The sequence below is a fragment of the Paenibacillus rigui genome (assembly GCF_002234615.1).
Taxonomy (GTDB): Bacteria; Bacillota; Bacilli; order Paenibacillales; family NBRC-103111; genus Paenibacillus_S; species Paenibacillus_S rigui.
This window is the reverse complement of sequence record NZ_NMQW01000023.1, coordinates 1-334,432: the sequence shown is the minus strand read 5'-3', so window position 1 is coordinate 334,432 and position 334,432 is coordinate 1. Positions and strand designations below refer to the sequence as shown.

The following is a 334,432-nucleotide window of genomic DNA, read 5'->3' as shown; positions in this document are numbered from 1 at the left end:
GCGGCCAGCTCCGCCTCCTGCAGCTGGCTAAGCTCCTCCAGCTCCGCTGCGGTGCTTTGCTGGCTGGCCAGACGGCCTGCCAGCTCCGACGCTTCGCGCTCCCTCTCCGCCAGCTTCGCTGTCAGCTCTGCTGCGGCCTGCTCCTGCGCAGTTGCTGCTTGCTCCTGCTCCGCTAGCCTCGCTGCCAGAGCGAGCGTCTGCTGCTCCTGTGCAGCTGCGGCCTCTTGCTCGCTGCGGTACGCCGCCTCCAGGCGATCGCGTTCCGCTTGCGCCGCTTTCAGCTGCTCCGCTTGGGCGGCCAGCTCCGCCTCCTGCAGCTGGCTGAGCTCCTCCAGCTCCGCTGCGGCGCTTTGCTGGCTGGCCAATCGGCCTGCCAGCTCCGACGCCTCGCGTTCCCGCTCCGCCAGCTTCGCTGTCAGCTCTGCTGCGGCCTGCTCCTGCGCAGCTGCTGCTTGCTCCTGCTCCGCTAGCCTCGCTGCCAGAGCGAGCGTCTGCTGCTCCTGCGCAGCTGCCGCTTCTTGCTCGCTGCGGTACGCCGCCTCCAGGCGATCACGTTCCGCTTGCGCCGCTTTCAGCTGCTCTGCCTGCGCGGCCAGCTCCGCCTCCTGCAGCTGGCTCAGCTCCTCCAGCTCAGCCGCTGCTCGCTCCTGCTCCGCCAACCGGTCGGCCAATGCTGCTGCTTCACGCTCTTGTTCAGCCAAACGATTCGCCAGAGCGGCTGCTTCCTGCTCCTGCTCCGCCAGCTTGCCCGCAAGCTCAGCCGCCGCCTGCTCACGCTCCGCTATGGTAAGCGTCAGCTCCGATACCGTGCGCTCCTGCTCCGTTAAGCGAATTGCCAGATCGGCAGCCGCTTTTTCCTGCAAGGACAACGCCTCATGCTCACCACGATAAGCCGCTTCCAGACGCCCACGCTCCGCCTGCACTACTTTTAGCTGCTCCGCTTGCGAGGCAATTTCCTCTTCTTGCAGCTTGCCAAGCTCCGTAAGCTCGGCGACGGTGCGCTCTTGCTCTGCAAGACGGCTTGCCAAGCCGGCCCCCTCATGCTCTTGCTCCGACAATCGGCTTGCCAACTCGGCGGCCAAGCGCTCCTGCTCTTCCAGCCTGCCCGCGAGCTCAGCAGCGCTGTTTTCCCGTTCACTCAGCTGCCTCGCAAGCTCCGCCGCTGTCCGCCGCTGCACCTCCAGCGCTTCCTTCTCGCTACGGTAAGCCGCTTCCAGACGCTCACGCTCTTCATGAGCGGCCTTCAGCTGCTCCGCCTGCACAGCAAGCTCTTCCTCCTGCAGCTTGCCGAGCTCCGTAAGCTCCGCTGCCGCGCTTTCACGCTCTGCCAGACGGCTCGCCAAGTCAGATGCCTCATGCTCTTGCTCCGTCAACCGGCTTGCCAATTCGGCAGCCCGACGTTCCTGCTCCGCAAGCCTGTCCGCAAGCTCAGCAGCACTGCTTTCCCGCTCGGCCAGCCGATTCGTCAGCTCCAGTGCGCTTTGCTCTTGCTCCGCCAAGCGTCCTGCCAGTGCGGAGAGATTTTGCTCCTTCTCTTCCAATCGAAGAGCGAGTTCTGCTGCCGCCTGCTTCTGCGCTTCAAGCGCCTCGCGTTCACTCCGGTAGGCTTCACCCAACCGGTCGCGCTCCGCAAGCGCAGCTTGAAGCCGCTCCGCTTGCTCGGCAAGCTCAGCCTCCTGCAATCGGCTAAGCTCTTCCAGCTCCGCTGCCGCATTTTGCTGCTCGACCAACCGACCGGACAGCTCTACAGCTTCACTCTCCTGCTCCGCCAAACGGTCCGTCAGCTCAACCAGGCTGCGCTCCCGCTCGGCCAAGCGCCCCGCCAGCTCTCCTGACGTGCGCTTCTGCACCTCTAGCGCTTCCCTTTCGCTTCGGTACGCCGCTTCCAGACGTTCACGCTCCGCAAGCGCTGCTTTGAGCTGTTCCGCTTGCGCAGCCAGCTCCTCTTCCTGCAGCTTGCCGAGCTCCGTAAGCTCCGCTGCTGCGACCTGCTGCTCCGCTAGGCGGCCGGTCAGCTCAGCGACCTCCGCTTCCTGCTCCGCCAGACGCTTTCCGAGCTCCGCCGCAGCGTTTTCTTTTTCAACCAGGCTTTTCAAGAGCTCCGCCGCTTCCTGTTCCTTACCCGCGAGTTGGATGGAAAGCTCCTCGGCCGCACTTGTTTTAGCAGCGAGCTGATCAGCAAGCTCTACAGCCTGCTTCGCTTGTTCTGCCAACGCCTCCCTTTCGCTTCGAATATCCTCCTCCAGCGTCTCGCACTGCTGCTCCAGCTGCAAAATCGCTTTTTGCAGCTTGGCCGATTCGGCCAGTGCCTGCGCCCGCTGTCCTTCCAGCTCGAGTCCGGTTGCTTCCAGCTCCATGGCACGCATTTGCTCAAGCTCCAGCTCCTGCATCAGCTTCAAATGCTGCTCCTTCAGCTGCATCAGCTCTTCCCTGGATTTCTCCAGCTGCTTTTGCTTCTCCAGCGACTCTTCCAGCTCATCCTGCATTTTGAAATAATCATCAGCCATATGTACAGCAGCCAAGACAGCAATCTTTGGCGTATCCAAACGCGGTGAACCCGCGGCAATTCTATGCATTTGGTCGTTTACTTGCGCGACGACGCGTTTCATGTAGGTAGCGCTGGTTCTGGCTACCAATTTATATTGATTGCCGAATATGTCGACCGTCATTTTAATTTTATCTTCATTGCTCACAAGCCTGCGCTCCTTTCGGGACAAGGATAAACGGCTCGCCGTCCCTGCCATTGACGGTTCCCGTTACATAAAAAAAGAGATTCCCTCGTATCCATAAAGGATTCGATACAGGGAATCTCTTTTCCTTCTGTAGCACAAAGCTTTTTATCAAGAAAATAGCAGGATTTGCGCTACTTCCGAAGCTCTGCTCCAAATGTTTCCTCTAACGCGGAAACAACCTTCGCATGCAGCTCGCTTACCTCTTCATCCGTCAAGGTTCTTTCCGGTGTCCGGTATACCAAAGCCAGGGCGACGCTCTTTTTCTCCGCACCCAGACGGTCACCTGTATAGATGTCGAAAACCTGGATGGACTCGAGCAGGCTGCCTGCAACTTCGCGTACTTTGGCCGTCAAATCGCCCACCTGCACCTCGCGGTTCACCACGACGGCAATATCCCGTCCGATGGAAGGATAACGCGGCAAAGGCTGGTACGTAATTTTACTATCCGCAAGAGCGGCTAATTCGCTGAACTCGAGCTCCAGCACGTACGTATCGTCCAAATCCTTCTGCTGCTGCAGCGCCGGATGCAGTTGGCCCAGCGTACCGATCACTTTGGTGCCTTCCGCCGTTTGCAGCGTAATGTGGGCCGTACGCCCCGGATGGAAGCCTTCCGGCTGAGCAGCTGTATAACCAATGCCCTCTATACCCAAATAGCTGATCAGATTCTCAAGCACGCCCTTGAGATCATAGAAATCGACAGCGCCCGATTTGCCCGTCCAGTGCGTATCCTGGCGCTTGCCTGTCAGCAATGCGGACAGCAGCAGCTTTTCCTCCGGCAAGCGGGTCAAAGAGCTCTCGTCCGTGACAAACACTTTGCCGATTTCGAATACGGCGACATTGTCCGTATTGCGGTTGCGGTTGTAAGAGGCCACATCGATCAGATGCGGGATCAGACTTGTGCGCAGCGTGCTGCGTTCTTCGCTCATCGGCATGGACAATGCGATCGGCAATGCGGCTTTATAAGCGCCCGGGAACTCTCGAATCTGATCCGGATGGGTAAAGGAGTACGTAATCGCTTCATGCAAACCGCTGCCTGTCAGCAAATTGCGTGCCAAACGGCGTACGGCTTGCTCCTTCGTCAAAGCACCCGGTGTCGTTACACCTGACATCAATGTGGTCGGAATGTTGTCATAGCCGTACAGACGCGCCACTTCTTCGATCAAATCGACGGCTTTAGTAATGTCTCCGCGACGGGTTGGCACGTGAACGGTAAAGCTCTCGCCCGCTAATTCTGTCGTGAAATGCAAACGATCGAAAATTTCCTTCACCTGCTCCACCGTCAGCTCCGTTCCCAAGTAAGCGTTAATGCGGCTTACTGTCAACGTAATTTGTACCGGCTGATGCTGCTGTGTTACTTTCTCGACGATGCCGTTAGCTACTTGCCCGCCTGCATACTGCGCCATCAACGAAGCTGCACGGTTCAATGCAGGAAGCACCATTTCCGGATTGACTTCCTTCTCAAAACGAAGCGAAGCTTCCGAACGCAAGCCCAACTGGCGGGAAGCCTTGCGTACCGTGCCTCCATCAAACTTGGCTGATTCCAGCAAAATGGATGTCGTTCCTTCCGTCACCTCGGAGTTCTCACCGCCCATGACACCCGCAAGGGCAACCGGCTTCGTGCCGTCGGTGATCAGCAGCATATGCGGCTCCAGCGTACGCTCTACGCCGTCCAATGTTACCAGCTTCTCACCCTGCTGCGCCATGCGAACATCGATATGGCCGCCCGCCAGCTTTTCCGCATCAAACGCATGCAGCGGCTGTCCATATTCCAGCATGACATAGTTTGTAATATCCACGATGTTGTTGATCGGGCGGATGCCTGCCGCCATCAGACGATTTTGAATCCACAATGGGGACGTACCGATGGTTACATTCTCGATATAGCGTGCCGCATAGTGAGAGCATTGCTCCTTCGCCGTGATGTTCACCGAAATTTTGCCTGCTGCCTGCGTGGAGCCGTTAAGCCCTGTTTCCGCATCCGGCAGCTTCACTTCACGGCCCAGAATCGCACCGATTTCATAAGCGGCCCCCAGCATGCTCAGACAGTCCGAACGGTTCGGCGTCAAATCCAGATCCATAACTTCATCGTTGATGCCAAGCACATCAAGGATGCTGTCCCCAATTTGCGTATCCTCCGGCAGCACCAGGATACCTTCCTGAATTTCCTTCGGCAGCAGCTTATCGTTCAAGCCGAGCTCCTTGGCCGAGCAGATCATCCCTTGGGATTCCACACCGCGCAGCTTTGCACGCTTGATTACGAGGCCATCCGGCAGCTTTGCGCCAACAATGGCAACGGGTACCTTTTGACCTGCAGCCACATTTTTCGCTCCGCAGACGATTTGTAAATCCTCGCCTTGACCGACATCTACCTTGCATACGCTCAATTTATCCGCATCCGGATGCTTTTCGCGGGACTTCACGAAGCCTACGAACACCTGGCTTACGCCTTTATTACGGTTTTCCACGATATCCACTTCAATCCCGCTTCGGGTCAGCTTTTCTGCCAGCTCCGCTGCGGTAAAACCAGCCACATCCACATACTGGGACAACCATTGATAAGATACTTTCATGTAAGCTTGACACTCCTCTCTGATTACAAATGGGCAAACTGCTTCAAGAATCGAAGGTCGTTCGTATAAAAATGACGGATATCCTCGATATCGTATTTCAACATGGCAACACGCTCGACGCCAAGCCCGAAAGCAAAGCCGCTGTACTCCTCGGGATCGTAGCCGCCTTTTTCCAGCACGTTCGGATGCACCATGCCGGCGCCAAGAATTTCGAGCCAGCCCGTTTGCTTACAAACGCGACAGCCGGAGCCTCCGCACATTGCACAGGTCACGTCAACCTCAACACTAGGCTCTGTGAACGGGAAAAAGCTCGGACGCAAACGAATTTGCGTATTTTGGCCGAACAGCTCACGCACGAACTGCAGCAGCGTACCTTTCAGGTCGCTCATCCGGATGTTGCGGTCGATCACCAATCCCTCAATTTGTGTAAACATGTGGGAATGGGTCGCATCGTCATCATCGCGCCGGTATACTTTACCCGGACAAATGATTTTAACAGGCACTTCGCCCTTCATTTTCTCCATGGTACGCACCTGCACCGGGGACGTTTGCGTACGCATCAAGATCTCTTCCGTAATATAAAAGGAATCCTGCATATCCCGCGCCGGATGATTCTTCGGTAGGTTCAACGCTTCAAAGTTGTAGTAGTCCTGCTCCACCTCGGGACCTTCAGCAACCGTATAGCCCATCCCGATAAAAATATCCTCGATCTGCTGAATCACCTTCGTCAGCGGATGCGTCGCCCCCTGCGCCGCAGGACGGCCCGGCAGCGTCACATCGATCGTTTCAGCGCTCAGGCGGGCTTCCGTTTCCGCCTTCTGGTATTCGGCCTGCTTGCTCTCGATGACGGCTTCGATGGCTGCACGCACGTCATTGGCCACTTGGCCGATGACCGGACGCTCTTCCGCGCTCAGCGCGCCCATCCCTCTCAAAATTTCGGTGAGCGGTCCCTTTTTACCCATATACTTGATTCTCATGTCCGCCAGCTGCTGCTGGTTCGAGACCTGGGCCAGCTCCTGCAAAGCTTCCGCTTTTAGTGCTTCCAGCCGTTCTTTCATCGGTTTCATCCTCCTTTTTATCTGCACGCAAAAAAGGCTTCTCCATCCCGGTAAGGGACGAAAAAGCCGTGGTACCACCCTTGTTTGAAAATGAGACCTTCACCCTGAAGACGAATGCCTCTCTTCTCACTTCATTGAACATAACGGTTCGAACGCGAACGTTCATGGGCCGGTTCCTTCTACTTGCCTGCGCTGCAAGGCATCGCGGTTTCAAAGGTCTGCTCGGGAGCGAACTTCGGCAGCCTGATTCTATTAGAACCGCTCTCAATCTCCGGCGGCTCCTCCCTGTAATGAGGCACTGCTTACTTTTCTCCGTCAACGCATTTATGCATATGGAACTTTAGAAGTATTATATGCAAATTAAATGCAGGATGCAAGGGGCAGGCTTCGGGCACCCAAAGGCATTGGAGACAAATCGTCCTCAATGACCCTCATAGAACAATCGAAATATGTCGATAAATATCACAGCATTCAAACGCTGAAAAATCGCTTGGAAGGCTTGCGGTTGCAGCAGAACTGTTTCATTTTTCACCCTTTCCAGGTCATGCGTTCTGAGGTAAACCTACATTGGATGAAAGGTCCTTGTGAATAAATGATACTTATTGTCCGTAGATATTAAGATACTTTTTTTATTATAATTAGGAACTATAGTAATCATTTCAACAACTTTCGACATTCACGGGAGGGTAAACTTGTGAATATTCTTTCTAATTTTGGACTCCGGGTGAAGGAGCTCCGTTTAAAATCAGGGATGTCCCAAGAGGTGCTGGCGATTCGTTCCGGCTTGGATCGTTCTTACATCGGAGGGGTTGAGCGCGGCGAGCGTAATGTGTCCTTGCAAAACATCGAGAAAATCACGAATGCGCTGGACGTGGATACGAGTTATTTTTTTGATGACGAAAGGTTTGCCCTGCATTCGGCTTACTTGAAGAGTGAATATAATAAAGCTCTTTCCGAGCGTTTCGCATACCATATCGACTTCGATCATCAAGTCATTGCCTGGCAGGTCAAGGGAGTTTTGAACGTGAACGATGTAAATAAAATCTGCTTCGATCTGAAGCTTGCGTGCACGTACTTGACCAAAGGGCATATTAAGCTGCTGATTGATAACCGGGGGATGATGACGAACGGACAGCCCTTTGTATTCACTCCCGAGGTTAACGAGAAGAATGAAGAGCTCCAACGGTGGATGTTCCCTCACTGCAAAAAGGTCGTCGTGCTGTGCAACTCCAAGCTGATGAAAAACCAATTGGACCGATTAGCCACAAGAAGCGGCATCAATTCCATCTCCCTTCACCTCTTCGGCAAGAACTCCTCTCAAGTCATTCAGGAAGCGTATCAGTTTCTAGAGATCCCCAACAACCAACTCATCACGATATAACCGCTCCTGCTCTTGAGCTTGTTCGACGCAGCTTGAATAAATTTCCCCAGGCTTGGCATTCTATCAGATGAGGACCCGGCATGCCCCTGCTGTCCTCCTCAGGGTTGTTTGAATTCATATTCGTATTCCACTAGGAGGCCTGGAACCTATGCCTGAACAGAAAGCTTTCGGTCAGCCAGATAACCTTAAGGAAGAACGGTCGGACTTACAGCCAGAACGGACAAAGGCACCGACGGATATGCTTAGTGAATTTGTCGAGGAAACAATGGAAAATATACACCATCTTTTCGATGACGCGCAGGCAGACAAGCGCAGGGAGCATTAAATCCGCTCTTCTTTACAGCACAACACAAAAATCCCCACCCTCTGGTGAAGGCGGGGCATACATAGCGAACGTTATTGACTTGACTAGGAAGTAATAAAATCAACGAACACCGCATCTCTCAGCATCCCGTGCCGCGTCCAATTCCGGTATTTCACCTTGGCCTGCAGCTGCGGCTCCAGATATACATAGTCGGCATCCTCATGAGTTATGAGCTCACGGCTTACCACCATGAATTCTTTTTTCTGCAGGGGGCTCATTCCTTCCTCAATTCTCCCTGCAGGACGCCTGACCCCATCGTCGCCTTCCTTGTAAGCAAGCCAACCGAAGCCAGCTTTGTCGAACCCGCCTATCCACACGTTTTCTTCCTTATAGTGAATGATTTTCAACCAATCGTGCGAGCGTCTGGAAACATACAAGCCTCCCTTGCGCTTCGCCACTATGCCTTCACCGGATTGCTCCACAATAAGCTGAAACAGCTCTTCACCCGCCCCATCTGTTTGTGTCACAAGCTTGAAGTAATCGTTCTCCTGAAGCGCCGCCTCCAAAATCGCACGTCTTCGAACCAACGGTAAATTGCGCAGGTCTCTGCCTCTAAGAAACAAAATATCCCATATCCTATAGCTCACAGGCCTGTGCTCTGCAAAGGAGCGTATCGCTTTCTTCTTTGTTAATTGAAGCCGCTCCATCACCAGCTCATGGTCCTCTTGACCGGTTTCGGGGTCCGTAAAGCAAACTTCCCCGTCCAATACCACATCGCCTGAAACAGGAACCGCGTAGAGCTCGGGGTACTGCCTCGTACAATCCTGGTGATTGCGTGTAAATAAACGGGTTTCTACGCCGCTTTTAGATAAAATGAGCCGGTGTCCGTCCATCTTCGGTTCAAACACGTAGGACGGATCGGAAAATGGTTTCTCTCTTGAGTCTAGCAGCATCGGAGAGATAAACATAAGTGCATCACCCAAGTTTTATTTTAACATGAGCTTTGCGATGAATAATTAGGGAAAACATGGGGGAACTTAAGCTTATATTTTATAGAAATGAAGGAGGCCAACAACATGGCAAGAGGTCAATCGAGAAGCAGCAATCAATTGGTAGTGCAGCAAGCAGCATCGGCTTTGGAGCAGCTTAAATATGAGGTGGCACAGGAGCTTGGCATTCAAATCCCGCAGGACGGCTACTACGGTTATATGGCGACGCGGGATACCGGAGCTATTGGGGGCCACATGGTACGCCGCTTGGTGCAAATTGCCGAACAGCAAATTGCCGGCGGCAGCCGGTTCTAATTGTTGCGAACGACGCCAAAGACGCTTCCAAAAACCCGCCATGCGCGGGGATGGAAGCGTCTTTTCTGTTGGAGAAGGCCTACACCTTAATCTGCTTGATCGCCTCTCTCATATCGTGGGTCATTTCACTCAAGGCGGCAGCCGACCCCGCCATCTGTCTTACGACATGAAGCTGGGTATCCGTCAATTCGCGAATTTCCTTCGTCTGCTCCGAGGACGACCTGGCAATATTCGCAATACCGCTGACCGATGCCGCTACTTCCTCCGAGCCTGCGGAAATTTGTTCCGTCGCTGCCGAAATATCCTGAATTTGTCCTGTGACGAACCGGAACATCTCGAAGACGGAGGTAAAATATTGCTCCGCCTGCTGGGACAATTCCGTCCCCGTTCGCACTTCCTGCGATCCCTTCTGCATGGCCTCGCTGATCCGGTTCGATTCGTTATGCACCTTATGGAGCAGGTCACCGATCAGCTCCGCTGAACGGGTGGCATCCTCCGCCAGCTTTCTTACTTCTCCGGCTACAACCGAGAATCCCGCACCCTGCTCACCTGCCCTGGCCGCTTCAATCGAAGCGTTCAATGCCAGCAGCTTCGTCTGATTCGCGATATCCGATATACCCGCCAACGCATTCTCGATCTCCTGCGAGAAGCCTTGAAGAACGATGACCCGATCCAACGCCTCTTCAGCGGCATGCGCGATGGTGTGGATCTGCTCATTCATCTGCTGGATGGAGCTTCTCCCGGACTCTGCGCTCTCCAACGCTTTGGCCGAGGCATCGGAAGCCGTCAACGACGCTTCAGAAATGCGCTGAATCGCGATGGTCATTTCTTCCATCGAACGGCTGCTTTCATCGGAGCTCATACTTTGGACGTAGGCCCCTTCGGCTACTTGACTAATCGCTTGATTGGCCCGGGCATTCATCTCCAACGCATGCTGCGCTTCCGATGCAAAGCGGTCCGTCGATTGCACGAGCTGCTCCGAGGTTTGAGCAACATGCGTGACAATCCCGCCGACGATCGTATTCAGGCTTACGGACATATTCAGCATAGCTTGGTAGACCGCGCCGATCTCATCGGACGATCGAACGGGATGCTGAGTGAGCCAGCGATTCGCTTTGGCAAGCTCCCCGCCGGCAATGCTCTCCGCTCCGATCATGATCGTTTTGAGCGGATGGAGCGCCCGTATGAACGCCCAAGTGATCAATCCCAACCCCAGCAAGGTGAGAAGAGCCATGAGCGAGTAGAAGGGTATGCTGTCCTTTCGGATCTGAGCCGACATCGTATCGATAACCGATGCCTCCGTATCGATGCCAAGCACACCGATAATTGTACCGTCCGGCCGCTTCACGGGTGCGTAAGAGGAAATGTACTTGCCGTATTGCGGATTATCAATGACATCCGAGCTCGCCGTATGTCCGCCTAACAGCGTTTTCACCGCTTCCTCGGGAATATCGGTCACTTCATTAATCGGGGATGCTGACTTCTCATCCTTCGGTTGGCCGTCGATCATGATCAAGGGCCGCTGGCTGTCATCGATCTTTACCAGGTACACATACAGGGCGCCGATCTGCTGGCGGTACACGTTCAGCTCCTGCCGTATCGACCAGTACAGATCATTTTCCTCCGGCTTCTTCAAAAATTGATCAAATCGCCCGGTATCCATTTGTTTCGCATAGCTGTCCGCCATTCGGGTGCCAAAGTTGGTTATGACGCCTTTCGCCGCTGTTTCGATGTTCCGGATTTGTAAAAATACGTAGCCCGCAGAGAGCAGCAGGATAATCCCCATCACTACGGCGGACATCCGAAGCGCCAATCTCTTTTGGATCCATCTAAAGCCCTTCATTTGAATCATGCCCCTTTTTTAGTATGGAAAAACGATACAATTCGACACATCCATTTTCTTTTCGACATGTTTGTCGTTTCCCCTTCCGGCTTCGGGCGATTTGACTAACTCTTTATTTTCACAAGCATAGGACCCACAAAGAGAAAGCCCGCAAGAAAGCACTTAATCAAGCGCTCCTCTTGCAGGCTGTACTTCCTCTCAAGCGATGAACTCCCTTTCCCCCTGCACTTGTGCAAGGGCTTAAAGGAGCTATTTTCATTTTTATGGATTTCATGGGAATTTATAAAATCTTTACGTCGTTATGACACTGCGTTAATAAAGGGCTGTTACAATGACCTCATATTAATCAAATGATTTTACTAATTAAGATCGAGGTGAGGGTATGAATGCTTTGAAGCTAAGGGAGAATATGGCCGGTTATGTACTGCTGCTTCCTTCGCTGCTCCTGTTGATCGTGTTTGTGATGATTCCTATTGTTTACAGTGCCGGTCTAAGCTTGTTTTCATGGGACATGATGAGGCCGAAGCCAACGTTTATCGGATGGAAGAACTACGTAACTTTATTCCACAACGAAAGCTTTTACAATACGTTATGGCGGACGCTCCTTTACGCCGTCTTGACGGTACCGACCTCGATGATTTTGTCGCTAGGCTTCGCTCTATTGCTGGATAAGGGGCAGCGCTTTGTGCTTTCGATTTACCGCTCCTTGTTTTTTGCGCCTATTGTGACGTCTACCGTCGCCATCTCCGTGGTATGGATGTTCATCTACCATCCCGATTACGGTATGGCCAATGCAATTTTGAAGTGGTTCGGCCTGGCGCCTCTGCGCTGGCTGAACGATTCCCAGACGGCTTTGCTTTCTCTAGCCATTATGGCTGTGTGGAAGCATATGGGGTTTTGCGTCATCATTTATTTGGCCGGTCTGCAGGGAATTCCCGCTGAACTGGAAGAGGCGGCCAAGATCGATGGAGCGGGGCTGCTGCAGAGATTATGGAGCATCAAGCTTCCGCTTCTGACGCCGACGATGTTTTTCCTTCTCATTTATTTGACGATCGAACAGCTGCAGACGTTTACGCAAATCGATGTCATGACCAAGGGAGGGCCAGCGGGAAGCACGGAGCTCATCGTGATGCATCTGTGGAATTATGCTTTTGAACGGTTCCAGATGGGCTACGCTTCAGCCATTGCCATGGTCCTGCTGGGTATTATCCTGCTGCTGACGTGGATTCAGATGAGGCTGGTCGGCAAAAAAGTGCATTATCAATAAACATGGGAGGCGAAATGAGATGCATGGTATGAACGAGGCCGTAAGAAATAGAGCTGCTCTTCGCAGCCGTACGAAAGGGCTTCAGCCAAAGGCGCTTCTGTTAAAGTATTCCGCAACGGCTCTAAAGCATGTGGTGTTGATCGGCGCTTCCCTGGTGATGGGTTTTCCCTTTCTGTGGATGATGATCAGCTCGTTGAAGCTGCCGGATGAAATATTCGGCGGGGGGCTGCTGAGCCTGCCGAGCACATGGAACTGGAGCAACTATGTACAAGCCTGGCATAGAGCGCCGTTCGACCGCTTTTTTCTCAACAGCCTGATCGTATCCGTCTGTACCGTCATCGGCCAACTGATTACGTGCAGCATGGCTGCCTATGCCTTTGCTTGCGTGGACTTTAAGGGGAAAAACGGCTGGTTTCTGCTCTTTATCGCCACCACGATGATTCCTTTTGAATCGACGATGATTCCTTCCTACCTGGTGATCAAGTCTCTGGGGCTGATCAATACGCATTTGGCGCTCATTGTGCCCAGCCTGACGAGCGTATTCGGAATTTTTCTGCTGCGGCAGTTTTTCTTGACGATTCCGAGAGACCTGCTGGATGCGGCCAAGATCGACGGCTGTTCTCATTTCTCCATCTTATTCCGCATTGTTCTGCCTTTAGCGAAAACGATTTCGGCGACGCTCAGTCTGTTCGCGTTTATTCATTCCTGGAACAATTATTTGTGGCCGCTGCTCGTGACGAATACGGCTCAAATGCGAACGGTACAGGTCGGTCTGAGATATATGATCGATAAGGAGCTCGGCACCCAATGGCCGCAGCTGCTCGCTGCTTCTACCTTCGTCATTCTGCCCATTTTGCTGCTGTTCCTGTTTCTGCAAAAATATTTTGTCCGCGGTATGGTCACCAGCGGTCTGAAATAATGCAAACAATCCAAGGAGGATGAAATCATGAAGAAAAAAGCAGCGCTTGCCCTTGCCGCCGGACTGGCTATTTTATCGGGATGCGGAGGACAGGGAGGTACAAGCTCGCAAGAAGCCTCGCAAACGGCCGCAAACGGCGCTATTACTTTAAAGATGTGGTCGACGGAAAAGGATGGATTGAAGAGCTACATGGACGCGTTCCAGGTCGCAAATCCGAATATTAAGGTTGAAGTAGAGTTTATGGGCGATTATGATGAAATGGCTAAAAAGGTACAAGCCGGGATTGTGTCGAACAGTCTGCCCCATCTTGTCCAATTAGGCCAAAGGCATGCGATCCCGCAAATCGCGGACAGTGGAAAGCTGCTTCCAATTGAGAGCTTTATGTCCAAAGGGGAAATAGATAACATTTTGCCGGGGTTTTGGCAGCGGTACACGTATAAGGACAAGAAATGGGTGATCCCGTTCCAGAGCAGTACGCCGGTGATGTACTATAATAAAACGATGTTCGACAAGCAGGGCTTGAAGGCTCCGGATACATGGGACGAGCTGATCGAAACCGGGAAAAAGCTGAGCGGCAATGGAATTTGGGGTTTGAACCTGAATAACGATAGCCCTTGGTATTTTCAAGCCATGGTATGGAACCGCGGGGGACGAATGATCAAGCAGGACGGCGCCCCTAATGTGAACAGCAAGGAAGTGGTGGAGACGCTGAAATCGTTCCAGGATGCGGTGCACACTTCCAAAATCATGCCGCCGAATCAGATCAAGACGTCGGGTGAGGATTTTATGGCGGGCAAGCTGGCGATGCTGTTCCGGTCCGGATCGTCGCTCTCTGCTTTGAAAAAGCAGGTCGGCGATAAATTTGAAATTGGCGTCGCTTATTTGCCGAAGGTGAAGGAGCGTTGGGTGCCGACGGGCGGCAACGGCCTGGGTATTTTCCAATCCGATAAGGCTCATGAAGAAGCTGCGTGGAAATTGGTATCGTTCCTGACGAGTGCGGACATCACGGCCAAAAACTCGATGAGTACCGGCTACATTCCGGTGAATAAAACAGCCTATGAGCTGCCCGACTTCAAACAGCACTTTACCAAAGCTCCTGACTTCAAGGTCACCATCGATCAAACCCAATATTTGCGCGGGGAGGGCATTCATCCGGCTGACGCGCTTATCTGGTCCGGCGTGGTGAAGGCGATCGAGGCCGTACATAACGATCCGCAGGCCGATCCGCAAAAGATCATGGATTCGCTGCAGAACGAAGTCAACGACTATATGAAATCGTATAAATAAGGTACACGATCCGTACCATCACTCAAGAGCGGCATTGGCGAACACGTGTGTTCCGCCAATGCCGTTTAGATAAAGGAGAATCGAGTCTATCATGATGAATTTAGCTCACCGGGGCGCCTCGCACTATGCGCCGGAAAACACGTTAGCAGCCTTCTATAAAGGCTTGGACCTGGGGGCCAACGGCCTGGAAACAGACCTGCGAAGGTCCAAGGACGGCGTCATTATCCTGCACCATGACGATCGACTGGATCGAACAACTAACGGGACCGGACATCCGTCAGACTACACCTGGAAGCAATTGCAGAAGCTTGATGCAGGCTCATGGTTTTCTGATGGGTACATCGGGGAACGGCTCGTGTGCCTGGACACCTTTCTTCAGGCTTTTGGCCGCAAGCCCATTCATCTTGCCCTGGAGCTGAAAGAGCTAGGGCTGGAGGAGGAGGTGCTCCATGCTCTGGAAAAGCATGAAGTCACCGGGAACATTACGATCACCTCGTTTCAGGATGAGATTTTGCAAGCGGTCCGCAGGGTGGATGGCACGATCCGTCTGGGGCATTTGGTTCAGCATTGGGATGAGCAGCATCTGGAACGTTTGAAGGCGATCGGGGTGATCCAGATATGCCCACGAGCTGACGCAGTCTCTGAGGAAAAGGTGCGGCTGCTGAAGCAGCAAGGCTTTGAGGTTCGAGCTTGGAAGGTCAACAGCGAAGCATTAATGGAGCATTGTCTTCACTGCGGTATAGATGGCATGACAATTAATTTCCCCGACAAATTAGCAGAGGCTTTGCGGTCATAGTATAATAGCAGCAGATTGGACGGGAAGGATGTCATACTTATGCGGGGCAAATCGGATAGCAACAGTCATCAGCGCATGAAGCTGGAGAATCGGACCCAGGTTCTGACTTTGCTGCATCAAGAGTCGCTTCTGTCCAGAGTGGAGCTGGCGGAGAGAACGGGCTTGACCAAGCAGACGGTGACCAATATCATTCAAGAGCTGCTCTCCCAGGAATTGGTGGCCGAGGATTCAACCCGTGAGGGAGACAGCGCAGGCCGGAGGCCCATTTTGCTGCGGCTTCGGCGGGAGAGCCTGTTTTCGGCGGGCATTCAAGTGACGCGCAAATATATTCGAGGATTGATTCTGAATCATGACGCTGCCGTTCTGTACGAGACGGAAACGCTCCTGGACCCGGTGCTCATGGATCACGAGGACTGCGGCGCTTACGTTGTGTCTAACATTCGTAACACGGTATTTCGCTTGCTTCGGGAGCTGCCTGAAGAAGGGAATTTTCTCGGCTTGGGGATCGGCCTGCAGGGGATTATTGACAGCGGAGGCGGAATCGTAAAGTTTTCGCGGTATTTAAAATTGTTCGATTACCCGATGGAGGCTAATTTTCGTAAGGAGTTTCCTTTTCCGGTAAGCGTGGATAATCTGGTGCGGGTTTTTGCCGCAGGCGAGGTCTGGTTTCATAAACAGAGCACGCTGAAGCATGTGTTATGCGTTTACTTGGACCAAGCGGTAGGGGGAGCGATTCTGATCGACGGCAAGCTGTACACGGGCAGCGATTGGCAGGCCGGCAAATTCGGGCATACCAAGGTGGTTCGGGGAGGGAAACTGTGCCGCTGCGGTAGAAAGGGCTGCCTGGAGGCTCATATCTCGATCCCGAACATTCTGGAGAGGCTGGATCACAAGTACGCTTCCCTGGACGATTTGCTGAGCAACCTGAAAAGCTCGGAAGAGCGCCAGTTGATGGACGAGGTAGGCCATCATCTGGGCTTTGCCCTTGGCAACGCGATCAATCTGCTGAACCCGGAGATGGTTATTATCGGGGGGGAGCTGACGAAGGCAGGCGCGTGGTTCGATCGGGCTATGCGGGAGGAAATCCGGGAAACGGTCAGCATTCCGAATAACCACACCCCGGTTTATATGACGCACTACAATCAGAACAACGGCAGTATTGGCGCGGCCGCACTTGTTTTTCACCGTTGGCTGACTGATCCTGTGCAGGTGCCCGTGGCGGAGATCAAGGCGTGGATCAAGACGCAGGAAGATAAGAAGTGATGAGTATGCGGGTACACATTGATTCTTGTACACCTTTATTGCCGGACCGCGACTTGCTTACAGTATCATGCTCAGAATGTGCCCTAATATTTGAAGACGTGGGCTTATTGGAACAAGCAGAAACAAGGGGGGAGCGTAAGTCGATTCCCCTTGTTCGCCCTTATTCAGTCGCAGGCTATTTTCTTGGCACAGCCGCCCTCGCTCATCTAACTCATTCATTCTTTCTCGTCAAAATAGGAACCATTGAAAGAATGGCAAAAAACCATGCTGTCAAATAAGGTATGATAGGCTTCGTCTATCAATATTCGTTTAAACCATTGCGCAACTTCCTTCGGATCGTTACGGAATACACCGCAGCCGTTCCCTGCTGATTTATTTAGAAGCCTTGCTCCACAATATCGAGCGTTTCCTTCGCGATCCGTGACCCGACTTCTTTATTCCTGTTGTGCCTATTCATAAAAACCAACTCCGTTTGCTTCATGTATCCTTCGATTCGGGGGGCCATCGATACAAGGTGACTTGAACATCCTTGAACACATCGCGGATCATGGCTGAGACGGCTTCCCAATCTCCTCCACCCCGGTCACATCCGATCTTGTATGGAAGGGCCACCGAAAACTGCTTCGCTTTGGCAACAGCATAGACCTGCTGTAACGCGCTTCGTAAAGCCTCATCATTCGTATATTTCCTGCCATCCGTGCCATAGCGTTCTTGTCCGAACAGGTTAGCCACATACCGTTCCCCTGTCTGACCGACCTCAACAAATTGGCATTTTCCAAGCAAGTCCTCATGGTGCATATGGCAAAATTGTACGTATTCCTTATACACATGAGGATACTTCCGTTTGATCTGCTTGGCGACCCCGGAACCCATCACCGCCTGACAGTTTACCTGATGCCCGATGATTTGCTCCGTCGCTTTCAGCAGGTCTCCTTCAACAAGGTGCATGGTCATGAGCTTGCCTCCCCTTTTTTATTGGAATCACTCCTTGCTTGCTTTTCTTCAGTACCTGTTCCAATTCGAGTTAAACCGGTACAGCTTGGACGGTCGGTGACCCGCGTCCTTTGTATATTCATTGGTCTCTACAACCATGTTAGCTATCTTTCTTCGGAAGGCAGCAGCCAATAGCTCTTTGCCCAGAATAACCTCATATACCTGCTGCAGCTCTGAGAGTGTGAACAGCGGAGGCATCAGGTTGAAGACAATATCCGTATACTCGATTTTGTTTTGCAGCCGCCGGATGGCGTATTCAATGATTTGAGCATGGTCGAACGCGATACCCTTGCATTCCACTATCTCTGTGATCATTTTGGTGGAACGTCCCTTCAAGGTCTCCACGATTTTTATCGTGGCCGTCAGCAGCTCCAACTCCCCTTTTAGGGCGATCTTCATGAGCTTCTCGTATTCAAAGCCGTCATCGAAATTCGTCCTCTTCTCCTGAAACAAATCGTATGTGACCTCAAACCAGCGGGCTTCGTCCGCATCGTCCCCTGCTTTTACATCCATTGCAGTACGGTCAACCAACGCCATGTAGGAACAGCTGATGACCCGGGTACGCGGATCTCTGCCGACATCGCCCCACGTAAACAATTGCTCCATATAGATCGAATCAATATTCGTCTCGCTCTTCAGCTCGCGCTGAGCCGCTTCCTCAATGCTCTCATGCATTGCAACGAAGCCTCCCGGTAAAGCCCATTGACCAAGATAAGGATGCTCCCCTCTCTTGATGAGCAGCAGCTGCAAGGCTTTCTCGGGCAACTTTCTGTAATTGTCCTGTTCCTTATCCGTCACTGTAAAAATGAGCATATCCACTGTGACGGAGGGCCGCTCATATAAGCTCACATCGTACGACTGCAAAAATTCCTTTTCCGTGAGACCGCTGCGGTCACGCAATTCCATCGCATCCATTTGTCGCATCACCTGATATATATTATTTGTTATTATCAATATGTTATTAACTATGTGTCAATATATACCACAGTGGACTGTCGGGTGTCAATACTTACCCATAAGGAGAAATTCGAGAAATCTCTTTTCAATTATCCTTTTTAAAATTGTTAGTCATATTTTTCATAGAATCGGAATACTAGTTTAGTAGAGGATCACAAAGGGGAGATGACAATGGGTGCCTTTAAAAAATGGACCGGCCTTTTCAGCGCTAAATTGAATGATGCTTATCAAACCTTCCAGGTTTGCGCACCTCGCGATTACTTTAAACGTGCGGATGCTTTTATTGAGGATGTAAGATATTTGACTAAAGAATCGCTACAAGGGCTGAATAAAGCGTTTCTCGCCAAACTATTGTTTGATAATTTTCTTGAGAAAATCAGGCAGGATGAAGATCTTTACGACTATTTATGTTCCTTGAGCGATGCTTACGGGAGTCTCCTTCATCACTCAGCTGATTCTTTTAACACGAAGGGAGCTTCTGCTAGGGAATTAAAATCTGCACGGGGGACACCCAGGTTCAGCTGGAAAATGAATTCATACCCGGTTAAGAACGAAGACAACGACCACCTTGCGCTGTCTATTAAACTGCATGCCAGCGAGGTCAGCCGTGTCGAAGTGTTTTTTGACGATTTGCGCTGGGCGCGTCAACCTCTGGATATGGAGATCGATGAGCTCCTTTCGCTACTATTTATTGAATTTATTACCGCGGTGCGGAGCGGTCTGACCCAGGAGACCAAGGAGGAGATCATTGATTTTATTCTTGCGAAGTGGGAAGAGCGGGGGTAAATACTCAAATGCTTGAACCTGCAATTTATCATTCACTAGACAATTACAATGGAATCTTATATAATTTGCTACAAGCCTTATGTAAAAAGCTCGATGATTTCAGGCTCTATCCCTTGCGGGTGTAGTTCAATGGCAGAACTCCAGCTTCCCAAGCTGGTGGCGTGGGTTCGATTCCCATCACCCGCTTAAATTTTAAAACCGCGTTCTGGAACCACAACACACTAACTGGTTGGGACACTGCATCCCCATCCGGAAGGTGTGTTTTTTGTTATGAGATGGCCCAAACAGCACCAGCCCAGTTAGGCCGTATTGCCTGACTGGGCTTTCTTCTGCCGTCTAAAGTACCTGTTCGGGCATTTTTCCTTGAACGCCTTTGTTAAGTAAGACCTATTGCTTGTTATCCTGCAGCAACCTTTTGATTTCTGCGAGATCAGTCCCGACTTCCTTGCGGAACGCTGCGAAATCCGCCTCAAGGCGATGAAGGTGCCCCTGCATATCGTCGATTTCCTGCTGAGCCCGATAATTGATCGCAAAATCAATAACCGACTCCTTCTTGTCTCTTGAGGCTTGCCGGTTCTGACTCATCATAATAATCGGGGCCTGAAATCCCGCGAGAAAGGATAGCACCAAATTCAACAAAATGAAGGGTGCTTCATCAAAGTGGATGACTTTGGTAAAAGACAAAGAATTAATTAGGATCCATAGGGCAAGAACGATAAAGAATAAAACAATAAATCTCCAGCTGCCGCCGAAGGAAGCGATGCGATCCGCTAATTTATCCGACCAGTGGGTTGAACTGGAGTATTCCTCATCTATTCGGGCATGGATATGGCTCTCAAATTCCTCTACCAGCCCTTTGATGCGCTCGTCGTAGTCTTTCAAATGCTTGCTGTACATCTCGTTCATATCCTCGCCTCCTTCGCCGTACATGCTCTTGTTCTACTACAATTGGTTTCCTGCGCCCCACTGCGCCAGCTGATGCCGGAAGGCTTCCTTGTTCTTCTCGAATTGCGATTTTCTATGACCGTTGGCTCCTGAAGGATGAGGAAAATCGAACAGGCATCGGTCCGCATCCAGCACACCCTCGCGAACGAAGCTTCGCAGCACATCGGATACCGATTTACCGAGCGGGATCATGAAGGCATCCTTCGTTTCCTTCAACTCCCTTTCCGCCATCTCAGATGCATACCTGCTCAGTATGGGGCTTTTTAACATGTCGGGCTGATGTCCGGTATAGTTCTCCCCCTTGATAAAAACAGGATAGCGCAGCACAGAGGTCGTATGCAGCCTATCTCTGAACTCGCCAAACAAGGCCTCACTGGACGGGAGACCGATCGCCTCCGGCAAGCCCAATTCATCCAGCATCGCAATCAGATTACTGCGCATGGAGCCGGCAAAGCTGGCTGACTTCTTGGCTCTTTTCTCCATATCCGCAAAGGAAACCCCGTCCAGCAAGTCTTGTCTCGCTTGACGAACCCCGATTTCCATCTGCGTAAACCCGGGCGTGATCCCGATGATCATCAGCTTGGCTTGGTTATTGATATAATCCATGGGGGCATAGTAGATTCCCAGATCGCCCTGCTCCTCGATCAGAAGCTCGGGCACCAGCAGCTCCTTCTTGGTTAAAGGGCCTGGCGGCAGAGAGAGGATGTAGTTGATATAATTTTGCAGATGTGGTGGCAAGCCGCGTAAATCCCTTCTATATAAAATCTCAATTCAATTACAAGTGCAGGTCGAACACTTCCTGTGATTTGACCCGGGTATAACCTATTTGTTCATAAAAACGATGCGCATCCAATCGCTGCCCGCCGGACCGCACCCGAACCGCACCATACTTCTGCTCTCTTGCCCAGTCCTCGCAGGCTCTCATCAGCATCCTGCCTATCCCTTGCCCTCTACAGCGGCTATGTACGACCAAGCCTCCGATCTCAGCGAAAGCAGCACTTTCGATCAGGTGTCTTCCTTGAATGTGGGCCCATCCAACAACCTCCTCCTCCGCTTCCATCACAAACACAGCGTGAACCTCGTCAGACAGCAGGTTCATCAGACGCTCTTCGATTTGTTCTTCCGTGGCCGCATAGCCCAATTGATTCGATAATTCCGCTATATGCCGCGCATCCGCTTGCCGGGCCCTTCTAATATGCATTCAGCTGCCCTCCCCAGAGGATGGATTCTCTTGTAGTATACCATGCTCCGCCATTTTCTTTATGTATTCGTTACGCCTGATCAAAAACCGTTTCATATACTTTTCAAGAAACAAAGCATCTGCTATGCGTCCAAGCAAACCGAATGGAGATTCATAATCGAATGTATCGATCATGTGCGTCCCCTCCGCCACAGCCACAAACTCATGGGTATGCCGGAATCTTTTGAAAGCACCGTGAACCATCTCGTCTACAAAATAGTAGGGCCGCTCCAGCTCCGCAATTCGCGCCGTCAGTCTCTGCCTGATGCCAAAATGAACCGCTTCCCACGTTACCGTCTCTCCCAGCTCAATCAGCCCGGTCGTTCGCCCGGCTATCGCTCTTTCTCTTGTCTGCGAGGCAGACGCTGCATGAATATCTATGCTCCTCGCCAAATCAAAGCACCGGTCAACCGGGGCTTGAATGATGAACTCCGTACGTATCAGCGGCACAGCCTTCCCTCCCCATGCAAAAAACGCAACCTTGTTTTGGCTGCGCTGCTGTTTCCCTGGTTTACCGCCAGCTAGCTTTTACAAGCTCAAGGGGTGAACCACTCCTATTTATGCCTAGGCCATTTCATGTTATCGGGTACAACCATCTACTTATCTAATCCGCCGATATGATCGAACGGGAAATAGCGAAACATCACTTTGCCGACAAGCTTGTCCTTCGCCACAAACGGGGTGCTTGGCCACAAATGCGAGTCCTCGCTGTCGTTCCGGTTATCCCCCAGGAAAAAATAATGGTCCGCCGGAACGGTTACAGGGCCGTAGGTGTAGGTCATTTTCTCGTTCAGGTAAGGCTCGTCTACCTTCTGTCCATTGCGGATCAGCACGCCGTCCTTCACTTCGATCGTATCTCCCGGGAGACCGATCAGACGCTTCACGAAGCGCTCATTCTCATGCCCCTCCAGCGGAGGATAAAACACAACGACATCACCGAACTGAAAATCGGTCAGCTCGACCATTTTTTCCACTAATATTTTATCATCCAATTGAATGGTCGGCAGCATCGACCCGGTCGGCACCGTCATGCCCTGCGCGACATAGGTGTTAAAAGTAAAGCTGACAATCGCAGCGATTGCCAAGGTCGGAACCCATTCTTTGATCCACCGTTTCACTCGTTGCATCTCTTCAGCTCCTTGCTCTTTGTTCTCTCTTTCACTTTACACGATAAAGCGGGAAGAAAGATTAAAGGAGCATAAATTTTTGAGCAAGGGCCGATTACTTCGCCGGCGCAGCCGCGGGTGATTTATTTTCAACATAAACATATTCTTTAAAATGACGTTCCCCAATGTTTCCTTCCACTTCAACCTGCTTCGTATCTTTCCAGTTTTTGATCTGTGCACTGGAAGATAGAGAGACGGAAGAACCAGCTACCATCTCGGATGCCGTAGCAATAGGTATGACTTCAGGCTCTTGGTTATTACGAACCACATTCACGGTAGCATCCGTTAACTTTTCACTGCCCAAGTAAGTGATCGTCGGAAATTCCTTTAGCGTACTTCCGCTTGCTTTATATTCCAGCTTTACCTTCCAATGCTCCGAATGACCTTCGAGCACGGCGGGACGGGTACCGGTATCATCGGCGCTGTTTTTGGTGCAGGCCGTCAAGGCCGTAAGTGCAATCACCGGAACGAGGAGCGCAAGCCCCAGCTTGGTTTTCAACATATTGGATGTCCCCCTTAACTTGCCTTTATTATAATTTGGATATGCAGGCAACATTTTATTCCAAATGAGCACCGGAATCAAGTCTCTTTGACTTCCCTCCCGCACAGTCGTTACAATAATACATGAACTCATCCAATAGCAGGGAGGGAAAAAGCAATGAAATACCGCAGATTGGGAAGCACGAATGTGAAGGTGTCTGTCATTGGAGTCGGTACGTGGCAGTTTGGCGGCGAATGGGGTAAAGCGTTCACACAAGACGAAGCCGATGCTATTCTGGATCAAGCGCAAGCCTCCGGAATAAATCTCATCGATACGGCCGAATGCTATGGCGATCATACTTCGGAAGCCTTGATTGGGAACTATATGGCTCGCCGGCGCCGGGAGGATTGGGTTATCGCGACGAAATTCGGTCACCATTTCCACGGCCACCAGGAACGGACACAGCATTGGTCCCCACAGGAAGTATTGGACCAGCTCGATGCATCGCTGAAGTCTTTGCAAACCGATTATATTGATGTGTATCAATTTCATTCCGGCTCCGATGAAGCATTCGATCAAGATGAGCTATGGACTTTATTAGATAAGCAGGTGCAAGCGGGGAAAATCCGTCATTTGGGCACGTCAATCGGAAGCAACGATAACTTGCACCAGACGGCTGCCTCCCGCAAAGTGGGCTCCCAGGTCATTCAAGTGGTGTACAACCGGTTGGACCGTAAACCCGAAGAGCGCGTATTTCCTTCCTGCGAAGAGCAGGATCTTGGCGTATTGGCCCGCGTACCGCTTGCCAGCGGTTATTTGAGCGGCAAATATAAGCCGGGTGCCGTCTTCGGAGATAATGACGTGCGTCAGCGCCACGACCGGGAGCAGACCATCGCCAAGCTGGAGGAGGTTCAGCGTATCCGCGAGAATGAAGTACCGCAGGGGATGGATATGGCTACTTGGTCATTGGCGTGGTGCCTGAAGCATCCGGCCGTTACCGCCGTCATTCCCGGCTGCAAGAGCCCGGAGCAAGTCATCTCTAACGCCGCGGCTGCAGAATATGTATCCGATTTACATAAACAAAGCTGGAAGGACTAAGATGGCGGAGAAGCTTGAGCAAGATAATCCATGTTTTTACACAGGACCGTTCATGTAATTCCATCCGATAACGCGATATGCTAATCGATGAACTCAATCAAACCGGAACCGATTCCGCTGCCAGAGAAAGAAGGCTTGAGACCGATGAAGCTATCGACCCGAATTTATTTGGATGCCGCGTTACAGAATATGAAAAGCGTCACTTTCTTTACTTTCCTGCAGGTGCTTATCGCCCGTCTGGGCGCAAGCAATTTTGAGATTGCTTTATCGAATTCGCTTCCACCTCTGTTCTGCGCGCTGTCGTTGGCGTTTCTTACACGACAGCTCCCGGTAACCAGAGGTGTTTTTCTTACGAGCGGCTATATACGTCAATTCGCCTTCCTTTGTATGGCATTCTCCGTGCTGCTGCCGAATCCGATCCCTTATCTGCTGTTTTTCTGGTCCATCAACGCCGTGTCCGTCATGGTGACGGGAGCGCAGCAGCCCGCGATCATGCGCAAATGGATACCGGCCAACGAATTCCCGCGCATTTTCAGCAATAATAAAATTATCGGAATCATCATCGTGACCTTTGGCAGCTTCGGTATCGGTTATTTTCTGGATGCCTATAACTGGATGTTCCCGAAAAACTATGTCATCTCCATGCTGATCGGCTGCTTCGCAACCTTCGCGGGGATGTCGTTAATTGCTGAGCTGGCTCCCAAAGAGAAGAAAAAAATCCGGTTCACCTGGATGCGCCCGCTCCAAGAGTGTGACCGTCGGACATGGTGGATGGGCTTGAACAACGTCGGCATTGCAATGGTGGCCCCGCTGTTCGTCATTTACCATGTCAATGTGTTGAAGCTGAGCAATTCTCAAATTGCTTATTTCGTGGTCATTGCCGGCATCGTCTCCTCCCTGCTGCTTCCGGTAGCCAGACGCTGCATGGAGCGTTTCGGCATGATGAAGGTATATGGTGTCGCGGTGATCGGCATGGCGCTGGCCGTGCTGCCTTACGGGTTCATTCATTCGTTCTGGCTGCTGTTCGTCATTCAAGGCTGGGTCGGAGTTTGTCTCGCCGTGCATGAAGTATCCTCCCAAACGATCATGATGAAGGAAGCGGCCAAGCATCGCAAGGAGATGGCCTATTTCTCGGATTTCCAGCTTGTGATGAATGCGGGCAACGGGATCGGCGCTTTAGTGGCCGGCGCTCTTCTCGCGATTCTCCCTATCTGGGGCTGCTTCATCGTCATCGGCATCACCCGTTTGTTCTTCTATTTCAGCTACCGTGCTGCCGAAGAGACGGAGGCGGAAACCGCCAGCGTCATGCAGCAAGCCAGAGGCTGAGGCTCCGCTGCTGCAACATTGTTTCACAAAACAAGCACGCCTCCAGAATATCCTCCACTACACAGCAAAGCCGCACTCTCTCTCGTCCCGAAGGTTAAACCCCTAGGGCGCGAGGAAAGTGCGGCTTTGTTTTTTGTTTCTATTAAAAGAGCCGGATTTGCTTATTGTACACCGTCTCATCATCATTGCTGTCCATCACGCGAATTTCTACGTTCCAATATCCAGCGTAAGGAAGATAGGCGCCGCGTGCTGTGTACATATATTTGGAAAGGCCGCCGTATGAGTCCTCGGGCACGCCGCTCTTATCCTCTGTCCAGACGAGCGGTACTTCCAGCGGTGCAATCTCAGAAGCCTTGGCATCCTGAAGCTTCATGAGGATCTGCTTCGGTTTGCCCAGCTTCTCAGGAAGCCACACCTTCACCGTAAAATCGTTCACTCCGGGAACATTCGGCGTAATTTGGGCGGTCATATGAATTTTCTCGCCCATGACGTGCCAGTTTAACGGCTTATTGGAAGGCAGCGGCGTCAAATATGTGAAGATCCCGACGATCCCGACAATCAGAACAGCAAGCACAGCATCTGTGCCAAGAAAAAGCGCCGTCTGCTTCAGCCTGCGTTTACGGTATATGCTGCGAAGAATCATACCCGTCACAACAACGAGAAGGACGAGTGCGCTTTTGGCAAGAAGAAGCTGTCCCCATTCGGTTTCAATAATATATGTAAGATTCGGCAAAAAGATCAGTACCGACAAAACACCGGTTACCATCAGCAGGACGATGGAATATAAGGCTGTCGCCGAGAACCGGGGAAAGAAGGCAAGTCCCTCCTCCCTGTCCTTACGCCACAGCACCAGAAGCATGACCAGCCCTCCTACCCACAGGGCAGCCGCGGCCAAGTGAAGCATGTCAAGCACGATCGTCTGTGCTTTGGGCTCGAATACGGAGGCATGACCGTTCAGGCTTTTGGTCAGCCAGATGCTCGCCGCCCACAGGATATCAATCCACAGACTCCGGTACAAAACCACGAATCCGAGAAGTGACAGGAGCAATGAGGCTATCCAGATATAACCCGCACCCGTGCTGGTAAAAATAGCCTGTAGGGCGTCCGCTCCGCCGTCACCGATCAAAGCGTATACATGAGTAAACATAAAAAAGATGAATACGATTAAATAAATGCGCTGCAGCTGTCCAGCCCAGCCCATGAGATACGTTCGGACGGCGGCACTTCGACCCGGAGCCAACCGCTGCCAGAGCAGCCAGCCTGTGAATGCAAGCATGGCCATGTAATAGAAAACCCTTGAAATAAACTGAACGGCATCCTCAAAGCTTAAGCCTGTGCTTAGCCCATTGGAATGAAGGTGATTCGCCCCCCCAGACGTATCGACAGGAGCAGCGCTGATCGGCTGGCCAACCGCGAATAAATACGTACCGTCAATTGGATGTCCGTCGGCCGAAATTACATGGTAGGTTACCAGGTAGTTGCCCTTCGCCAATGAGGGCAGATGAAGCTGTAATGCCGTATGATTTGCGTTCAACTCTGCCTTGGCTGCCGTAACCGGCTTCTTGTTGGTATCCAGCACTCGAATATAGAAAGCGCCGTCTTCCAGTCTTTCATTAAACGTCAGCACCACCTGAGAGGGTGCTTGGTCCAGCTCCGCATTGGCTGCGGGCACCGACTCTACCAATGTCGCATGAGCGGACACTTGGTGAGGTATCGTTATCATACATAGTACGGCCAGTAAAACGGCAAGCGACAGCTTCAACCAACGCATTGAATACCCGTGCTCCCGTTCCGGCCTGATGAGCAAGCCCATGATTACAAATCCTCCTTACAGACGCTCCCAATACTCGGAGATGACGGCATGGAAACAAATCAGTCTCCGCTCAGCCGTTTCCTTCCTGCAAAACCATCGTACAAGCCGTGATAATGTTCCACACGTTCCTCGCCCTGGCGCCAGCAGAGCAGCACTTCCTCCCCGTCAATCATGGCCGGAAAATCGATCAGACCGGTATCCAGATCCTTCAGCTGTACGCCCTTCAGTTCAAAGCTTTGTAGTAGTGTATTACCTTCCACCTGCAAAAAGTCCATCTCGCATTCCAGCGTAAAATACGGATCCCCCTCCTCGGAAACAACACCGTATTCGCGGTGGTACGCCTTTAATTGCCGGAGCTGTTCATATTTTTCTCTAAACTCCTGCTTGATGGCCTGGAGCTTTTCCAATTCGAGCTTGACGATAGGCAGCATCGCGTTTGCTTCACTTATCGTAAAATAAGTCGGCTTCATCGGGTTCAACCTCCTCCAAAAGGAATCGATGGTACGAACATATATTGAATATAGGCAATTTGGTGCATAAGCTTTTCTTACTTTAGCATATTCCCGGGGAGCAAACCAAATTTTTCACGGGACTGTCATACTTTTGCTGCCAGGTTTATATCGGCAATAAAACGTCAATGAATGAGGATAAAAATAAGTCGGCGACGGGTTGAATTGAAACCTTACTGGAGGCCCTGCAGGAATGCAAAATACAAAAAATCAAATTTGGAGAAGCCCCTATGCCATCTTCTCTCTTTTACTATGGTTGAAGCTGGGCTTGCTTCGACTGTTTTTGTTCAAAACCGTCGATTTGAAGTGGTGGCTGGTCGACTTGGCAAGCGTGCTTGTGCTGACAAGCTTGTTCGAGCTGGTCTTCCCGAGAAGGATGAAAAAAGGCGCCTATTGGGGGCTTAATTTCATCCTTTCCCTTATTTTTCTTGCTGCAACCCTTTACTTTGAGCATTTCGGTTCTGTCGTTACCTACACGGCCATCGCTGAGATCAAACAGTTGATTCATATATCGTCAAGTGTGAAGGCATCGTTGCATTTGGAGGACTTTTTGTTTTTTGCGGATTTCATCCTGGTTGTCGTGATGAAGCTGATCCCGGGTATTCGCCGTTTCAGACTGATGCAGGAACGCGCGGTTAGAAGGTACGTAGTGATCGTGCTTTGGCTGAACAGCCTGGGAGCTTCCGTTTATTTCATCCGCTCTGACAACAACATCACCAATGAGCTGGTACGGGCCGAACAGCTGGGCCTGCTTAATTACGAGATGTCTGTTGCTTTTAAAGGGATGAAGGAGGACACTGAATCCAAATTTACAAGTATCGAGCAGGCGGTATTGGCCGTCAGCCGCATCCAGACGAGATTCAATTACGGCATTCAGCCGGATACAAGCGGCAAGCCGGCCTATTTTGGCTCCCAGCAGGGCCGCAATGTGATTGTTTTGCAAATGGAAGCCTTTCAGAACTTCCCGATACATCTGAACTACAACAACCAGGAAGTAACGCCTGTGCTGAACAAGCTTGCTTCGGAAAGCTTTTACTTCCCCCATGTATTCCAGCAGGTCGGTCAAGGAAACACCTCGGATGCCGAGTTCATGTCCAATACATCGATCTACCCTACCGGCACCATACCGATGTCCACCGGCTACGGAGACCGCATATTGCCGAGCATGCCTAGGCTGCTGGAAGAGCGCGGGTATGAAGCTAACACGTTCCATGTGAACGAGGTGCATTTCTGGGACCGCAACAAGCTGTATCCTGCGCTCGGCTTCACACGCTACTACGATAAGCCCAATTACACGGACGACCATTTCAACTCCTTCGGGGCGTCCGATGAGGAACTATTCCGCGTAGGGGTCGAAAAGCTGACGGAGCTGCAGAAGCAAAACAAACCGTTTTATGCCCAGTTTATCACCGTGTCCAGCCATTACCCGTTCAAAATTCCGGATGACCGCCGCAAGATGACCTTGCCGGCATCCGTTGAGGGCAAGCAGCTGGGAGACTACCTGCTGTCGATCAACTATACCGATTATGCGATCGGCACATTGATTGAAAAGCTGAAGGCAGCCGGGCTGTGGGACAACACTGTGCTTATAGCATACGGTGACCATTTTGGGCTGCAGCCGCAGGATAACGATACCAAGGTGTTGAGCCAAGAGCTGGGGATTCCTTATCACGAATACATTACCCGGTTCAACATTCCGCTGATCGTCCATATTCCCGGTCAAACGCAGGGGCAGACGATCGACCGGGTAGGCGGACAGCTCGACATCATGCCGACGCTGGCCAACTTGATGGGCATTTCGCTGGATGACGAAAACTTCATCCATTTCGGACAGGATTTGTTGAACATTCAAAAAAACGCATTCGGCATGCGATACTATCTGCCTACCGGCTCCTTTTTCAACGACGATATTTTATTCGTCCCCGGCAAAGGCTTCGACGACGGCACCGCGGTTTCTATCCGTTCGCTCCAGCCTGTAACAGATCTTACCCCCTTTCGCAAAGATTATAACTACATCATGAGGCTCATGAGCATGTCCGATGAGTATGTCAAGCTGCTTCCCAAGCGCGAATAAGGGGGGCAGCTTCCTTTTTTCCAATGAATCGGTTTCCGTTGGGCAGATCAACCTGTCTCTACAGCGTGACCCGCTCCTTTTCAAAAGACCTCGAACAGAGGTTTATTTCAATAGTTTGGCGCGTAGGTCTAAGCGACTATTTTTCCCACAATTCCCCTCCCATTTTTGATCCCTAAATGTCCGAAAAATAGCGGATATCCCCCGAAAACAACCTGTTTTGGCCCGTTTTCCTCCCCCCGGCGATACCTTTCGTGTCGAAAATTATTAGATTGACAGACACCATATATTGAGGTAAATTCAATTTACGGCTTTAAAGACAACTAGATATTGTGGAAATAACAACCATGCACGACATATTTCGTCGACATGCGTTACATAAAGCCCGGCTACAGCCGGCAATTCCCCAGATTTAGTATGAAGACATAGTATAAGCATGATAGTTCTTCAACGCAGCTTCAGTTTAATGAATGAATAAACGGATTCACCGTCCTGCAAAGGGCGGTGCCCGTTTGTCTAGGTAGAGAGCATGAACGGCTCCCTCTGGTATGAGCCTCATGCTTTTTATTTGCCTGTGTTTTTTTCAAAACTTTCATAGATAGCCATGTATTTAGTAGTTTCTATCTTGTCTCGAAAAAAGGAGTAGTTGTAGATGATCATCGTAAAAAGAGACGGTACCCAAGAAGAGTTAGTTTTTTCAAAGATGAAAAAAGTAATCGACTTCGCTTGCGAGACTTACCCGGAATGCGATCCGCTGGAGCTTGAAACCGCCCTGCTGCCGCTGTTCCGCAACGGGATTTCGACGAAAGAGATCCAACGTCTTCTTATTCAAGTAGCCGTAGAAAAAACAAGCGTAGAACAGCCGAGCTGGCAATATGTTGCCGCCAAGCTGCTTGCCTACGATTTGTATAAAGAAGCCCGTTTGAACCGCAAATACGGACATTTCGGATACGGTGACCTCTACTCTCTCATCACATATTTGACAGATATGGGACTGTACGGGCGTTACATATTGGAGCATTATACGAAGGAAGAGATTCACGAGCTCGGCTCTTATATTAAGCCGGAACGCGATTATCTCCTTAACTATATCGGACTCAAAACATTGGCTGACCGTTATTTGATCCGCGGCCTGGATAAAGAAGTGCTTGAGCTTCCCCAAGAGCTGTTCATGGGTGTTGCCATGCATTTGGCTATGAATGAAGCGGACAAGCTGAAATGGGCCAAACAGTTCTACGATGTGCTCAGCAGCCTGGAAATGACCGTAGCTACGCCGACGCTGGCCAATGCGCGTAAACCGCTGCATCAGCTTTCCAGCTGCTTTATCGATACCGTTCCGGATAATCTGTGGGGCATTTACAACGTCGACCAAAGCTTCGCGCAAGTATCCAAGCATGGCGGCGGCATGGGGATCTATGTCGGCAAAGTGCGCAGCCGCGGCTCCAACATTCGCGGTTACAAAAACGTCGCCGGCGGCGTAATCCCTTGGATCAAAAACTACAACAACACAGCGATCGCCGTCGATCAGCTGGGTGTTCGCTCCGGTGCCGTAGCCGTTTACCTCGACGTATGGCATAAAGATATTTTCGACTTCCTGAACTTGAAAACGAACAACGGGGACGATCGCATGAAGGCGCACGATATTTTCCCGGGCGTGTGTATCCCTGATTTGTTTATGAAAACCGTTCAAGAACGCGGAACCTGGTACTTGTTCGATCCTCACGAGGTACGCAAAGCCAAAGGCTACTCCATCGAGGATAGCTGGGGCGAAGAGTGGGAACGCCGTTACTGGGAATGCGTCAAGGACGACAAAATTTCCAAAGAGGAAGTACCTGCTATTGATATCATGAAGCGGATCATGACTTCTTCGTTCGAAACGGGTACACCGTTCCTGTTCTTCCGTGATACGGTGAACCGTGCAAATCCGAACAAGCATGCCGGCATGATCTACTGCTCCAACCTGTGCACGGAGATTTGCCAGAACATGAGCCCGACCGAGCTGATCCAGACGCAGCATGAGGACGGCATCATTACGAACCAAGTGAAGAGCGGCGACTTCGTCGTGTGCAACCTTTCTTCCTTGAACCTGGGCCGTGTATATACGAAAGAAGACATTGAGCGTGTCGTCACAACGCAAATGCGGATGATGGATAACGTCATCGACTTGAACTACTATCCTATTCCGCAAGCGGAAATTACGAATAAAAAATACCGTGCTGTCGGCCTCGGCTCCAGCGGGTATCATCAAATGCTCGCTCAGTTGAAAATCCAGTGGGAATCGGACGAGCATGTCGTCAAAGCAGATGAAGTGTACGAATGGATGAACTTCTATGCGGTCAAAGCCTCGATGGAAATCGCGAAGGAAAAAGGCGCGTTCCGTATGTTCGAGGGCAGCGAATGGCAAACCGGCACTTACTTCGAGTCCCGCGGCTATAACAGCCCGGAATGGCTGGAGCTCAAAAAACAGGTTGCTGAGTACGGTGTACGCAACGGCTGGATGTTCGCTATTGCTCCTACCGCTTCGACTTCGTTGATCGCCGGCTCGACGGCGGGGATTGACCCGATCTTCAACAAGTTTTTCGTAGAAGAAAAGAAAAATGCGGTTATTCCGCAAACCGCTCCGAACTTGAATGCCGAAACCATGTGGTTCTATAAGGAAGCACACCGTATCGATCAATTGTGGAGCATCAAAGCCGCAGGTGCACGTCAACGCCATATCGACCAGGCGCAATCGTTTAACCTGTACATCACGCCGGAGCTTTCGGCCAAGGAATTCCTTGAGCTGTACATGGCTGCATGGGAGAATGGCTTGAAAACCGTTTACTACGTCCGCAATAAAAGCCTTGAAGTCGAGGACTGCGTAAGCTGCTCCGCCTAAATGGGTATAATAGGAGTCAGTCTGATGACAGGGAAAGAATTGTGAGTGAAAATGTAATCATGAGAGACGGTATTCCGGAAAAGGGAAGGGTACTCCACCGTGAACTTTCCCTCCGCTCCCTTTTCCCTTCATACCTGACATGAATACATTTTCACGCTACTTTCCACCCGTTGTCCAACTGACTCCTGCCTGGGGGTAGAAAGAAGTTCGGTGAACAGGCAGCTGTTCACCATGGCAGCAGCGAAGCGATCTGCCCTGCTCTTGATCTGGCTCTTGATCTGGCTCTTGATCTGGCCCTTGATCTTGGCCATCCCGCGGCACGGCTCTTGTGCCGCGTCCCGGCAGCAGCGAAGCGCTCTGCCTCCGCTCTGCCCACAGCATCACCTGCACAACGTAGAGCGTGTAAGCCGCTGTTCCGGGCGTCAGCAAGGAACAGCGGCGCACGTAAACGAGCATAAGCACCCATGCACCACCCAACGAACCATCGCACCACCGTGAAGCGTGTGAGCCTAAACGCGGCTGAATAGCCGCCGTTTAGGCTCACAGACGCGTTCCCAACCAATACAAAGTAACTCTCCCGAACAGGGGGTCCAGGGGGCAGCGCCCCTTGGGGTCCCCCTTGGGGGATTTAGGGGGTAGCCACACTTGGATCAACTTAGTAAAAAGAAACTATTCAACGAGCACGGAGACCGCGACTGGGGCAAACGGCGCATGATCGGCGGTAATACGACGAATCTGATTGAGCTCAATAACGTCAAATATGACTGGGCCACCAAAATGTACCGCACGATGATGAACAACTTCTGGATTCCTGAGGAAATTCCATTGGCCCAGGATGCAAAGGACTACAAGTTTTTATCGCCGGAAGAGCGCCAAAGCTATGATAAAATTATTAGCTTCCTCATTTTCCTGGACTCGCTGCAAACGGCGAACCTGCCCAACATCAACGAATATATTACTGCTCCTGAGGTCAACTTGTGCCTAACGGTACAAACGTTCCAGGAAGCCGTGCATAGCCAAAGCTACTCGTACATCCTGGACAGCGTCGTTTCGGCCGAGGCCCGCGACGATATCTATAACCAGTGGCGGGAAGACAAGCATTTGCTCCGCCGCAACCGGTTCATTACCGACTTGTATGAGAAATTTATCGAGGATCCTTCCACGAAGAACCTGATGAAGACTATCATGGCGAACTATATCCTGGAAGGCTTGTACTTCTACAGCGGCTTCAGCTTCTTCTACGCCCTCGGACGTCAAGGAAAAATGCTCGGAACCGTTTCCGAAATTAAATATATCCAGCGCGACGAGCTGACACACTTGGCGCTGTTCCAAAATATTTTCCGTGAAATCCGCAAAGAGAACCCTGATGTATTCACCGACGAGCTCGTCGAAGAGCTTCGTCAAATGATGAACACGGCGGTTCAGCATGAAATCGAGTGGGGTCAATACATTACGAACAATAACATCAGCGGACTAAGCAATGTGATCATCGATCAATACATTAAGTACTTGTCCAATGAACGTTTGAGAAACCTCGGTCTGGAAATTCTGTTCCCCGAAATCACGGAGCACCCGATGAAGTGGGTAGAAAGCTTCAGCAACATGAACACCATGAAAACAGACTTTTTCGAGCAAAAAGTAACGAACTACAGCAAATCCTCCAGCCTCAACTGGGACGATCTATAAGCTGAAGGCCGCAAGCCGACAGTCGGCTGCAATTCAACGGCAATCCGCAGGCTCCAGAAGCACCCGATGATCTTTATAGTATACAAAGGCACGGCACTGTCATCGACAGGCTGTGTCTTTTTTTCACCTTACAGGATTGCCCCCTTAATGAAGTTATTCATTACGCATGGCATTTCTTGCATCAACCTCGTGTTCCGCACATTGCTGCACAAAAGCCTTGTGTGCTATCGTAAAATGGAAGACTTTACTATTCTTGCAGAGGAGGAACCCCTTTGCCTTACCCGCTGCCCGAAAAGCTTGTTCAAACCATCCTAGGCGTTCATGGACAAAAAGGAGAGCAGTGGCTGCGCGAATTCGACGAATTGCTTGCGCACTGCGAGCAGAAATGGTCTTTACAGGTGCAAGCACCGCCAAGTCCTTATCCCCTCTCCTTCAATTTCGTTGCCCCCGTCAGATTCGAGGATGGCCGGGAGGCTGTGTTAAAGCTCAGTGTCCCATCCAAAGAAAGTGTGACAGAGCTGTCCGCTTTGCGCCTGTATCAAGGTCGAGGTATGGTCCAATGGCTCGATGCAGACCTCGGTCGCGGCATCCTGTTAATCGAAAAGCTGCAGCCCGGTAAAACCTTGAAGTCCATTCAGGATGACGAAGAAGCGACCCGGATCGCCGCCCAGGTCATGCGCCGTTTGAAAACACCGGCTCCTGCCAGCTCCGTCTTCCCATCGGTAGCCGATTGGGCTCAAGGCCTTAAGAAGCTGCGCCTCCATTTCAACGGTGGGACCGGTCCTATGCCTGAGGACATGGTTGCTAAAGCCGAAGCAAGGTACCAGGAGCTGCTGTCCTCCGTCTCCACATTACAGCTGCTGCACGGCGATCTCCACCATGAAAACATTCTGTCCGCGGCGCGGGAGCCTTGGCTGGCCATTGACCCGAAGGGTGTCATTGGAGAGGCTGAATATGAGGTCATCTCCTTTCTCATGAATCATTTGCCGGAGGCGGAGCAGCATCGGGACCTCATCATTCAGCGAAGAGCAGAGCTGTTTGCACAGGAGCTGAATCTGAACCCACGGAGAGTATACGCCTGGGGCTACTGCCATGCAATACTGTCGGCCTGGTGGTGCATCGAGAGCCAGACCGGAGGTATGGAGAACAGCCTGCATGCCGCAGCGCGATTCGATAGGCTGCTTCATCTCGCAACTTAGGACGGGCGCTGCTGATCGAGAAAGAATAATCCTCCACCTTAAGCCTGTTCTCCCAAAAAACAAGCCTCCACAACCGCCACAGTTTCGTGTGGGGCCAGGAGGCTTCGTTTGATCCGCCCATACAGCAGCGAGCATAAATATACAGCATCTGACTCAGGTTCAGCTTATACCAGTTTCAACAGCTGCTTTACTTTCACTTCCAGCTCGACCATAGAGAACGGCTTGTGCATATAAGCTTCGATCCCCAGCTCTAAGGCACGGGACACATCCTCTTCCCTGCTTCGGCCGGACAGCAGAAGCACCTGCAGCCCCTCTGCCCGGTTCGTTCGCGCTCCGAGCTTTTCCAGCACTTCAATGCCGTCCAGGCGAGGCATCACCCCATCCAATATACATAAATGGAAAAACTGCTGTGTCATTTTATCCAGCGCTTCCAGCCCGTCTGCGGCTTCGACAAAATCGATAGGCAGATGCTGAAGCTTGGAGATCAGAATCGAACGCAAAATACGATCATCGTCGGCAATCAGCACTTTCTTGCGTTGAAGTCCGGATTCAGGAGACGCAAGAATCGTTGTCGTCATCCCTTCTTCATATAGAAGCACCTGGTTTCGCCCGCTCTGCTTTGCCGTATACATAGCGCCGTCCGCCCGTTTGATCCAATCCTCGAGCTCCATTCCCTCCGACCATTCACACACGCCCGCGGAGAAAGTAATATAATAAGCTTGTCCCTCATACTGGGCCACAGGCTCCTTGTGTGCCTGCTGAAGAATGGCATGGATCGCTTTTTTTGCATCCACGGCGGACGTACCTGGGAGAACAACAACAAACTCCTCGCCGCCAAAACGGGCCAGCAGGTCGGTTGCCCGCAAATGCTTTTGCAGCATATGAGCCATGCCCTGCAGAACAATATCCCCCACATGGTGTCCGTGCTTATCATTAATACATTTAAACCGGTCAATATCGATAAACACCATAGAAATCGATGCAGGATAGCGGCTTACCCGCTTCAGCTCCACCTGGATTTGATGGTCGAAAAATCGGCGGTTATATACCCCGGTGAGGGGATCGCGAAATGCCATTTGTTCAAAATTTTTGGTCCGCTTCAGCAAGCTGTAAATCCGCGCACTTAATTCTTCATATTCAAAAGGCTTCGTTACATAGTCGTCGGCTCCCAAATAAAAGCATCGTATTTTATCATGAAGATCGTCCCGGCCGGATAAAACAACCAACGGTACCCATTTCAGGGTCGGGTCCTCTTTTACAAATTCAAATAAAGCATAACCGGATTGAGGATGCATCATCAAATCCAGTGTAATCAGTTCATACGAGTGCTCCCGAAGCAGCCTTTGGGCTCCTTCAACGGTAGAGGTATCGTCGACCTCATAGCCTTCCAGCCTCAGCCGCCTTACCAAATAAGACCGAAGCACATCATCGTCGTCGATAACCAGCAGCCGACTGCTGGAAGAATAGCCTGAAGTCTTGCTGCGGTGCTCTTGCTCTTCATCCAGCTCCAGCTCGTGCGAATAAACATCAAGCTCCATCGACAGCTGCCGGCGCAGTCCATCTCCGTTCAGCACACTTGCCTGGTATCGCTGAATAACAGAGGCGGCCGGAAGCGCCAATGCTTCGCTTTCTTGAATCCACTCCCATTGATGAACGAGCTTCTCGGCAACCGACCCGATTCGGACAAAGCCGAACATAGGAGCGCTGCCTTTTATCGTATGTACGATTCTATAAATTCGGTTCATCTCATCCAAGCCTATGAAAGACTCGGCCGGATTTAGTTGACATAAATCCTGCAGCTCCCTAAGCTGCTTGCGAAGCTCGGCCACAAACCGCTTACGGCCTTCTTTCATCAGCCTCGCTTCTTTCCTGATCCTTTCATCTTCCGATGACTGCCGCAACACACACTCACTTCCAGTCGGGTCAAATAATGAGTTAATTCGATTGTTGGATTAGCTGTTCCACGGTATCCATAAGCTGCAGCGGACTGAACGGCTTGACAATATACGTGGTCACCCCTGCTGCTCTGGCACGCTCTCTATCTTTCTCCAAGGCCTTGGCCGTAAGTAAAATGACAGGCTTATGCTGGTTCGGATTGGGCTGATTGCGCAGCCATTCGCATACCTCCACACCGGTGTGCTCAGGCATCATATAATCCAGGATGATCAAGTCATAGGATTGCGTCTGAATCAGCTCCAGCGCCTCCTTACCGTCTTCCGCTTCCGTAATGTCATATCCTTCGATAGCTAACGTTTCTGTTAACAGAAAGCGCAGCGTTGATTCATCATCAGCCAATAAAATACGATAGTTCGCCATCCCCGGATGTCTCCTTGTAGTCCAAATAAGTTTGCTCTATTATATCACTCTTTCAATTTTATCGGTTCAAAATCATGTATTTATAATACTTTAGAACTATGGTAAAATAATAGAAACGACGATATTTTAGGTAAATTTTATATAAAATGGACCCTTATGACTATTGAAAATAACTTTCAGGATGTGGCTTGCAGTGGAAAATTTCGAGATCTTATTTAAACGAGTGTCGAAGTGCGTTGTATTCGGCCAACCGGTAGCCTCCGGTTCCGTAGTGAACCAGCGAATTTCCGATCCGCGAATTCCCATGTCCGCCTGTTACATGTCTCTTAAAGTACAAAACGCGGAAGAGAATTATTACCATGAGGTATGGCTCAAGAAGGAAGGCCACTTCGCTATTACCGAGGCATGGTACCGGGACGCATCCGTCACGCGGAAATTGCTCCATGATAATGTCTGCTTTTCACAGCTGCAGCAGCTTTTCGGGGAAGAGGAAACCGCCTCGGTCGTGATGCGGATGACTGAAATCATCAAAAAATCCGAACGTGATGAATGGCAGAGGCAGATGCCAAGAAGGGCTTAAGCGAACGATGTTCGCTTAAGCTTTTTTATTTCTCAGGTAAGTACGCCAGCAGCCACCGGGAATGGGGGAGCAGCCACGCGCATCCGTCCATATGTATACCCAGCCCTCCCGCTCCTGCCGCTCGGCATCGCGGATCCAAACCCGCTCATAATCATTACAGCCTTCAGGCCCGTAATATTCCTCAAGCATGTCCATTTGCTCAAGTCCCGGCTCCGTCACCAAAAGCCATTCCCCTCTTACCCATTCATCCTCGACTGTCGGCACCAATGCAGGATACGGTCCATAATCCACCAGCCTGCCCCGAACCTTGCCGCCCTCCACTTTCATTACATAAGGTTCAGCAACCTGATGATTCATTTCTCCCACAAGCAGCGTTCCATAAACAAACACCCAAATCATAACAAGCCTCCTGTTAAAAATAACTCCCTTAGGCTAAGGATAGCACAGGCCGCAAAAACAGAACATGAGCCGACGAAGATGTGTCCGTAGCCAATCTTATTTTCTGCGCATAATCTACAATATCCATTCCTGCAGCACCGGTTTCGGAAAGGAGGAGTTGATCCTATGCTGAGTGCGGAAGACGCCAATAAAATCATTGCTTTTTTGTCGGCAGCCTACAGCTGTACCGATTCCCCAGAAGCCCAAGCCGAATTTCACCGGTTGGCGAACGAGCTTCGCAAAGCTTCCGGACAGCCGGAGGAATAATACCGGTTAACCGAAATCCTGCAATGCCACATCGAACGCCGCTTCCAAATAGGGAGCCGGCGTTTTTTTCATGTGCAGGCGGACTCACCTAAGGGCACCCGCCCTCATATAGTAAAATCAGTGATTTTGAATCAAAAAAATTTATATATTTTTCAAATCTCATATTGCCGATAATCTTAGTAGGATTTATAATAAGCACATAACTATTCAGAGCATTCAAATGCATGGGGTGGATCATATGGATTGGACAATTGCACTTATGGGGCTTTTTGTTGGCCTTCTCGTAGGTTTAACAGGGGTCGGAGGAGCCGCTTTACTGACACCGATCTTAGTCTTAGTGGGCATACAACCAACGGTAGCCGTCGCTACCGATTTATTTTACAACTCGATTACAAAGCTGTTCGGCAGCATTCAGCATTACCGTCAACGGACCATTCAGTTTAAGCTGGTGCTGTATTTGGCTATCGGCAGCGTGCCGAGTGCAATCCTGGCTATCTTGTTATTGGAGCTGTATCCGCCGCTTCACGCGATTCAAGAGACCATTATAAAGCATACCTTGGGTATCGTACTTATTGTTGTTGCCATCCTAAGCGTCGCAAAGCAGTGGTTCGGCCGTATGGAAGGCAGCCGCTTGCAAAATAAACCGCTGGAGCAAAAGATCTGGCTGACCATCGGGATCGGTGCAGCTCTCGGCTTTATCGTCGGGATGACTTCGATTGGCTCCGGTTCACTCTTTGCGATTGCGATGATGTTTTTCTTCCGGATGACGGCTGCGGAATTGGTCGGCACGGATATCGCCCATGCCTTTCTTCTGGTATCGGCCGCAGGCATCATGCATGCCGGATTCGGAAATATCGATTACGGCCTGGCGTTCAACCTGTTGCTGGGCTCAATCCCCGGCGTCCTCCTCGGCAGCGGCTTATCCGCCAAACTGCCCGCCAAACCGTTAAGAACACTCATGGCGGCGATCATACTTATCAGCGGTTTGAAGCTGATTTAAGGACGGTCCGCCGCACGACCCGTCAGGGTGCGCTCACCCTGACTCCCGCACCCTCCAGCCGACGGCGGATCGTCTCAGCAAAAGCAACCGCATGCGGTCCGTCACCGTGGATACAGACCGTATCCGCCTTCACACCGATCATACCGCCCTCTCTCGTTCTCACTTGGCCGACGCTCACCATCTGAATCACCTGTGCAGCTGCGGAATCCGCATCGTGCCACACGGCATCGGGCTCCGTTCTTGGCGTCAGTGTACCGTCGGAACGATAGGTTCGGTCCGCGAAGACCTCCTCAGCCGCCCTTAATCCACGATTTGCTGCCGCCCGGGTTAGCTGGCTGCCGGACAAGCCGTATAAGATCAGCTCCGGATCAACCTTGTACACGGCCTCTGCGATCGCCTCAGCCAAGTCCAACCGGACTGCCGCCATATTGTACAAAGCCCCGTGGGGCTTGACATGCCGCAGGACGCCCCCTTCCGACTTTACAAATCCAATCAACGCTCCGATCTGGTATACCACCATCTCATATGCTTCGTCCGCGGAAATCTGCATCGCCCGCCGGCCAAACCCCGCCAAATCCGGCAGTCCCGGGTGTGCGCCGATGGCTACACCGTGCTCGAGGCAAAGCCGAACCGTCCGCCGCATGACCGCGGCATCGCCGGCGTGAAACCCGCAGGCAATATTAGCCGAGGAAATATAGGGCATCAGGGCTTCATCCTGCCCAATTCGGTAAGGACCATAGCTTTCTCCCAAATCACAATTCAGGTCGATCCGAGCCGGCTTTCTCCGCTGCTCTTCGATGATACCGCTCATGCAGCTTCCCCCCATCGGTTTTATTCATTCCCAGCTCAAGCATATACGATAAGACACAGTTTAAACAACCGGTCCCCCCTGCCGCCGTGCAAGCCTATGCCCTAAGTGACCGTGCCATGACGGAAGGGGATGGGTGTTCCTTAAAAATAAAAAAAGCCTCTCGGCTTTTTTTAGGTCATTCCTTATATGAAAAGCCTGCCTGGGCCAGGCCGCCCCAAGTTAACGCTGGGCGGCGACGACCACGCGGGTTTTTACGATAATTTTACGGATGCTGTCCTCGGACAGATGGTATTTTTGAATGAGCTCGGTTACAGTCAAGCCGTTCTCATACAGTTTGAATATTTCATGGTTACGGCGCTGGATCGTTTGCCGGGTGCCGTTGTTCTCTCCCCAGCCTGCGCGCGTCTGTTCCTTCTTCGGGATATAGATAATCTCGCCCTGAATATAATCCTGCAATTGCTTCAGCAGGCTAGGGGGAAGAATATCCTTTCCGTTTTTGTACCCCATCGATGAAATCCTCCTTCCGTGCTTTACTTGCAAGCGACGTAGCGAAAGAGATAAGCATTTTCATCTTTACACCTCCTGAAAAGGTTATGAAGTGTGAGTTCAAAAGGACTTTTTGAACAACCTCTACAAACAACAAAAAAACACGATCAGCCGACTCGTGCCTGGGTGTCCGTATATGTCATGGTTTCATGTCAATGACGTCAGGTGACGGTGATGGAGAAAATGCTTATTCAATTCAGCCAAAACCCTTTTCTCATGATTGTGCCTTCATACATCGAACGCCACTCCTTTCGTCATAATTTCATGATTCCGATTACTTCCCAAATTATACCTTATGGACGGGTGCTATGTCCATCGTTTGTTAGAAATTAGGGGGAGGCCCTAAAGCCTCCCTCGTTTTATGGGATCTCTGCGATTAAGCAGAGATCACCTCCATTTGTGAAATCATTGTACCTGATCACTCCTTTCTTTGAGTGTTAGCTGGCCTGCTACATAACTATTAACTCATAAACAGGCCGGGCCTTCAAGCGAAAGAATCGTTATAACAAATTTATCCTCATCCGGACCGCCGCTTCCAGCTGTTGAAGCTGAAGCTCCTGCACAACAAAAAGGGCCTGCGCTTCTTCGAGGGTGATTTCGCTGAAACGCAGCGTACCGCCCGGCCGGACCTGAGCGGCCAGCGGCAAATCGACGGCGGCGAGCTGCGCGATCCGCGGGTAGCCGCCGGTGGTCTGGGCATCGGCCATCAGCACAATCGGCTGGCCGTCCGGCGGCACCTGAACCGTGCCCATCGTCACGGTTTCGGAGATCATCTCGAGCGGCTCCCGCAGCTCGAGCCGCTCGCCCTGCAGCCGGTAGCCCATGCGGTCCGACTGCGGGGCCACCGCGTAGGGCGTGGAGAGAAAGCTTTGCAGGCTCCCTCCTGCAAAGCTTTCCGCCTCACGCCCGCGAAGCACGCGCACCGCCGGGTGCTCCGCATACGGCGGACGCGCGCCCGGCGCGATCGCCCACGCAGCCGGGGCGATCGCGGCCTCCGGCGAAGCCGCAGCCAAGCGGGCTGCGAGCCGGGCGCCCGAGGCCGAGGGCGGACCGGCCTGCAGCCGATCCCCCGGCTGCAGCGCCCGCCCGGCGAAGCCGCCGAGCCGCGAGCGCACGTGCGTGCTGCGGCTGCCGAGCACGGCGGGCACCGCACAGCCGCCCGCCACGGCGAGGTACGCGCGCGCACCGCGGCGCGCGGAACCCAGGCGCAGCACGGTGCCGCTGCGCACGAGCACGGGCCGCCAGCCGGGCAGCGGCGGCCCCGCCTCTGCGGCGCGGGCGTCCAGCTCCGCGCCGCAGAGCGCAACGAGCGCGTCGCGGTGGAACGCCAGCGTCGCGCCCGTGAGCGTCAGCTCCAGCGCCGCGGCGTCCGGCGCGTTGGCGACCAGCAGGTTCGCCGCACGGAGGGCGAACCCGTCCATGGCTCCGCTGGTGACAACGCCGACACCGCGGTAGCCGAACCGGCCTTGATCCTGGACGGTGGTGAACAGTCCTGCCTTTAAGACCTCGATTGTCATCGGCGATCCTCCTCGGAAGGAAGCAGCGCTTTACCGCCGTGCTCCGCTTCCCGATGAAGCCTTTCAAAATCCGCTGCCCCGATCGGTTGAAAAAGAACGCGATCTCCGGAGCGGAATAACGCGGGAGGCTCCTGGTATGCATCGAACAATCGCACCGGCGTGCGGCCGATCAGCTGCCAACCGCCGGGAATCGCCTGCGGGTAAATGCCGGTCTGGACACCGGCAATACCGACGGAGCCGGCAGGCACCTTCAATCGAGGCTCGCTCCGGCGCGGAGCCGCCAAAGGCTGCGGCAGTCCTCCCATATAAGGAAAGCCAGGGACAAAGCCGATCATATGTACGATATACTCCACCGAGCAGTACAGCTCTATCGCTTGCCCGGAGGTCATACCAGCCTGCTCCGCAATCAACGCCAGATCAGGCCCATGCTCCCCGCCGAAGCAGACAGGAACAGTCAATCTGCGCTCGTGCCCTTCCCCTCTCTTCCCGCTTCCGGCGCCAGGCTCTTCCATTTCCCGCAGCCTGGTACGAATCCACTCGCATACGATTCGGTAAGGGGAACGAGGCTCCCCAGTCTGATCGCTGTCCGAGGGAGCGATCGCACCGACCCTCCCCGTCAAGCTCATTCGCTGCCGTTCTTCCCTGTAGAGCCGGAGCGGATCATAAAACACCGTGATCGTGCGATAAGCCCGAACCAGCTCTTGTACCGCTGAAAGGGTGCCTGACTCCAAAAGCCGCTGCGCTTCCGTGACCCGCTGCTGCATCGCTTCCGTAATTCCGCCTTCCCAGCGGATCACGACCGCCCTCTCCCCCAGAGGATACAGTTCATAACGGGCTTCCATCGTTTAAAACCCCTGCTTCTTCAGCCAATTGGCACATACATCCGTCCATGCCCGAACCTCCGGCAGGTCCTCCGCCAATCCGAGCCCATGTCGGCCGCTTTCAAATACATGCAGCTCAAAAGGCACCTTATTGCGGCTTAGAGCCGAAGCGAACAAAATGCTGTTCTCGACCGGAACCGATGCATCATCCGCCGTGTGCCACAAAAACGCCGGCGGGGTCTCCTCCGTCACCTGACGCTCGGTCGACATCAGCTCCAGAAGCGATGTGTCCGCTTCTTCGCCCAGCAGATTCACCTGCGAGCCTTTATGCGCGTCAGGTCCGAAGCTGATGACCGGGTAGCACAGGACGAGCAGATCGGGACGGCTGCTCTCACGCTCGATCGGGTCTTCCGCATCCGGACGGCCTTGGTCGAAGTGAACACCGGCCGAGGAGGCCAAATGCCCGCCCGCCGAAAATCCGAGGATGCCGACACGGCCAGGATCGACATTCCACTGCCGCGCTTGATTCCGCACCGTACGAATGGCGCGCTGCGCATCCATTAATGGATTCGGGTGTTTGTAAGGAGCTACGCGATAATGCACGACAAAAGCGGAAATGCCGAGCGAGTTCAACCATAAAGCTACCGGCTCTCCCTCATGGTTCGCTCTGCGGACGTAGCCTCCTCCCGGACATACGATAACCGCCGCTGCCGGTTCACTGCTTTGCACCAGGTAAGGGACTAAGGTAGGCATGTCCTCCTGAGCGTTCCCCAGGGCGTTCGGCGTCCCATTGGGCCATAATAAAAGACTCATTGTCTATTTCCTCCTCAAACGATTCTGTTTGCAGATAAGTAAGATTCAAAGCCCTGCTTAAATCATACTACAGGCTAAATCCGAGTTGCATCCTTTTTCAGGAAAAAGAGACGGCTTCCGCCTCTGATATGGCAAACCGCCCGGCCATCGTTTATAATTCCTCTTAACAGCCTATACCGAACAAGGATAACCGGCTTCGCCGTCTTTCAAGATGTGCGACCGCGTTCTATGGCGGGTTTGATCGCCAAATACCATTTTGACATCCGCTGACCCGCTGGAAAACAAAGGAGGCGCTAATAATGAAATTGCTGCAGGATACGGTACGTCGCGAGGGGATTGTACTGAACGATCAAGTGCTGAAAGTCGACGCGTTTCTTAACCATCAGATCGATCCGGCATTCATGCTGGCTGTCGGAAAGCAATTCGCGGACCTGTTCGCAGAGGAAGCGATTACCAAGGTCGTAACGATTGAATCGTCCGGCATCGCACCGGCCATGATGACAGCTATGCAGCTTCAGGTTCCTCTGCTGTTCGCGCGCAAACATAAGTCGCTGACGTTGACCAGCGATATTTATACGGAAACGGTCTATTCCTACACCAAGCAGGTAAGCAATGAAATTACTGTCTCCAAAAAATTTCTGCACCCCACGGACAATGTCCTCATTATCGATGACTTTTTGGCCAACGGAGAGGCCGCTTTCGGATTGGCCCGTATCGTCGAACAAGCCGAGGCCCGCGTTGCAGGCATCGGCATTGTGATTGAAAAGTCGTTCCAGCCCGGGCGGCAAAAGCTGCTGGATGCAGGCTACCGGGTAGAGTCCCTTGTACGAATCGCTTCTCTGGAGAAGGGACAAGTCACTTTCGTTGAAAACAATGTCATGCAGCCTTAGCCTGTGTGACAGAAAGCGTCTGGTGAGCATACCTCACGGGTCGCTTCAGCGGGGCTTGCCGGCCCCTTCCCCCCGCTTCTCCATCTTTTTTCTACAGTCGGATACGAATCAGTAAGACCGGCGCGGCAGCTGGCACATTACAATTCGGTTTACCGGATTCAAATATGCCCCTGCTGCTTATTGACCGTCCTTCGCCAGGATCCCCCCGAGCTTCTCAATGAGAAATGCATTCTCCTCCTGCGTGCCTACAGATATTCTTACGTGCCCGGGTAGTCCCCAACCGACTCCGTACCGGACAATGACCCCTTCTTGCATTAAACGTTCATAGATCGTCTGCGCATCCGGTCCAAGCTCAACCAATATAAAATTCGCCATGCTTTCCGTATAACGAAGGCCGAACCTTCGAAACGCCCCATACAGCTGCTCCCGGCCCGCCGCATTCAGCTTCCGGGATTTGTCCACGTGCTCCTTATCCGCTATGGCCGCCGCGGCTCCGACCTGTGCCAGAGCATTGACGTTGAAGGGCTCCTTCACTTTATATATTTGACTGACCAGCTCCACGGACGCCGCCCCAAAGCCAACGCGTATGCCGGCCAGGCCGTATATTTTGGAAAAGGTTTGGAGCACGATGATAGGGTATCCCGCACGGACGAACTCCAGCCCGTCCGTATAATCCTCCGCAGACGCGAAATGAGTGTAGGCTGCATCGAACAACACCAGCACCCGCTTCGGCAGCGCATCGAGCAGACGCTTGAGGTCTTCTTTGCCCAGGTAAGTTCCCGTCGGATTGTTGGGCGAACAAATACATACAAGCTTGGTACGCTCCGTTACCGAAGACAGAATAGCGGATATGTCGTAACTGTAATCATCGTTCAATGGAACGCTGACGGTGCTGGCCCCCATCAAGGTAGCTCCAAATTCATATTCGCTAAAAGTTGGCGATGGGACGACGATTTCATCCCCCGCCTCGAGGAACGTCTCCGCAACGAGAGTAATTAGCTCGTCGCCTCCGTTTGTCACGATCAGCTGCTGCGGCTGCAGGTTTAATTGTGCGGCAAGGGCCTGATTCAACAGCTTTGCGCCCGCATCGGGATAACGGTTTAGCTCCGGAAGAAACGCCGCTAGCGCCTCCAGTGCCTTGGGCGATGGGCCCAACGGATTCTCATTGGAGGCCAGCTTAACGACATAGTCAATACCTAATTCCTGCTGTACTTCCCAGATGGGCTTGCCGGGTGAATAAGGCTTCATTTGCTGTAATATTTTGCGGCCCTGCACTTGGATTTCGTCGATCATCGTTCCCTCTCCCAACCATTGAAATTTTACTGCGATAATTAGATGATACATTAACGCATTAATTAAGTAAAGTATAAATTCATTTTCCTACCATCCATCTATTGTATGGCAGCTTGTAGAGACGCAAAAAGGAGCCGCATACGCAGCTCCTTCTCAGTAACGCTCTTTAATTGAACGTACATCTACTTTCAATGCGGCTAGCTGTTCCAGACAACTTCCCAGTTCGCGTTGAGCGATGCTTCGATCGTTCCCCGCTCCATGATGTAGCTGGCCAGCAGCTCCGCCATATCCGTAGGAATATCGCGCACGACCGGCTTGCTCTGGAACATCGTATAATTGCCTCCGCCGGCAGCGCGGTAGTTGTTCATTACCACGTCGTACTCAGCGTTCAGATCCAGCGTTTCCCCCTCATAGTCCAGCTGTACGACACGCTGTCCCTCCGGCAGGGATATGTTCAGCTTATATTGAATGCCTTCCCACATATCATAATTATAATGCTGCGGCTTCGGTTCACTGAACGATGGATTAACCCTCACCGGACCTTCACCCGTGTACGTCGCAAAATACGATGCCGAACGCTCCAGCGCATCCTTAATGTCCTGACCGCTAATCCGAATCACCTGCAATGTATTCGGATAAATATAATTGGATACGATATCCCGCATCGTAATGTCCGAAGGGAAGCCCGGGGACACATTGTCGAACAAAGCCGTATTGGAGATCCGGGCACCGGATATGTCCATCTGTACTTTATTAATGAATTCAATGAGCGGGTGCTCCTTCAGCCGGACGGCCATCGGGTCGGTGATCTGCATATCGCCGAGGAGCTTGCCGATCGGCGTATCCAGCCATGCCTGGGTTAACGCCTCATCCTCGGAGACTAGCTCCACGATGGATGCGGCCGTATCCTGCCCCTCCGGCGACAGGAGCTCGGAGCTTTTGTTCAGCACGACAAAGCGGCCGTCACGGCGCTCAAGCTCCAGCTGCACTTTGCCAAGCTTCGTCCCCTGGCTGCCCGGCTGAACAACGGTCACTCCATTGACTTCCCGGGCTATCGTCCGATGCTGATGGCCGGTCAACAGCACATCGATCCCTTCCACCTCGGTACACAAGGCATAGCCTACATTCTCACCGGTCAAAGGCTCTGTAGGTTCTCCTGTCTGCAAATCCCGTTCGAAGCCGCCATGGTACGAAACAACCATCACATCGGGCTTCTCTTCACGGCGTATCTTCGACACCCATTTGGCTGCCGACTCCAGGGCATGCTCAAAACGAAGCCCGGCAATATGCTCCGGCTTCTCCCAATGAGGAATGTAATGGGTTGTCAAGCCAAGCACCGCAACCCTCACCCCTTCGGGCGATGTAAAGATGCGATAGGGACTTCCGAAGACCGGCTCGCCGGTCGCCTCATCCACAATATTGGCGCAAAGCCACGGAAACCGGGATTCCCGCACCGCTTTGTTCAATATATCCATCCCATAATTAAATTCATGGTTGCCGATAACCGCGCCGTCGTAGCCTGTTTCATTCAGGCAGCGGATCATCGGATTCGGAGCATCGGCATTCAGCTTCGCATGGTGATAAGCCAGCGGTGTCCCCTGAATCAAATCCCCATTGTCCATCACAAGCACATAACCATTATGGTTCCGTTCCTGCTCGATAAGTGAAGCAATCTTGGCAAATCCGGATTGCGTCGGCCCATTATTTGCATACTGTATCGGCAGCAGTGCTCCATGGATATCACTGGTTTGTAATATCGTAAGCTTACATCTGTCGTTATTTTCCATCTATAATCATCTCCAGCCTGAACTTTTTCCAATATTAAGCATGACTCCTGTGCTTCCACTATAGCAAAAATAGGTCCACACGTTCAATGAAAGCTATCATTCGCTAATAAATTAATCTTTACATGCTATTTTCATAATTTATTTACTGTTGATTTGGGTATTATGTGCTATAGTAGATGTTGGATGAGATACCATATTTAACAGGAGGTCAAAAACATGTTAAAAAAGCTTACAACCATCAGTCTTTCTCTTTTGCTGACAGCAGGTATCGCAGCAGGCTGTGCCAAGAAAGCTGAGCCTACTCCGGCTGCACCGGCTCCGGCAGACAAAAAACAGGAGACAGCCAAAGGGTACGTACCTAAGGAATTGAAAGTTCAATTCGTACCTTCTCAAAGCGCAGAAACACTGGAAGCGAAAGCGAAACCGCTTGAGAAGCTGCTTGGCGACAAGCTGGGCATTCCGGTGAAAGTATCCGTATCCACTAACTACAACACAGTTATCGAGGCTATGGCTTCCAAGCAAGTTGATATCGGCTTCCTGCCTCCGAATGCTTATGTTCTGGCGCATGACGAGAAGAAAGCGGCTGACCTTTTGCTGCAAGCACAACGCTACGGTATTGAAGATGCAACAGGTAAAGATACCAAAGATCTTGTTGACTTCTATAAAGCAATGATTATCGTCAAAGCAGATTCCCCGATTAAAGATATTAAAGATTTGAAAGGTAAAAAGATCGCATGGCAGGGCGTTACTTCCTCCGCGGGTTATGTATGGCCTGCAAGCGAGATGAAGAAAGCCGGCATCGATCCTGAGAAGGATGTAACAGGTATCGAAGTTAAAGGCCATGACAAAGGCGTATTGGCTGTTCTGAATGGCCAAGTGGATGCGGCTGCCGTGTTCCAGGATGCTCGTAATACCGTTGTTAAAGATGTACCGGATGTATTCTCCAAAACCCGCGTATTGGCATATACCGCTCCTATTCCTAACGATACCATCACGGTTCGTAATGATATGGATCAAGCTTGGAGAGACAAAATCTCTCAAGCCTTTATGGACATTAACAAAGACCCTGAAGGTGCTAAAATTATTTTTGACGTATACTCCCACCGCGGTTACATGAAATCCGACGACAAGAAATTTGATGTCGTTCGTGAATATTCCAAACTGGTTGGACAAAAGTAAGTTAAGCTGTGTTAGCTGACAAGCCTCCCCTGAACGGGGAGGTTTTTTATTTTCGGGAAAAGCCGATAGGGGGTAAACATGGTATGCTGCTTGAACATGTAGTAAGAAAAGGAGCTGCCGCAGCAGCTCCTTTGTCACTTTTATGGACTTTACACATCAACTTGTGGTGTCGTGTTCAGATCGTAGTTTATCCGGGTCCTCCAGATTTTTGAAAAATTTGATTTTATCATCGATTTTCTCCAGTGTCTTTTCAAGGCTCTTTACTTGATCGACAACTTTACTGCGATAACTTTCCATGAATTCTCGTCGGGCTGTTATTGTGGAGACTTCACTATTGTGCAAGGCGATAAACTCCTGCATCTCCCGGATGGGCATCCCCATCGCTCGAAAGTAACTTAAAACCTGGAACCATACAATATCGGACTCTGAATACTCGCGATATCCATTTTCATCCCGTACGATACCGTCAATTAAACCTATTTGCTCATAGTATCGCAATGTGTGGATGCTCAATCCAGTCTTGTCGGAAACTTGTTTGCTCGAAAAAGTATTTTCCATTTTTCTATTATAACATTGATTCGAACTGTATTGCTATCGAGTGCACTCTATACTTTATCATTTCATTTGAGCACCCTGCACTGATTCCGGACCTCGAAAAGGGTCACTATTTTATTAGTTGAACGCTCATCCAATAAGGAGGTATAAAACATGTCATTGCAAAACCATCGTGCTGTCATCATAGGCGGTACTTCGGGTATTGGCCTGGCGGTCGCAAAATCACTCCTCACTCAAGGCGCTCAAATCATCGTCGCCAGCCGGTCACAAATCAAAGTAGATGAGGCGAAGAAGGAGTTGGGTCAGGAGGCGCAAGGGCTCGTACTTGATTTCCGGGATGAAAGCCAGACGAAACAATTCTTTGAGAGCTTGGGACCCTTCGAGCACCTCGTCGTTACGGCCGCCGGAGATTCGGCCATGACTCCCTTTAATGCTTTGCCCATCGATACGGCAAGGGCAGCCTTTGATAGCAAGTTCTGGGGACAATACTTGACCGTGAAAGCCGCATTGCCTTTCATCAAGAAGTCCGGGTCAATCACGTTGACCTCCGGTACATTTAGCATACGCCCGGCACAAGGCACCTCGACGGTGGCTGCGATCAACTCAGCAATTGAAGGGCTTGTTCGTGGCTTAGCGGTGGACTTGGCGCCGATTCGAATCAACGCCGTATCGCCGGGTGTAGTGGATACACCCATATTTAGTGGGATGGACGAGGAAAGTCGCGAAGCGATGTTTCAAGCGATTGCTCAGTCAATGTTGCTGAAGCATATTGCAAAGCCTGAGGAAATTGCCGAGGCCTATGTGTACTTGGCTAAAAATACATTTACGACTGGATCTGTCATTCATGTCGAGGGTGGCGCAATCCTTTCATAATCCTACTCGTCAAATGTATTAATCGCTCAAGTTGTACTGGAACATTGAGATTTTTATCCCGCTTACGGAAGCGATACTTCAAAAATACAGCGACAGACTTGGACTTTTTCTCGTCCAAGTCTGTCGCTGTTACGATTTCTGGGGCCAGTCTAAATCTAAATCTCTATTTTCATTACGCTTTATACCAGACGCTTGCGAATGGCTGAGGAAATATAGTCGATGATCGTAACCATCACGATAATTCCCAGCAATATAATACCGACACGATTCCATGCCCGGGCTTCCAAGGCGAAGATGAGCGGGGTACCGATCCCCCCGGCCCCAATCAAGCCAAGAATCGACGCGGAGCGGATGTTGATCTCGAAGCGGTACATCGCGAACGACAGGAAATGCGGAATCACCTGTGGAATGACGGCAAACCACAGGACCTGAAGCCTGTTGGCGCCACAGGCGACCAATGCTTCGGTGGGACCCAGATCCAGGTTTTCGATCGCCTCGGAGTACAGCTTGCCGAGCATCCCGATGGAATGCAGTCCAAGCGCCAATACCCCTGCATAGGAGCCGGGACCTACAGCTTTTATAAAGATGATTGCCATAATGATTTCCGGAAATGTCCGGATCAGACTGAGAACGAATTTTCCCGAAGCCGGAACGGATTTGAAGCGGCTCATATTGTTCGCAGCCCAGAAGGCAAACGGAATACAAATGATAGCGGAAATCACCGTACCTAGAATGGAAATGGCCAATGTCTCAAGCAATCCCCGGAGCAAATCCTCGCCCTCCGGAAGATACACATAGCCCCAATCGGGATGAAGCAAGCCTTTCACAATGGTCGTGAAATCCCGGCCGGCATTTTCCGTGAACCCTTCCAGCTTCAGGCCGGTAACCGACCAGTAGTACACCAAGACGATAAGAACGGCAATGACCCAAAAACGGATACGAGAGGATGTATTTGTCATAGCAGCTTCTCCCTGACTTTCGTGCTGACATAATCAATAACAAGAACAATAGCCAGCGTTAAAATAATAATAAGCGAAGATCTGTCATAACGGAACTGCTGCAAGGTGCGGTCCAGGAATAGACCGATCCCGCCAGCGCCTACCAAGCCGAGTACGGCAGCGGCTCTAATATTGACTTCAAAGGTATACAAGAAGAAGGCCATATATTGGGCCGCCACCTGCGGGAGCACTCCGAAGTGGATCCACTGCCATTTGTTGGCGCCTACAGCCGTCATTGCCTCCAGCGGTCCCGGATCAATAGCTTCAATAGCCTCGAACGTCAGCTTGGCTACGAGACCGAAGGCGAAGAAAGCCAAAGCCATAACCCCCGGCATAGCCCCGATGCCGAAGATCGCAACGAAAAAAGCCGCAAACAACAGCTCAGGGATCGTGCGAATCAGGTTCAGGATGATCCGGGCCGGATGATAAATCCAAGGCGATCTGGACACATTTCCCGCAGCCAGCAGCGCGACAGGAATAGCAGCGATCCCGCCGATCGTCGTACCGATAATGGCCATTTGCACGGTCTCCACCATCGGCTTCCACACGACATCGATGTAGCTCCAGTCCGGAGGAACCATTTCTTTGAGAAGCTTGCCCATCTCAGGCATGCCGGTCATTAACGTAGAAAGCGAAGCATCGGTTTTCGCACCGCTCCACCAAAGCAGTACTAGGATTAACAGCGTCGTCATGTAAGACTTGGTGTTAGACGGCTTCTCCAGCTTCTTGCGTTGTTCGGAAGCTGTCATCAGGCATCCACCCCCAGCAGCTCGTCTCTCTTAATCGCACGTCCGTAAATTTCGGAAAATTTCTCATCCGTCGCTTCTTCCACGGGTCCGTCAAATACGACCTGCCCCGCACGCAAGCCAATAATTCGCGTCGCATATTCACGCGCCAAATCGATAAAGTGCAGGTTTACAATCGTTGTAATCCCCAGCTCCTGATTGATCCGCTTCAGATCGTCCATAACCTGGCGGGTCGTCAACGGGTCAAGGGAAGCGACCGGCTCATCCGCAAGAATGATTTTAGCCTCCTGCGCCAATGCCCGGGCAATGGAAACGCGCTGCTGCTGGCCTCCGGACAGCTCGTCAGCACGCGAATACGCTTTTTCCCGAATATTGACGCGCTCCAGCGCCTTCAGACACAGCTCAATGTCTTCTTTGGGGAAAAGACCGAGAAGCGTTGTGAGGGTCGAGTGGTAGCCTACGCGCCCGGAAAGCACATTGCGCAGAACGGATACGCGCTTCACGAGATTAAAGCTCTGAAAGATCATGCCGATATCCCGGCGCATCCGGCGCAGCTCGGCTCCTCTGGCAGCCGTGATGGACTTGCCGTCGATCTTAATGTGACCATCGGTTATTTCGTGCAAACGATTGATCGACCTCAGGAGTGTTGATTTTCCGGCACCGGACAATCCTACGATGACGACGAATTCTCCCGGCTGAATGGTCAAATTTATGTTGTTTAGGCCCACGGTACCATTGGGATAAACTTTGGAAACTTTTTCAAATTGAATCATAGGCTTACGGTTCCCCTTTTAAATAAATTGCCTGGCAAACGTAATGATTCGACATCAATCGTGTTATTCCTTTTTCCTGGCGTGCCATTCATAAAAGCTTATTAATTTTCACTACGATTCCCAAAGAAATTGTGAATCCTCCCCAATTCCATTCAGGTCCACCACGGAACAGTCCACTGAATAATGAGGGTACAAGGCACTAACAGCAGCTGGGCCAGCCACGTTCCGCAAAACCGCGAGAACATCAGGAGCCCGTACATTTTGGTTAAGGAGGACATGCTTTCCTGGCCGTTCATCGCCCTGTCGGTGAGCAAAGCAATTTGCGGGTCGACCAGTAGTGTCATCAGTATGGTCGCGATCCCATTGACCAGCCCCGAAGACAGCGTTGCGGTCGTACTGTATTGGGGCATAAGGAAGGATGCGTTCAATGCGGCCAGCACGCCTACCGTGTATATAGCCGTTACGACAGTATTCAGCAGCAGCAATCTCTTGGGCACCCCGCCGATCCGCAGCCTGGAAATCATCTCCCAGGTCGGCGGCTTGAACTGCTTGCCTGCGTATTTCAGGTTGCGGATCGACACGGATTCGACAAACAGCCGCGGCAAGGAGCCTGTTACTTCGAGCCTTCCAATCAGCTTGGCCGATACACGGACCGCTGTCGGTATCAATAAGATCGCCAGCAATGTTCCCATGGAAGCTCCGGCGATAATAATATGAAGCTGCGCTTCCAGCGAATAGCCCGGCGTCTGCTTGGCATAGTCGATCACGCCGCCCAGCATCGTAGCCTGCATGAGATTCGATGTGCGGGAAATGAGTACGATCATGCCCGTCAGCGACAACGCAACGGCCAGCTTACCCATACGTACGCCTGCAAGCCGTACGCCGTAAGATTGTCAAGGCAGACGAAGGTTGTGAAACCTAACCTTTCTACTAAAAATAAAGCCATGCGTTTTCAGGGCTTTCCCTGCACTCCCGCATGGCTGCATTGCGTTCTGATTTCTTTTTCCCCCGCAAATCCGGACTTCACCTTACCCCGCTACATCCCGTTTTGTAAACAGCAGCCAGGAGATTCCATACATCACGATCCAGTAAAGGACCAGCATGGTAATCGAAAAGCCGAGCGTCATGCCCTTCACCAAAGGTGCATCCCCCAGCAGGTAAGGCGAAAGATCGGTATTCGCGAACAAAGTGTACTTTACCCAGCTGTATTTCAGCCCGGCCAGCATGAGTACGACGCCGTTAGCCGTAAACATCAGAAAAATGGATAGCCCGATCGCCAGAGAGCTGCTGCGGAAAACGGTGGAAATCATAAACGCTAACGTGACGAACATGAGCAAATCAACGAATTTGAGTCCATAGGCCTGAACGATTCTAGGAAAAGCTCCCGCATCTCCCGCCGCTCCCCCCATTCCGAATACAAGCAAGCCAACGAAATAGGAAAAAACGAACAAGGTGACCAATGCAGTTATCAAAAACAGGACTACGGAAACATATTTAGCTGCCAAAATTTTGGCCCGTGTTGCCGGGCGGATAAGCAGCAGCTTGATCGTGCCCCATGTAAACTCGGAAGCTACGCTGTCCCCGGCGACGATAACGGAAAACACGAATACGAGGAAGGAGAGCCCTGCCGTCATCGACATGAATGAAAGCGCACTGTTCATGCCGGATTCCATGACATACTTGAACATGACCGCATACAGAATAACGGTAAGAGCCAAAATGCCCAGCATGATCCAAGTGCGGACGCGGCTGTAAATTTTCATTTGTTCGTTTTGCACAAGACTGACAAAGCTAGACAATTTGATTCCCCCTCGTTACTTCCAGGAACTGATCCTCCAAAGATTTATTTTGCGTCCGAATGCCGTATACCCGGATACCGGCAGTAACGAGCCGCTTGTTCAGTTCGGCAATCTCGTCCCGCCCGCCGCTGCATCTTACCGTCAGAATGCCCTCGGTCAGGGGCCCGCCGCTTTCAGCAGAGGCAACGGCGACGCCTCCCCCGTCGCTGTCGTCCGGCCTCGGTCTAAGCGGCTGAGCGAATGCTGTGGTCACAGCCTTCACGGCCTGATCCCCTGCCAGCTCTGCCGCTACGTCCCGGGCTGCCTCGACGCGGTCTACTTCAATCTGCACTTCCAGACCGTCCTGCTGTGCCTGCATTTCCTTGAAAGAACGCACGTCCAGCAGCTTGCCGTTCTGAATAATCGCCACGCGGTCACACATCAGCTCCATCTCGGATAACAAGTGGCTGGACACGATAACGGCAAGCCCCTCATGCACGGTCAGCTGGCGCAAATAATCGCGCAGCTCCCGGATGCCTTCGGGATCAAGCCCATTGGTCGGCTCGTCCAGAATAAGCACAGACGGACGGTGCAAAATCGCTTGTGCGACACCTAACCGCTGACGCATGCCGAGGGAGTACGTTTTCACCTTATCATGAATGCGGTGCTCCAGCTTCACGAGAGCAATGACTTCGTTCAGTCGCTCCTCTGTAATGCCTGGAATCATCCGGGCAAAATGCTGCAAATTTTGATACCCGGTTAAAAATTTATAAAATTCCGGATTTTCCACGATCGCGCCGACGTGCATCATGGCCTGCTCGAATTGCGATTTGACGCTCAGGCCGTTGACGCGCACCTCGCCTTCGGTCATCGACATTAAACCGACGATCATCCGGATCGTCGTTGTTTTGCCGGCTCCGTTCGGTCCCAGAAAACCGAACACTTCCCCCGGAAGCACGTCGAAGGACAGGCGATCGACAATCGTTTTGGAGCCGATCCGTTTGGTCACATCTCTCAGCTGCACTACAGACATTGTATTCATTAGGCCTCCAGCATAGAAAAAGGATAGGGTAACTTTTCAGGAAAAGTATACCATATCCCTCTACTTAGACCAAACTACGCTATTCCTCTGTGTCTCCATTCAGGCTCGATTGCCGCTCCATCAGCTGCCTCAGCTTGGCTTCCGTGGTGGAAGCCGGTGCAGGGGTATAAATGCTGCACCTCACATCGGCACTCCCATGCACCTGCAGGGAAGTAAGCTGGAACAGCATTTTGCCGGCCTTCGCATGCCGGAATTCGATCAGCACCTCGGGAGAAGAGCTGACCCGGCTCTGCTCCCAAAGCGTTTGAAACTCGGGATGCAGGCCGCTCATCTCCTCCAAAAACTGCCCGTACCATTCATCCTCCACATACTGGCCGTAATAAGCCCGGAAGATCGCCAAAAAGCCGCTGGCAAAGTGCTGCCAATTGACGGCAAGCCGTTGAAATTCCTTTCTTGTAAACAGCAAGCGAATCATGTTCCGTTCCGATGCAGGGATCCGGTCAAAATCCAAAAACACATGCGAGGCCGCTTCGTTCCAACCGACGATCTGGCAGCGCCGATCGGAAATGATCGTAGGACAAACCTTGAGCTCCTGCAATATCTTTTGCAAGGAGGGGCTGATTTGGGGCTGCTCCTCATGCTGAAGACTGGCGGCCGGCCCCGCCTCCAGTGCAAGGGAATACAAATATTTCCGTTCATCGGCATTCAGCTGCAGCACCGCCGCTACGGCATCCAATACCGAGGCCGATACTTTGATGTCCCGTCCCTGCTCCAGCCATGTGTACCAGGTCGGGCTTACGCCCGCCAGCTGGGCTACCTCTTCACGTCTTAAGCCGGGGGTTCTCCTGCGGGCACCGACGGATAGTCCTACCGATTCCGGGCTCACCTTGGCCCGCCCCCCTTTTAGAAACTCCGATAAAGCTTGCAGCCTCGTTTGACGATTCATACTCAGATCACGCCCTTATCCACTTAAGGTAGTAGTCATTATACTATAATAAATAACAATCTTGTACTAGGATAAGATATGTGGAAAGATAAATGTATGACTTAGTTTTAGTACCTAGTCATATATTCTAATCGCCATTCGAGGAGGCTGCAACATGGAAAGAGTCGTTATTACCGGTATGGGCTTAATCAGTCCTCTAGGAAACGATGTGGATACCTTCTGGCAGCGGTTGACGCAGGGAGAGTCCGGCATCACGCTTCTTGATCACTTCGATACAACGCGCTACAAGGCTAAATTCGGCGGGATGGTGCGCGGCTTCGATGCCGAGGCCCGATTCGGACGCAAGGAATCGCGCCGTATGGACCGGTTCTGCCAATATGCGCTGGCTGCTGCAGAGCAGGCTTGGGAGAGCTCGGGACTTGAGCTTGATAAGCTGGACCGGGAGCGGCTCGGCGTCTATGTTGGCTCGGGCATCGGCGGCATCCAGACGCTGCTGGAGCAGGATGCCGTGCTTCGCGAGCGCGGACCGGAACGCGTCAGCCCTACGCTCGTGCCGATGATGATCTCCAACATGGCGGCAGCCATGATCAGCATCAAGTACGGCGCATACGGCCCAACCATGTCGCCGGTAACCGCTTGCTCCATTGGCAATACAGCTATTGGCGAAGCGTTCCGCTTGATTCGCCAAGGGATTGCCGATGTCGTCATAGCAGGAGGCTCGGAGGCTGCGGTGACGGAAATTTCGCTTGCCAGCTTCGGCAACGCGACAGCCGTCTCCACCCGCAATGAGGATCCTGTCGGGGCGAGCCGGCCGTTCGACGCCGGCCGGGACGGTTTTGTCATGGCGGAGGGAGCTGGCATCGTTATTCTCGAATCCCTCTCTCACGCCCGACGGAGAGAGGCCAAGGTGCTTGCGGAGGTGACGGGCTACGGGGCCAGCTCCGATGCGTATCATATGGTAGCGACGCATCCGGAAGGCATCGGTGCGTACCTCGCGATGAAAGCCGCGCTTGGAGAGGCGCATCTTCCGCCTGAAGCTGTCGATGTCATCAGCGCACATGCGACAAGCACCGAGCTCGGGGACCGCTCCGAGACGATGGCAATCAAGCGGTTGTTCGGAGAGCACGCTTACCGCATTCCTGTCACGGCGAACAAATCCATGACAGGTCATATGCTGGGAGCGGCGGGCGGAGTGGAGGCTATCGCTTTAGTCAAAAGCTTGCGCGAGGGCATCATCCCGCCAACGATAAATCAGGAGGTTCCGGATCCGCAGTGCGATCTGGATTATGTGCCGAATAAAGCGCGGCAGGCCCAGCTTCGAACCGGGATTTCCAATTCGTTCGGTTTCGGCGGACACAATGCCGTCATTGTGCTGCAGGCTTTTGAAGAGTAAATCAGGTCATAGCTTTCACGAAAAAAGGATGGAGCACCAGGTTAAACGGGTACCCATCCTTATTTTCACTTCTATGCGCCCGCGGCCGTCTCATAGTACTGGGCCAAGGTGACGATCATACTGCCCATCCGTTCTTCCTCCGGAGTCACCACACGCTCCACACCCTCGTCACGAAGTGCCTCTGCCGTGACCTTCCCGACAGCGACGGCGACGACTTTGTGCTGAAAGGCACTGAGCAGCGCCTCTGCCAGCCCTTGCTTGCGCGCATAACCCATCATATACCTTACCTGCGGCGTACTTGTGAAGGTTACGGCATCGACTTTGCCTGCCACGATTTCGGATAGCAAAGCATCCATCACTTCCAGATCAGGAGGGATATGCTCATAAGGCAGAATCTCGTAATAGTTCGCCTGCTGCTCCTTCAGCCACTGGACGAGGCGGGGCGCATGATCGCCATATAATTGAAGGGCGACGCGCTGACCGCTAACACTGCACGACTGCATCTCCCTCAATATGCCGACTGTCGTGCCATCCTCGGATTTAACTGTCGCTTCGAGCCCGAGTGTTTTTAAATAACGGAATGTTTTATAGCCTCTGGCCGCAATTTTGGTCTTCTTCAGCAATTCGACGAATGCCTCGCCAACGCCCATCTCTACCGCAGCTTGATACAAAATGTCCGTTCCCACCGATGTGGTCAGGATCACCCAATCCGCTCCTTGTTCGATCAGACGGGAAATTTCGGCTTGCACCTGCTCTTTCTCTACCGACACTGTTCCTTGGGCCGGCCGAAGCACAGGTATGCCTCCAAGTTTCTCTACAATCACACTCAGCTCAGCCGCTTTACGCGGTCCTGTGAGCGCAATACGTTTGCCTTCCAACCGTCTCATCCGATCCCTCCGATTTCAATGTCATCTATCCTAACATTTCTCTATGTACAGTACTATAGCTTACATTTTCGCATTTTACAACAGGAATTTGCTTATAATTTTCATAAAAAAGGCTTATATGTCGGGAGAAACACGAATAATAAGAGGTTTAAAATTATAAAATATTCGTGTTTCTGGCTGGATTTCTTGATGAAAATTCCATTTATAGTAATAAATCTCTTTTCTAATTAAAAATTGTGTTATATTTTATTACATAAACTTTTGAAAAGGACTTACTTATTTTAAAAAAATCATTACAGGAGCCGCCGGCCTCTCAAGGCTCCCCCCAAGAGAATTCGTCTGTCCTGCAAAACAGGCGAACCGGCGGCACTTGTAATGATTTCGTCGACATGCCGCAAATATTAGTGAATATCTCTTTTCTTAAAGCGTCCTCCCTTCACATCATGGATATTGCCTACGGCCAGAAACGCGGTCGGATCCAATTCCTCGACGATCGATTTCATTTTGGCTTCTTCCAGTCGGGTAATGACGCAGAAGATCACCTTTTTCTCACCGCCTGTAAATCCGCCTTCCCCGTTCAAATAAGTCACGCCGCGGCCTAAACGATCAATGATCGCCTCCCCTACGTCTTTGTATCTTTCGCTTATAATCCAAACCGATTTGGACTCGTCGAAGCCTTCGATTGTAATATCAATCATTTTAAAAGCGATATAGTAGGCAATCAGAGAATACATCGCGTGGTCCCAACCGAACACGAAGCCTGCGCTGCCAAGAATAAACAGATTGAAGAACATGACGATTTCACCGACAGAAAACGGTGATTTTTTGTTCACAAGTATCGCGATAATTTCCGTTCCATCCAACGAGCCTCCTGAACGGATAACCATGCCGACCCCGACGCCCAGAATGATGCCTCCGAACACGGCTGCAAGCAAAGGATCAATCGTTAACGGCGGGACCGGGTGAAGCATTGTTGTGCCGATTGACATCAAGGTAACGCTGAACAAGGTAGAGAGTGCGAAGGTTTTACCGATTTGTTTGTAGCCGAGGAAGAAGAAGGGCAGGTTGAGAAGGAACAAGAAAATACCAAGCGGCCAAGAGGACAAATGGGACAAAATAATTGATATCCCGACGACACCGCCGTCAATAATTGCGTTAGGAACCAGAAAAATTTCAAGACCGATGGACACAAAGCTGGAACCGAGCAGCAAGAAAATGGCGCGCTTGAGCAGCTTTAAGCGGGTTGCTCTGGAATGCTGTGGTGTAGGCGGTTCAAGTACTTTTTGTTCTACTTTCGCTGTCATGGACATCTCTCCCATCATTGATCAGGTTTATGAAATCAAACTCCGAAGCGAGCTCCCAGATGATCATATCCGTAGCAGACAGCTGCCCGCGGATAAACTCACAGGATTGCTCGAGTCCGGCCATCTCCAGCTGACGGATCAGCCCTTGCTTTCGTATAAGCAGACGCTCCAAATAATGCTCAATCTTAGACTTGCGGTATGTTTCCGCCATGTATACCTTTTCGCTCCTTTTTTCAAATAATTAGTTTATATATATTATATTGTATTCATTTGTATACAAAAAATCAAAAATTTTGTCATAAATGTTTTTTCCAGCTGGAGGACAAACTAATGCTATCCCCGGAAAAGGAGCTGTATTGTACATGAGAAAGATGATTTTCTTCCTATTATTCAGCGCCCTGTTTCTGTCCGTTACCGGATGCGGGAAGTCCAAGGAGCAGAGTAAAAATGCCAAAGCTCAAAGTCAAAAGCAGCAGAACAGCGACAATAAAGTCATCGATACTGCATTGCAGCAGCAGATGAAAATGTATAAGCAGCTGAAAAAAAGCCAATACGATCAAGCGGAAAAAATACGCCAGGCGGAAAAAAAGCAGCTGAAGAAGCTTCAGCAGGATCGTGTTAAGGTTCTTCAAAAAGTGTTGAAGCAGGAGCAGGATATCGAAAGCGGAAAGCAGCTGAATAAAATTCAAAAGCAGCAGAACGAGAAAAAAACGTCTCAGGAGGAGCAAACGGGGCAAGGCTCTACGAAACAGGGAAAGGAACAGGGACAAGGACAGCAAAAAGACCAGCATAAAGAAAAAGACAAAAAAAAAGAAAAGGATCAGAGCAAAAACAAAGATCAGAAAAAAGAAACGACCGGCGGAAATCAAAGCCAATCCTAGCCAGTTTATATGAAAACAGCGTTCCATCTGTTTGACCGGTACGCTGTTTTGGCATGTCTTACCTTGACCCGGCTGGAAAATAGCGGCTTTTTCCGTTAGTCTAATAGGAAGAAGCTTCAGCCTATTGTGAAAGGAGTGACATGTGAGTTTGCAGCCAATATTGGAAGTACATCACGTCACAGGCGGCTACAGCCGTCAGCAGCCGGTGCTGCATGATTTGAATTTTCATGTTCAGCCGGGAGAAATGGTCGGCTTAATCGGTTTGAACGGAGCAGGGAAAAGTACAACCATCAAGCATATTCTCGGACTGATGCAGCCGCATCAGGGAGAAATCCGCCTAAAGGGCAAACAGGCAGAGGAGGCAGGTCAAGCTTACCGCCAAACCTATGCATATGTTCCAGAAAGCCCGTTACTTTACGAGGAGTTAACTGTGCAGGAGCATCTCGAGATGGCGGCAAGAGCCTATGGGCTGAATCCGGCTGCCTTCGAGGCGAGAATGAAGCCCCTGCTTCGGCAATTTCAGATGGAGCCGTTTACCGGGCGATTGGCGTCCCATTTATCCAAAGGCATGCGGCAAAAGGTGATGATTATGTGCGCATTCCTGGTGCAGCCTGAGCTGTACATCATCGACGAGCCGTTCCTTGGTTTAGACCCGCTAAGTATGCGGTCCTTACTGGAATTGATGGTTACGGTGAAAAAGGAAGGCGCTTCAATCCTGATCAGCTCCCATATTCTTGCAACCATTGAACGGTACTGCGACCGGTTTCTGGTCATGCATCAGGGCAAGCTGATCGTATCCGGAACGGTAGCCGATCTGCGCACTGCAGCAGGCTTGCCTTCCTCCACACCCCTCGACGATGTGTTCTGCGACCTGGTTACAAAGGACGTGCAGCGCTAATGGCCGGGAAAGGGTTATACGAACAAAGGCAGGCGCACTTCGCCAAAGAAATTCGCCCTTATGTCCATTACGCTATTCAAGGCATTGCGATGACGGCTCTTATCGTTTTTTTTGCTGCTTCCATCGGCTATAAGCAGTTTCTTCAATGGGTGACGCCGGACTTTCCATGGAAGCCTGCCGCAGCCGGCTTCATGCTTCCTTTTCTGGCCCTGGGCCGGATACGCACCTACCTGCGTGAGGCGGATACGATCTTCCTGCTCCCGCAGCAGGAGGCCATGATGACATATATCGGTTCGGCGCGGCGCAAAGCGATGGTTTTTCAGTCCGCTGCCGTTACAGCGGCGTGGCTCGCCGTTTGGCCGGTTTACGCCAAAGTAACGGGCTCCGGTGCGGGAGCCTTCCTTGCTCTGCTGCTGGCCTGGGTGCTATTCAAGGCCGTGCTTCTGTACGGGAAGTGGACTGAGCAGCAGATGCAGGAAAGCCGGACACGCCTGGGCTGGTCCTTGCTTCGCTGGCTCTGGGCCGGAACCGCCGCTTATGCCCTCTTCAGCATGGGGCCTGCCTATGGTCTTTTGCTGCTGTCCATCGGCAGTCTCGTATATTTGGCTGCGCTGCGGCTGCCGCGGAAATTCACAGTGCACTGGAATTATTTAATCGAGCTGGAGCTTCGCCACCAAGCCAGCCTGTACCGGGTGTTGAACTGGTTTGTCGATGTGCCGCCGCTGCGGGCCAGAGCCAGAAACATAAAGGGCTTGCCCCGCATCAGCAGCCGGATTCCTTTTCAAAAACGGTTCAGCTACCATTACTTATACTCGTTGGTGTTCTTTCGCTCCGAGCTGCTCGGCATCCTATTCAGACTGCTTGTCATCGGCGTTCTCCTGATCGCGTTCATAACCAATGATTGGGCGCGCATCGTCATCTATGTTGTGTTCTCGCTTGCCGGCGCTTTGCAGCTCTCCGATTTGAAGCGGTATTACCGCGAGCATCTCTGGCACCGGATTTACCCGCTTCCTGAAGGCCTGAAAAAGCAGGCTGTCGGAACGGTCCGGTTTCTTGTTCATTTCATCGCATTACTTGTGCTGGCCGTGCCGCTTCTCCTCAATCCCGCATTTTCCGCTGCCTGGAGCCTCGGCCTCCTGCTGGCTTGCACGGCTGCATCCTGGCTGTATCACCGGTTTAAATAAGACAGAAGCAGACAAAAAGTCTGTTGCTTCGAGGGCGGTTGTCGTATAATGAAACGTGCAATGTTCAAATTCATCATACGAACAGGAAGGAATATGTTGTTATGCGACCCACTCCCGCCATCTCCAGAGCCGCCCGCTCTCGAAGCCATAGGAAGCTGAAAAGCGTCCGGTACTTATTGTATCTGCTGCTCGCTATAGCATTGATTTGTGTCGCCGTCTCCGTCTATGTAGGATGGCAGCTGACGCACCCGCAGCGTAAAGCGATTACCGAGGATCCTTCCCGCTATGAAGCTGCATTCGAGCCTGTCCAGTTCGACAGCCGAACGAAGGACGTTACGTTAAAGGGCTGGTTTCTGCCCAGCGCTTCCGATCCCGCCAAGCTGAATATTATTATGGCCCACGGCTACCGGGACAACCGGACCTATGCTGCAGGGGAGGCTTTGTCGCTCGCCAAGGCATTGACCCAGCAGGGCTTCAACGTGCTTATGTTCGACTTTCGGAATTCCGGCGAGTCCGGAGGCGATCTGACGACCGTAGGCTATCTGGAAAAGTTTGACCTGCTCGGAGCAATCGATTGGATGCAAGCCAATCATCCGGGCAAGCTCGCACTGCATGGCTTCTCGATGGGAGCCAGCTCAGCCTTGCTTGCAGCGGCGGAGGAGCCTGCCGTAGCAGGTATCGTCGCCGACAGTCCTTTTAACCACCTTACCCGTTATCTTGAGGACAATTTGCCGGTCTGGTCGCATCTGCCGAGGTTTCCGTTCACTCCGCTCATTCTCGGCATCTTGCCGCGGCTGACCGGTATTCAAACCGACGCTGTGGACGGGTTAAGTGCAGTTGACCGCATTTATCCGAGACCGATCTTGTTTATTCATAGCACGGATGACCATTCGATTCCTTATCAGAACAGCGAAGCGATGTGGGAGAAGCATAAGGACAAGTTCGAGCTGTGGAAAACATCCGGCGCCGATCATGCCCGATCTCACAAGGTATATCCGAAGCCGTACGAAGACAAGGTTATTGACTTTTATAACAGGCTGCTCGAGCCTTAAGCCAAAGTTCGGCATAGCGGCATAGCAGCAAAGCCTAAGAGACAGTATAAAAAACCTTCTGCCATGGTTGTGTTGTCACAACAAAGCGGAAGGTTTTTCCATTGGATTTTCACTGCACGCCCCCGATCCGACTCGATGAAGCTGAGCATGCCTAAGCTTCAAGCGCCATAAGTCCAAAATATATCCTGTCTGGGCACCAAACATTTGGGTGAGCCGCTCCTTCGCCTCTACCTCCGACTTACGGTAAGCTTGCTGAAGACCTGGATAGGCAAAGAGGATCCCTCCTTGGCCGATACCAGGCGAAGCGGCTCCTGCAAATAAGGAGGTCCAAAGCTGGTTTTAACCAAGACCGCCCCCGCCCTTTTTCCGCAGCTGCATGGTGATTCTGCCCTGATCGTCCTGATCAAAGGTCAGTTGATCCGATAACCGTTTAGCCAACAGCAGCCCCCTGCCCCGTTCCTCCAGCAGCAGCTCGTCAAAGCTGAGCTTCGGCAGCTCGGCCATCGCCGGGGCATCGCAGCCATACCCATGATTGGAGATCGTAATGACGATATCGTCGCCATTCAGCTCCATCCGAATCAAAATCTTGGCCTCCTCCGCTACCGCTCCCTCCTGCTTACCGGCACCGGACTCGCGCAGCTTCAATGTCGATTCGACTGCATTGACAACCAGCTCATGCACCGCAAAGCACAGCTTTCTGTACTGGGACACACCTGAATATTTAAGAAAGCTTTCCATCATCTCATCCGATAGATCTACCAATTGCTGACTAGGCGCACTTTCAACGGTCATCAAAATCATCGGGGTTGTCACTCCTCATTCTTTTTGCTGTTTCGCATTCAAATGCGAATACAGCCGCCTTATCGATGCCTATGCCGAGTCCCCCGTTGTGCAGCAGCTTGACCTGCTTGTCGTCTGCCTGCAGCACCCCGTAAGCAGCAGCGGATTCCATACGTCATGCATTACGGACATGTGAGTCTGCGCCCCTCTCGAGCTCACGGCCGCTCAGCCTTCGCATATGTTATTAATACAGTATGACAAGCCGCAGGCCTTGGCCTCCATGAATGAAGCGGAATAAACACCCAAAAAAGCCCGGCGCCTTCGGGATCGTTGACATAGGGCCAACCTTCCCCAAAGGGCCGGACTTTTCAATATTGGGGCATACGGCAGACACAGACGCACCCGTATGATTTTACTTATAAACCACTCTCTGGCCCGTACGCGACGATTCGTAAATATCCATCACCAGCCTGAAGGCTTTGTATCCTTCCGGTCCATCCAGCCAGAATGGTTTGTCCTCCAGCAGATGCGCATAGAAATCACGGATTTGATGCTCATGGCTCATGCCCCAGTAGGACTTTGCGCCAAGCGTATTTTTGACCGGCTCGGCCAAAACCGTGAGCTCGCCATTCTGATCCAGATACAGCGTGTCCCCCCGAAGGATCAGCGTACCGTTCTCGAACACCAGCTCCATCTCTACAGGTGAATTTTTCAAATAGGCATTCGTCGCATAAAAAATCGCTGTCACGCCATTCTTGAACTGAATGTGCGCGTGAGCCGTATCCTCTACCTCAATGACCCCCTCCAGGGCATCGGTGGAGATCGAACCTTTGATGCTTGCAATATCCCCTCCGAGCCATTGCAGCAAATCTACTGTGTGGATGGCCTGGTTAATCAGCACGCCGCCGCCCTCGGTCGCCCATTTGCCCTTCCATGGCGTTTCGTAATAAGCTGCACTGCGGTACCAGGTGACAATCCCCTTCATGCAGATCAGCTTGCCAAACTCCCCGCTATCCACGGCCGTCTTCATGCGAACGGAGGCCGGATTATAGCGATTCTGGAATATAACGCCCAATTGGACTTCCGGATGCTCCTTGGCTGCCTGCAGCATTGTCTGTGCCGCAGCCTTGTTCTCCGCCATCGGCTTCTCCGTCAGCACATGCTTGCCGGCCTTCAGCGCATCCACCGCCATCGGAGCATGCTGGTAATGCCCGGTACAAAGATGAACGACCTGAATGTCGTCACGCTTCAGCATTTCGTGATAATCGGTGTAGTAAGCACAGCCATATTCCGCTGCAGCCTTTTGCGCCAAGCTCTCATTCACGTCGACAACCGCTTTTAGTTCGGCTAATTCCAACTTGGCTAACGCTGTTAAATGCACTCCCGAAATGGAGCCGCAGCCGATAACTGCTGTTCCTAATGTTTTCACGGTTTCACCTGATTTCATAGAGTTTAGGCGCGTTCTATGTCGAAGGAAGCCTGTTTCGCTGCATCCCTTTTTATGAACACGCTATCAATTCATTTTTATAATGAGGTATAATAAAAACGAATTCCTTGCTTCAATTGCCTTAAATATTGCTTTTTTTGACTTTTTCGCGAAAGGGTGGCCCGACAGTGAAGATTGCTCATGAAATTGAGGGGCTCCAATACATACACAAACGGACAGATGAGCCTTACAAAATGGACTTCCACCTTCACGACCGGTTCGAGGTGTACTTCTTCATTGCCGGGGATGTGCATTATTTGATCGAGAAAAAGGTGTACCCTTTAGTCTATGGCGATGTGCTTCTGATAAACAGCCGCGAGCTGCACAAGCCCACTTACCGGTCAGAGGCACCCTACGAGAACATCGTCATTCATTTTGACCCCCAGGCTGTGGAGCGGTTCGCCTCTCCGTATGCCTTCAACCTGTTGAACTGCTTCACGAACCGCCCGTTAGGCGAGCAAAATAAAATTCAGCTGCTCCCCCAGCAATTAGAGGAGCTGCTTGCCTTATACTCGAGGATGGACGGACTGTCCAGCCGCCCCGAGGACGGCTCGGATCTGCTGATGATGACTTATTTCATTCAGCTGCTTGTGCTGCTGAACCGCGCATTCTCGCAAAATGCTCTGCCGCTCTCCTCTTCGATCGTACCGGAAAAGCTTGCGCCCGTGCTCGATTACATCGATCACCACCTGGACCATGATCTGACGCTCGAAGCGCTGGAGCAGCAGTTTTTTATGAACCGCTATTACTTGAGCCGGCTATTCCGGCAAAGCATCGGGAGCACGATCCATGAGTATATCCTGCTGAAGCGGATCGCCTGCGCCAAAAAACTGCTGCACGACGGCCACAATGTGACCGATGCGTGCCAGCAGTCCGGATTCAACGATTATTCGAATTTTATCCGCATGTTCAAACGGATCGTCGGCGTGCCGCCCGGCCAGTATCGCAAGCAGAGGTAGCCGCCTCCCGGAATGGCCTGGACCCATGTCTCCCTGCCCCTCCTTCATCTCAGCTTTCTGTACAGCTTCTCATTCGGCTCTATCGCTTCGTAGCAATTCTCATGCTCGCTGAAGCGGATCGATTCGCGGTCGCCCAAGGCCAGCACCCCGAACATCCCCAGACTCTCATAGAATAGCCGGTGCACCCGGCTTTGCAGCGTTTTATTAAAGTAAATCATGACGTTTCTGCAAAAAATCACGTTAAACTCGTTAAACGACTGGTCCGTTACCAGGTTGTGCTGGGCGAATACGATATTTTTCATCAGGGACGGCTTGAAAATCACGGCGTCGTAATCGGCCGAATAATAATCGGAGAACGATTTCCGTCCGCTCGATTGAATATAATTTTGCGTATATTGCTGCATTTTATGGAGCGGGAATATGCCGGACTGCGCCTGCCTCAGCACCTCTTGATCAATGTCCGTCGCATAAATGCGGGCCTTCTCGTACAAGCCCTCCTCCTGCAAAATGATCGCCATCGACAGCACCTCCTCTCCCGTCGAGCAGCCTGCATGCCAAATCCGGATGTGCGGATACGTATGAAGGAAAGGGACGACCTTTTCCCGGAACGTCCGAAAAAAAGCCGGATCCCGAAACATCTCGGTGACGTTCACCACCATATAGCGGAGCAGCTTCTGCAGCTGCAAAGGATCGTGAAGCACCTGCTCGATCATCCCGGAGACAGTTTCGCAGCGCAGCGCCCTCATGCCGTGACCGATGCGGCGCTTGATCGAATCGTACGCATAGTTGCGAAAATCGTAGCCATATCTGCGAAATATAGCTTCCAGCAGCAGCTCGATCTCAATCCGTTCCCTTTCTGCCGTATCCTTGCCTGCGGGCCCCCCGCTTCCCTCATTCAGATCCAAAAATTCAGTAATCGCTACCCCTCCTCTATTTGTATAACCATACCTTCAAAAGCGAGAGCAGCCTCTCCGGATCGATCGGCTTGCTGATATAATCGGAGGCTCCCGCATCGATGCATTTCTGGCGGTCTTCCTTCATCGCCTTGGCGGTCAGAGCAATAATGGGCAGCTTCGCATAGCGTGGCATCGCCCGGATCGCTTCCATCGCCTGATAGCCATCCATTTCGGGCATCATGATATCCATCAGGATCAGGTCGAAATCCTGCTGCTTGTCTAGCAGGTCCAGCGCTTCCCTGCCGTTCTCGGCGAAGCTCACCTGGAGGTTGTACGATTCCAGCACATTGGACAACGCGAACACATTGCGGATATCGTCCTCGACCAGCAAAATCCGTTTTCCTTCAAAAGCCGCCTCGTTGCTATGCAGCTTCTTCAACAAATTACGGCGTTCCTCCGGCAAATTCGCCTCCACCCGATGCAGGAACAGCGCCGTTTCATCGTACAGCCGCTCCTGGGACCTGACGTTTTTGATAATGATGCTTTTCGCATATTTCTTAAGCTCAATCTCTTCTTTCCTATCCAGCTCTTTGCCCGTATAAATAATAATCGGAAGCCGCAGCAGCGTATGGTTCTGCCGGATCCGGTCCAGCAGGTCGAAGCCTGACATATCGCTTAATCCCAGATCCATGACCATGCAGTCAAAATGCTCCTCATGCAGCGCCCGCAGCGCCTCCTCGCCGGTTGAGACAGCCGTAATGGCAACATCGTCATGGCCGATCAGCTCGACGAGGCTGTCGCGCAGCACAATATCGTCCTCGACGATGAGCAGCCGCTTCAAACCGCGATTCATGAACGATTCGATCCGCGCGAAGGCGTTCTCAATTTTTTCGCGGCTGGCCGGTTTTTTCAAATAGGCCATAGCCCCCATCGTCAGCATTTGCTGCGGCTCCTCGACGACGGAAATGACATGGACCGGGATATGTCTTGTTTCCGGATGCTGCTTCAGCCGCTCCAGAATCGACCAGCCGTCCAGCACCGGAAGCTGAATATCCAGCAGCACCGCATCCGGCTTGTATGCGTGGGCCAGCGCCAGCCCAACATCCCCGCGCAAGGCGACGAGCCCTTTGAAGCCCCGCGAACGGGCCATATCCAGCATCAGGCCGGCGAAATGGGCATCATCCTCGATGATGAGCAGCACGCGGTCTTCCTCGTTCAGCCGCTCCCGGTCATCCTTGACCTCATCTGATTCGAGCAGCGCCGGATCGGAGAGCTGAACGCTCGGTACAAGCACCGGATCGGCCGGAGCCCCGGCTGGCGTCTCTATCGGCTCCACCGTACTTGCCGCTTCCTTCCTTGCTGCCTGATAAGCGGGCTCCCCCGTCTCGGGAACGTACAGCGTAAAGGTGCTGCCCCTGCCTTCCTGGCTCTCGAGCTCGATGCAGCCCCCGATCAGATGCGACAGCTCCCGGCTGATCGTCAGGCCAAGACCGGTGCCGCCGTATTTGCGGCTGGTCGTCCCGTCGGCCTGCTGGAAGGCTTCGAAGATCATTTCCATTTTATCCTTCGGTATACCTATACCGGTATCATGGACGGCGAAGCCGATAAACGGCTGCTGGCCGGAATGGGCCGCGGAGCCTTTATTGGCAAGGAAAATCCGCACCTTAACCTCACCGCCGGTTGTAAATTTAAATGCATTCGACAGCAGGTTTTTCAATATTTGCTGCAGCCGGTGGCCGTCGGTTACGATCGAATCGGGCAAATCCGGTGCCATGTCGAACTCGAACCGGAGACCTTTTTTAACCGCCATTTCCTGAAAGCTTCGAAATAAATTGTCCTTCACATCCGTCAGCACGACAGGCTCCAGCTCGATTTTCATCTGACCCGCCTCGACCTTCGATAAATCGAGAATCTCGTCAATCAAGCGCAGCAAGTCATTACCGGAGGAATGAATGGTCCTGGCAAATTCAACCTGCTTCTCATCGAGATTGCCCTGCTTGTTCTCCGTCAATAGCTGGGACAAGATCAGCAGGCTGTTGAGCGGCGTCCGCAGCTCATGCGACATGTTGGCCAAAAACTCCGACTTGTACTTTGACATCGTCGATAGCTCGGCCGCCTGCTGCTGCAAAGCATCCCGCTGCTCTTCGATCTGCCGGTTTACTTCCTCGACCTGTCGCATCTGCTCCTCGAGCAGTATGGAGCGCTGCGACAGCTCCTCGTTGCTCTGCTCCAGCTCCTCCTGCTGGCGCTGCAGCCGGTCCTCCGATTTGCGGAGCAAATCGTTGGAGGCCTTCAGCTCGTCCTGCTGCGCCACCAGCTCCTCCGACTGGGCCTGCAGCTCTTCAGCCTGCTGCTGCAGCTCCTCGGTCTGCGCCTGCAGCTCCATCGCCTGGGTCTGCGTCTCGATGAGCAGACGCTCCACCTCCATTCGGCCCAGCACGCGATTGAGCGAAATGCCGAAGGATGCGCGTATTTGCTTCATCAGCAGCAGCTCGATATCGGTGAAGGGCTGTAGCGAAGCCAGCTCGATGACCGCCTCGGTTCTCCCCTCAAAAACGATCGGGCAGATCAACAGACTGTGCGGAGCGGAATCCCCGAGCGCCGATGTAATCTTGATATAATCGGCAGGCGCCGGATTCAAGACGACCATCCGCTGGTCCAGCGCGCTCTGCCCGACAAGGCCTTCTCCCCGGCGGATAGCGGGCGCCCCCTTATCGTTCCCGTCGGAGGCATACGAGGCTATCCGGCGAAGGACTTGTCCCTTCCCCTGGCCCTCCGCCAAGTAAAAGGCGCCATAGCTGGCATGCATGAGCATCGCCATCTTGGCGAGAAATGCCTCCCCCAGCTCGCTGATGTCGGTAAAGCCTTGGTTGAAGATAGCCACTTCAGCCAAATGATTTTGCAGCCATGCCTGCTTCTCCTGGCTTTCCAGCAGCTGATTGGCCGCTTCGGCCAAATCCTTGATTTCATCGTTGGAATAAACGACAATACGGGAGGTCGTCACCCCATTGGAGGCCGCAATTTCCGTTATCGCCCGTCCTACCTGCTTCACCGTGCGAATAATCGAACGGGAAATGATATAAGCAACGACCAAGGACACGACCGTGATCAGAAACATGAGCACATAAAGCTGAACCTTCAGCGTGGCGTTCGATTGATTCAAACCAGCCACACGGCTGGCAGTAAATGCCTTCTCTGTATTGCGGAACGTATCGAACTGCATTCGCAATTGATCCATTTGCCTTTTGCCGGTATCGGATTTGAAAAAGCTGTTCAGTCCGGCGCTGTTCCCGTTGCCTTTCATATTCAGGACCGCTTCGCCGGCCGTTCGGATCCACTGTTCAATCGACGCCTTGTTCATCTCCAGGTTTTTCGCTTGAAGCGGATTGCCCTTTACCAGCTCGTACAGCTTGTTATAATCGCTCTCCCAATTTTGCTGCGCGTTATGGTAGGGCTCCAAATATTCGGAATCTCCTGTAATGACGTAGCCTCTCATGCCGGTTTCCATATCGAGCAGATGCTTTTCGACCTGATATGTCAGATAATGCACGGCCATATCATGCTCCGTTATATAATTGATTTCTTTTTGCATCGATGCAATCCGGCTGTTCAGCGTAAATACGGACACGCCCAGACAAAGCACGATCAACAAATAGCCCAATCCAATTTTGGACCGGATATCAAATCTCCATGGTTTGAACATAGACACACTTCCCCCTATACGTTTATACCCGGGCAAGCTGTGACTGAAACACGGCATGGCTCTTTCAACTAATTTCATTGTTACGTGGACATTGGTTGTATAACCCAACTATCTGTCAAAAGTTTCATCTCTCCATGTATTGACGGAGCGCTTGCCCTTGGTGTATGATGCTACAGGTTTGTGTTTTATGGTAATCGTAAAGGATGTGGCCTCGCTTGAGCTTGAAGACCTGGACAATTTGCTTTTATTTATTGCTGATTTACTGGATTTCCCAACATATACCCGGTGTAAAAATGCTGTTTTATCCTACACTTGGCGCCTTTTCCTACTTATTTATTAGCCGCACCTTTGCTTTCAAGGATTTCTCCAAGCTGATTATGGGTGCGTCGGCAGCTTCTCTGATCAGCTCCGCCTTGTACATATCCAATGCCGGCTTTATCTCCTTTTTTGCCGCTACGATCAGCACGATCATTCTGATTCAAAGGTTTCGACTGAACGCGCCGCCGATCCTGGCGATCGCGCTTGTTCCCTTCTTTACGCACCCGGATAACCTGTGGAGCCTTCCGCTCGCTGTGCTTGTCTCGCTTACAGGGCTTCTGATGACCCTATTGCTTGTTGAGTTCGCCATCGTCTGGTGGCAGCGGGCTGCGCTTCGGGTATCCGAGCGCGGCGGTACCGTGGCGGAGAATGCGAAGGAACTGAACTTATAGTAAAGAACGGCCCGGCCAAGAGAGCTTTTTCTCTAGACCGGGCCGTTTTTGCGTCCGTCTCGGCTTCGCATAAAAAGCTAAGGATTGGAAATCCTAACATTACTTCTTTAGATAGTATGAGGTAACTATGGGTATTTTCGGTAAGGATATACGTAGGAACCAAAACCGGGCCGCATATAACAATAGAGGAAACGACAGCACAGCCGGGCAGGATCATCCGATCACACCGCAGCTGGATACGAATCTGGAGCTCATCCGTTCAGCTCTGGGTAACAGTCCCGATATTGTGACTCGTACTGTCGTCAACAAAAGATTCAGCGAACGCCCGATGGGGATTATTTATATTGACGGCTTGGTAGACATGGAATCCATCCAATGGATGATGCGGGAATCGTTGTTGAAGACGCAAGGGGATACCCCTGTCTCCGCACATCCCGGGGATGTATACCGTTTCTTGCTGGAAGAAACCCTTGCCATCGGAAGTGTAACCGAGCTGCATTCGCTTGAAGCCATTTACAGCAGCTTATTCGAAGGCAACACGGTCATTCTTCTCGACGGCTGTGAGGCGGCATTCTCCGCAGATACCTCCGGGGGCAGCATGAGGTCCGTTGAGGAGCCCAGCACACAAACCGTCATTCGCGGACCAAAGGAAGGCTTCACCGAGAACATCCGCACCAACACCTCGCTTCTCCGGCGCATTATTAAATCGCCGTCGCTGCGGGTCCAGACCCAAAAAATCGGGGCGCAGACGCAAACGAATGTAGCCGTCGTTTATTTGGAAGGCGTCGCCAACGATAAAGTGGTGAATGAAATCCACCGGCGGCTTGACCGCATCGAAACGGATAGTATTCTGGAGAGCGGATATATCGAGGAATTCATACAGGACGCCACCTTCACGCCGTTCCCGACCCTGATGAACACGGAGCGTCCCGATAGCGCCGCTGCGGCTATATTGGAAGGACAAGTGGTTATTATTGTGGACGGCACACCGTTTGTGCTGATGGCTCCCGTCACGTTTTTTAAATTTTTTCAATCGAGCGAGGATTACTATCAACGATATGATCTGTCTTCCTTTCTTAGGCTCATTCGCTTCGCGTCGTTTCTGCTGTCCATGCTCCTGCCTTCTCTCTACATCGCCATTACGACCTTCCATCAGGAAATGCTGCCTACGACCCTGTTGATCAGCCTGGCGGCCCAGCGCGAGGGGGTGCCCTTTCCCGCACTCCTGGAAGCGATGCTGATGGAAATCACATTCGAGGTGCTGCGGGAGGCCGGTGTGCGCATGCCCCGGGTGATTGGCCCTGCCATCTCTATCGTAGGCGCACTCGTATTAGGTCAAGCCGCCGTGCAGGCCGGTTTGGTCTCGGCGGCCATGGTCATTGTCGTATCGTTCACCGCGATAGCGAACTTCGTCATCCCTGCGATCAATATGGCGATCGCCGCCCGGCTGATCCGCTTCATGCTGATGCTTCTGGCCGCAACCTTGGGCTTGTTCGGCATTATGTCGGGGCTGATGATTCTCTTGATTCATATGGCTGGCCTGCGTTCCTTCGGCATTCCTTATCTCATGCCCGTAGCTCCGCTGGTCTACAGAAATCTCAAGGATGTCTTCATCCGGGTCCCGATGTGGGCCATGAGGCGACGCCCCGGATTAATATCCGACAATACCATCAGACAAGGAACCCATCAACGGCCCTCCCCTCCGATCAAGGATGGGGAAGATCCTAAAGACAAAGGGTCCTAGGCAAGGAGGCGCGGCAGCGGATGATCCAAAAAATTTCGAGCACCCAAGGTGTCTTATTGATCATAAGCACCATTGTCCCTACCGCGGTGCTCTCCATTCCGAATTCGACGGTTCGGTTTACAGACCAGGATGCGTGGATCTCCATCCTTATGGCTACGGTAGTCTCCATGCTGCTCATCTTTCTTATCTGCGGCGCCAATAACTACGGCAGGTACGCCACGTTCTTCGAATGGCTTGAGGGCTCCTTCGGTCGATATGTCCGCATCGTAGTCGGCCTTCTGCTTACCTACTACTATTTTACCGTAAGCTGCGTCATTCTGCGGGAATTCACTAATTTTATAAGGGAAAATTTCCTGCTTTATACTCCCGTGTACGTCGTACTCGCCGTTGGCTTAACCGTCACATTATATGCCGTGAGGCAAGGAATCGAGGTCATCGCGCGGATTAACACGTTTATCTTTGCTTTGTCCGCGGCTATTTTTGTCGTATACATTCTGCTGCTGACCAAACAGTTTCACCCCTCGTTTCTGCTGCCCATAGGAGATCATCCGTTTTACCGCTTAGCCCAGGGAAGCGCGGTTCCTTTCAGCTGGTTGAGCGAGGGAGCGATTCTCCTGCTGCTGGCGCCTTTTCTTGAATCCCCTGAGAAAGCGCGAATGGTTGGCTTGATTGGAATCGGGGCCTCCGGGCTGATCTTGACCGCATTTGTCATCGTGACCATCACCGTCTTCGGCTCCAGGCTGATTCAGATGATGGTTTACCCTACGTTTGAAGTCATTGGCATCATCAAGGTCAGCAGCCTGCTGGAAAGGCTGGACATTTTATTTATTACGTTCTGGATTGGCAGCATGTACGTGAAAATTTCCCTGTTTTTATTCGCTACATTTCACAGCTTTGTTCATACGTTCCGTATCCGGTACGACAAGCCGTTTCTAATCATTCTCGGACTGATCTGCGCTTTGACCACCCTATACGCCTGGCCAAAAGCGGCCCAGCTCATGGAATTTAACAATTATGCTTCCGTTCCGTTACTTGTTTTTTTCAATGTGCTGCTCCCCGTAGGGCTGTGGATCTCCCACAAGCTGTCCCGACCCCATTCCTGAAAGGGGCATTGTTCATGAAATTACGATGGATTCTCAGCTTCGCGCTACTCTCTATGCTGCTCACTGGATGCTGGAATCGTATTGAGCTGAATGAACTGTCCATTACCTCCGCAACCGCGTTCGATTTGGAGGGAGAGGACTGGGTTATTTCCTACCAGGTCGTCATCCCCTCCGCCATTTCCAGCGGCGCGGGTACCGTAGGGGGCAGCTCGGCCTCCCGATCGCCTATTACCGTGTTCTCTGCCCGCGGGAGAACGATACGCGAAGCGGTGGCGAACAGCAACATTGAAAACTCCCGGGCGCTTTTCTTTGCCCATACGAATATCCTCGTCGTAAGCGAGCAGGTGGCAAGACGAGGATTGGATCCGATCATCGATTTGTACTTAAGAGTAGCCGAAGCACGCGAAACGGTCCATGTGCTGGTCACGACCGGTAAAGCCCGTACCATTCTGCAGCAGCTGATGCATTCCGAGAAAATACCCGGACAAGGCATCCGGGAAATCATTATGAATGAAGCGCGCAATTCATCGTTGATCCCGAGCGTGATGCTGTTCGAGCTGGCCATGTCATTAACCAGCTCATCCAAAAGCGGCCTGCTGCCGGAAATCGTCTTATCGGGTGAAGCGGCGACCGACTCCTTGGACACACTCAAAAAAACGTACGTACGCTCCAAATTGAAAATAGGAAGACTGGGCATTCTGAAGGGCGACAAGCTCGTCGGCTGGATGAAAAGGGAGGAATCATTCGGGGTCTCGTTTATTAAAAATAAAGTGAACCGGGCGATCATTTCCTTCCCCTGCGGCAAGTCGTCATATGACGGAAAAAGATCAGCCTACAATTCGTCCTTTCGGCTAAGCCACAGCTCTACCAAGCTGAAGCCGATGAAAAGCGGAGATCACTTCTCCATGAAGGTGGATATTAAAGCATCCGGTATTTTGATGGAAAGCGGGTGCCAGCTCGATCTGAGCAAGCCGGATAACGTGAGTTTGCTGGAAAATCAGCTGCAGCAAGAGCTGAACCGGATTGTGCTGAGCGGTTGGAAGGCGTCGAAGGAGCTGGGAACCGACGTTCTGGGCTTTGCCGATGTCATTCACCGCAATTTCCCCAAGGAGTGGAAGAAACTGAACGGTCATTGGGATGCTGCATTTGCCCGAATGGAAATAGAGCCGCAGATCAAAGTATCCATTGACCGGACCGGCCTTAGCAATCGAAGCTTCAAAACACTGCAGAACAAAGAGGATTGAAGCCTGTGATTACACTAAGCATTGTCATATTTTATATCGGCTTGTCGGTCTTGGGCATAAGCCGTATCCAGGCGAAGGGGCAGAAAAAGGACTTGCTACCGTTTGTAGTTCTGATCGCCTGGTGTGCCTATCTCAGTCTGGGGAATGTTTACGGTTGGCCGTTCACCTCCACCTTTTCCCCTATTCTCGGCTTGTTTGTATCCGCCGGTCGCCACTTGGAGCAATGGATGGGAGGTCCGCCGAACGAATGAGGAATAAGGAGCATATTTCCCAGAATCAGCTTGGCTTTATGATCGTTCTTTTCGAAATCGGCAGCACGCCGCTGTTCATGCTGGGTGCAAGCGCGAAGCAGGATGCATGGCTCGCGATGGCCTTGGCCGCCATGATCGGACTACTGCTCTTATGGATGTTTTTGTCCATTCAAAAAAAACAGCCCCGTCTCCACTTGATCGCCCTGCTGCCGCTTTATTGGGGCCGCCCTGTCGGAATATTCCTGAGCTCCACCTATGTCCTTTATTTCGCTTACGAATCGATGCGCAATGTGCGGGACTTTGGAGAGCTCACGTCCCTGACTCTGCTCTCCGAAACGCCGATGGCCGTAACGATGCTCATTGTCATCATTATTGGGGCCTATGCCGTGTACAGCGGCGTCGAGGTTATTTTTCGCATCGGCGAAATCCTTCTGGTTCTGTATCTGGGCAGCTCCTTGCTCATTATCCTGTTCTTTTTTATTATGAAGGTGGTGCACTTCGAGCAGCTTCTGCCCATGCTGGAGAACGGGGTTACCCCTGTCCTCAAAGCAGCATTTCCAGATCTTGTATCGTTCCCGTTCGGACAGATCGTCATTTTCCTGATGTTCTGGCACTTCACGAACGAAGAGCAAGGCTTTCCATTGAAAACGTCGCTCAAAGCCTATATTTTCGTGTCCTGCTTTCTCATCTTTACCAGCATGCTGAACATCGCCATACTGGGTCCTACGCTTGCCGCGTTAACGACTATTCCTTTTCTCCAATCGATTCAGCTGATTTCCCTTGCCAATGTCCTGGAACGGATGGATGTGCTGATCACCCTGCTCGTTTTCGTCGGGCTGTTTATGAAGATGATCATGTTCTATTTTTGCACCGTACTGGGGTTATCCTATCTGACCTCCAGTAACGCACGCCGTTGGACGATACCTGCAGGTATCGTTATTTACGCCTCCTCCCTGCTCGAGCCGAATTATACCTCCCACGTGTGGGTCGGACTGAAGATCAGCGTGAAATTTTTCCCTATATTCCAAATTATTATGCCGCTTGTTTTATGGGTTACCATCCTGCTTCGGCGCAGGATCCCGGTTCAGCCCTGAGCCTTCGCTTTGTTCCGAATCGAGGATACGATGAACAACAGAAGCGGCAGCGCGAGGCCGAAGGTGAGAGCGTAGGGCGTCCATATTTTCGATGCAAAATTTCTGAAATAAACAATATTCGGGTACACGATGAGGGAGAGCACGGTCAGGATGAGTCCCATGGGCAGCGTCAGGGGCTTGTAGCTTCGCAGTCTGCACAGCTGTGCCAGGGAGAGAACCGATGCATAAAAGCAAATGATGAGCTTGAAGTAAATCGTCAAAAACCAGGTGATGCCCATGAAGACCTCGATCCGCTGTATAAATTCGCCAAAATGGATTTTTTTGGCAAGCGTATAGCTGGGAAAGGCATGCCTTGCCGTAAAATCCGCCCCCAGCACGAGAATACACATCATTGTAATGACGATAAGCACGATCCCCCCCAGAAGCGCCCCCGTAAACAGTGCCTTCCCCGCCTTGCCTACCTTGTTGACATAAGGATACAGCATAAGAAAGACGACCAGCTCTAAATAAGGAATACCGAGTATCGACAGGCTGCCCTTCAAAATCGGCTTGATGCCCTCTTCAAACATCGGCAGCATTTTGTAGGCGTGAATTTGCGGCGAGATGCAAATGACAAGCACAAGCAGCAGTAATAAAATCCATGGAAAAAAAATTTCCGAGGCCCGTGCAAACACCTCAAGCCCCAGACGCGCTCCGATAATGACTATCAAAAGAAACATGATATGGACAGCCTGGATCGGCGTTTCGGGCAGGGTAATGCTCGTAATGAAATCCCCGATATTGCGAAGCACCAGCGATGACAGCAGGAAAAAGAACAGGAAATACAGGATACCGACAGCCGTTCCGGCCCATCTACCCAGCACAACCTGACTATACTGGATCAGAGTTTGCTCGGGATAACGTGTCCCTAAAGCATTGTACAACAAGAGCAGCGACAGACCGAGTGCGCAGCCTACAATAGCGGCAATCCAGGCGTCCTGCTTCGAGGCGGCCGTAAGTCCGGACGGTACAATCAGAATGGCGCTCCCGAGCGTGTACAGCATCGCCAATATTTTCAGCTGCCGCGAATTGATTTTACCCTTCTCCAGCATGGTTGCTCCTTTCTTTGTGCCATTATCCCAATAAAGCCGAAATGGCATGGGCAAAAGGCTCATAAAGTTTCGTTATGCCGTCGAGCGGGTTCGGGATGTTCACGTTCAAGCTGTGCATGACGGCCAGACAGAACCCCACAGCCAGAAGAACCGCAAAGCATCCAAGCTCCCTCCACTGCTTCGATTTCCATAAAGAAGGGAATTCCCACATAAAAATCAGTGCCGTTACCAACATACTGACTACCGTCCACATGCTTCCTCACTTCCCCAGCTGACCCAAGAACGACTCTACGACACTTCCCGTTCTTCGGATATTCATATCAACGGTCACCTGTACCGTCAACTCCCCAAAGTGTTGATTCCAGTCCGGCTCCAATTGTCTCCAAGCCTTCGGATCGGCACGGTGTATGGCATCGCCAAAGCCAAAGATGTCCGCTTTGTATTTCTGCGCTTTCTTCACCGCGGCTTGAACCGTCTCTTTGATCTTGTCCTCCGCCCCCCGCTCCAGCAGCCGTATCGTTTCGGGCTCGCTTAAATCGAGATGGCATTCGACCTCGCCCACGTTTCCTTCGGTATCGATATGGAGGTTAACCTGCGGCTGCCCCCCTGTCACCTTTCCTTTGAGACTCTTATCGGTACGGATCAATTCGATCCCCAATTGCCCCCCTTCAGGACAAGGCACAGGGACAATCGTGCTTTTGATACCGCCGGTGATGTAATTATAGCCTTTGCTCTCCTCTTGGTTTAACCATCCCACAAGACGGTCCTTGTTAAAGACGGCCAAGCCGTCATATTGCAGCAATACGGGAGGATTCACCGAATTCAGATTTCGTTTGGACTGGCCGACTTCGGGATCCCCTGTGATGCGGAGGGCGGCCAGAACCGGGTCTTTGCCTTTGCTGACCAAGTCGTAAATGAGCTGATGCAAATCGACCTTGGTGGAGCCTCCCCATGCATTCTGCACTGACTCCAGCGAAGCGAAAAGCTTATGGGAGGGGATTTTCTCCAGCGGCGACAACACCTTTAAAACATCCGCTGCCGTCGCATCCTTGGCCACAGCGATATAAAAGTCCGTCCTCATTTCATGGTCTCTGGACAAGGCGTCGAGCACCTTCGCGATGCCATCTCTTGCCAGCGTCTCCCCGATGACCAGCATCTGAATGTGCGAGGAATAAATTTTACGCGGTGTTGACGTTGACAGCTGCCGCACCGATTCAAAAATCGAATTTCCGTGAGCCAGCACCTGTGTGACCACCGGCATACGGTTGCCGCCGCCACCTCCTTTATTCGTCGCCACTTCGTCCCCGTTAATTAATTGGACGGAGATTTGATAACCTGTACCGATTTTATCCAATCCGTAGGCTGACGCGATGGACAGCTCATTGAGCTCCCTTCGATTCCAGCATCCGGTCAAGCAGATCAGTGCAGCCCAAAGCGTAAGGCCCTGACACAGTCTTTTCAGCATGGGATCATGCCAGCTCCTTTCACAGGGTCAGTTCTTTCTTAGCGGGTTCTCATTGGACGAGGCCTGCTCCCTCACCATATTGCTCTGATTCACCAGACGCGGGCGGGTGTGCTGCATCCAGAGCGGCAGACGGAACAGATTGTCTTTCTGGTCCTCGATAATAAAAGGGGCAAATGGAGCCATATAAGGGACTCCAAAGGATCTCAGGCTGCACAAATGGAGAACAAGCGCGATCAACCCGACCATGATGCCGAACAGGCCAAACGTAGCCGCGAGGACCATCAACAGAAAACGGATCATCCGTATCGCAATACCCATACTGAAGGAAGGAATGACAAAATTGGAAATAGCCGTAATCGATACGATAATGACCATTGCCGGCCCGACCAACCCTGCTTCTACAGCGGCTTGCCCGATGACCAGCGCGCCGACGATAGACACCGCCTGACCGATTGCTCTCGGCATCCGTACGCCTGCCTCCCTTAAGATCTCGAAGGTGATTTCCATCAGCATGGCCTCCACAAAGGCCGGGAACGGAATGCCTTCCCGCTGGGCAGCAATACTTGTGAGCAGGGACGTCGGGATCATCTCTTGATGAAAGGTGGTCGCCGCGATATAGGCGGATGGCGCCAGCATGGAGATCATCAAACAGACATAGCGGAGCATGCGGAGCAAAGAGCTGATATCCGCACGCTGGTAATAATCCTCCGCCGTCTGGACAAAATTCGTGAACAAGGCGGGTACCAGCAAAACAAACGGGGTTCCGTCCACCAGGATAGCCACGCGTCCTTCCAGCAGCCCGGCTGCAACTACATCGGGCCGCTCCGTGTTGTAGACCGTTGGAAAAGGCGTTGCCGTGGAATCCTGTACCCATTCCTCCACATAAGCACTTTCCAGGATGGCATCGATATTGATCTTGTTCAGACGCTGCCGCACCTCAGCGACGACTTTGGGGTTCACAATCCCGTCGATGTACATGATAGACACATCGGTCTGGGTCACAACCCCAATCTGCATCGTTTCAAGCCACAGGCCGGGATTTTTGATTTTCCGCCGGATGAGCATGGTGTTGGTCCGCAGCGTTTCGGAGAAGCCCTCGCGCGGCCCGCGGATGACGGTTTGGGTGGAGGGCTCAGTGACCCCTCTGTCCTTCCAGTGCTTCGTGCCTGCGGCAATAGCCCGGGCTACACCTTCTACCAAAACAACCGTATCTCCCGATAATATCGCATGATACACCGAATCCATGTCGGAGATTTGCTGAATATCCCCGATTTTCAAAACGGAATGAATAAGCGCTGTCAACGGATCTTCGTGGTCGGCCAGCCTTTGCTCCAAGGCATGGTTTTCTTTGCTGTCGAACAGCAAGGCATCCAAAATCGGCGTGGCATCGGCCATCCCCTCCAAATACACCACCGTAACGGCAAATGAAGTGCCCCTGCCGGTCGGTACGGGAAATTGCCTGAATAGGATATCCGTGCTGTGCCCGGTTCGAGACTGAATCATGCGGATAGTCTGCCGCACATCAGTTGGCAGAAGCTGCTTGGGCACAGCAGGCTGTTCAGGAGCGGCCGTCTGGGGATTGCGCTGCAAGGATTTGAACAGCATTCTTATAAACGATCCCACGCTTGTCACCCCTCCTGCATTTTTTACCAGTCTAACCACTTGAGCCCCCCTCGATACAAAAAAATCCATGTCATCTGCAAAAGCAGACAACATGGATCGCTAAAATCTAACATGATGCGGCAGGTTTCACCTCTGGCTAAAGCTGTTTTTGCCGAACGATGCCACCCTTCAGCCACATGCGAATCGAGAGCAGCAGCATCACGGAGCTGATGATGACACATCCCAGCATCAGGCTATGCAGATGGCTGGTCGTAATTTGACTGCTGAAGACGGTGCCGAGCAGGCTTGAGGAAAGAATCGTACCCATAAACCGGGAAGTCATGAACAAGCCCGAAGCAACCCCTGTCTCCGCCGGAGCCACATAAGCATACAATGCGCTCTGCAGCCCCAAATTCTGAAATCCGTTGCTGATGCCAAGCACCGATAAGCAGGTGAAAATCCAGGCCGGTACGGAAGCATCCGTGAGCGTTAGCAGGAGAGACGTGCCAGCGACGGTGAACAAGGTCCCGACCAAAAGCGGCGTTCGTGAGCCCGAACGGTCGATCCATCGGCCCACCAGCGGTGTGATCAGCACCCCGAAGCCGGAGATGGACAGCATAATCAGTCCGACTTCCTGGCCGTTGTAATGACGCACCTGCTGCAAATACGAAGGAATGCCGAACATGATCGAGTAAAACACGATATTGACCAATATGAATTGGAGATAGACGAAGCATACATCCACATTCCCCTTCAAAAAAAGGACGTCGATAAACGGCTGCCTCCGTCTCGCTTCATACAAATAAAAAGCTATGCTCAGACACGCGCTGAGCACGAGCAGCAGCCAGTTCACCCCGGTCTTGAACGACAGGAAAAAGAACAGCCAGCTGAAGATGAGTGCTGTAAAGAAAACGATCCCCCATCCGTCCAACGCCCCGGGCACCGCGTTTTTGCGAGGAGTATCCTTCGGCATCATACGAATCGCAAGCAGGAACGACGCAAGAATAAACGGGAAGTTAATCAGGAATATCGCCTGCCAGTCGCTGTACTGGATGAGAAACCCGCCGAGCGACGGGCCGAATGCAGCCGAGGTCGAGGAAAATATCGACATGACGCTGAGCGCACGCGCCTGATTTGTTGTAATGACCGAGCGGATGATGCCCATCCCGGACGGGAACAGCGCTGAGCTGCCGACCGCCTGAATGACGCGAAAGGCCATCAGCCAGCCGAAGCCGGGCGACAGCGGAGCCAGCATGGATGAGACGGTGATGAGAGCAAGGCCGATCATAAACATTCTTTTGCGGCCGTACAGATCCCCAAGCTTTCCCATCACGGGCTGGGCTACTGCACTGGCGACGTAATACGTGGCAATCAGCCATGAGATCGAAGCATACGTCACTTGAAACTCCTCCTGAAGCCGTGAAAAGGCGACAGAAATCATCGTTGTATTAAGCGGATTCAGCAGCGTGCCCAGAGCAACCGCTGCGATCAGCCAGAAATGTCCCTTGTTTCTCGATTCGGGTATCGCGTTCATATGCGCCTCCTGAGGCAGATTGTTGCTCAAACTCTAGCATGGCTTGTTTTAACTTGTCAAATGATGATTTTTGCACCTTCACGCAGAAAATTGTAAACTATTGGCATAAGGGAGGGGTGCGGATGGGATTCTCTTTTTTTCCATTTAATCGAGTCGATGAGTTTAAACTTTCGAGGCTGCATAAAAGCTCATATTTTCATGTGTATCATCAATATGCAAACAACCACGTTGAACAACTGCACAACAATAAGCTTACCAAATTTCAACGTAAATTTGAGTTCCGATTTCTTAATAGTGATAAGATCGATGCCTTTGTCGATATCCGCAATAAAAAGATCGATTGCGTCTATATAACCTATGGATTCGTCGTAAGGCTTCATGACCTGTTCTATAAGCTGTTTTGCAACGCATCCGTATTTCCGGCTTATGGTTCCGCTGTCGGGTTCCCTTCAGAAGCCCATCTGGCATTCAAGCCCTATATTCAAAATAAAACGGTTTTCTACCTTGCACCAACCGATGAAACCCGGAAACAACTGGCTCAATTCTGCTCGTCTATCTCCATGCAGTTTGCCATTTTACATGAAATAGGTCATCACATGAATGGGCACGAGCTTTACCGTATTCATAAGACAGGCCCGATTACCAAGTTGGAAAGACAAGTGCTGGAAATGGACGCCGATGCTTTTGCAGTTACGAACAGTATTCAAGCTGCTTTTCTTACAGAGGAGCATAGACAAATGGCATTTCCGGACCTGCAGCTTTCTAACATCGAGTACATCCGGTTATGGATTTATTTAGTTCATATCTTCTTCCTGTTTATGAGTAGAGAGCATGATTTTATATACAAGGAACGAATGGAACTGAAATATTTGCCCCGAAGAATAAGAAGCTTACTCGCAGCCCAAATTTCATTTGAACTGTTCGATAAGTTTTATCCCCAAGAGCCTCACGACTTTCAATCGTTATTTGTAGATACGTTCCACCAGGCAGAACGAGATTACAACTCGACATTCCATCAAGCCTCTTCGGCGGCCGAATTAGAATCCTGCTTCAGCGATGATATGCTCTCACATTTGGATGAAATCAACCAATACTGGCGTCACACTATGGTCCATCGGCTGGCTCCTTATGCCAGAGTTCCATTATTTCAACAAAATTAGAAAGCAGCTGAAAGCACTGACGGCGGACATCGGTCCGTCGATTTTTTTTGGGGTAGCGGCCTTAATCGAGGTACTACGCAAATTTAGTACTCTTCATTTGGCGGGATTTCCAGTACAATACAAATAACAATCAATTTATACCTGGTCATAAGGCCAGTCTATAAAAGAGGAGCCGATCCCGATGCCCGCACTGATATCGATATTAAAAGTATTGTTCCGCTGGCTGTTCCAGCTGAGATTGAAGGGTCTGGATAAGCTTGATTTATCCGATAAAACGATTCTGATGCCCAATCACGTATCGCTGATGGATGCTGTTCTGCTTGCGCTGTATTTGCCCAGAGAAGCTACCTTCGTCGTCAACACCGGTATTGCCAAGCGATTCGCCCTGCCGCTCAAGCTATGCCGCTACATTACCGTCGATCCGCTGAACCCGTATTCCGTCCGGACGATGGTGCGAACCGTACAAAGCGGCGTTCCGCTGGTGCTGTTCCCGGAAGGGCGCATCACGACGACAGGCGGGCTGATGAAAATATACACAGGGATTGCCTACATCGCCCTTCGGACGGAAGCAAGACTGATCCCGATTACCATCAACGGAGCAGAACGCTCCAAGTTCTCTTATATAGGAAACAAAGTGAACACCGTCTGGTTCCCGAAGATTCATATTCACATCGGCGAAGCCTTTCGGATCACGCCGCAGCCGGAGCTTTCCATGAAGCGGCAAAAGGAATTGGCGGCCGATCGAATCCTGCAGGTGATGCAGGAGCAGCTGCTGCACAGCCGCCTGAAGCCGGACGTGAACCTGTTCGACGAGCTGCTGCTGCAGGCGTCAATGCACGGTAGAAGCCGCATCATCTGCGAGGATCTGACGCAGAAGTTCACGTACCGCAAGCTTATCCTTGCGTCGCATCTGTTCGCACGCAAGCTCAGACCGCAGCTAAAAAAGCAGGACGCCGTCGGGCTGCTGCTGCCCAATTCCATCGGGCACGTCATTGCTTTGTTCGCCCTGTTCCGGATGGGCAAGGCGCCGGCGATGCTGAATTTCTCCGCCGGTCAGCAAAATCTATTGGACGCGTGTGAAACCGCAGGACTGCGTACGGTGCTCACCTCGCGGGAGTTCATCGAGAAGGCGAAGCTTCAAACCGTTATCGCCGCCTTGGCGATGCAGGTTCGTATCGTATATCTGGAGGAAGTAAAAGACGCCGTACAGCGGACAGATCAGCTGGCCGCCCTCTGGGAGACGCTGAAGCGTACGCCGGCGGACCGCGGGGCCCGCGACGTGCTGCTGTTCACCTCCGGCAGCGAGAGCAAGCCGAAGGGTGTCGTGCTCGGCCATGAGCAGCTGTATGCCAACATTCATCAGGCGAAGGCGGTATTCGATTTCACCTCCGCCGACAAGCTGTTCAATGCGCTGCCGATGTTCCACAGCTTCGGCCTGACGGCCGGAACCTTGCTGCCGATTCTGACCGGCGTGCCGGTGGTGCTGTATCCGAGCCCGCTGCATTACCGCGTCATTCCCGAGGTCGTCTACGACCGGAATGCGACCATTTTGTTCGGTACCTCTACGTTCCTTGCCGGCTATGGCCGGGCGGCGCACCCATACGACTTCCACTCGCTGCGCTATGTGGTAACAGGGGCGGAGAAGCTCAAGGAGGAGGTTGCGGAGCTGTGGAGCCGGAAGTTCGGGATCCGCATTCTCGAAGGCTACGGAACGACGGAAGCCTCACCGATCATTTCTATCAACTCTCCGCTTGCCTATCAAAAAGGCACCGTCGGCCGGATTCTCCCCGGCATCGCCTGCCGGCTGGCGAAGGTCGACGGCATCCGCGACGGCGGAAGCCTGCACATTCAGGGACCGAATGTGATGAAGGGCTACCTCATTCACGGACGCGGCTTCGTCCCGTGCCCGGAATGGTACGACTGCGGCGATGTCGTCGATATCGACGAGCAGGGCTTTCTGACCATCAAATCGCGGTTAAAGCGATTTGCCAAAATCGGCGGCGAGATGATCTCGCTGCAGCTCGTAGAGGAAATGGCCGCCGAATGCTTCGGGCGTGCCGGGGTGGCTGCGATCAGCGTGGCCGACGGCCGGAAGGGCGAGCGCATCGTGCTCTATGTCACCGCCCCCGCACCGGCCGGGGGATTGCAGGAGCTGAAGTCGCATGTCAGCGGCAAAGGCTATTCCCCGCTGATGGTGCCCTCGCGGATCGAAGCTGTTGAAAAGCTGCCTCTGCTGGGCAGCGGAAAGACCGACTACGTTGCGTTGAAGCAGCAGGCGGAAGCCTTGGTGCAGCCAGGAGTCTAAAAATGATGAGCTCGACGAAGGGAAAGATAAGCATGAATGCCAAAGCGTTAAACGCACTGTATATTACGCAATTTTTATCCGCCTTCTCCGACAATATGTCTCTTCTGGTCATTTCCAGCCTGCTGACGAAAAACGGCTTTTCGCCCGAGTCATTGGCGTTGGTGACAATAGCCTTCTTTCTTCCTTACATCCTGCTCGCGCCGTTCGTAGGTCCCTTGGCCGATAAGCTGCCAAAAGCGGTCGTCCTTATTCTGGGCAATCTCATTAAATTGCTGGGCATAGCCGCCCTGCTGCTCATTGATGCATCCAGTATCGTGATGCTGATGCTGTGTTATTTTACCGTCGGCATCGGGGCCGTGGTGTATTCTCCTGCCAAATACGGCATCCTGCCTGAGCTGACGGCAACGAATCAGGAGCTGTTTCAGGCAAACTCCCGTATCGAGGCTTTTACTATCCTGGCGATTCTGACAGGAATCGGGGGCGGCGGGGCTATCGTATCGATTGCGCCTACCGTGCCCTCCGTGCTGCTATGCGCAGCGCTCTACGCACTTTCGCTGGGCATGACCTTCTTTATTCCCCGGATGCCGGGCAACCCGTCCATCCGTTTCACGCGGGAGGCGGGGCAATTTTTCAAAAGCATCGGCCTGCTGCTGCACAATCCGACGACGAAGTTTTCGTTGATCGGCACCGGAGCGTTCTGGATGAGCTCGGCAGTTCTTCGTACGGCGGTACTCGCATGGATTCCGATAGCCCTCGGATTCAGCCCTAACGATATCAGCGTGTCGCTTATTTTGGCCACGACCTCCATTGGTATTGTGATCGGGGCCTTCCTGGCGCCTAAGCTGATCCAGCTCAGTCAATTTCATAAATCGATCCTGTACGGTTTTCTGATGCTGGCGCTCATTTTCATCTTCCCGTGGGTTCATTCCACGCCTATCGCCATTGTGCTCCTGCTCGCCGTCGGATGTATGGGAGGGATCTTCATTGTCCCGATGAATACGGTGCTGCAGGAGGAGGGCTTAAGCCTCGTCGGCTCGGGTAAAACGATTGCCGTGCAAAATTTCGTGGAAAATATCATGATGCTTGTCGGTTCGGGGCTCTATTATTTTGCAGTGGATCAAGGATTATCCATCTCGATGGCCATTGTTATCCAAGGGTTGATTATGCTGTTGATCTTGTCGTTTCTGCGTCTGAACATGGGACGCAACCGCAAGGAAATGACTTTATAGCCATAGTAAAAAACGATAAGACTTGTTCCGTCCTGAACGCGGAATGAGTCTTTTTGATGCCCATCCCCATGAGCATGAAGGCAGAAAATCAGCGGTGCTCCCGAATGAATATGATAAAGCCCCGTTAAAGCCCCGTGCCTGACAGGGCAGAAAGGGAGGGTCCCGATGGGAAATGAGATTGATTTGGCTGTGGAAAAAATCGAGCAGCTCAACTACCGCAATCAAAGAGCGATGATGGAGCTGGTACGAAGAAGCCTCAAAATGAATGAGGATGAGTTCAACAAGGAGCTGCTGCTGGCTTACGCGCACCGCAATCCGGTACATATCCTCGAAATCGCTATCGCGCTCAGCTATGAAGAAATCATTAAGTCTTTGCCCGATCAATATCACGATTCGAAATCACGATAAGTCCAATGCTCCGCCTCCTCCAGGCACGGTTCTGCTGCAGCCACGGTTTCCTGGATGGAGCTGCCGGCACGGGCACGGCACCGCTCCTCTGCGAATGCTGTCGACTGCCTGACGGATCCATCCTACTTGCCTCCCATTTCCGTTTTCTCCTTAGTTCTACATTCCTATTTTTACCAAATGTTATCATTGTGCCGGCTGCTTTCGTGCTAAAATTGAGGGGCAATGATACTTTTCCTTATAGATGGAGATGGAGGAATAAGATGAGAAAACCAGGAAATTGGAAAACGGCGCTGTTGAAAACAACGCTCGCGCTTGCACTCGCGCTGCCTGTACAAGCCTCCTTTACAGACCTACTGCCGCAAGCCTTTGCGGAGGGTCCAAGCGATCCCGCTCCCTTCATCAATGCGAAGGTTGTCAACGAAAATGCAGGCAAAAAGGTTTTGTTCGACAACACGCACGGACAGACCGCCGGCGCAGCCGACTGGGTCATTGACGGGGCCTTCTCCGATTTCGGGAATGCTCTGGCGGACAACGGCTACTATGTCAAGGAGCTCCGCAAAGCTGCCCCTATCACGATTGAAGACTTGCAGGGCTACGATGTGTTTGTCATCGGGGAAGCGAACATCCCCTACAAGCAAACGGAGCAAGCCGCTATGCAGCAATATGTTCAAAACGGCGGCAGCATCTTTTTCATCGCCGACCATTATAATGCAGACCGCAACAAAAACCGCTGGGATGCCTCCGAGGTCATGAACGGCTACCGCCGTGGTGCCTGGGATGATCCTGCTAAAGGAATGAGCACGGAGGAACGCAGCTCCTCTGCGATGCAAGGGGTGGCCAGCTCCGACTGGCTGAACGAAAACTTTGGCGTCCGCTTCCGCTACAATGCCCTCGGAGACATCATCACCAGCCAGGTGGTGGCACCGGATCAGGCGCTGGGCATTACGAGCGGGGTATCGACCGTTGCGATGCATGCCGGCTCTACGATCGAAATTCTCGATCCGACGCGTGCCAAAGGCATCGTTTACCTGCCTCAGACGAACGAGGCATGGGCCAATGCGGTCGATCAAGGCGTCTATAACGGGGGCGGCGTGGCAGAAGGTCCTTATGTAGCCATCTCCAAATCCGGTTCAGGTAAAGCCGCATTTATCGGAGACTCCTCCCCTGTTGAGGATGCAACGCCTAAATATGTACGGGAAGAGACCGGACAAGCCAAGACAACCTATGATGGCTTCAAGGAACAAAATGACGGCACCCTGCTCGTCAATATCATCAACTGGCTGAGCAAGAAAGAAAGCTATACGAAGCTGAGCGATGTCAGCGGCTTGCAGCTGGATCAGCCGACGGCCCTGCTTTCGTTCGAGGAGCCTGCGGCTTCCACCGAGCCGCAGGCAGAGCCTTGGGCTGCGCCGGCAGCAGGCTACAAATGGTGGGATCCGACCACCTTCAAGGCCGGCTCCTACGGCGGTCCGGCGGCGACAGCGGCAGCCGCATACAGCTTCGTGCATCAGGCGCAGCTTCCGAATGCGCAGGATTTCCAGATCCGCGTCGTAGCGGATAACCTGACGCCTTACGCGACCGTCTCGGGCTTCAGCGCAGGCATTTACTTGACCGGCGGCACGCAGGTCGCTCAAATCCAGAATGCCGACGGCACGTGGCCGACGGCATACGGCTACAGCTCCGCATTCAGCGTGACTGCGGATGGTCTGGGCCATGCGTACAAGGACTTGAATGTCCGCATCAAGCCGGGCAGCAGCGGAGCGGCCAATCTCCGCCTGAGACAGAACGGCAGCAATCTCAAAACCGAGGCGGTCACCCTGGCGAACGTGCCGGCCGAGCCGCTGCCGGAGGACAAGCCTCCGGTACCGGACAAAATCTCGATCGCGGAGGCGCGCGGGAAATCCGATAATACGCTCGTAACCGTAGAAGGCGTCGTCACCACCGAGCCGGGCGCGTTCGGCGGACAATCCTTTTATTTACAGGACGCGACAGGCGGCGTGTATGTGTTCCAAAGCCAAAGCGGCTTTCACCAAGGCGATGTCGTCTCCGTATCCGCTCCGCTGGCTCACTATAACACAGAGCTGGAGCTCGCTACTCCGGTAGCTATCGCCAAGAAGGGCACGGCTGCGCTTCCTTTCGTGATACCTGTAAGGGCAGTAAGCGAGGACAATCAGGGACAGCTGGTCGAGCTGTCGAATGGAACCATTCACAACCTGGCCAGCGCCACCCCTGCCGGCTCCTTTGAATTCGATCTGGTTACCGCCTCCGGTTCGGTAACCAATCATGTCCGTGTCGACGGCCGTACCGGCTTGACGTTGGACTCGTTCCCTTACCACGAAGGGCAGGTCGTCACGGTACGCGGCGTTGCTGCTATTTTCAAAGGGGTCTACCAATTGAAGCCAAGAGGGATCAGCGACTTCTCCGCCGATACGACAGCTCCTGTCACGACGTCATCACTGTCCGCCACGCCTAACGGTGCAGGCTGGTACCGTGACGATGTGACGTTGATCTTGCAGGCCTCGGATGCAGGCAGCGGTGTCGCATCCACGTCGTACAACAGCAACGGAGGCGCTTGGACGAGCTATACCGCTCCGGTCGTCATTGCTTCGGAGGGCGTCAACACCGTTCAATATTATTCGACCGACGCGGCGGGCAACGCAGAAGCCGCTCAAGCCGTGCAGGTGCGTCTGGATAAAACGGCGCCGACGGCCGTTCTGACCGAGTCCGGCCAAACCGTGCACAGCGTCACGTATGATGCGACTTTGAAATTCGAGCTTGCGACGAGCGATGCGGTATCCGGCATCACCCTGCAGCAGCTTCAGCTCGACGGTACCGAGATCACCTCGGGTCAAGTGCTGTCGGCGAAGCAAATCGGCCTCGGCACCCACACGGTACAGTACCGTGTCGAGGATGCCGCAGGGAACGCAGCGGAGCAAAGCTTCTCCTTCGAGGTAACCTTCAGCACCAGCTTTGAAGCCGTTCATGCCTTGATTGCACAGCTGGAGAGCAGCGGCCAGTTCCAGAATCACGGAGCGGCTGTCTCGACCGAAGCCAAGCTGTCCAATGCCGAGAAGCAGGCGCAGAAGGGCCATACGGATCAAGCGGTCAAGCACCTGCAGGAGCTGCTGGAGGCCATCGCCAAGGATGCGGCCAAAGGCAAAATGACCGATTACGCCAAAACGCAGCTGACACTGCATGTCTCTTATTTACTTAGCAGCTTATCGAAATAGACGGATTCATCTCTTGACATGACACGACGGCCTCTACGCCTTTTCAAGGGCGGGGAGGCCGTTTGTCCATGTTTGGCGAAGCCTGGGACGCATTCCCCTCCACGGAACCGGTGGCTGGGAAAGTGTCTTTTTCCACATGCTTTCAGACAGACTCATTCGCCACGCTATAAGGGGTGGCTTTCCTTTCCTTCCATTCCATTGCATTGTATTGCTTGGCTCGAAGCCTCTGGCGGATCGAATGCAATTATTTGGTATCGATTTACAATAACAATACACGCGGTTAACATCTTGAAAACATAGTCTCCTTATAGTCAAGCTTGTAAGCCAATTCTTCCCAAAGGGAGCTGTCAAATGATGAAAACAAGAAGGACATGGGTACGCACGTTAAGCGCAGCGGTTTGTGCCGCAATCCTGGCCGTAAGCATTCAAGCGCCTGAACCGGTGCATGCCGCAAGCAATATGGTGCCCGATTACGAGGTCAAGCTGCTGCTGCAGCCGAGTGCCGTGTTAGGCTCGGACAACAAGCTGACCAGTACCGTTCGTTCCACCTTCGGTATGCCGGATACGGTGACCAAAATGAACGTCGAATTCATGGACACGAGCGCACAGGATATCTACACGAACGGCTGGTCCCCCCGGATTCGCAAGATGGAGGGCGAGAATGACTTTGATCTGACTTACAAGAAGCGTTACCCGATTGCCAATGGAGACATTAACGCAGCTTTGACTTTGGCGAACCAGCAGGGCTTCAGCTCGAGCGATACCAACTACGCTGCGCAGGTGGAGTGGGGCTATCAGAAGCAAACGCTCAGCATTTCCAATGATAAAACCGGCAGCAAATCCGGCTACAGCGGCATGGAGCTTCCTTCCGCCAGCGATTCCCGCGACCTGCTCGTCAAAAATATTCCCGGCAAAATGGACAAATGGCTGTACAGCGGCTGGGGAACGGCGCAGCTGAAGGCTTCGCGCGTATACGGTCCTGTGCTTGCCAAGCGTTATACCGGTACGTGGAGCGGCATGAAAACCTATATTGAAATTTGGCCGATCCAGGATGCCGCAGGAACCGGCACGGAATACGTCGTCGAAATTTCCTTCAAGACGACCAGCGCCGCTACCGCCTCCCAAAAGCATGACGAGCTGATTGCCTACCTGCAAAGCAAAGGCTGGTTTCTCCCGCAGGATTCCTTGAAAACTCAACTGATCATGGATCGGTACTAGGATGATTCACTTGATCACAAATCGTTCGTGCACGTTTACCGGCTCGGACAGCAGCAGCATGTTCCGCTGAATCAAGCTGAGCAGCCTCGTCTTGGCAGCCAATGAAAGGATTAAGGGGGCCACCGTTTTTATAAACGGGGAGGAAGAGAACATCATTTTGGCTGCCCGCTCCTGCACCTTATGGACGGAGCGTATTTCCTTGTCCCGGAGCTGCTGCACTCTGGACAGGCGCTCGGCCGATACATCATGATCCTGAAGCGCTTCAAAAATGACATCAGCCGCCACCACAGCCGTCGTCACAGACAGCGAGACACCGACGGCCCCTACCGGGGAGGCGCAGTGGGCTGCATCGCCTACGAGCAGGCAGCCGTCCTGCGCCCACCTCGATACATAGAAATCGGTTGCCTGCAGCAGCACGAACGGTTTAAAGTCGGTTAACGATTCCGCGAAGCCGCGGAATGCTTCATTCGCAGCCATCAGTTCTTGACGAAAAGGCTCTATCCCCTGCTGCCGTATTTCTTTCCATTCCCCGGGCGGTACCGCCACACCGACCTGAAGATGGTTCGGGTATTTCGGCAGCAAGATGAATCCGTGGCCGTCACTCACCTTCAACCGCACCTCGTCATCCCAGCCGTCCGGACGCGGAATCGTGAACCAGACCAGGTCGCCGGCATGGTGCTCATACTCCATCTGAAACTCCCCGAGCCTCCTTACGGCGGAGAACCTTCCGTCCGCCCCAACGGTTACTTTGGCGTGCACCTCGAACCGTTCTCCTCCCGCGCCTTCAGCTTCCACACCGGTAACTGCCGCTCCTTCCCGGAGCAGCTTCTTCACCGTCGCATGAAACTTCATTTCAAATGCCGGAAGCTCCCGTCCTTTATCATATAAAGCCTGAAGCAGGATCGGCTGCGGCATCCACAGCGCATAAGGAATGTCAGGAGCAAGGTTGGCGAAGCTGAATTCACCCAGCCGTTTGTTCCGATAATAGAGCGAGCCCCGCCTGATTTTGGAGGAAGGGAACGATTCCAGATAGGAACGCAGCCCCAGCTGATCCATCAGTTGGGTAAACCGAGGCTGGAGCACTTCGCCCCGATATTCCCTGTCGAAATTTTCATGGCTTTCAAGCACAAGAACCCTGACTCCCGCTTGGGCTAGCAGAACGCCCAGTATAACCCCGGCAGGCCCTCCGCCGACGATGCACACATCCGTTTCCAGCCTTTGATTGGACATGGTTATCTCTCCATTTCGTCATCTCACTCGCAAACTAAACCTGAATCCTTGCTGATCAGCGTGCCGTTATCATACCCTTCGCAAATTTCCTTCATCGATCCGGGACGGTCAAAGTTAAATACATGAATCGGTAAGCTGTAATCGCGCGCGAGAATAAATGCACTCTGATCCATTACTTTCAGATTACGCTGAATGACGTCGTTATAGTGAAGCGACTTGTATTTACGCGCATTCGGGTCGACCTTGGGGTCCGCGGTCAGCACGCCCTCCACCCCTTGCTTGGCTACGAGCAGCGCTTGGCAGTTGATCTCGATCGCCCGCTGCACGGAAGGATAATCCGTCGTGACATAAGGCTGGCCGTTGCCTCCGGCGAACAGGACAATATACCCTTTTTCCAAGTGATGCATGGCTCTTAATCGAATATATGGCTCTGCAACAGAGGTGGTAGGGATGGCCGACATCACCCGGACCTCCTTGGTCGTCTTCGCCTTTAAGACGCCTCTCAGCATCAGGCTATTGATGACTGTCGCAAGCGTGCCGATATTATCCGCCTCGGCTCTCTCGATTCCCCAGCTTTCCGCCATGTTCCCGCGAAAAATATTCCCGCCTCCAATGACGATGGAAACCTCCACCCCCATGTGCACCACCGACAAAATTTCATTCGCAATGTGATCCAGTCTCTCCGGCTCGAAGCCGAATTCGCTGCTCCCTGCTACGGCTCCGCCGCTGAGCTTAATAAGAATTCTTTGGTATCGTTTCAAAAGGTACACCTCCTCAAGGATAAGCCTCCCTGCCGTCCTTCAAGACTGCGAACAAAAAAAGAAACACTAAAGCATTAAATGCTCTAGTGTTTCAGAAGAGAACAGAAATATGAAAATAAGCTGCATCCGCCGGGGAGCCGTCTGTACCCTCATATTTCCACCTCCCTTGTACATGTACCTAAATTTTACCTGTTGATGGTCAAGAATGCAATGGGAGCACGGAGGGATTTCATCCCATTACCAAAAACGCTCCGTCCGGCCTTTCAACCGGCTGAGTCCTTCTACGAAGAAGTAATCTCCGTAAATGAGCGGCACATCCACGTTCTTACCTTCCGGATAATGGCTTGTGCCGTGCAGCACCAGGCCCTCCTCCTTCTCGTCGTCCCACGCGCCGTAGTTCGTGTACAACGAATGCAGAATCGCTTCCCCCGCCTTGCGGTAGCTCTCGGCTTCGACCGGCGCGACCTGATCGGCGATCAGCAGCAGCCCGCATGCCGCGCAGGCGCCGGCTGACGTATCGCGGTAGCGCGTAATATTCTCCGGCAGGCGGAAATCCCAGTGAGGCACGTGATCTTCCGGGAGCTGGGAGATGAAGAAGTGAGCCACCCTTTTGGCCGCCTGTAAGTATCGCTCGTCGCCCGTGTATTGATAGCTTAACGCCATCCCGTAAATAGCCCAAGAGGCGCCGCGGGACCATGCCGATTCCGGCGCGAAGCCCTGGCCGCCCAGCGCTTCCACCCGCTCGCCCGTCTGTGCGTCGAAGCGAACGATATGGTATACCGAGCCGTCCGGCCGGATAAAATGATTCAGCACCGTATCCGCGTGCTCGATCGCCAAGTGCTTGAACCGCGGATCTCCCGTTTGCTCCGTTGCCCAATACAGGAGCGGCAGGTTCATCATGCAGTCGATAATGGCGACGCCGGAGTTGTCCTCCCCTTCGCGCCAAGGATTCCAGGCGCGGATGTAGCTGCCCTTCACGTTGAAGCGTGCCGCCAGCAGGTTGGCCGCCAGCAGCCCGCGGCGCTTTGCATCCTCCGCCTGAAGCAGCTTGTAGCGCGCTACGCTCGTCAACGTCCACATAAAGCCGATATCATGATCCAGCTTGTAATAATCCGTTACAACCTGATCCAGCTGCTGCTCGCACTGCTCCGCAATCCCGCGGAGCTGCTCATCCCCGGTCTCCCGGTACAGCAGCCACAGCAGCCCCGGCCAGAAGCCGGCCGTCCACCAATAGGCAGGCTCCAGCACATAGGTCCCGTTCACGCTGGCGTGCGGGAAATTCGCCCCGATCCGCTTGCTTGTACGGGACACCTTCCTTACAGTCTGCTCCCATGCTTCGTTTACCCAAGCATTCGTATTTGCAATACTCATTCTCACCATCTCCTCCATTTGATTATGCAAACCTTTATTCAAATTGAAAGCCCAGCTGCACCTTGCATCTCTTCTCAGGCTGCAGCACTTTGAAATCTATCGCATAGACATCCTGTTGGACGCCAAAATGGTCCGCATACTCCAGCTTCTGCACATGGGGCTGCAGCCGTTCATGATCATAGCGGATGATTAACCGCCGCTCTCTTCCGGGAATAACAAGGTCATTGCCCGATACATCGGGCTCCAGCATCGTCATGAACCGTTCGATCAATGAATCAGGCGTCTCGTTGAAAACAAACGTATCCTCCAGCTCCAAAACCGGCTGTTCCTTCTTGTGCCATTGGAAGGTACGCGTCAGCTGCTTCAGCTCCTTCATCCCATAGGCGGATGCAAAATCAAGCTGCAGCCGTTCCGTTTCCCTGTTTACAGCCGCATAAGCGGCCTGGGCGCGGCACTGGGCTCCCTCCTGCTGGACTCGTCCATTCACGATCGGTACCGAATGCCCCTGCGAACCGTTACACAGGTAGCTGTACCTCGCATCGCCGAAATAATCCTGCGTGTACATGCCGCTGCCTAAATCCGCAAGAAAGGTATCCCCTGCGGCATGGAGAATGAAGTGCCCGACATCGTTATGATTGTGCGGCTCCGCGTTATGTCCGCCCTTGGCCGCGAAGCAGTAAATGCCGTGCTCATTCCTATGACGCGAGACAAGCCACTGCGCATCCTCCAGAAAGTAGGACGCTTCGCCCCAAGGCTGACCGTCCGCCGCTTTCTCCGGGCGGTGCCACAGCACATTGCGCAGCGCAGTCGCCCAGCGGCTGCAATGATCCTCCGTATAGCCCGTCCGAAGCGAGTAGGACGGGACGAACACATCGGGATACATCCGGTTCAAGTAATGCGTCAGCCCCATATGGATATGCGCTTCCGGCAGCGAGTCGGAGAAATTGACGACGGAAGCCCCGCTCATAAAGCACTTTTGCTGGAACAGGGCGATGCGGTGAACCCGCTCATTGGAGAACAGATTCATCGCGCCCCCGGTCCGTTTCTTTAACAGGTCGGCAAAAAACACGAAAAAGCCGAAGCCATAATACCAGTAGCCGTACCCTTCCGTCGTGGCCCCGTCCGCCTTAAAGCCCTGCAAATAGCAATCCATCGTACGGAGTACCTTTTCCAGCACCGCGGACAAATCGTCCTCGTCCGTCATCAGATGCAGCGCGGCCGAGCCGATCGAGCCTGCGCATACCGCAGCCCAGTTGTGCGTCGCTGTTTCCCATGAGAAGGGGCCTTGGTGCATATAAGGCCAGAACAGGCGGCGGTATACCTCGTGCCGAATCCGGTTGCGAAGCAGCAGCGGTAACCGATGCTCGGTCAAGCGCAAAATCTCGCTTAACGCAAAGCCGGTTTCCGCCGAGAACAAATCGATCATGGAGGCGTTTCCCTGCAGATCGGCTGAAGGCTCCTGAAGCGAATAGGCGGCCTCGCCTACCGTTTCCGGCGTAGTGCCGACATGTGCAGGCAAGCACCACGTATATTCGTTGCAAATCGCCCAGATCGTCTCCTGCAATGCCTGCATTACATCCTCACGCTCCGGCTCCAGCAAGGCGTAGAGCGTGAACGTATTCAATCTCTTTCTCATCTCGAAATAAGGCCGCTCATACTCCAATCTCGAGCCCTTCTCACCGAACAAACGGAAAATGCCGTAAGTCAGCTCGGGTGCCGGCAGACGAAGCAGCGCTTCCGCGACTTCCCGGATCTCATGGAGTACCGGACGATAAGCCTCTGCTTGTCCGATACGGCTCCACCACTGCGCAGAATCTCCGGCAGGAAACAGGAGAGACCGGCCTCCGTCGGCGTGATCCCTTAACATTTGTGCAATCTGATTCCGATCCATATGAACCTCCGCTGCATAACTTAGAAGACTCGTGAATGCCACCCGCTGCACGGACGAAGCCTTCCTTCGGGCCCTGTTGCTTCTCAAGAACGATTCCGCCCGCTCCGCTGCTGCTTATTCACCATGCTTCTAGATAATTGCTTCTACGTTCATACTACTGATTTCCGGCACCGAAACCGTACTACTATTTTTACTGTTTCAGGTTGTTTTTTGACCTCTATACTCCACCGGCGTCAAACCGACGGACGATTTGAAGATTTTGATGAAATAGCTCTGATTATCGTAACCGAGCATTTCGCAAATTTTACCGACCGGATGGCTGGTCTGATCGAGCAGCTCCTTCGCGCGGATCATCTTCATCCGGGTCACGTATTCAATGAACGTCTCCCCGGTCTCCTTCTTGAACAGACGGCTGAAATAGCTGCTGTTCAAGTGCAGATGGTCCGCAACCTCCTCTAGGCCGATTCTTTTGTCCAGGTGCAGGGAGACATAATGGCAGGCCTCCACCACCTCGGACCGCTTGCTCTGCTCCCAAATTTCCCCCGCCAACGCAATAACGGACTGAAAGTGGTCAATCAGCCAGTGCTCCAGCTCCACCAGCGAATCGATCTCAAGAATTTCCTTGTGAAGAATGTCCACCGCATAGGTGGAACGGAAATATTGCAGCGACTGCAGCTTCAGCTTCAAATCAAGGAGCAGCTTCAGCACCCAATCCTTGACCTTCTCGGGCGGAAACGTATGCTCCCGCAAAAACTCCATCCACCGCTCGACCGTAGGCACGATAAGCCCGGTATTCTTCTCGATCATCATTTCCCGAAATTCGGTGCTAGCCTGATCATACCAGGAGAACAGATCGATATTGCCTTCGCTGTAAACCCGCTGCTTCGCGATGGACCCTTCCTCCATATAAAATCGCTGCACTCTCGCGGCGAGCAGCCCGTTCAGCGAGCTTTTGATCTCCTCGGGCTGATGGCAGACGTCTCCGATCAGGAAGGACATCGAGATTTTCAAATATTTGCGCAGCGCCGTTTGAATTTCCTTGATCTGCGCCGCCGCCTCATCGTAGGCGTTAATTTTGAGCGTGTCATGAAACGGGTACAAATAAAACGATTCCTTCGTACCGTAAGCAAAATGAACCACAGGCAGCTCGTCCTGACCGATCATTTCATTAATGACATTGTAGATGGCGAATCGAAGAATATCGTCGGACATGAACCGGTGCTTGGCCAGACGGTAGCCGTCGATAAACCCCATGATCGGGAGGCACGCTTTTCCCGTCAGCTCCAGATCGAAGGTTTGCGCCTCCGACATCCAATCCTGCCGGTCCAGGATGGGCTCCTGCATCGTCTTGCGAATGAATTTCTCCTTCATCAGCTCTTTGTTGCGGTCCACCATATGCTGAAGCTGATGCTGGTGAGTCAGCACCTGCCCCTCCTGATCCAGGCTTTTCTTGAACTGATCCAGCAGCTTTTCCAAATCCGCCGGATCGAGTGTATCCTTCAACACATAATCCTGCACATTGAGCCGCAGCGCCTGCTGGGCGTAATGAAACTCATTATGGCACGACAAAATAGCCACCCGCAGATTGGGCTTGCGCTCTCTTAATGCTGCAATGAGCTCCAATCCGTTCATCTTCGGCATTCCGATATCCGTAATGAGAATATCCGGCATTCCCGCCTCGGCCTGTTCAAGGGCTACCGCGCCGTTCTCATGCGTGCCCTGCAGCTGCAAGCCGTACTGCTCCCACGGTATGGCAGCGGATAAAAACTCCAGCACCGGATAATCGTCATCGACCAGCATCACTTTATACATGTTCGGAATCCACCTCCGCAGCGGGAATGTGCATCGTTACCCGAGTGCCCCTCCCCGGTTCACTGTCTATCTCCATATAAAAAGCATCGCCGTAGGTCATCCGCATCCGTTCATTGACGTTCGACAAGCCTATGCTTGAAAAGCCTTTGCGCGAGTCCACGCCCCGCTCCCCCCTATCCTCTCCCGATGTCAGCCGCCGGCGGAGACGCGCGATCGTCTCTTCCGCCATGCCGGTCCCGTTGTCCTCGACAGCCACGATCAGCTTCTGCGCTTCCATCCAAGCCTCGACCGTTATCGTGCCCGCAGATTGATTCAAGCCGTGGATCAATGCATTCTCAATGATGGGCTGCAAAAAAAATCGCGGCACCTTTTTCAAAAAGGCGTCCGTCGATACATCGATCTTCAGCTGCACCTTTTCTTTCTGACGCATGTTCATCAGCTGCATGTAATCCATCACTATTTCCACTTCCTCGTGGAGAGTGATCGTTCCCTTATCCTTATTAATCGTCATCCGCAGCAGCTTGGATAACGATCCGATCATTTCGGCGCTTTCTTTATCCCCGCGAAACATCACCTTCATCCGGATCGAGTTCAGCACGTTGAACAAAAAATGAGGATTGATCTGCGCCTGCAGCATGTCCAGCTCCGCCTGCCGCTTGCGCGCCTGCGTCTCGGACACCTCGGCGATCATCTCCTTGATCCGGTCAAGCATCTGATCGAATAAATAGCCGAGACGGCCGATTTCATCCTCCCCGCGAATATGGGAGCGCGTCTCCAGGTCGCCCCGCTGCACAGTCAGCGCGACTTTCCCCAGACGGACGAGCGGCCTCGTAAACGTGCCGAGCAAGTATAATAGCAGCAGCAGGAATACGATGAAGGACACGATTTGGAACACGAATACTTTATTGAAAATACCGCTGATTTTAAATATCGCCTTTTTATAGGGCGTCAAGGATACCAGCTTCCAGCCCGTCAGAGGCATCAGCTTCTGCGTAATCAAATAATCCTCGTGGTCCACCTGGACAATCTCCGAGGAGATGGGTTCGGCCTGAGAGCTCACATCGGCGTACGTGAACTTGGTTCCGATCTTGGTGACATCATTGCTCGAAATAACCTTCTGATGGCTATCCAAAATCATAAACTCCTGGTTGTTGGCAAGCCGCTCGAAATTCTGATTGATCTGGTTCTCCATGACTGTCACCATAATGAAGCCGTAGATCGTCGACCCTTCCCAGCGAAGCGTGCGGACCACCGACATTTGGTAAGGGTTGTTCAGCTTTTGGGTTTTAAATACCGTTGGTGTCGTACCCACCCAATACGATTGAAAGCCGTACAAGTCCTTCAGCTGATTAAACCACGGCTCATTCATAAGGTTCAGGGGATTATATTCATCAATCTCGTAGTTGGCGTAATACGAACCGTTCGATAATAAAATCGTTACGTTTACTTTTTCTCCAGCTATCGTGATATTGTCAATTTGCTTAATAATTTTATTTTTATCGGCGAATTCATCATACTCTGCTGTAGGTCCCGTATACCGCTTACCGGCAACATTCGCTTTGAAGATCGATTCCAGCTCCGGGTCCATCTGAATCGTATTGGCCACATTGAGCATATATTTGAACGAGTTCGTGACATAGTTGTTTACAAGCATCATTGATTCCTGGGAGTTGGATACCGCCTGTTCCTTGACCGCATCCTGCGTTAAGTAATTGTAGACGGCCAACGTGATACAAGCCGGAATGAGAATACATATGATGGAGGCCATCATTAATTTATAACGAAAAGAACGTGACGAAAACCATTTACGGAACGGGGATTGCAGTGGAACCGCCTCCTGACCTGACGACAATTTCCTCAAGCGAAGACACTGGTAGAGCATAGTCTGAACGCAAAAGAGAGGGGTAGGCTTAACCCTTCCCCCTCTTTGAGGCTGTACTGCTTATTATACCAAATTATTTCTTGTTCGAAGCAATAATTTGAGCTACACGATCCTGCGATGCTTTCACGGTAGCGTCGATATCTTGTTTACCCAAGATCAGCTTCTCGAACTCTTCGTTCACCGCTTTGTATACTTCCGCTTGGTAAGAAACCGGAGGTACGATAGCGGATGCTTTGGAATTGGCCATAACACGGTTCAGAGAATCTTTATCCACCTTCTCCGGGTTTTTGGTGCTGCTCAGGATCGTATCGATAATTTTACCCAAATCCTCGGATTTCACTTTGCTCCACGAAGGAATGTTTTTCCCTTGAACCAAAGCGCCGTCCGTAGTCAGCCAACGAATGAATTTATAAGCTTCGTCTTTATGCTTGGAATTTGCAGCAACGGCCATATAGTCGGTTGTTACCGTAGCATATCCGCCTTTGTCGCCAGCAGCGTTTTTAGGATATGGTGCAACAGCGATGTTGAAGTTCAAAGGTGTTTGCTCCGTACCGCCCAGCTCGGAGTTCATCCAGCTGCCGATCAGAATCATAGACGCTTTTTGATTGTAGAATTGCGTACGATAGTTCAGCTTTTGGGAAAGCATATCGGAGTAAGGAACGGCCGATTTGTCTTCCTTCTCCATTTTCACGCGCAGCTCCAACGATTTTTTGAACAGCGGGCTATCCATGTTGGAAGAGCCGTCGGCTTTGATGAACTCAGGGTTTTCCGCTTGGTTCGCCATTGCCAGCTTTACATAATCAAGCCAGCCGCCGTTTTGAGGACCGTGGAAATACGTACCGTATACTTTGTTCGCTCCGTCGCCTTTGCTCAGCTTCTTGGCGTAGTCCGCGAAATCGTCCCAAGTCCAGTCCGTAGGCACCTTCAGACCGGCTGCATCCAGCTGATCCTTGTTCAACAGAACGTACCATGGATTGAATTTACCAGGAAGCGCGTAATACTTGCCATTCAGCTTCGTGTCAACCTTGTACTCTTCGCCAACCTTGTAGCCGTCCTTGTTAATATAATCGTCGATTGGCGCTACCATACCAAGGGATACACGCTGTGCATAGCTTGCTGCGTCACTGAACATCAGGATGTCCATGTCTTCGCCGGAAGCTGCCGCAAGGTCAAGCTTTTTCAACGATTCCTGCGTGTCGCCTTTTTCACTCAAGCCGATGACATTGATTTTAACGCCCGGATTTTTTTCCTCATAGGCTGCAACCGTCTTTTTCCAGCTATAAGCACTTTCCGTACCATAAGTATAGAAACGAAGCTCTGTTGTTTTACCGCCAGCTGCAGAGCCGGAAGCGTTGTCCTTGCCTTGCTCTGTTGCCGCTCCACCGCCACAGCCCGCCAACAAGCCTGCTAACATCACACCGCTGACAATACCTGCGCCCAATTTCTTCTTGTTCATGGTCTAAAAACCCTCCTCAAGTGTACTGCTCTTTTTTATGAAAAACGCTTTCAAACAAATTGTATCAATTGCCTGCTGCAGAACCATGCGCGTAAATTGACTTTTTTTGAATTTTTTTGACTTTTTTATTATCCTTTGACCCCGCCCGTAGCAATCCCTTCAATAACGCTCTTCTGTCCAATAATGAAAATAATGAGCAGCGGAAGGATTGCAGAGACGGCTGCAGCCATAATGAGCGAGTAAAACTCACCGCTTAGAGACGTAAATTTTTGCATCGCCAATTGAATCGTGTACAGCTTATCGGTCCGCAGGAAAATCAACGGATTCTGATAGTCGTTCCAGGTCCAGATAAAGCGAAGAATCCCGTAGGTTGCAATCGATGGACGAGCCAGCGGCAGAATGATCGACCAGAAAATACGGAAGTGGCCGGCACCGTCAATTTTGGCGGATTCAATAAATTCATTATGAATGCCCATGAAAAACTGGCGCAGCATGAACGTTCCCAATACGCTGAAGCTGCCGATCAGAATCAAGCCGATATGGTTGTCGAACAGCCCAATGTAGCGGTACAAAATAAATTGCGGAACCAATGTGGCTTGACCTGGCACCATATACGTCGTCAATACGATCAGGAACAGCCATTTGCTTGCGGCAAATTGAATTTTGGAGAAGCCGTAAGCGGCCATAGCCGAGATAATTACGGAAATAGCCGTTGTGACAACCGTAATTTTGATAGAGTTCCAATAGTAAACGTAGAATGGAAATTTCCCCATCCATACCTCTTTGTAGTTCGCAATCGCATTCCAATGCGTTGGAATCCACTCGATCGGATAGTTAAACACATCATTTTCGATTTTGAAGGATGCGGACAGCATCCATATAAACGGCATCAGGAACAAAATACTGACAGCAAACAGGATGATAGTTACGATCGTTTTTCTTAGACTAAGCGGTTCCTTCAGTTCCTTCGTACTCATGGCATTATCCCCTCATTTCCTTACGTAATCTGGGCTTAAATTAATAGTTTACCCATTTTTTCTGGCCAAGCCATTGCAGAGCTGTAATCAGCAATACGAGCAGGAACAGCACCGTGGACATGGAAGACGCGTAGCCAAGCTTCAAATTCGTAAACGCCGTATCGTACAAATACCACACGAGCATGCTTGTCGATCCTACAGGTCCGCCCTGTGTTAACACCGCAATCAATTCAAATACTTTAAAGGTCGAAATAAAGCCGGTAATCATCAGGAAGAAGGTCGTTGGCGACAGCATCGGAAGCGTGATGCTTTTGAATTTAACCCAGCCGTTCGCACCGTCAATGTCGGCCGCTTCGTACAAATCTTTAGGAATGGATTGCAGCGCCGCGATATAGACGATCAAGTTAAATCCGATGGAAATCCAGACCGAAATCATCATGACGGAGATGAGCGCATAATCCGGGTCGGCAATCCATTTCGGCGGATTGGACACACCCAGCGACATCAGAAACTGGTTTACCGGTCCCGCGGACGGGTGAAACAACACTTGCCATACGATAGCAACAGCTACCACGCTGGAGATGTAAGGCATGAAATACGCGACTTTGAAAAAGCTTTTAAAATAGACGTGCTTGTCAATTAAAATCGCGAGCACGATCGAAATGATCAAATAAACGGGAACCGTCAATAAAAATATGGCGTTGTTGCGGAGTGACTTCAGAAACTGCGGATCATGAAACAGCTTCTGATAATTGTCCAGCCCGCCCCATTTGAACCCGTTAAAGCCCATAATAAAGTTCCAATCCGAGAAGCTCAGGACGAACGTGGCGATAATAGGAATCAGTACAAATATGGTGACTCCGATCAGCATCGGGCTCACGAATATGAAACCGGCTAACGTTTCTTTACGCTGCAAGCTGCTTTTGCGCGGCTTCGTTATCTTTTTGTCAGCCACAGCAGCAGTGGAGTTGGAATTCATGTTGCACTCACCTCGACTTCGTTATTATTGACTTAATTATAAAGAAAAGAGGGGTGCCTTATTTAACGCTATTTTGATCACATTATCAAAAATTTTGACTTTTCATAGAACCGCAACCGTATTATTTCTCATCAGCCGCCAAAAAATGAACCTTTCATCATATCAGTGAAAGCAAGCCCTCGAATACAACGTATGGTGTACCCTCTCCCCTCTCTCATATAAACAACCCACCCACTGCCGCAACAAAGGTTGTTCCTAAGTAAGTCGATTTGCAGCTTGCAGATTTTCCTCATCCAAATAAAGAGGCACACCTATGTAGGCGTGCCCTAAAATTGTTGCTAAGATTAATGATTATTCATTCAACGAGAATACATTAACCGACAACGGCTCCGATGGCGCACCGAATTGACTAGTGTACCGTCCAGCGCCATCAATGAAAGGTATGCACTCATATCGATCTTTGCACTTACGGTATTTACAATGGGGTCAAACGAGCCAGCCAGTTTATTAAACGTCCCCGGATCACTCGTGGCATAATAATGGTCCACGCCAAGCTTCATGGTTACCTAATCATCATTTTTTTCATCGCAGCTATGCCATCCTTAACTGGCATTCGACGTACTGGCTTCCTTCCGTGCGGCGATATAGAAGAAATACAGAACCAGATACGCGACAAGAATAAGCGATGAATACCGGTACATTTGAGCGTAGCTGCTTCCTTGGGCTACCAGCCCAAGCAGCATGCCGCCGCCTCCGATCCCGATATCGAAGGCCGAATAAAAGGTAGCATTGGCTGCTCCTCTCCGATTCGGTGCCGATCTGCTGATCACCCACGCCTGGATCGAAGGCTGGATGGAGCCAAAGCCAATACCGTACAGGATCGCGGCAGCGACCAGCGTCCAGGTAGAAGAAGCGTAAGAGGTCAGAATCAGCCCTGCAATACAGAATAAGGCCCCCGGGAACAGCACCCAGATATGACCCTTGCGGTCAAATAGCTTGCCGGAAATAGGACGAACGACAAAAATGCTCGCCGCGTTGAACAAGAAGAACCATCCGATGTTCTCGATTCCCGCTTCGTTGCCGAACAGCGTAATGAAGCTGACCAATCCGCCGTAGGTACCACCCAGCAGCAGAGCGAGCAAGGAAGGAAACAAAGCGGATTTGTCTACAATCCTCGACCAAAAGGAGGCGGCCTCGCGCTTCGGAGCCTCCTCGATCCGGGAGCGCAGCTTGATAAACTGCATCCCGATCAAAGCGAACAGGGTGCTGAGGAGCGTTGCCGCGAACAGAAAGGTAAATCCATATTGCTTCAGCAGCCATAGCCCCGCAAAAGGACCTACCGCCATGGCCAGCGTCGAGCCCAATCCGAAATAGCCCATCCCTTCCCCTCTTCGGGAAGCAGGCACGATATCGGATGCGATCACGCCGAACGTCGTCGTTGCGATGCCCCAGCCTATGCCGTGTATAAAGCGGATCATCAGCATCAGGAATACGGTGGCTGCGATCAAATAACCGCCCATCGCCAGCAGGCAGATGGCAATCCCGATTGCCAGAATGAGCTTGCGCCCCCATTTGTCGAGGAAAGCCCCTGCAATCGGGCGAATCAGCACTGCAGACAGAGTCAAGAGTCCGATGACCAGCCCGACCTGCGTGCTGCTTCCGCCATGCTCCGAGACGAATAACGGGACGGTAGGCAGCAGCATCTGAAAACCAAGAAACACAAAGAAATTGGATAACGATAGCAAAATAAACGGCGCTGTCCACAATGGCTCGTGTCCTGCTTGAACTTGTGCTTGTGTCGTACTTGTCATTCGTACACCCTCCTTTTTCTAATATCCCCAACCGGGAGATTATTTACGTGGTATAGCACCTATATGAGCGAACGAAAAGGGACCGGTACTGGCCGTCCCGTCTCCGCTCTGCCGCCTTACGCTTGCACATTGTGGCACATACGGCGAAGCAATCTGCGAAGCAGCTCCTGCTCCTCCAAAGATATGCCTTGAACCTCCTGCTCTATGACTTGTTCCGCTACAGGAACGATGGCCTCCTGCAGCTCGATTCCCTTCCCTGTTACATACAAGAGCCATGCTCTGCGGTCCTCCGGATGGGCGGTGCGTTCCAGGAGGCCCTTTTTCACCAGCTTGTCTACGATTCTGGAGAGATTCGTATGATCTTTGTTGACCTTGTCGGACAAGTCCTTCAGTGTTAATCCGTCCTGGACCCACAGCACATTGAGCAGACCCCATTGTTCCAGGGTAATATCAAAGGGCTCCAGACTTTTCTGAAAGTTGCGTGCCAAAACCAGACTGGTATGGTTAATTATGCGGCCTAATGCTTCCTCATACACATGTCTCGTATCCATGCGATTCCTGCACTCCCCTGCCGAATAGATGCTGTCAGCATTTACGTGCTATAGCACGTTTTTTTATATCATATGGGTTGGACACCCTAATTGTCAATTTCAAGCTTGCCCATTTGCCAAAGCAGATTTTGTGAGATCCCTTACATATTCAGCCCGTGTACGGAAAATAATACACAGGTAAATTTTAGGACAGGAGTGCAGGAAGATGACACCCGATAATTTAAATGCAGGAACATCCGTCACCCAAAGCGGCGGCCCGCAGGACCAGCGGTTCTCAGAGGGCGAGACCGAAATCACTTTAACCGACCGTCAGGGGCATCCGATTCAGGACAATCAGAACATTCGCACCGTCGGCAGCCGCGGCCCTTCCACGCTGGAAAACTATCATTATATCGAGAAAATATCGCATTTCGATCGGGAGCGGATCCCCGAGCGGGTCGTCCATGCCCGGGGAGCCGGTGCCCATGGCTATTTCGAGGCCTACGGCAAGGTCGGAGAAGAGCCCGTGTCGAAGTACACCCGCGCCAAGCTGTTCCAGCAAGCCGGCAAGCAGACGCCGGTGTTCGTGCGGTTCTCGACGGTCGTCCACAGTGCGCATTCCCCGGAGACGCTTCGCGACCCGCGCGGATTTGCCGTCAAATTTTATACAGAGGATGGCAACTGGGATTTGGTGGGCAACAATCTGAAAATATTTTTTATTCGCGATCCGCTGAAATTTCCGGACATGGTCCATGCGTTCAAGCCGGACCCGGTGACGAACCTGTCGAACCCGGAGCGGATGTTCGATTTCGTGTCCAATTCTCCGGAAGCGACGCATATGATTACCTTCCTGTTCTCTCCCTGGGGCATCCCGGCCAATTACAGGGAAATGCAGGGGTCCGGCGTAAATACGTACAAATGGGTCAATGCGGAGGGGAAGGCCGTACTGGTGAAATACCATTGGGAGCCTATCAAGCAAAAAATACGCAATCTCACCCAGAAGGAAGCCGATACGATTCAAGGCACAAACTACAGCCATGCCACCCAGGATCTGTATGAAGCGATTGAGCGCGGCGATTATCCGGAATGGGAGCTCTGCGTACAGATCATGAGTGACGACGAGCATCCTGAGCTTGACTACGATCCGTTGGACCCGACCAAGCTCTGGGACCATCAACAATTCCCTTTCCTGCCGGTTGGCAAAATGGTGCTCAATAAAAATCCGGAAAATTATTTTGCCGAAGTCGAGCAAGCCGCCTTCGGTACCGGCGTGCTTGTGGACGGCCTCGACTTCTCCGACGACAAGCTGCTGCAGGGCCGCACCTTTTCCTATTCGGACACCCAGCGCTACCGCGTCGGCACGAATTATTTGCAGCTTCCCATCAATGCCCCCAAGAAGCATGTCGCTACGAACCAGCGGGACGGGCAGATGGCCTTCTTCGTCGATCGCGCTCCCGGACAAAGTCCCCATGTAAACTACGAGCCTTCCTCCCTCGGAGGCTTGCAGGAAGCACAGCGCTCCGGCAAAGAGCATGAGCCGGCTTATAACGCCCGTCTGGTCAGACAAAAGCTCGAGCGGACCAACGATTTCAAGCAGGCTGGTGAAACGTACCGAAGCTTCGAGGATTGGGAGCGCGACGAGCTGGTCGCTAACCTCGCGGCCAACCTGCACCTGTGCAAGCCTGGCATCCAGGAACAGATGCTTCACTACTTCACCCAAGCGGACGCCGAATACGGCCGCAGAGTTGCCGAAGGTCTCGCGAAGGTGAAGGAGCAGGCCGCATCCGGGCATATGGGAACCCCGGAAGCCCGGCAGGGTGCCGCCAAAGCGGATCGGCTGGGCAATCCGACGGATGGATATTGAGGATGCGGCGGCGCCGGATTCGAGCATTGGTAAGTGTTCGATCGTCGGTATGCAGCGCCACACCGATGCGAGTATGACTGAGCTGGCTTTCGCGAGGGCGAGACCGAGGAACAAGGAAACCGCCTGGGCCCGTCCTTCCGCCGTTTAAGCGGAAAGAAAGCCATGCTTAGCGATATGGAACCATTGTTCGAGAGCCTCGCCCTCCAGCACACCCAGTTTTTTCAATATATCTCTTGCGAATTCGACCGCGGCGCTGCCGTTTGCGGTTATGAGATTTCCGTCGCAGACAGACTGTGCTTCCACATAGAGGCGTTCCCCGCGATATTCCGGGGCGCCTTGCTTTAGATAGCCTAGTGTATTGCCGGTATGCTTATGGTTTTCGAGGAATCCGTGTTTCGCGAGAAATGTAGTCGCATCGCAAATCGCCGCAACAGGAATCCCGCGCTGGAAGCAATGGCGGACCAGCTCACGAATCGGCACATTAACTTCGGCAAGCCAGCTTGTTCCTCCGGGAAGGATGACCATAGCCGGGTCGTTCCCCTTCTCACAAGCCTCGGCCCATGTATGATGAGGAAGAACGTCGAAGCCGCCCATCGATGTTTTCACGGCTTTATCCAGTGCGATCGTCCGCACCTGATATCCGGCTTCCGGCTTATTGAGCTCCGGACTAATGTAGCTGGCCTCCCAATCTGCAAAACCATCCGTAAGCACAATCCAAACCTGTTTCTTCATTAAAATCCACTCTCCTCACGCATCTTTTCATACTAAAATACACAAAAAACACTGACAGCCCTATGTCAGTGTTTTTTTCCATTTATTTGGATGTCATCCGCTTTATTCATCCAATTCTTCGTTCACTGCTTGTATCCGAAGTCCGGAATGGACAGCCATCTTTTGCGCAGCTCATGGGCGGCATACTTCGGTTTCCGATCCCTGGTGAAAATTCCCTTCTTGTTCCCTTGTACCCGAATAATCCCCTGGCTCGTATTGAAATCGGCAAAATTCCAAACCTGCTCTCCAACAAAATGACTGCACCGATCGAATATTTCATGATTGGCGCGCAGGTACTCCACTTGAAATTCCTCGGTGAACATAAGCGGGTCGACATCATGTAAGCCTGCAATCGTATCGGCACCATATTCAGTCATCATGATCGGCTTGCCCGGACAGCGCTTGAGCCACCCATCGAGCTCCTGACGAAGCTTCGCCTGCGCAGCCTCCCAATCGCCACCGTCGACATACCAGCCGTAATACCGATTGAGAGCAAGCACATCAACGAGCTCGGCAACCTTGCACGCTTCCGGTGTCGACTTGATATAGGTGACAATCGTGACAGGCCTATGCTGCGGATCGGAGCGCTTTGCAGTCTGCACCAGCGGCTCGAAATATTCGTAGGCTCCCTCTTCCTCGGATGCCGGTTCATTCGCAATGGACCACATGACGACACATGGATGATTTTTATCCCTTGCAATAAGCTCCTCGATCACCGTCCGATGAGACTCCTGTGTTTTCAGCTCTTCCCAGGTTTTCCTCCTCGGCGCGCCGCCGAACAAGGCAGCCATAAAGTTCAGATGCAGCCCTACAGCCGGCACTTCATCGATGACGACGAAGCCCTCCCGGTCTGCCAGCCGCATGAGCTCCTCTGAATAGGGATAATGGGAGGTGCGAAATGAATTGGCGCCAATCCATTTCATCAGCCGAAAATCGATGACATTCACCGCTTCATCCAGTCCCCGCCCGTGGATCGGAGCATCCTCATGCTTGCCGAAGCCCTTGAAATAAAAAGGCTTCCCATTGATGAGAAATTTCCCGTCCCTCACCTCCACCTTCCTGACCCCGAAAGGCTGCTCATACGTATCGATGGTCGTTACTCCCCGGACCACATCTACCTTCAACGAATACATATAAGCGTTCAACGGCTCCCACAGGACGGCATGGTCCATACGGATTGTACCTTGCGGCCCTTTCATGAAGGCAACGGAGCGGCCGTCTTCATCCAGAACCGTGACTTCCACCTCGCCCTCTCCGGCCATGTCCACTTCATAATGGACATATCGGGTCAGTTCATCCAAATCCGTCACGATGGTTATATCTCGGATGTAGGTTTGTGGAGTCGTATAAATTTTGACGGGCCGGTGCAGCCCTCCGTAATTAAAGAAGTCAAAGTTCGGATGATTACGCTTCACCTTCCCCAAGCCCGGAACGTCTTTTTCAATATAATTCCCTATCGGGAGCGTCGTTTCGTCCACAATGTTGTTTACAGCTACGGTTAAACGGTTTTTACCTTGGACCAGGAAGCCGTTGATTTCCGTTTCAAAAGGCGTAAAGCCTCCTTGGTGCTCCATGACGAGCTGACCATTCACATATACCTTCGCGGTATGCGTTGCCGAGCCGAAACGCAGCACCATGCGCTCAGAATGAAATAAACCCGGTACGTGAAACTCCCTTTCATACCAAACCCAGCCTACATGATTGCGGATCTCGGACGTCACCCCCAGATCATTATAAGAGGATGGGACCGTCATCGGTATCGTTTCCGTAAGCTTGGCGGCGTACCACTGATGCTCGAAGCCGTTTCCTGTGTCCAGCTTGAAATTCCAAATGCCATTCAAATCAATTATTGCTCTGGATTCGGTTACAATCGGATACAGCATGGTTGCAGCACTCCCTATTTCCAATATCATACCAGCTTGTAAGTGGTTACATGACCGATTATACTGGGATTGAACGCAAACAAGAAGGACGCAATTAGCATAATCAGGATTTTATATACATGATGAAAAAGGAGTGAACGCTTGTGACCCTCCCGCTCCAAGCCGCAAATACCACCATGACCTTGTTTCATATTCTCGATATGAATACGGTACTTTTGGATTCGAACGGAGCTATCCTTTTGCTGCATGAACGTGATGGGCTCCCGGATATGCTGCTGAACGGACAGGGCCAAGACTTTCGCAGGCTCTGTGCGGAAACGTTGCAGAGCCCGGATTCCTGCTGCTTGTATACCAATGCATGGGGGCTTTCGTATGTATCGGCTTTATATCGAAACGAAGGAGAGCCGGATCGGATCGTGTGCATTGGCCCCTTCTTGAAGCAAATCCCGGACCTTCATCCGATCGATAGCCGATTGCAAGGAAATGCGAGCCAATTTGCCCAGCTGCAGGATTACTACCGACATTTGAAGCTGATCAGCAGCGCCAAAATTCAGAGTATCGCAAGTATCCTGAAGCAGGCTGACTCGATTCGGCATGCCCAGCTCCGTTATGTAGAGGCGGCGGACGAGGATGCGACTGGATCCCGGACTAAAGACACTGCCCATCCGGCAAACCTGCTGTTGTCGCAGGCTGGCGGGAACAACGCAGAGCTCATAGAGCTTAGGTACAAGCTGGAGAATGAGATGATGCATGCTGTACAAAAAGGGGATAAGCAACAAGTGAGAGAGAGGAGCAAGTATGCCAAAAACTTATATGACTTCTCCGAACGATTGCCGAATCAGCCGATCCGGGCATTCCGCAATATGCTGATCGTCTTGAACACACTGTTACGTGTGGCGGCCAGGAACGGGAATGTGCCCCCTTACTACATTCACCGGTTGTCCGAGAAATTTTCGAAGCAAATCGAACGATCCGACAATATCGGCACCCTTGCCGCCTTAAGTGCCACCATGCATGAAGCGTATTGCGATTTGGTCAAGGAACGCTCCGTCGGCGGCTATTCCCCTCTCGTTCAACAAGCGATGCAGTATCTCGGTGTCCATTACCGAAAGCCTTTGGATTTAAAATGGTTAGCCGCCCGCTGTCATGTTCATCCATCCCACTTGTCCCGGCAGTTTAAGAAGGAAACCAAGTTGACACTGACCGATTATCTGAATAAACAGCGGGTTACGGAAGCTAAGCATGCGCTGCAAAAAGAGCGCGCCTCCATCGATTGGATCGCGGGATATGTCGGCTTCGAGGATGCGGGCTACTTCGCCCGTGTCTTCAAGCGGCTGGAGGGCATGACGCCGCGGGAGTACAGGGAGCGGTAGCTGAGGACGATTGTTTGACGCGATCCTTCTAATCGTGCACATCAAAGAAGCAGAGAGCCGAAGCTTCTCTGCTTCTTAGCGAAATATTATGGTTCTTCCTTAGCGGGAGCAACCTCAGGAACCTCTTGGTTTTGCTCCTTCAGGCTCTGCTCATAATTTCCTATCAGCTCAGCCAGCTCCGCACGTTCATCATACTGCTCTTTATGTTCATGATAAAACTTAACTGCCTGTGGCCACAAATCGTGATTTTTTTTCAGCAAGTCATCAATTGCCTCTAAATACTTTTGATCGGTAGACAAAAACTCAGCCTGAATGAAATCATCGATTGCATCTTTATTCATACTCAATTGTTGAAAAGTTAAGGCACGATTCCAATAATAGACACTATTATCCCCAATAAGTTCAATAGCCTTGGAGTAATCTTCAATAGCCTTTAACCGGTGTTGGCGCTTCGTATCCTTAATAGCCGTTTCTCTACCCAATAAATCCTGACTCAGCCCTCGAATATTAAAGCAATAGGCTGATAACGTACCAAGGTCGTGTTCCACAGCAATTTCCTCAGCGGTATTTATAGCTTGAATTACCTGATTCATTGCGTTTACATACTTGTCCTTATCGCTTTTGGCGTACAAATTCCGGAGCGCATTATGTGCATAACCTAAATTCTTATAATAAGTAAACAATTCTTCCGGCTTCTTCGTTAAATGCACTGCTTGCTGGTAACAAAAAATCGCTTCTTCAAAATGTTCTGGTGTATCAAGAAAATAATGACAATCTCCCTGGAGATTATGGTATTCCGCCAATACAAAATGCTGCTCCCCGGCACATCGGAATGCCAATTCACAATATTCCACAGATTTGGCGTATATTTTCTTACGAAAAAAAGCTCTAGCAATTTTGAAATATAGATGATAATCCACCGCTTCAAAACCTTGCAGTTCTTTCTCCTTCAAAGATAGCTCGATTTCTGAAGACTTGTCCTGTTTATTAATAATATCGATAATTTCCTGAACCAACTCAAATATTTTATCCTCGTTGTCCAGCTCCGGAATCAAATTCACCATGCCATCCTCGGAAATGATTGCGATGACACAAGGAACAGGTTCCTCCAGGCTTTTCAACTTGGCCAAATAACGGTGTGCCGAATTAAACCGCGCCCCGCGACTTGCGTCCCCGTAACCTGGAGCGGCAATTCCGTCCAAAATGACCCCGATACCGTGGCAAGCCCCATGAACGTCAAAATAAATGGCGCCATCGATAGATGTAAGATGCTTGATGTAATCCGCATGAATTTCCCCAGGCTCGATAAGTGTGGATTGTTTTTTCAATGTACCTAGCTCGGAGCGTGCCACCACTTCCTCTGTAATGACGACCATCGTCCCGTGTTTCTGCTCCTTGGCCTTCGAATAATGTTTTCCAGCTTGTCAATGGCTCTATCGCTATCCATACTCTGCTTGCCGTCAAAAAACTGGGAACGCAGCAGATTGCGAAGCTTTTGCGGTGAATAGCCGTCCTCTCCAAGCCTAGGGTTTTTAAAAGAAACAGCTAACAAGCAATCGGCCTTCAGTAGTGCCTGCGTCTGATAAATCTTGTTATCTCCATCAAATAAAACATATCCATTTTTCTGGTAGCTTTCATCCAATCGAATAAGCTGAAGCTCATAGTGCGATAAGCCCCTGAATTCGACTCGTAAAGTCAAATGTTCCTTCATTTTTCCCCAGTCCACTTTACCCAATCCGTACACAAACTGATGGTCCGCAATTAAATACAACTCTTTCTTCGCATCTGTTAACTCAAGCAGCTTCCGGATCCGTTTGGCATCCTCCAGTTTAATCTTATCTTCATCGATAAATTTGATAGCGAACTGGATTCGCTGCTGCCCTTTCTCCGTAATGAGATTCCGCTGGCAAAAAACAATGCTTCCGAAAGGAGAACTTCCCTCGTAGGTCTGGGTGGAGATATCGTCGATTTTTTCCTGCAAATCATGAATGTAATAAGCGGGATTAATAGCATTGTCAAAGGACCCGGATTCAGCAAGGATACAACCGTCTTGGAGAAAGTTGTTCAGCTTGCCCATGAACATACGAGACATTCTCCGTGCGAATTGAGTATGATTCTCGTTATATTTTGTTTGAAAGTTTTTCTTAAAGTAGTCAATAAAGAAATAATCCAGGAGCATGCGCAAAAATGAAAACTGAGGCTGTCTGTAAAATAACCCTACGGACATCTCATCCAAATTACGAATTTCCAGTACATAAATGGCGAAACCAGCATTTTCAATGCTTCTCAGTTCAACTTCACTAGCATAAAAAATCGTAAAATCATTCGATTTGGCAGATCCCTTGTCCTTTGTTTCCCGCTCACCGGCCGCCCCTTCGTTCTCGTCCGGCTCCTGCGTCTTGGAACGGTACATTCCTTTCTCCTGATTGAGCAAATCTTTAATCCCCGAACGGAGCGCAGCTGCATCCTTCTCATATTTGTTCTCTATCGACAGCTCCCGAAACATGTGAGCAAAGTCTTCAATGCTTTCTTGGTTGACGTTATACCCGGTTTGATTGGAATCCGACACGGTCTTCCTCACACGAATTGTGTCCCGATAAGAATCGTTCTCGTCGTACAGCACCGCGTACATTTTGAGATGAAGCCTTTTGTTCAGCAGCCTTAACGTATCATGTAAATTGCGATAAATGATTTCATGAATTTTCTCCAATGGTTCATCTGCCGTCAGCATCGATCATACCCCTTCATCCATATTGGCGTGCCGGTTCTTGACGAACCCCGCCAATCGTCAGCTCCTCGTTCCTTGGATATATACGGTAAATATAATATCTGGTTCTGGGATATTTGTATAGCATTAACAAAAAACGACTCCTTCAGGAGTCGAAGACAAACAAAAAGGAGCCGATCCTCCGGCTCCTCTTAAACCCTTTACCGTCAGCCTCGTCCTGCCTGCTGCGTCATCATGTACGTTACCGTTGTTCCGGTGACTACCGGTTTTACCCCAAACTACGCACAAACGCAACAATAGCATCCGCCAGCGCCTTCGGGTTCTCCATCATGCTCATATGACCGACCTCGTCGATCTTCCGCTGCGACACGCTGCCGCCGTCGACGACAAAGGTACGCTCTGCAGGGATGATCTGATCGTGCTCGCCCGCGACGAGCAGCACCGGCTGCTTCGCCTGCTTCAGCACGTCATTGCGGTCTGGACGGGTACGCATCCCTTCCAGCGTAGCCATAGCTCCTTGGGGACTCGTGCTGAGCCCGATACGCTTGGCTTCCTGCACCGCCTCAGGCATCGACTCCAAATGAGCCGGAGCGAACAGCTTCGGAATCAGGCCTTCGATGAACGCCGGCAGCCCTTTTTCCTGAATCGTCTGAATTCCTTTCAACCGGCCCGCCTTGCCCTCCTCGCTGTCCGGAAATCCGGTCGAGTGAATAAGACCGAACGCCTTCAGCAGCTCAGGCTGCTTGTCCGCCAGCGCCAGAGTAACGTAGCCGCCAAGGGAATGTCCGAGCACGATCGCTTTGCCGGCATCCAGCTTGCCGATCAGCTGAACGATGTCCGCGGCGAACACTTCCATCGTATACGTACCGTCCGGCGACGAAGAGTCGCCATGGCCGCGCAAATCCGGCGCGATCACGCGTATATCGTCCGGGAGGAGCGGCAGCACCTTGTCCCAATAAGCGGAGCTCCCGCAGAAGCCGTGCAGCAGGAGAACCGTTGTTCCCTGACCTTGTTGTTGATAAGCCAGCTCGACACCTTCCAGTAAAACCTTCTGTTTTGCCATGGTTACAGCTCCTTTTCGCAGGAAAATAAAGTATATCTTACTATATACCCAATTCTCTATCCAAAGCTACATGGTTTCCCAAAAAAAGAGGCACCGTCTTGAAACAAGACCTATGCCACAACGCCTGGATTATTGAATCGGAAACCCCGTAGAGCCGACGGCCGGGTCTACGCTCTTCGGCTCCTTAGACAAAAAGCTTACCGGAGTTGTGCCGCCACCGGCTTGTATTTTGAGGAAATGTAAGTTTCCGCTTTGGCTTCAGTAAGCACCTGGGGATAGAGCATTCCCGGCTTCGGCTCCGAGACAGAATACGCAATAACGGCCGTGCCGTCGTCCTTGAAGCGATTGTCTGTAATGGCAAAGCCGTAGCCCGGGCTTGGCATTTGACGGGTCAGCGTCACCTTGTTGACGTCGTCGTTGACCCGCTCCACGGCAACCGCCACCTCTCCCCGCTCCACAGGCGGCTCGGGCTTCTGTGCTGTGTGTGTCTCTACGAATTGGATCGCGTTGTGGAGCCAAACGGCGGCCTCTCCGCGGCTCATTTCCCGTTTCGGATAAGCCATTTGCTTCTCATCCAGCTTGGCAATGCCGTGCAAATATATACGCTGGACACTGTTCATGGAAGTCGGGCTGACTTGGTCCTCATCCGTAAGCAGGATCAGCATCTCGATCACGGGAAATGTCCCCTTCGTATCCATCGCATGGATGAGCAGGTCAGCATATTGCTCCTGCGTAATCGTTGCATTCGGATCCACATCCGCGGGGATGTTCAAGCCGTTCAATTTGGCGATAATAAACGCCTTTAGACGGCATGCTTTCGGAAAAGGTTTCAGGAAAAAGGGGGATAAATCGCACAATCCATATGGTAAACTTTACCATGCTAGTTAAAAAAGTTGCCCATTCATGACAATTTCCGGTGTACTCCTTCTGTAAGACCATGTAAAATAAGGTTGACTAGGTTGTAAGCGTATGCACGTCCCCGGGTCTTTTACGGATATTTGCCTCAAAGGAGGAGATCCCCTTGATTCTGAACAACATGATCAATCGTCGAAGCATTGTTTTGACTTGGCTCTTTTCCTATTTGGCCATCCTCCTTCTCCCTGTCTTGATCAGTATCATCGTGTATATGCAATCCAGCGAAACGTTGGAGAGCGAGATTAATCAGGCGAACAATTCACTGCTCAAGCAAGTCCGGGAGATTATGGACAACTATTATCAAGCCGTGGAACGGCTGAATTTCGAGCTGACGTGGAATCTGCAGGTTCAGGAGCTTCTCAGCTCCAACAAATACGTTTCCTCTCCCAATGAATATACGTATGACCTGTACCGTCTCACGCAGGATTTCAAACTGTACAAATCCGCCTATTCGACGGTCGATTTATTTTATATGAGCCTGCCGGCCAGCGGTACCGTGGTACTGCCCAGTACGCTGCGCGATGCAGCCTTCGCTTACCAAACGCTGCATGCCGATCCCTCGTTTCCCTTTAGCAAGTGGAGCTCGATTGTAAGCCGCAAAAATTTCAAAGGCTTCCTGCCGATGGTCCGCATTGACGAAGAAGGCAAGCTGCGCAAAACGGCTGCCTACATTAGTACATTCCCCTCGGACAAGCCGGAGGCCGTGGCTACCAATGTCATCATGCTGGATCAATCGAGAATTTTGTCCTCCATCCAGAATGTGGAGCTGTTCAATAAAGGACATGTACTCATTTTGAACCGGGACAATGAGGTTTTGATCTCCAACTCGGAGGAAGCGCTGCCCGGCAATTTTCCATTCGACAAGCTGTCGAGCGAAACGAACTTTTTTTATTACATGCCGAACGGCACGAAGTATGAGGTGCAAACCATTCAATCGGCAGGCTCCGGCCTGAAATATATTTCCATGATTCCAAGCAGCCTGTACTGGAAAAAGGCGGAGCACGTCCGGAACCTGACGTATGTGAGCATTCTCGTCAGTCTGCTGGGCGGCAGCGTGCTGACGTACTTTTTCCTGCGTAAAAACTATAACCCGGTCCGCCGTCTCGTTCAAACCTTCTCCGGTAAATCGAATCTGAGCTACGGCAAGGGGCTTAACGAATTTCATTTTATCGAGCAGGCGATCGGAAGCACCTTGAATGAGATGGATAAAATTATGGACCGGATGAAAAGCCAGCAGCAGACGCTGCGGCTGAATTTTATCGCACGCCTGATGAAAGGGCGGATTGACAGCCAAATCCCGATTGCGGAGTCGCTGACAACCTTTAACATGAAGATGGATTCCAACGACTTCGCTGTCATTATGCTCTATGTGGAAGCAAGCGCACCGTTCCATGAGCGGTATGAAGGGATGGAGCCGGGCGACAAGCAAAGACTGCTGCAATTTATCGTCAGCAATGTGGTCGAGGAGCTTACGGCACAGCACAACCGCGGCTTCGTAACGGAGGTCGATCAGGCATTGGCCTGCCTCGTCAACTTCCGGCAGACGGAAGCTGAGGACCGCAAAGCGGATCTGCTGCGGATTGCGAAGGAAGCGCAAGCTTTTTTGGCCAGCCATTACCATATTCATCTGACGCTGTCCATCAGCTCGATCCATACCGGCATGCTTGGCATTCCCAAAGCCTACACGGAAGCGTTGGATGCCATGGAATACAAGCTCGTGATGGGCAGCAAAGAAATACTGTCCTACGAGGAAATTCATCAGGCCGGCTCCGAAGAAGAGGAGGTTGTTTATTACTATCCGCTTCAGGAAGAGCAGCAGCTCATCAATTATGTCAAAATCGGGGATTTCGACCGGTCCAAGGAAAAGCTCGACGAGATTATCGGGCGCAACCTAAACCGTACCGGCGTATCCGTCGCCATCGCCAGGTGCTTGATGCTGGATTTGGTCAGCACGATGATGAAAACCGTCAGTGAAATCGGGGACGGCCAGGAAAGCTTCTTATTCCAGAACCCGAAACGGATCGAGCGGCTGACCTCCTGTGAAACGGTCCATGACATGCAGGAGCAAATGACTGGGCTTTTGCGCAAGGTATGCGAGTATACGAGCAGCAAGCGCCAGCAAAATATTCAGGAATCCAGACAGCAAACATTGCATGAGCTGGTCGGCAGGGTCACCGCTTTTATTCATGAGCAGTACACCGATTCCAATCTGAACATTTCGATGATCGGAAATCATTTTGACATGAAGCCGACCTACTTGTCCAAGCTGTTCAAAGACTATACCGGCGAAGGGCTTCTCGATTTCATTAACAAGACGAGGATTGAGAAGGCGAAGCAATCGATCCGGCAATGTAAGAAGAGCATTACGGAAGTATCGGGGGCCGTCGGTTTTAACGACGTCAATGCTTTTATCCGTACCTTCAAAAAATACGAGGGCATCACCCCGGGTAAATATAAAGAAATGCTGGAGGAATAGCCGCGGATACGCGGTTTTTTTCTGCTTGTTTGTCCCTGTTTTGGAGGTTTTGACGATCGTTTTGGAGGTTTTGAATGCGGTTTCAAGGAATTGAAGATGCCTTTGGCGATATTCAAGATTCCTTTTTTGTAAGCGTTAACATATGATTAGGGCATGAGGTCAACTCATACAGATCAACCGGCTGAACCGGACATATCAGGAGGTCTTAATCTATGAACAGAGGAAACAAGAAACTCGTCCCCGTATTGCTTGCAACCACGATGATGAGCGGTCTGATGGTCGCATGTACAACGAAAGCTCCGGATGCAGCATCTGACAACAAGACTCCCGACAAATCGAATACACCCGCAGCCGCAACAACGTATCCTATGAAATCAGACAAAACCGTTACGTATTGGGGAGAGCTTCCAGGCAACCTTACCGGGGTGACAGCTTCCCATAGTGAAACCCCATTCTTCCAGGAATGGCAAAAACGAACCGGCGTCAACATCAAGTTCACTGCCCCTGCTACGGGACAAGCGAAGCAAACGCTGAACGTGCTGCTCGCTTCGGGTGACCTGCCGGACATGATCGAATTCAACTTCAAGGATGATTTCCCGGGCGGACCGGAGAAAGCGATCAAGGACGGCTACATTCTGAAATTGAACGATGTCATCGACAAATACGCTCCGAATTTGAAGAAATATTTAAAGGAGCATCCGGATGTGGACAAAATGGTCAAAACGGATAACGGCAGCTATTATGCCTTTCCATTTATCCGCGGCGACCAATCCTTGATGGTATACCAGGGGCCGATTGTACGCAAAGACTGGCTCGATGAATTGGGCATCCCTATGCCTGCGACGATTGACGAATGGACAGCTATGCTGAAAGCATTTAAAGAAAAGAAAGGCGCTACGGCTCCATTCACGGCCAACAGCGTACCGCGCGTATTTAATGATTTCAACAACGGTCCGTTCATGGGCGCGTTCGGTGTCACACGCGACTTCTATCTCGATGGCTCCGATATTAAATTCGGTCCTGCCGAAAAAGGCTATAAGGAATTCCTTGCCTTGTTCCGCAGCTGGTACGCCGACGGCCTATTGGATAAAAACATCGCCACCATCGATACGAAAGCCTGGGATTCGAACATCGCTTCCGGCGCAACGGGCTCAACGGTCGGTAACGCAGGCGGCGGGATCGGCAAATGGCAGCCGCTCGTCCAAGCCAAAGATCCGAAGGCTACGCTGGTTGCTGCACCGTACCCTGTTGCCAAGAAAGGCGACACCGCCTTCTTCGGACAATTGGATCAGCCGTTCTCCCCTGGCGGCATGGTAGCGATCACCGCTACGTCCAAAAATGTGGAGCTGGTCGCCAAAATGCTGGACTACGGCTACAGCGAAGAAGGTCACATGTACTTTAACTTCGGGCAAGAGGGCGTTAGCTACAAAATGGAAAACGGCTATCCGAAGTATACCGATCTGTTAATGAAAAACCCGGATAAGCTGGCGCCTGCCCAAGCAATGTCCAAGTATGTACGCGCTAACTACAACGGGCCGTTCGTTCAGGACAAACGCTATCTCGAGCAATATCTGGCTTTGCAAACACAGCGTGATGCCATTACTGTATGGCAAAAGACGGACGTGGCGAAGCATAAGCTGCCTCCAATTACGCCGACACCGGAGGAAAGCTCGGAGTTTGCGAAAATTATGACCGATGTGAACACACTGGTCGACGAAATGACGCTCAAAATTATTCTTGGCACCGAACCGCTGGACAGCTTCGACAAATATCAGGATAAAATGAAGCAGCTTAAGCTCGATCGTGCCCTTGCCATTCAAAAGGCGGCGTTGGAGCGCTATAACAAACGCTAATCTGACCCGGAGGGGGCCCTCCCCCTCCATATACTAAAAAGTCCGGTGATCGCTTCGGCCACCATAGGGACAATTCGCCCACATCAGCCGAGGCGTTCACCGGGACTTTACGCTTCAATCCACGGAAGGAGGGAACGAGATGGACAAAACCATGCCGCTGCAGCAAGCCAAAGGCATTGCACAAACGAGAAAGAACACTTTCATGCAACGGTTCAAAAGAGATTTTTTACTGAACAAATATTTGTACGTCATGATGATTCCCGTCATTATTTATTACGCTATTTTTCATTACGGCCCTATGATTGGCGCAGTCATCGCGTTTAAGGACTATGCCCCGATGAAAGGGATTTGGGGAAGCGACTGGGTCGGTCTGAAGCATTTCTACGATTTTTTCAGCACCTACTATTTCTGGAGGATTCTTAAAAATACGCTGCTCATCAGCGTCTACACCCTCTGCTTTGAGTTTCCGATGCCTATTATTTTGGCGCTCCTCATTAACGAGGTCCGCAATCAGGTGTTCAAGCGGTTCGTTCAAACGGTAACCTACATGCCTTATTTTATTTCACTGGTCGTTATTTGCGGGATGATCAAGGACTTCACCAATAGCGACGGAATCATCAATACCTTGGTTACCTTCCTCGGCGGGGACGGGAAAGCGATGCTCCAGAAGCCGGAGCTGTTCCGTTCCATCTATGTCATCTCCGAAATTTGGCAAAAAATCGGCTGGGAGTCGATTATCTATATTGCAGCGCTCATGAGTATCGATCAAGAGCAGTATGAGGCTGCCCGAATGGACGGTGCAAGCCGCTGGAAGCAAATATTGTACATTACCCTTCCCGGTATCATGCCGACCATTTCGATCATGTTCATTTTGCGGATGGGGAACATGCTGAATGTTGGCTTTGAGAAAATCATCCTGCTCTACAATCCGGTCACCTATGATACGGCCGATGTCATCTCTTCCTTCGTTTACCGTAAAGGCTTGCTGGAATTAAACTGGAGCTACAGTACCGCGGTGGGCATATTCAATTCCATTTTCAATCTCATTCTGCTGATTGCCGCCAACCGGATTAGCCGTAAAGTAAACGAAAGCAGCTTATGGTAAAAACCAACGCTTATGAAGATAGGAGTGAACCGCAATGAACAAACAAGCCAGCCTTTCGGAAAAAACGTTTGACCTTGTGATCCATCTGGCTCTGCTAGCGCTTGTCGTGGTCACGCTGTATCCGCTTTTATATGTAGCCTTCGCCTCGATCAGTGACGCTACGGAGCTAGTCCGCTATAAAGGCTTGCTTTGGAAGCCGCTAGGCTACAGCATCGCCGCTTACGAGAGCGTTTTCAAAAATCCAAGCATCCTGACCGGCTATCGGAATACGCTCTTCATCCTTTTCTTCGGCGTCATTATCAATCTGTTCCTTACGGCGCTCGGCGCCTATGTCATGTCCCGCAAAAATGTGATGTGGAACAAATTGTTTATTTTCGTCATCGTATTTACGATGTTTTTCAACGGCGGCTTGATTCCCCTCTACCTCGTCGTCAAAAATGTCGGGCTCGTCGACTCGCTGTGGTCCACTATCGTTCCTTTTGCCATCAGCACCTTTAACTTGATCATTATGCGTACGGCGTTCATGGCCATCCCCGACAGTCTGGAGGAGTCCGCCAAAATGGACGGTGCAAACCATTTCACCATTTTATTCCGGATCATTCTCCCTTTATCGATGCCGGTTATCGCGGTGATGATTCTGTATTATGCCGTTGAAAAATGGAACGGATGGTTCTGGGCATCCATCTTCCTGAAGGATCGCAGCCTCTTCCCGCTGCAGCTCGTTTTGCGTGAAATCTTGATTGCCAACTCGACGGACAATATGTCCGCAGGCGCCAGCGCCGGGGACCAGTTCCAAATCGGCGAGACGATCAAATATGCGACCATTATGGTGGCGACGGTGCCGATTCTGCTCGTGTACCCGTTCGTGCAAAAGTATTTTGTGAAAGGCGTCATGATCGGAGCATTGAAGGGCTGAGCGTTCCGGCATCACTGTATCCAAGCGCTTTAACACACTGAGAAAAACGCCTTGCGGCGTCCTTAGGTGAAGCTTATACGTTTGTGCGTGGGGGAGGGACTCCTGTGTGGGTTCCGGCCGCTGTTGAAACTTGTGTTCCTTGAATCCAACCAAGCAGCGTAGAACACAAGTTTCAAAGGCGGACGCTCCGCTCCTCCACCCCACACCGGACTCCCTCCGTTCTACTCTGTGCTTTGTTACCAAAAACACAAACAGGGTGGAAGGCACGTTCCACCCCGAAATTTTATTAATTCGCTATAATGTCAAGAAAGTCTAGGAGTTCATTGACAGTTCTTTCTCCATTACTAGCTTCACGGCACTGTTAAAGGCGGAACGGTGATCCCAAAGGAAGGAGATAATGCTTTGGCGTTCCTCGAAAAATTGCTCCTCCTCATCCCGATAATCCTCGCCCAGACCATGCACGCTGAACGTATCGCCGGAATAATGCATTAGTGTCCATTGACCTCCCCGCTTGCGGTCAGGAAACACGAAGTACTGCTTCTTCCCAAGGGCATCCCATTGTGCAAAAGACGAAAAATTATCCAAAACGGCGTCAATATCGGTTTTCTTTTTGATTTGCATAACTCATCACCTTTCTGCATCCCATTTTTTTCATAACAATGCTGACCGCCCCGCTGCTTATACACCCGGCTTTTAGACGAGGTGTCTTCTTAAGCGCCTTGCTTTTGAGCCAGGGGGTCCATGTCCACGGAGTGATGTGATAAATATTGCTTGGCGAAGTCTTTGCTGCAATCGATATAGGGAGGATACACCTGTTGAAGCTCGTTGTCCGCAGCCGGCCCTTCAGCCGTTTGCACGGCTTCTCTTGAAAAGGATTGAACGATATGACGGTTCCTTCTTATCACATCTATGCAAAGAACAAGCATGATGCCAATCAAGCCAACAGCCACAGCATAAACACCGACCTCTTCAAGCATCTTCATCAGCCCTCCTATGAATCTCTTTAGTTAAGGTTATCAAGTATCTAGTAAAAATACGCTCGAATGCTGTTGTCAACTTGTGACTTTTATTGTTGATAAGAAAACCTCTATCGAGGCATTGCGGTAGAGGTGCGACCGCTTTAAATAAAAAACCGAAGGGGCGTTCTCCCTCCGGTTCTACAAGTATGGCTATTTACTTTCCGACGTTAGCTTCAAATTCTCTGCCGTTACGGCTACCTTGGACGCGGCGTCGCCGATCTCCTCGATGATCTTGATCAGTGATTCCATCTCGGCTTCTACCCGCTTGGCTTCTTGAATGTTCGTATTCATAGAATCCATAATCCCCTCGAATACCGTTCCTGTACGCGCCGCTTCCTTCTGCCCTGTCGCTACGCTCGTCTGCACCTCCCGAATGGAAGCGCTCACTGTTTCGTTATAATGATTGGACTGAGCGACAAGCTCAATGATTTGCACGACTGTCTGCTTCGTCGTCTCGGACAGCTTCTGAACCTCGTTCGCAACGATACCGAAGCCTTTGCCATGCTCTCCGGCCCGTGCCGCTTCAATAGAAGCGTTCAGTGATAACAGCTTCGTCTGATTCGCAATGTCTTCAACGACCGCTACAATGCCTTTGATCTGGTTCGAGAAATCCTGGAGCTGAACCACCGCTTCCGACATTTGGGCCGTGCTGCTGTGAATATTGCTGATCCGGTCGGTCAGCTGCAGCATGTGATCTTGACCGGTTGCAGCCAGCTGCTGCGTACCTTGGGATTGCTCGATGCTTTTCAGAAAAGAGCGATTGACCTCGGTGCTGCTGGCGACCATTTCCTGAATGGACGCATTCGTCCTTTCGGTCAGGTGAGCCAGCTCGTGGCTAACCCTTTGCAGCTCCTTGCGGTACTTCTCATGCTGCTGCTCCTGCTGAAGAAGATTCCCTTTCTCGTATGCATCCAGAACCAGCTGCTGCTCCAGATTCAACAGCTTCATGACGATCTTGCTAACGTACAGATACTCCTCTTTGTTGGGGATCTCCTGGTAAAGCATGTCCAGTAATGTGCTTTGCAGCTTTTGGAAGGCACCCATATACCATTTCGGCTCCAGCCCGATTCTTTGGTGAACAGAGGCAATCTGCAGCCTTTTCTGGATAAAAGCCTCATCGATTTGCCCGCTGAACAGCTCCAGCAAATGGATGGACAGCGTCTTTTTCAACCGTTCCACCTTGCTGTGGTCTTCGATGATCCGAACCAGATGGGGTACGGTCAAAATAATGCTATAGAAGGAATCCACAATGGATTCGATATGCTTCTGTACGAGAGGCTGAATCGCCTTCATCATTCGAAGATCATCTACCGTCAAGTTGATCATACTGAGCTGCAGCTCCAATTCGGTGCCCTTCTCCACACGTAGTTTAATCTCTGATGCATCGACCGGATTCAGCGTAAGCTTGTCCTGGGAGGTTGAATCTGTGGGTTGCTTGCCGAACCATTTGCCAAAAGGAGTTTTGCTCATCGTGTAGTCCCCTATTCAATGTATGGATATTAGTATTCATGTTACAGCAGGAATCCTTTTTTTGTCAGCCTGTTGAGCCGCAAATTTATTACAATTCTATTAACATTATCGGCTAAAACAGAGCTAAAATATAGGGTTATTATTTCTTTTCCAAAAGCGCTATGCTAAAATATACAACGGACAAGTCAAGATTCATCGAATTTTGTCGAATTCTATCGGAAATCTATGAAAATAGCATTGACCGACACTTGCACTAATGGTAAACTATCATTACCGAGTAAACTTATTGGAATTATATTTTCGGAAGATTTGGGGGAGAAACGATAATGAAACGATCCAAACGCAGCATCCCGCTTTTGCTGATGCTTATTTTTGCCCTGGCTCTGGCAGCATGCGGTGCCAAACCCGAGGCGAAGCCGCAGGACGGCGGTGCCAAGCCGGCTGATTCAGCAGCTGCAGGCGCTACATCGCTCGACAATAAAAAGATTGCATTGATTATGCAAATCAACCTGGGTACGTTCTCTGCACAGTACATTGAAGGCGTGAAAGAGCAAGTCGAGAAGCTGGGCGGTAAAGTTACGGTATTTACGGCTGAAGGCGATTTGGCCAAAATGTCCTCTCACCTGGACGCAGCTATCAACCAAAAGTTCGACGGCATCCTGATTGACCACGGTACGGCGGAAGCGCTGGAAGCCGGTGTGAAGAAGGCGCTTGAGAAAAAAATCCCGGTTATCGCGTTTGACGCGGACATCAAGGTTCCCGGCGTAAGCGTATTGGAGCAAGGCGACCAGAAGATGGCCGAGCAAACGTTGGATCGTCTTAGCAAAGATATCGGCGGTAAAGGAAACATCGTGAAAATCTGGGTAGCCGGCTTCGCGCCAATGGAACGCAGACAAGTAGCTTACAAAGCATTTATGGACAAAAATCCGGACATTAAAGAAGTAGCCGCTTTCGGCGCCGCTTCGCAAAATACAGCGTTGGATACACAAGCACAAATGGAAGCGATTCTGAAGAAGTATCCAAATAAAGGCGACATTACAGCCGTATGGGCTGCTTGGGATGAATTCGCCAAAGGCGCTTCCCGTGCGATTCAGCAAGCCGGCCGTACAGAAATCAAAGTATACGGTATCGATATGAGCGATGAAGATTTGCAAATGATTCAAGACACCAAGAGCCCGTGGATTGCATCCGCTGCGGTAGATCCGAAAGACATCGGCCGTATCCAGGTTCGTTATCTGTACCAAAAGCTTCATGGCGATCAAACGCCTGAGAAAATTGTTCTGGATCCGGTATTCGTCTCCAGAGACCAGCTGCCTTCGACTTCCATCTCGACCGCTCAGTTGAGCGATCATGTCAAAGGCTGGGGTAAAAGCGAGCAAGGCTATACCGACTGGTTGAAGAAAGCGGAAAAGCCTGCCGCGAAGTAATAATCCATCTTAACAAGTCCGTTCCGTATAGACCTAACATCCCATCGGTTGCGACCGATGGGATTTTCCATTGAGAAAAGGAGGATGATTTCCTAATGCCTTTAGCCGCCGCCAACCTGCAAATGAATGGCATATCCAAATCGTTTCCCGGCGTCAAGGCGCTTCAGCAGGTCGATTTTCAGGTCCGCGGGGGCGAAATTCACGCCCTGCTCGGCGCTAACGGTGCCGGGAAGAGCACGCTGATCAAGGTGATGTCCGGCGCCTACCTGCCGGACGAGGGCGAAATTACCATCGACGGCGCCTCTCTTTCCTTCAGCGGCCCAATGGATGCGATCCGCTGCGGTATTCAGTGCGTATACCAAGAGGTTGACACCGCGCTAGTGCCTCAGCTTACCGTAGCCGAGAATATTATGCTCGACAGTCTGACCCGTCGAGGCGCAGGCTGGATCAACTGGGGCCGGATCCATAAGGAATCGGAACGCATCCTCCGTGATATCGGCCTGACCATCGACGTACGCCGTCAGGCGGCGGAGCTAAGCATTTCACAGAAGCAGCTCGTGCTGATTGCCCGCGCTTTGGCTCAGCAGGCCAAGTTTATTATATTCGATGAGCCGACCGCTCCGCTCAGCAGTGAGGAAGCCGATCAGCTGTTCCGCATTATGGAGCGGCTTAAGGCAGACGGCGTCGGGTGTATTTTCATCTCGCACCGGCTAAACGAGGTGTTCCGCATCAGCGACCGGATCACCGTGATGCGGGACGGTCAACGCATCTCGACGGTGCCGGCGGGCGAGACGGACACGCAGCAGGTCATCGAGCAAATGCTCGGCCGCACCTTCGAGGAGGAGTTCCCGAAGGTGCAGGTGGAGATCGGCGAGCCGCTGCTCGAGGCTTCGGGCTTAACGCACGGCACCAAGGTGCGCGGTGTCGATTTGACGGTACGCCGCGGTGAAATCGTCGGCGTGGTCGGCTTGGTCGGCGCGGGGAAGACCGAGCTGTCCCGCGTGCTCTTCGGCGCCGATCCGCTCGATAGCGGCGAGATCCGCATGCAAGGGCGCCGCCTGAAGCTGGCAAGCCCGACCGACGCGGTGCGCGAAGGCATCGCGCTCATTCCGGAGGAACGGCGCAAGCAGGGCATTCTGGTGGAGCAAACCGTAAAGCATAACCTCTCCCTGCCGCTGCTCAAGGCGTTCAGCCAATTCGGATTTGTTCTGAAGGGCAAAGAAGCGACTAACGCGCAATCAATGATCGGACAGCTTGGCATTCAGCCTCCGAACATGGAGCAAACCGTGAAATATTTAAGCGGCGGCAACCAGCAAAAGGTCGCGGTCGGCAAATGGCTTCCTACCGAAGCCCAGGTCTACCTGTTCGACGAGCCGACCAAAGGCGTGGATATCGGAGCGAAAAGCGATATATTCCGCTTGATCGGCAGACTGGCCCAGGAAGGTAAAGGCATCGTGTATTTATCGTGCGAGCTGGCCGAAATTATTGGGATTGCCGACCGGATCCTCGTCATGAGCTATGGACGGATCGTGAAGGAATTGCGTCGGGAAGAAGCGACGCAGGAGCTAATATTGTATTACGCCAGTGCAGGGGAGGCCTAAATCCAGTGAAAGATAAGCTGCTCGATTATTCATACAAGTACGGAGCCTTGGTATTAATTGCCGCTGTCATCGCGGTGTTCTCGGTCGTGAATGAGAACTTTTTGTCCTATGACAATATGGCTGATATTTTGCGTTCCATCTCTATCGTTACCTTCGTGGCCATCGGGGTCACCTTTTCCCAGATCGTAGACGGCTTCGACCTGTCGGTCGGCTCCACCGTTTCCCTGACTACCGTTGTCGTCGCTACCATGATGGTCTGGTACCAGCTTCCGCTCATTGCCGTGCTCATCGTACCGATCGTGATCGGCGTGATAATCGGCTTGTTGAATTCATTCCTGATTGTCCGCGTCCGCATTCCGGATTTGCTCGCCACCCTGGCGGTCATGTACATTATCGGAGGCGTCCATAAGACGTACACGAAGGGCTTCTCCATCTACAATAATATGCAAATGCAGGACGGTACGAAGGCTCCCGGCAAATTTACAGAGTCGTTCCTATGGATCGGGCAAGGCAAGCTGTTCGGCCTCCCGGTTCCCGTACTGCTCATGATTATTGCGGTAGTACTTGTCCATGTGTTTCTGACGTACACCCGCTGGGGCCGTCAGCTCTATGTAACCGGCGGTAACAAAGAGGCCGCTCGCCTCTCCGGTATTTCGGTCAACCGCGTACGCACCTTCGCTTATGTGCTTTCCGGCATATTTGCAGCTATCGGCGGTATTTTGTTTGCCGCACGGGTCGGCTCCGGTCAGATTGATGCCGGCGCTCCGATTCTTATGGAATCCGTTGCTGCCGTGTTCGTCGGCTTCTCCGTATTCGGCGCAGGTAAACCCAATGTTATTGGTACGTTCTTCGGGGCTGTGCTGATCGGGGTGCTGCTGAACGGTCTTACGATGCTGAATTTACCTTATTACGCTTTTGACATCGTCAAAGGAGCCGTATTGGTGCTGGCCTTGGCCATTACATTTATTCATCTGACACGCAGAAGAACCTGATCATAAGCTCTAATGGGAAGGTTGTGAAACTTACACTTTCTTATCTACGAAAAAAATAGAACGAGGGGTTTCGATTACATCCAATCGAACCCCTCGTTTTATTTTTTTCTTTTAATTCTTTTATTTTTGTTTGCATTTTTCCGATATAAAGTTCATGATAGTAGAGTTGTCATATATTTGAAAGTAAGGAGATTTATTGATCATGGACTTGGCACAGCAGGTGGAGATCGTCAGAGCAAGACTTGTGGAGCTGGTAGCGGTCAAAAACAACTTTTGCGATCATGAGGTCATCGCCTTGAGTCAAGAACTCGATGTGCTCCTCATGCTCCTGCAATTTCATAACGAGGAAGCCCCCCCTAAAAAAAATAAACCTAAACATGGATAACGGCCTGTCCGCCTGTACAAGGCGGTTCGTGTTCGTCAAAGTGTTGCGCAGTCTATAGAGGCCGATGCTAGACTTTCTAATGCACCAAGGATAACCGGCTTCGCCGTCCCCAGAGCTTGTACAGCTGGTTGCTTATTGAAGCCTGCGTTTCATTTCAATCTCTTTATTAATTTCATACGTGGCCCCCCCACATACACTTTGAACCGTGCAGACATGTTTGACTGTACGGTTCTTTTTCAGCCAGACCCGGCTGCAGCAAGGCTATTCGGGGTAACGGGCATGCTAAATAAAATGATGTCAACAGTATTCATGACGCAACGTGCTTTTCATTTGATTGAACAAAAGCACGTCCTGCCTTAGGATGAAGGTATAAAACCTTGCTGAATTTGATTCGCATGGGAAAGTTTCTAATTAAAGGAGGACATCCTACATGAATACAATGGCAGCGCAGCAAAAATCGTCTGCAGGCGCACGGGTCGCCGTGCAACGCTTCGGTCGTTTCCTGAGCGGCATGGTCATGCCGAATATCGGCGCTTTTATCGCGTGGGGATTAATTACTGCTTTATTTATTCCGACCGGATGGTTCCCGAACGAATATTTAGCTAAGCTGGTCGGTCCGACGATTACTTATTTGCTGCCTATTCTCATCGGTTATACGGGTGGACAGATGGTCCATGGCTCCCGCGGTGCCGTCATCGGATCCATCGCCACCATGGGGGTGGTCATCGGGGCGGATATTCCTATGTTTCTCGGAGCAATGATCGTGGGTCCGGGGGCTGCCTGGGTATTGAAGCAGTTCGACAGATCGATTGAGGGCAAAGTCCGTTCCGGCTTTGAAATGCTGGTCAACAACTTCTCCTCCGGGATTATCGGTGCCGCGCTGGCCCTCATCGCTTATACGGGTATCGGCCCGGTCGTTCAAGTCATCAGCAAAGCGTTGGCAGCGGGCGTTCAATTTCTGATTAATGCCGGGCTGCTTCCGCTGGCGAATATTTTGATTGAGCCGGCGAAGGTTCTTTTCTTGAACAATGCCATCAACCATGGCGTACTGAGCCCTATCGCCCTGGATCAAGCATCCAAAACCGGACAGTCCATTATTTTCATGCTCGAATCCAATCCTGGACCCGGCCTTGGTATCCTGCTCGCCTACTGGCTTGTAGGACGCGGGTCTGCCAAGCAATCCGCGCCCGGGGCAGCTATCATTCATTTCCTTGGCGGGATTCACGAGATCTACTTCCCTTATATTTTGATGAACCCGCGGTTGATTCTGGCCGTGATTGCAGGCGGTGTGACAGGTACCTTTACATTCTCCTTATTTCATGCCGGTCTGGTCGCCACCCCTTCACCGGGAAGCATCTTCGCCTACATCGCCATGGCGCCGAAAGGCGGCCTCCTGTCCGTCTTCACCGGTGTTCTGACAGCAACCGTCGTCTCGTTCGTCGTCGCGGCGCTGCTGCTCAAAACAAGCCGGAAGGAAGAGCAGGACGGCGATCTGGAACAAGCCGCCGAACAAATGAAGCAAATGAAACATGCGGCAGCATCGGAAGCTGCGCAGCCTGCTGCCGCGCAGAAGGCTAAAGCCGAAATTAATAAAATCGTATTCTCCTGCGATGCAGGGATGGGGTCCAGCGCAATGGGCGCTTCGATTCTCAGAAAAAAAATGAAAGAAGCCCAGGTTCAAGTGACGGTCATCAACACCGCCATCAGCGAAATTCCCGGAGATGCCGATTTGGTCATTACACATAAATCGCTTACGGACCGCGCCAAAGCACAGGCACCGAATGCGGAGCATATCTCCATCGATAATTTCTTGAAAAGTCCGGAATACGATGAGCTGGTCAAGCGTCTGAGCTGACATCGACTGGGGTCCACTGGGGTCGACCACCTTCGTACAACGCCATATTGCGCTGCGTAGAGCTGCGCAGCCGATTGCAAACCCTGTTAACGCTGGCAGCTCTGCCGGCGTTAGCTCCATTTTGTCCATGAGGAAGATGACCATGATGCATGTGTCCAACAGGCAGCGTCAAATTCTGGAGATGCTTCTGAGCCGTAATGGGGAGATCACTGCTAGCGAGATTGCCAGTGAAATCAAGGTGAGTGTAAGAACCGTTCACAGGGAGCTCCCTGAGCTGGAAAAAATGCTGGAAGCGTACGGGATCTCTCTCCTTAAAAAATCCGGCTCCGGTATCCGGCTTCTGGCCGATTCACGCTCGTTGAATGAGCTCAGAGAAAGCCTTTCGTTAACGAGTCAGGCCGGTTATTCCACAGAGGAACGGAAGGTGCTGATTTCGTGCTGCCTGCTTGAATCCGATGAGCCGACGAAACTATTCGCTCTGGCACATGATCTGCGCGTTGCGGTTCCTACCATCGCGAGCGACTTGGATCACGTGGAAAGCTGGGCTGTCAAATATGGATTGACGCTGGTCCGCCGGAGAGGCTTCGGGGTACAGCTGGAAGGACCCGAGTCTATCAAACGCAAGGTCATTTATTTACTGGCCAAGGATCACTTGGATGATTCGGCTATTTTCGGGCATACGGCGGATTTGCCTTCCCCCTCTCCCGTTACGCTGAAGCTCCTCTCGATGGTAGGAAAAGAGAATCTGATGCAGGTGGAGCAAGCGTTGTGGGGACTGGAGGAGCATGGTCTCAATGAATTATCGGAGTCTGGCTATACGGACCTACTGCTTCAATTATCCGTTGCCGTAACACGCATCCGTCAAGGCTATGGCATAGCTCCCACAGACAACATTCATTCTGGCCGCTCTGTAGACGCTGATGCTGATGTGACGGCGCTATACGGGAGGGAACGGGCCATGCTCGCGCATTTGTCCAATGCTCTAAAGCTTTCCCTCTCCCGGGAGGAGGCCATCTATATTTCGGCTCTTCTTCGTGGAGAAAAAACCACGGCTACAAGCCGCCTGCTGCCGCAGGATGACTTCAGCCTGATGGAGACGGTCCGAGGGCTCATTCAGGCCATGGAAGAACGCTGCGGTGCTCCGCTGAGCGAAGACCGCTCTTTAAGAGACGGGCTGCTAAATCACCTGGAACCGGCGCTGCAGCGGATCGCTGACGGCGAGCGCATTCGAAATCCGCTGCTGGCCCAGATCCGGAAGAACTATGAGCAATTGTTCAGCTGGGTACGCCAAGCTGCCGATCACATATTCAAGCACATCGTTATCCCGGATGAAGAGATCGGCTTTCTGGTCATGCATTTCGGCGCTTCCATCGAACGGCTTAAACAGTTGTCTCGCAACGTGAAAGCCATCATCGTATGCACGAGCGGCATCGGCTCCTCCAAGCTGCTCGCCGTACGGCTCGGGAAGGAAATGCCCCAGATCGAGATTATCGATCATGTCAGCTGGTACGAAGCCTCTCGTATACCTGACGGGGCTTATGATCTTATTATTTCAACGGTTGATCTGCCCTTGGAGGCACGCCAATACGTGAAGCTAAGTCCTCTCCTGACCAAAGAAGAAATAGAGAAGCTGCGGCACTATGTGCAGGAGGTCACCCTCAAAAAACCGGCTGAGGCTCATCTAGAGTCATCCTATGAAGTACAGGCTTGGGAGCTTCTACTTCTATTAAATCGATACATGCATGAAATTATTGCCTTGATTGAGCAATTCGAGGTCTTTCCGCTCGAGCCGGCCTTCATGCCCGACGGCCAGCACACGGATTTGCGAGCCACGCTGCACAAGGTATGCGAGGCAGTGAATCAGGATGGAAGCCTCACCCGGATCGAGCCTGTCGTTGAGCTGCTGCTCGAACGGGAACAGCATGGAACCCAGGTGATTCCGGATACCCATTTGGCTTTATTTCACACACGCAGCGAATCTATTCGAAAACCGGTATTGTCGATGTTTCGCTTAAATACACCTTTGGTGCTCCATTCGGAGCACCCTGCCGAAGTAGTCCAGCTGGTGCTGATGCTGGGGCCCCTGGAGCTGGCGAAGGAAAGCCTCGAGGTGCTCAGCGAATTCAGCGCATTGCTGCTGCTGCCTGAGCTGATCACTTTATTGGAGCAGGGCAGTACCCCTGAGATTAAACAATTTTTGTCCAAAGAGCTGCTAAGCTTCTATCTCAATAAAACGGAAATGGGGAGAGTAAACCAATGAGTATTTTGTCCAAAGAAAAAGTAAAATTGAATGCCGCCGCCCATGACAAATTCGAAGCGATCCGCATTGCGGGTCAGCTGCTTGTGGATGCGGGTCACGCAGCACCGGCTTATGTCGATAAGATGATCGAAAGAGAACAAACCCTCTCGACCTACATGGGCGGAGGCTTGGCGATCCCCCATGGAACGAAGGACTCCAAGGAGCTGATCCGCTCCACAGGCTTATCGATCGTGCAATTCCCGCAAGGCGTAGATTTTGGCGACGGTGAGCTGGCGCATCTGGTTATCGGTATTGCCGCGGCAGGAGACGATCATTTGGAAATTTTGACGAATGTAGCAATGATCTGCTCGGATGACGAGAACCTTGAGCGTATTGTGAATGCAGCCAGCGAGGATGAAATGATTGCGATTTTCGAAGGCGGGCTGGAATCATGAGAGCCGTCCATTTTGGTGCAGGGAATATCGGGAGAGGGTTTATCGGGCTGCTGCTGTCCCAGGCAGGCTACGAGGTCTGCTTCATTGATGTGAATGAGTCTCTTGTTTCGCTGCTGCAGCAAAAGGCAGCGTACAAGGTTTCCTTGGCGAATGCAGCCCATGACACGATGCAGGTCCAAGGCGTGACGGCTTTAAACGGCAACGACATCGATCGTGTCGCCGAAGCCGTAGCCGATGCGGATTTGGTGACGACCGCAGTAGGGGTCAATATATTGAAGCACATAGCCGGAGGCATCGCCCAAGGCATCGAGCGGCGGCTGACCCGTTCTCCGCTTCCCCTGCATGTGATTGCATGCGAGAATGCTATTGGCGGCAGTACGCAGCTTAAGGAGCACGTGTACGCCCATTTGAGCGAAGCAGCCCGTAAATCGGCCGATACCCTTATCGCCTTTCCGGATGCTGCCGTCGATCGGATTGTGCCGATTCAGCATCATGAGGACCCTCTGGAAGTGACCGTCGAGCCTTTCTACGAATGGGTCGTTGAGCGTTCAAGCATGCTCCCGGGCGCGGTCGAAATCGGCGGGGTACATTATGTGGATCAGCTTCAACCCTATATTGAACGGAAGCTGTTCACGGTCAACACAGGCCATTGTACCGCAGCCTATCTGGGCTACCTGCACGGCTTCGCTACGATACAGGATGCGATGGCCGATGAGACCATTGCCGCACAGGTGCAGCAGGTGCTCGAGGAAACCGGGGCGATGCTTGTACAAACTTACGGCTTTGATGCCGCAGAGCACTCCCGGTATATCCATAAAATATTGGATAGATTCCGGAATCCTTATTTAACCGATGAGGTTGTCCGCGTAGGGCGTTCTCCGATTCGCAAGCTTTCTCCGAATGACCGCTTGACCCGCCCAGCTCTTCAAGCGTATGCTTTGGGCCTGGAGCCGCAGTATCTGGAGCTGGCTATGGCTTGCGCTCTGCTGTTTGATTACCCGGAGGATCCCGAAGCTGTCGAGCTTCAATCAGCCATTGCGGCGCTTGGCGTCGAACGGGCACTATCGGAATTTACCGGTATCGCGGCAGACCATCCGGTTCATATACAGGTTGTCAATCACTATCACAAGCTGAAACAGCAGGTTCATTCGTCATGAAAGGGGTGCAACACATCATGTCCAACCGTTTAGAAGGAATTGCCGCGTCCCCCGGCATCGCAATAGCTCCGGCCTATGTGTTGAAGCATACGGCCTACGTCCCTACTCGCAGTGCTGCAGAGGACCCCGCTTTTGAAGCACATCGTTTTCGGGAGGCATTGGCGCAGGCCAAGCAGGAGCTCCAATCGATTCGGGATTTGACGGAAGCCCGGCTCGGCGCGCAAAAAGCGGAAATTTTCGAAGCGCATCTGCTCCTCCTGGAGGACCCGGATTTAATCGATGTCGTATTCGAACGGATAGAGAAAGAACGGATCCATGCCGAATTTGCGTTGTATGATGTATCGCAAGGGTTTATCGATATGCTGCTGGCGATGGACAACGAGCTGCTCCGGGAGCGTGCCGCCGACGTTCGCGACGTCTCGGGACGCATGCTAAGCAGACTGCGCGGTGAGGCCTACAGCACGATCTCGGACATTGCCGAGGAAGCTATCGTCATTGCAGAAGATTTGACGCCTTCCGACACGGCGCAGCTCGATCTTCAGGTCGTACGCGGCTTCGTCACGGAAATCGGCAGCCGCACTTCGCACTCCGCCATCATGGCACGCTCCTTAGGTATTCCCGCTATTGTCGGGGCAGGCGAGGAAGTCCGGCAAATCGTTCCCGGCACGACCATCATCCTGGACGCTTCGGAAGGACGCGTGATCCTGGATCCGAGCCCGGAGGAGCTTGATGCCTACCGTCAGAAGAAAGAGCAGTATGACCGCCGGCGAAGCGAGCTGGCGAAGCTGAAGGATCAGCCCACGGCTTCCAAGGACGGGCACACGGTAGAGCTGGCAGCAAATATCGGCAGCACGGAGGACCTGCAAAAGGTGCTCGATAACGGCGCCGAAGGCGTGGGTTTGTTCCGTACGGAGTTTCTGTATATGGGCAGAAGCACCTTCCCTACCGAGGAGGAGCAGTTCAGCGTCTACAAGCATGTGCTGGAAAAAATGGACGGCAAGCCCGTCGTCATCCGAACGCTCGATATCGGAGGTGACAAAGAGCTGTCCTATATGAAGCTTCCCCAGGAAAGCAATCCTTTCCTCGGACTGCGCGCCCTCCGTCTATGCCTGGACCGTCAAGACCTGTTCCGCACACAGCTTCGTGCGCTGCTTCGGGCCAGCCGGTACGGCCTGTTGAAAATCATGTTCCCGATGATCGCCGTACTCGAGGAGCTGGAGGAAGCGAAGCGTCTGCTGCAGGAGGAGAAGGCGAAGCTGCTTCAGGAAGGCCACGCGATCTCGGACAAAATAGAGGTCGGCATGATGATCGAGGTGCCTGCCGCTGCGCTGGCTGCGGACCAGTTCGCGAAGGAAGTGGATTTCTTCAGCATCGGCACGAATGACCTGATCCAATATACGATGGCGGCCGACCGAATGAACGAACAAGTCGCGTACTTGTACCAGCCCTGCCATCCGGCCATTCTTCGCCTGATTCATATGGTGATCCAGGCAGCAGAAGCCGAAGGCCGATGGGTCGGCATGTGCGGAGAAATGGCAGGAGACGAGACAGCGATTCCGCTTCTGCTCGGCATGGGCTTGCATGAATTCAGTATGAGCGCCAGCTCCATCCTGCCGGCTCGTGCCTTGATCCGGGATTTGAATAAAGCGGAGTGGAGTGGCCGTATACCGCAGGTGCTTGCCATGAGAAGTCAGGCCGATATTACCGACTACGTAAATAAGTTCTTAAGGAGTGAAGCTTAACATGATATCCCAAACGTTTACCGTGCTGAATCCATCCGGCTTCCACGCACGTCCGACCAAAATGTTCGTTCAAGCCGCCGCCGCGTTTCCCTGCAAGATCCAGGTTCTAAAAAACGATAAAAAGGTGAACGGAAAAAGCTCTCTAAGCATGCTGACACTTGGCATCGCCGTCAATGATGAAATCACAATTGAGGCGGATGGCGAGCAGGAGGAGCAAGCACTGCAGGAATTAGGCCAGCTGCTTGTCAAAATTTACGAGGAGTAGTCGAGCAAGCTGCTTTGCTCCCGAATTTAATCTCATTTCCGGCCGACGGTTACTTAACCGCGGCTTTTTATTTTTCACACGGCCCAATGATACATTTTGTATAAATTTTATATAAAGGGGATTGATTACAGGAAAATTACGTGCGATAATACTTAAAAAGATACATTTTGTATCTAAAAGTGCAGGAGGGTTACGAATGAGTATTGTAGTAAATCAGATGAACATCGAGGAATTGGATGTGGAATGGACCCAGCTTATTATGACTGCCCGCAGCATGGGTCTCAGCACGGATGATATACGCACGTTCTTACAAAACCCAAGCGCTCTCATAAACTATGAATATGCCAACGAAATCGAGTCTAATCGTCACTAGACCGATTCTTTGTTTTCCATTTATTGAATTCCAGAAACTCACGAAACTGCTGCTTGTCTACACCGGACGTCATAGCTTCCTTAATAATTTGATACCATTCCTGGTCGATATCGGGATCTTCCATAGGGACGCGATCCTCCTGATCGATCAGGCTTTCCATCGGAACGTTCAAAACGGATGCAATCTTTTCAACAAACTGAATGGAAGGATTTTTTTGAATATCCCGCTCCAATTTACTGATATATGACTTCGCCACCCCGGCGCGTTCCGCCAGCTCCGTCAGTGTTATTCCCTTTTCTTTTCTCAGCTGCTGAATCCGTTTACCAATCATGTGGGATCTTCCCTTTTTAACAAAGTATAGTACTAAAGTATTAACATAGTATACCAGAATTCCTCCCATCGAACAATTCATCCGCCAGAGTTGGCCTTCGCACATAACCAAAAATTCCACCATCGGACGTTTCAGTTATGTGCTAGTCAAGGCTACCTTTTCCTCCACCAAGTCATGACCAGCAAAAAAACGAGCGCAGCTGCCGAATCAAGCAGAACATCCCGGATCGACGGGGTTCGGCCTGGGACAAACGATTGGTGCCACTCGTCCAGTCCGGCGAGCACAACAGTGCATGCCCATGCACGGCTTAGGCTTTTGGTTCGAAATATGCGATGCAGCAGCAGGGCCAGCAATCCGAAAATAAGAACATGGACGGCTTTGCGGGCTACAGCATTCACCTCGTACGCAGTGCGCTCATCCAGCCCCGTTACGTGCTGAACTATCGTTTTGGTATGCTCCCCCGTAAAAAACGGAAAAGCCGTCAGCATAAAAAGAATGCCCAATGCAGAGACGAACACCATCCAGCCGAGTCCCAGCTTCGCTTGCTTACTTAACTTTATCATGATGCCACTTAATAAAATCGACGACGATTTTGTATTCATGAATCTGATCCTTGTCGATTCCCGCGTCTTTCAAATCACGTATAAAATCGATCCATTCTTTGTCCAACGGCTGCATCGCAACCGGATCGGCCGCAATTTTCAGCAGCGTTTTGATATCGACATTCAGCACGGCTGCGATTTTCTCCATCACATGAATCGAAGGGTTTTGCTTTAAGTTCCTTTCGATATTGCTTAAATACGACTTGGAAATCCCCGCCCGCTCCGAGAGCTCGGATAGCGTAAATCCCCTTTGTTTACGAATCGACGCAATATTGTTACCGATCATGGTTATCATCACTCCGCATGGATCCCTTAGGAAACGTTCCTTCACTTGGCCTCGGCATACCTTCATTGCTCATCATTCAAATCCTATCCCCCCCGTACCTGTTCTGGATGTCTCTATATATAACCTGTACTTGAATTCAGCTTCTTCTCTTCCCACTCCGGTCAAACAGCTTTCCTAGAATCACCCCCTTATTGTCAGAAAATTGAATACATTGCTCCGCCCCTTCATAAGGATTTATCAAAGAGGTGATGATGCTATGTTTTCACTTGGGATTGAGCTGGTCAAAAAAACCAAACGCGTATATCATCAAATAATGCATACCTACCACAGTATTTTGTATAAGGACTGCTTGAATGAACAGATGAAGCAGCGGTTTTTCCAAAAAATAAAACACCATGAAGAACGCATGGCAGCAACAAAATAATGCGTCGTTACGCCCTTCTGTTCTGCAGTTCTACACGGTCAGGCGTTTCTTTTGGTGCAGGCACTGCTTGATGCAATCGATGATTCTCTCCTGCTCTTCTTCCGTCATTTGAGAGCCTGAGGGCAAACAAATGCCGGTCCGGAACAATTGCTCGGAGACAGATTCACCGCCGCTGCTGTGCGGATAAAATGTAACCGCTTCAAATAATGGCTGCAGATGAAGCGGCTTCCATACCGGGCGGGCTTCGATATTTTGTTCGGCCAATGCTTCGATCCAGTCCGACGGCCCCGTCCCTGTTTCCTGCTCATCGATCGTCAGCGCCGTAAGCCAGCGGTTCGAACGGGTGGCCTCCAATTCCGGCATGAATTGAAGGCCCGGCACATGGGACAATTCCTCATAGTAGCGCCTAAACACGGCTCGGCGGGCAGCCACCCTTTCGTCCAAAACCTCCAGCTGCGCTCTGCCGATACCGGCCAGCACATTGCTCAGCCGATAATTATATCCCGTCTCGCTGTGCTGGTAATGCGGGGCTTGATCCCTGGCCTGCGTAGCAAAAAAACGGGCCTGCTTCAAAGCCTCTGCGTCATTGGAGACGAGCATGCCTCCGCCGGATGTCGTAATAATCTTGTTCCCGTTAAAGGAATAAACGCCGAAATGCCCCAAGGTTCCGCTTGCTTTCCCTTTGTACGTCGAGCCAAGCGATTCGGCGGCATCCTCTATAACCGGGATGCCCAGAGGCTCGCATAAAGCGTTGATCTCATCCATCCTGGCACTTTGGCCGTACAAATTGACCACGATGACGGCTTTGGGCAGCCGCCCCTTGCTCTCGGCATCCTGCAGCGCATGGGCCAATGCCTGAGGAGACATGTTCCACGTCTGGGGCTCCGAATCGATAAATACCGGAGTCGCTCCCATATAGACAATGGGGTTAGCGCTCGCCACAAACGTCAGCGTGGAGCAAAATACCGTATCTCCTGCTTTCACATTCAGCAGCCGGAGCGCCAAATGAATCGCCGCTGTCCCTGAACTCAGTGCGGCCGCGTCCCGGACACCGGCGTAAGCGGCAAGCTCCCGCTCAAATGCATCGACATGCGGTCCGAGCGGCGCGATCCAATTCGTATCAAAAGCGTCATGAATATATGACAGCTCTTTCCCGCTCATGTGCGGGGGGGATAAATAAATTTTGCTAGGATTGGCAGCCATGGTTCCCAATTCACACCCTTTTCCTTAACGAATCAATAATTTGGCAGGCGTACCTACAGCGGTACTATGGGGCGGTATATTCCCAATGACGGCGGCTCCGGCTCCGACGACAGCCCAGGCTCCGATGCTTTTGCCGGGGATAACGACTGCCCCGGCCCCGATCATGGCCCCTTCCCCAACGCTTACCGCCCCGGTAAGCGTAGCCCTTGGCGCTGCATGCACATAGTCATCAAGCCTGCTGTCATGCTCTATGATGGCGCCGGAGTTCACGATAGCATGATGCCCGATTGCGGTATCCGCCTGAACCACCGCATGGGCCATCACCACGGTCCCTCGCCCAAGCGTTGCGCTCGGGCTGACCACAGCGGAAGGATGCACAAGCGTAATATAACGGTCTGCGGGCAGCCCCAGCCTGGACACGATAGTTTGCCGGGTCGCATTATGGCCGACCGCCACGATAAACCGGAGCTCAGGCTCTGACTGAAGCAGCCCGGGCACGCACGATAGAGGACCGGTGCATACATCGCCGTCCTGGGCTTCCGCTTCGTATTTATCATCCAAAATCGCTTGGATCCGATAGCCCGGGATGGAGCGGATCAGATCCGTCACCACTTTACTGTGGCCGCCGTTGCCTATGACGGCGATCTGCATAGTTCAACACATCCGTTTTATACAGATTTGGAGCCGGAGAACCGCTCCATGGTCACGTGATTGGCGTGACTGATTCCTTCGGAGCGCAGTACCTTGGCAAAGGTGAGCGCGAGTATTTTCAAATCAAGGGCAAAGCTTTGATTTTCGGTATACCACACATCCAGCTTGAATTTCTCTTCCCACGAAATCTCATTGCGTCCGTTGATTTGGGCCCAGCCTGTAACACCCGGCCTTACTTGGTGACGTTTGGCCTGTTCTTCCGTGTACAAAGGCAAATACTCCATGAGCAGCGGTCTCGGCCCGACCAGACTGAGATCACCTTTGATCACGTTCAGCAGCTGCAATAATTCATCCAGGCTGTATTTTCTGAGGAATTGGCCGAAGGGCGTCAGCCTGACCGAGTCGGGCAGCGGGTTGCCCTGCGCATCGACCGCATCCGTCATCGTTCTAAATTTGTACAAGTCAAAAGGCTTTCCATGCAAGCCCGGCCGCTGCTGCCTGAAAATAACAGGAGAGCCCAGCTTCCATCTCACCAGCACGGCTACGGCCACAAACACTCCCGCCAGCAGGACCAGCAGCGTCAGAGCCACGAGAAGATCGAAAAGACGTTTCATATCACACCAAACTCCTAATCCTTTTCAACTGAAAAAACTTGAGAGCAAATCATTTCCTCCCCAGGGCGGATATGATTTGCTGCTTGATCTCTTCTATTAGCTCCTTGACTCCGATATTCTCGGACTCGCGGCCTTTTTGATAAGCACTGAGCATAATTTCCTTCATTTCTTGCTGGGTCAGTTCAGAAACCTTCATGGACCTTAACCTCACTTTAGCCATCCGGTGAATTCACGCACCTGCGTGAGCGGATCGTTCCTTCGATCCTTGTTGCCCCGGATTTCTTGAATTTTCACGCTTTTGTGGTCAAAGCAAACATCCCCGCTGCTTCCTTCGCTGCGGGGATGTTATTTGGCTGCGGCATGCGCCTCTTGCATATAGCCGTCAGGATTGGCGGACTGCCACCGCCAGCCATCGATGCACATGTCCTCGATGCCCTTCTCCGCAACCCACCCGAGCTCTCTTTCGGCTTTGGCAGGGTTGGCGTAGCAGATTGCAATATCACCGGCTCTCCGGCCCGAAATCGTATACGGAATACGTCGTCCGGTCACTTTTTCAAAAGCAGCCACAAGCTCCAGTACGCTGTAGCCCCGGCCGGTTCCCAGGTTATAGGCATCCACGCGGGTCTCCGCTATCACTTTATCCAGCGCCTTCAAATGCCCACGGGCCAAGTCAACGGCATGAATATAATCTCTTACTCCGGTTCCGTCCACCGTCGGGTAATCATTGCCGAACACGCGAAGCTCCTTCAGCCTGCCCACGGCAACCTGGGTAATGTACGGCATCAGGTTGTTAGGTATGCCGCTCGGAGCCTCTCCAATCCGTCCGCTCTCATGGGAGCCGATAGGATTGAAGTATCTCAAAATCGCGATGCTCCACAGCGGATCGGAGGCATGCAGATCTCTTAAAATTTCCTCAATCATCAGCTTCGTGCGACCGTAAGGGTTCGTCGCATGGAGTGGCGCATCCTCTGCAATCGGCACCTGCTCCGGCAGGCCGTAGACTGTGGCCGAGGAGCTGAACACCATGCGTTTGACGCCGTACTTCTGCATTACCTTACATAGAATCAGCGTTCCTGTGATATTGTTATGATAATACCAGAGCGGGAGACTGACGGATTCCCCTACAGCCTTCAATCCGGCGAAGTGGATCACCGCTTCGATGTGATTGTACAGAAATACTTTATCCAGCTCGATAGAATCCAGCAGATCTACTTCATAGAACTTGAAATCTTTGCCCGTAATCTCCTTCACCCGTCTGAGTGACTCCACGCTGCTGTTATGAAGGTTGTCCACGACTACGATCTCGTAGCCCGCATTTAACAATTCGACGCAGGTATGACTTCCGATATAGCCTGATCCTCCGGTGACCAATATCGCCATTTGCTTCGCCTCCTGTTATCGGTTTTGCAATACTTTGCGCATCAAGGAGATGCCTTTGGGGCCTATGATCCGGCTGACAATCCGCTTGAAGTAACCCCGCACCCGCACGCTTGCAGGCAGCCAGGATTGGATAAAATGATGGATCGTGTAGCTGTCCTTCGTGCGGTAGTTGCCACCGTTGATGTAATCGTAAGGGCTGAAATACGTCCGCGGATAAAAAACAACGCCGTTTTGCAGCACCTGGTATTGGCCGTTCGCGACCAGCCCCCATTGACTGCAAATCCGTGTAATGATGTTGGTATTGGTGGTCATGTCATACGTCCCATCGTCCTTGATGAAGCTTTTATCCTTGTAATAGTCCAGCAGCTCCTGGATCCAGGCATGACCGGCAACGGCACCCATCGTACCTGACTGCAAATAAACCTCATCTTCGAATCCGGAGAAGGCTTCGTGGGCCAGAAAACGATCCAACGATTGGATCACCTCCACATCCGTATCCATGTAGATCCCGCCGTAATGATACAACGCGTATAGTCTTACATAATCGCTGACAAACGCGTATTTCCGCGCCTCGTAGGCTTGCTTCACATAGGGGATGGAATCAATATTGAACACATCCTCGTTCCATTCCATCAGCTTGTAATCCGGCAAATGCTTCCTCCAGCTCTTGATGCACTTTTGAATTTTGGGGGATTTCGGCCCTCTGCCGAACCAGCAGTAATGGATGACCTTCGGAATTTTGTTCTCAACCGTCACACGCTCACTCCTTTCATTCATTCGGCGATTCCGCCCGCTAGAACTTGAGATAATCGCTCTCGTACCAGATGCCTAAGCTGAATACATTCTCGTAAAAGTAATAAATAAAATAACAGATCAGAATAAGGTAGTAGATGATCTTCCTCTCTCTGGATACGAACAGCTGGACGATCCACGACATCAGCAGCGGGCTGTACAGCCCGAAATAAAACGTAAACCGGGCAAAAATCCAGTTTTGCGTCGAAATAATCATGAACACGAAAGCAATCAGCGCCATGTTCACCACATAGTCGCTCTGGGGAAACAGCTCCCGCAGCTTATTCCTCCCCAGGAAGGCAAAAATAACGGGAACACCCCACACCGCAACCCGAAGGATGTTCGTTCCGCCCTCGGAGAAGTTCTTATAATCGCTGTACTGGCTATTCTCCAATACAGAGAACAGAGCGGACGAAAATTGATTGAAGCCGATCACGATCATAATGGACATGACCAGCAGGATACTCGTTGTCCAGGACCATGCTTTTCTTCTGACAATGAAATAGATGGGAATCAGGATCAGCGCACTTTGGTGAAACTGGGCCGCCAGCAGCACGACCAGCATATATTTTTTCCAATTGCCGTTAAAAATGTATTTCGTCGCTGCGAAAGCGATGGCTGCCGCCAAAAATTGGCGAATCCCGTTCATGGACATGAGAAACATGCCGCTCGTAATATACACATACAGGCTCAGCTCAAACAGCTTGGAATATTTATAGTAAGTGATGAAAACAAGTACATTGGTTAGCAGCGCTACGACAAACACCAGAATCTGGGGATCGCTGGATATCGTTTGCAGCAGCATTTGAAACACGTTAAAGCCAATGTCCTTTTGGCCCACGAGGCTTTCGAGGTTGTAGTTGTTTTGCGCGTAGGAATACATATAGAAGTAGGTATCCCCAATGTTTTTGCGCAGCCCGGCAACCAGCACCATACTGATCAAGGCAACTAGGGCAAACAGCACGTTCGGCCTTGCAGGAGCTAAGGCGGGTTGATTTTTCACAAACCATCTGGAGCATAAAGAGAACACATACACAACACATATATTCATATAAAAAATAGCCAAAGCGCTCCAATCCCTTCGTTACCAACCGTTAAAGAGCAGGATTATCCTTATTCGTTCTCTTGATTACCGTGTCACCGTGGATTTGCTGGTCGTCCGAATGTACCAGTACAGCAGCACGCCGAACGGCGCCGCAACGACCGTCGCCCATTTGCACGGAGACTCAACGATAAATTTGTAATTTCTAATCATCAGACTGCCCGAAACGTAGTGGATCGACTCTCTGAGCTTATCTTTGAGGGTTGGGGCGAATTTCATCGCGACTTTGCGAAAAAATAAAAACCCGTTCGGGTTTCGTTTGTACTGCTTGATCATGTTCATGCTCGATCCGTCCGCCAAATATTCGACATGGCAAAGAACCTCATTCATCAACAACAGCGGAAACTGCTGATCAATCAGGATGTATTTGTAGCTTAAGGGACAATATTTCTCCCCCGGGTAAATCGGATAGGGCGGGCACTGGCGCGTTACCTCGGAGCGGTATACAAGCTTTTTGTCGCCCTTCACCTTGTGGACTGCATAGAGCTCCGACAGGGTGGAGGCCTTCAGGCGATCCGGCATCATCGTCCCTATGATTGTCCCGTCAGGGGCTGCATCCAGCCCTGCGATACCTGCGTATTGATCACTGCCGTGCTGTTTCCAGAACGTCACGATTTTTTCCACCGCATCATCCGCCATATAATCATCCGAATCAATACATACATTCAGCTCCGTATCGATTCGCTCATACGCGGTATTGTGCGCTCCGTGCATGCCTTGATTGTCCTGGTAGCAATAACGGATGGGAACCTGCCCCTCGGCCATCCAGCCTTGAACCAGCCGTTCGGTCCCGTCCGTAGAGCCGTCGTCAATAATGAGCCATACGAAATCCTTGCAGGTTTGTCTTTTCAAGCTTTCGTAGCATAAATGCAGCGTGTACGCCCGATTGAAAGTCGGGGTGAACACGGTCAAGGTATACGTCATAACCCACCCTCCGCCTGATTAAGCTTTGCTTTGTCTGCACCTTTACAGCGCATGGTCCAAATAATAGTCCGCCAGCCACCTCGTCATTGTGCCGGTGTCGTAGCCCCCGGCTCTCAGCAGCTCCGCCGTATCCTGATGCTCGCAGCTGGTGGTCGCAATCCGTGCTGCCCAAACGTCGGCCGGCTCCTTCAAGCTGATGAACTGCACGCGTCCGGTCACGTCCGATTCCTTCGTAATCGCATCCGAGACGATACAGTTCAAGCCGGCTGCCTGCGCCTCAACCAGTACGACGGGCAAGCCTTCGAACAAGGAGGGAAACAAGAACAGGTCCATCCCCTGCATAAGCTCAGGTATATCCTCCCGGACCCCTAGGAACCGGATACTATCGGACAGGCCCAGTTGTGTCGCCTTCTTCTCCATATCCTTGCGCAGCACCCCCTCGCCAGCCAATACCAGCAGCGAATCCGGACGGCGTTCGTGAACGGCCCGGAACACGTCCAGGAGGAACGTATGGTTTTTCTGCTTGTTGAATCGCCCGACATGGCCCAGCACCAGCCTGGAGCCGGCCTGCCATTCGTCCCGGATCCGGCGTCTGACTTCGGGATCATACTTGAAGCTGTCTACATGGACGGCATTGTTCAAAACCGTCACCCGCTTGGCAGCCGTCAGCTCCTTTCCAAACAGCCATTGTCCCGCATGGGAAGAGCAGGCAAAAAACTGGTTCGGGTTATCCTTCATCGCCATCCTCGCGTACAACCGGAACGGCAGCTTCAAATCCAGCCCCAGATCGCTTAAATGGCTGTGCGCGATACGGCATGGCACCCCGGCCCGCTTCGCCGCCCGAAGCACGAAGCTGCTGTTCTCGTTAATATGCGAATGGACGATGCGGTACTCCGGATGCTCAGTGAAAAATTGATCCAGCAGCTTGAAATAATGCCGATAGTTGCCGGGCCGGATTTGGGGCATTCTGTAGATGCGCCCCCCAAGGCTTATAATTTCTTCATCGTAATGGCCCGGTTCAGCGCGATGAACCATGAAGTCAAACTGAATCCGGCTCCGGTCCATCTGCCTGTAATAATTCATCAGCATCGTTTCCAGTCCGCCACGATTCATAATCGTAACAATTTGCAGCACACGAACGGGTTCCAGAACGTATCCCTCCTATTTCACTGTCTTTCTTAGCCATTCGATCCCGAGCAGCATGCAATAAAATCCAACGACGAATCGGAGCTTCGCGCAGCCGTAGAAAATCTTCCATACAGCCGAGCAGTAGGCCGTCTCAAACTGCCGGAAGGAATGCCGGATACGCTGGTCGTTCAAAATTCCGCTGAGCTTCCGCAGCTTCGCCGGAACCGATGCGTGATTGCTGATGCTGATTGTATTGAGGCCAAGCCCCAGCGTATTTAAGCAAATCCGGTTATTCAGCGCCTTATAGTAGTCGTCTGACAGCTCCCGCTCCTGCAAAAACCGCTCCATAAATCCATACAGCCGAAACCACTTCTCCTTCAGGTCCGGCTTGTAGCCCGAGGTGACGGACGCCGCATGAGCCCGCCAGTAATGGTAATAAGGCTTATTGAGCATCACAAACTTGCGCGTATGATAAAAAGCATGAACATTAAATAAGGAATCCTCGTTCGTTCCAACCACCTGAAGGTCCATAAACTCCAGCTGATGCTCAAGGATCAGGTCGGCTCTGTACAGCTTGGACCACACCGTCCCCCAGGCATCCAAATATTCCGGATTGGCGATTTCCTCCTGGAGCGGACCGATGAGACGACGCAGCATCTTCGTCTGCACTTCTTCGTCACAGTAGCTCAGCTTCTCGGGAAGGTCGAACTTCTTCTCTTTGGCATGGGTGCCAAACTCGCGGACATACGTGCACATCACGATATCCGCCTGCTCGCTTACAGCGGTCCCATACAAGGCCTCATACATGCCGGTATCGACCCAATCGTCCGGATCGACAAAGCCGATGTAGTCTCCCGACACCCTGCGTAGTGCAGCATTGCGCGCAGAGGAGACGCCTCCGTTAGCTTGATGAATCGCTACAATCCGCTTATCCTGAGCAGCGTATTGATCGAGGATAGCGCCGGAACGGTCTGTGGAGCCGTCATTTACCGCAATCACCTCAATCTCCTTGAGCGTTTGCTGCAGCAAGCTGTCCAAACACCGTCCCAAATAGGCCTCAATATTATATATAGGCACGACGATACTTACTTTCGGTTTCATTCTTATCCTCCAATAAGTAGTGCGTATAAATTCCGGTTAGCTCCCGGCCAACCTGCTCCAGCGAATATTTCGTGATCAGCCGTCTATTCTCCAAGCCAAGTTGCCGACGCAGCCTTTGGGACTGGGCTAGCTCCCGCAGCCTTGCGGCAAAGTTCCCGGTATCGAGTCCTTGAATGACATAACCGTTCACCTGATGCTTGATCAGCTCGGAATGGCCTCGATTCTCCGTTGCCACAACGGGCAGGCCGCATGCCATTGCCTCCATAATGTTGACCGGGAGTCCTTCACGCAGACTGGTCGACACCGCGATATCGCACAAGGGCAGCAGCCTGTCGATATCGTTGCGGTAGCCGAGGAACTCCACCATGCTCCCGACCCCCAAGCTTACGGCCAGCTCACGGCAGCTTTGCTGTAAGGGACCGGCTCCAGCCAGCAGCAGCTTCGCCTGCGGGACCTCATCCTTTATCAGGGCAAGCGCATGAATCAGCAGCTGCTGGTTTTTATTCCTGTTGAATTCCGCCGCATAAAACATCAAAAAATCATCCGACTTGTAGCCCAGACGATTTCGCTCTTCATATTTGGCCGACTCCGGCAGCGGTTTGAAACGTTCTGTATCCACACCGACGCCATGAACCCGTTCAATGCGTTCGGACCGGAATCGCCGGCGCACCGCGAGCTTATAGTCTTCCTCGTTAATTGTAATCAGACAATGGGTCACATAAGACAACAGCTTCTCGATCGGGTAATAGACGAGCCAGTTCAACAGCGGAGCCCCCTTGCAAAAGTGAAAGCCGTGGGCTGTATAGATCACCTTCGTCCCGCGCTTCCTCGCTTTGCGTGCTGCCAAGCGGGCCAGTACGCCGCCCATCGGCGTATGACAGTGGAGCATGTCGAAGCCATGGTGCTCGATGATCGACTTCAGCTCATGATAAGCCTTCTTGTTCAACCATTTGAAGGGTGATCTCTGAATCGGCAGCACATGCCTCTGATCGACGTAAGGCAGCTCCATCGTGCCATTGGCCGCCACATGCACTTCCCAGCCCTGCTCCTGAAACCATTTCATATAGGGAAGATGGAATGCTTTAAAGTGGACATCCATCGTCGCGCAAAACAGCACTTTCTTCTTCATCTGCGCGCCCACCTACTTAATTAACTCTTTCTCCATAAGCCTGGAGAGATAATGCAGCAGCCCGTATCTTAAATCCTCCCGCTGCAGCGCATATTCGATAGTCGTTTGGATAAAGCCCATTTTCTCGCCGACGTCATAACGGATCCCTTCAAAGTCATAGGCGTAGACCGCTTCATGCCGGTTCAGCTCCTCGATTCCGTCGGTCAGCTGAATTTCACCGCCTGCTCCAGGCCTCTGATTCCCCAGGATCTCAAAAATCCGCGGCGTCAAAATATACCGTCCGAGTATCGCAAGGTTCGAAGGAGCCTCTTCCTTCTTCGGCTTCTCCACCAAGTGGTTGATGCTGTATAGACGCTCGCCCAGCCCGACACCGTCGACAATCCCGTATCGGGACACATCGTCGTCCGAGACGTGCTGCACTCCGATAATTGAAGAGCTATAGCGCTCAAACTGCTCGATCATTTGCTTCAGGCACGGCTTCTCGGCCCGGACAATATCATCGCCCAGCAGCACGGCAAAGGGCTCATCGCCGATAAAATTGCGCGCGCACCAGATCGCGTGCCCCAGGCCCTTCGGTTCCTTTTGCCGAATATAGTGAATGTCCACCATGTTCGACGATTTTTGAACCTCGCTGAGCAGGTCGAACTTTTGCTTCTCCATCAGGTTCTGCTCCAGCTCAAAGGAGCTGTCGAAATGGTCCTCAATCGCCCGCTTGCCCTTACCTGTAACAATAATAATATCTTCAATCCCGGACTCAATCGCTTCCTCAACAATATATTGAATGGTCGGCTTGTCTACGATGGGCAGCATCTCTTTAGGCATTGCCTTGGTTGCAGGAAGGAACCGGGTTCCGAGTCCCGCCGCCGGAATAATTGCTTTTCTTACTTTCATCGTGTATTACACTCCTTTTTAACCAATTGAAATCAATTTTTTGGACATCGGGATGACATGGTTGCTGTTAGCCAAATTCAACAGCTGCTCCCTCAAGCTCGCCCTATCCAGTGTGGCGTAAATGGATATCATTTTTTTGATTTCTTCCATGTATAAGTCTGCCGTCTTGCCGATATAAATTTTCGGATAGACCTGCTGTTCATTCACCTCGTTCGCCTTGAGCAGCTCCTCGAACAGCTTCTCCCCTGGCCGCATGCCGGTAAATTCAATACCGATATCTTCAATAGAATGGCCGGACAGCCTAATTAAATTTCGGGCCAGGTCAACGATTTTCACCGGCTCACCCATGTCCAGCACGAAGATTTCCCCACCTCTGGCCAGAGAACCGGCTTGAATGACCAAGCGGGAGGCCTCCGGTATCGTCATAAAGTACCGAATCATCTCCGGATGCGTAACGGACACCGGGCCGCCCTTCTCAATCTGCTGCTTGAACCGCGGAATAACGCTGCCCCGGCTGCCGAGCACATTGCCGAAACGGACCGCTACGAACTTCGTATCGCTGTTCCGGTCCATATCCTGAATGATCATCTCGGCCAGCCGCTTGGTCGCCCCCATGACGCTGGTCGGGTTGACCGCCTTATCCGTCGAGATCATGACGAACGTATCGACGCCGTACTTGCTCGCCGCCCTGGCTACATTCATCGTGCCGATGACGTTATTTTTGACGGCCTCCTCCGGGTTGCGCTCCATCAGAGGCACATGCTTATGTGCAGCGGCATGATAGACGACAGCCGGACGATGACGGTTCATAATCGCATTGATTTTGGTTCCGTCCTGGATATCTGCAATCTCGGTAATCAGCTCCATAGGCATATGCCCGTAAGTATCTCTCAATTCCATTTCGATGGAATAGATGCTGTTCTCCCCATGCCCAAGCAAAATCAATTTCAGAGGCGCGAACTTCGCCACCTGACGGCATATTTCCGAGCCGATCGAGCCGCCGGCACCGGTGACCAAGACCACCTTTTGCGAGATGTAGCCCGAGATGCTTTCAATGTCCAGCTCCACCGGCTCCCTGCCCAATAAATCCTCCACCTGCACATCGCGGAATTGATTTACCGACAGCTTCCCTGTCACAAGGTCCTCGAGCATCGGCAATATTTTCGTTTTGACCTTCGTCTTGGCGCATTCCTGGAATATCGTGTTGAGCTCTTTCTTGCCGAGGGAAGGTATGGCGATGACGATATAGTCAATGTTATATTCCTCCACAGCCCATTGCAGCTTGTCGATGCCTCCGATAACGGGCAGGCCCAAAATGTCCAAATGCTGCTTTTTGACGTTATCGTCAATGAAAGCAACGGGCAGCAATTCCGCGTCGTTGTTCTTGCTCAGCTGCCGGACCACCATGGTTCCTGCCGAGCCGGCACCGATGATCAAGGTCCGTTTCTTATGGTCGGCCTTCCTGATGTACGTATCCCTCAGAAGCCTCCAGCAAAAGCGGGAACCGCCGATCAGCAGCATGTGAAGCATCCAGGTGACCGCAAGAAGCCTGAAGTAAATATCTTGAACAATGATCTCCTGCATAACGGCTGCCGCAGCAATGGAGAACGTCACCGCTTTGAGAATAAACAGAAGCTCCCCGATACTGGCGTATTCCCACGCTTTGCGGTACAGCTTGTAAATCATCGAAAACGCGTGATGACTGAGCAGCAAAGTAATAGAACTGACGACCAACGGAAAAGTAATCACGTGGAGATCGGCACTTAACAAAAACCTGCTGAAGAAAATGGAGGTCAATACAATGCATGAATCAGCCATAATGAGTATGGATAACCTTTGACGGTATGACAAAAACATTCACCCTCTCAATAAAGTTCTTAAGTATAAGGCCTTTGCAGCAAAGACCATATAATTAAACACTTTAATGTGTTAAGGGCATCGAACCCCTCCTCACACCACACCTTTGACGACTCGCGTCTAAGGTCTTTTTCAACCCACAGCATGGTCGAGTGCCTCCCTTGATAACGGCCAGGAGACATCACCGGAACTCTCGTTCAACAATATATGCAGTCTTAAGGTTCTTTATTAAGAACGTTTATGCAAAAAAAATTTGTTCATGCGACAAAATAGGTACGTGAGTTCAACTTTCGCTTGGAACATACGATTGGGGTCATCAAGTGAGCTCTAAGGGGCAAAATCATGGAGAATCGTGCGAATTTTGGTGATTTCTCACCCGGACGTTCTTTATAAAGAACATGTAAACAAAAAAATAATAGGCGTTTTTCTCACCTCTTGTTTTTATTGTAGTTCTTTATAAAGAATGTGTCAATACTAAATACCTAGTTTCCTTGGAATTCGATTGTCGTATGCGTCTGAGGCCTTATTCTACCGAAGAAACGTCCCTTTCGGCCACTCTTCTGAACCGCTTCAGCAAACCGCCGGCAAGCTGCACAGCGATCCCGAGAAGGTACTTGAATTCGTCCGTCTTATAAAATAACACGGCATACACGACATTCGGCACAACCAGGGCAACCAGACCTCTGCCGGCAAGGCCCCATACCGTGACCGCCGGAATGAGACTGCATAATACGCTCGTTCCGATACAAGCTCCCGCCGCAACGGCAGTGTAATACAAATAGCGGGTGTAGTAATGCCGCAAGGGCTTCTGGAATACATGCTTATACACCAGATACGGCGTCGTCCAGAACGGCATAGCCAAGGCGCTGATTAACGTTCCCAGAAACACGCCCACAATCCCGATGTGCTGCACAAGAACAATCGAGAATACAAGATTGATGGCAGCCTGGACAAGCGGAACATACCGGTCTTCGTGAAATATACCTGCAGTCGTTTTGACCGTACTGATCGAATTACGCATGCCCCGCTCATAAAAGGTGACGGCTAATACAATCAGCACGATCGGCTCCATCAAAAATTGCGGTCCGAGCCACAGCGTAATAAAGGGCTCAATAAGAATGTACAAGCAGATGGAGCAAAAGGAGTACAGCCAAAAGTTGAGAAATAAGGTCACTTTGTACACGCTGTAGATTTTGTCCTTGCTCTCCTTCGCTACCAGGTTGCCCACGCTGTGATAGATGTTGTTAAACACTTGATTGATAAACGTCCTGCAAATATCGATCAGCATATTGTAATTCGAATACAAGCCGACGGCCGCTATGCTGACATAGGTCGAAATAATAATATTGTCGGTACCGAAAATAAGGTAGGTGCCTACATTTTGCAATACGATCGCTTTGACGTTCTTGATGATGTTGCTTTTGGTTGCGGCATCCAGGGCGGCCGTCACCTTTTCCTTAAGAAAAGGGTACATCCGGTCAACGATGAAGGACAAAATAACACTGTTCGCTATCGTGATGAAGCTGTCAATAATCAAATATAAAATATAATTTTGCGTAGCATACAAAATCGCGATTTTCAGGCACATCGACAAAATGGACGAAACCGAGAACACCCCGGTGATGATATAGCCTTTCTGCGAAACGTTCAGGAACGAGCTTTTATGCTGGAAAAAATACGGCGTTACCGTGTTGATCAGAAAAACAAGATAAATCAGGTGAAGGTGCTCCACCGTCGTATCCTTTACAACATGATTCAGAAAAGGCATCACGGAAAGCCCCAGCAGCAGCACAATTAAGGCTATGACGAGATACGCCTTTTTATACAGCTTCATGAGCATCAGAATCTTTTCTTTATCCTGCTCCGCTACAGGCTTATACAAATTGTAGATAATGCTGGAGCCAATCCCCGCTTCGGCAAGGGACAGCATGGCGAGAATGTTCGTGAATAGCCCGTTGACCCCTAAATATTCGATGCCCAGCGTCTGAATGAATACGGTCCGCGAGAAAAAGCTCAGCAGCGTAATAATGAGCTGGTTGCCCAGTCCAACCGAAATGTTGATGATGGAATGCTTGGTTCTCATGGCCTGCCTCCGCCTCCGCTAAGCTGTCTTCTTGTACGCTGCCGCTTGATGCCGGTACGCATGGATGCACCGGATGCAGAACCCTTGCGTGAAGGGCAGGATATTGAACAGCGTTGAATATACACCAATATCCTTCGTATCCCCTTGGGAAAAATCGACGGCTCCGTTCCTTCGGGTCACCTTCATTAAGTAGCGGATCGCTTGGTACGCAGATGCCATGCATTCCTCCGATATCGAGTCGATCCGTGCGGCATGCAGCAGAAACCAGCCTAACGTAGCTGTGGCCGAGGAGTCCGGTCTCGTCTCCCCCCGGGTAACCGTCCAGTTCCAGTGCCCGCCGCTCTGCTGAAAACGTATGGCCGCCTTGGCGAATTTGCGTACAATTTCCTCCAGCCCGGACTTATGCTTATGCGCTTGCGGCAGCTCGTTCCAGGCATCAATCAGGCCGATTGCGAACCATCCCAGCCCTCTTCCCCACCCATATAAGCCGAGGGGAGCCTTATTGTCGAGCTTGTAGACGTGGCACGGCAGGTCGTGCTGCTCCAGCAGACCGTAGCGTTCGTACTCCTTGATCTGCTTGACAGCCAGCTCAATGCACTCCTCTTTGCCGTAACGAAGGCCGTATGCCACTAGAAAAGGGCAGATGAACCCGATCGTATCCACATACCTGTAGCTCTTCATATACTTCCTGTATTCGACCGTCCCGTCTTGGCCGATATGCTCCTGGATCATTTCCCACGTGGCATCCAGTGCCGGTTTATAATGATCCGGATCCAGGAAGTCCAGCTTCATCAACGCATAGGCCAAAATAGCACCGTCGATATGCTCGGGACGGGATACCCACCCGCCGTTGGCATCGAATGTTTTGCTTACATAACCGCGAATTTGCTGCTTGGCCCGCGGGTCGTCATGGTGCCGCAAATATTCGGCCATGCCCAGCAGTAAAGAAGCCTCCTGCCAATGCTGGATCGCTGCCTTCGTATAGTTTCCCTTCAGTATATCGATAACGACGAATCTGGTGTTGTCCGTTACTTTGATTTTGGGCGTATGCCTCAGCCATTGAATGCCTCGATCCGTGATCGCCTCATTCCATGACGCTTCGTTATCGAATCGGCCAATATGAATCCGTCCTACCCAGTCCGCCAACTGGGGAATCACATCCAGCAGGATGACAACCAGCATCAAAATCCCGAGCGCGTACCCCATACTTTCCAAGATCATAATTTCGACTATCCTCTCCTATTGGCATCTTTATTTCACATACCCGACCACTTTTTCAAGCGCCTGGGACATATGCGCACACTGCTCCGATGTAATGTTCCCTGAAAATGTAATTAAACGACTTGGACCAATTGGTAGAACTTGTCGATCTCGTCTTCCGTACCGAAGTCTTCCTTCTTCAGGTTAGCGGTGAATTGACGCTGCAGCGCTTCTTCCTGAATCATTCTCTCCAGCTGGGACGCTACCGATTCGGCATCCATTCGGGCAATCAGTCCGTTGCTCTCATGCCGGATATGATTAGACGCCGTGTCAAAATTCGTAATGACGATCGGCTTGCCCAAAATTTTCGCTTCCTCAATGGAAATGGATCTGCCCTCATATCTTGAGGTTTGGATATAAATATCCGATTGGCGGATATAAGGGTACGGATTTTCCTTTAAACCCAGCAATGTCACTCTGTCCTCAAGCTTCTTGTTCTTGATGCCGGTCTCCAGCTCCGTTCGCAGGTTGCCTTCGCCAATCACGTACCAGCGGATATCATATCCCTTCTTGACCAGGATATCGATCGCATCCAGCGAGATTTCCAATCCCTTCTCCTTGGCGAGACGCCCAACGGATATAACGGAAACGGATGAAGCGTTGCCCGGCTGGAAGTCAACAGGCTCCAGGGACAGCTCTCTGACCACGTTCGAGGAAATAATATTATGAACGCATTTCAGCTTGCCGGAATATTGGGGAAACATCGTTCTCAAAATGTCGACCAGCGGGTCGGACACCGTCACGATATAATCCAGTTCGCCGAAGTAGGGGCTCTCTCTGCTCGGATCAATCCCTAATTTGCTGTAATCCGTATGGATCCATCCGATTTTTGTTTTCGCTCTCACATGGTCCACGCAGAAATAAATCGGATTTTTCTCCTGGTAACCGATAGCAGCATCATACTCCTGAGGCAGCTTGGCAATAGCTTTGGACATATATTTCCACAGCTTCTGTTCAATGACGGCACCGTTCTTTTCCGTCTTGGCCATCCATCCCAGTATCAGCCTGTACAAAGCGATTTGAAGCTTTCCTTTGCCGAGCAGCTCGGTTAATGCCCGTTTGACAGGCATATCGAAGTACTTGTATTGATCGGGCTCGGGCAGCAGGCGAACCGGCTTGGGCAGCTTGCCTAAGAACACGCCCTCATGCTTGAATAAAAAAAGATCTACGTCGTAGCGGCTGTAATCGATCGTTTCCAGCATGGAAATAAGAGCCTTCTCCGCCCCGCCGCATGTCAGCTTGTTCATCACGAACAACAATTTGATTTTCACATGAGTCACCTGCTCGCAAAAAGACTGTACAGCTTATCGATTTCCGCTTCGGTTCCCAGCTTCAGCCGGGCCAGGTTGGAAACGAGTGTTTTTCTCAAGCCACGATCTTGAATGAGCTTCTCCAGGCCGTTGGCAACGGCTGTCGGGTTCATGTCCACGATAACCCCATCCACACCGTCATGAATTTGATCCTTGGCCGTACTGAAATTGGTCACCAGGATCGGCTTGTTCAAAATCTTCGCCTCATCAATGGCGATCGATTTGCCTTCAAAGCGGGACGGCTGCGCGTAAATATCCGCTTGCTTGATGAACGGGTACGGATTCGATTTCAATCCGAGCAGGTGGAAATAACGCTCCAGGCCGAGCTCGCGAATTTGCCGCTCCAGCTTCTCCCGCTCCTCACCCTCGCCTATAATGCTCCACCGGATGTTGTAGCCCCGGTCCACCAGCTGCCTGCAGGCTTCAATGGCCAGCTCGAAGCCCTTCTGATAGTGCAGACGGCCTATCGAAAGAATCGTTATTTCATCCTCTCTCTTGTTGTACACATTCCGTTCGGCTTGATCGGCCATCTTATGAATCATCGACGGAGAAACGATATTGTAAATGACCTCCACCTTGCTCTGCTGATCGGGAAACCGGTTCTTCAAAATAGCTGCACATTCTTCCGAAACGGTAACAATATGGTCAAGCTGTCTGAAATAGCCGATATCCAATTTAGGGTCCATTCCCAGCTTGTCGTAATCGATGTGCACCCAGCCAATTTTTTTGGAGGCCTCTACCTTATCGACGCAAAAATAGGTGGATGTCTTCTCCAGGAAACCGATGGACACATCGTACTTCTTAGGGATGATCTCCAGCGATTTGGCCAGATAGGTCCAGTTATGCTGCTCGCTTCGGATTCTGTTGCTCGATAGTTTGTTGTTGAGTGTAAACAGGAGCCGGTTGCAGGCTAGCGATACCTTGCCCTTGGCCAGCAGCTTCAGGATCGACTTCGCGAGAGGCAATACGAACAAATGATACGATTCCGGCAGCGGCAGCAGCCTGACCTCTTTGGGGAGAAATTCCATGAAGATCCCCTCATGGTTCAATAGAAACAAGTCGACATTGTATTGCTCATAATCAATATGCGACAGCAGGTTTACCAGACTTTTCTCACCACCGCCGGCGGTCAAGCTCGGCATCACGAACAGGATGTTTTTTTTCATAATATACCTCAGCTTCAAAGATTCGCAGGCCAGCTGCGCTACATGACTAATTCATGCAAATAGTCGACCGCTTTGACGGACATTTGTTGAATGGCAGGGATCGATTTGCGCAGCTTCTGTTGAATCGCCTCTTCCTCTCGGACCAGCTCGTCAAAGCCCGCGATCAGGTTGCTGCTGCTTGAGATTTGCTCAATGCCTAGCACCAGCTTTTCCTCGCCGAAAATATCTTTGGAGATGCCCTTGGATTTAATACTGTAGCCCAGCACCATCGTCGGCACATAGTTGGAATAGGCGGCAATGGTGGCATGGGTGCGTGCGCCGATAAAAAACCGCATCCGCGCAATATATCCCTTGTACTGCTCGGCGTTCAAATGCTCCGGCAGCAGCAGCACTCGACCGGTTTGCTTGAATTGCTCGTAGTAGGTTTGCAATACTTCGTAATCGTTGTTGCCCTCTTGAGCGACATGCGGCGTGAGCGCAATCGTGAGATCGGTGGACTTCAGAATATGCTGGATCAGATCCCTCACTGCTGTCTGGGACTGCGTATTCCGTTTCCATACGAGCGGGCTGAAATTCAAGCCTACCGTATTCCCCTTCTGCCAGCCCTCGGGCAAAGCCAGCTCTTCCTTGTTCATCGTAAAAGCCGGGTCTGCGCACAACTTCACATTCGTGAGCCCGTGTCCGACCAGCATGCCGTACGTCAACGTTTCGCGGGCCAGAATCAAGTCGTACTGCCGTAGGTCCTCCAGCTTTGTTGGCGACATGTCCTCCGGCCCGATCGAGCAGCCCCATAAGACAAGCTTTTTCCCCTGCTGCTTTACCCGGCGGTTGATCTCATACCACCCCGGCTGCTCCCCGTAGCAGTAATTATCCCCGCCGATGGATAAGCATACGTCCATATCCCGAATACGCCGGATCGTCTTGCCCTCTATTCTGCTTAAGGCATAGGATTCATTCTTGAACAGCTTGAGATAAAGGGCGGCTACCGCCCAATCCAGCGAAAATTTCCTGATCGGCTGCGGAGAGCCGTCATAAATGCCGTCCAGGTTCGTAATGACGGTATCCGTCTCCGGCTTCTGCGAAGCCAAGTACACCTTCGCCCCGTTGATTCTTTTCTTGATCAGCTCGGTCGAAGAACGAACGATCGCTTCACATCCCCTGTTCAAGCTCCCGCCGTGCGAATACATCATGATTTTCATATCGTGACTCCTCCGGTTTGTTTGTTCTTGGACCTGCTATACCAAGTCGCGCAATACAGCCCCAGGACCAGCTTGCTTTTCATAAAAAATGTAATGAATCGTTCATACCTGCCCGCATGCGCGTGCTGCTCCTCTACATACGCCGGCAGTGCATCCCTTACGCAAGGATTGTTTATCATTCGCTTGACGTAGGCATATCTTTGCCTGAAGCTGACTTCTTGGGACGGCATGAAATAGATGTAAATATAGGACATGACGCTTTTAATGAGTCTTAGCGACTTTAAGCGCTGGATCTCATTTTGCCGGAATTGACGAGTGAATATTTCAGGAAGCTCGTACTGATACACCTCCAGCGCTCGACTGAAATAGTCTTTTTCCATAATGTTGCGGGTGGCGCTTCCGATGACCTCCTTGTAATGATAACCGGTATAATCCACGTAAACCGTTCTTCCTGCATGGCTGAAAAAGGACAAGTTGAACAGCCTATCCTCTCCTAAGGCGACTCCTCTTGGGAACGACACATCATGCTCCTGGAGCAAGGCTCTCCTGTACAGCTTGTTACACACGGAGTTTAAATTTTCGGCTTTAAGAAAATAAAGCAGCAGCTCCCGCTCAATATACTCGCGTTCTAGAACCGTCTCCACCGGAAACGGATACCGGGTCACGCGGGTGCGGCCTTCCATTTCATATTCAAAGTTGGAAATCACCACATCGCAAGCCTCCCGCTTCGCGGCGGCGTACAACGTTTCATACATATCCGGCTCGATATCATCATCCGCATCGACGAAGCCGATGTATTCCCCCTTCGCCCGCTCCAGTCCCGCATTCCTCGCAGCGCTAACCCCTTGATTCGCCTGCCGGATCAGCTGGATCCGGTCATCCTGCATCCGATATTTCTCGATCAAGGCCGAGCTGTTATCTCTGGAGCCGTCGTCGATGAAAATAAACTCGCACGCTTTCAGCGTTTGGCGGAGCAGGGATTCAATACAAGGAGCCAAATAGGCTTCCGCGTTATACACCGGTATGATGATGCTTACCGCACAGCTCATTGCCTCTTCACCCCTCTACTAGTAACTCCAGCTTGCGCAGCTCGTTATCGTTACCGAAATCTTTATCCCTGATGTTATTCATCAGCGTATGGCGGATCTCCTGATGGTTGTACAAGTAGGCAATGCCATCGGCAATCCCTTCGGGACTCAGCTCGCAGGTGATCCCATCTACTCCCTCCTCAATCTGGCTGGCGGACGTCGGATATCTTGTAATCAGGATCGGTTTGCCCAATATTTTGGCCTCCGTTACCGTGACCGCCTTGCCTTCATACCGGGAAGGCTGGACGTATAAATCGCAGGCCTTGATATACGGGTACGGATTCGTTTTTTTTCCTACCAGAATGAAGCTGTCCTGCAGGCCATATTCAGCGATGAGCGCCTTCAGCTCCGGCTCGAAGCCTCCGTAGCCCACGATGCGCCATTGGATATGGGTAAGCCCCCGGTCATGCAAAATTCTCAATGCTTTGATGGCCATGTCAAAGCCCTTGACGTAGGACAGCCTGCCTACGGATACGATGTTGAATGAATTACGGAACGTATCATCAGCGGTCACCGGGTCCTCCTCCGCCATTTTCCGGATGAAGGCCGGGGAAGTAATATTTTCGATCAGCTTCATTTTGCCGGCAAGTGTGGGGTATTGGGTGACGAAGGCGCTGGTGACGGCGTCCGAGATGGACACGATATAATCAAACTTGCTCCAGACTTTCAGATCAAGTGAATGATCAATTTCAAGCTCACTGTAATCCGTATGAATCCAGGCTATCCTCCTGGCGGCAGTGACTTTCTCCGCAATGATGTCATGCGGCCATGCATAGCTGATCGCGAGGTCATAAGCTTTGGGAAGGCGGGGCAGAAACAAACAGGAGTACCGGAGCGAAAGCTGCATTTGGATATAGCCTGAGCCTTCCTTCAGACGGCGCCTTCTCGCTTTGAAGCCCGCAATAGCTTTGGATATTACCCTGATTAATGCAACGGTGTAATGCCCCTCCCGAATACATTGGGAGATCGGCTTGCGAAATACGGTGTATGGTTCTATCTGCGGCAGCAGGTGAACCTGATCCGGGATGAGATGCATAAAATCGCCGGTATGATGGTAGATGAGCAGGTCTACGTTGTACTTCTCATAATCGAAGCATTCGAGCATGTTAATCAGGCTTCGCTCGATTCCGCCAATTTCCATATCGTAGATAGCAATGAGAATGTTTTTTTTCATAAAACTCCCTCGCAGAAGCGCATATTATGGGGCCCCCGATGCAGCGGCATAAGGAATATAGTGTCTTTCTCTTTTGTTCATAAAGACCGTGTCGGACGGAACGTTGCCCTTCACAATGCTGCCGGCGGCAATCACGGCGTTATCCCCGATAGTCGTATCCCGCAGGATGACTACGTTGGAGCCGATCCACACATTGCTGCCGATGGTCACTTCGCCGATGAGCAGATGGTCGTTGGAGGAGCTTTTATAATTGTGGTCGTGGTCGTTAATGCAGACGTTCGGAGCTATTTTGGTATGGGCGCCGATGCTTACCCTGCCGACGCAGTTAATATTGCAGTTGTCGTTGATGAATACCTTGTCCCCGAGATGCAGCTCCCCGCCAAGGTCAACCCGGAGGCTGGCATTTTTGCGTATGTAGACAAAACGTCCGATCGTCACCCTTGAGGCTTTGCTGAACACCTCGATCCGGCTGTTCGCCTGGAGAAAAAACAGGGAGGCCTTGATGTTTTTATAATATACCGCTCGGAAGAACAGGCCCCGCAGCAGCCCGACGATATGCCCCGCATACATAATGGCTGTAAAATAAGCCCCTCGATTCCGACATTCCGCGACAATCGTCGCAAACCCTTTTCGTAACAGATTCATGATTCGTTCTCTCCCGGAACATATATTCACAATAAAATTCTCTATAAAGAACATTAAGGCATCAACGTAACACTTATTTGGTTTCAAAGCCTTTGCCCAATCGGTACCTTGCCGCTAATTTCATAATAATTCTTTATAAAGAACATGTCAATGAAAAATGTACTTAAAAGAGAACGTAAAGTTTGACAAGGTTCACGAATCTTTTACACAACCAAGGTGGAGTGCGCCTGCACCAGCTTCCCGTGATCCAACGTAATGACCTGATCCGCATTTCGGATTGTCGAAGGACGGTGCGCGATAACGATCAGCGTCATTTTCCCTTTCAAACGGTCCAGCGCTTCCTGGATCAGCGTCTCGTTGTCCATGTCCAAGGCGCTTGTGGCCTCGTCGAGCACAAGGATTGACGGCTTTCTCAGAATAGCCCTCGCCAACACCAGCCTCTGACGTTCGCCTCCCGACAGCCTGACGCCTCTGTCTCCGATCATCGTGTCCAAGCCTTGCGGCAATCTGCCGACGAATTGCGCGGCCGCTGCGAATTCCAGTGCCTCCTGCAGCTCCTCGTCCGTTGCGTCCGGCTGCATCATCATCAGGTTATCCCTGATGCTGCCGTTAAACAATAACGGATCCTGGGGCACATAGCCTATCGCCTTCCGGAAGGCTAATAGATTGTGTCCGGTAAGCGGAACGCCGTCGATAAGTACCTGCCCGCTTTCCGGCTGCAGCAGACCCATGAGGATATCGATCAAGGTGCTTTTACCGGCGCCTGAGGGACCGACAATGGCTGTCATTTCTCTGGGACGAATGTAGAGATTCACGTGCTGGAGCGCATACAGCGGTTCACCACGATGGTACCGGAAGCTGAGATCGCGGCATTCGATGCCTTGCTCCACACGAATGGGATTGACCTGCTTCATGTCTGCACGCTCATCGTCAACCTCTCTGGCTTCCCGGCATTCCTTCTGCAGCTCCATTAAGGAATGGAAGGCAGGTGCGGAAGCCGCAATTTGTTCCAGATTCGACTGAATGCCTGTAAAGCGCGGCCATAACCTGGAGAAGATGAGGATAATCAGCAGCAGCTGCTCGCTTTGCATGCTGAACTGTGTGGCCGCAACGTAAATAAAGGCTGCAATGATCAGCGATGACGAGATTTTGTAGTACAGCTGGGAGTTCGTTCTAACCTTCGTATGCTCGAGCCTTTCCAACCCGATGGTGTGGGACCAATGCTCCAGCCAGCGAATGCGGGAGTTCTCCAGCATATTGCTCTTGATATCCTTAATCCCATTGAATTGATCCGTCATGCCTCCGATATAGCTCCGGGCGAGATCCGAGGTTTGCTGGCCCAGCTCTCTGGATTTGCGGATAAACTGACGGGAGAAGAAGGAGATGATTAGCCCACAGCCAAGCACGAACAAAGTTAACGGGGTGGACAGCCAAAAAGCGATGCCTACTTGAATGATCGTAAACACAAGCGAGGCGCTAAATTGTAAAAATAAATACGTTCCATTCGTCACCCGTCCCAATTCCTCCGTCAAGGCATTGATCAGGTCCGACTTCCGTTTGCGGAGAAAAAATTGCCAGTTGGCCTGAAGCATCGCCCGGTTCGTCTCCAGCCGCACATGATTAATAAAGCCGGTATGCAGCCGAATATCCCGAAGCGTTAAGCTGCGCTGAATCCAGCTTTGACCGATGATCAGCAGCAGGTAGGTGCCCAAAATCAGAAGCAAGGCCGCCGGCTTCGGCAGCTCCTTCAGGAACGCAAACAGGCCGAGCTGCGACAACCATCCCGCGCTTCCGTTCAATATTCCGCTGATGCCGAGCAAAGGAACAAGCAAGAGCATGCCCAGTCCGTCAAGGAAGCTGATCAGCATCATGCCTGCAAGATTGAAATATAAAATTTTGCCCGCGAAGCGATGCATTTGCCGGGTAAAATACAGAATCGGTTTCATGAAGTCCCCCCTTGGGATACGGCCAGCTTCTTCGTCTTTCGCCAAGCCCACAGCAAGGGACGGAGAGGAAAATAAAGAAAGTGCACCGATTTAGGCAGCTTCAACGTTTCGGCATCTTCAGGGTAAGGATAGAAGAAGTTCATAATAAACAGCACTTTGTGGTGAAGTGACATCAGAGAAAACAAATGCCGCTTATGGTACCTTGACACAGGCTCCGGCAGCGGCTCGCTGTGCAAATTAATCATCTCCCGCAAATAAAACAGAGCCTCTTGTGCCAGACTTTTACCGCGGTGGCCTGCGGCAACCCCCTCCAGCGGCCCGGAAAGCGGAGTCCCCAGCAGCTGCGAGGACAGCACCAAAGCTTGCGATGCCAGATGAAGATGCCGGTTCTGCTTCAGCAGTGGAATCAGCTTCACCGGCTGCAGCGCTTCTTGCCTTGCCAATTGATCGATGTCCGTCAGCCAGCGCAGACGGGACCAGCCGTGGCGCGCGCCGTGTGAGACCAAAAACAGAAATAAATCCTCTCTCCCCAAGTAGTAGACAGGATTAGGGGTAATCGAACTCGTCCTTTTCCGCTCCCACAACGATTCAAAGCCGGGTTCCTTCCCTGGTCCGGGCCCCAGCCTCCAGTGAACCTCGATTTTGATTCTTTTTTGAAAATGAAAAAAGGTAACGTGGTGGTGTCTCCATTTCCAATCGTTTAACACGGTCTGAATGTACTCATCCTTCACATAGCCCAGCTTCCTGAGCAGCTCCTCAGTCTTCTCCAAGTCCTGCATCGGCACCAGAATATCCAAATCCCCGCAGGTGCGCAGGGAGAGATCCCCATACAAATCGGCTGCCAGCACCGGACCCTTCAGCATCAAGGAACGGATGCTCACCTCCGACAATACGCGGCTGACGAATTCCATTTCGGATGTGAGATGCAGCATCTCGAACGTGTTGCGCTGGTACTGCTGCTGAAGCTGGAGCTTCACCTGCAGGGGAATCCAGGCGATTTGGCGCCTGTGCAGATTCGTATGCAGCGCAGGATATACGCGGTGATGAAAGGCGAGCTGAAGGAATACATCCCAGTTCATGCCGCTCAGCTCATCCCTGTACTTGGCGAACAGATCGGGTTCCGGATCTGTCCTCAGTAACGAAAGCAGTAACGTTAATTCCTTAGGAATCGACGACCTATCCAGTTCCCATGTCGTATCCATTTTATTCACCTTCATTATGATTTACTTTACATGTTTTGCGAATGTTCCGACGACCTCAAACCGGCTCATCTCTTCCGCGCCTGTAATATAGAACGGACCGCTGCGGAGCCAGGCATGAGCAATCATTTGTCTGGAATCATCCCTCGCTATTCCTAAATATAACGTGCTTTCGATCTGACGCCTTTCCAGCATTTTCAAAGCGGCAATGGCTCTGACCAGACATTTGCTGTCCCAGGGTGTATGCCGGCTTGCAATTCGAATTGCATCGTGCACACGAGTTAAAACAGCTATGTCCGGTTCATATCTTGCCTCCGAGGTTTCCTGCATCGCAGCCCCCAACGAGGGTGCAACCTTGGCGAAGGGTACCGAAATCAGCACGCGGCCCCAGGCCAAATAGCCAAAAGCTTCTATGAACAGAAGCATAGTTTTCATATCCAATGAAACGAAGGTTCTCAGCTTATGAATGAATCCCAATGAGCTTTTCCTCCAATAGGTGCTCCATAAACGAAACCACCTGCTGCTCGCATTCCCCTTGCTCCACCTGGTATTCCGACATCAATGCCGATACCACCTCTTGAACCGATGCGGGCACGGCAAGGCAATCCCAAATTGTCCCGCCGACTTCGCCGAGATTGTAGTACTTTCCATTATGGACGCTTAGCATGACCTTCTCCCCGCCCATGTCGCTAACGATATTTCCTTTGGCCTGAACGTAACTTTCCTTGAGTGAAACGGTTTTATTGGTCATCATTTAGGATTCCTCCGTGGATAAAGAATCTAACAACCGCGATATGAGCTGCGGGGCGGTAAAGCCGGCGGCAGGCCTGCGCAATTGGTACATGCGAATCTGTTGGATGAGCGCTGCGGAAATTTGGAAATGCCATTCCATTAAGCCAAGACGGGGGATAAGAAATTGACGGAATGTGTGGCAGTACAAAGTCTGCAGACGGTCCAGCTTAGGTATGGGCCGAAGATCAATCCGCTCTTCTTCTGTTTTGACCAATTCGAAGACGCCGGCAAGCGGGAGCGGCTCCGCGAAATAATTGGAGGTGACCGGGACACTGAACTTGGTCTCTCTGCCGTAAATCGAGCGATACGGGTCGGTTGACCTGCCGAGCTGATGCAGACTGTCCTCCCATAGCTTTTGCTGTGGAAAAGCAGGCGTAACATAAGCGGTGCCATCCTGCTCCGACAGGGATACGGCAATAAGGTCATCACTCAGTAATGGGTACCCCTGATTCAGAAAAGCGGAGGCTAATGTCGATTTCCCTGCTCCCGACTCTCCGACAAAAGCATAGGCTTTGCCATCAATTGCGATGGCGCTCCCATGCAGCGGCATCATTCTTCTCTGCATCAGCAGCGCGCCCATACAAGTGCCAAGGATGTAAAGACGAATCAAATCCTCGTCGGCTCCGGGAACCGAGGCAACCGTAATCCGGTTTCCCTCGCTGATACGAAAATAAGCGGTGTCCGGAATATAGACCATGACCGCATTGCCTTCGACAACGTGCTTGTAAGGGATGGCCTCCAGCTCGAATCGGAATGGCGCATGAGGCTCCGACTCGATATCGACGTCCGACTTCTGAGCCAGCGGCTGGATTGCCGGCAGCTCCGGTAACGCGATGTCACTTGAGATGTGCAATCCGAAAGCTTTGTATACGACCTTGTTCTTGATTTCTATCATGACAATCACTCCAAATTGATATCGGTGGTTATGCTTAGAGCCCTTATACTCAATTGGCGTATAAGGGCTCTAACCACACTCAAGGCTTGCAGACAGGACTAGCTCGTAAAACGCGGATTAGCGGACCATTGTCCTGGAATGTAAGCTTCGTCCGTGAAAGGACCGTTTGTAGTGGAAGCCATCGTTTGGTTCACTTCCAGCACTTCCAATGCAGGTTTTTTCCATTCTTTTTTCATCCATATTCACCTCCCTTCAAGTTACTTTTTTCATAAAGCGATGTACGATCAAGCTGCGCATGAGTACCTTGTAGTCCGGGTCGACTGCTAGCTCCGGGGTGACACCGTCATTCACCTTCGCAAGCGCCTTCCTCAGCACCCGGCCATCGAGGAACTGCAGCGTTCTCTCGTCCTGGCTCAGCTGCTCCAGCTCCTCGCGAAACGTCCTCCAGTAAGGCATCATCCGATGAACCCAGTCGGCACCCTGCACTCCCTGCACCTTTTGATTCAATCGGACCTGATCCGGCAGCAGCCTCTCGGTTGATCTTCGGATGAGTGCCCGGTCCAGCCCGTTCTGAACGTACTGCTCCTCCGGAACGGACAGGCAGAACCGGATGACACGCAAATCATTGGTCGGGTCGCGCTTCCACAATCCGAACCGCAAGGACATCTTGGTCGCCAGCGTGTTGCTCGCATTCCAGTGAAACAGCTCCTCAAAGTGCTTTTTTCTTAAATCGTACGCATTGGAGCTCGCATACCAGCCGGACTCATCCATCCCATGCGCCCTCAGCTTGTCGAACACTTCGGTTCTTTTGGCGAATTCCGGATTGATGATGACGGGAAACTGATACGATTGGCCGACCGGAAATAGACGATCCAGGACCGGAAAGGCGGTTCTCGCTATGAGCGGCAAATTGCGCAGCCGGCTCCCGCCCACATTATGGCTGTACTGGTGAAGCTCCTGCTTCAGCCGAACCCATTTCATTCGCTTGAGCAGCGTCGCGTAATAATCAATGGCCGAGCCCCAGGATATCGTAAGATTTCCTCTGCCTCCGTTAAGCAGCACGCCGACTCCGTGATCACGCGCCTTCTCGAAGATGCCCCGCAGCCAGAAGGAGTTCTCGAAGAACTTGTAGGGCATTTCCATCATATGGAGAAAGCTGTCAATTTCGGTAAATGAATTGTTATCTTCGAATTGCAAATAGTGATCCTTAATGCCGCCCACATGCTGTACCGTGGATCGTATGAACGGACTCTCATCCGCCATAAACCGTTTGGAGGTGAAGTCCTTGAAGCCCGCTGAAGGCACGTGACTGAACGTGTGAAGCGGTCTGTTGTCGTTTCGCAGCGCCCGGGCCGCAAAGCTCACGATGGAGCCGGAATCGAGCCCTCCGCTCAGCTGCGCTCCCACCTGGCGGTGCGTACGCAAGCGCGAGGTTACCGCTTGTTGAAACACGTCCTGAAACGCTTCGACGTATTCCTCATTCGACTTCAGTTTCAAGCGTTCGCCGCGGGTAATCGTGCAATATCTTGATAGCTCGATGCCGCTATCCGAGACGACCACACTGTGAGAGGGCGGCAGCTGCTCCACATCCGCGTATACGGTCGAATGAACGTCTACCACATCCACCATCGCCGATATGGCCAAATATTGGGCAAGCCATTGCTCGTTCAGCTTCCTGCTCGCCTGAGGCAAGGACAAGAGCGGTTCGATCACGGTGCAGAAGGCAAACCGCTCGCGATTGCGGGTATAATAGAGCGTCCGGCTTCCGGAAAAGTCTCTGGCTCCGAACAGCCGCCGTTTTCTCTCGTCCCAAATCATAAAGGCAAAGTCGCCGATCAGATACTTCGGTGCATTCGTATCCCATTTATCATAAGCCAGCAAGATGAGCTCGCTGTCTGTCATTTCCTTAGCTCGACCGTGCTCTATTTGCAGCAGCCGGAACAGCTCCGCACGGTTGTCTATCATCGCGTCCGCTGTAATCGCCAGCTGTCTCTCCGAATCATAGCCTGGCAGCTGCTCGTGCACCGATTCGGGTGTGATATGTTGGGCATGGCAGCCGAGGAATATGCTGTCGGTATACCATACGCGAACATCGTCACAGGGATAATGCTGTAACCCTAGCATCAACTTATGGCCATGCTCCACCTGTAGGGGCTCTTGATTCAATGGATACAATCCGGTTATGGCGCTCATGATTTCCTCCAACTGCAGCATGATAAGCGATAATAGGGGATTATTTATTCTCGATAGAGAACATTTTTGGTACACAACCTCAATTTCGACGAATTAAATCTTCATTCAGTGCTAAAATTTAGTTTAAACACCGTTTATTGTTCTTTATTAAGAACATTTTCAGAATAGCATCTTCTGGTTTCAGTGTCAACTACTTCCTGCAGCTTTTTTGTCCCAAAAGAATGGGAATTTATTTTGCTTAGAACAGCCATCCCGGCAGCGGATACAGAAGCCGCCATATGCTTCACCGAATCAAAATCTAACAATTCGTAATGAACCCGATTCAGCCAAGGCGAGCGGATCCTTCTCCCCGACGGAAACCGGTACAGGTCCGCCGAATGCGGAAAATAGTGGAAAACCTCCGCCAATGTGCGGGCTACTCTTCTTGAGGTTTGGTGTGCTGCCGTATCCTTTAGGAACCGGGCATGAGCTATCTCCCCTTTGGAGACAGAGATCACCTGCAGAATATCCATATAATATTTAAGGGAATCCAGCTTATGGCTCCAGCCATGAAGACAAACATGATAGAACGTATGGTAGTCCGACAGCTCCAGCACATGCTTGAACGGATCCATGGGAACAGCTTGTTCCCAAAATTCATCCATATCGATAGCGGACGTCTTCTCCCTCAACAGGCCCCAATGCAGCTCGACGGTCAGCGGAATGTCTCCATGCGGTAGCCGCTTGCTGAGACTCCAGTGAAAATGGGAGCGGTTTGGCCGCTGCCCCATCGTGTAGCCCTGGGCTTGCACGCACTGCAACGCTTGATTCAAATCGTGTTTGCGTACGAGCAGATCGATATCCGTCGTAGCCCTCGCGCCGATATGGCCGAAATAGCGCTCCGCAAGCCGTGTTCCCTTCAGGGGAATGACTGGAATGTGCATACGCTCAAATAGCGCTAGCAGCTGCATCAGTTGATGTTTGATAAATACATTGCGGCACACGGTATCGTCAAAGCTCTGCTTCATTCGTTCGGCAAAAAAGGGAGGGACCTGCTCCAGCAATCCCCGCTGCTTCAATAAATAATAGACCGTCGGAGACACCGCCGTACAATCCGCATCCCGCAGTGCGTGCTCATACACCTCCGTCTCTTCCGGCAGCCGCCCGCCGGGGTCATACAATGCGTGTATCAAAGTACGGATCACCGGCTGCCTCTCCTCCCTGTGATTGCATGCGATATAATTTGCGATACAAGCCTTCTTGCTTCATGAGTTCCTCGTGCCGTCCTGACTGCACGATCTTTCCCTGATCCATGACGATAATCCGGTCCGCATGCTGGATTGTGGACAGCCGGTGGGCAATCACCAGCGTCGTGCGATGCTTCATTATCCGTGCCAAGGCTTCTTTCAATTGCTGCTCCGTCACACTGTCCACTGCCGAGGTCGCCTCATCAAGAAGCAGGATCGGCGCATCCTTCAATAGGGCTCGGGCTATGGCGAGGCGTTGTCTCTGACCTCCGGATAAGCTTAGCCCTCTTTCGCCGATGAGGGTATCGTATCCCTCAGGCAAAGACATCACGAAAGCATGGATATGGGCCGCTGCGGCCGCCCGCATCATCTCCATTTCCGTCATGCCTGGCCGTGCCAGCAATAGATTGTCGCGAATCGAGCCGCTAAACAGAAAGGTCTCTTGAGAAACATACGCGAATAAGCTTCTGAATTGTGAAGGGGACAACTCCTGGATGCTGCGCCCGTCGATAAGGATGGAGCCCTCATGCGGCTTGTAAAACCCTTGCAGCAGGCTGAACAGCGTGCTCTTGCCTGCCCCGCTGGGCCCGACGATCGCCGTCATTTTCCCTGCCGGAATGCGAAGCTGCAGCCCTTCGAATACGTTCCTCTCCCCCTCGTAACCGAACGTCATGCTCCGGAATTCAATCTCTTGCTCCAGCGGCTTCGGAACTCGATTCTCGTGGAAGGTATCGGATACGATCGGCATTTCCAGACATTGCGACAGCCTTTCCACTGCGGAGAGCGATCTCTGCATACCTGCCCACAAACCGGCAAAGCCTGTCAGCGGATAGATCAAATGATTCGTAAGATTCACGAAGGTTAACAAGGACCCTACCGACAAGCGATTGTCCAGGACAAAATACGCGCCTGCGCAAAGACTGCCTACAAAAACAACCGTCCCCAGCGCATCCCCTCCCGCATGAAACCACCCGCGAAGCTTCGCATCCTTTAATTCCAGGCGGTACCGCTCCTGATTCTGGCTCTCGTATTTGCGGTGAAACCAACCTTCCACAGCGAACGACCGAATGACGAGGAAGCCCCACATCGTTTCACTGAGCAGGCTGCTGGTCTGACCGGCAAGCTGGTGAATGCTCCGGCCGTTGCGGCGCAAAAGCCACCCGAAGAGGCCTCCCGCCAGTACGGCCAGAGGCGCCAGAACGATCGCCAGAACACATAATTCCCAGCTGATCCGGAGCAAATAGATGAATATACCGGCTGTGACCAAAGGGAGTTTAATCAACCGCATGAGGCTCGATCCGAGAACACCGTCCATATTGTCGATGTCATGCGTAAAGTGGGACAACAGCTGGCCCGAGGGCTGCTTCGCAAAGCTGTCTACCGGAAGAAGCATGATATGCCGGTGCAGCCGCGATTTGAACTCCTTCTTCACGCCTTCCACCGCTGCCGTATCCATATACTCCTGGCCATAGGCAGCCGCAATGCTTACGACAATCAACCCTGCGCCAAGCGGCAGCAAGGATTTCATTTGATTCCAGTCGCCTGCTACGGCGGCGTCCGTCATGTTCCCGAGAAACCAGGCGAACGCAAACGTTAAGGCGACGTCGGCCAGCATACCGAGCAAAAGCCCCAGGTAAGCTTTCCATTGCCTGGCCATAGCAGGGTATAGGAAAGCAAACGGGCGGTGCTTCCTGCGGCGCTTGTTCAATAGTGGAACCTTCTGGGGATTACGCATAGCTTCAAGAGCAAGGACAAGAAGGGAAACGAAACGATAATCTTGCTCCATAGTTTAACCATCCCGTCGGTTACATGGACAATCGTATTTCTTTTTTGTATGCGTACCAGCTTCCCGATAAGCTGCTCCTGAACGACCGGCTCGTCGGGTCCCCAATTCGTATCTCCTTTGAACACGAGACAGGGGCGCTGCCGAATCGTTTCATGGCGGTAAAAGCGGTGCGCGACCAATTGTCCGTTCCAGGAATGGAACAGGGCAATATCCCCTTTCTTCAGCAAAGAGCCGTCGCAGCTTTCGAACCGGCAGATCTCCCCTTCGTTGATGAGGGGAAACATGCTATGGCCGTGAGCGGGAAGATCGATACTTCCGTGCTTATCAATCGCGTTGTATAGAAGCAGCATCGTATCCTTACTAAACCGCATATTTCAATAGCCCTCTTTGCATTAAATCGGTAACGAACGATTCGAGCTCTTGTTCCGCTGTCGGACTTACAGCCTCATACTGCTCGTGCACTGCCTGGAGCAGCGCCGGCAGCGTCTGGGCGGACTGAAGCAATGTCCAGCAAAAGCCCCCGAGATCATTCAATTTCGTAACGGTAAAGCTATCGGTATTGAGGATAATCCACTCCCCGTCCAATTCGACGGTCTCGTACTGATTTCGCCATACGTATTGGGTCATCAGGAAATCAACTCCCAAAATGTGTTGTTCTGCTGAAAATGCAGCTCATAGATCGGCACCGTGCCGGCCAGCACATGCACGGCGTGCAGCACCTTGCGCGTTTCTTCCGGGCTGTGGGCCCAATAAAAGATTTTATCCAGCAGCTGGAGCAGTCCTTCCGATTTGCTCAGACCGATCCTTCGATTGCTGTGCGCCTGGTACAGCAGATGAACGCTTGCCAACGTACTGCTCTGCTCCCTGCCTGTTGCCGCCAGCTCGCTGCGGAAGGGGGAATTAAACACCGTCATATGGCCCGGTGTAATTTTGACCAGCGCCGCCTCATCGGAGAGAAGCTCCCTCGGATGCGAAAGCTTAGCCACCGTCGATTTACCGGCACCGCTCGGACCAGCGAACAGATGCGCCCTGCCATCCGCAATGACACAGGACGAATGAAGCAGCAGCCCCCAACCGTGATGAACGATATAGGCGCTGTACAAATTCATTAGAGCATGCTTCAAAGCCAGCTCATCAAAGACGAATATTCGGGCCTCGCGATATGCTTCATCCGTGACGAGCAAATAGTCTGCCCTGCGGAACCGAATGCGGCCCGGCTCTTCCGTAATGGTAACCTCATCATCGACGAAGGATACACCGTATCCCGCCTCGATATGAATGACAAGATCAGGGGCTTTACCTAAGGGCTCCGCCGGGACATGACATGGAAAATGAACCGCTAGCATGGCCAGCATCCGGTCACTCGAGCTCGTGAATTCAACCAGATGCTCGCCTATCGTCGTATAGATCGGCATCATTTGTTTTTGGAAGGTCTGGGATCAAGAGGGTAATGAATACCGCCGTTTCCGTGCCCTGGATGATCTTTATTCCCCTTCCCCCTGTTCCAGCTTTGCGCCGTTTCGAATCGAATCGGCTGATGACTAAGAATTTGAGGTGAAGAATACTTTTTCCTTATCGTCTGCTTGCCGGTTTCCATAATCCGCCTCCCGCAATCGAATTTGTTAATGTATCGTCGCAATTAACCGTTCGGCCTGACCGAATGGGGTGTCTACCGTTTCATAAAGACGAAGCGTATCCGCGAACTCGAATAGAATGGAGTCCAGGCTGATCGTTTGTGAACCGGTTACCAGCTTATTCTCGTTCGTGAAAGATAATGCCTTGGATCCAATGACTCTGCCTTGGGCATCGACCAGTTCCGCTTTCATCTTCGGAAAGCTTTGATCCACAACCGCGCCATCCTGAAGCTGGATATCCAGATCGAGAATCAATTTATAAGAGTAAGGAAGCGCCTCTCTCATCGAGCCCATATACACTTCCACTTTCCAGCTGTTGACCTTCACTTGAAACGGATAAAAGTTGAGCACGCCATCCTGCGCTTTATCAGCTTGAATCGTTGTTTGAAATTTGGCAATCGCCAGATTGTACGGAGCGACCGAGGTCGTATCGAGCATTTCCATCGTCAGCTGATCGCCCTTCTCGGTGCTCGGCATGACAAACGTATAGTAGATGACATAGCTGATGTTCGGGACCAAGGCTTCCACGGCAGTCGTCTGCCGCACCCCCATGTACTTGCTTCCGTTCTTGTCGATCAGCTGGGCCTGAAATTGGGGCAAGGCAATCGGGTTATCACTGCGGTTTTGCAGCTTGAATTTGGCTACAGCGGCTTTGAAGCCCCCGCCTACGCCCTCATGCAGCTGCAGCGACACTAAGGAAACGCCCACCTGAGACGGAATTACTTTATTCAACGGATCGAATTCGATGACCTTGTTCCAATCGTAAGCAGGAGCGGCGCTTGCCTTGTTCCACTGGCTGCTGTCCGCCGGAAGCATAATGGCAAGCTGTCCGATCGCAAAATCAATCTGGGTCTTGTCATCAACAGAGAAGCTTTCCGGCGTCAAAATCATCAGGCTCTTCAGCGCATCCTTGCTTCCTGCAGGAAATACGTAGTGAATGTAACGCTTTTCGGCAGGCTCAAGCACGATCGGATCCTTCTCCAGCCTCTGGCCGTTGAACACTCTTGTATCCGATCTGACGTTCATCCGAAAGTCGGGAATCTTTTTTTTCTGATCCGTTTTGTTGTCGACAAGCAGCTCCAGAATTGTCTGTGAGCCTTTGGGTGTATTCTGCTCATTGAAGCTGACCGGCTTGTATTCAAGTGCGGTCGATAATGCCGATATCGTAAAGGTCTCGCCCCATTGCTTTATGGCTTCAGGATTTGAGATAACCGCGTTTTCCCCTCTCCATTCTAAGGAGGCTACGGGGATGGATAAGATCGATTTCTCCGTCTTGGGAGAAGCATATTCATCCACGTCGACCCAAGTCAGCTCGGACAAGGAGAAGGCATCCTGCCGATCCACGACAATCATGTAGCTGAGCTCAACCGTTTCTTTGGGCTGGATAGCGACCGGATTCGCCTGACTGGATACAAGCTTATATTCAATCCCCTCTTCGGTTTTGGCACGGACCTCAACATCGGGGACACGTGTCAGCCGGGGCCCCTCATTCGTTAATCGAACGACGGCTCCGATACGGGTTCCTTCCGGAATTTGTTCGTTCAAGACGCTTTTCACGGCAACCTTCACAGAATTCGTGAGGTAGTAATCCGTAACGGCAGGCACTTCCTTTGCCGTTGCCTGGAAGAGTGTCGCCGGGATGAACAAGGAGGCGATTAGGGTGAGGACGACCAAGACTTGCTTCCATTTCATTCTCAATTGATTTCACTCCATTTTCATTTTTGCTCTTCCGCAGCCGAATGCTGAACCTTCTCTTTATCCTTCAACGGTCCCGGATTGGTGACAATCAGCTCTCCTTCTTTTAAGCCGCTGACCACCTCCTGGATCGAATCGTTTAACCGGCCGGGCTGAATCTTCCTTTTCTCCACCACATCTCCATTCAGGACGAATACGTAGGAATCATCCCCTTCTTTGACCATACTGTAGGTGGGGACGGCCACGACGATCTGCTCTTGCTCGTCCGTCAATTGCATGACGGCTTTCATACCCGGCTTTAATGCCATATCCTTATTCGGAATTTCCAGATTCAGTTCGTAAGCTTTTGTCTCCGGATCAATGACCTTCGAGAGGAAGCTGACCTTTCCCTTCGCTTTCTGTGACGTTCCGGTTATGTAATAGCTTAGCTCTGTCTTGTTACTGACAAATTTCGCCTCATCGGTGTTCAAGAAAGCTTTAATCCGGATCGGATCCACCTTCTGGATCACCCCAAGCTTTGCCCCGGTTTGCAGTGTCATGCCGACTTCCAGAGGCAGCTCTGTCAAAATACCGCTAACCGGTGCCTTGACTTCAAGATAGCTCATGGATTGTTCAAGCTGCAGCAGCGAAATTTGCGCATTTTTCAGCTGTGTTTCCAAATCCGCTGCGGAGTCGTCCACCACCAGCGTATTTTTCTTTTGCTTCATCTGCTCCAGATCGAACCGCGTACTTCTCAGCTGGACCTCCGCCTGATATACCTGAGCCTTGGTAGCCAGTCCGACTTCATAGTCATTTTTAGCCTTATTGTAGCTTTTGGTCAAATCAACCAGACTCTGCTCTAATTTGTCGATGGAAAGGGCAAGCTCCCGCTTCTGGTTCTCCAAATCTTTTCTCGCCCGCTCCTTCGCCTTGCTGATCGCGCTTTGCGCTGTTTCAACCGCAAGATTCGCCTTGTCCCGCTGAAATTTTGCTTCGCTTGAATTCAGTCTGACAATGACTTCCCCTTCCTGCACCAAATCCCCGCGGGCTTTCAGGATACTTTCAATATCGCCTGCAGCCTTGGCTACCACATCAAACTGTATGGAGGATTGGACATCCCCTGCATGCTCTACCGGATCGCCGATTTTTTGCTTCGCTACCTTGATGACCTTCACGCTCTTGAGAGCCTGCTCCTGTCCTGCCGGGGTATTCGTTGAGCTGATGGGAATCGTATCCGAGCAGCCTGCGATAATAGCAAAGCTGAGTGCCAGCATGCAGATGGTTCTTGCATTACGCCGATACTGTTTTAACCTTTTTCTTCTCATTCGCTATAAACCTTCTCTCCTTACGGCTTTTTGATGTATCTATGAAATGAAAATGAATTCAGGCTATAAATAGGCTTCCGCATCCTGATAGCTGACTTTGTTCAGCACAACCCCCATCAGCTTCGTTTTGGCGAGCAGCAGGTCCTCTTTGACTTTTTTCGCTACATTTCGTTTCAATTTGCCGTATTCGATCACAAGCAGAATCCCATCGCATTGGGCAGCCAAAATTTTGCCATCCGTTAAGGCCAGCACCGAAGGCGTATCGATAAAAATCATATCGTAGCTTTCGCGCAGCTCCGCCAGCAGCGCCGTCATCTGCTTCGAGGCCAACAGCTCCGTCGGCTGGGCAGGAACAGGTCCGGCCATCATCAGAGACAGATTGTCCACATAGGAATCTCGAATGATTTCACCCACCGTGCTTTGGCCGGTAAGAAAGCTTGAGAGTCCCCGGCTGTTCTCCATGCCGAATGTCAAATGAATGCCGGGCTGCCTGAGATCCGCATCGATCAGCAGCACTTTTTTGCCGATTTGCGCGAAGGCTGTCGCCAGGTTCAAGGCCGTTGTCGTCTTCCCCTCTCCCTTGCGTGCAGAAGTAATCGCTATGGTCTTAATATCCTGACCGCTGGCTGAGGACTCGATATTAAATCGCAAAGAACGGTAGGCTTCTGAAACCGGCGAGTTCGGATTCATCTGCATAATAATCGCGCTATTCGCGGACGGTTTTGGCATAAGGGGCTTCGCCTGCCTTTCTTCGGGCTATGTTCCGTTTTTCTTGTCTCAGCTCTTTCTCTCTGATCTTGGGGATGGATGCCAGCATCGAGGTTTCGAACAGCGCGCGGATATCCGCTTCCTTCTTCAGCGTATCGTCCATTGCATCCAGCATCAGAATAGCGCCGATCGCTACCACAAGCGACCCGACAAAGCTCAGAATAATGTACTGGTTCGACTTTTTGTTAATCGGAACCGGGTGCTCCTGCATCTTGGCCCGATTCAGAATCGTTACATTATCGACCTTCATAATCTTGGGGATTTCGGTTTGGAACACGTCGGAGACCGCATTGGCTGCTTTGACGGCTTTTTCGTAAGAGTAGTGGGATGCGACAATGGTCATCACTTGAGTTTCATGCAAATCGGAAACATTCGTAATCGCAATCAGCTGTTCAGCGGATAAATTCAAATCCGGGTACCGCTGCACCACCTTATCCATAATGGCAGGCGTCTTAATAATTTCCTTGTACGTGTTGATCAAGGCGAGATTGACGCCGATGGCCCCGTAATCGATTTGTTCTTTTCCCATCGGGTCCTTGTCGCTCGTTTTGTTGACGATCAGCTTGGTCGATGCCGTATAAATCGGCTGATAATTGAGCGAGCTGTAAATGGCGGTCAGCGTGGTGCACAGCAGAACCCAGGCCACAATGAGCCACAATCGCTTCTTTATGATCATCAAATACTCTTTCAAATTGATTTCCATGCTTCCCTCCACAAAGCCCCGATCCGGGGTATTCTTCCTGCTTGACAATGTCTCGAGCCCCAAAATGATACTAACTGTATCATTCGATATTCTTACTTTATGACACTTTTTGTATCATGTCAACACAGTTTTTCGAAAAATGATCCATATTGTATCATAGCTCACAAAGTGTTTCCATTTCAGCTAATTCACCAATTCAACCGGGCATTCATAGTATATATCAAGTAAATCTCTTAGCCTATAAAGGCAGCAGCTAGATATCAACGGACCTTGATTCACCGAATTTCAAAGAAAGGGGAGGACGGTATGGCAGCAGACGAAAGCAGCTTGGCAGCGTACATCGTTTACTCTGAGGATTGGGTTGGCGGGGAGCCTGTTACGGTTATTAATACGGTATTGCCTAACAATGTGACCAGCCTGACAGTATCGGATATTCGCGCAACCACAGTCTATTTGTCCTGGACGGCAAGCACTTCAGCGGATGTCGCCGGGTACGATATCATGAACGGCCCGAATCTGATCGGCACAACTGCAGGCACAGCCTATCAAGTAACAGGGCTAACGGAAGAATCGACGTATACCTTTACGGTCAAGACACGAAATGCGGCAGGTAATACGGCAAGCGGAGTGAGTATTACGGTGACTACGGTCAAGCTGGCCTATGCTCTTTCCATGAACGGGACAAGCGACTATATCCTCACCCCGACGCTTCCCTTCGATACGGTAACCCTCGATTTCATGGCAGAACAAAAGGCAGGGGCCTTCAACGCCTATGTGGACGCATCCAGAGGAATCCCCAATTCCCTTTTCCTCAGGAACAGCTCGGGGTTCGATGTGCTGCAGGCGGCATGGAAGAGTGTAACGGTTGATGGTGTAAACCAGACCGGGTCCGCTGGGTCCACGGTGATCGTTCCGAAAAATCAGCGCACCGTTGTCCAGCTCGCTCTTCCCAATGCCGGCAAAGCCCCTGTCCTTATCTTCGCAAACCAGCTCGGCCAAATTCCAATGAAGGGGCTCCTCTACAGCGTAAAGTTCTCACTGGGCGGAACCCTCACGGCTTCCTACGATTTCACCAAGCCGTTCAGCGGAACGGCTGTCCCGGACCAAAGCGGCAGCAATAATACAGCTACGTTAAAGGGGGGAACCTGGGTCAGTCAGTAATCTTTCACGCGAGCATGCAGGAGGTGGGAATGATGATAGGTAAAATCAAGAAGCTGAAAAACAATAATCAGGAATATATGTATCCGATTACAGTTGCCGAAGCTGTGTTTACCGATCCTGAGAAGACGTTAACTGCCAAGCTCTCCGAGCTGGAGGCCGGTATAGGCTCCCCTGTTTCTTATGCCATAGAGCTGGACCGCTGGGGGATCCAAAATAACGGGACCGATGCCGAAACCACGACCCGCGGGATCAACGATGCTTTGGTTTGGGCAAAGTCCGCCGGATATAACCATGTCGTCCTGCGCGGCGGAACCTATCTTATCCAGGTTGATCCGAACGGTACCGCCATTTATATGCCGAGCGGCATGCATTTCGAAATGCACCATGACTGCATACTTCAGCTGGCCGGAAACTCCTTCCCCAACTATCGCATGATAGAGATGAAGGGCATCCGGTATGCCAAAGTATCCGGAGGCAAAATGATCGGAGACAAGGCATTCCATCAATACGAAATGGCTGTGAAATTCGTCAGGGGCGGCGTCAATGCGGACGGGTCTCTGAATGACAATCCGCAGTTTATTCGCAGTCAGGTGATAGACCGCTATGCGAACACGGGGCTGCTATCCACCTTCAGGCTGTGGTCCATCAACGGCATAACGAATACAACCTACAGCTTCTATCAATATAAGGATACCGTGTCCAAAGAATCGTTCGTCAACTTCCGGGATAACGGCGGCTTTGCCCCGGCCGTCCCTTCGGGCAGAGGCTGGTTCGACACGATCGACAAGGCGAATAAAATGATTTTTACGATAGATATCACAAGCTCCCCTTTGACCGACGCACAGATTGCGGGCATCAGCGCCAAGGTGGACAACGCCTACTATACGCATGAAAGCGGGCTGGGTATAGGCATTCTCAGCTCCAACTATATCGAAATAGCGGACATGGAGATCCTGGATTGTACAGGCGACGCGATTTTGACGGGAATTGGCGTCTATTACGATGATCCTTCACAATATACGCAGGAGGAAATGGGCCAGCATATTTATATTCACGGCTGCGACCTGCACCACTGCAGAAGGCAGGGCATCTCGCTTTGCGGATCGAACGATGTATATGTCTTTAACAACACCATCCATCACATCGGGTATATGGAGGATAGCCTGACAAGCGATTTCCGCAACGGCACCGCCCCGATGTTCGGAATTGACGTGGAATCCATGGTGAGCGAGGGCAATATCCCCTACAAAAGCATATATTTGAATCGCGACGGGCTGGAAACGAACTATCGTATTGCGATTTGCAACAACTACATCCACCATAATGCCAAAGGACATTTCGTCAATGCGGATGGGACCCTGGTTACATTGCAGAACAATACGTTCGAGGGCTACAACGTGGGGGGCATCAGCTCGTACCCTAATCAATGGTATATCCAATATATCCATAATACGTTTATCGGGTGCCAGCTCGTTGTTTCCGGAAACAATGTCGTCAACGGTGCGATTTTCAATTCGGCTAATTTGAATTTGTCCAATGTACAGGGAGCTTTTATCGAGAATGTCCAAATTAAAGACGGTTTATTTAACGGATCGAGCATTTACGGTTATTTCGGAGCCCCCGCCGCGGTAGATGTCGCATCCGGAACCTTTACTTATAGCGCCGCCCACGGGATGGGGAACGGTGCCCAGATCAGCTTCGAGCAATGGTACGGGAAGGTCCCCTCCGGAATTAGCGTCGACAAGCTCTACTATACCGTCAATATCACATCAACCGGCTTTCAGGTGTCCGAAACGAAAGGCGGAACCCCTGTCGTCATTACCGATGCCGGGGTAACGGGATTCAGTATCGGCAGATACAACTACGGGCGATGCTATATTTCCAATGTGACGGTGGAACGGGATTGGAAGGATAATAACAGCTATGACGCAGGCTCAGGCTTTCATCTGCTTATGACGGGCGGCGTTCTCAACAATATAATGGTGAAAAACAGCTCCCTGTCCGTCAAGCCGCCTGCGGCGTATGTAGGGAGACCGAATGTCCTTGAAAGCATTACTTTAATAGAAAGTACGGCTAACTTCGAGAGCAGCAGCATCAGCAATCTCAAGGCGATGCGCATCAAAACGCGGGCCGCAGGCGGCGACATCAATCTGGGCGCCAGCTCCGTCTACTCCAGGGTCAACGTGGACAGCGGGCTGTTCCAGGGCGTGCAAGTGAATCTCGGTGCAGCTTATTTAAGCAACGGTACCTTTTTGAATGCGATCATCTACAAGGCGGAGAGCCCTACCTTGTCGACCGTAGCCCATAGCTACATGGAGAACAGCTCCATCAGCCTGCGCTGGTTAACGTATGAGAAATCCGTGATCCTCGTCAAAAATATATTCAACCAAACTGCGGTAGACGTAAGCACCGCTGTTCAGCTGATCGAAAATATCGATCTGAACACACGCCTGACGGACAACCGCATGAGTGCCCCGCCGACAAGCGGCACCTGGGCGTTAGGCCAGATCATTTACAATACAGCGCCGGTACCGGGAGGCTATGCGGGATGGATCTGCACCACCGGAGGCTATGCCAGCACCCTGGCTTGGGCTGCATCCAAGAGCTATGACAAAGGAAACAGGATCAATGCAATGGGACACGTATACGAAGCGATGACCGCAGGCATTTCCGGTACGGCCTCCCCGGCATTTCCCACAGCATCAGGCGCCTCCGTAACCGACAACAGCATAACATGGAAGGAACTGGGACTTTTAGCCGTCTTCAAGGCTTTTGGACCTATTAGCTCCTAATGCCCCCCAAGCAGGCTGCTTATATACAGGCAGTCTGCTTGTTTGCGTTTACATTCCTTATTTTATTTAAGAAACTTAGGGCTACCCCGTTCTCAAATGACTAAATATGATGTATGATTCTTAATAGAGAACTAAGACAAATTGACTATTTATTACATCCCCTTTCATTTTAAGCGAAGGAGGTCATGGTACATGCCCAAGTTTAAAAAGATTGTTTGTCTTGCCCTGCTGCTTAGTGTAATCGCCCTCCCTGCCACTGCCTTTGCCTCAACAGGCAGCTATTCATCGACAAATCAATACAGCAGCTGGAATCAGTTTTTGTCCTATTTTTCAACAAGCAGCGGATCCTATTATAATGATGGCGATCGAAACCGTCGGGACAAGGAACGAGACTTTGAAGACTGGTACAATAAATATAAAAAGGATTGTCCGCCTGAAGAATCCTATGACATTTGGAAAAAATGGTTCTGCAACTAGGCGGTGCATGATTACAACATAAAGGCAGGGAGAAGTGCCAACCGTGGTTGGCCTTTTCCCTGCCTTCGTTATTTTTGTATGGCCGACGGCTAGGAGCGGAAATGGTTCATGACCCAGCCGACATTGTGCTTATCCACGATCTGACCGTGCAGAGCACCAAAAAAAGTATCCTGCAGCTCCACCGTCACGGTGCCTTCCTCACTTAACGCCTCGAATATGCGGGTCATTTCCTCCTCGGTTTCCAGGTCCAAAATAATTCTCACGTTGTCCCCTTCATCGCGAACGGGTCTGCCCATCGAATCGGCAAAATGCAGCTTGCTGCCGCCAACATGCAGCTCGGCATGCATCAAATTTCCTCCATGCTCGTTCAGCACGCGGATTTCGCCGCCAAGCACCCCTTGATAGTAGTCGATGGCTTCTCTGCAGCTAAAAAAGAGCCGGCTATTACGCCGGCCCCAATGCCTTCCTATTTTAATACTGCGTGTTGCCCGATTGGCTTGTTTTACCGGAAGAAAAGCCCTTGAACAGCGTCGGTACGTTGTGATACCGGGTATTCGTAATTTTCCCTTGGCTGACGCTGCTGTCCGTTCTAAGAATGGAGTCCTTCACATCGGAAATGTCACTGCTGTCTACCGTCATATTGACCTGGAATGTAGTACCGCCATTTTGACGAACCAGCTTGCCGATATCGTTGGCTTTGAAATTTTTAATATTAATCGTACCCGCAGCATTCATTTGAAACACTTTATCATAAGCCTTGTAAGCTCCTCCGCCCGTAATGTTCACCGTACCGGGGGACTTTAACGTCAATGCATCCTCACCGACATCCTGCCACGTCACATTGGATATGGTGCAATTCCCGTAACAGTGCACCCCATCGGCAGCGGGAGCCCCGAGGATCACATTCTTCAATGTAGCACCTGCCTCCAGCTTAAAGACCGGCTTCTGATTTTCCCCTTGGCCGCCGTCACCTAACGTGCTCGCATTCGCAACAAAAGTTTGGCCTTTCCCGTCATAGGTCGTTCCTGCCGGCACAACGATCGTCGTGCTTACTGTCGTTGCCGCTTGCGCCGGCAGAGCTGCGAACAAGGAGGAAACAAGTCCTAAAGATAAAGCCAGACTTAACATTTTTTTCATGGGATGGATCTTCTCCTTTTAAGTCGAAATTGAGAATGCGGGCGAATGTGCACCTTCGCTGCATCTGCAATTAACTTAGCAGACCTCAGAGGTTACCGAAATAATCATTTGTTCAGATGCGGCACAAAATGATATAAAGATTACCATTTATTGAATTTTAAACCACATCCTCTTGTCAGGAAAAATGCGATAACCGTCAGGGAATTATGACGGTCCTTTCGCGTCTAAACCCACACGCTTGCACGTAGGGGGAAGGGAATAGGTGCTTACCTATTTGTACAACAACGATATTCGCGACCATCGACAAGCTGCGGATGTTCCCCCCAGTTTTCGCCCCATGTGCGCATTTGCCGAAGCACAGGAATATACTCCTGTCCTTTATCTGTTAGCGAATACTCAACGGTTACAGGTACGGTAGGAATTACCTGGCGATTGATGACTTTATGCTGCTCCAAATGGCGCAGGACATCCGTCAAGGACTTGATGCTGATGTTCTCTAAATTTCTTCGCATTTGATTAAATCGTTGCGGACCCAGACTAAGTAAGGAAAGCACCAAAAAAGACCATTTTCCGCGGACAACCTCCAAAGCTTCCCGAATAGAGATGAGGCATAGTTCGTCCCCTTTGCGTACATCCACAGAAATCACTCCTTACTAAAATATAGGAAGTCTACTTTATGAATTTATATAAAAATAATGTGTCTACTTTTAATTATATAGTTAGTATTTTAAAATAACAACAAGACTTATTTAACTGCCATGGTTTAGCTTCAGCAGAGAAGGTCTTATAAAGCTTAGAGAGGAGCATCGGGATATGAGTAATAAAAAGATATTGGTTTCGGGAGCAACCGGACAACAGGGAGGTGCTGCCGTTAGGCATTTAATCGCCGATGGTTGGAAGGTTCGTGCATTTGTTCGTGATTTATCAAGCGATAAGGCCCTGAAACTGTCCCAATTGGGAGCCGAGCTTTTTTTAGGTGACATGAACGATCTTGCCTCGCTCGATGCCGCTATGCAGGGGGTTTATGGCGTATTCAGTGTTCAGGCGTCGAGCTGGAACCCTACTCTCGAATCCAACGCCGATGAAAGACGTATTGGGAAGGCCGTAGCGGACGCTGCCCTAAAGGCGAACATTCAGCACTTCGTTTATACATCGGTTGGCGGTGCAGATGCGCAATCCCGATATCGCGATATGCAGAAATGGGATATTGAGCAGTACATTCTTTCACTCGATTTGCCGGCTACCATATTGCGTCCCGCTACCTTCATGGAGAACTTCTCAGACCCGATGACAGCCGGCGTGCAGAACGGAACAATCACACAACCCTTCAAGCCGGATGGAGTGATCCCACTCGTAGCTGTGGACGATATCGGCGCTTTCGTCGCGTTAGCATTTAAAAACCCAGACAATTATTTAGGTAAAACGGTCGAAATTACTGGCGACAAGTTAACACCCTTGCAGATTGCCGAGGCCATAGGCCGTATAACCAACCGAACCATTCCTTACGTTCAGGTTCCGCTGGAAGCATTGCGCCAGCATAACGAAATCTTGGCCGGCGTGTTTCAATGGCTAAACGAAGAAGGCCACGAGGTCGATATTTCTGTTGTGCGCAAGGCTTTCCCCGAACTTACAGATTTCAATACCTGGGTGGAAAAGCAAGGAAAAGCGAAGTTTGAGGCATTGTTTCTGAAAGAGCGTGCATGAGATTGTTAGTTAACAGATCTGGCATTCGAAGACCGCGATGGCTTCCATCAAAAGGAACGACAAAGGGAGCAGTTGCCGCGGTGGCAAACTGCTCCCTAGATTGCTGAACTATCGTTCGCCGTTATTTGAATCCCAATATGTGTGCAGCTTTTGACGCTTACAGCTAAACTGCGGTGGCACCTCCTCAACCCAAAAAAAGCCTCCTTCATAGGAGAGGCCACTGAAAAAGCTACGGCTGCATGGACAGATCGTTCTTCCGATCGCTGTTGTCCCCGGATTTTCTCAATTTCAATCCCCTTATAGCGGTCAAAATCCGGGGACAAAGGCGAACGCTTACGCTTCTACAGAACGATTCCGTCCACTCCGCCAGTTTTTCAGTGGCCTCTCACAGGAAGCCCGTAATTTATTTTGCAACATTCCAATGCACATCCTGTTCCGCGAGCTTGACTCTCCACTCGCTCGGCGGCTCGGAATCGCTGATGATGATATCGACTTCACTCCAATCGGCGATTTTGCAAAAATGGTTGGAGCCGATTGTGGAATGGTCGGCAAGCACAACCGTTTGGTGCGCTTGCTTAAGGAACGTTCTTGAAAGCAAGCCCCGTTCGTCCTCATAGCTCGTGATGCCTTTATCAATCTGGATGCCATCTGCCACGATAAAGGCTTTGTCCACATGAAAGGAAGTCATAAAGTGCTGCGCTACGGCCCCGCTCACACGATGCTGCGCAGCATGAATCCGTCCGCCGATGAAAACAATGTCACCGGAAAACATGCCCTTGTTCTTGTAATCGATCAGCAACGTCAGCGCGGGTACGGAGCATACGAGAACCGTAATGCCCTTCTTCTCTAAGAGAAATTCAATCATCTGAAGCGCCGTTGTGCCATCATCCAGTACAATCACATCCTTATCCTGCACCAGACTGGCCGCGAGTCTTCCGATCCGTTTCTTCTCTTCGGCATGGACCGTTTCCCTCTTGAAATAGGGAGTCTCCGCCGGGTCAAAATGAACCTTCACCGCACCGCCGTATACCCGCTTCAGCTTATTCTCAACCTCCAGCTCCTCCAAGTAACGGCGGACTGTCTCCGATGAGACATCAAGCTGTGCGACGAGCTCCGGCGTCCGGACCTTGCCTTGCTGATGAAGCAGGTTCAGGATGGTTTGCTTTCTCTCCTCGCCATTGAGTGACATGCGTGTTGCCTCCAAGTCCAATAATCTTTGATACCCTTATGATATCAAATCATGATTGGCATGAATATATAAAAAGCCCCGCAATCGGAGCTTCATCGATATTTGCACGCGTCCATCCCGTTCACACACGAATAAAAAATGGTTCGTATCGCTGCGAATTTGCTCTATGCGTTCCTCCAGCGCGCCCCTATCCCTTGCTTCCGCCTGTCGAATCAACGGTGTCCTCCCTAAAGTTGTGTTTGTACCAAATACCGGTGCATTCCGGTACAATGTCCCCTGACTCCCTGTTCACCTGATCGGCAAATTCGGATCCAAAGAAAAATCCGGTCAACCGTTCCGCCTCCTGGACCGATTTGAATTGAAAGTCGGTGCGAATCCATTGATGGCTGAAGCCATACCTCTGCTGCAGGCTTTCGTAGTAAGGGACCAAAAAGTCAGGGGGCGTCGGCTGCACGTGTCCTGTCCCGAGCGTCTCCAGGATCAATACCGTTCCTCCCGGCCTTAGTACACGCTTGATTTCATCCATGGCCTCCTGCAGCTTTTCCTGCCACAAGTCTACATTGGAGCTTGCCAAATAGCAAAGCGTCCACCCTGCCACTACGACATCGGCCGACCGGTCCGGTATATGCAGCTTCCTGTGCTCGGAAACGACGGTCCGCCAATTCGTATAACCCTGTGCCTCCAACTTATGCGCAGCAACCTCCAGCATGGCACCGGATTGATCGATAGCTAGGATGGACTTGGCGAAGGGCGCGAGCAGGCAGGACAGTCTCCCGGAGCCCGCCCCCAAGTCGATGACGTCCAACCCGTCGAAGGACATGAGGTTCTGCAGCGTGCGCAGAATGTTGCCCTCGTAATCTTCCCGGGAGATAAGCAGCTCGTATTGCTGCGCTTCGTTGAGATAAATTTGCTCGTGATTCGGCATTTGGAATCCCCTTCTCTACCTGTGGGCTAACCATGGTACCGTACAGCAGTACAGGATGCCACCGTCGCGCCATCATCATAAGCCTTAACGTTACGTTAAGCTCAATAGGTAAAATGCAGCGTCCTGGACATCAGCATAATCAAAGCGGCTCCCAGCCAATCCGGATTCCGATTACTGCTCGGCCTCGTCTTCCTGTTCAGCCTGATCGTAGGTTTTCCTTGCCGATTCAACCTGATCAAAATAGTCGTTCGTCCACTGCTTCAGCTCCCGCATAGGAAGCAACAGCGTTTCCCCGAGGGCTGTAAGCGAATAATCAACCGTCAGCGGGACGGTAGGGGTCACCTCGCGTCTCACCAAGCCGTCCCGCTCCAGCTGGCGAAGCGTCTGGGTCAGCATTTTCTGGGAAATCCCCTCGATTCGCCTCCGTATTTCCCCATAACGTAAACCCCCATCCTCCAGCGCATACAGTACCAGTGTCGACCACTTATTCGAAATCAGCTCCAGCACTCTGCGGTAGCTGCATACTTGCTGCGAAATGTCGGGCGTTCCGCCCTTCATCGTGGATTCCATGTCCTTACGCCTCCCCATACACACCTTAATGTTCCCAGCGCACTTTAAAGTGCCTACTTACTTAATATTAGTTCATGTATTATTGTATGTCTATAACCATAAGAAGGAGAGATGCAGTATGAAAGCTTATAAAATTCAAGGTGGCTTCGGTCTCGAGCATTTAACTATAGTGGAAAGCCCTATTCCGGTTCCCGGTCCGGGCGAAGTGGTAATCAAGGTGCGTGCCGTATCTCTGAACTCCCGTGATCTTGGCGTCATCGACGGTTTCTACAATCCGGATTTATCCGAGCCGCTCATTCCCGTCTCCGACGGAGTCGGAGAAATCATAGCTCTCGGGGAACGGACATCCCGATTCAAGCTGGGTGACCGGGTCAGCGGCATCTTCACGCAAAGCTGGCTCAGCGGTGAGCCGACCCAAGCGAACTGGAGCAGCACTTTAGGAAGTCCGCTGGACGGCTTTCTCACCGAATATGCGGTGCTGTCCGAGGAAGGCCTGGTTCACGTTCCTGCCTACTTGACGGACGAAGAAGCGGCCTCGCTGCCTTGTGCAGCCGTGACAGCATGGCAGGCGATTGTCGAGGAAGGCAAGGTCAAAGCCGGCGATACGGTTGTTGTTCAAGGAACCGGCGGCGTCTCCCTGTTCGCCCTTCAATTTGCAAAGCTGCAGGGAGCAAATGTTATCGTGACTTCCAGCAGCGACAAGAAGCTGGAACAAGCGAAGCTGCTCGGCGCTGACCACCTGATCAACTACAAGCTTACGCCGGACTGGGATCAGGCGGTACTGGAGCATACACAAGGCCGCGGAGCCGATCATATCGTCGACCTGGGGGGTGCGGCTACACTGAACCGGTCGATTTCAGCGCTGCGCGTCGGCGGGCAGATCAGCATGGTGGGTATCCTGTCAGGCGCTCAGGTCGAAGCGTTCCATATCGTGCCCGCCATCCTCAGAAAAGCGCGGCTTCAGGCTATCAATGTTGGCAGCCGGGAGATGTTCGAGTCGATGAATCGGGCTTTGGAGAGCAGCAAGCTTCGCCCGGTCATAGACCGCGTATTCCCGTTCGGGGAAGCGGTAGATGCCCTTCGCTATTTGGCCAAGGGAGAGCATTTCGGGAAAATTTGCATTACGATGTAACTATAAAGGACGCAGCCCAAGCAAAGTGCGGGAGCGTCATAAAAACCGCAATGGAAAAGAAATCTTAACCTATTCTACCGGTTATAATAAGGGTATCGGATTGGGTACTTACTTATTATATGGGAGTGGATAAAACAATGATTAATAAAGTTGGTCAAATTATGTTGTATGTAAATAACCAGGAGGAGGCAGTCAATTTTTGGACGGAAAAATTAGGATTCCGTGTCATTTCCGAACAAAATAACGGTCAAGGCATGAGATGGTTTGAAATTGCTCCTGCTCAGGATGCAGAAACAAGCATTATTCTCCATAATAAGGAATTCGTTGCTAAAATGTCACCTGAATTAAATCTGGGGACACCGTCTTTAATGTTTTTTTCGGAAAATCTCGATCAATTGTATGGGGATTTATCCAATAAAAATGTCAAAGTCGGAGAAATCGTCACGATGCCCTTCGGCAGAGTATTTAACTTCGCTGATCAGGAGGAAAACTACTTTGCTGTAATGGAAAAAAAATAAACTCAAATGTACTTTAGAACTGAACCAAACGTCCATCAAATCATCTTGAGGCTGCTGTGGGAAAACACCGCGCAGCCTCATTTGCTTTTCCTCCCCTTCAAGCATATGCCCCTTTAACCATTTGTCCCATCTGCTCCTTTTTCCAAAACTATGGCGGCAAAATCATTCGCCCCTAGCCCGCTCGTAAGGCTGCAATGGGGTTTATCAAGCGGATTGCACGAAAAGTTAATTTCTCCCCTTAGATCAGTTGTTTTATCACTAACCTTGCACCCTAGCTTCATTTTATGCTGTAACAGAGTGGTATCTATGGATTGCATAGCGAAAATAAAATGAGGGGGAGCTATGATTATGAAAGCTGTTACAGACATTCAAATTCGAGACCCGTTCGTCATTGTAGAGAACAACGAAGGAAAATATTATTTGTTCGGCAGCACAGACGAAGATGTGTGGGGAACGGGGATCGGCTTTGACGTGTACGTCGGACATGATTTGGAGCATTGGGAGGGGCCGTATCCCGCTTTCCGTCCGGAGGACTCTTTTTATTCTGACGTTAATTTCTGGGCTCCGGAAGTGTATGAGTATAAAGGCAAGTATTATATGTTCGCTACGTTCAGGCGAAAGGATAATCGCCGGCTCGGTACCGCAGTTCTTGTCTCCGAAACCATTGCGGGACCCTACCGCCCTCACAGCGAAGGGCCTGTTACACCCGGGGATTGGAACTCGCTGGATGGGACGCTTCATCTTGATGATGACGGGATGCCTTGGATGGTGTTTTGCCATGAATGGAAGGATGTCAAGGATGGCGAAGTATGCGCCGTTCGATTAACGGCCGATTTGAAGGCTGCCATCGGCGAGCCGGTGAGGTTATTCAGCGCTTCCGAGGCGCCTTGGACAACCCCGTATGAGTCCGAGAAGGTTCGTGCGAGCGAGAATAAGTATGTAACCGACGGACCTTTCATGTACCGCACTTCAGGCGGTGAGCTGCTGATGCTGTGGGCGAGCTATATTCATACAAGCTATGCGATCGGCCTGGCAAAATCTGTGTCCGGACAAATAACGGGACCGTGGCAGCATGAAGAGGTACCTCTGTATAAGAGCGACGGCGGCCATGGGATGATCTTCAAGTCGTTGGATGACCAGTTAATGCTGACGATTCATACGCCTAACCGGACGCCTGAAGAACGGGCCATTTTTTTGAAGGTGGCGGAGCGGGGCGGCACGTTTGTTCTTTTGGACAGCATGTAAGCGGCAGATTATGAGACAAACGCCTCGTGGCGTCCTTGGGTGAACTGTTCGAAAAAAGGGAGCCCCCGGGCTCCCTCTGAAAAATCAATGCATTGGACTCATCGCCGCGCGGTCGACGACGACACGACGGATAAAGAAGGCTACCGCCAATCCGATCATTGTTATGATCATCGCGAAAAAGAACACGTTCTGCGAGCCGAATGTCATGGCGTTCGCCATCTCGGTCAGCTCGTTCGGCGCATGGGATTCGTGCAAGTACTTTTCCACGCCGTTTGTAAGGATACTAATGGCTACCGCCGTGCCGATCGCGCCTGCGACCTGCTGCAGCGTGTTCATAACGGCTGTACCGTGCGGATACAGCTCCGGTGGCAGCTGATTCAGGCCGTTCGTCTGCGCCGGCATCCAAACCATGGAGATGCCGACCATTAGACCGATATGCAAGGCGTCAATCAAAGTGATCGAAGACGCCAACGTTATACCGGAGAAGAACCATAACATGGCCGCAACGATAATCAGGCCGGGGATGACGAGCCACTTGGGCCCATACTTGTCAAACAAACGCCCCATACGCGGTGAAAGGATACCATTCAGCGCGCTGCCAGGCAGCAGCATGAGTCCGGCTGCGAATGGAGACAGCTTCATGCCTTTCTACAGATACATCGGCAAAATAATCATGCTCGACAAGATGATCATCATACATGACAATACCATAAGCAGCCCCACGATAAACATCGGGTACTTGAAAACGCGCAAGTTCATCATTGGCTCGCGCATAAAAATCTGCCGCAGCACGAACAGCACGAGCGCGACCATGCCGACAATAATGGATACGACCACAATGGGGTTGGTCCAGCCTTCTTCCCCTTCGCCTGCCTTACTAAAGCCGAATACGACGCCGCCGAAGCCGATCGTGGACAATACGATGGACAACAGATCGATGCGCGGCTTCGTGAGCTCGGAAACATTCTCCAGATACTTTAGCCCTACGAACAGGCCTAATACCAAAAACGGCAGCGAGAGCCAGAAAATATAATGCCATGATAAATATTCGATCAGGAGACCCGCTACAGTGGGGCCGGTCGCTGGCGCGAACATGATAACCAGACCGACAAAGCCCATTGCAGCCCCGCGTTTCTCCGGCGGATAGACGATGAGGATCGTATTGAACATGAGCGGAATTAACAAGCCCATGCCAACTGCCTGCAGAACGCGGGCTGCCATTAACATTTCGAAATTAAATGCGAGCGCCGCAATCAACGTACCGATGATTGAGCTCGCAAGTGAGACGATAAACAATTGCCTTGTAGTAAACCATTGCAGCAGCAGCCCCGTCATCGGCATGAGAATACCGAGCGTAAGCAGGAACCCTGTCGTTAACCACTGCGCGGTTGCGGCCGAAATGTGAAACACGTCCATTAAATTACTGATTGCGATGTTGAGTGCCGTCTCGCTGAACATGCCGACGAAGCCGCATATAAGCAGCGACGCCATGATGGCACGCGTATTGTATTGCTTCATCTTGATTCCACTTCCCTCTCCTGAAAATCTCTTTTGTAAGCGAACGTATATTTGCTCGCCAACTGTTACTTTAATAGTAACAGTTAATTATGTCAATACCTGGAGTATAATTTATTTGAAAATAGAAGAGATTTGTCCAATTGGCTCCATATTTCCAAAACTACTATAGCATATCGCGATACGGTCATCGTAGGTAAAAATTAAATATGACCAAACTATCCTGACTGCCTCTTTTTGCAGGCAGAATCCGGTCTATTCTAGTCGGTTAACCGGATAAATTCCACTCGACTGGAATTTATAGTATGCTAACCTTAAGGGAGGAGATGAATTTATGGTCAAACAACTGATCATCGGCGACGCAGCCCATGAACTGGCCACCACGCGCCGCATTCTGGAACAATTGCCTGAGGAGCATCTGTCGTGGAAGCCGCACGAGAAATCGATGACGCTCGGCGGGCTGGCCACACATCTGGTCAATCTGCTGAACTGGCAAATTGCGATTTTTCAATACCCGGAGTTCGATCTTTCAACCATACCGCTGCGGCGGGAGCCTCTAGAAAAACGCGCTGACGTTCTGGAGGAGTTCGACGCGAACGCCGGCAAGCTTGAAAAGCTGCTCGCCGAATGCGACGAGAAAGCGCTTGGGGAGGAATGGACGCTGCGCCACGGCGACCATATCATCCTCCGCCAGCCGCGGGCACTCGCGCTCCGCACCTTCGGATTAAGCCACATGGTCCACCACCGGGCGCAGCTCGGGGTATACTTGCGGCTGCTCGACATTCCGGTGCCGGGCATGTATGGTCCCTCGGCTGACGAGCAAGCCAAATGAACTAAGCTTCTCGATGCAATACGCGCCAAACAGTCGCAGGGCACCGGCATAACCGCCGGTACCCTGCGACTGTTTTTTTATTGCTACAGCCTCTTCAAGCCAGCCGGCACCATTACTCCAGCCATACTTGGCTCCACCCAGTGCCTGCACATTTGAGATTCCGGTTTGCTCGAGATGAAGGTTATTTCCATCCCCTAAATCCTGCAGGTCCAGGTGACTCTTGGAACCAATCGCAAAACTATTACTATAGTTTTTTAAAAAATAGTTTCTCATCCGAGTCCCTTTTAATCTTTCAACATAGGATATGTTGAACAAGATTAAAGGAGGATGTATATGGCAGAAAAAGTGAAGGTCAGCCCCCAATTCAAAAGACTTTGCACTCAATTCGGAAGAATACTTGGCGGTGAATCGGAAATCGATGCGGGTCCGGTTTGTTTCGTCATGCGGTTGGCGAATCTTAGGGAATCAATCCTGGGAAGAAAAACGCTTTCCCCGTTGGTCCGGGCCCAAATGTTTTCGTTTGAATCTCTCGATAAGTCGGGCCGAGCCCTATGCTTGGGTGAAACCGCCGTACACCAAAACCAGGTCAACCGATTGATGTCGAATCTCCGGAAGCGCGGCATCAAAGTGACAGCACTTCACAACCATTGGCTGAATGAGAGCCCTCGTCTAATGTACATGCATTGGGAAGCCATTGAAAATCCTATTGTATTTGCTAGAAAAACCAAAGAGTCTATTAAATTTTTGGGTTAATGCAGCTTGAGCTATGAAGTTCATAAACGAGAGGATGATTTCGTATGGCGGCGCATGTGAAAGTAAGTCCCCGCTTTAGAAGAATATGTAACCAATTTTCGACCATTTTGGGCGGTACAGAGCATGAAATTACAAAAGGCCCCGTTTGCTTTGTCAGTAGAAATCGAAAAGTGAATGCAGCTATTTTAGGAAGACGTACCACCTCCCCGTTGGTCCGTTATCAACTGTTTTCGTTTGAATCCCTGGACAGCTCAGGACGCGCACTCTGTTTAGGGGAAACGGCTCTCTTCCAAAACCAAGTCAACCGGCTGCTATCCAATCTTCGCAAAAACGGGATTAAAGTAACAGCCGTCCATAATCACTGGCTTTTTGAGAATCCACGCCTAATGTATATTCACTGGGAGTCGATAGATAATCCCATTGCATTCGCAAGAAAAGTAAAGCGTTCTATTGCTTTCCTGGGGTAAGTGCAAGAACAAGAATGGCTTATGGGCATGAACAATGTCATAAGCCATTTTTATTTTACTAGACCTCATTGCTAGTATTGCCCCTGTACATATGGGAGTGCGGATGCTGCCCGTTTACCGTTGTGTAGCCTTCAAAATAGTGATAATGTCCTCCGTTAGGCAAAGGAATAGACGGCCCAGTTGTACCGCGAATCATATGGGTATGGCCATCATTAAAAGAAGTTCGCGTTTGGTAATGATGAACATGCTGAACCCCGCTTGCAGCTGGCTCTGTGAATCCTGCATATTGATGGCTATGCCCAGCGTCATAAGATGTAGTCCCTGAAAAATGATGCATATGAACCGGACGGCCGTCCCAAGAAGTAATAAACAACTTATGGGAGTGAGTTGAATCTCCTTCATTTGAATGAACTATAAAACCTGTTATGGGGATATCCATGAACATCTTCACCTCATTTTCTTGATTTTGCATCTTATGAGTGGACTTATATAATGGACTGGGTGATTTCCCCATATTTCAGATATACCTAATGAAAAAGACGCCGATGGCTTGTGTCCGCTATTCCCGGTTTCATTCCCAAGACATTCCCATATTCTTCACACCGCATTTCCTGGCCGTGCCTCATGTAACCCGACCGATTGCAATGTAAGATGAATACATGGTAGTTCAACTTGAATACGGAGGGTTACACGATGAGGAAGTCAAGATTTAACAAGAAAGTACGGAATTCAGCCCTATGCCTTATGCTGGCAGGCTGCTTATCTGTTAACGGCATCGCAGGTGCATTTGGGGAGACTTCGCCTTCAGAAGCGCAGATCAAGGAGTTCAGCCTGCTTGATACGGGGTCTGATATCGTAGGTTCAGCGGATTTCACGCCGGAAGGTAACAAGGACGGTCATTTTCGACTGATCCTAAACCTGACTAAGAAAACAGTCATTAATGCCGTTGTTCTGCGTTCAACAGATGCTTACGGCAAAAATAATGATCAGGGAGTATGGAGAACGAACCGCGTCACAACCGGCTGGCTGCTTGGCATTGTACAGGATAAACCGGTTACGGCTGCTGACGGCACTCTGAACCATGAACGAGAAATCGTGAACCCTGGCTTTCGAAAAGATGTGAAGGAGCCGGTCGGTGAGTTCCAAGGACAGCTCACGCTCGACCTGTACGCCAGCGATAACGGTACGATCAAGGAAACGCAGTATTATGTGCTGGAAATCGAAACACCTCAAGGCACAGTCGTTTCCAAGCCGATTAAATACAAGATGCCGATGCTTTCGGAAGGAGTGCCCGCTCAGGCACCGAGTCCTGCTCCTTCACCGGCTCCGACACCGGCGCCTGCCCCATCACCGACACCATCGCCGAGTCCGAGTCCAGCTCCGGCTCCAGTCCCTGCTCCTGCCGATGGATCGAAGGATATCGCCATCCATGTATTTTTCAAAGGGACCGAGCTTCATTTTGATGATGCACAGCCTATGGTGAAGGATGGGCGCACGCTTGTCCCATTCCGCAAGCTGTTCGAAGCTCTGGGCTTCACGGTGAAATGGGTGGAGGATGGAGCAATCCGGAAGGCAATCGGAACGAAAGACGGCCTTTCCATCGAACTGACAATCAATCAAACGAGTGCGCTTGTAAACGGAAAAGCTGTCGCTCTGGACGTACCTGCCCAGATCATTGATGGTCATACGATGGTGCCTTTACGCTTCGTCTCGGAGAGCAGCGGCTACCAAGTCGCCTTCTCCAGCAGCGGCAATGCCTGGAAGATTCAGATCGGGGATGCCGTCCCTGGTACGGATACGGGTGGTACGGGTACAGGTACGGAACCCGACCCTGCCCCGACGCCGGCACCTGAACCAGCACCAAACCCAGCGCCTGAACCGGCACCAAGCCCAACTCCGACACCGGCGCCTGAACCAACACCGGTACCCTCACCGTCTGTAGAGGAAATTGAGCCCTACGTGGTGAAAGGCTATTTACGCAATGCGCAGGGCAATCCCTTGCCGGGAGTGACGATAAATGCGGATAACCAGTTGTTTTATGATAGCAATATGTCGGCGGTGACCGATGAGAATGGACATTATCGGATCGAGTTGTCCCAAATGCCTGCGACCTGGATCATGTCGACAACCTTCACCCGGGAATATAACGGCAAGGAGCAACGGTTTTATTTAAGGTCTGACGTCGATCAACCTTTTGCCGGGAGTTCAGGAGCTATTCGCAATTTTACCTTGAAGGATGTCGTAGGGCATATTGAAATCCATCCTGATTTTTGGTCATTTGACGATAGCTTGCCACAATTCCAAATGAACGATTTGGAAGTTACACTCACACCTGTCGGACCCTTATTTGACGGGAGCGCCGGTAAATCGATAATCACGCGTGCGGATGTACTGTCTACGGGAGGGCATGGAGTGGAAAAAATACCGCTCGGCCGGTACAAAATATCTGCGACCTGGAAGCCGGAGGGTCACTCCACCATGCCCATGCTGATACGCGTAACAGGAACCTCTAAATTTACGTCGTCTGTTGAATTTGATTTCCACAACCCGCTGGGCGCACCTTCCATCTTTTTAAACCAGTTTGATACCAAGCTCGACAGCCAAACATAAGGATAAACGGCTTCGCCAACTTTTCAGATGGCATGCGTTTGTCAAGGTAGACGAGGGTTGTTAAACTTAATCATTCCTATCTGCCAGCAAAAAAAGCCTCTCTTGCGTAAAATGCAAGGAGGCTTCTTTTGCAATAATGAATAATTAAACGGCTATTCTTTGATCGGCTCGAATTTAGCGTCGTACAGGCGAAACATCGTTTTATAACCGGATTCGTCGATTTTGATCCCGACATCCAGTCGGCCCGTAATTTGCAGCGGACCTGTCGTGTAACGGAGCTTCGTGTCCTTCGGAACGTAGACGATCATAATTTTGTTCCAGTAGGTCTCATCTCCGTTGTCGAACGGGCACTCGGCCCCCGGTTTCGGGATCAGCAGAAACCAGTACTTGTCGAAGGACAGCACCTCGCCCATGAAGCCCTTGATTTGAACCGTCTTTCCGTTGAAATCCCAGAATTTGTTGGACGGTGTGGTCTGCTTGTCGTCGTCGAAGAACTCCGACCACTTCAGCTCGTTCGACGCCGGCTTCGCAGCGGCGGCAGGAGCTGCCGCCGGCGGCTCCGCCGGGGCCGGCGCGGCGGTGGCGGCGGGCACCTCCGCCGCCGCCTTCGGCTGCGGCTCCACGGGTGCCGCAGCGGGCGCCTTCGGCGCCACAGCCGCCGCTGCGCCGCTTTCCGCGGCGGCGGCCTCCATCCCCGGCTTCACCGGGGATGCTTGCGCTGCAGGCTCCGCCTGCGGCGCGGTGCCTGCCCCGTCCTGCGGAGCCGGGGCGGGCTGTGCCGCTGCCTCCGCGGGAGCGGCAGCGGCAGCGGGACTCGCCTGTGACGGCGAGTCCGCGGGCTTGGCGCCAGGCGCGGCGGCAGGCGCCTCGGGCGCAGCCCCTACGGCGGCGGCGAACGAGGCCGCCGGGGCGGTGGCGGCCGGCTTTTGGCCGCAGCCGGCCAGCAGCGCGAGCGCTGCCAGCAGGGCCACGGCGCGGCGCGCGGCCCCTCTTCTTTTTAACCATCTCAACATTCGCTTCACGCGAATCCCTCCTTTATCAAGATCGAAACAGCTGCATCGGATCGACGCGATACACCTTCATGGCAGGTCCCAAAGAAGCCAGCAGGCCGACAACCAACGTGCCTGCAATCAGCCATAGCTCGTCGACGGTGAACTTCCAGGCATCCAGCTGAATGCCCGAGAAATCGAACAGCGCATTGCGTCCGGCATAGCTTCCGACATGGCCAGCAACCAGCCCGATCACGCAGCCGATCAGGGTCAAGAGCAGCCCTTCGCCAATGAGGGACAGCCAGACGAACGACTTTGTTTTGCCGATCAAGCGAAGCAGGCCGACATCCTTTTTACGCTCATTCACAGCCGCCGTTAAAGAGAGCAGGATGGACACGGCCGCGAGCACAATACATAAGCCGGTCACAATGTGGATGATCTGGGAGCCCTTATCCACCATGTTGACAACATCCGCTACAGCCTTGCTTGTATAAATCGCCTGCACCTTTTCAAGCTTGTCGTACTTGTTTTTGAGTGCTTGCGCTCCGACCAGCGACTTCGGCTTCACGAGAATCGAGGTCACATCCTTATGCGCCCCTTGTTGGCTTGCATGGACGGCCCAAGCATAGTCAAGCGTCGTGAAGACGGCACGGTCATCCGATGTATGCAGCACCGGCAAAATACCTACCACCTTGTAGCCGAAGCTTTGATGCGCCTCATGCTCCTCGTGGGATGCTCCCGCTTCCTCCGCCTCCTCTTCGTCTCCGTCCGGATGTCCGCTCTCATGCACGAGTCCATGCCCTCCGTGGAACGTATCGCCTACCTGCAGGCCCAGCGTTCTCGCAATATGGGAGCCCACCACGGCCTCCCCGGTTTTGGCGTACACGGTCCCCGCCTCCAGCTGACGATCCCCATAGCGGGTTAGAAAATATCCGGCATCAATCCCGACAATCGGGTACCCGTTGTAATTATCGCCTGTCGTCATCGCAAAGGCTGCGGCAGCTTGGTCTTCCTTTTGAATTTCGGTGAACACCTCATACGGGATATTGCCTGTCGGCGAGCCGACGTGATAATACGTATTGAGCGCCAGCTGAGTGGAGCTCCCCTTGGCTCCGATCGTCAGCTCAAAGGGGCCGTACCCTTGCTCCGCTCCCTGCTCTACCCCTCTGCTGCACAGGATCAGAAAAACCAGCAGCGCTACGGTCACCGCTACCGAGAACACGGTCAAGAGTGACAGTGCTTTGCGGTGCAGCATGTTACGCCACAACAAATGGAGCAGCTGCATTCGGTTCACCTCCCTGGCCGGAATCGTTAGAGCCCGCTTTCCCTGCCGGATCCTGCGTCTCCCTGTGCATCAAAGCGTTCATTTCGCTCATATGCACCTTCACCGGGTACAAATCCGCCAAATGCAGATCATGCGTCACGGTAAGGAGCGTCAGCCCTTCCTCTTCGCACAACGACAGCAGCAGCTGCATAATCGCCCCTGCCGCTTCCCAATCGAGACTTCCCGTCGGCTCATCGGCCAATATAAAGGGAGGGCGGTGAATGAGCGCCCGAATGATCGCTACGCGCTGCTGCTGCCCCCGGGACAGCTGTGACGGCAGATGATGCTGACGGTCACCAAGACCCACTCTGTGAAACCAGGCCTGCAGCTGCGTCGCTCTTTCTTTCCGGCTCCAGCCCGCAGGCAGGACCAGCTCGACATTTTGCCTTGCGGTCAAAGATGAAATCAGATGAAAATCTTGAAAAATATACCCGACCTGCTCTGCTCGGAATCGGTCTCTTTGCGCTTCCGAATAGGTATGCAGCGCATGCCCCCCTACTGTAATCTGTCCGCTGTCTGCGGCGATAACCCCGCCCAGCAGGTGAAGCAGCGTGCTTTTCCCGCTCCCGCTCGGGCCGATCAAAGCGATTCTCTCTCCCTGGCCGACGGACCATTCGGGTATTTGTAATATCGGGAGGCGGCTGCCGCCAACCCGAAACGATTTCTGCACCTGCCGTATCTCAATCATTCTCGCGTCCGCTCCTTTTCTGTAGGGCTTAATGGAATCGTTCCCCGAAACAAAGAGACAGGGGACACCGTACCCCCTGCCTCTTTTCTGTACATTTACACCCTGATTATTTCAAGCTAATGCGCTCAGACAGAGCATCCCATGCAAGTGTTTTGCCTGTCAGCTGCTGGAACGCATCCAGAGACAGCCAGAGAGAACCGTTGTCCATGCTCGCATTGAAGCTGCTTGCCGCGCCGTTCCAGGTCGTTTCGGCCGTTTCCACATTCACGGCAACCTTATTGTCGCCCTTGGACAGCACAACCGATTTCGCTGCTTCATCCCATGCTACGTTGATGCCAAGAGAAGTGGACAGCATTCTTGCCGGGAACAGTGTTGCGCCTTCGCGGGTCACTTTAAACTTCGGATACACATATTGAGCTTGCAGCTCTGCTGTCGTACCGTCCAGATCAACGTTAGCTACTTTGGAAATCGCCCTGGCTATGTCGGTATTGTCGATTTGGCCCTTCACCAGATCGGCAATCGGGCCATATGCCCATACCCCTACATCCACCGCGGAGTGGCCGTGACCGGTAAAGCCAACCATCAAACGCTTGGCCACAACCGCATTGTAAGCTCCCTCTTGAGCATACGATGTGCCGTCACCCTTCATGATGTAGCTGGCCTCGTCATCGGACAAATCGTTGAAGCCTGTGTTTTCAAATACCAGCTGTTTGATTTCCTCGATGCTTTTCGCTGCTTTCAGCTTCACTGCGAACACTTCCGAGGATTGCTTTTCCTTGTTCCAAGCATCTACATTAATTTCATACACGCCGTCGCGGGACAGGGACAAGCCGCCGGTTTCGTGGTCAGCCGTGACGACAACGGACGTATTGCCATCTTTTTTCGCGAAGTCCATAGCCACCTTCACTGCAGCGTCAAAATCCAACGCCTCCTGCACCAAGGCAGGCAAGTCGTTCGCATGACCTGCGTGGTCGATCCGTCCACCCTCGATCATCATCGTGAAGCCGTTCGGATTTTGCGATAAAATATCGATCGCTTTTTGCGACATGTCCGCCAAGCTCGGTACGCTTTCGCTGCGATCCAGTACGTAATCGACGTGGGAGTTGCCGAACAAACCGAGTGCCTTGCCGTCTTTCGCCTCCAGCGATTGCAAGCCTGCTTTATCGTAAACGACCTTGTAGCCCTTCGCTTCAAAATCCGGGATAATCGTTTTATCCGCACGCTTGCCCTTCTCCTGCTTGCTTACAAAAAATTGCTTCCCGCCGCCGAACAGCACGTCAACCGATTGATCGTTCAAATATTGCGAAGCGATCGCGCTCTCGTTGTCCCGGTTGCGGACGTGGGATGCATACACCGCCGGTGTCGCATGTGTAATTCTCGCTGTCGTTACGAGACCGGTCGCCTTGCCTACCTTCTCGGATGCCTCGATGACGGAAGCAAAAGGCTTGGATACGTCTTCGTTCGACACGCTGATCCCCGCATTGTACGTTTTGTGGCCTGTTGCGAAGGCCGTACCTGCCGATGCGGAATCCGTTACCTCGCCGGATACCATAACCCCGCCGTCTTCTCCGCGGTCCGCATACGTCGTCGCTTGACCTACGTAGTACGAGTCGAGCTCCAAATGATTTTTATTTAAGAAATGTCTGGCATAGTCCCGTGCTGCGGATACTTGGGCCGGTCCCATACCGTCGCCGATCAGGACGATAACATTTTTTGACTTGGCTGTCGGCGCCGCAGCTGCAGATGCCGCTGCCGTTGTCGAAGGAGCGTCTGCCGCAGTGGCGGAGAAAGCAGGCACCATCGAAAGCACCATACCGGATACCAGAATTTGTTTGAACACTTTTTTCAAGAAGATTCCCCCCGTTTTTCCTTCATAAATAGGTACATGTTCTGATCACATACCCCAGTATAGGGAGTAAACGTTAGCTGAATTGGGACAAAATGTTTTCTTTATATCAATTTTGAACTGGATTGTTAGATGAATGTAAAATGATCCCTGCGGGTGCCTCGGCGGGAGCGCCTCAGCGGCGATCCTTTATTTGACAAATGGCTTGTCTCTGTATTACATTACATATAGTTAAGTACTTAACTATATGAGAAGGTGAATTTATGCAAGACCTGCAGCAATACGTTCTTGATCAGCCCCTTCCGACTGAGGTGTTTTTCTCTCTTGTTGAAGCTACGGCATCCCTTGTTGGGGTCTCCGAAGCCTATTGGCAGTCCAAAGGCATCAATGGCGCGAGAATCCGAATCCTGGTGGAAATGATGAAGGAGGGCGGCACGGTGCTCCCGTCAGTACTCGCCTCGCGAATCGGTGTAACCAAGCCGAATATTAGCCTGCTGTTGACGCCATTGGAGCAAGACGGGCTAATTAACCGGGCAAGCCACCCCAATGACGGAAGAAAAACCGTCATTTCCATCACCAGCAAAGGTCGAAGCTTATTAGTAGAGCATTTGCCTGAAAACCGCCGGATGGTAGCGGAGAAGCTGAACGTGCTGGACACGCAAGAGCTGCAGCAGCTCCGTCATTTGTTAACTAAATTAAGAAGAATATAGCCGCTTTGTATTCTTCGCGCCTTTTTAGTTAAGTGCTTAACTATTTGTTTTAGACCTGAAAGAGAGGATGAGAAACATGTCCATCGTCATTACCGGGGCCAACGGGAAGCTGGGAAGCCTCATTATCGAGAAACTGCTGCATCAAATGCCATCAGATCAAATCATCGCCTGTGTCCGGCAGCCTGAGCGGGCGAGTCGGTTTAAGGAACGGGGAGTCGAAGTCCGGTTTTGTGACTATGACCGGCCCGAATCCCTTTCAGAGGCGTTCCGTGGGGCCGCAAGGCTGCTTCTTATTTCCAGCTCCCACCCTGACGATACGGTCCGTATGCGCCAGCACGCCCATGCCATTGAAGCGGCAAAGCAAGCCAAGGTCGGACATCTTCTCTATACCTCCTTTGCCTTTCCTCATGCCGGCTCGATTCCCCTTACCCATTTGCATTTGGCCACGGAACACGCCATTCTTGCCTCGGGCATTCCTTATACGCTGCTTCGCAACGCCCTGTATATCGATTTCGTCGGAGTCCTTGGACTTATCGATGGTCTAGCCTCATCGGACGAACTGATCGTTCCTCCCGGCGATTGGCGGTTTAACAGCCTAACGCGTGACGATCTGGCTTCAGGCATCGCCTCCGTGCTTTCGCAGCCTGATCCCCACATGAATGCAACGTATGAGCTTACCTCCCCGCGTCCCTGGGGCTTTGAGGAGCTGGCCCTCGCCCTGTCCGAGCTTACGGGTGCACACATTGCACTCCGTCACGATTCGGGGGTCGATCATTGGATGTACCATTTTCTGCAAAAGATAGATACCGCCTCTACTTCCCTGGATTTAGAAAAGCTGATGGGCGCGCCGGCAGCTTCCCTAAGAGCGAGCATCGGGCAGATTCTTCCGTTATCCAGAAAAAACTAGCAGCAGTCTGTTTCAATATGCGCGAATCCGATCCGGATATTACGGCGTTGGGCGGCAATGTGCTGCATAGTGTTGCATTGTGTTGGCATGGCGTGAGTATCCCTGCGTTCATCTTTTGTAACATATTCCCGATACAATGGGATAGGATCTGAAAGATCCCGTGAACTCTATTGTGCAAAAAGGAGCCTGTGCCGCCATGCCAACCTATGCCACCGGTGACGGTCATAACTCTGACTTTACGATTCTGATCGCAGATGACGATCCCTATATTACGGAGCTGATCCGCCTTTATTTATCGAACAAAGGCTATACCCTCTTGTCCTGCGCTAGCGGCAGCGAAGTACTGCCCCTGATCCGCAGCTCCCGAATCCACCTGCTGCTGCTCGACATTATGCTCCCCGGTCTGGATGGCTGGGAGGTATGCCGGAGCCTGCGGGAGATGAGCGACATGCCCATCCTGATGCTTACCGCCAAAGGGGAAAGCGAAGACAAGGCTCTCGGCTTCGGCCTCGGAGCGGACGACTACATGGTGAAGCCGTTCGATCCGAACGAGCTTGTGATGCGGGTGGGCTCGCTGCTGCGAAGAGCCTATACTTATACTCAAACGAGGCGCCAGATGGCCGCCCCTGCTCCCTTACAATTTGATACGATGCGTATTGATACAGCGGCACACACGGTCACGATCCAACAAGAGCTGATCGAGCTGACGCCGCGTGAATATAAGCTGCTGCTTACCTTTGCGAACCACCCGAACCAGGTGCTGGACCGGCAGCAGCTGCTGGATCTGGTCTGGGGAGGGGATTACTTCGGTGAGGACCGGGTCGTCGATGTAACCGTCAAAAGGCTGCGCCACAAGCTCTCGGAGGAATCCGGCTATTGGAGCATCGAGACCGTCCGTGGAACCGGATACAAGTTTAAGGTGGGGGGATGACAATGGGCCGTTCCCTGTTCCGCAAGCTGCTCGTCAGCTATTTATCCGTCCTGCTGGTCGGATTGGGCCTGTTAGCCGTCTTGATCAATGTTACGCTGCAGCACTTCCTGTTTCAGCAAAAGGAAGCCGCGCTCTACCGGCAAGCCGATGAAGTCATCGCCCGGCTCCAATCCAAGGAAGACGGCCCGGCCTCCTCCTCCTTTGAGAAAATCGACGCCGAATACAGGCGGACGACCAATACGAAGATGGATCTGCTGCTGCCTGAGGACGGCAGCTCCCTCCTGCAAAAAAACACGAAGGCCGCTGCCAAACGCCTGCTCCGCAAAAGCGAGCTGAAGGACCCTGCTCTGCTGGAGCAAGTATTCTCCGGGCAGCGCATCCACGCAACCGGCCCTTTCAAAAAAACAGACGATCAAGTGCTGCTCTCCGTCGGTGTCCCGATGATGGAGGACGGGCGGGTTGTCGGCGCCTTATTTCTCCATATGCCCGTGCAGGAGTTCCAGCTGAAGGAGCTGACGAGACTGGTGCTGCTCGTTGCAATCATCATCGCTTTTCCGGCCGCTCTCGTTCTGTATTGGATTTCCCGGAAAATATCGCAGCCGCTCGTACGCATGAACCAGGCCGCCGCGCGGATCGGGCTGGGCGATTTCTCCGAACGCATCCCCGTCTCGGGCCGGGATGAGATCGGGCAGCTGTCCGCGACCTTTAACCGGATGGCCGGACAGCTCGAAGCGTTAGAAGCGATGCGCAAAGAGCTGATCAGCAATGTGTCGCATGAGCTGCGGACGCCTCTGACCTCCGTGCGAGGCTTCATCCAGGCCATTCTCGAAGGGATGGTTCCCGCCGAGCAGCAGCGGAAGTATTTGGACTACGCGTATCAAGAGCTGTACCGCCTGACCGGGCTGCTGAACACCATGCTGGACTTATCAGCTATTGAATCCGGGCGTATGTCGCTGCAAATGATCAAAATACGCTGGTCCTCGCTGGTGGAAACCGTAGGCGACGGCTTTCAGCTTCGCATGCAGGAGAAAGGGATCGCCTTCCGGATCCTGGAGCCGGAGCAAGATCAGGCTCGGCTCACGGTTCAAGGCGATCCGGAGCGGCTGAAGCAGGTGCTGTTCAACCTGCTGGACAACGCCCTGCGCCACACACCGGAGGGCGGGCGCATTGAAGTGCAGTCGCGCCCGGCGGGGGACACCGTAGAGGTGTCCGTTACCGATACGGGCGCGGGAATCCCCCCGGCCGAGCTCCCGTATATATGGGAGCGGTTTTATACGGGAGAGGCTTCGCGCCTCTCCCGGCGGGAACGCAGCGGGCTCGGGCTGACGATAACCAAACAGCTCGTCGAACGGATGGGAGGCTCCATCGAAGTCACCTCCGAGCCGGGGTCTGGCACGACCTTCACGCTGCGCTTGCCGAGCGGATGATATCCTTCAAGAAGATTGCATAGGGGCGCTTGCACCTGGGCAATCTCTTTTATTTTATGCCAAGATGCAAGCTGCACCTGCTTCCATTCTGGGATTAAGCCGCTGCACTAAACCCAGCTGCCTAATGAGAAAAATATGGAAATCGTCCGTTGCCTACTGACACGATGTTGTCAGGAGACGTTTGCTACAATGAGGGCATAGCTCACATCAAGTGCGGGCGTCGCACAAAATAAGGAAGCGGAGGCTTAGTTCATTTATGGAAAACAAACAACCCCGTTATTGGATCGGTGTCGTCTCAAAATCTCATGTGATGAGAGGGGTGGCAGGAGGCTTTGCCCAATTGTGTCATGGAAAAGCCGTCCCGTTGCGGCGAATGAAGCAAGGAGATTGGCTTATTTATTACTCTCCCAAAACGGATATGAACAGCGGGGCGCCTCTTCAGGCATTTACGGCTATCGGACAAGTACGGGATGATGCAGTGTACGAGTATCCGATGAGCGAAACCTTCATTCCGTTCCGGCGCAACATCGATTACTATGATTGCAAGGAAGCACCTGCTCATGCCCTGCTGAGCCTGTTAAGCTTCACCAAGGAGAACCGTAATTGGGGCTACCGCTTTCGTACGGGACACTTTGAAATCGATGCCGTCGATTTCGCTATCCTGTCGGAAGCTATGGGGGTTGAAATCGGTTAGCCCCCAAAAGCTTCACGGCTTCGCCATCCTCAAGATGGCATGTGGTTGTCTACTTTCCTATCTGCACAAACAACCACCGACACTTCAATCATGGATTTACCAACAAACCAAAAAAAGCAGCAGGCCGGCACGAAGCCTGACCCACTGCTTTTGTTATCCTATATACTTTTCTTTCCCATTATACCGTAATGACCTCGATGCCTCGGTCCTGCAGCTGCTCCAGTGTTTCCCTGGCAATCCGGTGGTCCGTAATAATGACGTCGATTTCCGACAAATCGGTCACCTGCGTGAAGGCTTGCACCCCGAACTTGCTGGAATCCACCAGCAAAATGACCTCGTCCGCCATCCCGATCATCCGCTCCTTGATGCGGGCCTGCAGCTCGTTAGACTCGCTGATGCCCCGCTCAAGATGCACTCCCTTGCACGATAGAAACACTTTATCTACATGGTAGGCATCCAGAGAGCGCTCCGCCAGCGGTCCCACAAAAGACAGCGAACGCTGAGCCAGCTGGCCTCCTGTCGAGATCACGGATATTTTCTCTTTGCTGCTCAGCTCCGTTGCGACCTTGATGGAATTGGTAAGGACGGTCAGAGGAAGATCAGGTACTTCCGCAGCCATATACCAAGCCGTCGAGCTGGCATCGAGAAGAATCCGATCCTTCGGCTCGATCCGCTGGATCGCCGCTTGGGCGATACGCTTCTTCTCTTCGGCGTAGGTGATTTCCCGTTCGGCATACGGAATTTCCGGCTGCGGGTCGTCCTTGATGCTGACCGCTCCACCATGCGAACGGCTAAGTCGACCCGCTTGCTCCAAGCGGTCCAGATCACGGCGAATCGTCTCTTCCGTCACCTGAAACAGCTCGCTCAGCTCGGAAACCCTTACGGCGCCTCTTTGGTTAACCAAACTTACAATTTTCTCATAACGCTCCGCAGCTAGCATAGAAACCCTCTTCTCACGGACTAATTAGGTTAACAATCCCGTCAGCTGAACAAACCGGTCATACGCTTGACCCCACTGGTCTTGTTCCTCCGGCTTGTATTCGACAACAGGGAACGAATCCCGGATCGCTTGGCGCGCTTCCCAAATATCGGCAAATACGCCTTGGGCAATCCATTGTACCGCCATATTGCCGATAGCGCTGCCTTCAGAAGGCCCCGCCCATACAGGCTTACCGATGGCATTGGCCGACCATTGGCACAGCAAGGTGTTATTAATTCCGCCGCCGACCATATGCAGGCCGTTGAAGGCTTGACCGGATAACCGTTCGGTCATCTCAAACACGAACCGGTATTTCAACGCCAAGCTTTCCAGAATGCAGCGAACGATCTCGCCGTCCGTCTCCGGGGCCTGCTGCCCGGTTTCCGCACAGTATTGGGCGATGCGGGCAGGCATATCCCCCGGTGCAAGAAACATCGGATGATCCGGGTCGATGAATGCCGCGAACGGCTTGGCCGCTCCCGCCATTTGGACCAGCTCGGGGAACGAATATTTCTTCCCTGCTTTTTCCCATTCGCGCCGGCTTTCCTGCAAGATCCACAGACCCATAATATTTTTGAGCAGGCGATAGGTCCCCTCGACTCCGCCCTCATTCGTAAAATTAAGCTGCTGTGCCATATCGTTAATGACCGGCTCCTGCACCTCGGTTCCCATCAGCGACCAGGTTCCACAGCTTAAGTACGCGAACGAACGGTCTGTCGCCGGGACAGCTGCCACAGCCGAGCCTGTATCATGCTCCGCCACCGCATACACCGGAATCGAAGAAATGCCCAGCTCGTCGCATACGGAAGGCTGAAGCATCCCCGCCTTGCTTCCCGGCTGCAGCACTTCGCCGAACCACGATTCAGGCAAGCCGAGCTGCTGTAGAAGCTCTTTGTCCCAACCACCCTGGACAGGGTTATATAATTGGGTTGTCGTCGCGTTGGAGAATTCGTTATGCATCTCTCCAGTCAGGAAATACCGCAGCAAATCCGGAATCATCAGAAACCGGTTGCCCTCCTGAAGCCAAGGAGAGTTGGCTTGTTTCAGAGCAAAGAGCTGGAAGATCGTATTGAACTGAAGAAATTGAATGCCTGTTCTTCCGAAAATTTCCGATGCCGGAAGCTGGGCGAACAGCTTCTCCATCATGTGCTCCGTATGACGGTCCCGGTAATGGTACGGGTTGCCGATCAGCTCTCCGTTCGACCCGATAAAGCCGAAATCGACCGCCCAGGAATCGATCCCGATGCTGTCCACTTCAATCCCTTGGTTCTTCGCAATCAGCAAGCCCTGCTTGATCTCATGATATAACCGTAAAATATCCCAATGCAGGCGGTCGCCCACCTGCACTGGATCATTGGAAAACCGATGAAGCTCCGTGATTTCGATCTTGCCGTCTACCAAGCGGCCGAGCATCGCTCTGCCGCTGCTCGCCCCCAGATCAAAAGCGATAATGTTTCCCAAGGATATCACCCTTATTCGTGAATTAAATGCGGTGGATTAACGCTTCAGCAGTACTTCCTGCTCGTAGGATTTCACTTCTGCAAGCCAATCCTCGCGCACAGGAACACCTTTGGATGCACAGTAGTAATCCCACACCGCGCCGAACGGATACGATTTGAACTCCTCTGTCAATGCCAAACGAGTCGTGTAATCCCCTTCCAGCTCCGCCTTTTTCAAAGCTTCCACCGGATCCAGCATAGCGCGAAGAAGCGCTTTGATCGTATTGCGGGTACCGATAACCCAAGCCGCTACGCGGTTAATACTCGCGTCGAAGAAATCGAGCCCGATATGTGTTTTGTCCAGCAATCCGCCGCGAACCAGCTCACGGCCGATATCTATCAATTCATCGTCCATCGTGACTACGTGATCGCTATCCCATCTCATTGGACGGCTTACATGCAGCAGAATGCCATCTGCAAATAACGCAAGCGACGACAATTTGTTGGAGATCACTTCCGTCGGATGGAAATGTCCTGCGTCGAGGCAAATTAATTTGTTGTTCTGAATGCCATAGCCCATATAGAACTCGTGGGAGCCTACAACATAAGCTTCGGATCCGAGACCGAACAGCTTGCTTTCCACTGCATCCAGGTTATGAGCCGGGTTGAGCTCTTCGGCAAACACTTCGTCCAGAGCGGACTTCAAGCGCTGTCTCGGCGCCATGCGGTCTGCAGGAACGTCTTTATAGCCGTCCGGCACCCATACGTTTGTTACGCAGGTTTGCCCCAGCTGCTCGCCGAAGTAAGCGCCGATTTTTCTGGAGGCTTTGCAGTGATCGATCCAGAACTGGCGAATTTCAGGATTGGAGTGGCTGAGTGTAAAGCCGTCCTTCGATTTCTCGTGAGAGAAGCAAGTCGGGTTGAAGTCGAGCCCCAAGCCCTGCTCCTTGGCCCAATCGACCCATCTTTCAAAATGCTTCGGCTCCAGCTGATCCAGCTCCACTCTCTCATCCGTATCCGCATAGATGGCATGAAGGTTAACCTTGTGCTTCCCTGGAATCAGCGAGAACGCTTTCTCCAGATCTGCGCGAAGTTCTTCAGGCGTGCGCGCCGCCCCCGGATAGTTGCCTGTAACGGAAATTCCGCCTGTTAAATCCTGATCACGATTCAGGAAGCCCTTTACATCATCGCCCTGCCAGCAGTGCATGGAAATTTTGATTTTCTCCAGCTGCTCGAGCACTTGATCGACATGAATGCCATGCGCTGCATACAGCTCTTTAGCCAATTCATAATTGGCTTGCACTTTTTTATCCATGGATACAACTCCTTAAGCTTATTATTTGATCGGGTAAGCGATGACCGACATCAGAGCATTCTCCGCCTGAGTCGCATCCAACCGGCTGTATTGTACAATAATCGGGATGTTGCTCTTCACTTCAATCGCATAGGGAACGCCAATAGGGATTGGCGCTCCATCTTTTGCTAAGGAGCTTGTGCGGATATGCTTCGTACGGCGGGCCTGGACAACCTCCTGGATATCCTCCAGCGGGTCGCGATCCTCAAAGAAGATGCTGATACTTAAGTGAGCATCCTCCGATGCGGTATTCAATACGCAAATCGATTCGTGGCTGGTTAATGCTCCTGAACTAACCTCAGGAATATAACCGTCAGGAATAATCCATACCTTTTCTCCAGTAGCCGATGCCATATGACAGCTCCTCCTTTAATGATTTGGGATTGCGGTTATTTTAAAATTAACGTGTGAACGCAGCAGGTACGCCGCCGTCAATCGTCAGCATGCAGCCTGTTGTTTTATCCGATTTGGAAGAAGCGAAGAATGCAATGCCTTCTGCAATATCACGCGGATAAATATTGACAAGCAACGTCGTCCGTTTGCGGTAGTGCTCTTCCAATTGATCCGGTTCAATGCCGTACGCAGCGGCACGTTCATTACGCCAGCTTCCGTTCCAGATAGCAGAGCCTTGCAGAATCGCATCCGGCAAAATCGTATTGACGCGGATACCGAATTCCCCGCCTTCTGCGGCGATACAACGGGCAAGATGAGCTTCCAACGCTTTGACCGCGCTATAAGCCGAAGCGCTTTTGCCGGCGTATACGGAGTTTTTGGAGCCGATAAATACCATGTTACCGCCGATCGCCTGCTCTTTCATCAGAATGAACGCTTCGCGTGCAACGAGGAAGTAGCCTGTTCCAAGCACGTTCATGTTCAGATTCCATTCTTTCAGCGACGTTTGGTCGAACGGACTGGAAGTTGCAAGACCTGCGTTGTTGACGATAATATCGACACCGCCGTAAGTAAGAGCAGTTAAGGCATAAGCCTCTTTAATCATGTCCTCGCTCGTTACGTCCATTTTCACGGCAATCGCACGGTTCTCGCCGTATTTCGCATTGATTTCCGATGCTACGTTCTCTGCGCCTTCAAGGTTCAAGTCGGCCAGCACGACATGCGCGCCTTCTGAAACCAAACGGCGTGCCGTTTCGCTTCCGATACCGCCTGCTCCGCCGGTGATGAAAGCAATTTTGCGTGAAAACTCAGCTTCAGCCGGAGCCAGGGACAGCTTGTAAAGCTCAAGCGGCCAATACTCGACATTGTAAGATTCATTTTCGCTCAGCGAAACGAAATTGCCAAGAGCCGTAGCGCCTCTCATGACGGCGATCGCACGGTGGTACAACGCACCGCTGACTTGGGACATCGCCCAGCTTTTGCCGGTATTGATCATACCTACGCCAGGGATAAGAATAACGCGAGGCGCTGCTTCGAACATGACGTCGCCTTCATTTTTGTTGCGGTCGAAGTAAGCTTTATATTCTTCTTTATATTTCGCGATGCCTTCTTTCAGCTTCGCTTTCAAGCCATCGATATCGTCCGCATTCGGCGTCCAATCGATGAACAAAGGAACCACTTTCGTGTGAACCAGGTGATCCGGGCAAGCAGCGCCCACTTGGGAAAGCTGTGCCGAGTTTTGTCCGCCAACGAATTGAAGCACATCTTCTGCATCGTCGAACGAAAGAATCATTTTCTTCGCATCGCTGACTGCACCGCGGATGGTAGGCATCACTTGGGCAGCAACGCTTCTGCGTTGTTCGGCCGTCAGGGCGCCATGCTTCACGCCGCCAAATACTTGACTTTCTTTAATGCGCGCTTCGATAAAGCTTTCCGCTTCAGTAATGATCTTGATCGTTTGAGCGTAAGCCTCCTCCGAGGTTTCTCCCCAAGTAACCAGACCGTGCTTTTCCATAAGGACAAGCTCCGCCTTCGGATTGTTCAATACACCTTCAGCGATCATTTTGGAAAGCTTGAAGCCGGGACGGATATAAGGAACCCATACGAAACGGTCTCCAAAAATTTCACTAGCCAGCTCTTTGCCGTTATCTGCACAGCAAAGGCTGATGATGGAATCCGGGTGGGTATGATCTACGTGTTTAAATGGAAGAAAGGCATGAAGCAAAGTTTCAATGGAAGCGCGCGGATGCTTGGCGTCAATCATGCAGTTCGCCAGGTAGGCAACCATTTCTTCATCCGGCATTTCGTCTCTTTCGAACAAAGGACGAATATCATCCATGCGCAAGCCCGTAAAGTTAGAAGCCTTCATCGTCGCAAGGTCGGAACCGCTTCCTTTCACGAACATGACTTCAACGTCGCGCCCGCGGAAATCCTTGACAACCGTCTTGCTGGAAGTATTCCCGCCGCCGTAATTGCATACGCGACGATCCGTACCGATCAGATTCGAGCGATAAACCAATTGATCCAGACCTGTTGCCTGTTCTGCTGCTTTAGAAGCTTCCCACAAACTTTGTACCATGACTATACCTCCGAAATAATTTGTTTTATTTGGTTTTGATGTTATCTTACCACATTTGTTCCGGTCTGAAAACCATAAATTCAAACATAAACAAAAATAAAACAAAATAAGAACAGAGCCGTTTCTTTTCCATTGTTCAGCGGAGAATCAAGGGACAAGAAGAAGAATTGGTTATAACGATTTGTTAAATGGATTGGTTCAGATCAGGGTGCTACCATGAATTTAAACCGATGGAAGTCAATGTCTTAGAGTAAACCCTGTCCTTGGAGGTGGTCGTTTGGAAACATTCAAAAAATTTTTAACTTACTATAAGCCTTACAAAAAAGGATTGTTTGCGGATTTGTTCTTTGCATCGCTGGCTTCGATAACCGTCATTGTGTACCCCCTGTTAGTAAATCAACTGACCCAGAAAGCAATAGGTGACGAGGGAATCGCGTCGGCATTCGTTATAAAAATCGCCGGTATCTTTATGTTGTTGATGCTGGTGGAGTATGTAAGCAACTTCTATACAGATTATTACGGTCATGTGATGGGAGCCCAAATAGAATCCGACATGCGGAGCGATTTATTTGAGCATGTACAAAAGCTTTCATTTACATATCACGACAACACCAGAACAGGGCAGCTCATGTCGCGGATGACATCAGATTTATTCGATATATCGGAGCTTGCCCATCATGGGCCGGAGGACACGATGATCTCCTTGGTAAGAATTGCGGGCTCCTTTGTTATATTGGCCAGCATGAACTGGATGCTCAGTTTAACTATTTTCTTAATTTTCCCGTTTATGATTCTTTTCGCCTATTACAACAGCATCCGGGTGAAGAACGCTCTGAAAAGGAACAAGGAACGCATAGCCGATATCAATTCGCAAATCGAAGACAGCCTTTCCGGGATTCGGGTCGTACAATCGTTTGCCAATGAAGAAATTGAAATGGACAAATTCCGAAGCAGCAGCCATCGTTTTTTGGAAAGCAGGAAAAATGGGTATAGAGCTGAGGCGTTGTTTTTTAACGGCTTGACCGGATTCATCTCCTTTATGAATATTTCGGTCGTTATTGCAGGGGCCGTTCTTATCAGCTACAGCCGGCTGCATCTGACGGAGCTAATCACCTTCTTACTATACTTGAATACCCTCGTTGACCCCGTGAAACGGTTAGTGAATTTTACCCAAAATCTTCAAAATGGAGTGGCTGGATTTGAACGCTTCCTGGAGCTGCTGGCAGTGAAGCCGGACATTACGGATGCGAATGACGCCTTCCCGTTAAGCAGCGTAAAGGGCAAGGTCGAATTTGCCAACGTTCGTTTCCGCTATGCCGGCGACTCTACCGATGTGCTAAGTCAAATCAGCTTTACGGCAAATCCCGGTGAGACCATAGCGCTTGTAGGAGCATCGGGGGTTGGAAAAACAACACTTTGCAGTTTAATCCCACGTTTTTATGAGCCTGTCGAAGGTGCAGTGAAAATCGACGGTACAGATGTCAAAGCTGTCACGCTAAGCTCCTTGCGCCAGCATATCGGGATCGTTCAGCAAGACGTCTATCTGTTCTCGGGTACGATAAAGGAGAACCTATTGTATGGAAAGCCCGACGCTACGGAAAATGAAATGATCACCGCGGCCAAGCACGCCAATGCTCATGAATTTATTATGGGGCTTCCGGGCGGCTACAACGCCCATGTCGGGCAGCACGGTGTAAAGCTTTCCGGCGGTCAGAAGCAGCGCATCAGTATCGCCCGTGTATTTTTGAAAAATCCTTCGATCCTCATATTGGATGAAGCCACTTCCTCGCTGGACAATGAGAGTGAAAAGGCCGTACAGAAAAGCCTTGAACTCCTATCCCGCAACCGTACGACCTTCATCATTGCTCACAGGCTGTCCACGGTCCAAAATGCAGACAGGATTATCGTGCTTTCCGGGAAAGGGATAGCAGAGGAAGGAACACACGAGCAGCTTTTGCACATAAACGGGATCTACGCGAGGCTGTATCACATGCAGTTTCAGTTTAACCCGTAGGATGGATGACATGTCATTCTCCTCGATTCATAGCTCTGGAAGCCGAATAGAAACCCGGATTGGGTTGATACTACCTATATGAGAAATGCGAAAAGCCGACCCTTTTCCACGACAACATGAATGGAGGATACCTGCATGAAGAGCTTCCGGATGGTCTGTCTTTGTTTGATGCTCCTTTTCCCATGCCCCTCGGTCTTTGCAAATGTGGAGGGCAATCTGATCTCGCCCAGGGTTCAAGAGCTTCCGCAGCAGACGCCTGCCGAGGGAGAACTGACGGAAAATGCTTACCGCTCGGGACGCGGAACCTATTCGGGTGTACGTACCCCGGGACAAAGCGGAACGACGGCCCCTGGACGTGTTCCCTCCAGCAATCCGAGAACTACGACACCAGCTTACGGAACGCCTGCCCGCGGAGGCTGGGGAGGCATCTTTGGGGGCTTTGCAGCGGGAGCTTTGCTTGGCAGCCTGTTTAACCCGTTTGGCTTTATGGGCTTCGGTCCCGGAGCAGGATCGCCGATATCCTTCATAGGTCTATTATTTTGGGGGGCTGTTCTTTATTTCGCCTACCGATTATTCACAAGATCCCGTCGCAATCGTTCCTAATCCCATAACCTTGGCTTCCATCACCAAACCATATCCTTTAGGGAGGGCTCTATCGTTGAACAACGCAGAAGAAACGTTATCGATCTTTGCTTTGGGAGGCGTCAACGAAATTGGAAAAAATATGTATGCTATTCAATACGGCGAAGATATCGTTGTCATTGACTGCGGTTCCAAGTTCCCTGATGAAAGCTTATTAGGCATTGATTTAATCATTCCCGATATTACTTATTTGCTGGAGAACAGCAGTCGGGTCCGGGCTTTGATTATAACGCATGGTCATGAGGATCATATCGGCGGGGTACCTTACATATTAAGGCAGCTAAAACTGCCCGTTTATGCAACAAGATTAACAATCGGATTAATTGAAGTGAAATTAAGAGAAGCCGGCCTGCTTGCGGAAACAGAGCTCATTCCAATCACCTCCGATTCGACGGTAGATTTGGGCTCGATCCAAGCGACCTTCTTCAAAACAAATCACAGTATCCCCGACTGCCTGGGCATTGCATTCCATACGCCTGAAGGGGTTGTCGTCCACACGGGCGATTTTAAATTTGACCTGACTCCTGTTTCGGAGCAATACGCGGATATTCATAAAATGTCCGATCTTGGCAAAAACGGCGTCCTGGCGCTGCTATCCGAAAGTACGAACGCAGAGCGGCCCGGGTTTACTCCATCGGAACGAAAAGTCGGTGAGCATATTTTGGAAGCCTTCAGCAAGGCGCGTCAAAAAATCTTTTTCTCCACCTTTGCTTCCAATGTTCATCGGATTCAACAAGTGATCGATGCGGCGGAGGCTACCGGACGACATATCGCTTTACTCGGCAGAGGTATGGAAAATGTCGTGGGCATCGCAGCCAAGCTAGGCTATTTGACGATCCCCGAAGGCATGCTGGTCAAGCCTGAGGAAGTGAACCGGCTGGCTCCGGAGCGGATTGCCGTACTTTGTACCGGAAGCCAGGGAGAGCCTTTATCGGCCTTATCCCGCCTCTCCACCTCCAATCACCGCAAGGTTCATATTCTTCCGGGGGACACGGTTATTCTCTCAGCGACCCCTATACCAGGGAATGAGCGCAACGTCTCCCGAATCGTGGATAACCTGTTCCGGCTTGGTGCCAGAGTCGTCTATGGATCAGGCTCCGTGACGGGGCTGCACGTTTCCGGCCATGCGAGTCAGGATGAGCTGAAGCTGATGCTCACTTTGATGAAGCCCAAATATTTCATTCCGATTCACGGCGAATTCCGGATGCTTCATCAGCACGGCTTGCTGGCCGAATCGGTCGGGGTGGATCCCGAGCATATTTTCATCGTCAATAATGGGGATGTGGTGGACATTCAAAATCATGTCGCCAGGCAGACACGCAAGGTAACAGCGGGCAACACCTTCGTGGATGGGTGGGGCATTGGCGATGTGGGGAATATTGTGCTGCGGGACCGCAAGCATCTGTCGGAGGACGGAATTCTTATTGTGGTCGTAACGCTTAGCAAGACGGAAGGACATATTGTGTCCGGACCGGATATTATATCGCGGGGGTTTGTGTATGTACGTGGTTCGGAAGAGCTGCTGGATCAAGCGAATCAGCTGGTAGCTCAGACCATCACCAAACTTCAGGCAGAAAATATGAACCAGTGGAGTACCTTGAAAATTCGGGTTAAAGATGTTTTGGGTCGTTATCTCTATGAAAGTACGGGAAGAAAACCGATGATTTTGCCGATTATTATGGAAATATGATCAACGTTTAAGAAAGTAGGGGGCTGCAAGCGCCCCTGAACTTCTTATTTATAGAAAGTGTGGTCACCAATTTTTACCGTAACACTGGCGTTTCGGTTCGGTACATGTGCCGCGATGCTTAATTCCGCAAAATATAGGGCTCCGTTCGTTGGATCGCTGCCCTTCAAAGCCTCTTCAACCGCTTTAACCGCTGATGCACTAGCCGGCTTACGGATGGAGCCGTTTTTCACAGGAGAGAATTGATATACCTTGCCGTTATTGGCATTAATGACGCCTTTAATCGTTTCAGGAAATTTACCAGATTTTGTCCTGTTCAAAACAACGGCAGCTACCGCCACTTGACCTAAATACGGTTGATTACCCGCTTCAGCTGTCACGAGCCTCGCAAGTAACTCCTTATCACTGTCTGAAATACTTTGCTTTTCAGTTGTTGAGCTTAGATTAGGAGCTTCCAACTTCGGAGGATTCGAGGGCGTCGGAATCGGTTCAGGCACTTCGGGCACTTTGGGCGTTTCAGCTGCAGGCTCTGCGCTCAAAATGGTTACTTTCTTGGCCTTCTCCGCTTCCAGTATCAGCTCTCTCTCCTTCGATGAGTTGTCAACCTGATTTCCGCTTTCCTTCTGAATAAACGTACTGCTAGGCAATGACACTTCGGAAATTGCTTGCTTATTCACTAATACCATTCTTGAATCTGCATGCTGTGCAGGAACGATTAGGAAGAAGGAAATGATGACGGTCAGCAGAGTAGCATATTTCGCTGCTGGCTTTCTCATTCTATCACCCCACTTCGTTAAAACCTTAAATCCTTAAATCCTTAAATCCTTAAAACCACACTTTATCTATTAAACGTAATAATTTTGAATTTGTCTTTGGCAAGTTGTTGGTTCCACTGGTATTATCTTGCTAGTTTATTCGAGTGCAAGTCCCCATAAGCGTCCGTCGGCCATCAAGTATTACCATAAATAACAATAAGTACTACACGCCAAAAAAGCCTGAACAGGCATCCCGCCGCATTCAAGCCCATTTTTATTGCGCAATCCGTTTCCATCACACGAGATATGTATAGGGGTAAAAAGCTCGCGCGCCTGTCGCTACTTAGCCAAATTCAATTGCCATGAAACACCATATGGATCCTGAACCCAGCCGAACCTTTCACTGAAAGGATATGAGCCCAGCGGCATGAGCACTGAGCCTCCCTCTGACAGGCCTGCATACACCCGATCGAGCTCCGCCTCGGAATCGCATGTCACGTAGATTGACATAGCGGGGGTGAAGGTGAAGCCATGCTTGATATGGCTGTCAATGCACATAAATTGCTGCCCGTGAAGCGAAAATACCGCTTGCAGCACGCTGCCCTCTTCCCCGGCTTCGCCCGGACCATACCGTTGAATGCTGATGATTTCGGAATTATCAAATAAAGATGTATACAAATTCATTGCCGCTTCCGCTTGGCCTTCGAACATCAAGAACGTCATAAATTTCTGTTTACGGGAATCCATTGCAGCACCCCTTCGTTTTCCCAACATGTTTATTTTCTTACCACGATATACTGCTGGTCCTTCCACTCGAACTCGGCCCGTTCCTCGAAGCGAAACTCCGATAGCTGTATAATCAGGTCCAGCCCCTTATTGCGAGGCTGCCGGAAACGCTCCGGCCCATCCGCCCAGCAGGAGAACAATTCCAGCTCTTCTCCCGCGTTCATATGGCGATTCAGATAGCGGAACAGCTCTGCCAGACACTTTCTGCCCGTCGTGTAGACGTTGGGATAGCGCTCCTTCATCTCGTTGTTCATGGAAAAGGAGCCGCCTTGAGGAGCAATTGGATACACCATGGGATGCCTAAACAAGTGCGATATATCCTGACCTGACATCGGTCCGCCTACGTATAAGCCTGCCGCGTCCTCCTCCGTGTCGTAGATATCTATAAGTTGTTCATCTTCAGGATATTTATCCAATAGAGCACGGATTGGGAACTGCCCTCTTGCTGCTGGATTGACATGTGTCAAGTAATCTCCCAGCTTCATCACCGTCTTCTTCGTTCCGAATACGCCTGTGGGCAGCTCCCGGCTTGCAGCCATGTAATAGAACATACTCATTAGGAAAATAGCTCCCATCTTGCTTCCAATTCCTTCTTCTGACGCAGGTGGTGGCGGAAATGCATGCCGATCAGCTCCAGCCACTCCCTTGCGGTAAGCCATCCGAAGCCTTCATGCTTTTCTTTAAAATGCGGGCTGATGCCGTCCACCCTCGTTTCCCAATCGATCATCCTCCGCACGACCCGATCCAGTCCTTCGGTAAGGTCTTCTATATTTTGTGAATGATCGGGCGTGTTTCCGGGCAAATCCGGAAGCTTGATACGAATCATCGGAAAGCCACCGACCTCGTACAGGTGCTCCCCAACCTCCGATTTGCCTAAGGGCTGCTCTACACATGCCTTCGAGCAAGCCTCCACATGGTCAAGGTACTCATCGGCCACATCAATCAGATGGCGGTACATCTGGCCCAGAGACCACACACCGTCACCGGTATTGTACCTTAGCTGCTCAAGCGAATACTGCTGCAAATCTTGTTTGAAGCTCTCAATCGATTGCCTATCGTTCAATTGCAACGCTCCTTTAACAGTTAACGTTCGGTGTTAATGGACAGAAATTCATGAGTGTCTTTGCAGGAATCAACTTTATTTTACCACGACGGAATGCGGGGCATTTCTTATGTATTGCTAAGCTGTTAAATAGCACCCGATTGCACCAACCGGACTCCTGCCGAACCGGCAGGGGCATAGCGGCTGATCCATAAGGCTCCGATGCGGCTCACCTGTTCCTAATGTAGTGTAAACGTACATGGCTGACAGCAGTATGTCAGTGAACTGCCGCGGAAAATAAAAGTTTGTGGACGTTTACCAGCCATTCCGGGCTTTAAGAGAGGCAATTTGCGCAGTATGGTGGCGGTTATGCCATGCATATCTTTGAATAGCCGTATCAAGATTCATGAGGCCATGGGCAGGGCTCGTGAATGTCCTTTCCAAATCGGACGGATGCAGTGAACGGAGCAGCATAACGAATCGAGAATGAATGGCTTCGAGGAGATTTATGGAGGTTTCGATCGGAGTCTCGTAATCGCTCAGCTCGGCCCACAAATCCTCCCTATAGGAGGGAACAGTCGGGCTGTCCTCCGTTAGCGCTCTCTTGAAACGAAGAAAGGCGTTCATATCGTTATCCGCCATATGGTGGATAACCTGCCGGACCGTCCAGCCTCCCGGGCGATACGGAGTAAGGCATTGTTCTGTTGTCAGGTTATGCACAGCCAACCGAAGGAGCGCTGCCGCTTCCGAAATCTCCTTGGTCCATTGCTCGCGCTGTACGAAAGTGGAATGGTGTACTTGCTCGAAGGGTCCGATAGGGTAACGCAAATAGTCCATCCTGCTCATCCTCCTTAACTACTGGCGATGAAACCGCGTTTCATAGAATACGGCAGTCATCGCCTAGTGAACGGGCTTATCATAATTTCGAGCAGGAACGCCCATTTCCTTTTATTAGCAATCGATATGAAAGGGTGACACGGCAAAATAAGCCACCCCGGCGGAGTGGCTTATTCCTTCTATTGCAGCAGCTGCCAACGCGCGTGAATCTCAGGCGCGCGTTGCCGCCGGGTGATCGGTCACCCACCGCTTACTTGGCGGCTTTTTTTGCGGCGAGCTGTGCTTTCAGCTGCTCTACGGTGATCCCTTTTTTCTGCGCCTTGGCTTCCAGCTTCGCTTCGTGCTCGGCCTTCTTCCGGTCTTTCCACTGCTGCACGGTCAAGCCCGCTGCTTTGGCCTGCTCCACGACCTTGTCATGCCGTTCCTTATGTTGAGCCTTCAACTGCTCCACCGTCAGGCCCTTCGCTGCAGCCGCCTGCTCCAGCTTGGCTTGATGCTCCGCCTGACGCTGCGCCTTATATTGCTCCATGGTAAGCCCTGCCGCCTTCGCTTTCTCCTCCAGCGCAGCCTTCCTCGCCGCTTGCCGGTCGAGCAGCTGCTGGACGGTCAAGCCTTGGGCCGCCGCCTTTTGCTCCAGCTTCGCTTGATGCTTCGCTGCATGCTTCTCGCTTTTCGCCGGGCTCGCAGCGTCTGCCGCAAAGGCTGCACCTGCCGCGCCAACCACAAGCATAGCACCTACCGTGCTTCCGACCAGCATTTTTTTCCACTTCGCATTCAACATATGAAATGAGCCTCCATTCGTTAGGTTCAGGTTTACTTCTTACACCTTGTACTTTACCTCCGGAATATGTCATCTATATGTCAAAAGCACGCCTAGCCCTCTTCCGCTCCCACCTTCCTTCCACGCAGAATTTCTCAACCCGGCCAAAAGATGGTATCATAGACCAGGATGCATTCTTTACTTTAGAGAACGGAGATTTATTCGAATATGAAAACAAGGCTTCGTCTAAAATGGACTTTATCCGCCATTCTGATCCTCCTTATCGCCTATCTGGCTATCGACTATGTCTTCCCCGGCACATCTCCACGGTTCAGCAGTCAAGTTGCCGTATTGGAATACCATCACATAGATCCCGAAGCTTCTGACTACACGATAACCCCGGAAGCCTTCAAGGAGCATTTGATCGCTCTGAAATCGAGCGGCTATCAGGTCATATCGATGAAGCAGTTCGTCGACTTCATGAACGGCACCGGTACGGTGCCTCCCGGAGCTGTCGTCATCACTTTTGACGATGGATACGAATCCTTTTACCAATATGCTTATCCGATTCTCAAAGAGCAGGGCATGACGGCAAGCAATTTCCTGATTGTCAGTGCGGTGGGAACCAAGACGGAGGAAGGAACCGCGTTCATGACCTGGGAGCAAATTCAGCAAATGAAAGCCGACGGGTTCGGTTTCTACTCCCACACTTACAATTCACATGATTTTGTACCCGGAGCCGACGGCAAGCCGGTAAATTCGTTAACCAATCCTATTTTCCTGCCGGCTCTGAATCGGGTGGAAACCGAACAGGAATACGCACAGCGGGTGAAGGCCGACCTGGTTCAAGCCGAGCAGGTGCTGAGGGAGAAGCTCGGCACGCAGGACCAGCTGCTGTGTCTGCCGCACGGAAGATATGATGCGACCACGCTGGCGCAGAGCCGACAAGCCGGCATTCAATATATTTTTACCGGCGTTGACGGATTGAATTTGCCCGGAACGACGCTCGTCAAGCGTATTAACGGCGGAGCCGCCAAGGTAACAGCCGAGAAGCTGCTCGACAAGCTGACCGACGAGACCCGCCTTCTCGGACGTTTAAAGATTACTTTGAAAAATGTGGTTACAAGCTACCGGATGGGGGAGTAGGCCAAAGCCATCCTTTCCTTATCCCTGCAGCAGCCGAAGCAAATGGAAAATTGTAGTCAACAAGGAACGCCCGTTGCGATAACGGGCGTTCCTTATTTTTTCACCTGCAGCCTATATATACTGAATGCATCAAAGCAAGAAGCAATCTCCCGGGTGCTAAAGCACCTCCGGCTACTGTTGTATAAAACTTACACAGTCAACGTTTGCTTTCAAGCTCTATCTCCCGGATGGGGGTCACTGCCCTGCATTACTGCCATGTTACCGCTGTGGTAACGGGTTGAAACGGGCTGTTCTGCGTCTGCTGTTCCTTGTTGTGCTGGTTGGATGGGTCGGGATTCGACACGCTGCCGTTATCCATCTTGCTCGTCCCCTGGAACACGCCGCCCTCGTCAATAATGAGCGATTGCGCTGTCGTATTGCCGTACAGCTTGCCTGTGGAACGGATGGTCAGCTTGCCTTTGCACAGCACATTGCCGTGTACATGGCCTGCCAAAATTACATTTCTTGCAATCACATTGGATTTCACGACTCCATGCTCCCCGATGGTCACATCGCCCGCGCAATCCACATCCCCCGTAATCTGCCCTTCGATCCGGATACTTGCTTCGGATTTGATACGGCCTTCGAACAAGGTTCCTTCTCCAATTAAAGTATCGGTTGCGAAGGAATCGCGCTTGCTTTTCTTAAACATTATGTCGCCCTCTTTCTCGTTAAGGTAAGTATGGCTTCGGATCGCTGCTCACGCCGTTTTTGAGCACTTCATAATGCAGATGATAGCCTGTGCTGCGGCCCGTCGTTCCGACCAGACCGATGACCTGGCCTTTTTCCACGCGATCGCCTTTTTGCACAAGCATTTTATTCAAATGCATGTACCACGTCTGCAAGCCTTTGGAATGCGTCACAACAATATTGTTGCCGTGGGAGGAATCGCTTCCCGTCGTCGTAACAACCCCGTCTGCCGTCACATGAACCGGCGTATCTCTTGGCGCCGAGATGTCATAGCCGCTGTGGAATGAAGGACGCATTGTGAACGGGTCCTGCCGCAGCCCGAATCCCGATGTGATCGTCCGGCTGTCGACCGGCCAAATATTCGGGGTTATCCGAAGCTTCTGCTGGGCCTCGATCGCTTTTTCCTTCGTGTCGGCTATACTGTCCTTCAGCTCGTCAACGGATTTGTCCAAATCGCTAAGCTGCGACTTGGTCTGCTCGACCAATACCTGCACCTCTCCATTCGATGCCTGGGTACTGCTGCCGCCCATCGCCCCTGCAGCAGGAGCGACGTCTGCGGAGGATATTTTGACCTGACCCGAGCCTGTAATCGTTCTTATCTCATCTTCCTGCTTCCGAATATCATCGATCTTGGCCTTCATTTCGGCCGTCTGTTGAGACAGCTGAATCACTTGGTTCTGAAGCTGCTCAATCGTCTGGTTCTTCTCCTGCACCGTCGAGGTGTACTCAGCATCCCTGCTAACGATTTGCGTCTGAAGCTTATTCGCCACGCTCGCGTTCCTGGCATGACCCACATACAGGACTAAGGTAATCGAAACCAAGGTCATAAGTCCTGCACCGGCGATGTAGGGGATCAGCTTTGGGACCTCAAAGCGGCGAACAGAGCTGTTAGCATCGGGAATAATGACCAATGTATACCGCTTACTTCCCATTTTCAGCTTCATGTCGGCTCCTTCGGTTTTGGCACAAATTAACATTATTCGATGGAATACGATAATATTCGTCGCAATCCTCAAAAAAACCTTCCAATCTTTTCACTTTTCCTTCAAAATAGTTCTAAAGTACGAAGGGATTTCGTTCCATTTGCTCGAATTTTAGTACTAAATATTTACATGGCAATGTCTGGAGGGAATTAATTAATGAAATTAGCAGGAATCGATATTGGCAACGACAGTATTAAAGTCGTACTTGACGGTGTACGTGATCCTTTGATGATTCCGAATATTGTCGCGCCGGGGTATGACCGTCACGTGCTGCAGGAGGAGGACTCTCCCTTGAAGGCGCTGGACGTCGTCATTCACAGCCCTCGCTTGTCGAGGAACAATCAGCGGTATTTTGTCGGCATGCTGGCGATGGAGAATGAGGACAGCGTTGAACTGGAGGAGACCGATAACAAGGCCGTATCCGACCAATCCCTGGTCGTTGCGCTGACCGCTCTCGCCTATGCCGGGGTAGCCAGCCAATCGTTGACGCATACCGGCTACAATAACACCGAAGAAATCGAGTATGTCATCGGTACAGGATTGCCTGTGCGCACCTACTCGTATTACCATCAAATGTTTGAGGACCGCCTGGTCGGCGAGCATGAAGTGACCTTCCTGTCCACGCCGCAGCTGAAAAACCGCAAAATCAAGGTCTCGATCCGCAGAGCGATCGTATCGATCGAGGGTGCAGCCGCCTTATTCCATATGGCTACACACGACAGCCTGCAGGTGAAGGATGAGGAGCTGTATCACGGCTGTATCGGCATTTGTGAAATGGGGGCTCTCACCACCGATTTCCCCGTTGTGAACAAGATGAGCATCGACAACCAGTTCAGCACGGGCGAGCAAATCGGTCTTGCCACTTATTTGGACAGCATTATCCGCAACGTAGAGGATCAGTACGGGTACCGCTTCCCGAGCCGGGCCAAGCTGGTGCAGCGGATCAAACGGAACGACTATACCATCCGCCGAATCGGTGAGGGACAATCGAGCATGAAGCCGGTTGTCGATATGTATTTCAGCCGGGCAGCCAGCAAAATCGTGGACCTGATCAAGAAGCGTTGGAAAAAGCATCCTGACATTCAGTGCTTCTATGTCATCGGAGGCGGCGCTGCAGCGCTGCGGCCTTATATCGTGGAAGCGGCCGGACAAATGAAGCTCCGCTTCATGGACGAAAGCGAGCTGCTGAACGTTCACGGCTATTTGAAGCTTGCCAAGAGCAAAGTGAATCAGAATACGTTCGTGTGATCATCGCATGACAAAATAAGCCGCGAATCCTTTTGCGTTGTGCAAACGCAGGATTCGCGGCTTTCCTATGTGCCGGACACGATTCCCTCTGCAGCAGGGAATCGGATCACCCGGCTGCACAGCCTTTCGAGCAGCGGCCCGTCATGGCTCACGACCAGCATACCCAACTCCCGTCTGCGAGCGATATCCAGCACAGCATGCCAAATTTGCGCTTGCGTGATGCCATCGAGCATCGCGGTCATTTCATCCGCGATCAGGAATCGCGTCTCCGGACCGAGCGCTCTCGCCATGCAGCAGCGCTGCAGCTCTCCTCCGGACAGCTCCCCGGGCCACCGGTCCAGCCAATGACGCTCGATGCCGAGCGCCTCAAGCAAGCCTTCCGCAGGCTCGCCCCCTTCGGCGATCGTCCGCCGCAGCTTCCATCGCGGATTGATTGCCTTCTCCGGGTGCTGGAGCACCAGCTGGACCGGGTGGCAGCCTTTGCCCGGCAGCGGCTTGCCGTCGAGCAGCACACGGCCCTCCTGCGGCTTGTCATAGCCGCCGAGCAGGCGGGCCAAGGTGCTTTTGCCGCAGCCGCTTGGCCCCTGCAGGCCGACGATTTCGCCGCTTCGCAGGCTGAAGCCCATTCCGCGGAACAGCCACGCCTCGCGTCCATATCGAAACCCGAGCTGATGTCCCTCAAGAAGCATGGATGCACCTCACCATCCCTTCACGCAGCTCCCGCAGGTCCGGCCGAACACTTCTGCACTCGCTGCTGGCCAGCTCGCACCGCGCTGCAAATACGCACCCGACGGACCGGTCGTTCGGATGAGGCTGACTGCCGGGAATCGGAACGAAGTCATTTTGCGGCAGTGATCTCCACAGCGCTCTGCTGTAGGGATGCCTCAGCCGTCCCCCGTCGGCGGCAAAGTCATTCTTGAGCGCCAGCTCGACGATCGTTCCTGCGTAGAACACGGCAACCTTGTCGGCAATCCAGAGAGCCGACTCGATATTGTGGCTGATGAGCAGAACGCCGCAGCCTTCGTCCGCCAGCTCCCGGAACCGGCCCAGCGTCTCCCGTACCGCAGCCGGATGGAGCCCCGGCGTAGGCTCATCCGCAATGATGAGCTGCGGATTTGCGATCGTAGCCGTCGAGACGAGCACCCGACGGGCCATCCCGCCGGACAGCTGGAACGGAAACAGGCGTTCCACGCGGGCGGCGAGCTGGTACCGCTCGAATACTTTCCGAAGCCTGGAGGCGGCAGCTCTGCCCGGTACGGCTCCCCGCACCTGATCGCCCACCCGCATCAGCGGATCCAAATAATTGACCGATTGAGGCACCAGAGCAAGCTCCCGTCCCCGCAGTGCGGCAAGCCGCCTCTCCGTCAAGGCTTCACCTCGGTACCGAATCGTTCCGCTCATTGTGGCATTGCCGGGCAATATCCCCATGATGGCGTGAGCCAGCAAGCTTTTACCGGAGCCGCTCGCCCCGATCACAGCCACCACTTCTCCCGCTCCGATGGACAGCTGCAGTCCCTGAATGGCTTCCAGAACGGTTTGTCCCCATCCGCCGGCATATTGAAGGAAAGAGACGGACAGATTCTCCACTTCCAATAAAGGCGTGCATTGATCCGGATACTGTTCAGCCATCGATCTACACCTCCTGTCATTGTGTGTATTCATAAAATCGTGACCATGGCCCGTTTACAATCGGGAACGGTGAGGGTCCAGCATAGCGCGCAGGCTGCCCCCCAGCACATCGAAGGCCCTGACGACCAGAAGCAGGCTGAGCCCGGGAAACAACGCCAGCCACCACATCCCGGTCGATAAATACCTCATCGATTCGGATAAAATAATGCCGATCGCCGGTTGATGGGGCGACAGCCCTAACCCGACGAACGTGACTCCCGCTTCATGCAGTATCGCATGTGGAAAAAGCAGCAGCAGCCCGACAAACAGCTGTGGGACAAGATGCGGCACCATGTGCCGGGTTGCTACCCACCAGCGGGATTTGCCCAAGCGCCGGGAAATTTGGACATATTCACTTGTTCTGAGCTGCAGCATTTCAGCGCGAATCACCCGGGCCAGAGACGGCCAATGGGTGAAGGCAACCCCGATGATAATCCCCTTCATCCCGCCACCGCTTACGAAAGCCAGGAGGATGAGCGTCACCAAATGAGGAACGCTCAGAAACAAATCGATAAGCCAGGAAATCAGGCGATCGGCGGTGTTCCCCATAGTCGCTGCAGCAAGTCCCATTACCGCCGCAATCACCGCGCTGGAGCCTGCGGCAATCAGTCCGACCCCCATGCTTAGCGCGAGCCCCTTTACCGTACGGGTAAACATGTCCCTGCCCAGCCAATCCGTTCCAAAAGGATGGTCCCATGACGGAGCCAGGTTGCGCTGTTCCAGTTGAACGGCCATGGACTCCACACCAAGCAGCAGGCTGCACAGCACGATCCCAAGGATAAATAATGCCGTGAGCAGCATGAATCCCACCGCCCGCTGTCTGCCGTTCAGACGAATTCCGGAACGCCGCAGCCGTGGAGGCGCGTCTTCCATTCTCAGCATCCTACTCATAACGACCGCCCTTCCCGCAGCCGCGGATCCATAAGCCGATACAGCAGATCGGCGATCAGGTTGCCTGTAAATACGAATACCACACTGAACAATACAAGCCCGAGCAGCAGCGGAATGTCCCCCCTGAGTCCTGCTGAGACGGTGGCTTGCCCCAGGCCGGGGTATGAAAATACTTGCTCCGCCAGCACCGCGCCTCCGAACAACTCGCTGAAAGCAGTGAACTGCAGGGAAATGGCCGGCAGCGCAATATTGCGGAGACCATGGCGCCGGAGCAGCCTCCATCCCCGCTCGCCGCGAGCCCGTGCGAACAGCACATAGTCGCTGGCCAATACGTCGACCAGCTTTTGGCGTGTATGCAGTGCGATGCCTGAGATACCGACAAGGCTTAACGTCAGCAGAGGAAGCAGCATGTGCTGAACCCGATCTGCCCGGGTCACTTGATCGGCTGGCACGCCGGCCGGAACACCCAAGCCTACGGGCAGCCAACCAAGCCATACCCCGAAGACGATCAACAGCAGCAGTCCCATCCAGAACGTAGGCGTCGACGCCAGCGTATAGCAATACCACTGAATGAACCGGTCCACCCAGGTCCCCTTGTTCATCGCCGCAATCACACCCGCGACAAATCCGATCAAGCCGGATAACAGCCAAGAGGCGCCCATGAGTACGATAGAGTTCATAAACCGCTCCCCGATCACCTCCGACACCGGACGGCGAAAAATCATAGAAGTGCCCATATCACCGTGCAGCAGCGCCGATCCCCAACGAAAAAACCGTTCTACAGGGGGCCTATCCAAGCCCCAATAAGCCGTGATTTGTGCCCGCTGCTCCGGACTTACCTTCATCATATCCGCTCCGATATAGGCCTGAATCGGATCAATCGGCGAGTAGCTCACCAAAATAAATGAAATGACGCTGAGCGCGAACAGCAGGGTGATGAGACGGAGCCCCTTTTGACCTAACCAGGCTGCATAGCTGCGAATCACGCGATGTACACCTCCGTCCGTTTACGACTTCCATTTCCACTCTTCAATATTATCGGTAACAGGCCAGCCGTGACCGTGGGGATGAATTCTTTGCTTCCCGATGTCCAGCTTGTCCTTCACCATATACAAGTGATCGATATTGACCAGCCAAGCATAAGGGGCGTCGCCTTGCGTGCTGAAGCCCGTGGCTCCGTCCCATTGCGCCTTTTGCCAAAATACCAGCGCCTCTTCCTCACTGCCCGCTTTCAGCGCCTGGTCCAGATACGCGTCCACCTTCGGGTTGCTGTAATAGCCTGCATTATAGTAATCTACTCCCCTATACTTGCTGCTGAAGACGTTATATGTCTCAATCGGATCCTGACTTCCCCAACCGAACATGACGGGGTTTGAATGCATCCGCCCTTTTAATTCATCCCAGCTTTTGCCGTCGGTCCGGATATGGATGCCGATCGGTCTGACCATTTCCGCTGCCGCCATGGCCAGTGACTGCCGGGTTACATCACCGGAAGGGTACAGTAACGTCAATTCCGCTTTCAGCGTTCCTTTCTCCACGATGCCATCGCCGTCAGCGTCTTTCCAGCCCGCATCCACCAGCAGCTTCTTCGCCTGGGCCGCATCCGCGTCCGGGAACACCGTGCCCGGATTCCACCAGGGAAGTCCATCGTTAATCGTATACGCCGGAGTGCCATGGCCTTCCAGCACGCCGTTCACGAGCGCTCTGCGGTCAATCGCGATATTGATCGCCTTGCGGATCGCCATGTCCGCAGTTACATCGTTACCAATGGGGTACCCCTCCTTCGTGGTCCCTCCTGATTTCACGTACGGGAAGGAAATTCCCCGGTTATCGACCGTATGCACGGCTTCGAGCCGCATGCCCGCGACCGTCTGCTTGCTGAACGCTGCCGGAATGTAAGACATATCCACCTTCCCTGCCTTGGCTGCGGCAAATGCGGCGTCCGCGCTCAAGAACAGCAGCGTCAGCTTGCGGAAAAAGGGCTTGACTCCGTAGTAATCCGGATTGGCCTCCACAATCACCTGCTGCCCCTTATCCCACTGTACCAGCCTGTACGGTCCCGAACCGATCGGCTTCAGAGCATAGTCGCTGCCATGTGCGTGCTTAGGCACGATACCTGTGGTCACGAGCAGGCTGCTGAAGGTCGATTGCGGCTGCTTTAACGTAAATTGGACCGTATAGTCGTTCACAGCCTCTACCTTCTGCATGTTGGTCAGATCAACTACAGAGCTGTTTTTCGCGGCTGCTTCAAACGTATATTGAACGTCCGCTGCGGTTAGCGGCTTGCCGTCGGTGAATCGGATGTCCTCGCGAAGCTTTACCGTCCAGATGAGCCCGTCACCACTTACTTCATAGCCCGCCGCAGCATCATTCACTATCTTCATTTCGCTGTTCCGCTTAAGCAGCGTGCTTTGGAATAAGGGGGAGCCATAGCGTCCCCAGCCCGTCGTCGGGTCGAAGCCCGTCTCCGGCTCGGCTCCGACGGCAAGCACCAGCTCGTCCTTCGGTCTCTGATCATGATCGGCATGATCCTGAATTGCCGGTTTTCCCTCTGTGCAGCCGGCTAAGATCAGACAAAGCGCCAGTCCCATCGCGAAGAATCCCCTTAAAGCCGGCCCCCTCGGTATCCATTCTTTTCGCTCTTTCACGTTTTCTCCCTCCAAAACAGTTGTGCTCCGCCAACAAAATGAGTTCATCTAAACACGAAACAGTGTCATGTATTTTCGATTTTGTGGCAATAAGTGTTACGAATAATTATAAATGTAACACAATCAAGCAGTGTTGTGAACCATATTTTGGTTAACAGTAAGAAGTTCGGACCGCTTCCGGAGTACAAATAAAAAGAATGCCTCCCTGGGCGAACCCCGGAAGGCGAAACTCAATCATTATCTATGGTTGCGTGTTATGGTTCAAGACAATTTTCCGATACCTCTTTGTGGAGATTTTCCGGCGTGACCTGGGCAAGCAGTTCATCCAGTTTGGCCGATTTCGGCTTGATTACAAGGTGACCCTCTTCCACATCGAGATCGGGAGGGGATAGGGGAGACAGAAAGAGAGCCAATTGTCTATGAGTATCTACGTGAACGTCAAATAGGCCCCACCTAGTAGTCAGAGGGGAGCCCAGGGTATGATGAATGAAGATTAAGAACTGCGGCAGGTATCCGGTAGTGATGAGGACCACGGCATGAACGGTTCAAGCGCATTCGGTTCCTTCAGATCCAAAAGTTGAGGTAATTGCTCGAACAGGTACACAAGGTAATGGAATGGATGTAGCCCATTCTCCTTTGCCGTCTCGATCAGGCTGTAGATCGCCGCGCTAGCCTTCGCACCTCAAATGTATTCGCATATAACGAGTTTTTTCGATTATGTTCTTGAGAGCTTAATGAATAGAGAATTATCCGAAGACAGTTAAAAAAAGTAGCTCCCTCTGAGAAAGGAAGCTGACTTTGGATAATTCCATTGGACTAAACCGCGGTGGATTAACGTGCTATGGGGAATCAATTCGGCACAGGCCCTCTTGAAAAGCGTGCGCGATAAACGATTGCGTTGAGTCGACAGAAAGCGAGAATAAAGGCACTTGGCAAGCATGGTCCGAGCAGACCTTCCCCCTAATTAAGAGGTCGAAAAAAGTGGCTCTTTAGCGGAAGTCCGAAAGGAGCTTCGGCGAGTGACGCAGTTTACAGCATCATCGAAAGTGCTGAGGCAAATGGACTTAATCCGTTTAAACACCTTCAATATATCTTTAGCCAATTGCCGGGGGTACAGTTCGGCCAGCAACCGGAATTTCTTGAAGATTACCTGCCCTGGAGTCCAGAAGCTCATGAAGCCTGCCAATAAAGCAAAGTTCAGTTTATGAGTTTTGCTCTTTTTTCTATCCACCGGGTTATTTGGCTTACAATGAATTGCACCACGGCATTAATTTCTTCGAGCAAATCTGAAATCCCTCGCGTTTCAGTGATCTCTCTTAAAAAAGAGACGAATTCGCCTTCTCCCGTCTCGTTAAATTCGGTAATAATATCTCCGATATCCTCGGCCAATAGAAAAAGTTCATCATCGTTACAGCCTTCAATAAATTCAACGGTTTGATTCGTGTCCATTCTAAGCTGGTTCCATATTTCGGCTGAATCCTCAATGGCATGAGGGGATTAAAATGTAAATCGTTCTTTTCGATGAAGCATCCACTTCATTTTCTCTGCGTCTAAAAGAAATGGCTGGTCAAACAGTGTATCATCAAATAATCAGGGGTTCAATGAATTTTTTGGCCTGAATGCTCCTAAATTTATCAAATTTTTCTCATCCAAATCGTCTTCAGGTCTATACAAAACGAGGGTAACAGCGTCGTATTCGCCTGAATAAAACGTGTTGGAACGAACATTAATTTCACCTGCAGAGGGATGCTGTATTTTAAAATGGTTATCATCCCGAAAACACTCGACGTCATGGAGTTCCCAAATCGTTTTGAAGTCTTCGTTCACTTCCAAAAGCTTCGCAATAATTTCACTGATGTAGGGATCTTCCATCCGCCGAGCAAAAGTGTAACGAAAAGTTGCGAGCAGCTTTCGGGCCGAGTCTTCCCAGTCCGCATAACGGCCTCGTACAACGGGGTCGTTGAACATTAACCAGATCAGATTTCTCGAACAGTTTTTCATCTTGTTAGACTGCAATCCAAATACTTCAATGGCTGTCTGATTCCAAACTAACAGATTCCACTGACCGTCAATGGCGTAGGCTGGCAGATGTATATATTGATCAACGATGCGTTGAAGCACAGGGGTGGATATTTGCAGATATGACACATCTGAAACCGATTCCAGAGGGATCTTGCGATCCGCTAGGACATAGAGATGAACTCTTTCATCACGACTTAACTTTAAAGTACGGGCCAAGCTTTCGATGACACTATCTGATACACGCACGTCTCTCCCTTGTTCAAGGGATGTGTACCAAGGCACTGAGATTCCGGACAAAACCGCCACTTCCTCCCGGCGAAGGCCCTTAGTTCTTCTATGAGAATTAGAATTGTTACTCAGTCCCACTTGTTCTGGTCTTGTTCTGTTGCGACGGTTTTTCAAAAATTCAGCAAGCTCCTTACGCCGCAGTTCGTCATTCATGAGTCGCATCCCTTTCCAACGATCTATGCTTAATAAATTGTACAAGAATCTTATAACGAATGCATTTGTATTTATCGGATTTCGTGTGAGTTAAGTTAAGGTAATAGTTTTTATAGTAGCATAAACACCGTACTAGTTGACCCTTAGTTCTAGCGGTATGATGTTCCTGCAATCGAATATAAATCCAACAAAAAAGGAGAATAGAGGCATGAATTTACATGAGCATGGAAATCGGATAAACGATTTCAACAAAATTGTTTTTGAACGTAGGGCGATTAAGAAATACGATACTTCTGTTAAGATTAACCGCGATGAAATGAAGGATATATTAACCAAGGCGACCAAGGCTCCCTCGTCCTATAATTTGCAGTCATGGCGTTTCCTAGTCATTGAAAGCGAAGAGGCTAAATCCAAATTGTTGCCTTTGGCCATATTCAATGGGCAACAATACAATGAACAACAGATAGTAACTTCATCTGCTGTAATTGCAATTTTTGGTGACCTAGAGCATGTTGCGAGTGCGCCAGAAATTTTCAATGCAGAAGTAGAACAGGGGTCAATGACTGAATCTGTGAAAGAATATATCCTTGAGGCTATCAATTTTCATTATAGCAATAGCCCGGATCATTTTCGTAAAGACGTGGCCTTAACCGATGGCGGACTGGTGGCTATGCAGTTAATGCTGGTTGCACGTTCTTACGGTTATGACACTTGTGCCATGGGTGGGTATGATAAGGAGAACATTGCTGAAACATTTGGATTGGACAAGGAACGTTACGTTTCGGTTATGCTGGTATCCATCGGTAAGGCAGATTCTGATGGCCGCCCTTCAACACGAAGGCCGATTGCCGATGTTGCAGAGTGGAAATAAACGTTGAATGATGTTTTTTAAGCCTTCGTCCCGGGGTCTCTCATAACATGAGTATCCTAGTTTAGCGTGACCAAATGTGTGACTCCGCCCTCAAATCATCATTATCCAGATATAGAAAAAGGCCTTCAAACACTCGGAAATCCTTGTGTTTAAACAACTTCATTAACTTAACCTTTTAACATCAATTATTCCGATGAGAGATAATCGTTTTCTAACGATTGTCTCTCTTTTCTCTTAGTATGCTTATAGTTCCTCAAGAGATCGTAGCAGTCAATCGCCCAAATTAGAAATAATGGTTCATCAGTATGCATCAAATCCGACACACATGGAACTAAGATGAAGCATATGAGATGATGGAACTACCGATTTTTCGAGAATATGAAGACATCGCAACTCAAGGAATGCCGAATACCCCCTACTTATCTAGAAGAGGCTTTGGATCGAGATTATTTCTTGAAATTGCGGCAGATGAGCGGCAGTGATGGCGACCATGGCGCCAGTTTCTGTAAGGCTTTATGATCCTTCACATCTTCAAGCGTAGCCGGGGCTGATTCGGACAAGGTGGAAGATGCGCGTTGTTTCGATTTGTAGAGCCAGTATTTCATTTGGTCAACAGTGCAGTCATGGACCGCACACCAGGCTTTCAGAGTTAGGCCGCTGGCACGATACTCGGCGACGCGCGCCGCCCACTGCTGCCGCAGCTGTTCTTTTGCTGTCATAAGGCAACCTCCTTGCAAATTCGGTTGCCTTCATTTTCTCATGAGGCGTGGGCTAGTTGAAGGTGGGGACAGCCTGCCACTTCCGCTTAAGGCAACCTCGTGTTATTACATGTTACGCTGTCATTCGGTTAGGTTGAAGGCCACCAGTTAGCTACAACAAGCTTTTTGAAAAGCGATAGCCTGTTATACTGTATCCCCTGTTTTCATAAAATCGGTGTGCTTCTTCACGCTCCTTTTTTATACCGCTGTTCAGCAGAAGGCTCTGCGCCCCTTGTTCTTTCGCCCACTGTTCCCCTCTGAACATAAGCTCCTTTCCCACCCCTTGCCCGCGAAATTCACTTTTTGTGATTAAAGTTGAAACCTGAGCACTGACGTTATCATTCAGATAGGAGAGTACGGTTCGCAGATGGATCATTCCAACAACTTCCCCATCCAGATCGGCAACGAACGTACAATGCGTGGGATCAAAGGCTATCCTTTCCATTCTTGCAGCCATATTTTCCAAAGAAGTCCGGTACCCTAATTCCGACATGATATGGGTCATTGCTTCCGCATCATTCATGCTCACTTTTCGAATTGTTAACAATTCGGTCAGCTCCTTCATTCTTTTTTACTAATGCCCGTATCCATGTGACGATTGGGACATGCGCGCTATAACGACAAATGCGATAAGAAGAAAACTCATGACGACAAGTGCATAGCCTATCCATCTCCTGCTGTCACCCTTGGACATTCTCAGGAAAACAACGCCTATTCCCAAAAATAAGGCGATGATGATTCCTACGGTATCGTTCAAACGAACCTTCCTTTCTTGAAACATTATTGAGCTTGGTCAGACCCCTTAACGTCCCATTCGTACTCAGCCAAAATACGTTCTCCTACCTTGAATACGACAGTCAGATGATTCATACCTGGATGAACAGGATGCTGCAAGGACACATCGTAAAGCCCGGTCCAATAATTTATATTGTACAGAAAATTTTTGGAGGCCTCCTCATAAATTGGCTTTGGAGAACTCTCCTGAGCATCCCGATCCAGCACAGAGATTCTTAGCGACTGAACGATGGCGTTCTGTTCCTTTGCATTTTCGTCATACAGAAAGCCCGATAATTTTAAGTAAGCGCCATTCACAGAGTTCGGCAGGTGGAGGTTTTCGATATCATACTGCCGTGTACTTAAAAGTATTTCGTGATTATCCTGTGAAACTGTTGTCGACGCCCCCAACAAGGTTCTAATATCCGTCAGTCCAAGTAATGGAGCGGTGTTACTGTTGATGATGGGCGGCTTAGTCAACGGTACAATCTGTACGCTTCGACCTTTCCAAAAGGTTCTTGCTCCTAGCTCTCCGGGTTTAAGCTGGAATGCATAACCCGACTCATTCTTTAACGTCCACCAGCCGTCCGGGTCGGGGCCGCTGATCGTAAAGTTATATATGCGGGCCAGGAAAGAGGTCTCAAAAAACGGCTCATCCCCCACCTCGTACCCTACGGTTTCGTTCCCAAAGCTGTACTTCCCCTGCTCTTTATAAAAAGCTCCCTGGTGCGATGTATGGCCCTTCAATTGCATATCGGACACCCTGTCATTTAATATAACTCGGTCCTCGTCCGCTTGAAGCTCAATCCAGCCTTTTCCGACAAAAGAATCTACTTGATACCAGCGAACCCCCTGCGGATCGGTCCAGGCTTTTAGAGGATGCACCGTTTGGGGACCCAACTGTCCGTAATTTAGGTAAAGCTGTGCGTTCGGATAGCGGTACACCATTGTCACTTGATTATGAAGGTCAATCCTTATCTTCTCCTCCTCAGCGTCCTCAGGCTCTGCATAAACGGGGTTGAACCAGCCTTCACCTTGATCTGTTTTGACGTGGTACCATTCTTCCTTATTGCCTGCGTACTGGTCATCGCTCAGTTTCTCAATGGCGTGCAGTTCCTCCGATGAAACAAGCTTTGGAGCATCCTCATAAGGAGTAGGATAGGTATACAGCGGACTGGATACATTCCGTTTGATCGTTATGTTCTCTGGAACTACTGGAGTACCGCTTAAAGGTGTCCATTTCAGGCCATCGGTTGTTTCTACTTGGGAAACACTCCCCAGCAAAGATCTGAATTGGCCCAGCTCATGGAGAAATTGATGGGTCTGCGTCCCATCCGTCGGAAAGGTCTGAAAATCTATATACGGAGTGCGGTTATAACCAACGTTTGAATAGTAACGAATTTGATTCGTGTCTTGGTACGCTCCAATCTGATCTAACCGTAAGTGAATCCACGGGTCCCCCATCCAGGTCGTATGAATCTGGATCCATCTTTTTGGATTATAATCATCACCCGTCCGGCGAAACCAATCCTTCTCAGCATCTACGACGGTCACATTCTGCGGAGATAAGACGGCCAAGGACCCGCTTTTCTCTGACGGGTTCTCGTAAAGTGCCGTTTCCACCATCAGGCTTAATGTCTTTGGTGGCGCCACTTCGATTTGATCAGGCAGCGTTTTAATCCACCGTTCGCCCATCACCGTACGGATTTTCCACCAGTTGCCTGAAGTTGCCCAGCCCGACTCGGCTTCCATAACTTCTACGGTTTGGGGTGACAAAACCCCCTCTGCTTTATTTAGCCCCGTGTTCGGAATCACATAGTAAGGAGTATCCCTCAGAAGGGTAACTCTTTGAGGAATACGTATGCCATCAGCAATTTCTGTGGGTGTATCCGCATATTCGTATGCTTTTCCGGGAGTTATCCCTACATGAAAGCAAATCACTGCCCCCACAAGGACAAGGGCTCCGGCCTTTTTCCACATGGTTTATCACTCCTATTTCTATTTCCTTATAGGCCGGTATCGACAATATTAGTTCACTCCCTTCAGATGATACCATAAAATGGATGAACACCTCGAACTTTCGTTACGAGGCTTAACAAAAATTCAGGCCTCCATTATTTTTTTAATTTCATGACAATTATTGTCACCATTAACCTTTACAATAAGTTTCAACAAGAGCAGCACAAAAGGAGAAGGGTGATGAAAATGAATAAAATGATCGTGTTATTTTTTCTTGTCATGTTCGTGATCGGTACGGATACGTTTCTGATTTCCCCGTTGCTTCCAACCTTGCAAAATGAGTTTGGCATTTCTACCGAAATTGCGGGATGGATGATAGGCGCCTATACTTTAGGCTCCGCGTTATTTGCGCTGATTGCCGGGCCGTTGTCGGATGGATGGGACCGCAAAAAGGTACTGCTCTGCGGCCTGACCAGCTTCGCCATTTCTACCTGCCTGTGCGGCTTCGCCGTCGATTTCTGGACCATGTGCTTATTCCGGCTCCTCGCAGGAATCAGTGCGGCGTTCACAGCTCCGCAAGTGTGGGCCTCGATTCCGGCCTTGTTTCCCCCGGCCAAAATCAGCAAAGCGCTTGGCGTTGCCTATGCGGGGCTTGCTGCCTCCCAAGCGCTGGGCGTCCCGATTGGAAGCTTGCTGGCCGCAGGCAGCTGGTCTCTCCCCTTCTGGACCATCGGGGGATTTTCACTGCTATTGGCCATCTTCGCCGCTTTCGCGGTTCCGGCCATGCCACCAAAGCTGCAGCAGGGAGCTCCAACTTCGATACTGCAGAGATACGTTCCTTTGGTGACTAGCGGCAAAGCGAGAGGCACCTTCCTCGCCTACTTTTTTGTCCATCTGGGAAGCAGCGCGGCTTTCGCATTTCTCGGAAAATGGATGACGGACCGATTCCATCTCCCGATCGATGAGACAGGATATGTCATCCTATTTTTAGGACTCGGCAACTTGCTCGGCAGCCTATGCAGCCCTTACGTGCTCAAGTGGTTGAAACCAGCCCAAACCATGGCGGCGGGAATGCTTCTTCTTATTGCTTCTTATCTGGTACTGCCCTACGTATCGTCGGTTTTTGTAGTGAAGGGGGCTTACTTCTTTATTTTCACGCTGCTTGGCATATTGTTCCCGCTGATGGTAGGGCTATTGAACAGTTTAAATCCGACGATCCGCGGCACGATTTCGAGTCTTGCTACCTCCACGATGAACGCGGCGACGACGCTTGGTGCCTGGTTTGCCGGCATGCTCTATGCGGTATGGAACGGGTACGCGTCTGTTAGTATGTTTACGGCGGTTTGCCTGGCATGCTCTCTGCTCATATTTCTTGCAAGCGGGGTGCTTACGGCCCAAACGGAAAAAGCTGAATCCAAAGCCGGCGGTTGAAGATAAATTGCTCTCGACACCCTTTGAGGAGGTGCTGTTGCCGTTACGCCGAGCTGGCTAGCAACATGTTGCAGTGGAACGAATTCGAGAGAGGGATCCATATCGCAGCGAGAGATGGATTTAATATCCGAGCGTTCTTCTGTAAATTTCAGTACGGAAAGCGGATCGTTTAACAAGAGCAAAGGCAGGGTACCCATCGGAGGGTACTCTGCCTTCGCTCTTGTTAATCAGATATTGAGAAATTCCCATGCTTCCCTCTGCTCAAGCAAAAACCGCTTGAATGCTTCTGCCGTGCGCGGAGGCGCGGCGTCCCTGCGCAGCCTCTCCGGCACAGCCTGCCACAGGTCCAGCAGCAGCGGCAGCTCCAGGCCCAGAGAGACAATCGTCTCCTCCTGTGCGAACACCTCCGCCGGCGTCCCTTCCATTACGCAGGTGCCGCGGTCCATGACCAGAACCCAATCCGCCCACGCATAGGCCAAATTCATGTCGTGAGTAGCCATGACCACGGTCATGCCCTGGGCATGAATGCGATCCAGCTCCGCAAGCAGCTGCTGCTCGGACGCCCGATCCAGATAGGCGGTAGGCTCATCCAGCAGCAGCAGCTCCGGCGCCAGCACCAGCACCCCTGCCAGAGCAACCCGCTTCTTCTGACCCAGACTCAAATGGTGAATCGGCTTGTCCGCCAGAGAGGTCAGCTGCATCGAAGCGAGAATGTGGGCCGTGCGGAGGCTTATATCCGACTCGGGCACCCCCGCGTTGCGAAGCCCGTAAGACACATCCTCGTAGGGCGTGCTTAGAATAAGCTGCTGCTCGGGATCCTGAAAAACAAGCCCGACCTGCCGCCGCAGCGTACGCAAGTCGTCTTGACGGTAAGAGAAGGGTTCCCCCTTCCACAGCATCCCGCCTGCTGCAGGACGGTGAATGCCGATGGCGTGAAGAAAAAAGGTCGACTTGCCCGACCCGTTATGGCCGCAAAGGGCAATTTTTTTACCGGAAGGAATACGCAGATTCAAGCCCCGAAGCGCCTGTGCGTCCGTCGCCGGATAGCTGTAGTTGATGTCCCGAGCCTCCAAGATGAAACTCAATCATGCTCCCCCCATCGAAGCCACACTTCTATTAGTAAGAGTAACGCAATGGAAACCGTACTCTCCCATTTGTACCGGGTCGGCATCGGCTTGCCTTCATAAGGAGCCATCCGGATTTCCTCCGTAAATCCCCGTGCAACAAGCCCGTGCGACAAATCTTTATACCTCTGCATGGTTTTGCCGAACAGCCGAACGATCAGCATCGCCGTATCCTGCAGCCCGCCACGGAAGCCTGACTGACCGCCGCGTGCTTTTTGAGCGGTATACATCGATTGCGCCGTATCCGTAAGCAGAAACAGAAAGCGGTACATAATCTGCATCAGCTCCAGCACCAGGGCCGGCATGCGCAGCTTCTTCATCACCTGGAACAGCTCGGACATCGGTGTGGTCAGCATCACGAAGGTCATGCACGACAGGCAGCCGATAATGCGGGTGAACAGCATGAACGCCTGCTCCATCCCCGACCCTGAAATATAGACCGTATGTGCGGCCCAGGTGAATAACGTCATCGTCGGATAGTAAGCTGACGCACCGGACTCACCGGCAGATACCGGCAGGCTGCCTGCGGGCTGCACCTCAAGAAGGAGAGGCGGGAGGCTCGCGGCGTAAAACAAACACGGGGCTCCGATCAGGAGTACGTAATATTTGAGAGGAATACCGGCATACCGGACCGTCCATAGCAGCATAAGGAATCCGACCAGCAGCTGAAGGACAGGATGGGAAACGTAGGAGAACAGAAAAAGAACGGCTGCGAACCCGCACTTCCACAAGGAAGAAACGGAGCGCAGCTTATTTCGATAAGATAAGGAATCAATAAGTTTAATCATTGCGTGTTGGTGTTCGTATAGGTTTTGGATTCGGATGGCGATTTGGATGATTTGCCTTTAAACCAGCCGATCGTAAAGCCGATGACTCCCGCTCCGATAGCCGCCTGAAGCGCGAACAGCATGCTTTCTGTTTCTGCCGGGGGCTCCAGCAGCGGGGCGAACCAAGGCTTGTAGTTCGGGTGCAGCTCCGAAATGGCCTGCTCCGCCGCTCCATCCGCTCCGCTGAAGTCACCGTTTACCAGCAGCAGCGGCAGCACAGCCAATAAAATAACACCGGCCAGCATCAGCATATTTTTGCTTCGGGTGGTCATGATTGCTTCGCTCCTCTCATTTTGCGCTGCAGGATAGACAATTCCTCGGTGCTGTAGGATTGCATCCAGTTCCAGATCAGCACGGTAAGCAAGCCTTCACTGATCGCGAGCGGCACTTGCGTAATAGCGAAGATGCCGCCGAACTTAAGAAACGATGCCGCAATGCCGCCGTTCTGTGCCGGAAAGGCCAGCGCCAGCTGGAGGGAAGTGACTACATAGGTAGACAAGTCCGCCAAGGCCGCTGCCGTAAAGATGGACAGCTTTTGCTTCCCGGTCGACTGCATCATCCCACGGTACACATAGTAACCGATCATCGGACCGGCCACCGCCATGGAAAAAGCGTTCGCTCCAAGCGTAGTCAGCCCGCCATGGGCAAGCAGCAGCGCTTGAAACATGAGCACGATCGAGCCGAGCACGCTCATCGGCAAAGGTCCGAACATCACCGCGCCCAGCCCCGTTCCCGTTGGGTGGGAGCTGCTTCCCGTCACCGACGGGATTTTCAAGGCGGATAAGACGAACGTGAAAGCACCGGCCAGGCCCAGCATCATTTTCAACTCGGGCGTTTCCTTCGTTATTCGCTGCAGCGCCCTGAGGCCCATGAGGAAGAACGGCACAAAGACAACCCACCAAAAGATCGCCCAGCCCATCGGAAGAAACCCTTCCATAATGTGCATGGCGTAAGCGGATTGCGGTTCATTGACCAAAAAGTACAATACAAATCCCGTGATCAGCAGCAGGGTGCTCCACGTTTTTTTCCCAGGCATATCCAATTGCCTCCTCCAATGTCAATTCCGTACCTTTGGTGCAGCAAAAAAAGCCAACCCTGATGGATTGGCTGTGCGTACGTTTAAATAGACGACAATCATTCATTGCCGTTACAGTTCCGTACACCTCTCCTCTCCGCGAAGGTTTTGTGGTGATTCCAAACGAGGTAGGTCTCCTGGCTCTCGGATCGATGCGCTCTTCCGTCTTCCCCGATCATGCATGCTGACCGAGTGACGTGATTGGAAGAGAACTCCCCGAATACAGTGGCGGGACCGCTCGGGAGTTGCACCCGATTCCCTGTTACCCCTTGCTCTCGCAAAGGCACCTTGTTTGTTTGCGTATGTAGTTGCACCGCACCTTCTGGCAGCTTATCAGCCGCTACTTAGATGCTATTCGGTATTGTACAGCCTTATGCCAGCAATGTAAAGACTCATCCCTTGGAATCGTGCGTGTGCGTGTGTCCATGGGAAGGGTCGTGCGTATGGCCCTTGCCGTCTTCATCGAGATAGGTTACGGATAGCTCTGCGTACAAGACTCCTTTTTGCACCTGAATTTGCTGCTTCAGCTCTCTGAGCTTCGATAAATTGCCCCGGACAACAATGATTTCCAGACACTGCTCGTGATTCAGGTGAACGTGCATCGTTGAGATCACATGGTGATGATACTGGTGCTGAAGCTCCATCAAGGTCAGCGGAAGCTCGCTTACATGATGGTCATAGACCATGACAATGGTACCGGCCACGAGCTGCTCGGAGTTCAATTGTCTGGGCTCCAGCAGCACTCTGCGGACAAGGTCCCGAATCGCCTCGGAACGGTTCGTGTACCCTTGCTCGGATATATATTGATCGAATTGATTCACCAGGTCCTCGGGCATTGAAACGCCGAACCGGGTTAATACGTCTTTTTCCATAACCCATCACCTCAAACAAAGTACAAGCTTCCTCCATTGTAGCACATTTCCACAACGGCATAGAACCCGGTTTCCCTTCCTGCCGGTCTGAAACGGCACTTCGGAAAATTTTGCATAAACAAACCGGGAATAGGTCATATTAAAGCTTAAAATAAGGATAAACAGGTGCATTATGGAGCCTTTGGAGTACATTACCACGCATCTTAAGGGACGAAGCGATCTCGTCGTTCAAATGCTCGAATCCGGAGGAACACAATGGCACATTGTGTATTTTTACGGTGCCGTCAACATGGATATGCTTCAGATGCATGTGTTCCGTCCTCTGTGCGAGGTGCCCTTGGAATCAACCGGCAGCCAGGTTCAGGAAAGCCTGTACCGGCTTCATTCTTTTTTTACAACGCCTTACCAGATGACGATGAATCCGGATAAGGCCATTCAGCATTTGCTGCTGGGGGAAGTCATATTGCTCTCGGACTACAGCCGGCGAATTGTCATGTTCCCTTTCAGCCAAGCGGCCAAGCGTCCTGTCGATACGGCCAAGAACGAGCGGAATATCCGGGGCCCCAAGGAAGCGTTCGTCGAGGATTTGGAAACGAACCTGTCCTTAATCCGCCAACGCATCAAGTCGCCCCTGCTGAAGGTGGAGTCCTTTACGTTAGGAGAACATACCCAGACCGGTGTGCTAATGCTTTACATGGAGGGGATATGCGAATCGCCGCTTACCGACAGCATCCGACAGCGCCTATCCAACCTGAAGCCGCAGCAGGTGCTCGGCAGCAGCTTTATTGAGGAATGTCTGGACGACCACCATTACTCTCCGTTTCCGCAAATGATCAACACGGAGAGACCGGACGTGGCCGTGTCTTCCCTGCTGGAAGGCCGGGTGCTCATTTTGACGGAAGGAACGCCGAATCATGTGATTGCCCCGGTCAGCTTCTACTCGCTGATGCAATCGGCGGAGGATTATTACCAGCGGCCGTTTTTTTCCACGTGGATTCGATGGGTCCGGTATTTGTTTTATTTGGTCACCTTGGTGCTTCCCTCCGCCTACGTGGCGATTACAACGTTTCATCCCGAGATGATTCCAATGAACCTGCTCATCACCATTGCCTCAAGCCGGGATATCGTGCCGTTTCCTGCCGTACTGGAAGCCTTTATGATGGAGCTGACGTTCGAGGTTTTGAGGGAGGCGGGGCAAAGAATTCCTTCCGCTCTCGGGCAAACCATTTCGATCGTAGGGGCGCTTGTCGTCGGGGAGGCGGCCGTCCAAGCCGGGATCGTATCCGCACCGATGGTCATTATTGTGGCGCTTACGGGGATTTCTTCGTTCATCATCCCCCATTTCGCTCTTAGCTTGGCCGTCCGGTTTTTACGGTTCACCCTGTTGTTCATGGCGTCCGTGTTCGGGCTGTTCGGGGTGCTGCTCGGCGTCATTCTGGTGTATATCCATATGCTGTCCTTGAATCCTTTCGGGAAGCCGTATCTCACACCGCTCATTCCTCTAAAGCCTTCCCTGCTCGGGGATGTGCTGGCACGGATTCCTTGGCCCAAGGTGAGACCAGGTAATAAAACCTAGAAACCGGCAGGCGACAGCAAAGATCCGGCATAAAAGCGGAAGGCGGTGGAAAATCGATGCTTTTCCCGTTCTTGAAGCCCATGTTGCGCTGCATTTGCGTTCTACTTGCTGTCTTGCCGCTCGCGGGCTGCTGGTCCAAAGAAGAGTTTAACGACCGCGCCTTCGTCACCCTCATGCTAGTAGACCGGACTCCCTCGGGGCTGACCGAGCTGTCTATCGGATTCTTCCTTCCGAACCGGCTGGCTCCCGGTCAAGGGCAGCCGATGAGTAAAGAAAAGCCATTTGCCCTGGTCAACCGGACGGGCAGAGATTTGGCAGAGGCTTACCAGCACGTTCAAAAGGAAGTCCCCCGCAAGGTGACATGGGGGGCGCTGAGGGTCATTATCGTCAGCGGCGCCTACGCGGAGCATGGCCTTCAGCCGCTGCTTGATTTTATACTGCGTATTTCGGATATCCGGCTGAAAGCATTTCTTTACCAAATTAATGGAAAAGCGCAAAAGGTCGGAGGGATCACCCCGATCTTCGAACGGTTCCCTTCCGAGATCATTCGGGAGTTTTCCCATATGGAGCTGCTTCCCTGCACAACCATTAAAGACGTGCTGTATGCCCACTACAATTACGGAGATTCGTTTATTCCTCAATTAAGCCTGACCGACAAGAAAATGAACAGCGAGAATCAGAAGGTGGGGAGCTGGCTTGGCACCAAGGGAGCCGTCCTGATAAGAAACGGCAAACAGACCGCTGAATTTACCCGGGAGCAAACCCGAGGCATCCAATGGATGACGGAGAAAGTGAAGAACATGATCCTCACGTTTGCGTCACCAACCGACGGCAAGCCCATCAGCATCCGCATCGCCAATCTGAAACAAACCCTCACCATAGAACAGGCGGACGACCGCATCGACGTGCATATCGGGATTCAATCGGCCGGAGATTTAATTTCAACCGAATCCAGCGCGAATTTATCCGATCTGACCGTTCTTACGCAGATCCAGCAAGCAGCAGCCGATCAAATCAAAACGGAAACGATGGACGTACTGAAGCAAACGATCGCTCATCATGCGGACCTTTTTCATATCGGCAATCAGATTCTTTGGAAATATCCCGAGCTATGGAAACGCATCAAGGATCATTGGAGGGACTACTATGCGGAACATACGGATTTCCATGCGGAGGTCGAGTTGAGGCTTCAACGGTTCGGCGGGATTAAGCAGCCTGTACTTGAAGGGGACCAAGGGTAATGGTGGTGCTCATTATGATGGCTTTTAGTTTCATGTATGCGTACCAGATTCATCTGTACCGGCGCTATCAAGCTGGTAAAAAGGTGCGTTGGGGAACCTCCATCCTGTTCCTCCTCTCCTGTGTGTACTGCGTACTCGGCTACTATAGCGCTTCATGGACCAACCCGAATCCGGCTATTGTCAGCCTGTTCAAGCCGATTCAGGATTGGATCCTGATCAACCGATAACCAAAAAAAGAGGGGTGAGCGGATGGGAAAAATAACGAGCCTGCAGTTTTGGTCGGTCTATTTCGTCTTCATCTTCGCCACAACGATTGCTTTCTTAATAGGAAGCCTGGGCCAAAATGCCCAATACGACGGCTGGATCGTTATTTTGTCCGGCGCTGTAACAGGTACCGGTCTTGTCTCTCTGTTTATTGCATTCGCCCGTAAAAGACCGGGGGACTATTTGGGCGAATACGGCCGGGAAATTATCGGGAAATATCCGCATTTGCTCATCATGCTGCTGTTTTCTTTGTTCAATCTGCATTTGAGCGCCTACATCATCAGGGAATTTCTCGATTTCTTCTCCCAAACCTATTTGCGCGATACACCGCAGTGGGCGATCTGCCTCCTGTTTACCTTTGCCTTGTTCTGCCTTATACAGAGCGGCTGCTCCAACCTGTTCCGCTTTGCTCAGGGCTGCTTTATCTTCGTCGGGCTGCTCTTTCTGGTGAAGCCGTTATTTTTTCTGGAGTCGCTCGATATCGAGATGCTGAAGGCGTTTATAACTCCTCATGAGGCCGGAATCATTTGGGATGAGACGTACCTTATCACTCCGTGGTATGGGGAAATGATCATCATTATTTTTATCCTGCCTGAGCTGGAGAAGCCGATGAAATCGATTAAAATGCTATGGCTGGCGTCGGCTGCCGGGACTTACATCCTCCTCAGTGAATATATGATTATGATCGGCTTCTTCGGTCCGGAGCTGTCAGGTGTGCTGACGTACCCTGCTCTGGAACTAGCCCGATTTATTAGCTTGGGTGATTTTTTGCAAAATTTGGACCCGTTTATCGTATCGGTATGGATCTTGGCGCTGTTCGTTAAGCTATCGGTCATATTTTATACCGGCGTGCTTACCTTCTCTCAGGCCTTTGCGATTGGCAATTACAAGCTCGTTTCGCTGCCTCTGACAGCCGCGGTCGTAGGGCTCTCTATGGTCATGGCCCATAATCCTTCCGAGCTGACCGCTTTCTTCGACCAATCCTGGGCGGCGTTTGCCTGGATCGTCGAATGCTCTCCTGCCGTGTATGTGATCGTCGATTATGTCAAAAGCCGTCACGCCAAACGGGCAGCCCCCGTCCCGGGCTCATAGGCATCCGGTGAATAAGAACAGGAAAGCAGCTAAAACCAGGCATGATTCGCTCACGGCTGACATACATTGATTGCAGTTGTTTGCAAATGTCCGCTAAGGAGGATGCCTCATGCCCATGCCGTTGAATCCGTCCATCCCTGTCTATGAGGAGCATTTGTTTTGGATCGAAATATTGGGTGACCACGCCCATTTTCTTTATGATAACCTGTCGCCATCCGAAACGCAGTGGGTCCGTCAAGCGGACCATTATATACATGCCTTCAATCAGGCAAGAAGGGACCTGGAGCAGCTGTCTCCTTCAGCCGCAGCCCCATCCGAGCCCATGAAGCGGTTCAGCCAAGCGGTGTATCCCATAGCACTCGGATACTTCAAGCTTGAGGGAGCCGTTCAAAGCCGCCGCCTGCTTAACCAGATCAATGTGAACCTGTCACCTTCTTACTTCAACGGCACTTTGATCGAAAATCAGGAATATTTGCGCCAGCTGGGCTCCTATGTTCGCGGGGAAACTGCCCCCGAGCTTCCCTTGGTCGGTCTGCTCGATTTATGGCTGGAGGACCAGCTCGGGCATGCCGTGCTCCTGCGCAACATCCTCGACCCCGTGGAAGCCGGGTTATCGGAGAAGGCCGTCGAATATTCCCGTGCCTTCGAAGCGCACATGATCAAGAACCGGGCGATCCAAGGGTATCTCCGCTTCATTGAGCCCGGCTTCCCGGCACAGCAGCAGTTCGCGGGAGAGGTATTCGAGACGGTACGGAGCTTCTACCGGTTCGTCCAGATCATTATTGTCCGGTACCGGCATTCGGAGGTGCTCACCCGCACGACGCTCCGTTTTCTGGAGCACCATTTACCGGAAACGTGCTACTTTCTACGCAAGCTGGCTCTGTTCAAGCCGGATCTGGTATGGGAGGGCAGCTGCCCTCTGACGAAGCCCTCGTTTCCGCTGAACGTCGGCTAGGCCGATCCCCAGAATCAACGGCTTCGTCGTCCTTCAAGACGGCCTGCGTTTGTCAAGGCCGACCGCACCGCCAAAGGCTCACGTCTAGCGGCCATTCTAGGCCGGCTCTCTTCATGTACCCCCGCCCGCGACTTCCCGCGCTCTCTCTGCCTCTTGTCCGGCAGAAGCCGAGGGCTCCAGGATATAAGCAACGCCTCCGTCTTCATTGCGCACATCGATACGGGCCTGATGATAGGCCATTATCTGCTGCACGATAGCCAAGCCTAAGCCGTACTGGCCTTTCTCCCCGGTCTGAAACGGCTCGAACAATTTTTCCTGCAACGACGCTTCTACAGGCGGTCCGTCATTCCAGATTCGGACGGCTTGCTTCGCTGTGTCCCCCTGCATTACCGCTGTAACGGCAATGCGTCCGCGGGCATAACGCATCTGATTGTCGAGAATATTCTCGAAGGCTACGCTCCACTGCTTCGGTTCCCCCAGGATCTCCCAACGCTCCGGCAGTTCAACCGTCCAGACCAGCTCCGGCCTCTGATACCGCAGCCGCTCCACACAGTCCTGCAGCACTTCGGAAAGATCGAACGTCTCGAAAGGCTTGTTCCGCGTGGACAGGTAGCTCAGCTTGTTAAGATAGAGCAAATCCCGGATTCGCTTCTCCAGCCGTTCGGCTTCATGCATGATCGTTTCTAGGCTCGCCTGCAGCGTCTTTTTGGGGAATACCCCATCCAGTATCGATTGGGCATAGCTGCGGATCACCATCACCGGCGTTTTGAGCTCATGAGAAATGTTTTGCAAAAAGTACTGCTGTGCCTTATCCTGCCGCACCAGCCGTTTGCGCATGCCTTCAAAGGCAAGACCGAGCCGCCCCATTTCATCCTTGCGGTCAAGGTTGAAGGGCTCATGCCAGTCCCGTTCTGCAATGCGGCCCGCCTGCTTTTCCATCTGGATGAGCGGTCGTGACAAGTACCTTGCGAACCATAGGCAGGGAGCCCAGCTCACGACAAAGAGCAATACCATGAGCAGCATCAGCCTCCAGAACATCGTCAGCACAAGGTCGTTCCGGTACTTGCCCCACGCATAGGACACGACATAGCCGCTCTTGCCCTCCGTCGCGTCTTTGCGGATGACGTAGAACATCGTCTTGTTCCCGATATCAAGGGAATACTTCTGGACGGACGCCTGCTGCCTGCCTGCTTCCGCTTCAATCGCCAGAGCAAAAGGCTGCGGCAGCGCTGCCATGATTTCCTGCCTCGTCTCCAGCGTATTTCCATCCTTGTTCAGAATGACAATATGATTGACGCCAGGCCCATCCGGAGGCAGAGTCTTCATCGGGGACAGGCTTATTGTCTGCGAAGACTGCAGCAGATTGACCGAGCCTGCCAGCTCGAACGGCACCGGCATAGTCTCATCGCTGACCCGGATCACCTTTTGGACAGGCAAAGCAGGTACAGCCGGTGCCGCCTGCGTGGAGGTCACGACACCTTCGCCGCTTGCCGTCACTTGAATCGACTCCATCGCCGTCACCGAATTTTGCGAGTCGAGAATAATATCGTACAGCTGCTCCGTGAAAAATCCTTTCAACGTCCATGGAAGCAGCATGGCCAGCATCATAAAGATGCATAGCGTGATGGCGGCGAAAACGCCCCAAATCTTAAGAGCAATCGGCCAATGCTTGATCATCGTCAGCTCACCAGCCTGTACCCGAAGCCGTACACCGTTTCCAGTCGGAGCTCCGGCATTTTTTTGCGCAGCCGCCTCACCAAATCATCGACGACCCGGTCCGTTCCGAAGTAATCTTCCCCCCAGACCCGCTGAAGCACCTGCTCCCGCTCCATCAGCTGCCCCGGATGCCTGGCAAAATAAAGCAGCAGCTCGAACTCCTTGCTTGTCAGGTCCAGCGGCACGTCCAGGGCATCCCTCACCATTCTGCTCTGCTCATCCACCGTATAAGGCGCGACCGTGATCAGCCTCTTCTCCAGCGACCTTGCATCTTCCGCGGGCCGGCCGTATACCCGCTCCAGCAGCTTCCGCGTGCGAATGACCAGCTCTCTCGGCAAAAAGGGCTTCGCCAAGTAGTCATCGCTTCCCAGCTCCAATCCTACGACCCTGTCAATATCCGCATCCCTGGCCGAAATAAATATTACCGGGAGCCCTGCTTCCTGCGCTTTGATTTCCCGGATCAGCTGATAGCCGTCCACCCCCGGCAGCATAATATCGAGTATCCACAGGTGAGGAGGAGGTTTGACGGCTGCGCGCGCCTCCGTACCGTCCGTAAATGAGCTCACGTTCCAGCCCTCCTGCTCCAAATACGAAGTGAGCACCTGGTTCAAATTAGGCTCGTCCTCAACTAAATACACATCGTACACAGCTCGTCCTCTCTCTCATTTAAGATACAGCTTAACCTTTCGCAGCTGCGGAAAAAGGACGCAACGCAGCGTCACGTCCACTCTATCCATTTTACTTGTTCTCCTGGTTTTCCTTCAAACCCTGCTCGTCCGCTTGAGCCTCGGCGGCTTTGCTCAGTTCAGCCGTTTGTTGTTTATACTGCTCCAGCAGCTGCGGCAGCAGCGTTTTCAATGCAGCGGCATCCTCCGCCTCGACCGCTTTGGTGAACTCCAGGTTCAATTTGACTTCTGCAGGAAAAGCCGTCACATCCTCCAGGACCATATCAGGCTCGACGGCTTTAGCATCCTTGGAGATAAAGATCCGTTTCATCCGCAGGGTCCCGTCAGGCATTGGATCCGTTGTCCCCTCAGCTTCACCAACCGACTCCGCATCCGTCTTCTCGGGAAGTACGGAAGTCAGTGTATCCGGCTTGCTGGAGATGAACAGCTGCTGTTTCTCATCGGCCGGCTGCCCCTGCTCTTGTGATGCGGTTGTTGTGATGAGGATAGGCTTGGCCAGCTTCTGTTCAACCGATTTGCGCTCCTCCAGCGCAGCTGCCCATTCCTTCCCGGTTTCCGGTGCATAAGCCTTCACCAGAAGCTTGATATATTGCTGCTCATGCACAGGACCTCCAAGCATGCCGAAAGCATGGGAAATCCAAACTTTGCCTGCTTGCTTCCCTTCTATCGCTTTCACCGCTGCGACGCTTTTCGTCTCTGCTGCAGCTTGCTGCCCATCCGCCGTTTGAGCGGAGGCCGCTCCTCCCGAACCCAATGCCAAGGCTAGCATAAGGGCTGCCATCGCTGTATTTTTCCAATTTTTCACCATACGTATCGCGCTCCTTCAATTGTTTGTTGTTGCCGGGGCTTATCCCCTGCATGTATAAACTAACAAAACAATTCGGGAGCAATATCACAACATTATGGGAAATTGCGGACAGCACAAGGATAAACGGCTTCGCCATCTTTCCAGATGGCATGCGTTTGTTAAGGTAGACGAAAGCTGTGAAACTTGTACTTTCCTACAGTAAAAAAACCGCCTGGACTAAAGGTCCGGACGGTCCATCTTGAGGTATCTCTGCGTATGCGCTTGGAATATCGTTCTGGTAACACTCCGCTTGCGATCTACCGGGCTTCAGGCTGTGACACTGCTTCCCGCTTGAATAGCGGGAACATCACCAGAACCCCGATAATAAACAGCACGGCGGCAGCCTCATACATGGCAACGATATGGAACAGACTTTTCAGCCAGCCTGCAATACTCATCGTGACGACCATCGCTCCCATAAACAACGGATTCAATATGCCGTTCACGCGCCCTACGAACGATTCCTCGGTCGTTTGCAGGATCATCGTATTAATCCCGATCTGTATGGCCGGGAGCACCAGCCCGCCGATAAATTGCGCGGCCAGCGTCAGCCAGAGAGACGTGGACAGGCCGGTGACGACCATGCTCACCGCGCTGACGAGCATTCCGACCGCCAGCAAGGTTTGCGGGGCAAATTTTTTGGCAAGGCCCATCGTGACCCCACCGCCCACAATCATAGCGACGCCATTGGCTGTCATCAGCCATTGAACATTTTCCTTCGGCAGTCCCAGCCGTTCTGTCACCAGGAACACGGCCAGCGGCTGGATTAGCCCGAGAGCAAACCCTGCGGCCAGAAAACAGCCGCCAAGTGTTGTCAGAGCTTTACTGGATCGCACATAGTTGAAGCCTGCAGCCATCTCTTCACGCAATGTCGTAGCCGGCTTATCCTCTTCGGTCTTCCGGTCGGGCGGCAGGAACAGCAGTACACCGGCAGACAGCAGGAACGCCACGCCCATGATGCCGATAGCGACCTGGATGCCATAAGTTTGGTAAACGAACGTCCCCAGAATCGGGCCCAGCACCATGAACAAAGCGAACATCGTCTGGTATATGGACATGCCCGCCTGCATCAGCTCACCCGGCACGTGAATTTTGAACAAGCGCATCCCCGAGGGCTGAGAAAACTGCGATAAAATAGCTGATACCAGCGTGGCGAAAAAAACCGCCTTCCAGGTCGCGAACATTAAGGCAAGCATCACGGCAAATACCGATACGGCGCTCAGCACATCACACCAGACCATCGTCCGCTTTGGCTGCCAACGGTCCGCAAAGGTGCCTCCAATAAATGAAAATATAAAGATTGGCGCAAACTCGGCCACCGAGATCATGGATACCGCGAAAGCATCGCCATTCGTTTGATCCATGACAAACAAAAGCACGGCGAAATTACGTACCCATATCCCTATCTGCAAAAATAACCCGGACAACAAAATCGACTGGACGAACCGGTTGCGAAACAGACCGGAAATTCCATTTGAAGCTGTAGTCATACTTTAAACCCAACCTTTCTTTCGTAAAACGGACGCTTATATCATAAGACGTACCTCATCTTAATAATGTTGCCAAAAGATCCATTTCACAAAAGAATGTTTTGTTATAATAAAAGAGTACTTGGCATTCAGGCAATCTCCAAGACAGGAGAGAGGCTTACTTCGTTAAATGCACAGGCACGCCCGCCGAAGCGGAGCGCAGCGCTGCCACAGCAACCGCCTGCGTCTTCACCGCATCCTCGTACGAGGACAAGATGCCGGAGGTATCTCCTGAGCGAACCGCGGTCAGGAACGCTTCATGCTCACGGACATACGGGTTCGTCACGTTTTTGTACTCGGCAGCCACCGCGCTTCCCAACTCCTTCAGACTCTCATTGCCAAGCTCCAGCGTCCCTTGATCCGTGTACAGGTGCAGGCCGATTTTACCTTGACTGTGCGACGGCAAAATGCAAGTGTTCGAGATGGTAGCTACCGCTCCGCTGACCAGCTTGAGGGTAACCGTCCCCACATCCGGGGTATCCACTCCCTCATGCACCTCGTGCATCACACGGTTGGCATAAGCGGCATACACCTCTTCCACTTCCCCCATCGTATACCGCAGCAGATCGACGATATGGGACGTTTGCTCAATGAATTGGCCGCCAGAGCCTGCCTGCTTGCGCCACCAGGAAACCAGGGGCATGCCCCCCATCCAATAGCCAAGGCCCATACCGATCTTCCGGTCCTGCAGCAGCTTTAGCGCTCTTTGGGTCGAATCCATATACCGGAAATGATAGCCGACCGATGTGATTAACGGCTTGGCCTTCAACTCCTTCAGCACCTTCAACGGCAGCTCCATATCGGTGCCTACCGGTTTTTCAACCAGGAAAGGAATGCCTCTCTCGATCAACGCTTCCTCTACTTCTCCATGGGCCATGGGAGGCACACAAATATAAACCGCATCCAAGGCGGTGTCATCCAGCATGTGCTGGACGTTGTCAAAGCCCTTGGCCCCATGCCATTCGGATGCAGCCCGCTCGGCTTTGTCCAGGCTCGTCGCGCAAAAGGCGCGAACCTGAACTCCCTCCATCTTCGCTAACAAATTGCAGTGAAACCGGGTAAAGCCCCCCGTACCGACAAAACCGACCTTCAATGTCATAGCAACCAGCTCTCCCTTGGTTAATCGAATCGACTAGACTATTTGGATTCTACGTACAACCGGGTACTTGCAGTCCACACCTCGCCAGGCGCCAGCAGCCGGAACCCTGTAACCGCCTCCGGCAGCTCCACATTCGGTGCATTGTTCGTCCATGTCTGGGGCTCCGGACAGATGAAGCCGCTCTGACCGTCATCATTCCAGATCGTCCAATGTCCATAAGCAGGATCGGCCTCGTACACCAAGCTGATGCCTCGAGAGGTATCGGTGAGCACGGCACCGTAAAAACGCCGGCCTAGATGCTCCATCGGCTCTCCTGTAAAATGCTTCGCATATGGCGCACCTGTCGGCCTGATGCCTTCATGCCGCAGCGCCTGATCCGCTTCCTCCAGCGGGTGCAGCGTTCCATCGGAGACGAAGGACGGAGTAAGCCCCCACGCCTGGCCTACCGAGACGGTTAAGCGGTAATCCTCTTCCCTGCCTTCCGGGTGAAAAGGAACCCGGAGCGCCGTATGAAACCCGACGCCAAGCGGCATCGGTTCCCCGCTGTGATTCGTAATGCGTACTTGTTGATGCAAGCCTTCCTCTGATAGAGTATAGGTCAGCTCATAGGTGAATTCGTGCGGGAAGTAGGCAAACATCTCGCCATCCTGCCCCATGTGCATAACAAGCACCGCTTGTGCAGCCCCGTTCTCCAGCACGCCGGAGGCTTGAACCTTCCAGGGCCTTTTATGCAAAATGCCGTGCATGAAATCTTTGCCGTCGGAGCTATTGAGCGGAAGCTCATAGGTGCGGTATGGCGTGGAAAACTTCCCTTCCATGATCCGGTTAGGCGGAAATAATGCCGGAATGCCGTAGCGCTGCGCGGATTTTCGCAGCACCTCCCCGCTCGGGGCTGTGCGGAGCAGGCTTAAGCCGTCGCCGGGTTTGCTGAGTTCGGCTACATGGCTGCCTACCCCGGGCACAATGACAGCGCGGTAGCCTCCTGAGACCAGCTCCAAAGCCGGCTCGTCGTGAAATGAAATCGGTGTAACGGCTGATTCGCTCATAGGTCCATCGATCCTCCTGAATGGTTAGTTGATTCCATTATTATCCGATAAAAGAGGCCAAGAAGCAAAGGCCTGTCCGTATCTTTTTGTCCCGGGGCAATGGGGTATATGGGACTCGGCACAAAAAGAAAACGCCTTGCGGCGTCGTTGGGTGAACCCTATACGTTTATAATTGCAAGCCGAATCTTTTTAACTCAATAAAAATCCCTTCCAGCCGCTTCCCTTTTTCCGTCAACGTATATTCGACACGCGGGGGAACCTCCGGAAATACCTTCCTTTCTACCACGCCATGATCCTCCAGCTCCTTCAGTCTAAGCGAGAGCGTTTTCGGACTAATCCCATCCATGGCTCTCAGCAGATCGCTAAAGCGCAGCGTGCCTTCGATCAACAGGTCACGAATAATTAAAAAGGTCCATTTCGTTCCGATCACATCCAGCGTCTTGGCGATAGGGCATGGCTCTCCCGGCGTCCCTTTGTTCAGTTCAATAGGCTCAATAACTTGCATGGGAACATTCCTCCCCCCATATTTTTTTCCGGCTCTATCCCAATCATATCACATTAATTCACTTAGGGAAACTATGTGAATTAAATATCACTACTTCCATAAATAAAGTTATTGTATATATAATATCGTTGTGAACCAGCAGCGATTCCATTACCTAATAAGGAGGTGATTACAATGACTGCAGAAACTGCACGGAACAAGCTGCCATTGGCGCTTATCGCTCTCTTGATCAGCGCATTCGCGATCGGGACAACGGAGTTTGTCATCATGGGCATTCTGCCTGATGTGGCAAATGACCTCCACGTCACCTTAAGCGCTGCCGGATTGCTGGTGACCGGCTATGCGCTTGGCGTCGCTATCGGTGGTCCGGTTATTACCGCGTTTACGGGACGTCTATCGCGCAAGTCGCTGTTGTTCAGTCTGATGCTGATTTTCATCGCGGGTAATTTATTAGCGGCCGTAGCCCCTTCTTATTCCATTCTGATGGCGGCGCGCGTTCTTGCTTCCTTTGCGCACGGGACATTTTTCGGCGTCGGCTCCATCGTTGCGACACGCCTCGTTCCCCGTGACAAGCAGGCAAGCGCCATCGCGATGATGTTTGCGGGTCTCACGCTTGCCAACATTCTTGGCGTCCCCATCGGTACCTTCGTCGGACAAATGTGGGGATGGCGCTCTACCTTCTGGGTTGTAACGGTTCTAGGCATCGTATCCCTTGTCGGAATTGCCGCATGGGTACCGCGCATCAAAAATGAGGAGGTCACCGGTTTCCGGCAAGAAATTCGCGTCCTGCGCAGCAAACAGATATTACTTGCTTTATTGATGACGATATTTGGTTTTGGCGGTGTATTTACAGCCTTCACCTACATCGCCCCCCTCTTGACCGATATTACCGGATTTGGTCCAGGCGCCGTTACTCCCATCCTGCTTCTATTCGGCATTGGGATGACGCTCGGCAATGCAGCAGGAGGCAAGCTGGCGGACTGGAGGCTGATGCCCTCCATTGCAGGAATGCTCACGCTCCTGACTGCGGTTTTGGCTGTGTTCACGCTAACAAGCCATTATAAAATTGCGGCTGTGATCAACGTGTTGATTTGGGGCTTTGCAGCTTTCACGATCGTGCCCGCTTTTCAAATGCGTGTACTTGCTAAAGCAAAGGGCTCCCCGAATATCGCTTCCGCCCTGAACATCAGCTCTTTCAATCTGGCCAATGCAGGCGGGGCTTACCTGGGCGGATGGGTCATTGACAGCGGTCCGGGGCTCGGCTCATTGCCATGGGTAGCTGCAATCGTTACCGCAGCCGGCCTACTGGTCACACTACTCAGCTGGTCGCTGGACAAACGGGAAGCATCGTCTTCCGGCGGGTCCGCCCAGCATGGACAGAGCTTATCCATTTAATCCAAATTGGAGGTACATCATGTTCAAACAAAAAAAATCGTTACTCCGCACAGCGGGAATCTCGGTCATCTTCGGCACCATGCTGCTAACCGCGGCATGCGGGACGATTACGAACACATCTGCTTATGAATCTCAAGCCGCCGAAGCGCCGGCCAAAAAAGACATTCCATTGCTGAAGGACCTCCCTCAGCCCCAATCGATGACCATCGATCCTTCATTGAATTCGAAAGATGCTGCTGCAATGGTGCAAGCCGCTCAACGCTTTTATGCCTTCTGGAACACAGGCAATGAAGATTTCATTTCCCAAACCGTTGCATCCGGCTTTATCGACAACACGCTGCCAAAAGGGCGACCTCAAGGACCCGAAGGCTTGACCTTCGCTTCCCGCAACTTCCGTAAAGCCGTTCCCGACTTGCAATGCAAAATTGAGGATTTATTGGTCGTTGGGGACAAGGTAACCGCCCGTCTTACCTTCACCGGAACACATAATGGTGAGTTCCTGGGAAAAGCGCCCACCGGCAAGCCCGTCAAATTCATGGCGATCGATGTTTTGCGCATCAAGGATGGAAAGCTCATTGAAGACTGGCACTTGGAAGACAATTTGACGCTAATGCAGCAGCTCGGTGTCGTAGCAGAAAACTAATCTATTTAAGGAGATGGAGAATAATGAAAAATATTCTTATCATTAACGGTCATCAAAAATACGGCTCGTCGGAAGGAAAGCTGAACCAAACTTTGGTCGATACCACGGTTGGCTTGTTAAGCGAAAACCATAACGTCAAAACCTCCGTCCTTCAAAACGGTTACTCCATCCAAGAGGAACAAGAAAAATTTGTATGGGCCGATACGATCATATATCAAACGCCAATTTACTGGTTTAGCGTTCCCGGATTATTGAAAACATATATGGATGAAGTGTATGCGTACGGTTTATTTTTTAAGGGCGCCGAGCAATATGGAAAAGGCGGATTATTTACAAACAAAACCTACATGTTTTCGACGACCTGGAATGCACCGGAAAAAGCGTTTAATGATCCAACCCAGTTTTTTAAAGGAGATGGCCTGGAAGGGGCACTCCATCACTTGCACCGCGTACAGGAATTTCTCGGCATGAAGCCTTTAAAGAGCTTTGCTTGCTACGATGTCATCAAAAATCCAAAGATCGACCAATTTGTATCAGAGCTTGAGGCCCATCTGAAAGATGTTTTGAAATGATAATTTTTATTCCAAAAATATAGGAGGAACTCATATGTTACAAGATCAAAAGGTAGTAATTATCGGCGGCAGCTCCGGCATCGGTCTGGAAACAGCTAAACAAGCTATAGCATTAGGAGCGGAAGTGATCATTGCCAGCCGTTCTAAAGACAAATTGCAAAGCGCACAAGAACATCTGGGGCCACGAGCCAAAGCATTTCAATTGGATACGACAGATGAATCGCAAGTGCAGTCTTTTTTTGAAAAAGTGGGACGCTTCGACCATCTGGTCGTCAGCGCCGCGGAAACATCAGGCGGGTCCTTCCTGCAAACAGATACGGCCCAAGCCCGGCACTTGTTCGAAAATAAATTTTGGGGTCAATACTATGCGGCTAAATATGGTGCAGCCCAAATTTCACCGAACGGTTCGATTACCTTATTCTCAGGTGTCGTCGCTTATAAAGCGATGATCGGCTCGTCGGCACTCGGTGCAGTCAATGCAGCCGTCTCTAATCTAGGCCAAACCCTGGCTTTGGAGCTTGCGCCGATTCGTGTGAATATCGTATCCCCCGGCATTATCGATACGCCTTCCCGCAGCAAAATGCCGGAAGACGCACGCAGCAGCTTCTATACAACCATCGCAGGCAAGCTCCCTGTGAAACGGGTAGGTACAGCGGAAGATGTCGCGCAAAGTGTACTTTATTTGATCCAAAACGGATTTGTGACCGGGACCGTCCTCCATGTGGAAGGCGGGCACCTGTTAACTTAAAAATAAAACGTCAAGGAAGCTGTCTCATCGATAAGCAGAGAGACACTTCCTTGACGTTTCCTTCATGTTCAAAGGATGAATGCGCACTATCTCTGACAGACTGTCACAGCCAGGTCGTTTTGCTGGTATGCGGGGTTCTGGCCGTTGCCGCGGCAGGTGCAGCCTCATCCGGGTAGCCGATGAATAATGTGCCTACCACCTGTTTGCCCTCAGGGGAGCCGATAAACCGGTGCATCCGCTCGTCATGCACAAGACCGATGCCTCGGGTACGCCAGACGAGACCCAAGCCCAGCTCTTCGGCAGCAAGCCACATCGAATGAATCGCGCAGGCGACGGCATATTCGTTATCTTTGGAAGAGGCGGGGTCGCCTTCAATCACATCCGAAGTGACCACGATCACAAGCGGTGTGGCGGTCAGCACCTTCAGCGACTCCTGTACCAGGTTGGGCTTCGTAGGGAATCGCTCCTCCAGATAGGCAAGCGCCAAAGCCTCGTAGCGCTGCTTGGCTTCGCCGCGAATGACGTAGAAATGCCACGGCTCGCGCAGCCGGTCATTCGGAGCCAGGGTGGCTGCGGCCAGCAGCGCCTCAATTTTGTCATCTTCAACCTCATCAGGCTTCACATTGCGGACAGCCCTCCGCTGCTTCAAAGCATCTCGTATGGAAAAAGAAGTAGTCGTCATGATGCCGACTCCTTTCGTAGTAAGTTAGGGCGTTACCGAATGACGCCGTTCTAAGCAGAACCGGACCCAGCGCTCTGCAATGGCAGGCGCCGAACCAAAATGAATGTGCGTGTACCCGGAAACAAGGGTACCGCCCGGGTTCAGACAGCCTTCCGGCTTCGTCCCTCTCAGCCCTTTCGTTTCATAAGCAGGGACGATGCGGGCCTCCTCACGGGCTTGGAACGTCGAATAATGAAATTCGTGGCCTCTGGCTTGATCGTCGGGACCTAGCAGGAAATTGCCCTCCGCTCCCTTAATATCCCGATAGCCGAGCGCAGCGAGCTTCTTCTGCATCCGCACCACGCCGGGAATGAGACCAAGCATCGGGTAAGACCTGCCCTGCGTATCCTCGATCGCCTCGGTCAAATACATGAAGCCCCCGCATTCCGCGAGGGTGGGCAGCCCCTGCTCAATGGCCCCGCGAAGCGAGTCCTTCACGGACTCATTGGCGGACAGCTGCTCCGCAAACTCCTCGGGAAAGCCCCCGCCGATATAAAGGCCGTGGACGCCCTCGGGCAGCGTTTCCCCCGCCAAAGGGGAGAAGAATACACAATCCGCACCGTAAGCGGCCAGCAGCTCGAAATTTTCCTGATAATAAAAATTGAACGCCGCATCCTTTGCGACGGCAATGTTCACCCGCTCCTGGGGAGGAACCGGCCGCGGATCGAAGAGAGAAGCCTGCTCCTGCGGAATCCCGAGGGCCGCCGCCAGCTCCCAGATCCGCTCCACGTCCACCGTAGCGGAGATCAGCTCGGCGAGCTGATCGAAGAACGGCTGCAGCTCGCCCCGTTCTACAGAAGGGATGAGCCCCAGATGCCGCTCCGGCATAGCGATGTGATCCTCGCGCTTCAAGTACCCGAGCACCGGAATGCCGCATTCCTGCTCGATCGCCTGGCGGACGAGCTTGTAGTGCCCCTCACTGCCTACCTTATTGGCGATCACGCCGACGATGTTCACCCGGGGCTCCAGCAGCTGGAAGCCTTTGACAATCGCCGCGGCGCTCCGCGCCATGCTCTGGCAGTTCACCACCAGCAGCACCGGCGCCTCCAGCAGAAGGCTGATTTCGGCGGTGCTGCCTTCGTTGGTGAGCGGGTTTTTCCCATCGTAGAAGCCCATAACGCCTTCGATGACGGAGATGTCCGCCCCGCGGCTCGCGCGGGCATAAATGTCACGGACGGTCGCATGAGACAGCATATAGCTGTCCAGATTGCGGGAGATTCGTCCGGTGACGGCTGTATGATAGGTCGGATCGATATAATCCGGCCCGCATTTGAAGCCCTGCACCTCGTGCCCGAGCCGCTTCAAGGCGGCCATCAGGCCGATGGTGAGCGTCGTTTTGCCGACGCCGCTGCCCGTGCCGGCGATGACGACCCTGCGGGCGGCACCTGCTGCCGTGCCGCTTGGATTAACGGCGGCCATCGGCGGCACCTCCCCCAGCCGCTGCCGCCGCGGTTGCAGCGCTGCCGCCTGCCCCGCCGGCGGCGGCAAAAGGAATGACGGCAACGGAGATCGTGACGTTGCCGGATTTTTTCTTCACCAGCGCGAGCTCCGCTGCGCCGCTGTAGAGCTTCGCCGCCGGCTCGCTGACGCCGTAAGCGCCGGTGAACTTGAACACGGTGTCCGACGGCGACTCGACGGACACCGTGTTCAGCTCCTCGGGCGTGTAGGTGACGAACGCCCAGCCGTGCTTGTGGACGACGGCGAGGAGCCCCGCCTCGTCCTTTTTCAGGTCGATGGTGCACACGGCTTTGACGCTGCGCACCGAGAACTGCAGCTCGTCGAGCGTTTCGGCGATGACCGCCTCAATCTCCTCGGCGGAGGTGCCGCGGTTGCAGCCGATCCCGAGCGCCAGCACCTTGGGCCGATACAGCACGCCGTTCGCAAGCAGGCGAGCCTCCTCCTCCGCCCGCAGCTTGCGGTGCGTAACAACGAGCGCCGCCTGCGGCGCCGGTTCAATGGCCAGTGCCTCGGCAACGGAGCCGTAGGTACGAATGTTCGGAGGCAGCGGCGTATCGTGCAGCCACCAGCCCGGCTCGCCCGACTCCTGTACGACGGCAACCTGCTCCTCATTGACCACCGACGCGCTGACCGGCGTCAGCTTCTCCGCCGATTCCCAGGTCCAGCCGAAGCGGCGGCCGAACAGATCCACCGCAATCGTCTTCTGCACATCGGACGCCGTCGTGATGACCGGCCTTGCGCCCATCGCGGCCGCGACTTCCCGGGTCAGCTCATTGGCTCCGCCCAGGTGGCCCGACAGCACGCTGATCACGTGCTCACCTTTATCGTCGATCACGACGATGCCGGGGTCTTTCTTTTTATCCTCCAATAACGGGGCAATCATCCGGATGACGGCGCCCAGCGAAATAATAATGATAAGTCCTTTATAAGCGGGAAACAACGCCGGGAACAGCAGACGGACGCTGCCCTCGAACAGCTGAATGCCTTTGCTCGCTTCATCCCCGCGCTCGAATTTGGACATATAATACAAATCCGAGTGGGAAAATACGCTTTGCAGCCTCCGCGCCAGCTCGACCCCATGCTTCGTAATCGCTACAATGGCGTAATCCCCCTGCTGATGGATCGCCGGGATTTCCCCTTCCTGCAGCACAATCCTTGGACTTGCCTCCATCTTACGACTTCACCCCTCTGCGGAACCGGTGGGTGAACTCCTTGTCATACAGCTTCGAGCGGTATTCCTCGTTCTCATGGATGCGCGGATCAAGCGCCCAGCCTGCCAAAATCATCGCATGCGAGCGGATGCCGTTGCTGCGCATGTCCTGCTCCAGGTTCGCGAGCGTCGTACGGACGATGAGCTGATCCGGCCAAGTGGCGCGCTGCACCACAGCTACCGGCGTCTCCTCGCTCCAGCCCGCATCGGTAAGCTCCTGAACCACCCTTTTGGTCAAGGTGGCGCTCAGGAATAAAGCGATCGTGCAGTGGTGCGCGGCAAGATCCTTCAGCTTTTCCAGCTCAGGCACCGGCGTCCGTCCTTCCGCCCTTGTGAGAATGACCGTCTGCGTCAGTTCGGGAATCGTTAATTCCGCCCCTACCGCCGCAGCCGAGGCGAACACGGAGCTGACGCCGGGAATAATCTCGTAACCGATGCCTTCCTTTTTCAACAGCGCGATTTGCTCCATGGTCGCCCCGAACATAGCCGGATCCCCTGTATGTACGCGTGCGACCAGCTTGCCCTGCTTCACCCGGTCTACCATCAACGCAACCATTTCCTCCAGCGCCATGCCGGCGCTTTTGAGAATTTCCGCCCCTGGCTTCGCCTTGGCGATCAGCTCGTCATTCACGAGAGAATCGGTATACAGCACGACATCCGCTTCCTGCAGAATGCGCAGCCCTTTGACCGTGATCAAATCCGGATCGCCAGGCCCCGCCCCGATAATATAAATTTTGTCCATTATTTTCTCACCACCATTAACGTTAAGTATTCCAGCTCCCGGCCCTGCAGCTCACGAATATCCCGCCAGATCATTTCCTCTGCGGATGTGACCTTGGTCAGTACGGACGCTTTGTCCACCAAGCCCAAATCTCCAAGCACATGCAGCATCAAATCGATCACCTTGGCCACCTTGATAAATACGATGCAATCATGCGATTCGACCGCCCTGCGCATCGTTTCGTAATCGTCCGTTGCGGGTACGATGGCAATCTGCTCGTCGCCGTCCGCCAGCGGAATGCCCAAGCGTGATGCCGAGGCATTCACCGAGGAAATCCCCGGGATCGAAATCATCTGCACCTCAGGATGCCGTTCCTTCATCAGCCGCATCAAATGAATATATGTGCTATAAATCATCGGATCGCCCTCTGTCACAAAAGCGACGTCCTTGCCCTGCTCCAGGTGCTCCCATACCATGCTCACCGTCCGGTTCCACTGCAGCTCAAGCGCCTCACGGTCTCTTGTCATCGGGAACGTCAAGCCCAGCATGACCTTCTCCTCCGTGTTCACATACAGCTCGGTGATAGTCAGCGCATAGCTTTTGGCGCCCATCTTTTTACGCGGATAGGCAATGACCGGAGATTCCTTCAATATACGAAAAGCCTTGACCGTGATCAACTCCGGATCTCCCGGACCTACGCCCAAGCCGTACAATGTACCCAACTTGCCTGTTCCCTGCTCACTCACTTCGGTTTCCCCTCTCCTACTGTTCGGCCCGCTTCATCAATCGGATCATTTCATGTACTTTGCTCAGCCTGATTGTTCCTCCGCTCGCTGCTGTCCACGGAACGCTTCCGTCCACTTTGTTACTCAGTTACCGGACTTTTATGCTTCGCCGTTATGATATAAATCGGATTCAACCCCTCGAACCTTGTTAAGTCCAGGATCGGCTTGCTCCGCGAAATCTGCGTCAAAATAATGCTCGTCTCCATCCCCTCCTCCGCGAACGCCTTGTTCGCTTCGTACAGGTTTTCGATCGTCGCCGCGTTCAGCACAATGCGTCCGCCCGGGCGCAGCCTTGTGCAGCATACATGCAGCAGCTCCTTCATCTCTCCGCCGCTGCCTCCGATGAAGACCGCATCCGGGTCGGGGAAAGCTTCCAGCCCCTGCGGAGCGCGGCCCTGGACCGCGGTAAGATCCGTGCGGAAGCGGTGCATATTTTCTATGCAGTTCGCCAGGTCGGCTTCGTTCTTCTCGATCGCGTACACCTCTCCGTACCGGGCAATCCGTGCCGCTTCAATAGCGACGGATCCCGTGCACGTGCCGATATCCCAAACGACGCTGTCCTCCTGCAGTCCCAGCTGACCGAGACTCAGCACCCGAACCTCCTTCTTCGTAATCAGCCCTTTATCCGGCTTGCGCTGCGCGAACGCTTCGTCCTCCATGCCGAGCGCCCAGGACCGTCTTGTCCCGGCAGGTGCCGCCAACACGACCACGTTCAAAGGCGAGAACGCCCCCTCGTCCAGGCCGGCCAGCTGCTCCAGCTCATACCAGCCGGTACGTTCTTCCGTCCCCTCCAAATTCTCGGCTACGAATGCCCGATACTCCGTCATGCCAAAAGACAGCAGGTATTGGGCAATCGCTCCCGGGTGGTTGCGTTCATCCGTCAGCAGAGCAACCTTGCGCTTGCCGTCGATCCGCTGGGCCAGTCCTTTCAGCGAACGCCCGTGTACGCTTGTCACATAGGCATCCTGCCAGCTCTCGCCCATCCGCGCGAAAGCAAGCTGCACCGAGCTTAAGCTCGGATACACCTCTACATCCAGCTTGGTGGCCAAATACCCGCCGATGCCATAAAACAACGGGTCCCCCGACGCCAAAATGACGATGCTCCGGCCCTGCTCCGCCTCGCTCTTCAATCCCGACACGAGCTCGGCCAAGCCGCCCTTGATCACCCTTTTCTCCCCTGTATATGCCGGGAAAAAAGCCAGCTGCCGTTCCCCTCCTACCAGGATGTCACTCTGCGCAATCCAATCGCTGTACATCGGCAGCAGGCCCTGGCTCCCATGATCGCCGATACCGATTACCTTGGGCTTGCCAGCCTTCGCCTGCAGTCCCTTGTTTCCATCCATTTGTTGACTCAATTGGTTCTCTCCCTCCCATCCTAGTCCTGCGTTTTGACAAACTGCCCCAGCAAGCTTCCCTTCATGGAGATGATCGCCGTCTCGATGTCCATACCGCCTTTGACCTCCTGCAAGCCTGCTTCACAGCAGTACCGGCTCAGCAGCTCGAAAAATGCAGTATAGCCCCATTCCACCATCCAGTCCCCAACCAGAGCCGCCGTGTTGGCCCCCAGAATAGCATTTGTCTGCTCCTCGGTCGCACCCGCTTCCCCTGCTACACGCGCAAGGAAGCCGAAATCGACAGGGGCGCTCTTGGAATGCACCATCATGACCCCTTGGGCTACCTTCGAAAACTTCCCCATCATGCCTACAAGCGTGACCTTGGCGATGCCTTGATTTTTACACTGCTGCAGCGCAAAGCCGATGAAATCGCCCATTTCCACAAAAGCTTCCTCCGGAAGCTCCGGGTACATCTCCATGCCGTATTTCTCCGTTCGGCCACCGGTCGACAGCACCACGTGGGTGCAGCCGCACTTGACTGCCACGCGGATCGCTTGCGCCACGCTTGCCTTGTACGCCGCCGTCGAGAACGGTACGACGATCCCTCGCGTACCCAGAATGGAAATCCCGCCCAGGATTCCGAGACGGCCATTCAATGTTTTCTTCGCAATTTCCTCGCCGTCGGGCACGCTCACAACGACCCGAACGCCCCGGTGTTCCAGCTCGAACTGATTCAACACCGACGCGATCGTCTCGCGAATCATTTTGCGGGGGACCGGATTAATCGCCGCTTCCCCTACAGGAACAGGCAAGCCCGGCTTCGTAACCCGACCTACGCCAATGCCGCCGTCGAGCTCGAACCCGGACTCTGTTCTCCAAGTGACTGCCGAGATGATCCTTGCTCCATGCGTCGCATCCGGATCATCCCCGCCGTCCTTAATCAATTCCGCTTCCGCGTGATCGGCTGTAAATTCACATCGAACGATCTCGAACGTGACGTCCTGTCCAATCGGAAGGCGAATCGTTGCCTCCGTCTGCTTTTCCTGCAATATTAACGCGGTCAAGGCTGCTTTCGCGGCTGCTGTAGCGCAGGAGCCGGTCGTGTAGCCATGCCGCAGCGGCTTCGTCTCTTTCGTCTCGCTGCCGTTGTCCATCGCCATAGCTGTCGGTTACCCTAACCGTTCCGCCATCAACGAAATGGCGTTGACCGCCGCTACGGCTACCGGGCTGCCGCCCTTGCGCCCGATATTCGTAATGAAAGGAATATCCAGCTTCGCGAGCTCTTCCTTGGATTCCGCGGCAGACACGAAGCCTACCGGCACACCAATCACGAGACCCGGCTTCGCTTCCCCCGCCTTCACCAGACGGATCAGCTCCAGCAGCGCCGTCGGCGCGTTGCCGATTGCATAGATGCCGCCGTCAGCCTCCCGAATCGCCTTCCGGATCGAAATAATCGCGCGCGTCGTATTCAGTCTTTTCGCTTCCTCCATCACATCGGGATCGGAGATATAGACATGCACATCGCCCCCGAACTTGGCCAGGCGCGGTTTACTGATGCCGACCTGTACCATTTGAACGTCAGCTACAATTTTTTTGCCTGCGCGAATCGCCTCGATACCTGACCGGATCGCATCCGGGTGAAACACGAGACTGCGTCCCAATTCAAAATCAGCCGAGGCATGAATGACCCGCTGTACAACGGGGTACTGCTCCTCCGTAAAAGGATGCTCGCCAAGCTCCTCCGTAATCATGCGGAAGCTTTCTTCCTCGATCTCTTGCGGCTGTACCGTCAACGGCTTAAATTCGGTTCCGAAATCCATTTTTATCTACGCCTCCTGCAGCAATTCGTTCAATTTTGCAATAACATCGTCAAAATCGCCAAAATATATTCCATAATCCACGACCGGACGCCCGATGACGATCGTCTCAATACCGAGCTCCAGAGCCGATTCCAGCTTCTCGTCGACGGCTCCGACCTTCCCGCTTTCCTTTGTGATCATTAAGGTTACGTGATAGTGCTCGTACAGCGCTTTATTCAGTTCTTTGCTGAAAGGGCCCTGCATGGCAATGATGTTTTTCTGCTCCAGTCCGAGCTCCGCGCACTTTTCCATATTATCGATTCGGGGCAGCATGCGTGCTACCAGCGTTGTATTCGGCAGACCGAGTAGTCTCTTCGCAAAAGTGTGCAGCGTCTTGCTGCCCGTCGTCAGCATAATGACCCCGCCCTTGGCCGCAGCCAGCTCCGCAGCTTGCTCATAATCAGGAGCGAACGTAATCAACGGGTGATTCTCGATACGGATGCGGTCCCGTTCAAAGCGGATATAGGGGACCCCGGCCGTCTGCGCCGCCGCTATCGCATTCTTCGAGGCTTCCTCGGCAAAAGGATGCGTCGCATCCACCACGCTGCGGATTCCTTTCTCGCGTATGAGTGCAGTGAGCGCTTCCGCGGTCAGCCTGCCTGTCATCACGGGCAGCCCCGCTTCCTCCATCGACTTGGCGGCGCTGTCCGTGACAACCGTGGTCAACAGCGGATAGCCCGCCTGCTGAATGCGAAGCGCCAGCTCGCGTGCATCGCTCGTACCTGCCATCACCAATATCATAGGTGGACGCCTCCTCATATTATATTGCAGCCTGTGCTGCCCTTGGTTCTCCAAGTCATTCATGCGGTTTGTTGGACAAATGGACCCACGCCCGCACCCTTACGTTACACTTTAGTAGAAGCATGGACCTGTGCGTGCTTATCCTGTTTATGGTCATGCTCGTGGTCGTCATCATGGTGATGTTCATGATCGTGGTCATGATGATGGTCGTGATCATGTTTATGACTGTGATCGTGGTCATGATGATGGTCATGATCATGTTTGTGGCTGTGATCGTGGTCATGATGATGGTCATGATCATGCTCGTGGCTGTGCCCGTGACCATGGTGATGGTCATGATCATGCTCGTGGCTGTGCCCGTGACCATGGTGATGGTCATCGTCGTGATGATGGTGATGATCGATATGCTCCATCGCAGCCAGACGATATTGGCACATGTCACAGTTCATCCGTGCCTCGCCCTCCAGCGCTTCCAAGGCGCGTTCCTGCAAAATCGTCTTCAATTTCGGATGGAAGCCGAAATAATCAGCCAAAGCAAATTCATGCTCAGGATAGCGTTCCTGATATTGCTCCAGCAATTGCTCCATCCGCTTGATAAGAACGCCAGTAAATAAGAAATAAGGGAGAATGATGACCTTCTGCGCTCCAAGCTTCAAGCAGCGCTCTACGCCTTCCTCCATTAAAGGTGCCGTCACCCCGATAAACGCGGTCTCCACCCATTTGACCTTCAGCTTTTCCCAGAACAGGCGTGAAATTTTGAACAAATCGCTGTTTGCATCCGCATCGCTGCTACCCCGTCCGACAACAAGCACCGCCGTATTTTCCAGATCAAGACCTTCGCCCAAATGGAGCTCGGCCTTGCTCCCAACTGATGCCAGCCTGGAGCCAAGAATTTCCAAAACCTGTTCATGCACGCCAATGGGCCGACCATAGGTGAAACGAACCTCCGGATAGCGAAGCTTCGCTTCGTCGATCGCCGCAGGAATATGAATCTTTGCATGACCGGCTGCAAACAAAGTAATCGGCACGACAGCTACATGCGTAGCCCCCTGCCGAATGCAGCTTGCAATCCCCTGTGCAATGGATGGCGCTTCAAACTCAAGAAAGCAGGTTTCCACCAGCGGTCCTTCCAGCCCCTCCGCCACCGTGCGGACAAATGCCCGAATTTCCTCATTCCCATCGGCATCCTTACTTCCATGGCCTACAAATAATACAGCCTTCATCTAGGTTATCCCTCCCATGTTTTCCCATCCTTGAATGTGCCTTAAAAATTCCGTTCGTTTTAATCCCCGCAAACCGCATCCTCTATTGTAAAAACAGGAAGCTCCTGATGCGTGTAGCCTTCAATTTGCTTGACCCGTTTAAAAAACTTATGGAAGCGCTCATTCGGATGCCCTTCCGCAATATATCGCTGCACGATTCGCTCAATCGTATCGACAAGCGCCTCCGGCTCAATGCCTTCGGCTACCGGCTGCGCGGGATGGACATTGCGTCCCACTGTTTTGCCACCGAGGAACAAATCGAATTTTTGCTTACGATAGACGATCCCTATGTCCTCATTGACAGCGCCGTAGCAGGCCATCCCGCAGCCGTTCAAGCCGATGCGCAGCTCCTTCGGCACCCGAAGCCCGCCCAGGCGCTGATGAATCTCCTCCGCGTAAGGAATCGCGTCCCCCTTCTCGGCGTTGCAAAAGTCGCAAGCCTTAAGCTGTGCAACGTCGCCGATAGGGGCAAGCATGAACCCTTCCCCACGCAATCTTGAAGTGATGGCCTCAGGGCGATCCGTAGGGATACGCACGATCATCTGATGATGCGGCGTATATTCCATCGTTCCCTTCTCGCCTACGAGCTCGGCCAGCGTCAGCATTTGCTTCGCCGTAAACTTCTTCTCGACGACGCCGGGGCTGACCGCCAGCTCAAAAATCGACTGCTGGCGGAACAGTCCTCCGCCAGCGAATGGCTGTGCAGCTGCCGGGCCGCTGCTGTCCACGCCCTTGGCGCGGTCGGCCAGCTGCAGCGCCTCCAGCGCCAGCAGCAACGGCGCTCCCGCGTCTGGCTCCGGCGCCTCCGCTCCGCGCCTCGCACCTACCGCCAGCGTGCCGCTTCGCTCCTGCACCGCTATCGCGCTCGCCTGTACCGCGCCGCAGCTCGCCTGCTCGCGCTCCGCCGCCTCGCCCGCTGTGCTCAGCTCGGGCTCAGACCACTCATCGTCGCCCGGCTCCTCCCAGCCCCAATCGTCATCGTCCGGCTCGCCCGCCAAGGCGTCCCACTGCTTCAACGCCCAAGGCTCCGCCGCCTCCTGCAGACGCTGATGCGGACGAAGGGACTGCACGTCCGCTCCAAGTGTATACTTACGCTGGTATCCACGGGGTGTGATCATTAACCCGTCATACACGGTCGTCGAAGAGTTACCGATAATGACTGTCGTCAGCATGCCGATATCATGGTCCAGCATATCGCGCAAATTCGTCAGTACGACATCCTGACGGTCCCGATAAGCGCTCTTCACAATGCCAACCGGCGTTTCAGGCGATCGGTATTTCAGCAGGATACGCTGGGTTTCTACGATTTGGCGCGTCCGCCTTCCGCTGCGCGGGTTGTACAATGCAATGACGAAGTCCGCCTGGCCTGCCGCTTCAACCCGCTTGGCGATCAGCTCCCAAGGCGTCAAATGGTCGCTCAAGCTAATCGTACAAGCATCATGCATAACCGGAGCCCCCAGAAGGGATGCCGAGGAATTGATCGCAGAGATGCCCGGAATAATTTCCACTTCCACGCCATGCTGCCGGCTCCAGCCCTTTTCCATCAGTACTTCATACACAAGCCCCGCCATGCCGTAGACGCCGGCGTCACCGCTGGAGATAACGGCTACCTTTTTCCCTGCTTCCGCTTGACGAACCGCCTCCTGCGCACGGCTGACCTCCTCCGTCATCCCGGTCCGAACAATTTCCTGGTCAGTCAACAGCCCGCGGATCAAGTCGACATACGTGTTGTATCCGATAATGACCTCGCTCTCCTGAAGTGCCTCCCGCGCCCGTTTCGTGATATGCTCGAAGCTGCCGGGTCCAAACCCGATGATCAACAATTTACCTGTCATCACGCAGAGCCTCCCCATCCAAATACTGTATATTTGTATTCTGTAACCAATAAAAAAAGCATCCCCAACACACGAAATGTGTTAGAAATGCTTTTGCAGCTATCATCCGTTTCCGTTCGCAGCCATTCAATACCGCACGGGCCCCTTCATAAGCCGATCTCTAACACCTCCCCAAATCCTCGTAGGTTATCAGTGTTTTGGAACTAGGCAGGTCTCCTGACTTGGAGCCTCCTTGTTCCGATCGCCTTCCCAGGGTATATCATATGCGCCCAGTGGCATGAATCACGGAAAAAGTTGCCGATTGCATGAATCAGCGCTCCTTACAGTGGCGGGTCCGTGCCGGATTTACACCGGCTTCCCTTTTAAGCTGAACGAGAGAGCCCCTCTTCGCCCAGCACCTATTTCAATGATATGTAGTTGTTACAAGTCATCATATCACCGGGAGCGAAGATTTGTCCAGAAAAGAGCACGGCTAGTTCATATGCGGTACCCGAACCTCTCGTTTCTTCATATCCAAACTAAAAAAAGTACCTGTGTAGTTCCAAGATTCAACCTGCTGCTTCTCTGCCGTACGAAGGACGGGCTCAGACAGCGAGGTGGTTTGACTTTGGTTGAATTTATCCATCGAAATATTAAGCTGTTCCAGTATTGCTTTGATATCAATTGTTTTTTGCCCTTGCATACGATTTCCCACTCTCCATCCGTTTCACTTTATCATCGCTTGTGCTTGTATACTTAAAGTATAGTGGAGTCAGCCAAAAAAAAATGTCACTTGCTGGGGCCCTTTCTTCTATCTTAGTCATTATTTTTGTCGAAAGTAAGACTATTAATAAATCTTTATGATCAGGACCGGCCTTTATTTATAAGTCTGCGGTCACTGCTGTCCCGGAGTCTCCAAAATGTGATATGCATCACATTTTTCTTATGCCAACAGACCTAAGGATACATAACTTCACCGTCGTTCAAGACGGCATGCGCTTGTCGAGGCAAACCGAGGGTCGGAAGCTTATCTATCACCAAAAAGTTCTTGACGGCTTCTCATACAAAAAAACCGCTCGGCAGTTTCGGCCTGCCGGCGGTTTCACTTCATCTATGTAATGGTACGAGCAGCTACGCCGTCGGCGGAGTAAATACCCTCTGCAGAAATTCGGCATCCAGCATATAAAAGGCATTGCTGTCTCTGTCGATCCGTTTCAGCTTCTGAATGATGCTATCGAACATCGATTCCTCCTCGACTTGCTCGTCGATAAACCATTTCAGGAACTGCATCGTGGCGTGCTCGCGTTCGTTCAGCGCCAGATCGGACAGGTGATAAATCCGTTTGGTCACGATTTGTTCGTGCTCATAGCCATGCTCGAACACTTGAAGCACCGAACGGTAGTCATTATTCGGATTTTCCATCCCATCAATTGTAGCGCGTCGACCGCGATCGTTCAGAAATTTATAAATCTTCATCGCATGGAACCGCTCTTCTTCCGCTTGGACGATAAAAAAGTTAGCAAAGCCGTCCAAACTTTCACCGGAGCAATATGCAGCCATCGCTAAATAGACGTGGGAGGAATAAAATTCATAATTCATTTGTTCATTTAAAGCCTGGTAAAGCTCATCTGACATCAAGTGAGGATCCACCTTCCTATGGGTCTATTTCGCTCTCATTCCCGAAATATACAATAAAACCAATACGAATGCAACGAATAAGGCAGGAGAGAGAATCCATAGCAGCGTCATAAGAATTGCACCCTTTCCGCTTCCGCAGAGGATATTATCCGATCATCTCGCGCAGCTCTTTATACAGCTTTTTGGCTGTAGGAGCGCACACGATCTTTTCCGATTTTCCGACCAGCACCATGCAGCCCTTGGAGCAGGCCTTGCAGTTGCCCAGACAATCGCGCTTCTTATGCTTGATCTCCGGAAACTTCTCCTTCATTGCTTTATATACGGACTTGGAGCCATGTCTGAAGTTTTTACAGCAGTACTTAATTTTCATACGGTCCTGTTCTCCCCGCCATTGAATGGTGAAGCAAGTTACCACTACAATGAATGATAATGGTTCTCATTATCATTGTCAACAGGGAATATCGGGCTCTTGTCCGATCCATCGTATCCTTCCGCAATCAGACGGCGTCCTGCTTCGGAGGAGCAGACGGCAGCTTATGATTATCCATAAAACGCCGATATATGAAATCCCCCAGCAGTTGGGTCAAGCCCTCCTTCAAATGAATTTTAGGCCTCCAGCCGAATTCCTCCTCGGCCTTCCTGTAAGAAATACAATAATGGATATGATCCTCCGGGCGTGAAGGCATATAGGCCGGCGTTTTTTTCTGTTCCATCATTTCATTCATCATATTCAATAAATCAATGACCCGGATGGATCTTCCCGTTCCAATATTATAAGTTTGCCCGCCGCCTATGCTTAACGCTTGAATATTGGCTGCCGCCACATCCGTGACATAGACGAAATCCCGGGCCTGCATCCCTTTGCCATATATAACGGGGCGCTCCCCATTCGTATAAGTCTCCATAATTTCGGAAATGACACTGCCGTCACCGAACGAATTTTGCCTGAACCCGTACACATTGGCATACCTTAGAATCGTAAACGGAATGCCATAAAGCGCACCGTACTGCTTGATGTATTCTTCCGATGTCAGCTTGGCTCTCGCGCTGCCGGACAATGGAGCACAGCGGAACGATTCATTCACGGGAATGAGCTCCGTTGCCCCGTATACGTTCGCCGAGGAGCCGTATACCAGCTTTTTAACGGGAAATTCTCTGCACATATCCAGCAGGTGAATCAAGCCGCCCAGATTCGGATTCAGTCCGCGCGCCAGAAGCTCGTCGCCATCCGTCTGCTCCGCCAGATGAATACAGTAGTCCGGCCTTTCCGACTCAAAAATATCACGCAGCTCCTTCCCTGCAATATCCGCTTTATATACGATACATTTCGGATCAACAAATTCCTCTTTCCCCGAACGGAAGCTGTCGACAACTACAACCTCCATTCCCATACTCAAAGCAAAATCCGCTGTATGCGAGCCTATGAAACCCGCTCCACCTGTGATTAGCAGTTTCATCCCTTTCCCCCCAATGTCCTATATGATCAAAACAATGCCTGTCGAACTATGATACATTATGTATCATTATATAAAAAATCGGGATCTTTCGTCAATGTCATATCCCATAAATTTTAAAAATAGTTATCTTGTGGATGAAGAAAAGAAAGACACTACCCGGCAGTCCGAATAGTGTCTCTTGGCACTCACGATCATTTAACGCTGGAGGTCTTCTGGTTGCTTTCGGCTCCCTCCATGACATAATCTACGCTCACGGAAAAATATTGAGCAATTTTTCTTAACGTATCATAGGTCGGCTGTCTTCGATCGTTCTCATAATGCGAGAGCGCTGCACGAGTCACACCAATGATGCGGGCCAGCTCACCCTGCGTTAGTTGCCTCTCTCCCCTCAAATGGGAAATGCGTTTTCCTAGTTTCATTGCGGCATATCTTTCCTTTCTCGTGAGTTTATATCTTCATGCTCGTTGCAATTGATTAACAGCTTCCTATTGTAATAACAGTCCAAGGATCTCTTACTACTGATTATACATGTTTTTACATTTAGATACAATTCGTATCATAAACTTTATTACATTAAATGATACCGCTTACAACAATAGAACGCAAAACAAGCGATCTCCTACCCGCCGGGCAGCAAAATCGCTTGTCATTTAATTCAGAAGAGACTCCACAATTTATGTATTATTTCGAATCATCATCGGAAGGCAACTGCGACTTTGTATAGGAAGGTGGCGGATTTTGAAAGATAAAGGCTTTCTCGTCAATATTGAGCTGCTTCATAATTTTGTAGACATCCATGGTAATCATTTTCTGATTCGAGTAGTTGCTACTCATTCTTAACGCTCCCTTTAACTATATGTTTTCCTTTGTTAACGGCTAGGATATAATATCACTTTATGATACATTTTGTATCCTGTCAAACGATAAAAAAGTCAACAAACCATGGATTATGTATATTCATGTCGAATCACATCTAAAAATTACTTTAGCATTTAAAATAATGTAATTTACTTTACTTTTTTCTTGCACAATCGTCTGTGATTGCAGGCTAGGTTTGAAATAACTTCCGGGGGACAAACTGTTCGTAGGAGCAAAGGAGCGAGTAGCTTTCAAGGATTTTCGATACAATGGTAGGGGCGTCTTCCATCATCCGGTTTATGGCTGCAATCATTGCTCGCTTCTCCTGCCCATTCATCTGGAACTCGACGGCATATTCGTAAGGAGCCGTTGGATGCAGCCGTTTCAGTCTACTGCCTGTCAAATGAAAGGAGTGGGATCCGAACAGCAGCTGAAACGCATACGTCATGCTGACACCTGCAGGCAGCGATAAGGGGGTTTTAAAGAAGAGCTCGCTGCGGCTTACATTCGTTATTTCGACCAGCGCATACCGGGTTTGGACAGGCCGGTTATCAACCTGAAGAACGGATAGACGACATTGTATGGATGCCAGTTGCGCTCGCCGCTGGGACTGCATTGCAACGTTTAACATTTCATTCATCTCGCATCTTCCCAATCATCGAATTTTTAGGTAAAATAAACTCATGATACATTATGTAATACATATCACACATTTCACATGCCCTCCACTTATTGCATAATGTCTTTAATATCAACGTTTTTCAAGTAAATCACCTTATTCAAGTAAGTACACTAGCATTAACATACGATACAATATGTATCAATGTCAAGAGGTTGTTTTCCCATTTTCTCTCACTTTTTTCATCATCAAAGATAGCATAATTGGAGGTTAATAATGTATGAAGTACGGGGAAAGGATTGCAGCGCTTCGTGAAAAACATTCCCTGACGCAGGAGGGGCTCTCGACCAAATTAGGAATTACTCGTGCTTCTCTATCTCATTACGAGAATAACCGCAGAGAGCCGGATTACGAAACGATTGTAAGTATAGCCAACCTCTTTAATGTGTCCATAGACTACCTGATCGGCAGAACCGAAGATCCTCACGGCGTTCTGGATGAAGATGTCCGCGAGTTTGTTGATGCGTTAGAGCTTTCCAATGAGCATATCCTGGAGAAATTCGCCTTAACTGTGGACGGTATGAGATTGACGCCGGAAGAAGCCAAACGGTTTATTAATTTCGTTAGAGCGGAACGGTCTAACAACAACTCCTAGCTCACAGCACATCTTCGTACCGAGGCCTTTTGAGATGAGCGCGTCAGAAGAACAGGCAGCCGGCCGAGGCTGTCTGTTTTTTGGATACAAAAAAAGCACTCATGACCTGATCGCGGCACAATTGGCGAATATCAGCGAGTGCTGGACAGCTTATATAAGGGCCCCACTACTGCTTGGTCTGCCCCATCATTTCACAGACGTGCTTGCAAGAGCATAGCGCTTTTTGGACGGAGCACCAGGATCTCTTGGCATAATAGATAGGCAAGTCCTGCTCCTTGGCCTGCTGCTTGATGACCTTCGTCAAGTTATGATTAATGTAATCCGTCAGCACCAGCACTGCATCTACCCTCTCCGGTATCCCCTTGCGCACCATTTGGCACTTGCGCCCCGACATATGCATTACATCATCAAAACCTATATGAGCCAGCTGTTCCGGCATATTTCCTAAATGATCCGCACCTACCACTAATATGGACGCCATCTGCAGTCCTCCTCTGGATTCATTGATAATTATTCTCACTTGTCCTTTGAATACAATGATAATGGTTCTCATTATCATTGTCAACTTTATGATATAGAAAAAAAGAGAGTCCCCCATACACCGCGGCGCTCTCCGGTTTTCCGGTAGATCATATTATTCCGATGTGTTAACTATGTTTTAATATTAGCAAGTTTTGTTCCTTTGGTCAATGGTTTTTTGCATTCGTTGACACCCCTTGGCGGTTCATATAAAATTAGCTCAAATCTCGGGCCCTCTGTCCCAACAAAAGGAGTTTAAGCCATGAATTCCGTCATCGAACTGCTGCACAACCATCGTTCTATCCGTAAATTCAAGGATGCCCCTCTCTCCGGGGAGCAAGTGGACAGCATTATCGGCTCTGCCCAGATGGCATCAACCTCAAGCAATGTCCAGGCGTACAGTATCATCGGCGTCACAGACCCCGACAAAAAGAAGCGGTTGGCCGAGCTAACCGGCAATCAGGCTTATGTGGAGCATTGCGGCCTGTTTCTCGTATTTTGCGCCGACTTGTACCGGAATCAGGTCGCTGTCAGCATGCATGAGCAGCCCTTCCACCAAAATACGGAGAGCTTCCTTGTCGCTTCGCTCGATGCCGCGCTTGCTGCGCAGAACGCCGCGGTCGCCGCAGAGTCACTTGGCCTGGGCATCTGCTATATCGGCGGGATCCGGAACAAGCCGCAGGAAGTGAGCGAGCTGCTGGAGCTGCCTCAGCTTGTATACCCGGTGTTCGGCATGTGCATCGGCGTGCCCGATCAGGCCCCTTCGTCCCGTCCGCGGCTGGCCCGCCCTGCCGTATACCATCCGAATGCCTACAATGCAGGCCGTACCCGCAGCGATATCGAAGCCTACGATGAAGTGACCCGGGAATATTACAAGGAGCGGACCCAAGGCAAAGTTTTGACGACATGGTCCAAGGGCTTGGCGGATAAGTACCGCGAGCCGGTCCGCGCACATATCCGGCCTTTCTTGGAGGCCAGAGGCTTCCGGCTGGAGTAGCCTCGTTTTTTTTCACAGACATCACTGCAAAGGAGCAGCTCTATGATTTACGGAAGAGATAAAACGAGCAAGATCATCGGGATTGGCCCGAATTTTAAAGCCTTTCGCGAGCAAAAGGGGATTACGCATACCGACGACCCTTTTCTGTCCTTGAAATCTCCCGAGAGTCTGACCTTCTCCGATACCGTCTATGTTTCACCCGCGATGGGCGCCTTCATTTGTGAAGTTGAGATGGCTATCATTATCGGTCAAGACTGCAAGCATATCGAGGAGCACGAGGCGGCTTCCGTTGTCGCCGGCTATGCCCTGGCCAATGATATGACTGCTGCGGACCATTTTGACGACGGCCGGTTCAAGATGTACGATCAAATGACCCCAATCGGTCCGATGGTGCAGGTGAGCAGCCCTTCGGACGTCACATTAGAGATGTGGGTCAACGGAGAGCTCATACAGCGCGACAACACCTCGCAAATGCTGTTTTCGCCTGCTTGGCAGGTGTCGCATATTTCGAAAATCATGACGCTGCGCAAAGGCGATGTCATTTTGTCCGGCACCCCGGCCAATCCGCGCCTTTGCCAGGTCGGAGACGTCATTGAAATGCGCAGCCCGGAGCTGGGCAGCGTCCGCTACACGATCCATCAGGAGCAAAAATAGCCGATGCAGCCAACGGCAGCGGAGCTTTTTTATTCCATCCGAGCCTTGACTTCCTAAGTCGAGGCTTCTTTTTTTTGCGCGATACGGTATACCTTCAGCGCCAGCTGCAGCTGGAACTTCACCTCGGGGTCCTTCAAGTCCGCTTTCAGCAGCGATGAAATCCGTTCAAGCCGGTACACAACCGAGTTATAGTGGCAGAAGAGCGTCTGGGCCGTTTCTTTAATATTCGCATCGTGCTTCAAATAGGCGATCAATGTCTCAATGAGCCTTGACTGGTGTTTGTCATCGTGATCCTCAAGCGGCTTCAGCTGATTCAGCAGCCTGCGTTTGGCACTGTCTTCTCCTGCCAGCAGATTCACGAGCGGATACATGCCAAGCTGTCCGTAGAACCAGATTGTCTCCTCCGGTTGGACAATAGCCCCCAGCTCCAGGGAGGTGCAGGCCTGCTGGTATCCCTGGTGAATATGCTCGATAGACTGCGATTCACTGATGCCCATGCACAGGCTGTACGGCTTCAGCAGCTTTCTGAGACCGGCCAGCCGCTTCTTCACCCCTTCGACTTGACGGTCGTCCTCCTCCCCGGTGACAGGGATCAGAAGCACCCACTCCTCCCCAAGAGCAACCGATAAAATCCCTTCGGTTATGAACTGCAGCTTCAGCTTGTCGAATGCTTTAGCCGCCCCTTGTGCCCCCACCCTCGAGGTAACCCCTACGCGGTACTGCGCTTGAAGCTGGATGCCGGCGACCGCAGCATGCAAATGAACGGCCTGCTGATCCTGCAGCTCGCCTAACAGCCACATCTTCAGAAATGTTTCCTTCTGGTTATCCTCCGCATGGTTCAGCGCCTGCTGCTTTGACAGCTGCAAGGTCAGCAGGCTCACGGCATGCTGGATAGCCAGTGAAAACGTCGCGGTCCCCCCTTCGTTAGCCCTATCCCAGCAAATCAGGTACGCCAGCACCTCGTTATTTCTCTGAATGGGGATGAACCTTTTGGTCGCATCCCCAGGCCATACGAAGCCAAGACTGCTGCCTTCCAGAGCAGGGATCGCATCCGCGGAAGAGGCTAGCGGCTCCCGTATGTCAGGCCAGACGGGCTGATACGAAGAATCCGTCGAATACGCCTCCCGCCGGCTTGTGATGAGCGCCGCCTGCATGTTCATGCACCGCGCGATCGTTTCGACTAGCGTTGACCAATGCTCGCCCAGCACCAAAGAATCGGTCAGCAGTTGAATGCAGCGGTGCAGCTCCATCAAGCCTCTGGCCTTCCGGTCGATAATTTCCTCAATGACCTCGGAGATGGTTTGAGAATACCCCACCTCAAATGCGAGCTCCAAAATCGGAAAAGCGTAGGCATCGGCCATTCGAATCATGCTCTCGGGCACCTTCTCCAGATAGCGCTTCGTCTTAATCCCGATAGCAGAGATCCCCGCCTCGCTAAGCTTGGGAATCAGTTCCTCCTGGGCCAGCGGATTATCCTTGATGGAGTAAGCCGTCGTAAGCAGCAGGTCCCCCTTGCGAACCCAATTGTATACATCGGGCACTTCCATCACATTAATGTTTGTAATCATGCGATCCAGTCCGGACGACCCGGCAATGATAGGCTGTTTGTCGAACAGATTCGGCTTGCGATACAGCAATTCCCGTATGGTAATCCCTTCCATGCACAGCACCTTCCCCCACCCTTTATATGTCATATAATATAACATTAATATTCAATTGATAGAAGCGTTTATTGTATGATGATCACAAAAAAACACGAGCAAAATAGCAGTAAAATCCGGGTTACACAGCTTTTTTTCAGGTAGACACTGTGAATTGACGCCAAGGAGCAGCATCTTTTTTGTGAATACTTCACAATGCTTTCTTTTTAATTCATGATATATAATGTGACATATAGATACCAAACAAATTACACAAAGGGAGTGTTGGAGATGAGAAAATTCAGTATGATTTTGATGGTTGCCGCTTTGGGCTTCGTTACAGCGGCATGCGGAGGAGGAACGACAGCAGGTACGGCAGCCAAACCGGCCGAGCCCGCAGCAGCAACAGCCAGCTCGGGAAGCAGCGGAAGCGCCAAAGAGAGCACCGTCGAGCAAATCAAAAAACGCGGTAAGCTCATCATAGCTACCAGCGGAAATTTCCGCCCCATCACCTTCATGAATGAACAAGGGCAAATCGCCGGGCTCGATATCGAAATCGGGAACGCGATCGCCGATAAGCTGGGTGTGAAAGCGGAATTTGTACCCGGGAACCTGGCAGGCTTGATCCCGGGCATGAATGCAGGGAAATTCGATCTGGTGATGTCCGGCCTCACCATGACGGACGACAGGAAAAAAGCGATCGATTTCTCCGACAAATATTTGTCCGATGGCGCCGTGGCTGTCGTCAAAAAAGATAACACCACCGTGAAGGACGTCCAGCATCTGCAAGGTCTGGTAGCCGGTGTGATCGGAGGCTCCGGCACGCACAGCATCATCAAGGAATTGGGCGGCTACAAGGAGCTGAAAGAGTATCCGGGCCACGCTGAAGCGTTGACGGATTTGAAGGCCGGACGGATCGAGGTTTATACCGCAGGCAACATAGCCGCGATGGACTATATAAAGAACGATAAAAGCGAAATTCCGCTCAAAATCGTTGGCGAGCAATATGCCATCAAAGATATCGGTGTCGGCATTCGCAAAAACGAGGATGAGCTGAAATCGATCATCAACAGCGTCATTGCAGAGAAGAAAAAAGACGGTTCACTGGATAAGCTTATCGCCAAATGGATCGGAACTCCTGCAAAATAATAAGCTTGAAATGAGTGATTGCATATGAACTGGGACATCGTATCGAATTACTGGCAGCTTTATTTACAGGGAGCCCTGACTACGTTTCGCATCTCCATTTCCGCCATTATTTGCGCCACCCTTCTAGGCTACTTCGTCGCATTAATGCGCTTATCCAGCTTCCGCCTTCTGAACGGCATTTCGTTCATTTACGTATGGGTGTTCCGCGGCGTACCGCTGATGCTGACCTTATTCTGGATTTACTACGCTACACCTTTCGACATCAAGCTAACCGCCTTTGTTGCAGGCCTTGTGGCCATGTCGCTCAACTCCGCCTCCTTCAAGTCCGAGATTATCCGGGCCGGGCTGATGTCGGTAGACAAAGGGCAGCTGGAGGCGGCGGAATCCGTCGGCATGAATCCGATTCAAAAAATGGTACGCATCACGATTCCCCAATCCGTTCGGCTGATCACCCCTCCTTACATTAACAATTGCGTGATCATGCTGAAGGAGTCTGCTCAAGTGTCCATCATTACGGTGCCGGATCTGATGCTGGCAGCGCAGCGGGCCTACAACAGCACGTACAGCGTAGCCGAGACACTCGGCGTGGCCGGTGCGGTTTACTTGACCATGACCAGCCTGATCATGCTGCTGCAAACGTTCATCGAGAAAAAGCTGCGAATGAACAAAAAGTAGAGGAGGGCTTCACGATGATCCGAATTCACAAGCTGAACAAAACCTTTAAAGATAAATCGGTGCTGCGCGATATTAACCTCCACATTGAGGAGGGGCAGGTCGTATCCATTATCGGCCCGAGCGGAGCCGGCAAGAGCACGCTGCTTCGCTGCATCAATATGCTGGAGGTGCCTTCCGAAGGCGATATCCATGTGGACGGCCAGCCTGTGAAATATGCGACGAACGCCCGGGGCAAGCTGAACTTCTTCTCCCAGATGAAGCTGACGTGGCTGCGGACGCAGGTTTGCATGGTATTTCAGCAATTCCACCTTTGGCCCAATAAAACCGTGCTGCAAAATATTATTGAAGGTCCTTGCATTGTCAAAAAAATGCCGCGGGACGCCGCCATCCAAAAGGCCAAAGAGCTGCTCGGCAAAGTCGGCCTCGCCGACAAAATCAACGAATACCCCGCCAACCTCTCCGGAGGCCAGCAGCAGCGGGTTGCCATCGCAAGGGCACTTGCGATGGAGCCCAAGGTCATCTTGTTCGATGAGCCGACCTCGGCGCTGGATCCCGAGCTCGTCCATGAAGTATTGGAAATCATGGTGAAGCTGGCCGCCGAAGGCATGACGATGATTGTCGTCACCCACGAAATGAATTTTGCCCGCAACGTGTCCGATCGCGTGCTGTTCATGGAGAACGGCGCGATCACCGGCGACGGGAAGCCCGAGGAGCTGTTCGGGAACCCGAACCCCCGCATGATGCAGTTTTTGAAAAACCTGGACCCTACGAGCGAACTGAGAGGAGCTTTTACACATGAGAGTAGCAAGCAGCCAATATCGTTTGAAAATGTTAACCTCGTTCAAGGAATTTGAGGAGCACGTACGCTGGCACGTCGAATCCGCCGCCAATCAAGGCGCCAAGCTGCTGCTGCTGCCGGAGTTTTTTACCGCGGAGCTGCTAACGCTGCGCAAGCTGGACGCACCGAATCTGGAGGCCCACTATCCAATTTTCGAGCAGTTCGCCAAGGAATACACCGAATCGATTCAACAGCTGTGCCTCAAGCTGTCTGCCGAATACCACATCGTGCTCGCCGCAGGCTCCCACTTCACTCACCATAAAGCGGACGATAAATTTTATAACACTGCTTTCGTGTTTACGCCGGACGGCCGAATATTCTCACAGAGCAAAATCCACCCTTCCTATGAGATGGTGTACAACAAATCCATGACGACCCCGGGCGATAAGCTGGACGTGTTTGAATACGAAGGAGTGACGTACGGCATCTCGATATGCTACGACGGCTCCTTTCCAGAGGTCGCCCGTATTTTAACGAAGCTGGGTGCCGAGATCATCCTGGCCCCGACCGCTTGCCTGGACGAATGGGGACGCTCGCGCAATATCATGTTCGCTCAGGCCAGAGCCAGCGAGAACCAGGTGTTCGTGCTGAACAGCCATTTGATCGGCTCCATCCCGTTCCCGCCGAACGTGCCATACGGTTTCGCGTTTACCGGCCAAAGCGGCATCTACTCGCCGATCCAGCCGATGATCGGAACGCCCAACGGGATCATTGCCCAAGGCGAGCCTAACGTAGAGAGCGTCGTTGTAGGAGACTTGGATCTGGACTACCTGCGTTTCGTTCGTGAAAACGGGCACAACCGTAACCGCAGCGATATGCGCCCTGATTTTTACCGGCAATACGCCTAAAACCCGGTGAATCCGTTGAATCCGTGAATACGCATCGAAACGGATTCACTAGACAGAAATGAGTGTATTCTTCCATGGCGATCCTATTCACAATGTTCTTCATGGGCATGATTCTTGGATTTGCGGGAACCGGCGGGTCCGGCTTTATTATCGGCCTGCTGGTTGCCGTGTTCCACATTCCCATCCATACCGCCCTCGGCACCTCCATTGCGGCCATGATCTTCACCACGCTATCCGGCTCCATCAGTCATTTCAAGGAAGGCAACGCCCTGCTCAAGACAGGGCTGAGCATCGGAATATTCGGCGCCCTTGGAGCTTACGGCGGCACGTATGTCGCTCGTTGGATCGACGGGAGCCATCTAGTCTGGATGACGAGCGGCATGCTGCTGCTCTCCGGATTTCTTATCTGGCTGCGCACGCGCCTAAGCTTTGCAGGGCGCAGCGAATCAGCCTTTGAGGAACGCTCCGTCACAGACCGCCCCGGCTTCTGGTCCAAATCAAGCATGACCGGCATCGTTACCGGCGGTCTATCCGGGATGTTCGGCATCGGGTCTACACCCTTCATCCAGCTGGCGCTGCTGATTCTGTTCAGACTCCCGCTTCGCCAGTCGGTAGGGACGACGATGGTCGTCATCCTGCCGATTGCCTTGTGCGGCTCCGCCGGCTTCCTGCAGGCCGGCTTCCTGGACTGGACGCTGCTGCTGCAGGTCGTCACAGGAACGATGACCGGCTCCTACATCGGAGCCAAGTTCACCAAACGGGCACCGCGCGTACTGCTGCGGACCGCAATGGTTGTCACCCCGATCGCAGGCGGACTGCTGCTGCTTGTCCGGTAGCGCCATCCATTGGCGGCAAGCTTCGGCGAAACGGGAAGCAGCGGCGGCGGCATTTTAGAGGAAAGAGGGATAACTGCATGATCTATGCGGATTTCAACGATTGGGACAGAGACCGCATCGGACTCTCCCCGAAATTGGAGGCAGTGCTCACATGGATACATGAAACCCCTTTGGAGCAGTGGGTTGACGGAAGCTATCCGCTCCCTCTGTGGAGTGAGGATGCGCTTCTCGTGATCAAGACGGCAGCCCTCGAGCCGGAGCATGATGTCCTTTTCGAAAGGCATGAACGGCATCTGGACATTCATTACTGCATTGCAGGCGAAGAAGAGATAGGGTATGCGAGGGATGACGGGAAGCAGGAGGCAGTTTCCGTTGCGCGCCCTATGGAGGACCACTTTTTCTACAAGCCGGTAGAAGGGGCACTCCGTTTATTGCTGAAGCCGGGCACGTTCGCCCTATTTTTCCCTGGGGAGCTGCACCAGCCTTGCTGTGCCACGCCCTCAGCGTTACAGGTACGCAAAGTGGTTGTGAAGCTGCCGGGCTGACCTCCTCTTCCTCGTATCATGACAAAAACCCACCTTAAGGCTGCTCGCCTAAAAAGGTGGGTTTCTCATTTTATCAAGCCGGCGTTACCTAAAGGTGATCTTCTGCTCTTCCCACCCGGTCCTCTTGTACGCATCGCCGATCCCAGCCTCTGCCACCAGGCTTTTTGGAACCCGCTTCAGCTTCAGGGATACATCAAAGGAAGCCTGGAACAGCGACGGGGTAATCTGAATTTCCTGCTCACTCACCCAATGGGCAACGAGACGCCGCCCCGGGTCCCCCGTAATCCGGTCATAGCTCCTAAAGCCGTCCCGGTACCAGGGATGCTCTTGTTCTTTCGCTGCGCCAGGCCGGTTCAAACAAACATACAACGAAATATCATCGCATAGCTGCAGCAGCTGAATATGACTTTGCAGCGCTTCGGCATCCAGTGAGCTCCGCTCACTCTTGATTCGCGCCTGCCTCTCGACCTCATGGTCATGAAATTCGACGCATTCGGGTCGGTCGCTTGTTTCAAAAATCCGAAAGGACGCATAATGCATGCTGCATAATAAGGCCGCATACGGATTCCGAAGCTCGACTTCATCAATACCTTGCTTATACATCGCGAGCTTGGGTAAGAGCGGATAATCCATGAACGAAAAAGGAAGCCCCTCCCCGTCATTCCATATCGGCGTTTCATCCAAACGAATCCAGCTGCGGTCATGCTCATATACCGCCAGCAGAACATCGTCCACATAGCCTGTGTCCACAAAATAAGACGCCGCCATACGGGCGGCCACGTCACCGGACACCCGGGCATGATCATGCTGCTGGACCAACACAAAATCCCGTTCCGTTTCGCGGATGATCATCGCGCTCACTCCTTTTTACAACATCCTTACCCTCATTGTACATGAAGCAAACTGCATAGCAACCACGCAAAGCTATTTATATAGCTCCTTCAACGCCTCACGCTGCAGGGGCTTAATATTCACCTTGGAGCGAATGCTTTTGGCCATAGCCTCCGCCTCATCCATCGTTTGACACTTGCCTAACGCAATTAACGTCCCGACCGCTACAGCACCCGTTCTTCCGCCACCGCCGGCACAGTGAAAGCCGACCTTTTTCCCGTTTCTATAAGCTTCCACCACATGCTCGATCGCTTGTTGAAACAAGGGGGCTTGCGGAGTTTCCGCAGCATCGCCAAGCGGCACCTGAATCCATTCCACTTGAGCCGAAGGATAGGCACTCTCGACCGCTTCGCCGCGCAAATCAACGATGACCTCTACCCCTTCATTCTTAATCATCGCTTCCACATCAGCCGCGCCGCCGAAATAGATTTTATCCTCCAGCAAACTTTGGTAATTTTTCTCCATAGCCTCAGTTCCTCCTTTCTATGTCAACCCAACCGTCCTACTTCCCTTCCGCAAGGAATTGCTCGATCCGCTTCCTGATCTCATCCCGTACTTCACGGAACTTAGCCATAATTTCTTCTTCCGTTCCCACAGCTTTCGCAGGGTCTTCAAAGCCCCAGTGCCATTTCACAACCTGTTGGTTCGATATGACCGGACAATGCTCGTCCGCATGCCCGCACAGTGTGATGACATAATCCGCACGATTCAACAGCTCAGGGTCAATTACATTGGAGGTATGCTTGCTAATATCCACACCCGCTTCTTGCATCGCCTGAACCGCTCTTGGGTTCAAGCCATGCGCTTCCAGGCCGGCGCTTTTCACTTCATATAAATGACCGCCCAGCGCATTCAGAAATCCATCGGCGATCTGACTTCTACAGGAGTTGCCTGTGCATAGAAAGTAAACAAAAGGTTTGTTCTCCATAGTCATGTCACGTATTACTCCTCTTCATCTTTTTTTGTAGATCTTGCTCTTATGCCCCTTGATGCCTTCTTTTAGCCTGCTTGCTACCGCGAAGCCCCTTCACTGCCAGAAGAACAATCGTCACGACGGCCACAAATGCGACAATAAATAACCATACATTCACACGGGATGCTTGAATCAAGTACAGCCATAACGAAAGACCGATGAGCGTGATCAGCAGGGTGGGCACGGTTAAAATGATCCCGACTTTGAAATAAGCCCCCCAGCCGATCCGGACACCCTTCTTGGCCAATACATGAAGCCAAAGCAGCGTCGCGAGGGAGCCGATCGGCGTAATTTTGGGACCCAGGTCCGAACCGATCACATTCGCATACACCAAGGCCTCACGAATAACCCCTTCCGTTTGGGTGCCCTTTATCGCTAAGGCATCAATTAATACCGTCGGCAAGTTATTCATGACAGAGGACAGGATCGCCGCTATAAACCCCATACCTACCGATGCCGCAAGGAGACCATGATCGGCTACCGCTTGAATCAGCCGGCCTAAAATATCGGTCAACCCTGCATTCCGCAAGCCGTAAACAACAACATACATCCCGATGGAAAAGATCACGATCGTCCACGGGGCCTCTTTTACCAGCTTTTTCGTATCTATGACCGGACTCTTCCTGGCCGCAAGCAGGAAAGCGATGGCCGCGATTCCCGCGATCAACGAAACCGGAATGTCCAGAAACTCGCTCACGAAGTAAGCGATCATCAATACGCCCAGAATGACCCAGGACCATGCAAAAAGCACCTTGTCCTTAATCGCATCGCCCGGATTTCTCAATTGCGCGAGCGGGTAGGACGCCGGAATGCCTTTACGGAAGTACACATACAGCACAGCCAAGCTGGCAGCCACCGAGAAAAAGGTGGGAACGAGCATCCGGCTGGCATACTCCACAAAACCGACGCCGAAATAGTCCGCAGAAACGATATTGACCAAATTGCTGATCGTAAAAGGCAAGGACGCGGTATCCGCTATAAATCCGCTCGCCATGATGAACGGAAGCACGGTTTTGTCATTAAATTTCAACGCGCGAACCATAGCGAGCACGATAGGCGTAATAATAAGCGCCGCACCGTCGTTAGCAAACAAAGCCGATACCGCCGCACCCAAAAGAATAATGTACACGAACATCAGCTTTCCGTTCCCCTGCGCCCGACGAGCCATATGTAAGGCTGCCCACTCAAAAAAGCCGATCTCATCAAGTACAAGCGAGATCAGGATAATCGCCACGAACGTCAAGGTAGCATTCCATACAATGCCTGTCACAGTACCGACATCCGCAAAGCTGACGATTCCGAACAGGAGCGCCAGTACCGCTCCGCCTGAAGCGGACCAGCCAATACTCAGCCCCCGCGGCTGCCAGATGACGAAGGTTAAGGTAATAAGAAAAATAATACATGCAATAAATGCCATCGTCTTCGTTCCTCCATATTAATCACAACAGTTATTCATCACTTGAAGCTTCTCTTGCATCGAAGGGAGATGCGCCAACACGTCCTGGACATACGAATTTCCCTCCCTATTCAAAGAATAATAAATCCATTGCCCTTTGCGATTCTCATGAACCAAGCCCGCCTGCTTCAGCTTGCGCAAATGCTGGCTCACTCCCGGCTGGGAGATACCGACAGCGTCGACAATATCACACACGCATAGCTCCCGTTCTTTCAACAGAGCGACGATAGTCAGCCTCGTTTTATCACCCAATAGCTTGAATGTGTCGGACATTTCCAGGATCGTATCCATAGCTGGCCTCCTTGCGATAAATGGTGCGAAATTAATATATAATAATTTAGTTATATAATCAAGTACTTATATAAAAATCGCACGATATTGTACTGACCGGCAAATTTCAGCTTCAATCTATGTATGGCTTCAGCATCTAGCAAAGCAGAAATAGGACGGAGCAGGTATCCCCTGCCTCGTCCTATATTTTTCGCCTGCGGTAAGATTATTAAGAAGTAGTGGTTCCTGCTTGCGCAATCCCGCTAAAGCTTACAGGCCCTTGCAAAATCACGTCAGGCGCCCCGGTTTTAGCCACAAACATCGTATAACGAATTTCACGGTTGGCCACAAAGATAGCCGGCGGAAAGTCCACGGCATGGAAGGAAATGATCTGGTTCCCGGGACCATCCTTTAAATCCTCGGTACCTACATAGATGATGACCCCGGACCCAAAGACAGCAGAACCCCCTCTTTGAACGTAAACCGTCACACTGTTCGGTGCTCCGCCGTTGACTCCGATCGTTCCCCAAAGCTCGATACGGACATTACTTTCATTTGGTGTACCTACAGCTGCAGCAGTTTGCAGTCCGATATCTCCAAAGAGGGTAGAAGGCGTTGCGGGTACAAGCTCTGTACCTGAACTGTCATTACGGTGCTCAGATATTCTGGAGTCAAGAAATTGAATTGACATTATCTTCACCTCCTGTACACAATCTACTCAAAGTATATGCCGGCAACAGAAGAGTGATTGGACTTGTAGCCATAAAAAAAGACAAATGCAATCCACGCCTCCCAAGCGTTAATTGCATCTGTCCAGCAAAGCCATCACGAATCAAAATGATATTTCCGCATCGCCATCCGTCCCAGCACCGTCACCAGGCCATATAGAACGATCGACAGCAGCGCCAGAATCACAATGCTCGTCATCACCATATGCATCTGGAATACTTGGCCACCATAGATGATAAGGAAGCCCAGGCCCGCTTTGGAGGAGAGGAACTCTCCCATGATGACCCCTACAAGCGTCAGACCTACATTGACCTTCAATGCAGCAACGATATTCGGTATGCTCGCGGGCAGCAGCACCATGTGCAGCGTTTGCCACCGGGTCGCACCGAACGACTCCATCAGCTTTTGCTTCGACTTGCCGATCTCCTTGAACCCGGACTCAATCATCATAATCGTGACGATAAGAGAGATGGCTATCGCCATGCCATAGATCGAATACCGGTCTCCGAGCCAAATGTAAAAGATGGGACCGAGCGCCACCTTAGGCAGCGCGTTCAGTACAACCATGTACGGATCCAAAATTCTGGAGGTAAAGGATGACCACCAAAAAGCAATAGCAATGACCGTCCCGAGCACCATCGAGACCACTATCCCTATGATCGTTTCCAGCGTCGTCACCCATGTATGGTGCAGCAGTTGGCCTTGCCCCAGCAGCTCGCGGAAAGAGGTCACAATTTGAGACGGCTTGCTCGTAAGCATGGAATCCACCCACTTCCAATCCGCCGCAAGCTCCCACAAGCCAAGTACGACGAGCAGAACCAGCAGCTGCATCCCCCGGATCGTATTGCGATGCCGCTTTTGTTTGCGCAAATAAGCCTTGTAAGCCTCGGTAGGCCCTGAGCCTGGAGGCGAAGCCGGCGAAGAGGAGCCGACCTGCATCCTCCGATCGGCATTCATTCCCGCAGAGCTTCCTTGAAGCGATGATTCATGAGCCTGTACTGACGACATGTCCCTGCAGCTCCTCCCATATGGTATTGAAATACGTATGATAGCGTCCCGCTTCCCGTTTCTGCCAAGGCGTCAAATCCGGGCCTTCCTCGAACTCCATCCGGTGAACGGCTGAGATCGTGCTTGGTCTTTTGGACATCACCATCACACGATCGGCCATACAGATCGCCTCCGATATATCGTGCGTAACCAGAATCGCCGTCTTGCCTTGATCCTTGATAATCGATGCAATCTCATCCGCCAGCGCCAGCCGCGTCTGGTAATCCAATGCCGAGAACGGCTCGTCGAGCAGCAAAATATCCGGCTCCGTCACGAGCGTACGGATCAGCGCCACACGCTGCCGCATGCCTCCGGACAGCTGCGCAGGGCTATGGTGGGCGAAGCCGCCCAAGCCATAGCGCTCCAGCAGCTCCAATGCCTTGCGCTCCGCAGCACGCTTATCCATGCGGCGAATTTCGGCCCCCAGCATCAGATTGCTGAGCACATCCCTCCACTCCAGCAGATGGTCGTGCTGCAGCATATACCCGACGCTTCGCGAGGTTCCGTTCACTTCCTGCCCGTTGATACTCACCCTGCCGGCTGTCGGCTTGATCATACCCGAGATGAGCGACAGCAGAGTGCTTTTGCCGCAGCCGCTCGGTCCTACAATGCTAATAAACTCTCCCGCTTCAATGCTAATATCGATATCCCTCAGCGCTTCCGTCTCCTGCTTCATCGTAAAATAACGAAGCGCCACCTGCTGCAGTTCAATTTGTGCCATACTCATTTCCCCGCTTTCTTCGCGAAGGTCATGTCAACGACATCCTCCATCTTCACCTTCTGCTCTGCCTTCAGGACACCATTCTCGATCAATACATGCTGCAGCGTATCGAATTGCACCGCGGTCAGCTCGGGATTCGCGTTCCAGGTCCCTTGCTTTTTGTACCGTTCCACGGATTGAATGATAATGTCCTTCGGCGTTCCTTCAAAATACGGCGCCAGCGCTGCCGCAATCTCATCCTTCGAGGCCGTATCCAGCCATTGCGTCGCTTTGACCAGCGCATTGGAAAACCTTTGCACCGTATCCGCATTGTTCTTCAAATAATCTGCTGTAGCAACATAAGAGGTCTCCGGGAACTGGCCGAAGCCCTCTCCCATCGAAGCGACGTAATATGCTTTGCCTTCCTTCTCCAAGGTAGAGGCAATCGGCTCGAACACTTGAATAAAATCGCCCTTGCCGCTTGTAAAAGCCCCCGCCATCGCCGTCGAGGCAATGTTCGTCACCACATCCGCCTTCGCTACCTTTTCCTGGATCAGCTTGGAGTTCAACACCATCTGCGGCGCGCTGCCAGGCCTCCAGCCGATGATGTTTTTCCCCTCCAGATCGCTCCATTTGAAGGTGTTCATCTTATTTCTCGACAACAGGAACGAGCCGTCCTTGAACGTGAGCTGGTGGAAAATTTTCAGCGTTTTATCGCCCTTTTGGTTAAAAATATAAATCGCCGTCTCCGGACCGACCAGCGAGATGTCCGCCGCACCCGCCAACAAAGCCGCAGCTCCCTTATCCGAGCCCTGTGCCGTATTCATATCGATGTTGATCCCGGCTTCCTTGAAGAAGCCCTTCTCCATGGCGATATAATGCGGAGCGTAGAAAATGGATCGGATAACCTCGGAAAAACGTACGGTCTTCATCTCCGGCGGCTTCTCCGCAGACTTGGACTCCACGACCGGAGCGGCTGTTGGAGCCGCTGGCTTCTTGTCCTCCTTACCACAGCCTACAGCAGCGGCCACCAGCATGATTGCACATAATAACATCCCTGCTCGTCTGTTCATCTTCATCGTTCGGTCCCCTCCCAAGGTTTTGAGCTTCTTATTTATGAACGGCTTGCTCACGGCCCGCAACCAAATATTGCTCGGCCATGCTTTTGCCATATTCAACCATCGTCTGATTCCCTACCTGCATTAAAGGTACCGCGGTGACCCGCTCTTTTAGCAAAAACAGCTCTACGCCCGGCAGCATCCATTCGAGCGCGTAAGCAAGCGGCAGCCCGTTCTCCAAAATCTCAAGCGAATGCGAATTCCCGACGATAAAATTTAACCCGGCCCGCCTCGCGTACTGCACAAGCTCGCTATGCTCCCGAACGCGACTGATACTCACGATAATCGTATCCGTCTCAGGATACAGGCTGAGCGCCTGCTTCAGATGCTCCACCGTAAATCCGGAATGCGGAAAGAAATGAAGCACATGCTTCACGGGACTGTCCAGATCCCCACTTAAAACCTGCACCGGGTTCATTAAATTCGCTTCCTGCAAGGAAGCCTCTCCACGGATCCTCCGCTCCGCCTCCAGTACCTCCTCATCCAGATGCCTGCCCATCCACCTGTCGATTCGCTGCACGATATGCTTTACGGTTTGTACATCCTCCAGCGCAACGCCTTGATGCAGCACATTGCCTTGAATGCCGCCGAAGCAGATGTCCGTCTTCAGCTTTCGATGCCCATGCAGGAACGTCACGCCCGGATGCAGGCCATGAAAGGCTTCATGCAGCTCGATTAACGCCAAATCGTACAGGGGCAGATAGTTAGCGAAAGGAACGCCTCCGGAGCTCGCCGCATCCGCTACCGGGTGGTGTACGACAACCAAATCCAGCTGCATCCCGGATGCCAGCTCGATAACCGACTCGGTTAACGTCATGCCGACTCCGATTCGCCGCACCGGCTTCTGCTTGTCCCCGAAGATGAGACCCGGAATCTCGATAACACTTTTGCCCGGAATATTAGAGGTCTTGGTGACCACATAGGGATTCGTTCCTGCCGTCACTTCATTCCAATCCATCACCACCCTTCCTCCTGTTATGGCATTCAAAGCGGTCAATACCGATCCCACGTCGTGTTGAGGGTGTATTGTCTTCATTCCCAGCTGCCCCTTCCATCGTCTGTTTATCGAATTTTGAGTACAAAAAAACCGCCATCATGAGCATAGTTCAGCCCTAGGAACAGGCTGTAATATGTCATAATAAGCGGTCGTAAGGCTCTCCTCTTCCCAGCGGAAGCGTTGGAGTTCCTCATTACCTGCTATGTTGGTTAGCTTCTCGCTTCAACCTTGGATTAGCACCGAATCTCAGGGGGAGATGGACTCCATGCCAATAACTTTGCAACGAGAACAACGTAACATGCAACTAACTTGAAGCATCTGAACAAAAACTTATGTGTTATCTTGTTGTTAGTTAATATAACATAGTGGACAACCTTTGACAAGTAGGCTGCTCAAAAAAATCCAATCCGTCCTTCTACCCTTCTTCCAAAGGGTGCTCCAATACAATGATGGTCGCCGAAAATTCGGTCACCGGATCATAGTCCTTCAGCACGGTAAGCACTTGCAAGCCAAGCGTTTCCTCCAGCTTTTGCTTGAGCATTTTTTTGTTCGCATCCATGACCGCCGCATCGACGCTGGCTGTCAGGCTGCGATTCGTTTCGTCCAGTATTTTCAAGGCCGGAATCCGCTTATGGGTCGCAAAAATATACACCTTGTCCCCTGCCACCTCAAGCCGCTGCGACCGGATGCCGATCCCGAATATCTCTTGATTGATCGAGTTATAAATTTTAATGATTTCCTGCTTCAAGTAGCCTATGGAGCCTTTAGCTTTCATCGGAATTCCCCTCTCTTGTGATGGTGCGAAAAGCCCGGTGAAGGATTGCCCGCCGCGCGTGTGGAGCCATCACGATTCCAGCTGTTCCTCGCCGATTCACCGGACTCTGGACATGAAACGAGTCCTTATCATTTTATCACAATTGTAAGGAATTCTGACATGAATGTTATGTTTTTAAAAATTGGCATATCCCGTATGACTTGCATCGGCGTCAGACCGTCTAACTGCGGCGGGCCTGCTCATCATATATGGATAGAGCAGTACAAGCCCCGTCACATACAGCATTGCGGCAAAATACGCGGGGAGCAAATGCCAGAAATTGGTGTACTGAATTTCCCAATGTACACTGAAGCCGGCAAGAAAGCCGGGAAAGCCCCCCAGCAAAAATGTCCACCAGAGCCATCGCCGGCCCTGCTGAATTCCCCAAAGAGCTGAGGCCAGAAGGGCTACCGCATTCGAGAACAAGGCACCTCCAAAGCCGGCGCGGTCATGCGCGATCAAAGGAATCAGCCTCTCGTTTATTTCGGACAGCATCGCCGGGGTCGCACATAAATAGGCCAGATCCTCCGGCACAAATACCCGTGTAATCCCTACGATAGAGATCACGATGCCGCCGATGGCCAGGGCAAAGCCTAACACCACCATCATCAGCTGACCCCATTGGGCCCTCCGCCATAACCGGTCATTATGCAGGTTCGTCCCTTCACGGGACGGAAGGTCGCCCGGGCTGCGCATCGACAGAATGAACATCGGAAGCAGGACGGCTGCCGCCGCCGCATGAAGCGGATCGAAATAGCCGTAACCCAAATACAGGAAAAAGCTGCTGAAGCCTACCAGACCTGAGGTCAATAAGGCGGTTTTGGCCCAATGCTGGCCCTTGCGCATTCCGTAACGGCCGAGCTGAAAATATAAAATGCCGATGGAGATCATCGTTCCGGCCAGCGTGACCCGATCATGCGACATAAACCCGAGCACGAGAGCATTGGCCTGCGCAATGGAGGAAGGCCCCATCCCTAAATATTGGATGTCATACGGGAGCACGACGGTCGTCGCTGCAATGATCCAGGCCAGCAGGCCGCCGATCATCATGCCGATGCCGAGCAGACACATCCAGCCCCAGCTGTGCCAAAAAGAAGGATCGGCCGGCTCCGGGACCGATCCGAGCTTTTGCTCCGCGATCGCTTCGTTGATCCGCTTCGGCAGCCCCGGACCTGCGTACACAAGGCCGCTGTGCAGCTGCACATAGCTTGCACCGGCGTGCAGCAGGTCTAATGCATCCAGCGGCTCGTGAACCCCGGCCGCTGCAACGACGGGCACCTGCGGGCCTAGCTGCCCGCGGAGCAAACGCACCTTGTCGAGGCACGCCGGCTTGCCCGACGCTCCGACGAGGGCCGCGCCCTCGTCGGTCTCCACCGCTTCGCCGACGACGAAGCCGCACCAGCTGCCAGCGGACATCGCCGCCAGCAGCGGGAGCAGCTTCTCCTCCGGATAGCGAAGCGGAACATAGAGCAGCAGCGGCAGCGGTGCCGCTGGGCTGACTTGGAGAGCTGCGGCAGGCCGCTCGCCGCTCCGGAGCTTAGTGGCGGCTCCGCGTTGAAGGCGGCCGGCGTGCTCCCTCACGGCGTCGAGCAGCGCCAGCGTCTCCTCGACTGACCATGCCTCGTCGAGGCAGTCGATATACAGCGCCGCCGCATAAGGCGCAAGCCGCTCGATCAGGATCCGCTGCTCCTGAAGCGCCTCCTGCGGGGAGCGGCCGCGGACGCTCCGGGCACGCAGCATGAGCGGCAGATCGTGGCCCGGCTTGCGTTGCAGACGGCGCACCGTGTTGTCCAAGCCCGCATTCGCTTGGGCATCGGGATACACGATTAATTCCTGCTCCGCCTCCCGCAGGATGGGTCCGGCAGCCTTCACTTCATTTACAGTCACAGGCCCGATCTCGATAAAGCCGAAGCCAAACTGCGCCATAGCCCGGTGGGCCGCTCCCGTCGGATCCAGAGTCCCCGACAAGCCCACCGGATAGCGCAGCCGGATGCCCGCCAGCTCGCTTGCCAGAATCGGGAAGGACTCCGAGTGTCCGAGTGTTTTGATAAGCAGGCTCCCTCCAGGCAGACGGCTCAAGCCTCCCATTGCCTTGAGAGTGAAATCCCTCGCCAGCACCGAAGGAAGCTGAAACAGCAAAGGGCGAAATATCGTCTGATAAGACCAATCCGGCAAAGCACAACACCCCCTTTTGTAAGAAGCAGAATAAGTTATACTTTGTTTCGACGGGACGGCTCGGATTCCTTCCCCATGCTGCGCCCTCCTTATTGAATCAACAGCTGGCTGACCGGCTTAAACACGGCTTCCAGACTCTTTCCCGGCTCTGAATAAGCGAATTGCAGCACCAGAAGTACACCGAGAACCAAGCCCGAAACGAGAAATCCGGAGAACATTGCCAGCTCCTTCCATTTCCTTTGCCGGATTAAGGACGGTGTTTCCATCGATATAATCAACAGGGCAGCTACAGTTATAAGGGTCAGCACGTGGATATCTACTCCTTTAATGAGGTAGGGTTGGGCTTATGAACAAGCCGGGTGTATCCAATAAATACCCCAGCCTGGCATCCTAGGCGGTTCAGGTCGAGGGAGGCTTTTTCGAGGCGCTTTCAAATCCAAGCGTACGACAGCAGTGGAGGTGCGAGTGGTTTCGCTACCGGACAGCACAACGGCGCATCTCCCCGGCTTCCCCCTTCCGCTGCAGAAGGTCGGCTATGTTTTCGCTGCATTCATGTGATCAACTATGTAGTTTAAATTTCCCATTATGGGAACGATTATTCGCTATCAGTCCGATAGAGAAAATAAAAAGAAGAACAGCCGCAGCCCAAGCCGTGTACACGATTGGCGCCTCTCCTTTGTTCGCCACGCCTACGGCAATCAACGCCCAAACGGCAACCAGCACGTAAGCAGGGTCGCGAAACCGCAGCCCCACCGCTACCGCCACCAGGAAAGCGATTAGAATCAGCAGCATTGTCCATGCCGTTTCCGATAAACCGAAAGGCTTCCACCCCACAGCATACAGGGCTACCGCAATGTTGACGATTGCCGCTATCGTGATCCATCCGAGATAAATACTGAACGGTATTTGCACTCCCCAGCGGATCAACGGATCGGAGGACCAGCCCTGCTTATGCGTATTCCAATAAACGGCGGCCAGAGATAGCAACAGACCCAGCATGGCAAAAACGGAGGATGTAATATATAAGTATTGCCACAGCAGAATCCAGCTGATGTTAAAAAAACAACTGACGATAAACCACGGACCGATGCTCGTGATCTCCTCCGCGTCCCGCGCCCTCGGCACAAATTGAACGATGACAAAGACAATAAGAAGAGCATAGATGAGCCCCCATATGGAGAATGCATAGGGTGCCGGGGTTATGGGGACAGGAAACATCGCCGAAATTTGGCCCGTCGTCTTTCCGTTTATCGGCAGCGCCGTGGCGAGCCAGTTCACCACAAGCACCGCAAGCAAACTCACTACATTCAACCACCTTAACAGCGTATTCATCTTTACCTACCTCCTTAGGGTATACATGGATCGCTCTGCAGCCAGCTTCCTGACCCGACCGGTTGCCGGAAGCGGAAGCGTGTCCTTCGGACTACCTGTTCGTATGATATGCTGTCCTTGGCACTTACAGTGCAATAACCTTTACATCTTCACTTGAAACTTATCATGAAAATGAAAATGAAAAAGAACCCTTCCCTCCGACACCGCGGCAGGTAAAGAGTTCCCTATCATAAGCGTTTTTAAGTACATACAAGAATATGCCGGGCAAAAGCTCCCTTGCGTACGACGCACCGGTCGGTAATCCGAAAACCGACACGCTGGAGCATCGCATCGATATCCTCGGTCGTCACGATGACCGCCCGCGAAGCGAGCCTGCGGGCGCTAGCCAGCATGGCCAGCTGCTCGTCCGGCGGCAGCTTGGAGCATAAATTGTACGGCATATCGAGGATGGCCGTATCGTAGGCCCCGCCAAGCTGGCGAATATCCCCGATGGCTGCAACATCGGGAAAGCCGAAATGAGCGAGATTGGCGCGCGCTCCGCGAACCGCAAGGGGATTGATATCGTAACCGACGATATCTACCCCCATGGAGAGCGCTTCAATCAGCACCGTGCCGATCCCGCAGCACGGGTCAATGGCCCTCACGCCGGCCGGCTCCGGCACGGCGATGTTCGCCACCGCCCGCGCGACGCGAGTGCTGAGCGCGGTAGAATAGTGCTGCGGCTTCGCTTGGTGCCGCAGCCAGACCGCCTCGGAGCCGTGGCAGGCTCCGAAGCGCCACCGACCGTGCGTGCGCGCCACGCCGAAGAGCCGGTCCGGCCTGCGCATCTCCGCTTTGCCGCGGATGTGCAGGCCCAGCACCCGCTCGATGGCTCGCGCCTCCGCATAATCCACCGAGCCGTCGCTGTCGAGGAATACCACCTTGAAGGTGGCGCCTTCCTCCAGCTCCATCTCAGCGACCTGCCTCGACAGCTCCGGCAGGTCCTCCCCCTCCAGCAGCACGTCAAGCCTGTGCTTCACAAAGGGGCTGCGGCTCGGATCGATGCGCCGTTCACTTGCTACGATCCGCTCCTCCGGGATGCAGCCCAGCAAGACTTTTAGCTCCAGCTTGCATAAGGACAGCTCTTCCTCATGAGCCGTCCATGTATATAAATAGCAAAGATGATGATCCAAATCCATCCTCCGTTCCATGCATCAAGAACCTCTAAAGCTTTAAACCTCTAAACCTCTAAAGCCTACAACCCGAAAAAAGTCTCTCATACCGGGCTCCGCTTTGTCAAATCGACAACCGACCTGCCAAACAGCATCCGGCCGAGCCGCCAATCGATAATGCGGATATAGCCCTCTGCGTCTTTCCAAGCAAAAAGGCCGTCCCCCGGGTCGTTTACCGCCAGGCGGCCCTATTGCTTTTTACACGCGGAATTTGGCTAGAAGCTGCTGCAGCTCTTCCGCCATGGAGCTCAGCATGAGGGTAGAGGAAACCATTTCTTGCATGCTGGCAGCCTGCTGCTCCGTATGGCCCGAAACCTCTCGTGCGCTGGCTGCAGCCTGTTCAGCCACACGGTTGACGGACCGGATCGCTTCGACCGCAGCCTGCGATTGCTCTGCGATGTCCTGTGATTGCTTGGACACCTGCGCTATCGACGCTGCCACCCGGTCTACCGCCTCGCTGATTTGCCCGAAGGCTTGTCCAGCATGCCTCACAACGCTCATGCCGATAGCCACTTCCCTTGTCCCGGCTTCCGTGGCATGGACTACCTCCTTTGTTTCAGATCGGATGCCTCCGATACGCGACGCCACGTCCTCCGCAGCAGCTGCGGTTTGCATCGAAAGCTTTCGCACCTCCTCAGCCACCACAGCAAAGCCTTTGCCCGATTCCCCGGCGCGGGACGCCTCGATGGAGGCGTTAAGGGCCAGCATGTTCGTCTGCCTGGCAATTGCAGCGATGACATCGACAGCCTGGACCACCTCTGCCGAGCGGTCTCCAAGCCGCCCGACGGACGCGGCGAGCTCCTTTATCGTCCGCTCTATGGCATCCATTTGCCTCATCGCGGTTTCGATCGCCTGCTGCCCCTCGTCCGCTGCCTGCAGCGCATGAACCGAGGTCTCGCGGGCTGAGCTTGCCTCGCCTGTAATGCTCTTCACGGAAGAAGACATCGTTTCAATCAGGGCAACCCCTTCCTGAACACTGCAAACCTGCTCCACCGTACCGTCCGCAATCTGCTGCACCTGGGCTGTGACCTGCTCCAGCGACACGCTCAATTGATTCGAGCTCGCACTTAACGCCTCGGCTGCAGCAGTCACTCGTTCTGCGCTGCCTCCTACCTGAACGACAATGCGATGCAGGCTCGCTTTCATCCGGTTGAACACACTTCCCAGGTTGCCGATCTCATCCCGATTGCGGATATGCAAGTCCGGAACCGTCAAATCCCAATCTGCGATCCGTTCTGCAGATCCCACGATAGCCCGCATAGGACGTACGATGGCTCGGGACAGCAGCAGACCGATCGTCAATGCAATCAACAACGCAGCCGCACTGACCGCTGCCAGGGTGCGGATCGTCACCGCAACCACAGCTTTGTTCTCTTCTACCAGCGAAGCCATCGCTTCTTTTTCCCGATCCTGTATGGCTGCCGCAGTTTGCCTCAGCTCCTCATTCAACGGAGCCGACCAGAGGAGGGCCTCCGACTTCGCCAATCCCTCCTCCTTCCGGTTCACATAATCCACTACCTTCGTTAACAGCCTGGCAAAGGTCTCATTAGATTCCTTCAGCTTCAACACCTTGCTGCGTTCCTCGTCCCCCACGGCAAGCTGCAGCATTTCATCAATGGAGGCTGTCAGCTCTGCATGGGCCGATACCAGCTGCTGCTCCTTTTCACGGGAAGGCTCCAGCACATAATTCAACAGCAAGCCGCTCTGTCTCTCTGCAGCGGTCTGGATTCCCGATGCTTGTTGGACGATAACAACATTGTCCTGGATCAGAGCTGCGTAGGAACGGTCAATTTGCTTCAAATATAAATAGGACAGAGCGCCCGCCGCCGCCACCAGCAGCGATATCAGCACGAACGCTCCCATCATTTTACGACGCAATGAAAATGTCAATAGACCGCATCCCCTTTTCTTATATGTATACGGTTTCAATCTGCTGAGAAAAAGAAGCTGCCAATAGAATGAAATCCATTGACAGCTGCTCGATGATTATTTTCTTGCCAAATATTTACGAATATCGAATGCGACGGCTGCGACAATGATCAAGCCTTTAATAATCAACTGCCAGTAAGGACTTACACCGATAAACGTTAGCCCGTAGTTGATAACCCCGAAAATCAATACCCCTACGAGAACGCCAGGCACCGTACCGATACCGCCTGCTGTGGAAACCCCGCCGACGACGCAAGCTGCGATAGCATCCAGCTCATACATGTTGCCGTAGTTGTTCGTGGCTCCACCGGTTCTTGCCGCTTCCAGCACACCGCCCAAGCCGTACAATGCGCCGGCAAAAGCGTAAATTTTCAACAGGTTCCGTCTAACATTAATCCCTGACACCGTAGCCGCCTGGATGTTGCCGCCGATGGCGTACATATTTTTACCGAGACGGGTTTTATTGAACACGACCCAGACAATCAGGGCGACGATAATGGCTATAATAACAATGTAAGGTATCGAGTAACTGCCCCCCGATCCGATAAAACCGGTGCCAAGCTTCGTGAAATCCGGTCTCAAGCCGGCAATCGGCTGGGATTCATTCGGCTTCATGTCGAAGTAAATCGAGTTGGCGCCATATACGATAACCATCGTACCGAGCGTTGCGATAAATGGCGGTACACTCAGCTTCGAGACGATCCAGCCGTTCAGCAATCCGACGACCAGACCGGCCAAAATCCCGATGACGATCGGTGCCCACAAGGGCAGGTCCGGCATATCCGGGAAAAACCGCCGCGGGTAGTCCGTAATTTGCAGCATGGAAGCCGAAAGTACTGCGGTCAAACCTACGACACGACCCGCTGACAAGTCGGTTCCGCCGGTAATAAGAATAAATGCCATGCCCAAAGCGATGATCGCCCGCGTCGAGTTTTGCAGCAAAATATCCCGTAAAATATCTATCGATAAAAAGCGGGGATCGGATATCGCAATCCCGATGACCAGAACAATAAGCACGATGTAGATGGCGTTCTGGGTTAGCATACTGCTGATTTTTTTGGTATTCATTGTTTAAGAGCCTCCCTCAACAAACTTGTAGCATGGTAACCTGTGTATTGTTGTTAAACCATATATTTGGTAGCCAGACGCATGATCTCTTCCTCGCTCGCATCCTTGCCTTCTACGATACCGGCCAACCGGCCTTCGCACATGACCATAATGCGGTCCGACATCCCAAGCAGCTCCGGCATTTCCGATGAAATCATGATGATGCTCTTGCCCTGCTTCGCAAGGTCGGCAATGATCGAGTAAATCTCGAACTTGGCCCCTACGTCAATTCCGCGCGTCGGCTCGTCGAGCAATAAAATATCCGGCTCGGTTAGCAGCCAGCGGGCGAGCAGCACCTTCTGCTGATTTCCCCCGGACAGGTTCTTGATCTGCTCTTTGACCGTAGGCGTCTTGACCCGCAGCTGCTCTACGCTTCGCTTCGCTTCTTCTCTGATCTTGCCTTCATCGAGCAGGAATAACGAATTCGTATACCGGTCGAGGTTAGCGATCGCTGCATTCTCCTGGATGGAGAGCACCGGAAAAATCCCCGTCACACGCCGCTCCTCCGTCAGCAGCGCCAGCTTGTGCTTCTTCGCCTCCTGGGGTGATTTGAACCGGACCTGCTTGCCGTTCAGCTCAATCGTTCCCTCTGCTATCGCACGAAGTCCGAATAGCGCCTCGATCAGCTCGGTCCGCTGCGCGCCAACCAGCCCGCCCAATCCAAGCACCTCGCCTTTGCGCAGCTCGAAGGATACGTTCTTGAAGGATTTGTCCAGCGGCGAGGTCAAATTCTCCACCTTCATGAGCACATCGCCTGGAACATTCGTGCGCTCAGGGAACCTTTGGCTTAAATCCCGGCCGACCATCCGTGTAATGATCAGGTCCGTCGTCAGCTCTGACGCAAGCCACGTGCCAATCAGCTTCCCGTCGCGCATGATCGTAACATCATCGGAAATGCGAAGAATTTCTTCCATTTTGTGCGAGATGTAAATGATCGCTACGCCCTGCTTCTTCAAGCGATCAATAATTTTAAACAGCGCTTCAACCTCATTGCCCGTCAAGGACGAGGTCGGCTCATCCATGATGATCACCTTGGAGTTAAACGATACCGCCTTGGCGATTTCAAGCGATTGCAGCTTCGATACGGACATGCTGCCCGCCAATGCGGCCGGATCGATATCCATCTCCAGATCCTTGAACAGCTTCTCGGTATCCTTATACATTTTGCCGTGGTCGACCAGCTTCAAGGGCCCGAACCCTTTGACTGGAAAACGCCCCAGCCAAATGTTCTCCATCACGTTGCGCTGCGGAATCGGGTGCAGCTCCTGATGGATCATGGATACGCCTTGATCAAGCGCTTGCTTGGAGTTCATCATTTCCACTTTGCTGCCGTTTAAGATGATTTCTCCGCCATCGGGCTTATATATTCCGAAAAGACACTTCATCAGCGTCGATTTTCCTGCGCCATTCTCTCCCATAAGAGCATGAACCGTTCCCGGTCGTACCTTGAGCGTGACATTATCAAGCGCTTTAACGCCAGGAAACTCTTTGGAGATACTATTCATTTCCAGTAAGTATTGACTTTGAGTCATGGTAACGCCCCCTGCGTATGTTGATGTATACGCCACTTTCCATTTGGAAATATTGCGGTTTCAATCGGATCATTTAAAGATGTAAGTGGTGTGAATTACTGAGTTGCTTAAGCCGTTCATTTTGGTCCTAATGCATTTTTGGATGGCTTTCTTGTTTAAAGGTAAGGAAAGCAAGGGTCATCCCCTTGCTTGGGTCATCTTTCTAGCCTTTTCCCTAAAAAATCCGGGTGAATCCGGAGCGAAGCGGGCGGATCGTTCTGTAGAAGCGACAGCGATCGGAAAAACGAACTGCCCGCGCATCGGACCTTGATTTGATTCACCTAGCTTTTTTACTTCGCATCATTCAGGTTTTCTTTTGTAATTTTTTTGTAAGGAACCCATACGTATTTGCCGTCTGTGATGTCATAGCCAATGTTATCTTTGGAAGGCGTTTGGCCTTGTGCCAATACGTTAGCCAGGTTAAATGTCGCTTTACCTTGGTTTTTCGCATCGTTCAGAACCGTTCCGAGCATCGTGCCTTCTTCCATTGCTTTTACAGCTGGTGCTGTTGCGTCAACACCGACAACCGGCATATATTTGTTGTCTTTGAAGTAGCCTTTTGCTTTCAATGCTTCGATTGCACCCAGCGCCATGTCATCGTTGTTTGCGAATACCGCTTCGATTTTGTCGCCATGGGACGCCAGGAAGGCAGCCATTTTCTCTTGACCTTTTACACGATCCCACATCGCTGTGTCTTCAGCCAGCTTTTCTACTTTAATGCCAGCATCTTCAACCGCTTTGATGGAGAACTTCGTGCGAAGCTCCGCATCCTGGTGGCCCGGCTCGCCTTTCAGCATAACGTATTGAAGTGTGCCGTCTTTATTTTTATCCGCTTCCGGATGTGCTTTGAAGTAGTCGACGACCAGCTGGCCTTCCATCGTACCGGACTGCTCTGCTTTTGCACCAACGTAATATACTTTATCCCATTTCTTCATATCCGCTTCCATCGGCTCGCGGTTGAAGAAGACAACAGGAGTATTGGCTGCTTTCGCTTTGTCGATAATTACGCCTGCACCTGTACGGTCAACCGGGTTGATCGCCAGAGCGTTTACTTTCTTGGTGATGAACAAATCCACTTTATCGTTTTGTGTAGGCTGCGAGTTTTGGCTGTCTACGATATCCGTTTGCGCTTTGCCTTCCGCATTGGAGGAGATCGCGTTCCGCACGCCTGTCATGAAGGTATCGTCAAATTTGTAAATCGCTACGCCGATAACCGGTTTCTTTGCCGCGCCGCCTGTTTCTGTCTTCGCGCCGCCGCTCGGTGCTGCTGCATTCTTGCCTCCTGCGCCACAGCCTGCCGCTACCGTAGTAATCAATGCTGCGGTCAAAAGTGTGAAAACAACCTTTTTCATATTGAATGACCTCCGTTTGCCTTTTTAATATTTGCTTATTTGCTACAACCCCATTATGCTGTATCCTTTGTCAAAAACCCATGCAAAATACTCATGTTTTATATAAATATTCTACTGTGTTTTTCTGCTCAGCAAGGATAAACCGCTTCGCCATCGTTGTATGATGGCACGCGTTTGTCGAGGTAGACGAACGTTGTGAAAACTATACTTTCCTATCTACCAAAAAAAATCCCCTTCCGAACCAATAACGATTCGAAAGGGGCCTATCTCATGAAAAGCCTATTTTACAAAGGGAAACAACAGCTTCTGGTTATCCGACCAGAACATATTCTCCTGATCAATCACCTTGGTGCCTGTGTCCACGAACTTCGGTATTTTCTTGCCTTGAATAGCCTCCACCGCATATTTCACGCCAAGATAGCCCATACTGAACGGATTCTGGATAATTGTGGCCTGGATGACACCTTCCTGCAAAAATTCGATATCCTCCGGTGTATTATCAAAGGTAACCACCTGCACCTTGCCTGCCAGCCCCATGGCGCTCACTTCATCTGCAACCCCGATCGAGGCGATTGCATGCAAAGCAACGATCCCGTCCGCGTGCTTCTCGGTTAACAGCTTCTTCGTCAGCTCGCGGCAAAGCTTCAAATCCGAGTAACAATACTCCCTGCTCACGACCTCCACTTGCGGATAACGGGCCAGCTCATCGAGCAGCCCCTGCTCCCGCTCATCTGCATTCTTGGCGCCTGCCCCGAAGTTCAGGACCGCAATCCGGCTCGTAACACTCACCTGCTCCACCAGCTTGCTGCCCGCCTTCTTGCCTGCCTCATAATTGTTAATCCCGATAAAGCTGAGCACCTTCGGTGAATTTACCTCGGAATCAATCGTAATCACGGGAATCCGCTGTCCTGCAGCCCGTTCACTCGCCTCGGCCAAGCCTTTATAATCATTCGCAGCCAGCACCAAAGCATCCGTTCCTGCCGAAACAGCCTCATTCACCAGTTGAATCTGCCCTTGGACATCCTTCTCGTCCGCAGGAGCGGACACATTCAGGTTCACGTTAAATTCCTTGGCTGCGGCCTCCGCCCCCATCCTTACCGTCCCCCAGTAATCTCCTTGATTCATCTTTACGATCAAGGACACCGTTGATTTGGCTGCCGGTGTGCCGCCGCTCATCTCCTTCACAGGAGAGCAGGACAGGATGCAGCTCAGGAGGACAAGCAGAACAACAACGAGCGGGAGCCGGCTGCGTTGATAGCCGTCCTTCATCATGCTATGCAATCTCATATCGGCTCCACCTCGCCTTCCTCCTTCAGAATCGGAATCCACACCTTGACCGAGGTCCCCTCTTCCAGCTGGCTCTCGATCTGCAGACCGTATTCGTTTCCGAAGGTCAGGCGAATGCGTTCATGCACATTTTTCACGCCGACACCTGAGCCTTCATCCGACTTCACTTCGCCGGAGAGAATGGAGCCCAGCTTGTCCGGCGGAATGCCGAGCCCGTTATCCTTGACCTCCAAAAGCACCTTCCCCTCTTCAATACCGGCGGAAATATGAATCCACCCGTCGTCAGCCATCATCTCAATCCCATGATAGATGGCATTCTCGACGAGAGGCTGCAAAATCAGCTTCAAGGTTTTGCAGGACAGCACCTCTTCATCTGCCGTGATCTCGTAATCGAACTTATTTTTGTACCGAATGTTTTGGATGATTAAATAGTTGCGGATGTGCTCCAGCTCTTCACGAACAGTGATAATCCTTTTGCCCCGGCTAAGGCTGATCCGGAAAAACTTCGACAAGGAAGTAATCATTGTGATCACATCCTCGCTCTTGCCGCTTCCGGCCATACGCACGACGGAGTTTAACGTGTTATACAAGAAATGCGGATTAATCTGCGCTTGCAGCACTTCGAGCTCGCTCTCCCGCTTCGCCTCCTGCTCATGAATGATCTGCTCGGTAAGCTCCCGAATGTTCGCCACCATCAGGTTGAAGCGCCGCGACAAACGGCCGACCTCGTCATCCCCTTGGACAGGAATATGAATTTCAAAATCCCCCTGCTCCACCTTGCGCATCGATTTCTCCAGCCGCTTGATCGGCTGCGATATTTTGGCTGACATGAAGCCTGAGATTAAGAGCACCAGCACCAGAACCGCGAGCAGCAGCCAGGAGATGAAGCCGCCGATCTCGTTTTTCGTCGTGACAATCTCGTCCATGTAGGATACGCCGATAATTTTCCAGCCAATATTGTTAACGGTCTTAATCGTGATCAGCCGCTTGACGCCATCCGTCTCATCGACATAGCTGCCGAACGTATATTTCAATGCCTTTTCGACATTCTCATACTTCAAGCCCGCGTAAATCAGCTGCTGCTGAGGGTGATAAATAATGTTGCCTGCCGACTCGTCGAGAATGTACACATATCCTTTCTGGCCCAGGTTCACCTTGCGGAAAAGATCATCGAGCGTCTTGAAATTGACATCGACCATCAGCACGGCCCCGATCGATTCGTTGTTGCGGGAAATCGTGATCCCTTTACTCATCGACACAACCCATTGATACTGCCCCTTATATAGGTTCTGAATGTGCGGCAGTGAGAAGGAGAGGTGATCCGGGCTTTCGATCGCCGACCGGAACCAGCTTTGCTCGGTTAGCTTCGTATTCCTCCGCAGCTCAGCCTGAGGCAGTCCGGTGATGAGATCGCCGTCACTTGTGAACAAGGCCATCGATACAATATCCTCACGGGAATCCAGAATCGTCTCCAGCTGCTCCATCAGCGTCTCATTCGGGATGCCCTGGCTCTTGCGAATCTTCTGATCGACAAGATCGAACACCTCGTCCATCCCCTTCAAATAAATGTCGAGGTTGTAACTAACCTGTTCGACAATTTGCTGATTGCTGAGAAAAGTATTCTGCTCCGCCGTCTGTGAAAATTTGTTGTACAAAATGACACTGACAATGAGCATGACAGAGATCGTGATGAGCGTAAACGACATGGTAATGATGAACTGGATGCTTTTGACCTTCCACGTGTCGATGAGTCCGTAAAACCACCGCTTGAACGATTTGATCATGGCCATGCCTCCATTTACGCTTCAGCCGAGCTGCTGCTGCGGTATTCCTTCGGCGACATACCGACATGCTTTTTGAACGAAAAGCTGAAGTAGTTCGGCTCGGCGTAGCCTACCTTTTCGGCGATTTCGAACGCTTTCAGGTCCGTCGTTCTCAGCAGTTCCTTCGCAGCCTCCATCCGGATGTGCATCAGATAGCTGCCGAACGTCATCTTCGTTTCTTTCTTGAAAATGCCGCTGAAGTACCCTGTGCTGATATGCAGGTGCGCGCATACTTTGTTAATCGAGATATCGCTGTCGTGATAATGCTCCTTCGTATACTGCTTGGCCTTGTCGACCAGTGTCTTGTACGAATACTGCCGCTCACTGGAAATACTGTTCATCAGACGGGTGCCGAGGCCGACAATCCAGCCTTTGGCTTCCTGCAGGTTCGTAAACTTGTGAATTTCGGCAAATGGGTTGAAATTCGTCCCGAGCACCTCGTCCAGATCCGTGCTGGAATCTTTGGCCGCCCGCAAAATCGCCGTCAAAATCTCAAGCAAATAGATCTGATAGTCCTGAAAGCTGACCGGAATATCCGAAATACCCTGGAATAAATCATCGACAATATCCTTCAGCTCCTGGGGCGTCCCTACCTTCATGCAGCGAATGAGCCCATGCTCCTTCATCTCGTCGAAGCGCAGCTTCTCCACAGGCCGATGCTCCACATCCTCAATAAAGATCACCCGGTTATTGCCGAGAACGAGACGATAGTCGAGTGCCAGCACCGCGTCCTTGTACGAATAACTGACATCCGTAATCCGATTCGTAATAACGCCCACGCCGATCGAGATCGTGAGCTTCAAATATTTTTCCACGCTCTGGCGTATTTCCTCCAGTACGGCAAGTGTCTTTTTGCGAACCGATTCGTGATCCTTCTCCCCCGATACCGTAAGCAGCACCAATTGATCGTTGTGCAAAAAGACGAGGCCGTGACGGTGCTTTTCGACTATTTCCTCGGAAATATTCAGCACGGCGAACAGCTTTAGCTCGTTATCCTTGGAATATTTTAGCGATTGGAGCGCTTTGGCCTGCCGCTGCTCCTCTGATTCGTCGCCCTGCTCGTCAGGATTATCCATGCTTAGTACGGAAACGACAAAGCTGCTCCCCTGCAGATTGACGCTATAATTCAGCGCTTTCTCTTCGATTTCCGCCAAAGACTGCTTGCGGTTGATCAAGGAAGCGAGGAATACTTCTCGCAGCACGGGCAGGCTTTGCCGGTAATGCTCCTGCAGCGTCTGCACGTTCTCCTTGCGGGCGGTTTCGTCGTCGATCAGCAGCTTGATTTTATCTAAAGCCGCCATCAGCTCCTGCGCGGAAAAAGGCTTCAGCACATATTCGTCAATATGCAGCTTGACCGCCTTCTGGGCGTATTCGAACTCGTCGAATCCCGTCAATATAATTATTTTGGTTGTCGGGTATTTCTCCCGAATCCATTCGGACAGCTGCATCCCGTCCATAAACGGCATTTTGATGTCGGTGACGACCACATCCGGTACAATGCGCTCGATCAGGTCCATGGCCTCTTTTCCGTTCTCCGCTTTGTCGGCGACCTCAAAGCCGCAGCTGGCCCAATCGATTTCCTGGACAATACTCTCTCTTACATCTTCCTCATCTTCCACTAAAACCAGCTTATACACCTGCACGTTCCTCCTCGCCGAATGGCGCGAAATGTAGTGATACTAATTTAGCAGAATTCAATCCGGGAAGAAAGGGCTTTCGCGTTGGGAGGGCAAAGTCAATGCTTTCGACAACGGTGATCTGATATAATACAGGTTATGGAAAAGTAAAGGAGAGAGGTCGAATGAACAGAAAGGTAGAACAAGCCTTGGAATCGACATTACAGCAGTGGCAAGCCATGTCGAAAGCGGATGGCGACGACGCGGAATCGACGGCGGACGCCTTCCAGACATCCTTTTACCGATTTATCGACGCCTTGCGAGAGTGGGTCAATGCATTGCCGCAGCGGCCGGAGTCGCTTGAAGCTTTGCTCGAGCTTCCCCTCATCGAGGGCATTGTGGATCAGCTCCCAGGGCCGTTGTATTTGAACTTCGAGACCGAGGCGGAGCTGATCCTTGAACATATCATAAGAACGGATGACGACAAGTACGATTGATCCATGTGAAGTCTGAGAGATAAGGTGGCGGTCTGTGCAGGTGATAAAGGCCACAAATAATCGGAGGGGAATGTAGGATGAGAAAACCTTTATCGAAGCCTATCGAAGCTGAGCGACCGCGTTCAATGGTTGGTTTTATCGCCAAGTATAAACTTTCACATCCGATAGCTTATAAAATGGATTGTAGTAGAAGAAAGGCCATGCTGATCATCCTTGTCATGCTCATTTTATTACTCAATGTGTTTGCAAGCTTCCGTTGGAGCTACCTCAATATCGATTCTGGAGAAAACATGCGATACAAAATAGATCATTGGACCAATAAACAGTGGGTTGAATTTTATCCGGCTCTTGCTCTTGTGAGTGCACCTATAGAATTTCCGTTAATTAATGCGATAAAGTTCGATTCCTACAACCAATTAGAAGCGCACGTAAAGAAGCATGCCGTTACTGGTGTTTTGGTAAACGAATGGATTGAAAGAACGAGATTGACCTATTTGTACTATGGATTAAACTCATTTTTCATGTTTAATATATTCTTTTTAATAATAATGATTGTGAAATCAAGAAAAGGTCACTCGAAAAAGAGTGTTTAAGAGCAAAGGCAAGTACAAGTCATTTGCTTACGCTATAGGTAAAACGAGAGCTACCCTACCCCAAGCACATCCGTCACCAGCGATAAAACGAGAAGCCCCGTCATCACGATTCCCGAGGTCAAAGCCCAAGTCTTCGCGCGGCTCCGACGGTGCCCGTCTGCGGACCCGGCTCGTTGAAGTACGTTACGGAAATAAAATATTGCGCCTAAAGCAATAAGCGCCACTTCCAATCCGATGCTGACAACCGGATATTTCCAAAGCTCAAAGCCGAGCAGTGGCCACTGCCCCAGGTTACCCGGAAGCAGCGGCAGATCGCTGCGGTGCACAAGCAAATCCAGCAGCCAATGGCTGAATACGACGGCGCCGATCACGCTGCCGATTCGTTTGCCCTGCCAGCGGCTTGCAATCCAGCCTGCGACAGCAGCAAGCACAAGGGCTCCAAGCAGGGAATGAGTATAATCCGCATGAATGACCGCCTCCCCATACCCGTCACCAGCTACAGGCTCTATCGTCTCAATCCCCGACAAATACAGCGGAACAAACACGACATCCAGCAGCTGGGTGCTCAGCATGAGCGCCCACAGCGGCACCTCCGGCCGCTTCGCTTTGACGATGGCTGCAAGCCCGAAATGTCCAGCAAACATTTACTTCCCCTCCCTTCTGGAATAAGCTCCAGCCTGGGTATCCAGCCAACCGCAGCCTGCCGTGAATAAAAGCATAAACAGAATAAAATTCATCGTTTTCACGCTCCTCGAATTGAATTATAACCAAAGGTTAGTTACCATTGGTTATAATATAACCGTTGGTTATATTCAGTGTCAATAGACTTTTTTAATAAAATTCGCCTTCGCGTACACATGGAGCTCGCTTCCGCAGTTTCCGCCAAAAAAACAGCGGCAGCGAGACTCTCTTGTGAGTCTACACTGCCGCTGTTTGCCCGCTGCCGTCAAAAAGGCAGGCAGCGTTCACTTTTTCTTCAGCCTCTGGGCCTGCTTGATGGCTGCCTCCACCTGCTTTTGCCCCTTTTCAATATCTTTGAACATCGTTTGAATGTCCTTGTTCTCCAGCATAAACTTGAAGGCTTCCTTCCACTTCATAGCGCGTCATCCTTTCCCGGTTCTTCCCTACAGCATATGGACGAACCGGGAGTTTGGCATCCGCATGTGCCCCTCATAGCAAGCCATTTCCCGAGGCAGGCCGGGCAAAACCCGACGTGGGCACAGCCAATTGAAGCTGTAAAACGAGATTCATGCACGCGCCTTGGCCCAAGCCAAGCCAGCCGGTTACAGCTTCACGGTCAGCTTGTTCCCTTTGACCTTGGCCCATTTGCCCACAGGCTTGACCGTATAACTCACGCCCGGCAGCAGCTTGCCGCCCTTTTGCAGCTCAAAGGTCCCCACAGGTCCCTTACGCGACAAAACTTTGTACTGTGCCGTCAGCACTGCTCCATCCGGAGCGGTAAGCTGCAGGCTCCGCGAGGCGAACAGCTCGTCCTTCGGATCCTTGTCCAGTGTAACCTCAAGGGTCGAGTCATTAACGGCCTTAACAGATTTAATATGCAGCGGCTTCGTCTTGGCGGCGGTAAAAGCAGGCGATTGAATCGTGGCCCAATCGGAGCTGACGGTATAGTTGACGCCCGGCTTCAGCTCCTGACCTTCCGGCAGCCGGTATTTCGGTGCCTGTCTGCCGTCGGTTGCCTGGGTGTAGGGAACATAAGTCGCTTGGATCGGCTGTCCCTTCTCCGGCGTCAGCGTCAACGTACTGTCGCGAAGCGAAGAAATAATTTGATAGGTCTTCCCTTGATATTGATTTTGTTCATCCAAAGCAAACGCCAAAGCCCCCTGTCTTTCGATGTCGGCCTGTACGATGTTCGCATAGTCCGTCACCCCGTCCTCGAGGCTGGATTCCACCTCGAACGTATCATAGGAAACCTGCCGCGCACTGCGCAGCGGCAGCTTGTTGCCATTGCCGGTAAACGAAACCGGCGGTTGCTCCTTATATTTGAGCGTGTAGGCGGCACCTGGCGTCTGCACTGTCGTCGGAACGATGTACGTTGCCGTTGCTCCCGTTTTCAGCTGCGGAATATTGCGGATCGCCAGTCCCTGATCGAAGACGAAGTTCGCTTTCGCTCGATCCAGCTGCACGTCCTCGGCCGGAAGCGGAGCGGAGAAGGTCACCTGCAGCGTGATGGGGTTCAACGCTTCAAGCTTCGTAACGGAAAGCCCGCTCCCCGTCGATTCTGAGCTCGCCTGAACGCCTGCCGGTGCCAGATTCCCCGTTAACATCATAAAACAAAGAACACCGATCACCATCAACTTGTACACTCGCACGTTTTTCATGAATCACAATTCTCCTTTGCTTTATCTGCTTACATTAATAGTTTTTCGTTTGAAGCTGGTCCAAGCTTTTAAATTCATACCCTTTCGCCCTGGCGCCGGCAATGATTTTGCCGAGCGCGTCCGCATTGTCCTTGGACACGGAATGCAGCAGGATGACCGCCCCGGGATGAAGCTGGCTCATTACGCTATCGTAAGCGAAGCCCGCTCCCCTCTGAACCTTCGTATCCCAATCCCGGTAAGCAACCGACCAAAAGACGCTCGTGTAGCCCAACTGCTTGCTCTCCGATAAAATGCGCTCGTTAAATATTCCTCTCGGCGGGCGCAAATAATGCATTTCCTTCTGATTCGTCAGCGTACTGACCTCGACCTTGACCTTATCCAGCTCCTCTTTCAAGCGGGCATTCGAAATCTGGCTCATATCCGGATGGCTCCAGGAATGGTTGCCCACCAAATGGCCTTCATCGACCATCCGTTTCACCAATTCCGGCTCTTCCTTCACATAATGCCCCGTAATGAAAAAAATGGCCGGAACCTTCGCTTCCTTCAATACATCCAGGATTTTACCGGTATATCCGTTCTCATAACCGTTATCGAAGGTCAAATACAATTCTTTCTTGGTCACATCCCCGAGAAAGATTGCATCATTTTTTTGAAGCATGGCCTTGAAGCCTTCCTCATCAATATTGGCCAGCTTCTCGTTTTTGCTTTTTTTGAACCCGAAATGATAAGGATTCTGCGCATCGGAGGCCTGCAACGGGACAGGCATCCACAAGGCTAACAAGAGAAGCAGCGCAAGGCAAGCAGCCCCACGTTTCATGAAGGTTCCCCCTTGGTCTCAAGATGTCAAATCAGGGATAATATACCCTATTCTCCGTCGGTTATGTCTTGAGCGGGTTGAAGAGTAAAATTAGATTGCTTCCGGCTAAGGCTGCTGTAGTATACTATGGGATGAAACTTATATTTCTATATGAAAAAAATTTTCTTCAAACGAGGAGTCTCAATAGAATGAACAGACCTTTGCCTTCCGGAGGCCTAGCCCAGCTGCGGTCCTCTTACCCCGGCTTGTCCCCCAAGCTTCAGGGCATTGCCGACCACATTTTGCAAAACCCCCAGGATGTCGTCCATTTGTCGATCAGCGAGCTGGCTGAGGTGACGCACTGCGCGGAAGCGACGATTTTCCGGTTGTGCCGGCAGCTTGGCTATAAAGGGTATCAGGATCTCAAAATCGCGCTGGCCAGTGAGCTGGTCAAGCAGCCGATGCAAAATATTCACGAGGAAGTGCAGCCGGGAGATGAAATGCTGACCGTGGCGCAAAAGGTGTTTAACGCCAATCTGCTCGGCATAACCGATACGCTGCAGGTGTTGGATGAAGGGTCGCTGACCGAGGCCGTCCGTTTGCTGAATGCGGCGAAAAAGGTGCTGTTCTATGCCGTGGGCGGTTCCGCTCCCATCGCTGACGATGCCTACCACAAATTCATCCGGGCCGGATTGAACTGCATTTCCCAGACGGACACGCACCTGCAGGTGATGACCGCAGCACTGCTCGACAGCGAATGTGTCGTTGTCGGCATTTCCCACTCCGGCAGCAATAAGGATATGCTGCAGGCGTTCGAGATCGCCAAATCCAACGGGGCCCGAACGATTGCTATCACAAGCTATAACAAATCCCCTCTCGCCCAATTGGCGGACGTCAAGCTGTACACCTCGACCCGGGAAACCTCCTTCCGTACGGAAGCCATCTCGGCCCGGATTGCCCAGCTGTGCATCATGGATGCACTCTATGTCGGATTATCGCTGCTTCGTCCGGCGGAAACGCTGGACAATCTGCAAAAAATACGGGAGGTCATTTCCGATAAACGGATTTAACCGGCAGAAGCCTGCCTACTTTGATATTAAGACCGTCGGGACTCTTTTGTAATTCGTGCCCGGCGTATTTTTTTGCAGTAAAATAAAAATAATTTTCATTAATTGTATTGTTTATGAAAAAATATTCTTTTATAATAGAGACAGAAATCATTTCCTAATCACTTTCGCCGGGTGAAAAGCTTGGAATATTTTCTGGCATTCATTTGCAACCTAAACGGGACTACATACCTGTAGCAAACGAGCCGAAATACAGCTGCAGCTTAATCACCGCGGGGAGTGAACATCATGTTAATAGGGATCGTTGTTGCCGCCATTGTGGTATTGTTACTGCTCATTACATGGGCCAAGCTCAATCCGTTCGTTGCTCTCATCATTACGGCCATCGGCACAGGTCTTGCAGCAGGCATGCCGCTTGCCAAAATCATTACCGCCGTGAAGGACGGGATGGGTGGTACGCTCGGGTTTCTCGCCATCGTTCTCGGACTCGGAACCATGCTGGGCAAAATGATGGCCGAATCCGGCGGCGCTGAACGCATCGCGAAGACGCTTATTAACGCCTTCGGGGAAAAGCAGGTTCATTGGGCGATGATGCTTGTCGGCTTTATTGTGGGCATTCCGGTGTTTTTCCAGGTCGGCTTTGTCCTGATGATCCCGCTCATTTTTACGATCGGCCGCGCTACCGGGCTGTCGCTTGTGCAGATCGGCATTCCGTTGATTGCGGGTCTTTCCGTTGTTCACGGCTTGGTGCCGCCGCACCCTGCCGCCATGGCGGCCGTTGGCATTTTCAAGGCTGACGTCGGGAAAACCATCCTGTATTCCTTGATCGTCGGATTTCCGACAGCGATCATTGCAGGCCCGTTATATGGCAAATTCGTCGGCAGCAAAATATTCAAAAGCGTCCCTAAAGAACTAGGCGACCAGCTGTTAAACAGCGACGAGAACCGTATTTTGCCGGGCTTCGGCATTACGATCTTCACGATTCTGCTCCCTGTCCTCCTGATGATGGCCGCTTCCTGGTCCACCGTCAATCTGGCGCCGGGAACCGCCCGCACTTCGTTTGAATTTATCGGAGACCCCGTCGTTTCCTTGCTGGTCTCCACACTGTTTTCCTTCTTCAGCCTGGGGTTTTTCCGCGGTATGAACCGTGAAACGATTCTGAAGCTGACGAATGATTGTTTGGCGCCGACCGCCTCCATTTTGCTCGTCATCGGCGCGGGCGGTGCTTTCAACAAGGTGCTGCTGGAGTCCGGCATCGGCAAGGCGATTGCGGACTGGGCCTCCACCTCCGCCATCTCGCCGCTTGTGCTGGGCTGGCTGATTGCCGCGCTGATCCGCGTGGCGACGGGCTCAGCTACCGTATCGATGATGACGGCGGCAGGCATCGTCGCACCTATTGCAGCCGCGATGCCCGGCGTCTCGCCCGAGCTGATGGCCCTGTCCACGGGTGCAGGCTCGCTTATTTTATCGCACCTGAACGATTCGGGCTTCTGGATGTTCAAGGAATATTTCAACATGTCGATTAAGGAAACGCTGTTGACATGGACGCTAATGGAGACGATTATTTCGGTCGTCGCTTTGCTGCTTATCCTGCTTCTTAACACGTTTATTTGATTAATTATTAGGATCATTATTTTTTTAGGAGCTGAATGACTATGAAACTAGGGTTGATCGGACTCGGTAAAATGGGCTACAACCTGGCTGAAAATATTTTGGAGCACGGGCATTCCGTCGTCGCGTTCGACGTGAATCCCGAACCGGCTCAGGCTTTGGCCGCACAAGGAGCCGTCCCGGCATCTTCCATCGAAGAGCTTGTACGGAAGCTGGATGCTCCACGCATCGTATGGGTTATGGTCCCCGCAGGCCAGATCGTAGACTCGGTGATCGATAGTTTAACGACTTTGCTGCAGCCGGGCGATATCGTGATCGAAGGGGGCAACTCCCACTACAAGGAATCCATTGCCCGTTCGGCCAAGCTGCAGGAGTCAGGCATCCACTTATTGGACGTCGGCACCTCCGGGGGGACGGAAGGAGCGCGCGAGGGAGGATGCTTCATGATCGGCGGCAGCCGCACGGTATTCGATCAGCTCGAGCCGCTGTTCAAGGACATCTCCGTGGACAAAGGTTATTTGTATGCTGGAGAAGCGGGCAGCGGGCATTTTCTCAAAATGGTGCATAACGGCATTGAATACGGGATGATGCAGTCCATTGCCGAAGGCTTTGAGGTGCTGAGCAAGAGTCACTACAACTTTAACTACGAGGAGGTTGCGCGGGTATGGGCGAACGGATCGGTCATCCGCAGCTGGCTGATGGACCTGACGGAGCGGGCCTTCTCGAAGGATCCGAAGCTCGATTCGATTCAGGGTGTGATGCAATCGTCCGGCGAAGGCCGGTGGACAGTGGAGACGGCGTTGGATCTGCAAGCTTCCGCCCCCGTCATCGCCATGTCCTTGTTCATGCGGTACCGTTCGCTCGATTCGGACACATTCCACGGCAAAGTTGTCGCAGCGCTCCGCAATGAGTTTGGCGGTCATGCCGTCGTTGCTAACAAATAAGCGTTCATCAAAATGAACCGGAATTATCATCATAAATGCCGTGAAAACGGCTTTGCGCTGTTCCGCCAGGGAAACCTGCAGGGAGCAGCGGTTTTTTATCGACAATCAAATCCGCTATTGAAATCGGGATCAGCTTTCCTTATAATTAGATGATAATGATTCTCATTATTGTTTTATTCTAAAATAACGATAATTATCTGCTCATATCATAAACGAATACACAACTTACTTAGAGGAGTGGCGTCATTGGAGAGGCTGTACACACAGGAACTGGATATTGCTTACGGGGAGCGATCCATTGTCAATCAATTGAATATCCGTATACCTTCGGGCAAAATTACCGCACTGGTAGGAGCTAACGGCTCCGGCAAATCCACGATTCTGAAAGCGATGGCACGGATTATGAAGCCCAAGAGCGGGAGCGTTTTTCTCGACGGCAAGTCCATTCATCAGCAGTCCACCAAGGAAGTGGCCAAGCAGCTGGCCATCCTTCCGCAAAATCCGACCGCCCCGGAAGGCTTGACGGTATCCGAGCTGGTGGCTTATGGCAGGTTCCCCCATCAGAAAGGATTCGGCTCCTTAACCAAAGAGGATAAAGCCGTTATTAGCGAGGCTATGGAAATGACCGGCGTGATGGAGTTCCATGATCGCCCGGTCGATCAGCTGTCCGGCGGTCAGCGGCAGCGAGCCTGGATCGCGATGGCGCTTGCGCAGGGAACGGACATCTTGTTCCTGGATGAGCCGACCACCTTCCTCGACATGGCGCATCAGCTCGAAGTATTGCAGCTGCTGCAAAAGCTGAACGAGGAGCAGCAGCGTACGATCGTCATGGTCGTTCATGACCTGAACCATGCCTCCCGCTATGCCCAGCACATGGTTGCGATTCAGCGAGGCCGGGTCGTAAGCAGCGGTTCGCCTGCTGAGGTGATGACCCAACAAATCTTGGGTGAGGTGTTTGGCATCGAGGCCGACATTATCCCCGATCCCAGAACCGGCGTACCGTTGTGCCTGCCTTTCGGGCTAAACCGCGCGAGCAGCCGGAGTACAGCTCCTGCTAACGGCGGCGCAGCTTCGGCGGATGCCTTGGAGCCGCAAAAGCCTCTTGCTGCGGTAAGATAGGCTGCAGGTTTTCGTGTCCAAACCTATGCTTTCCTGGCTATGTGGTAAATGAAGGCCCGTGCCGCTCTTCCGCAAAGAGCTGCCGGGCCTTTTGGTCATTCCTTTTTCCACTTGTTCACGAAAAATTCCACGATACTTGAAAAGAGAATCGTCAAGGACAATACCCCTAGCGCATAAGGAATCACCAGTGGAACGACCCTCAAATCGGAAATATGAATCCAATGCAGGAACAAAGGATACATCAACAACAGAACAAAGAAGACGATAAGCTTCATCTATGAAATACTCCTTACACACAGGAATAGGCCCCTTCACAGCTCGGCTTGCCAATAGCAGACTCGCCATAGCTTGTACTGCATACTTCCCTTAACTCGTCAAAGGTTCCCCTTCATAGTATCACGCTGCCCCCCGGAGCCTCAACTTTTATGCCTCCCACCACTCCATATTAAAATTGGCAGACAACACGCCCACAAACCGACAAAGCGGCACTGACCGTCATTGTAATCGTCTGGTTGGGGGGAACAACGATGCTCCCGGAATAATCGTTCGCGCAAAGGGGCCCGGGCTTAACGGAAAGACAGCACTGTACCTCCCGTAGGGGACACTGTGGAAGATGGCACGGTCATCGCGTTTGTGTTCGTACTTACAAAATTCGAAATTTACCGCAACCGAATATTCTCCTGACGTCACCGGCAGGGAAAAAAGTTCGTCGGCGTTCCGCCAAGCGTACTGTTATTTTGCTCTTGGTCGTCACGACACGGGTTACCGCGCTGGCAAAATTCAAGTTGAACGGGGCGGGCCTTGTCCCGCCCCTAATCGTTCCACTGGAATATATATTTAGCGTAGCCGCGACGGTGGAGCTGCCCAGTACCTGGGAGACGTATACCGTTTTGCCGCTTCCCGACGGGGTTGTGATTTGCAAAAGCAGGCTTTGTCCTGATGTCGAAGAGATGCTGCACGTAGGCAGCATAAATAAAGCGTTCGATTTGGCCGCATCGCTTTCGGGAGAAGCTTCCACCCCCGGCGTGATGTACGTGTTGGTCATCTGCGTATATAGCGGTAATTTTTTCTGTTAATGACGAATTGATTGGTCATGTCTCTGGATGCCGGGACAAGATAGGCTGGGCTTGTACTCGGTTAAGATAGACTTGTTAGGCACAATCGTACGCAAACATTGGCACGCAGACGCATACAATGTAGCAATAACCTATGTTTACATAATATACGGGAGGCCAAACATGAAATATTTGGTATTCAATCCTACCGTACGAAGCGAATTTCCTTACCCCGCCTTCCTGGACCGATTGCCCCAGCCTGAAGCAGTAATACAGATGGAAGCAGCAGCACTTCCCGGCCTGAAAGACTGGAATGCAGAGGAATACACAGCCATTGTCGCCTCTCCCTTTTGGATTACAACCGTGCTTTCTTTTCGTCCGAAGAAGATCATTTGCTGGATGGAGCCGTGTCCCAAGGGAGTCGCCGCTGGCTTATGGAATAAGTATTACGGATTATTGGCTGCAAGCTCCCAGCTGGTGGTCACCCCCTCCGAAAGAATCTACATGGAGCAATGCCTGCAGCGGGATGCCGTATTCTGGATCGAGACTGCCCCTGCCGTTACCCAGGAAGAGCAGGCTCATCACATGGAGCAGGAGCAAATCCTTGACCAGGCACTGGCCGCATTCAGTTGCGGAGAACCGTTGGAGCTTTGGGTAACCAAGCAATGGGAGGCCCGTGAGCGCTACTATACAGGCTTACACGCCGTATTAGGACCGCATGAAACCATCAGCTACTTATTAGCCTCCTATCAATATTTCCTCGGACGCCCGGAAGCCCGCGACACTTTGACCGTCTCCTTCGAGCAAATGCTGCTCCAGGACTTTCACGACTGCTTGCATTCCCATGTAAGGTTCTTCTCGGCAATGGAGGCGCGATTCGGCTCGTTGGAAAAGGCGGTGCGCCAATTTGAAATTACGGCTTTCTCCGCCGAGGACCGAGCCCTTACCGCCAAGCTGTACCAATGGCTGCAGCAGGGCTGGCCGGAGCTCGTGAAGGCGGAGCTGTACCGGGTGAACGAAGATTACCGCTCTGCGATTCAACTGTTGGAGCGCATGCCGGAAGAGGGTCAGGCTCCACTGCTGAAGCTGCAAAATTATATTCATGTGTTCCGCTGGGAAGAAGCGCTCACCTTCATCGATCGGTCGCTACTCCCCTTGGGATATCCTGCGGCCGAACCGATTCTAAGAGGCACGCTTCACTTGATTCACAACCGGCGCCGGATGGCGATCACGGATTTTTTGCGCGAATCCATGAAAGACTGGCATGCGCTATCCCATCTGGACGACATGGCTGCTTTCGAGCAGGCTTCCCTGGCTATCCTGACCGGAGAGGAGAAGGTGGAATGAACACTGCACCCCTGCGTAAAACATCCGGCAACAAGCTGACGGCCATCATGCAGGTCCATAACGAAGCAAACCGATACCTGGAGCTGGTGCTGCGCGAGCTAAGCGAGTTTGTCGATGAAATTGTCATCGTTGACGACGCCAGCACGGACGATACGGCAAAGCTGTGCCGGTCGTTCGCCAAGGTCAAGAGCCTGGTGACCCTTCATCAGTCCCGCTTCCATCAAGAGTGGGAGCTGCGCCAATTTTTATGGGAGCTGGCCGTCCTGACCGAGCCGGACTGGATTTTGTCCGTCGACGCCGATGAATTATACGATGCCAAGGCGAAGGCACATATGCGAGAGCTCATAAATCAGGACCGGTACGATTGGGTCGGCTTCCGGTTTTATGATTTCTGGGGGGGAACGACCCACTACCGGGAGGATGAGCATTGGTGTATTCATCACAGGCACACACGGTCACTGGTCCGTTATATGCGGGAGCTTCCTTGCTTTTATCCGAGAATGGCACAGCATGTCCCAAGGCTTCCTTTGTCCTACGCCGCCCTGCCCGGTTTTCTCGCCGAGCTGAGAGTGAAGCATTACGGCTGGGCCGTCTCCAAGGAAGAAAGGCATCATAAATATTTGCGTTACATGGAGCGTGATCCGGAAGGCAAATGGGGCAGTCTCGACCAGTACCGCTCGATCCTAGATGAGAACCCCCATCTTGTAGAGTGGAAAGAGGAGCCCCTATGAAGGATATCGGAATATTGACCCACAGCTTCCTGGACGCCTATAACGGCAACATTCATAAAGTGTACGGCGGCGGGCTGGAGCGGTACTTGTATGATTTGGCCGATTGCGTTGCCGGAATGGGCTGCAAGCCGACAATTCACCAGCTGTCGTTCTGCGGAGCCTTCCATACGGAAGTGGACGGCATCGAGGTCATCGGCTACGACTGCCCCCGTCCGGAAGATACGGTGAGCGTCTTTAATCGCATGACCTCCCAAGCGAAGGGCCGTCTTATTTATGCCAGCTTCATTTGGCAGCCGATTGATTACAAGGAAGGCAGTCTCGGCATTTGCCATGGGATTAATTGGGATCATCATGCCGCCTCTATAGAACATAAGCAGGAAACAGCCCGTACGGTACAAAGGGCGCTGCAGCGGCTATCCCGCATCGTTACGGTCGATTCACATTTCTTGTCGTTTTGCCGGTCCGCCTGCTCGTACGCTGACCCTGATCAAATCGTGCTGCTCCCGAACGCCGTCGATACCGATTATTTCTCGCCCATGCAGTTTTGGCACAAGCCAACCTCGGATGCCGTTCACATTTTGTACCCGCGCCGGATCAGCATCGAACGGGGGATTGTCCCGATGATGCTCGTTGCCGATCGGCTGCTGGAGGCTTTTCCCCAGGTGCAGATGCATTTTGCCGGTGAGGTCATTGACAATAGCCTGATCACGAAGGTATTCCGCCTGTGGCTCCGGGACCATCCCAATCGAGACCGGATTGCACACCTGGCCTATTCGTTCGAAGAGATGGCAGAGGCATACCGGCAGGCCGACATTGCGGTCATTCCGACCATTTTCTCGGAGGGTACCTCTTATTCGTGTCTGGAGGCGCAAAGCTGCGGTCTTCCGGTCGTTGCCGGTAATGTCGGGGGGTTGAACGATTTGATTATCGACGGCTTTAACGGACGGCTCGTCACTCCGACGGAGGAACAGTTATTTCAAGCTATCGCCGAGTTAGTGGAGCAGCGGGATACGCGTCATTATTTGGGCGCTAACGCCCGGGCCACAGCACGTGCTTTTGATCTGCACATTTGGAAGCGCCGATGGCGCAGCCTTCTTAGCGAGTATGTTGGAACGGAATCCGGTCAAACCGATCCCCCGGAAGTGAGGAGGAAGCAGCGTGGAACCGTTACACCCGCAGCAAGCGATCAGTAAGGAGCAAGAGGAAGCGCAGAAGCAGGTTTGGGACCGCTTATGGTCCGCCCCCATTTCCTATGCATGGGACAGGTTGAGCGAAATTGTGCTTCAAGGTTTGAAGGAGGCGGTAGATGGAGATTTCCAGGGCAAGCGTATTCTGGAGGCCGGGTCCGGCACCGGCAAAATATCATTGCGCCTCGCCCTGGAAGGGGCTCAGGTTACTTTGGTGGATTACTCCAAACAGGCACTGGAGCAATCCCGCTTCGCTTTCCGGCACAAAAACGTTGAAACCGCTGGGGCATGGGTACTGGCGGATATCCGTGAAATACCTTTGGAAGACGACACCTATGATATGTGCTGGAATGCCGGTGTGCTGGAGCATTTCGGTCTGGAGGAAAAGGTTCGCATTCTCAAAGAGATGTGCCGGTTAACCAGGCCCGGCGGGAAGCTCATCGTCCTGGTTCCTTACTCCCTGTGCTTGCCCTATCGTCTTGGAAAAGGGTATGCCGAAGCCGCCGGGAGCTGGCCCTACGGCACGGAAGTTCCCGTCGCCTCGCTTCAGGAGGAATTTCGCCTGGCCGGGCTTGAGGTGGAGCTGGAGACAAATATCGGATTCGTCCAGAGCCTGGACTTCCTCGACTTCATCCCTGGCTCCCAGATGCTAAAGCAATGGGCCGTCCAATGGTATGATGCGTTGGACGCGGAGGAGAAAGCGCGTCTTTTCCCGGGTTATTTGCTGCTGACCGCTGGCAGGGTGAAGCCCCCTGTCTCCGTTTAATCGGCAGGCTTTGCTTTCTTGAGCCACAGCCGGATCATATGATCTGCCGCAAGCCGGGCCCGTGCGGTCCAGCTTTCTTGGCGTGCGACCGCTTGGCGCAGCTGTATCTTCTCCGGTGTACGGTCGGACACGAGCGCTTCGTCCATGTGCCGAAGAAACTGTGCCGGAGACCTGCCGATCCGCACTCCCACCTCGATAAAGGCAGCGACCTCGGGAAGATCCGTACTAATAATCGGGAGTCCTGCCGCCAAATATTCGTACAGCTTCACCGGATTGGCCGCTTCCGTCACCTTGCGGACTTGAAAAGGCACGATCGCCGCATCCAGCTGCCGGGCAAAGGCAGGCAGTGCCTCGTAATCCCGGTTGCCGAGCCAATGTACATTCGGCAGCGGTCCCAGCAGCTCGGGTCCCCTGCATGAGATTTGGCCGATAAAAACAAATTGGTACTGCGGCCTCTCCTTCGCCAAATAACGAATCAAGTCGTAGTCCAGCCAGGAGGCGACGGCGCCCCAGAACCCGATCACCGGCGCGGTATTCCGGCAGAGATTGCGGGCTTCCTGCTCATAAGGAAGCAAAGGAAAGGCTGCCTTATCAGTCGTTTGGACGAAATGCTCCGCATCGGCCGCATTTCGGAGCAGCAGCACCTCCGGGTGCTTCGGCCTGGCTCCTTCATAAATAATATCAGAGGAGCACAGCACCAGATCGGCTGCATCCAGCTTGCGCTGCTCCCATACGGCAAACGGCGCGAACTCCTCCTCGCAGACGTCGGCCAGGTCGCTGACCACCATACGGATATTGTATTTATGCAGCTCCTCTGCATAAGGACCGTGCGTCAGCCACATGATGTACGGCTGTTCTTTGTTCAAAGCCGATACATCCTGGCAAACCGCCAGATGATCGTTCAAAATAACAAAGGGACGCTCCGGGTCCTGCGTGACATTGCAATAAATGACGTTGAAGCCAAGCAGGCTCAGCTGGGTTAACAACTGCTGCGGACGTTGCCGGTGCACTTGATAATCAAAGCAGGGCAGATACAAAATTGGCGGCATCGTTATCTGTTTTACGGGCATGGACATGGCATGATGAACCTCCACTCTATTTTAAAATAGCCTGGACGCGCGGACCAGCAACAGAGGTTCCAGGCTTCCTGCGCCCAGCTGCGGAATGAAGCGGCGGGCTTCATGCCGCCAAGCATAGGCGAGCCCCGCTCGCACAGCGGGATTCCGCTGATGGCGCAGCAGCGCCTCCTTCAGCCAGCGCTCCCCGGCCCCGCCCTCTGCAGCGAGCGAGGAGTACAACAGCGCCTCTGCGGCTTCGTCTTCATTGGATTGTACTCCCCGCGAGCGAAAACCATGACACCAACGCTCCCTGAAGGAAGCCGGAGCGGAGATCAGCCCGCACCAGAGCGACGGAGGCAGCCGGGTCCAGCGGATGTTCAGGCGAACGATACCGCTTTCCGCGCATTCCCCTCCGTCAACATCTACTGCGCCGTTCCACAGGCGATCAAGGACATGCCAAGCGCCCAGCTGGATCGTGAGCTGAGCAGCCAGGCTGATGGCCTCTTCGCCCAAGCCTCTCTCATCCGCTTGTTCCTCACCCAGGCTGCCGCCAACCACATGCCGGCTGCTTCTATCCACTGCTTTGTCGTCGGACCCCATCAAGCAAGTTACCGTCCGCAAGTACCGGTGGATCGCCCCCAGCGGTGACCCGGTTTGTTCCAACGCGTTAAACCAATAATCCGCCGCGTCAAGATCGTTCAGCTCCCACGACGCGGCCCACAGGTACGAAATCGCCCTCGTATACCCGGGAAGGTATTGGCGAGAGAAGCTTTGCCACAACCGTATGGCCTCGCTATGCTCCCCGCCCGACCAATGCAGCAGGGCAAACGGAAGACGCAGATCCGGCGCAGGCCTCATTCGCGCAAGGGAAGAGAGGAGCGTTGGGACCTCCGCCAGGGCCCGTGCATTGGACAAGGCCGGTAGCAGCAGCGCCGCATGCTCCGAGGTCAGGCTCCCCTCCGGCAGCCGGGCGACAACGGCTGCCATCCGCTGCAGCTGGCAGTGCAGCAGGCATAGCGGCACCGCCACGTGCCAAGCGGGCATATAGTCAGGGCGAAACTCTATCGCCTGCAAATAATGCTCCAGCGCGTCGTCAAACCGGAGCAACCGCTCACAAAGCTGTCCCGCCGAGACGTGGGTTCGATACGTACCGCTGCCCGAGAAGGAACTGTATTTTGCCGAGACATCCCCGGCACGGAGAGCCGACAGTAGCGCCTCATACGCCGGCTGGTTCTCCCCGGCGCCCATCAGCATCAAGGAATGGACCTCCAGCAAATCCGTGAAGTCAGGGTACAGGGCCAGCCCCTGCTCAGTCACACTGCGCATCGCATCGGTTTGACCGGATCTGTACAAGGCATACGCCGCTTTCAAGTACATATCGGAGACGAAGCCTCTGTCTGCCGGGACCTCCGCAAGCAGAGGCACTAGCTGCTCCGCCGCTTCGGTGTAGCGCTCCGCTTGAAAACATTCCGTTCCCAGAGCATATCGAAGCTGCAAATCATCAGGCTTCTCCGCCAGCGCCCGCTCGATTAGAGCCAGATTGCGCTGGTTTTTCTGTTTGCGTTCAATTTCCTGCGACCGGTACCCGTAATGGCGAATCCGCAAAGTCACAAAAGGAATTGGCCCCCCGGATATTGCTGCAACGCTTTCCGCCGCCTCCTCATGGAGGGTGCCCCGAAACCGGATACGCGGGTCATTGCGGAACAGCCGGCAGACGGCGTCCGTCACATATTCCTGCTCGGAGGTCCCCGTGCCGACCATGCTTTCCAGCTGAAGAAAATAACCGTAAGCCTTCGGATCGCCGATCAGACCTTCTACTTCGTGAGGGCACCAGTGAACGGCTTCCTCATCGGCATCCAGCACCAGGATCCAGGAGCAAGTTGCGAGTTCCAATACGGCATTTCTCGCCTTGGCGAAATCGTCTTCCCAGGGAACGCGGACCAGCGTTGCGCCGTATTTTTGTGCAATATCCACTGTACGATCCTGTGATCCCGTATCTCCAATGATGATCTCCGATACCAGAGCGCAGACAGATCGAAGACAACGCTCCAGATGAAGCTCTTCGTCCTTCACAATCATGCACAAAGTTACGTCGAGCGCAGACATTGCTCTTCCCCTCCCTCAGTTCCATCTCCCCGGAGGCAAACCAAGTCTGGCCTTGCGATACACCGAGAAGCACAGATTTGCCACATCAATCGTCCCCAGTCTCGCCTCGGCCAATGCAATCAACGTCCGGCTCTTGCGATAGGCAGCTTCCGCCGCAGCCATTGGATTGGCGGCCACATTCGCTTCCCCATGACCTGCTTTCAGCCAAGCCGTTAACAGCTTGTAAGCAAGCGCTCTCCGCTCACTGAAGTAGGCGGCCCTGATACGGAACTCCATTTCGACAGTTGTGTCCATTTCATCCGTATCATTCGCTCCATCCACGTCCATGTCTATGGAACTGCCGGCCTCCTTAAGAGTTACTGCCGGGTCCCGAGCTGCATCCAGAAGCTCCCGAAGCCGACTTAGCAAGCGGCGGTGTTCCACCGCCACTGCGTCTCCTTCGGCCAGTCCAACAGCCTTCTCACGCTCGAGCAGCCGCTTCGCCTCCTCTACTCTGCCGGACCAGGCCAGGCAAGTAATAGCAGCCTCCAGCTTAAAGACACTCCATCCGCCGACCGCCGCCCATTCCGCTGCCTGATCCGTTACCTCCCACTCCGGCAGTAATGCCAGCACCGCCTGCCAGCAGCCCTCCTCCATTAACAGCCGGATGACCTTTCCCCATGCCTCCGGCGTGCGCATCCGAAATTTTTCCGTAATCAGCTGTGGAATTTCACTCTCGCTTCCCGCACTTGCCAGCAGGCGAAAAATACGCTGCAGCGGCGTTGTCATCTGCGCGTTATGCTTCACAGCTTCCGCATACCAATGAATGGCGGCAGCCGCCTCATCCGTATCTTCGAGCAGCCGGCCCAGCGCATAGCAGGTCGTATAGGTCCCAATACCCGCTTCCGTATGATAGTGCCCCGGAGCAGCCCCCATCCGTGCTGCGCGCGTCAGCGTATCCTGAGCCTGCCGCTTGTGACCGGTAGTGAATTGGATCACACCGAGCAGATGAACCAGGTCCGTATAGTCCCCGTACAACTCGATTGCCTGGCTGCACACCGCAGCGGCTTCTTCATACCGTTGAAGCGCCAGAAGACAGCGCGCCTCGTATTTGACCAGCAGATGCCTGTAGCTCGTCTCCGGCATACACCGCTCCAGCGCCTCCCGCAGATGTTCCAAAGCCGACGGATAATCCTGCATCCTCATATATTCCACCGCCATGTTGTAGTGGTGAAACGGATCATTCGGCTCCTGACACAGCGCTTCTTGCAGCAAAGCAACGTTTCTGGCGATTTTGTCCTTCCGGACGACCTGCTGCTCGCTGTATCCGTAATGATGAATCGTCACGTTCAAAATATGAAATTGTGCCTCTGGCTTGGCCATGAGAATCGTTTGGGCGATTTGCTCATGAATTTTCCCTTTAAACCGATACTCGGGGCGGTTGCGGAACATCCGGAGAATGGGATTGATTGTCGCCGTCCGGGAATGCTTCCGTTCCCCTTGATGGTTGTGCACCTGAAGGAAAAATCCCTCATACTCCAAATGCTCCGCAGCGTTCCGCAGCTCCTGCACATGCTGCTCTTCCAGCTCCTCATCGGCATCCAGAAATAAAATCCACGTTCCCTTCGCCTGGAGAAGCCCAATATTTCGCGCAAAGGCAAAATCCCCGGTCCACTCCACCGAACAGATTGTAGCACCGAACTGCTCTGCAATCTGCTTTGTCCCGTCTGTCGATCCGGTGTCGACAAGGATGATCTCCTCCACCGCAGATCGGACGCTGTTCAGACAGTGTGGAAGCATCTCAGCTTCATTTTTTACGATCATGCAGAGCGATATCTTCGGCTTCGTCATGAGCGATCCTCCTTTGCCCGACCCATTCGGTATGCCAGCCTGTTCGGTTCAACCAACGGATGCTCGATTGAATGTGCTCGATATCCTCATGAAAGGCGTCCGTACCAGGTACATCCGCCAGCACCTCAAGCAGGCTTTGCTCCGCAAGACGCAGGTAGCATACCGCAGCGCCAGTGTTGGAGGAATGGAACGCCTTGTTCTCATGGACGACATGCTCAAACAGCTCCGCTGCCTGCAAATAGTGTCCTTTGTCGAATAATACTTCGGCCAGCAAATGAAGTCCTTCGTCATCCAGACGCTGCTCGGCCAGCAGACGAAGAAAGTAATCCGCCGCTTGGAGCTTATAGCCCTGCAGATACAACGCTTTGGACAGCTCCAGCTCATGTCCGTGTGAAGGACAAGCAGCAGACAGCTTCTGTGCCAGCTCCCAAAGGTCCAGCCCAACGGCACGGAGAATTATCGCTTGAACTACAGGCTTGTATGCAGGGTCCGGGACCGGTATCTCTGGAACAGAGGGAGCAGTCGAAACATGGGATATGTCGTGCAAGGCCCGATCGAGCGATTCATATAGTGGACGGAGCTGCTGTGGCATCAGAGTCAGCAAATTCGGCTGAAGCTTTTCTCCCCTCTGCCATTGACATATCAACAAAAGCTGAAACCAGCTGCCGAGGTCGCCGCCCTCCCCTTGCTCGCGAACGTACGAAAGCAACAGGCGCTCCGCGTCCTGAACCCGATCCAAACGAATCAAAGCGGTGCTGTAGAGGCCAAGGATAACCGGATCAAGCAGCATTTCCTCTGGTACGCCGTTCACCAGATGTTCGTAAGCCCCAATGAACTCCAGCGCAGTTAATACCGGAGCTAGGTGGTATGGAGATCCGGGGGCAGCCTTTTCCAGCAAAAAAGCGGCGATGTCCTCGTTCGGGACCTCCAGCTCATGAAATGCCAAGGCGATGCCTTGAAGGGCCGGAGCATAGGTTTGGTGATGCAAAAAAGCCTTATGATACAGGCGCGCCGCTTCCTCCCGCCGATCGAGCTTTCTCGCCAGCTCTCCCATGCAGCAATACGACCTATAGCTATGGATACCGGGCTCCGTCACATATTCGTCTCCGTTACCGCACGTCGTCGCTTCCTGATAAGCTTCATATGCCCGCTCCCATAGCCCCTGCTTCTGCAAACAGTTCCCCAGCACATAATGCAGGTCGGCGTACTTCGGATACTGCTCCAGCTCCCGGATAAGAAACAGCTCGGTTTGCTTTACCTCGCCCATTTCAAGCATAATTTTGCTTAGATCCTTCACCAGAGTGGGGCGATAGGAAACACCTTGGGGCACGCTGCCCAGCGCTCGAACCATCCAATCCTTGGCTTCCTGCAACCGTCCCGACTGGCAGCAGGTAATGCCCAGGTTGTATAAGTAGAACGGGTCATCCGGCTGTTCATCCAGCGCTTTGACAAGCAGAGACTCGTTGCGTCCGATTTTATTTTTACGCTGTAGAATGTCATGCATATAGCCGTAATGTCGGATCGTTACCGCGCAGTCCTTAATGGAACCCGCACCGTGCAAGCGAACGATCGAATGACCGATCTGCTCGTGAATTCTCCCCTCGAACCGAAACCCTTTGTTGCTGCGGAACAGCCGAATCGACCGATGGAGAAGGCGATCCTCTACACCGGGGCCAAGCACGTTTTCGATCAATAAAGTAAATGCCTGGATTTCTGTAGAAGCAGTGCGGAGCAGCTCCTTTAAGCTGCCCATGCCTTCGCTAAGATGCTCGTCGGCGTCCAGATAGCACACCCAATCGGTTGAAGCATGGCGCAGCGCCTCGTTCCTTGGCTGGGAGAAATCATCCTCCCACGGCAAGTGGAATACCCGAGCACCGTACGATTTTGCAATTCGAACCGAGCCATCACAAGAGCCGGTGTCGACGACGATGATTTCATCTGCGCCCTTGACACTTTCCAAGCATGAACCTAGCCAATCCGACTCATCCTTCACAATGATATGAATGCCCAAGGTACCTATCATCCGCCTCTTCCTCCTTGCATGTCGCACATGTTGAACAAAAAAAGCACATGGAAGCCCATGCGCTCTCTTGGGTTACGTTATTATATTATCCGCTAAGTCATTAGGTTCCCTGTGCATTCATGATGACGTTAATAGAGGAGGTTTGACCGGCATTCGTGGAACGGTAGGCCAAGCGGGTATATTTCAGGAATCGCGCCGGAACGAGAACATCGATTGACCCTGCAGAAATCGGATTGTTGCCCGCCGTGTCGACATAATAGTTTGTTCCATCTGCACTAATCTCAATCTGTGTACTAACTTGGTTGGCCCCGGTGTTAAAGACGAAGAATGACAATGGCCCCAACACACTTGTTGTCACAGGCGGCAGTGCAGTAAGCACATCACTGGTTGCGATGCCAAGTGTAGGTTGCTCTACAAAGCTTTTTTGCGAGATGGAGGTGACACTGCTGAGCGTTCCCGCCGTGATCGTCGCTCCTAGCACGCTTGTAATCGTTCCATCCAGGATGTTCGTCACCGTACCGGCTGACGTTAGCGTCCCTGCCGTGATCGTTGCTCCCAGCACATTTGTGATCGTTCCATCCAGGATATTCGTCACCGTGCCAGCTGACGTCAGCGTCCCCGCCGTGATTGTTGCTCCCAGCACATTTGTGATCGTTCCATCCAGTATGTTCGTCACCGTGCCG

311 protein-coding genes, 1 tRNA gene, 7 pseudogenes and 2 riboswitches are annotated in these 334,432 nt (G+C 52.1%); of the genes and pseudogenes, 110 read left to right on the top strand and 209 right to left on the bottom strand.

What is annotated here, in order from left to right; genetic code table 11:
* The 3 genes and pseudogenes from CF651_RS17330 to pheS form a co-directional block, all read right to left on the bottom strand.
* A pseudogene (locus CF651_RS17330) lies at positions 1 to 2,693 on the bottom strand (cell division protein ZapA); the annotation flags it as partial.
* Positions 2,694 to 2,863: 170 nt separating this feature from the next.
* Positions 2,864 to 5,302, bottom strand: a complete 2,439-nt coding sequence (gene pheT, locus CF651_RS17320) for a phenylalanine--tRNA ligase subunit beta (protein WP_094016109.1) — start codon at positions 5,300 to 5,302, stop codon at positions 2,864 to 2,866.
* Between the two features lie 23 nt (positions 5,303 to 5,325).
* On the bottom strand, positions 5,326 to 6,360 hold the full coding sequence (gene pheS / locus CF651_RS17315; RefSeq protein ID WP_094016108.1) for a phenylalanine--tRNA ligase subunit alpha: 1,035 nt from the start codon (positions 6,358 to 6,360) through the stop codon (positions 5,326 to 5,328).
* A gap of 694 nt (positions 6,361 to 7,054) precedes the next feature.
* Here pheS and CF651_RS17310 point away from each other — a divergent pair.
* The gene (locus tag CF651_RS17310) at positions 7,055 to 7,741 is read left to right on the top strand and encodes a helix-turn-helix domain-containing protein (protein ID WP_245855980.1); all 687 of its coding nucleotides are present in this window, start codon (positions 7,055 to 7,057) and stop codon (positions 7,739 to 7,741) included.
* 148 nt (positions 7,742 to 7,889) lie between these two features.
* Positions 7,890 to 8,066 (top strand): hypothetical protein, encoded by a 177-nt coding sequence (locus CF651_RS32330; protein WP_179232852.1) that lies wholly within the window; start codon positions 7,890 to 7,892, stop codon positions 8,064 to 8,066.
* 83 nt (positions 8,067 to 8,149) lie between these two features.
* Here the strand turns inward: CF651_RS32330 and CF651_RS17305 are convergent, their stop codons facing one another.
* On the bottom strand, positions 8,150 to 9,013 hold the full coding sequence (locus CF651_RS17305) for an ATP-dependent DNA ligase (RefSeq protein WP_094016107.1): 864 nt from the start codon (positions 9,011 to 9,013) through the stop codon (positions 8,150 to 8,152).
* Positions 9,014 to 9,121: 108 nt separating this feature from the next.
* Here CF651_RS17305 and CF651_RS17300 point away from each other — a divergent pair, with 108 nt between their 5' ends.
* Complete coding sequence (locus tag CF651_RS17300) at positions 9,122 to 9,349, top strand: alpha/beta-type small acid-soluble spore protein (RefSeq protein ID WP_094016106.1); 228 nt, start codon at positions 9,122 to 9,124, stop codon at positions 9,347 to 9,349.
* Positions 9,350 to 9,428: 79 nt separating this feature from the next.
* Here CF651_RS17300 and CF651_RS17295 read toward each other — a convergent pair whose 3' ends face one another.
* On the bottom strand, positions 9,429 to 11,192 hold the full coding sequence (locus CF651_RS17295; protein WP_179232851.1) for a methyl-accepting chemotaxis protein: 1,764 nt from the start codon (positions 11,190 to 11,192) through the stop codon (positions 9,429 to 9,431).
* A 382-nt stretch (positions 11,193 to 11,574) separates the two neighbouring features.
* Between CF651_RS17295 and CF651_RS17290 the strand changes: the two genes are divergently transcribed.
* The 5 genes from CF651_RS17290 to CF651_RS17270 all read left to right on the top strand — a co-directional run bounded on the left by CF651_RS17290 (position 11,575) and on the right by CF651_RS17270 (position 16,724).
* Positions 11,575 to 12,459 carry a carbohydrate ABC transporter permease gene (locus tag CF651_RS17290; RefSeq protein ID WP_094016104.1) on the top strand — a complete coding sequence of 295 codons (885 nt, stop codon included), beginning with the start codon at positions 11,575 to 11,577 and terminating at the stop codon, positions 12,457 to 12,459.
* Between the two features lie 19 nt (positions 12,460 to 12,478).
* Complete coding sequence (locus CF651_RS17285) at positions 12,479 to 13,378, top strand: carbohydrate ABC transporter permease (RefSeq protein ID WP_094016103.1); 900 nt, start codon at positions 12,479 to 12,481, stop codon at positions 13,376 to 13,378.
* Positions 13,379 to 13,405: 27 nt separating this feature from the next.
* Positions 13,406 to 14,665 (top strand): ABC transporter substrate-binding protein, encoded by a 1,260-nt coding sequence (locus CF651_RS17280; RefSeq protein ID WP_094016102.1) that lies wholly within the window; start codon positions 13,406 to 13,408, stop codon positions 14,663 to 14,665.
* Positions 14,666 to 14,756: 91 nt separating this feature from the next.
* The gene (locus tag CF651_RS17275) at positions 14,757 to 15,461 is read left to right on the top strand and encodes a glycerophosphodiester phosphodiesterase (RefSeq protein ID WP_094016101.1); all 705 of its coding nucleotides are present in this window, start codon (positions 14,757 to 14,759) and stop codon (positions 15,459 to 15,461) included.
* A gap of 39 nt (positions 15,462 to 15,500) precedes the next feature.
* Positions 15,501 to 16,724, top strand: a complete 1,224-nt coding sequence (locus tag CF651_RS17270; protein ID WP_094016100.1) for an ROK family transcriptional regulator — start codon at positions 15,501 to 15,503, stop codon at positions 16,722 to 16,724.
* Positions 16,725 to 17,201: 477 nt separating this feature from the next.
* On the opposite strand, the gene CF651_RS17260 is transcribed toward CF651_RS17270, so the two are convergent.
* Both CF651_RS17260 and CF651_RS17255 read right to left on the bottom strand, forming a co-directional pair.
* Positions 17,202 to 17,678, bottom strand: a complete 477-nt coding sequence (locus CF651_RS17260; protein ID WP_094016098.1) for a macro domain-containing protein — start codon at positions 17,676 to 17,678, stop codon at positions 17,202 to 17,204.
* Positions 17,679 to 17,726: 48 nt separating this feature from the next.
* A complete protein-coding gene (locus tag CF651_RS17255; protein ID WP_094016097.1) occupies positions 17,727 to 18,632 on the bottom strand; it encodes an NUDIX hydrolase in 906 nt (301 codons plus the stop codon).
* 213 nt (positions 18,633 to 18,845) lie between these two features.
* Between CF651_RS17255 and CF651_RS17250 the strand changes: the two genes are divergently transcribed.
* Entirely contained in the window at positions 18,846 to 19,460 is a 615-nt protein-coding gene (locus CF651_RS17250; protein WP_094016096.1) for a hypothetical protein, read from the top strand.
* 115 nt (positions 19,461 to 19,575) lie between these two features.
* Positions 19,576 to 19,646: transfer RNA gene (locus tag CF651_RS17245), tRNA-Gly, on the top strand.
* A gap of 201 nt (positions 19,647 to 19,847) precedes the next feature.
* On the opposite strand, the gene CF651_RS17240 is transcribed toward CF651_RS17245, so the two are convergent.
* The 6 genes from CF651_RS17240 to CF651_RS17215 all read right to left on the bottom strand — a co-directional run bounded on the left by CF651_RS17240 (position 19,848) and on the right by CF651_RS17215 (position 23,313).
* Positions 19,848 to 20,366 carry a DUF1003 domain-containing protein gene (locus CF651_RS17240; RefSeq protein ID WP_245855978.1) on the bottom strand — a complete coding sequence of 173 codons (519 nt, stop codon included), beginning with the start codon at positions 20,364 to 20,366 and terminating at the stop codon, positions 19,848 to 19,850.
* A 36-nt stretch (positions 20,367 to 20,402) separates the two neighbouring features.
* Positions 20,403 to 21,143 (bottom strand): uracil-DNA glycosylase family protein, encoded by a 741-nt coding sequence (locus CF651_RS17235; protein WP_094016094.1) that lies wholly within the window; start codon positions 21,141 to 21,143, stop codon positions 20,403 to 20,405.
* Positions 21,144 to 21,180: 37 nt separating this feature from the next.
* Positions 21,181 to 21,606 (bottom strand): GNAT family N-acetyltransferase, encoded by a 426-nt coding sequence (locus CF651_RS17230; protein WP_094016093.1) that lies wholly within the window; start codon positions 21,604 to 21,606, stop codon positions 21,181 to 21,183.
* Positions 21,607 to 22,095: an SRPBCC family protein gene (locus tag CF651_RS17225; protein WP_094016092.1), complete on the bottom strand. Its 489-nt coding sequence runs from the start codon at positions 22,093 to 22,095 to the stop codon at positions 21,607 to 21,609. It abuts the gene before it with no gap.
* 146 nt (positions 22,096 to 22,241) lie between these two features.
* The gene (lepB, locus tag CF651_RS17220; protein ID WP_094016091.1) at positions 22,242 to 22,772 is read right to left on the bottom strand and encodes a signal peptidase I; all 531 of its coding nucleotides are present in this window, start codon (positions 22,770 to 22,772) and stop codon (positions 22,242 to 22,244) included.
* A gap of 94 nt (positions 22,773 to 22,866) precedes the next feature.
* Positions 22,867 to 23,313 (bottom strand): hypothetical protein, encoded by a 447-nt coding sequence (locus CF651_RS17215; protein WP_144029069.1) that lies wholly within the window; start codon positions 23,311 to 23,313, stop codon positions 22,867 to 22,869.
* A gap of 156 nt (positions 23,314 to 23,469) precedes the next feature.
* On the opposite strand from CF651_RS17215, the gene CF651_RS17210 reads away from it, so the two are divergent.
* Together CF651_RS17210 and CF651_RS17205 are read left to right on the top strand one after the other, a co-directional pair.
* A complete protein-coding gene (locus tag CF651_RS17210) occupies positions 23,470 to 24,390 on the top strand; it encodes an aldo/keto reductase (RefSeq protein WP_094016089.1) in 921 nt (306 codons plus the stop codon).
* Positions 24,391 to 24,477: 87 nt separating this feature from the next.
* Positions 24,478 to 25,716: an MFS transporter gene (locus tag CF651_RS17205; RefSeq protein ID WP_094016088.1), complete on the top strand. Its 1,239-nt coding sequence runs from the start codon at positions 24,478 to 24,480 to the stop codon at positions 25,714 to 25,716.
* 142 nt (positions 25,717 to 25,858) lie between these two features.
* Here CF651_RS17205 and CF651_RS17200 read toward each other — a convergent pair whose 3' ends face one another.
* Positions 25,859 to 27,529 (bottom strand): copper resistance CopC/CopD family protein, encoded by a 1,671-nt coding sequence (locus CF651_RS17200; protein ID WP_245855974.1) that lies wholly within the window; start codon positions 27,527 to 27,529, stop codon positions 25,859 to 25,861.
* Positions 27,530 to 27,588: 59 nt separating this feature from the next.
* Positions 27,589 to 27,999, bottom strand: a complete 411-nt coding sequence (locus CF651_RS17195; RefSeq protein ID WP_094016087.1) for a DUF2203 domain-containing protein — start codon at positions 27,997 to 27,999, stop codon at positions 27,589 to 27,591.
* A 232-nt stretch (positions 28,000 to 28,231) separates the two neighbouring features.
* Here CF651_RS17195 and CF651_RS17190 point away from each other — a divergent pair, with 232 nt between their 5' ends.
* On the top strand, positions 28,232 to 30,112 hold the full coding sequence (locus CF651_RS17190; protein WP_094016086.1) for an LTA synthase family protein: 1,881 nt from the start codon (positions 28,232 to 28,234) through the stop codon (positions 30,110 to 30,112).
* Between the two features lie 649 nt (positions 30,113 to 30,761).
* Entirely contained in the window at positions 30,762 to 32,987 is a 2,226-nt protein-coding gene (locus CF651_RS17185; RefSeq protein ID WP_094016085.1) for a ribonucleoside-diphosphate reductase subunit alpha, read from the top strand.
* A gap of 156 nt (positions 32,988 to 33,143) precedes the next feature.
* Here the strand turns inward: CF651_RS17185 and CF651_RS17180 are convergent, their stop codons facing one another.
* The gene (locus CF651_RS17180; RefSeq protein ID WP_094016084.1) at positions 33,144 to 33,449 is read right to left on the bottom strand and encodes a hypothetical protein; all 306 of its coding nucleotides are present in this window, start codon (positions 33,447 to 33,449) and stop codon (positions 33,144 to 33,146) included.
* A gap of 183 nt (positions 33,450 to 33,632) precedes the next feature.
* Between CF651_RS17180 and CF651_RS17175 the strand changes: the two genes are divergently transcribed.
* Both CF651_RS17175 and CF651_RS17170 read left to right on the top strand, forming a co-directional pair.
* Positions 33,633 to 34,673 (top strand): ribonucleotide-diphosphate reductase subunit beta, encoded by a 1,041-nt coding sequence (locus CF651_RS17175; protein WP_094016083.1) that lies wholly within the window; start codon positions 33,633 to 33,635, stop codon positions 34,671 to 34,673.
* A gap of 272 nt (positions 34,674 to 34,945) precedes the next feature.
* On the top strand, positions 34,946 to 35,872 hold the full coding sequence (locus CF651_RS17170) for an aminoglycoside phosphotransferase family protein (RefSeq protein ID WP_094016082.1): 927 nt from the start codon (positions 34,946 to 34,948) through the stop codon (positions 35,870 to 35,872).
* A 164-nt stretch (positions 35,873 to 36,036) separates the two neighbouring features.
* On the opposite strand, the gene CF651_RS17165 is transcribed toward CF651_RS17170, so the two are convergent.
* Both CF651_RS17165 and CF651_RS17160 read right to left on the bottom strand, forming a co-directional pair.
* Positions 36,037 to 37,725, bottom strand: a complete 1,689-nt coding sequence (locus CF651_RS17165; RefSeq protein ID WP_094016134.1) for a diguanylate cyclase — start codon at positions 37,723 to 37,725, stop codon at positions 36,037 to 36,039.
* Positions 37,726 to 37,807: 82 nt separating this feature from the next.
* Positions 37,808 to 38,188, bottom strand: coding sequence for a response regulator (locus tag CF651_RS17160; protein WP_094016081.1), 381 nt, complete (start codon positions 38,186 to 38,188; stop codon positions 37,808 to 37,810).
* Positions 38,189 to 38,381: 193 nt separating this feature from the next.
* On the opposite strand from CF651_RS17160, the gene CF651_RS17155 reads away from it, so the two are divergent.
* Positions 38,382 to 38,768 carry a hypothetical protein gene (locus tag CF651_RS17155; RefSeq protein WP_245855972.1) on the top strand — a complete coding sequence of 129 codons (387 nt, stop codon included), beginning with the start codon at positions 38,382 to 38,384 and terminating at the stop codon, positions 38,766 to 38,768.
* A 15-nt stretch (positions 38,769 to 38,783) separates the two neighbouring features.
* Here CF651_RS17155 and CF651_RS17150 read toward each other — a convergent pair whose 3' ends face one another.
* Positions 38,784 to 39,167 carry a gamma-glutamylcyclotransferase family protein gene (locus CF651_RS17150; RefSeq protein ID WP_094016079.1) on the bottom strand — a complete coding sequence of 128 codons (384 nt, stop codon included), beginning with the start codon at positions 39,165 to 39,167 and terminating at the stop codon, positions 38,784 to 38,786.
* Positions 39,168 to 39,332: 165 nt separating this feature from the next.
* Here CF651_RS17150 and CF651_RS17145 point away from each other — a divergent pair, with 165 nt between their 5' ends.
* Positions 39,333 to 39,473, top strand: a complete 141-nt coding sequence (locus tag CF651_RS17145) for an N-acetylmuramoyl-L-alanine amidase (protein WP_094016078.1) — start codon at positions 39,333 to 39,335, stop codon at positions 39,471 to 39,473.
* 238 nt (positions 39,474 to 39,711) lie between these two features.
* On the top strand, positions 39,712 to 40,473 hold the full coding sequence (locus CF651_RS17140; RefSeq protein WP_094016077.1) for a sulfite exporter TauE/SafE family protein: 762 nt from the start codon (positions 39,712 to 39,714) through the stop codon (positions 40,471 to 40,473).
* 22 nt (positions 40,474 to 40,495) lie between these two features.
* Here CF651_RS17140 and CF651_RS17135 read toward each other — a convergent pair whose 3' ends face one another.
* The 5 genes from CF651_RS17135 to CF651_RS17115 form a co-directional block, all read right to left on the bottom strand.
* The gene (locus CF651_RS17135; RefSeq protein ID WP_094016076.1) at positions 40,496 to 41,284 is read right to left on the bottom strand and encodes a LamB/YcsF family protein; all 789 of its coding nucleotides are present in this window, start codon (positions 41,282 to 41,284) and stop codon (positions 40,496 to 40,498) included.
* A gap of 219 nt (positions 41,285 to 41,503) precedes the next feature.
* Entirely contained in the window at positions 41,504 to 41,791 is a 288-nt protein-coding gene (locus tag CF651_RS17130; protein WP_094016075.1) for a CD3324 family protein, read from the bottom strand.
* Between the two features lie 539 nt (positions 41,792 to 42,330).
* The gene (locus CF651_RS17125) at positions 42,331 to 43,347 is read right to left on the bottom strand and encodes a 5-oxoprolinase subunit C family protein (protein WP_094016074.1); all 1,017 of its coding nucleotides are present in this window, start codon (positions 43,345 to 43,347) and stop codon (positions 42,331 to 42,333) included.
* Positions 43,344 to 44,189 carry a 5-oxoprolinase subunit PxpB gene (pxpB, locus tag CF651_RS17120; RefSeq protein ID WP_094016073.1) on the bottom strand — a complete coding sequence of 282 codons (846 nt, stop codon included), beginning with the start codon at positions 44,187 to 44,189 and terminating at the stop codon, positions 43,344 to 43,346. Before pxpB ends, CF651_RS17125 begins: the two co-directional genes overlap by 4 nt.
* A 3-nt stretch (positions 44,190 to 44,192) precedes the next feature.
* Positions 44,193 to 44,981: an alpha/beta hydrolase gene (locus tag CF651_RS17115; protein WP_094016072.1), complete on the bottom strand. Its 789-nt coding sequence runs from the start codon at positions 44,979 to 44,981 to the stop codon at positions 44,193 to 44,195.
* A gap of 299 nt (positions 44,982 to 45,280) precedes the next feature.
* Between CF651_RS17115 and CF651_RS17110 the strand changes: the two genes are divergently transcribed.
* On the top strand, positions 45,281 to 45,871 hold the full coding sequence (locus CF651_RS17110; RefSeq protein ID WP_094016071.1) for a xanthine phosphoribosyltransferase: 591 nt from the start codon (positions 45,281 to 45,283) through the stop codon (positions 45,869 to 45,871).
* A 177-nt stretch (positions 45,872 to 46,048) separates the two neighbouring features.
* On the opposite strand, the gene hisC is transcribed toward CF651_RS17110, so the two are convergent.
* Together hisC and CF651_RS17100 are read right to left on the bottom strand one after the other, a co-directional pair.
* Positions 46,049 to 47,164: a histidinol-phosphate transaminase gene (gene hisC / locus CF651_RS17105; protein WP_094016070.1), complete on the bottom strand. Its 1,116-nt coding sequence runs from the start codon at positions 47,162 to 47,164 to the stop codon at positions 46,049 to 46,051.
* A 197-nt stretch (positions 47,165 to 47,361) separates the two neighbouring features.
* Entirely contained in the window at positions 47,362 to 48,951 is a 1,590-nt protein-coding gene (locus tag CF651_RS17100; protein ID WP_094016069.1) for a bifunctional metallophosphatase/5'-nucleotidase, read from the bottom strand.
* A gap of 216 nt (positions 48,952 to 49,167) precedes the next feature.
* On the opposite strand from CF651_RS17100, the gene CF651_RS17095 reads away from it, so the two are divergent.
* Entirely contained in the window at positions 49,168 to 50,130 is a 963-nt protein-coding gene (locus tag CF651_RS17095) for a phosphate/phosphite/phosphonate ABC transporter substrate-binding protein (protein WP_094016068.1), read from the top strand.
* A gap of 156 nt (positions 50,131 to 50,286) precedes the next feature.
* On the opposite strand, the gene CF651_RS17090 is transcribed toward CF651_RS17095, so the two are convergent.
* Positions 50,287 to 50,688 (bottom strand): MerR family transcriptional regulator, encoded by a 402-nt coding sequence (locus tag CF651_RS17090; protein ID WP_094016067.1) that lies wholly within the window; start codon positions 50,686 to 50,688, stop codon positions 50,287 to 50,289.
* Between the two features lie 150 nt (positions 50,689 to 50,838).
* Here CF651_RS17090 and CF651_RS17085 point away from each other — a divergent pair, with 150 nt between their 5' ends.
* Positions 50,839 to 51,558, top strand: a complete 720-nt coding sequence (locus CF651_RS17085) for an SDR family oxidoreductase (RefSeq protein ID WP_094016066.1) — start codon at positions 50,839 to 50,841, stop codon at positions 51,556 to 51,558.
* A gap of 179 nt (positions 51,559 to 51,737) precedes the next feature.
* Here the strand turns inward: CF651_RS17085 and phnE (CF651_RS17080) are convergent, their stop codons facing one another.
* The 7 genes and pseudogenes from phnE (CF651_RS17080) to CF651_RS17050 all read right to left on the bottom strand — a co-directional run bounded on the left by phnE (CF651_RS17080) (position 51,738) and on the right by CF651_RS17050 (position 57,841).
* Positions 51,738 to 52,517, bottom strand: coding sequence for a phosphonate ABC transporter, permease protein PhnE (phnE, locus tag CF651_RS17080; protein WP_094016065.1), 780 nt, complete (start codon positions 52,515 to 52,517; stop codon positions 51,738 to 51,740).
* Positions 52,514 to 53,305 (bottom strand): phosphonate ABC transporter, permease protein PhnE, encoded by a 792-nt coding sequence (gene phnE / locus CF651_RS17075; RefSeq protein ID WP_094016064.1) that lies wholly within the window; start codon positions 53,303 to 53,305, stop codon positions 52,514 to 52,516. The genes phnE (CF651_RS17080) and phnE (CF651_RS17075) overlap by 4 nt, the downstream gene beginning before the upstream one ends.
* Positions 53,305 to 54,075: a phosphonate ABC transporter ATP-binding protein gene (phnC, locus tag CF651_RS17070; protein WP_094016063.1), complete on the bottom strand. Its 771-nt coding sequence runs from the start codon at positions 54,073 to 54,075 to the stop codon at positions 53,305 to 53,307. The genes phnE (CF651_RS17075) and phnC overlap by 1 nt, the downstream gene beginning before the upstream one ends.
* Positions 54,076 to 54,227: 152 nt before the next feature.
* Positions 54,228 to 54,953 (bottom strand): annotated as a pseudogene (locus tag CF651_RS17065) (lipid II flippase Amj family protein); the annotation flags it as partial.
* 150 nt (positions 54,954 to 55,103) lie between these two features.
* Positions 55,104 to 55,874, bottom strand: coding sequence for an ABC transporter permease (locus CF651_RS17060; protein WP_094016061.1), 771 nt, complete (start codon positions 55,872 to 55,874; stop codon positions 55,104 to 55,106).
* The gene (locus CF651_RS17055) at positions 55,867 to 56,895 is read right to left on the bottom strand and encodes an ABC transporter ATP-binding protein (protein ID WP_094016060.1); all 1,029 of its coding nucleotides are present in this window, start codon (positions 56,893 to 56,895) and stop codon (positions 55,867 to 55,869) included. The genes CF651_RS17060 and CF651_RS17055 overlap by 8 nt, the downstream gene beginning before the upstream one ends.
* Positions 56,896 to 56,974: 79 nt before the next feature.
* Entirely contained in the window at positions 56,975 to 57,841 is an 867-nt protein-coding gene (locus CF651_RS17050; RefSeq protein WP_094016059.1) for a helix-turn-helix transcriptional regulator, read from the bottom strand.
* A 154-nt stretch (positions 57,842 to 57,995) separates the two neighbouring features.
* Between CF651_RS17050 and fabF the strand changes: the two genes are divergently transcribed.
* Positions 57,996 to 59,234: a beta-ketoacyl-ACP synthase II gene (gene fabF, locus CF651_RS17045; protein ID WP_094016058.1), complete on the top strand. Its 1,239-nt coding sequence runs from the start codon at positions 57,996 to 57,998 to the stop codon at positions 59,232 to 59,234.
* 71 nt (positions 59,235 to 59,305) lie between these two features.
* Here fabF and CF651_RS17040 read toward each other — a convergent pair whose 3' ends face one another.
* The 3 genes from CF651_RS17040 to CF651_RS17030 form a co-directional block, all read right to left on the bottom strand.
* Entirely contained in the window at positions 59,306 to 60,121 is an 816-nt protein-coding gene (locus tag CF651_RS17040; protein WP_094016057.1) for a uroporphyrinogen-III synthase, read from the bottom strand.
* Positions 60,122 to 60,522: 401 nt separating this feature from the next.
* On the bottom strand, positions 60,523 to 61,425 hold the full coding sequence (locus CF651_RS17035; RefSeq protein WP_245855970.1) for a YitT family protein: 903 nt from the start codon (positions 61,423 to 61,425) through the stop codon (positions 60,523 to 60,525).
* Positions 61,394 to 61,636, bottom strand: coding sequence for a hypothetical protein (locus CF651_RS17030; protein WP_094016055.1), 243 nt, complete (start codon positions 61,634 to 61,636; stop codon positions 61,394 to 61,396). The genes CF651_RS17035 and CF651_RS17030 overlap by 32 nt, the downstream gene beginning before the upstream one ends.
* 151 nt (positions 61,637 to 61,787) lie before the next feature.
* On the opposite strand from CF651_RS17030, the gene CF651_RS17025 reads away from it, so the two are divergent.
* The 4 genes from CF651_RS17025 to CF651_RS17010 all read left to right on the top strand — a co-directional run bounded on the left by CF651_RS17025 (position 61,788) and on the right by CF651_RS17010 (position 65,440).
* Positions 61,788 to 62,306 (top strand): hypothetical protein, encoded by a 519-nt coding sequence (locus tag CF651_RS17025; protein ID WP_094016054.1) that lies wholly within the window; start codon positions 61,788 to 61,790, stop codon positions 62,304 to 62,306.
* A 142-nt stretch (positions 62,307 to 62,448) separates the two neighbouring features.
* On the top strand, positions 62,449 to 63,204 hold the full coding sequence (locus CF651_RS17020) for an ABC transporter ATP-binding protein (protein ID WP_281254482.1): 756 nt from the start codon (positions 62,449 to 62,451) through the stop codon (positions 63,202 to 63,204).
* The gene (locus tag CF651_RS17015) at positions 63,204 to 64,388 is read left to right on the top strand and encodes an ABC transporter permease (RefSeq protein WP_094016052.1); all 1,185 of its coding nucleotides are present in this window, start codon (positions 63,204 to 63,206) and stop codon (positions 64,386 to 64,388) included. Before CF651_RS17020 ends, CF651_RS17015 begins: the two co-directional genes overlap by 1 nt.
* 101 nt (positions 64,389 to 64,489) lie before the next feature.
* Positions 64,490 to 65,440, top strand: a complete 951-nt coding sequence (locus CF651_RS17010) for an alpha/beta hydrolase (RefSeq protein ID WP_094016051.1) — start codon at positions 64,490 to 64,492, stop codon at positions 65,438 to 65,440.
* A 339-nt stretch (positions 65,441 to 65,779) separates the two neighbouring features.
* On the opposite strand, the gene CF651_RS17005 is transcribed toward CF651_RS17010, so the two are convergent.
* The 3 genes from CF651_RS17005 to CF651_RS17000 all read right to left on the bottom strand — a co-directional run bounded on the left by CF651_RS17005 (position 65,780) and on the right by CF651_RS17000 (position 67,649).
* A complete protein-coding gene (locus tag CF651_RS17005) occupies positions 65,780 to 66,241 on the bottom strand; it encodes an ATP-binding protein (protein ID WP_094016050.1) in 462 nt (153 codons plus the stop codon).
* The gene (locus tag CF651_RS32325; protein WP_179232850.1) at positions 66,222 to 66,392 is read right to left on the bottom strand and encodes a hypothetical protein; all 171 of its coding nucleotides are present in this window, start codon (positions 66,390 to 66,392) and stop codon (positions 66,222 to 66,224) included. The genes CF651_RS17005 and CF651_RS32325 overlap by 20 nt, the downstream gene beginning before the upstream one ends.
* A gap of 240 nt (positions 66,393 to 66,632) precedes the next feature.
* Positions 66,633 to 67,649, bottom strand: coding sequence for a Gfo/Idh/MocA family protein (locus CF651_RS17000; RefSeq protein WP_094016049.1), 1,017 nt, complete (start codon positions 67,647 to 67,649; stop codon positions 66,633 to 66,635).
* 185 nt (positions 67,650 to 67,834) lie between these two features.
* On the opposite strand from CF651_RS17000, the gene CF651_RS16995 reads away from it, so the two are divergent.
* Complete coding sequence (locus tag CF651_RS16995) at positions 67,835 to 68,665, top strand: helix-turn-helix domain-containing protein (protein ID WP_245855968.1); 831 nt, start codon at positions 67,835 to 67,837, stop codon at positions 68,663 to 68,665.
* 44 nt (positions 68,666 to 68,709) lie between these two features.
* Here CF651_RS16995 and CF651_RS16990 read toward each other — a convergent pair whose 3' ends face one another.
* Positions 68,710 to 69,570: a CheR family methyltransferase gene (locus tag CF651_RS16990; RefSeq protein WP_218827857.1), complete on the bottom strand. Its 861-nt coding sequence runs from the start codon at positions 69,568 to 69,570 to the stop codon at positions 68,710 to 68,712.
* A 25-nt stretch (positions 69,571 to 69,595) separates the two neighbouring features.
* On the bottom strand, positions 69,596 to 73,264 hold the full coding sequence (locus CF651_RS16985; RefSeq protein WP_094016048.1) for a response regulator: 3,669 nt from the start codon (positions 73,262 to 73,264) through the stop codon (positions 69,596 to 69,598).
* 215 nt (positions 73,265 to 73,479) lie between these two features.
* Between CF651_RS16985 and CF651_RS16980 the strand changes: the two genes are divergently transcribed.
* The 6 genes from CF651_RS16980 to CF651_RS16955 all read left to right on the top strand — a co-directional run bounded on the left by CF651_RS16980 (position 73,480) and on the right by CF651_RS16955 (position 79,410).
* Entirely contained in the window at positions 73,480 to 73,974 is a 495-nt protein-coding gene (locus tag CF651_RS16980) for a hypothetical protein (RefSeq protein WP_094016047.1), read from the top strand.
* Positions 73,975 to 74,101: 127 nt separating this feature from the next.
* A complete protein-coding gene (locus CF651_RS16975; RefSeq protein ID WP_094016046.1) occupies positions 74,102 to 75,718 on the top strand; it encodes a spore germination protein in 1,617 nt (538 codons plus the stop codon).
* A 20-nt stretch (positions 75,719 to 75,738) separates the two neighbouring features.
* A complete protein-coding gene (locus CF651_RS16970) occupies positions 75,739 to 76,821 on the top strand; it encodes a GerAB/ArcD/ProY family transporter (protein ID WP_094016045.1) in 1,083 nt (360 codons plus the stop codon).
* Positions 76,822 to 76,835: 14 nt separating this feature from the next.
* The gene (locus tag CF651_RS16965) at positions 76,836 to 78,065 is read left to right on the top strand and encodes a Ger(x)C family spore germination protein (protein WP_094016044.1); all 1,230 of its coding nucleotides are present in this window, start codon (positions 76,836 to 76,838) and stop codon (positions 78,063 to 78,065) included.
* A 5-nt stretch (positions 78,066 to 78,070) separates the two neighbouring features.
* Positions 78,071 to 78,316 (top strand): hypothetical protein, encoded by a 246-nt coding sequence (locus tag CF651_RS16960; protein WP_094016043.1) that lies wholly within the window; start codon positions 78,071 to 78,073, stop codon positions 78,314 to 78,316.
* The gene (locus tag CF651_RS16955; RefSeq protein WP_094016042.1) at positions 78,313 to 79,410 is read left to right on the top strand and encodes a GerAB/ArcD/ProY family transporter; all 1,098 of its coding nucleotides are present in this window, start codon (positions 78,313 to 78,315) and stop codon (positions 79,408 to 79,410) included. Before CF651_RS16960 ends, CF651_RS16955 begins: the two co-directional genes overlap by 4 nt.
* On the opposite strand, the gene CF651_RS16950 is transcribed toward CF651_RS16955, so the two are convergent.
* The 5 genes from CF651_RS16950 to CF651_RS16930 all read right to left on the bottom strand — a co-directional run bounded on the left by CF651_RS16950 (position 79,401) and on the right by CF651_RS16930 (position 85,102).
* Positions 79,401 to 80,501, bottom strand: coding sequence for a GerAB/ArcD/ProY family transporter (locus CF651_RS16950; RefSeq protein WP_094016041.1), 1,101 nt, complete (start codon positions 80,499 to 80,501; stop codon positions 79,401 to 79,403). The two genes, CF651_RS16955 and CF651_RS16950, sit on opposite strands and share 10 nt — an antisense overlap.
* Before the next feature lie 22 nt (positions 80,502 to 80,523).
* Positions 80,524 to 80,754, bottom strand: a complete 231-nt coding sequence (locus CF651_RS16945) for a hypothetical protein (RefSeq protein ID WP_094016040.1) — start codon at positions 80,752 to 80,754, stop codon at positions 80,524 to 80,526.
* A 6-nt stretch (positions 80,755 to 80,760) separates the two neighbouring features.
* Entirely contained in the window at positions 80,761 to 81,966 is a 1,206-nt protein-coding gene (locus CF651_RS16940) for a Ger(x)C family spore germination protein (protein WP_094016039.1), read from the bottom strand.
* Positions 81,967 to 81,993: 27 nt separating this feature from the next.
* A complete protein-coding gene (locus CF651_RS16935; protein ID WP_094016038.1) occupies positions 81,994 to 83,571 on the bottom strand; it encodes a spore germination protein in 1,578 nt (525 codons plus the stop codon).
* Positions 83,572 to 83,725: 154 nt separating this feature from the next.
* Positions 83,726 to 85,102 carry an MFS transporter gene (locus CF651_RS16930; protein WP_094016037.1) on the bottom strand — a complete coding sequence of 459 codons (1,377 nt, stop codon included), beginning with the start codon at positions 85,100 to 85,102 and terminating at the stop codon, positions 83,726 to 83,728.
* Positions 85,103 to 85,224: 122 nt separating this feature from the next.
* On the opposite strand from CF651_RS16930, the gene CF651_RS16925 reads away from it, so the two are divergent.
* The 6 genes from CF651_RS16925 to CF651_RS16900 all read left to right on the top strand — a co-directional run bounded on the left by CF651_RS16925 (position 85,225) and on the right by CF651_RS16900 (position 94,652).
* Entirely contained in the window at positions 85,225 to 86,262 is a 1,038-nt protein-coding gene (locus CF651_RS16925) for a hypothetical protein (RefSeq protein WP_094016036.1), read from the top strand.
* 181 nt (positions 86,263 to 86,443) lie between these two features.
* Positions 86,444 to 88,567, top strand: coding sequence for an AMP-binding protein (locus CF651_RS16920; RefSeq protein WP_094016035.1), 2,124 nt, complete (start codon positions 86,444 to 86,446; stop codon positions 88,565 to 88,567).
* A 2-nt stretch (positions 88,568 to 88,569) separates the two neighbouring features.
* On the top strand, positions 88,570 to 89,796 hold the full coding sequence (gene lplT / locus CF651_RS16915; RefSeq protein ID WP_245855967.1) for a lysophospholipid transporter LplT: 1,227 nt from the start codon (positions 88,570 to 88,572) through the stop codon (positions 89,794 to 89,796).
* Between the two features lie 165 nt (positions 89,797 to 89,961).
* On the top strand, positions 89,962 to 90,204 hold the full coding sequence (locus tag CF651_RS16910) for a hypothetical protein (RefSeq protein WP_094016034.1): 243 nt from the start codon (positions 89,962 to 89,964) through the stop codon (positions 90,202 to 90,204).
* Between the two features lie 260 nt (positions 90,205 to 90,464).
* Positions 90,465 to 93,434 carry an OmpL47-type beta-barrel domain-containing protein gene (locus CF651_RS16905; RefSeq protein WP_245855966.1) on the top strand — a complete coding sequence of 990 codons (2,970 nt, stop codon included), beginning with the start codon at positions 90,465 to 90,467 and terminating at the stop codon, positions 93,432 to 93,434.
* Between the two features lie 351 nt (positions 93,435 to 93,785).
* On the top strand, positions 93,786 to 94,652 hold the full coding sequence (locus CF651_RS16900; protein ID WP_245855964.1) for a hypothetical protein: 867 nt from the start codon (positions 93,786 to 93,788) through the stop codon (positions 94,650 to 94,652).
* Positions 94,653 to 94,658: 6 nt separating this feature from the next.
* Here CF651_RS16900 and CF651_RS16895 read toward each other — a convergent pair whose 3' ends face one another.
* The 12 genes and pseudogenes from CF651_RS16895 to CF651_RS16840 form a co-directional block, all read right to left on the bottom strand.
* On the bottom strand, positions 94,659 to 95,882 hold the full coding sequence (locus CF651_RS16895) for an FAD-dependent monooxygenase (protein WP_094016033.1): 1,224 nt from the start codon (positions 95,880 to 95,882) through the stop codon (positions 94,659 to 94,661).
* A gap of 23 nt (positions 95,883 to 95,905) precedes the next feature.
* Complete coding sequence (pyrH, locus tag CF651_RS16890) at positions 95,906 to 96,643, bottom strand: UMP kinase (RefSeq protein WP_094016032.1); 738 nt, start codon at positions 96,641 to 96,643, stop codon at positions 95,906 to 95,908.
* A gap of 237 nt (positions 96,644 to 96,880) precedes the next feature.
* Positions 96,881 to 98,014, bottom strand: a complete 1,134-nt coding sequence (locus CF651_RS16885; protein ID WP_094016031.1) for a glycoside hydrolase family 88 protein — start codon at positions 98,012 to 98,014, stop codon at positions 96,881 to 96,883.
* 34 nt (positions 98,015 to 98,048) lie between these two features.
* A complete protein-coding gene (locus tag CF651_RS16880; protein WP_245855963.1) occupies positions 98,049 to 99,992 on the bottom strand; it encodes a heparinase II/III family protein in 1,944 nt (647 codons plus the stop codon).
* A gap of 111 nt (positions 99,993 to 100,103) precedes the next feature.
* Positions 100,104 to 101,717, bottom strand: a complete 1,614-nt coding sequence (locus CF651_RS16875) for a response regulator transcription factor (protein WP_094016030.1) — start codon at positions 101,715 to 101,717, stop codon at positions 100,104 to 100,106.
* Positions 101,710 to 103,578 (bottom strand): cache domain-containing sensor histidine kinase, encoded by a 1,869-nt coding sequence (locus CF651_RS16870; RefSeq protein ID WP_342746585.1) that lies wholly within the window; start codon positions 103,576 to 103,578, stop codon positions 101,710 to 101,712. The genes CF651_RS16875 and CF651_RS16870 overlap by 8 nt, the downstream gene beginning before the upstream one ends.
* A 94-nt stretch (positions 103,579 to 103,672) precedes the next feature.
* Positions 103,673 to 105,055: an ABC transporter substrate-binding protein gene (locus tag CF651_RS16865; protein ID WP_094016028.1), complete on the bottom strand. Its 1,383-nt coding sequence runs from the start codon at positions 105,053 to 105,055 to the stop codon at positions 103,673 to 103,675.
* Between the two features lie 128 nt (positions 105,056 to 105,183).
* On the bottom strand, positions 105,184 to 106,032 hold the full coding sequence (locus CF651_RS16860; RefSeq protein ID WP_179232849.1) for a carbohydrate ABC transporter permease: 849 nt from the start codon (positions 106,030 to 106,032) through the stop codon (positions 105,184 to 105,186).
* Positions 106,033 to 106,072: 40 nt separating this feature from the next.
* The gene (locus tag CF651_RS16855; protein WP_094016027.1) at positions 106,073 to 107,011 is read right to left on the bottom strand and encodes a carbohydrate ABC transporter permease; all 939 of its coding nucleotides are present in this window, start codon (positions 107,009 to 107,011) and stop codon (positions 106,073 to 106,075) included.
* Between the two features lie 360 nt (positions 107,012 to 107,371).
* A pseudogene (locus tag CF651_RS32880) lies at positions 107,372 to 107,571 on the bottom strand (alcohol dehydrogenase); the annotation flags it as partial.
* Positions 107,572 to 107,613: 42 nt separating this feature from the next.
* Positions 107,614 to 108,822 (bottom strand): MFS transporter, encoded by a 1,209-nt coding sequence (locus CF651_RS16845; protein ID WP_094016026.1) that lies wholly within the window; start codon positions 108,820 to 108,822, stop codon positions 107,614 to 107,616.
* Between the two features lie 116 nt (positions 108,823 to 108,938).
* Positions 108,939 to 109,373 carry a MarR family winged helix-turn-helix transcriptional regulator gene (locus CF651_RS16840; RefSeq protein WP_094016025.1) on the bottom strand — a complete coding sequence of 145 codons (435 nt, stop codon included), beginning with the start codon at positions 109,371 to 109,373 and terminating at the stop codon, positions 108,939 to 108,941.
* A 205-nt stretch (positions 109,374 to 109,578) separates the two neighbouring features.
* Between CF651_RS16840 and CF651_RS16835 the strand changes: the two genes are divergently transcribed.
* The gene (locus tag CF651_RS16835; protein ID WP_094016024.1) at positions 109,579 to 111,216 is read left to right on the top strand and encodes a catalase; all 1,638 of its coding nucleotides are present in this window, start codon (positions 109,579 to 109,581) and stop codon (positions 111,214 to 111,216) included.
* 144 nt (positions 111,217 to 111,360) lie between these two features.
* On the opposite strand, the gene CF651_RS16830 is transcribed toward CF651_RS16835, so the two are convergent.
* Both CF651_RS16830 and uidA read right to left on the bottom strand, forming a co-directional pair.
* Complete coding sequence (locus tag CF651_RS16830; protein WP_094016023.1) at positions 111,361 to 111,948, bottom strand: type 1 glutamine amidotransferase family protein; 588 nt, start codon at positions 111,946 to 111,948, stop codon at positions 111,361 to 111,363.
* Between the two features lie 122 nt (positions 111,949 to 112,070).
* Entirely contained in the window at positions 112,071 to 113,870 is a 1,800-nt protein-coding gene (gene uidA, locus CF651_RS16825; protein WP_094016022.1) for a beta-glucuronidase, read from the bottom strand.
* Positions 113,871 to 114,013: 143 nt separating this feature from the next.
* Between uidA and CF651_RS16820 the strand changes: the two genes are divergently transcribed.
* Positions 114,014 to 115,243: a helix-turn-helix domain-containing protein gene (locus tag CF651_RS16820; protein ID WP_094016021.1), complete on the top strand. Its 1,230-nt coding sequence runs from the start codon at positions 114,014 to 114,016 to the stop codon at positions 115,241 to 115,243.
* A gap of 86 nt (positions 115,244 to 115,329) precedes the next feature.
* Here the strand turns inward: CF651_RS16820 and CF651_RS16815 are convergent, their stop codons facing one another.
* The 4 genes from CF651_RS16815 to CF651_RS16800 form a co-directional block, all read right to left on the bottom strand.
* Entirely contained in the window at positions 115,330 to 116,619 is a 1,290-nt protein-coding gene (locus CF651_RS16815; RefSeq protein ID WP_094016020.1) for a tetratricopeptide repeat protein, read from the bottom strand.
* Positions 116,577 to 117,974 carry a hypothetical protein gene (locus tag CF651_RS16810; RefSeq protein WP_094016019.1) on the bottom strand — a complete coding sequence of 466 codons (1,398 nt, stop codon included), beginning with the start codon at positions 117,972 to 117,974 and terminating at the stop codon, positions 116,577 to 116,579. Before CF651_RS16810 ends, CF651_RS16815 begins: the two co-directional genes overlap by 43 nt.
* 265 nt (positions 117,975 to 118,239) lie before the next feature.
* Positions 118,240 to 119,034 carry an alpha/beta fold hydrolase gene (locus tag CF651_RS16805; protein ID WP_094016018.1) on the bottom strand — a complete coding sequence of 265 codons (795 nt, stop codon included), beginning with the start codon at positions 119,032 to 119,034 and terminating at the stop codon, positions 118,240 to 118,242.
* 197 nt (positions 119,035 to 119,231) lie between these two features.
* Positions 119,232 to 119,816, bottom strand: coding sequence for a hypothetical protein (locus CF651_RS16800; protein ID WP_144029067.1), 585 nt, complete (start codon positions 119,814 to 119,816; stop codon positions 119,232 to 119,234).
* A 239-nt stretch (positions 119,817 to 120,055) separates the two neighbouring features.
* Here CF651_RS16800 and CF651_RS16795 point away from each other — a divergent pair, with 239 nt between their 5' ends.
* From CF651_RS16795 to CF651_RS16780, 4 genes are all read left to right on the top strand, one after another.
* Positions 120,056 to 122,425 carry a helix-turn-helix domain-containing protein gene (locus CF651_RS16795; protein WP_094016016.1) on the top strand — a complete coding sequence of 790 codons (2,370 nt, stop codon included), beginning with the start codon at positions 120,056 to 120,058 and terminating at the stop codon, positions 122,423 to 122,425.
* Between the two features lie 212 nt (positions 122,426 to 122,637).
* On the top strand, positions 122,638 to 124,278 hold the full coding sequence (locus CF651_RS16790) for a type 2 periplasmic-binding domain-containing protein (protein ID WP_094016015.1): 1,641 nt from the start codon (positions 122,638 to 122,640) through the stop codon (positions 124,276 to 124,278).
* A 202-nt stretch (positions 124,279 to 124,480) separates the two neighbouring features.
* Positions 124,481 to 125,383: an ABC transporter permease gene (locus CF651_RS16785; protein WP_218827860.1), complete on the top strand. Its 903-nt coding sequence runs from the start codon at positions 124,481 to 124,483 to the stop codon at positions 125,381 to 125,383.
* 34 nt (positions 125,384 to 125,417) lie between these two features.
* Positions 125,418 to 126,299 (top strand): carbohydrate ABC transporter permease, encoded by an 882-nt coding sequence (locus CF651_RS16780; protein ID WP_094016013.1) that lies wholly within the window; start codon positions 125,418 to 125,420, stop codon positions 126,297 to 126,299.
* A gap of 312 nt (positions 126,300 to 126,611) precedes the next feature.
* On the opposite strand, the gene CF651_RS16775 is transcribed toward CF651_RS16780, so the two are convergent.
* From CF651_RS16775 to CF651_RS16765, 3 genes are all read right to left on the bottom strand, one after another.
* Positions 126,612 to 126,920: a hypothetical protein gene (locus tag CF651_RS16775; RefSeq protein WP_094016012.1), complete on the bottom strand. Its 309-nt coding sequence runs from the start codon at positions 126,918 to 126,920 to the stop codon at positions 126,612 to 126,614.
* Positions 126,921 to 127,009: 89 nt separating this feature from the next.
* Positions 127,010 to 127,282, bottom strand: coding sequence for a hypothetical protein (locus tag CF651_RS16770; protein WP_144029066.1), 273 nt, complete (start codon positions 127,280 to 127,282; stop codon positions 127,010 to 127,012).
* Positions 127,283 to 127,468: 186 nt separating this feature from the next.
* The gene (locus CF651_RS16765; RefSeq protein ID WP_094016010.1) at positions 127,469 to 128,788 is read right to left on the bottom strand and encodes a globin-coupled sensor protein; all 1,320 of its coding nucleotides are present in this window, start codon (positions 128,786 to 128,788) and stop codon (positions 127,469 to 127,471) included.
* A gap of 326 nt (positions 128,789 to 129,114) precedes the next feature.
* Between CF651_RS16765 and CF651_RS16760 the strand changes: the two genes are divergently transcribed.
* The 11 genes from CF651_RS16760 (at position 129,115) to CF651_RS16710 (ending at position 141,279) form a co-directional block, all read left to right on the top strand.
* Complete coding sequence (locus tag CF651_RS16760) at positions 129,115 to 130,215, top strand: sugar ABC transporter substrate-binding protein (RefSeq protein WP_094016009.1); 1,101 nt, start codon at positions 129,115 to 129,117, stop codon at positions 130,213 to 130,215.
* Between the two features lie 95 nt (positions 130,216 to 130,310).
* Positions 130,311 to 131,816, top strand: a complete 1,506-nt coding sequence (locus CF651_RS16755) for a sugar ABC transporter ATP-binding protein (RefSeq protein ID WP_094016008.1) — start codon at positions 130,311 to 130,313, stop codon at positions 131,814 to 131,816.
* 5 nt (positions 131,817 to 131,821) lie between these two features.
* Positions 131,822 to 132,808 carry an ABC transporter permease gene (locus CF651_RS16750; protein ID WP_094016007.1) on the top strand — a complete coding sequence of 329 codons (987 nt, stop codon included), beginning with the start codon at positions 131,822 to 131,824 and terminating at the stop codon, positions 132,806 to 132,808.
* A 202-nt stretch (positions 132,809 to 133,010) separates the two neighbouring features.
* Complete coding sequence (locus CF651_RS16745; RefSeq protein WP_094016006.1) at positions 133,011 to 133,193, top strand: aspartyl-phosphate phosphatase Spo0E family protein; 183 nt, start codon at positions 133,011 to 133,013, stop codon at positions 133,191 to 133,193.
* 430 nt (positions 133,194 to 133,623) lie between these two features.
* On the top strand, positions 133,624 to 135,048 hold the full coding sequence (locus CF651_RS16740) for a PTS mannitol transporter subunit IIBC (RefSeq protein ID WP_094016005.1): 1,425 nt from the start codon (positions 133,624 to 133,626) through the stop codon (positions 135,046 to 135,048).
* 142 nt (positions 135,049 to 135,190) lie between these two features.
* Positions 135,191 to 137,308: a BglG family transcription antiterminator gene (locus CF651_RS16735; RefSeq protein WP_179232848.1), complete on the top strand. Its 2,118-nt coding sequence runs from the start codon at positions 135,191 to 135,193 to the stop codon at positions 137,306 to 137,308.
* Entirely contained in the window at positions 137,305 to 137,742 is a 438-nt protein-coding gene (locus CF651_RS16730; RefSeq protein ID WP_094016003.1) for a PTS mannitol transporter subunit IIA, read from the top strand. Before CF651_RS16735 ends, CF651_RS16730 begins: the two co-directional genes overlap by 4 nt.
* Positions 137,739 to 138,899 carry a mannitol-1-phosphate 5-dehydrogenase gene (locus CF651_RS16725; protein WP_094016002.1) on the top strand — a complete coding sequence of 387 codons (1,161 nt, stop codon included), beginning with the start codon at positions 137,739 to 137,741 and terminating at the stop codon, positions 138,897 to 138,899. Before CF651_RS16730 ends, CF651_RS16725 begins: the two co-directional genes overlap by 4 nt.
* Before the next feature lie 17 nt (positions 138,900 to 138,916).
* On the top strand, positions 138,917 to 140,641 hold the full coding sequence (gene ptsP / locus CF651_RS16720) for a phosphoenolpyruvate--protein phosphotransferase (protein WP_094016127.1): 1,725 nt from the start codon (positions 138,917 to 138,919) through the stop codon (positions 140,639 to 140,641).
* A 1-nt stretch (position 140,642) separates the two neighbouring features.
* Complete coding sequence (locus tag CF651_RS16715) at positions 140,643 to 140,906, top strand: HPr family phosphocarrier protein (protein WP_094016001.1); 264 nt, start codon at positions 140,643 to 140,645, stop codon at positions 140,904 to 140,906.
* A gap of 196 nt (positions 140,907 to 141,102) precedes the next feature.
* Complete coding sequence (locus CF651_RS16710) at positions 141,103 to 141,279, top strand: anti-repressor SinI family protein (RefSeq protein WP_094016000.1); 177 nt, start codon at positions 141,103 to 141,105, stop codon at positions 141,277 to 141,279.
* Here CF651_RS16710 and CF651_RS16705 read toward each other — a convergent pair.
* From CF651_RS16705 to CF651_RS16515, 40 genes are all read right to left on the bottom strand, one after another.
* Complete coding sequence (locus CF651_RS16705) at positions 141,266 to 141,610, bottom strand: helix-turn-helix domain-containing protein (protein WP_094015999.1); 345 nt, start codon at positions 141,608 to 141,610, stop codon at positions 141,266 to 141,268. The two genes, CF651_RS16710 and CF651_RS16705, sit on opposite strands and share 14 nt — an antisense overlap.
* A gap of 152 nt (positions 141,611 to 141,762) precedes the next feature.
* Positions 141,763 to 142,173: a VanZ family protein gene (locus CF651_RS16700; protein WP_179232847.1), complete on the bottom strand. Its 411-nt coding sequence runs from the start codon at positions 142,171 to 142,173 to the stop codon at positions 141,763 to 141,765.
* Entirely contained in the window at positions 142,157 to 142,498 is a 342-nt protein-coding gene (locus tag CF651_RS16695; RefSeq protein WP_094015997.1) for an XRE family transcriptional regulator, read from the bottom strand. The genes CF651_RS16700 and CF651_RS16695 overlap by 17 nt, the downstream gene beginning before the upstream one ends.
* 454 nt (positions 142,499 to 142,952) lie before the next feature.
* The gene (locus CF651_RS16690; protein WP_094016126.1) at positions 142,953 to 144,125 is read right to left on the bottom strand and encodes a DegT/DnrJ/EryC1/StrS family aminotransferase; all 1,173 of its coding nucleotides are present in this window, start codon (positions 144,123 to 144,125) and stop codon (positions 142,953 to 142,955) included.
* A gap of 24 nt (positions 144,126 to 144,149) precedes the next feature.
* Positions 144,150 to 144,776 (bottom strand): acetyltransferase, encoded by a 627-nt coding sequence (locus tag CF651_RS16685; RefSeq protein WP_094015996.1) that lies wholly within the window; start codon positions 144,774 to 144,776, stop codon positions 144,150 to 144,152.
* A gap of 17 nt (positions 144,777 to 144,793) precedes the next feature.
* On the bottom strand, positions 144,794 to 145,390 hold the full coding sequence (locus tag CF651_RS16680; RefSeq protein WP_094015995.1) for a sugar transferase: 597 nt from the start codon (positions 145,388 to 145,390) through the stop codon (positions 144,794 to 144,796).
* Positions 145,391 to 145,439: 49 nt separating this feature from the next.
* Entirely contained in the window at positions 145,440 to 145,586 is a 147-nt protein-coding gene (locus CF651_RS32320) for a YwzD family small protein (protein WP_179232846.1), read from the bottom strand.
* Positions 145,587 to 145,735: 149 nt separating this feature from the next.
* On the bottom strand, positions 145,736 to 146,770 hold the full coding sequence (galE, locus tag CF651_RS16675; protein WP_094015994.1) for a UDP-glucose 4-epimerase GalE: 1,035 nt from the start codon (positions 146,768 to 146,770) through the stop codon (positions 145,736 to 145,738).
* A 15-nt stretch (positions 146,771 to 146,785) separates the two neighbouring features.
* Entirely contained in the window at positions 146,786 to 147,547 is a 762-nt protein-coding gene (locus CF651_RS16670) for a glycosyltransferase family 32 protein (protein ID WP_094015993.1), read from the bottom strand.
* A gap of 16 nt (positions 147,548 to 147,563) precedes the next feature.
* A complete protein-coding gene (locus CF651_RS16665) occupies positions 147,564 to 148,628 on the bottom strand; it encodes an EpsG family protein (RefSeq protein WP_094015992.1) in 1,065 nt (354 codons plus the stop codon).
* Positions 148,629 to 148,691: 63 nt separating this feature from the next.
* Positions 148,692 to 149,588, bottom strand: coding sequence for a glycosyltransferase family 2 protein (locus tag CF651_RS16660; protein WP_094015991.1), 897 nt, complete (start codon positions 149,586 to 149,588; stop codon positions 148,692 to 148,694).
* Between the two features lie 42 nt (positions 149,589 to 149,630).
* Positions 149,631 to 150,722 carry a glycosyltransferase family 1 protein gene (locus CF651_RS16655; protein WP_245855962.1) on the bottom strand — a complete coding sequence of 364 codons (1,092 nt, stop codon included), beginning with the start codon at positions 150,720 to 150,722 and terminating at the stop codon, positions 149,631 to 149,633.
* Between the two features lie 27 nt (positions 150,723 to 150,749).
* Positions 150,750 to 151,817, bottom strand: a complete 1,068-nt coding sequence (locus tag CF651_RS16650; protein ID WP_094015989.1) for a glycosyltransferase — start codon at positions 151,815 to 151,817, stop codon at positions 150,750 to 150,752.
* The gene (locus CF651_RS16645; RefSeq protein ID WP_094015988.1) at positions 151,780 to 152,946 is read right to left on the bottom strand and encodes a glycosyltransferase family 4 protein; all 1,167 of its coding nucleotides are present in this window, start codon (positions 152,944 to 152,946) and stop codon (positions 151,780 to 151,782) included. The genes CF651_RS16650 and CF651_RS16645 overlap by 38 nt, the downstream gene beginning before the upstream one ends.
* 12 nt (positions 152,947 to 152,958) lie before the next feature.
* A complete protein-coding gene (gene galU / locus CF651_RS16640) occupies positions 152,959 to 153,837 on the bottom strand; it encodes a UTP--glucose-1-phosphate uridylyltransferase GalU (protein ID WP_094015987.1) in 879 nt (292 codons plus the stop codon).
* An 18-nt stretch (positions 153,838 to 153,855) separates the two neighbouring features.
* The gene (locus CF651_RS16635) at positions 153,856 to 155,688 is read right to left on the bottom strand and encodes a polysaccharide biosynthesis protein (RefSeq protein WP_094016125.1); all 1,833 of its coding nucleotides are present in this window, start codon (positions 155,686 to 155,688) and stop codon (positions 153,856 to 153,858) included.
* A gap of 529 nt (positions 155,689 to 156,217) precedes the next feature.
* Positions 156,218 to 157,777 (bottom strand): MATE family efflux transporter, encoded by a 1,560-nt coding sequence (locus CF651_RS16630; RefSeq protein WP_094015986.1) that lies wholly within the window; start codon positions 157,775 to 157,777, stop codon positions 156,218 to 156,220.
* A gap of 18 nt (positions 157,778 to 157,795) precedes the next feature.
* A complete protein-coding gene (locus CF651_RS16625; protein ID WP_094015985.1) occupies positions 157,796 to 158,998 on the bottom strand; it encodes a glycoside hydrolase family 88 protein in 1,203 nt (400 codons plus the stop codon).
* Between the two features lie 113 nt (positions 158,999 to 159,111).
* Positions 159,112 to 160,308, bottom strand: coding sequence for a glycosyltransferase (locus CF651_RS16620; RefSeq protein WP_094015984.1), 1,197 nt, complete (start codon positions 160,306 to 160,308; stop codon positions 159,112 to 159,114).
* Positions 160,309 to 160,313: 5 nt separating this feature from the next.
* Positions 160,314 to 161,513 carry a glycosyltransferase gene (locus CF651_RS16615; RefSeq protein WP_094015983.1) on the bottom strand — a complete coding sequence of 400 codons (1,200 nt, stop codon included), beginning with the start codon at positions 161,511 to 161,513 and terminating at the stop codon, positions 160,314 to 160,316.
* A gap of 38 nt (positions 161,514 to 161,551) precedes the next feature.
* Positions 161,552 to 162,712 carry a polysaccharide pyruvyl transferase family protein gene (locus tag CF651_RS16610; protein WP_094015982.1) on the bottom strand — a complete coding sequence of 387 codons (1,161 nt, stop codon included), beginning with the start codon at positions 162,710 to 162,712 and terminating at the stop codon, positions 161,552 to 161,554.
* Entirely contained in the window at positions 162,709 to 163,761 is a 1,053-nt protein-coding gene (locus tag CF651_RS16605) for a glycosyltransferase (RefSeq protein ID WP_094015981.1), read from the bottom strand. Before CF651_RS16605 ends, CF651_RS16610 begins: the two co-directional genes overlap by 4 nt.
* 7 nt (positions 163,762 to 163,768) lie before the next feature.
* Positions 163,769 to 164,974, bottom strand: coding sequence for a glycosyltransferase (locus tag CF651_RS16600; protein ID WP_094015980.1), 1,206 nt, complete (start codon positions 164,972 to 164,974; stop codon positions 163,769 to 163,771).
* 24 nt (positions 164,975 to 164,998) lie between these two features.
* Positions 164,999 to 165,619 (bottom strand): acyltransferase, encoded by a 621-nt coding sequence (locus CF651_RS16595; RefSeq protein WP_245855960.1) that lies wholly within the window; start codon positions 165,617 to 165,619, stop codon positions 164,999 to 165,001.
* Between the two features lie 203 nt (positions 165,620 to 165,822).
* Entirely contained in the window at positions 165,823 to 167,565 is a 1,743-nt protein-coding gene (locus CF651_RS16590; protein WP_094015979.1) for an ABC transporter ATP-binding protein, read from the bottom strand.
* Positions 167,562 to 168,767, bottom strand: a complete 1,206-nt coding sequence (locus tag CF651_RS16585) for a nucleotidyltransferase domain-containing protein (protein ID WP_094015978.1) — start codon at positions 168,765 to 168,767, stop codon at positions 167,562 to 167,564. Before CF651_RS16585 ends, CF651_RS16590 begins: the two co-directional genes overlap by 4 nt.
* Positions 168,768 to 168,788: 21 nt before the next feature.
* Positions 168,789 to 169,199: a lasso peptide biosynthesis B2 protein gene (locus CF651_RS16580; RefSeq protein WP_425436282.1), complete on the bottom strand. Its 411-nt coding sequence runs from the start codon at positions 169,197 to 169,199 to the stop codon at positions 168,789 to 168,791.
* Positions 169,200 to 169,224: 25 nt separating this feature from the next.
* On the bottom strand, positions 169,225 to 169,518 hold the full coding sequence (locus CF651_RS16575; protein WP_094015976.1) for a lasso peptide biosynthesis PqqD family chaperone: 294 nt from the start codon (positions 169,516 to 169,518) through the stop codon (positions 169,225 to 169,227).
* Positions 169,519 to 170,451, bottom strand: a complete 933-nt coding sequence (locus CF651_RS16570; RefSeq protein ID WP_094015975.1) for a phosphoenolpyruvate carboxykinase (ATP) — start codon at positions 170,449 to 170,451, stop codon at positions 169,519 to 169,521.
* A 98-nt stretch (positions 170,452 to 170,549) separates the two neighbouring features.
* The gene (locus CF651_RS31965) at positions 170,550 to 170,687 is read right to left on the bottom strand and encodes a paeninodin family lasso peptide (RefSeq protein WP_179232845.1); all 138 of its coding nucleotides are present in this window, start codon (positions 170,685 to 170,687) and stop codon (positions 170,550 to 170,552) included.
* Between the two features lie 16 nt (positions 170,688 to 170,703).
* Positions 170,704 to 172,644, bottom strand: coding sequence for a lasso peptide isopeptide bond-forming cyclase (locus CF651_RS16565; protein ID WP_094015974.1), 1,941 nt, complete (start codon positions 172,642 to 172,644; stop codon positions 170,704 to 170,706).
* Positions 172,645 to 172,778: 134 nt separating this feature from the next.
* Positions 172,779 to 173,828 carry a nucleotidyltransferase family protein gene (locus CF651_RS16560; protein ID WP_179232844.1) on the bottom strand — a complete coding sequence of 350 codons (1,050 nt, stop codon included), beginning with the start codon at positions 173,826 to 173,828 and terminating at the stop codon, positions 172,779 to 172,781.
* A complete protein-coding gene (locus CF651_RS16555; RefSeq protein WP_245855958.1) occupies positions 173,797 to 175,578 on the bottom strand; it encodes an ABC transporter ATP-binding protein in 1,782 nt (593 codons plus the stop codon). The genes CF651_RS16560 and CF651_RS16555 overlap by 32 nt, the downstream gene beginning before the upstream one ends.
* Complete coding sequence (locus CF651_RS16550) at positions 175,575 to 176,027, bottom strand: signal peptidase I (RefSeq protein WP_094015971.1); 453 nt, start codon at positions 176,025 to 176,027, stop codon at positions 175,575 to 175,577. Before CF651_RS16550 ends, CF651_RS16555 begins: the two co-directional genes overlap by 4 nt.
* On the bottom strand, positions 176,017 to 176,283 hold the full coding sequence (locus CF651_RS16545; RefSeq protein ID WP_094015970.1) for a PqqD family protein: 267 nt from the start codon (positions 176,281 to 176,283) through the stop codon (positions 176,017 to 176,019). Before CF651_RS16545 ends, CF651_RS16550 begins: the two co-directional genes overlap by 11 nt.
* Positions 176,283 to 177,074 (bottom strand): hypothetical protein, encoded by a 792-nt coding sequence (locus tag CF651_RS16540; protein ID WP_245855957.1) that lies wholly within the window; start codon positions 177,072 to 177,074, stop codon positions 176,283 to 176,285. Before CF651_RS16540 ends, CF651_RS16545 begins: the two co-directional genes overlap by 1 nt.
* A 204-nt stretch (positions 177,075 to 177,278) precedes the next feature.
* A complete protein-coding gene (locus CF651_RS16530) occupies positions 177,279 to 178,988 on the bottom strand; it encodes a hypothetical protein (protein ID WP_144029064.1) in 1,710 nt (569 codons plus the stop codon).
* 17 nt (positions 178,989 to 179,005) lie between these two features.
* Positions 179,006 to 180,289, bottom strand: coding sequence for an efflux RND transporter periplasmic adaptor subunit (locus CF651_RS16525; protein ID WP_094015966.1), 1,284 nt, complete (start codon positions 180,287 to 180,289; stop codon positions 179,006 to 179,008).
* A 63-nt stretch (positions 180,290 to 180,352) separates the two neighbouring features.
* A complete protein-coding gene (locus CF651_RS16520) occupies positions 180,353 to 181,018 on the bottom strand; it encodes a CpsD/CapB family tyrosine-protein kinase (protein WP_094015965.1) in 666 nt (221 codons plus the stop codon).
* Complete coding sequence (locus tag CF651_RS16515) at positions 180,996 to 181,760, bottom strand: YveK family protein (protein ID WP_094015964.1); 765 nt, start codon at positions 181,758 to 181,760, stop codon at positions 180,996 to 180,998. The genes CF651_RS16520 and CF651_RS16515 overlap by 23 nt, the downstream gene beginning before the upstream one ends.
* Positions 181,761 to 182,066: 306 nt before the next feature.
* Between CF651_RS16515 and CF651_RS16510 the strand changes: the two genes are divergently transcribed.
* The 3 genes from CF651_RS16510 to CF651_RS16500 all read left to right on the top strand — a co-directional run bounded on the left by CF651_RS16510 (position 182,067) and on the right by CF651_RS16500 (position 186,190).
* Entirely contained in the window at positions 182,067 to 182,921 is an 855-nt protein-coding gene (locus CF651_RS16510) for a fibronectin type III domain-containing protein (protein ID WP_094015963.1), read from the top strand.
* Between the two features lie 29 nt (positions 182,922 to 182,950).
* Positions 182,951 to 185,713, top strand: a complete 2,763-nt coding sequence (locus CF651_RS16505; RefSeq protein WP_144029063.1) for a right-handed parallel beta-helix repeat-containing protein — start codon at positions 182,951 to 182,953, stop codon at positions 185,711 to 185,713.
* Positions 185,714 to 185,905: 192 nt separating this feature from the next.
* The gene (locus CF651_RS16500; protein WP_094015961.1) at positions 185,906 to 186,190 is read left to right on the top strand and encodes a hypothetical protein; all 285 of its coding nucleotides are present in this window, start codon (positions 185,906 to 185,908) and stop codon (positions 186,188 to 186,190) included.
* A gap of 89 nt (positions 186,191 to 186,279) precedes the next feature.
* Here the strand turns inward: CF651_RS16500 and CF651_RS16495 are convergent, their stop codons facing one another.
* From CF651_RS16495 to CF651_RS16485, 3 genes are all read right to left on the bottom strand, one after another.
* The gene (locus tag CF651_RS16495; protein ID WP_094015960.1) at positions 186,280 to 186,660 is read right to left on the bottom strand and encodes a VOC family protein; all 381 of its coding nucleotides are present in this window, start codon (positions 186,658 to 186,660) and stop codon (positions 186,280 to 186,282) included.
* 1 nt (position 186,661) lies between these two features.
* Positions 186,662 to 187,327 (bottom strand): pectate lyase, encoded by a 666-nt coding sequence (locus CF651_RS16490; RefSeq protein WP_094015959.1) that lies wholly within the window; start codon positions 187,325 to 187,327, stop codon positions 186,662 to 186,664.
* Positions 187,328 to 187,593: 266 nt separating this feature from the next.
* Positions 187,594 to 187,965, bottom strand: coding sequence for a winged helix-turn-helix transcriptional regulator (locus tag CF651_RS16485; RefSeq protein WP_094015958.1), 372 nt, complete (start codon positions 187,963 to 187,965; stop codon positions 187,594 to 187,596).
* Positions 187,966 to 188,140: 175 nt separating this feature from the next.
* On the opposite strand from CF651_RS16485, the gene CF651_RS16480 reads away from it, so the two are divergent.
* The gene (locus CF651_RS16480; protein ID WP_094015957.1) at positions 188,141 to 189,031 is read left to right on the top strand and encodes an NmrA/HSCARG family protein; all 891 of its coding nucleotides are present in this window, start codon (positions 188,141 to 188,143) and stop codon (positions 189,029 to 189,031) included.
* A gap of 403 nt (positions 189,032 to 189,434) precedes the next feature.
* Here CF651_RS16480 and CF651_RS16475 read toward each other — a convergent pair whose 3' ends face one another.
* The 4 genes from CF651_RS16475 to CF651_RS16460 form a co-directional block, all read right to left on the bottom strand.
* Positions 189,435 to 190,220, bottom strand: a complete 786-nt coding sequence (locus CF651_RS16475; RefSeq protein WP_094015956.1) for a DeoR/GlpR family DNA-binding transcription regulator — start codon at positions 190,218 to 190,220, stop codon at positions 189,435 to 189,437.
* Positions 190,221 to 190,256: 36 nt separating this feature from the next.
* Complete coding sequence (locus tag CF651_RS16470; RefSeq protein WP_094015955.1) at positions 190,257 to 190,436, bottom strand: hypothetical protein; 180 nt, start codon at positions 190,434 to 190,436, stop codon at positions 190,257 to 190,259.
* Positions 190,408 to 191,145: a class I SAM-dependent methyltransferase gene (locus CF651_RS16465; protein WP_094015954.1), complete on the bottom strand. Its 738-nt coding sequence runs from the start codon at positions 191,143 to 191,145 to the stop codon at positions 190,408 to 190,410. Before CF651_RS16465 ends, CF651_RS16470 begins: the two co-directional genes overlap by 29 nt.
* Positions 191,146 to 191,316: 171 nt before the next feature.
* Entirely contained in the window at positions 191,317 to 191,715 is a 399-nt protein-coding gene (locus tag CF651_RS16460; RefSeq protein WP_094015953.1) for a winged helix-turn-helix transcriptional regulator, read from the bottom strand.
* Positions 191,716 to 191,833: 118 nt separating this feature from the next.
* Here CF651_RS16460 and CF651_RS16455 point away from each other — a divergent pair, with 118 nt between their 5' ends.
* From CF651_RS16455 to CF651_RS16445, 3 genes are all read left to right on the top strand, one after another.
* The gene (locus tag CF651_RS16455; protein ID WP_094015952.1) at positions 191,834 to 192,847 is read left to right on the top strand and encodes a zinc-dependent alcohol dehydrogenase family protein; all 1,014 of its coding nucleotides are present in this window, start codon (positions 191,834 to 191,836) and stop codon (positions 192,845 to 192,847) included.
* A 137-nt stretch (positions 192,848 to 192,984) separates the two neighbouring features.
* On the top strand, positions 192,985 to 193,365 hold the full coding sequence (locus tag CF651_RS16450; protein ID WP_094015951.1) for a VOC family protein: 381 nt from the start codon (positions 192,985 to 192,987) through the stop codon (positions 193,363 to 193,365).
* 348 nt (positions 193,366 to 193,713) lie between these two features.
* Positions 193,714 to 194,610, top strand: a complete 897-nt coding sequence (locus CF651_RS16445; RefSeq protein WP_094015950.1) for a glycoside hydrolase family 43 protein — start codon at positions 193,714 to 193,716, stop codon at positions 194,608 to 194,610.
* Between the two features lie 84 nt (positions 194,611 to 194,694).
* Here CF651_RS16445 and CF651_RS16440 read toward each other — a convergent pair.
* A pseudogene (locus CF651_RS16440) lies at positions 194,695 to 196,128 on the bottom strand (DHA2 family efflux MFS transporter permease subunit).
* Between the two features lie 331 nt (positions 196,129 to 196,459).
* Between CF651_RS16440 and CF651_RS16435 the strand changes: the two are divergent.
* The 3 genes from CF651_RS16435 (at position 196,460) to CF651_RS16420 (ending at position 198,177) form a co-directional block, all read left to right on the top strand.
* Positions 196,460 to 196,957 (top strand): DinB family protein, encoded by a 498-nt coding sequence (locus CF651_RS16435; RefSeq protein WP_094015949.1) that lies wholly within the window; start codon positions 196,460 to 196,462, stop codon positions 196,955 to 196,957.
* Between the two features lie 333 nt (positions 196,958 to 197,290).
* Positions 197,291 to 197,710 (top strand): DUF1259 domain-containing protein, encoded by a 420-nt coding sequence (locus CF651_RS16425; protein ID WP_094015948.1) that lies wholly within the window; start codon positions 197,291 to 197,293, stop codon positions 197,708 to 197,710.
* A 44-nt stretch (positions 197,711 to 197,754) separates the two neighbouring features.
* Positions 197,755 to 198,177 carry a DUF1259 domain-containing protein gene (locus CF651_RS16420; protein WP_094015947.1) on the top strand — a complete coding sequence of 141 codons (423 nt, stop codon included), beginning with the start codon at positions 197,755 to 197,757 and terminating at the stop codon, positions 198,175 to 198,177.
* Positions 198,178 to 198,235: 58 nt separating this feature from the next.
* Here CF651_RS16420 and CF651_RS16415 read toward each other — a convergent pair whose 3' ends face one another.
* Positions 198,236 to 198,616 (bottom strand): YmaF family protein, encoded by a 381-nt coding sequence (locus CF651_RS16415; protein ID WP_094015946.1) that lies wholly within the window; start codon positions 198,614 to 198,616, stop codon positions 198,236 to 198,238.
* A gap of 254 nt (positions 198,617 to 198,870) precedes the next feature.
* Here CF651_RS16415 and CF651_RS32315 point away from each other — a divergent pair, with 254 nt between their 5' ends.
* Complete coding sequence (locus tag CF651_RS32315) at positions 198,871 to 200,787, top strand: stalk domain-containing protein (protein ID WP_179232843.1); 1,917 nt, start codon at positions 198,871 to 198,873, stop codon at positions 200,785 to 200,787.
* Between the two features lie 152 nt (positions 200,788 to 200,939).
* On the opposite strand, the gene CF651_RS16400 is transcribed toward CF651_RS32315, so the two are convergent.
* The 4 genes from CF651_RS16400 to CF651_RS16385 form a co-directional block, all read right to left on the bottom strand.
* Complete coding sequence (locus CF651_RS16400; protein ID WP_094016123.1) at positions 200,940 to 201,800, bottom strand: hypothetical protein; 861 nt, start codon at positions 201,798 to 201,800, stop codon at positions 200,940 to 200,942.
* A gap of 25 nt (positions 201,801 to 201,825) precedes the next feature.
* Entirely contained in the window at positions 201,826 to 203,061 is a 1,236-nt protein-coding gene (locus CF651_RS16395) for an ABC transporter permease (protein ID WP_094015943.1), read from the bottom strand.
* Positions 203,033 to 203,788 (bottom strand): ABC transporter ATP-binding protein, encoded by a 756-nt coding sequence (locus CF651_RS16390; RefSeq protein WP_094015942.1) that lies wholly within the window; start codon positions 203,786 to 203,788, stop codon positions 203,033 to 203,035. Before CF651_RS16390 ends, CF651_RS16395 begins: the two co-directional genes overlap by 29 nt.
* A gap of 106 nt (positions 203,789 to 203,894) precedes the next feature.
* Positions 203,895 to 205,589 (bottom strand): alkaline phosphatase, encoded by a 1,695-nt coding sequence (locus tag CF651_RS16385; RefSeq protein ID WP_425436281.1) that lies wholly within the window; start codon positions 205,587 to 205,589, stop codon positions 203,895 to 203,897.
* A 308-nt stretch (positions 205,590 to 205,897) separates the two neighbouring features.
* Between CF651_RS16385 and CF651_RS16380 the strand changes: the two genes are divergently transcribed.
* From CF651_RS16380 to CF651_RS16360, 5 genes are all read left to right on the top strand, one after another.
* Positions 205,898 to 206,344 (top strand): MarR family winged helix-turn-helix transcriptional regulator, encoded by a 447-nt coding sequence (locus CF651_RS16380; protein WP_094015940.1) that lies wholly within the window; start codon positions 205,898 to 205,900, stop codon positions 206,342 to 206,344.
* A gap of 76 nt (positions 206,345 to 206,420) precedes the next feature.
* Positions 206,421 to 207,251, top strand: a complete 831-nt coding sequence (locus CF651_RS16375) for an NAD(P)H-binding protein (protein ID WP_094015939.1) — start codon at positions 206,421 to 206,423, stop codon at positions 207,249 to 207,251.
* A 196-nt stretch (positions 207,252 to 207,447) separates the two neighbouring features.
* The gene (locus CF651_RS16370) at positions 207,448 to 208,182 is read left to right on the top strand and encodes a response regulator transcription factor (RefSeq protein ID WP_094015938.1); all 735 of its coding nucleotides are present in this window, start codon (positions 207,448 to 207,450) and stop codon (positions 208,180 to 208,182) included.
* A complete protein-coding gene (locus CF651_RS16365) occupies positions 208,179 to 209,609 on the top strand; it encodes a sensor histidine kinase (protein ID WP_094015937.1) in 1,431 nt (476 codons plus the stop codon). Before CF651_RS16370 ends, CF651_RS16365 begins: the two co-directional genes overlap by 4 nt.
* A 256-nt stretch (positions 209,610 to 209,865) precedes the next feature.
* Complete coding sequence (locus CF651_RS16360) at positions 209,866 to 210,303, top strand: EVE domain-containing protein (RefSeq protein WP_094015936.1); 438 nt, start codon at positions 209,866 to 209,868, stop codon at positions 210,301 to 210,303.
* A gap of 178 nt (positions 210,304 to 210,481) precedes the next feature.
* On the opposite strand, the gene CF651_RS16355 is transcribed toward CF651_RS16360, so the two are convergent.
* The 5 genes from CF651_RS16355 to CF651_RS16335 are packed head-to-tail and all read right to left on the bottom strand — an operon-like array spanning position 210,482 to position 216,545.
* Positions 210,482 to 211,243 carry a DeoR/GlpR family DNA-binding transcription regulator gene (locus CF651_RS16355; protein WP_094015935.1) on the bottom strand — a complete coding sequence of 254 codons (762 nt, stop codon included), beginning with the start codon at positions 211,241 to 211,243 and terminating at the stop codon, positions 210,482 to 210,484.
* 24 nt (positions 211,244 to 211,267) lie between these two features.
* Complete coding sequence (locus CF651_RS16350; protein ID WP_094015934.1) at positions 211,268 to 212,743, bottom strand: rhamnulokinase; 1,476 nt, start codon at positions 212,741 to 212,743, stop codon at positions 211,268 to 211,270.
* A gap of 36 nt (positions 212,744 to 212,779) precedes the next feature.
* Positions 212,780 to 214,036, bottom strand: coding sequence for an L-rhamnose isomerase (gene rhaA / locus CF651_RS16345; RefSeq protein ID WP_094015933.1), 1,257 nt, complete (start codon positions 214,034 to 214,036; stop codon positions 212,780 to 212,782).
* A 21-nt stretch (positions 214,037 to 214,057) separates the two neighbouring features.
* Positions 214,058 to 214,429: a sensory rhodopsin transducer gene (locus tag CF651_RS16340; protein WP_094015932.1), complete on the bottom strand. Its 372-nt coding sequence runs from the start codon at positions 214,427 to 214,429 to the stop codon at positions 214,058 to 214,060.
* Between the two features lie 46 nt (positions 214,430 to 214,475).
* Entirely contained in the window at positions 214,476 to 216,545 is a 2,070-nt protein-coding gene (locus CF651_RS16335) for a bifunctional aldolase/short-chain dehydrogenase (protein ID WP_094015931.1), read from the bottom strand.
* A gap of 277 nt (positions 216,546 to 216,822) precedes the next feature.
* Here CF651_RS16335 and CF651_RS16330 point away from each other — a divergent pair, with 277 nt between their 5' ends.
* The 3 genes from CF651_RS16330 (at position 216,823) to CF651_RS16320 (ending at position 220,891) form a co-directional block, all read left to right on the top strand.
* Entirely contained in the window at positions 216,823 to 218,559 is a 1,737-nt protein-coding gene (locus CF651_RS16330) for an ABC transporter ATP-binding protein (RefSeq protein WP_094015930.1), read from the top strand.
* 135 nt (positions 218,560 to 218,694) lie between these two features.
* Positions 218,695 to 219,162 carry a hypothetical protein gene (locus CF651_RS16325; protein ID WP_094015929.1) on the top strand — a complete coding sequence of 156 codons (468 nt, stop codon included), beginning with the start codon at positions 218,695 to 218,697 and terminating at the stop codon, positions 219,160 to 219,162.
* Between the two features lie 55 nt (positions 219,163 to 219,217).
* Positions 219,218 to 220,891, top strand: coding sequence for a ribonuclease J (locus tag CF651_RS16320; RefSeq protein WP_094015928.1), 1,674 nt, complete (start codon positions 219,218 to 219,220; stop codon positions 220,889 to 220,891).
* A 44-nt stretch (positions 220,892 to 220,935) separates the two neighbouring features.
* Here the strand turns inward: CF651_RS16320 and CF651_RS16315 are convergent, their stop codons facing one another.
* From CF651_RS16315 to CF651_RS16290, 6 genes are all read right to left on the bottom strand, one after another.
* Entirely contained in the window at positions 220,936 to 221,664 is a 729-nt protein-coding gene (locus tag CF651_RS16315) for a cell wall hydrolase (protein ID WP_094015927.1), read from the bottom strand.
* A 318-nt stretch (positions 221,665 to 221,982) separates the two neighbouring features.
* Positions 221,983 to 222,390, bottom strand: a complete 408-nt coding sequence (locus CF651_RS16310; RefSeq protein WP_094015926.1) for a VOC family protein — start codon at positions 222,388 to 222,390, stop codon at positions 221,983 to 221,985.
* A gap of 29 nt (positions 222,391 to 222,419) precedes the next feature.
* Positions 222,420 to 222,986 carry a hypothetical protein gene (locus tag CF651_RS16305; RefSeq protein ID WP_094015925.1) on the bottom strand — a complete coding sequence of 189 codons (567 nt, stop codon included), beginning with the start codon at positions 222,984 to 222,986 and terminating at the stop codon, positions 222,420 to 222,422.
* Entirely contained in the window at positions 222,986 to 223,492 is a 507-nt protein-coding gene (locus CF651_RS16300; RefSeq protein WP_094015924.1) for a DinB family protein, read from the bottom strand. The genes CF651_RS16305 and CF651_RS16300 overlap by 1 nt, the downstream gene beginning before the upstream one ends.
* 294 nt (positions 223,493 to 223,786) lie before the next feature.
* Positions 223,787 to 224,308 (bottom strand): YfiT family bacillithiol transferase, encoded by a 522-nt coding sequence (locus tag CF651_RS16295; RefSeq protein WP_094015923.1) that lies wholly within the window; start codon positions 224,306 to 224,308, stop codon positions 223,787 to 223,789.
* 250 nt (positions 224,309 to 224,558) lie between these two features.
* Entirely contained in the window at positions 224,559 to 225,089 is a 531-nt protein-coding gene (locus CF651_RS16290) for a hypothetical protein (protein WP_094015922.1), read from the bottom strand.
* A gap of 207 nt (positions 225,090 to 225,296) precedes the next feature.
* On the opposite strand from CF651_RS16290, the gene CF651_RS16285 reads away from it, so the two are divergent.
* Positions 225,297 to 226,214, top strand: a complete 918-nt coding sequence (locus tag CF651_RS16285) for a polysaccharide deacetylase family protein (RefSeq protein WP_094015921.1) — start codon at positions 225,297 to 225,299, stop codon at positions 226,212 to 226,214.
* Between the two features lie 247 nt (positions 226,215 to 226,461).
* Here CF651_RS16285 and CF651_RS16280 read toward each other — a convergent pair whose 3' ends face one another.
* Together CF651_RS16280 and CF651_RS33175 are read right to left on the bottom strand one after the other, a co-directional pair.
* Entirely contained in the window at positions 226,462 to 226,905 is a 444-nt protein-coding gene (locus tag CF651_RS16280) for a bactofilin family protein (RefSeq protein ID WP_094015920.1), read from the bottom strand.
* A gap of 19 nt (positions 226,906 to 226,924) precedes the next feature.
* Entirely contained in the window at positions 226,925 to 227,887 is a 963-nt protein-coding gene (locus CF651_RS33175; protein WP_179232841.1) for a M23 family metallopeptidase, read from the bottom strand.
* Between the two features lie 195 nt (positions 227,888 to 228,082).
* On the opposite strand from CF651_RS33175, the gene CF651_RS16270 reads away from it, so the two are divergent.
* Positions 228,083 to 229,174 (top strand): ParM/StbA family protein, encoded by a 1,092-nt coding sequence (locus tag CF651_RS16270; RefSeq protein ID WP_094015918.1) that lies wholly within the window; start codon positions 228,083 to 228,085, stop codon positions 229,172 to 229,174.
* Between the two features lie 65 nt (positions 229,175 to 229,239).
* Here the strand turns inward: CF651_RS16270 and CF651_RS16265 are convergent, their stop codons facing one another.
* The 6 genes and pseudogenes from CF651_RS16265 to CF651_RS16240 all read right to left on the bottom strand — a co-directional run.
* Entirely contained in the window at positions 229,240 to 229,863 is a 624-nt protein-coding gene (locus tag CF651_RS16265) for an ABC transporter ATP-binding protein (protein WP_094015917.1), read from the bottom strand.
* A complete protein-coding gene (locus tag CF651_RS16260; RefSeq protein WP_094015916.1) occupies positions 229,853 to 230,803 on the bottom strand; it encodes an ABC transporter ATP-binding protein in 951 nt (316 codons plus the stop codon). The genes CF651_RS16265 and CF651_RS16260 overlap by 11 nt, the downstream gene beginning before the upstream one ends.
* A 54-nt stretch (positions 230,804 to 230,857) precedes the next feature.
* Positions 230,858 to 231,733 (bottom strand): ABC transporter permease, encoded by an 876-nt coding sequence (locus tag CF651_RS16255; RefSeq protein ID WP_425436278.1) that lies wholly within the window; start codon positions 231,731 to 231,733, stop codon positions 230,858 to 230,860.
* Positions 231,730 to 232,719 carry an ABC transporter permease gene (locus CF651_RS16250; protein WP_425436277.1) on the bottom strand — a complete coding sequence of 330 codons (990 nt, stop codon included), beginning with the start codon at positions 232,717 to 232,719 and terminating at the stop codon, positions 231,730 to 231,732. Before CF651_RS16250 ends, CF651_RS16255 begins: the two co-directional genes overlap by 4 nt.
* A gap of 21 nt (positions 232,720 to 232,740) precedes the next feature.
* Positions 232,741 to 234,324, bottom strand: a complete 1,584-nt coding sequence (locus CF651_RS16245) for an ABC transporter substrate-binding protein (RefSeq protein WP_094015915.1) — start codon at positions 234,322 to 234,324, stop codon at positions 232,741 to 232,743.
* 550 nt (positions 234,325 to 234,874) lie between these two features.
* Positions 234,875 to 235,095, bottom strand: a pseudogene (locus CF651_RS16240) (transposase domain-containing protein); the annotation flags it as partial.
* 256 nt (positions 235,096 to 235,351) lie between these two features.
* On the opposite strand from CF651_RS16240, the pseudogene CF651_RS16235 reads away from it, so the two are divergent.
* Positions 235,352 to 235,570 (top strand): annotated as a pseudogene (locus tag CF651_RS16235) (transposase domain-containing protein); the annotation flags it as partial.
* Between the two features lie 8 nt (positions 235,571 to 235,578).
* On the opposite strand, the gene CF651_RS16230 reads toward CF651_RS16235, so the two are convergent.
* Entirely contained in the window at positions 235,579 to 235,830 is a 252-nt protein-coding gene (locus tag CF651_RS16230) for a hypothetical protein (RefSeq protein ID WP_094015914.1), read from the bottom strand.
* A gap of 141 nt (positions 235,831 to 235,971) precedes the next feature.
* On the bottom strand, positions 235,972 to 236,844 hold the full coding sequence (locus CF651_RS16225) for a helix-turn-helix transcriptional regulator (RefSeq protein WP_179232840.1): 873 nt from the start codon (positions 236,842 to 236,844) through the stop codon (positions 235,972 to 235,974).
* A 208-nt stretch (positions 236,845 to 237,052) separates the two neighbouring features.
* Between CF651_RS16225 and CF651_RS16220 the strand changes: the two genes are divergently transcribed.
* Positions 237,053 to 237,715, top strand: coding sequence for a nitroreductase family protein (locus tag CF651_RS16220; RefSeq protein ID WP_094015912.1), 663 nt, complete (start codon positions 237,053 to 237,055; stop codon positions 237,713 to 237,715).
* A 446-nt stretch (positions 237,716 to 238,161) separates the two neighbouring features.
* On the opposite strand, the gene tnpA is transcribed toward CF651_RS16220, so the two are convergent.
* The 3 genes from tnpA to CF651_RS16200 form a co-directional block, all read right to left on the bottom strand.
* Complete coding sequence (tnpA, locus tag CF651_RS16215; protein WP_094015911.1) at positions 238,162 to 238,434, bottom strand: IS66 family insertion sequence element accessory protein TnpA; 273 nt, start codon at positions 238,432 to 238,434, stop codon at positions 238,162 to 238,164.
* Between the two features lie 151 nt (positions 238,435 to 238,585).
* The gene (locus tag CF651_RS16210; protein ID WP_179232839.1) at positions 238,586 to 239,020 is read right to left on the bottom strand and encodes a GNAT family N-acetyltransferase; all 435 of its coding nucleotides are present in this window, start codon (positions 239,018 to 239,020) and stop codon (positions 238,586 to 238,588) included.
* Between the two features lie 233 nt (positions 239,021 to 239,253).
* Entirely contained in the window at positions 239,254 to 241,227 is a 1,974-nt protein-coding gene (locus CF651_RS16200) for an SH3 domain-containing protein (protein WP_094015908.1), read from the bottom strand.
* Between the two features lie 141 nt (positions 241,228 to 241,368).
* Here CF651_RS16200 and CF651_RS16195 point away from each other — a divergent pair.
* Positions 241,369 to 242,637, top strand: a pseudogene (locus CF651_RS16195) (MFS transporter); the annotation flags it as partial.
* A 227-nt stretch (positions 242,638 to 242,864) separates the two neighbouring features.
* Here CF651_RS16195 and CF651_RS16190 read toward each other — a convergent pair.
* The 5 genes from CF651_RS16190 to nikR all read right to left on the bottom strand — a co-directional run bounded on the left by CF651_RS16190 (position 242,865) and on the right by nikR (position 246,535).
* Complete coding sequence (locus CF651_RS16190; RefSeq protein WP_094015907.1) at positions 242,865 to 243,722, bottom strand: energy-coupling factor ABC transporter ATP-binding protein; 858 nt, start codon at positions 243,720 to 243,722, stop codon at positions 242,865 to 242,867.
* Positions 243,719 to 244,549 carry a cobalt ECF transporter T component CbiQ gene (cbiQ, locus tag CF651_RS16185; protein ID WP_094015906.1) on the bottom strand — a complete coding sequence of 277 codons (831 nt, stop codon included), beginning with the start codon at positions 244,547 to 244,549 and terminating at the stop codon, positions 243,719 to 243,721. Before cbiQ ends, CF651_RS16190 begins: the two co-directional genes overlap by 4 nt.
* Positions 244,546 to 244,860, bottom strand: a complete 315-nt coding sequence (locus CF651_RS16180) for an energy-coupling factor ABC transporter substrate-binding protein (protein WP_094015905.1) — start codon at positions 244,858 to 244,860, stop codon at positions 244,546 to 244,548. Before CF651_RS16180 ends, cbiQ begins: the two co-directional genes overlap by 4 nt.
* Positions 244,857 to 245,624 (bottom strand): energy-coupling factor ABC transporter permease, encoded by a 768-nt coding sequence (locus CF651_RS16175; RefSeq protein WP_094015904.1) that lies wholly within the window; start codon positions 245,622 to 245,624, stop codon positions 244,857 to 244,859. Before CF651_RS16175 ends, CF651_RS16180 begins: the two co-directional genes overlap by 4 nt.
* Positions 245,625 to 245,773: 149 nt before the next feature.
* Positions 245,774 to 245,969: riboswitch (cobalamin riboswitch) on the bottom strand.
* A gap of 86 nt (positions 245,970 to 246,055) precedes the next feature.
* Positions 246,056 to 246,535, bottom strand: a complete 480-nt coding sequence (nikR, locus tag CF651_RS16170; RefSeq protein WP_094015903.1) for a nickel-responsive transcriptional regulator NikR — start codon at positions 246,533 to 246,535, stop codon at positions 246,056 to 246,058.
* Positions 246,536 to 246,707: 172 nt separating this feature from the next.
* Here nikR and CF651_RS16165 point away from each other — a divergent pair, with 172 nt between their 5' ends.
* The 5 genes from CF651_RS16165 to CF651_RS16145 all read left to right on the top strand — a co-directional run bounded on the left by CF651_RS16165 (position 246,708) and on the right by CF651_RS16145 (position 251,663).
* Positions 246,708 to 248,111, top strand: coding sequence for a spore germination protein (locus CF651_RS16165; RefSeq protein WP_094015902.1), 1,404 nt, complete (start codon positions 246,708 to 246,710; stop codon positions 248,109 to 248,111).
* Between the two features lie 56 nt (positions 248,112 to 248,167).
* Positions 248,168 to 249,352: a Ger(x)C family spore germination protein gene (locus CF651_RS16160; protein WP_094015901.1), complete on the top strand. Its 1,185-nt coding sequence runs from the start codon at positions 248,168 to 248,170 to the stop codon at positions 249,350 to 249,352.
* Positions 249,353 to 249,366: 14 nt separating this feature from the next.
* On the top strand, positions 249,367 to 249,579 hold the full coding sequence (locus CF651_RS16155) for a hypothetical protein (protein ID WP_144029060.1): 213 nt from the start codon (positions 249,367 to 249,369) through the stop codon (positions 249,577 to 249,579).
* A gap of 22 nt (positions 249,580 to 249,601) precedes the next feature.
* Positions 249,602 to 250,708: a GerAB/ArcD/ProY family transporter gene (locus CF651_RS16150; RefSeq protein ID WP_094015899.1), complete on the top strand. Its 1,107-nt coding sequence runs from the start codon at positions 249,602 to 249,604 to the stop codon at positions 250,706 to 250,708.
* Positions 250,709 to 250,817: 109 nt separating this feature from the next.
* Positions 250,818 to 251,663 (top strand): DUF2935 domain-containing protein, encoded by an 846-nt coding sequence (locus CF651_RS16145; protein WP_245855956.1) that lies wholly within the window; start codon positions 250,818 to 250,820, stop codon positions 251,661 to 251,663.
* 111 nt (positions 251,664 to 251,774) lie between these two features.
* Here CF651_RS16145 and CF651_RS16140 read toward each other — a convergent pair whose 3' ends face one another.
* The 7 genes from CF651_RS16140 to CF651_RS16110 form a co-directional block, all read right to left on the bottom strand.
* Complete coding sequence (locus CF651_RS16140; protein ID WP_094015898.1) at positions 251,775 to 253,340, bottom strand: HAMP domain-containing sensor histidine kinase; 1,566 nt, start codon at positions 253,338 to 253,340, stop codon at positions 251,775 to 251,777.
* 2 nt (positions 253,341 to 253,342) lie between these two features.
* Positions 253,343 to 254,026, bottom strand: coding sequence for a response regulator transcription factor (locus CF651_RS16135; protein WP_094015897.1), 684 nt, complete (start codon positions 254,024 to 254,026; stop codon positions 253,343 to 253,345).
* 91 nt (positions 254,027 to 254,117) lie between these two features.
* Positions 254,118 to 254,873, bottom strand: a complete 756-nt coding sequence (locus tag CF651_RS16130; RefSeq protein ID WP_094015896.1) for a hypothetical protein — start codon at positions 254,871 to 254,873, stop codon at positions 254,118 to 254,120.
* Positions 254,874 to 255,169: 296 nt separating this feature from the next.
* On the bottom strand, positions 255,170 to 256,402 hold the full coding sequence (locus CF651_RS16125) for an MFS transporter (protein WP_094015895.1): 1,233 nt from the start codon (positions 256,400 to 256,402) through the stop codon (positions 255,170 to 255,172).
* A gap of 157 nt (positions 256,403 to 256,559) precedes the next feature.
* Positions 256,560 to 257,540 (bottom strand): Gfo/Idh/MocA family protein, encoded by a 981-nt coding sequence (locus CF651_RS16120; RefSeq protein ID WP_094015894.1) that lies wholly within the window; start codon positions 257,538 to 257,540, stop codon positions 256,560 to 256,562.
* A gap of 38 nt (positions 257,541 to 257,578) precedes the next feature.
* Positions 257,579 to 258,586 (bottom strand): aldose 1-epimerase, encoded by a 1,008-nt coding sequence (locus CF651_RS16115; protein WP_094015893.1) that lies wholly within the window; start codon positions 258,584 to 258,586, stop codon positions 257,579 to 257,581.
* Positions 258,587 to 258,752: 166 nt separating this feature from the next.
* The gene (locus CF651_RS16110) at positions 258,753 to 259,091 is read right to left on the bottom strand and encodes a winged helix-turn-helix transcriptional regulator (protein WP_094015892.1); all 339 of its coding nucleotides are present in this window, start codon (positions 259,089 to 259,091) and stop codon (positions 258,753 to 258,755) included.
* Positions 259,092 to 259,265: 174 nt separating this feature from the next.
* Here CF651_RS16110 and CF651_RS16105 point away from each other — a divergent pair, with 174 nt between their 5' ends.
* Genes CF651_RS16105 through CF651_RS16090 form a run of 4 tightly spaced genes read left to right on the top strand, consistent with a single transcriptional unit; the run spans position 259,266 to position 262,449 of the window.
* Positions 259,266 to 260,486 carry an MFS transporter gene (locus CF651_RS16105; protein WP_218827856.1) on the top strand — a complete coding sequence of 407 codons (1,221 nt, stop codon included), beginning with the start codon at positions 259,266 to 259,268 and terminating at the stop codon, positions 260,484 to 260,486.
* Positions 260,487 to 260,505: 19 nt separating this feature from the next.
* Positions 260,506 to 261,129 carry an ester cyclase gene (locus CF651_RS16100; RefSeq protein WP_094015891.1) on the top strand — a complete coding sequence of 208 codons (624 nt, stop codon included), beginning with the start codon at positions 260,506 to 260,508 and terminating at the stop codon, positions 261,127 to 261,129.
* Positions 261,130 to 261,152: 23 nt separating this feature from the next.
* Complete coding sequence (locus CF651_RS16095) at positions 261,153 to 261,701, top strand: NAD(P)H-dependent oxidoreductase (protein WP_094015890.1); 549 nt, start codon at positions 261,153 to 261,155, stop codon at positions 261,699 to 261,701.
* Between the two features lie 34 nt (positions 261,702 to 261,735).
* Complete coding sequence (locus tag CF651_RS16090; protein ID WP_094015889.1) at positions 261,736 to 262,449, top strand: SDR family oxidoreductase; 714 nt, start codon at positions 261,736 to 261,738, stop codon at positions 262,447 to 262,449.
* Positions 262,450 to 262,552: 103 nt separating this feature from the next.
* Here CF651_RS16090 and CF651_RS16085 read toward each other — a convergent pair whose 3' ends face one another.
* From CF651_RS16085 to CF651_RS16005, 18 genes are all read right to left on the bottom strand, one after another.
* On the bottom strand, positions 262,553 to 263,131 hold the full coding sequence (locus CF651_RS16085; RefSeq protein ID WP_094015888.1) for a nitroreductase family protein: 579 nt from the start codon (positions 263,129 to 263,131) through the stop codon (positions 262,553 to 262,555).
* A gap of 24 nt (positions 263,132 to 263,155) precedes the next feature.
* The gene (locus tag CF651_RS16080; protein WP_094015887.1) at positions 263,156 to 264,589 is read right to left on the bottom strand and encodes a cobyrinic acid a,c-diamide synthase CobB; all 1,434 of its coding nucleotides are present in this window, start codon (positions 264,587 to 264,589) and stop codon (positions 263,156 to 263,158) included.
* A complete protein-coding gene (locus tag CF651_RS16075; protein ID WP_094015886.1) occupies positions 264,576 to 265,799 on the bottom strand; it encodes a cobalt-precorrin 5A hydrolase in 1,224 nt (407 codons plus the stop codon). The genes CF651_RS16080 and CF651_RS16075 overlap by 14 nt, the downstream gene beginning before the upstream one ends.
* 1 nt (position 265,800) lies before the next feature.
* Positions 265,801 to 266,580 carry a precorrin-4 C(11)-methyltransferase gene (gene cobM / locus CF651_RS16070; protein WP_094015885.1) on the bottom strand — a complete coding sequence of 260 codons (780 nt, stop codon included), beginning with the start codon at positions 266,578 to 266,580 and terminating at the stop codon, positions 265,801 to 265,803.
* On the bottom strand, positions 266,580 to 267,305 hold the full coding sequence (gene cobI, locus CF651_RS16065; RefSeq protein ID WP_094015884.1) for a precorrin-2 C(20)-methyltransferase: 726 nt from the start codon (positions 267,303 to 267,305) through the stop codon (positions 266,580 to 266,582). The genes cobM and cobI overlap by 1 nt, the downstream gene beginning before the upstream one ends.
* Positions 267,306 to 267,424: 119 nt before the next feature.
* Entirely contained in the window at positions 267,425 to 268,687 is a 1,263-nt protein-coding gene (cbiE, locus tag CF651_RS16060) for a precorrin-6y C5,15-methyltransferase (decarboxylating) subunit CbiE (protein WP_094016117.1), read from the bottom strand.
* A 32-nt stretch (positions 268,688 to 268,719) separates the two neighbouring features.
* On the bottom strand, positions 268,720 to 269,838 hold the full coding sequence (locus CF651_RS16055; protein ID WP_425436276.1) for a cobalt-precorrin-5B (C(1))-methyltransferase: 1,119 nt from the start codon (positions 269,836 to 269,838) through the stop codon (positions 268,720 to 268,722).
* A 9-nt stretch (positions 269,839 to 269,847) separates the two neighbouring features.
* Positions 269,848 to 270,498, bottom strand: a complete 651-nt coding sequence (locus tag CF651_RS16050) for a precorrin-8X methylmutase (RefSeq protein WP_094015883.1) — start codon at positions 270,496 to 270,498, stop codon at positions 269,848 to 269,850.
* Positions 270,499 to 270,504: 6 nt separating this feature from the next.
* Positions 270,505 to 271,278: a precorrin-6A reductase gene (gene cobK, locus CF651_RS16045; protein WP_094015882.1), complete on the bottom strand. Its 774-nt coding sequence runs from the start codon at positions 271,276 to 271,278 to the stop codon at positions 270,505 to 270,507.
* Positions 271,279 to 271,382: 104 nt separating this feature from the next.
* Positions 271,383 to 272,501, bottom strand: a complete 1,119-nt coding sequence (locus CF651_RS16040) for a sirohydrochlorin chelatase (protein ID WP_094015881.1) — start codon at positions 272,499 to 272,501, stop codon at positions 271,383 to 271,385.
* Positions 272,502 to 272,560: 59 nt separating this feature from the next.
* Positions 272,561 to 274,375 carry a precorrin-3B C(17)-methyltransferase gene (gene cobJ / locus CF651_RS16035; protein WP_094015880.1) on the bottom strand — a complete coding sequence of 605 codons (1,815 nt, stop codon included), beginning with the start codon at positions 274,373 to 274,375 and terminating at the stop codon, positions 272,561 to 272,563.
* A gap of 189 nt (positions 274,376 to 274,564) precedes the next feature.
* Positions 274,565 to 274,792: riboswitch (cobalamin riboswitch) on the bottom strand.
* Positions 274,793 to 274,847: 55 nt separating this feature from the next.
* Complete coding sequence (locus CF651_RS16030; RefSeq protein WP_094015879.1) at positions 274,848 to 275,057, bottom strand: hypothetical protein; 210 nt, start codon at positions 275,055 to 275,057, stop codon at positions 274,848 to 274,850.
* A gap of 428 nt (positions 275,058 to 275,485) precedes the next feature.
* The gene (locus CF651_RS16025; protein WP_094015878.1) at positions 275,486 to 275,989 is read right to left on the bottom strand and encodes a ferritin; all 504 of its coding nucleotides are present in this window, start codon (positions 275,987 to 275,989) and stop codon (positions 275,486 to 275,488) included.
* 148 nt (positions 275,990 to 276,137) lie between these two features.
* A complete protein-coding gene (locus CF651_RS16020) occupies positions 276,138 to 276,362 on the bottom strand; it encodes a DUF1450 domain-containing protein (protein ID WP_094015877.1) in 225 nt (74 codons plus the stop codon).
* A 127-nt stretch (positions 276,363 to 276,489) separates the two neighbouring features.
* On the bottom strand, positions 276,490 to 277,449 hold the full coding sequence (locus CF651_RS16015; protein WP_094015876.1) for an NAD-dependent epimerase/dehydratase family protein: 960 nt from the start codon (positions 277,447 to 277,449) through the stop codon (positions 276,490 to 276,492).
* A gap of 191 nt (positions 277,450 to 277,640) precedes the next feature.
* Positions 277,641 to 277,868: a helix-turn-helix domain-containing protein gene (locus CF651_RS16010; RefSeq protein WP_094015875.1), complete on the bottom strand. Its 228-nt coding sequence runs from the start codon at positions 277,866 to 277,868 to the stop codon at positions 277,641 to 277,643.
* A gap of 262 nt (positions 277,869 to 278,130) precedes the next feature.
* The gene (locus CF651_RS32310) at positions 278,131 to 278,283 is read right to left on the bottom strand and encodes a hypothetical protein (RefSeq protein ID WP_179232838.1); all 153 of its coding nucleotides are present in this window, start codon (positions 278,281 to 278,283) and stop codon (positions 278,131 to 278,133) included.
* A gap of 214 nt (positions 278,284 to 278,497) precedes the next feature.
* On the bottom strand, positions 278,498 to 278,947 hold the full coding sequence (locus CF651_RS16005; RefSeq protein ID WP_094015874.1) for a hypothetical protein: 450 nt from the start codon (positions 278,945 to 278,947) through the stop codon (positions 278,498 to 278,500).
* A 259-nt stretch (positions 278,948 to 279,206) separates the two neighbouring features.
* On the opposite strand from CF651_RS16005, the gene CF651_RS16000 reads away from it, so the two are divergent.
* The gene (locus CF651_RS16000; protein WP_094015873.1) at positions 279,207 to 279,581 is read left to right on the top strand and encodes a helix-turn-helix domain-containing protein; all 375 of its coding nucleotides are present in this window, start codon (positions 279,207 to 279,209) and stop codon (positions 279,579 to 279,581) included.
* 166 nt (positions 279,582 to 279,747) lie between these two features.
* Here CF651_RS16000 and CF651_RS15995 read toward each other — a convergent pair whose 3' ends face one another.
* Entirely contained in the window at positions 279,748 to 280,062 is a 315-nt protein-coding gene (locus CF651_RS15995) for a DUF2325 domain-containing protein (protein WP_094015872.1), read from the bottom strand.
* Between the two features lie 300 nt (positions 280,063 to 280,362).
* Between CF651_RS15995 and nfsA the strand changes: the two genes are divergently transcribed.
* Complete coding sequence (nfsA, locus tag CF651_RS15990; protein ID WP_094015871.1) at positions 280,363 to 281,097, top strand: oxygen-insensitive NADPH nitroreductase; 735 nt, start codon at positions 280,363 to 280,365, stop codon at positions 281,095 to 281,097.
* Between the two features lie 42 nt (positions 281,098 to 281,139).
* The gene (locus tag CF651_RS15985) at positions 281,140 to 281,751 is read left to right on the top strand and encodes a fumarylacetoacetate hydrolase family protein (protein WP_094015870.1); all 612 of its coding nucleotides are present in this window, start codon (positions 281,140 to 281,142) and stop codon (positions 281,749 to 281,751) included.
* A gap of 53 nt (positions 281,752 to 281,804) precedes the next feature.
* On the opposite strand, the gene CF651_RS15980 is transcribed toward CF651_RS15985, so the two are convergent.
* Positions 281,805 to 283,412 (bottom strand): PucR family transcriptional regulator, encoded by a 1,608-nt coding sequence (locus CF651_RS15980; protein WP_179232837.1) that lies wholly within the window; start codon positions 283,410 to 283,412, stop codon positions 281,805 to 281,807.
* A 270-nt stretch (positions 283,413 to 283,682) separates the two neighbouring features.
* Here CF651_RS15980 and CF651_RS15975 point away from each other — a divergent pair, with 270 nt between their 5' ends.
* From CF651_RS15975 to CF651_RS15950, 6 genes are all read left to right on the top strand, one after another.
* Positions 283,683 to 284,540 carry a substrate-binding periplasmic protein gene (locus tag CF651_RS15975; protein ID WP_179232836.1) on the top strand — a complete coding sequence of 286 codons (858 nt, stop codon included), beginning with the start codon at positions 283,683 to 283,685 and terminating at the stop codon, positions 284,538 to 284,540.
* A 24-nt stretch (positions 284,541 to 284,564) separates the two neighbouring features.
* Complete coding sequence (locus tag CF651_RS15970; RefSeq protein ID WP_094015867.1) at positions 284,565 to 285,215, top strand: amino acid ABC transporter permease; 651 nt, start codon at positions 284,565 to 284,567, stop codon at positions 285,213 to 285,215.
* 14 nt (positions 285,216 to 285,229) lie between these two features.
* A complete protein-coding gene (locus CF651_RS15965; RefSeq protein WP_094015866.1) occupies positions 285,230 to 286,069 on the top strand; it encodes an amino acid ABC transporter ATP-binding protein in 840 nt (279 codons plus the stop codon).
* Positions 286,011 to 286,901: a nitrilase-related carbon-nitrogen hydrolase gene (locus CF651_RS15960; protein WP_094015865.1), complete on the top strand. Its 891-nt coding sequence runs from the start codon at positions 286,011 to 286,013 to the stop codon at positions 286,899 to 286,901. The genes CF651_RS15965 and CF651_RS15960 overlap by 59 nt, the downstream gene beginning before the upstream one ends.
* Before the next feature lie 74 nt (positions 286,902 to 286,975).
* On the top strand, positions 286,976 to 287,737 hold the full coding sequence (locus CF651_RS15955; protein WP_094015864.1) for a sulfite exporter TauE/SafE family protein: 762 nt from the start codon (positions 286,976 to 286,978) through the stop codon (positions 287,735 to 287,737).
* Positions 287,738 to 287,814: 77 nt separating this feature from the next.
* On the top strand, positions 287,815 to 288,282 hold the full coding sequence (locus CF651_RS15950) for a NanQ anomerase/TabA/YiaL family protein (RefSeq protein ID WP_094015863.1): 468 nt from the start codon (positions 287,815 to 287,817) through the stop codon (positions 288,280 to 288,282).
* A gap of 84 nt (positions 288,283 to 288,366) precedes the next feature.
* Here the strand turns inward: CF651_RS15950 and CF651_RS15945 are convergent, their stop codons facing one another.
* From CF651_RS15945 to CF651_RS15835, 22 genes are all read right to left on the bottom strand, one after another.
* Positions 288,367 to 289,134, bottom strand: coding sequence for a DUF3891 family protein (locus CF651_RS15945; protein WP_094015862.1), 768 nt, complete (start codon positions 289,132 to 289,134; stop codon positions 288,367 to 288,369).
* A 72-nt stretch (positions 289,135 to 289,206) separates the two neighbouring features.
* Complete coding sequence (locus CF651_RS15940; RefSeq protein ID WP_094015861.1) at positions 289,207 to 289,638, bottom strand: protein-tyrosine phosphatase family protein; 432 nt, start codon at positions 289,636 to 289,638, stop codon at positions 289,207 to 289,209.
* Positions 289,639 to 289,675: 37 nt separating this feature from the next.
* Positions 289,676 to 290,101, bottom strand: coding sequence for an arsenate reductase (thioredoxin) (gene arsC, locus CF651_RS15935; RefSeq protein WP_094016115.1), 426 nt, complete (start codon positions 290,099 to 290,101; stop codon positions 289,676 to 289,678).
* 49 nt (positions 290,102 to 290,150) lie between these two features.
* A complete protein-coding gene (locus CF651_RS15930; RefSeq protein WP_094015860.1) occupies positions 290,151 to 291,563 on the bottom strand; it encodes an arsenic transporter in 1,413 nt (470 codons plus the stop codon).
* Positions 291,564 to 291,581: 18 nt separating this feature from the next.
* On the bottom strand, positions 291,582 to 291,893 hold the full coding sequence (locus CF651_RS15925; protein WP_094015859.1) for an ArsR/SmtB family transcription factor: 312 nt from the start codon (positions 291,891 to 291,893) through the stop codon (positions 291,582 to 291,584).
* 208 nt (positions 291,894 to 292,101) lie between these two features.
* Positions 292,102 to 292,563, bottom strand: a complete 462-nt coding sequence (locus CF651_RS15920) for a hypothetical protein (protein ID WP_094015858.1) — start codon at positions 292,561 to 292,563, stop codon at positions 292,102 to 292,104.
* Between the two features lie 134 nt (positions 292,564 to 292,697).
* Positions 292,698 to 293,609 carry an ABC transporter permease gene (locus CF651_RS15915; protein WP_245855955.1) on the bottom strand — a complete coding sequence of 304 codons (912 nt, stop codon included), beginning with the start codon at positions 293,607 to 293,609 and terminating at the stop codon, positions 292,698 to 292,700.
* Entirely contained in the window at positions 293,587 to 294,369 is a 783-nt protein-coding gene (locus tag CF651_RS15910) for an ABC transporter ATP-binding protein (RefSeq protein ID WP_094015857.1), read from the bottom strand. Before CF651_RS15910 ends, CF651_RS15915 begins: the two co-directional genes overlap by 23 nt.
* A 2-nt stretch (positions 294,370 to 294,371) precedes the next feature.
* A complete protein-coding gene (locus tag CF651_RS15905; RefSeq protein ID WP_094015856.1) occupies positions 294,372 to 295,427 on the bottom strand; it encodes an ABC transporter substrate-binding protein in 1,056 nt (351 codons plus the stop codon).
* 31 nt (positions 295,428 to 295,458) lie between these two features.
* Positions 295,459 to 296,424 (bottom strand): Nif3-like dinuclear metal center hexameric protein, encoded by a 966-nt coding sequence (locus CF651_RS15900; protein WP_245855953.1) that lies wholly within the window; start codon positions 296,422 to 296,424, stop codon positions 295,459 to 295,461.
* 454 nt (positions 296,425 to 296,878) lie between these two features.
* Positions 296,879 to 297,238: a Na-translocating system protein MpsC family protein gene (locus CF651_RS15895; RefSeq protein WP_094015854.1), complete on the bottom strand. Its 360-nt coding sequence runs from the start codon at positions 297,236 to 297,238 to the stop codon at positions 296,879 to 296,881.
* Between the two features lie 174 nt (positions 297,239 to 297,412).
* The gene (locus CF651_RS15890; protein WP_094015853.1) at positions 297,413 to 299,452 is read right to left on the bottom strand and encodes a dihydroorotate dehydrogenase; all 2,040 of its coding nucleotides are present in this window, start codon (positions 299,450 to 299,452) and stop codon (positions 297,413 to 297,415) included.
* Positions 299,453 to 299,541: 89 nt separating this feature from the next.
* Positions 299,542 to 299,760: a hypothetical protein gene (locus CF651_RS15885; RefSeq protein ID WP_094015852.1), complete on the bottom strand. Its 219-nt coding sequence runs from the start codon at positions 299,758 to 299,760 to the stop codon at positions 299,542 to 299,544.
* Positions 299,761 to 300,010: 250 nt separating this feature from the next.
* Positions 300,011 to 300,784 (bottom strand): hypothetical protein, encoded by a 774-nt coding sequence (locus CF651_RS15880; protein WP_094015851.1) that lies wholly within the window; start codon positions 300,782 to 300,784, stop codon positions 300,011 to 300,013.
* Positions 300,785 to 301,023: 239 nt separating this feature from the next.
* Positions 301,024 to 301,974 (bottom strand): TRM11 family SAM-dependent methyltransferase, encoded by a 951-nt coding sequence (locus CF651_RS15875; protein ID WP_245855951.1) that lies wholly within the window; start codon positions 301,972 to 301,974, stop codon positions 301,024 to 301,026.
* A 219-nt stretch (positions 301,975 to 302,193) separates the two neighbouring features.
* Complete coding sequence (locus CF651_RS15870) at positions 302,194 to 303,885, bottom strand: methyl-accepting chemotaxis protein (protein WP_094015850.1); 1,692 nt, start codon at positions 303,883 to 303,885, stop codon at positions 302,194 to 302,196.
* 96 nt (positions 303,886 to 303,981) lie between these two features.
* Positions 303,982 to 304,992, bottom strand: coding sequence for a galactose/methyl galactoside ABC transporter permease MglC (gene mglC, locus CF651_RS15865; RefSeq protein ID WP_094015849.1), 1,011 nt, complete (start codon positions 304,990 to 304,992; stop codon positions 303,982 to 303,984).
* A gap of 53 nt (positions 304,993 to 305,045) precedes the next feature.
* Positions 305,046 to 306,563 carry a sugar ABC transporter ATP-binding protein gene (locus CF651_RS15860; protein ID WP_094015848.1) on the bottom strand — a complete coding sequence of 506 codons (1,518 nt, stop codon included), beginning with the start codon at positions 306,561 to 306,563 and terminating at the stop codon, positions 305,046 to 305,048.
* Positions 306,564 to 306,892: 329 nt separating this feature from the next.
* Entirely contained in the window at positions 306,893 to 307,954 is a 1,062-nt protein-coding gene (locus CF651_RS15850) for a galactose ABC transporter substrate-binding protein (RefSeq protein WP_094015846.1), read from the bottom strand.
* 279 nt (positions 307,955 to 308,233) lie between these two features.
* Positions 308,234 to 309,241: a substrate-binding domain-containing protein gene (locus CF651_RS15845; protein ID WP_245855949.1), complete on the bottom strand. Its 1,008-nt coding sequence runs from the start codon at positions 309,239 to 309,241 to the stop codon at positions 308,234 to 308,236.
* Positions 309,238 to 311,031: a histidine kinase gene (locus tag CF651_RS15840; RefSeq protein WP_094015845.1), complete on the bottom strand. Its 1,794-nt coding sequence runs from the start codon at positions 311,029 to 311,031 to the stop codon at positions 309,238 to 309,240. The genes CF651_RS15845 and CF651_RS15840 overlap by 4 nt, the downstream gene beginning before the upstream one ends.
* 8 nt (positions 311,032 to 311,039) lie before the next feature.
* On the bottom strand, positions 311,040 to 312,701 hold the full coding sequence (locus CF651_RS15835; protein WP_094015844.1) for a response regulator transcription factor: 1,662 nt from the start codon (positions 312,699 to 312,701) through the stop codon (positions 311,040 to 311,042).
* 164 nt (positions 312,702 to 312,865) lie between these two features.
* On the opposite strand from CF651_RS15835, the gene CF651_RS15830 reads away from it, so the two are divergent.
* On the top strand, positions 312,866 to 313,177 hold the full coding sequence (locus CF651_RS15830; RefSeq protein WP_094015843.1) for a hypothetical protein: 312 nt from the start codon (positions 312,866 to 312,868) through the stop codon (positions 313,175 to 313,177).
* 77 nt (positions 313,178 to 313,254) lie between these two features.
* Positions 313,255 to 313,770 (top strand): hypothetical protein, encoded by a 516-nt coding sequence (locus CF651_RS15825; RefSeq protein ID WP_094015842.1) that lies wholly within the window; start codon positions 313,255 to 313,257, stop codon positions 313,768 to 313,770.
* A 50-nt stretch (positions 313,771 to 313,820) separates the two neighbouring features.
* Here the strand turns inward: CF651_RS15825 and CF651_RS15820 are convergent, their stop codons facing one another.
* From CF651_RS15820 to pdaA, 4 genes are all read right to left on the bottom strand, one after another.
* Positions 313,821 to 314,414, bottom strand: coding sequence for a metal-dependent hydrolase (locus CF651_RS15820; protein ID WP_094015841.1), 594 nt, complete (start codon positions 314,412 to 314,414; stop codon positions 313,821 to 313,823).
* Positions 314,415 to 314,735: 321 nt separating this feature from the next.
* Positions 314,736 to 314,867, bottom strand: a complete 132-nt coding sequence (locus tag CF651_RS33170; RefSeq protein WP_281254480.1) for a hypothetical protein — start codon at positions 314,865 to 314,867, stop codon at positions 314,736 to 314,738.
* Positions 314,868 to 315,053: 186 nt separating this feature from the next.
* Positions 315,054 to 316,109, bottom strand: coding sequence for a hypothetical protein (locus tag CF651_RS15815; protein WP_094015840.1), 1,056 nt, complete (start codon positions 316,107 to 316,109; stop codon positions 315,054 to 315,056).
* 34 nt (positions 316,110 to 316,143) lie between these two features.
* Positions 316,144 to 316,926 carry a delta-lactam-biosynthetic de-N-acetylase gene (pdaA, locus tag CF651_RS15810; protein WP_094015839.1) on the bottom strand — a complete coding sequence of 261 codons (783 nt, stop codon included), beginning with the start codon at positions 316,924 to 316,926 and terminating at the stop codon, positions 316,144 to 316,146.
* Positions 316,927 to 317,114: 188 nt separating this feature from the next.
* Here pdaA and CF651_RS15805 point away from each other — a divergent pair, with 188 nt between their 5' ends.
* The 4 genes from CF651_RS15805 to CF651_RS15790 all read left to right on the top strand — a co-directional run bounded on the left by CF651_RS15805 (position 317,115) and on the right by CF651_RS15790 (position 321,646).
* Positions 317,115 to 317,975: a MurR/RpiR family transcriptional regulator gene (locus CF651_RS15805; protein ID WP_094015838.1), complete on the top strand. Its 861-nt coding sequence runs from the start codon at positions 317,115 to 317,117 to the stop codon at positions 317,973 to 317,975.
* Positions 317,976 to 318,260: 285 nt separating this feature from the next.
* On the top strand, positions 318,261 to 319,586 hold the full coding sequence (locus tag CF651_RS15800) for a GntP family permease (protein ID WP_094015837.1): 1,326 nt from the start codon (positions 318,261 to 318,263) through the stop codon (positions 319,584 to 319,586).
* Positions 319,587 to 319,627: 41 nt separating this feature from the next.
* Positions 319,628 to 320,527, top strand: coding sequence for a phosphogluconate dehydrogenase (NAD(+)-dependent, decarboxylating) (gnd, locus tag CF651_RS15795; RefSeq protein WP_094015836.1), 900 nt, complete (start codon positions 319,628 to 319,630; stop codon positions 320,525 to 320,527).
* 246 nt (positions 320,528 to 320,773) lie between these two features.
* Complete coding sequence (locus tag CF651_RS15790; RefSeq protein WP_094015835.1) at positions 320,774 to 321,646, top strand: ABC transporter ATP-binding protein; 873 nt, start codon at positions 320,774 to 320,776, stop codon at positions 321,644 to 321,646.
* A 95-nt stretch (positions 321,647 to 321,741) separates the two neighbouring features.
* Here the strand turns inward: CF651_RS15790 and CF651_RS15785 are convergent, their stop codons facing one another.
* Positions 321,742 to 321,921: a hypothetical protein gene (locus CF651_RS15785; protein WP_094015834.1), complete on the bottom strand. Its 180-nt coding sequence runs from the start codon at positions 321,919 to 321,921 to the stop codon at positions 321,742 to 321,744.
* Positions 321,922 to 322,383: 462 nt separating this feature from the next.
* Here CF651_RS15785 and CF651_RS15780 point away from each other — a divergent pair, with 462 nt between their 5' ends.
* The 5 genes from CF651_RS15780 to CF651_RS15760 all read left to right on the top strand — a co-directional run bounded on the left by CF651_RS15780 (position 322,384) and on the right by CF651_RS15760 (position 326,732).
* On the top strand, positions 322,384 to 322,722 hold the full coding sequence (locus tag CF651_RS15780) for a hypothetical protein (protein ID WP_094015833.1): 339 nt from the start codon (positions 322,384 to 322,386) through the stop codon (positions 322,720 to 322,722).
* Positions 322,723 to 322,884: 162 nt separating this feature from the next.
* A complete protein-coding gene (locus tag CF651_RS15775; protein WP_094015832.1) occupies positions 322,885 to 324,048 on the top strand; it encodes a hypothetical protein in 1,164 nt (387 codons plus the stop codon).
* Positions 324,045 to 324,779: a glycosyltransferase gene (locus CF651_RS15770; RefSeq protein WP_094015831.1), complete on the top strand. Its 735-nt coding sequence runs from the start codon at positions 324,045 to 324,047 to the stop codon at positions 324,777 to 324,779. Before CF651_RS15775 ends, CF651_RS15770 begins: the two co-directional genes overlap by 4 nt.
* Complete coding sequence (locus CF651_RS15765; protein ID WP_094015830.1) at positions 324,776 to 325,972, top strand: glycosyltransferase family 4 protein; 1,197 nt, start codon at positions 324,776 to 324,778, stop codon at positions 325,970 to 325,972. The genes CF651_RS15770 and CF651_RS15765 overlap by 4 nt, the downstream gene beginning before the upstream one ends.
* Positions 325,938 to 326,732 (top strand): class I SAM-dependent methyltransferase, encoded by a 795-nt coding sequence (locus CF651_RS15760; RefSeq protein ID WP_245855946.1) that lies wholly within the window; start codon positions 325,938 to 325,940, stop codon positions 326,730 to 326,732. The genes CF651_RS15765 and CF651_RS15760 overlap by 35 nt, the downstream gene beginning before the upstream one ends.
* Here CF651_RS15760 and CF651_RS15755 read toward each other — a convergent pair.
* The 5 genes from CF651_RS15755 to CF651_RS15735 form a co-directional block, all read right to left on the bottom strand.
* A complete protein-coding gene (locus CF651_RS15755) occupies positions 326,729 to 327,808 on the bottom strand; it encodes a glycosyltransferase (protein WP_094015829.1) in 1,080 nt (359 codons plus the stop codon). The two genes, CF651_RS15760 and CF651_RS15755, sit on opposite strands and share 4 nt — an antisense overlap.
* A 24-nt stretch (positions 327,809 to 327,832) precedes the next feature.
* Positions 327,833 to 329,896, bottom strand: coding sequence for a tetratricopeptide repeat protein (locus tag CF651_RS15750; RefSeq protein ID WP_094015828.1), 2,064 nt, complete (start codon positions 329,894 to 329,896; stop codon positions 327,833 to 327,835).
* A 15-nt stretch (positions 329,897 to 329,911) separates the two neighbouring features.
* Positions 329,912 to 331,726 carry a tetratricopeptide repeat-containing glycosyltransferase family 2 protein gene (locus CF651_RS15745; RefSeq protein ID WP_094015827.1) on the bottom strand — a complete coding sequence of 605 codons (1,815 nt, stop codon included), beginning with the start codon at positions 331,724 to 331,726 and terminating at the stop codon, positions 329,912 to 329,914.
* Positions 331,683 to 333,749: a tetratricopeptide repeat-containing glycosyltransferase family 2 protein gene (locus tag CF651_RS15740; RefSeq protein ID WP_094015826.1), complete on the bottom strand. Its 2,067-nt coding sequence runs from the start codon at positions 333,747 to 333,749 to the stop codon at positions 331,683 to 331,685. Before CF651_RS15740 ends, CF651_RS15745 begins: the two co-directional genes overlap by 44 nt.
* A 100-nt stretch (positions 333,750 to 333,849) precedes the next feature.
* Positions 333,850 to 334,432: DUF6385 domain-containing protein (locus CF651_RS15735; RefSeq protein WP_144029059.1), on the bottom strand; the 583-nt coding region annotated here is incomplete at its 5' end.

Bases quoted from the DNA above. Each gene is read 5' to 3' on its own strand.
- CF651_RS16950 (WP_094016041.1), bottom strand. From the start codon at position 80,501: ATGCTGGAGAAGGGTAAAATCAATTCGCGGCAGCTGAAAATATTGGCG.
- cobM (WP_094015885.1), bottom strand. From the start codon at position 266,580: ATGGACAAAATTTATATTATCGGGGCGGGGCCTGGCGATCCGGATTTG.
- CF651_RS16940 (WP_094016039.1), bottom strand. From the start codon at position 81,966: ATGCTGAAAAGACTGTGTCAGGGCCTTACGCTTTGGGCTGCACTGATC.
- CF651_RS16745 (WP_094016006.1), top strand. From the start codon at position 133,011: ATGGACTTGGCACAGCAGGTGGAGATCGTCAGAGCAAGACTTGTGGAG.
- CF651_RS16985 (WP_094016048.1), bottom strand. From the start codon at position 73,264: ATGTTCAAACCATGGAGATTTGATATCCGGTCCAAAATTGGATTGGGC.
- CF651_RS16740 (WP_094016005.1), top strand. From the start codon at position 133,624: ATGAATACAATGGCAGCGCAGCAAAAATCGTCTGCAGGCGCACGGGTC.
- CF651_RS15840 (WP_094015845.1), bottom strand. From the start codon at position 311,031: ATGGCCATGATCAAATCGTTCAAGCGGTGGTTTTACGGACTCATCGAC.
- CF651_RS16465 (WP_094015954.1), bottom strand. From the start codon at position 191,145: ATGCCGAATCACGAGCAAATTTATCTCAACGAAGCGCAGCAATACGAG.
- CF651_RS15820 (WP_094015841.1), bottom strand. From the start codon at position 314,414: ATGTTTGCTGGACATTTCGGGCTTGCAGCCATCGTCAAAGCGAAGCGG.
- CF651_RS15985 (WP_094015870.1), top strand. From the start codon at position 281,140: ATGATTTACGGAAGAGATAAAACGAGCAAGATCATCGGGATTGGCCCG.
- CF651_RS32325 (WP_179232850.1), bottom strand. From the start codon at position 66,392: ATGGAATCCGCTGCTGCTTACGGGGTGCTGCAGGCAGACGACAAGCAG.
- CF651_RS17215 (WP_144029069.1), bottom strand. From the start codon at position 23,313: ATGTTGAAAACCAAGCTGGGGCTTGCGCTCCTCGTTCCGGTGATTGCA.
- CF651_RS17190 (WP_094016086.1), top strand. From the start codon at position 28,232: ATGCAAAATACAAAAAATCAAATTTGGAGAAGCCCCTATGCCATCTTC.
- CF651_RS17210 (WP_094016089.1), top strand. From the start codon at position 23,470: ATGAAATACCGCAGATTGGGAAGCACGAATGTGAAGGTGTCTGTCATT.
- CF651_RS16140 (WP_094015898.1), bottom strand. From the start codon at position 253,340: ATGATCAAGCATTGGCCGATTGCTCTTAAGATTTGGGGCGTTTTCGCC.
- CF651_RS15845 (WP_245855949.1), bottom strand. From the start codon at position 309,241: ATGAGATTGCATAGCATGATGAAGGACGGCTATCAACGCAGCCGGCTC.
- CF651_RS16865 (WP_094016028.1), bottom strand. From the start codon at position 105,055: ATGAACAAGAAGAAATTGGGCGCAGGTATTGTCAGCGGTGTGATGTTA.
- CF651_RS16895 (WP_094016033.1), bottom strand. From the start codon at position 95,882: ATGTCCAATCAAAGGCTGGAAACGGATGTGTGCATCGTCGGCGGAGGG.
- CF651_RS16490 (WP_094015959.1), bottom strand. From the start codon at position 187,327: ATGAAAAAAATGTTAAGTCTGGCTTTATCTTTAGGACTTGTTTCCTCC.
- CF651_RS17285 (WP_094016103.1), top strand. From the start codon at position 12,479: ATGCATGGTATGAACGAGGCCGTAAGAAATAGAGCTGCTCTTCGCAGC.
- mglC (WP_094015849.1), bottom strand. From the start codon at position 304,992: ATGAATACCAAAAAAATCAGCAGTATGCTAACCCAGAACGCCATCTAC.
- galU (WP_094015987.1), bottom strand. From the start codon at position 153,837: ATGAAAGTAAGAAAAGCAATTATTCCGGCGGCGGGACTCGGAACCCGG.
- CF651_RS17035 (WP_245855970.1), bottom strand. From the start codon at position 61,425: ATGACAGCGAAAGTAGAACAAAAAGTACTTGAACCGCCTACACCACAG.
- CF651_RS16805 (WP_094016018.1), bottom strand. From the start codon at position 119,034: ATGGCAAAACAGAAGGTTTTACTGGAAGGTGTCGAGCTGGCTTATCAA.
- CF651_RS16595 (WP_245855960.1), bottom strand. From the start codon at position 165,619: ATGAATCTGTTACGAAAAGGGTTTGCGACGATTGTCGCGGAATGTCGG.
- CF651_RS17195 (WP_094016087.1), bottom strand. From the start codon at position 27,999: ATGAAGCCGACTTATTTTACGATAAGTGAAGCAAACGCGATGCTGCCT.
- CF651_RS16845 (WP_094016026.1), bottom strand. From the start codon at position 108,822: ATGACAAGTACGACACAAGCACAAGTTCAAGCAGGACACGAGCCATTG.
- CF651_RS33170 (WP_281254480.1), bottom strand. From the start codon at position 314,867: ATGAAGTGGAAGGAAGCCTTCAAGTTTATGCTGGAGAACAAGGACATT.
- CF651_RS15860 (WP_094015848.1), bottom strand. From the start codon at position 306,563: ATGACTCAAAGTCAATACTTACTGGAAATGAATAGTATCTCCAAAGAG.
- CF651_RS16605 (WP_094015981.1), bottom strand. From the start codon at position 163,761: ATGAGCTGTGCGGTAAGCATCATCATACCGGTGTATAACGCGGAAGCC.
- CF651_RS16155 (WP_144029060.1), top strand. From the start codon at position 249,367: ATGATGGCTTTTAGTTTCATGTATGCGTACCAGATTCATCTGTACCGG.
- cobJ (WP_094015880.1), bottom strand. From the start codon at position 274,375: ATGACAGGTAAATTGTTGATCATCGGGTTTGGACCCGGCAGCTTCGAG.
- CF651_RS16760 (WP_094016009.1), top strand. From the start codon at position 129,115: ATGAAACGATCCAAACGCAGCATCCCGCTTTTGCTGATGCTTATTTTT.
- CF651_RS16050 (WP_094015883.1), bottom strand. From the start codon at position 270,498: ATGGATTTCGGAACCGAATTTAAGCCGTTGACGGTACAGCCGCAAGAG.
- CF651_RS16130 (WP_094015896.1), bottom strand. From the start codon at position 254,873: ATGGTGAAAAATTGGAAAAATACAGCGATGGCAGCCCTTATGCTAGCC.
- CF651_RS16575 (WP_094015976.1), bottom strand. From the start codon at position 169,518: ATGATGACCAATAAAACCGTTTCACTCAAGGAAAGTTACGTTCAGGCC.
- CF651_RS16475 (WP_094015956.1), bottom strand. From the start codon at position 190,220: ATGTCACTCAATGGCGAGGAGAGAAAGCAAACCATCCTGAACCTGCTT.
- CF651_RS16435 (WP_094015949.1), top strand. From the start codon at position 196,460: ATGGTCAAACAACTGATCATCGGCGACGCAGCCCATGAACTGGCCACC.
- CF651_RS16380 (WP_094015940.1), top strand. From the start codon at position 205,898: ATGCAAGACCTGCAGCAATACGTTCTTGATCAGCCCCTTCCGACTGAG.
- CF651_RS15900 (WP_245855953.1), bottom strand. From the start codon at position 296,424: ATGGATTGGAATGAAGTGACGGCAGGAACGAATCCCTATGTGGTCACC.
- CF651_RS16000 (WP_094015873.1), top strand. From the start codon at position 279,207: ATGAAGTACGGGGAAAGGATTGCAGCGCTTCGTGAAAAACATTCCCTG.
- tnpA (WP_094015911.1), bottom strand. From the start codon at position 238,434: ATGACAGCAAAAGAACAGCTGCGGCAGCAGTGGGCGGCGCGCGTCGCC.
- CF651_RS16600 (WP_094015980.1), bottom strand. From the start codon at position 164,974: ATGAAAAAAAACATTCTCATTGCTATCTACGATATGGAAATTGGCGGA.
- CF651_RS15960 (WP_094015865.1), top strand. From the start codon at position 286,011: ATGAGAGTAGCAAGCAGCCAATATCGTTTGAAAATGTTAACCTCGTTC.
- CF651_RS16970 (WP_094016045.1), top strand. From the start codon at position 75,739: ATGATCCAAAAAATTTCGAGCACCCAAGGTGTCTTATTGATCATAAGC.
- CF651_RS16145 (WP_245855956.1), top strand. From the start codon at position 250,818: ATGCCCATGCCGTTGAATCCGTCCATCCCTGTCTATGAGGAGCATTTG.
- CF651_RS16105 (WP_218827856.1), top strand. From the start codon at position 259,266: ATGACTGCAGAAACTGCACGGAACAAGCTGCCATTGGCGCTTATCGCT.
- CF651_RS16340 (WP_094015932.1), bottom strand. From the start codon at position 214,429: ATGGCATCGGCTACTGGAGAAAAGGTATGGATTATTCCTGACGGTTAT.
- CF651_RS15970 (WP_094015867.1), top strand. From the start codon at position 284,565: ATGAACTGGGACATCGTATCGAATTACTGGCAGCTTTATTTACAGGGA.
- CF651_RS16175 (WP_094015904.1), bottom strand. From the start codon at position 245,624: ATGCCTGGGAAAAAAACGTGGAGCACCCTGCTGCTGATCACGGGATTT.
- phnC (WP_094016063.1), bottom strand. From the start codon at position 54,075: ATGATTCAATTTGAAAAAGTTTCCAAAGTTTATCCCAATGGTACCGTG.
- arsC (WP_094016115.1), bottom strand. From the start codon at position 290,101: ATGGAGAACAAACCTTTTGTTTACTTTCTATGCACAGGCAACTCCTGT.
- CF651_RS16540 (WP_245855957.1), bottom strand. From the start codon at position 177,074: ATGATGCCGATCTATACGACGATAGGCGAGCATCTGGTTGAATTCACG.
- CF651_RS16670 (WP_094015993.1), bottom strand. From the start codon at position 147,547: ATGAATGAAAGGAGTGAGCGTGTGACGGTTGAGAACAAAATTCCGAAG.
- CF651_RS17240 (WP_245855978.1), bottom strand. From the start codon at position 20,366: ATGAACGAGATGTACAGCAAGCATTTGAAAGACTACGACGAGCGCATC.
- CF651_RS16225 (WP_179232840.1), bottom strand. From the start codon at position 236,844: ATGAATGACGAACTGCGGCGTAAGGAGCTTGCTGAATTTTTGAAAAAC.
- CF651_RS16310 (WP_094015926.1), bottom strand. From the start codon at position 222,390: ATGGATTCCCGTAAACAGAAATTTATGACGTTCTTGATGTTCGAAGGC.
- CF651_RS16040 (WP_094015881.1), bottom strand. From the start codon at position 272,501: ATGAAGGCTGTATTATTTGTAGGCCATGGAAGTAAGGATGCCGATGGG.
- CF651_RS16010 (WP_094015875.1), bottom strand. From the start codon at position 277,868: ATGAAACTAGGAAAACGCATTTCCCATTTGAGGGGAGAGAGGCAACTA.
- CF651_RS16625 (WP_094015985.1), bottom strand. From the start codon at position 158,998: ATGATCTTGGAAAGTATGGGGTACGCGCTCGGGATTTTGATGCTGGTT.
- CF651_RS15880 (WP_094015851.1), bottom strand. From the start codon at position 300,784: ATGAATACGCTGTTAAGGTGGTTGAATGTAGTGAGTTTGCTTGCGGTG.
- CF651_RS17140 (WP_094016077.1), top strand. From the start codon at position 39,712: ATGGATTGGACAATTGCACTTATGGGGCTTTTTGTTGGCCTTCTCGTA.
- CF651_RS16220 (WP_094015912.1), top strand. From the start codon at position 237,053: ATGAATTTACATGAGCATGGAAATCGGATAAACGATTTCAACAAAATT.
- CF651_RS16365 (WP_094015937.1), top strand. From the start codon at position 208,179: ATGACAATGGGCCGTTCCCTGTTCCGCAAGCTGCTCGTCAGCTATTTA.
- CF651_RS32330 (WP_179232852.1), top strand. From the start codon at position 7,890: ATGCCTGAACAGAAAGCTTTCGGTCAGCCAGATAACCTTAAGGAAGAA.
- CF651_RS16705 (WP_094015999.1), bottom strand. From the start codon at position 141,610: ATGATTGGTAAACGGATTCAGCAGCTGAGAAAAGAAAAGGGAATAACA.
- CF651_RS16460 (WP_094015953.1), bottom strand. From the start codon at position 191,715: ATGGAATCCACGATGAAGGGCGGAACGCCCGACATTTCGCAGCAAGTA.
- CF651_RS15925 (WP_094015859.1), bottom strand. From the start codon at position 291,893: ATGGATACGATCCTGGAAATGTCCGACACATTCAAGCTATTGGGTGAT.
- CF651_RS15895 (WP_094015854.1), bottom strand. From the start codon at position 297,238: ATGAAAGCTAAAGGCTCCATAGGCTACTTGAAGCAGGAAATCATTAAA.
- CF651_RS17200 (WP_245855974.1), bottom strand. From the start codon at position 27,529: ATGGGCTTGCTCATCAGGCCGGAACGGGAGCACGGGTATTCAATGCGT.
- CF651_RS17005 (WP_094016050.1), bottom strand. From the start codon at position 66,241: ATGATTTTGATGACCGTTGAAAGTGCGCCTAGTCAGCAATTGGTAGAT.
- CF651_RS15920 (WP_094015858.1), bottom strand. From the start codon at position 292,563: ATGTCAATTCAATTTCTTGACTCCAGAATATCTGAGCACCGTAATGAC.
- CF651_RS16395 (WP_094015943.1), bottom strand. From the start codon at position 203,061: ATGCAGCTGCTCCATTTGTTGTGGCGTAACATGCTGCACCGCAAAGCA.
- CF651_RS16660 (WP_094015991.1), bottom strand. From the start codon at position 149,588: ATGACGTATACCTTGACCGTGTTCACCCCGACTTTCAATCGGGCGTAC.
- CF651_RS15875 (WP_245855951.1), bottom strand. From the start codon at position 301,974: ATGGAACGGAGGATGGATTTGGATCATCATCTTTGCTATTTATATACA.
- CF651_RS16630 (WP_094015986.1), bottom strand. From the start codon at position 157,777: ATGAGAACCAAGCATTCCATCATCAACATTTCGGTTGGACTGGGCAAC.
- gnd (WP_094015836.1), top strand. From the start codon at position 319,628: ATGAAACTAGGGTTGATCGGACTCGGTAAAATGGGCTACAACCTGGCT.
- CF651_RS32310 (WP_179232838.1), bottom strand. From the start codon at position 278,283: ATGAGTAGCAACTACTCGAATCAGAAAATGATTACCATGGATGTCTAC.
- CF651_RS16585 (WP_094015978.1), bottom strand. From the start codon at position 168,767: ATGGATACGACATGGGAACTGGATAGGTCGTCGATTCCTAAGGAATTA.
- CF651_RS16840 (WP_094016025.1), bottom strand. From the start codon at position 109,373: ATGGATACGAGACATGTGTATGAGGAAGCATTAGGCCGCATAATTAAC.
- CF651_RS17250 (WP_094016096.1), top strand. From the start codon at position 18,846: ATGGGTGCCTTTAAAAAATGGACCGGCCTTTTCAGCGCTAAATTGAAT.
- CF651_RS15905 (WP_094015856.1), bottom strand. From the start codon at position 295,427: ATGAAGATGAACAGACGAGCAGGGATGTTATTATGTGCAATCATGCTG.
- CF651_RS16115 (WP_094015893.1), bottom strand. From the start codon at position 258,586: ATGAGCGAATCAGCCGTTACACCGATTTCATTTCACGACGAGCCGGCT.
- CF651_RS16955 (WP_094016042.1), top strand. From the start codon at position 78,313: ATGAGGAATAAGGAGCATATTTCCCAGAATCAGCTTGGCTTTATGATC.
- CF651_RS16770 (WP_144029066.1), bottom strand. From the start codon at position 127,282: ATGAAGATGCTTGAAGAGGTCGGTGTTTATGCTGTGGCTGTTGGCTTG.
- CF651_RS16580 (WP_425436282.1), bottom strand. From the start codon at position 169,199: ATGAAAACTATGCTTCTGTTCATAGAAGCTTTTGGCTATTTGGCCTGG.
- CF651_RS15915 (WP_245855955.1), bottom strand. From the start codon at position 293,609: ATGTCGTCAGTACAGGCTCATGAATCATCGCTTCAAGGAAGCTCTGCG.
- CF651_RS16075 (WP_094015886.1), bottom strand. From the start codon at position 265,799: ATGGAGGCAAGTCCAAGGATTGTGCTGCAGGAAGGGGAAATCCCGGCG.
- cbiQ (WP_094015906.1), bottom strand. From the start codon at position 244,549: ATGATTAAACTTATTGATTCCTTATCTTATCGAAATAAGCTGCGCTCC.
- CF651_RS16390 (WP_094015942.1), bottom strand. From the start codon at position 203,788: ATGATTGAGATACGGCAGGTGCAGAAATCGTTTCGGGTTGGCGGCAGC.
- CF651_RS17030 (WP_094016055.1), bottom strand. From the start codon at position 61,636: ATGGCGGAAACATACCGCAAGTCTAAGATTGAGCATTATTTGGAGCGT.
- CF651_RS16020 (WP_094015877.1), bottom strand. From the start codon at position 276,362: ATGAAAATTAAGTACTGCTGTAAAAACTTCAGACATGGCTCCAAGTCC.
- CF651_RS16110 (WP_094015892.1), bottom strand. From the start codon at position 259,091: ATGCAAGTTATTGAGCCTATTGAACTGAACAAAGGGACGCCGGGAGAG.
- fabF (WP_094016058.1), top strand. From the start codon at position 57,996: ATGGAAAGAGTCGTTATTACCGGTATGGGCTTAATCAGTCCTCTAGGA.
- CF651_RS15745 (WP_094015827.1), bottom strand. From the start codon at position 331,726: ATGACGAAGCCGAAGATATCGCTCTGCATGATCGTAAAAAATGAAGCT.
- CF651_RS16120 (WP_094015894.1), bottom strand. From the start codon at position 257,540: ATGACATTGAAGGTCGGTTTTGTCGGTACGGGGGGCTTTACCCGGTTT.
- CF651_RS17100 (WP_094016069.1), bottom strand. From the start codon at position 48,951: ATGGAAAATAACGACAGATGTAAGCTTACGATATTACAAACCAGTGAT.
- cobK (WP_094015882.1), bottom strand. From the start codon at position 271,278: ATGATATTGGTGATGGCAGGTACGAGCGATGCACGCGAGCTGGCGCTT.
- CF651_RS16650 (WP_094015989.1), bottom strand. From the start codon at position 151,817: ATGAAACCGAAAGTAAGTATCGTCGTGCCTATATATAATATTGAGGCC.
- CF651_RS16685 (WP_094015996.1), bottom strand. From the start codon at position 144,776: ATGCAGATCGCCGTCATAGGCAACGGCGGCCACAGTAAAGTGGTGACG.
- ptsP (WP_094016127.1), top strand. From the start codon at position 138,917: ATGTCCAACCGTTTAGAAGGAATTGCCGCGTCCCCCGGCATCGCAATA.
- CF651_RS15740 (WP_094015826.1), bottom strand. From the start codon at position 333,749: ATGATAGGTACCTTGGGCATTCATATCATTGTGAAGGATGAGTCGGAT.
- CF651_RS16355 (WP_094015935.1), bottom strand. From the start codon at position 211,243: ATGCTAGCTGCGGAGCGTTATGAGAAAATTGTAAGTTTGGTTAACCAA.
- CF651_RS16855 (WP_094016027.1), bottom strand. From the start codon at position 107,011: ATGAATTCCAACTCCACTGCTGCTGTGGCTGACAAAAAGATAACGAAG.
- pxpB (WP_094016073.1), bottom strand. From the start codon at position 44,189: ATGGAAGCCCGTTATGAACTGTATCCTCTGGGGGAGAGGGCGGTCGTG.
- CF651_RS16505 (WP_144029063.1), top strand. From the start codon at position 182,951: ATGATGATAGGTAAAATCAAGAAGCTGAAAAACAATAATCAGGAATAT.
- CF651_RS16325 (WP_094015929.1), top strand. From the start codon at position 218,695: ATGAAGAGCTTCCGGATGGTCTGTCTTTGTTTGATGCTCCTTTTCCCA.
- CF651_RS16810 (WP_094016019.1), bottom strand. From the start codon at position 117,974: ATGCTGACGGCAGATGAACCATTGGAGAAAATTCATGAAATCATTTAT.
- CF651_RS17055 (WP_094016060.1), bottom strand. From the start codon at position 56,895: ATGAATACAATGTCTGTAGTGCAGCTGAGAGATGTGACCAAACGGATC.
- nikR (WP_094015903.1), bottom strand. From the start codon at position 246,535: ATGGAAAAAGACGTATTAACCCGGTTCGGCGTTTCAATGCCCGAGGAC.
- CF651_RS17295 (WP_179232851.1), bottom strand. From the start codon at position 11,192: ATGAAGGGCTTTAGATGGATCCAAAAGAGATTGGCGCTTCGGATGTCC.
- CF651_RS16005 (WP_094015874.1), bottom strand. From the start codon at position 278,947: ATGAATGAAATGTTAAACGTTGCAATGCAGTCCCAGCGGCGAGCGCAA.
- CF651_RS16335 (WP_094015931.1), bottom strand. From the start codon at position 216,545: ATGGTACAAAGTTTGTGGGAAGCTTCTAAAGCAGCAGAACAGGCAACA.
- CF651_RS16500 (WP_094015961.1), top strand. From the start codon at position 185,906: ATGCCCAAGTTTAAAAAGATTGTTTGTCTTGCCCTGCTGCTTAGTGTA.
- CF651_RS16525 (WP_094015966.1), bottom strand. From the start codon at position 180,289: ATGAGAAGAAAAAGGTTAAAACAGTATCGGCGTAATGCAAGAACCATC.
- CF651_RS16815 (WP_094016020.1), bottom strand. From the start codon at position 116,619: ATGGTCGTCATTACAGAGGAAGTGGTGGCACGCTCCGAGCTAGGTACA.
- CF651_RS16680 (WP_094015995.1), bottom strand. From the start codon at position 145,390: ATGAAACGTCTTTTCGATCTTCTCGTGGCTCTGACGCTGCTGGTCCTG.
- CF651_RS16935 (WP_094016038.1), bottom strand. From the start codon at position 83,571: ATGCTGTTCAAATCCTTGCAGCGCAATCCCCAGACGGCCGCTCCTGAA.
- CF651_RS17110 (WP_094016071.1), top strand. From the start codon at position 45,281: ATGAAATTGCTGCAGGATACGGTACGTCGCGAGGGGATTGTACTGAAC.
- CF651_RS16735 (WP_179232848.1), top strand. From the start codon at position 135,191: ATGATGCATGTGTCCAACAGGCAGCGTCAAATTCTGGAGATGCTTCTG.
- CF651_RS17050 (WP_094016059.1), bottom strand. From the start codon at position 57,841: ATGAATCGTCAAACGAGGCTGCAAGCTTTATCGGAGTTTCTAAAAGGG.
- CF651_RS16510 (WP_094015963.1), top strand. From the start codon at position 182,067: ATGGCAGCAGACGAAAGCAGCTTGGCAGCGTACATCGTTTACTCTGAG.
- CF651_RS16375 (WP_094015939.1), top strand. From the start codon at position 206,421: ATGTCCATCGTCATTACCGGGGCCAACGGGAAGCTGGGAAGCCTCATT.
- CF651_RS16420 (WP_094015947.1), top strand. From the start codon at position 197,755: ATGGCGGCGCATGTGAAAGTAAGTCCCCGCTTTAGAAGAATATGTAAC.
- CF651_RS17015 (WP_094016052.1), top strand. From the start codon at position 63,204: ATGGCCGGGAAAGGGTTATACGAACAAAGGCAGGCGCACTTCGCCAAA.
- CF651_RS16080 (WP_094015887.1), bottom strand. From the start codon at position 264,589: ATGGCCGCCGTTAATCCAAGCGGCACGGCAGCAGGTGCCGCCCGCAGG.
- CF651_RS16690 (WP_094016126.1), bottom strand. From the start codon at position 144,125: ATGGCTGCCAATCCTAGCAAAATTTATTTATCCCCCCCGCACATGAGC.
- nfsA (WP_094015871.1), top strand. From the start codon at position 280,363: ATGAATTCCGTCATCGAACTGCTGCACAACCATCGTTCTATCCGTAAA.
- CF651_RS17085 (WP_094016066.1), top strand. From the start codon at position 50,839: ATGTCATTGCAAAACCATCGTGCTGTCATCATAGGCGGTACTTCGGGT.
- CF651_RS16290 (WP_094015922.1), bottom strand. From the start codon at position 225,089: ATGTTGAATGCGAAGTGGAAAAAAATGCTGGTCGGAAGCACGGTAGGT.
- CF651_RS16910 (WP_094016034.1), top strand. From the start codon at position 89,962: ATGGGAAATGAGATTGATTTGGCTGTGGAAAAAATCGAGCAGCTCAAC.
- CF651_RS16100 (WP_094015891.1), top strand. From the start codon at position 260,506: ATGTTCAAACAAAAAAAATCGTTACTCCGCACAGCGGGAATCTCGGTC.
- CF651_RS17230 (WP_094016093.1), bottom strand. From the start codon at position 21,606: ATGCATATTAGAAGGGCCCGGCAAGCGGATGCGCGGCATATAGCGGAA.
- CF651_RS31965 (WP_179232845.1), bottom strand. From the start codon at position 170,687: ATGAAAAAAGAATGGAAAAAACCTGCATTGGAAGTGCTGGAAGTGAAC.
- CF651_RS16160 (WP_094015901.1), top strand. From the start codon at position 248,168: ATGCTTTTCCCGTTCTTGAAGCCCATGTTGCGCTGCATTTGCGTTCTA.
- CF651_RS32320 (WP_179232846.1), bottom strand. From the start codon at position 145,586: ATGAAGGTTTCTGAACTGACCCAGCAAGAAATGAAGGAAATTATGCTC.
- CF651_RS16125 (WP_094015895.1), bottom strand. From the start codon at position 256,402: ATGACTACAGCTTCAAATGGAATTTCCGGTCTGTTTCGCAACCGGTTC.
- CF651_RS15815 (WP_094015840.1), bottom strand. From the start codon at position 316,109: ATGAAAAACGTGCGAGTGTACAAGTTGATGGTGATCGGTGTTCTTTGT.
- CF651_RS16725 (WP_094016002.1), top strand. From the start codon at position 137,739: ATGAGAGCCGTCCATTTTGGTGCAGGGAATATCGGGAGAGGGTTTATC.
- CF651_RS16360 (WP_094015936.1), top strand. From the start codon at position 209,866: ATGGAAAACAAACAACCCCGTTATTGGATCGGTGTCGTCTCAAAATCT.
- CF651_RS15975 (WP_179232836.1), top strand. From the start codon at position 283,683: ATGAGAAAATTCAGTATGATTTTGATGGTTGCCGCTTTGGGCTTCGTT.
- CF651_RS16455 (WP_094015952.1), top strand. From the start codon at position 191,834: ATGAAAGCTTATAAAATTCAAGGTGGCTTCGGTCTCGAGCATTTAACT.
- CF651_RS16925 (WP_094016036.1), top strand. From the start codon at position 85,225: ATGGGATTCTCTTTTTTTCCATTTAATCGAGTCGATGAGTTTAAACTT.
- CF651_RS17280 (WP_094016102.1), top strand. From the start codon at position 13,406: ATGAAGAAAAAAGCAGCGCTTGCCCTTGCCGCCGGACTGGCTATTTTA.
- CF651_RS16520 (WP_094015965.1), bottom strand. From the start codon at position 181,018: ATGCCAAAACCGTCCGCGAATAGCGCGATTATTATGCAGATGAATCCG.
- CF651_RS16565 (WP_094015974.1), bottom strand. From the start codon at position 172,644: ATGAGCGCCATAACCGGATTGTATCCATTGAATCAAGAGCCCCTACAG.
- CF651_RS16400 (WP_094016123.1), bottom strand. From the start codon at position 201,800: ATGTTGAGATGGTTAAAAAGAAGAGGGGCCGCGCGCCGCGCCGTGGCC.
- CF651_RS16835 (WP_094016024.1), top strand. From the start codon at position 109,579: ATGACACCCGATAATTTAAATGCAGGAACATCCGTCACCCAAAGCGGC.
- CF651_RS16545 (WP_094015970.1), bottom strand. From the start codon at position 176,283: ATGACCCAATACGTATGGCGAAATCAGTACGAGACCGTCGAATTGGAC.
- CF651_RS15940 (WP_094015861.1), bottom strand. From the start codon at position 289,638: ATGGAGAAAAATTACCAAAGTTTGCTGGAGGATAAAATCTATTTCGGC.
- CF651_RS16700 (WP_179232847.1), bottom strand. From the start codon at position 142,173: ATGATAAAGTTAAGTAAGCAAGCGAAGCTGGGACTCGGCTGGATGGTG.
- CF651_RS16180 (WP_094015905.1), bottom strand. From the start codon at position 244,860: ATGACCACCCGAAGCAAAAATATGCTGATGCTGGCCGGTGTTATTTTA.
- CF651_RS16445 (WP_094015950.1), top strand. From the start codon at position 193,714: ATGAAAGCTGTTACAGACATTCAAATTCGAGACCCGTTCGTCATTGTA.
- phnE (WP_094016065.1), bottom strand. From the start codon at position 52,517: ATGACAAATACATCCTCTCGTATCCGTTTTTGGGTCATTGCCGTTCTT.
- CF651_RS16975 (WP_094016046.1), top strand. From the start codon at position 74,102: ATGGGTATTTTCGGTAAGGATATACGTAGGAACCAAAACCGGGCCGCA.
- CF651_RS16780 (WP_094016013.1), top strand. From the start codon at position 125,418: ATGAACAAACAAGCCAGCCTTTCGGAAAAAACGTTTGACCTTGTGATC.
- CF651_RS16765 (WP_094016010.1), bottom strand. From the start codon at position 128,788: ATGAGCAAAACTCCTTTTGGCAAATGGTTCGGCAAGCAACCCACAGAT.
- CF651_RS16425 (WP_094015948.1), top strand. From the start codon at position 197,291: ATGGCAGAAAAAGTGAAGGTCAGCCCCCAATTCAAAAGACTTTGCACT.
- CF651_RS16280 (WP_094015920.1), bottom strand. From the start codon at position 226,905: ATGTTTAAGAAAAGCAAGCGCGATTCCTTCGCAACCGATACTTTAATT.
- lepB (WP_094016091.1), bottom strand. From the start codon at position 22,772: ATGCAACGAGTGAAACGGTGGATCAAAGAATGGGTTCCGACCTTGGCA.
- CF651_RS17275 (WP_094016101.1), top strand. From the start codon at position 14,757: ATGATGAATTTAGCTCACCGGGGCGCCTCGCACTATGCGCCGGAAAAC.
- CF651_RS15775 (WP_094015832.1), top strand. From the start codon at position 322,885: ATGAAATATTTGGTATTCAATCCTACCGTACGAAGCGAATTTCCTTAC.
- CF651_RS15995 (WP_094015872.1), bottom strand. From the start codon at position 280,062: ATGGCGTCCATATTAGTGGTAGGTGCGGATCATTTAGGAAATATGCCG.
- CF651_RS15850 (WP_094015846.1), bottom strand. From the start codon at position 307,954: ATGAAAAAGGTTGTTTTCACACTTTTGACCGCAGCATTGATTACTACG.
- CF651_RS16200 (WP_094015908.1), bottom strand. From the start codon at position 241,227: ATGTGGAAAAAGGCCGGAGCCCTTGTCCTTGTGGGGGCAGTGATTTGC.
- CF651_RS15765 (WP_094015830.1), top strand. From the start codon at position 324,776: ATGAAGGATATCGGAATATTGACCCACAGCTTCCTGGACGCCTATAAC.
- uidA (WP_094016022.1), bottom strand. From the start codon at position 113,870: ATGCTGTATCCGATTGTAACCGAATCCAGAGCAATAATTGATTTGAAT.
- CF651_RS16515 (WP_094015964.1), bottom strand. From the start codon at position 181,760: ATGGAAATCAATTTGAAAGAGTATTTGATGATCATAAAGAAGCGATTG.
- CF651_RS16695 (WP_094015997.1), bottom strand. From the start codon at position 142,498: ATGATCGGTAACAATATTGCGTCGATTCGTAAACAAAGGGGATTTACG.
- CF651_RS16315 (WP_094015927.1), bottom strand. From the start codon at position 221,664: ATGAGAAAGCCAGCAGCGAAATATGCTACTCTGCTGACCGTCATCATT.
- CF651_RS16090 (WP_094015889.1), top strand. From the start codon at position 261,736: ATGTTACAAGATCAAAAGGTAGTAATTATCGGCGGCAGCTCCGGCATC.
- CF651_RS17260 (WP_094016098.1), bottom strand. From the start codon at position 17,678: ATGACCATGCACCTTGTTGAAGGAGACCTGCTGAAAGCGACGGAGCAA.
- CF651_RS17185 (WP_094016085.1), top strand. From the start codon at position 30,762: ATGATCATCGTAAAAAGAGACGGTACCCAAGAAGAGTTAGTTTTTTCA.
- CF651_RS17095 (WP_094016068.1), top strand. From the start codon at position 49,168: ATGTTAAAAAAGCTTACAACCATCAGTCTTTCTCTTTTGCTGACAGCA.
- pheT (WP_094016109.1), bottom strand. From the start codon at position 5,302: ATGAAAGTATCTTATCAATGGTTGTCCCAGTATGTGGATGTGGCTGGT.
- rhaA (WP_094015933.1), bottom strand. From the start codon at position 214,036: ATGGATAAAAAAGTGCAAGCCAATTATGAATTGGCTAAAGAGCTGTAT.
- CF651_RS16905 (WP_245855966.1), top strand. From the start codon at position 90,465: ATGAGAAAACCAGGAAATTGGAAAACGGCGCTGTTGAAAACAACGCTC.
- CF651_RS17125 (WP_094016074.1), bottom strand. From the start codon at position 43,347: ATGACAATCGAGGTCTTAAAGGCAGGACTGTTCACCACCGTCCAGGAT.
- CF651_RS16610 (WP_094015982.1), bottom strand. From the start codon at position 162,712: ATGAAAATCATGATGTATTCGCACGGCGGGAGCTTGAACAGGGGATGT.
- CF651_RS16165 (WP_094015902.1), top strand. From the start codon at position 246,708: ATGGAGCCTTTGGAGTACATTACCACGCATCTTAAGGGACGAAGCGAT.
- CF651_RS33175 (WP_179232841.1), bottom strand. From the start codon at position 227,887: ATGAAGCTGAAAATGGGAAGTAAGCGGTATACATTGGTCATTATTCCC.
- CF651_RS15965 (WP_094015866.1), top strand. From the start codon at position 285,230: ATGATCCGAATTCACAAGCTGAACAAAACCTTTAAAGATAAATCGGTG.
- CF651_RS16370 (WP_094015938.1), top strand. From the start codon at position 207,448: ATGCCAACCTATGCCACCGGTGACGGTCATAACTCTGACTTTACGATT.
- CF651_RS17305 (WP_094016107.1), bottom strand. From the start codon at position 9,013: ATGTTTATCTCTCCGATGCTGCTAGACTCAAGAGAGAAACCATTTTCC.
- CF651_RS17290 (WP_094016104.1), top strand. From the start codon at position 11,575: ATGAATGCTTTGAAGCTAAGGGAGAATATGGCCGGTTATGTACTGCTG.
- CF651_RS16450 (WP_094015951.1), top strand. From the start codon at position 192,985: ATGATTAATAAAGTTGGTCAAATTATGTTGTATGTAAATAACCAGGAG.
- CF651_RS16615 (WP_094015983.1), bottom strand. From the start codon at position 161,513: ATGAAAAAAAACATCCTGTTCGTGATGCCGAGCTTGACCGCCGGCGGT.
- CF651_RS15950 (WP_094015863.1), top strand. From the start codon at position 287,815: ATGATCTATGCGGATTTCAACGATTGGGACAGAGACCGCATCGGACTC.
- CF651_RS17025 (WP_094016054.1), top strand. From the start codon at position 61,788: ATGAGAAAGATGATTTTCTTCCTATTATTCAGCGCCCTGTTTCTGTCC.
- CF651_RS16270 (WP_094015918.1), top strand. From the start codon at position 228,083: ATGAAATTAGCAGGAATCGATATTGGCAACGACAGTATTAAAGTCGTA.
- pdaA (WP_094015839.1), bottom strand. From the start codon at position 316,926: ATGAAACGTGGGGCTGCTTGCCTTGCGCTGCTTCTCTTGTTAGCCTTG.
- CF651_RS15785 (WP_094015834.1), bottom strand. From the start codon at position 321,921: ATGAAGCTTATCGTCTTCTTTGTTCTGTTGTTGATGTATCCTTTGTTC.
- CF651_RS15930 (WP_094015860.1), bottom strand. From the start codon at position 291,563: ATGGCATTTATTGCATGTATTATTTTTCTTATTACCTTAACCTTCGTC.
- CF651_RS15805 (WP_094015838.1), top strand. From the start codon at position 317,115: ATGAACAGACCTTTGCCTTCCGGAGGCCTAGCCCAGCTGCGGTCCTCT.
- CF651_RS16025 (WP_094015878.1), bottom strand. From the start codon at position 275,989: ATGTCAGATGAGCTTTACCAGGCTTTAAATGAACAAATGAATTATGAA.
- CF651_RS17255 (WP_094016097.1), bottom strand. From the start codon at position 18,632: ATGGATGCGATGGAATTGCGTGACCGCAGCGGTCTCACGGAAAAGGAA.
- CF651_RS16055 (WP_425436276.1), bottom strand. From the start codon at position 269,838: ATGGCGATGGACAACGGCAGCGAGACGAAAGAGACGAAGCCGCTGCGG.
- CF651_RS16415 (WP_094015946.1), bottom strand. From the start codon at position 198,616: ATGGATATCCCCATAACAGGTTTTATAGTTCATTCAAATGAAGGAGAT.
- hisC (WP_094016070.1), bottom strand. From the start codon at position 47,164: ATGATCGACGAAATCCAAGTGCAGGGCCGCAAAATATTACAGCAAATG.
- lplT (WP_245855967.1), top strand. From the start codon at position 88,570: ATGATGAGCTCGACGAAGGGAAAGATAAGCATGAATGCCAAAGCGTTA.
- CF651_RS16875 (WP_094016030.1), bottom strand. From the start codon at position 101,717: ATGTATAAAGTGATGCTGGTCGATGACGATTATCCGGTGCTGGAGTTT.
- CF651_RS17040 (WP_094016057.1), bottom strand. From the start codon at position 60,121: ATGAGACGGTTGGAAGGCAAACGTATTGCGCTCACAGGACCGCGTAAA.
- CF651_RS17145 (WP_094016078.1), top strand. From the start codon at position 39,333: ATGCTGAGTGCGGAAGACGCCAATAAAATCATTGCTTTTTTGTCGGCA.
- CF651_RS16775 (WP_094016012.1), bottom strand. From the start codon at position 126,920: ATGCAAATCAAAAAGAAAACCGATATTGACGCCGTTTTGGATAATTTT.
- CF651_RS16095 (WP_094015890.1), top strand. From the start codon at position 261,153: ATGAAAAATATTCTTATCATTAACGGTCATCAAAAATACGGCTCGTCG.
- CF651_RS16015 (WP_094015876.1), bottom strand. From the start codon at position 277,449: ATGAAACTGCTAATCACAGGTGGAGCGGGTTTCATAGGCTCGCATACA.
- CF651_RS16645 (WP_094015988.1), bottom strand. From the start codon at position 152,946: ATGAAGAAGAAAGTGCTGTTTTGCGCGACGATGGATGTCCACTTTAAA.
- CF651_RS17205 (WP_094016088.1), top strand. From the start codon at position 24,478: ATGAACTCAATCAAACCGGAACCGATTCCGCTGCCAGAGAAAGAAGGC.
- CF651_RS16550 (WP_094015971.1), bottom strand. From the start codon at position 176,027: ATGCGGTTTAGTAAGGATACGATGCTGCTTCTATACAACGCGATTGAT.
- CF651_RS15955 (WP_094015864.1), top strand. From the start codon at position 286,976: ATGGCGATCCTATTCACAATGTTCTTCATGGGCATGATTCTTGGATTT.
- CF651_RS16885 (WP_094016031.1), bottom strand. From the start codon at position 98,014: ATGAGTATTGCAAATACGAATGCTTGGGTAAACGAAGCATGGGAGCAG.
- cbiE (WP_094016117.1), bottom strand. From the start codon at position 268,687: ATGGATGGAAACAAGGGACTGCAGGCGAAGGCTGGCAAGCCCAAGGTA.
- CF651_RS16085 (WP_094015888.1), bottom strand. From the start codon at position 263,131: ATGACGACTACTTCTTTTTCCATACGAGATGCTTTGAAGCAGCGGAGG.
- phnE (WP_094016064.1), bottom strand. From the start codon at position 53,305: ATGACAGCTTCCGAACAACGCAAGAAGCTGGAGAAGCCGTCTAACACC.
- CF651_RS16295 (WP_094015923.1), bottom strand. From the start codon at position 224,308: ATGGACTATTTGCGTTACCCTATCGGACCCTTCGAGCAAGTACACCAT.
- CF651_RS16305 (WP_094015925.1), bottom strand. From the start codon at position 222,986: ATGAGTATGTTCTATTACATGGCTGCAAGCCGGGAGCTGCCCACAGGC.
- CF651_RS16965 (WP_094016044.1), top strand. From the start codon at position 76,836: ATGAAATTACGATGGATTCTCAGCTTCGCGCTACTCTCTATGCTGCTC.
- CF651_RS16245 (WP_094015915.1), bottom strand. From the start codon at position 234,324: ATGGGACTGGCGCTTTGTCTGATCTTAGCCGGCTGCACAGAGGGAAAA.
- CF651_RS17010 (WP_094016051.1), top strand. From the start codon at position 64,490: ATGCGACCCACTCCCGCCATCTCCAGAGCCGCCCGCTCTCGAAGCCAT.
- CF651_RS16860 (WP_179232849.1), bottom strand. From the start codon at position 106,032: ATGAGTACGAAGGAACTGAAGGAACCGCTTAGTCTAAGAAAAACGATC.
- CF651_RS16900 (WP_245855964.1), top strand. From the start codon at position 93,786: ATGATGAAAACAAGAAGGACATGGGTACGCACGTTAAGCGCAGCGGTT.
- CF651_RS16480 (WP_094015957.1), top strand. From the start codon at position 188,141: ATGAGTAATAAAAAGATATTGGTTTCGGGAGCAACCGGACAACAGGGA.
- CF651_RS17300 (WP_094016106.1), top strand. From the start codon at position 9,122: ATGGCAAGAGGTCAATCGAGAAGCAGCAATCAATTGGTAGTGCAGCAA.
- pheS (WP_094016108.1), bottom strand. From the start codon at position 6,360: ATGAAAGAACGGCTGGAAGCACTAAAAGCGGAAGCTTTGCAGGAGCTG.
- CF651_RS16260 (WP_094015916.1), bottom strand. From the start codon at position 230,803: ATGGCTGAACAGTATCCGGATCAATGCACGCCTTTATTGGAAGTGGAG.
- CF651_RS16150 (WP_094015899.1), top strand. From the start codon at position 249,602: ATGGGAAAAATAACGAGCCTGCAGTTTTGGTCGGTCTATTTCGTCTTC.
- CF651_RS15910 (WP_094015857.1), bottom strand. From the start codon at position 294,369: ATGGCACAAATTGAACTGCAGCAGGTGGCGCTTCGTTATTTTACGATG.
- CF651_RS15800 (WP_094015837.1), top strand. From the start codon at position 318,261: ATGTTAATAGGGATCGTTGTTGCCGCCATTGTGGTATTGTTACTGCTC.
- CF651_RS16265 (WP_094015917.1), bottom strand. From the start codon at position 229,863: ATGCTTCTTGAGGGACATCAGCTCGGGTTTCGATATGGACGCGAGGCG.
- CF651_RS17135 (WP_094016076.1), bottom strand. From the start codon at position 41,284: ATGAGCGGTATCATCGAAGAGCAGCGGAGAAAGCCGGCTCGGATCGAC.
- CF651_RS15755 (WP_094015829.1), bottom strand. From the start codon at position 327,808: ATGTCCATGCCCGTAAAACAGATAACGATGCCGCCAATTTTGTATCTG.
- CF651_RS17150 (WP_094016079.1), bottom strand. From the start codon at position 39,167: ATGATTTGGGTGTTTGTTTATGGAACGCTGCTTGTGGGAGAAATGAAT.
- CF651_RS32315 (WP_179232843.1), top strand. From the start codon at position 198,871: ATGAGGAAGTCAAGATTTAACAAGAAAGTACGGAATTCAGCCCTATGC.
- CF651_RS15945 (WP_094015862.1), bottom strand. From the start codon at position 289,134: ATGATCATCCGCGAAACGGAACGGGATTTTGTGTTGGTCCAGCAGCAT.
- CF651_RS16945 (WP_094016040.1), bottom strand. From the start codon at position 80,754: ATGTGGACGGTAGTCAGTATGTTGGTAACGGCACTGATTTTTATGTGG.
- CF651_RS16570 (WP_094015975.1), bottom strand. From the start codon at position 170,451: ATGATAGAAATCAAGAACAAGGTCGTATACAAAGCTTTCGGATTGCAC.
- CF651_RS15825 (WP_094015842.1), top strand. From the start codon at position 313,255: ATGAGAAAACCTTTATCGAAGCCTATCGAAGCTGAGCGACCGCGTTCA.
- CF651_RS16590 (WP_094015979.1), bottom strand. From the start codon at position 167,565: ATGAAACCGATTCTGTATTTTACCCGGCAAATGCATCGCTTCGCGGGC.
- CF651_RS16030 (WP_094015879.1), bottom strand. From the start codon at position 275,057: ATGCAAGGGCAAAAAACAATTGATATCAAAGCAATACTGGAACAGCTT.
- CF651_RS16710 (WP_094016000.1), top strand. From the start codon at position 141,103: ATGAGTATTGTAGTAAATCAGATGAACATCGAGGAATTGGATGTGGAA.
- CF651_RS16790 (WP_094016015.1), top strand. From the start codon at position 122,638: ATGAACAGAGGAAACAAGAAACTCGTCCCCGTATTGCTTGCAACCACG.
- CF651_RS16385 (WP_425436281.1), bottom strand. From the start codon at position 205,589: ATGGTGCCTGCTTTCTCCGCCACTGCGGCAGACGCTCCTTCGACAACG.
- galE (WP_094015994.1), bottom strand. From the start codon at position 146,770: ATGGCGATATTGGTCACCGGAGGATCAGGCTATATCGGAAGTCATACC.
- CF651_RS16785 (WP_218827860.1), top strand. From the start codon at position 124,481: ATGCAACGGTTCAAAAGAGATTTTTTACTGAACAAATATTTGTACGTC.
- CF651_RS16230 (WP_094015914.1), bottom strand. From the start codon at position 235,830: ATGGACACGAATCAAACCGTTGAATTTATTGAAGGCTGTAACGATGAT.
- CF651_RS16755 (WP_094016008.1), top strand. From the start codon at position 130,311: ATGCCTTTAGCCGCCGCCAACCTGCAAATGAATGGCATATCCAAATCG.
- CF651_RS15750 (WP_094015828.1), bottom strand. From the start codon at position 329,896: ATGTCTGCGCTCGACGTAACTTTGTGCATGATTGTGAAGGACGAAGAG.
- CF651_RS17130 (WP_094016075.1), bottom strand. From the start codon at position 41,791: ATGGGGTACAAAAACGGAAAGGATATTCTTCCCCCTAGCCTGCTGAAG.
- CF651_RS16830 (WP_094016023.1), bottom strand. From the start codon at position 111,948: ATGAAGAAACAGGTTTGGATTGTGCTTACGGATGGTTTTGCAGATTGG.
- CF651_RS16285 (WP_094015921.1), top strand. From the start codon at position 225,297: ATGAAAACAAGGCTTCGTCTAAAATGGACTTTATCCGCCATTCTGATC.
- CF651_RS15830 (WP_094015843.1), top strand. From the start codon at position 312,866: ATGAACAGAAAGGTAGAACAAGCCTTGGAATCGACATTACAGCAGTGG.
- CF651_RS16930 (WP_094016037.1), bottom strand. From the start codon at position 85,102: ATGAACGCGATACCCGAATCGAGAAACAAGGGACATTTCTGGCTGATC.
- CF651_RS16255 (WP_425436278.1), bottom strand. From the start codon at position 231,733: ATGAGTAGGATGCTGAGAATGGAAGACGCGCCTCCACGGCTGCGGCGT.
- CF651_RS16715 (WP_094016001.1), top strand. From the start codon at position 140,643: ATGATATCCCAAACGTTTACCGTGCTGAATCCATCCGGCTTCCACGCA.
- CF651_RS16730 (WP_094016003.1), top strand. From the start codon at position 137,305: ATGAGTATTTTGTCCAAAGAAAAAGTAAAATTGAATGCCGCCGCCCAT.
- CF651_RS15770 (WP_094015831.1), top strand. From the start codon at position 324,045: ATGAACACTGCACCCCTGCGTAAAACATCCGGCAACAAGCTGACGGCC.
- CF651_RS17115 (WP_094016072.1), bottom strand. From the start codon at position 44,981: ATGAGTCTTTTATTATGGCCCAATGGGACGCCGAACGCCCTGGGGAAC.
- CF651_RS17165 (WP_094016134.1), bottom strand. From the start codon at position 37,725: ATGAAAGAAGGCCGTAAGCGGTTTGTGGCCGAGCTTCGCAAGCAGCTT.
- CF651_RS17090 (WP_094016067.1), bottom strand. From the start codon at position 50,688: ATGGAAAATACTTTTTCGAGCAAACAAGTTTCCGACAAGACTGGATTG.
- CF651_RS17270 (WP_094016100.1), top strand. From the start codon at position 15,501: ATGCGGGGCAAATCGGATAGCAACAGTCATCAGCGCATGAAGCTGGAG.
- CF651_RS17160 (WP_094016081.1), bottom strand. From the start codon at position 38,188: ATGGCGAACTATCGTATTTTATTGGCTGATGATGAATCAACGCTGCGC.
- CF651_RS15980 (WP_179232837.1), bottom strand. From the start codon at position 283,412: ATGGAAGGGATTACCATACGGGAATTGCTGTATCGCAAGCCGAATCTG.
- CF651_RS16920 (WP_094016035.1), top strand. From the start codon at position 86,444: ATGCCCGCACTGATATCGATATTAAAAGTATTGTTCCGCTGGCTGTTC.